The following is a 461373-nucleotide window of genomic DNA, read 5'->3' as shown; positions in this document are numbered from 1 at the left end:
GTGTCAACGGTGACCGCGGATTGGCGGAATATAGTGTCCTGAATCAGGGCAATTGCGCCGTCTGCGCCGAGTTTGATGACGGCCTGGCGTGGACCAAGCGCACTGATGCGCCGGGCCAGCTCCTCCGGGTCGCCGGCGCCGACCGCGATCACGGCTTCATCCTCGCCTGCGAACACGATGTCGGCGAGCGGGATGATGTCCCGGTAGACACTTCGGGCAGATTCCGGGGACCACAGGTTTCCGCGGTAGTTCAAATCAAAGGAAACCGTCACGTGGTGGGCACGCGCGCCCTCCACGGCGTGTCTGAGCGTTGATGCCGCCTCCGGGGAAAGCGCGGGGGTGATACCCGTGACGTGGAGCAGGGCAGCTCCGGACACCAGTTGTTCGTCGATGTTCTCCGGCGTGATCCGGGATCCGGCGCTGCCGGACCGGTAGTAGCTGACGCGTTGGGTGGCGGGGGTCCGGCGTTCCTTGATCATGAGTCCGGTAGGGGCCCACGGGTCGATGACGGTACGGACGTCGACGCCCTCGGCCCGGATTTCCCGTTCCACTAGGCTACCCAATGAGTCAGCTCCCACGCGTCCGCACCAGACCGCCTGTACGCCGAGCCGTTGGAGCCCGATGGCGACGTTGGATTCCGAGCCGCCGATGCCCAGGCTGAGGGTGGAGGTGTGGGCGAGAGGCCCCACCTGGTCAGTGCGCATAAGCGCCATGGTTTCGCCGAAGGTGAGCACGTATGGCGCGTCGTTCATCGGGCTGCTCCAAGCTGTTCTGCGGTCTGGTCCACAAGTTCCCGGACGCGGCGGGCACGGGCCGTAAGGTCAAGGAGGTCGCCGCCTTTGAAGGCATCCCCAAGGAGGGGGCCGCCCATGCTGACCGCAAGTGCTCCTGCCCGGATCCAGGCGGGAACGTCGTCGATGTCCACGCCACCGGAAGGGATGACCTCGATGTCAGGAAAGGGTCCGCGCAGCTGTGAGATGTAGCCGGCACCAACGTTGGAGGCGGGGAAAACCTTGACGGCGGTGGCGCCCAGTTTCCATCCGGCATGGAGTTCGGTTGGGGTCAGACCGCCCGGGTAGACGGCCACGCCGCGGCGGACGCAGGCGGAAATGATGTCCGGATCGGTGACGGGGGTGACGATGTAGGCCGCACCAAGATCCAGGGCGGTTTCTGCTTCGGCGGCCGTGGTGACGGTTCCGACGCCGATTTCCACGGTGTCGCCGAACCTCTCCTGCAGGAGGGGCAGTTCGTCCCAGACACCCGGCGTGCTGAGGGTCAGTTCGATGCTCCGGATACCGCCCAGTTGGAGCGCCTCGATGACCGGCGCGTACTGGGAAGCATGGCCGGCACGGAGGACTGACACAACCCGGGTTGCGCTGAGGATGGCTGATGGGGTGGGCCGGAGAAGTGTGCCCTGGTCATCGAGGCGCGCCATTGAAGTTCCTTCTGCTCAGGTGTGCGGTGGTGACGTGCCCGACGGCGGCGCGTACCGCCGTCGGGCGTTCAAGGTCTTATTTGGCGTGCTGGGCGGCCGTTGCGTTGGTCCCTGCACTGGCAGTGGCGGGCATGATTTCGCTGTGGTGCCGGGCATCTTCCGGATCGGTGAGGTCGCGGTTGAGTGTTTCCGGCGTAAGCCGGGTGGCGATGAAACTGACCACCATGGTCAGCGACATGTAGATGGCGACAGGGATCCAGGAGTTGCTGAAGAGTCCCAGCAGTCCGGCGCAGATCATGGGCGCCACGCCACCGCCAATGATGGAAGAGAATTCGCGGCCCAGGGTGACGCCGGCGTAGCGGTAGCGGCTGCCGAAGATTTCGGGGAAGTAGCTCATGTGGACGCCCACGACGCCCTGGCAGGCGAGCATGAAGCCCACGATGATCACCAGGACGATGGCTATGGGGGATCCGGTGGTGAGGAGCATGAAGGCCGGTGCCGGGAAGAGGATCAGTGCCCCGGTGATGAGAGAGACGACGCGTCGGCGGCCGATCTTGTCGGAGAGAATTCCGAAGGATACGGCTGCGACGCCGCCGCAGAGTGCGCCGATGAGGAGGACCGGGGGGATGAACTTGGGATCGGTTCCGACGACGGTGATCAGGTAGGAGGCCATGAACACCTGGATGGTGTAGGACTGCGTGCTGACGCCGAGGTTCATGAGGATGACCCGCAGGACGTTGGCCTTGCCGTTCTTGGCGACTTCCTTCAGCGGTGCCGGGGGGACGGTGCGGGCCTGCTTGATTTCTTCGAAGACGGGGGATTCGTCGAGCTTGCGCCGGATGACCAGGGCGGCGATGGTGACGAAGATGCTGGACAGGAACACGAGGCGCCAGCCCCAGGTCAGCATGTCGTTCGGGGCGAGGGACTGGGCCGCGATCCATACGAGGGCGCCGAGGGCGGTGCCGGCAGCCGCGCCGACCATGATGAGTGAGGCGAGCTTGCCGCGGGTGCCGGGGGCGGCGGATTCGGTGAGCAGGGTGGCGCCGCCGGACTGTTCGGCGCCGGCGCCGAAGCCTTGGGCTGCGCGGCAGACGCAGAGCAGGACAGGAGCGAAGATGCCGATCTGGTCGAAGGTAGGCAGCAGGCCGATGGCAAGGGTGGCGCCGCCCATGAGGAGCAGGGTGACCACCAGGACCCATTTGCGGCCGAGCCGGTCGCCGAAGTGGGAGAAGAAGACGCCGCCGAGGGGGCGGAAGAGGAATCCCACGGCGAAGGTGGTGAAGCTGGCGATCAGTGCCGCCGCCGGGGAGACGTTGGGGAAGAACAGTTTGCTGAAGACGAGGGCGGAGGCGGTGCCGTAGATGACGAAGTCATACAGCTCGAGGGTTGTACCGATGAGGCCGGCGACGGCGGCCTTCCGGACTTTGCTTTGGTCAACGTTCCCTTGTGGGACGTGCGCTGCTGTAGTCATTTCCATACTCCTTTGAATGGATGTCCTGCTGTGTTCTGTCTGTGGTGAATCAGTAGGTGACGAGCACCTTGAGGTTGGTCGGGTCGGTCACCGGTGCCGTGAGGGCCTCGGCGGCTTCTTCGAGCGGATAGGTGCTGGTGATGATGGACTGCAGGTCCACCACGCCGGAGGCGGCGAGGCGGATCGCCGTCGGGAACGCGTTGGCGTAGCGGAACGCGGTGACGAGGTCGATCTCGTAGCGCTGGAGGAATCCGAGCGGGATGCCGTCCACGGTGGGTTTGGCCTGGCCGACCACGATGGCGCGGGTTGCCGGTGCCAGAGCCTTGATGCCGTCAGCGAGGGCTAGGGAATTCCCCGAGCATTCGATCAGCCGGTCCATGCCCGCAAGGTCCAAGGGCGTGGTGGCGGTGTTGATGGTGCGGGTGGCGCCGAATTTGGTGGCGACGGCGAGGCGGTCGTCGTTCACGTCCGTCACCACGATTTCGGCGGCGCCTTGGGCTGCCGCGACCTGGGCGACGAGGAGGCCGATGGGTCCGGCACCGGTGATCAGGACACGGTGGCCTTTGTGGACCTGTGCGCGTTCGACGGCCCAGACGGCGACGGCGAGTGGTTCGATCGCTGCGCCGATTTCGGCCGGGATGGTGTCCGGCAAGGGGTGCGCGGCGCTTTCGGGGACCACCACATGGCGGGCGAAGAGCCCGTCGGTCGGTGGGGAACCAAAGCAGGTTCCGGTGGGGCAGAGGTTGTAGCGTCCGGACAGGCACGTGGCGCATTCCCGGCAGGGCAGGGCAGGTTCGATGACCACAGGGGTGCCGCTGGTGATGGTGGCCTGCGCACCCGCGGCGATGACAACTCCGGCGCCTTCGTGTCCCAGGACCGTGGGCTGCCCCAGCACGTTGGTGCCGTTGCGCCCCTCGGCGTGGTAGTGCATGTCCGAGCCGCAGATCCCGCCGGAGCGCATTTCGACCAGAAGGTCATTCGGGCCCAGGTGCGCCAGTGGCTTGTGCTCGATGCGCAGGTCGCGGGCGCCGTGCAGCACGGCAGCCTGGGTGCCGGTGGGAAGCGCGGGCGTGTTCGTTTCGGGGATGGCTTGGGTGGTCATGGCGTGCTCCGTGTGGTGTGGAGGGACGGGGCTGGAGTGAGGGAATCCGGTGTTCCGGCTTCGGCGATGGCGGCCAGTGGACCCGCAGTGTGAATGATGTCGATGAACTCGCCGGTGCGCAGGATGAACCCGTCGCGTCCGGCCAGTTCCTCGCCGAGGAGGTGGTGGTCGCCGATGACCTTGCGGGCGAGGTCGTGGCCGGAGCGGGATCCTGCTGCGAGGCCGGCCAGCAGCCCGCGGGCCGGGTCCTCCATTGCGTGGGCGTGTGGTCCGGGATCGAAGCCTGGCAACGGGGCGATGCATGCGAGATACGCGGCGGTGGTGAGGGCCAGGAGGTGGGGCATCCCGCCGTCGTCGAGCATCTGCAATGCAGGCAGGGGGATTCGTTGGCGGAGTTTGACGGAGCCGTCGGATCCCACCTGGCTGGTGCGGTGGCCCAGGGCAGTGTTGCGCCAGCGGGTGAAAAGCTCCTCTTCGTAGGCGTCCACGTCGACGTCGCGTGGCACCGCGACGGTGGGCAGATACTCGTTGCGCAGCACGGAGCGGGCAGCCAGTTCGATGGACGGGCAAGAGACGGATTCGGGGATGGTGATGGCCCCGGTAAGGGCTCCGAGGTAGGCGATCAGTGAGTGCGTGCCGTTGAGCAGCCGGACTTTCAGCTGCTCATAGCCGCCTACCTCGTCGGAGAACACCGCCCCGCCGGCCTCCCAGCCAGGCCGTCCGGCGATGAAGTTGTCCTCGATGATCCACATGCTGAACGGTTCGGCCGGGACAGGAATCCGGTCGTTGTACCCGCGGTGGGAGGAGACCAGTCTCCGGTAGTGGTCCGTGGTGGCAGGCACGATGCGGTCAACCATGGAGGAAGGGAAGCTGGTGCGGCCGTCAATGAAGGCCAGGGCCTCGGCGGCTTCCGCGGGCGGGAGCACGGAGGCGAATTCACGGACCAGTCGCTGGGTGTGATGGCCGTTGTCGGCCAGGTTGTCGCAGCTGAGGATGGTCACCGGCTCGCCATGGGTCCTTGACCGGTGCTGCAAACCGCGGACGATCTGACCGATGGGAGTCCGCGGTGCGTCGGGATGGGCCAGATCATGCCGGATTGCCGGGTCCTTCAAGTTCAGAGAGCCGGTGGCGGGGGTGTAGTTGTAGCCGTTCTCGGTGACGGTGAGGGACACGATCCGGGTACCGGCGTCGCCGATAGCCTTTACTACCCGGTGTGGATTGGTGGCTGCCGTGAAGGCATCCGTGTGCACTCGGGGCACCGAGTAGGTGGCGCCCGCCGGGGACATTTCCACCACGGTGTAGAGCATGTCCTGGGCATGCATGGCGTCCGCGATGGTGGTGGAGCGGCTGGCAACACCGATGATGCCCCAGTCACCGCCGTGGGCGACTACGGCGGCGTCGGTATAGACGGCCTGATGTGCGCGGTGGAAGTTGCCGAGGCCCAAGTGGACAATACCGGGAGCCGGTGCTGCCGGCCGTCGCAGTATTCCGGGAGTGGCCGCGGACAGCGGGGGAATGGAGGTCATGGCTACCAGTCCTTCATGGAGCCGTCGAGCTCACGGGCGATGGGCAGGTAGGCCTGTTTGTACGGGAAGCGTGCTGCTGCTTCTTCGTTGACCTGCACGCCCAGGCCGGGTTCGTCTCCGGGGTGAAGGTAGCCGTCCTCGAACCGGAAGCTGGACTGGAAAACCTCCGAAACCAGCGGGTCGTAACCCATGTATTCCTGGATCGCGAAGTTGCTGGTGGCCAGGCCCAGGTGCAGCGAGGCGGACAGGTTGATGGGGGAGACATCCGAGGGGCCGTGTGGGGCTCCCTTGATTTGGTACACCTCGGCCAGCGCCAGGATCTTGCGGACGTGGGAGATGCCTCCGGCGTGGACGACCGCGGTACGGATGAAATCGATGAGGCGTTCGGTAATGAGGTGCTCACAGTCCCAGATGGTGTTGAAGACCTCGCCGATGGCCAGCGGGATGGTGGTTTGCTGGCGCAGGGTGCGCAGGAGACGCTGGTTTTCGGCTGGGGTGACGTCTTCGAGCCAGAACAGGTCTACATCTTCTAAGGAACGGGCCAGGCGGGCGGCCTCGGTGGGATTGAGCCGGTGGTGGACGTCGTGGAGCAGCTTGAGCTCGGGTCCAACGTGATCGCGGACGGCCGACAGGACTTTCGGGGCGTGCCGGAGGTACGCGGAGGTGTCCCAGTCCTCTTCGACTGGTCCGGCGCCGCGGCCGGCTGGTTCATAGCTGGCGGCTCCCTTGGTGACGCCGTAGACCTTGTCCAGTCCGGGGACCCCTGACTGGGCGCGGACGGCCCGGAATCCCTGGTCGCGGCGGCGGTCAATGGAGTCGAGGAGTTCGGGGATGTCCCAGCCGGTGGCGTGGGTGTAGGTGAGTATCTTGTCCCTGGCGGCTCCGCCGAGGAGTTGGTAGACGGGGACGCCGAGGGCTTTGCCCTTGATGTCCCAAAGTGCGAGGTCGATCGCGCCGATGGCTGCCATGGTGACGGGGCCACGGCGCCAGTAGGCGCCCCGGTAAAAGTACTGCCACGTGTCTTCGATGCGGTCGGCGTCCCGTCCGAGCAGGGCGGGAGCGAGGTGGTCGCGGAGGTAGCTGGCAACGGACAGCTCGCGGCCGTTGAGGGTGGCATCGCCCCAGCCGACGATGCCGTCGTCGGTGGTGATTTTGAGGGTGACGAAGTTGCGGCTGGGGCTGGTGACGAGGACGTCGACGTCGACAATCTTGCTGGTCATCTGGAAATCACTACGTTCTTGAGGGGTTCGTTGTTTGACAGGCGGCTGATGTTTTCGGCGATTTCGAGTGCGCGCCCGCGGAAGGTTTCGGCGGTGACGCCGGAGGAGTGCGGGGTCATGATGATGTTGTCGAGGCGGCCGAAGGGCAGTGCTGACGGTTCCCCGCGTCCGTCCGGGCCGGGGTACTGGTACCAGACGTCGATGGCGGCGCCGGCGATCCGGCGGTCCTTCAGCGCCTCGTAGAGGGCAGCTTCATCAACCACCGGGCCCCGGGCGACGTTGACGATCTGTCCGTTGGGCCCGAGGTCGTCCAGTTCGGCCGAACCGATCAGTGAGGTGGTCCCGGCGTCGAGCGGGATGCTGACCACCAGCACGTCGGATTCGCTGAGTGCCTCGCCCAGCCGGTCGGTGGTGCCTGTCCAACGCAGCGCATGCTTATCAGCGTTGACGGATCCGCTGCGGGTGATGGCGATGCCTTCCGCGCCGAACGCCCGCAGCAGGTTCCAGGCGGCACTGCCAATGTGTCCGAAGCCGAGGAAGGTGACTATGGCCCCGCGCAGTGTTTCGGGCTGGCGGATGTCGGGGGAGTAGACGGATGAGGACCAGATGCCGGTCCGCAGGGCCGCATCCTGGCCGAGCAGGTTGCGGCGCAGTGCTACCAGGACGGTGGCGATGTGTTCGGCGATGGAGCCTTCGTGGTGGAAGGTGTTGGCGCAGACGGCCCCTGCCGGCAGCGCCCCGGCATCGATCCCGTCGTAGCCGGCCCCGGCGACGTGGATCAGCCTCAGGTTCCGCGACTCGGTGCCCATGGCGGCTGTGAATTTCGGGCCCACGTAAACGTCGGCGTCTTTAAGGTCTGTCAGGACAGAGTGTTCGTTCCAACTGTCGTGCCAGGAGGTGACGGTGCCGTCCGGCAGGGCTGCTTCGAAGCTGGCCCGTTGCGGCATCAGGTTGGGGTCTGCGATGACAATTCTCATGGTTACTTTCCCTGGAGGGTATGGTCTGCGTTGCGTGCGGCGAAGGTTGAGCCGCGCACGATGAGCTGGGAGTTGAGGTGGACCGCCTCGGTGGCGCTCGGTTTGCCGGCGATCTGTTCGAGAAGGAGTTCGAGGGCCAGGGAGCCGCTTCGGCCAATCGGAACGCGCACGGACGTCAAACCGGGCTCCGCGGCAGCGGCGATGTCGAGGTCATCGATGCCCACCACGCTGATGTCCTCAGGACAGTGGTAGCCGAGGGTCCGCGCGCCCGCGAGCACGCCGATGGCCACCAGGTCGTTGTAGGCGATGACGGCCGTGGCACCGCTGGCGACCACCGACGCGGAGGCGGCCAGTCCGCCGTCGACCGTTGCGTTCTGGTTGCCCACGGTGACCAGTTCGATGCCCCACTCATCACAGAGGCGGGTGACTGCGGCGAGGCGCTGGCTGTTGGCCCAAGAGGACGCCGGACCCGGAATGTAGGCCAGCTTCCGGTGGCCCAACGCGTGAAGGTGTTCCACAGCCTGGCGAAGTCCCTCGCCGGCTTCCATCAGCACACGGGCCGCATGGTCTGCTTCACCGTTGATCACCACAAGGGGTGTGTTGCCGGTCAGCTGGTGGATCTGGTCCGAAGGCAGGCGGGGGGAGCAGAGGATGATGCCGTCGACGCCGGTAGCAAAAGACTCCAGGTGGTTCCGTTCCCGGGTGGAGGACTCGGAGGTATCAGCCAGGACCATGCGGTGCCTGCCGTGCCAGGCCTGGTCCTGGATGGCCTTGATCAGGGCCGCGAAGACGGCGTTGGAGATGTCCGGAACAATAACACCGAATGTGCGGCTTCCCGTGACACCAGGAATGTCGTAACCGAGTTCCTCTGCGGCCGCGAGAACTTTGGTCCGCGTCTCCACGGCCAGCCGGCCCGGATCGCCAAACGCACGTGAGGCTGTTGCCAGGGACACGCCAGCCAGCTTCGCGACGTCCGTGAGTTTTGCCGGCATGAGTCCTCCAGTTGCTTCGTTGAAACCTTGCCTCATCAGTATGGAAAAGCTTGTACAAGCTTGTCAAGGGTTTTCATGAAGTGGATCACACGCGATAAGGGAATGGTTATGGCTGGTCCCGGACGGATTGAAGGCGGACCAGACTGCTGCACGAGCCGTCGGCTTGCAGCAAAAATGTGCTTCGTCTCGGAGCCATCCGCTCCACTCTGGGAAGTTTTCGGTCCGGGGCCGGGGCGGCACCGCCCTCGTCGCCGCCGCTAATGGCGTTGGCGGCGTAGGAGCCAACCTCCCGAAGCGACAGTCTCAAGGAGTAGGGTGTGCCGTAGCCGACGAAGGGGTCACGATGAGCTACAAGTATCGAACTGTTCGGGTTCGCGGTACCGAGCTGGTTGGAACAATTGCCAGGAAACATGGGGGTGCGCCTGAAGTCTACGAGACGTCCAAAGACCTGAGCACGTCAGTAGTTCCGGTGTTCTTCGAGGAAACGGGCGAGATCCGTTTCTTTGACAGGTCAGTGCTGGAGGACGTTGTGGCACCAGCCACTTAGACCGCCTGGGCGTACCGGGGCGGGGGCCACGCCCGCCTGAGCGTCGACGCGGCGGCCGATCCAGTGGGCACCGACGAAGCCGTGGGCGTGGTGGCGGTGTGTCGTGGCGCGCCGACCCGGGCCGCTGACTCACTCAGGCGGTCGAGGAGGGCCCGCAGGTGCGCGGGCCCATCCGCTCCAAGGCCTTCGGTAATGCTGCGTTCGACGTCGGCGATCTCTTCGTCGGCCTCGCGCATCGCTTCCCGTCCGGCGTCGATGCGAACCAAAGGTGACAGCATCCTTTCCAAGGTCGGTGTCGGCTGAGCCCCAACTGCTGCTCAGCCCCGCCTTTACGGAGCCAGCTCCACCCGGTTCCGGCCAGCTGATTTGGCGGCGTAGAGAGCCGCGTCGGCCTCACCCAAAACGCTGTCGGCCTCAGCGTGAAGCCCGGGTGTGAACGCCGAAATACCTGCGCTGATTGTCAGGTGACCCGTCGGAGCCCCCGAGTGGATGATGTCAAGCGTCCGGACCGCGTGCAATGCCCGTTTCAGCATGTCTTTGGCACCCTGTTGTGACTGCTTCGGGAGGACCAGCAGGAATTCCTCGCCGCCGTACCGGTACACCCCATCACTGCTGCGTGCCGCTTTGGCAAGAACAGCCCCCACGGCCCGCAGCGCCATGTCGCCTGCCTGATGCCCGTAAATGTCGTTGTAGCTTTTGAAATTGTCCACGTCGCACATAGCCAGGCAATACTCCTCCTGGTAACGCTGGCTGCGGGCGTGCAACTGTTCCAGGTCCTCATTAAGCTTCAACCTGTTGTTCAGACCCGTCAGAGGATCGGTCCGGGCCTGCTGTGAGAGCACCTTACGATAGTGCGCCAAGTCAGCGTGCAACGTGGTGACCCGCCTCGCCACCAGCAGCCGGGCATGCAGGACGAAAGGGTCCAGCGGCTTGGTGACATAGTCGTCTGCCCCCGCCTCAAGCCCGGCGAGGACGTCGCCACGGGAGCCTTGCGAGGTAAGCAGGACGATATAAGTGTACAAATCGGCGGCCCGCGCCCGAATGGCGCGGCACAATGCCAGGCCGTCCAGGCCGGGCATCATCCAGTCCGTGACCACCACGTCCGGCTGGTGCTTCAGATACATGGCCCACGCTTCGTCGCCGTTTCCCGCCGTGAGGCAGTCATGACCTGAGCGTTCAACCGCTGCCTTTGCTACCAGGAGCGAGCCAGGATCATCGTCTGCCACCAGGACCATCACGGCGCACTGCCCAGGGCCTGATCGAGTTCGATATTTGCTTGCGCAAGCGCCGCTTCCAATCGGCTGACAAGGTGCAAGGCATCGTTCTGCTTTCCGGTCCCACCAATGGCTTCCAGCTCGCCGCACAGGGCTGCGGCAGTGGTGGCGCCGATGTTGGCCGCGGCACCCCTGAGTGCGTGGGACGCCTGCGCCAGGGCCGGACCGTCGCTGTCATTGATCGCTTGATGCAGGGCGGCAATCCGGTCCGGGATGTCGTTTCGGAAAGCTTCTGCTGCCGCAGGCAGCAGGCCCAGACCGTCCGCAGGTCCAAGATCACGAAGAATGGCCAGCCGGCCCTTGTCGAGCCCCCGGATAGAATGCTCGCCGTCAAGGGCCTGATGTTCACCGCCCGTGACGGCCAGGGGTTGCCCGGGCAGGAAACTTGCCGTCTGATCAGGGACCCACCGGGACAGGACTGCTTCGAGTTCAGAGGCGTCGACGGGTTTGGCGAGGTAATCGTCCATGCCGGCAGCGAGGCAGCGTTCCCGGTCCCCGTCGAGGGCACCGGCCGTCATGGCGATGATGGGTAGCCGGTTGTTCCCTGTCTCGCGGCTCCGGATGATCCGGGTGGCTTCGAACCCGTCCATCACCGGCATGTGGCAGTCCATCAGGACGGCGTCATACCGTGTCTTTTCGACGGCGGCCACAGCTTCGGCACCGTTGGCGACGACATCCACCGGATAGCCGAACTTCGCCACCGTTGACCGGGCCACGAGCTGGTTGACTTCATTGTCCTCGACGACCAGGAGCCGCCCCCGGACCAGACCCGTGTAGGAGGGTGCGGATACTGACCGCCCAGCCACAGCCGCGCTGGTCGTGCTCGTGAGACTTTCACGTGGCGGGCGTTTTTCACTGGTGGACATCAGTCGGATCAGGCGGTTGTAGAACTCGGAGCTGCGGACAGGTTTCATCAGCCATTCCCGGACTCCGGCGTCGGCTATTGCTGATCCTTCGATCTGCATGGTTGACGTGAGCATGATCAGTTCCATGCCGTTCAGGGCCGGGTCCGCCTTGATGGCCCGTGCCAGTTCCAAGCCGTTAATTTCCGGCATGCAAAGGTCCAGTACCGCAAGATCGAACGGTGCTCCCCGCCCTGCCGCTTCCCGGGCCCGGGCGAGTGCGGTCTTAGCGTCCGGCACGGCGTCTGGTTGCAGCCGCCAGCCGCGCAGCTGTGATTCCAGTACCAGGCGGTTGGTGGTGTTGTCGTCAACCACCAGTGCCCGCATACCGGTGAGGACATCTGCGTTCGGCAAGGGATCTGTGGACGCGGGCGCCACCGGCAACGGGATACGGAACCAGAAAGTACTGCCTTGACCGGGCACGCTTCTCATCCCGATCTCACCGTTCATGGCTTCGGTAAGGCGGCTGCAGATTGCCAGCCCCAGGCCCGTGCCGCCATAGCGGCGGGTGGTGGAGGCGTCGGCTTGCGAAAACGATTCGAACAATCGGGTGTGTTGCGCGGGTGCGATACCGATTCCTGTATCCCGGACTTCGAAATAGGCGCCGGCAGCGGATTCGGGCCCGGTCTCCGGTGTTTCGGTTCCTATTCGGATGGCCACTTCGCCTGTGGGTGTGAACTTCACCGCGTTGGAGGCCAGATTCAGCAAGATCTGGCGGATCCTGCCTGAATCTCCGATCAGCCTGCCGGGAACGTCGGGCTCACAAAAGGCGATGAGCTCCAACCCCTTGGCTTGTGCCGGCTCTGCCAGCAACCCCGCGACTTCTTCCACCAGGAGGCGGGGATCGAAGGGGCGCAGGTCCAGATCCACCTTGCCCGCCTCCAGTTTGGAAAAATCCAGGATGTCATTGATCAAGGCCAGCAGCGCATCGCCGGCGCTTTTGACCCCGTGGGCGTATTGCTTCTGTGTTTCATCCAAAGACGTTTCGAGCAGAAGTGCCGTTAATCCCACAACGCCGTTCATAGGTGTACGGATTTCATGGCTCATGGTGGCCAGGAAGTCGGACTTGAGCCTGCTTGCCTCCAAAGCGGCAGCCCTCGCGGCCCTGAGCTCATCCTCGGCGGCCCGGCGGAGGGTTATGTCCCTGGCGATGACTGCGACCCCACGAAGGTTCCCGTCTTTTTGGATCGGAGAGACCGTCACTGACACCGGGATGACCGTCCCGTCTTTCCTCACGTGTTCGGTTTCAAAGTTCATCGCGTCGCCGCTTTCCCGGAGCCGCTCGAATATCTCCTCGGTCCCATCGGAGCCGCCCGGCGGCAGGAGGATTCGCCCGTCCTTGCCGATGGCTTCCTCGGCAGGGTAACCGTATTGCCGCTCCGCTCCGGGATTCCAGCTGGTGATGACGCCCTCCGGGGTGGTGCTCAGGATGGCGTCCGTGGAGGAATTCACAATGGCGCCCAAACCCTCGAGCTCGGCAGTACGGACGGCCACTTCCTCCTCCAGACCTGTGGCAAGAGTGATGTTCTGAACGACGATCAGCACCTGCCGGATCAGGATGAGGACCACAGTTGTTCTGGCCACCACCAGCAGGAAGGTACCCAGTTCCTGTACGTGGGGGCCGGCAACGACAACCAGGGCCGCCAGGATGGGGGCGTAGGGGAGCAGCTCCAGGGCGAGTGCGAATGCCTTGCGCTCGGGTTGCGGTTTTTGCGCGTAGGGGAGAAGCGGTGCAAGCGCAATCAGGAGGAAGGCGCCGATCCACCCCAGCGCAAGGGGCGAACCCGTGACGCCCGTGACGCCGTCGAACGTCAGCCTGACGTAAGTGCTGTCGGTGATGGTGAGGGCGAGCAGGCCGCTGCCGAAGCATAACCACGGAAGGCGTTCGCCTGGTTGCCGGCGCATTGCGAGGACCAGCACCAGGGATGTCATAACCACGTCCACGACGGGGTAGGCGACACTGACGAGCACGGTCAGGATGTCGCCTTCGGAGCTTAGGGCCGGCCCCAGTGCCGTGTACCAGCTGATCGCTAATACGGAGCCGGCAATCACCGAGGCATCGAGTGCTGACCTGACCCAGCCCACCTTTGTGGTGCCGGCCGGCCGCTTGAAGCTGAAAAGCGCCGCGGCGGCGGGTATGGAGTACGCGAGGAACAAGACGTCAGCCGGCGAGGGAAAAGGGTAAGTGTTGTCGTTGGTCAGGCCAAAGTAGGTCCAGAGTGCCTGGCCCCCCGCCCACGTAAACGCGGCCACTGCCATGAAGGACCACGCCCGTGCGTTCTCACCGCGCCGTGCGGCCAAGCTGCAGCTGGTACCGGCCACCAGGGAGGCAGCCAGGATGAGGCAGTCGCCCGTGACCCTCGCGGGTGCGGTTCCGTTGTTCGAAACAAAATACAATGCCAGAACCGCCAGCACCACGGCGGCAGAAGCAATTAGCCCAGCCAGCCGGGCCATGCTTCCGCCGACTGGCCGTCCCGGTTCAAGGAGACCTTTCTGAGACACGTGCAGCCCTCCCAATAGGGCGCCCCTTGCCCGCAAGAAATTGAGACCCGGGCCGCCCGAAGACCCGGGCGGAGACGCACACCCAAAATATATCCCTCTTAACTCAATTCCGAGGGCATCGTGAACCTGGGATTCCGCGTTTCAGCCGGAGCCGGGATCACCCATCGCGTCCATCTGGTCCCCGAGAAACAGGCGCACGCTCGTCCCTTCATCCTGGTTCCCTGCAATTTCAAGCCGCCCCCCGTGGGCTGCTGCGATGCGAGCACAAGTGGCCAACCCCAACCCGGATCCTGCCGGGTCCCCCTCCCGGTACAGACGCACGAGCGGTTCTACTACCCGGCCGCGGTCTCCCGCGGCGATTCCCTTACCGATATCCGCTACGCACACCACGACTCCGGCACCGGTTCGCTGCCCCCGGACACGAATCACCGGACGAACTCCGGAACGGGCATAGGCGACCGCGTTCTGAATCAAGTTTTGCAGCGCCGTGCGCATCTGTTCCTCGTCAGCCTCGAAGACAAAGTCATCACACTCAATGACCGCGCCCGCCTGCCGTAACCCCGAGGTTCAAGTCAACCGTGACCGCCCCCACCAGCTTCGCCAGCGAAAGTTGCCTTCTCTCCAAAGAACCACCGATGGAGGCGAATGCGAGAAGTTCCTCAACCATGGACAGCATGCGGCGAGGACTCGATCCCGCTATTTCCAGATACCTGGAGGTCTCCATTGGAAGAGGATCCGGATCCATGGTCGCCAGTTCCACATATCCAAGAATTGTGGTCAACGGGGTACGGAGGTCGTGGCTGACCCTTCCGGTAAAGGCAGCCAACCTCTCGTTGCTGACGGTTGCGGCACCCAAGGCTTGAGCCAGGTCGGCGTGCAGGGCTGTCACCCTGTGGGCAGCGAGGAGGCGGGTATGCAGGAGAAAGGGATCCAGGGGCTTGGTGACGTAATCATCGGCTCCAGCCTTCATGCCGGCGAGGACATCCTCCCGGGACCCATGGGAGGTCACGAGAACCAGGTACGTATAAGTATCCCTTTCGGCGGCGCGGATGGCGCGGCACAGGCTCAGTCCGTCCATCCCTGGCATCTGCAGGTCCGTCACAACCACGTGTGGGCGGCGCTTCTGGTACAGGTTCCAAGCACTATCGCCGTCACTGGCGGTGAGGCATTCATGCCGGGACTGTTCCACGGCGGCCTGGGCGCCCAGCAAGGACCCCGGATCATCATCGACGACGAGCATGTTGGAGGATTCGGTAAGGAAAGGGCTCGACGAGGGACTGTCTGTGACGGCTGAGACCTCTCGATCAGAAGGAGCTTGCCCGTAATCTTTCGTGCTTCCGTCGAAAATTTTTGCGGCCTGACAATGCCATGAACCGAACGGGCCGGCGCCGATGAAGCGCGGGCCGGCGTGCGTCGGCTTCACATTTCGTCGTCGGACCGCATCCGCGGCAGGTGCTTAAGGCAAAAGTTGACGGCGAAAGACCGAGTACTTGTAAGTAGGTTTCACTGCATTGCCCTGGGTGTCGCAGCGTGTCCGTAAGCGTCCAGGTTTCTCCGGGCGACGCCGCATGAGCTGGCGGTTACTCCCGGTTTCCCAGCATGAACAGCGCCCTTCTGCCCGCGTTTCATCTCTGCTCTCATGGTGGACACAGCCCGGCCGGACGAAGCGCCGGCCAACAGAATCCACACCGAAGCCCAGAAAGTCCCTTTATGAAAAATCCGTACATGTCCCGAAGAACCTTCTCCGTCCTCGGCGTGGCCGCGGCCATGTCCGTCTCCTTGGGAGTTTCCGGCTGTGGGGGACCGGCGGCCGCTCAGAACGGCTCCGGAGCGCCCGAAGTCACGGAACTGCGCTATGAAGGAGCAGCCAACAGCGTCAGCCTTCCCGAGCTCGCTGAGGACCTTGGCTACTTGGGCAACGTGAAGCTGAACTGGGTGGGAAACACCATTAGCGGCCCGGCCAGCATCCAATCCGCCGCCACCGGTGCCACCGACTTCGGTGGCGCGTTCTCCGGTGCCGTCGTCAAGCTCATCGAGGCCGGCGCCCCGGTTACGGCCGTCATCAACTACTACGGGGAGGATGAGAAGACTTTCAACGGCTTCTACGTCAAGGACGACAGTCCCATCCGGTCCCCGCGTGACTTGATCGGCAAAAAAGTCGGCGTCAACACCTTGGGTGCACACTCGGACGCAGTCCTGAACAGTTACCTGAAGAAGAACGGTCTAAGCCAGGACGACATCAAACAGGTCCAGCTGGTCGTGGTTCCCCCCAACGACACCGAGGAAGCCATCCGCCGCGGCCAAGTCGACGTCGGGGTCCTGGGCGGGGTGCTTCAGGACAACGCCGTTGCCAAGGGCGGGCTTCGTTCCCTTTTCAGCGATTTTGAGCTGTTCGGAACGTTTGCCGGCGGCCAGTACGTCCTGCGGAAAGACTTCATCCAGCAGAACCCGGAAACCACGAAGATCTTCACCACCGGCGTCGCCAAAGCCATCGAGTGGGAACGCAGCACCCCGCGCGATGAGGTCATCGCCCGCTTTACCAGCATCATCGAGAAGAGGCAGCGGAATGAAAGCACCGCGACGTTGAAGTACTGGAAAAGCGTTGGCGTGCCGGACAAGGGAGCCATCACCGACCAGGACTTCAGCCGCTGGTCAGACTGGCTGAAGGACACCGGCATCGTCACCGCGCGACATCACACCGTCCAAGTACTACACCAACGAATACAACGGATTGCTGAAGGCCTCATCATGACGCAGAGTTCCGCACCCAAAATCAGTCTGCAGAACGTCGGGAAGACCTTCACCGTCAGGCCCACCAAGGACGCCCCGCTCGGCTCGACACTGACGGCCCTGGACGGGATCACCCTCGACGTCGCTGCCGGCGAATTTCTCACATTGGTGGGTCCCAGCGGGTCCGGGAAAACCACGCTCCTGGACTTGTTGGCCGGGCTGACCCGGCCAGATACCGGAAAGGTCCTGCTGGACGGCAAAGAGGTCACCGGGCCGGGCAAGGACCGGGCCGTCGTCTTCCAGCAATACGCACTGTTTCCCTGGCGCACGGCCGCGGCCAACGTCTCCTTCGGTCTGGAAGGTCCAGGAAAGGACGGCAAACGGCTCAGCCGCAAGGAACGCGCCGAGAAGGCCCGCATCTACCTTGACCTTGTGGGTCTGGCCGGTTTCGAAGACCGTTACCCGCACGAACTCTCCGGCGGAATGAAGCAGCGCGTGGCCATCGCCAGAAGCCTCGCCTATGAGCCGGACGTCCTGCTGATGGACGAGCCGTTCGCCGCCCTGGACGCCCAGACGCGCGAACAGCTGCAGGAAGAACTGCTGCGGATCTGGCGGACAACCGGGAAAACCATCATCTTCATCACCCACGGCATCGATGAAGCGGTCTACCTGGGCCAGCGCGTCGCCGTGCTCAGCTCACGCCCGGGCAGGCTCAAGGAAATCGTCCCGATCAACCTCGGAGACCGGACCGGGGACCGTGACGTCCGATCCGACGCGGCGTTCGTGGAGCAGCGGCACAAGGTCTGGGCGCTCCTTCACGACGAAGTCCTCAAGGCCCGGCAGGCCGGTCACGCGAAGATCCTCCCCGATGGCACCGCCCCCGATGAAGCCCCGCAATCTCTCCGCGGAAAGGCAGCCTAATGAGCGTCCCAACCCTGACCACAGACACACACTCCACCGCCCAAGCCCCCGCAACCGCGCCGGCAGCCGGTGAACCGGACCGGCACGGAAGCCCTGCCACCGCCGTCGGGCTTTCCCGGATCAAGCGCGGAGCACTCAACGGCGGCCGGGCCCTCTGGAGGGCCGGTGCGATCCTGCTGTTCCTGCTCTTGTGGGAACTCGGACCGCTCTACCTCGCCCCCGCCTCCACCCGGGTGTTCCTGCCGCCACTCCAAGATGTCCTGGCCGCGCTGGGCTCATTGATCGCTAAAGGCCAGCTGCAGAACCACCTCGGCGCCAGCCTCAGCCGGTCGGCGAGCGGATTCGGCATCGCCGTGGTGTCCGCCATCGTACTTGGCCTGCTGGTGGCCTGGTACGGAGCCCTTGACCAGTTCCTGAACCCCCTGCTCGAAGTGTTCCGGAATACCGCCGCGCTGGCCCTGCTCCCTGTGTTCACCCTGCTGCTCGGGATCGGCGAAACCTCCAAGATCAGCATCGTCGCCTACGCCGCGTTCTTCCCGGTGCTCCTGAACACCATCGCCGGAGTGAGGACCGTGGACCCGTTGTTGATCCGCGCGGCCCGGTCGCTCGGACTGTCGAACTTCACGCTCTTCCAGAAAGTCATCCTTCCATCAGCAGTCCCAACTATCTTTACCGGCATCCGAATGGCCGGCACCTCATCAATCCTTGTCCTCATCGCCGCCGAGATGGTCGGGGCAAAGGCAGGCCTGGGCTACCTCATCGTCAACTCACAAAGCAGCTTCCTCATCCCGGACATGTACGCCGGCATCCTGACCGTTTCATTGCTCGGGCTGGCCGTGAACTACCTGCTCGTTGCGGTCGAACGCCGGTTCTCCCGCTGGCGCACCGCCGTCGGCTCCGGAAACGGCTGAGCAAACACGCAAGCACCATCCCCTGAACCACAACGCACAGAACCAAACGTACTGAACTGCAAAGGAACCCATCATGTCCGTCATCACTGAAACCAAACTCGAATTCACCAAACTCGGCTCCCGCATCGGCGCGGAAATCCGCGGACTGGACCTCAGCGCCGATCTAAGCGACGCCACCATCGCCCGGATCCGCGACGCCTTGAACAAGCACAAGGCCCTCGTCTTCCGGGAAGCAAACGTGCTCGACGACGACGCGCAGGTCCGCTTCGCCAGCCGCTTCGGCCCGCTCACCAACGCCCACCCCACCGTGGCGTCCGTGGACGGCAAACCGGCTGTCCTCCCGGTGGACAGCGAAAACGGCAGCGCCAACAACTGGCATACCGACGTCACATTCGTGGTCAACCCGCCCCAGGCCTCCACCCTGCGCAGCATCACCCTGCCTGCCTACGGCGGGGAAACGCTCATCGCGTCCTCCGCCGGGGCCTATCAGGACCTTCCGGACGAGCTCCGTAATTTCGCGGACACGCTCTGGGCCATCCACACCAACGACTATGACTACTCGGTACCCAAGAACCTCGAACACGCCAACGCCGAGGAACGCCGCAAAGAATTTACCCGCATCCACTTCGAGACCGCCCACCCCGTCGTCCGCGTCCACCCACTGACGGGGGAGCGGGGCCTGTTCATCGGCGGGTTCGCCCAGCGGCTAAGGATCGTGGGCCTCTCCAACACCGAATCCAAAGACATCCTCCGGCTCCTCCAGGCCTACATCACCCGGCCGGAGAACGTGGTCCGGGTGAACTGGGAACCGGACCAGCTTGTCCTCTTCGACAACCGCATCACCCAGCACTACGCCCCGGACAACTACGACGGCCAGCCCCGCCAACTGAACCGGGTGACCGTTGCCGGGGACATCCCCGTGGGTGTGGACGGACGCCACAGCACACCCATCAAGGGAGACTCGTCCTCCTACTCCGAAACCGTCGTCGTTGACGAGTCCGCGTTCGCCGGGGCACAGCGATGACCGCCGGGCGCAGGCAGCTTCACCTCAACGCCTTCCTGATGAGCACCGGCCACCACGAGGCATCATGGCGGCTACCGGAAAGCGACAGCCACTCGGGAACCGATGTGGGCCATTTCCAGCGGCTGGCGCAGAGCGCCGAACGCGGGAAACTGGACTCCATCTTCTTCGCTGACTCCCCGGTGTTGCACGGCGACGTAACCCAACGGCCATACGGGAGCCTGGAGCCGACAGTCCTGCTTGCAGCGATAGCGGCCGTCACGGAACGGATCGGGCTCATTGCCACCGCGTCCACCACCTACAACGAACCGTATAATCTCGCCCGGCGCTTCGCTTCCGTGGATCAGATCAGCGGTGGCAGGGCGGGATGGAACGTGGTCACCACAGCCGGGGACGCGGCGGCGAAGAACTTCTCCCTGGCCGGCCAGCCTGCACACTCTGAACGCTACGAACGGGCCGCGGAGTTCCTGGACGTCGCCAAGAAGCTCTGGAACAGCTGGGAGGAGGACGCCGTCGTAGCGGACAAGGCAGCCGGCGTCTGGGCGGACAACACCCGAGTGCACCCGGCCAACCACGTCGGCCGGTACTTCCAGGTAGAGGGTGCCCTGGACGTCCCGCGATCCCGGCAAGGACACCCCGTGATCGTGCAGGCCGGCTCCTCGGAGAACGGCAAAGACTTCGCCGCCCGCTATGCCGAAGCGGTCTTCACCGCACACCAAACCCTCGGGGACGCCCAGGCCTTCTACTCAGACTTGAAGCAGCGGACAGCAGAAGCCGGCCGGAATCCGGAAGCGATCAAGATCCTGCCCGGCATCGTCCCGCTCATCGCCTCAACCCAAGAGGAAGCGCACCGGCTTGAGCAGGAACTCGATGACCTCATCCTGCCTGAATACGCCCGCAACCAGCTCGCAGGGGTGTTGCGGGTTCCGGCGGAGTCCCTGCAACTGGACGCCGAATTGCCGGCCGGGCTGCCCTCGGAGGACCAGATCGAAGGTGCCAAAAGCAGGTACACCTTGATCGTGAACCTCGCCCGGAGGGAGCACCTCACCGTACGCCAGCTCATTGGGCGGCTCGGCGGCGGCCGCGGGCACCGGACCTTCGCCGGCACCCCCGACCAGGTGGCCGACACGATCCAGGAATGGTTCGAAGCCGGCGCCGCGGACGGGTTTAACATCATGCCACCTGTGCTGCCCTCCGGACTGGACATCTTCGTGGACCACGTCGTTCCCATCCTGCAGGACCGGGGACTCTTCCGGCGCGAATACTCAGGACGGACCCTCCGCGAGCACTTTGGGCTGGCCAAACCAGCCAATACTTTCAGCCCAGTACCGCTACCGGTCTAAACGAGAAGAGGTAACAACTGCACCTCCTAAAGCAGCGCGCGGAATACCGCGCACAGCTTGGGAGGTGCGGTCTTTTAAGAGGTCGTCACTCCGGCGCGCAGGCTTATAGGCGTTACTCCAGCTAGGAACGACGCGTAAAAGCGAATTTCGGGCCGGATTATTCACCTCCGTCCACCGCCTGGCGACGATGACGCTCCCGTTGGCCCTACGCCGACCGAAGCCTGTCGTCTTTTGACTCGAACCCCGAGCCCAACGCACCACCGATGAGCGCCGCCGACGTTGTCATCCATGCGACTCGCAAAGTCCCAAACAGTCACGGGATGTTGCAGGGTCAGTAAGGCACCGTCAATCGTAAATGCCGCGGCCAGCAGCACGGCCACGAACAGCAGGATGTAGCCGATCACGACGCCGATCAGCGGAACCCGATCGGCCCGTCGTCAAGAACAGCGGCGTTGATTTGCCGCGATTGCTGCAACGAGGGCGGCCTGAATTCCCCGGCGTCGTCCTCGGGTTCGAAGTGGCGGTGGATCGCCCCGCCGAGGTCGGCGACGACTGTGCGGACCCGGCGGTCGATGTTGACTGTGCCGAGCGCGGGCAAGGAAAGCAGCGAGCGAGATTCAGAGTTACCGGGGAAGAGACCTGGTGTTGGGAACAGCAACTCAGCGTTCTCCAATTGCATGCCTGCAAACCGGCTGACCGCCGTCGAATCGATCCGACGGCAACGTCTGCCTCAACCGCCCGCCCCGCAATATCCTCAACCCGAAGTGCTCGCTGCGGAAGGAAAGTCATGGGTCTGGACACTGGGGCGGACACGACCTAAACGGTCGATGCATCCCCTGCCTGAGGTAGAGGCGGTGATTCTGGTCATTCAGCCCGACGATGCCGTGGGGATGAAGGACCAGAATCGGGCCCCGACACTTGCCTGAACTACAAAGTGCGTTGCCCGAAGGCCCTAGCTTCGAGGTTGGTCTCGACTGATGCTCAAGTTCGTTGCCCTAGAAGCAGAGACGTTCAGTCTTTGCTGCTGAAGGCGGCGTCGAAGCTGGTCTGGGAGGCGGGGAAGTCGTACTTTTTCAGGACGGCGAGTGCTTCGGGGGCGCCGTGTAGCCGATCCATGCCAGCGTCCGACGGCTGGCCAGTAGGTATCTACTTAGTTCCTTGGCCGCAGTGATGATTTCGTCCTGGTCCTGGCTTATCAGGTGCGCGTGGTTGGACGGCGCGGTAAGGCCGTTCTCCTTCAGGGCTGCATTACAGAACGGCTGACCTTCCCTGCTGCATCAAGCCGGGCTGCCGGCACAGGTCAAGGTGGGAAATGTCCGAGCAGGTAGACCGAGCGTCGGTCTGACTGTCCCAGTTTTAGCGCGGTTTGAGCGCTAGGGGTTTAGTGACTCCCGGAGCTGTTGCAGCGCGACACGAACGGCAGTCTCGGATCGATGGATCTCCCTCACGTTCATTCCCGTGAACTCTTTCACTGCACGGCGCATGCTTTGCACATTGGTGAATCCGCACGTCGTCGCGATTTCTGAGTAAGTGATCCCATGGGCGCCGGGCTGAAGGAGGAGCTCGAGGGCTTTGCGCGTTCTCAACGCGCGAATCCGTTCACCCAGGTGGAGTTCTTCATTCTCGAAATAGTAGAAAAGAGAGCGACGGGAGAGGTTGAACCTTTCGGCGACCATTGCCACATCCAAAATGGGGTTGTCATAAGCGGAATCGAGGTATTTCTTCACCGCCCGACTTAGGGCCGGTTTCTGCGCCTCATCGTCGACCGGGGTTTCGAGCAGGGAGCCCACCAGGGTCGCCATCACCGAACGGAGGATATCTGAGGTTCCCGATACCGCATGATCTATGCCTGGCCGCTTCCAACTCATCAGCGCAGGGATCACGAAAGTGCCCACAATTGGGTGTTTTGCGAGGTCGGGCAGGCGAAACAGGGAGCGCAGTTCGGCCTCACTCACGTTCAGGCTGCTGCGGTCGATGTTTAGCTGCAAGGCGTGAAAACCCTCGGGCGCATCAAATCTTCCGCCCCGCGAGGTGTCGATGAACCTGACGGAGCCCGGCGATACTGGCTCAGGCACGCCGTTGACAGCGAGCGTTAGCCCCGCCGCCTTGCGGAAGTAGGCCAGGCGCAGATCCGTGGTGTCGGGATTCGGCGCCCACGATCCCAACGCGGGAGGGGTGTGCATTTCTATGAGGCTGAAACCCGGCCCGGCGAAATTAATGGCTGAAGGATTGAAGGACACAGGAGTCTTAGGTACCGCTTTTTCCAGCCGCATCGGGGTCTCGACGGCATTGCCGTACCATGCTCGCCAGTGTTCGAACCTTTGTTCGGGATTGAGCCCCTCCGGCACGGCATATCGTCGCAGACGGCCACTGTTCCCGTTTCCAGATTGAGGCATGCCATCCTCCTTCAACAGCCGAGCCATGCTGGCCTTGGGACCAGCCACGACGCCTGACGAAGCGTTTGCGGGGGACCGTAAGACTGGCCGAAGGAACCTCAGCTGTTAGAACTATTTTACGTTGTACAGACACCTTTGATTGGTGCGTTGAAGAGTTTGTTCGGCACCTCTCACACGAATATTGGCGCCGCTGCCGAGGCCCGGTTGAGCATGCGATTGAACAGTTCGGGTGCTGGAAAAAGCGGCCCAATCCACCGCTAAAAGCTTGCCGGGCTGTCTTACGCCATCTTCCTTCGGAGAAGGAATCAAGGAAGTGCGTCCTGTAATTGTTTGGCCCCCACGTCCGGGAGCGATTCCGATGTCTGGGCAACGTGCTCCTCTTTCTGGAGGCCGCGTCCGCCGGAATGCGGCCTGGCTGCGAGGTCATTGACTCGGTGGGGGGCGAGGACATATTCGACGGCCAAGATGCTGGCACCAACTACTCCAGCTTCCGGCCCGGTTTCGGATTGGGTGATATTCAGGTGCTGGGTCGCCAACGGCGTTGAACGAGCATAGACCGTTTCGCGGATCCCGGCGATCAAGTGTTCTCCGGATTGTGCAAGCGATCCTCCCACAACAATTAAGGAGGGGTTGATAAAGCTCACGCACATGTTGAGCATTTCCCCGATGTCGCGGCCAGCCTGCCGGACGGCTTGAATAGCAGCCAAATCGCCAGAACGAACGAGCGAGACGACGTCATTTCCGGTGATCGCCTTGAGTCCGTTCTTGCGGAGCTGCGCTGCGATGGCCGGTGCGCCTGCTATGGCCTCCAGGCAGGCGTTCTTGCCGCAGCGGCATTGTATTCCTGCCCCTCTGGAAACAGCGATATGGCCGACGTCTCCAGCGACCCCTGCCGCACCTCGCTGCAGTATGCCTCCACTAACAACCCCTGAGCCGATACCGGTAGCGACCTTAAGGAAGATCATGTTGTCCTCAGTGGGCCAGCGTGTCGCCCGCTCCCCGAGGGCCATGAGGTTGACGTCGTTGTCAACGAGTACGGGAACGTTGAAGGTCTGTTGAATGTAAGCGGGGACATCGAATCCGTCCCATCCCGGCATGATCGGCGGGCTGATCGGCTTTCCGGTGGAGTGTTCTACCGGACCCGGTAGTCCAATGCCGACAGCGATCATGTCCGTTGCTGGACGCTTCATCGCGTTCAGATGACCGGTCAGCGTCATGGTCAGCCAGTCCAGAACAGCTTCCGGTCCGCACGAAATCTCAAGTCGTTCAGTGGTTTCAACGAGTACCCCTCCCGACAGGTCCGTGAGAGCCACCGTCGCGTGTGTGGCGCCGACATCAGCGGCAGCTGCCAATCTTGCACCCGGATTAAAGGCTAATCGTGCTGAAGGGCGGCCCCCAGTGGAAGGCGCGCCCGATACGGGCGCAACCAGTCCGAGACCTAAGAGCGTCTCAAGGCGCGAACTGATGGCAGCCCGGCCCAAGCCCGTTATCCCGGCCAGGTCAGCCCTCGTTCGCGGCCGTCCATCCCGCAGGATGTGCAAAAGTTCGCCGGGGCCGCCGTTGTCCATGTCTCTCCAATTCGGGGCTCGAAAAAGGTGAACGGTGAGACTGAAGTCTTGACACATCAGGCTCACAGGACCCCGAAGGGCCCGCATCTCCACTCAGTGTCAAGGTGCCCACTCGTTCCCGTCCACTCGTCGATGCCCGCAGCATCAAAAAGTGCAACTTCGGGGCTGACTCAATCGCCAACAGCGTCAAAAGGTGCAGACTTTTGCTGGATCACTGACGAAAGGTACGTGGCGCGTGCCACTGTTTCGGCATGGAAAACGACAGAACCACGACAGCCCCCTCCCGGTTACGGGCCGGGTTCGTCGGAGCCGGGTTCATGGCCGAGGTGCACAGCCGGGCCGCCCGTGCCGCCGGGGCGGAAACCGCCGGCATCGCGTCCTCGAGCCCCGCCAGCGCCGCCCGCGCCAAGGACCGTCTGGGCATCGAGCAGGCTTACGCCTCCGTCCAGGACCTCATCATGGACGATGCGATCGATGTCATCCACGTGTGCACCCCGAACGCCACCCACCTGGCCTTGGCGGAGGCCGCACTGGCGGCCGGTAAGCACGTGGTCTGCGAGAAGCCTCTGGCTACCAATGTGCGCGATGCCGCCCGTCTGGTGGAGCTGGCCGCCAAGGCCGGAACAATCGCGACGGTTCCGTTCGTCTACCGCTTCCACCCCATGGTTCGGGAAGCCCGGGAACGTATTGCCTCCGGCCAGACGGGACGGATCTCCACGATCCAGGGGTCCTATCTTCAGGACTGGCTGCTGTCCCGGGGGGACGACAACTGGCGGGTGGACGCCGCTCTCGGCGGCCCGTCACGCGCTTTCGCTGACATCGGCTCCCACCTGTGCGACCTGATCGAATTCGTCACCAATGACCGGATCACCCGGGTCGGCGCACTAAGCCGCACGCTCTTCTCCGGCCGGGCAAACCACGCTGATGTCAAGACTGAAGACCTCGTCACGGCAGTCTTCGAAATGCGCAATGGTGCCGTCGGAAACCTCCTGGTCAGCCAAGTCGCTCCTGGACGGAAAAACCGGCTGATGATCGAGGTTTCCGGCTCCGAAACCACTGTGCAGTTTGACCAGGAAGCACCCGAGACGCTGTGGCTGGGCAAACGGGCCGGCTCGCAGCTGCTTCTTCGCGACCCGGACGCGCTTAGCCCCGAAGCGGCACGCCTCAGTGTCCTCCCGGCAGGGCATCCGCAGGGTTATCAGGATGCCTTCAATGCATTCGTCGCCGATACCTACGCCACCATCGGCGGGGAAACCCGCGAGGGTCTGCCCACATTCCGGGACGGCCTCCGAGCCGCCCTCCTTACCCAAAGCATCCTCGAATCCAACAACAGCGGTCGCTGGACCGAGGTTCCAGACATCAAACAATTAGAAGGAGTGCAGTAGTGAAAATCATTCAAGTAGGCCTCGGCGCATGGGGCGCTTCATGGCTGAACGTCATTCACCAAAGCAAGACCTGGGAACTGGCCGGCGTTGTCGACGTCAACCGGGACGCCGCTCGGGCCGCAGGTGAGCAGTATGGAATCCCCGCCTACGCCACTATCGAGGAGGCTTTGAACCACAAGGACTCTTTCGACGCGGTTCTGGTCATCGTTCCACCCGAATACCACGCGGCGGTGGCTGTCCCGGCCCTCGAAGCTGGTGTGCACACACTGATTGAGAAGCCCCTCGCGCACAACCTTGAGGACGGCATCCGCATTATCGAAGCGGCGGAGAAGTCCGGCAAGCACGCCATGGTTTCCCAGAACTACCGTTTCAAGCGCGCCGCACGGACCGTGCAGCGCCTCATCAGCGAAGGGGTGATCGGAGATCTTGAGCAGGTATTCATCGACTACAAGAAGAACCCGCCGTTCGAAGGCTTTCGGCTCGAAATGGATGAGCCCCTCATCGTCGATGCGATGATCCATCACCTGGACCAGCTTCGCGGGATCGTGGGTGTAGAACCCACTGCCGTGCGTGCACGGTCCTGGAACACGGCAACTTCCCGGTTCAAGGGCAACTCCTCTGCCATCGTGCAGTTCGACTGCGACAACGGTGCCCGTGTCGTTTACACGGGTTCGTGGAGCTCCTACGGCCCGCAGACCAGCTGGGACGGCGACTGGGAAATCCAGGGCAGCAAGGGCGCCATCACTTGGAAGAACAACGAGGTCACCATCGACTTCGCCTCACTGTTCGACACCGTGTTCCTTGCCGGTGCGGTGGAACGCTCTGGCGTCATGCATGTCGACCTGGATGCCTTGCCGGTCGAGGAACGGTTGGGAACACTCGCTGCGTTCCGCGACGCCATCGAAACCGGGCAGAAGGCGGAGACGGACGTCACCGACAATATCCAGAGCCTGCAGCTGGTCATGGCTACCGCCGCTTCCGCCCGACAGAACGGGGCACCGATTCCCTTGAAGACCAACGCCGAACTTTTCGGCAGCAACTAGCACTTCCGACCCGAGGGAGTGTCGAAATGACTGGAGAAACAACCATGCAGCCACAATCAGCCACCGGCGCAGCCGGCACGGTTAACAGCAAGGCTGGCCCCGGCAAGTCCGGGGACGAGACCCGATCAAAGCTTTCCGGTGTCGGCAGCTTCATCGGCGCGCAAGGTCTGCTCGTCGTTGTCCTGCTCTTCGGTGTACTGCTGACCTTCCTCAGCCCGGTGTTTCTGACCCCGGTGAACCTGGTCAACCTGCTCTACCAGTGCACCATCCTGGGCGTATTTGCCATCGGCATGACCTTCGTGATCCTGACAGGGGGCATCGACGTCTCTGTAGGTTCTACTGCGGCCCTGGCCTCCGTGCTGTCCATGGGCATCATCGTGAAGATGAACATGCCCGCCGAAGTCGGCCTCCTTACCGGCCTGGCCGTCGGCGGGGTAGTGGGGGCCCTGAACGGGCTGATGGTCACGAAACTAGGGATTTCCCCTCTGATCGCAACCCTTGCTACCTTGTCCGCCGGATCCGGCATAGCCTTCGCCTACACCGATGGCGGCAACATCACCCCGGTTCCAAAACTGCTGACCAACGCGGTCAGCGCAAAAATCGCCGGCGTCCCCTTGCTCATCCCGGCGGTGCTGCTGCTTGCTTACCTGGCACACCTGGCGCTGACCCGCACCACCTACGGGCGCTCCATCTACGCCGTTGGCGGAAACAAAGAAGCCGCACTGCTGGCCGGTATCCGGGTGGACCGGGTAACCATGAACGCCTACGTCATCGCCGGCCTCTCCGCCGGCATGGCGGGCCTGCTGCTCACCGGCCGCCTGGCCTCAGGCAGCCCTCGTGCCGGCGATGGCATCGAACTGACCATCATCGCGGCCGTCGTCATCGGCGGCACCAGTCTCTTTGGCGGGCAGGGCAACATCAAGGGCACGCTCCTGGGGGTGCTCCTGATCGCCATGGTCTCCAACGCTGTGAACCTTCTCGGCATCCCGTCCTCCTACGACAAAATCGTCCAAGGCGTCGTCATTTTCGCTGCCGCCGCCCTGGACGTCTATCGCTACAAGTACGTCAAACGGAACCTCTCGAGGAAGCGCAAGATCGGACCCCGGCCCGTGGCAGATCAGAAAACTGTGAGTCCCGAGATCACGGAAACCGGCCAGGACCATCCCGCCGGGACACCGGCCTAGCCTCCTCCAAACGACCGCGAGGCTGCACGACCGGTGCACCCCCGTCGGAATAACCTACAGAAAGAGCAAGTCAATGAAGACCTCACCTAAATTGGCGATCCTTGCGGCAGTGTCCGCCGCCACCATCGCCCTCAGCGGTTGCGGCGCATCCCCCTCTTCATCGGGCCAGGACGCCAGCGGCGGAGCCAAGCCAAAAAAGATCGCGGTATTGCTCTACAGCCAGAGTTTTGAATTCATGGTCGCCCTCGGACAAGGCATCAAGGACAGGGCCAAAGAACTCAACGTCGACGTGACCGTCCTGGACGCCAAGGGCGATTCCAGCACCCAGATCAGTCAGATCCAGGACCAGCTCGCCAAGGGCGTGGACGGCATCGTATTGAGCCCGAACAACTCGGCCGAGTTGGCTCCTGGGGTCCAGATGATCCACGACGCCGGTAAGACGGTCACCACGGTCGACTCCGTGATTCCCGGCGACGTCGCCGACGCGGCCGTCGCCTTCGACAACAAGAAAGCTGGAAAGCTCGGCGCCGAGGCCCTGGCCAAGCTGATGGGGAACAAGGGAACGGTACTCGAATACCAGGGAGCGAAGGGCGCCTACCACGCTATTCTCCGCGGCGAGGGCTTCACTGAAGGCATCCAGCAGAACCCCGGCATCAAGGTTATTTCCCGCGACGCGCAGTGGACAGCCGACAACGCCCTGTCTCTGACGGTGGACAACTTCACCTCGGATCCGAGCATCAACGGCCTCTTTAGCCACAACGATGAAATGGTCCGCGGCGTCGTCTCCGGCCTCTCTCAGATCAACAAGGCCGCCCCCGTCGGCGCAGCCGGTCACATCCCGCTCGTCGGAGTGGACGGCACACCGCTGGCGCTGGACCGGATCCGCAAGGGCGTCCAGGACGCCACCATGGACCAAAACCCGTTCGAGATGGGCGCCCTCGCCCTGCAGGCCGAGGTCGACATTCTGGACGGAAAGCAGGTCCCCAAGACCCAGCTGACCGACACCCGACTCATCACCAAGGAAAACGTTGATGACCCCAAGCTCTGGGGAAACATCTTCAAAAACTAGGCCAGTCCGGCTCAACTAACCCGGATGGGCCAGGCACCACTGTCTGGCCCATCCAGCACCCACAGTAATTCAAGGAGAAAATGTGTCCCGCTTCAAGTATTCCTACAACGCCATCGTCTACTACCAGGAAGACATCGCCAAGGGAATCGACCGCGTCGCCCGTTACGGCTACGACGCCATCGAACTCGTCGGAGAACCGGCAACCCACAACGTCGAGGAGATCAACAAGCTGACCAAGGATGCCGGTATCGACGTGAGTTCAATCTGCAGCATCTGGTTCGGGGAAGAACGCGACCTGATCAACCCCAGCGCCTCCTACCGGCAGAAGGCCCTGGATTACGGCAAGTCTGTCGCCGACTTCGCCGCCGCCGTCGGAGCTCCGACCATCATCGTCGGACCGTCCCCGGTGGGCAAGACTGAGGCCCTGGCCAGCGATGAACAGGAATGGGAATGGGCAGTGGAGAACGTCCGCACGCTCGGCGAGTACGCGGCCACTGTCGGAATCAACATCACCCTCGAACCGTGGAACCGCTACGAGACGCACTTCCTGAACCGGCTCGACCGCGCCGTTGAGCTCCTGGACGCGACCGGTCTGACGAACGCCGGTGTCCACGGCGACCTGTTCCACATGAACATCGAGGAAGACACCATCCATGGCGCCTTCGCCCGTGCTGGCAGCAAGGTCAACCATGTCCACCTGGCCGACTCAAACCGGGCAGCCCCCGGCGTAGGGCACATCGACTTCCGTCCGACACTCCAGACGCTGAAGGACATCAACTTCGACGGCTACCTGACCTTCGAACTCCTGCCCGCCGCCTCGAACCCCTTCGCCATGATGGCACGCGGCGGCCACCTGGAATTCCTGGACCCCTACACCGAAAAGGCCATCAACGAAATGAAGAAGCTGGAACAGGAGCTGTGGCCCAATGAGTAAATACGAATTCGGGGTCAGCACCTTCATCCTGGTCTCCCCGTTCACCGACCAGGACGTTGACCAGTTCGATGTCGCAAAAGAGATGGGCTACGACCTGATCGAGGTCTGCATTGAAGACCCGGCCGTAGTAAGTGCGGAAGCACTGAAAAAGGCCTCGGAACGGACCGGGCTGCCCGTGTCGATCTGCGGTGCGTTCGGACCGGACCGCGACGTATCCCACGAGGACCCCCAGAAGCGGCGGCAGGGCATCGACTACCTGAAACTCTGCGTCGACATCGCCCAAGCCGTCGGATCTCCTCACGTGGCCGGTCCGATGTACTCCGCCACCGGCAAAGCCCGGCTGCTTCCCACGGATGAACGCCGGCAGCAGCGCCAGTGGGCCGCGGACAGCCTCCGGGAAGTGGCAGACTACGCGGCCGAACGCGGCGTCACCCTGGCCATAGAACCGCTCAATCGATTCGAAACCGATCTGGTCAACACCGTCGAACAGGGGCTGGAACTGTGCGAGCTGATCGGGCGTGAGAACGTCGGGCTCATGCTCGACACCTTCCATATGAACATCGAAGAGAAGCACATCGGTGAAGCCATCACGGCAGCCGGTGACAAGGTATTTCACTTCCAGGTGTCAGAGAACGACCGCGGAACGCCCGGAAGCGGCCACGTCCCTTGGTCCGAAACCTTCGCTGCGCTCGAGTCGATCGGTTACCAGGGCTCCATCGTCGTCGAGTCGTTCCTGCCCACTGTTGAAGAAATCGCCAAAGCTGTGTCCCTCTGGCGCCCTGTAGCGCCCTCCATGGACGCGCTGGCCCGTGACGGACTCACGTTCCTGAGGAGGGAATTGCCGTGACCGAAAAGCCCGGAGCCGCTCCGGCCATTGTCGAAGCACGCAATCTTGTAAAACTGTTCCCGGGCGTTGTTGCCCTCTCCGGCATGAACTTTGAGCTTCATGCCGGAGAGGTGCACTGCGTTGTCGGCGAAAACGGCGCCGGCAAATCCACGCTGATTAAGACACTGAGCGGGTTTTACACTCCTGACGAAGGTGGCGTGTATGTGGATGGCGAACTCATGCCGTCCAGCACAGTTGCCTCCAAAGCCGCTGGCATCGCCACCATCTACCAGGAGCACAACCTCGTGCCGGACCTCTCCGTGGCGGAGAACATTCTTCTGGGCAACTGGGGCGGCAAAAAAGGATTCCTTTCCCGGCGCGACATCCGCAAACGTGCCCGGAAAGCCCTCGACCAGGTCGCGCCCCATCTCAACCTGGACACCCCAGCCATGGCACTGTCCACGGTGGACGGTCAGATGGTGGAAATCGCGCGCGCCATTGCCCAGGACGCCAGGGTCATCATCATGGACGAGCCAACCACTGCCCTGACCGAGCAGGACGTCGAGAAGCTCTACAAGCTCGTCAACGAGCTACGGGGTAAGGGCCTGGCGATCATGTACGTTTCCCACAAGCTGGAGGAAGTATTCACCCTTGCCGACAAGATCACCGTCATCCGTGAAGGCAAAACCGTCGCGTCCTCCCTTCCCGCGGGTGAGCTCGACGCGCGCTCCGTCGTGCAGCTGATGGTGGGCAAGGACGTCGACCTTTACGAGCACATTCCCCGCGAACGCGGTGAACTTGTTCTTGAGGCGCGCGGCCTGAGCCGTGCAGGCGCTTTCGCGGACGTGGACCTGAAGCTGCACGCCGGCGAAATCGTCGGACTGGCCGGACTCGTCGGCGCCGGCCGTACAGAGGTCGCACGCTGCATCTACGGCGCCGACAAGGCCGACGCAGGAACCGTCGAGATCGGCGGCCGAAAGCTTCGCCTCCAAGATGCGACCGCGGGAATCGCAGCGGGAATCGCCCTCGTCCCCGAGGAACGGAAGCTGCAGGCCATCATCCCTATGCTGTCCATCCGGGAAAACACCACGCTGACACTCCTGAAGCAGGTCAGCAGGTACGGAGTGCTGAAGCGCGGCTACGAAAGAACAATGGTCGCCAAGTACATCAAGGAACTCGATGTGCGCACCCCGTCGGCAGAAACTCCGATCCAGTCCCTGTCCGGCGGAAATCAGCAAAAGGTCATAATCGCCCGCTGCCTTGCCAGCAATCCCAAAGTATTGATCCTGGACGAGCCAACCAAAGGCATCGATATCGGCGCGAAGGCCGAGATCCATCGACTTATTGAACAGCTCGCCCGACAAGGGGTGGCAGTGCTCGTCATCTCGAGCGAACTCCCAGAGCTGCTCGAACTCTCCGACCGGGTGATGGTCATGCGTGCCGGGCGGGTCGTGGCAGAACTGGGCAAAGCCCAAGCAACCAAAGAAAACGTTATCGCTTACGCCGCGGCCTAAGCGGTCCCATCTGAAGGGAAGAACCATGGCAGACCAACAGACCCGCCGCCCGTTCACCTTGTTCACCGGCCAGTGGGCCGACCTGCCCTTCGAAGAAGTCGCGCGCCTGGCCTCCGGCTGGGGATATGACGGACTGGAAATCGCCGTCTCCGGGGACCACCTGGACGCCTGGCGCTGGGACGAACCCGGCTACGTCGACTCCAAACTCGAAATCCTGGACAAGTACAACCTCAAGGTCTGGGCCATCTCCAACCACCTCAAAGGCCAGGCCGTCTGCGATGACCCCATCGACTTCCGGCACGAAGCCATCGTCGGATCCAAAGTCTGGGGCGACGGCGACCCCGAAGGCGTCCGCACCCGCGCCGCCGAGGAAATGAAACACACCGCCCGGCTCGCCAACGCACTCGGCGTGGACACCGTCGTCGGCTTCACCGGCTCCTCCATCTGGCAGTACGTGGCCATGTTCCCGCCCGTCCCCGATAAGGTCATCGACGCCGGCTACCAGGACTTCGCGGACCGCTGGAACCCCATCCTGGACGTCTTCGACGAACAAGGCGTCCGCTTCGCCCACGAAGTCCACCCCTCCGAAATCGCCTACGACTACTGGACCACCGTCCGAACCCTCGAAGCGATCGGCCACCGCGAAGCCTTCGGCCTGAACTGGGACCCCTCCCACATGATGTGGCAGGGCATCGACCCCGTCTCCTTCATCTGGGACTTCAAAGACCGGATCTACCACGTGGACTGCAAAGACACCAAGATCCGCCAGACCGGACGCAACACCGTCCTGGGCTCCCACCTGCCCTGGGGCGACCCCCGCCGCGGCTGGGACTTCGTCTCCGCCGGACGCGGCGACGTCCCCTGGGAAACCTCCTTCCGGGCGCTGGCCGCCATCGGCTACAACGGCCCCATCAGCATCGAATGGGAAGACGCCGGCATGGACCGCCTCCACGGCGCCCCCGAAGCCCTCGCCAACCTCAAAAAATACGACTTCCCCGCCTCCCAAACCAGCTTCGACGCCGCCTTCAACAGCAAGGACTAATCGATGATTCGCTGAATGTACAGAAGGCGGCGTTGCGCCGGCCGCGGCTAAATCGGCTGAGGTGCGGGAGCCGAAGAATTGGAACCGACTGTCCGAGATCCAAAACGTCGAGCCGTGAACTGTTGGGCTACGAACCTTCCGAGCTGCTTGGGCGTAACTGGAGTGTGCTGACAGCGTTTCAGGCCCTCGCGACCGCGCATCAGGCCGGGCACGACCCCAATGAACCGGGAGCCGCCTGGACAGACTGGGTTACTTTTCGCTACCGGGACGGCACCGCAGTACAGGCCGAAACCTGCGTAGAGAGCTCGGGGACGGAGCCGGGCGAAGTCTGGGGTACGCGGGAAGCAGCCGTCTTTTGGACCGCCAAACAATCGAGGGCGTAGTCGTAAAAAGCCAGGGCGCGCGTGCAAGCTGTCCTCACCAGCCGGACGATCTCGACGGCGCTCCAACTTATCCGCCGGCTGGACACAGGGGACGTCATAGGTGTCGAAGAACTAACACGCTTCGACGGTCAGCCGATCCAATCCCCCGAAGCGAGGTTCGTCGAAGCGGCCTCAGTCGAATGTGGTCCGGAGCTCGAGTTCCTGGCAATGGAAATGGCGCTGGACGCCGCGGCATGTTTGCCGAGCCATCTGTCAGGGTTCCCCTCCGTTACATCGCAGACTCACGCCGCCGAGCTTAGAAGACTCATCTGCCTTTAGCAACGATCGCCACCTTTGCCGACCTCTTCGACGCCCTAAGCATCGACGGCCACTGCGGCTGGTACGTATTCATCGGCGACGTTGCGACGGCCGAGCGGTACCTGGAACGTGACCTGGGCGGCTGGATGCAGGCTTTCCATCGAAGCCTCCATCGGAGAAGACGTCCCGAACTTCGCGGACTTCCAAACCTCCAACGGCATCTACCGCGTGGACGGCAACAGAAGAGGCATCGTCACCGCGACCTCTGGCCGAAAGCAGCAGGCACACCCTTCGCGCCGGCTGGCCGACTTGCGAACGACGAACTCGGTGGATCAGGTGGGGCCCGGCTCGCTGTCCAAAATCGCGTCCATTTCCTGGCCGGCGATGTCCACAATGCGTTGCATGGCCGCATATGCCGCGGCTGGTTCGTTGGCGACAACGGCCCTCGCGACTTCGAGGTGCAGGCGCAGCGGCTCGGGTTCCGGCCGATCGGGCATCAGCCCGTGCTGGGTTCGCCCCGTCAGGACCTCTCCGATCGCCGATTCCAGGTTGAGGAGCATCTCATTGCCGGATGCTTTCAGGATTAAGGCGTGGAATTGGATGTCCAGGGGAAGAAAGGCAGCCAGGTCGCCTGCTTCGGCAGTGACTTCAAGTCCCGCGGCAAGTTCCAGCAGTTGGCGCCCGTCCTCGGCAGCTATCCGCGCGGCAGCCAGTTTCGCGGCCAGCGGTTCGACGGCGGAGCGGAGCTCGGTCAATGACCGAAGCTGGACCGCCCTGCCTGAACCGTTCAGGCGCCACCGGACGACAAGTGGATCGAAAACATTCCACTCGGCCTGAGGACGAATGGATACGCCCACGCTGCGCCGGGAGGTCACCATTCCCAGTGTTTCCAGTACTCGCAGGCCCTCTCGGAGCACTGACCGGGTGACCTCATATTTTTGCTCCATGTCCTCGGAGCGGAGCACCAGGCCGGTGGCGAGCTTGCCGGACGTAATGTCGCTGCCCAGCCGCTCGACGATCGCAGAATGCCTGCTGATATGTCGGGTCACCCCTGGTTGATCAGACATTGCCGCGTCCCCCTAAGTCCCGAGGCACGCCAATCTGCTGGCAGCGCCGCCGGATTCCATAAATCGTATTTAGTGTGTACTGTGAGCCACAGCATATTCGGCGGACCGGACAAAAACAAACAAGTCCCGGCGCCGCCCCAACCCAAGGAAAACCATGACACCCCTTCTCCTTCCCGCGGCAGCGCAGCCCTGGAACGGCCACGACACCCAGCTTGTGGTGGTCGCCGCGATCGGCATCGCCCTCATTGTGCTGCTGATCGTCAAATTCAAGCTCCATCCATTCCTGTCACTGGTGCTTGGCTCCGCCTTTGTCGGCCTCGCGTCCGGCGTCGGCTTCGACAAGGTCATCAGCAACTTCGAAGACGGCGTGGGCAACACACTCAAGGAAGTGGGCCTGCTCATTGCCCTCGGCGCGATGCTGGGCAAACTGCTGGCCGATTCCGGCGGAGCAAACCGGGTGGTCGACACCTTGCTCGGCAAGGTCTCCCCGAAGCTCCTGCCGTGGGCCATGGCGCTGGTCGCGGTGATAATCGGCCTGCCGATGTTCTTCGAGATCGGCCTGGTGCTGCTGTTGCCCGTCATTGTGCTGGTAGCCCAGCGCTCCGGCGGGAAACTGATGCGCGTCGCCATCCCGGCCCTTGCCGGCCTGTCCGTGCTCCACGGACTGGTCCCGCCGCACCCCGGCCCCCTGGTTGCCATCTCCAGCCTGAATGCGCCGCTGGGCATCACCCTGGCCCTCGGCCTCCTGATTGCCATTCCCACCGTCATTATCTGCGGACCGCTCTTCGCGATCTACGCCGCACGCTGGGTTCCCGTGGACGCTCCAAAGCAGGCCGGTGGTATCGACACCGAACACACGCAGGCCGACCCGGACGCGAAACGCCAGCCGTCCTTCCTCATCACTTTGCTGACCATCGTCTTCCCGGTGATACTCATGCTCCTCAAAGCCGTCGTGGACATCGTGTCCCCGGACGCGAAGAACCCGAGCGCGGCACGCGTTTTCTTTGATTTCATCGGCGAACCCCTGGTCGCCATGACCCTCGCAGTGCTCCTGGCCCTGGTGACCTTCGGTTACGCCGTCGGGTTCTCCGGCAACAAGATCGGTGGCAAGATCGGTGCCTCCGTGGGACCGATCGCCGCAGTGATCCTCATCGTCGGCGCGGGCGGCGGGTTCAAGCAGACTCTGATCGGGGCCGGAGTGGGCGACGCCGTGGCGAAATGGGCCACCGGAGCGAACATCTCGGTGCTGGTCCTTGGGTTCCTCATCGCCGTGGCGATGCGCCTGGCCACGGGTTCGGCCACGGTGGCAACTGTCACTGCCGCCGGCATCGTCGCCCCTTTGGCCACGTCCCTCTCCCCGGCACACGCCGGCCTCCTGGCACTGGCAGTCGGCGCAGGCTCGCTGTTCCTCTCCCACGTCAACGACGCCGGGTTCTGGCTGGTCAAGGAACTCTTCGGCCTTACCGTGGGCCAGACGTTCAAGACCTGGTCCGTGATGGAAACGCTGATCTCCCTCGTCGGCTTCGGCCTGGTGATGATTCTGTCCGTGGTGATTCCATGACGTCGCAGGACACCGCACCCACCACCGGGTTCGACCAGCAGCCCGTCCTCGTCATCATGGGCGTGTCCGGATCGGGCAAGTCCACGGTGGCGGGCATCCTGGCCGGCCAGCTTGGCTGGGACCTTGAGGAAGGGGACGACCTGCACTCGCCGGAGAACGTCGAAAAAATGGCGTCCGGCATACCACTGACGGATGAGGACCGCTGGCCCTGGCTCGACACCATTGCCTCCTGGATCATCGAGCACACCATGGCCGGAATACCGGGCATCATCACCTGCTCAGCCCTCAAGAAGATCTACCGCGACCGGCTCCGTGAAAAGAACGTTGTCTTCGTTCACCTTTCCGGTTCCAAGGAGCAGATCGCACGGCGCCTGACAGCACGCATGGACCACTACATGCCGGCCACCCTGCTTGACTCGCAGATCGCCACACTGGAACCCCCGGGACCGGAAGAAAACACCATCGTCATTGACGTGGGCCGCACTCCTGCGGAGGAAGCAGCCGAAATCGTCAGGCGGCTGGGCCTTTCCCCGGCCCCAGGCTCGTCGGCGCTCGGCCACCCCCGGCCGGGCAGTTCATCCGCTGGCCCGTCGACCCCAGGCAGCGACGGCTGACGCCCCCTTTCCGATCGAACACAATATGCAGCGCGCCAATGGCGCGCTGCATATTGCTTTGCCCACTGCTGAGTCCATGGAAGCTCATTCACGGTGGCGGGAACCACGATTTGAAATCCCTGCTCGGCAATCATGAACCCTTCGGTCTCAACGTCCGACCTACTGGCCTCGTACGAACCGATTCTGTTGCCCACGTGCTTGCTTTAGGGGCCTGCCGCGTGAACTTCATGACTACTCCGTGGTCGTAGCTGTTGCACACCTGCCTGTTCTACCCGCCATTCAGCAGTCGTCGACTATCTTGCCGAGGACACCGCCGATGGCGCCGCCGACGGCCGCGCCGCCTGGACCCCCGAAGTATCCGCCGATGATGGCTCCCGCGCCGGCCAGGGTCCCTTGCCAGTTGCCGCCTGATTTCTTGTAGACCACTGTGGTTTGTCCCCCGGAGCTGGTTGGCACGTAGGATCCCATGGCGCCCGAAGCATAGGACAGTGCCACGGGGCTGGCGTTGCCGCCGACCAAGAGTTCCTCATAGGCCTTCTTGACCTCGGTGTGGGCCTCCGCAGCGTCGTGTTTGCCGCCGGTGACGGCGTATCCCAGTTCGCAGATGCGCGTCAGTACGGTGAGTTCCGATTCGGTGATGAACTGGAGTTCAAGGAGTTTGTGGAGAACGATTTTGTCGGCCTTGAGACGGTCGCCGCCTGCTTCGGCCATGATCCTTTTGACTTCCCTTCCCGCGGCACTTTGCATCTCGCTAACGCCGATCCCGAGGACAGGTTCGAAACTGGTCATTGGAACGCCTTTCTGCTGGATTGGGTGTACGCGGGCAGCCGCGTTCTCGAAGTTTGCTCCCGCCGGGCGCGCAATGGAAGAACGCAATGAAACTCCTCGGCGCTGATCAGGAGTCACAACCCGGCGCAGGGTGAGGGCACCGACTTACCGCCTTCAAGCCGGCAACCCCGGGAAGATCAGGCCGAACCGGTCGCCCGGACCCGCCGCAGGATCTCGTCCACGACGTCCTGGAGCGGTGCGGTGGCATCGATCACGATGCCGGCAGACGGGATGTCCTCCCGTGTCCTGTGCAGGTGCTCAATCAAGGCCCGTTCCGCCGGTAGCCCACCCCATTCGTCATGGGGGCGCCCGTCAAGCCGGCGGTTCAACGTCTCCAGGTCCACCTCAAGGACGAAGACGCCGTCAAAGAGGTCGATGAACTTCCCGAAGTTCCTTGAGCCGCCGCAGAAGAACGTCACCGCCTCACTGCGGTCCGAGATGAGGGCTTCCACGTCGCCTACCCGCCAGATGTGGTGACGGTGCGCCGAGACACCGGTGATGCCTGCTTGTGGTTCGCCGGTTTCCGGATCACCCTGATAGGCCAGTTCCCGGTCGCCGTTGATGGCGTGGAAGCCGCGCCGCCGCAATTCATTGCACACCGCGGTCTTGCCGGTCCCTGAACCACCCTCCACCAGGTAATTCCTTCTGCCCATGCCTGATGGTACCCAGCCGTACAGCTGACGTGGCAGGGAATGGTTTGATTGGTCAGTGCTCCGTTTGAAACGCTACCTGGTTCTTTGCCTGTTCTTGGTGTGCGTCCTGACCGCATTGTCGTTCTGGGCCATCCGGCAGCTGCCCGCTGATGCCCGTGGGGTCTTTTCGCCGCCGCCGCGGGCGGACGTGAAGCTTGACGTGTTCTCTGCCGGCATGACCACTGCGGTGAACGTGACCAGGACCCCGGATGCAGAGTGGCTTGCGGAGGCTGCCGCGCGGACCGGGATCCCAGCTTCCTCGCTCCGTGCCTATGTTGCGGCGGCCGCCACTGCCAACGATTCCAATCCGGGGTGCGGGATCGGCTGGAACACGGTGGCGGCCGTGGGCTTCGTCGAATCAGCGCACGGAACTTACGGCGGCGGGAGCCTAAACAACGCGGGCCAGACAACCGGTCCCATTGTGGGCCCAAGCCTCAACGGCGCCGGCTTCGCCGCCATCCCGGACACGGACGGCGGCACCTTGGACGGCGACGCCCGCTGGGACCATGCCGTGGGACCGATGCAGTTCATACCTTCCACCTGGAAGATTGCGGGCCTGGACGGAAATGGCGACGGCGTTGCGGACCCGTTCAACCTGGACGACGCCGCCCTCGCTGCCGCAACGTATCTGTGCGTCCACGGCCGGGACCTGACCACCCCGCAAGGGTGGACGGATGCCATTTACTCCTACAACCAATCCGATGCCTACATCCGGCAGGTGCGCGCCCAAGCCACTGCCTATGCCGCCAAGACGGGCGCTCCGAATTAGCACGGGTACCGCGCAGTAACACCGGCCGACGAAGACCGGCGCGCGCACCCGGCGGTAGTCTGGGCGCGTGGATTTCTCCTGCGAACTCGCCAACGGCATCGTCCTGCGTCCCGTCCACTTGTCCGATGCCGCGCCGCTGGCCGCAGCGTTCCAGGCCAACCGCGCCTACCTGGCACCGTGGGAACCGGTCAGGCCCGAGGAGTTCTACACGGTCCAGGGCCAGCATGAGGTCCTTACCCGGCGGCTGAAGGACCTCGACGACGGCACCGCACTTCCCATGGTCCTGGTGGGAGGCAATGCAGTTGTCGGCCTGCTGAACCTGAGCTCGATCGTCCGCGGCGCCTTCCAAAACGCCCATGTTGGCTACTGGACCGCCCAGGCCGCCCAAGGGGGAGGACTCATGACGTCGGCGCTGTCCGCGGCGATGATCATTGCCAAGGCCCAACTCGGCCTGCACCGCCTCGAGGCCGCCACGCTGGTCCATAACAGGGCATCGCAAAGGGTGCTGGAAAAGAACGGCTTTGAGGCCTACGGCACCGCCCGGGCATACCTGCGGATCGCCGGCCAGTGGCAGGACCACCGCATGTACCAGCGGATCCTCTAACGACGACGGCCTGCGGCATCCGTCGCCGGCCTCCGCAGCTGCCTCCGGGCCAGGGACCTACTTTTCGTCCGGGCCAAGGTCCGGCAGGACTGAGGAATAGGCGTAGGCGGCGTTGCTCCAGGCCACGAACAGCAGCGGTGCCGGCGCCAGTGCCACGCCCAGCACCGGCTGCAGCAGGGCCGCGGATGCAATGATCCCCAGCAGCACCAGCATGGCCAGGCTCAGGTACCAGCGCTGGACGGACAGGTAAAGCGACGCCTTGAGCAGGCTTTTCAGCGCGTTGCCGGGAAGGAGCACGACGCCGGCAATCGCCATCACAGCGACGCTCACGGTCATCGCGGCAGCCACCACGATCACCGGCACCAGGAGCGCAGCGGCCGGCATGGACTGCACGATGGCCAGGTCCACGCCAAGGAACAGCAGCACCGCCACGGCCGCAAGCCCCAGCGGGGCCGCCCGCCGGAAACCGCGCCGGTAGCCCCGCAGGAAGGAGGCCACCGGCTTGGCCGCGGCACCGTCGTCGTGCAATGCCTGGAAGGAGGCGAAGAGCCCGGCGAGCGATGGCGCGACGGTGACGGACAGCGCCAGGAAGAAGGGCCATGCTGCTGCCGGGTCCGCCACCAGGGCAAGGCACAGCACCAGCGGGGCGTTGGCGAGCGCCATGAGCACATTCCCGGCCAGGAACGTGTAGATGAAGCCGAAGATGCTGCCAAACGCGTCGAACCCGGGGCTGGGAATACGCCCGGCCAGGCCGCGCCGCGTGGGCTCTCCCTGCCGGGGCGTGGGGTGCTGCGCCGCGGATGTCATCCTTTCATCCCGCTCGTGGCGATGCCCTGGATGAAGTACCGCTGGCCGAGAAGGAAGATGGCCAGGATGGGGATCACCGAGATGACGGACCCCGTCATGATCATGGCGTACTCGGCGTCGAACTGGCCCACGAACGAACGCAGCCCCAGCTGTACGGTCCAGAGCCGGTTGGAGGTGAGGTAGATGAACGGGCCCATGTAGTCGTTCCAGGTGTTCACGAACGTCAGCAGCGCCAGGCTGGCCAAGGCGGGCTTGGACAGCGGCAGGATCACCCGGGCCCAGATCCCGTATTCGCTCAGGCCGTCAATCCGGGCTGCCTCGCACAGTTCGTCCGGGATGGTCATGTAGTACTGCCGCATCAGGAACACGCCGAAGGCGCCGAACGCCTGGAGCAGGATCAGGGCGTTGAAGCTGTTGGTCAGCCCCAGGTTCTGCATCATGATGTACTGCGGCACCATGTAAGCCTGCCACGGCACGGCGATGGTGCCGATGTAGCAGAGGAACAGGACGTCCCGGCCAGGAAAACGGACCTTGGAGAAGCCGTAGGCGGCCAGTGATCCGGTGAGCACCTGCAGGCATGTGATGATCACGGCCAGGTACAGCGAGTTCTGCAGGTACCCCATCATGGGGATCCGGGTCCAGATGTCCGTGTAGTTGCTCCACACGAACTCGCTGGGAATCCACTGGATGGGCACCGTGAGGACCTGGTTGTTCTCCTTCAGCGAAGAGGACACCATCCAGATGAACGGCACCATGAGCGCCACCACCAGCACGGCCAGCACGGCGTAGATCACCACGTCCGTGGTGCGTTTCTTTTGCTCGCGCGGGGAGCGCTTGCGGTCTGTACGACGGCGGTCTTCCGCGGCAGGGGCGCTGGATCCCAGGAAGGGTGCCTCGGCCTTGAGGTCTTCGGCCATGTTGGTCATCAGCGTTCCCTCCGCTGTTGGATCTTGAACTGCAGGACGGTGACCGTCAGCACGATCAGGAAAAGCACGAGCGAGATCGCGGATGAGTAGCCGAACTTCCCTTCGCCGATGCCCTCCTGGTAAATGAGTTGGGACAGCACCGTGGTGGAGCGGCCGGGACCGCCGTTGGTCATCACCACGATCAGGTCGAAGACCTTGAAGCTGGAGACCGTCAGCATGACCACCACGAAGAAAGTGGTGGGGCGCAGCGACGGAATGGTGACGTTCCAGAAGCGCTGCCAGGCGCTGGCGCCGTCAACCTCCGCTGCCTCGTAGAGCTCCGCGGGGATGGCCTGCAGGCCCGCCAGGTACAGCACCATGTAATAGCCCATGTCCCGCCAGACGCTGGTGATGATGACGGCGGGCAGCGCCCAGTCGGAGCTGGAGGTCCAGCCCGGCGCGTTGGCGATGCCGATCGTGTGCAGGAACTGGTTGATGGGTCCGTTGTCCGGGCTGAAAAGCATGTTCCAGACGACGGCGACCGCCACCAGGGAGGTGATGTACGGGAAGAAGATGGCCACCCGGAAGAAGCCGATGCCTTTGAGCTTGCGGTTCAGGAGCATGGCCAGCAGCAGGGCCAGGGCCATGGTCAGCGGCACGTGCCCGATCGCGTAGACCACGGTGTTCCGCAGGGCCACCCAGAAGGAGTCGCTGGCCAGCATCCGCTGGAAGTTTGCCAGCCCCACCCATTTGGGGGCACTGAAGGAGGTCCATTCCATGAAGGAAAGGGCGAATGCGGCCAGTACCGGGATGAGGGTGAAGGCCAGGAATCCCAGGAAGTTCGGCAGGATGAACGTCCAGCCGATCAGGGTGTTGCGCCGCGCCTGTTTCCGGTTCCCCCGGCCGGGCGCCGGAGCTGCTACAGGCGCGGCGGCCGGGGTGATGGTTTTGGTTGTCATGGCTGCCTGTTACTGGCCCAAGACTTCGCTTTTGACACGCTTGCCCATCTCGGCGATTCCGTCGGCAACCGACTTTTCGCCGACCATGATGAGGTCGTGTTCCTGGTTCAGGATCTTGTCCGTGGCCGCCGACTTGTCGCTGACGGGCATTTCCAGGGCGGTGCTGTCCGGTGCGAATGCCTTCTTGGACAGGGTGTCCGTGGGCATGCCGTCCAGCTTGAAGTAGGCGTCCGTCACGGCGTCGTCCTGCAGTGCCGGGACCACGCCCACCTTGGAGATGGCCTTGGCTCCCTCTTGCCCGGCGGCCCACTCGATGAACTTCCTCGCCTCGTCCGAGTGGGTGGCGTTCTTGTTCACGGCGAAGGCGGTGGGGGAGCCGAAGGTGGTGACTTTGCCGTTCGAGTCCTTCTGCGGCATGGGTGCCAGGCCCCAGTTGACGTTGGTCTTGCCGTCCTTCTTGGCCTGCAGGAGGCCGGCGATATACCAGGTACCCATAGGCATCATGGCGGCCTGGCCGCTTTCGAACATGGTCCGGTAGCTGGTCTTCTGGCTCTTGGCCGTTGCGTAGTCCAGGGTGGCGCCGCTCTTCTGCAGGTCAAGGGCCATGCTGTATTGGTCATTGAAGTAGCCGTAGTCGCCGCTGTTCTGGTCCTTGCCGTTCTGTGCCGCGGAGACGGCTTCCACCACCGAGCGCCAGATGTGCTGGTACGTGCCGTAGACCTTCTTGCCGTCGGGGGCGGTGCCGCTGAGTTTCTTGGCGATCTCTGCGTACTTGTCCCAGGTCAGGTCCTTGGGGTCATCGATACCGGCTGCCTTGAAGAGATCCTTGTTGTAGTAGAGCAGCCAGAAGTCCTGGCGGTACGGGGCTGCGTAGTATTTGCCGTTGATGTTGAAGGCGTCAAGGGTTGCCAGCTTGTCCTTGCCCACGGTGTCCACCACGCTGTTGATTTCCTGCAGCTGCCCGTTGTTGGCGTACCTGGCGTAGTCAATGACGTTCTTCATGGTCAGGACGTCGGTGGTGTCGCCGCCGGCCAGCATGGTGGTGACTTTCTGCGGGTAGTCGTCGGCCAGGATGTCCACGGGTTCGATATGGACGTTGGGGTGGCTGGCTTCATAGCCGTCGAAGAGGGCCTTGAATTCAGGTGTTCCTTCGTAGTTCCACACGGATACCGTCAGCGTGGTCTTGCCGTCCTGGGCCTGCGGTGCCGTGCCTGCGGCGCCGGCGCATCCGGACAGGCCGAGACCTGCGGTGACGGCCAGCGCCATGGCGGTGAAAGTCCTGCGCTTCATTGCGTTCTCCTTTGAGGTTTTGGTGTGTGTGCCGCGTGTGCGGCGTGGGGCTGTTCAGGCGCTGAGGGAGAGGTCTGCCGAGACCACTTGCGCCGCGGGTCGCTGACCGGTCAGGTAGCGTTCGAGGTCGTTCAGTGCTGCATCGGACATCCGCCGGGTTTCCGTGCCCAGGGAGCCTGCGATATGCGGGGTGATCTCCACGTTGGGAAGGTCGTAAAGAATCGAGTCCGCCGGGAGCGGTTCGGGTTCGGTGACATCCAGCAGGGCCTGGATCCGGCCCGTGGCGCACTCCGTTTCGAGGGCCTTGGTGTCCACCAGTGAACCGCGCGCTGTGTTGATCAGTGTTGCGTGGTCCTTCATGGCCTGCAGCTCGGCGGCGCCGATCATGTGGCGCGTCTCCGGCAGGGCCGGGGCATGGACCGTCACGATGTCCGAGGATGCCAGCAGCTCACGCAAGGACACCAGCTTCCCGCCGGCGGCCGCCACGGCCGCGGGGTCCGCATGGGGGTCGCTGACCAGGCAGGTCACGTCCTGCAGCTGCTGGACCAGCCGGACCACCCGGCGGCCGATGCGGGAAAACCCGATCACGCCGATCACCCGGCCGATGTTACCCAGTTCCCCGCGCGCCGTGGCATAGCCCCAGTCCTCGCGGTGCATCCTTGCGTCGTTCGCGAGCACGTGGGCCTTCTTGCCGGCCAGCACGATGGAAGCGAAGGTGAATTCGGCCACCGGGATGGCGTTGGCGTCCGCGCCGTTGGTCACCAGGATGCCGCGTTCCCACAACTCCGGAGTGACGAAGCTGCGGACCGTGCCCGCGCAATGGAACACCGCGCGCAGATTGGGCATCCGCGCCAGTGCGGGTGCATCAAGGCGGGGCACTCCCCAGCTGGTCAGCAGGATTTCGACGTCGGCCAGGTGGCCGGCGAACGCCGGGTCTTCCAGGGAGTCGGTCCACGGCGCTTCGCCGAGGTCCACCAGGCCCGCCAGCCGTTCGAACCGCATGGAATCGAACTGGTCGGCAAATGTTCCCTGGTTCATGACCAGCAGGGCCTTGGGTTTACGCGACATTCGGGCCTCCTTTCATTGTCGGGTGGAGAGCGGATCGGACCGCTGTTCATGTCTTGCATCACATCTAACAATCAGTACATACTCATGAACAAGACAGAACAACCAAGATAACCTGTATCGTTCTTAAACGATCAAGATCGAACAACAGAATCGATTTTTTGATGCCAGCTCAGCTGACCCCCGCCGTGGCACTGCCGCCCGGCGCCCCCCTTGCCTCGGCGTGGGGAACGCACGCCCACCCTGATGAACTGCTGCGCGCACTCGATGGCGCAAAGGCCCGCATACCCGTCCGTCCGGCAGGCGATCCGGCCTGGCACTCTGTGGCCGGCACCGGATTGGCGCCGCTGCAGCATCAGGCAGCCCAGGAACGCGGAACCGCCTGGCCGCAGCCCCTGGTTTCCCAATACGCGCGATACTTCCGTGACGGCAACCGCACCGCCTATGAGGATCTGGTGGCCGCCCGCCAGCAGAGGCTCACCCGTGCCGTGGTAATGGCCCTGACGGCCACTGACCGCGGTGAAGCCGAGCTGTGGCTTGATGAGGTTGTGGACGGCGCCTCCCTTCTCTGCGAACAGAGCTCCTGGTGCTGGGCGGCACACGATGACATTTTCCGCCGCTCCGGGGAGGTGGTGCCGGACCAAGGGCAGCCGTTCCTGGACCTGGGCGCGGGCGAGGTGGCTGCCCAGTTGGCTTGGCTGGACCACGTCCTGGGCGCCGGCCTGGACAGCCGGGCCCCCGGCCTGCGGCGGCGCCTGCGCGAGGAAACCCACCGGCGTGTGATCCGGCCCTTCCTGGAGCGGCTCGACTGGCACTGGCTGGGCCTGGACGGTGATGTCCACAACTGGAATCCGTGGATCCATTCGAACCTCATCGCCGCCGCGCTGTTCCTGGTGGACGATCCCGGCCTGCAGGCCCGGGTCCTGGCCCGCTGCATCGAGGGCATGGACCGTTTCCTGGCCTCCATCCCCGCGGACGGCGCCATCGACGAAGGATTTGCCTACTGGTGGAACGGGGCGGGCCGGGCCTTGGAGGGCCTGGCCCTGCTGGAGGAGGCCACCGGTGGCGCCCTCGGTGCCGGCTTGCCGGTAGTCCGGGAGCTCGTTGCCTTCCCGCACCGGATGCACATCGGCGGCACATGGTTCCTGAACGTCGCGGACGGTCCCGCACGCGCCGCCGCGGCACTTCCGTGGGACATGCTCCACCGCTGGGCGGTGCGCCTGGGGGACGGGGACGCGGCACAGCACGCAGCCTCGATGATCGCCGGGTCGCCGGATGCGGCCGCCGGGCTGGGCCGTGTCCTGCACTCGCTGTTCCGGGGTGCACCGGCGCCCGAGCATCACCAGGGCGTGAAGGACACCGTCCCGCTGGTGCCGTTCACGTACCTGCCCTCCGTCCAGATCATGGTGGCCCGGGAAACAGCAGGTTCCACCCGCGGCCTGCTGCTTGCCGCAAAGGGCGGCCACAACGGCGAACACCACAACCACCGCGACGTCGGATCGGTGGTGGTTGCCGTGGACGGCACGCCGTTGCTGGTGGATGCGGGCCAGCCCACTTACACCGCCAAGACGTTTGGTCCGGACCGCTACGAAATCCGTGCCATGCAGAGCAACTGGCACAATGTCCCCGCTCCCCTCGGAATGGAGCAGGGAACAGGCAGCCAATTCGCGGCGGAGGTCCTGGAGCAGCCCACCGCGGAGCACCCGGGCCTTCAACTCGCGCTGGGCGCAGCCTACGGAATGCAGCCGCACCAGTGGATCCGCACGGCCACCCTGGACCGGGCCACGGGCCGGATCACCATTGCGGACCGCTGGGACCTCCCGGCCGGGCCGCACGGAGGAGTCTCGCACGGGACAGCGCCGCACGGGCCTGCGTCCGACGTCGACATCACCTTCCTGGCGGCCGGCACCGTCCGCGTCGGTCCGGAGGGCAGCGCGGACATCCACCCGGCCGGTATCCCCGGAGCGGACTCGGGAGGCGCCGCGGCAACCGCACGGGGAGCCGCCCTGCGCTGGGAGCCGGGATCCGCCGTCGTCCTCGTGGACGAATGGCACCTTGAAGACCCGCTGCTGTCCGCTGTCTGGGGACCGAGACTCACCCGCCTGCGCTTCCGCGTGCCAACCCCGTCCGGCACTGCAGGCGCATTCACCCTTACAGTGGAGGCAACACCATGAGTCCTGAAAAATCCCCCGGCGCGGAAGGAAAGTCGCTGTTTTCGCTGCAGCGCAGGGAACGGCTCATGGAGGAGCTGCGCGCGCACGGCGCCATCACCGTCAGGGACATTGCGGCCAAGCTCGGGGTGAGTGAGCTGACCATCCGCCGCGACGTGAACACCCTGGCCGATGAAGGGCTTGTGTCCCGGGTCCACGGCGGTGCCACGCTGCCCAGCCCCCTGGACCGCGCCGCGGCGGGCCGGCCCGCAAACCACAGCTATTCGATCGGCATGGTGGTCCCGTCGCTGGACTACTACTGGCCGCAGGTGATCAGCGGGGCGCGCGCCGAAGCGGAAGTTCAGAACCTCCGGATCCTGGTCCGCGGGTCCGCCTATGACGCGGCAGACAACCGCCGGCAGGTCCAGGCCCTCCTGGATACCCAGAACATCGACGGACTGATCGTGGCGCCGGACATGGGCGGGGAGCACGGACAGGACCTGCTGCGGTGGCTTAATGCCCTGCCCATCCCGGTGGTGCTGGCCGAGCGGCGCTCGCCGCCCGAGGTTCCGGCGCACCGGCTCGAGTGGGTGGCCACGGACCACTCCTTTGGCGCCGGTATGGCCGTACGGCACCTGTGGCAGGAAGGACACCGGCGGATCGGCTGCCTGACGGACTCCGCCAGCCCCACCAGCCCGCATGTTGTCCGGGGCTGGCAACAGGCCCTCACCGCGCTCAAGATTCCGGTCCAGGGAGCGGTCCTGGAAGACTCGGTGAAGCACGTCAACGGTGAACGGGCAAAGCACTTCGACCAGGTGCTGGCACTGTGCACCAGCAGCGGTACCACCGCCATGCTGGTGCATTCGGATACCCAGGCGGTCGCGTTCGTCCAGCACTGCGTGGACCGCGGCCTGGCCGTGCCGGGGGACCTCGCGGTGGTGGGATACGACGACGAGGTGGCCTACCTCGGCGAACCCGCCATTTCAGCCGTCCGCCCGCCCAAGCAGTACGTAGGCAAGGTGGCGGTGCAGCTCATGGCCGCCCGGCTCGCCGAAGGACGGATGCGGCCGGTGCACCGGGTGGAACTGAATCCCGACCTGATCCTGCGTGATTCATCGGTGGGGGCACCGCGCGCTGCCACGGGTGTGCTGCTGGACTCGCTGTAAACATGATGCCGCCCCGCAGCGGCCACCCACTGCCCGGCCCGCGGGCAACCAGCCCAACCTAGGAACCCATGCCTGTCCCTGCACGTCCCGTCGCCCTTGTCCTTCCCCCGCTGGACCGGGAATTGTCGCCATTCACCGGGCTCACCCGCGACCACTGGTGCGCCTACGCAGACCACCTGCTGCGCTCGGCGCACAGATTCGCCACCGACGACCACGCCAACCTGTTCCTTCCGGGCGCCACCAGCGCCTACGGTCCCCGAAGCGACTCGCTCGAAGCGTTCGCCCGGACCTTCCTGCTCGCCTCCTTCCGGATCGCGGGAGACCCGCAAGGCACACGCTGGCTCGCGGACTGGTACGCGCAGGGGCTCGACGCCGGCACCGACCCTGCCAACCCGGGCCGCTGGCCCACGCCGGGCGAACTGGACCAGGCCAAAGTGGAAGCCGCATCGCTGGCCGTCGGCCTGGCCCTGACCCGCGACGTCCTCTGGGACACATTGCCCCGCCGGGTCCAGGAACAGCTGATCGCCTGGTTCGAGACGGTGATTGGCGAAACATACCCGCCGATCAACTGGGTGTGGTTCCAGATCGTCGTGGAAATGTTCCTTGCCGGCGTTGGCGGCAGGTCCTCCGATGCGGACATCGACGCCGGCCTGGCCGTCCACGACTCGCTCCACCGCGGCCACGGCTGGTTCGCCGACGGACCGGAGCGCGCGTACGACCACTACGTGGGCTGGGCCTTCCAGGTGTATCCGCAGTTGCTGCAACTCATGGCGCCCGGGGATCCGCGGGTGCAGGCAAGGGCGGCGCTGGACGGCGGGCGGCTGGCGGACTTCCTCGACGACGCCGTCCACCTGGTGGGGGCCGACGGTGCGCCCCTGGTGCAGGGCCGCAGCCTGATCTACCGCTTTGCGGCCGCGGCCCCGTTCTGGAGTGGCCAGCTGCTGGGCCATACCCGGTTGAGCCCCGGTGTTTCGCGGCGGGCGGCGTCCGGTGTCCTGGCGTACTTCATGGGCCGCGGGGCCACGAACGACGACGGCCTGCTTACCATTGGGTTCCACGGCGAGTTCCCGGGAATGAAGCAGTCCTATTCCGGCGCAGGCTCACCCTACTGGGCGGCCAAGGGGATGCTGGGCCTGGCCCTTCCGGCGGAACACCCGGTGTGGACCGCCGTCGAGGAGCCGCTGCCGGTGGAAACCGGAGACACCCGGCTGTTCATCACCGCCCCGGGCTGGCAGGTGGACGGCACGGCAGCGGACGGCGTAGTCCGGGTCCGCAACCATGGAACCGACCACGCCAACCCCGGAACCCGGGTGGCCGACTCACCGCTGTACGCCCGCCTAGGCTACTCCACGGCCACGTTCCCGGACCTGGAGTCCGAGTCCCTGGACAACGCCGTGGTGTTCGCCGATGCCGGCGGGCGGCTGACGCACCGCACCGGTTTTGAGTTCCTGGGCCAGTTCCGCGCCGGCGGGGTGCAGGTGGGGGCCTCCCGTGCGGCCACGCACTGGATCACCATCGATCCCCACGGCGGTCCGGACCACGGCAGCGGAGCTGCGGGGTCTGCCACGCCCGGTCCGGAAGTGACCGTGGTATCGATGACGCGCGGCGCCGTCGAACTGCGACTGGTGCGTGTGCGCGGGGCGTCCGGGGCGGGCGCACGGCTGCGGATCGGCGGGTGGCCGGTCCCCGCCGGGTCCGTGCTCAGCAGCGTGGTCCGTCCCGTGAGCTGGGGGCAGGACCTTGATGACACCGGCACATGGCTGTCGGCCACACCGCACCCGGTGGGGGAGCACGTGGCCGTTCCGTGGACCGGCACCGCCGGTGCGGCAGCTGACGGAGACTATGCGGCCGTCGTCGGACTCGGCGGGAGCGGACTCACCGCGGAACTGGACGCCGCCGGGTTCCGCCCGGATGGCGTGTTCGTGTTTGCCGACGGCACGTCCGTGGACCCGTCCGACGTGTGGGGGAAGCTCCGGCCCCAGTCCGCCTGACCGGACACGTGACCGGGGCGGATCGAATCTGATCAACCGCGACTACTTCGTGGATCGAACGTGACAGCACATTTAGTGTTTGGGAGCGGGGCACACCCAGCCGGCCGCCTGCTTCAAGGGACCGCACCTGCCGCAGCCTGACGCACCCCCGCACCCACGCTCATTGACACAAAGGAGTTGTCGAACAAATGACCTCAACCACCCGCGGACGGCCGGCAGTCCTGCTGCTTACCGCCACCGCCCTGGCCGCAGGACTGCTGGCCGCTCCCACCGCCCAGGCGGACAACGCTCCGGTCCAGATCCTCGTGGACGGGAACGACGTCCTGGCGGACAACGCCAATGGCCTCACCTACAAGGGACTGGGCCTCGTCAGCGCCAACTCGACCAGCAACCTGCTCATGGACTACAAGGCGGAGCACCCAGACCAGTACTGGCAAATGATCGACACCATGTTCGGCGGCCCCAACCCCCTGATCGACCACGTGAAGATCGAAATGGGATCGGACACCAACAACTCCACCGGCTCCGACCCTGCCACCATGCGCACCGCGGACGAACTGGCCGACTCCTCCCGGTCCCCGGGCTTCCAGCTGGCCGCCGACGCAAAGACCGTCAACGCCAACCTGAAGGTATCCATCCTCCGCTGGACCATGCCGGAATGGGTCCAGAACGCCTGGAACCAAGGTTCCGGCCCAGGCTACGACGCCGTCTACAAGTGGTACAAAGAGACCGTCCTCGACGCCTATACGCGCTACGGCTACATGGTGGACTACGTGGACCCCGATACCAACGAGACCAGCAAGCCGGACACGGCGTTCGTCAAGTGGTACAAGGGCGCCATCGTCTCCGACACCGACTTCGCGGATCCGCGCTACGGCATTCCGGCGAACCGCCAGAATGACGCCGCAGCGGCCTACAAGGCGATCAAGCTCATCGCCTCGGATGAAAACACGTCCAAGAACATCGGCCCTGCCATGCTGACCGACGCCGAGCTCTTCAAGGCAGTGGACGGCGTGGGTTACCACTACACCACGGCAGACAGGTACGACGGCGCGGCTGACAGCAGCACGAACATGCCGTACACCAAACTGGCCCAGGGCCAGACTCCCACCGGCGCGGACAAGGAAGTCTGGTACAGCGAGGGCGTGGCCACCTTCGGCAAGACCGAATTCCGGGAAAACAACACCGAGGGCCCGGGCGGTGCCAGCACCGGGATCGGCGGCGTCCAGAGCGCGCTCGATGTCGCCAACCGCCTGGTCAAGGGCTTCGCGGACTCCAAGAGAAGCCACTACATCTTCCAGCCGGCCATCGGCTCGTTCTACGACGGCGCCCAGTACAGCGGCAAGCAGCTCATCACGGCCAACGATCCCTGGTCCGGCAGCATCCACTACGACGCATCCCTGTACGTGCTCCGGCAATTCACCCAGTTCGCCACCATGGGCTGGGAGAACAGCGCCAACAGTGCGGGGATCTGGCGTGCTGTACCGCAGGCCAGCTACAGCGGAGTCAGCGGCACCGAAAACCTCGACGGCGCCACCGGGGCACCCAGCTACCTGACCCTTGCGGCGCCGGACAAGAAAGACTTCTCCACCGTAGTGGTGAACGACAGCGACCAGGTCAAGACCTACAGCATCAAGGCGCGGAACATGAAGCTGGGCAACAACCGGCTGGAAGTCTGGGAAACCCGCGCCGCGGATCCCGGCCAGGCCGGCGACGCGAATTACCTCCACCTGGCAGCCACCATCACACCCGACGCCGACGGCAACTACTCCTATACGGTCAACCCACGCTCCATTGCCACGTTCACCACACTGAACAAGAGCAGCGACCCGGCCATGGCACAGCGGCTCCCGCAAACTCCGGCCCCGTCCGTCCTGGATACCGACGCGACCGGCAAAAAGTCCAACACCTCGGATGAATTCCTGTACGCGGATGATTTCGAATACACCGAGGAAGGACCCGTCCAGGTCGGGGTGGCCAACGGTTCCGGACGGGCCATCACCCCCTACGGCAACTCGCGCGGCACCCTGCCCGCAGCCCCGCAGGGCAGCACCCAAGGCGCCACCCGGTCCGTCCAGGGCTACCTGGAATCCAGGGGAAACCAGCCCCGCTACATGGTTGACCAAACCGGTGCCTGGGAAGTTGGTGCCGGTCCGGCCGGCGGCCATGTGCTCTACCAATACCTCGACCAGTCCATGAAGGACACCAAAGCCTGGAACCCGGCCTCTCCCAACACCCTCGTGGGCGACTACCGCTGGCAGAACTACACCGCCGCCGTCGACGTCTCCTTCCCCGACCCGGCCGGCGGCCTGGCAACCCTTGGCATCCGCCAACAGAACGGCATGACCATCGGCGGCGCCGCATATAACATCCGCGTCCAGGCATCCGGCGCGTGGACGCTGTACAAGCACGACACTGCCGTGCAGAGCGGCACGGTCGCCCCGGAACCTGGATACAACTTGGCCCTGACAGGCGCAGGCAACACGGTCACCGCAGCGATCGACGGCAAGGTTGTTGCCACCTACCAGGATGCCGCCCCCGAACTCGCCGGCCGGGTGAACCTCGGCTCCGGCTTCTACAAGACCGGATTCGACAACCTGACGGTCCGGACCGTCCCGGGTTACACCGCGTATGCCGGCGGCCTTATCGACAACATGGACCCGGCCATTCAGCACGCCGGGACGTGGGCCCGCCAGGCAGCCAACGGTGATTCGATGAACTGGAACCGCACTACCTCAACCAGTTCCACTGCCGGTTCCACCATCACCGTGCCCTTCACGGGCACCGGCGTCGATGTCATGGGCGGAAACAACGGCACCGCCCTGCTCGACGTCTCGGTGGACGGGGCCCCCTTGGCGAGGAACGCCGGGACGGTGGCCTCGGGCAAGCGGCAGGCGGCCTATACCCTCCGCGGGCTGCCCGACGGGGCCCACACCGCCACCTTCACCCTGAAAGCCGGGACGCTCGTCGTCGACGCCTTCGAACCGATTGCCGGCGTGGTGAAAGGGACGGTGGACACCGCACCGATCACAAACGCACTCGATGCCGTCGGCACTCCTACAGCTGCGGACTATTCCGCGGCCAGCTGGAGCGTTTTCGCGGCCACACGCAGCGCTGCCCAGGCAGCCTCCAACGGACAGCCCGGACTGGACACGACGGGCGTGGCCCAGCTCGTCCAACGGCTCACGAACGCCTGGAACGCCCTGACGCCGGCCAACGTCACGGACACCCAAAAGGACCTGGGCCTCGCAGGTGCCCTGACCACTACCGGCAGCCTCCCAGCCACGGTTGTCATCGACGGTCAGAGCCATCCCGTTACCTGGTCCAACGCCAGCAAGTCTGCCGCGCGGACGGCATATTCGGGCTTCCCTGCTACCGGATGGACGAACGACGCCTACGTGGACGGCAAACAGCAGCTGTTCACGGCCAAGTTCGAGGTTGTCCCCGCCGGACTTGCCTACTACATAGATTCCGGCGTCACCGCCGCCCAATCCTCGCCGCAGTTCAAAGCCGTCGCCGCGTTGCTGCCGCTTCGGAACGGCAACGCCGACCAAGCCTCCACGGCGGCAACGTCCTGGGGCTACGTTCCCAACGGGATCACCGTCAAAGGCGGTACAGACCTGGCGGACAAATACTCCACCGGACTCTGGGCAGGCTCCGGCAAACCCATCCAGTACCGCCTCCCGCTTGACGCCGGCACGTACACGCTGACCGCCGGATTCAACGAATGGTGGGGAGTTAACCGGCCAATGTCGCAGGCAGTAACCATCGGAACGACAACCTTCAACGGCACGCCCGTGAACCTCACCCCGGGCTTGACGGCCACCGGGACAGTTTCCTTCACCCTTGCCGAACCTGCCACGGTCACCTACACGGTCACGAAGGCCGGAGCTTCGGACCCTGTCATCAGCTGGCTCGCGGTGGCGAAAGGCTGACACGCGCCTGGCCCCCTGACCATTGCAGGGGCCAACCGCGCCTCAGGACGTTGCGGCGCCCTCGGCCGGATGTGCCGCCGGTGGCGCGGCGTCCTGCTGCGGTGGCGCCTCCGGTGCCGGCGTCGCCGCGGCCGGGGCGGGCTTGATGTTCTGGTTCACATGGAAGAAGTTGTCGGGGTCATACTTTGCCTTGAGGCGGGCAAGCCGCGCATAGTTCGATCCGAGGGTGTCCTCAATCCTGGACTGGTCGTCGGCGTCCTGGAAATTGAGGTAGCCGCCGGGTTCGGAGAACTCATGCAGCGCGGCCCAGTATTCCCGGACCCAGGCAATGTTCCTCTCGTTCTCTGACGGGTCGGGCCACTGCGCCGCGATGACCGGCGCGAAGTCAACGTCACGGTACGCGAAAGCGGTGGCCTCTGGCGCCACCCGCTGGACCGCCCCGTCGATTGGATAGAAGTGGTTGGCGGAATGAACGCTGGGAATGCCCGGGGCGTAGTCGACGGCGGTACGCAGCGCTTCGTCGCTGAGGGTGCGAAACGTTCGCTACCCATCACAACTCCAGATATTTTGTGTCGAAGACCAGGGCAGCCGGCTCCATACAGGGCCCAGCGGGGGCCAGCACGATAACAGTCCCGGTATACGCTCCGCACCGATCCAGGTCAAGGGGCCGTACAAGGGAACCACGACGGAGTTTTGTGGTACCTATTCCGTGTCCCCTAAAATTGATGCTCGATGATAGCCCCTAAAGAGACTTCAGATCAGCCGCACCCCGCATCACGGCGCGGACCCGTGTTCGTTGACGCCTCAGGACGGCGACTCCGACGCGTCCGGATGATCGGCCTGGCCGTCCTCGGACTCGTCGGAGGCTACGTCGTCCTCGTGCTGGCCGGGTTTATCGGCGGCTCCGGAGTTTCCGCACCCTTCCTGCCTCTGACGGCAGCTGCAGGCCCGCACGAAAAGCCATCCGGAACGCCGGCACCACCCCCTTCTTCGGCCGACCCCCAAGACCCCGGAGGCGCCGTGCCGGTCCTGGTGCAGTCCCCGGCGGCTGCGCCCACGGGCGGACCACTTGCACCCCCTGTGGACACTGCCGTCGTCGCGCCCGTGGGCGGACCAGGTACATCGCCTGCGGGCGCCGCCGCGCCCGCAGCCCCCGCTGGCACTGTTGCTGCTCCGGTTCCCACTGCTGCACCCTCCGAACCGGGAAAGAGCGGGACCGCCCCTGGCTCAAGCGGGACGGCCCCCGGCGTGGAGGCCCTGCCACCGGGCCAAACTACCCGGCCGTCTCCCCCTTCGCACCCCTAGCATGGGTCGCCGGAACACGGGCTCCAAACCCGCCAACAGCAACGTCCCCGCCAATGTTCGAGCCCATTGGTTTGTCCTCCTGGCCACGCTGGTGGCGTTGGGCCTCGCCTTGGCGGTGCAGGGTTACCTTCATCATTTGGGCGGAGTCGGCGCCGACTCTGTGCCCGTGGACCCCTCTGCCGATAATGTTCCGAACGCTGTGTCCCACGGCGGCCCGGTACTGGATTCCCGTGGGGGAGCGGTGCGCAGCGTCAGCCCGCCGGACCATACAATCGCGCTGACTTTCGACGACGGCCCCGACCCAGTGTGGACGCCCCGCATCCTTGATGTCCTCCGGGAACACCATGTCCATGCAACCTTTTTCGTCGTCGGTTCGGCCGCAGTGGACAACCCGGATCTTCTGCGCCGCATAGTGGCCGAGGGCCACGAAATCGGGGTGCACACGCTGACCCACACCGACCTCGGTTCAGCGGCCGAATGGCGGCGCGAACTTGAGGTGCAGGGTGGCCAGGATGCGATCGTGGGGGTCACCGGCCAGACGGCCTCCCTGCTGCGACCGCCCTACACCTCCGGGAATGAGGCCCTCACGAACGGCTCGTGGTCCGCGCTTGAAGGACTGGCGGATGACGGATACCTCACCGTGTTGAGCAGCATGGACAGCGAGGACTGGCAGACGCCAGGCACCGAGGCGATCGAGAAGAACCTGACGCCGAAGGGGCCGCAGGGCCAGGTGGTGCTGATGCACGATGGTGGCGGCGACCGGGAACAAACAGTAGCCGCGCTGGACTCCGCGCTCTCGCGTTTTTCCGAGCAGGGCTACCACATCACCACCGTCGGTGACGCCGTTGGTGTTGACAGCATGCGCCCCGCTTCCGGGCTCGAGCAGATCCGCGGCTCTGCGTTCGTCTGGGGCATCCGGCTCAGCGATTTCGTCGTCACGGCCATCTCGTGGGGCCTCGTTGCCGCAGGCGTAGTCACTTTCGTCCGTGCCCTCCTGGTGATGTTCTTCGCCGCGCGCCACAGCCGTGCTGCGCGGCGCCTACCCCAGGCCGGGCGGGGCCGCCGGCGCGTTGATGTGATGGTGGGGCCGGCTGTCACCGAGCCGGTAACGGTGATCGTCCCTGCCTATAACGAGTCCGCCGGCATCGAAGCCGCCGTCCGCTCCATCGTGGCCTCCTCGCACCCCGTTGAAGTCATCGTGGTTGACGACGGGTCCACCGACGGGACGGCGGACATCGTTGAGGCCCTCGGCCTGCCCGGGGTTACCGTCATCCGGAAGGAAAACGGGGGCAAGCCCTCCGCCTTGAACGCCGGCATCCAGGCCGCGAGCCACGATCTTGTGGTCATGGTCGACGGTGACACCGTCTTCGAGCCGGACACGGTCCGTGCCCTCATCCAGCCCTTTGCCGACCCGCGCGTCGGGGCGATTTCGGGCAATACCAAGGTGGCCAACCGCGGAGGCATCCTGGGCGCCTGGCAGCATATCGAGTACGTCGTCGGCTTCAACCTGGACCGCAGGCTGTTCGACGTAGCCGAATGCATGCCCACTGTCCCCGGAGCGATCGGCGCCTTCCGCCTCGGCGCGCTCATCAACGTCGGGGGCGTCAGCGACGACACGCTTGCCGAGGACACGGACCTGACCATGGCGCTGTGCCGGGACGGCTGGCGTGTCGTGTACCAGGAGGACGCCCGGGCCTGGACGGAGGCGCCGGCGAGCATTGGCGCCCTGTGGCGCCAGCGGTACCGCTGGTGCTACGGCACGCTGCAGGCGATGTGGAAGCACCGGGGTGCGGTGGTGCAGGGCGGTGCGGCAGGCAAGCTGGGCCGGCGCGGGCTCGGCTACCTTCTCGTCCTGCAGGTGCTGCTTCCCCTTTTCGCGCCCATCGTCGATGTCTTTGCCCTGTATGGCCTGGTCTTCCTTGACCCCCTGCGGATCGCGGCGCTCTGGCTGGTCTTCCTGGCGGTTCAATTGCTCATGGCCGCCTACGCTTTCCGACTTGATAAAGAACGGCTCGGACCGCTCTGGACGCTTCCCCTCCAGCAGTTCGTCTACCGGCAGCTCATGTATCTTGTGGTGATCCAGGCCGTAGTTACGGCTGTGGCCGGGGTGCACCTGAGGTGGCACCGGATGGAAAGGTACGGCAGCCTGCGCGTCCCGCAAACGCAAAACCAGGCCTAGGGTAAGTTCGGGAGCATGGAATGCGTCGTGATTTACAGCTTGCGTGAGGGCGTCGACCGGTCGAAGGTCATGGACATTTATCCCCGCCACAAAGCCTATTACGAGGCATTCCGGGCCGCCGGGGAAGGGCTGCTCGCCTTGGGCCCCTTCCAGTCTCCCGAACCCGGCCTCAGCTCCATGGGCATATTCACTTCACGCGGTGATGCCGAGGCGTTCGTTGCCGGCGATCCTTTCATTACCGAGGGCCTTGCGGACCCCACGCTGCTCGAATGGAACGCCGTGCATTTCGCCTAGTCGAACACACTGCAACAACCTGGACCGCAAAGGGGCTTCGATGGGTGAGGGACTGATGACTGGCGCGTTGGAGCATCTTCACACCGGTTCGTTCTGGGCTGAGGGGCCTTTGTGGGTGCCCTCGACGCAGATCGTGCGCTGGAGCGATATTCCCAACAACCGCATCCTGGAATTCGACCCCGCCACCGGCGCTGCCGGCGAGTACGCGCGGGACGTCGAGTTCACCAACGGCCGCACGCTCGACGTCGACGGCAGCGTGGTGCAGTGCAGCCACGGACGGCGCCGGGTGGAGCGGGACCGGGACGGCACGGTGACCGGCCTGGTTGACTCGTACCAGGGCCGCCGGCTGAACTCGCCCAACGACGTCGTCATTGCCAGCGACGCTTCTATTTGGTTCACCGACCCGCCCTACGGGATCCTTCCAGGAACCACAGAGGGGCACGAGGGGGAGCAGGAGTACGGAGGCTGCTACGTGTTCCGGCTGGATCCGGCGTCGGGAACCCTTACCGCCGTGATCACCGACCTCGTGCACCCCAACGGTCTGGCATTCTCCCCGGATGAGACCCTCCTGTACGTGGCGGACACCGCCGGGGCCCGCTACGGGGTGCCGCTGAGGATCGTTGCCTACGGACTTCGCGACGGGGCATGCGGACCCGGCAGGGTCGTCGTCGAACTGCCCGAGGGCCAGGCAGCCGACGGCCTTAGGGTGGATGTCGAGGGCAGGATCTGGACCTCCGCGGGCCCCGCCGTCAGGGTCTATTCACCGGCCTTCGAGCTGCTGGCTTCCATTGACGTCCCGGAAACCGTCTCCAACCTCTGCTTCGGCGGCCCGGACGGCCGGGACCTCTACATCACCGCGACCACAAGCCTGTACCGGATCCGCACCGGCACCCGCGATGCGGCCGGCCGGAACGTTCCACAAACCCACCACTGAACGTGAGGACAACCATGCAGTACAGAACCCTGGGCCACAGCGGCACCGTCGTGACCAACTACGCGCTCGGAACCATGACATTCGGCGCGGAAGCCAGCGAGGAAGATTCGCACGCCATCCTGGACAGCTACTTTGCCGCGGGCGGCAACTTCATCGACACCGCCGACGTCTACAGTGCCGGGACCTCGGAGGAGATCATCGGGCGGTGGCTCGCCCAACGGCCTGCGCTGCGGGACACGGCGGTCATCGCCACCAAGGGACGTTTCCCGATGGGAACGGCACCGAACGACGTCGGAACCTCGCGCCGGCGCCTGACCCGCGCCTTGGATGATTCCCTCCGCAGGCTGGGAGTGGAACAGATCGACCTCTACCAGCTCCATGCATGGGACCCGGTCACGCCCCTGGAAGAGACCCTGCACTTCCTCGACGACGCCGTAAGCCGTGGCAAGATCGCCTACTACGGATTCTCCAACTTCCTGGGGTGGCAACTGACCAAGGCCGTCCACACAGCGCGCGCCCAGGGCTGGAACCCGCCCGTGAGCCTGCAGCCGCAGTACAGCCTGCTGGTCCGGGATATCGAATTCGAAATTGTCCCGGCGGCGCTCGATGCGGGGATCGGCCTGCTGCCGTGGTCCCCGTTGGGCGGCGGCTGGTTGTCCGGCAAGTACAAGCGGGACCAGCGTCCGGCCGGTGCTACGCGCCTCGGAGAGAACCCCGAACGCGGCATGGAGGCGTGGAAGGCGCGCAATGACAACCCCCGCACGTGGACCGTCATTGACGCCGTGGAAGACATCGCCACAGGCCATGGGGTAAGCCCGGCCCAAGTGGCGCTGGCCTGGCTGGCGGACCGGCCGGCAGTCACCTCGGTGATTCTGGGAGCCCGGACCACCGGGCAGCTCGCCGACAACATGGCTGCGGCCGATCTGCGGCTCAGCGACGATGAAGTCAGCCGCCTGACCGAAGCCAGCCTGCCGCAGGCGGGCGTTTACCCGTACGGGCCGATGGCGCAGGAGCAGCGCAGCCGCAAGATGGAGGGCGGCCGCTAGGAAGGGCGGCGGGGCTTGGGCGTTTACGCCGGGTGCTTCAACACGTCCGGCAGTTGGTCCACGTAGACCGTCTGGGGCGGGTCGTAGTAGATCACAAGCACTTCCTCGCCCACCGCGAAGCCGCTTGTCTTGTCATACGGGTAGGCGTGGAAAGCCATTATGCCGCCCAGGTACGGCAGCATGACTTCACCGATGGTGCCCGGCCCGATGCGGCCGGTCACCCGCCCAATCCTGCCCGTCAGGCTCCGGTCCACCTCCTTGTGCATCGGCTGCCCTCTACGCGCCGGGAGCCTTGGGCGGACGCTTGCCCTCGTCGCCCTTTCGGAGCGCGGAGGAGAGGGCCGGCAGGTAATCACCCACCTGTGCCAGGATCCCGCCCAGCATCTTGTTGACGCCCTCGCCGCCGTTCAGGACCGTCATCTGGCCCACATGTGAGAAGGGCTCGGCCGCCGCGGCGATGATCGCGGGCATGTTCTCGGCGAGCTGCTGCGAAATCACGGCGTCCTGGTTGGTGCCCAGGGCTTCGGCCCGGGCCTTGATACCGTCCGCCTCGGCCAAGGCCTTAGCCTTGATGGCCGAGGCTGCCGCGTCACCCTTGGCCTTGGTGGCCGCGGCCTCAGCCTCGCCGGTGACCTTGGTGGCGCCGGCGGCAGCAGCCGCCGCGTTGGCGTTGGCCTGGGCCTGCAGTTCCGTTCGGCGGGCATTGGCCGTGGCCTCAAGCTCGGTGCGCCGGGCAAGGGCCTCCGCAGCGGAGATGTCGGCAGCCTTCTGGCCTTCCGCGTCGGTGCGTTTGGCGTACGCCTTCGCGTCGGCGGGCTTCCGGATGGTGGTCTGGAGCTTCTGCTCTTCGCGGTCCGCCTCCAGCTTGGCAACTTCGGTTTCCTGCACCACCACCTGTTGCCGGGCCGTGGCATCTGCAAGTGGGCCCGCTTGCGCAGCATTGGCTTTCGCGCGTTCGGCGTTGGCCTGCGCCACTGACTGCCTTATCGCCGAGACGCTCTGCGCGTCGGCGATCAGCGCGGCAGCCTCCGCCTCCTTCTCGGCGGCCTCGCGGTTGCGGGTGGCCTCGGCAATGCGGGCTTCCATCTTCACCTGCGCGATGTGGGGCTTGGCGATGTTCTGGATGTAGCCGGTGGGATCCTGCAGGTCCTTGATCTGCAGCGAATCCACCACCAGGCCCAGCTTCTCCATCTCAACGCCGCTCGCGCTGCGGACCTGCGAACCGAGCTTGTCCCGCTCGCGGATGATCTCTTCCATGGTCATGCTGCCGATAATGGAGCGCAGATGGCCCTCGAAAACGTTATAGACCTGGCTTTCCATTTTGGGCTGCTGGCCCAGGAAGCGGCGGGCCGCATTGGCGATAAACGGCGGGGCATCGCCGATTTTGTAAATCACAACCCCCTCTACGATCACCTGGATGCCCTGGGAGGTAACGCAGGAAACCTTGAGTTCGGTTTCATTCAGCGTGAGCGACAAGGTCCGCACCGTCTGGAGGCCGGGCAGCACCAGGGCGCCCTTGCCGGTGACGATCTTGAAGTCCATTCCGGCCCGGGTTTCCAGGGTTCCGCGCGTCAGCCCGGAAATGATCAGGGCTTCGTTGGGTTCGGCCACCTTCCACATCAATTTTGTTGCCACCCAAATAAAGCCGATGGCAACAAGCACCCCCAAAATGGTGGCAATAAGCGGGAAGAATGCGGTGAAATCCGGCATGACCAGGTCCTTTCAATGCCGAGGAACAGGCATCACGGTAAAGCCCCAATAAATGCAGCCGCCCATTTCGCGCCGTTGAAATTTCCGTCGACATCGGCGCGTCAGGCCAGCTGTTGTAGACAGTCTGGTTGGGCCCCGCCCAAGAGTCCAGAGCTGGGCCGATATTTGCCTGCGGCAACGGAAAACGGACGGCCGGCGGCGGGTCCGCACCGGTTCGGCCTTGGCCGGGCAGCGTCAACGTCCGGCAGCGGCGGCAGTGAAGGCGTCAACGGCCGGCCACAGCACCTCGGCGTGCTGGATATCGCTGTGGGCGCCGGCGAACGGGTTCTGGTCCTGGGAAATCACGGCATTGGCATCAAGGCAATAGAACCCGCCTGCCATGAACCCGTAGGACTCACCCGGCTGACGCATGGCGACCGTCGTTGCCCCGGCCTGCTGGTAGCCGTCATGGCCCATTCCCTCCCAGCGGTACATGAAGTCATGGACGTCCTCGTTGTCCTGGCGCTGGAGGAAGCTTGCCGTCGGGTACCAGGTGCCCACTGCACGGTCGGCTTTGCTGAAGGTGGCGATGAACGGGCCATCCACCCGGTCGGTACAGGATGCCAGGAGGCCCGACCGTGCGGGATCGGTGGGCAGCGGGGACGCGAAACTGAAGTGTGAGAAGGCCCCCTGGATGAGGTACACCAGCTTGACGGGGCTGGCGGGGCCGGCAGCGCCGGCGGGCAGGCCGGCGAGCGCGTTCGCCACCAGCCGGGCCCCGAAGCTGTGTCCCATCAGGTAGATGCGGGGTTGGCCGCCGGGGCCCGCGAGTGAACCGAGGTAGGGGCCCAGTCCCTGGTTGCCGATGACGCCGGCACGGTTCTTCATTTCGTAGTAGCTGAACGCACGCAGTACCTCACGCGCCCCTTTCCACAGCATGCCGAACGGGTTCCCAATGTCCTGTGCGCTCGACTGTGAAGGGGCGGCGAGCGCCGCGGCATGGGTCAGGAGCGGCGCTGTGGTGGCCGCCAAAGCTGCCTGCAGGTTGGAGTCCTCGGATTCGGGCGGCGGCACGGGGGAGCTGACCAGCCCGAGGGCAAGGTGGTGGAAGCGTTCCAGTTCATGCGGATCCTCCGGTTGCCGGTCCAGCAAGTCTCCGATCGCGCCGAGGTCCTGCTCCTTCCGGGGGAACGCGGGGGCGAGGTGCGCCGCCAGTGTTGCCCCCGTGGAAGGGGTCCCCGGTGTTGCGGACGGCTGGTCCTCGGGAAAGAGCAGGGACGGCCAGATGATTCCGACAGCGGCGCAGCCTTCCGCCCGCTGCCCCAGCTGGTCGGACAGATTGCCGAACATCCACTGGTAGAGGCTGCGCGCGGACTGGACATCGCTGTTCCAGCCGTGGGAGAGGACGAAGATGTCACGGATGCCGCCGTCGGCAACTGCGGCGGCCAAGGCAGCACCGTCTGCCGGGTTGTCCGGGTCGGCGCTCCCATCGGCGGCGAACGCCAGCTCGTAGTAGTCGAGGTTCCCGATGCGACCGGTCATGGCTGCTCCTGGCTGGTGGGTGGCTAGATCGAGTTCAGGACCCGCATCAGGTCCACCAGGCCGCTGCCCTGGAAGAACGGGTGCCGGCCCAGGGAGCTTGCATTCTGCATGAACAGGTCTTTGACCACCTCCGGCTTGCCGATGAATTCCGGCCGTGCCGAGAGGAACGCCGCGATGGCGCCGGAAACGTGCGGGGCAGCCATCGAGGTTCCGCTGTCCTCGATGTAGCAGGGCATGGGGGCCGTTGCGTCCTTGAAGCCCGGCACCTGGCGGCGGTTCTTCCCGGCTGCTGCCGAGGTGATGCGTTCGCCGGGGGCCACAAGGTCCGGCTTCAGGCGCCCGTCAAGGGTGGGCCCCTTGGAGGACGTGTATGACACCCCGAAGACGTGCGGCTGGTCGCGGTGCGTTGAACCGACCGTAATGGCCTTGGCCGCGTTTCCCGGGTCCGTGATGGTGGAGAGCCGGCCGTAGAAGTCGCCGTTGTCGTCCCGCGCGTCGCCCCCGTTGCCGGCGCTGACCACCACCACGACGCCGGAGCCCACCAGCAGGTCGATCTCCCGGCACAGGGGGCTTTGGCCGGCGGCGAAGTCACCGGGATACCAATCGCAGCCGAGTGAAAGGTTGACGCCGTGGATCACCAGGTTGCGGCCGTAGGAGTTGACCGCCCTGACGTAGTTCAGTGCGGCGATGACCGCGCTGGACAGGGTGTGCTCCTGGTTGTTGAGGACCTTCAGGCTCACCAACAGGGCCTCCGAGGCCAGGCCGGACAGGGACCGGCCGGGGTCCAGTTCCCGCGGCGTCCATTCCGGCAGCCCGTCCGGCGTGGACCGGCTCATCATGATGAGGGCGGCCGGGGGAGCGGAGCCGGCGATGATCCCGGCGACGTGTGTTCCGTGTCCGACGTCGTCCACCAGGGCGGGTGCCGGGTCGTCCGGGATAAGGTCCCTGGCTGATCGGACGGCGCCTGCGTCCTGGGGAGCCGAACCGTCGGCATCGGGTCCGTTGACGAGTACCGTGAAGTCGCGGTGGAGGTCTGCCACCCGCGGGTCGTGCAGGTTGTCCGTTTTTCCCGCAGGGCGGGGCAGGAAATGCGGATGCGTGCCGTCGATGCCCGAGTCGATGACGGCCCACACGCTTCCGCGGCCGGAGGCCCCGAAGGTGCGGAGGGCCGCATCGGCCTGCACCGTGGCTGCGGACCTGTCGATGTGGGGACGGACAATGTAGTCGCGGCCACACGCGGTAGATGGTGCGTTCGGTAATTCCGTGTGCGGCATCGGCAGCGAGGAGTGCGGTCAGCTCCTGCGGCCGGAGCCGGCATTGCAGGTACAGGGTGGATACCTGCAACGGTGGGGCAGGGGGATCGTCAACCGCCGAAAATGTGTCGCTGAAGAGTGCGACGAACCGGGCCCCCGCGGACGTGGCCAGCGTCCCATGCCCCACCTGCAGTTCCACCAGGACCGCCTGCCGCTCGTGGGCGTCGGTGTGGACCAGAAGGTCGTGTCCGCGCTGCTCTGAATTGTTGCGGGGCCTCAGCAGTGAGCTCACCAAACGCGCCATGCCATTCTCCGGTCTCACTGAAGTGCTGCCACCAATTATGGGCAGCGCCACCCGCATGTCAATAAGGCGGAGGGCGCCTACCATTAGTTGTGGGCTCGAAAAACCGCATCGTGAGGCGGGCGGCGCTCGCGGTGGCCCTCGCCGTCTCCGGCTGCACCTATACTGACGACTCCCTCCCGCCCGGGACGTTTCCGCCTGCCCTTGAGCCCATGGTGCAGCAGATCCAGCTGTTCCTTGACCAGGGCGCCGTCTCGGTCGTCGTCCAGGTCCGCTGGCCTGGAGGCGAATGGTCGCAGGGCTTTGGCGTGCGCGACCTCGACTCCCTGGACCCGGCGCAGCCCACGGACAGGGTGCAGATAGCCGGCGTCACCCAGGCCATGACCGCCGTCGCAGTGCTCAAGCTCGTGGACGACCACCTCATCGGCCTCGACGAACCGGTCAGTGACGCCGTCCCGGAACTCACGGATCTCCTGCAGCCACCCGGACCACTCACCGTGCGCCAACTGCTCAGCCACACCTCCGGGATGCCCGACGCCGCCGCGGCGTTGCCCCGTGACGTGGACTTCCGCCCCGCGCTGACGCACACCGCCACCTTGGAGCAGCAGGTGCAGGCCGCCGGGACGCTGCCCTGGGCCGCCTCCGACGTCGGATTGTTCAAATACTCCACCACGAACTACCTCGTTCTTGGCCTTGTGGTGCAGGCCCTGCGCCATAAGCCGTTCACGCAGGTCATGCAGGAGCAGGTGTTCTCCGCGCTGGGACTGAAGGACAGCACCCTGGACCGTCCGGCCCGCGGTGCCCCCAATCTCCTCCATGGCTATGTCACCCTCCACGGCGACCGCATCGACACCACTGACGACGCGTCCGTCGCCGGCTCCCCGGCGTCAGGAGTGGTGTCAACGGTGGCGGACCTGAATCTCTTCATGGCTGCCCTCCTCCAGGGACGGGCCGTTTCCCCGTCCTCGCTCCGGGCAATGAAGACCAGCCCCGGCTTTGGCCGGTTCGGGCTGGGACTGTGGCGCTTCGCCGACCAGTGTTCACCAGCCATGCGGCAGGAAGGCAAGGGCTCCTTCCGGGACTTCCAGACCGTTGCCGTCAGCAGCGACGACGGGCGGTACCAGGCGGCGATGACCGTCACGGCGGCGCCCATGCCCGGCGAGGTGGAGGACCCCGCCAGCACCGGTCGGCGGGACCTGCTCAACGGTCAGATCGAGTCCACTCTCAACGAGGCGCTGGACAGGCTCTGCCAGCCGGCGCGCTAGGCATACCCGCCGGTCAGGCGCGTGCAAAGGCCGCATCGGGGGCCTGTCGGGATGGTGCCGGCGGATCTACACTGAAGCATTCCGCGACACGTTGCGGCAGGGGGGGAGCTGGCGGGGAACTGAAGATCAACTACATAGCTGGAAGGGTGGACCACCATGGGCAACGCGTCGCAGGGAGCTAACCGGGCAGTATCAGAGGCGGCATCGGCAAGCCGCAGCCCGGCGTTACGCATTCTGGCCCGTGCCGGCTTCGTGTTCATCGGCCTGGTCCACGTGCTGATTGGGGCCATCGCCCTGCAGGTCAACAGCGGCCGGGGCGGCGAAGCGGACCAGTCCGGGGCGATCGGATCCCTTGCCTCAAAGCCCGGCGGCGTGATCCTGCTCTGGGCAGGGGCTGTCGCCTGCGCGGCGCTGGCGCTGTGGATGGTCAGCGAGGCCGTGTTCGGTGCCCGCGCCGGGACCGACTCGAAGAAGAAGCTGAAGGAGGCGGCATCCGCTGCAGGGAAGGCCGTGGTGTTCGGCTTCCTTGCCTTCACGTTCGGCGTCTTCGCTGCCGGCGGCTCCAAGAGTTCCAGCCAGTCAGCCAGTGATTTCACCGCCAAGCTGATGGGCGCACCGGCCGGAGTGGTGCTGGTGGTCGCCGTCGGCCTGGCGATCATCGGGGCCGGCGCCTACTACGCCTACAAGGGCTTCACCCGAAAGTTCATGGAAGACCTGCAAGACCCCGGAAATGCCCGCACCGTTGTCCAGTGGATCGGCACCATCGGCTACATCGCCAAGGGAGTGGTACTCGCCGTCGTCGGTGTGCTGATCATCGTGGCCGCCGCAACTGCCGACCCGTCCAAGTCTTCGGGCCTGGACGGCGGCCTGAAGACACTCGGCTCACAACCGTACGGCGTGTTCCTGCTCGCAGCCATCGCCGCAGGCCTCATCTGTTACGGCGTGTACTCCATGGCGCGGGCCAGGTACGGCAAGTTCTAGGGGGCAGGCCTGTCAGCCGATGGAGCCACCCGCCCCACCAAGGCGCGCCGGATGGGACCGGCCATCCGGCAGGCGCCGTGGCCAAACGTATGAATTACCTGTGGAGTTGCTGTGTGATCTGTCGCAACGGCCCCGCCGGCACTACAGTATCCTCACTGAATGCCTACGATGGGACATGGACAACCGACAATGAGGTGGCGGCCGGCAACTTAGCCGTCGCCCGATTCCAGGCAGGAGGCGGCACCCATGCAACACCAAGTGCCGCTTCGCGGGCATCCAGCCAGGGTCTTGGCCGCCGGTACCTTCTGCATGCTCCTGGCCGTCACGTCCGGGAGCGCGGCGCAAACCCAGCCCCGCGCCACGGGCGAGGCCCCGGTTCGGGTGGTGGTGGTCGGGGACTCACTAAGCACAGGCCACGGAACCTCGCCGCAGGAGGCTTGGCCGGCCCTGATGCGCCACGACCCCGTGGGCGCCGGCCTGGAAGTGGTCAACGCCGCAGAGGACGGCAGTGGTTACGTCAGCCCTGGCGACTTTGACGGAACCTTTGGCACCCAGGTCGAAGAGCTCGTCAACGCAAACACTGGCATCGTGGTGTTCTTCGGCTCGGAGAACGACCTCGGCTACACCTCCGATGAGATCGGCGACGCCGCCCTCGCTGCAATGGACCGGGCCGAGACGCTGGCCCCCGAGGCCAAAATCATTGTGGTGGGACCGCCGTCGTACTCAACTGACCCGGACCCCGGGCTCCTGGAGATCAGCAGCCAGCTCAAAGCCGCCACGGCCCGCGCCGGTGGTGAGTTCGTGGACCCCATCGCCGAGGGCTGGATCAGCAGCGACTTCGATGCCTTGATCGGCCCCGACGGCGACCACCCCACCGTGGCCGGGCAGCACTACCTGCTGGAGCACATCGGCGCCTACCTCGAGCAGGCAGCGCCGGCGGCCGCGGCGGCCGTGCAAGGGCGCCCGGAACCGCAGTGATGCCCGCTCACACCAGCGGCCAGGGGTAGCGCATGCCGGTGCGGTCCACGGGCAGCACCGTTTCCCGCAGTATCCGCTGGACCCTGCGCTGGAGGGCCGACACTTCGGCGTCGTCAAGCAGCGCCGCAAGCTCCCCGGGCACGGCACCCGCCAGCAGGCCGATGTCATCGAGCAGGGCCTGCGGAATGGGGTCGCCCGCAAACTCCCAGATCACCGTGCGCAGTTTGAAGGGCACCGCGAAGCACAGGCCGTGGTCAATACCCCAGATGTGGCCGTCAGGCCCCCGCAGCACATGCCCGCTCTTGCGGTCCGTGTTGTTGGCCACGTAGTCGAAGAGGGCAATTTGCGCCAGTGCCGGATGCGTTTCTGGAGCGTCCTCGTAAAGGGTGAAGTAATGTTCCTGGTGGTCGCCCTCAATGAACCATTGGAGTGACCCCACCCCCAGCGGCGCGTCCGCGCGCACCACAGTGGGCGGCACGATTCCCCATCCCAAGGCTTCGCTGAGCAGGTAGGCGGCGCGCTCCCGCCGGTACAGGCCAGCATCGAAATCCGAGAGTGGCCGTTCCCCGGCTTCCGGTTTGTAGACCGCCCAGGCCGCGTCCCCGCCGCAGGAAACTTCCGCCAGGAAGGTGGCATTGCTGCCGCTCATAATGCGGCCCAGGACCTCCACCCGCCCCTCGGTGAGGAGGGTCAGTTCCGGCCCGGACACCAGGTTCCCCGTACGCATCCGTTGGCCATCACGCGGACCGCAGCCCGCTCAGGCGTTTCGGCGCCGGGTTCACGCCCCGGGGCCAGCCCCGGCAGGACGGTACCGGCGGTGGGCGTCCAGCCGTACCGCACCAGGAGGATCAGTGTGTTCTCCGCAGCCATCAGCAACCAGACTAAGCCGCATGGCGGGACCAGGGAGGAATCTGGAGGAATCTCTCGATTAGCCACAAGGTGGGGATTACGGTAGAGGAGTGACTGACCGCCCCGAAATCTACACCGTTGGTGAACTCCGCGCAGCAGGACACGTCCTGAAGGACCTGCGGCGCGAAATCAGAGACAATCTCCTCGCCGCCCTGGCGGAAGGGCGTGACCCGTGGCCGGGCCTCTACGGGTTCAGCCGGACCGTCCTTCCCCAGCTTGAGCGTGCCCTGATCGCCGGACACGATCTGGTGCTGCTGGGTGAGCGCGGACAGGGCAAGACCCGCCTTCTCCGTACCCTTGCCGGGCTGCTGGACGAATGGTCCCCGGTGATCGAGGATTCGGAACTGAACGAGCACCCCTTCGAACCGATCACCGAACAATCCCGGGCCCGCGTCCGCGCCGACGGAGACCGGTTGAGGATCGCCTGGCGGCACCGTTCAGAGCGGTACGTCGAGAAGCTCGCAACGCCGGACACGTCCGTGGCGGACCTCGTCGGCGATGTCGACCCCATGCGCGTTGCCGAGGGGCGCCGTCTGGGGGACCCGGAAACCATCCATTACGGCCTGATTCCGCGGTCCAACCGCGGCATCATCGCCATCAACGAACTCCCTGACCTTGCTGAGCGCATCCAGGTGTCCATGCTCAACGTGATGGAGGAACGGGACATCCAGATCCGCGGCTACGTGCTGCGGCTGCCGCTCGACGTGCTTGTTGTCGCCTCCGCCAACCCGGAGGACTACACCAACCGCGGCCGGATCATCACCCCGCTGAAGGACCGCTTCGGCGCCGAGATCAGGACGCATTACCCGATCGAACTGGAAGACGAGGTCTCGGTCATCCGGCAGGAGGGCCGGCTGGTGGCTGACGTCCCGCCCTTCATCCTGGAAATCCTTGCCCGCTATACCCGGGCACTGCGCGAGTCCCCGGCCATCAACCAGACCTCCGGAGTCTCGGCCAGGTTCGCCATCGCCGGCGCCGAAACGGTGGCCGCCTCCGCGCTCCGCCGGGCCCGGCTGCGCGGCGAGGACCAGGCCGTTGCCCGGATCATCGACCTCGAACCCGCCGTGGAAGTCCTGACCGGCAAGATCGAGTTCGAATCGGGGGAGGAAGGCCGGGAGCAAGGCATTCTCGATCACCTCCTCCGCACCGCCACGGCCGAGGCCGTCAGGGCACACTTCCAGGGCCTGGACATGGGTCCGCTTGTGTCCGCGCTGGACGGTCACCGGACCGTCACCACCGGCGAGCAGGTCACCGCACAGGAGTTCCTTGGCAACCTCCCGTCCCTGAACGGATCCGGCCTCTACGACGAAATCGGCCGCCGCTTGGGTGCGACGAATGACGGACAGTGGGCCGCCGCCGTCGAACTTGCCCTCGAAGGGCTCTACCTGGGCCGGCGGATCTCCAAGGAGTCCGACGATGAGGAAACCATTTACGGTTAGGCGCAGGAGGCAACATGGCCATCCACAAGAGGTCCGCCAAGTACGGCCGGTACACCGGCGGTCCGGACCCGCTGGCTCCGCCGGTGGACCTGGCGGAGGTGCTCGACGCCGTCGCCGAAGACGTGATGGCAGGCTACTCGCCGCGGCATGCCCTGCAGGAGTTCCTGCGGCGCGGCGGACGGAACCGTGACGGCCTGGACGAGCTTGCCCGCCGCGTGCAGGAGCGGCGGCGCGACCTGCTCAGCCGGCACCGGCTGGACGGCACCCTGGACGAAGTGAAGAAGCTCCTGGATACCGCCGTGCTGGAGGAACGCAAGCAGCTGGCCCGGGACGCCATGATGGACAACACAGAACGCGCCTTCCGGGAGATGCAGCTCCAGAACCTTCCGCCCTCCACGGCCGCGGCGGTCAACGAGCTCGCGTCCTACGACTGGCAGTCCGCAACCGCGAAGGAAGCGTACGACCGGATCAAGGACCTGCTGGGCCGGGAGGTCCTGGAACAGCGCTTCGCCGGAATGAAACACGCGCTGGAGAGTGCCACCGATGAGGACCGCGAGGCCGTCAGTGCCATGCTCCGGGACCTCAACGGGCTGATGGCGAAGCACCGCCGCGGCGAAGACACCGAGGCCGATTTTCAGGAGTTCATGGCCAAGCACGGCCAGTTCTTTCCGGAGAACCCGCAATCAGTGGAAGAACTGGTGGATGCCCTGGCGCAACGTGCCGCAGCGGCCCAGCGGCTCCTGCAATCCATGTCCCCCGAACAGCGCGGGGAACTGATGCGGTTGTCCGCCCAGGCCTTCGGCTCGCCGGAATTGATGGCCCAGCTCAGCGAACTCGACGCCTCCTTGCAGGCGCTGCGTCCAGGGGAGGACTGGAACGGATCGGAACGGTTCGAGGGCCAGGAAGGACTCGGCCTCGGCGACGGCACCGGCGTCCTGCAGGACATCGCCGAACTGGACGAACTCTCCGAACAGCTGTCCCAGTCCTACAACGGGTCCCGGCTCGATGACCTTGACCTTGACGCGCTGGCCCGGCAACTTGGTGAGGGTGCGGCAGTCAGCGCCCGCACCTTGGCCGAAATCGAGCGGGCCATGGCCGACGGCGGCTACCTGCGTCGCGGTGCCGACGGCGACCTCCGGCTGTCCCCGCAGGCCATGCGCCGGCTGGGGAAGTCGCTGCTCCGGGACACCGCAAAACAGCTCTCCGGACGGCAGGGAAACAGGGACACCCGGACCGCCGGGGCAGCGGGGGAACAGGCCGGTTCCAGCCGGCAGTGGGAGTTCGGCGACGCCGAGCCCTGGGATGTCACACGCACCTTGACCAACGCCATCCGCCGCACCATGGCCGACGGCGGCGATCCGGCCCGCGGACTGCGCCTCGCTGTCGGAGACATCGAGGTGACCGAAACGGAGGCCCGGACGCAGGCCGCCGTGGCATTGCTGGTGGATGTGTCCTTTTCCATGGCCGCGGAGGGGCGGTGGGTCCCGATGAAACGCACGGCGCTGGCGTTGCACCACCTGGTGTCCACCCGGTTCCGTGGCGACCGGCTGCAGCTGGTCACCTTCGGCCGCTATGCCCAGTCCATGGACATCGCGGAACTGACAGCCCTGCCGGCGCTCCGGGAACAGGGCACCAACCTGCACCACGGCCTGCTGCTGGCCGGCCGCTTCTTCCGCCGGCACCCGTCCATGCAGCCCGTCCTGCTCGTCGTCACGGACGGCGAACCCACCGCGCACCTGCTGCCGGACGGTGACTCATGGTTCAACTGGCCGCCGGATGCGGAGACTATCCGTGCCACCGTTGGCGAACTGGACCGGTTGGGAAGGATGGGGGTCCAGACCACGTTCTTCCGGCTCGGCAACGATCCCGGACTGGAACGCTTCATCCAGCGGATGGCCCGCCGCGTGGACGGCCGCGTGGTGGCGCCCGACGTCGGTGACCTGGGCGCGGCGGTGGTGGGCGAATACCTCCGGGCGCACGTTCGCAGCACCTACGCGGACGGTGACTGGTTCTGATGGCTTAGGCGGCCGCTTCGATGCCGGCCGCTTCACTTCTGGCGGCTTCGGCTGCGTTGAGGCGCTCCCGCTGGGGAACCACCACGTACTTGGGGTCGCGCGTTGACGCTTTTCCGGCCTCGAAGACACCGAACCGCAGCAGGGCTGAACCCGCAGCCACGGCGAGGCCGCCCACGACGCTGACGGTGCGCGAACGGTGCCCGCCGAGCGCCAGCCCCACCGCGCCGCCGATGCTGAAAGCCTTGGACAGACGCATCAACGTACCGCCCCGGCCCTCCCGCAGCGTCTCGGTGCTCAGGTGGCCGCTGCCTTCCATCCGCATGCTCATCACCGTTTCCAGCAGCGCACCTGCAACGGCCATCCGCCGTGCAGGACCGGCCTCCACCACGGGTGCCAGGGCGGCGGCGATGCCGCCGCCGGCAGCCGCGGCCGAACTGGCAAACACGAAGGGGAGGACCTCGTGGGCGTCATGCCAGGTGGGAACCGCGGTGTCTGCCAGCAACACGGCCGTGTACGTGGCCACCGCGGAGCCGCTGACAGCCGCGCTCAGGCCACATGCCCGTCCGGCCCCCGGGAACAGTCCGGTGAGGTTGGAAGCCGCACTCGCCCCGGCGAGCGGGCCGTAAACGGATAGGATCCACGAGCCCACGCTCATGGGCGAGGTGGGCTTGGCCACGCGCAGCATGTTCAGGAACCGTTCCGGCCGGCCCAGGTCATGCACCAGGGCCGCCGCGGACACCGAGATCGCGGTCAATGCCGTGAATTTGGCCCGGCGCTCCAAGGCGGGCCGCCCGCTGTATTGGGCGCCTGCGGCGAGCAGTGAGGAGGCGGCAGCCACGCCGCCGGCAAAGATGTACCCGGCGATGTCGGCTGCCTCCCACGTGGGTTCCTTGAGGATGGGGCGGCCATAGTAGGAGGTGAATTCCTCACGTTCCCGGCGCCGGCTCATTTCCTCGCTCCCCAGAAGACGACGGCGGCACCCGCGAGGAGCCCGGCGGCAGCACCGGCGGCCCGCCGCCACATGGCAGGCAGGTCCCGGGTGGTTACCACCGGGTCCGGCGGCAGCCCGTACGTTTCGGGTTCATCGAGCAGCAGGAAGAAGGCGCCGTCGCCGCCCACACCGCCGTCGGGATCCCTGCCGTAGAGCCGGGCCTCCTCCACACCCCGCTCATGGAGCTCCGCGACGCGGGCGTCGGCCCGTTCCCGGAGCTCATCGAGCTCGCCGTACTGGATGGACTGGGTGGGGCACGCCTTCGCGCAGGCAGGCTCTTCGCCGACGCCCAGCCGGTCGTAGCACATGGTGCATTTGAAGGCCCGGCCGTCGTCGGGCCGCTGGTCAATCACGCCGTAGGGGCAGGCTGAAACGCAGTACCCGCAGCCGTTGCAGATGTCCTGCTGGACCACCACCGTGCCGTGCTCGGTGCGGAACAGCGCACCGGTTGGGCACACATCCAGGCAGGCGGCGTTGGTGCAGTGCTTGCAGACGTCCGAGGACATGAGCCACTTGATGCCCTCGGTTCCGCCCGCCGCCGGAGCCGGAATCTTCTTCTCTATGAAGGCGACGTGCCGCCACGTGTCCGCGCTGAGCCTGGAGGTGTTGTCGAAGGACTCGCCGGTGAGTTCCAGCGGCCTGTCCGCCGGCAGCGAGTTCCACTCCTTGCAGGCCACCTCGCAGGCCTTGCAGCCGATGCACAGGCTGGTGTCGGTGAAGAAGCCCTTGCGCGCTTCACCGGGTGCTCCGATGGCGGGCATTCCCAACTGGGTGACGCTCATGCCTTGATTCCTTCCTGGCCTGTGTGCTCGTCGATTCCTGCCCGTTGGCGGTATTCCGCCACCAGAGACGGCAAGGCCGGACCCTGGGGCCGGCGCCCGGGACGGATGTCCACCGTCAATGCCTTGACCTCCTGGATGTGGACGTTCGGGTCCATGGCGATGGAGGAGAGTTCATTCATCGCATCGCCGCGGCTGAGTCCGTTGGGGCCCCAGTGGTAGGGCATCCCGATCTGGTGCACGGTCCGGCCCTGTACGGTGAGGGGCTTCATCCGACCCGTCACCAGGACCCGCGCCTCGATGGCTCCGCGGGCGGAGACCAGGGTGGCCCAGCCGTTGTTGGTCAGTCCCCGCTCGGCCGCCAGTTCCGGTGACACTTCGCAGAACGACTCCGGTTGCAGTTCGGCAAGGTAGGGCAGCCAGCGGGTCATGGCCCCGGCGGTAAAGTGCTCCGTGAGCCGGTAGGTGGTCAGCACGAACGGGTACACCTCCGCCCCGGGTTCCCGGCCACTGGGTTGGTACCGGTTGCCGTCATGCTTCAGGAGCTTCCGGACCGGGTTCCGGTTTTGGCCGTAGAGGGCATTGTCGAAGGGGGACTCCTGCGGTTCATAGTGCGTGGGGAGCGGCCCGTCGGTCAGGCCCGCAGGCGTGAAGAGCCAGCCCTTGCCGTCGGACTGCATGATGAAGGGGTCCACGCCGGAGAGGGCATCGGGGCCTTTGGCGTCCTCGTCGGGGCGGTAGGACGGTGGTTTGGTCGGCTCGCAGTCGGGGACGTCGTCGCCGGTCCATTTCCCGGCGTCCCCGTCCCACCAGATGAGCTTCTTCCGCTCGCTCCATGGCCGTCCCTCCGGATCGGCGGAGGCCCGGTTGTACAGTTCCCGGCGGTTGGCCGGCCATGCCCAGCCCCACTCGCGGCTGGAAATACTCTGCTCGGTGTGGGGTTTGCGCCGCGCTGCCTGGTTGACGCCGTCGGCGCGGCAGCCGCAGTAGATCCAGCAGCCGCAGGATGTGGAGCCGTCGTCCTTGAGTTCGGTGTAGGCCGAGAGCGGGCTGCCGTCCGCACCACGGCCGTTGATCTCGGCGAAAACCGCGTCTGCGTCCGGCTCGTCCTGGGTGCCGACGGTGGGGTAGTCCCACGTCAGGTCCAGGATGGGGCGGTCGACGTCGTCGCGCGAGTCCGCCAGCAGCTTCCGGATGCGGTTGCCAAGGTGCCAGATGAACCAGAGGTCGCTGCGGCGGTCGGCTTCCGGCTCCACGGCCTGCTCGCGCCATTGGACCAGGCGGTTGGTGTTGGTGAAGCTGCCGGCCTTTTCCGTGTGGGCTGCAGCGGGGAAGAAAAAGACTTCCGTGCCGATGTCCTCCGTGCGCATCTGGCCGGTAGCAATTTCCGGGCCGTCCTTCCACCACGTGGCGCTTTCAATCAGCGAGAAGTCGCGGACCACGAGCCAGTCGAGGTTGGCCATCCCGGCGCGCTGCAGGTGGGTGTTGGCGGAGCCGACGGCGGGGTTCTCACCCATGAGGAAATATCCCTTGCAGATTCCTTCCAGTTGCGCCATGACGGTGTCGTAGGTGCTGTGGCTGCCGGTGATCCGGGGAAGGTAGTCGAAGCAGTAGTCGTTGCCCGCGGTGGCAGCGTCCCCCCACCAGGCTTTGAGCAGGCTCACGGTGTAGGCGGACATGTTGGCCCAGAAGCCCTGCTTGGCGGAGTCCGCCTCCACGTACCCGGCCAGGTCCAGGTGCTGCTTGGCGTGCGGCATGGGCAGATAGCCGGGCAGCAGGTCGAAGAGGGTGGGGATGTCGCTGGAGCCCTGGATGCTGGCGTGCCCGCGGAGGGCCATGATCCCGCCACCGGGGCGGCCGATGTTGCCCAGCAGCAGTTGCAGGACCGACGCGGCCCGGATGTACTGCGTGCCGGTGGTGTGCTGCGTCCAGCCCACGGCGTAGGCGAAGGCCGTGGTCCGGTCCCGGCCTGAGTTGCTGGTGATGGCCTCTGCCACCTCCTCGAACAAGGCCCGCGGTACCCCGCACACCTGTTCCACCATCTCAGGGGTGTACCGCGAGTAATGCCGGCGCAGGACCTGGAACACGCAGCGCGGGTCCTGCAGTGTCTCGTCCCGGTGCCATTTTCCGGCCACGCCGGGGCCGCCGGAACCGTGGGACTGGGCGTGGGAGGATTCGCCAAGCCTGCTCCCTTCCTGCTCGTCGGCGTCCCGTTCACCGGAGGATGCAGCGGCGTAGCCGCCCTCGTACTGCCAGGTTTCGGTTTCATAGGAGGAATCGTCCGGGTTGAATCCGGAGAAGAGGCCGTCGAGGTCTTCGGTGTCGCGGAAGTCCTTGCTGAGGATGGTGGCGGCGTTGGTGTAGTTGACGACGTACTCGTGGAAGTAGGCGTCGTGGCCAATGACCCAGTTGATCAGGCCGCCCAGGAAGGCGATGTCCGTACCGGCGCGGATCGGAACGAACGTATCGGCCATGGCGCTGGTGCGCGAGAAGCGTGGATCCACGTGGATGATTTTTGCCCCGCGTTCCTTGGCTTCCATGACCCACTGGAATCCGACGGGGTGTGCTTCGGCGAAGTTGGATCCCTGGATGAGGATGCAGTCGGCGCGTTGCAGGTCCTGGAGGTAGGTGGTGGAGCCGCCCCGGCCGAAGCTCGTGCCAAGGCCCGCCACCGTCGAGCTGTGGCATACCCGGGCCTGGTTCTCCACCTGGACGATGCCCAGGGAAGTGAACAGCTTCTTGATCAGGTAGTTTTCTTCATTGTCCAAGGTGGCGCCGCCAAGGCTTGCGATGCCCATGCTGCGGCGGGTGCGGAGGCCATCGGATTCCCATTCCCAGGTCTTCCGGCGGGTGTCCACCACGCGTTGGGCCACCATGTCCATCGCTGTTTCGAGGTCGAGCCGTTCCCAATCAGTCCCGTGCGGGCGGCGGTACAGGACGTACTTTTCGCGGGAGTCCCCGGTGGTCAGCTGCAGCGAGGCCGAGCCCTTGGGGCACAACCGGCCCCGGCTGATGGGGGAGTCCGGGTTGCCCTCGATCTGGATGACTTTTTCGTCTTTGACGTAGACCCGCTGGGCGCACCCCACGGCGCAGTAGGGGCAGACTGAGGGGACCACGTGGTCCGCGGCGGTGATGCGGGGCGTGAGGTTTTCGGTGGCGGCCGACTTCACGGCATGATGTCTGCCCGTGGGATCGTTCTCGAGCAGCTGGCGCAACACGGGCCATTGCAGCGGATTCACCATGGGGCACCCCTTGTGGTCGTCGAATCGACATGCCTGTGGCACGGGTCACATGCACGTGAGGAAAATGCTAACAGGGGCTTAGCATTTCCGCACGGGTCGAAGGACGGGTCAACCGATTGGGTATCGCCACGCTCAGCGGTTCCGGTAGTAGTCCTTCCAGATCAGGCGATGGACCGGCAGCTTCCGCGGTATCGACCTCAGGCCGGGGATGAACGGCAGCAGCGTCAGCAGCGCGGTCAGCACGAACATCGTGGTCACAGCCAGTGCGTCGACGCTGGGGGAGGACTTGAACGGTTCCACCTGGTAGAGGAGCGAGAAGAGCCACAGCCAGGACTGACCCGGGGTATCGCCGGTCTCGTTCATGACGCCCCACTGGTCCCCGGACAGGTGCTGGCTTGCAGCAAGATCCGGGAAGTAGCCGCCATCTCCGAGGAACAGAAGGCTGCGCGTGTAGTCCATGTTGTAGAAGGTCCCACCGCCCTGGAGCACGCCGTCCAGGCTTCCTTGCCGCGCCATGTCAGCTAAAGCGCCGGTCAGCGCGGGGACCGGGCCGTAGGAGCCGTCCTCTACCTTGGCGGGGTCGTTATCGGGGGCCGCGGCGAGGGCATCGGAATAGGCGGATGCCCAGTCGGCGCGTTGCTGGTCCGTGGCGGCTGTCCAGTCAGCCAGGGCGGCCGGGGGCGATGGGAGCGACTCCAACGGGCCAATCACGAAGTCATGGGCGGTATCGACTGGAAGTCGGACGCCCGAGAGGCTTTGGAGGTCCACCGGACCAATCTTCTGCGATGCGTCCGGAGCGGAGTTGTACGGCGGCCCGTACCCTGCGGAGGCGGATGTTCCGGCCAGTTCCTTGGCCGCCGTTGCAACGAAGTCCGCCGGGGCGGAGGCGGCCCAGGATTTGAGGCTGACGCTGGGCTCATCAGGTGCACCGAAGAGTGCCGAGACGCCGAGTACCAGGAGTCCAACCACCACGACACCGATGGTGACTTCCTTGAGGAGGTCATATTCGCGGACACGGCCTGTCCACGGCCTGCCGGCAACGTCGTCCCTCTTCTGCCATGAGGTGGCGGCGCCCCTTGCCGATCACAGCGCTGCGTCCTTGGGTTCGGCTGATTTCCGAGGGGCGGCGGATCCCACCGGCCGGCCGGGCTCGGCAGGATGACCGGACTCCGGGCTGCTGTCGCGCAACTGGGCGTCGTCCTCGGTGGCTTCAAGCGGGGGCACGACGCCGTGGACCCGGACCAGCAGGACGTGGAGGACCACCACGGCCCCCACCGCCAAGGGCAGCAAGGTGATGTGCCACACGAAGATCTGTCCGAGGTCGGTCACGTTGAACCAGGCGCCGACCCCCACGGAGTTCAGCGCGTCCTTGGCTTCGAAGGCAATCCACTGCGAATCGAAGTTCGTTTGGAGGAGATAGCCGGTGAAGGCCGCCACGATGGAAACAACGAACGAGAGCATGCCCGTGATCCAGGTCAGGACCCGGCCACCACGCCAGGCCGCCATCCAGAACTTCAGCCAGAGGTGCACCACCATGAAGATGAAGAACAGTTCCACGCTCCACAAGTGGCTGCTGTTGACGAAGCCGCCGAGTGAGGAAACGTGATACCACTGGGGCCCGTTCAGTCCCAGCACCACCCCCGAAACGATGATCCACACCAGCGAAGCGACAGCCCCCATCCCGAAGACATAGGCCCACGACATCACATAGCTTGGCTGGTCCTCGGGCAGGAGCTTGTCCGGGGGAAGCTTCCCCAACAACCATCTGCGGGCCTTTCCCGTCCACGTATGAGCGTCGGCGTCCTGCCCCGGCATGCCGGGCGCCGGCTTGGCCCGGGTGCTCACTTCCGCCCCCTCCCACCGGGAAACGGCAGGACGAGGGCCAGGACGAACAGAATGACCATCACTGCGATCACCACGAGGTTTCCCGACTGGATGGTGAAGCCGTCCCAGCCAAAATAGGTTCCGGCACCCACCGTCGCCGCGCCCTTGACTAGCCACCTGGCCATGGAATCCTCGATTCTGTATAGGTCCCCGGGGTGGAGTCCACCACGGCCAAATGTCCATCGCTAGAGTCATTCGTCCCTGCATCTGCGATGTCCCGCCCGGGCGGGGCCCTTGTCAGCCCCGGCGCGCTTCCGGCGTCGTTCGTTCCCGCGGACGCCGTGTATACGCGCGGCATAGTCAATGCCATACTGCGGTGATGAAGATGACCACCTGGTGGCCGCTGGTCGGTGCGGAAACGCGCGCCTGGCTCATTGAACACAACGGTGAGACCTTGCCGCCCCCTGTTGTCACGGAGATCATGGCCGTCACCGGTGGCTCGACCGATCCTGAATGGTGGGCGGGAGAATCAGCTGACCGTCCCCGGCTTACCGACGGGGCCGTGGATTGGATCGAGGCTGTCGCCAACGGCGAGGAGCCCCCCGTCGGCTGACGCTGCTCCTTGGAAGGTCCAGGGGGAGTAGTCGAAGTTCAGGTCAGGGTCGGCGTTCATGATGTCTCCACGGAAGGCCTGGGGCCGGGAAGGTACGGCGGGTCGGCGTCGTTGGCTCCGGACGGGCCGGGCCAGTGGCGCCGGAACCACCGCGCCGCGGATCCGAGCGCTTCGTCCAGGCGGGGTGCGTCGGGGTGCCACGCTTTCTCCCACTCCAGGCAGACGGGGCCGGCGTAGCCGGCGTCCCGGAGCAGTCCCGCAAAGGCGTCGACGGGGAGGGTACCGGTGCCGATGAGCGCCGGGGTCCGGCTGGCGGGCAGCCGGGCGTCCTTGACCTGGACGCTGCCCGGTCCTTGGCTGAGCCAGGGGTGCAGGGCCCGCCACGTTTCGTCGAGGGTTTCACCGACCCGCCACGGGTGCATGAGGTCCCATACTGCGCCCACCGGCCCGTCGACCATATCCAGGATGGCGGCGATGTCGCTGCCGCGGGGGTGGGAATCATGCGTTTCAAGCGCCGGGTACGTTCCCAGGTCCCGGGCCAGGCGGACGACGGCGTTGAGCCGCCCGGCTGCCAAGGCGTTGCTTTCCTGTCTGGGTTGGACGGTTTCGGGAACCCGGTGGTACCCGCAAGGGTGTGCAGGGGCGCCGGGGAACACCCTGACGGCCGGCGCGCCGAGATCATGGGCGAGGATCAATGCCGCTTCCAGCGCTCCCACCACCAGGTCATCGGCAGCCGGTTCCGCGACCCTGATGTAGCTGGCCACTCCGGTTACGGCCAGGCCGGCACCCTCGATCCTGGACCGGAGTTCCGAACGTTCGCGCCGGGTCATGGCCGGGCCGGCGATCTCGCCGCTGCCCAGCCGCAGCTCCACGCCCCGTGCAGCCTGCCCGGCCAGCCAGGACAGGACCGTTTCCAGGCTTTCGCCGGGTGCCCCAAGCGTTGACACCGTCAGTATGGGTTGGATCTCCTCCGGGCGGTGCATTTGTCTTCCTGGCTGGTCGCGGGCACTAATAACGTTTCAACCCTGACGCACGGGTCGCCGCGGGGTCAACGGTATGCGCCGATTCGATCAGACTCGGTCACCGGCCCCTGCCGCGGTCCGCAGGCGCCGGCATTACTGCAGGACCACCACTTCTGTTTTATAGGCCTGGGACGAGGCCATACTTCCGCGGAACCAGCAGACAGCGTGCACGGACGGATCCCCGGGCGGGACCATAGGCCGGAGATTGTCCACCGTGGAGCCTGCGGTTACCGCTTCCCAATCAAAGGTGGCACCGCCATCCAGCGTCCGGCCCCGGTAAATCTCGTAGTGTTCGGTGGCCTGCCCGGTCCGCGGGTTGACCGGAGTGGAGATGTACACCTGGTCCAGATCATGCGGATCCACCGCGCCCAGGCCCGTGTAGTCCTGTTCGTGCGGCAGCAGCGCCGCGCCTGCGGCCGCCAGCGGGTAAAGATTCCACTGCGTCCCGTCGAAGCGGGCGTACAGCAGGCGGTGATCATCGACGTCGAGCGGCTGCTCCCGCTGGAGCGGGCCGTTGACGTCGTTGGCACGGCAGCTGATGATGGCGGCCAGGTCCTGCCCGCGGCCGCGCAGGTCCACGGTCCAGCCGTGGGTAAGGATGTCGCCGCCAATTTCCATGCCTGCCGCGAACACTGTGGTCAGGGCAGCCTGGTTGATCCCCGGGGAGCCGATCAGCGGCTTGCTGACCACCCGCCCCTGGGCGTCGTGCAGGGCGTCGTCACGGAGGTAGCCGTGGTAGATGCTGTTGTTGAAGTCCCGCGGGTGGTGGTCCGTGGTGATGAGGTCGATGCGGTCCGTGCCGTTTCCGCGGTAGCGGGTGTAGCCGTTGACGTAGCCAATCTTGGGACGGGTGAAGAGTTTTCCGCCGAACCGCCACGTGGTGCCGTCATCCTCCGACACCATGAGGCTGGGGTCATCGTTGATGGCACGGACAAAGTTGTACACCCGGGACTCCGCAGCGAGCCGGTGCAGGTTCGAGTAGGTTGCGCCGCGGCCGCCGGCCAGCCCGGTCCAGTCGAAGTGTCCTTCCGGGCCCCATTCAGAGGCGTCATGTGGCCGGGTGGAGATCCGCCAGCGGGAATAGTTGTCCGTCTTGTGTTTGGCGTACATCGCCAGGTAACGGCCGTCAGGCCTGATGAGGAGCGCCGGGGCGTTGTGGTCGTCCGGCTCCAGCCTCCGGTGGACAACGTGGACCTGGCTGTCCCCGGTGGCGAGGTCCAGGACCGCGATCTCGATGTTCCCGCCCCGGCTGTCACCGCCGGCGCCTTCGGGAGCGGCCACGGAACCGACCAGCAGGGTGTTATTGGCCGGATCCACCAAGGCCCGTTCGTCCTGGAACCAGCACCAGGCTCCGTTGTCATTGATGGTGGTTTGCCTGCCGGTCATCGGAATCCTGCTCTCGTTGCGGGGTGGGTTCCACCGGTGAACGCGCCGCCCGGCGCCAGCCACGGAGCGGTCAAGGACTGTGTGGTTGGACCATATGGAAGTATCGGGGCCGCCGGGTCGGGTGGTCAAGGGCGGGGCCGAAACCGGTCTGATTCGAACGTCCAGCCAGTCCGCGACTTTTCCGGACAAAATACTTGAAGCTTGAACTACTGCAGATTACACTTACTTTAATCTTCAACCATTTATGATGATCGCCGAGGCCCGCAATGACCGCAATTGCCCATTCCGCACCGCATTTCTCCGCCCTGCCAGCTGCTGCCGTCCGCAGCCGGGTCAGCGTCCCGCTCCGGTTCGCCGACGGCTACGGCACCTCCGCCGACGTCATGACCTTCCATGGCCTGGTGGACGGCCGGGAACACCTGCTGCTGGCCCTGGGCGACTGGGAACAAGCACTGCTGGGCGGCGTCACTGCGCCGCTGGTCCGGCCGCACAGTGAATGCATGACAGGTGACGTTTTTGGCAGCGAGCGCTGCGACTGTGGACCGCAGCTCCGGGAAGCCGTTGAACGCATTGCCGCCACCGGGGGATTCCTGCTGTACCTCCGCCAGGAAGGCCGCGGCATTGGCCTCTACTCGAAACTCGATGCCTACGCCCTGCAGGACCAAGGCCTGGACACGTACGACGCCAACCTCGCGCTTGGCCATGGCGAGGATGAGCGGGATTACACGGCGGCAGCCCAGATGCTCAACGCTCTGGGCGCCACCTCAGTCAGGCTGTTGAGCAACAATCCCGACAAGGCTGCGCAGCTGGCCGCGCTCGGCATCGCCATTAGCGAAATGATCCCCACCGCCGTCCACCTCTCCGAATCCAACTCCCGCTACCTCGCCGCCAAGCGGGACCGGACCGGACACACGCTGGAGCTCGGCCAGGCCGCCGTCGTCCGCACGGCGCCGGCCGGTTCCCGCCATACTCCCGGCCACGTGGGCATGCTGGGCCGCGTGGAGGCCCTGGTCCCCGGCCTGCGGGCCAGGGCGGAGGAGACCGAGCGGCAGCGCCGCCTCCCGGAAGAGACGATGCGGGAACTGCGGGCCGCCGGAATCTTCCATCTCCTGGCACCGGCAGGCGTTGGCGGATACGGCCTGGGCGCGCAGACTTACGGCGAAGCCATCAGGGGCCTCGCCCGGGGTTGCGCCTCCACGGCCTGGACCGCCGGGCACCTGGCCGAGCATGCCTGGATGCTGGCGCACTGGCCCCGGAAGGTACAGGACGAGGTCTTTGCCGGTGGCCTGATGCCGCTCGCCGCCGCAACCAGTGCCCCCTTAGGTTCGGCGCGCAAGGCGCCCGGCGGCTATGCCATTTCGGGCCACTGGAGCTTCGCCTCGGGCATCATGCACTCGGAATGGGCCCTGTTGGCGGTGCAACGTGAAGGCGTCCGGTTGCAGGCGCTCGTTCCGCTGGCAGACCTGGAACTGGTGGACGCCTGGCATACGGACGGGCTAAGGGGAACCGGCAGCAACGACCTGCGCGCGGACTCGCTCTTCGTTCCGGCGGACCGGGTCATGGACTGGACCGTGCTCAGCGGCCCGGGCAACCCCGGCGCCCGGCTCCATCCGGAACCCCTTATCTCCGCACCGATGTCCACTTTGCTGAACCTGGTGGCCCCGGCCACGGCCCTTGGCTCCGCGGAGTATGCCCTGGAGCTGTTCCGGGACCAGCTGCTGCGCCAGAAGGAAAAGAACGGCATTCGCACCCGTCAAGCAGACTATGTCCCGGCGCAAACCCGCTACGCCAAGGCTTCCGGGCTCGTGGCCACTGCCCAGCTGCACTGGCAGGCGGCGTTGTCCCTGCTGGGCGCGGAAGGCCCGGCGGCGTCGGGACTGGCAGCGCGGGAGCGGGCCTCGTTCCGGCTGTCGCTTGCCCTCAGCGCGGAGGCAGCCCAGGAGGCGGTCCGGCTCGCCGTCGCCGGATCGGGCGGCAGTGTCCACCGGCTGTCCCATCCGCTGCAGCGCATCCAGCGCGACGTCAGCGTGCTCCTGAGCCATCCCACGCTGGGCATCGACCCCATCCTGGAGCAGGCGGGCCGGGGCCTGCTGGGCATGGAATTCACCACCCCGTCCTTCTAGCGCGCGCAGCATCCGCAGCCGGGTGCAGCCCCGGAAGCCAAATCCGTGTCAGGATCAGGTATGCCCCGGCGACTGATGCTGCTCGACACTGCCTCCCTGTACTTCCGTGCCTTCTACGGCCTTCCGGACAGCATCCGGCGGCCGGACGGTACGCCGGTAAATGCCGTCCGCGGCCTGCTGGACATGATCGCGCGGCTCACCACCGACTACCAGGCAACCCACCTTGTGGCCTGCTGGGACAACGACTGGAGGCCGCAGTGGCGGGTGGACCTGATCCCCACCTACAAGGCCCACCGCGTGGCGGAGGCCGTACCGGGCGGGACCGACGTCGAGGTGGTTCCCGAGGGCCTGGAGGCCCAATTGCCCATGATCCGCCGGACCCTGGAGCTCGCCGGCATCGCCATCGTGGGGGCAGCCGAACATGAGGCCGACGACGTCGTGGGCACCTATGCCAGCCATGCCGCCTTCCCGGTGGACGTGGTCACGGGGGACCGGGACCTGTTCCAGGTGTGCGACGACGAACGCAACGTCCGGGTCATCTACACGGCGCGCGGCATGAAGAACCTCGAGGTCGTCACCGAGGAAACGGTGGTGGCCAAATACAAGGTCCTGCCCCAGCAGTACGCCGACTACGCCACTCTGCGCGGGGATGCCTCCGACGGGCTGCCCGGCGTTGCCGGGATCGGTGAGAAGACAGCCTCATCCCTGCTGCTGAAGTACGGCACCCTCGAAGGGCTGCTGGCAGCGGCGGATGAGCCCGGCCCCGGGGTATCCGGTCCGGTCCGGGCCAGGCTGGAAGCCGCCGCCGAATACCTGGAAGCAGCCCCCGCCGTCGTACGCCTGGTCCGCACCCTGGAGCTGCCCACCCTCGACGAGGCGGGCGCCCAGCTGCGGCCCGTGACCGGCGACCGCAGGGCCGAGCTGGAGCAGTTGGCCGCCGAGTGGAACCTCGGCGGCTCCGTCCGCCGGCTGCTGGCCGCACTGGACCAGCACTCCTGAAGGACACGCCGGGTCCTGCGTGGGCTGAGCCAGGAAGACCATTTGTTGCGTTAAGCGGAGACATGCTGGACGTCCCGGAGCGTGGTTCGATGACGCCGGGTGTACGGCCCGTGACATTTCGTTGCGGCGCGCGTCGGCGCATGTCAGAGGGCTTGTACGCGCCAATTCGCTGGTGGTTTGGTGAGGTAACGATCCAAACGAGAGGCCATATCATGACTGCCACACCAGATCTCGCTCCGCGCCGGCTTCGGGATATTTTTGGAACCTTTGCCAGCGGCCTGACGGTAATTACCGGTTCCGCCCCTGAGGGGCCGGCCGGCTTTACCTGCCAGTCATTCGCGTCCCTGTCCCTTGAGCCGGCGCTCGTCACCTTCAGTCCGGCGCGTACGTCCACCACGTGGCCTGTGCTGCGCCGTGCCGGCTCCTTCACCATCAACATCCTCCCGGCCGAACACCAGCACCTTGCGGGGCAGTTCGCCCGCTCGGGGGCGGACAAATTCGCCGGGGTCACCTACAGGTCGTCGCCCCTGGGCAACCCCGTCCTGGATGACGCGCTTGCCTGGCTCGACTGTGAACTGCACGCAGAGCACGACGGCGGCGACCACACCATCGTGGTGGCTGCGGTGCGGGATCTGGATGCCCGGGTGGACGCTGAGCCCTTGTTGTTCTTCAAGGGGCGCTACGCAGGGATCGCGCCGGCGGAGCGCCTGCTGGAAGCCGCGGGCTGACCGGTCACTTCGGTTCTTGGGCGCGGCTGCCATCCGGGTGGCAACCGTCCGTGCTGTTGATTCAATCCCGTCAAGTAGTAAGCTTGCTGAGCAATACAAGTAAGTGTGCTGACTAAATGGGATGGAGCAGGAGCCATGGGCGTGATCTTAGGGACGGCCCTGTCGGTGATGCTGACCGTTGGCGGCGTGGCGGTCGCAGCGGAGGGCGGCCCGGGAGCCGTGCAGCACTACACGGCAGGACACGTGCTCCTCGGGATGGGGATCGGCCTGTTCCTCACCACCTTGATCCGCGCAGGCGCGCGCCATGTCCTGGCGCGGTCAACCTCCACTTCGCGGGGGACGCAGGCACCGCAGGACTGTGCGGGCCCCGGCACCGTAACCGTCCTGCCCCTGCGGGCCGCATCCGTCGTCCCGCTCCGGGGCCGGCATGCGGCCTGATCGCGGGCCCGTCACCGGGAGCGACCCTGCTTTGGCGTCGCGCTCTGAGGGCGCCGTGCCCGGCCGCCGCCGCGGAATGCGTGTCCTGATCCTCGTGTGCATCGCCGTCGCGGCCTCGCTGGTTGCAGGGGCAGCGGCCATCGGTCCCGGGCGCACCGACCAAAGCCTGCTGCGCGGATTCCAAATCCGGGTGCTGGGCATCAGCCAGGCGGCGGCCGAAAACAGGCTGGACGGCGCCTTGGCCGCGCTCCAGGCACTGGAGAATGACCTTGGCAAGGCGGCGGCGGACGGGCGGCTTTCGGCCGAGCGGTACAACGGTATCGAAAGCGCATTGGCCTCAGTCCGTGCTGACATCACAGCGCAGGTGGCGGCAGCGGCGCCTCCCGAAGCATCAGGGGCTGATGCAGCGGCGGCCGATCTGTCCGGGGCGCCGGTGGATACCGGGCCCGTTCCTGCTGAACCTGCCGTGGCAGCCGTCGCGCCGGAACCTGTGGCCGCCCCCGACGCTCCGGGAGCAGCGCGTTCGAACACGGCGAAGGAAGCCAAGGGCAAGGCTAAGGGCCAAGGCAAGCCCTGACCCTGGCGCCAGCGAGCCCTTCCCGGTCAGGGGAGAATGGACGGATGACTCCTCCTGGCGGACACCCCGACGACGGCTTTGACCTCGGTGCCATTGGCGCCGGGCTTGCCTTCGCGGCGTCCCTCCCCGGGTTGAGGGAGGCGCTTGAAACCGGCCCCGGGGCCGCCGCCGTCGTGCAGGCCCCGCCGGGAACAGGAAAGACCACCCTCGTCCCGCCGCTGCTGGCCAACCTTGTTGGTCGCCCGTCGCGCCGCGTCATTGTCACCCAGCCGCGGCGCGTCGCGGCCCGGGCAGCAGCCCGGCGGCTCTCGGAACTTGACGGCAGCCGGGCTGCCGGGCGCGTGGGCTACACGGTCCGCGGCGAACGCCGCGCGGGGCCGGACACCCGGATTGAGTTCGTCACCCCCGGCATCCTGCTGCGCCGCCTGCTGGGGGACCCGGGGCTGGACGGGACGGCCGCCGTCGTCCTGGACGAGGTGCACGAACGCGGCCTCGAAACTGACCTCCTGGTTGGCATGCTCGCCGAGGTCCGCGAGCTGCGCGGCGACCTTGCCGTCGTCGCCATGTCCGCCACCCTCGACGCACCACGGTTCGCTGCGCTGCTGGGCACCTCCGGCGGCCCGGTGCCCGTGGTGGACTGCCCGTCGGTGCACTACCCGCTCGAGGTGCAATGGGTCCCGGCACAAGCGCCGCGCCTTGACGCCAGGGGAGTGACGCGGGCATTTCTTGACCAAGTCGCCGCCACTGCCGTGGAGGCCCACGCCGCGACGGACAGCTCCGTGGACGCCCTCGTGTTCGTTCCGGGGGCCCGGGAGGTCTCCCACGTGGCCGCGGCCCTGCGTGGCAGGCTGGGCAGCGGTGTGGATGTCCTGGAACTGCACGGCCAGGTGGGTTCGGCGGAGCAGGACAGGGCGGTGTCCGGACGCCGACCTGGCGGCAGCCCAAGGATCATCGTCTCCACGGACCTCGCCGAGTCTTCCCTGACGGTACCCGGCGTACGGTTGGTCATCGATTCCGGCCTGGCCCGGGAGCCGAGGCGCGACTCGGGCCGCGGGATGAGCGGGCTGGTTACGGTGTCCTGTTCCCGGGCATCCGCCGAACAGCGCGCCGGACGCGCCGCCCGGCAGGGCCCGGGCACGGTGGTGCGCTGCTACAGCCAGCAGGCCTATGGTGCAGCACCGGCGCACGTCACGCCGGAAATCAACGTTGCGGATCTGACCAGCGCCGCACTGACCCTGGCCTGCTGGGGCTCACCCGGCGGGGAGGGCTTGCCCCTGCCGGATGCGCCGCCCCGGCAGGCCATGGACGACGCCGTCGAGGTCCTTCGGGAGCTTGGCGCCGTGTCCGACGACGGCCACGTGACGGCGGAGGGCCGGCTCCTCGCCGCAGTACCCGCCGATCCCCGGCTGGCCCGGGCGTTGCTTGAAGGCGCCGCCTCCGCCGGGAACCGGCTGGCCGCCGAGGTGGTGGCTGCACTCTCCGGGGACCACCGCGCGCCCGGTGCGGACCTGCCCCGCCTCCTGTCCCAGCTCCGGGCCGACCCCGGGCCCGCCGGCCGGCGTTGGGCCGAGGAAACCAAACGCCTTGCGTCCCTGGCCCGCCGGCAGCCGGACGGCCGTGCCCCGGTTCCTCCGGCCTTGCCCGGCCAGGGCGAAGCTGTTGGTGCCGTCGTCGCCCTCGCCTATCCCGACCGCGTGGCACGCCGCGTGCCTGGCAGCGAGGGGTCCGGGCAGTACCTGTTCACGTCGGGCACCCGGGCGGGACTCCCCGGAGGCAGTACCCTGTCAGGCCACGAATGGCTGGCCGTGGCCGAAGTTTCGCGGGCGGAGGGCCGGGATGCGGCCGGAACCGGTGCCGTGATCCGCGCCGCAGCACCCCTATCCGCCACCATGGCCGAAACGGCGGCCGCGCACCTGCTGGCCGATGCCGTGGACACGCACTTCAACGCAGGGCGCCTGACGGCCCGCAAAACCAAGCGGCTGGGTGCGATCGTGCTGTCCTCGACACCGGTGCGTCCCACAGCGGCCCAGGGCAGGACAGCGGTGGCAGCCGCTTTCCAGTCGGGCGGGCTGGCAGCCCTTTCGTGGCCGACGGCGGCGGCCTCCTTCCGGAGCCGGCTCGCCTTCCTGCACCACCAGGTGGGGGAGCCGTGGCCCGATGTCTCGGATGCGGCGCTGCTGGCCCGGCTGGAAGAGTGGCTGGGAACCGGGTTGGAAGCCCTCGCCGCCGGGGCGTCGGTGGATTCCCTTGACTTGGCCGGGGCGCTGCGCGGGCTGCTTCCCTGGCCCGAGGCCGCCAGGCTTGACGAACTCGCCCCGGAATGGCTTGACGTGCCCAGCGGTTCGCGGATCCGGATCGAGTACCCGGGAGCCGGGTGACGGCGGCGCCGCGCCCGTAGTGGCGGTGAAACTCCAGGAGTGCTTCGGGCTGGCCGAATCACCGCGGTTGGCCGGCGGCAGGGTGCCGGTGCTCTTCCACCTGCTGTCCCCGGCCCGCCGCCCGCTGGCCGTCACGGATGACCTGACCTCCTTCTGGTCCGGCCCGTACGCCCAGGTGCGCACCGAAATGCGGGGCCGCTACCCCAAGCACCCCTGGCCGGAGGATCCATGGTCAGCCCCGGCCACCGCACGCGCCAAACAGCGCAGCTAGCGCCGGCTACCGGCGGTGCACAGCGCCCGCGGCCTGCCCGTGAGATCTCCGATACACAGCCGAAACCTCTTGTCGCCGTGGTGAAACATCCGCTGGCTAGGCTCCTTGCTACATGGACGGCGTTGTCCATTCACCACCAGGAAGGACGGAACCATGTTTCTCTTGAACAGCCTGAACCTTTTGCTCGATGTCCGGCGCGGCGACGACGGCCGGCGCCACGAGGGCCAGTCGGGGGAAGCCGCCACGGCGGGTGCTTTCCCTGCCGGGCAGCTCACCTCCGCTGCGTGGGAGGGCTGGTGGCACGAGGACGCCGCTTAGCGTCCTAGGCGTGCGCGGCGATAAACCGGGCCACCGATGCCGCCAAGGACGCGCCCACTTCATCGGCAGGCCGCTTCCTGCCCGCCACCGCAAAGGAGTGGTCGCCGCCCTCCACCCACTCCAGCGCGGCTGTTGGTCCAATCCGCGACACAACGCCTGACAGGAGGGCCGGTGTGGCAAACGTGTCGCGGGTTCCCTGCAGGAACAACATGGGCGTGGCCATGCCATACAAGTGTTCGTCCCGGAGTTTCTCCGGCTTGCCGGGAGGATGCAGCGGGTAGCCCAAATACACCAGGCCCGCTGCGTCCATCCCCTCGGCAACAGCCATGGACGCCATCCGGCCGCCAAAGGATTTCCCCGCTGCCCAGATGGTTCCGGGATCCCCATGGGCTTCAGCCTGGGGTCGAGGCAGCGGCCATCGCGGCCCGCCACGCGGCGATGGCTGCCGGCGGGCGGTCAGGGAACTTCCGCCCCGCCTCCCGGTAAGGGAAGTTGAAGCGCAGCGTCGCCAGGCCCAGGGAGTTCAGGGCATCCGTGAACCCGCGTAGAAACGGGTGGTCCATCCCGGCGCCCGCGCCGTGCGCCACTACAACTGTTGCCGTGGGATTCTCCGGGCGTGCGTAGCTGGCCGAAAACGTTGCGTCACCTGCGGTGATGACGAGCTGCTGGTCGTCGTGGGGCATGGGTCCATCATGCCTGAGCGCAGCCGCATATGCCGGTCCGCGCCCGCGGCCGGGTGTACGTTGTCCCCATGGCGAGTGAACAAACCACCATCACGGTTCCCGGTCCCGAAGGTCCGCGCGAAATGCGCATTTCCAGTCCAAGCCGCGTTCTCTGGCCCGACCTCGGATTGACCAAACTGGACCTGGTGAACTACATCTGCGACGTCGGCGGGGCGTTCATCGCAGCGAACGGAGACCGGCCGGTGGCGCTGCAGAGGTTCTCCGGCAACATCGACGGCGAGCAGTTCTTCTCCAAGAATCCGCCCAAGGGCACCCCCGACTTCATCCGCTCCGTGAAAGTCGTCTACCCCAGCGCCAGGTCCCACCCGCAACTGGTGTTGGACGAGCCCGCGGCCGCCGTCTGGGCCGTCCAGATGAACACGGTGGTGTTCCACCCCTGGCCGTCCCGGGCAGAAAACACCGACAACCCGGACCAACTGCGCATCGACCTTGACCCGCAACCCGGAACAGACTTCGGCGACGCCGTCCCCGCCGCCCTGGTCCTCAAGGACGTCCTCGCCGAAGCGGGCCTTACCGGCTTCATCAAGACCTCCGGAAACCGCGGCCTGCACGTCTACGCACCCATCGAACCAACCCGCGAGTTCCTCGATGTCCGCCACGCCGTCATCGCCGCGGCCCGTGAAGTTGAGCGCCGCATCCCGGACAAGGTCACTACCGCCTGGTGGAAGGAAGAACGGGGGCGCCGGGTGTTCCTCGACTTCAACCAGGCCAACCGTGACCGCACCATCGCGGGCGCCTACAGCCCGCGCGCGCTGCCGCACGCCCCGGTGTCCTGCCCCATCACCTGGGCGGAACTGGAACACGCCGATCCGAAGGACTTCACCGTCCTCACCGTCCCGGAGCGGCTGAAGACCGTCGGCGACCCCTGGGCTGACTTCCACGCCAACCCCGGCACCATCGACACCCTGCTGGAGTGGTGGGACCGCGACTGCAAGGACGGCCTGGGGGAGATGCCCTTCCCGCCGGACTACCCCAAGATGCCGGGCGAACCGCCCAGGGTGCAGCCCAGCCGGGCGCGCAAACAGGACTGACGGCACCGTCCCAAGGGCACCGTCTACAACGGCCCCCGTGGCAGGGGAGGCCGTTACTCGAAGCGGGACGCGTCGCCCATGCCGTGCCGGACAACTTCCGCCACGCCACTGGAGAAATCCACCACGGTGGTGGGCTCGGCTCCGCAGTCCCCGGCGTCGATCACGGCATCCACCTGATGGTCCAGCCGCTCCTTGATCTCCCAGCCCACGGTCAGCGGGTCCTCCTCGTCCGGCAGCAGGAGCGTGCTGGAAAGCAGGGGCTCACCGAGTTCGGCAAGGAGCGCCTGGACCACCCGGTTATCCGGAATCCGTACCCCCACTGTTTTCTTCTTCGGGTGGAGCAGGCGCTTCGGAACCTCCTTGGTGGCAGGGAGGATGAACGTGTAGCTGCCCGGAGTGACGGCCTTGATGCTGCGGAAGACGTCGTTTCCAATGTTCACGAGCTGTCCCAACTGGGCAAAATCCCGGCACACGAGCGTGAAATGGTGCTTGTCATCCAGGTGGCGGATGCTCCGGATGCGGTCCAGGGCCTCCTTGTTGCCCATCTGGGCGCCCAGGGCATAGCAGGAGTCCGTGGGGTAGGCGATCAGGCCGCCGTCGCGAATGATTTTGACTGCCTGCGCAATGGCGCGCGGCTGGGGGTCGTGCGGGTGAACATCAAAGAATCTGGCCATGACCCGAGCCTACGTTCCCGGGGCCGCGCCGCACCATCTCCGGGGTGTCCGGGCTGTCTTTCCGGGTCCGTGAAACACGGGATGAACAGGGGAGGCATCCCCTACCGGGCCAGGGCCGGATCGGGCAGGATGGAGTCTGCACCCGTTCCGGTCACGTGAAGGAGAACCCGCTATGCCCACCATCCTCAATCCCTACCTGAGCTTCCGGGACAACGCCCGCGAGGCAATGAACTTCTACCAGTCCGTCTTCGGCGGCGAACTGACGATGAGCACGTTTGCCGACTTCCAGGCCAGCGACGATCCTGCCGAAGCCGAGAAGATCATGCACGGCATGCTCACCACCACGCAGGGCATGGTGCTCATGGGCGCCGACACCCCCAACAGCATGGAATACCACCCGGGTTCGTCGATTTCCGTTTCCCTCAGCGGCGACAACGAAGCAGAGCTCCGCGGCTACTACGAGAAGCTCAGCGGCGGGGGCGGCACGGTGACAGTCCCCATGGAAAAGGCGCCCTGGGGCGACGTTTTCGGCATGTGCAGCGACCGGTTTGGCGTGTCCTGGCTGGTCAACGTCAACGGCGCCCAAGCCACACAGGCTCCCTGAGCGGCGGCCCCTGCAGGCCGTGGCTGGGACGGCAGGCCACCGCTGTCCCCGCCACGGCCTGCTGAATCCACCCCGCCCAACTCCTTGAGGCGGGCCCCTCATCCTGCGAGGATGGACACGTGAGTCCACTTATGGATTTTCTTGCCGACAAGTGGTGGCTGGTTTTCCCGCTGATGGCGTTCGCCGGCCGTTGGGCCGGCGGCTGGCGCCGAGCCGCAGACCGGCGTCACCGGCGCCGGGTTGAACTGTACAACCTCAAGAACCGGGCGCGCGAAGCCGAGAGGGCGTCCACGGCCGAGGTGCGGGCGCTGATGGCTGCCCATGACGCCACCAACAAACGGTGGCTGGACTACGAACTCGATGTCGGCAAGCTCATCGACTTTCCGCTCATGACGGACGTCCGTGAGCCTCTTACGGTCGCCTTCCTGCGTGCTAAGCGGGAAGCAGACGGCCAGCGGCCGGCATCCGCCGCGGACCTCACCTCTGTGACCGGCCTTGAAGCGTACCGGCAGGCCGTCAATAACTTCGCGGTGGCGCTGGACGTGGCGGAACGGGAAGCCAAGCGGATCAGGGACAGCAAGTTCAGCGGTCCCGAACGTGAACGGCTGGCCACGGCACGGAAGCTGCTGATGATTGCGGAGAACCAGGCGGCGACGCCCGCCGAACGCCAGGCAGCCTACAAGCGGGCCCGGCGGGAACTGGACGGCCTGATCGTCCTGCCGGATGTGACCGTCGCCGCCATCGAGGAGAAGATCGCCCCGGAACTGGACGCGCCGCCCCGGCCGGCGCAGTTCCACCAGGGCTGACACCGCGGTGTACGGCACGCGCCTCGTCTCGGCCGCGTTGCCGCGGAATTGCGTCCGCCGGAAGGGGACTGCCGCTCGTTTTCCGGGCCCGGCCACTGTTTTGTCCTCATGCCGGGGACGCGTACGATCGATAAGGTTTCCCGCCGGTCTTGGCCCCCGCCGCAAGTCATTCCACGCAAACTGCTGGTGAACTATGCTGTGCAAGGCAGCCTGGTAGGAGAAACTGCTGAACGTCGACTCTGCAGATTGGGCAACAGGTGGATATCACCTTCATGGTGGCGCTGGTCATAGCACTGGCACTATTTTTCGACTTCACGAACGGGTTCCACGACACCGCAAACGCCATGGCCACACCCATCGCAACGGGCGCCATCAAACCGCGGACAGCGGTGGCCCTGGCTGCCGTCCTGAACCTGGTGGGCGCCTTCCTCTCAACAGAGGTGGCCAAGACGGTGTCGGGCGGAATCATCCGCGAAGGATCCGGAGGCGTGCAGATCACCCCGGAGATCATCTTTGCCGGACTCATGGGAGCCGTCCTGTGGAACATGGTCACCTGGCTCAAGGGCCTGCCCTCCAGCTCATCGCATGCACTCTTCGGGGGCTTGATCGGCGCCGCCGTGGTCGGGGCAGGATTCAGCTCCGTCAACTTCGAGAGCCTGCTGCAGAAGGTCATCCTTCCCGCCGTCTTTGCCCCGGTCATAGCCGGCCTTGCAGCCTATGTGTGTACCCGCTTGGCCTACGCGCTCACCGCCCGCCACGATCCTGAGACGGGCAACAAGCTCACCCAGAAGCGTGGCGGCTTCCGCACCGGCCAGATCTTCACCTCCAGCCTGGTGGCCCTTGCCCACGGCACCAATGATGCCCAGAAGACCATGGGCATCATCACCCTGGTCCTGATCGCCGCCGGCAGCCAGGCTCCCGGCTCGGGTCCGCAGCTCTGGGTCATCACGGCCTGCGCCCTGGCCATCGCGATCGGCACCTATGCCGGTGGCTGGCGCATCATCCGCACCATGGGTTCGGGCCTGACGGAGGTAAAGCCCGCGCAGGGCTTTGCGGCTGAGACCAGCACCGCGTCCGCCATTCTTGCCTCCTCCCACCTTGGCTTCGCCCTCTCCACCACGCAGGTGGCATCAGGCTCAGTCATCGGCTCCGGAATGGGACGCCGTGGAACCACCGTCCGCTGGAACATGGTGGGCAAGATCGCGCTGGGCTGGCTATTCACCCTGCCGGCAGCGGGTATCGTCGGCGCCTTGACGGCACTGCTGGTGGAAACCGGCCCCGTGGGCGTGCTCATCGCCGCGGTGGCCGGCAGCGCCGCAGTGCTGTTCATGTTCTTCTACTCGCGCAAGTCCTCTGTGGGCCACCAAAACTCCGTCGAGGTCGAGGAAGCCGGCCAGGCCGTCCGCTTCGCCAAGAAAAAGGCCATGGCACGCGCCCGGGCCAAAGCGAAAGAACAAGCCAAGGCCGAGGCTGACGCAGCTGCCAACACCCCCAAGGAGAATCAGCGATGAAGTGGTTGGAACTCCTGACCGTCGCAGGCACCACCCTCGTATCCGCCGCCGTCGTGGTTACCCTTTATTCGCTCGGCGTCAGGTTTACCGCAATCGCCGCTGACGCCCAGCAGTCATCCCCCGGAGTCAAACGCTCCGTCGCCTACCTGTGCTTTGGCCTCTGCGGCGTGGCTGTGCTGCTCGGGCTGTACCTGATCATCCCGTACTTCACCAAGTAGCAGGCACGGTCCTGGGCAGCGCCGCCGGCGTTGGCTAGGCTGGGCCCATGCCGCGCATCCAATATTTCGTAGCCGCGTCCCTGGACGGGTTCATCGCCACGTCCACGGACGATCTCGGCTGGCTCCTGCAGTTCGACGGCTTCGAGGGCGGAGCGGAGAGCTACGACGCCTTCATAGCCGGGGTGGGATGCATTGTCATGGGCGGGGAGACCTACGCCTGGCTGCAGGAGCATGACGCCGGAACTTGGCCATATGCGGGCACGCCAGCCTATGTTTTCACGCACCACGAGTACACAGCCCCCGATGGCGCCGACGTCACGTTCGTCCGCGGAGACGTGGCCGAGTTCATTCCCGACTTCCGGGAGTCCGCGCAAGGCCGGAACATCTGGGTGGTGGGCGGCGGCAACCTGGCAGCCCAGTTTGCGGATGCCGGCCTGCTGGATGAGATCATCCTCTCCCTTATTCCGGTGGTGTTGGGGGAGGGTAAGCGGCTCCTGCCGCTGGCGGGCCCGACGCCGCCCCTTGAGCTGGCTGCCTCCCGCACCCTGGGCAGGGGGATCGTCGAGTTGCGCTACCTGCTGGCCGGGGGAACAGCCGGTCCTGGCACTGCCTGATTCAGCCGGCGTTGTCCCGGAGCATGTTGGTGATCCGGGCGGATGACAGCCGCCGCCCCCGGGCGTCGGTCATGACCACTTCATGGGTGGTGAGGGTGCGGCCCAAATGGATAGCGGTGCACGTACCCGTTACCAGGCCATTCGCAATTGACCGGTGATGGGTGGCGTTGACCTCGATGCCGACGGCATGCCGGCCCGGGCCCGCGTGCATCCCGGCGGCGAACGAGCCAAGGGTTTCCGCCAGCACCACGTGGGCGCCGCCGTGGAGGATTCCCGCCACCTGCGTATTGCCCTCCACCGGCATGGTGGCAACGGTCCGTTCAGGGCTCATCTCCAGGAAATGGATCCCCATTTTGACCACCAGGGCGCCGACGCCGAACGTGCCCAGCCAGTCGTGCATGTGGTCGGGAATACCGGCGGCTGCCAGCTCCTCGGCGAAGGGGCCCGGCGTGAAATTGTCTGTCATGGCAACTAGGCTGGCACCTGTGAGTGAAACAACCAAACCGGCCCCTTTCCCGTCCCAGGTCCTGGAGGAAGAGCCCGCGGCACAGCCCTCTTCCACCGCTCAGGGCCCGGCAGCCCAGGACGCTGCCCCAGCTGCCGGCGGGTCGGTTTCCGCCACTGTTGCCCCCGTTGTCCCCATCACCGGCCAGCCGCGGCTCCTGGTGCTTGACGGGCACTCCATGGCTTTCAGGGCTTTCTTCGCGCTTCCGGCGGACAAATTCTCCACCGCCAACGGCCAGCACACCAACGCCATCCACGGTTTTACGTCCATGCTGATCAACCTCATCAAGGAACAGCAGCCCACCCACGTGGCCGTTGCCTTCGACGTCTCGGACGAATCCACCCACCGCAAGGCCGAGTACAGCGAATATAAGGGCGGCCGGAATGAGACGCCGCGCGAGATGAGCGGGCAGATCGACCTCATCGGGCAGGTGATGGAGGCCTGGGGGATCAAGACCATCAAAATGCCCGGCTACGAGGCCGACGACATCCTGGCCACCCTTGCCGCCATGGGGGAAAAGGCCGGCTTCGAGGTCCTCCTCGTCTCCGGTGACCGGGACGCCTTCCAGCTCATCACGGACAACGTCTTCGTCCTCTATCCCAAGAAGGGCGTCAGTGACATCCCCCGGATGGACGCCGCCGCCATCGAGGCCAAGTACTTCGTCAGCCCGTCTCGTTACTCGGACCTCGCCGCCCTGGTAGGGGAGACGGCGGACAACCTGCCCGGCGTGCCCGGTGTCGGGCCTAAGACTGCGGCCAAGTGGATCAACCTCTATGGCGGCCTCGAAGGGGTCCTGGAACACATCGATTCCATTGGCGGCAAGGTGGGCGACGCCCTGCGTGAAAATGTCGACGCCGTCAAGCGCAACCGCAGGCTGAACCAGCTCCACACCGACCTCGACCTGCCGGTCACGCTCGATGATCTCTTCCAGCCGCGGCCGGACCAGGCAGTCCTCGAGGACCTCTTCGACCAGCTCGAATTCAAGGCCATCCGCGGCCGGCTTTTCGCCCTCTACGGCGACTCCGATGCCCCGGCGGCGGAGCGGGACAGCATCGAAACCCCCGAGTACAGCACCCCCGCGGACGCCGCGGAACTTGCCGCGTTCCTGGGCACCGGAGCCGGCATCCGCTCCGCCCTCGCCGTCGACCTCGTGCCCGGACGGATCGGCGAGGATGCAGCGGCGCTGGCGATCGTCCGCGGTGATGCCGCCGTCTATGTCGATCTCACCGGCCAGGATGCCGATACCGAAAACGTCCTGGCAGCGTGGCTCCGCGACCCGGAAGCGCCCAAGGTGATGCACGGCTTCAAAGCGGCGCTGAAAGCCCTGGCGGCCCGCGGCCTTGAACTGGACGGCGTGGTGGACGACACCTCGATTTCCGGCTACCTGATCGAGCCGGACCGGCGCACCTATGAGCTCGCGGAATTGGCCCAGCACCACCTCAACGTGGGTATCCCCGCCGCCACCGCCAAAGCCGGGCAACTCGAGTTGTCGTTTGACGGCGGGGACACCGCCGCCGCCGACGCCCTGGTCCAGGCCGGTGCCGTCGTGCTCGCCCTCAGCCGCTTCTTCGAAGACGAACTCAAGGAGCGCCGCGCTGAAGAGCTGCTGTCCACCCTTGAGCTTCCGGTCAGCCGTGTCCTCGCGGACATGGAGCGCGCGGGCATCGCCATTGACATGGACAAGATGGACGAACAACTCGCCGATTTGGCGCGGGTGATCGACCAGGCCCAGGAACAGGCGTTTGCCGCCATCGGGCACGAGGTCAACCTGGGCTCGCCCAAGCAGCTCCAGGCCGTGCTGTTCGACGAACTGCAACTGCCCAAGACCAAGAAGATCAAGTCCGGCTACACCACGGACGCCGCATCGTTGAAAAACCTCCTGGAGAAAACCGGGCACGAGTTCCTGGTGCAGCTCATGGCCCACCGCGAGGCCGCCAAGCTGCGCCAGATGCTGGAGTCGCTGAAGAAGTCGGTGGCCGAGGACGGCCGCATCCACACCACCTACGCCCAGAACGTCGCGGCCACCGGCCGCATCTCCTCGAACAACCCCAACTTGCAGAACATCCCCATCCGCAGCGAAGAAGGCCGCCGGGTCCGTGGCATCTTCGTGGTCAGCGACGGCTACGAATGCCTGTTGTCAGCCGACTATTCCCAGATCGAAATGCGCATCATGGCGCACCTCTCCGGCGACGAGGGCCTGATCCAGGCCTACAAAGACGGCGAGGACCTGCACCGGTTCGTCGGCTCGAATATCTTCCACGTCCCCACGGACCAGGTCACCAGCGCCATGCGGTCCAAGGTGAAGGCCATGTCCTACGGGCTGGCCTACGGCCTGACCTCGTTCGGCCTGTCCAAGCAGCTGGAGATCTCCGTCGACGAGGCCCGCACCCTCATGAAGGACTACTTCGACCGCTTCGGTGCCGTCCGTGACTACCTGCGGGGCGTGGTGGACCAGGCCAGGGTGGACGGCTACACGGCCACCATCGAGGGCCGCCGCCGCTATCTGCCGGACCTCACCAGCACGGACCGCCAGCTCCGCGAAAACGCGGAACGCATCGCCCTCAACAGCCCCATCCAGGGCTCGGCCGCGGATATCATCAAGCGCGCCATGCTGGGTGTGCAGGACGAGCTCAAAGCGCAGGCACTGAAGTCCAGGATGCTGCTCCAGGTCCATGACGAACTGGTCCTCGAGGTGGCCGCCGGGGAGCGGGCCGCCGTGGAAAAGCTGGTCACCGAGCAGATGGCAGCCGCCGCCGAGCTCAGCGTGCCCCTGGAAGTCCAGATCGGCGTCGGCCCCAGCTGGTACGACGCCGGCCACTAGGCTGCCCGGCGGAGCAGCAGGCCAGGTGTGTTCGTGCTGGTCAAGCGCCGGATTCATTGGCTAGGCTCGGGTAAATGGGTGAACTGAGCGGAAACTATGAAATCCGGCGCTTTCCGGCCGTGTCCAAAGGCAAAGAAGGGTATGCCGAGGCCGCAACCTGGGCCCAGGCCGTAGGGTTCGGCTTCCACGAGTCCACCCGCACCCCTGAACACCGGGAACGTTCCCTTGCCACCTATGAGGCCGATGGCCGGATCTTCACCGGGGCGTACCAGACCGGCTCCGTGGCCCCCTCCTCCCTGCCGGCGGACGTACCCGTTGCCACGTTCGGGACCTTCCGGAAGACCCTGAACATCGGGTTCGGCCGCATGCTGGAAACCCAGATGGTCACAGCCGTGACTGTCCGTACGTCCCACCGCCGCCGCGGCCTGCTGCGCCGCATGATGACCGAAGACCTGCAGGCCGCCAAGGACGACGGCATCGCCGTGGCCGCGCTGACAGCCTCGGAGGGAAGCATCTACGGCAGGTTCGGCTACGGCGTGGCAAGCCTCGAACGCACCGTCAAAGTGGACACCACCGCCCGGTTCGCCCTGCGGCACCAGGCCACGGGCACCGTGGAAGTCGCGGACCCCAGTGTCCTGCTGGAGGTGGCTCCGGTGGTGTTCGACCGCGTCCACCGCCACACGCCCGGGTCCCTGGGCCGGCAGGAGTGGTACCGGCAGCTGGCCTCGGGGGCGCTGGGGCGCGACGGCAAGGAGGATCCCGCCATCAAGGTGGCGCTGCACTACGGCCCGGACGCAACCATCGACGGCTACGTCTCTTACAAGTTCCTGGGCTGGGACACCACACCGTACACGGTGGAAGTGATTGACCTCGTTGCCGCCACTGACCACTCCTACCTCGAACTCTGGCAGTACCTGGCCGCCATCGACCTCGTGGAACGGGTCACCTGGAACGAGGCGCCGGTGGACGATCCCCTCGCCTGGGCACTGGCTGATGCGCGCTGCATTGACGCCTCGGACAGCCGCGACATGCTTTGGCTCAGGATCCTCGACATCCAGCAGGCCCTCGCCGCCCGGCACTACCCGGCCGATGGCCGGCTGGTGCTTGGCGTCGACGACCCGCTGGGCCTCACGCCGGGGACCTTTGCGCTGACGGTCCAGGGCGGCCAGGCCGCCGTCGAACGCCTCCCGGAGGGCACCGCCGCCGATCTCGAACTGGATGTCTCTGCGTTGTCCTCGATCTTCCTGGGGGGAGTCTGCCCGGTGACACTGAAGGCTGCCGGTGCGATCGTCGAGCCAACGCCAGGGGCTGCACTTACGGCGCGGCAGATGTTTGCGGTGGAACGGGCAACGCACTGCCTGACCCACTTCTGAACCCCGTCCCGACCCTGCCGCCACTTTGACCCGCGTTGCCGGCACCGACTAGAATAAACGGGCGTGTACCACGTGCACGTCCTTGCGGTCTTATCAGGCTGCATTGAAAGTAATCCACAAAATCAGGATGACCCGGAGGATCCGTCGGATTCACCGTGAATCGCGCCTGCGTTCCATAACGCGGGCGCGCCGGTTTGCCTGACCGACTAACTATCCACAACGGAGCCCCTACTACATGACCATCACCTCCACCGAGAAGCCCGGTACCCCCGTAGTCGCCATTAACGACATCGGTACCGCTGAGGACTTCCTCGCAGCTGTCGACGCCACCATCAAGTACTTCAACGACGGAGACCTCGTCGAAGGTACCGTCGTCAAGGTCGACCGCGATGAAGTCCTGCTCGACATCGGTTACAAGACCGAAGGTGTCATCCCCTCCCGCGAGCTGTCCATCAAGCACGACGTTGATCCCGGAGACGTCGTCTCCGTTGGCGATCAGGTCGAAGCCCTGGTGCTCACCAAGGAAGACAAAGAAGGCCGCCTGATCCTCTCCAAGAAGCGCGCTCAGTACGAGCGTGCCTGGGGCGACATCGAGAAGGTCAAGGAAGAAGACGGTGTTGTCACCGGTACCGTCATCGAGGTTGTCAAGGGTGGTCTTATCCTCGACATCGGCCTGCGCGGCTTCCTGCCCGCATCCCTGGTCGAGATGCGCCGCGTGCGCGACCTGGCTCCGTACATCGGTCAGCAGATCGAAGCCAAGATCATCGAGCTGGACAAGAACCGCAACAACGTTGTGCTGTCCCGCCGTGCCTGGCTCGAGCAGACCCAGTCCGAGGTCCGCTCCACCTTCCTCAACAAGCTGGAAAAGGGCCAGGTCCGTCCCGGCGTCGTTTCCTCCATCGTCAACTTCGGTGCCTTCGTGGACCTGGGCGGCGTAGACGGCCTGGTTCACGTTTCCGAGCTGTCCTGGAAGCACATCGACCACCCCTCCGAGGTTGTCGAGGTTGGCCAGGAAGTCACCGTCGAGGTTCTCGAGGTGGACCTGGACCGCGAACGCGTTTCCCTGTCGCTCAAGGCTACGCAGGAAGATCCGTGGCAGACCTTTGCCCGCACCCACGCCCTGGGCCAGGTTGTCCCGGGTAAGGTCACCAAGCTGGTTCCGTTCGGTGCGTTCGTTCGCGTCGAAGACGGCATCGAAGGCCTGGTCCACATCTCCGAGCTCGCCGTGCGCCACGTTGAGCTGGCCGAGCAGGTTGTCTCCGTTGGCGACGAACTGTTCGTCAAGGTCATCGACATCGACCTCGAGCGCCGCCGCATCTCGCTGTCCCTCAAGCAGGCCAACGAGGGCGTCGACGCTGACAGCACCGAATTCGATCCCGCCCTGTACGGCATGGCCGCAGAGTACGACGAAGAGGGCAACTACAAGTACCCCGAGGGCTTCGACCCCGAGTCCAACGAATGGCTCGAGGGCTACGAGAACCAGCGCGCAGCCTGGGAGCAGCAGTACGCTGACGCCCAGACCCGTTGGGAAGCACACAAGAAGCAGGTTGCCCAGCACGCTGCCGACGACGCTGCAGCAGCAACGTCCGGTGACAGCGATTCCGGCGCAACCAGCTACTCCTCCGAGCCTGCTGCCACCGATTCCGGTGCCGGCACCCTGGCTTCGGACGAGGCACTTGCTGCCCTGCGTGAGAAGCTGACCGGCAACTAATTGCCGCCGGTGCCGGGTTCATCCCGGCACCACAGCGGACAGGCCCCCTGCCTCTGGCAGGGGGCCTGTTTTCTTTAACGCTGCATAACGCTGCCGCGGCGACGCCGCTGCCGCAGCCTTCAAAGGTCGACGACGGCGTGGACCGTTCCGTCGTCGTCGGGCGTCAGGACGGCGCCTGCTTCCTCCAGGAGACGCTGGGCGCTGAGGTTCCCGGCCAGGGTGCGGGCGGTGACGCGCTGCAAGCCCGCCAAGCGGGCTTCTGCGAGGACGAGCGCGAAGGCGGCGCGGGCGATCCCGCGGGAGCGGTAGCTCCGGCCCAACCAGATGCCGGTTTCGGCGGAAAGCCTATCCGGGTGGGGTTCCCGCTTGAGCCGGATGGACCCTGCCACATCACCGCCGCTGAACACCGCCCAGGACTTCTCCGCCGCGGGTCCATCAAGCCCGGCGGCTGCGGCGTGGTGGTAGCTGAAAAACCAGGCGGTGCGCTCAAGGTTCCAGCCCGGGCCTCCGAGCGGGGGAGCCACTTCATCGGGGGAGGCATCGCGTTTGGCCAGTCCGAGCAGCCGGTCCGCGACCGCTGCGTCCACATCCACGATGGTCACGTCACGCGGGGCGTTCATCAATCCACTCCGTTCCTTCGGGAGTCAGCGCGGCGGACCCCGAGGTCAGCTGCTGGATCCGTTCTGTTGCGGCCGCAATGGCTTCGGGATGGTCGGGTACGGCAACGCGCAGTACTGTGAGGCGGTCCTGGTAGGTCGTCTCCGCCATGACCAGGCCGGCGGCGCGCAGGTCGTTCTCGAGCCGTCCGGCTCCGGCGTGGGGCACCGCCGTGCAACAGATCCGCAGCCTGCTGCGGCGGATCAGGGGTGCCAGCTCCAGGGACGCGGAGACCGATTCCGAATAGGCGCGGACCAGTCCGCCCGCGCCCAGCAGCACACCGCCGAAATAGCGGACGACGACGGCACTGATGTCGCTCAGGTCCGTCGCCCCGGGCGCCGTTTCCCTCTTCAGCAGGGCTTCGAGCATGGGGATCCCGGCGGTGCCGGCAGGCTCGCCGTCGTCGCTTGAGCGCTGTATGGTGCGGTCCGGGCCGATGACGAACGCGGAGCAATGATGGCGGGCGTCGTGGAACTCGCGACGGAGTCCGGCGACGAGGTCCCGGGCCTCATCTTCCGTGCCGGCCCTGCGGAGGACGGTGATGAACCTGGACCGCTTGATCTCCAGCTCGTACCGGAAGTCCCGCCCGGCCTGCAACGTGGTGTAAGTGGTGGTCCTGCTGTCTTGCGCATGCATCCGCCCCAGTCTAGCTGCGGCGTGGAGTTGCGCCGCGGGGGCGGGGAGCGGCCGATGGTGATTCAAAGGGAGCCTTGCCCGGCCACGGTTCAGTAGGGTGGGAGAGTGCTGAAAATCGGGTTGACGGGCGGGATCGCCTCAGGGAAATCGGTGGTGGCGGCGCGGCTGAAGGAGCGCGGTGCCGTCCTGGTGGATGCGGATGCCCTGGCAAGGGAGGTGGTTGAGCCCGGGACCGAAGGCCTGGCACACGTTGCTGCGGAGTTTGGTGCGGACATGCTCGACGACGACGGGCGGCTTGACCGCGCGCGCCTCGGCGAGGCGGTATTCGGTCATCCGGAGCGCCTTGCAGCATTGAACTCCATCGTCCACCCCTTGGTGCGGGCCCGTGCGGCGGCCATCACGGCGGCCGCCCCGGAGGACGCCGTCGTAGTCCAGGACATCCCCCTGTTGGTCGAGACCGGGCAGGGGAGCAGCTTCCACCTTGTGCTCGTGGTGGACGCCCCCGACGACGTCCGGTTGCAGCGCATGCAGGAGCTGCGGGGGATGACTGCCGAGGCGGCACGTTCGCGCATGGCAGCCCAGGCCGCGCGCGCGGAACGCCTGGCCGCTGCCGACGTCGTCCTGGACAACTCCGGCACCATGCAGCACCTGCTGGACCAGGTGGACCGGCTGTGGGATCACCGGCTGCAGCCCTATGCCCGAAACCTTGCTGCCGGAACCCGGGCGCCGCGGACGGGCGGGCCGGTCTTGGAACCGCATCGCGAGGACTGGGCACGGCAGGCGGCCATGATCGCGGCCCGGCTGGCGGCGGCTGCGCCTGATGCCATCCTGGCGGTGGACCACGTCGGTTCCACATCCGTCCCTGGTCTCGCTGCCAAGGACGTCATCGACCTGCAGGTGGCAGTGCCTGACCTGGAAGCGGCGGCCACGATCGCACCGCTCCTGGCTGCTGCCGGCTTCCCGGCGGTCCGGGGGATTGAATCCGATACGCCGAAGCCCGATGCGCCCGATCCCTCGGCATGGCTCAAGCGTTTCCATGCCAACGCAGACCCGTGCCGGGCCGTGAATGTGCATGTCCGGCCGGCCGGCTCGGCCGGATGGCGTTATGCGCTGATGTTCCGGGATTGGCTGCGGGACGATCCCTCCGCGCTCAAGCTTTACGAGGAGCACAAGGCGGACCTCGCCCGGCGTTTCGCCGGCTCCACCGGAACCGGCGCCTACGCGGCGGCGAAGGAACCGTGGTTCACGGACGTCGCCTGGCCGCTGATGTCCGCCTGGGCCGAGGCAACAGGGTGGCAGCCGCCGTCGTACGCTTCCTGAAATTGCCCGCGCACCCCGGTGGTTGTTCGCCCGTAACGGATTGGACCCTTCGCTGTCGGTGCCCGGCTGTAAATTAGATCCATGAGCCTTGCGCAGGAGATCAACCGTGTTGTAGCGCCCTTCGAAGTCATCAGCGAATTCAAGCCCGCGGGTGACCAGCCGGCCGCCATCGCGGAGCTGACCGAACGCATCAGGAACGGCGAAAAGGACGTGGTGCTCCTGGGCGCCACCGGTACCGGCAAGAGCGCCACCACCGCGTGGCTCATCGAGCAGGTACAGCGGCCAACCCTGGTGATGGTCCAGAACAAGACCCTTGCTGCCCAGCTCGCCAACGAGTTCCGCGAACTGCTGCCCAACAACGCGGTGGAATATTTCGTCTCCTATTACGACTACTACCAGCCCGAAGCGTACGTGGCGCAGACGGACACCTTCATCGAAAAGGATTCCTCCATCAACGAGGAAGTTGAACGGCTCCGCCACTCCGCCACCAACGCGCTGCTGACCCGCCGCGACGTGATCGTCGTGGCCACCGTGTCGTGCATCTACGGCCTGGGAACCCCGGAGGAATACATCTCCGGTATGGTCACCCTGCGGAAGGGCGCCGAGATGAACCGTGACGACCTCCTGCGCAAATTCGTCTCCATGCAGTACGCCCGCAACGACGTCGACTTCCACCGTGGCACGTTCCGTGTGCGCGGCGACACCGTGGAAATCATTCCGATGTACGAGGAACTGGCCATCCGGATCGAGTTCTTCGGCGACGAAATCGAGAACATCCACACCCTGCATCCGCTCACCGGTGAAGTCCTCCGCGACGAGGAAGAGATGTACGTCTTCCCGGCCTCCCACTACGTGGCCGGGCCTGAGCGGATGGCGCGGGCCATCAAGCGGATCGAGGATGAACTGGCGGACCGGCTGAAGGTACTGGAAAGCCAAAACAAGCTCGTCGAAGCCCAGCGGCTGCGGATGCGCACCACGTACGACCTCGAAATGATGCAGCAGATGGGTTTCTGCAACGGCATCGAGAACTATTCCGCGCACATTGACGGGCGCGGACCCGGCACCGCGCCGCACTGCCTCCTGGACTACTTCCCGGACGACTTCCTGCTGGTGGTGGATGAGTCCCACGTGACCATTCCGCAGATCGGCGCCATGTATGAGGGCGACATGTCCCGCAAACGGAACCTGGTGGACTTTGGTTTCCGCCTGCCGTCCGCCATGGACAACCGGCCGCTGAAATGGGACGAGTTCCTCCAACGGGTGGGCCAGACCGTTTACCTTTCGGCCACCCCCGGCAAGTACGAGCTCGGCAAGGCGGACGGATTCGTACAGCAGATCATCCGTCCCACCGGCCTGGTGGATCCGGAGGTGGTGGTCAAACCCACCAAGGGCCAGATCGATGACCTCCTCGGCGAGATCAAGACCCGGGTGGAGAAGGACGAACGCGTCCTGGTGACCACCCTGACCAAACGCATGGCAGAGGACCTCACGGATTACTTGCTGGGCCACGGCGTGAAGGTGGAGTACCTGCACTCTGACGTCGATACCCTGCGCCGCGTGGAACTCCTGCGCGAGCTGCGGATGGGATCCTTCGACGTCCTGGTGGGCATCAACCTCCTCCGTGAGGGCCTCGACCTTCCCGAGGTGTCCTTGGTCAGCATCCTGGATGCGGATAAGGAAGGCTTCCTGCGCTCGTCCACGTCGCTGATCCAGACGATCGGACGTGCAGCCCGTAACGTCTCAGGCCAGGTGCACATGTATGCGGACCGGATCACCGATTCCATGGCCCTCGCCATCGACGAAACCAACCGCCGCCGCGCCATCCAGGTGGCCTACAACACCGATCATGGCGTCGATCCCCAGCCGCTGCGGAAGAAGATCGCCGACATCACCGACCAGCTGGCCAAGGAAGACGCCGACACCCAGGAACTGCTGAAGAACAACCGCCTGGCCAAGGGCGCCAAGCGCACGAAGTCCGGCGCGAAGGGCGCGGCGCAGGTCCGTGCGGATGGTTTGGCCGCAGCGCCGGCAGAGGACCTGGTGGGCCTGATCGAGCAGCTCACCGAACAAATGCACGGGGCCGCCGCCGAACTGCAGTTCGAAGTGGCAGCGCGGATCCGTGACGAGGTCAGCGAACTGAAGAAGGAGCTCCGCCAGATGCAGGCCGCGGGCCACGCGTAGGGGCGTACACCCTGCAGGGCTGCCCGGAGATCGGTTTGGGTGACACATAAGACGGCGGGCATCTCCCTTGGGAGGTGCCCGCCGTTCCTTCATGCCATGAGGTAGTGTCGCGCTACTTCCTGGCGGAGTCGATCATGGACTGCGCCTCCTGCATCAGGCCCTTGGCTGCGTCGGAGGGTGACTGGCGGTCGAAGAGGACGTCCGTGCAGTACCGCTGGATCAAAGCCTGCACCCCGGATGAACCGGTCGGCGGCACCGGCGGGCCGCTCTTCAGATCCGGCTTGATGTCCTTCAGGAACGCCGCCGCGGACTTGTCCGCGGGGGTCAGCAGCGGGTCGATTGCCGTCTGGACCTCTGAATTCGTGGGGAAGCCACGCTCGGTCAGGATGGTCTTGGCCGAGTCCAGGTTGTTGAGCATGTAATTGACAACCTCGGCAGCTTCCTTGGGATGCTTGCTGCGCGAAGACACCGACCAGAACATGGACGGCTTGTACGACATACCGTTGTCCTTCGCACTGCCTGTGGAACTTGGGGCACGCAGGATCTTGACGTCGGTCTTCAGCGCGGACTGGAGCGCGTTGACCTGGTTGGTCCACCACCACGACATCGCGGTCTTGCCGGTGGCGAACAACGTCTGTTCCACCGGGGCGCTGATGTCCTCGGTGGCAATGTTGGCCGGCGGGGCGGCTCCGGCGTTGCGCAGGTTCAGCAGGTTCTGGAAGAAGGACGTGGCGGTACCTTCCTTGAAGCCGAGTCCGCCGTCCGCCGAGTAGAGCGATTCGCCGTGCTGCATCGCCCACGTGTTCAGGTCGGAGTCCGTCAGCGAGTACGAACTGCCGTAATTGGTCTGCCCGGCTTTGGCCGCCGCTTTCGCGATCTGGGCGGCGGTCTTGGTGTAGTCATCCCAGGTCCAGGTCTTGTCGTCCGGGATGGGAACACCAAAGTCCTGGAACATCTTGGTGTTGATCATCACGGCCTTGGCGTTCTGCCCGGTGCTCAGGCCAAACTGCTTGCCGCTGACCCGGCCGGAGTTGAGGGCGTCCTGGTCGATCTTGGAGGTGTCGATATTGCTTTGCTTCGACAGGTCAAGGAGGGCACCCCGGCCGCCGTACTCGGCGATATATGCCTGGTCCATCTGGATCACGTCAGGAGAATCGTTCGCCGCGGTGGTTGTGGCCAGTTTGTCCCAGTAGCTGCTCCAGACTCCAGGCTCGGCCTGGATCTTGATGTTGGGATGGGAGGCCTGGAACGCGTCTATGACCTGTTGGGTTTCTTTGTTGCGAAGGTCGTTGCCCCACCACGTGAAGCGGACGGTGACGTTCCCGCCGCTGTCGCCGGATGAGGAGGGAGAGCAGCCGGTTGCAAGCATGGCGAGGGTGGCCGCAGCGGCGAGCGACTTGACCACCGTGCTGGTGCGAAGCGAAGTCTTCATTGACCGTGACTTTCTGGAAGGTCTGACAGATGGGGCGAGAAACCGCTTTCTCACTGAATTTGATTATGACAGCAGCGCTCAACGGCGGTCAATGGTTCCGGGAAACCGTTATCCAATGACAGCCGTGGGGTAGAGTTATAGGCACGTAGGGGAGTATCCCAAGCGCTACGATCGTCAACACGCAGGGCATGGTTGCCCCGCCGGGCGTAGCGGGCCGCCGCATCCGCACCAAGTGCACTGGCAGGCCGGAGAGACTTACACCATTTTGTGTACCCCGCGAAAGGCTGCCCCTGTGCCCGACTTGCCCGTATGGTTTGAGCTTGGCTCATTTGTCATCCTCGGCCTGATCCTCCTGACTGACCTTCTCTTAGTGGTCCGCCGGCCGCATGAACCCTCCATGAAGGAAGCCGGCCTCTGGGTCGCCTTCTATGTCGCCCTGGCCATGGCCTTCGCGGGCGCCATGTTCGCCTTTACCGGCCCCGAATTCGGCAGCCAGTTCGTCGCCGGCTGGGTCACGGAATACAGCCTCAGCATCGACAACCTGTTCGTCTTCATCATCATCATGGCCAGGTTCTCTGTCCCGCGGAAATACCAGCAGGAAGTATTGATGGTGGGCATCATCATTGCGCTCATCCTGCGTGGCATCTTCATCCTGCTCGGTGCCATTGTCATTGAACAGTTCAGCTGGGTGTTCTACGTCTTCGGCGCGTTCCTGCTGTGGACGGCCTGGAAGCAGGCGCAGGACGAGGGCGAAGAGGAAGAGGACCGCGAGAACCCCCTGATTGCCAGGATCCGCAAAGTCATCCCCATGTCGGAGAAATTCGACGGCGGCAAGCTGCGGACCACGGTGAACGGCAAGAAGGTCTTCACCCCCATGGTGATCGTCTTCATCACTATCGGCCTCACGGACCTCCTGTTCGCCGTGGACTCCATCCCGGCAATCTTCGGCCTCACCCAGAGCCCCTTCATCGTCTTCACCGCCAACCTGTTCGCCCTGATGGGGCTGCGGCAGCTGTACTTCCTGCTGGGCGGGCTGATGAACCGCCTGATCTACCTCAAGCACGCCCTGTCCTTCATCCTGGCGTTCATCGGCGTCAAGCTCGTCCTGCACGCCATGCATGTCAACGAACTCCCCTTCATCAACGGCGGACGCCACATCGAATGGGCGCCTGAAATTCCCACGTTCGTGTCCCTTGCCGTCATCGTGGGAACCATCATCGTTGCCGTGGTGGCCAGCCTGCTCAGCTCCAAGGCCAAGGCCGCCGCGATCGATCCCCGGCTTGAGGAAGACGCCCGGAAGAGCCACAGCGACATCGACTAGGCACCCATCCGCTTCTGTGCAACTGGTAATCCCGGCCTGGCCGGGATTACCCGTTTAACCCCCTGCAGCAGGCACCGGCGCAGGACTATGCTCGGATCATGGCCCGCACAGCAGCGGAACAGCGCGTGCGCCAGGTGCAGCGGCGCACCGTTGTGCTCCTTGGCACAGCCCAGGTCTTCGGTGGCATCGGCACGGGTGCCACCGTGTCGATCGGCTCCATCCTGGCCGTGGAACTGTCCGGCTCCAGCGCCTGGGCGGGCGCCGTGGCAACGGTCATGACACTGGGGGCCGCAGCCGCCGCACTTCCGCTGGCATCGTTGGCCGACCACCGTGGTCGCCGGGCCGGCCAGGTGGCTGGTCTCTCGGCAGCCTTGGCAGGTGCCCTGCTCATGGTGCTGGCCGTCGTGTCCGGGCTCTTTATCCTGCTCGTCCTCGGCGCCGCAGGCATCGGCGTCGGCACCGCGGCCACCCTGCAGGCGCGGTTTGCTGCCGTGGACCTTGCGGCCTCCGAACACCGCGGGAGGGCACTCTCGGCGGTAGTCTGGGCGGTCACCGTTGGCGCCGTGGCCGGGCCCAACCTCATCCAGCCCGGTACGGTGGTGGGGGCGGCGCTGGGCCTGCCGCCCGTGGCAGGCCCGTTCGTCATTGCCGCGGCCGGGCTGTTCATTGCCACCGTGCTCCTGTTCGCCGGGCTTCGCCCCGACCCGCTGCTGCTGGCGCGCCAGCTCGCGGCCGCCGGGAGCAGCACTGCCCAAGACCTTGCCCAGGCAGCCCCCGCGGGCGCAGCAGCACCTCACGCCGGCGGCTCACTGATCCGCGGGCTCCATGCCATCAGGGACTCCCGGACAGCGGTCCTGGCGGTGACCGCCGTCGTCGCCGCCCACGCGGTGATGGTGGGCGTGATGTCCATGACGCCGCTGCACCTGCAGCACCTGGTGGAAGGCCCGGCGTTCCACCCCGGGCACGTGGCGGAGGGGGACGTGCTGGTGATTATCGGCTTCACCATCTCGCTGCATATCGCCGGGATGTTTGCGCTCTCGCCGGTCATGGGCTGGTTGACGGACAAGGCAGGCCGGATCGAGACCATCATGATTGGCTTCGCGGTGTTGATCGCAGCGGTGGTGGTTGCCGGGTTTGGACAGTCTTCGACTCCGGCTGTGGCGGCAGGCCTTGTCCTGTTGGGCGTTGGCTGGTCGGCGGCCACGATCTCCGGGTCCACCTTGCTGGCTGAAAGCGTGGGGCGGGATGCCCGGGTGGCAGTGCAGGGTGTCTCTGACATGCTGATGGGTGCTGCCGGAGCGGCTGGAGGTGCGGTGTCGGGGCTGGTCCTGGGCGTCGCCGGCTACCTCGGCCTGAACCTGATCGGAGCTGCCATCGGAACGGCCGTGCTGGCGGCAGCTATCCTTACCCGCACCTCACGCCGGCAGTCAGCGGCCGCCTGAACGCGCCATCCCCAGCAGGCGGGCAAAAATCCGCTCACCGTCGTCGGCGATACCGTCGTGATGGAAGTCGGCGGTTTCCCACGCCTGCAACCCGCGGACCGCTGCCGCCGTCCGGAGGGAGAGGTCCCGGTCAACATAGATGTCGTCGGTGTACACGGCCGCTGCCACGGGAACGGTATTGGCCGCCAGCACCCGGGGGTCGTACAACGGCTTCCAGTCCTGCTTGGCGGCCAGCAGTTCGGCCACGTCCCGCAGCGGCCCGAGGGCGGGGTCCTGCTCGAAGTACCACGGATAGACCATCTCGCCGGTCAGGAGCAGGGGCTCGGCGTCGGGCCTGAACCAGGGGTTTTCGCCGAGCATCCGCCACGCGGACCAGTTGGTGGCCTGCCCCTGGCCGTAGATGGATTCGTGCATCAGCGCATACAGCGGGTTCGAACGGCGGGAGACGACGCCCTGGAGCTGTTCCAGGAAGGTATCGGACAGGCGGGGTCCACCCGGCGTGTCTACGAAGGCGTCTTCCAGCAGGTAGTGGAGGCTGTCCACGCGCGTGTTGCCGCCCAGGAATGCCCCTGCCATCTGGAACCGCTCCACGGTGAGGGGCGCGCCGTCGGGCATGATCTCGGTCATGGACCGCAGGTGCCGGGCAATCCGCTCCACCGTCTCCCGGTCCTCTGGGTACCAGCCGAAGTATTCCTCGTTCCGGGCAGCGACGCGCTGGAACGTGGCCCGGTATACGTCGTCGGCGCTGCCGGTGAGCGGTGCCAGGCCCCCCGTGATGAGTGCTTCGCGGAGTCCTTCCGGAGCGAAGGAAAGGTAGGTCAGGGCGCAAAAGCCGCCGTAGCTTTGGCCGTAGATGGTCCAGGGCGGTGATTCGAGGGCGGCCCGGATCAGTTCCGCGTCCGCCACGATCGAATCGGCCCGGAAGTGCTCCAGGTAAGCAGCCTGTTCCGCCGCGTCCCCACGTGCCGGCAATGTACGCCGGTCGACGGGGGTGGACAGCCCCGTGCCCCGTTGGTCCAGCATCAGGATGCGGAAGTCCGCCGCCGCGGCCTTCCCCCAGCCGCCCAAAGAAGCCCACCTGTTGCCGCGGCCGCCGGGGCCGCCCTGGAGGAAGAGGAGCCAGGGCAGTGCGGCCGCTGCCGCCTCGCTGTGCGCGGCGGACACGTACTCACGCGCGAAAACGGTGATGGTCTCAGCCGCCGGGGCTGAAGGGTCAACTGGGGAGAAATGGTCCAGGGGGACGGTGAACCAGTGTTCCACCGTCCGCATGCCCCGGAAGGCGTGCCTGGCACCAATGTGATGCCTGGCGGCCAGTGCCGCTCCGCTGTGCCGGTCAGACACGGGCGGCTGCGGGGACGGAGGTGGTGGCCTGTACCCGGGCGAACCGGTCCAATGCCTGGCCGGTGAGCCGGAAGGTTGACCATTCGTCCATGGGGACGGCGCCGACGCGGCGGTAGAAGTTGATGGACGGCTCGTTCCAGTCCAGCACGCTCCATTCCACGCGCGCGTAGCCGTTCTCCACGGCGATCCCGGCGAGATGCTGCAGCAGGGCCTTGCCGTGTCCTTCGCCCCGTGCCCCGGGACTGACGTAGAGGTCCTCCAGGTAGATCCCGTGCACGCCCTCCCAGGTGGAGTAGTTCAGGAACCATAACGCGAAGCCCTGCACTTCGCCGGCGGCGTTCTCAGCCATGGCCGCGAACACGCTGGGGTTGCCGCCGAACAAGGCCCGCTCCAGCAGTTCGGGAGTGTTCCGGACGGCGTCGGGTTCCTTCTCGTAATCGGCCAATTCGTGGATCATCCGGAGAATGGCGGGAACATCGTGCGGTGTGGCGGGGCGGATAACACTCATTGTTCGAGCTTACCGCCGGTCTCGCGTCAGAGCCGGTTCACGTCCGTCACCCTGACCACGGCGGTCCCGGTGTCGTCCGAGTCAGCCAGGTCCACCTCCGCCGAGATCCCCCAGTCGTGGTTGCCTGCCGGGTCGTCGAAGATCTGGCGGACCTTCCACGTGCCGCGGTCCTCGGTGATGATGAGCAGGCCCGGCCCGCGCGCATCCGGGCCCGTCCCGATGTCATCGTGTTCGTCGAAGTAGTCGTCCAGCGCGTCTTCCCAGCGTTCGGCACCCCATCCGGATCCGGCGTCGAGCTCGCCCAGCGCGGCGGCGTCCTCGTCGGCGAACAGCTCCACGCGGCGGAACATCTCGTTGCGCACCATCACCCGGAAGGCACGGATGTTCGAGGTCAACGACGGCGGGGGAGGCGGTGGCGCATCGTGCGGCGTGGGTGCCGCACCGGAGGCCAGTTCCTCCCACTCGTCCAGGAGGCTGGAGTCCACTTGCCGCACCAGCTCCCCGAGCCAGGCGGTCAAGTCCTCAAGGTCTTCCCGCAGCATGTCCTGCGGCACGGTCTGGCGCAGGGCCTTGAAGGCGTCGGCCAGGTAGCGCAGCACGATCCCCTCGGAACGGGCCAGCCCGTAGAACTGGACGAATTCGCCGAAGTTCATGGCGCGCTCATACATGTCGCGAACCACCGACTTCGGCGCGAGCTCGAAGTCGCCCACCCACGGTGCGGCCTTCCGGTACACCTCGAAGGCCTCGCCCAGGATCTCCGCAAGCGGTTGCGGGTACGTGACCTCCTCCAGCATGGCCATCCGCTGGTCGTAGTCGATGCCGTCCGCCTTCATGGCGGCCACCGCCTCGCCGCGTGCCTTCTTCTGCTGCGCGGAGAGGATCTGCCGGGGTTTTTCCAGGGTCGCCTCGATCACGGACACCGCGTCCAGGGCGTACGACGGCGACTCCGGGTCGAGGAGGTCCAGCGCGGCAAGTGCGAAGGGGGAGAGCGGCTGGTTCAGGGCGAAGTTCGGCTGCAGGTGAACGGTCAGCCTCACCGTGCGGCCGTCCGGTCCCTGCTCTTCCGGCGGAATACGTTCCACGACCTCGGCGGCCAGGAGCTCCCGGTAGATGCCCAGCGCCTTCTTCATCAGCCGCAACTGGGAAGACCGTGGCTCGTGGTTTTCGGTCAGCAGCCGCCTGGCCGCGCCGAACGGGTCCCCGGGCCGCTCCATCAGGTTCATCAGCATGGCGTGCGTGACCGTGAAACTGGACGTCAGCGGGTCCGGCACCGATTCCACCAGCCGCTTGAAGGTCGGCTCGCCCCACGACACGAAGCCTTCGGGCGGCTTCTTCTTCACCACCTGGCGCAGTTTCTTCTGGTCATCGCCGAACTTGGCCGTGGCCTTGGCCATCGCCTTGACGTTCTCGATGACGTGCTCGGGTGCCTGCACCACCACCGTCCCGGCGGTGTCGTACCCCGCCCGTCCGGCTCGGCCGGCAATCTGGTGGAACTCACGTGAGTTGAGCAGCCGGGTGCGGACGCCGTCGTACTTGCTCAAGGCGGTGAGAAGCACCGTCCGGATCGGGACGTTGATGCCTACGCCCAGCGTGTCCGTGCCGCAGATGACCTTCAGCAGCCCCGCCTGCGCCAATTGCTCCACCAGCCGGCGGTACTTGGGCAGCATGCCGGCATGGTGCACGCCGATCCCGTGGCGCACCAGCCTGTTCAGCGTCTTCCCGAATCCGGCGGCGAACCGGAAGTTGGCAATCAGCTCGGCAATCTTGTCTTTTTCCTCCCGGGTGCACACGTTGATGCTCATCAGGTTCTGGGCGCGGTCGATCGCTTCGAGCTGGCTGAAGTGCACCACATAGACGGGCACCTGCCTGGTGTTCAGCAACTCTTCCAGCGTCTCGTGCACCGGAGTCTGGTGGTAGTAGTAGTGCAGCGGGATGGGCCGCTCCGCCGAACTCACAGTGGTGGTGGGCCGGCCCGTCAACTCCGTCAGGCCCTCTTCGAAGCGGGTCACGTCCCCCAGCGTGGCGGACATGAGCAGGAACTGTGCCTGCGGAAGCTCCAGTAGCGGCACCTGCCAGGCCCAGCCGCGCTGCGGGTCCGAATAGAAGTGGAACTCGTCCATGATGACCGCGCCCAGTTCGGCCGCGGAGCCTTCACGCAGGGCGATGTTGGCGAGGATCTCGGCCGTGCAGCAAATGATGGGCGCGTCCTGGTTGACCCCCGAGTCGCCGGTGATCATGCCCACGTTCTCCGCCCCGAAGATGTCGCAGAGCGCAAAGAATTTCTCTGACACAAGCGCCTTGATGGGCGCCGTGTAATAACTGCGTCGGAATTGGGCCATGGCCTGGAAGTGCGCCGCGATGGCCACCAGTGATTTTCCCGAGCCGGTGGGCGTGGCCAGGATGACGTTCGCCCCGGTGGCCAGCTCCATGATTGCCTCGTCCTGTGCCGGGTAGAGCGAGAGCCCCCGGGTTTCCGTCCACTCCACGAACCGCGTGTACAGGGCGTCGGGGTCGACGGCGGAGGCCGGGTTGCGGGCGGACAGATCGGACAGCTGGTCAACGAGTTTCATTGACTTCCACCTTAGTGCCACGTTGCGGGCGTGCTCCCTCCCGCGGCCGGGTTAGGCTCGCCCTGGCCGTATGCGCAGCAGAACCTGGAGAACCTCATGAAATGGAACCCCGATAAGTACGTCCAATTTGGCGATTACCGGAACCGGCCATTCTTCGACCTCACCGCCCGGGTCCTGGCCGGACACCCCGCCAAGGTGGTTGACCTGGGGTGCGGGCCGGGGAACCTGACGGCGACGCTCAGCGACCGCTGGCCGGGCGCCGAGGTGGTGGGGGTGGACTCCTCGGCGGAGATGCTGGCCAAGGCCGCGCACCTGGAGCAGGAGCGCCCGTCGTTGCGGTTCGAGCTGGCCGACATCGCTGACTGGGCGCCATCGCGGGACACGGACGTCGTGGTCAGCAATGCGGCGCTGCAATGGGTCCCCGGCCATCAGGACCTGATGCGGGGATGGCTTGCGGCACTCCGTCCGGGGGCCTGGTTCGCCCTGCAGGTTCCGGGCAACTTCGACGCTCCCTCGCATGCGCTGATGCGGGAACTGGCGTCGTCGGACCCGTGGGCTGCCAAGCTTGACGGGGTACTGAGGGGCGCGGAGTCCGTGGGGGAACCGGGGGACTACCTCGGTATCATGCTCGACGCCGGATACCTCGCGGACGCGTGGGAAACCAGCTACCAGCAGGTCCTGCCGGGACTGGACCCGGTCCTGGAGTGGGTCCGGGGCACGGGGTTGCGTCCTGTCATGGCCGCCTTGGCGCCGGATGACGCCAAACGGTTCGAAACCGAGTACGCCGCAGCGCTGCGGGAAGCCTATCCGCGGGGCCCGCACGGCACCGTTTTTCCGTTCCGCCGGATCTTCGCCGTAGGGCGCAAGAACGGCTGAATCAGGCACCGGCTCTTGTTGTTCCACTTAGTCACACGGCGTGACAGCGGTGGAAAGTGATCTGGCTTACAATGTGGTCTGTGGTTTAGGGGTCAAGTCGCCGGCCCGCTTTTTCGACCGTGTGCATTTACGGGGGGTATTTTGCTGGTCGGTCTCATCAGGCGACAACTCAGGGGTCAGCGCGCCCACGTGTGGGCCATCGTGCTGCTCCAGTTGGTCCAGGCGGCTGCAAACCTGCTCCTGCCCACAGTCAACGCGGCGATCATCGACGACGGCATTGTTGCCGGTGATACCGCCGCGATTTCCAGGCTGGGCACCGTGATGGCCGTCATTGCCGTCGTGCAGGCCTCTTCCGCAATCGGGGCAGGTTATCTGGGGGCCGTAGTGGCCATGCGGATCGGGCGCCGATTGCGGGCGGAGGTCTTTGCCCGCATCCAGTCGCTGTCCTCACAGGATGTGGCACTTTTCGGAACCCAAAGCCTGACTACGCGCGCCACCAACGATGCCCAGCAAATCCAGGCTTTCACCGTCCTCGTCTTCACGATGCTCTTTGCCGGGCCGGCCATGGGCATCGGGGGTATCGTCCTGGCCGTGCAGCAGGACGTAGCGCTGTCCGTGGTGGTCATCGTTATCGTCCCCCTGCTCCTGCTGATCATGTACCTGATCGTGCGCCGTTTGATTCCGCTCTACCGGGAGGGCCAGGACCTGCTTGACCGTTCCGGCGGAATCCTGCGCGAACAAATCATCGGTGTTGATGTCATCCGTGCTTTCGTCCGCCAGGACCACGAAGCGCGGCGGTTTGCCCGGGCGAACGCCGCCCTGACCGCGAACAATCTGCAATCGGCGCTGCTGGTAGCCGGGATGCTGCCCATGATCATGCTGGTGGTCAACCTGAGTTCGGTAGCTGTTGTCTGGTTTGGCGGGCACCGCATCCAGGCCGGCTTGATGAACCTCGGGGCCCTTACCGCCTTCATCGCCTACATCATGCAGATCCTGCTGGCGATTATGATGGCCATGTATGTCCTGATGACGGCGCCGCGTGCCGCCGCCTGCGCCGAACGCATCCAGGCTGTCCTGGACACGGAACCGTCGGTACGCGACACTTCCTCCCGCGTGGCAGGCACCGGCAGTAGGGGTGCCCGGCCCGCGGTGCCGGGACCTGACGCGGGCAAACCGGCAGCCAACCCCGGCCTTCTGCAATTCCACGGGGTTGGCTTCTGCTACCCGGGAGCTGAAGCGCCGGTGCTTGCGGACATCAGCTTCACCGCCTCGCCAGGTACCAGCCTTGCGATCGTTGGCTCCACGGGAAGCGGAAAGTCGACGCTGTTGAATCTGATTCCGCGCTTCCTCGACCCTACGGAAGGCCGCATCACCGTGGGTGGCCGTGACGTCCGCGACGTCCCCCTGGCCCAGTTGCGCGGAAGCATGGGCATCGTGCCGCAGCACTCGCATCTCTTTACCGGAACCATTGCAGCGAATCTACGGATGGGTGCACCGGGCGCCACCGATGAGGAACTGTGGGCCGCCCTGGAGACGGCGCAGACCATGCGGTTCATGCGCGACCTCCCTCTTGGTCTTGCCACCCCCGTGGGGCAGGGAGGCGCAAGCCTGTCAGGGGGGCAGCGCCAGAGGCTGTGCATTGCCCGCGCCCTGCTGCGCAAAGCGCCCCTCTACCTCTTGGATGACAGTTTTTCGGCCCTGGACTACGACACGGACACCAGGCTGCGCCAGGCCCTGGACCAGCAACTGGCCGCCGCCACAACAATCGTCGTTGCCGAACGGCTTTCCGCCGTGGAGGATGCGGACCTCATTTTGGTGCTCGACGACGGCCGGATCGTTGCGCAGGGAACGCATCCGGAGCTGCTGCTGGCATCCGCGACCTATCGGGAAATTGCCGAGTCCCAGCTCGCGCTGGACGGTCCCCTGTGACGGCTGCAGGAGAACCCGGGGCGGCTGCCCCCAAATTCCGGCCCGCCGCTGCCAGGCTCCTTGGCCTGCTGCGCCCGTTCCGGCCGCATGTCCTGGGCGCCGTTGGAGCCACGTGCGCCTTCGCCGGCCTTAATGTCGCAGCTCCGAAGTACCTTGGTGACGCCACTGACCTGGTGGTGGACGGCGTCGCCCAAGGCAGCCTGGACCAACGCCTCGGAACGCTGCTGGCAGTCGTGGCCGGGATGTACTTCCTGGCGTCGCTTTTCAATTGGATCCAGGGGACGTTGACTGCCCGCGCCGTCCAGGGGCTTATGTTCGGGCTGCGCGCCTCGGTGGAGGACAAGCTGCACCGGCTGCCGGCGGCCTACTTCCGGGAACGGTCCAGGGGTGAGGTCCTGAGCCGTGCCACCAACGACATCGACAACATTGCCCAGTCGATGAACCAGGTCCTGACGCAGCTGATCGTCTCGGTCCTGATGCTGTGCGGTTCCCTGGCCATGATGCTGTGGATCTCGCCGTTGCTTGCAGCCATCGCCGTTGCCTCCGTGCCCGTCTCAACGTGGATCACCGTGCTGGTGGCCCGCCGCTCCCAGGAGCATTTCGCCGGCCAGTGGAAGGAGACAGGCGAGCTCAACGCCCACGTGGAGGAATTCATCAGCGGCCATGAGGTAGTCAAAGCATTCAGTTGGCAGGAACAGGCAGCGGAAGTTTTCGGCCAGAGCAACCTGCGCCTGGCCCGTGCTGCCCTCAAAGCCCAGTTTTCCGCCGGGGTGGTCCAGCCGCTGATGGTCCTGATGTCCAATCTCAACTACATTGCGGTGGCAGTCGTGGGAGCCCTCCAGATCGTTGCCGGGTCAATGACCATTGGCGGCGTCCAGGCCTTCATCCAGTTCAGCCGACTGTTCACCCAGCCTGTGGGGCAGATTGGCGGCCTGCTCAGCGTCATCCAGTCCTGCGCGGCGTCCGCGGCCAGGGTCTTCGCACTCCTGGATGCCGGCGAGGTCCTCCCGGAGCCGGACCGACCGGCGCACGCTGCCCCGGTTGCGGGCCGCATCGTCTTCGACCACGTCACCTACAGCTACCCGGGGTCCGTCCCCGCGGTCCGCGATCTCACCTTCTCGGTTGAACCCGGACAGGCGGTGGCCATCGTGGGACACACAGGTGCCGGCAAGAGTACGGTGGTGAACCTGCTGATGCGGTTCCTGGAGCCCTCCTCCGGCCGGATCTCCATTGGTGGGGAGGACATCGCCTCGGTTCCGCGCGACCTGTTGCGCTCCCAGTTTGGCGTGGTGCCGCAGGATGCGTGGCTGTTTACCGGGACCATCCGGGAAAATATCGCGTACGGGCTTCCGGAGGCAACGGATGCCGCCATTGTCGCCGCAGCCGAGGCCACCCACGCCGACCGTTTTATCAGGTCCCTGCCCCACGGCTACGGCACCGTGCTCGAAAACGGCGGCGAGCCCCTCAGCAAAGGGCAGCGGCAACTCATCGTCATTGCCAGGGCGCAGTTGGCCGGTCGCCTGGTACTGGTCCTGGACGAAGCAACCAGCTCAGTGGATTCCAGGACCGAGCTCCTGATCCGCCAGGCGATGCAGCGGCTCCGGAATGGCCGGACCAGTTTCATCATCGCGCACCGTTTGTCCACGGTCCGGAACGCTGATCTAATTCTGGTCATGGACCACGGACGCATCGTTGAACAGGGAACGCACCCCAGCCTCCTGGCCGCCAACAGCTATTACGCCACGCTCTACAACGCACAGTTCGCTGCCCGCGACGGCCGCGCCGGTGTCCTGGAGGGGGGCCTGTGAGCGCCCCGGCAGATTTCCCCGGTGCCTGGCGGCCGAACCCCGCAAGCACTGTGGCCCTGTTCGAGCAACTGCGGCTGCAGGTCATCCACCTGGCGGACAACGGCGCCCTGGCTCCCGGCGCCAGGCTTCCGGCCGTGCGGGCCTTGGCGGAAAAGCTCGATGTCGCCCCGCACACCGTGGCCAGGGCGTATAAGGAGCTTGAGGCGGCCGGGATCGTGGCCACCCGGGGGCGGAACGGTACGGTGGTTTCGGCGCGGGATGAAAGGCTGGGCGGGCTGGCCGCCGCCGCCGCAGCGTACGCGGACGTGGCCAAAGCACAGGGGGCCAGCTTCGCGGAAGCAGTCAAGCTGCTCGCGGCCGCCTACGATGTTCCCTGAGGGCGGAACCGCACATGTTCGAAGAAGTTTTCGATTAGCATTATGGGGTGCCTAAAGCCGTAGCTGAAGAAACCACTGCCCCCGTCACCTCCTTCACCGCCGCCCCTGCTGCCGTCCCGCAACGGCCGGACCTCTCCAGGCTCGTCGTGAAGGGCGCGCGGGAGCACAACCTGCGCAACGTGGATCTCGATCTTCCCCGTGACGCCATGATCGTTTTCACCGGCCTCTCCGGATCCGGAAAATCGTCCCTCGCATTCGACACCATCTTCGCTGAAGGCCAGCGGCGCTACGTCGAATCGCTGTCCGCCTACGCCCGCCAGTTCCTGGGACAGGTGGACAAGCCTGACGTCGACTTCATCGAGGGCCTGTCTCCGGCGGTCTCCATCGACCAGAAGTCCACCAGCAAGAACCCGCGATCCACTGTCGGCACCATCACCGAAATCTACGACTACATGCGCCTGTTGTGGGCACGTGTGGGCAGGCCGCACTGCCCCGTGTGCGGTGAGCCCGTATCCAAGCAGACGCCGCAGCAGATCGTGGACCAGCTCCTTGAACTTGCGGACGGCACGCGTTTCCAGGTCCTCGCGCCGGTGGTGCGCGGCCGCAAGGGCGAGTTCGTTGACCTCTTCAAGGAGCTCAGCGCCAAGGGCTACTCCCGGGCACGGGTGGACGGCAACCTGGTCCAGCTGAGCGACCCGCCCAAGCTGGGCAAGCAGTTCAAACACACCATCGAGGTGGTGGTGGACCGCCTGGTGGTCAAGGAAGGCATCAGCCAGCGGCTCACCGACTCCATCGAGACCGCCCTCGGACTGGCAGAAGGCCGTGTCCTGGCCGAATTTGTCGACCTCGACTCCGACGATCCCGGACGGATCCGCGCCTTCTCCGAAAACCTCGCGTGTCCCAACGAACACCCGCTGGCCATCGACGAGATCGAACCCCGTTCGTTCTCCTTCAACAACCCGTTTGGCGCCTGCGCGGCCTGCAGCGGAATCGGTACCCGGCTGGAAGTTGACGAGGAACTCATCGTTCCCAATCCGGAGCTTTCCCTGTCCGAAGGCGCCATCGCCCCTTGGTCCCTGGGAACCGCCACCACGGAATACTGGAACCGGCTGCTCGAAGGCCTCGCCAAGGAAGTGGGCTTCTCCATGGCCACGCCGTGGGAGAAGCTGGGCAAGGATGTCCGCCAGACCATCCTGCACGGCAAGGACCACAAAGTGGTGGTGCAGTACCGCAACCGCTTCGGCCGCGAACGCAAATACAGCACCGGCTTTGAGGGTGCCATCCAGTACGTCCACCGCAAGCACGGGGAGACCGATTCCGACTGGGCCCGCGACCGTTACGAGGAGTACATGCGGCAGGTGCCGTGCCCTTCCTGCAACGGAGCCCGCCTCAATCCGGCCTCCCTCTCGGTCCTCATCAATGGCAAGTCCATTGCCGAAGTCGCGGCCCTGCCCATGCGGGACTGTGCGGAGTTCCTGAACAACCTGGTGCTGACCGGGCGTGAAGCGCAGATCGCCCACCAGGTCCTCAAGGAGATCCAGGCGCGCCTTACCTTCTTGTTGGACGTGGGCCTGGAATACCTCAACCTTGAGCGTCCGTCCGCCACCCTCTCCGGCGGCGAAGCGCAACGCATCAGGCTTGCCACCCAAATCGGTTCCGGCCTGGTGGGCGTCCTCTACGTCCTGGATGAGCCCTCCATCGGCCTGCACCAGCGCGACAACCGCCGCCTCATCGAAACCCTCACCCGGCTCCGCGACATGGGAAACACCCTCATCGTGGTTGAACATGATGAGGACACCATCCATGTGGCTGACTGGATCGTGGACATCGGACCCGGCGCCGGTGAACACGGCGGCCAGGTGGTCCACTCAGGAACGTACAAAGAGCTGCTGGAGAACAAGGAATCGCTGACCGGTGATTACCTGTCCGGCCGGAAGGCCATTGCGGTGCCCAAGAAGCGCCGCAAATACGACAAGAAGCGCGAAATCAAGGTGGTGGGCGCGCGGGAGAACAATCTCGTGAACGTTGACGCCGCCTTCCCGCTGGGCCTCTTCACCGCGGTGACCGGCGTGAGCGGCTCAGGAAAGTCCACGCTCGTCAACGAAATCCTCTACAAGGTGCTCGCCAACAAGCTCAACGGCGCCAAGCAGGTTGCGGGGCGGCACAAGACCGTGCAGGGCCTCGAACACCTGGACAAGGTGGTCCACGTGGACCAGAGCCCTATCGGCCGCACCCCGCGATCCAACCCGGCGACGTACACGGGCGTGTTCGACAACATCCGCAAGCTCTTCGCCGAGACCACCGAGGCCAAGGTGCGTGGCTACCTTCCCGGCCGGTTCTCCTTCAACGTCAAGGGTGGCCGCTGCGAGGCATGCTCGGGTGACGGCACGCTGAAGATCGAAATGAACTTCCTGCCTGACGTGTACGTCCCCTGCGAGGTGTGCCACGGTGCCCGCTACAACCGGGAAACGCTGGAGGTCCATTACAAGGGCAAGACCATCGCGGACGTCCTCAACATGCCCATCGAGGAGGGGGCCGAGTTCTTCGCGGCCTTCTCACCCATCGCGCGGCACCTGAACACCCTGGTGGACGTCGGACTGGGCTATGTGCGGCTGGGCCAGCCGGCCACCACGTTGTCCGGTGGTGAAGCGCAGCGCGTCAAGCTCGCGGCGGAACTGCAGAAGCGGTCCAACGGGCGCAGCATCTACGTCCTGGACGAGCCCACCACAGGGCTGCACTTCGAGGACATCCGCAAGCTGCTCATGGTCCTCCAGGGGCTTGTGGACAAGGGCAACACGGTGATCACCATCGAGCACAACCTCGACGTCATCAAGAGTGCGGACTGGCTGGTGGACCTTGGGCCCGACGGCGGTTCGGGCGGCGGCCAGATCGTCGCAGCGGGAACGCCCGAGCAGGTGGCCAAGTCCAGCACCAGCCACACGGGGAAGTTCCTGGCCGAAATACTGGGCTGACCAGCGGCGGAATCCGTTCCGAAATATTCCTGCACGGGAATGCGAGTTTCAGGCACTCGCGCTGTCGTGAGAAACTAACCCGGTGACTTCAACAACAGTGCCCGTGATCTTTGACCTGGACGGCACTCTTGTCGACCCGGCCGGTGGAATAACAGAAGGCATTGCATCGGCCCTCCGTGGGCTGGGGCTCCCTGTTCCCGCCCAGGACCTGCTGGATGCGATGATCGGCCCCAAACTGAGCGACTCACTGCTCAACGTGGCGAAGGTGCCGGCGGGCCGCCTCGAAGAGGTGGTCCGCCGCTACCGGGAACACTATGTGTCCACCGGAATCGCCCAGAGCCGGCTGTACCCGGGAATCCGCGACATCCTCGAATCTTTCGCTGCAGCGGGACGGCCCGTTGCCGTCGCCACCCAGAAGCCGCAGGGCCTGGCCCACACGGTACTGGCCCACCACGGCATCGACGGTTTCTTCCACGGTATCCACGGCTCCGCTGACGACGAAGCCGCGGTGGACGGCGTTCCGCTCGGCAAGACCCAGATCATCGCCGCCGCCCTGCAGAACCTGGATACCCGGCACGCCATCATGGTGGGGGACCGGGCCCAGGACGTTTCCGGGGCGATCGCCAACGGCCTGGACTGCATCGGGGTCGTCTGGGGATTCGCGCCTGACGGCGAACTTGAAGCGGCGGGGTCGATCGCCGTGGTCAGCACGGGTGAGGAACTGGTCACGGTCATCGACCGGTTGCAAGCCATCCACACCGCGGCCATGAGCGGGGTGAGCAATGATGGAAATGTTTGATGCCGTCCGCTGGACCACGCGCAACCTGATCTCCGGCACCTGCCGGCCCACCGTCGTCGGACTCGAAAATGTCCCCTCCGACGGCCCATTCATCGCGGCTCCCAACCACCTGTCCTTTTTTGACAGCGTGATCGTGCAAGCATTGATGCCCCGTCCGGTCGCGTTTTTCGCCAAGGCCGAGTACTTCACCACCGGAGGCGTCAAGGGCAAGGTCATGAAGGCCTTCTTCGAGTCCGTTGGCTCCATTCCGGTGGAGCGCGGCGAACAGGCGGCCAGCGTCCAGGCGCTCAAGACACTCCTGGACATCCTCGAGTCCGGCCGCGGCATCGGCATCTACCCCGAGGGCACCCGCTCCCGGGACGGCATCCTCTACCGGGGCCGCACCGGCGTCGGCTGGCTCGCCCTCACCACCGGGGCCCCGGTCATCCCGGTGGGACTGATCGGGACCGAGAAACTCCAGCGCGCCGGCGAGAAGGGTGTCAGGCCGCAGCACTTCACCATGAAAGTGGGGGAGCCGCTGTACTTCGACAAGACCGGCCCGGACCACTCCCTTCCCGCACGCCGTGAAGTCACGGACCGGATCATGGACGCGATCGCTGCCCTGAGCGGCCAGGAGCGTTCCACCAGCTACAACCAGAGCAAGTCCGCGGAGTAGCCCGGACTGGCAACGATGCCCGGCGCACCTTAGTAGACTTGATAGGTGGCAAATCCAGCAAGTTACCGGCCCAAAACCGGTGAGATCCCCACCAACCCGGGCGTCTACCGGTTCCGTGACCCGCACGGCCGGGTCATTTACGTGGGCAAGGCGAAAAGCCTCCGGTCCCGCCTGAACTCCTACTTCGCCAACCCGGCCGGCCTGTTGCCCAAGACCTACGCCATGGTCCACGCCGCCAGCAGCGTTGAGTGGACCGTGGTGGGCAGCGAACTGGAATCGCTGCAGCTCGAATACACCTGGATCAAGGAATTCAAGCCCCGGTTCAACGTGGTATTCCGGGACGACAAGACCTACCCTTACCTCGCCGTCACCATGGGCGAGAAATACCCCAGGGTGCAGGTCATGCGGGGGGACAAGCGGAAGGGGACCCGCTACTTCGGCCCCTATACCGCGGGCGCCATCCGGGAAACCATGGATACCCTGCTGCGCGTCTTCCCCGTCCGCAGCTGCAGTGCCGGCGTGTTTAAACGGGCCGAAGCCACCGGCCGGCCGTGCCTGCTGGGCTACATCGACAAATGCGCCGCACCGTGCGTGGGCCGGATCTCGCCCGACGACCACAGGGCCCTGGCAGACGATTTCTGCGCCTTCATGGGCGGTGAAGCCAAACGGTTCATCACCAAGCTGGAAAAGCAAATGGCCGACGCCGTGGCAAAACTGGACTACGAGCACGCCGCGCGGCTCCGTGACGACATCGCAGCCCTGCGGAAGGTCTTCGAACGCAACGCGGTGGTGCTGTCCGAGGACACCGACGCCGACGTGTTCGCCCTGCACGAAGACGAGCTCGAAGCCGCCGTCCAGGTGTTCCACGTCCGGGGCGGCCGCATCCGCGGCCAGCGCGGCTGGGTAGTGGAAAAGGTGGAAGACTTCACCACCCCGGACCTTGTGGAGCACCTGCTCCAGCAGGTCTACGGCGAAGACGGCGAGACCCACGGCAGGCTGCCGCGCGAGGTCCTGGTGCCCGTGGCGCCCAGCAACGCGGAGGACCTCGCCACCTGGCTTGGCGGCATCCGCGGGGCCAAGGTGGATATCCGGGTCCCGCAGCGCGGAGACAAGGCGGCGCTGATGTCCACGGTGCGCGAAAATGCCGAACACGCGCTGAAGCTCCACAAGACCCGCCGTGCCGGGGACATCACCGTCAGGTCGCAGGCCCTCCAGGAACTGCAGGAAGCCCTTGACCTGCCGGTGCCGCTGCTCCGGATCGAATGCTTCGACGTCTCCCACGTCCAGGGCACCAACGTGGTGGCCTCCATGGTGGTGGTGGAGGACGGGCTGCCCAAAAAGTCCGATTACCGCAAGTTCTCCATCACTGGACCCGCCGCCTCCGACGACACGGCGGCCATGCATGACGTCCTGACCCGGCGCTTCCGCCACTACCTGCAGGACAAGTCCGCGCAGGTTGACGAGTCCGTCCTCGCAGCGGATGGCCGGGACGCCGTCACGGAAGACGCGGTGCTGGACACCACCACGCCGGCGCCCAAAGCCAAGTTCGCCTACCCGCCCAACCTGGTGGTGGTGGACGGCGGCCAGCCGCAGGTAAACGCGGCAGCCCGCGCGCTGGCCGGCCTGGGCATCGATGACGTCTACGTGGTGGGCCTGGCCAAGCGGCTGGAAGAAGTATGGTTGCCGGACAGCGATTTTCCGGTAATCCTGCCCCGAACCTCGCAGGGCCTGTACCTGCTGCAGCGGATCCGGGACGAGGCCCACCGCTTCGCCATCACCTTCCACCGGCAAAAGCGCGGCAAGGCCATGACCGTCTCGGCGCTCGACGCCGTCCCGGGCCTGGGCGCATCCAAGCGGAAGGCCCTCCTGGCGCACTTCGGCTCGGTCAAGGGCGTCAAGGCCGCCACCGTGGAAGAGCTCTCCGAGGCCAAGGGGATCGGCCCCGCCCTGGCCGGCGCCATCGTGAACCACTTCGCCGCCGACAGCCTCGACGCTGCGGCCGTACCGGCGATCAACATGGCCACCGGCGAAATCATTGAAACTTAGCTAGGGTAAGTGACGGGGCGGCGCCACTGCGGCCGCCCCTGGCACAACAACGAAACGGGGCGGACTTCATGGCAGACACGACGGCGGGATCCGAAGACGGGCAGGACGGGCTGGAGACAGTCAAGCCGCTCGAAGCGGAACTGCTGGTGGTCACCGGGATGTCCGGCGCCGGGCGGAGCACCGCCGCCGATGCGTTGGAGGACCACGGCTGGTATGTCGTGGAGAACCTGCCGCCGCAGATGCTTGGCACGCTGGCCGAACTCGTCTCGCACGCACCGCAGTCCATTCCCCGGCTCGCGGTGGTGATCGACGTCCGCAGCAAGGGGCTCTTCGCCGACATCCGCGCAGCGCTGGGCGCACTTGCCGCCAGCGGCGTCACCTTCCGGGTGCTGTTCCTGGACGCCAGCGACAACGTCCTGGTCCGGCGCTTCGAACAGGGGCGCCGCCCCCACCCGCTCCAGGGCGGCGGACGGATCCTGGACGGTATCGCCGCCGAACGCGAGCTGCTGCAGGAACTGCGCGACACCTCCGACGTCGTGCTCGATACCTCCAATTACAACGTCCACGGACTCGCCACGGCCATTACCGAGCTGTTCAGCGAAACCGGTCCCGTGGCACTGCGGCTGAACGTCATGAGCTTCGGTTTCAAGTACGGCCTGCCGGTGGATGCCAACTACGTGGCGGACGTCCGGTTCATACCCAACCCGCACTGGGTTCCCCAGCTGCGCCCGCTGACCGGCCTGGACAAGGACGTCAGCGACTACGTGCTCGAGGCCGAGGGCGTCAAGAACTTCGTGGACCGCTATGTCCTCGCACTTGAGCCCGTACTGGAAGGGTACCGGCGGGAAAACAAGCACTACGCCACCATCGCCGTCGGCTGCACGGGCGGAAAGCACCGCTCCGTCGCGGTCGCCGTCGAGCTCTCCAAGAAACTCGCTCAGTATCCGCGGGTCACGGTGACCACCGCGCACCGGGATCTGGGCCGCGAATAATGGCCCTTTTCACCGGTGCCCTGCCCCTGGTGCCACCGGCCGGCGGAACAGCGCCCGGCCAACAGGACAAGGGCCCCAACGTTGTGGCGCTGGGCGGCGGACACGGCCTGGCGGCCTCCTTGTCGGCACTGCGCCTGCTCACCTCCGAGCTCACCGCGATCGTCACCGTTGCGGACGACGGCGGCTCTTCCGGGCGTCTGCGCGAGGAGTACGGCGTCCTCCCGCCCGGAGACCTCCGCATGGCACTTTCCGCGCTCTGCGACGACACCGACTGGGGCCGCACCTGGCGTGACGTCATGCAGCACCGCTTCCGCGCCGGAAAAGGCCCGGGCGGCTCCCTGGACGAACACGCCATGGGCAACCTGTTGATCGTCACCCTCTGGGAACTCCTGGGCGACGCCGTCGCCGGGCTCAAGTGGGCCGGTGCGCTTCTCGGTGCCAGGGGCCAGGTCCTGCCCATGTCCACCGTTCCGCTCACCATCGAAGGCGACGTCCGCGTCACCACCCCCGGCGGCGGAACCGGGCTGCAGACCATCCACGGGCAGGCGCGCTGCGCGGTCGCCGGCTCCCTGGAGGAAGTCCGGCTCCTGCCTAAATCGGCGCCCGCCTGCACGGAGGCCTTGACGGCAATCGAGCTGGCCGACTGGGTGGTTCTGGGCCCCGGCTCCTGGTACACGTCGGTACTGCCCCACCTGCTGCTGCCCGAGATGCGCCAGGCATTGTGCAGCACTCCGGCCAAGCGCTGCCTGACCATGAACCTTGCCACCGACACCAAAGAAACGTCCGGCATGACGGCCGCGGACCATCTTCACGTCCTCCGGCGCTACGCTCCGGAGTTCAGCGTTGACGTCGTCCTCGCCGATCCCGCCTCCGTACCCGACCGGCAGGAGTTCGAGAAGGCCGCCGGCATGATCGGCGCGGAGGTGGTCTTGGGTAAAGTAGGGGCGTCGGGACGCCGCCCTGTCCACGAGCCACTGCGGCTGGCGACGGCGTACCAGGACATTTTTGGGAACAGTTAGGAAGGTGCCATGGCACTGACAGCATCGGTCAAAGAAGAACTGTCCCGTTTGGACATTAAGAAGTCATCAGTGCGCAAGGCGGAAGTCTCCGCCATGCTCCGCTTCGCCGGGGGACTGCACATCATCTCCGGCCGGATCGTCATCGAAGCGGAAGTGGACCTGGCGTCCACGGCCCGCCGGCTCCGCGCCGCCATCGCCGAGGTCTACGGACACCAGAGCGAAATCATCGTGGTCTCCGCGGGCGGACTTCGGCGCGCCAGCCGCTACGTGGTCCGCGTCGTCCGTGACGGTGAGGCACTGGCCAGGCAGACCGGCCTCCTGGACGGCCGGGGCCGCCCCGTGCGCGGGCTGCCGTCCGCCGTCGTCAACGGATCAGCGGCCGACGCCGAAGCTGTGTGGCGCGGGGCGTTCCTTGCCCACGGATCACTGACGGAACCCGGACGGTCCTCCTCGTTGGAGGTCACCTGCCCCGGTCCCGAATCGGCCCTCGCCCTCGTCGGGGCGGCCCGCCGCCTGGACATCCAGGCCAAGGCGCGTGAGGTCAGGGGAGTGGACCGCGTGGTCATCCGCGACGGCGACACCATCGCGGCGCTCCTGACGCGCATGGGCGCCCACGACGCGCTGATGGTTTGGGAAGAACGCCGGATGCGAAAGGAAGTCCGCGCCACGGCAAACCGGCTCGCCAACTTCGACGACGCAAACCTGCGCCGTTCCGCGCAGGCCGCAGTCGCTGCAGGCGCACGGGTGGACCGGGCCCTGGAAATCCTGGGCGACGACGTTCCGGACCACCTGAAATACGCCGGTGAACTGCGGGTGGCGCACAAACAGGCCAGCCTGGACGAACTGGGCCGGCTTGCCGATCCTGTGATGACCAAGGACGCGATTGCCGGAAGGATCCGCCGGCTGCTGGCCATGGCGGACAAACGCGCCCTCGACCTGGGCATTCCCGGAACTGACGCCAATGTGACGCCGGAAATGCTGGACGAGTAAGCGCCCCATAGAATCAAAAAGATTCCGGGCGCCAGCCGCCCGGATGCACAATCCGAGAGTCACCAACCGGACCGAGCGTCCACGATATTGGAGGATTTTGTGACTGAGTACGTATTGCCCGAACTCAAGTACGACTACGCCGCCCTTGAGCCGCACATCTCTGCGCGGATCATGGAGCTGCACCACAGCAAGCACCACGCAGCCTACGTCACCGGCGCCAACAACGCGCTGGCCCAGCTTGCCGAGGCACGGGAAAAGGGCGACTTCGCCAACATCAACCGTCTCTCCAAGGACCTCGCGTTCCACACCGGCGGCCACATCAACCACTCGGTCTTCTGGAACAACCTGTCCCCGGACGGCGGCGACAAGCCCGAAGGCGAGCTGGCGGCTGCCATCGACGACGCTTTTGGTTCCTTCGATGCGTTCCGCGCCCAGTTCAGCGCCGCCGCACTGGGACTGCAGGGCTCGGGCTGGGGCTTCCTGGCCTACGAACCCATCGGTGGAAACCTTGTCATCGAACAGCTGTATGACCAGCAGGGGAACGTTGCCCTGGGCACCACCCCGCTGCTGATGCTGGACATGTGGGAGCACGCCTTCTACCTTGACTACGTCAACGTCAAGGCCGACTACGTCAAGGCATTCTGGAACATCGTCAACTGGGCCGACGTCGCCCAGCGCTTCGAGGCAGCCCGCACCAACGCCACGGGACTCATCACCCTTCCGTAGTGAGCTGCGTTATACATCGATGTAACAAACTTCACATTCTGACTTAAACCGGCCGGGATGTGGACGGTCCGCCCCTGCACTTGCGGGGGCGGACCCACTTAAACGTAAGATAGGTCACGGAAGGCGGTTAGCCTTCAGCAATGAGGCTGGTCGCCCTCCATGTAAATCATCTCTGCCCAATGGCGTGCGGGATCTGTTAGTTGGCTTGAACGCCCGCTCAACTAGTTGTGCTTCTCAAAGCACCAAGGAGACTGTAAAAGTGACGACCCGTATTGGTATCAACGGCTTCGGCCGCATTGGCCGCAACTACTTCCGCGCAGCACTTGCCCAGGGCGCGGACCTGGAAATCGTTGCCGTCAACGACCTCACCAGCCCCGAAGCCCTGGCCCACCTGTTCAAGTACGACTCCGTCGGCGGGCGCCTGAAGGAAACCATCGAGGTCAAGGACGGCAACATCGTCGTCAACGGCAACGTGGTCAAGGTCCTGGCGGAACGCGACCCCGCCAAGCTCCCCTGGGGCGATCTGGGCGTGGACATCGTCATCGAATCCACCGGCTTCTTCACCAAGGCAGCCGATGCGCAGAAGCACATCGATGCAGGCGCCAAGAAGGTCCTGATCTCCGCTCCGGCCTCGGACGAGGACATCACCATCGTGATGGGCGTCAACGACAACCTGTACGACAACGCCACGCACAACATCATTTCCAACGCCTCCTGCACCACCAACTGCCTCGGCCCGCTGGCCAAGGTGGTTAACGACGAATTCGGCATCGAGCGTGGACTCATGACCACCGTGCACGCCTACACCGCCGACCAGAACCTCCAGGACGGTCCGCACAAGGACCTGCGCCGTGCACGTGCTGCGGCCATCAACATGGTTCCCACCTCCACCGGCGCCGCCAAGGCAATCGGCCTTGTCCTGCCTGAGCTCAAGGGCAAGCTGGACGGTTACGCCATCCGCGTCCCCGTGCCCACCGGCTCCGCCACCGACCTCACCGTCACCGTCTCCCGCGAGACCACCGTGGAGGAAGTCAACGCCGCCCTCAAGCGTGCCTCGGAGTCCGAGGAACTGCAGGGCTTCCTGACCTACACGGACGAGCCCATCGTCTCCTCCGACATCGTTGGCGACCCCGCTTCCTCGATCTTCGACGCCGGCCTGACCAAGGTCATCGGCAACCAGGTCAAGGTTGTTTCCTGGTATGACAACGAATGGGGCTACTCCAACCGCCTCGTCGACCTCACGGAGCTCGTGGCATCCAAGCTGGGCTAGGGTTAGACACATGACATCTCACACCCTCAACGAACTGATCGCTGAAGGTGTCCGCGGGCGGTACATTCTGGTTCGAAGTGACCTGAATGTGCCGCTCGACGGCTCTACAGTTACTGACGACGGCCGCATCAAGGCCTCACTGCCAGTGCTGTCAAAGCTCACGGACGCCGGTGCCCGCGTGCTGGTAACAGCCCACCTCGGACGCCCCAAGGGGGCCCCGGAGGACAAGTATTCCCTTCGTCCCGCCGTGGACCGCCTCGCCGAACTGGCGGACTTCAAGGTCACCCTGGCAGCCGACACCGTTGGTGACGCCGCCAAGGGTGCCGCAGCGTCCCTGCAGGACGGCGAAGCGCTGGTCCTGGAGAACGTCCGCTTCGACTCCCGCGAGACCAGCAAGGACGACGCCGAACGCGGCACCTTCGCCGACGAGCTCGTGGCACTGACCGGTGACAACGGCGCCTACGTGGATGACGCCTTCGGCGCCGTCCACCGCAAGCACGCCAGTGTCTACGACGTCGCCACCCGGTTGCCGTCGTACCAGGGCGACCTGGTGCACACGGAGGTGGAAGTCCTTCGGAAGCTGACCACTGACACCCAGCGTCCCTACGTGGTGGTGCTCGGCGGCTCCAAGGTCTCCGACAAGCTCGCGGTCATCGAGAACCTGCTCGGCAAAGCCGACACCATCCTGGTGGGCGGTGGCATGCTGTTCACCTTCCTGGCAGCCGCCGGTCACAAGGTGGGCTCCAGCCTCCTCGAGGAAGACCAGATCCCCGTGGTCCAGGACTACCTCAAGCGGGCTGCAGATGCAGGCACCGAATTCGTCGTTCCCACGGACGTTGTGGTGGCAGAGAAGTTCGCGGCGGATGCCGCGCACCAAACGGTGCCGGCTGACGCCATCGAAAGCAGCAGCTTCGGTGCCCAGGGCATCGGCCTGGATATCGGCCCGGACACCGCTGCCGCCTTCGCGGACCGGATTAAGGGAGCCCGCACGGTCTTCTGGAACGGGCCCATGGGAGTCTTCGAATTCGAGGCCTTCTCCGCCGGTACCCGTGCCATCGCACAGGCCCTGACGGAAACCGACGGTTTCACCGTTGTGGGCGGCGGCGACTCGGCAGCGGCGGTACGCACGCTGGGATTCGCCGATGACCAGTTCGGCCACATTTCCACTGGCGGCGGCGCAAGCCTGGAATACCTCGAAGGCAAGGAGCTTCCCGGCCTCAGCGTCCTGGACCGGTAGCACCAACTGCCAGGTAGTACCGGACTGACCAGTCCTTCGGCCGGCAGGTTGCCCGCGGCAGCCTGCCGGCCGCACACATATCAAGAACTTTTATGGAGATCACGTGACTACGTCAACGAATGGCGCCTTCGACCGCAAGCCCTTCATCGCGGGCAACTGGAAAATGAACATGGACCACGTGCAGGGCATCACCCTCCTGCAGAAGTTGGCCTGGACCCTCTCCGACGCCAAGCACGACTACAGCCGCGTTGAGGTTGCCGTGTTCCCGCCGTTCACGGACCTCCGCGGCGTCCAGACCCTGGTCCAGGGCGATGACCTGCAGGTCGGCTACGGCGGCCAGGACCTTTCCCAGTTCGATTCCGGAGCCTACACCGGCGACATTTCCGGCCAGTTCCTGGCCAAGCTCGGCTGCACCTACGTGCTGGTGGGCCACAGCGAACGCCGCACCATCCACAACGAGTCCGACGACGTCCTCAACGCCAAGGTTAAGGCCGCCTTCAAGCACGGAGTCACCCCCGTCCTGTGCGTCGGGGAAGGCCTGGAAATCCGCCAGGCCGGAACCCATGTTGAGCACACGCTCCAGCAGCTGCGCGCCGGCGTTGCAGGACTCACCAACGACCAAGCGGCCGAACTCGTGGTTGCCTACGAGCCCGTTTGGGCGATTGGCACGGGCGAGGTCGCAGGCCCGGAGGATGCACAGGAAATGTGCGCCGCGATCCGAGCGGAACTCGAAAGCCTCTTCGGCGCCGACGTTGCAGCCAAGACCCGCCTGTTGTACGGCGGCTCAGTCAAGGCCAACAACGCCGCCGCCATCCTGCAGGAGCGCGACGTCGACGGTGTCCTTGTGGGCGGTGCCAGCCTCGATCCCGCCGAGTTTGCTAATATTGTCAGGTTCGAGAGCCACCTGGTCACGGACTAGTCCGCAACCAGTACAAGTTCCCGCAATTCCAACTTCCGAAAGGCCGTCGTGGACGTTCTTCATGTCATCCTGCAGATCCTCCTGGGCATCACCAGCCTCCTGCTGACGCTGCTCATCCTCCTGCACAAGGGGCGCGGCGGCGGCCTCTCCGACATGTTCGGCGGCGGCATGAGCTCGGGCCTCAGCTCTTCCGGGGTAGCCGAACGGAACCTCAACCGCTTCACCATCGTCCTGGGAGTTACCTGGGGCGTGGTGATCATTGCCCTGGGCCTGATCATGCGTTTCAGCGGCGGCGGCGACTCCTAGGGAGCCGCTGAATAGGGTCCTGAGGCCCTCCCGCCGCCCGGATCGGGCAACTAAACCGTGGCTGTCGGTTTATCCGGCAGCCACAGTTGCGTTTAAGCTGCCGGTACCCGGCCATCCGCTTCGAGGCAGGAGATGTCATGGTCCATCCAGCATCAGGCTTTCGGGGGACCCGCGCCGGGGTGACGGCAGGGTCCGGATCGAGCCTGCAGTCCACCGATCCTTCCTCCCAGCCCCTCCCGCGCATCCGGGTGTCCTACTGGTGCGCGAAGGGGCACGAGACCCAGCCTGTCTTCCTCAAGCTGCCCGACGACCAGATCCCCTTGACCTGGGACTGCCGGCGCTGTGGTGCTCCGGCCTCCCGGGACGGGCAGGCAGCGGCGCTGGCTGATCCCTTCGACGAAGGGTACAAGAGCCACCTGGAATACGTTAAAGAGCGGCGCTCCGGCCAGGACGCCGAAGACGTCCTGGCCGGAGCGCTGGAAAAACTACGCGCCCGCGGCGTCCTTCCGGACGAGTTGCTGCGGGACACGTGAGGCGGCGTTCTCGTCGATCAGCCACAGGGTGCGGGACGTACCCCTCGGTCCGGCCGCAGGTACCTGGACCGGGTTGGCGCCGGCAAGGGCAAGTCCCACCGCCCCGGCCTTGTCCTCGCCGGCCACCACCATCCAGACCTCTGACGCCGTGTTGATAGCAGGCATCGTCAGGGAAATCCGCAGCGGCGGAGGCTTGGGCGAGTTGCGCACTCCCACCACCGTAAGGTTCTTCTCCCGGATGCCGGCCTGCTCAGGGAACAGCGATGCGATGTGGGCGTCGGGGCCGACGCCGAGGAGCACCACATCAAGGCGGGGCAACGTGGACGGCTCATCCGGCCGGTCATCGGACATGTCGGCCGCATGTTCGGCTGCTGCCGCTTCCCGCAGCTGCCGGGCGTAGTCCTCAGCCGCCTCCTCGGGAGTGCCGAAGTGGTCCGCGGAACCAGGAGAGTGGACCCGCTCCGGATCCACCGGAATGTGCGAGAGCAGAGCATCGAACGCCTGCTTGGTGTTCCGGTCCGGATCCGCCGCATCGACGAAGCGTTCGTCACCCCACCAGAAGTTGACCTTGGACCAGTCGACGGCGGGCGCCGCCGGGGAATCGGCAACAGCCTTCAATGTACCGATCCCCACGGTCCCCCCGGTGAGCACCACAGTGGCTTCGCCGTACTTGTCCTGGACATCAACGAGCTTGGTGATCAGGCGGGCCGCAATCGCGGCCATGAGGACGGACGAATCAGGATGGATGCTTACTCTGGGGTCAACGCTCACTGGGTCGGACGCTCCTTAGATTGGTACGTGGCAGTCCAATAGTAATCACTTCGCCAAACACTTCGTCGGGGTCGAGGCGGCGGAGTTCTTCGGCGAGGCAGTCGCGGAGGCTGCGGCGTGGGAGGGTGATCCGTTGGGCGGGTTGGCCGGGTTGGGTGAGTTCGGCGACGGAGAGTCCGGGGCGGAAGAGTTGGACGTCGCCGCCGGGGCGGGTGAGGCGGACACGACGGATCCCTGTCCCTGCGGGGTCCGCGACGATGGTCACGGGGGCGTCCAGGGTCAGGGTGAGCCAGGCGGCGAGCAGGATGGTGGAGGGTGAGTCCGAGGCGCCCTCGACCGCGACCGCGGTGACCGGGGAGGAATCGACTTCGTCCAGGGCCGCGGCGAGTTGGATCCGCCAGTTGGTCAGCCGGGTCCAGGCGAGGTCGGTGTCGCCGGCTTTGTAGGTGTGGTGGATCCGTTCAAGCGCGGCCTGCGGGTCCGGTTCGTTGGCCGAATCGGTGATCCTGCGGTGCGCGATCGCGCCGATGGAGGTCTCGCACGCGTTCGCTGGGGCCCCGTGCGGCCACCAGGCCACGATCGGGGCGTCCGGGAGCAGCAGCGCGGCGACCAGGGATTCGGACTCGTGCGCGAGTTGACCGTAGCCGCGGAGCACGATGACCTCGGACGCGCCGGCGTCCCCGCCCACCCTGATCTGCGCGTCGAGCCGGTCATCGGCGTCTTTCCCGGCGTCGGCCAGGACGATGATCCGGCAGGGGTGTTCCCGGCTGGCGTCGTTCGCGGCCTCGATCGCTTCTTCCTCGAGCCCGGACTTGGTTACCACCACCAGGGTCAGGACCCGGCCCAGGGCGATCACCCCGCCCTGCTCGCGCAGGGACATGAGTTTCTTGGAAACCTTCGAGGTGGTGGTATCGGGGAGGTTTACGATCATGGCCTTCTCCAGGTTCGTCCGTCACGGGCCAGCAGCTCATCAGCGCTGGCCGGGCCCCAGGAGCCGGGGGCGTAGGGTTCGGGCTGTTCGTCCAGGGTGGCCCAGTATTCCTCGAACGGGTCAAGGATCTTCCAGGACAGCTCCACTTCCTCATGCCGCGGGAACAGCGGCGGCTCACCGAGCAGCACGTCCAGGATCAGCCGCTCGTAAGCCTCCGGGCTCGATTCGGTGAACGAGTGCCCGTAGCCGAAGTCCATGGTCACGTCCCGGACTTCCATCTGGGTACCGGGAACCTTGGAACCGAACCGGATGGTCACGCCCTCGTCGGGCTGGACCCGGATCACCACTGCGTTCTGCCCGAAGTCGTCCTCGCCATGGTCGCGGAAGAGCAGGTTGGGGGCGCGTTTGAAGACCACGGCGATCTCGGTCACGCGACGGCCCAGGCGCTTGCCCGCGCGCAGGTAGAACGGAACACCGGACCAGCGGCGGGTGTGGATGTCCACCCGAACCGCCGCGTAGGTCTCCGTGGTGGAGTCTGCGGGGATGCCTTCCTCTTCCAGGTAGCCCTGGACCTGCTCGCCGCCCTGCCAGCCGCCGGTGAACTGGCCGCGCGCAGAATGCGTGGAGAGATCTTCCGGGAGCTTGACCGCGGCGAGGACTTTTTCCTTCTCCGCCCGCAGGTCGTCGGCGTTGAAGGAGATCGGTTCCTCCATTGCCGTCAGTGCCAGCAGTTGGAGCAGGTGGTTCTGGATGACGTCACGGGCTGCACCCACGCCGTCGTAATACCCGGCCCGGCCACCGGTGCCAATGTCCTCGGCCATGGTGATCTGGACATGGTCCACGTAGTTGGCGTTCCACAACGGTTCGAACAACTGGTTCGCGAAACGCAACGCCAGGATGTTCTGTACCGTTTCCTTGCCCAGGTAGTGATCGATCCGGAACACGGCGTCCGGCGGGAACACGGATTCGACAATGTCGTTGAGCTGCCGCGCCGATTCCAGGTCGTGACCGAACGGCTTCTCGATCACCACCCGCCGCCACTTGTCCCCGTCGGCCTGTGCCAGGCCGTGCTTGGACAACTGCCGGCAGACCTGCTCGAACGCCTTCGGCGGGATGGACAGGTAGAACGCGTGGTTCCCGCGGGTACCCCGGACGTCGTCGAGCTCCTTGATCGTCTCGCCAAGACGCTCAAACGCGGCGTCGTCGTCGAACTCACCCTGCACAAACCGGATACCCTCGGACAGCTGGTTCCAGACCGCCTCATCAAACGGGGTACGCGCGTGCTCCTGCACGGACGCTTTCACCTCGGCGGCGAAATCCTCCTTGTCCCACTCACGCCGGGCGAATCCGACCAGCGCGAAGCTCGGCGGCAACAACCCACGATTCGCCAGGTCATACACCGCCGGCATCAACTTCTTCCGGGCCAGGTCACCCGTCACCCCAAAAAGCACAAGCGACGACGGACCGGCAATCCGGTTCAAACGGCGGTCACGCGGATCGCGCAGCGGATTACGCCCGCGGCCCGCGCCCTTCCTACCGTATTCAGTTTCTGGCATGGTTGGTTCTGCGCCTTAGCTCTCGGTTGCGGATGCGCGGGTGGACAGGGCAGCGACAAGGTCCTGCAGCTGCGCCACGCCGGCGGCACGGTCGGTGAGGTGGAGCCGCAGCACGGGTCGGCCGTGCTGGCCCAGGACCTGGGCGTCGCCTGCAGCCTGGGCGGGCAATGAGCTCACCGAAGCTGAACGGCCGGTCCGGAATCGCGAGGTCCTCTGCCGCAGCGGCGGTGACCTGGAGGAACACGCCGATTGCGGGGCCGCCCTTGTGGAACTGCCCGGTGGAGTGCAGGAAGCGCGGGCCCCAGCCGAACGTCACCGGACGGCCGGTAGCCGCAGCGAGGTCGTCACGGATTCCTTCGAGTCCGGCAAAGGCCAGGCGGTCGAAGTATGCCTGGACGCTCAGGTAACTGTCGGCAGCCAGCGTGCCAAGGAGTGCCTTGACGGCGTCCCCGGCCGTGGTGGCGTCGCCGAGCCAGTCACCACCGCGAACCTCGATTGCGCCGTCCACGAAAGCGGCGGGCGTCGGCTCCGGCTGGGCGTCCAGCAGGCCGCGCGCTGCCACCTTGGCGGCCTCCACATCGGGCTGGTCGAAGGGGTTGATGCCCAGCAGTCGGCCTGCAACGGCGGTGGCGAACTCCCAGACCATCATCTGGGTGGCGAGGCCGCCGGCGATGGCCACCTGGTTCCCGCCAAGTTCGACGTCGGCATCCGCGGCTACCAGGCGTACCACCAGGACGTCGGGAGCGCCGGAGCTGACCTCGGGTGCGTTGGGGCCCGCCACGACGGGCAGGATGCCCGTACCCAGCTTGCCCGTCGATTCAGCGATGAGCTGCTCGGCCCAGTCGGCGAAGCCGACGATGCCGGAGCCGTCCTCGGCAATGACGACCTTGTTGCGCAGCGGACTGGTTCCGCCCAGGGCCGCGCCCAGGGCAAGTCCGATGTTTTCGGGGGCGTCGTCGTTGAGGACTTCGGCCGCTTCCTCGGCCTCGTCCAGGAAAGCCTGGATATCCACCCCGGCCAGGCCTGAGGGCACCAGGCCGAACGCCGTCAACGCCGAGTAGCGGCCGCCGACGTTGGGGTCGGCATTGAACACTGCGCGGTACCCGGTTTCGCGGGACGACTTGTCCAGCGGGGAATTGGGATCCGTCACGATGATGATCCGGCTCTTGGCGTCCAGGCCGGCCTCGGTGAAGGCCTGCTCGAAGATGCGGCGCTGCGAGTCGGTTTCCAGGGTGGACCCGGACTTGGACGAGACCACGATTGCGGTCTCGGCCAGCCGGTCCTCAAGGGCAGCCCGGACCTGTTCGGGGTCCGTGCTGTCCAGCACCGTCAGCTCGACTCCGGCCGTGCCCGCGATGACCTCGGGGGCCAGCGAGGATCCGCCCATGCCGCAAAGGACGATCCGGGTGACACCCTCGGCGCGCAGGGCATCGCGGAGTTCCAGGATGTCCTTGACCAAGGGCTGTGAAACGGTGGCCGCCTCCACCCAGCCGAGGCGGATGGCCGACTCGGACTCGGCGTCAGGACCCCACAGGGTGTGGTCCTTCGCGAAGATCCGGGTTGCGATCCGGTCCTCGACCAGGGCGGGAAGGTGCTGTTCCAGGGCCTGCTGCGCAGCGCCGGTGGCGTCGAAGCTGAGTGTGCTCATTGTGTGTTAGGAAGCCTTCCGTGCAGCGGCGAGGGCACCTTCGACGTCGGCCAGCAGTTCCTTCCAGCTGGACACGAACTTGTCCAGGCCTTCGGTCTCAAGGAGCGCGACGACGTCGTTGTAGGAGATGCCGAGTTTTTCCAGGGCGTCGAGGGTTGCGTTTGCTTCGGCGTAGGTGCCGGTGACGGTATCGCCGGTGACCACGCCGTGGTCGAAGGTGGCGTCCAGCGTCTTTTCCGGCATGGTGTTGACGACGCCGGGGGCAACGAGCTCGGTGACGTAGAGGGTGTCCGGGTAGGCCGGGTCCTTAACACCGGTCGAGGCCCACAGCGGACGCTGGGGGAGGGCCCCGGCGTCGGCAAGCAGTGCCCAGCGTTCGGTGGAGAAGAGTTCTTCATAGACCTGGTAGGCCAGGCGGGCGTTGGCAACGCCCGCCTTGCCCTTGAGGGCCTTGGCTTCCTCGGTGCCGATCTTGTCCAGGCGCTTGTCGATTTCGGTGTCCACGCGGGAGACGAAGAACGATGCCACGGAGTGGATCTTCGCGAGGTCGTGGCCGTTTTCCTTCGCCTGCTCCAGGCCGGACTGGAAGGCGTTGATGACCGCGCGGTAGCGCTCCAGCGAGAAGATCAGAGTCACGTTGACGCTGATGCCCTCGGCCAGGGTGGCGGTGATGGCTTCGAGGCCCTCAAGGGTTGCCGGGATCTTGATGTGCACGTTGTCCTTGTTGACCCGCTGGTAGAGGTGCTTGGCCTCGGCGATGGTGCCTGCAGTGTCCCAGGCCAGGCGGGGGTCGACTTCGATGGACACGCGGCCGTCGATGCCCTTGGTGGCCGCCGCCACGGGGGCGAAGAGGTCGCAGGCGTCGGCGACGTCGGTGGTGGTGATCTCGAAGATCGTATCCTCAACGCTGGCGCCGGCCGCGGCCTGGGCTGCGATGGTGGCGTCGTAGTCAGTGCCGGAGGTGATGGCTGCATGGAAGATGGACGGGTTGGTGGTCACGCCAACCACGTTCTTTTCTTCGATGAGCTTGCGGAGGGTGCCCGTTTCCAGGCGTCCGCGGGAAAGGTCGTCGAGCCAGATGGACACTCCGGCGTCGGAGAGCTGCTGGGTGGGAGTAGTCATTTTGGTATCTCCTAAAAGATGAGGTTTTAGGCCTGGAGGCTGTTGAGGGAGTCCTTGGCGGCAGCGGCCACGGCTTCTGCGGTGATGCCGAACTCCTGGAAGAGGCGCTTGTAGTCTGCGGAGGCGCCGTAGTGCTCGAGGCTGATGGAATGGCCGGCGTCGCCGACGAATTCCCGCCAGCCCAGGGCCAGTCCTGCTTCCACCGAGACGCGTGCCTTGACGGCGGACGGCAGGACGGATTCTCGGTAGGCGGCGTCCTGCTTCTTGAACCATTCAACGCACGGCATGGAGACAACGCGGGCCGCGATGCCGTCGGCCTGCAGGGCTTCGCGGGCCTGCACGGCGAGCTGGACCTCGGAACCGGTGGCAATGAGGATCACGTCGGCCGGCACGGTGGCGCCGTCCTTCGAAGCCTCAGCCAGGACGTAGCCGCCCTTCGCGACACCGGCGGTGGAAGCGAAGGTGTCTCCCTCGGCATCGCCCGTACCGCGTTCCCACGTGGGGATGTTCTGGCGGGTCAGGACGATGCCTGCCGGGTTTGCGTGGTTTTCCAGCATGGTCTTCCAGGCGGCGGCCACTTCGTTGGCGTCGCCGGGGCGGACCACGTCCAGGCCCACGATGGCGCGCAGTGAGGCGAGCTGTTCCACCGGCTGGTGGGTGGGGCCGTCCTCGCCGAGGCCGATGGAGTCGTGCGTCCAGACGTACAGGGAAGGCACGCCCATCAGGGCGCCGAGGCGGATGGCGGGGCGCTGGTAGTCGCTGAAGATCAGGAAGGTGCCCGAGAACGCGCGGGTGTTTCCTGCCAGGCTGATGCCGTTCACGATCGAAGCGGCGGCGTGCTCGCGGATGCCGAAGTGCAGCACCCGGCCGTAGGGGTTGCCGGACCAGGCACCAGTCTGCTTGGAGGCCGGCACGAAGGACGGCGAGCCCTCGATGGTGGTGTTGTTGGACTCGGCAAGGTCGGCTGAACCGCCCCAGAGCTCGGGCATGACCGGGCCCAGCGCGTTGAGGACCTTGCCGGAAGCCGCGCGGGTGGAAACGTCCTTGCCGGCGGGGAAGACCGGCAGGGCTGCGTCGAGGCCCTCGGGAAGTTCCTTGGCTTCGATGCGCTGCAGGAGGGCTGCACCTTCCGGGTTGGCTGCCTGCCAGGCGTTGAAGGATTCTTCCCATTCCTTGTGTTCGGCAGCGCCGCGTTCCACCACGGAGCGGGCGTGCTCGAGCACTTCCTGGTCCACGTCGAAGGACTTGGCGGGGTCGAAGCCCAGTACTTCCTTCAGTGCCGCGACTTCCTCGGCGCCCAGGGCGGATCCGTGGATCTTGCCGGTGTTCTGCTTCTTGGGTGCCGGGTAGCCGATGATGGTGCGCAGCGAGATGATGGACGGCTTGGACGTCTCAGCCTTGGCGGCGAGCAGGGCCGAGTAGAGCTCCTGGACGTCTTCCTTGTATTCGCCCGTGCGGGTCCAGTCCACGCGCTGGGTGTGCCAGCCGTAGGCTTCGTAGCGCTTCAGGACATCCTCGGTGAACGCGATGTCGGTGTCGTCTTCGATCGAGATGTGGTTCTCGTCGTAAATCACTACGAGGTTTCCGAGCTCCTGGTGGCCGGCCAGCGAGGAGGCCTCGGAGGTGACGCCTTCCTGGAGGTCGCCGTCGGAGGCGATGACCCAGATGGTGTGGTCGAACGGCGAGTCGCCCGCGGGAGCGTCGGCGTCGAACAGGCCGCGCATCCGGCGCTGCGAGTAGGCGAAGCCCACGGAGGAGGCAAGGCCCTGGCCCAGCGGGCCGGTGGTGATTTCCACGCCGGCGGTGTGCTTGTACTCAGGGTGTCCCGGGGTGAGTGAACCCCAGGTGCGCAGTGCCTCCAGGTCCTTCAGTTCCAGCCCGTAGCCCGAGAGGAACAACTGGATGTAGAGCGTGAGGGAGGTGTGGCCGGGGGACAGGACGAAACGGTCGCGGCCGAGCCAGTGCGGATCACGCGGATCGTGGCGCATCAGCTTCTGGAAGAGAAGGTATGCGGCCGGGGCCAGGCTCATCGCCGTACCGGGGTGGCCGTTGCCCACCTTCTCAACGGCGTCTGCGGCCAGCACGCGGATGGTATCCACAGCGCGCTGGTCCAGGCTGCTCCATGACAGTTCTTGCTCTTCCAAATGTGGCACGAAAACCGGGCCCCTCTCTGTGCTGGTGGCAGTGGTACACCGGATCCGGCTAAGGGCGCGCTCTGTGGCGCCGCTTTGGTGTGTACCAGCCGTTCACCATCGAAACGTTGATCTTTGCATTCAGTCACGAACAGCAAATGGGAATGCGTTTTCCACCGCTTTCTTGCTGCGTGCTGATCTGGTGACAGCTTAGCTCTTATCCATAGTCCGGGCGGCCCAAGTCTCACGTTTTGGACGCAATTTCCCCTTTTGTGAATGACTCCGGCGGAGGGCTGAGTTAATCTGCTCGAATGGGCCTGCGAGCGATCAACTGCGCATACGGCGGGCCCCGGACGGGGGTGCCGGCGCGGTATGATATTCGGAGGCCAACACCGGTGGGCATCCAACGCCGCCCGGAGTTTCCCGGCTGATGCAGGTACATGGCAATTTCCTTCCGCCGTGCCGTGCCCGGGACCGGGCCGCACGACCGGAGCTGCACAGCCAGCCTCAACTGCCACACAGAACGGGTGACTGCCACCGTGAGCACAACAGATACGCCGCTAAACGCATCCCGGGCCTCCGGTGCCGGGTTTGCCCGCAAGGCAAAGGCGTATCTCGCCCTCACCAAGCCGCGCGTCATTGAGCTTCTGCTGGTGAGTACGCTGCCCACCATGATCTACGCCGAGCGGGGCTTCCCCTCCATTGGCCTGATCCTTGCCACCCTGGTGGGGGGCGCTTTCGCCGCCGGCAGTGCCGGGGCATTCAACTGCTACATCGACCGGGACATCGACAAGCTGATGCACCGCACCGAGAACCGGCCGCTCGTGACCGGTGAGGTCACGCCCCGCGAAGCCCTGGTCTTCTCCTGGCTGCTCGGTGCGGCAGCCATCGTGATCCTCTGGTTTGGAGCCAACCCGCTCTCCGCTTGGCTTGGCCTCGGCGCCATCTTCTTCTACGTGGTGATCTACACCATGATCTTGAAGCGCCGCACCGCACAGAACATTGTGTGGGGCGGCGCCGCAGGCTGCTTCCCGGTGCTTATTGCCTGGGCCGCGGTAACCAATTCGGTGGAGTGGCCCGCCATCATCCTCTTCATGGTGATCTTTCTGTGGACCCCGCCGCACTACTGGCCGCTCTCGATGCGCTACGGAGAGGACTACCGCAACGCCAATGTCCCCATGCTTGGCGCCATCGCCGGGGCCAAGGTGGTCTCTGTCCAGGTGGTCCTCTACGCGTGGGCCATGGTTGCCTGCTCGCTGCTGATGATTCCGGCGGGCGGTGCCGGCTGGGTCTACACGGTCACCGCGGTCCTGGCGGGGGCCTGGTTCCTGTATGAGTCCCATGCCCTGTATGCCCGCGCGCAGCGGGAAGACATTCCAGACAAGCGCGCCATGAAGGTGTTCCATGGTTCCATCAGCTACCTGACGCTGCTCTTCATTGCCCTTGCCGTGGATCCTTTCATTGGGCGTGCGGTGGTGGGCGGCTGACCGGCCAGCCCCACGAAGCCCCAGGCGGCCTCCACCTCATGGTGGAGGCCGCCTTCTTTCTTTGGCGCTGCAAGCGTCGACGGGGAAACGCCGATTTCGTTGCCTGGGCGAACGGTATGACATCTTTGTCATGTCTGTCACTTTAACTGTCATTGAAGATGACGGCCTGCTTACGGTGGAGTGGACCCTTCCCGCAAGCAAAGGAAATAAGCCCATGGAAGCCCGTCCCCCAGCCGTCCCCGCGCCCAGCCACAGTCCACCGGGCGGAAACAGGAACCAAAGCCGGAACAGACTCCGCCTCCCGGGATTCGCCTCCCATCTCAGCGCCGACGTCCCCGCATCCCTGGTGGTGTTCCTCGTGGCACTTCCGCTCTCGCTCGGAATCGCGGCAGCATCCGGCGCCCCGATCATGGCCGGACTGATCGCCGCCGCCGTTGGCGGCATTGTGGCCGGCAGCCTGGGCGGTTCACCGCTCCAGGTGAGTGGACCGGCAGCCGGGCTGACCGTCGTCGTGGCCGGCTTGGTGCAGGAGTTCGGCTGGCAGGTGACGTGCGCCATCACCGTGGCGGCCGGCGTCGTGCAATTGCTGCTGGGCATCAGCCGCGTCGGCCGGGCAGCCCTGGCCGTTTCCCCTGTAGTGGTGAAGGCCATGCTCGCAGGCATCGGCGTCACCATCATCCTGCAGCAGCTCCACGTGCTGCTGGGATCGCAGCCCGCGGGCTCCGCCCTTGAGAACCTCGCAGGACTGCCTGCGGCCATCACCAACCTGGAACTGCATGCGGCCCTGCTGGGACTGGCGGTCATCGTGATCCTGCTGTGCTGGCGGTTCCTTCCCCCTGTTGCCCGCCGGGTGCCGGGCCCGCTGGCAGCCGTTACGGCGGGCACCGCGTTGGCGGTTGCCTTTGCCCCGGGGGTTGAACGGATCTCCCTCGACGGCTCGATCTTCGATGCCATTGCCTTGCCGCAGCTTCCCGACGGAAACTGGCGCGCCTTCGCCTTCGCGGTCCTGACCATGGCCCTGATCGCCAGCATCGAATCCCTCCTGTCCGCGGTCGCCGTGGACAAGATGCACACCGGCCCCCGCACCAACCTCAACAAGGAACTCGTCGGGCAGGGCGCCGCAAACATCGTCTCGGGCTCACTGGGCGGCCTTCCCGTCACGGGAGTCATCGTCCGCAGCGCCACCAACGTGGAAGCCGGCGCGGCCACCAGGGCATCCGCCGTACTGCACGGCATCTGGGTCCTTGCCTTCTCGGCGCTCTTCGCCGGGCTGATCCAGCTGATTCCGCTCGCCGTCCTTGCCGGCCTGCTGGTGGTCATCGGCGCGCGGCTGATCAAGGTGGCCGATATCCGCACCAGCCTGCGGACAGGCGACCTCCTGATCTATGCCGTGACCCTGGGCTCCGTCGTCTTCCTGAACCTGCTGGAGGGCGTCATGATCGGGCTTGCCCTGGCCGCCGCCTGTGTGCTGTGGCGGGTCCTGCGGGCCCCGATCCAATCCCACCCGCCGGCCGCGCCGTCCTCGCCCTGGCGGGTGACTGTTGCCGGATCCTGCAGTTTCTTCGCCCTCCCACGGTTGAACGGGACACTGCAGTCCATTCCCGCGGGCACGGACGTCACGGTGGAGTTGAATGCGGACTATGTGGACCATTCGTTCCGCGAAGCCTTGCTGGCCTGGCAGGTCCAGCACCAGGCCTCGGGCGGCACCGTGAACCTCGAGGAGCACGGAAACACCCTGTTCCGGGACGCGGCGCACCAAACGCCCCGGCGCAGCGGAGCCAGTGAGCTGCCGCTGCCGCCGCGAAAGGAATCCCTGCTGCAGGGCATCAATAAGTACCACCGCCGGTTCGCGGACCAGGTGCGTCCGCTGGTGCACGACCTGACCGAAGGCCAGAATCCGGACAGCCTGTTCGTGGCCTGCGTCGACTCCCGCGTCAACCCCAACCTGATCACCAGCAGTGGTCCGGGCGACCTCCTTACCCTGCGGAATATCGGAAACGTGGTCTGCAACCAGGGCCAGGATGCCTCGATCGACTCGGCGCTGTCCTTCGCCGTCAACGGCCTGGGTGTGCGGTCGCTCGTGATTTGCGGACACTCGAACTGCGGCGCCATGAAGGCGCTGATTGCGGAGGCCGACGGCGGGGACAACAGTTCACTGGGCCCGGCCTTTGGGCATTGGCTGGGGCATGCCCGGCAAAGCCATACGGAACTGTTGGCGGGCCACCCCGTGGGCAGGCAGGCCGCGGCCGCCGGATACAACACGGTGGACCAGCTGGCGATGGTCAATGTGGCCGTGCAGCTGGGCAAGCTGCGGAACCATCCCCACGCGAGCCCGGCCCTGGCCGACGGGCGGATCCAGGCAACGGGCCTGTTCTACGACATTGCCACAGCCCGGGTCCTGGAAGTGACTCCGGACGGCATATCGGACCTTGATCCGGCCCTCGGATCCCGGTTGCAGGGCAGCGCCATGGCGACCCGGTAATTCCGGACCCTGCCTCAGGTCCCCGGAAAACGGGCAGGCGCCCCGGTCCAGACGGACCGGGGCGCCTGCTGCGTGGCGTGGCTTGCCGTTACTTGGCCGTGCTTGAGCGGGCGATGTCCCAGGCGTTCGTCGAGGCGGCCATGAGCAGCGCCGCCCCGAGCATGTGGGCTGCCACCAGCAATGCGGGAATGCCGTTGTAGTACTGCGTGAAACCGATGACCGCCTGCAGCAGCGTCACTCCGAGGAGGGCCAGGACAGCAGTCCGGAACGGGCCGGTGATCCGGCGGCGGATGACCAGGACGAGCGCCACCACGGTGCCGGCAGTTACCAGGTAGGCGGGCACCGCATGGATGTGCGACACGAGGTCCCAGTCGAGGTTGTTGCGGGGCGCATCGGCGTCGCCGGCGTGCGGTCCGGCTCCGGTGACCACGACGCCGAGCATGACGGCCACGGCTGAGAAGAGGGCGACGGCGGCCGTCACCGGGCGCAGGACGGCGGGCAGGACGGTGGGCAGGGTCGCCGGGAAACGGCCCGTGCGGCCAAAGGCACGGTTCACCAGCAAGGTGGAGAACACCACCAGGGCCATCGAGACCAGGAAGTGCAGGCCGACCACCCACGGGTTGAGGTTGGTCAGGACGGTGATGCCGCCGATCACTGCCTGGGCCGGGATGCTGGCCAGCAGGCCCAGGGCCAGCAGGAAGAGGTCTTTGCGTTCCTTCCGCAGGTTCCACAGGTAGACCAGCAACAGCACGGCAACGGCGGCCAGGACAAACGTCAGGAGCCTGTTGCCGAACTCGATGAAACCGTGAATTCCCATTTCCGGGGTGTTCACCAGCGAATCAGAGGTGCAGCGGGGCCACGTGGGGCAGCCAAGTCCGGACGCCGTCAGCCGGACGGCGCCGCCGGTGACCACCAGGAGCGTCTGGCCGATCAGCGAGGCGACGGCGAGGCGGCGGACGCGGACGTCGACGGTGCGGGGGAGCCGGGACGCCAGGCGGCTGGCGAACTGCGGGAGGCGTGAAGCCGTGGTCACGATTATCTCAATTCCACTTGAACCAACGGATGGCTGCGGCACCGGCGATGACCGTCCAGAGCAGCAGGATGAGGGCGGCGCCGCCATTGACGGCTCCGCCCAGGAATGCGGCGCGCATGGACTCGCCGAGTGCGCCGGATGGCAGGAAGTGAATGACGGCCTGCGCCGCGGCAGGCAGCCGTTCGGCCGGGATGACAATGCCGCCCATGGCCCCCAGGAGGATCCACAACAGGTTGGTGATGGCCAGGGTCGCTTCCGGCCGCACCGTTCCGGCCACCAGCAGCCCCAGCGACGTGAAGGCCGCCGCGCCGAGAGCGAGCAGCCCCAGGCCGGGAAGCCAGCCCGCCGCCGTCGGCTGCCAGCCCAGGGCCAGCGCCACCAGGCCCACCACAACCACCTGCAGGCACAGGACCACGAGGACCGAGAGGACCTTCCCGGCGATCAGGCCGCCGCGGCCCAGCGGCGTGGTGGACAGGAACCGCAGCACCCCGTACCGGCGGTCGAACCCGGTGGCGATGCCCTGGCCGGTGAATGCGGTGGACATGGCACAGAGGGCAAGGATGCCGGGAACCGCGACGTTGACGCGGCTGGAGCCCATCCCGTCAAGAAAAGGGGTCACTGTCAGGCCGACCAGGGCCAGCAGCGGAAGCACCACGGCCAGGATCAACTGCTCGCCGTTCCGGAGCATCGTCAGTGCCTCGTACTTGCCCTGCAGCAGGACGCGGCGCAGCAGGGGAGCGGGCTGCTGCTGGTCCTGCAATGCCGCGGCGCTCATCGGATGTCCTTTCCCGAAATGTCCAAAAAGACGTCTTCAAGGCTACGCGCCTGAAGGCTCATCGATGCCGGCATGATGCCCTTGGCTTCCCACCACTGCGCCAAGGCGGCAAGATGGCGCGGCGTCAGGGCTCCGGTTACGGTGTAACTGCCGGCGCGGGCTTCGGAGACGTCGACGCCGGCCGGCAGGACGGCGGCCACGTCCAGGCCGGCGGGGGCCTCGAACACCAGCGTCCGGATGTGCTCGGCGCCCTGGTCCGCCACCGGGCTGCGCTGCAGCAGTTCCTGGACCGTACCCTCGGCCACGTTGCGGCCGCCGTCGATGATGTAGACGTAGTCGGCAAGCCGCTGGGCGTCGTCCATCAGGTGCGTTGTCAGGATGATGCCCATTTCGCCGTCGCGGAGTTCGGCAATCAGGTCAAACACCAGCTGCCGGGACTGGGGGTCCAGGCCGGCGCTGGGCTCGTCAAGGAACAGTACTTCGGGCCGGCCGATCAGGGCGGCGGCAAGGGCCAGCCGCTGTTTCTGGCCACCGGACAGCCTGCGGACGCTGGTCCGGCTGAAGGTATCGATGCCCAGCCGGCCCACCAGGTCCTCAAGCGGCCAGGGGTTGGCATAGAGGCCGGCGATATGGCGCAGCAGCGGCAGGGGCCTTGCCGACGGCGGGAGGCCGCCGTCCTGGAGCATGACACCAACGCGGGCGCGCAGGCCGGCGCCGGCCGTCGCCGGATCCTGGTCCAGCAGCGAGATACTGCCGCCGCTGCGTTTTTGCAGGCCCTGGGCGCATTCGAGCGTGGTTGTCTTGCCGGCACCGTTGGCGCCCAGCAACGCGGTCACTTCTCCCCGCTCGGCAATGAGTGAAACGCCGCTCACAACCCGGAGCATCTTTCCGTCCAGGCTGGACAGGGGGCCGACGTCCTTGATGAGCCCATGAATGGACAGGACAGGGGAGTTGGGGGATCGCACCACAGTATTCTACGGGATGTAGTATTCAGTGCAGTCCCGGCCGGCGGCGCCGCCGGACTGTGGTGGCTGCGGTCATATTCGGCGTGGACCCAAGGTCAGCCTGCCCTTACTGGAGTCATGGACTAAATTACGACATGATTGTGTTGTGTATTCCATGACCAACGCTGCTGCCGCGCCCGTGGCCGGGCCGGGTCCTGTGGCTGATGCCGACGAGCGGACCCGGGACCGGGTCCTCGCTGCCGTCCTGGAACACGGACCTGTCAGTGCGGCCGAGCTCGGAGACATCCTGGGCTTCACCCCGGCAGCTGTCCGCCGCCATCTGGACCACCTGTCGCGTGCAGGCGTCATCGAGGTCAAGCGGGTTGCCAAGCCCGGCGCGGGTGCGGGCCGTCCCGCCCGCCGCTACGTCCTGAGCTCACAGGGTCAGTCGAGCCTGGGCAACGACTACCTGGACATTGCTGCCCTTGCCCTCCAGCAGTTGCAGAAGGTTGCCGGTCCGGACGCGGTCCGGGCCTTCGCGGAGGAGCGCTTCGCGGATATGGAACGGCGCTACGCGCCCGAAATCGAGCAGGCCGGCCCGGACATCCGGGACAGGGCAACTGCTCTTTCGGTCGCCCTGAGCCGCGACAACTTTGTGGCCTCCGCCGCCGCCATCGAAGCAAAAGCGCCGCTGCCCGCGGCTCTCTCCAGCGTCCAGCTCTGCCAAGGCCATTGCCCCATCCAGCAGCTCGCCGCCCGCTTCCCCGTCTTCTGCGACGTCGAAACCGAAGTTTTCTCACGACTGGTGGGAGTGGACGTACGCCGCCTCTCCACCTTGGCCCGCGGCGGCCACGTCTGCACCACCCACATTCCTACAGGCAGGCTGCCTGCCAAACCGGCCACCGTGCCGGACGCAGCCCCCGCCAGCCTGGACGAAGTAATCAACCATCAGCAAGAAAGGCCGTGATGACGGACCAACTATCAGAGAAAGCAGTAGCCGAAAACACTGTGATCTCGGAGATTCTGGAAAAGAATCCCGAGCTCCACGGCATCGGCAACTACGAGTATGGCTGGGCTGACAAGAACGATGTCGGCGCCAATGCGCGCCGTGGGCTCAGCGAAGAGGTAGTCCGGGACATTTCGGCGAAGAAGAGTGAGCCGGAATGGATGCTTGACCTGCGCCTCAAGGGCCTGAAGTACTTCGACCGCAAGCCGATGCCCACTTGGGGCGCGGACCTGTCGGGCATCGACTTCGACAACATCAAGTACTTCGTGCGCTCCACCGAGAAGCAGGCTGCCACCTGGGATGACCTGCCCGAGGACATCAAGAACACGTACGACAAGCTGGGCATTCCCGAGGCCGAAAAGCAGCGCCTTGTTTCCGGTGTCGCCGCCCAGTACGAGTCCGAGGTGGTCTACCACCAGCTCCGCGAGGATCTTGAGCGGCAGGGTGTCATCTTCCTGGACACCGACACCGCATTGAAGGAACACCCGGAGATCTTCAAGGAGTACTTCGGTACCGTCATCCCGGTGGGCGACAACAAGTTCGCTTCGCTGAACACCTCAGTGTGGTCCGGCGGCTCCTTCGTGTACGTGCCCAAGGGCGTCCACGTGGAAATCCCGCTGCAGGCATACTTCCGCATCAACACGGAAAACATGGGCCAGTTCGAGCGCACGCTGATCATCGCCGACGAGGACTCCTACGTCCACTACATCGAAGGCTGCACCGCGCCGATCTACACCTCGGACTCGCTGCACTCCGCCGTCGTGGAGATCATCGTCAAGAAGGGCGCCCGCGTCCGCTACACCACCATCCAGAACTGGTCCAACAACGTCTACAACCTGGTGACCAAGCGCGCCATCTGCGAAGCGGGCGCCACCATGGAATGGATCGATGGCAACATCGGCTCCAAGGTCACCATGAAGTACCCGGCCGTTTACCTGGTGGGCGAGCACGCCAAGGGCGAGACCCTGTCCATTGCGTTCGCAGGCGAAGGCCAGCACCAGGACACCGGTTCGAAGATGGTGCACATCGCGCCGAACACCAAGAGCTCCATCATCTCCAAGTCAGTTGCCCGCGGTGGCGGCCGCGCCGCCTACCGCGGCCTGGTCCAGATCCGGGAAGGCGCAAAGCACTCGGCCAACACCGTGCGCTGCGACGCCCTCCTGGTGGACACCATCTCCCGTTCTGACACCTACCCGTACATCGACATCCGCGAGGACGATGTCCAGCTGGGACACGAGGCCACTGTCTCCCGCGTCAGCGAGGAGCAGCTGTTCTACCTCATGTCCCGCGGCATGCGCGAGGACGAGGCCATGGCCATGATCGTGCGCGGCTTCATTGAGCCGATCGCCCGCGAGCTGCCCATGGAATATGCCCTTGAGCTGAACCGCCTCATCGAACTCCAGATGGAAGGATCCGTCGGTTAATGACTGCCGAAGCTACTACTGAAAAGGCGCGCATCGGCGCACCGTCGATCGCCGGTTTCACCGAGGAGGGCGAACATCTCGTTGCCTCCAAGGTGGACCGCCACCACAGCCACGGCGTACAGGTCATGGCCTCCCGCGCGGAACGCCTCACCAGCCACAACGTGGCCGATTTCGCGTTGCCGAACGGCCGCGAAGAGGAATGGCGCTTCACCCCGGTACGCGAACTGGCCAACCTGCTCTCCGACACGGCGGCTGAAGCCGGCGCCCTGGGCGTTTCCTTGGAGGCGCCCGAGGGCGTCCGCCAGGGAACCTTGCGCGCCGGTGAGGCTCCCCGCGGCGCCACGCTGGTGCCTGCCGACCGGGCCGCCGTCGTCGCCTCCGCCAACTCAGCGGAAGCCCAGCTCATCTCGATCCCGGCCAACGCCGAGCTGGACGCCCCCGTCCGGCTGGTCCTTACCGGCAACGGGGCGGGACGGCGCACCAACTCCCACCACGTGATCGAGGCCGGGGTGAACAGCCGCGCCGTCGTGATCATCGAACACGACGGCTCCGCCGACCACAACGGCAACGTGGAGATCCTGGTCCGCGAAGGCGCCCACCTCACCGTCGTATCGCTGCAGCTGTGGGGTGACGACGCCAAGCACCTGGCCCAGCATGACGCCGAGGTTGCCAAGGACGCCGTCTACAAGCACATTGCCGTCTCCCTCGGCGGCAAGATCGTGCGGATGAACTCCAACGTCCGCTTCGCCGGTGAAGGTGCCGAGGCCGAACTCCTGGGTCTCTACTTTGCCGACGCAGGCCAGCACCTTGAGCACCGCTCGTTCGTGGACCACAACGTGCCCAACTGCAAGTCCAACGTCCTGTATAAGGGCGCGCTGCAGGGCAAGGGTGCGCACACGGTCTGGGTTGGCGACGTCCTGATCCAGAAGCAGGCCGAAGGCACCGACTCCTACGAGAAGAACCAGAACCTGGTCCTGACCGAGGGCTGCCGCGCGGATTCCGTTCCGAACCTCGAGATCGAAACCGGCCTGATCGAAGGCGCCGGGCACGCAAGTGCCACCGGCCGCTTCGACGATGAGCACCTGTTCTACCTGATGGCACGCGGCATCCCCGAGGACGTTGCCCGCCGCCTGGTGGTGCGCGGCTTCCTGAACGAGATCATCCAGCAGATCAAGGTTCCGGCCCTCGAAGAGCGCCTGACCGAGGCCGTGGAACGCGAACTCACCGCAATCGACTACTAGGACGGACAGGCACGAACGCATGAACGGGACTCCCAAGGGCGAGCTGGTGTGCAGCGCCGGCGACATCCAGGTCAAGCAGGCGCTGCGCGTCCTGGTGGACGGCTATCCAGTGGCCGTGGTCCGGGACTCGATGGGCGACATCCACGCCATCGGCGACACATGCTCGCACGCGGACATTTCCCTGTCCGAAGGCGACGTGGAAGGCTGCGCCATCGAGTGCTGGGGGCACGGCTCCCAGTTCGACCTGCGCAGTGGCCAGCCGCTCCAGCTCCCTGCCTACGACCCCGTGCCGGTCTTCGCCATTGAACTCGACGGCGACGACGTCTACGTGGACGTCACCAACGTTTTGAACGGCGCGGCAGTAAACAACTACTGAGCGCCCGCAGCACCAGACTTACGAACGAAAAGAAAGAAGAGCATGTCAACTCTTGAGATCAAGGACCTGCACGTCAGCATTGAGACGGAGCAGGGCACCAAGGAGATCCTGAAGGGCGTCAGCCTGACCATCCGGACCGGCGAAACGCACGCCATCATGGGGCCCAACGGCTCCGGCAAGTCCACCCTGGCGTCCACCATCGCCGGCCACCCCCGCTACACCGTCACCAGCGGCACCATCACCATGGATGGCGAAGACGTCCTGGCCATGAGTGTTGACGAGCGCGCCCGCGCCGGCGTCTTCCTGGCCATGCAGTACCCGGTGGAGGTTCCCGGTGTCACCATGACCAACTTCCTGCGGACCGCCAAGACCGCCATTGACGGCCAGGCGCCGGCCCTGCGCACCTGGACCAAGGACGTCAAGTCGGCCATGGAGAAGCTGCGCATCGACGCTGACTTCGCCCAGCGGAACGTCAACGAAGGTTTCTCCGGCGGCGAGAAGAAGCGCGTGGAGATCCTGCAGCTGGAACTCTTCAAGCCGAAGTTCGCCGTCCTGGACGAGACCGACTCGGGCCTGGACGTTGATGCGCTGAAGATCGTCTCGGAGGGCGTCAACCGCGCCCACGCCGAAGGCAACATGGGCACGCTGCTCATCACCCACTACACGCGCATCCTGCGCTACATCAAGCCTGACTTCGTGCACGTGTTCGTGGACGGCCAGGTCGTCGAGGAAGGCGGCCCCGAGCTTGCGGACCGCCTCGAGGAAGAGGGCTACGACCGTTACGCCACGGGCGCCGGTGCAGCCACCATCGCGGCTGCCGCCGCAGCACAGGCCTAGTAAGGACTTGTCATGACCGAAATCAAGCCGGGCCGTACGGCCCTGGAGGACGTCGAAGAGGCGCTCAAGGACGTCATCGACCCTGAGCTTGGCGTCAACGTGGTGGACCTGGGCCTGCTGTACGGCCTCAAGTACTCCGACGACGACGGTGCGCTGCTGATCGACATGACGCTGACCACCGCCGCCTGCCCGCTCACCGACGTGCTCGAGGAGCAGGTGGGACAGGCCCTGGACGGCGTTGTGGACGACTGGCGCCTGAACTGGGTATGGATGCCGCCATGGGGTCCCGAGCGGATCACCGATGACGGCAAGGACCAGATGCGGGCCCTCGGCTTCAACATCTGATCCCTACCGCCGCCCTAACCTCGCTTCGCTCGGTCAGGGAACCCTCGGCGGCGGAGGCCCCTGTTAAGGGACGACGGCGGGTCACCTTCCCAAGGAAGGTGGCCCGCCGTCGTCGTCCCCACCCATCGATTGCTCCGTATTTGTCGTTTTGAAGCTCCAAAACGACAAATACGGAGCAATGGATGCGGTTAGAGGGTGGCGGCGCTGAACGTGTCGCACTGTTTGATGTCGCCGGACTGGTAGCCCCGCGAGAACCAACGCTGGCGCTCCTCGCTGGAACCGTGCGTCCAGCCTTCGGGGGAAACCCGTCCCGTGGCGGCCTTCTGGATCCGGTCGTCACCCACGGACGCAGCAGCCGAGAGCGCATCGTTGACATCCTGCTGGGTGAGCGGTTCCAGGTACGGCTGACCGGTGGCCGGGTCAGGAGTGCTGGACGCGTACTTGGCCCACAACCCTGCGTAGCAGTCAGCCTGCAGCTCCGTCCGGACGGAGCCGGACTCGGGTCCTTGGGGATCCTGCTGGGCCCGCCCCAGGTCGCCGAGCAGGTTCTGGACGTGGTGGCCAAACTCGTGTGCCACCACGTATTCCTGCGCCAGGGGGCCGCCTGAAGAACCAAACCGGTCCACGAGTTCCTGGAAGAACCCGGGGTCGAAATACGCGGTGGTGTCAGTGGGGCAGTAGAAGGGACCCACCTCCGAGGTGGCGGCGCCGCATGCGGTATTGGTTCCGCCGCTGAAGATCACCGCTTCCGGCCGGGGGTACTGCACGTTGTACTTCTTGAGATAGCCGGGCCAGAAGGCGTTGAGGCTGTTGACCGTGCCGGTGATCCGGCAGTCCAGCCGGGCGTCCGCGTCCGCTCCGGTGGTGCAGGCGGGTGCGGTGCCCTGGGATTGCCCGGCGGAACCGCCGTCGGTCAATCCGCCCAGGAGGTTCGGGTTGACGCCCAGCAGGAGCGCGATGAGCAGCACCAGGCCGCCGCCAATCCCGCCCCCAACCTTTACGCCCGTGCCCATGCCCCGCCGGTCCTGGACCTGGGACGGATCCAGCTGCGCGTTGTCGTTGAAACTCATAACGTCACATTACCCGCGGCCCGGGAGCTCAATCCGTGCAGGCCGGTAGAGTTGGTCCGTGCCATTCCTGAACAAGATCCAGCGCTGGGCGGAGCAACGGCCGCACCACACCGCCGTCGTGATTGCCGGGCGCCGGCTGGACTGGGCGGAGCTGCGGGATGCTGCAGAGGCACTGGTGGCGGACACAAAGTCGGTGACCACCCTCTGCGAGGCCAACTCCGTTCATTTCGCGGTGCAGTTTGCGGCCGCGGTTGCCGGCAGCCGGCAGTGCGCAGTCCTCGATCCTTCCTGGCCTGCCGCCCTGCAGGAGGACATTGTCAGGCGGGTTGAGGCGCGCGCTGTTCCGGCTCAGGTTTCCCCGGACGACAGCCTGATCGACGGGCCGCCGGACACCGAATTCCTGATTGGACTCACGTCGGGAACCACATCGGTGCCCAAGGCCTTCACCCGTTCACGGCAGTCCTGGCAGCAGTCCTTTGACGCCTCCATCGAGTTCTTCGGCCTCCGCCAGGATGACGTCACGCTCGCCCCAGGCCCGCTGGCCGCGAGCCTGAACCTGTACGCCCTGGCCGAATGCCTTTACGCCGGTTCCGAGTTCCAAACGGTGGAGTCGTTCGACGTCGGCGACGTCCACGCAGCCATCACCCACGACCGGGTTACCCGCCTGGTGCTGGTGCCCACCATGCTGCGGATGCTCAGTGAACGCGGCATGACCGGGTGCGTTGACGCCTCCGGAATCCGTACCATCATCTGCGCCGGCTCCAAACTCGATGCCAGGACCCTCGAAGCTGCCCGGCGCTGGGCGCCCAACGCGACAATCTACGAGTACTACGGCGCCTCCGAGCTGAGCTTCGTCTCCGGGCTCGGACTGGCAGCCGGGCAGGCCGCTACACCGGGTGGAACCGGAATTGGCCGGCCCTTTCCCGGCGTCGAGGTCACGATCCTGGATGACTCCGGTGCCCATGTGCCGGACGGCGGCTACGGCAACATCTGTGTTCGCAGCGGCATGGTCAGCAACGGGTACCTGTGGGGAGACGACGGCGAGGCCCTGCGCTCGTTCGGAAGCTGGCACACGGTGGGGGACCAAGGCTATCTGGCGGACGGGGAGCTGCACATCCTGGGCCGGCGTGCGGACATGATCCTCACCGCCGGGCGGAACGTCTACCCGCACGAAGTTGAACTGGCGTTGGCCGCCGTCCCCGGGGTGGCGGCCGCGGTGGCTGCCGGCATGCCGGACGACTTGCGCGGCCAGCGCGTAGTGGCCGGTGTAGTCCCGTCCCATGGCGGGATCACCGCCACCCAGCTGCGGACCGGGCTGGAGGACATCCTGTCCAGGGACAAGCGGCCGCTGCAGTACTACCTCCTGCCCGAACTCCCCACCACCGACCGTGGCAAGGTCAGCCGCAGCCTGCTGCTGGAGTGGATCAACGCCAGGGACCCGAGGGTGCGCACCCTTGGTGGCTGAACACCTTCCCGCGGAACGGCAGCCAGTCATCATCGCAGCGCTCCGGACACCGGTCTGCCGCATCAACGGCCCTTTGCGGACCTTGCGCTCCCATGAACTCCTGGCGCCGGTCCTGCGGGAACTGGTCACCGGCGCCGCCCTGGATCCGTCCTCTGTTGACGACGTGATCATCGGCAACGCCGTGGGCGGCGGCGGAAATGTGGCCCGCCTGGCCCTGCTGGAGGCAGGACTCCCGGTCACCGTTCCCGGGCTCACCGTGGACCGGCAGTGCGGTTCCGGGCTGGACGCCATCGTGCTCGCCGCCCGGCTGGTGGCCGGCGGCGGCAACCAGGTGTACCTGGCCGGGGGAGTGGAGAGCACCAGTACGGCGCCGTTGCGCGCGCACCGGACCGACGACGGCGTCCCGGAGTTCTACCGCCGCGCCCAGTTTGTGCCGGACAGCTTTGGCGATCCGGACATGGGCGTGGCCGCCGAAACGGTGGCGCAGGAATACGGCGTGGGCCGGGACCGCCAGGATGCCTTCGCGCTGGCCAGCCACCGGAAAGCCCTCGCAGCCATGCGGAACGGGCTTTTCGACGGCGAAATCGTCACGCTGCCCACCCCCGCGGGCGCCGTCGCAACTGATGACGGACCGCGGGCCGCCCTCACCCCGGCGGTCATGGCACGGTTCCCTGCCGCCTTCGTCCCAGGGGGAACCGTCACCGCCGGAAACTCGTGCTTCGACGCGGACGCCGCAGCCGCCGTCGTCATGACTTCGCTGCACCGGGCGCGCGAACTCGGCGCCCGGGACGCGTTGCTGGTCCGCGGTACCCACATCTCCGGGGTTGCTCCGGGGGTACTCGGGATCGGTGCCGCGAGCGCGGCACGCCACGTACTGGCCGGTGCAGGTGTTACCGCCGGGGAGCTGGACCTCGTGGAATTCAACGAGGCGTTCGCCTCGCAGACACTCGCATGCCTTGACGAGCTGGGGATCGATCCGGCGCGCTCGAACCTGGACGGCGGGGCGCTGGCCCTGGGGCATGCCTACGGCGCGTCCGGGGCCGTCCTGGTAACGCGGTTGCTGGCCCAGGCGCGACGGTCGTCCGTGCCCGGCACCCTGGCGATGGCGATGATCAGCATGGCGGGCGGGATGGGAACCGCCGCGCTCCTGGAGTACCAGCGCCTGGTTCGCTGACGCTCGTTATCGGGGGCTGCGTCAGTCCTCGGCTTCGCCCAGGCCGCGGGCAGCCAGCGCTTCGCCCGTTTGCCGAGCGTACGCCACCGAGGTGATGAAGACCGGCAGGACAAGGGCCCGGGGATTGCGATCCAGGCCCCTGGCCCGCGCGGAATCGCGTACGTCCGCGAACGTTCCCGCGATGTACGGAATGCTGCGGAGCATGATGCCGATGGTGAGGGCGAAACGCTCAGGGTCGGCGCCGAACCTCTCGAAGGGACGCGCCAGCTGGACGACGCCGTCGAGCAGCTGTTGGACGGGAGTCGTGGCGGTGAGCAGGGATGCGGCAACGATGCAGACCAGGATGTTCAGGACGATCCGGGCGCCGGTGGGGGCACCCAGCTGCCATCCTTGGAAGAGTCCGACCACCAGGAGCACCGGGACAAGGGGCCGGACAGCGCCCCAGAGCCTTTTCACTCCCGCTCCCGTCAGCAGGAAGAGTCCGCAAAGTACTGCCAGGACGGCAGCGGAGAGCCGCCAGTCCACGATGATGAAGGATGCCAGGCCGCAGGCAAGCACCAGCAGGAACTTTAAGGCGAGAGGTGACCGGTGGAGGAGCGAGGTGCCCGGCACATAGTTGGCCAGGAGGAAGCCGTGGCCCCTCACGGGGTGTCCCGCGAGGCGGGAATAAGCCCGTCCAGGCACCATGAACGATAGGCCGCGACGGCGTCCGCCGGGGCGCCGTCGAAGGCGACGCGGCCCTGTTCGATGACCAGGACCCGGTCCATTTCCAGGGCGAGGTCAAGGTCGTGGGTGGACATGATGATCTGCTGGTCCAGGCCCGCGAGGGTTCTTCGGAGCAGTTCGCGGTTGCGCAGGTCCAGCAGGGTTGATGGCTCGTCCAGGACCAGGACGTGGGGGTCGACGGCCAGGACGGCGGCCAGGGCCATCAGCTGACGTTCCCCGCCGGAGAGTTCGTAGATGCTTTGGTCGGCCAGCTTCAGGAGCCCCAGCCGCTCCAGGGCGGCCTCGGCCCGGACTCGCCGCTCCGTGCCGTTTTTCACTGAACGGCGCAGCGACAGTTCCACGTCCTCCCTGCCGGTGGGCATGACCAGCTGGGAAAGCGGGTCGGTGAAGACGAAGCCCACGTTCCGCCTGACTTTCCGGACGGCACGTACTGTGTCGTCGCCGTCGACCTCTACTGTGCCCGAGGTGGGCTGGACGAGCCCGTTGATCAGGCGCAACAGGGTGGACTTGCCGGAGCCGTTGGCACCAATGACGCCCACCCGGGCTTCATCCAGCCGGAGGCTGACCGCATCAAGGAGGATTTTGGGGTCCGGGGAATCCTCCTGTTCGACCCCAACGGTCACCTGGTCAAAAGTCACGGCAGGCATGGCGTGGGGTCCTAGGCCTTCCCGGTCGTGGCGGCCTGGCGTCGCACGCGGCGCACCAGGACGTCGGGGAAGGCACGGTGCAGCGCGACGGCGATGGCCGCCGCAAGGACGTTCTTGATGATGTCTCCGGGGTAGAAGACAAGGTCGCTCAGGAAGGCCTGCTCCAGGGTTGCCTTGGAGTTCAGGGCAATGCCCAGGATGCCCAGGGTGTGCACCACCACAACGCTGGTGGCTGTGGCGGCAAGGAAGAACCAGAGGGCGCGGGCTTTGGTGGTGCGTTTGATGACGATTACTGCCAGCCATCCCACGACGCCCGCGGCGATGGGGAAGGCGATGATGTAACCGGCTGAGGGGCCGGCAAGGATGCCCAGGCCGCTGCGGCCCTGGCTGAAGATGGGCAGGCCGGCGAGCCCCAGGAGTGTGTAGAGCCCGACGGCGGCGAGTCCACGGGCGGGTCCCAGCACCAGGCCGGTGAGCATCACAGCCAGGGTCTGGAAGGTGATGGGGACGCCGAAGCCGTTCAGGGCCAGCCCCGGCACGAGTGCTGCGCCGGCTACGAGGGCGGCGAAGACGGCGATCAGGCCAAGGTCGGTGCCATTCCAGCGGCGGCGCTCTGTCCGTTGGCTCTTCGTTGCGGTGGTCTCGGTGTTGCTCATGGCGGTCCTGTCGGGGTTGTACAAGCGGAATCTAATGTACCGCCGACGTTACCGGGGTGGAACGGAGCCCATTTTGTAGGGGATCCACTAAGCCGGGTCCCGGCTGCGTTGGGCTGGGCACAATGGGTCCTGTTTATGAAGCTTTCCGACGGCGGGGTGCAGCTGAACGCGGCGGGGCCGCACGGAGATGGGCGGCGGCCTGGCCCAGGATGCGCGCGAGATCGTCCACATCATTGTCGGAAAGGGACGCGAACAGCAGGCTGTGTACGGCGTTGATATGGCCGGGGAACACTGCCGCGAGAACGGCGCGGCCGGCGTCGGTGAGTGTCAGCACGGTGCTGCGTTCGTCATCGGGTGAGGGGGAGCGGGCGACGAGCCCGCGCTGCTCCAGTGAATGCGCCTGGTAGGTCAGTCCGCTGCGGCTGTAGACCACGCCGTCGGCGAGATCGGTCATGCGCCGCTGCCCGTTCGGGGCGTCTCCGAGGCGGGCCAGGAGCTGGAACTGGACGTAGCTGAGGTCACCGGCATCGCGGAGCTGTTTCTCCACTGCGTGGCGCAGCAGGCTGCTCACCTCGGTGAAAGCGAAGTACGCACCGAGCTGTGTGGGGGTCAGGTCCGGGGGTGTTTCGGTCATGGTGCCATCCTAAGGGGTTGATTCAAGTTCGAAGCAATGCTATGTTCGACCTATTGCTTCGAATTCGAAGCATCGATTGGAGGAGAAGATCATGAAGGCAGTGCACTTTCACGAAGTAGGCGGCCCCGAAGTACTTCAGTTCGGGGAGGTCGAGCAGCCGGTGCCGGCGGCAGGGCAGGTTCGGCTGCGTGTGGCGGCGTCCGCGTTCAATGCGGCTGACAATGGAATGCGGGCAGGGTTCTTGCCGATCCCGGTGGTGCTGCCGCATGTGCCCGGTTACGACGTCTCCGGGATCATCGATGCTGTGGGCGGGGGAGTCGAGGGGGTTGCGGTCGGGGATCGGGTTATCGGGTTCCTGCCCATGGAGCAGGATGGCGGCGCGGCGGAGTACGTGATCGCCCCTGCGGATGCCGTTGTTGCCGCCCCGACCAGCATTCCGCTGGCTGATGCCGCAGCACTGCCATCGGTAGCGTTGACCGCCTGGCAGGCGCTTGTTGACGAAGGGCGGCTCGAAGCGGGGCAGCGGCTGCTCATTGTCGGGGCCGGCGGTGTGGTGGGCAAATACGCCATCCAGCTCGCGAAGCGCGCCGGGGTGGAGGTGGTGGCGACCGCGAGCCCGCGCAGTATCGACGCCGTCCGGGCTGCAGGTGCGGACGAGATCATCGACCATACCGGCGCCGACCTGCTGAGCGCCGTTGACGGGCAGGTCGACGTGCTGCTCAACCTCGCTCCGATCGAGCCGGGGCAATTTGCCGCGCTGGTTGCTCTCGTGCGCGATGGCGGCGCGGTGGTCAGCACCACGGCATTCATGCCGACGCCGGGCGACGAGAAGCGTGGTGTGCGTGCTGTCACCGTCTACGTCCGCCCCAACCGCGAACGCCTCACCGAACTGGTGTCCCTCGTCGACAACGGAAAACTCACCGTCGAAGTCACCCGACGCATCCCTCTCGCGGAACTGCCTGCCCTCCACGCCGAGGCCAGCGTTGGCCACGTGTCCGGAAAGGTCGTCGTTCTTGCCGGCTGATCACAGGGGGCGGGAATCGGTCACCGGCGCACGACTGACGGACCATTACTTGCCGTCCCGCCTCCAGGCAGGAGTCCTTCTGCTAGTTCAGGCGGGGGTGAGTCACGTTCGTGTACCGGCGCGACGACGCCTCATCACGAGCACTTTCATTTCACACCGCTCAACGGTTTCCTTGGCAGGTTCCATAAAAGGCAGCTGGGCTGCCTCCATGCGGAGCCCTTTGAGGGATCGGCTTACGGGCTGCATGGTGATATCTAGCGCCACGAAAGACCGCCACTTGTCGCTGCGCCCAGCACCTGGGGATTCTCGAGAACGCGAACCTTATCGCCGTAGTGCACCGCGGCCGGGAACGGTCGCCTTGGGATATGCACACCGATATCCGTGCTGCCCAGATGCGAGCCGGGGACTATTCTCTGACGACATTGGGAGGGCGGCGGTTTCCTGGCGTCCTCACGGCGCCTGAGGACTCCCATCATGCGCTTGGGCGCAACGCAAACAGACCGTGCCGCGGTAAAATTGAAATGCCCCCGTCACCGGCTGTTCCCCCCAGTTGGCCGGTGACGGCAGGGCCCAAACTCCAGCGAACCTACCCTGTGACATGGTCGAAGGCGCGAGCAGCAGGGTGTTTGCACGACACGAACGAGCACTTACGGCAATTCGGCCCGGAAATGGTTCGCACCCACCACAGGTTGCCGCGGTGCCGTATCGGAGAGAGGATGAACGCTCGACCCGATATTTGCGGACAAGGAATCGACGATGCCCGAACTCCTCATCGACTTCATCACTTCGCTCGACGGCTACGCGGCGGCAGAGGGTTGGCCGGGCTGGTGGGGGCTTGAAGGGCCCGAATACCTGGCATGGCTCGGAGAAGCTCCCGAAGCCGATTACACCGTATTGATGGGGGCAACGACCTACCGCGTCATGTCGGAATTCTCGGCTGCAGGTGAACCGGGTACGGAGCCCCTGGCCGGCATGTCGAAAATCGTCTTCTCGAAGACATTGCGCGAACCCCTCGCGTGGCCAAACGCTCAACTCGTCGCCCGGGACGCCGCCGAGGCCGTGCGGGCGATGAAGACAACCGGGTCGAAGTCGATGCGCACCATCGGCAGCCTTACCCTGTGTCGAGCGCTGTTGAAGGCTGGTCTCGTGGACCGCTTCCGGGTAGTCATCTTCCCAGTCATTACGGGGAGCACCGGCCGGGAGCGGATCTACGAGGGCTACCCCGACGTGGCCCTCGACATGATCAACAGCCGCACCTTCGACGGACGCATCCAGATGCTTGAATACGTCCCGACCGTTCTATCCGGGCCGTCGAGTCCGGAGAGCCTCTGAATGCCTTGCCTCGCCTTCCCGCGTTCCTGCCACTTGGTCTACAGCGGGATCCTTCTCCGGGCGCTTGAAATCCCAGCCGATGGATTGAGCCGGATGGCTAATGCCTGACACTTGTGGAGCCGGTGATGGCGAAGAGGGCCGGAACTTTCGACACGCCGTCAGGTGGTGTTGCGCAACCTTCTGGTATATCGACGAAGGCCCAGGGACACTGCTCCTGCTGTTGCCGCTCCAATGGCTGTTATCGCCAAGGTAGTCACGGTGTTCCCTCGTGCCATCGATATGAGCATGATGACCAAGATTGCCGTGAGATAGACCGCGGGCATCATCAGTCCAATTCCGAGGATTTCGAGAGCACGGAGCTTTGCCGGGGTCATGTGAGCAGACTACGGCAGCCGGGGTAGAGGCTTGCGGCTGACATCCCCTAATTTTGTGCTTCGATCTTCAACGGGTCTAGAAATCACGACCGACAGGTGCCGGTAAAGGATCCCCCAACGTGCGCCGCGCTGGTATGAGCCGAGTGAAACGCAACGAGCCACGGCGGAGAATATGCGAGACGGGGTAGCGTGCGAGCGACTATTGAGGCTGTCTGGACTCCGATCTTCAGGGTTAAGCTCGCGGAATGAAGCTCCGGGGACCCGACGCGGCCTTCACGAGTGTCGTTGTCAGCTAGGGTCACAATGATGGATTTGAATAACGCGGCTTGGGAAATTTCACCACCTGCGTCCGAGTTGGGGCGGGGGGTGCGCGGCGGCACCGTGCTCGATGCTGCCGCGCAAACTTGGCGCGCCCGGCTCCTTGATGCAGGTTTCCGCAAGAGATCAGGCGACATTTTCACCCGCCCGGTCACTGATGACATCCTCGGATGGCTAGGCCTAAATAGGGCCGCGAGCCGCCAGAGTCCTCTCGTTGAGGTGAACCCCGTCGTAGGTGTCCGGCATGTAGCAGTCGAATCGATGGTTGCCGAGTTGCTGGGCGAAAAGCCGCACGGCTACGCTCCGCCGACGCTCAGCGTCTCCCTCGGGTATGTGATGCCTGCCCGAAGCTACCAGGCTTGGGTGTTCACCGTAGACACGCCCGTTGAATCAGTGGCTGATGACCTAGTTGCGGCGGTCAATGAATATGGCATTCCATACTTTGAGCATCACGACTCGCTGGCTGCAATTGTGCAGGCCATGTCGGAGGGCGCTGGCTTCAAAGAGCACAACGTGTTCCGACTGCCTGTCGGTTATCTCCTGCTCGATGAGTTGGAGAAGGCTCAACAGATCATAACGGCGTCCGTAGACGAGCTCGGGCAGCGACAGGATCTAGCGGCACACCGCCTCCGGGCGTTCGCCGCGGCATTTCAGCAAAGGTTGGATCGCTCGAGGGCCTGATCGCCTGGCCATCAATGTTGCAGCGGCACCACTAACCAGTTCCGCATCTCCGGGCTGAGCGCCTGCTAAACGGGAATCATGAGCAAGTGTGGATCCGGCGGGAAATTGTGTGATTTCGCACGACCAGGCGTCCGGTTGAGGATCGGCTAACGGGCGATTTGGGCCGTTGGTGTTCTGCGGAGCTGAGCAATCCCGATGATTGTGAGGGCGGATGTGCCCAGCAGGACCAGGACTAGCAGCCCCAGAAGGGGGAGCTCATGGATGGCGAGCTGGGGAATGCGGCGCGAGGGCACGGCCAAAACGCCCACAAACGCCCCGATAAGGCCGAAGTAGCTGCCGGTCATAAAACTGCGGTGGGCTCTGACGTTTCTCCTCCAAATTGCCCATAGTCCTGCCGTCAGTGTGCAGAACGTCAGGACTGACAGCGCATGGAGCCAATTGAACCCGCCGTCGATAGTTCTGATTCCGAACGAGGTCAGCACCACGACATACATAGAAACAGCCCAGATTCGGCCCACGATCCTATGAGCACGGCCGCCTTTGGTGCGGCGCAACAGATTCACGGCGCCGAAAATCAGAGAGTAGCTGGCTGCGATTGCGTGCAGAGTAATCAGGACGGTCCAGGAGGAAGGCATAACTCGGAGCCTAGCGGACTGCCCCGCAGAGAGATCCTCCAGCGGGCGGCCTCGGACGTATCTACAGCTGCATACTTAAGACTGCTCGGACGGGGACATTTCCGCCTAGGTCATCAGCGATGCGGTGCATTCCGATTTTCTCAGCCACCCGCTCTGAAGCTCGGTTATCCGGATGGATGATGGCTATCAGTTCCTTGGCTGCGAGATCTTCTCGGGCGTAGTCGCGACAAGCAGCGGCTGCTTCTGTCGCATACCCTTGGCCATGCAGGTCTGAGCGCACGCGGTATCCGACCTCAAGCTTCTGTGCGCCGTTCACCTGCTGCCAGGTCAGGCCGCAGTCGCCTATGAACTCTCCTTCGTGCGTTTCGACAATCCATAGGCCGTACCCGTGCTCCGCATAGTTCTCACAATTCCAGTAAATCCAGCTTGCTGCTTCGTCCCTCGACTTGGGTGCGGGGTAGAAGCGCATCACCTCGGGATCTCCGAGCAAGGCGGTCATGTTGTCGAGGTCCGCATCCGTCATTTCACGGAACTGCAATCGATCGGTAGGGTGTGGGGGCGCCATGCAATGACTCTATTTCCACCGAGCTGCTAAGCCCGCAAGCGACCGATCCTTCACCGGACACAAGAATGTGGGAAGTTCCGCGCATTCAGAAACCAAGCACCGAATCCGCGATCTGCCGAGCTGCTTGTTCCGGTGCGATGTGTGCGGTGTCGATGACTTCGGCTTCGTCGTGCAGCCAGCTTTGGGCTGCCTCAAAGTAAGGCTCCAAGTACGCGAAACGGAACGTCGAGGGACCCAGAATCCGGTCGTTCTGTATTCGGTGGCGGAGGGTCTCCTGGTCGGCATGGAGCACGAAATGCCGGATCGGTATGCCGTACCTAGTGAGACCATCGCTGATCTCCCTCCAATAACTCTCGACCAAGACAGTCATGGGCATCACCAGTGTGCCCCCGGCGTATTCGAGAACGCGCCGGGCAGTTTCGATAACGAGCGGCCGCCACGGCTCCCAATGCTGGAAGTTGTCCGTCGCAGGAAGCCCTGGCTTGATGTCCATGAGCACCTCACCAACTTTCTCGGCGTCGAGCACGCGCGCCCCGGGCAGCAATTGCTGCACGAGTGCGGCGGTCGTTGTCTTTCCTGCTCCGTGGGTGCCATTGAGCCAAACGATCATGGGCCGAACTATAGCGACAAGAAGTGTCTATCTCTGGCGCCCGTAAGCCGGTCCCCTTGCGACCCTGCAGTGGCTGTGCAGGCGACTTTGGACATTTGTGCAGACGACTTCGGAAAATGACAGCCAGGTTCCCATAAGATCCGCCCGCAAAAATGCCCGGTCAGGGGACCTTAAGGGCTACACTCGGGTCCATGCTTATCGGCTATGCCCGAGTCTCCACCAATACCCAGGACCTCACTGCCCAGCTGAACGCTCTCGCGGCCGCCGGCGTTGATCCCGAAGTCATTTACGTCGACCACGGATTCACTGGAACCAAGCGTGAACGGCCCGGTCTTGGCAAAGCCTTGGCCGCCTGCCGCAAAGGCGACACCCTCGTGGTGACCAAACTTGATCGCCTCGCCCGGTCACTGTCCGACGCTAGAGACATCGCGGACGAGCTCACCCGTAAGGGGGTCGCCCTCAACCTTGGCGGCAGTATCTACGACCCCCACGATCCAGTGGGGAAGCTGCTTTTCAACGTCCTGGGCATGGTCGCCGAGTTCGAAGCCGACTTGATCCGTGCCAGGACGCGGGAAGGAATGGCATTGGCAAAAGCAAAGGGCCGGCTCCGAGGAAAACAACCAAAGCTTTCGAAAGCCCAAGAGGCGCACCTCGTTAGCCTCTACCAGGGTGGGGCGCACACCACCTCTGAGATCGCCGAACTGTTCGGCATCGCTCGCTCAACGGTCTACCGCGCCATGCAACGAGCAACACCCCCGGCGCCGAAGTGACAAATAGCGCCGCGGAAAGACGTGTAGACCTGTCAGCAGTCAACCGACCGGCAATTCGTGTACACCCGCATCGCTCGACTTGGTAGCGTGGGCCCATGCCCATCAAACTGGAGAACGTTGGCATCGCAGTCAGCGACCTGGAAGCCACGATCGCCTTCTTCACCGACCTCGGGCTCACCGTCCTGGGCCGGGACACCGTCAGCGGAGAGTGGGCCGACACCGCTGTGGGCCTCGACGGCAACCACGCAAAAATAGCCCTGCTCCAAACGCCGGACGGCAACGGCCGCCTCGAACTCTTCGAGTACATCCACCCCGATGCGATCCCCACTGAGCCCACCTTGCCCAACGAGATCGGCATGCACCGTGTGGCGTTCTCCGTTGACAACATCGATGATGCCCTCAAGATTGCTGCCAGGCACGGCTGCCACCCCCTGCGCGGGGTGGGCACCTACGGTGACGTCTACAAACTCTCCTACGTCCGTGGCCCCAGCGGGATCATTGTGATGTTCGCCGAGGAACTGCAGAAGGGCTGAGCGTGGGGGCGGGCTGCAATATACTCCGAACATGCCCATCACGCACCCTGCCCTGAATACCCAACGGCTCGATCACATGCTGTGCGGGGGCCGGCCGTGAGCGGCGGCCTGGTCGCCCTGCTGGATGACGTGGCAGCCCTGGCCCGCATAGCTGCCGCCTCGGTGGACGACGTCGCAGCCGGCGCCGCCAAGGCCGGGGCAAAGGCCGCGGGCGTCGTCATCGACGATGCCGCCGTTACCCCGCAGTACGTGTCAGGCGCGGACCCATCCCGGGAACTGCCCATGATCAAGCGGATCTTCTGGGGTTCCATCCGGAACAAACTCCTGATCATCCTCCCGGCCCTGCTGCTCGTCAGCGCGTTCGTCCCCGGCATCATCCCGTTCATCCTCATGCTCGGCGGCTCCTACCTTTGCTACGAAGGCGCAGAGAAGGTCTGGCACAAGTTCCGCGGCGGCCACCACGAGGCGGAGGAAGCGCCGGCTGTGGAACGCGGCCACGATGCCGAGGCGAAGGTGGTCAAGGGGGCCATCACCACCGACTTCATCCTGTCCTGCGAAATCATGGTCATTTCGATGAACGAGGTAGCAACCGAGTCCATCTGGGTCCGCGCCTTCATCCTGGTCCTGGTCGCCTTCGCCATTACGGTGCTGGTGTACGGCGCAGTGGCACTCATCGTCAAGATGGACGATATCGGCCTGCACCTGATGGCCAGGGACTCGGCACGTTCCAAGCGCATCGGTGAACTGCTGGTAAAGGGAATGCCGGCCGTCCTCGCCGCGATCACCCTCGTCGGAACAATCGCCATGCTCTGGGTCGGCGGCCACATCATGCTGCAGGGTGCACACGATCTGGGATGGCACGCCCCCTACGATCTGGTCCACGCCCTTGAGCACCCGGTGGAAACGGTCCCCGCCGTCGGTGGCCTGCTGGCCTGGATCGTCAACACCCTTTGCTCTGCCGTGCTGGGACTTGCCTGGGGCCTCGCCGTCATGGCCGTCGTGGGCCCGGTGATGAAGGTGCTGCCGTTCGGCAAGTCCAAAGACGGCCACGAAGAACGAAGCGAAGCAAGCGAGGCCGGCGGCCGGCTCCCGGAGAATCACCAAGGCTAAGTCCTGCCGGAAGTACGGAATGCACCCTAAACAGGCAGTGGCCGCGGTCCCGCCCCGTTGAAATCGCGGCGGCCCGCTGGACGGTAGACTGGACTGTGCCGTTCTCCGGCCATTTACCGCCCCGCCCAACCACAGACGCTCCGGGCTGCGGCTTATCCCTGTTTGTGAAAGGTCTTACCTGCTGTGATTACTGTCCAGGATCTTGAACTGCGTGCCGGCGCCCGGCTCCTCATGGATCAGGTGAGCTTCCGCATCGACAAAGGGGACAAGATCGGCCTGGTGGGCCGGAACGGAGCCGGCAAGACCACGCTGACACGCGTGCTTGCAGGGGAGGGGCTGCCGGCTGCCGGCAAAGTCACCCGGAGCGGTGAAATCGGCTACCTGCCCCAGGACCCCCGCACCCCGGACATGGAACAGCTGGCCCGGGACCGGATCCTCTCCGCGCGCGGTCTTGATATCGTCGTCGGCAAACTCCGCAAGGCCCACGATGAGATGGCCAGCGAGGACGCCGATGTCCAGCGGAAGGCCATGAACCGCTACGACCGGCTGGAATCGGAATTCCTGGCCGCCGGCGGATACGCGGCCGAGGCCGAAGCGGCGTCGATCTGTTCTAACCTTGCCCTCCCGGACCGCCTGCTGAACCAACCGCTGAAGACGCTCTCCGGCGGACAGCGGCGCCGTGTGGAGCTGGCCCGCATCCTGTACTCCGACGCCGAGACGATGCTCCTGGACGAACCCACCAACCACCTCGATGCCGACTCCATCGCCTGGCTCCGTGACTTCCTGAAGAACCACCAGGGCGGCCTGATCGTCATCAGCCACGATACGGACCTGCTCGAAGCCACAGTCAACAAGGTGTTCCTGCTGGACGCCAACCGCGCCCAGATCGACTTCTACAACATGGACTGGAAGCGCTACCTCCAGCAGCGCGAAACGGACGAGCGCGCCCGCAAGCGTGAACGGGCCAACGCAGAAAAGAAGGCGCAGGTCCTCATGGACCAGGCCAACAAGATGCGGGCCAAAGCCACCAAGGCCGTCGCCGCGCAAAACATGGCCAAGCGTGCCGAACGGCTGCTCAGCGGCCTGGAAGCGGTCCGCGAGCAGGACCGCGTGGCAGCCCTGCGGTTCCCGGATCCGTCGCCCTGCGGCAAGACCCCGCTCACCGCGGACGGACTCAGCAAGTCGTACGGCTCACTGGAAATCTTCACCGATGTGGACCTGGCCATCGACCGCGGATCCAAGGTGGTCATTTTGGGGCTCAACGGCGCCGGCAAGACCACGTTGCTGCGCATGCTCGCCGGCGTGGACGCCCCCGACACCGGCGAGGTCATCCCCGGCCACGGGCTCAAAGTGGGATATTACGCCCAGGAACACGAAACCCTGGACCACGACCGCACCGTGCTCGAGAACATGCGCTCCTCCGCGCCGGACATGAAGGACGCGGAGGTCCGCGGCATCCTGGGCTCGTTCCTGTTCTCCGGAGACGACGTCGACAAGCCCGCCGGCGTACTCTCCGGCGGCGAGAAGACCCGCCTGGCCCTGGCCACCATCGTGGCCTCGAGCGCCAACGTCCTCCTCCTCGACGAACCCACCAACAACCTGGACCCGGCCAGCCGCGCCGAAATCCTGGGCGCGCTGCGCAACTACACCGGCGCCGTCGTCCTGGTCAGCCACGACGAAGGCGCGGTCGAAGCCCTCAACCCGGAACGCGTCGTCATGCTCCCCGACGGCGTGGAAGACCTCTGGAACGAGGACTACCTGGACCTGATCACCCTGGCCTAGCCTGCCCGGCGACCGGGCCGGCGTCGTACTCCATGCCCTAGAACCCCTGCGCGTCCAGGAGGGCGTCTTCCTCCTCCTCGGCCGTCGCCTTGGTTCGCTTTCGCGGCGGTGCCGGCCGACGGCGGGCGGCGGGGACAGCGGAATGGACGGCCCCGTCAGCGAACGCCTCCTCGTCATCCTCGGCGTCGATCGCGGCGTTGCGCGCCTGCTGCCGCGCCGCATAACCGAAGCCGACGAACATGAGCACACCGAAGGCGAACCACTGCAAGGAGTAGGACAGGTGGGTCCCTTCGTCCGTTGACGGCTTGGGGAACGCGACCGGCATGTCAGCCGCAGCAGGAGTTTCCGAGGCCAGCTGGCCATACGCCCCCGTGAACAGCGGGTAGCCCAGCTGCGATGCATAGGTGGGCAGGTCGATGGACGCCAACTGTCCCGTGGGTGCCCCGCGCTGCAGTTCCGGCTCGCCATGTTTCAAGCGCACGACGGCGGTGACCTCACCGGCCGGGGGCGCCGGCACCGAATCCGGACTGCCGGGATTCTTGTTTCCGATGGGCAGCCAGCCACGGTCGATCACGACGGTTTCGCCGCTGTCCAGCCGGAACGGGACAACAACCTCGTAACCGGGTTGGCCGTTGAGGGGCCGGTTCCTCACCACCCGCTGGCCGGCAGCATCGTACGTTCCCTTGAGCTCAACCTGGGTCCATTCCTTGGCCGGGTCCAGCTGGGCGAACTGGTCCTTCGCTTGGGAGAACGGGATGGGCGTTGCCGAGTAGTTGTTGACCACGCGGTTGATTTCAGCCAAGGTCTCGGCGCGGCGGTCCATCTGCCAGCGGCCAAGGAAGACGCACGCCGTGGCAAAGATGGCGGCCAGCAGGAGATAGCCCAGCCACTTGCTGGAGAAGAGGAAACGGTACATTCAGATGTCCTGCTCCAGTGGGCCGGCGTCCGCCTGCAGGGGAAGCGTTTCTTTCCAGAGTCCCCGCGTTTGCAGATAGTCCTCAAGCCATTCCCGGTGCTCGGCGCAGGCCAGCCAGGTCTTCCGCCGCTCGGGAGCGTGGATTTTGGGGTTGTTCCAGAGGAGTTGCCAGGACGCTTCGGACCTGCAGGCCTTCCGTGAGCAGAGTGCCGCTGCCTCCGATGCCAGATCCGATCCTGCTGCGAAATCGAAAATGCTCATGGCCCCTGCCGCTCCTCTCCGTGTCCCTGTTCCTCGTCGTCTGTTACCAGTTCACCCTGAAGCACTGCATTTCCTGCTTCTTCATCCTCGGCCGGGGGAGCCGGGCTTTCGAGCTCGGCCAGTGGCGCGGAATCGATCAGCAGGTCACTGTGCCCTTCGGCTTTGTCGTTGCCGTTGGCTATGACCACCGCCACCCAGGGCAGGAAGACCGCACCGGCCACCGCAATGATCTTGAACCAGCCGTCCACCACGAAAATCATGACCAGGCACACCATGCGGATGCCCATCGCCAGGGCGTACTTAATCATCCGCTGGCGCATATCCTCCGAGTGCGCTCCAGCAGCTTCGGTAATGCTGTGTACCTCGGCATCGCCGGAGAACCGGCCCGGTTCTTCGGGCGCGGAATGTCCCGCATGGTTTTCAAGGGTCACGGTGGATAATCACGCTCCAAAGGCTTCCCTCAATTCTCGCACCATCGGCAGTGCTGCCCAAACCCGTACCGGGCCTGCCGCTAAGATCGGAGGCAGCCCAAACCACTCACTGCAACCGCGGCGCAGCATGCCGCAGAAAACCGGAGCCCCTCTATGACTGAAGCAGTTTCCGCAGCCCGCAGCGTCCTGATCACCGGCGGAAACCGCGGTATCGGCCTGGCCATCGCACAGGCATTCCTGGCCAACGGCGACAAAGTGGCCGTGACGTACCGCAGCGAATCGCAGCTGCCGGACGGAATCCTCGGCGTCAAGGCCGACGTGACGGATGAGGCCTCCGTGGACGCCGCCTTCAAGGAAGTGGAAGCCGCGCACGGTCCGGTGGAGGTACTGGTGGCCAACGCCGGCATCACCAAGGACACCCTGCTGCTGCGCATGAGCGAGGACGACTTCACCTCTGTCATCGACACCAACCTGACCGGCGCGTTCCGCGTCATCAAGCGCGCGTCCAAGGGAATGATCCGGCTCCGCAAAGGCCGCGTGGTCCTGATTTCCTCGGTGTCCGGCCTGTACGGCGCACCCGGGCAGATCAACTACTCCGCGTCCAAGGCCGGCCTGGTGGGCGTCGCCAGGTCCCTCACCCGTGAACTTGGTTCACGCGGAATCACCGCCAACGTTGTGGCCCCCGGCTTCATCAACACCGACATGACCGCCGAACTCCCCGAAGCCACCCAAAAGGACTACCTGGCCAGCATTCCCGCCGGCCGCTTCGCCGAAGCCTCCGAGGTTGCCAATGTGGTCCGCTGGATCGCCAGCGACGAAGCCGCCTACATCTCCGGAGCTGTCATCCCGGTGGACGGCGGCCTGGGCATGGGGCACTGACCGGTCCTGCCCACGGCCCCGCAGTGCACTAGCCCGGTGGCCCTTATTTGTCGACGTCGGACAAAGGCATTGGGAACAGCCGCTGGCATGATGGACTGCAGGCCACAACGATTTGGATGTTTCGAACAAAGGAAGCTCGTATGGGACTGCTGGACAACAAGACGGCCATCGTCACCGGATCATCGCGGGGCATCGGCGCCGACGTAGCCAAGATCCTCGCCTCGGAAGGCGCCGCCGTCGTCGTGAATTACCGCCAGAAGGCGCCCCGCGCCAACAAAGTGGTGCAGGGAATCGAGGCTGACGGCGGCCGTGCGGTAGCCATCGGCGCCGACCTCACCACACAGGAAGGCGTGCAGGCGCTGGCCAGCGCAGCCATGGAGAATTTCGGGTCCCTGGACATCCTGGTCCTGAATGCCTCCGGCGGCATGGAAACGGGGATGGGGGAGGATTACGCGCTCAAGCTCAACCGTGACGCGCAGGTCAACATGCTCAATGCCGCAGTGCCCCTGATGCAGGAAGGCTCCCGAGTGGTGTTCGTCACCAGCCACCAGGCCCACTTCATCAACACCGTTCCCACCATGGAAGCCTACGAGCCCGTGGCCCGCAGCAAGCGCGCCGGTGAGGACGCCCTGCGCGAGCTGATCCCCAACCTCGCGGAGAAGGGGATCTCCCTGGTGGTGGTCTCCGGCGACATGATCGAGGGCACCGTCACCGCCACGCTCCTGGACCGCTCCACGCCGGGTGCCATTGAGGCGCGCCGCGCCGAAGCGGGGAAGCTGTACTCCGTGGAGGAATTCGCCCAGGTTGTGGCCGGCATGGCAACGGCCGACGTCGAGTCCGGCCACACCGAGTACGCCGGCGGCGCAGACTACTTCGGCAAGGGCGCCCAGTAACCCTCAGGTGCTGCACCCCTTAACCGACTGATGGGCCCCGCTTGGCGGGGCCCATCAGTCGGTTAACAGTGACTCAGACGCCAGCGACGTAGCGGACGGCGTCCAGGTAGGGCATGTTCACTGCAGCGTCCGCTACCGCCCTCACGGCCGGCTTGGCGTTGAACGCCACCCCGATGCCGGCGGCCCCGAGCATGTCCAGGTCGTTGGCGCCGTCGCCCACGGCCACGGTGTGTTCCAGGGCGATGCCCTCAGCTGCAGCCCATTCGCGCAGGTACTTCTCCTTCGCGGCTCGGTCCACCACCGCGCCGAGCACCTTCCCGGTCAGCGCGCCGTCCACGATTTCCAGTTCGTTGGCCTGCCAGTAGTCCAGGCCAAGGTCCGCGGCGATCGGCGCGAGGATCTGGTTGAAGCCGCCGGACACCACGGCCACCACGTGGCCTGCGGCCTTGAACGCGGCCACCAGTTCAGCGGCGCCTTCGCTGAGTTTCACTTCGTGGCGGACGGAATGGACGACGTCGGCCGGCAGCCCCGCGAGGACGGCCACCCGGGCGTGGAGGGACTGTGCGAAATCCAGTTCTCCGCGCATGGCGGCTTCGGTCACGGCGGCCACTTCCTCCCGCTTGCCGGCGTAGGCGGCCAGGAGCTCAATGACCTCCTGCTGGATCAGGGTGGAATCGACGTCCATGATCAGCAGCTTCCGCTCGGCGGCGCGCAGGCCTGCCGGCACCAGGGCGGTGTCAAAACCCTCGATCGCGGACTCCGCCACGGCCCGCCGCAGGTCCGCCAGCCCGGCTGCCGTGGCGTCGGGAAGGGCGAGTTCGGCAACGGACACCTGGTAGCGGCCATCATCCAGTCCAGTCTCGGATAGCACCTCGGCGCCCTGTGAGGCAAGGACGGAACGCAGCTGCTCCAGCCCGTTGGAGGTCAAATTTTGGCCATAGCTGACCGCAGTCACGTTCGAAGTCATGCCTGCAATCTTATCGAGCGGCACCGGGGTCCCCTGAATTCATTGCGCGCCCGCCTCCAGGGGCCTCCCGGGAACCTTCACGCCGGTTATCAGTCATCATCTTTTTTGTCCTAGTGTCTATTCCTATGAGTGATGTTCTGGAACTGGACTCCGTCAGCGTTGTCCGAGGTAAGAAAACCCTGCTGGACAAGGTTGACTGGCAGGTCAACGAGGGCGAACGGTGGGTCATCCTGGGCCCCAACGGCGCCGGCAAAACCACCCTCCTCCAGATTGCGGCAGCCCGTCTCCACCCCAGCAGCGGCACCGCCGGCATCCTTGACGAAGTCCTGGGCCGGGTGGACGTTTTCGAGCTCCGGCCGCGCATTGGCCTTTCCTCGGCCGCCCTTGCCACCCATATCCCCGAGCATGAAAACGTCCTCAACGTGGTTGTCACCGCGGCGTACGGTGTAACCGGCCGCTGGCGGGAAGGATATGAACGCGACGACGAACGGCGCGCCTTCCGGCTCTTGAACGACTGGGGCATGGGACCGCTGCTCAACCGGACCTTCGCCACCCTGTCCGAGGGGGAGCGGAAGCGCGTCCAGATCGCCCGCGCCCTGATGACCGATCCCGAGCTGCTCCTGCTGGATGAGCCGGGCGCCGGCCTGGACCTCGGCGGCCGCGAAGAACTGGTCCACAAGCTTGGCGAGCTTGCCCGTGACGAAGCCGCTCCGGCCATGGTCCTGGTCACCCACCATCTTGAAGAAGTGCCCCCCGGGTTCACGCACGCCATGCTGCTGCGCGACGGCGGCGTGGTGGCCGCCGGGCCCATCACCGAGGTCCTGACCGAAGAACACCTGAGCACCACCTTCGGCCTTCCCCTGGACGTGTCCGAAAACGCAGGCCGTTACACCGCAACAGCGCGCCGCTAGAACACGCCCGCTCACCGTTTTGGAATTCTTCAGCAGCACCATTGTGTTCATCGCCGGCCTGTGGGCCGGCACCATCAACGCAGTAGTTGGCTCCGGGACTCTTGTCACCTTCCCTGTCCTCATCGCTCTTGGGGTGGCCCCGGTCGTGGCCTCGATGAGCAACGCCATGGGACTTGTGGCAGGTACCGCTGCCGGTGCATTCGGCTACCGAAGGGAGCTCGCAGGCCGGGGCCGCCAGGTGCTCCGCCTGCTGCCGGCGTCGGTCCTTGGCGGCGTCACCGGGGCGTGGCTGCTGCTGCACCTGCCCGAACAGGTGTTCCACTACGTCGCACCCGTGCTCCTGGTGCTCGCGCTGCTGATGGTTGTTTTCCAGCCCAGGCTCCAGGACTGGGTCCGCAACCGCGAGGCCAATCCGGAGCATGCCGTGCGGGACAAGCGCCACGGGGTCCTCCTGGTGGTGCTGGTGTACCTGGCCGGGGTGTACGGCGGATATTTTGTTGCCGCACAGGGAATCCTGCTGGTAGGCATCCTCGGGGTGTTCCTCACCGGGACCATCCAGAATGCCAACGCCATGAAGAACATCCTGGTCCTCGGCGTCAACATGGTGGCAGCCATCTCCTACCTGGTCTTCGCCTTTGACCGGATCAACTGGCTGGTGGTGCTGCTGATCGCCGTCAGTTCCACCATCGGCGGCCTGATGGGGTCCAAGGTTGGCCGGAAGCTCTCTCCGCGCGTCCTCCGGGCCGTGATCTTCGGCCTGGGCATCGTGGCCCTGGGCGTCATGATCGCCAACCTGCTGAAATAATCACCCGGTGACCTTCCACTACCTCGAATCCGCCGATGACCCGCGCGTCAGCGACTACACCATGCTGACCGACGTCCACTTGCGCAAGCTCCGCGAGCCGGTCGAGGGGATGTACATCGCCGAATCGTCGCGGGTCCTGCGCCGGGCCCTGGCGGCCGGCCACACGCCTCGCTCATTCTTCCTGGCAGAGAAGTGGATGGCGGACCTTGACGATGTCTTCCAGGCCTACCCTGACGTTCCCGCCTATATTGGCTCGGCCGCATTGCTGGAGGAAATCACCGGCTTCCACCTGCACCGCGGGGCGATGGCAGCGATGCAGCGCCCCGCCCCGGTGCCACTGCCGGAGCTCCTCGCCGGTGCGCGCCGCGTGGCCGTGCTGGAGGACATCGTGGACCACACCAATGTCGGTGCGATCTTCCGCTCCGCCGCCGCCCTGGACATCGACGCCGTGCTCGTCTCGCCGCGGTGCGGCGACCCGCTCTACCGCCGAAGCGTCCGGGTCAGCATGGGCACCGTCTTCCAAGTGCCCTGGGCACGCCTGCAGGACTGGCCCGGGGACCTGCAGGTGCTCAAGGACCACGGATTCACCGTTGCGGCATTGGAGCTGACGCCGGACGCGGAGGATGTTGACGCCGTGGCAGCCCGCAATCCGGACAAGCTCGCCCTGGTGCTCGGCACCGAAGGCGCAGGCATGAGCACCGGCACCCTGGCCGCCGTCGACCTCGCCGTCAAAATCCCGATGCGCAATGGCGTGGATTCCCTCAACGTGGCTGCTGCGTCGGCCGTGGCATTCTGGGAGTTGCGCGCACGCGGGTGACCTGCGCCTTCGGGGGGCGCTGGTTCGTAAGCCCCCTCCGCTTGGGCTATGATTGATAGCTGGTTGTCCTGCTTTTTCAGCTTCAGCTGATCCGGCAGATCCCAGCCATCCCATTCATACCTGGCAACTGGCAAAATCCAGTTGCGCGAACAAAGGTCCAATTATGAAGTCTGATACCCACCCGAAGTACGAAGCTGTTGTCTTCAACGACCTGGCCTCCGGCACCAAGTTCCTGACCCGCTCCACCGTGTCTTCCTCCAAGACCATCGAGTGGGAAGACGGCAACACCTACCCGGTCATCGACGTCGAAATCTCTTCCGAGTCCCACCCGTTCTACACGGGCAAGCAGCGCATCATGGACTCTGCAGGCCGCGTTGAGCGCTTCAACGCTCGCTTCAAGGGCTTCGGCGGCAAGAAGTAATTCCTTCGCCCAAGCTTTTCTCAGGACGCCCGCACCGGAAAAGGTGCGGGCGTCCTGCGTTAACCGCGCACCCGGTTTCTGGGGCAGGATGGGAAGCATGAGCCAGCCCATTCCAGCCACTGATCCTGCCGGCGCCCAGCGGCTGCACGGTGAATACAAGGTCCCCGGCGGCAAGCTCGTTGTGGTTGACCTGAAGGTCGAGGATGGCGCCCTGGCGGACGTCTCCGTCAGCGGCGATTTCTTCCTGGAACCCGACGAGGCCCTGGAGGATATCAACCGGGCACTGACCGGACTGCCAGAGACGACGACGGCGGCAGACCTCGCCGCGGCCGTCACCGCTGCGCTTCCGGCCGGGGCCGTCCTGTTCGGCTTTTCCGCGGACGCCGTGGCCGTGACCGTCCGCCGCGCACTTGCCAAGGCAACCTCCTGGACGGACCACCAATGGAACGTCATTGCGCCGACAGTCCTCCCCACGGAAATCAACGTTGCCCTGGACGAGGTGCTCACCGAGGCCGTCGGCGCCGGGGAACGGACACCCACCCTGCGGTTCTGGGACTGGCAGGAGCCCTCCGTGGTGATCGGAAGCTTCCAGTCCGTCCAGAACGAGGTGGATCCCGACGGCGTGGCCAAGCACGGCATCAACGTGGTGCGGCGGATCAGCGGCGGCGGGGCAATGTTCATGGAGGCCGGCAACTGCATCACCTACTCGCTCTACCTGCCGCAAACCCTGGTGGACGGGCTGAGCTTCGCCGACTCCTACCCCTTCCTGGACACCTGGGTCATGGCGGCGCTGGAGAAGCTCGGCATCAATGCCTTCTACGTCCCGCTCAATGACATCGCCACGGACCAGGGGAAGATCGGTGGCGCCGCGCAGAAGCGCCTGGCCAACGGCGGGATGCTGCACCACGTGACCATGAGCTACGACATCGACGCCGACAAGATGGTTGAGGTCCTCCGGATCGGCAAGGAGAAACTCTCGGACAAGGGCACCCGAAGCGCCAAGAAGCGCGTTGACCCGCTGCGCCGGCAGACCGGCCTTGCCCGGATGGCGATCATCGAGGCAATGATCGAGGTGTTCAGTGAGCGCTACGGGGCTGCCCCGTCACAGCTGGCCGGGCACGAGCTCGCCGCAGCCGTGGACCGCGTGGCAGCGAAGTTCGGCACCGAGGAATGGCTCTACCGGGTCCCGTAACCCGCGCCATACCGGGTTCACCAGACCCGTCCATTGCTCCGTACGTGTCGTTTTGGGCGGGGAAAACGACAGTTACGTGGGCCCACGCCCTTAGGGTTCCCTGGCCGAGCTTGCGAGGCGAGGGCGGGGGCGGGGAGCAATCGATGATGGTACGCCGGCGGCCTGCGCCGTGAGCGCCCGGAGCAAATGGCTTCGCTGTTCGATGATGATCCGGCGCAGGGCGCGCGGTGCGTCCGGGTTGGCCGCCAGCCAGTCATCGGTCCGCCGGAGAACTGCATGCTCTTCCGGGGCCGCGCCCTCCGCCAGGTCCTGGGATGACGGGTAGAGGCCCCGTACGATCCGGCTGGCGATTTCGATGCTCCGCTCATCCCAGATGGATCGCAGGCAATCAAAGTACGGGCCAATGAACGGCTCCAGCAGCGTGGCCGGTGCCGTGGTGAAACCGTTGATGGTGGCTGTCAGCAACTGGTTGGAGAGCTCGTTTCCATGCACGGCTGCGTCCCATGCCGCTTCCTTCACGGCAAGGTCCGGGCGGGATGCCATGGCCGTGGCGTGCCCGGCGCGGCCGGAGGCTGTGGTGTCCCGGACAAGTTCGGCATCGAGTTCGGCAGCGGTGGACTGTCCGTTGGCGGCGAGCGCGTGCCACAGCTGCCACCGCAGCTCAGCGTCCACCGCCAGGCCCGCCACGGGAGCAGAGCCGTCCAGCAGGCCGCGGAGCCGGGGGAGCACGGCGGGATCGTGCCTGCTGAGGCCCGCCAGGGTCCGCGCCCAGGCCAGCTGCTGGTCCGAGCCCGGCGTGGCCCGGTCCAGTTCGGCTACAGCGGTGGCGAGGAAGGACGCGCGGACCGAGTCCCTGGTGGCCAGTGGCGTGTAGTGTTCGACGGCGGTGGCCGCGTTGTCGAGGATGTTCAGCAGGACGCCGATCCCTGTCTCGGCGGGCGCGAAGGCGGCTACGGCGTCGACATAGAGGGCTGCAGGGCTGTGCGCGTCGCGGGCCGAGTTCCACAGGGCCGTCCAGCAGAGGGCGCGGGCCATGGGATCGACGATCCGGTCCAGTGATGCGCGTACCGTCGCCAAGGAAGCCGGGTCGAGCCGTACCTTGGCGTATGTCAGATCGTCATCGTTGACCAGGATGAGGGCCGGCCGTGGCTGTCCGTCCAACTGGGGGAGTTCCGTCCTGGCGCCGGCCACGTCGGTTTCGATGCTGCCGGTGCGGACCAGGGCGCCTTCGTCGTCGAAATCGTAGGAGCCGATGCGAAGGCGGTGTGGCCGCAGCTCTTCGCGTCCAGTGACCGGGTCCACCGCTTCCTGGACGATGGCCACGCCGGCCAGGGGGCCGTCGTCGGAACCCCCGGCGGCCAGTTGCAGCGACAGTGTGGAGATCCCGGACGTCTGCAGCCACTGTTGGGCCCAGCCGGACAGATCACGGCCGGAGGCGGACCGCAGGGCCTCAAGGAGATCCGCCAGCGTGGTGTTTCCGTAAGCATGGTTGCGGAAGTACTCCCGCGATCCGGCGATGAAGGCGTCAAAGCCGACGTAGGCCACCAGCTGCTTCAGGACCGAGGCGCCCTTGGCGTAGGTGATGCCGTCGAAGTTCTGCTTGGCGGCTTCCAGGTCGGGGATGTCCGCCACGATCGGGTGGGTGGTGGGGAGCTGGTCCTGGACGTAAGCCCATGCCTTGCGCTTGTTGGCGAAGTTGACCCAGGCTGTGTCCCAGTCCGTGGCCCGGTCAACGGCGAGCGTCCCCATGTAGTCGGCGAACGATTCCTTCAGCCACAGGTCATCCCACCACTGCATGGTCACGAGGTCGCCGAACCACATGTGGGCCATCTCGTGCATCAGGGTGTTGGCCCGGCCCTGGTACTGCGCATCGGTGGCGCGCGACGTGAATACGTAGCTTTCCGTAAACGTGACCAGTCCGGGATTTTCCATGGCGCCAAGGTTGTACTCGGGCACGAATGCCTGGTCGTACTTGCCCCATGGGTACGGGAAGTCGAAGAGGCGGTTGAAGAAGTCCAGGCCTGCCTTGGTCAGCCCGAACAGTGCCTCCGGGTCGAAGGAATCCGCCATGGATGCCCGGCAGTAGAGGGCGAGGGGCACGTCGAGCCGGGTGCCGTCGTCGAGCGTTGCCTCCCAGCGGTCCTCTGCCTTGAAGTAGGGGCCGGCCAGGACCGTGGTGATATAGGTGGACATGGGCAGCGTGGTGGCAAAGTCCCAGCGCGCGGTGGCGGGATCGCTGGTCAGCAGGGTGCGGTTCACCTCGGCGCCATTGGAGGCCACCTGCCAGTGGGCCGGTGCCATCACATGGAACGTGTAGGTGGCTTTGAGGTCGGGCTGTTCGAAGTTGGCGAAGACCCGGCGTGCGTCGGCCGGTTCGTATTGGGTGTACAGGTAGCATTGGCCGTCTGCCGGGTCCACGAACCGGTGCATGCCTTCGCCCGAGCGGCTGTACAACGCCGTGCCGGTAACGCTCACCTGGTTCTCGGCCTGCAGGTTGTCCAGCCGGATCCGGGCGCCATCCACCACGTCCGCCACCGGCAGGCCCTTGCCGTTAAGGAACACGCTGTGCACGTCGCTGCCAATGAAATCCAGGAACGTGCCGGCGCCCGGCTCGGAGGCCGTGAAGTTGATGACGCTGCGGCTCGTGTACCCGGCGACGGCCGGATCCGCCGCTTGCCGCACGTCCAGCGAGATGTCGTAGCTGGTGGTGCTGATCAGGACTGAACGTTCAGCGGCTTCGCGGCGCTGCAGATTCTCATGTGACACCCGGCTATCTAATCACGGTGCCGTTTGATTGGCTCAGCCCGCGATCGCGAAGGCGGCAGCGAGGCCCAGCACCGCAATAAGGAGCCAGGAGGCGAGGGCCGCCAGGAGCGCCTGCCCTCCTGTGTGCAGCAGCGTGCGGATCCGCACTGCCGAGCCCAGCCCGAACAAAGCCGCGCCCAGGAGAATGTCCTGCACGGTGGCTCCGGCCTCGAGCCAGCCGGGGGCCAGCCAGCCTGTGGAACGCAGCGCCACCATGGCAACGAACCCCAGGACAAACAACGGCACCAGCGGCGGCCTTTTCGACGTCCCGCCGTCCGAGTCGGCCGGGGGCCGGGCGCCCCGCCAATGGTGCGCGCCCGCCACCGCGGCAACGGGGGCCAGCAGCAGGACCCGGGTGAGCTTGACGACGACGGCGATCGCCAGTGCCGCGCTTCCGGCGGTTTGCGCCGTGGCCACCACCTGGCCGACATCGTGCACCGAGGCGCCCGTCCAGGCGCCGAAGACCGCCGCCGAAAGCCCCAGCGGATGGGAAAGCAGGGGGAGGACCCCGATGGCCAGGGTTCCGCAGAGTGTCACCAGGGCAACCGGCAGGACGGTGTCAGCGTGCCGGATGCGGCGAACGGCGGCCATGGCGCCGATCGCCGAGGCGCCGCAGATGGAGAACCCGGTGGCCACCAGGAGTGATGTCACCGGCGGCAACCGGAAGAGTCGAGAGATGGCGTAGGTCCCGCCGAAACTGGCGGCCACGACGGCCACGATCAGGACCAGTGCCGCCCACCCCAGGTGAAGGACGTCCATGATGCTGACCTTCAGGCCCAGGACCACGATCCCGGCACGCATCAAATGCTTGCCCGCGAAATCCAGCCCAGGCCGGGCGCGGCCCGCGGTCCAGGCACCCGTTCCGGGCAGGTTGGCGGCGAGGACGCCCAGGACCACAGCCATGGTCATGGCGGGCAGCGCGGGTACCAGCCCGTGCACCAGGAACGCGGCAGCAACGGCGGCGGCCGCGGTCAGGAAGCCTGCGATGAACCGCACCAGCGGGTGCCGGGAACCGCCGTGGCCGGGCGCTGGGAGGCTTCTGCTGTCTGGCACTCACCTACTGTGCCCGAAGAGGCCCGTAAAGTACGAACCGGGCCATCGGTGCCAACACGCCAGAATGGATGGCAGTAATGAATTCGAAACAAAAAGATGGTTGGCTATTGGACATGTCAGACCTATTCCAGGATTACTCCGAGGCCGCGGGCCGCACCGGAGCCTACGACGAGATGTTCGCCCCCGGCCAGCAGGCCAGGGACTCGTACGGGCAGGTCGCGGACGCCCTCCGGAAGCTCTCGCTGGCGGACGTGAGTGCGCGCGCGGACTCGATGGCCCGCACCTTCCTGGACCGCGGCGTCACGTTCGACTACGCCGGCGAGGAACGGCCCTTCCCGCTGGACATCGTGCCGCGCGTCATCCCCGCCGCAGAGTGGAACGTCCTGGAACGGGGCGTCGCCCAGCGCGTGCGCGCCCTTGAGGCATTCCTGAACGACGTTTACGACAAAATGACCGTCGTGTCCGACGGCGTCATCCCGCGCCAACTGGTGACCACCAGTGCGCACTTCCACCGCCAGGTCCACGGCTTTGAACCGGCCGGCGGGGTCCGGGTCCACATTTCCGGCATCGACGTCGTCCGTGACGCCGCCGGTACCTTCCGCGTCCTGGAAGACAACGTCCGTGTCCCCTCCGGCGTGAGCTATGTGCTGGAGAACCGGCGCGCGATGGCCAAGGGCCTGCCCGAAGCCTTCGGCCAGCAGCTCATCAGGCCCGTCGAGGAGTATCCCCGCCGGTTGCTGTCCGCACTGCGCAAAACCGCGCCGGCCGGCGTCGACGATCCCACCGTCGTCGTCCTCACCCCCGGCGTGTTCAACAGCGCCTACTTCGAACACACGCTCCTGGCCGGGCTCATGGGTGTGGAACTGGTGGAGGGCCGCGACCTCATCTGCCGCGGCAACCGCGTCTACATGCGCACCACCGCGGGTGAACAGCGCGTGGATGTCATCTACAAGCGCATTGACGACGACTTCCTGGACCCGCTGCAGTTCCGCTCCGATTCCATGCTCGGCTGCCCCGGCCTGGTCAACGCCGCCCGCGCCGGCGGCGTCACCATCGCCAACGCCGTGGGCAATGGCGTGGCTGACGACAAACTGGTTTACAGTTACGTCCCTGACCTGATCCGCTACTACCTCAGCGAGGAACCCATCATCGCGAACGTGGACACCTTCCGCCTCGAGGAGAAGGAGGCCAGGGAGTACACCCTCGACAACCTTGCCGATCTGGTGGTCAAACCGGTGGACGGGTCCGGCGGCAAGGGCCTGGTCATCGGCCCCGACGCATCCAAGGATGAACTGGACGCCCTCCGCCAGCGCGTCATCGCAGACCCCCGCGGCTGGATCGCCCAGCCGGTACTGCAGCTCTCCACCGTTCCCACCCTCGGCGGGGACAAGTTCGGCCCGCGCCACGTGGACCTGAGGCCCTTTGCCGTGAACGACGGCGAGAATGTCTGGGTGCTTCCCGGCGGCCTCACCCGGGTGGCGCTGAAGGAAGGATCCCTGATCGTCAATTCAAGCCAGGGCGGCGGGTCAAAGGACACCTGGGTCCTGGCCGACTCACCCCAGATGCCGGTGGAAACTGTTCCCCGCCAATCGGTCACCGTCCGTGAACGGGTCTCCGTGTGGCCGGTGGAAAGCAACTGGCGGGACCGTCAGTCGGAGCAGCAGCAGTGAGCCGGACATTTAGGCACGTGGCCGCCGTCGTACATTTTCTTGACACTGTTCCGGACGCGCAGGAGGTAGCCGCGAATGCTTAGCCGTATTGCCGAGTCCTTGTTTTGGATTGGCCGCTATGTGGAGCGGGCTGACGGCACCGCCCGCATCCTTGACGTGCACCTGGAGCGCCTGAACCACCTCCCCATGGAGGAACGCCGGAGCGTAGCCCAGGAACTCCTGGCAGTCATGGGCGCCAGGCCGCAGAGTGAAGACTTTGGACTGCCCGAGCTGCTGCACGCCCTCGCCTATGACAAGACGAGTGCCACGTCCATCGCCGGCTCCCTGGGTGCCGCCCGGGAGAATGCCCGCCGCGCGCGGGAAACCGTCTCGTCCGGTTTGTGGGAGAGCCTGAACACCACGTACTACGGGCTGAGCCAGCACCGCAAGGACGTAGTGGGCACCTACCGCTTCTGCAACTGGACCCTGGAACGCACGGCCATGGTCAGCGGCCTGGCTGACACCACGGTCAGCCACGACGAAAGCTGGCTTTTCCTGGTGCTGGGCCGGTCCTTGGAACGGGCCGACATGACGGCCCGGATGCTGTCCACCCGCGACGTGCTCTCTGCGGGCATGTCCTGGGTCAACATGCTCCGCTGCGCTGGAGCCTACGAATCCTTCCTGCGTACCCGGCGGGCGGCGTTCGGTGACCAGCACGCGGCCGAATTCCTGCTCCTGGACCGGCTGTTCCCGCGGTCGATCGTCTACGCATTGCGCGATGCCGACGAGTGCCTGGCGAAGCTTGATCCGTCAGCGCAGCGGGTGGGGTTCATCAACGACGCCCGCCGCATCGTTGGCCAGGCCCGGACCTTCCTCGAGTTCCACCGGACCGATGACCTCATGTCCGAGCTCCCCGAGCATATGGAGCGGGTGCAGAAGGCCGTGTCCCAGGCCTCGGATGCCATTTCCCGTAAGTACTTCAATCAGGCGGACGAACTTGCCTGGGTGGGAGAAGTGTCATGACCCGGTTGAGCATCGTCCACAGGACGGCCTACAAATACAACAAGCGGGTGACGCTGTCCTACAACGAAGCCCGGATGACGCCGCTGACGGACTCCCAGCAGGTGGTGCTGGAATCCGTGGTCAAGGTGTCCCCGTCGCAGGCGGCCGTCAGCACCTACCGTGACTATTGGGGGACCAGGGTTACGGCCTTCGACATGCAGATGCCGCACGAGCATCTCGAGGTGGTTTCCAACATCACGGTCGAAGTGCACCGGGCGGAAAAGATCCCCACCGAGGCGGACATCGTGGGCTGGGACGTTCTGGCGTCGCCGGACACCCTGAACACCTTCAGCGACTGGCTGCCGCAGTCCCGGCTGAGCGGCCCCGGTGAAGAAGTGCTGGGCATCGTTCCCGACGTCGTGGCCGGCAAGAACCCGCATGAGGCAGCCATGGCGGTCTTTGCCTGGATGCGCGGCGAGATGACGTACATGTCCGGCTCCACCGCCGTCACCACGAACGCGGAAGAGGCCTGGGGCCAGCGCCAGGGTGTCTGCCAGGACCTGGCCCACCTTGCCATCGGTGCACTGCGGAGCTGCGGGATTCCCGCCCGGTATGTCTCTGGCTACCTGCACCCGCGGTCCAGTGCCGGGATCGGTGAGACTGTCGCCGGGCAGTCGCACGCCTGGCTGGAATGGTGGGACGGGGACTGGCGCAGCTGGGACCCCACCAACCACAAACCTGCCGGGGACTTCCACGTCACGGTGGCGCGGGGCCGGGACTACCGCGACGTGCCTCCGCTGAAGGGCATCTTGTCCGGCGGTGGCGGGTCCGCCCTCAACGTGAGCGTGGAGATCACCCAGCTCGCCTGACCACGGCTCCCCCGGCCATCACGGCCGGGGGAGTGCCGCCGTCGTCCTATTCCGGTGCCGTCCTGGCGGAACTGTTGATCTGTGTCCACCAGGTCATCGGATCGGTGACCTTGAAGCGGCGGCCCGTCATGGAGTCCGGGGTGATGCGCACGAACGCATCCTTGCGTCCCGCCTGCCAGGGGAACAGGTACAGGCGGGAGGTGTCGAGTATTTCTTCGGTATTTTTGACCAGGGCGGCTGTCCCCTTGACCACCACGCTCCATGCCAGGCCTGTGTCCTGGTCCACGCCGTCCGCTTCCACGGCGACGGCGGCATCCTCACCGGTTGCTGCGGAGAGTTTGGTGCCCTGGCCAGTGCGGAACACCAGCGTGCCGCCGTCCACTGTGTAGTTGACCGGAAAAATATCCGGCCGCCCGTCAGCCAGTACGGCGAGCCTGCCCACGGAGACTGTCCGCAGCAATGCCCAGCAATCGTGGTGTTCCAGGTTCTCCACCTGGTTGGATGACTCGTTGCTCATGCCGTGAGCATACGCCCATCACCAGGGGCTGGGCTTGTAATCCTTGAGGAAGACACCGTACTGGTCCTCACCGTTTTCGCCCGTGACGATGGGATCGTAGACGCGCGCGGCGCCGTCCACCAGGTCCAAGGGAGCGTGGAAGCCTTCCTCCATGAGCCGGACCTTGGTGAAGTGGGGACGTTCGTCCGTGATCCAGCCGGTGTCCACGGCGGTCATCAGGATGCCGTCGGTGTCCAGCATTTCCTGTGCGCTGGTGCGGGTCATCATGTTCAGCGCGGCCTTGGCCATGTTGGTGTGCGGGTGCCCGGGGCCCTTGTACGCACGGGAGAACTGCCCCTCCATGGCACTGACGTTCACGATGTACTTCCGCCGTGCGGTGGAGCGCTTCATCGCCCCCCGCAGGCGGCTGACCAGCAGGAACGGGGCCGTCACGTTGCAGAGCTGGACTTCGAGCATCTCCAGCGGATCCACCTCGTCCACCACCTGGGTCCAGCTGTTGATGGTGGCCAGGTCCGGGACCAGGCCGCCGGCGTCGATGGCCGTCCCGGACGCAATCCGTTCCAGCGACGCCGAACCCGTAGACAGGGCAAGCGACGTGATAGCGTCGCCGGCCAGGACCGGGTGCTCGGTGACGCTGCCGGCCAGGGCCAGCGGGTGCTTGTCGTGGGCGTGGCCGAAGGTCAGCAGTTCCGGACCGCCGTTGGCGTATTCCAGTGCCGGGGGCAGCGGCTCATCTTCGGCATCCACCAGCGGCTTGTAGGCATTGCCGGAACGCCGGACGGTTTGCGCCGCGTTGTTGATGATGATGTCCAGCGGACCGGCCGCGTCAAGCGAGTCGGTCAGCGCCATCACCTGGGCCGGATCACGGAGGTCGATGCCCACGATCCGCAGCCGGTGCAGCCAGTCGGCACTGTCTTCCATGGCGGCGAAGCGGCGCGCGGCGTCCTTAGGGAACCGGGTGGTGATGGTGGTGTGGGCACCGTCGCGGAGCAGCCGGAGGGCGATGTACATCCCGATCTTGGCGCGGCCTCCGGTGAGCAGTGCACGCCGTCCGGTGAGGTCGGTGCGTGCGTCGCGCTTGCTGTGGCTGAAGGCGGCGCACTCGGGGCAAAGCTGGTGGTAGAAGGCGTCCACCTGGGTGTAGTGCTGCTTGCAGATGTAGCACGGGCGGGACCGGATGAGGTGGCCTGCGATGTTTCCGGTGGCGGACGGAGCCAGTTTGTTGCCGCGGGTCTCGTCGTCGATCCGGTCCGGGGCAGCGGTGGCGGTCTGGGCGATGACTGCCCGGTCAGCCTCGGCAATGGAATCGCGCTTGGTGACCCTGCGGTGCCGCTTGACGGCCTTGAACATCTTCCCGGTGGCGCGGCGCACCGAAACGTAGTCGGGGTGCTCCTCGTCGTACGCGTGGATCGTGTTCAGGACCTTGAGGCAGGCCTGGATTTCCTCAGGGGTCAGATCGGGGGAGCTCATTAGCCAAATTTTACAGCGTACGGCGGGGGCCGGAGCACCGTCCTGGTGCTCCGGCCCCCGCCGTACATTCTTCCCGTCAGGACCCGGTCACGACACCCGGGCGTCGTCCGGTGAGGCCTTCGCCGCCGCAGCAGCGTGCGTCTCCGCAACCTTGCCCACAGTCTCGAGTACTTCGGGGTACTGGTCCGCTGCAGCTTTGACGGCCTTCGGCAGCAGACCGAGGTGTTGCGCCGCCAGCTGCCTTTCGGCCTCGCCCGGTTCCGGTACTTCCTGGCCCTTGGCCAGGACGGTGATGCCGGATTCGGTGACTTTGTATCCACGCGCCCGGTCCAAGTCCGGGTCCAGGCCGATTGCGGCCCCTGCCGGTACCTTGACGTTCTTGTCGAGGATGGCGCGGTTGATCACGGCGCCCGCTCCAACCTGCACCTTGTCCATCAGGACCGAGTCCGTGACCCTTGCGCTCGTGGCCACATAGACGTCGTTGGACAAGACCGAGCCTTCAACAATGCCGCCGGAGATGACCACGCCGCTGGCCACGATCGAATCCAGGGCCGTACCGACCGTGTTGTTGTCGCCCCTGACGAACTTCGCGGGCGGCGAGATGCTCTGCCGGGTGTAGATGGGCCACTCGGAGTTGTAGAGGTTGAACACCGGCATCGGGGAGATGAGGTCCATGTGGGCGTCATAGAAGGAATCGATGGTGCCCACGTCGCGCCAGTAGGTGCGGTCGCGTTCGGTGGAACCCGGAATATCGTTGAGCGTGAAGTCGTAGACACCCGCTTCGCCGCGGTTGACGAAGTAGGGGATGATGTCGCCGCCCATGTCGTGCTTGGTGTCCAGCCGCTCGGCATCCACATGCAGGGCTGCCACCAGGGCGTCGGCGTCGAACACGTAGTTGCCCATGGAAGCCAGGAACTGGGAAGGATCCGCGGCCAGCCCCGGCGTGCTGGCCGGCTTTTCGACGAACGCGGCGATCTTCTGGGAATCGTTCTGGTCCACTTCGATAACGCCGAACTGGTCCGCCATGTGCAGCGGCTGCCGGACTGCCGCAACCGTGGCCTTGGCACCGCTGTGCACGTGCTGGGCCACCATCTGGGCGAAGTCCATGCGGTAGACGTGGTCCGCTCCGACCACGACGACGATGTCGGGGTTGGCGTCTTGGATGAGGTTCAGGGATTGGTAGATGGCGTTGGCGCTGCCAAGGAACCAGCTCTTGCCCACGCGCTGCTGGGCGGGAACGGAAGCGATGTAGTTGCCCAACTGGGTGGACATACGCCAGGTCTCGGAGATGTGGCGGTCAAGGCTGTGGGACTTGTACTGGGTCAGGACGACGATCTGCAGGTAGCGGGAATTCACAAGGTTGGATAACGCGAAATCGATGAGGCGGTAGCTGCCGGCAAAAGGCACGGCGGGTTTGGCCCGGTCTGCCGTCAGTGGCATCAGCCTGTTTCCCTCGCCGCCTGCGAGGACAATGGCCAGGACTTTCTTATTCAACGGCATGGTGGTCGCTCCTGTACGCCTTCGTAACTCCCAAGACAGTCCGGTCCACCCGGACTCCTTCACACTAGAACAGTTATGCGTGAAGGACTACCTTGGGTCTTGTGCGTATAGACATTGTGACTAAAGAGTTTCCGCCGGAGATCTACGGTGGCGCCGGGGTGCACGTCGCCGAATTGAGCAGGGTGCTTAGTAAGCACGTTGACCTGCAGGTTCGTGCTTTCGGGGCGCCACGCGACGCTGACTACCACGGGGCGACGGTGACGTCCTACCAGGTGCCGGAGGACCTCGGCGGGGCCAACGCGGCCGTGCAGACCCTGGGCGTCGACCTCCGCATTGTGCCGGATGTCCAGGGCGCCGACGTGGTCCATTCGCACACCTGGTACGCCAACATGGCGGGCCATCTGGCGTCCCTGCTCCACGGAATTCCGCACGTTCTCAGTGCCCACAGCCTTGAACCGCTGCGGCCTTGGAAAGCCGAGCAGCTCGGCGGCGGCTACGCCCTCTCATCATGGGTGGAGAAGACGGCGTACGAGGCTGCAGCAGCAATCATCGCCGTTTCGGAGGGCATGCGCCAGGACATCCTGCGCAGCTACCCCAACGTGGACCCGGAGAAGGTCCGGGTGGTCCACAACGGCATCGACGTCGAGCTGTGGCAGCGTGACGAAAACGACGACGCCGTCCGCGCCCTTGGCATCGATCCGACCAAACCGAGCGTTGTCTTTGTGGGAAGAAACACGCGGCAAAAGGGCGTCCCGTACCTCCTGCGGGCAGCCGCGAAGCTTCCCGCCGATGTTCAGCTGGTCCTGTGCCTGGGTGCGGCGGACACTCCGGAGCTCGCTGCGGAAACCGCCGCCCTGATCGAAGACCTGCAAAAGCAGCGCACGGGCGTAGTCCTCATCGAGCGGATGCTGCCGCGGCACGAGCTCATCCAGGTGCTCAGCCACGCCACCGCGTTCGCGTGCCCCTCCATCTACGAACCCCTCGGGATCGTGAACCTCGAGGCGATGGCGTGCGGAGCAGCGGTGGTGGCCAGCGCCACCGGCGGTATCCCGGAGGTGGTGGAGCACGGCAGGACCGGGCTGCTGGTGGACCTGGAGCAGGTCACGGACGGGACCGGAACGCCGCTGGATCCGGAGAAGTTCGTCAAGGAGTTCGCGGCAGCCCTCACTGAGGTGGTGTCCGATCCCGAGCGCGCCCGTGCAATGGGACAGGCCGGCCGGGAACGTGCCGAGAAGCACTTCTCCTGGGAATCCATCACCGAGACCACCCTTGAGGTGTACCGCTCCGTGCTGCCCGCCTCCAGCTGAGTGCCCCCACAGCAGAAATAACGACGGCGCCGCTCCCCGTGGAAGGGGAGCGGCGCCGTCGTTCTTTCTCGGCAGAAAGGCGCGGTCCGCGGCTCAGCCCTTTCGGCCGGCCGCGGTCTTCGCGATAAGGACCTTCTCGTCCACCGGAGCCTGCCCGCTGGCGCGCTGGTTCCGGAAGTGCGCCCTGGCCTCGTCCTGCCGCACTTTCTCGGCGCCCGTGGCGATGGCTGCGCGGACGTGGTCCTCGCCATAGCCGAAAGCGTCCACCAGGTCCACGGCATGCGGACGGATCTTTTCCAGGAGCCGGTTGATGTACCCACCTACGGTCCGCGCCCGCTGCATGGAGAGGCGCCCGTTCATGAGGTACCAGGACAGGTTCTTCTCTATCAGGGAAAGGCCGAAGAGGTCGCGCAACCAGGTCAGGACAGTCCGGGTGCCCGGGTCCGTGACGTTGTCCAGGGCTTCGGTGAAAGCTTCCCACTGCAGCAACTCGGCGTGGGCCTGGGCGGCGTCGATGAGTTCGTTCTGGTGCCTGTTGAACAGGGCGGCACCCTTGTCCTGCGGGAGCCTCTTGCTGCCCTTGAGCGCGGCGCCGGCCTCCGCCACCATGGTCTGCACCCTGTCGGTGAGGAGCGCGCGCTGGCCTTCCTCGTCGCGGAGGGCGAGCGCGGCCTTCTGGACTGACCCAGTGTCCGCGACGAACTGCGCCACCTGGCGCAGGCCGGTGCGGTGTACCGCTGCACCGGCGGCCTGGTTCACCACGTAGCGGGCCAGTACGCCGAAGTCCACGTTCCGGAATTCTTTCGCGTAGTCAGCGAGCAGGCGCTTGGCCACGAGCTGCAGCAGCACGGTGTTGTCACCCTCGAACGTTGCATAGACGTCAAGGTCGGCCCGGAGCGAGGCGAACCGGTTCTCGATCAGGAAGCCGGCACCGCCGCATGCCTCGCGGCATTCCTGCAGGGTGTCCAGGGCGTGCCAGGTGCTCAGCGGCTTCAGCGCCGCCGCCAGGGTCTCGAGGTCCTGGCGGTCCGCGTCCGTATCGTGCGCGCCGGAGAAGACGTCGTCGAACTTTCGCAGCAGCTGCTCGTGGGCAAAGCCGGCAGCATAGGTGGTGGCGAGCCGGGTGAACAGCCGCCGCTGGTGCCGCTGGTAGTCGAGCAGGACTTCTTCGTCTGTGTGGGAGGACGCGTTGAACTGGCGGCGTTCGGTGGCGTACTGGATGGCCGCTTTCAAAGCCAGCTTGGAGGCGGCAACGGCGGCGCCGTCCAAGGACACGCGGCCCTGGACCAGCGTTCCCAGCATGGTGAAAAAGCGCCGGCCGGGGCTTGCAATTGGGGACGTGTAGGTTCCGTCGGCGTCGACGTTGCCGTACCGGTTCAGGAGGTTGGTGCGCGGGACGCGGACGTTGGTGAAGTGCAGGCGGCCGTTGTCGATCCCGTTAAGGCCGCCCTTGATGCCATCATCCTCGCCCCCGATGCCGGGCAGGAACTCCTTGGTGTCCGGGTCCCGCAGGTCTACGTAGAGTGCGTGGACTCCGTGGTTCACCCCCCGGGTAACCAGCTGGGCAAACACCACTGCGCCCAGTCCATCCGTGGCGGCGTTGCCAATGTAGTCCTTCCACGCCGCGCGGAACGGCGTATGGATGACGAATTCCTCGGTATCGGGGTCGTAGGTGGCCGTGGTGGCGATGCTGGCCACATCCGAGCCGTGGCCTGTCTCCGTCATGGCGAAGCAGCCGGGGATCTCCAGGTTCATGATGCCCGGCAGCCATTTGGCGTGGTGTTCGCCCGTGCCCAGATGCATGACGGCCGATCCGAACAGCCCCCACTGGACCCCGGCCTTGATCTGCAGCGAAGGATCCGCCACCACAAGTTCCTCGAACCCGGCGATGTTTCCGCCGTGGTCGTCAGAACCGCCCAGTTCCGCCGGGAATGCCCGGTGGACGGCTTCGTTGTCCACCAGGTACTTCAGCTGGCCGAACACCCGCCCGCGGTGGTCCGTGTGTGTCAGGCCTTCGACCTTGTGCAGTTCCGGACGTGCAGCCAGGTCCCTTGCCTGGAGCCGCACGTCGGCCCACTTTCCCAGGAGTTGCCGCCCCAGGGCCGCGACGTCGACGGCGGGTGCGGGGGTGTCGGCCACGGGTTTGGCTGCCGGGGTTGCCGGGGGACGGAGCCCTCTGCGGGCGGTGCGGTCCACTACGTCAGTCATGTCACAGTCCTTCTTTGGCGGATAACTTGGTGGTCGGTGGGGTAGAGGTGAGTTCCGGGGCTATGCCAACACACAGCCATGCCGTGATGTGGCGGGCCATGGTTTCCTGGCTTGGCTTGGCGGGGGAGTCCGGTGTGCTGAGCCACTGCTCGCCGGCGTTTCGTACCAGGCCGATTGCCGCCCGGGGCCAGAAGTCGATGATGGCTTCCCCCACATCACCCAGGTGGGAGCGCATCGGCGTGGCGATCATGTCCGCAATGGCATCGAAGAAGTGGCCCAGGGCACCGGCCCCTGTCGCCGAAGGCGTAGGGTCTGCGGCCTCGCCGGGGGAGTAGCTGGTGACGAACGCATAAACGCTGGGGCTGGTGTCTGCCATCTGCAGGTAGGCCGAGACCATCGCCAGCAACCCTTCCCGCGGAGTAACGGCACTCTGCGCTGCTTCCTTGATGCGGTTCTGCATTTGGCTCAGGACCACTTCTCCCACCGCCTGCTGCAGGCCGGCTTTGTCCCCGAAATAGCGGTAGAACACGGATTTCGAGGTTCCGGCCGCCGTGGCGATTTCTTCCATGGACGCGTCGCTGCCCAGCGCATGGACTGCCCTGCGGGCCAGCTTGATCAGCTCGCGGCGCCGCTCCTCGCGGTGGCTCTGCCAGCGTGCGGAACGGCCGTCTGGACTGGCGGCAGACGGCAGCTCGACGGTGAGCGGGAGGCCGGTATTACGGAAATTCACGATACCCAGCGTATCAGGTACGCTGGGTATCGGTAACCGCATGTGAGCAGAGGAGCCACCCATGTCCATAGACGGACAGTCCACGCCAGCACCTGATGAATCAGTTCGAGCAGCAGTTCCCGCGCCCCGCAGGGCGGTGATAGTCGGCGGCAACAGGATTCCCTTCGCGCGGTCGGGCGGCGCCTACGCGAAGTCCTCCAACCAGGACATGCTGACCGCGGCCCTCGACGGCCTGATCGCACGCTTCGGCCTCCAGGACGAACGCATCGGACAGGTTGCCGCAGGCGCCGTCCTCAAGCACTCCAGGGATTTCAACCTCACCCGGGAAGCCGTCCTTGGATCTGCCCTGTCCGCCGAAACGCCGGTGTACGACCTCCAGCAGGCCTGCGCCACCGGCTTGGAGACAGTGGTGGGCCTGGCCAACAAGATCAAGCTGGGCCAGATCGATTCCGCCATAGCCGGCGGCGTGGATTCAGCATCCGATGCTCCCGTGGTGGTCAGCGAGGGGCTCCGCGACATCATCCTTGACCTCAACCGCGCCAAAACGCTTCCCCAACGCCTCCAGATCCTGAGCCGCCTCCGGCCAAAGGACCTGGCCCCGCTGGCGCCCGGCACGGCGGAACCGCGCACAGGCCTGTCCATGGGAGAGCACCAGGCGCTGACTACTGCGCAGTGGAAGATTTCCCGCGAAGCGCAGGACGAACTGGCGCTGAACAGTCACCGGAACCTCGCGGCCGCCTACGAGTCAGGTTTCTTCGATGACCTGCTGACTCCCTACCGTGGACTGACGCGGGACGGCAACCTGCGCGCTGACACCTCATTGGAAAAGCTGGCGTCGTTGAAGCCGGTGTTCGGCAGGAACCTCGGCGCCGGCGCCACCATGACGGCGGGCAACTCCACCCCGTTGACCGATGGCGCCTCCACCGTCCTCCTCGCCTCCGATGACTGGGCCGATGCCCGCGACCTGCCCAAACTGGCGGCCGTGGTGGACGCCGAGGCGGCAGCCGTGGATTTTGTGCACGGCAAGGATGGCCTGCTGATGGCCCCCGCCTTCGCAGTTCCCAGGCTCCTGGCCCGGCAGAACCTGACGTTGGCGGACTTCGACTTCTTCGAAATCCATGAAGCCTTCGCGGCCACAGTCCTCAGCACGCTTGCGGCCTGGGAGGACGAGGAATTCTGCCGGACCCGGCTGGGGCTGGACGGCGCTTTCGGCAGCATCGACCGTTCACGCCTCAACGTTAACGGATCATCTCTCGCAGCGGGCCACCCCTTCGCTGCCACCGGCGGCCGGATCGTGGGTACGCTGGCCAAGATGCTCCACGCGAAGGCAGGTGTGGAGGGGCGGCCCGCCCGGGGCCTGGTGTCTGTGTGTGCGGCCGGCGGCCAGGGCGTTGTCGCGATTCTGGAATCTGTGTAGGGGGCAGTCATGACGGATACTTACACCCAGCTGGTCAACAGCGGCCTGGGCCGCAACGTGGCCAGGAAGCTCGGGCTCCCGCAGCCCGCGGTGCTCCGCCGCTACCAGCCCGGACAACCTTTGGTCGTCGGCCCTGTCGTCGTCGTAGGCAACACTCCAGGGGCTGACAGCCTCGCCAACGAATTGTTGTCCTGGGACCTTGACGTCCGGAGGCACGCCGTTCCGGCCGAAAAGCTGGGCGCCATCATCCTGGTCCTCGACGAGCTGGAGCATCCGACGGACCTGGAGCAGCCGGTACTGTCCGCCGCAGGCTCACTGCGGGACCTGCGCCCCGGCGGCCGGATCATTACGGTGTCCCGGCCTGCAGCGGACGTACCTTCCCCTGCGGCCGCGGCTGCCCGCCAGGGCGTCGACGGTTTCCTGCGGTCCCTGGCCAAAGAGCTGCGGGCAGGCGCCACAGCCAACGGCGTCCTCCTCTCGGAGGGCACCACCTGCACGAGCCCCAGCGCACTGGGCGCCATCAGGTTCTTCCTTTCCGGCCGGTCGGCATTCGTTGACGGGCAGTTCCTGAAAGTCTCCTCGCAAGAGGGTGCCCTTCCCGTCAACCCGGAAAGGCCGCTGTCGGGCAAGGTCGCCGTGGTGACCGGCGCCGCCAGGGGAATCGGCGCCGAAATTGCACGGACGCTGCACCGCGACGGAGCCACGCTGCTCCTTGTCGACATTCCGGCGGCAGGGGACCAGCTGGCGGCCGTGGCCAACGAGGTGCGGGCTACGGCACTGCAGCTGGACATCAGCAGCGCGGACGCCGGCGGGCGGATCCTCGACCATGCAGCGCAGCGGCACGGCCGCCTGGATATTGTGGTGCACAATGCCGGGATCACCCGGGACAAACTACTGGCCAACATGGACCAGGCGCGGTGGAACTCGGTCATCAACATCAACATTGCGGCCCAGCTCCGGATCAACGAAGCCCTGCTGGCTTCGGACCACTTCCGCTCATCACCGCGGATCGTGTCCGTTGCCTCCACCAGCGGCATTGCCGGCAACAGGGGACAAACGAACTACGCTGCCTCCAAAGGCGGCGTGATGGGCATGGTACGGGCCACCGCCCCGCTGCTCGCCGCCAATGGCGGCACCATCAACGCCGTCGCGCCCGGGTTCATTGAAACCGAGATGACCGCGCGCATTCCTTTTGCCGTCCGGGAAGTGGCGCGCAGGCTCAACTCGCTGCAGCAGGGCGGCCTCCCCACGGACGTGGCGGAAACCATCGCGTTCCTGGCCAGCGACGCCGCGGGCGGAATCAACGGAGAGGTGCTGCGGGTGTGCGGGCAGAACCTGGTGGGGGCATGACACTCCAGCAACCAGTGATCCTCGGTGAGATGCCCTCGCTGTCCAAGCTGTACGTCAATGCCGCCGCCCAGGCAGCACGTCGAAGGCTTCTTGGAACGCATGACTCGGCCGATCTTCCTGCCGAGAGCCACGAAGTCAGGGGCGTTACGGTGGACGTTGGAAACCTCACGGCGTACCAGCACCTGATCGGCGAGACCGCCAGCGACGTCCTGCCTGCCGGCTTCATCCATGCCTTGGCTTTTCCACTGGCCATGAGCGTCATGAACCGGGACGACTTCCCGCTGCCCCTGTTGGGGATGATCCACCTGCGCAACAGCGTTGAGCAGAGAACGCCGCTGGTCTTCACGGACGTCCTTGACGTAACCGCCAGGGTGGAGAACCTTCGGGGCCACCGGGCGGGAACGCAGGTGGATGTGGTGGCAGAGGTGCGCCGCGCGGGCTCGGCGGACATTCACTGGCGGGGGGTCTCCACCTACCTGGCCAAGGGGGTGTTCCTTCCGGGCATCGACAAACCGTCCGCCACCGCGCAGAAACCGGATTTCACGGCGCCCGCCCCGACGGCTCTGTGGCACCTGGGGGTGGACACGGGCCGTGCGTACGCCGCCGTTTCAGGTGACTTCAATCCGATACACCTGAGCGTGTTGTCGGCCAAGGCGCTGGGGATGCGGCGGTCGATAGCCCATGGGATGTACCTCGCCTCGCGTGCGCTCGCGGACGTCGGGCCTTCCCGCGGTGACTCCTTCAGCTGGGACGTGGATTTTGAAGCGCCGGTCTTCCTGCCGTGCCGGGTGGCTTTGGAGATCAGTACGGACCAGGCCGCAACGGGTGCGTGGAAGCATTCGCGCTTCGTCGCATGGAATCCGCGTTCGGGGCGCCGCCACTTCAGTGGCACAGTCTCAGCGCTCCAGGCGTAGAGGCGCCAGGCGGCTCAGTCCTTTGGCCTGACGGCGCGCAGGATGCGGTGCAGGCTCAGGAGGACCGATTCGGAGGCGGGGACGGTCCCCTTCTCCGCCTGCCTGGCGGTGGTGGCGGCCATGCAGGCTTCCACTGCCGCCTTGGCGGCGTCGTACCGGCCCTGGCGCCCGTTGTCTGCACCCTCGTCGTCTGTGGACAGCAACTTTCCGGTCGCCGTGATTGCTTCGGCCAGCGGTTCAGTGTCCTCCAAGGGGATGTCATAGGGCAGGTCGCTGTTCCAAATCACGTCGGAAAGCACGTCGGTCATGTCCTGGATGTGGAAGGTGACCTGCTCCAGGTTTTGCAGGTCGCGGTAGTCCTGGTCGATGTCCCTCGGGTGCAGCTTTCGCCGCGGGTTGGCGCGCCGGCTGGCGTCAGCCTCTTTGACCAGGTGCCGCACCGATCTCGCCGCGTCGGAAAGCTCCTCTGACCTGCGCGACCATTCTTCATGCTCCGGCGGCCACTTCTCCGTGAGGGCTGCTCCCATATCGGTCAACTGCCTGCCAAGGGCGCGCCTGAGCTCTGCCAGGCTGGTGGCGGCCGCATTCAGGTGCAGCGGTGGAAAGATCAGGAAGTTTACGGCGATGCCCACCGCCACGCCAGCGGCCATTTGCAGGAGGTACCCGTAGGAGAAGTCCTCGGCATTCCTGCCGCCGACCAGCAAAACCAGGAGTGCCGCCGTCGGGATCCAGTCACTGCCGGAACCGATGCCGGGCAGGCCGCCCAGGAGCACCCCGACGCCCATGAAGAGAGCAACCGTCAGGGGCGAGGGATCGGAAATGCTGACCAGGATGAAGGCCAGGCCTATCCCCACCGCCAAACCTGCGATGGCCTGAAGGCCGTTCCGAACCGAGCCGGCCACGTTGTGGTACATCGCCACAAGGGCGCCCAGTGGCGCATAGTACGTGTAGTGCGACGCCGCGCCCGGCATGAGTGGAGCGATCGTGAAGGCCACGCCCGCGGCGAGCGCGGCTTTGGCCGCCAGCTGCAGCCGTTGTGCTGCGAAGGCAGCAGAGATTCCGTCCACCGATTGTTTGAGAAGTTGGGTCCCCCGAGCCCACCGTGCCTCCGGTCGTGCTTGAGTATTGCCCATCCGGACCACAGTAGGGCCGGGACCCCGTCAGGACAAGCCGGCTGCTGAACGCCGCACTTCGGTGGCCAGCCGGTGGGCCCTGCCCGGTGTCCGCCCCTCCTCTTGGCGCCGGGGGATGTAGCCGAAGCCAAGGCCGTAGGAGGGGTCGGCAAAGCCGAGCGCGGCGTTGGCTCCCTCGTGGCCAAAGGCGCGGTGGCTGCCGAAGTTCCGTGACGGGTGCGGTTTCATGAAGACGACGGCGAACGCTTTGTCGAGTCCCGAAGAACGGTCCAGGCCCCACACCTGCTCCCCGGGACATTGCCTCGATGGTGGGGACCGAGAGGAAGGGCCGGCCGCCGTCGACGCCGGTTGTTGCCGCCGCATACAGGCGGGCCAGCCCGTCAGCGGACCCGACCCCTCCGGCGGCGGACATGCCTGCTGCGCGGACTGCGCGGATGTTTGGCAGCTCCATGATGGTGCTGACGGGTGCGTTGCCGTTAATGCCTTCCAGGCTGAGCGGGTCCACCCACCCTTGGTCCCGCGCGTCCTGGTAGAGGACGTCCCGGTAACGCGGTTCCAGTTCTTCCGGCAGGCCGAGGAAGAAGTCCACGCCGTGGGGCGTCCGGATCCTGCGGTCATAGATAGCCTGCAATGGCTCGCCCGCCGTGCGGCGGCACAGCTCCTCCATCAGGATTCCGATGGTGAGGGCGTGATATCCGAACTGCCGCCCGGGCTCCCACAGGGGAGGGGCAGCGGCGAGCCGCGCCGCAGCTTCGGACGTGGTGAACTCGGCAAGGCCAAAGCCGCCGTCGATTCCCGTCAGCCCGGCCTGATGGGACAGTGCTTCCCTGACGAGCAGCCTGTCTTTGCCATGGACGGCGAATTCCGGCCAGTAATGGGCCACCGTCTTGTCCAGATCGAGGAGGCCGTCCTGGACCAGCAGTGCGATGACCATTGCGCCGACCCCTTTGGAGCAGGAGTAGGCCCCCGTCACGGTGTCAGGCGCCATGTCCGGGCCTCCGGTCAGCCGGACCACCTGGCGGGAGCCTTGATACGCGGCAAGCTGGGCACTGTAGTGGGGGTCCTCAGCGAGCAGCGACTCGAACAACGCCAGCACGTTCCCGTATCCGGGTGCAACGAAGCCTAGGGAAGTTTGCATGCCTCCCAGCATAAGGGAAAGCGATTTCCTGCGAGCGGTTTCCGCCTAGTCCTCTGCCCCGTGTCCGGGCGGCACTTCCTCGCCCGGCCGCACCGGTGCCGGCGGAGTACCGTCTCCGAAGGGCCGTCCGCCCAGGGACTCGCGGCCGTGGTCGTCGAGCCATCCGCCCAGGTCCGGCCCCGAGGGGACAATACCGGTGGGGTTGATGTCCTCGTGCACGATGTAGTAGTGCCGCTTGATCTGGACAAAGTCGATGGTGTCGCCGAATCCGGGAGTCTGGAACAGGTCCCGCGCGTACCCCCACAGGTGCGGCATCTCGCTCAGCTTCTGGCGGTTGCACTTGAAGTGGCCATGGTAGACGGGATCGAACCTGGCCAATGTGGTGAACAGGCGTACGTCCGCTTCGGTGATGGTGTCGCCCACGAGGTACCGGTGGCGTGAGAGCCGCTCTTCCAGCCAATCCAGCGCGGTCCACAGCCGGTCGTAGGCCGAATCGTAGGCCTCCTGTGAGCCGGCGAAGCCGCAGCGGTACACGCCGTTGTTGACTTCCGTGAACACACGCTTGTTGACCTGGTCGATCTCCTCGCGGAGGTGCTCGGGGTAGAGCTTCGGTGCGCCCGGCCGGTGGAACTCCACCCATTCGGTCGAAAAGTCGAGGGTAATCTGCGGAAAGTTGTTGGTCACAACTTCTCCGGTTGCAATGTCCACGATCGCGGGGACGGTGATGCCCCGCGGATAGCCGGGGAAGCGTTTGAAATAGGCCTCCTGGAGTCGTTCGATGCCCAGAACGGGGTCCACGCCGCCCGGGTCGAGGTCGAAGGTCCAGGATCGGGCATCGTGGGTGGGTCCGGGCTGGCCCAGGGAGATGGCGTCTTCGAGGCCAAGCAGCCTTCGGACTATGACGGTCCGGTTTGCCCACGGGCAAGCCCTGGCGGCAATGAGCCGGTACCGTCCTGCTTCCACGGGCCAGCCGTGCTCTCCGTTGCTGCCGGGCGCGGCGTCCTTGGTAATGCGGTCCTCGATGTAGTTGGTATCACGGGTAAACCCGGCGCCACCGGTCACATAGGCGCCTCGGGTGCTGTGCCCGGTGGTGTCTTCCGCCGCTGTGGGAGTGCTGTCCGTTTCCTCGCTCATGCTCTTAGCGTATGCGCCACCGGACATCCTAGGTCCCGCCAAGAAGGATCTGCGAGACCGGAAACCAGGCCGCAAGCCATGATCCGGCCACGAGGAAACTGAAGATTGTTATCCAGACGGCAGACGGTACGGAGGTGGCGCGGTACAGCAGGTAGGCGTCGGAAGTCCCCAGTCGATCGCGACGCCGGAGGTGGACGTGGGTGAGTTTAGCCAGGTCCCGGACCGCGGCCACGAGCAGGGCAAGGCCGAAGATGACGGCGGCGTGTCCGGCGACGGCGGCCGGTGCGAGGAACGTGAGGGCTGCAGCGCCGGCTATGGCGGCGATCGTAATGAGGAAAGCCGCAAGGTTGCGAAGGAAAAGCAGGGACGCGGCCAGCACCACCATGCTCACGGCCATGGCTGCGGCGCCCCACCCGGTGACTCCGCTCCACACGAAAGCCGCACCAACAACGGCCGGGACCGGATAGCCCCAGAAACACGACCAGGCAGCAGCCAGACGGCTCCGGCTGTAGGTGGTGGTTGTTCCGGAGTGGTCCAGGCGGAGCCGGATCCCGGACAGCCGTTGCCCCGAGGTGACGGCGGCAAACGCGTGGCCCAGTTCGTGGGTGGCGGTGGCGAGAAGCCCGAAGTAGCGCCAGGAACGGCGCGGAATGGACAGCGCCGTTGCAGCTGCCAGGGACAACAGCATTTCTACCCAGGTGATGTTGGGCACGGCGGCCTGGGTGAAGGCCGCTGCGAAGGTGTTCCACAAGCTCGCTGGGCTGTCCAACGCTGCCTCCTGGCTGCCGGGTCGTCGTCGTAAGTGCTTGACCGCACGTTACGCACCTTGTCTGGGCGAATGCTTTAAAACCGAGAGGCACGCCCTTTGCGGCGTGCCCCTCGGTTCTTGTTCAGGAGATTCCGGGCGTTTCCGCCGGAACGTGCCGGCCTCCTAGCCTTCGCACTCGGTGCAGTAGCTGTGGCCGTCTTTCTGGCGGGCAATCTGGGACCGGTGCCGGACCAGGAAACAGGAGTAGCAGGTGAATTCGTCCTCTGCCTGCGGAATGACCTGGACTACGAGCTCCTCAGCGACGAATTCGCCGCCAGGGACGCCGGCGCCGTCCAGCCCGTCAGCCTCGTCCAACTCCTGCACAACACTGCGGGCGTCGGGAGCATTTGCTGACTGGAGCTGCTCAAGTGAGTTGTCCTGCGATTCCTTGACGTCGGAACGCAGTTCATCGTAATCGGTTGCCACTTTAGGTGCTTCTCTTTTCTTTGATTGGCTGTCGGGTATGAAACGTACAGCATCAGGCCCGTATTCCCCAACAGGGAGCGTACACGCGCCGGTGATTGGGTACATGTTCAAAGAGCAGCTGCCGGCCACCAGCCGGAGTCCGGCTGCGCAGGAAGAGGACGGCGGGGGCCGTCCGCTGGACAATGGAAGGGGCTGTCGTGGAAGGACCCACCGCACGGTTCGGAGGTTCGGAACAGGTCGGTGCAGGCGTTGGCCCGATACTGGAGAAGTTTGATGCCGTATCCCAAATTGCCGTGCTGCGGGGAGGCGGCCTGGGTGACCTCCTGTTCGCCGTTCCCGCCTTGGCTGCCCTGAAGGCGGCCTACCCGGCTGCGACGATAACGCTACTGGGCACGCCGATCCACCGTGCACTGCTCGAGGCGGTGGAAAGCCCAGTAGATAAAGTGGTGATCCTGCCCTTTGCCGAAGGAGTGCGGCCCGGGGATGAAGATCCCGACGAACTTGCCGCGTTCTTTGCGGACATGCGGTGCCGTAACTTTGACCTTGCCGTCCAGCTCCATGGTGGCGGACGATACTCAAACCCGTTCCTGCAGCGGCTCGGAGCCCGCCACACGGTAGGGACCCGCACCCCGGATGCGGCACACCTGGAGCGAAGCGTCCCCTACCTCTATTATCAACACGAACCCCTCCGGGCCTTGGAGGTGGCAGGATTCGCAGGCGCCTTTCCCGTTGACCTTGAAGCACGGCTGGTTCCCGCCGCAGGCGGAGCTGTCCCCGAAGCAGCCGGCCGCGACAGGGCCCGCCCCCTCGTAGTGATCCACCCGGGCGCAACCGACCCCCGCCGTCGCTGGCCCACGCAAAAATTTGCGCAGCTGGCAGCTGCCTGCGCGGCCGATGGCTCACGCGTGCTCCTCATCGGGGACAGCAGCGAACGCGAACTTGCTGACCGGATAGCCGCATTGGCTGCAACCCCCGCAGTCCACTCAATCGCCGGGGAACTCAATATGGCAGGACTGGTGGCCGTCCTCGCGGACGCTGACGTCGTGGTGGCAAATGACAGCGGCCCGCGGCATCTGGCCCAGGCGCTCGGCGTGCCCACTGTCGGAATTTATTGGGTGGGCAACGTGATCAATGCAGGCGCCCTGGGCCGAAGCCTTCACCGGGTCCACGCCTCGTGGATCACGGCATGCCCCACGTGCGGCATCGACATCACGCAGGTGGGCTGGACCGCACCGCGCTGCGCCCACGACGACTCACTGGTTGCGGATATCGGGGTGGGTGACGTCTACGAGGATGTCCGCAGCCTAAACGCTCTGAAGTCCGCGACCCAGGCCGCATGAACGGCGCGGAAATGGTCCCGGAATCCAGCGCTACGACGCCCACCGGCCAGCGGCCGGAGCTATTGGTGCTTCGGGCCCTCAAGCTGGGAGACCTGCTGGTCGCGGTGCCCGCACTTAAAGCCCTCCGGAGGGCATATCCGGGGCACCGGCTCCGGTACGCGGCGCAGGGTTGGCTCGCCGAAGCCCTGGAGCTGGTGGGTGGCTATGAGCTGTTGCCCACGCACGGCCTGGACGAGCCACTGGCTGTGGAGCCTGGCCTGGTGGACGTCGCCGTCAACTTGCACGGCAGCGGCCCGGAAAGCCAAGGCCGGGTCGAGGCCTTGAAGGCGCGGTATACCGTTGGCCACCGGAGCGTTCACCGGGATGGTCCGCCATGGAGGCCGGAACTGCACGAGCGCGAACGCTGGGTCCGGCTCCTGGAATGGCATGGGATAACAGCTGATCCACTCGACGTGCAGCTTGAGCGGCCTCGGATTCCGAGCCCCGTACCCGGTGCCGCCGTCCTGCATGTGGGTGCCGCCTACGGCAGCAGGCTGTGGCCTGCGGAGCGATTCGCAGCGGTGGCGGCGGCGCTCGCAGCGGCGGGACACCGGGTGGTATTCACAGGGGGTACCTCCGAGCGGGGCCGGGCCGGGGAAGTCTGCCGCCTCGCTGGCCTCCCGGACTCCTCAGTGCTGGCAGGTGGGCTCGGCCTGGGGGAGTTTGCGGCCACCATCGCTGCTGCACGGCTGGTGGTCTCGGCAGACACGGGAGCTGCGCATCTCGCATCTGCGTACGGGACCCCGTCAGTGGTGCTGTTCGGGCCCGCGCCGCCGGAAATCTGGGGTCCGCCACCGGGGCCACATACTGTTCTGACCCGTGCTGACCTGCGGCGCGGCGATACGTTCGCGGATCAGCCTGATCCGGCGTTGCTGGCCGTCCAGGTGCCGGATGTCATGGCAGCAATCAGGGATCTGGGAGTGTTTTAGGTGTTGTGGGTTTAGACGGCTTTGATGTGGATCTGCGGGGGTCGGCCACGGCCGTCGAGGCCTAAAATTGTGATTATGAGCACTGAGCTGGAGATCGCCTTGGTGTTGGGGACCGCCCTCCTGTGGATGGCGGTTACGCTGACCATCCTGTCCGCTATCGACCGTCCGGAACGGAAGGCCCGGCGGCAGGAACGCCGTGGCATCCGGACGGAAAAACGGCGGATCGAGTACCGTCCGGCCGTGGCGGGTTCGCGCGTGCACCGCCATACCCGGCCCCGGAGGTTGCATCTGCACTGACGACAACGGGACGCCGGCGGGTGCCCCCGGCGACCGGCGCGATGGCGAGGCAGATTTCGACCTAACGCGGCGCTTGCCGTCGTGCGCCTTCCCTTGGCCCCGTCCCACCCGGATCCTGAGCCCCGTCCCACCGGAAACTTCTCCACGGCTGCCTGGATCGTCAAGTCTTGACGAGGTTCGCCCGGACCGCTGACACTTTCCGGATGGGAGTAAGCGAAGAGTTGCGGGCCCTCGGCGAAGTGGTGGACCGGCTGGTGGCGAGGTTTCCCGCGCTGTCCCGGGAGCAGATCGAGGAAGTGGTGCAGCAAGAGCACAGCATGCTTGACACCGGAAGGGTGCGCGCGTTCATACCGGTGCTCGTTGAACATGCGGCGAGGGACCGGCTTTCGCAATAGTTCCTGGAGCGGCATCGCCACCGCCGGTCCCCGCAAATTAAGACGCGACGTCGATAAGCACTTTTCCGATGATGCCCTGTTCTACGGCGTCATGGGCAGCTGCGGTTTCCTCCAGGCGGAAGCGTGACAGCGGCAGCCCATGTTCTTCGCCGACGCGAAGCGCGCCGGCTTCGAGGGCTTCGGAGACAGCAGCCACGGCCTGCTGCTTCTGCTCATCGGTAACCGTGTAGGTGAGGATGAATTGCAGCCGGACATTCTTGGTCATGCTTTCGCGGATGGGCACGGTGAGTGAGTCTCCGGGGTTTGCGGCGTAGACGGAGATCGTTCCGCCCGGCTTGAGTACTTCAAGGTCCGCCTCTATGTTCGCCGGAGCGTTGACGTCCACGATGATGTCCACGTCGTCCGGGCACGCCTCACGGACAGCACGAACGACGTCGTCCGTCCGGTAGTTGATGATCGTGCCGGCGCCCGCCCGCCGTGCCAGTTCCGCCTTATGGTCGCCGCTGACGGTGGTGATGACTGATGCCCCGGCCCATCGTGCCAACTGGATGGCTGCATGTCCCACAGCTCCCGCGCCTCCAGTGACCAGCACGGTCCGCCCGGCCAGGACGCCGGGGGAGAGCCGGGACGGTCCGCCTTCTGTCGAGGTGAGGGCGCGGTGGGCGGTCAGTGCGGGAATGCCGAGCGAGGCGCCGGCGTCGAAGGACTCTCCGGCCGGAAGGGCCACGGCCTTCCCGGCGGGCACTGTGACGTACTCCTGCGCAGTGCCTTCGTTGCTGTCCCACGCCACGTCCCAGAGCCAGACACGGTCCCCGACGCCGAACCCGGCCACCCCGGAACCTACCGCATCGATCACCCCGGCCCCGTCCTGGTTCGGAACCTTGGGCGCGTCGAGCTTCGTGCTCCCGCCACCGGAGCGGGACTTCCAGTCAGTAGGGTTCACCCCGGACACGAGCAGTCGGACCCGGACCTCGCCCGGACCGGGGTCCAGCAGCGGCTTGTCGCGGAGCTTCAGGACCGATGATGGGCCTGTCTCCTCGTACACGATGGCTTTCATGTCTACTCCAAATCCGCACTCGGCTGCAGTTACCGCTACAACTTACCGCGGCCGCAACGTGCCCCGTGCAGGTGGTTTGTTCGGCCCCGGTCGCCGGTCTCCGGGGGACCTGTCCGGCGGCTAGAACCTGTCTGTGCCGCGGAGGGAGCGTGGGCGGCCGTCCGGGTCCACTACGAGGCGGTACAGCGGATCGGCCCAAAGCCGGTGGAGCGGCGGCAGGGGCTCTATGGTGTGGCGGCGCACCTGTCCGGAAGGCCGAGGCGTCCGGCGCCCGTCCCGGTGCCATTGATCAAGGGCATCGGCAATGCTGTTCCACAGGTCCAGCCCGGCCGTTCGCGCAAGGAGTCGCAGGTCTTCGGTGTCCAGCCCCAGGTGCTCGGCCCAGAGCTGGGTTCGAAGTTCCCTGGCCAACGGCCCGGGTGCGGCAGGTTCGTTGGCTTCGGCGGGGCTGCCGCTTCCGGAGCCGGAGGTATCGACGACGGCGCACGTGAGCTCGCTGTCAGTGGTCCAGGACCGGCGGTTAAAGTTGTCCGATCCGCAGGTGAACCAGGCGTCGTCGATGATGCAGATCTTGGCGTGGACATAAATGGGGGTGCCGTCGGTGTTCTCCAGGTCGAACACCCCGACCCGGTCCGGCGCGGCCCGCCGGAGCATGGTGATGGCGCGCACTTGCCCCAGCCGCCTGGGCGGGCCGCCTACCCGACCATCCGAGTCCGGATATCGGGGTACGACGATGATCACCTGCAGCTCAGGATTGCGCTCCAGCGCCGCTGCGATTCCGGCCGCGACCTCGGTTGACCATAAGTACTGGTCCTCGATGTAGATGAGTGAACGGGCTTGGGAGAAGGCTTTCGCGTAGGCGCGGGCTATGCTTCGCTCCCCGCTGGGAGCGAACGGGAAAGGTGGGTGCTTCCGGCCGTACGTACGCAGCAGCTGCACCGCGTGCGGGCCCGCCGGTGGTGGGGGAGGGGCAGCGGCCGGAAGCGGTTTGGGGTGACGGGGCATCCGGGCCAGGCGCTGCAGCAACATGCGGTAGGGCGTGTGTCGGTCCAGCGGGTGCGGATCGTTCCACCGTTCAGCGAAAACCGCAAGGACATCGGCCACCACTGGGCCGCGGAGTTCCAATGCAGCATCGTGCCACGGGGGCCGCTGACTGTATTTGGAATCCATCTTTACCGGTTGCGGGTCACCGCCATGGCGGGCGTCGTCCCGGCGGCTGTGTGAGAGGTCGAGCCCGCCGACGAAAGCGACGTCCTTAGAAGGGTCGTCGCGACGGCGGATGACCACCATTTTCTGGTGATGGGAACCAAAGAGACGCACGCGCTGATCCAGCAGCGCTTCGCCTCCGGCATCGTTGATTTGCCGGCTGAGGAGTTCGTTGGAGCGCCCGCTGATGGGGGCCGATACCCGTTCGCCGTGGGACCGCCAAACGAGTCCACGGACTTCCACCCCTGCACGGGCCAGCCCCGCCAGAACCTCACCAATCGTGGGGCCGTCCGCAGATAGCCGCTCATCCGCATCCCCGCGCCAGTCCGTGAACCATACCCGGTCACCGGCCTGCAGAGCCGACAGTTCTTCATGCAAGCGGGAAAAGTAGGACGCGCCATGGACCAAGGGCCGCACCAGGTTTCCCTCTGACCAGGACGGGGATCCGTCGTTCCCCGCCTGCACAGCGCTGGCAGGATTTCCCCGCTCGGATCTGCTCAGGAACCACTTGCCGGCGATGTTGTCCAATCGGCGCTCCTTGTCCGGGCCCCGGGGAAGGCCTCTTCGTTCCCAACGTAGCCTACGGACGCGGGCCGCCGCAGTATCTCCGGGCGTTGCCGGTATCCCTCGGGGTTTAGGGAAATTTGGGACAATTGTTACCCCTGCGCAGGTTGTTTTGTGCTACATCGACAGTACGATGGGCACGTTCCAGTCACTTCTGACACCTGGGGGAAAACCTTGAGCTATCCGCAATACCCGTCGCAGCAGCCTTATCCGTCGCAGCAGTACCCGTCCTAGCAGTCTTGGCCAGGCGGGGAACCTCCGCTCTGGGCCCCTTACTACGGCGCGCCGTTCCCGGCGGCAGTCAAACGCTTCTTCAAGAAGTATGCGGCTTTCTCCGGCAGGGCCAGCCGGAGCGAATACTGGTGGTGGACGCTCGTATCCGTGATCGTCAGCATCATTTTGAACATCATCGTCAACACAGGCATGGTCGCGTCCACGTCGTCCTACAGCAGCACCCCGCAGTTGGGTCCTGGTTCAGTGTTCGGCCTGATTCTGCTCATTATCTGGGGCCTGGCCACCATCGTTCCGTCGCTGGCACTGACGGTGCGCCGCCTGCACGACAGCAATAAGAGTGGCTGGCTGATCCTGCTAGGACTGATCCCGTTCGCCGGAGCAATCATCCTCCTGGTCTTCACCCTTTTGGGTCCGGACCCGGCCGGGCAGCGGTTCGACCAGCCCACGCAGTAACAATTACGCAGCCCGTCCCGACAAGGGACAGGGCGGGGGAAGAGGGGAAGACCACTACGGTCTTCCCCTCTTTCATGTCCTGCAGTGCAGCCGTTTCCTGCCCCGGCGCTGGTAGTTGGCGACGCGAGGTGAATTAAGTGGCTGGTGCTGTGGCTTTCTTTTCAAGGGACTGCGCCATTTTCTGGAGTTTGGCACCGTAGCCGCCGTTTAGGGCAGTGTCCTTGATCTTGCCGGCCTGGCCATCCACTTCTACCGCGGAGGCGTTCTTGAGTGCCGTCAGGTCAGCCTGCAGGTTCGTTGGGAGCTTGGCGAGCAGCTTGGGATGGCTGATCAGTTGGTCGGCGATTTTCTGGAGTCCGGCACCGGGCGTCGCCGAGGTAAACGCCTTCCGCAGCTCCTGGCGGAGGCCTGCCATCGCCGTCGCTGTCTTTTCGAATGCCTGGGCGCGCTGTTGAATTTCGGTACCGTACCCACCGGAGAGGGCGGTGGTTTTGATCTTGTAAGCGTCCTTCACCCGGTCAGCGGCGGGTGCGTCCTTGAGCGTCGTTACATCTGCCTGCAGGGATGCCGGGAGTTTCGCGAACAGCCTGGGGTGCGCCACGAGGGTGGCGGCAGCTTTCGCTGCCCGGTCACCGGCGGACTGGGGACTGTCAGCCTGCAGATTCAGAAAGGCTTTGAGGCCACCGGTTCCCTGGCCTGCCTTGGCTGCGCCATTAGCACCGGTGGACGGGGCCGCCGTCGAGATCGGCGACGGCGTGGGGGCGGCCGATGCGGTCGCGATGCCTGCCGCGGCCATGGCACCGGCGGCGAGAACGGCTGCCGCTCCAACGCCAACGCGTGTCTTCAATGATGGCATAGATGGCTTTGCCACGCTTGTCCTTCCAATTGCCCTGCATCCCCCGTGGGGCCGCCCTTGGCCCATGACATTCCAACTCTACGAGTGAAGTCTTGAAACAGCCTGAATGCCTGACCTGGGGCCGCATCAGTTCAGGGAAGCACGCCACGCCGGGGGCCGAAAGGGCGCCGGGGAACAGAAAAGGCGCGCCCCGTTCGCTGAGCGCGCCCTTCCTAAAAGAAACTGTTAGTGCTTGAAGGCGTCCTTGACCTTTTCTCCGGCCTGCTTCAAATCACCCTTGGCCTGGTCTGCCTGGCCTTCGGTCCGCAGGCTCTCATCGCCCGTGGCCGTGCCCGCGGCTTCCTTGGCCTTGCCGCCTGCCTTCTCGGCAGCGTTATCAATCTTGTCGCCCAGTCCCATGGTGTTTCCTCCTCTGGTTGGTAGCCGTTCGCATTCGGCCACATTCATCATAAGCATGCTTAGGATCCCGTTAGCAAGCTCCGGCTGAGGTTTGGAGGCTACACCCCTGCCGGGAAAGTGAACGTGACAGGGAGCGTGGCAGGGGCCGCGCCGTGGAACAAGACGACCTCGTCGTGGGCTTTCAAGACCACATCGGCGATTTTCCCGTCCTGCCGGGCACCGTTGACGGCCGCACTCCAGCCGTCCTGGGCCGAATGCGCCGCGCCGGGTGTCGGGTCGGTTCCGTCCAGGACACCCCATTCGGTGAGGAACTGCCCGAGGGTGTAGGTGGCGCCGGCGGTGGGTGCTTCAATGTGAATGATCCCGGATTCGTCATGGCTGTGCAGTGCCGAGATGCCGTTAGGCCGGCCGGAATCGTCAAAGCTGAAGCCGATGTCTGCGGGCACGGTGACCGGCTTACCGTCCACGAAAACATCCAGGTGGGCGTGGAAGTGTTCGGCGGCGCCTTCGGCGTTGAGGACCTGCAGCCCGGCGGCTTTGATCCGGTCCCCACCGCTCCTTGGCTTCAGTTCCCAGCCGGTGGACGCTGCGGAGGAAGACCCCGGGGCGGCTGATGCAGGTGAGGCCGTTGTGCCGGCCGTGGGCACCGCGGTGCCAGGGCCGGGGGTGACGGACGCCGAGCATCCAGCGACTGCCAGCGTGATACCGGCAAGGACAGCGCTGAACGTGAGCTGATTTTTCAACGGAGACTACTTTCGATCAGGAACGGATACCCCGCTCAGGTGTGCGGAACCCGGGGTTCCAGCCTTCACCCGGTTACAGTCCGGGCACGGCAGCATCGCTGGCCGACGCCCCGCCAATCCAGGACTGGGCCGACGAACAACCGCATGGGCGGGACAGGAGCTCGCTTGGGCGAGGAAAGAAAAAAACCCCTGAAATCCTTGGATTTCAGGGGTTTTCCCTTGTGCGCGGAGGGGGACTTGAACCCCCACCCCCTTTCGAGGACTAGCACCTCAAGCTAGCGCGTCTGCCATTCCGCCACCCGCGCAGGTGGTATTTCGGGAAGCCGTCCCGCCTTTCAGCGTTTCGCGCCTCTCCGAAGCAGCGAGAAAAACTCTAACATGACTTTTCGGGAACAACGAATCGGGCCGAATGGGTAGGCTGAGGACAGCGATTCAGCTCGTGCCACCCAGTCATTCCCTACCAAGGAGATACCAATGCCTGACGTCCTGCCCGAGGATGAAGTTGTCCGGATCTGCCAGGAACTCATTCGGATCGACACGTCCAACTACGGCGACGGGTCCGGGCCGGGGGAACGGGCGGCCGCTGAATATACCGCAGGGCTGATCGAGGAAGTGGGACTCGACGCGGAGATCTTCGAATCGGCCCCCGGCCGCGCCAGTGTGGTGACCCGGATGGCGGGGGAGGACCCTTCCGCCAGCGCCTTGGTCGTGCACGGCCACCTGGACGTCGTCCCTGCCCTGCGTGACCAATGGTCCGTGGACCCGTTTGGTGCGGAACTGAAGGACGGCCTGATCTGGGGACGCGGCGCCGTCGACATGAAAGACATGGATGCCATGATCCTCTCCGTCATGCGCAGCTTCGCCAGGGACGGCAGGAAACCCAAGCGGGACATCATCTTCGCGTTCTTCGCGGATGAGGAAGCCGGAGGCGTCTATGGCGCCCGCTACGCGGTGGACAACCGTCCCGAACTGTTCGAGGGCGCAACGGAGGCAATCTCCGAGGTGGGCGGCTTCTCCGCCACCATCGGCGGCCAGCGCACCTACCTGCTGCAGACCGCCGAGAAAGGCATCTCCTGGCTTCGGCTGGTGGCTCATGGCAGGGCCGGCCACGGCTCGCAAATCAACTCGGACAACGCGATCACCCGCCTGGCCGCCGCGGTCACGCGCATCGGTGAATACAAGTGGCCCATCGAACTCACCCCCACCACCCGCCAGTTCCTTGACGGCGTGACCGAACTCACCGGAGTGGAGTTCGACGCCGACAATCCGGACCTCCTGCTGGACCAGCTTGGCACCGTGGCCCGCTTCGTCGGCGCCACCCTGCAGAACACCACCAACCCCACCCTCCTGAAGGGCGGTTACAAGCACAACGTGATTCCCGAGTCGGCCGAAGCCCTGGTTGACTGCCGCACGCTGCCCGGGCAGGAGCAGCAGGTCCTGGAAATTGTCCGCGAACTCGCTGGCACCGGCGTCGATGTCAGCTATGTCCACAATGACGTCTCGCTGGAGGTCCCGTTTGCCGGCAACCTGGTGGATTCCATGATCGATGCCCTCCACAAGGAAGATCCGGGCGCCAAGGTACTGCCGTACACGCTGTCCGGCGGCACAGACAATAAGTCGCTCAGCCGGCTGGGCATCACCGGCTACGGTTTTGCCCCGCTGATGCTTCCGGACGAACTCGACTTCACCGGCATGTTCCACGGCGTCGACGAGCGGGTCCCCGCGGATTCTCTCAAATTCGGCGCCCGCGTGCTGAACACCCTGCTGACCAAACTACTGAGGGGTGCCGGCTGTGACTCCAGAAGAACTGCTCCCGGATGCGCTCCTGGAACGCATCCGGGGCCGCGCCGCCGGCTACGACAGGGACAACGTCTTCTTCCACGAGGACCTTCAGGAGTTGGCGGCTGCGGGCTACCTGAAGCTTTTCGTGCCGGCGTCCGACGGCGGCGCGGGCTTTGGGCTCCAAGCGGCGGCGCAGTGCCAGCGCAGGCTGGCAACAGCTGCGCCGGCCACGGCACTTGCGGTCAACATGCACCTGGTCTGGACCGGCGTCGCGCACGTCCTGGCCGCCCGGGACGACGACTCGCTGGCGTTCGTCCTCAAGGAAACCGCACACGGAGAGATCTTCGCCTTTGGCAACTCCGAGGCAGGCAACGACTCCGTCCTCTTCGACTCACGGACCATGGCGATGCCGGGACCTGACGGCGGATACACGTTCACCGGCACCAAAATCTTCACCAGCCTGTCGCCGGCCTGGACCCGGCTCGGAATCTTCGGCAAGGACCCCATGGCCAGGGACGGCGCGGGGGAGCTCGTCCACGGCTTCATCAGCCGCGAATCCCCGGGCTACCGTATCCTGGACGATTGGGACACGCTGGGCATGCGGGCCAGCCAGTCCAACACCACCGTACTGGAGGGTGCGGCCGTCCCCGCCGGTAGGATCTTCCGCAAGCTGCCCGTGGGACCCAACGCTGACCCCCTGATCTTCGCGATCTTCGCCTGCTTCGAAACGCTCCTCGCCGCCGTCTACACGGGACTGGGCGAGCGTGCCCTGGCCGTGGGCGTGGAGACTGCCAAGCGGCGCACGTCCTTCAAGAACGGCGGCCGCAGCTACGCCCAGGACCCGGACATTCGATGGAAGGTTGCGGAGGCCGCCATGGCCATGGACAACCTGTACCCCCAGCTCAATTCCGTGGCTGGCGATGTCGACAGCTTGGCCGATCATGGGGCCCAATGGTTCCCCAAGCTGGTGGGCCTGAAGGTAAATGCCACCGAAACTGCCCGGCGGGTGGTGGACCTCGCCATCCGCGTCAGCGGCGGATCCAGCTATTTCAGGGGCTCCGAGCTGGAGCGGCTGTACCGGGACGTACTCGCCGGAATGTTCCACCCCTCCGATGACGAGTCAGCCCACAACACGGTGGCCAACGCCTGGCTTGGCCCCTTGGAGGACTAGGCGGGCCGCCGGGCGCCCGCCCTACGCGGTGCCCCCTACACGGTGCGCTGGACCTGCATCACCCGGCGTCGCAGCCAAAAACGCCTGCCGCCGCCCACGTAGAGCTTGCTGCGTTCCAATTCCCACTTGCCGTACTCGGAGTGCTCCACCAGGAGGCGCCGTGCCTCCGGCAGGGAATCCTCAGGGCTGATCGTCAGTACGAGGTACTCGTACTGACGCAAATAATCCCGCTCCCGCTGGACCGAGCTGGTGAGAAATTGTTCCTTCATTTGCTCTCCATTTTCGTCCTTTTCCGGCTAACGTGAAGTCATGAGCATCGATCCGCGTGTCGCGCTTTCGTCCCTGACCACCGCTTTGGAAGAACACCTTATAGCAGCATCGAACCGGCGCGGGGACGGTGACCCCTCCGTGGAGGCAGCCTTTTTTGCAGTGGCAGATGCCTTCGAAGTTTATGAGGACGCACTCTATGAGGCCTACAACGAAGTAACCCCGTTGCAGGTATTCGACGATGAGGACAATGAAGAGGAAGCCGACGTGGACGAAGACGAAGACCTGGAGATCGTCGACGAATAGCGCAGGATCCAAGCCTTCCGAGCCCGCTGCAGACCCCTCAAGGCCTAGGCGGAAACGTCTTCCAGGGCCCGTGCGATCTGGGGCGGCAGGGGTGAGAGCTGTGCGTCGAGGATTTCCTTCAACTGCACATTCGTGCGGGCCCCCACAACAACCGTGGCTACGCCGTGCTGTGAGAGCAGCCACGACAACGAGACATCGTGCGGCGTACGTCCCAAGCCATTGGCTGCCATGCACACCGCGTCCACGACCCGGGACGGCTTCTCCTCCAGGTAAGGCTCCACATAATCAGCTTCGCCGGCCGAGGCGCCGCGCGAACCGGCGGGAATGCTGCCCCGGTACTTACCCGTAAGCACCCCCCTGCCCAACGGACCCCAAGCCATCAGGCCCAGCCCTGCGTCCTCAAGGGCAGGCATCAATTCGGCTTCCGCCGACCGGTTAAGGAACGAGTACTCCGCTTGGGCGGCCACAAGCGGAACGGGACTGGTCGCGGCAGCTTTGGCCGCCTGCCAGCCCGTGAAATTGGAGATTCCGGCGTACCTGGCGCGCCCGGACCGGACGGCGAACTCCAGCGCGGCCAGCGTCTCCTCGAGGGGAACGTTCCCATCCCAAGCTTCGGCGAACCAAAGGTCCACGTAATCCGTGCCCAACCTGGCCAGGCTTGCGTCCAGTCCGGTGAGCATCGCATTGCGTGAGGTGTCCACGGCACGGCGGCCATCCGGCGTCGTCATTCCCGCTTTGGTGGAAATGGAAATCTCCGTGCGGGACACCACGTCGCCCAGGAGCGAGCCGAGGACCGCTTCGGAGCCCCCGCCGGCGTACGACGCCGAGGTGTCCACATGCCGGCCGCCCGCGTTAAGGAAGGCACGCAGCAACTCCGAAGCGTCCTGCTCGTCAGTTTCCCCACCCCAGGACCGGGTACCCAGGGAAAGGGCTGAAACTCGCAATCCACTGTTGCCGACGTAACGCTGCTGCATAGCAGCAAGCTTACGGGCAGAAGCACCGCCGCCATGCCGTAGGGTCTTAGCGTGAACTGGTTTGAAGCGGCCCTGCTGGGCCTAGTGCAGGGACTGACCGAATTTCTACCGATTTCATCGAGCGCACACCTGCGGATCGTGGGGGAGTTCCTCCCCAACGCACAGGATCCGGGTGCCGCGTTCACGGCGATCACCCAGCTGGGCACCGAAACAGCCGTTCTGATCTACTTCTGGCGTGACATTGTCCGCATCGTCAAAGCCTGGGCGGGCTCCCTGGGCGGCAAAGTGCCGCGGCAGGACCCTGACGCCCGCATGGGCTGGCTGGTGATCCTGGGCAGCATCCCCATCATCGTCCTGGGCCTGCTCTTCCAGGACCAGATCGAGTCGGTGCTCCGCAGCATGTGGATCGTCGCCACCATGCTGATCGTCTTCGGCCTCATCCTCGCCGTCGCGGACGCCATCGGCGCCCAGAAGCGGGACCTGACCCACCTGACCTATAAGCACGGCATCCTCTACGGCCTGGCGCAGGCCATGGCCTTGATTCCGGGCGTGTCCCGCTCAGGCGGTACCATCACCGCCGGCCTCCTGATGGGCTATACCCGTGAGGCCGCGGCCCGGTATTCCTTCCTGCTCGCCATCCCGGCTGTCTTCGGCAGCGGGCTGTACCAGCTCTACAAAGTGGTCACCAAGGAGGGCATAACGGGCCCGTTCGGGCTGCCGGAGACCGCGCTGGCCACCGTGATCGCACTGGTTGTGGGGTACGTGATCATCGGCTGGTTCCTGAAGTTCGTCTCCACGCGCAGCTACAGGCTCTTCGTCTGGTACCGGATCTTCCTGGGCCTGGCCCTCTACCTCCTGCTCGGTTTCAACGTCATCAGCGCCTAGGACTAGGCTTTACCTGTGAAATCCTGGACTTCCCGCCCCGTTCCTGCCCTGCCCGGAAACATGGCCGCCATCCGGCTGTTCGACACCGCGGCAGGCCGCGAAGTGGCCCTTGAGCCGGACAGCAGGCCCTCCATGTACGTCTGCGGCATCACTCCCTACGACGCAACCCACATGGGTCACGCCGCCAGCTATGTCGCATTCGACCTGCTGAACCGTGCATGGCGCGACGCCGGCAGTGAGGTGTCCTACGTCCAGAACGTCACCGACGTGGACGACCCCCTGCTCGAGCGCGCCACCGGCACCGGAGTGGACTGGCGCGACCTCGCCGCCGAACAGGTGGAGCTGTTCCAGACCGACATGGAAGCCCTCAACGTCCTTGCGCCCGACCACTACGTGGGCGCCGTCGAGTCCATCGGGCTGATCGTGCCGGAAGTGGAGCGGCTGGTCAGCATGGGGCTGGCCTACAAGGTAAACGGCACCAACGGCGAACCTGACGGAGATGTCTATTACGACGTCGAGGCAGCAGGAAAGCAGTCAACGGCACCTGACGCCTGGGCGCTGGGAGCCATTTCCCACCTGGGCGAAAGCGCCATGCTGGAGCTTTTCGCCGAACGCGGCGGCGACCCGGGGCGCGCCGGAAAGCGGCAGGCGCTGGACCCGCTGCTGTGGCGGGTGAAACGGGAAGGCGAACCTAGCTGGCCCGGCGGAAGCCTCGGCCCGGGCCGGCCAGGCTGGCACATCGAATGCACCGTCATCGCGCAGAAGTACCTGCCGTCACCCTTCACCGTGCAGGGCGGCGGCTCGGACCTGATCTTCCCGCACCACGAAATGGGTGCCGGGCACGCCTACTCGCTGGCAGGAGTCCCGCTGGCAAAGCACTACGCCCATGCCGGCATGGTAGGGCTCGACGGCGAGAAGATGAGCAAGTCCAAGGGCAACCTGGTGCTGGTTTCCAAGCTCCGCGCCGCGGGGGAGGACCCGTCCGCCATCCGGCTGGCCATCCTGTCCCACCACTACCGTTCGGACTGGTCCTGGACGGACGAAGGGTTCGCCGCGGCCAAGACAGACCTTGCGGCCTGGCGGAAGGCCCTGCAGCATGCGCCCGAGGGTTCAGGCATGGCGCTGCTGGCCGGCATGCGCGAAGCGCTTGCAGCGGACCTCAACGCGCCGGCAGCGGTTGCCGCGGTTTCCCGGTGGGCACGGTCGGCGTGCGACGCCGGTGCTGCCGCCAGCGCCGGTGACGCCGCACTGGTCAAGAACGCGGTGGACGCCCTCCTGGGCATCCGGCTCTAAAGGCTTCCGCTTCAGGCGGCAAAGAAGAGGGCGTGGCCCGGATTTCTCCGGGCCAGGCCCTCTTGCGTTACGCGGGTTCAGCCCCTGTCCTGGCCCCGCCGTTTCAAGTACCGCTCAAATTCCCGGGCAATGGACTCGCCGCTCGCTTCGGGCAGATCGGCCGTGTCCTTGGCTTCCTCCAACTGGCGCACGTAGGCGGCGATCTCCGGATCCTCCGTGGCCAACTCGTCCACGCCGCGCTCCCACGCGTCTGCCTCCTCAGCCAGTTCATGGGTATCCAGTGGCACCTGCAGGAGTTCCTCGATCCGGTGCAGGAGGGCCAGCTGGGCTTTGGGGGAGGGTGCCTGTGCCACGTAGTGCGGCACGGCAGCCCACAACGACACGGTGGGAATTCCGGCCAACAGCGCCACCTCGGACAGTACGCCGACAATGCCCACGGGCCCTTCGTACTGGGAAGCCTCCAGGTTCATCCGCTCCCGGAGCGGAGCATCGTCGGAGGATGTGCTGACGGGAATCGGGCGGCTGTGCGGGACATCCGCCAGGAGTGCGCCCACCAGGACGACGTAATCCACGTGCAACGCCTCGGCATGGACCAGCAGTTCCGCGGTGTAGGCGCGCCATTTATAGGATGGCTCGGTGCCCTGCACAAAGATGACATCCACATTGGAGTTGGGCGCACTGGCTTTGTAGATCCGGGTGGCAGGCCACTTGATCTTGCGTTCGCCCGCTGCGTTCCGGCGGACGGTGGGGCGCGTGAACTGGAAATCGTAGTACTCGTCAGCATCGATGGATGCGACTTTCTTGCCACCCCACAATTTGTTCAGGTAGCGCAACGAATCGCTGGCCGCTTCTCCGGCGTCGTTCCACCCTTCAAAGGCGGCAAGCATGACCGTTACGCGCTGTCCGTCAGCCACTGGCTGCAGGAACCGTTCCCGCTCGGGTCCGGCACCCTCTTCGGCGGTGTCTCCCTCGAAGCTATTCATTTCTTCACCCTACGTCCAAGGTGCTTGGTCGTGCAGGGATTGAAGCGCCGCAAATCCCCGTAAACCCGTCCTTGTGGCACCCCGGCCTCGTCATATTCGCCCAAGGCGTAGCCCACAGCCTCCGCCCAGCCATGCCCCGTAGACTGGCTGTATGTCAATACCTGCCGCCAGTTCACCGCTCAAAGCCGTCCTGTGGGACATGGACGGGACCATCGTGGATACCGAGCCGTACTGGATCGCCGCAGAGCGGGCACTGGTGGAAGCCCACGGCGGCACCTGGAGCCACCAGCAGGCAATGCAGCTGGTTGGCCAATCACTGACCTTCTCTGCCGGACTGCTGCAGCAGGCCGGTGTCCAAATGGAGATCCGCGAGATCATTGACACCCTGACGGCCCAAGTGATCAGCAGCGTCCAGCAGCAGGTGCCATGGCGGCCCGGCGCCCGTGAGCTCCTGGAAGAGCTTCACCAAGCCGGGGTCCGGTGCGCATTGGTCACCATGTCCGAGGGCCCGCTGGCACGCGAGGTGGTGGCCAACCTTCCCAGGCCCTACTTCGAAGTGCTGGTGACCGGTGACACCGTTTCCGAGGGCAAGCCGCATCCGGAGGCATACCTGACGGCGGTGGAGTTGTTGCAGGAAAACGACCCCGGGCTCCGCATCCACCATTGCGTGGCGCTGGAGGATTCCGTGCCGGGGGTGGCTGCAGCGGTTGCCTCGGGGGTCGCAACGGTGGCAGTGCCGCACATCGTTCCCCTGCCCCACCATGAGAGCTACGAACTGTGGGACTCCCTGGCCGGCCGTTCCCTGGTGGAGCTGGAAGCCCTGCTGGTGGGCGCGGGTTCCGAAATCCCTGCGGCGGCCGGTTTGGGTGATCCCCGTGGCTGAACACAGCACCAAGCCCGGCACCGGCCAGGGGGCGCCCGGACGGCGCGAAGGGATTCCGCTGGGACGCATTGCCGGCGTGCCCGTGGTTCTCGCCTACTCGTGGTTCGTCATTGCAGCCTTCACAGTGATCGTTTACGGGCCGGTCCTGGCACGAAACAACCCCATGCTGGGCGCCAGCGCCTATGTCGTGGCTTTCGCCTACGCCGTGCTGCTGTTGATCTCGGTGCTTGTGCACGAACTCGCCCACGCCTTAACCGCGAAAATCTACGGCTGGCCCACCCAGAAGATCGTCCTGAACCTCTGGGGCGGCCACACCCAGTTCGAGAGCTTTACGGCTTCGCCCGGACGCTCCGTGCTGGTAGCGCTTGCCGGACCGGCAGCCAACTTCGTCCTGGCCGGCGGCGCGTGGCTGGTGCTTGGCACCAACAGCCTGGGCAGCGTCGCCGAAATCCTGACAAACATCTTCATGTGGGCCAACTTCCTCATCGGTGTCTTCAACGTCCTTCCGGGCCTCCCGCTGGACGGGGGCCGGCTGGTCGAGTCCATCGTCTGGAGAGTCACCGGCAGCCAGGCGAAGGGCACGGTGGCTGCCGGCTGGGGAGGGCGGATCATTGTCCTGGCCATCGCGTACTGGTTCCTGCTTCGCCCCTTCCTCTCCGGTGACCGCCCGGACTTCAGCCTCGTCATGATCACCGTCCTTGTTGGCGGCTTCCTGTGGATGGGGGCTTCGGCATCCATCCAGCAGGGCACACTGCGCGGCAGGCTTCCACTCGTCAGCGCAGCGGCATTGTCGATGCCCGCGGCCGGCCTGCCCGCCACCGCCACCGTCCGGGACGCCCTCCGCCTCTCAGAAGGCGGGGGAAAGGCTGTTGTGGTGTGCGGATCTGACGGCCGCCCGGAAGGTGTGGTGGACCCGGACGCCCTTCGGTCCGTCCCGGTTGCCGCGGCGGATTCGACGCCGATCCACGCAGTCTCCTTCCCGCTGGCCGAGGGCGCCTACGTCCCCGAGTGGTCCAAGGGGCAGGAACTGGTGCAGTTCCTGTCGCAGGTGGAGGGCCGCCACTATGCCGTGGTGGACCACAACGGCAAGGTCACCGGACTGCTGACGCAGGAAGCTGTCCTTGCAACCATCACCGGAAAGCGGCCGCGGAACGATAGCTACCCTCAGGGCCAGAACCGGTAGAGTTACCTGCCGGTCATGCATTGCGGCCGCAGAGGCCAACGGGCGTCCAACGGGACCGTTGGACTGCGGCACAACAGGTTTACAGGAGCGAGGAAAATCATGAGCAGCGAAACTGCCGTCAACGACGCCAAGGGCGCAGCACAAGCCGGTGTTGCCGCCAGCGGCTCGCAGCCGGTGGGAGCCGCCCGTCGCCGCGGACCTTTCCGCGAGGGGGAACGCGTCCAGCTGACCGACGAACGCGGCCGGATGAACACCATCACGCTTGAGCGTGGCGGCGCCTTCCACACCCACCGCGGCTTCCTCAACCATGACGAGATCATCGGCCAGGTGGACGGCTCCGTTGTGGTGAACAACGTGGGCCAGCAGTACCAGACCCTGCGCCCGCTGCTCTCCGACTTCGTACTCTCCATGCCGCGGGGCGCCGCCGTCGTCTATCCCAAGGACGCGGGCCAGATCGTCACCATGGCGGACATCTTCCCCGGCGCCCGCGTAGTGGAAGCCGGCGTCGGCTCGGGAGCACTGTCCATCTCCCTGCTGCGTGCCGTTGGCGATTACGGCTACCTGCACTCCTTTGAGCGCCGCGAGGAGTTCGCGGACATCGCCCGCGGCAACGTTGAAACGATCTTCGGCGGTCCGCACCCTGCCTGGCAGATATCCCTCGGGGACTTCCAGGAAGAAGTGGTCCGGGCCGAGGAACCGGGCTCCGTGGACCGCGTGGTCCTGGACATGCTCGCACCTTGGGAATGCCTCGACGCCGTCGCCACCGTGCTGGCACCCGGCGGCGTATGGATCAACTACGTCGCCACGGTCACCCAGCTCTCCCGCACCGCTGAAGCGATCCGGGCCGACGGCCGCTTCACGGAGCCCGACGCGTGGGAGTCAATGGTCCGCGGCTGGCACCTCGAAGGGCTCGCCGTCCGCCCCGACCACCGCATGGTGGCCCACACAGGGTTCCTCCTGGTCACCCGGCGGCTCGCCGACGGGGTCACCGGAATCTCCGTGAAGCGCCGGCCGTCGAAGACCGAATTCAACGAAGAAGACGTCAATGCCTGGACCCCCGGGGCTGTGGGGGAGCGGGCCGTATCGGACAAGAAACTCCGCCGGGCCGCCCGGGATGCCATCGCCGGCACGAACGTCGTGGACACGCCCGAGGTTACGAACTAGTCCATATTTCGGGAGTCTCCATCCCTACCCGGCATCTTGGGACTAATGTCTTAAGAGAAGCGCAGGAAGGGGCTGATACATCATGGAGACTCCAAACCAGGACTCCGGACGTACACCGGCAGAGCAGTCTGCCGCCAACGACCTCTCGGTTGCTGACCGCCAGGTCAACATACTTCGGGACAAGCTCAGGCACATCGACCGCCAGCTCGCAGCGGCAACGCAGAACAACACCAAGCTGGTCACCATGCTCGAGACCGCGAAAGCGGAAATCCTGCGGCTCAAGAATGCCCTTGACCAGGAAGGGCAGCCGCCGTACAGCTTCGGCACCATCCTGCAGATCAACCCCAAACGGCAACCCGCCCCGGGCAGCAGCGGACAGGCCGCCACCGAGGAATCAGTGGACATCTTCAACGCCGGGCGGAAGATGCGGGTGGGCATCAGCCCGCTGGTCAACATCAACCAGCTGGCCGTCGGGCAGGAAGTGCTGCTCAACGAGGCACTCCTGATCGTCGCCGGGCTTGGTTACGAGCGGGCCGGCGAGCTGGCCACGCTGAAGGAAATGCTGGGACGCGACCGGGCCCTGGTGGTAGGCCGGGCGGACGAAGAACGCGTTGTCCGCCTGTCCGGTGCACTCCTGGCCGAGAAGCTCCGGGTTGGCGATGCCCTCTCCATCGATTCACGCACCGGGTATGCGCTGGAGAAGGTCCCCCGTTCCGAGGTGGAGAACCTGGTCCTGGAGGAAGTCCCGGACATCACCTACGAGGACATCGGCGGCCTCGGACCCCAAATCGAGCAGATCCGCGACGCCGTCGAACTGCCGTTCCTGCACCCGGACCTTTACCGTGAGCACGGGCTGAAAGCCCCCAAGGGCATCCTGCTCTACGGTCCTCCCGGTTGCGGCAAAACCCTGATCGCCAAGGCAGTGGCCAACTCCCTCGCCGCCCGGGCAGCAGAACGGTCCGGGAACGTTGACCTCAAGAGCTACTTTCTCAACATCAAGGGACCCGAACTCCTCGACAAATATGTGGGCGAGACCGAACGGCACATCCGCCTGATCTTCTCCCGCGCCAGGGAAAAGGCCTCCGACGGCAGCCCCGTGGTGGTGTTCTTCGACGAGATGGACTCGCTCTTCCGCACCCGCGGCACCGGGATTTCGTCCGACGTCGAGACCACCATCGTGCCCCAGCTCCTGAGCGAAATCGACGGTGTGGAACGACTCGACAACGTAATCGTGATCGGCGCGTCCAACCGCGAAGACATGATCGACCCCGCCATCCTCCGGCCGGGCCGGCTGGATGTGAAGGTCAAGATCCAGCGCCCGGACGCGGAAGCCGCCGCCGACATCTTCAACAAATACATCACCCCGGACCTGCCGTTCCACGAATCGGACCTGGCCGAACACAACGGTGACGTCCAGGCGACGGTTGACGCCATGGTCCAGCGCACCGTGGAAGCCATGTACTCCACGGACAAGTCCAACGAGTTCCTGGAGGTCACCTACGCCAACGGTGATACCGAGATGCTGTACTTCAAGGACTTCAACTCGGGCGCCGTGGTCCAGAACGTAGTGGACCGGGCAAAGAAATACGCCATCAAGGATTTGCTGACCGCGCACCAGAAGGGCCTGCGGATCGAGCACCTCCTGCGCGCTGTGGTGGATGAGTTCCGCGAACACGAGGACATGCCCAACACCACCAATCCCGACGACTGGGCACGGATCTCCGGGAAGAAGGGCGAACGGATCACTTACATCCGTACCATCGTCCAAGGCAAGGCCGGGCAGGAGCCCGGAAAGTCGATCGAAACCATGCCCACCACGGGACAGTATCTATGACGGGTGCACAAGGACCCGCCGTCGGGGAGGCCCTCCCCGTCGGCGGGGCCATGCGGGTCATGGGAGCGGAAACCGAATACGGCATCCATGCTCCGTCCGCACCCTCGGCCAACGCAACCATGATGAGTGCCCGCGTTGTCCAGGCCTACGCCCAGGTCACCCGGCAGCGGGCCGCCGGGGGAGCCGAAACCCGGTGGGACTATACGGACGAAGAACCCCTGCACGATGCCCGCGGCTGGACAGTGGACCGTGGGTCTGCGCATCCCAGCCAGCTGACCGACCAGCCACCAGTGCTTGATGCAGAGTCCGTAGCGTTGGCCTATGGCCGTGAGGAACTTGAGCTGGACGGCCAGGATGAATCCGGGTCCCTGTTGATGAACATGGTCCTCGGCAACGGGGCACGGCTGTACGTTGACCACGCCCACCCGGAGTACTCAAGCCCCGAGGTGACCAACCCGCGCGACGCTGTGGCCTGGGATGCCGCGGGCGACCTCGTGGCGCTGGCCGCCGTCCGCCGCCTGGCAGCGGACCCTGCCCTGCCTCCGGTGAACCTCTACAAGAACAACACTGACAACAAGTCAGTTTCCTATGGGTCGCATGAAAACTACCTCATGCCCCGCTCCGTGCCGTTTGGCGACATTGTCCGCGGGCTGACACCGTTCTTCGTCAGCCGCCAGGTGGTGTGCGGAGCCGGGAGACTGGGGATAGGACAGGACAGCTCCACGCCCGGCTTCCAGGTCAGCCAGCGGGCCGACTTTTTCGAGGCCGAAGTTGGGCTGGAAACCACAATCCGCCGCCCCATCATCAACACCAGGGATGAGCCCCACGCTACCGCTGACAAGTACCGGCGCCTGCACGTGATCATTGGAGATGCCAACCTCAGCCAGGTCTCCAACTACCTGAAGTTCGGTACCACCGCCCTGGTCCTCAGCCTGATTGAGGCCGGACTGGCGCCGAAAATTGAGGTCTACGAGCCCGTCACCGCACTCAAGACGGTCAGCCACGATACGTCGCTGACCGCGAAGCTGCGCCTGCTGGACGGCCGGCGGGTGACGGCGCTGGACCTTCAGTGGATGTACCACGAGGCCGCCGCCAAACATGCGCAGGACACCGGTGTGGGTGACGCCGTGGACGGCGACGGCCACACCCACGGGGTCCTGGAACGATGGGCCACCGTCCTGACGCAACTGGATAACGACAGGACAGCCGCCGCCGGGTCGGTGGAGTGGCTGGCAAAACTGTCCCTCCTGGACGGTTACCGCCAGCGCGACGGCTTGGAATGGAGCGATGCCCGGCTGGGCTTGGTGGATCTGCAATGGTCCGACATCAGGCCGGAAAAGGGCCTGTACTACCGCATGCTGGCCAGGGGCCGGATGCAGCGCGTGGTGGACGACGCCGCCATCGCTGCCGCCGTGGCGGAGCCCCCGCAGGATACGCGGGCGTTCTTCCGCGGAAAGTGCATCAGCAGCTTCGGCAAGGATGTCGTGGGCGCCAGCTGGGATTCGGTGATCTTCGACGTACCAGGGTACGGACGGCTTCAACGCGTGCCCACCCGCGAACCCTTGAGGGGAACCAAAGACCTGACCGGAGCGTTGTTTGAACGCTACCGGGAAGCTGGACCGTTCCTGGGAGAACTGCTGGGACACAACAGCGCTCCGCCTGCGGCGTAAACCGCGCCGGAATGCCCGTCCCGTGGCAGGATGGGGATATCGGAGGATCCGCCGGATCCGCCGGAAGCACGAGGAGGGAAACCGATGGCAGGCCAGGAGCAACAGCAGCCGCAGTCACGTGACAGCCAGGTCGAAGACGACATTCCCGAGGCACCCCCGGCATCGCCCGAGGCGCAGGCATCGGCATCGACAGAAGGAGTGGACGACCTCCTGGATGAAATCGACGGCGTCCTGGAATCAAACGCCGAAGAGTTCGTCCGGGCATTCGTCCAAAAAGGCGGCCAGTAACCCGGAACCGATGGGTGGCGGAAGCCGCGGCCGGCCGGAATCTGTACCGACGTTGAAGTACCACGTTCAAGGAGTGATGAGTGCAGGAATCAACCGCCAACCAGGTAGCCGCCAACGCCACCTCGTCCTTTACCGAACATCTGCAGCGGGACCGGCCGGAGTTATTGCCCTTTAGCCGGTCCCTGATCGGCAGTGCGTCCGCGGCTGCCCCCGTGCAGGTTCCGCACGCCACCACGATCGTTGCCATGAGCTACAACGACGGAGTCCTGATGGCCGGCGACAGGCGGGCCACCATGGGAAATGTCATTGCCAGCCGGCACATTGAGAAGGTTTTCCCCGCCGACAGGTTCTCGGTCCTTGGCATCGCGGGAACAGCCGGCATTGCGATCGACCTGACCCGGCTGTTCCAGGTTGAACTCGAGCACTACGAAAAGATCGAGGGCACCCAGCTCAGCCTCGAGGGCAAGGCCAACCGGCTTGGCGCCATGATCAGGGGCAACCTGCCCATGGCATTACAGGGCCTGGCCGTGGTTCCGTTGTTCGCCGGTTTTGACACCGGCGCCAACGTGGGCCGGCTGTTCTCCTATGACGTCACGGGGGGTAGGTATGAGGAACACGAGCACCACACGGTGGGCTCGGGTTCGGTCTTTGCACGGGGTGCCCTGAAGAAGCTTTGGCGGCCCAGGCTCACCGCCGCCGAGGCGCTGTCCGTCGCAGTGGAATCCCTCTACGACGCCGCCGACGACGATTCCGCCACCGGCGGACCCGATACTGTCCGGCAGTTGTGGCCGGTCGTCTACACGGTGGACAAGACGGGTGCCCGGCGGGTTCCTGATGCTGAACTCTCCGCCGCCTCGCGCAACGTCATCGAGTCCCGGACCATCGCCGGACGGGAGGCCTGAGATGACGCAGCAGTTCTACGTTTCGCCCGAACAGCTGATGAAGGACCGCGCGGATTTTGCGCGGAAAGGCATCGCCCGTGGCCGCTCCGTGGTTGTGATCAGCTGCGCAGACGGCATCGCACTGGTCGCTGAGAACCCCTCGCCGTCATTGCACAAAATCGGCGAAATCTACGACAAGATCGCTTTCGGCCGCCGTGGGGAAATACAACGAATTCGAGAGCCTCCGCCAGGCTGGTGTCCGCTACGCCGACGTGCGCGGCTACTCCTATGACCGCGAGGACGTGACCGCCCGCGGCCTGGCGAGCGTGTACGCGCAAAGCCTGGGCGCGGTCTTCACGGCCGAGCAAAAGCCCTTCGAGGTGGAGCTGGCCGTGGCCGAGGTAGGCCCAACCCAGGCCGACGACCACCTCTACAGGCTGACCTTTGACGGCTCGATCGCCGACGAGCACAGCTTCGTCGTTATGGGCGGCCAGGCCGAGAAGGTCTCCTCCGCCATCGGCGCCGGCTGGCAGGCCGCCCTGGGTTTCGCCGACGCCGTACGCCTGGCGCTGAAGGGGCTTTCGCCGGCCGCGGAGACGGATCAGCCTGCCACACCGCTGCCCGCAAGTGCACTGGAAGTGGCGGTCTTGGACAGGCTGTCCGAAAGCTCCCGCGGCTCACGGCGCGCATTCCGCCGGCTGAACGACGCGGACATTACTGCATTGCTGGCCTAGGAGGACCACGTGGACAAAAGAATCTTCGGTATCGAAACCGAATTCGGAATCTCCTACTCAAGCCCCGATTCGAGGCCTCTTGCTCCTGAGGAGGTGGCGCGGTACCTCTTCCGCAAGGTTGTCAGCTGGGGACGCTCATCCAACGTGTTCCTCACCAACGGTTCCCGGCTCTACCTCGATGTCGGGTCGCATCCGGAATACGCCACTGCCGAATGCGATGACCTGGCCCAGCTGATCGCCCATGACCGCGCCGGTGAGCTGATCCTTGACGACCTCGTGGATGAGGCCCAGGCACGTCTGGCCGCAGAAGGCTTCAACGGCACTGTGTACCTGTTCAAGAACAACACCGACTCTGCCGGCAACTCCTACGGCAGCCACGAAAACTACCTCATCCCGCGGCGCGGAGAGTTTTCCCGCCTCGCCGAGATCCTGATTCCGTTCCTGGTGACCCGCCAACTCATCGCAGGCGCCGGAAAAATCCTGAAGACTCCGCACGGAGCCACGTATGCGTTTTCCCAGCGCGCCGACCACATCTGGGAGGGCGTCTCCTCGGCCACCACACGGTCCCGGCCCATCATCAACACCCGGGATGAGCCCCATGCGGATGCTGAGTTCTACCGGCGGCTGCACGTCATCGTCGGGGACTCGAACATGTCAGAGGCTACGGCCCTGATGAAGGTCGGCACCGTGGACCTGGTCCTGCGGATGATCGAAGCAGGGGTGATCATGCGCGACATGCGGATGGAAAACCCCATCCGGAGCATCCGCGAAATTTCCCATGACCTCAGTGGCAGGGCACTGGTGCGGCTCGCCAACGGGCGCCAGCTCACCGCCCTTGAGATCCAGCAGGAGTACCTCAGCAAGGTCACTGCCTTCGTGCAGGAGCATGGCGCCCACAACCCGCACGTTCCGCTGATCCTCGACCTGTGGGAGCGGACCCTGCATGCGATCGAAGCCGGTGATACCAGGAGCATCGACACCGAAATCGACTGGGCCATCAAGAAGAAGCTGATGGACAACTACCGCGAACGCCATGGCCTGGGCCTGGATGCGCCACGCATCGCCCAACTTGATCTGACGTATCACGACATCTCCCGCAGCCGGGGCATCTACTATTTGCTGCAGTCCCGCGGTGCCGTGCGCCGGATCGTTGACGATACCGTCATCAAGGGTGCCGTGGACGCGCCGCCGCAAACCACACGCGCCAAGCTGCGGGGTGACTTCGTCCGCCGGGCACAGGAGCTGGGACGTGACTACACCGTGGACTGGGTACACCTGAAACTCAACGACCGCGCCCACCAGACGATTCTCTGCAAGGATCCTTTCCGCAGCGTGGATGAGCGTGTCGATGCGCTGCTCGACTCTATGGGCTGACGTCCAGCTTCAGGGTCTATTCTGGATAAGGTCCCTTTAACGGGACCTTCCACGACACTGTCCGCTGCCATGCGGAATGTCGTATCCACCCTGCCCCGACGAAAGTTTTCCTACGTGCGCCGACTACTAGCAATCCTCCTTCCCGGCCTGCTGCTGCTGACCGCCTGTGGAGGCACAGCTTCACAGCCTGAGCCCACCAGCCAGTCCGCCGGGGACACTGCAAAGTTCGACTCCCTCAAGCTGACCGACAACGGGGACAAGAAAGCCCCGGGTGTGGACTTTGACAAGCCCCTGGCAGTCACCGAACCCACCATCAAGGTCGTCTCGGAAGGCAGCGGCGATGCCGTCAAGGCGAACCAAGTGGCCAAAATCTCCATCCTGGCCCTCAACGGCACGGACGGTTCCCAGTTGGAGGACACGTTCCCCAGCGAGCCCGAGAGCCTTGAGCTGACCGACGACCTCAAGACCAGCAGCCCGGTCATCTACAACGCGTTCGTCGGCGCCAAGGTTGGATCCAGCCTGGCGCTGGCCGTCCCGGGCCAGCAGAGTGCCCCGTCAGCAAGCCCCAGCCCGTCCGACGGCGCCAGCCCCAGCCCGAGTGCTGCAGCTGATCCCTCCCAGCTGCTGATCATCAAGGTAATTTCCGCTGCCGACTCCACTCCTGTCCTGGACAAACCCCAGGGCGAGACCGTGACGCCACCCGCCGGCCTGCCGACCGTGACGGAAAAAGACGGTGTACCGGCAATCAACGTTGCAGGTGCTCCTGCACCCACATCCCTGGTGTCGCAGGACCTGATCAAGGGCACCGGCGCCACCGTCAAGGAATCGGACACCCTGACCGTGAACTACGTGGGCGTCAACCTCGCCGACGGCACCAAGTTCGATTCCAGCTTCGACCGCGGCCAGCCCGCAACCTTCCCGTTGACCGGTGTCATCAAGGGCTGGACCCAGGGCCTGGCCGGTAAGACGGTCGGTTCCCGCGTCCTGCTGGTCATCCCCAAGGACCTGGCGTACGGCGATGCCGGCCAGGGCCAGGCAAAAGGTGACCTTGTGTTCGTAGTGGACATCCTCGGGGTCAAGTAGCAACACTTACAGGGAGGCCGCATCCTTTCGCGGCACCCACCAGATCACTCACGCAGAGGAGCAAGCATGTCGTTTGGACAGCGGGAATTCGACCGCCAGAAACCCGAGATCGATTTTCCGGAAGGCGATGTCCCCACCGAACTGGTCATCACCGACCTGATCGAGGGCGATGGCCGGGAAGCCCAGGCGGGGGACACGGTCTCCACCCATTACGTCGGCGTGGCCTGGTCCACCGGCGAAGAGTTCGACGCCTCATGGGGCCGCGGCGCACCGCTGGACTTCCGGGTCGGCGTCGGCCAGGTCATCCAGGGCTGGGACCAGGGCCTGCTGGGCATGAAGGTCGGCGGCCGCCGCCGTCTCGAGATCCCCTCCGAGCTGGCGTACGGCTCCCGCGGAGCCGGTGGGGCGATCAAGCCCAACGAGGCACTGATCTTCGTCGTGGACCTCGTCGGGGTCCGCTGACTTCCAGCACACCACAACACCCGCAAGCGCGGCAGCATGGAGATGTTCCCCATGCTGCCGCGCTTTCGGTTTTCGGCGGGGGAGTTTAGTAACGTAGCCAAGGTGTCCGTATCCCGCACTGAACGACTCCTCAACCTGCTGATCGCGCTCCTGAATACCCGCTATGGGCTGCGCCGCAGCGAATTGCGGGAAAAGGTCTATCACGACGCCTCCGGCAACGACGTTGCGTTTGGGCGGATGTTCGAACGCGACAAGAATGATTTGCGGTCAATGGGCTTCGACGTCGAGACTCTGACGGACTCCGGCTGGAGCGAAGACGACCCCGCCACAACCCGTTACCGGATCGGCAAGGAATCCAACAGGCTGCCGGATGTCGAGCTGGGACCCGAGGAATGGACTGTCCTGCTGTTGGCTTCGCAGCTCTGGGAGCGGGCCGCGTTGGGTACGGCGGCCCGGAGCGCACTGCGCAAGATCCAGGCCTCCGGGCGGCTGGCGGAGGTTGAACTCCCCGCCGGCGTGCAGCCCCGGATCAAGCCTGCCGGGCAGGCCTTCGATGACATCGTCACCGCCATGCACGCCAGTCATCCCGTCAGCTTCACGTACCTGGCCGGCAGCACCGGCAAGGAAGAAGAACGGGTGGTTGAGCCCTGGGGCCTTGGCAGCCGCTTTGGCCAGTGGTACCTGATGGGGTACGACCGGACCCGGAGCGCGCCCAGGCATTTCCGCCTTTCCCGGTTCACCAGCGCGGTAACCACCCTGGCCAAAGACCGGTACTCACCGCCCGTGGACTTCAGTATCCGCGCCGAACTGGACCGGCTGCCTGAACTGCCGCTGCGCACCGCCGTCGTGGACGTCAGGAAGGGGCGCCTCCTCGCGTTGCGGAGCCGCGCAGCAGGCACCGCACCGCAGGAGCCGAACGGAGAGCCCGCTGACGGTTTTGACCGGCTTGTCCTGGAGTACCGCGATCCGGAAGTGCTTGCCGAGGAACTTGCCTCCTACGGGCCCGACGCCCTGGCGGTAGACCCGGAAGACCTCGCCGCGGCAGTGCGCCGCCGCCTTCGGGCCGCGGCAGCCTTCAGCGCCGCGCCCGTCCCCGCCTACACGTTCGTCGACGTCCACGCCCGGGCGCCCCGCAAACGGACCTCCGAGGACCAGCTCAAGCGCATGCTCCAGCTGGTCCCCTTCCTGGTCCACAACCAGGGCCTGCACATCCAGGATGTCGCCAGGCATTTTGGGATCACACGCGAGGAACTTGAGGCCGATCTCCAGATCCTCATCTGCTCCGGGCTGCCTGAGGGGTACCCGGATGATTTGCTCGATATCCAGTGGGAAAATGACCACGTCTTCATTTCCCAGGACCTCGACCTGAAGCGGCCCGTCCGGTTCACCGTCGAGGAAGCCTGTGCGCTGCTGACCGGCCTCGAGACGCTCAACGGCCTGCCGGACCTGCCCGGCGGGGGCGTACTGGAATCCGTCACCCTCAAGCTGCTTGCCGCGGCCGGTGAGGAGGGCCTCCGGGCAGCCTCCATCGCCGGACCCCAAGTGGCGCCCGCAGACCGCCCAAACCCATGCCACCATTCGGCAGGCCATCGAATCCCGCTCGCAACTCCGGCTGACGTACCTGTCGCCCCAGCGGGACGCGGTCACGGTTCGCGACGTCGACCCGCTCCGGCTCTATTCACTGGACAACACCTGGTATTTCGAAGCCTGGTGCCACCAAGTGTCCGGGCTTCGGAACTTCCGCCTGGACCGGGTGCAGGAGGTGCATGCCAACGGCGCACCCGCCAGCGGGCACGCCACGCCCACCGGCGGAGTGCCGGCAAAGCTTTTCACCGCCAACGACGACGACACCACCGTCATCATCCAGCTCACCCGGCAGGGGAGGGGACTGGCGGACGACTACTACGCCGAGCGGATCGCGGAACTGCCCGACGGCGGCCTGGTGGCCGAGATCAGGTTCGGCAACACGGCGTGGCTGCCTATGTTCGTGGCCCAGCACGGGGGCACGGCGAGGATCCTGGCCCCGGCGGACCTTGCCGGCGCGGCCAGCGACTGGCTCGCGGCGTCGCTGGCAACCTGCGGCGGATAGACTTCCAGCATGCCTTGGTGGTCCTGGATCCTGATCTGGATAGCGCTTGTCGCCGTATCCCTGCTGTTCTATGTCCTGTTGGGCATCCGTCTCTACCGCCAGTTCATGGCGACGGTAAAGGACCTGGGCGACGCGGGTGCCAGGCTGGGAAACCTGGGCCCGGCAGACTGGCAGGAGGAACCTGCTGATCCGTCACGTGTCGTGCCGGGCTCGGCCGTTTTTGCCTCGCCCGCCGTCATGCGACATGATTACGAGGCATCCAAATCGGCCAGGCGGGAAGAACGCCGCCGCCGTCGAGTGCAGCGCAAAAAGGACCGGGGCCAGCCGCAGGCGCTCGGAGATCTCGACTTCACATAGAAGTAGGATGTAGTTAGAGGAAAGGATTTCCCGTGGGAAGACTCTTTGATGGCCCCTGGCCAATCGTCATTATCATCGTCGTAGCTTTGCTTCTCTTTGCCGCTCCCAAGCTCCAGCTCCGGCCATGGCCCGCAGCCTTGGACAGTCCATGCGGATTATCAAATCCGAGGTCAAGGAAATGAAGAACGACGGCAAAGCCGAGTCCTCCGAGCCCTCCGGCCCGGTGGAAGGCACCATCGTGAACCATCCCAAGGCGAAGCCCGGTGAGCCGACAGACGGCACTGACGTTCCGCCGTCGACCCGCGCCTGACCTCCCGTGGCACTGTCGCGGGGCCGTAAAGCCAATCCCGAGGGGCGCATGTCCCTGTGGGAGCACCTCAAGGAACTGAAGAACCGGCTGATCAAGTCGGCCATCGGGGTCGTCATCGGCGGCATTGGGGGCTGGATACTTTACGATCCGCTGCTGAAGGCCCTTGCCGAACCGGTCAACAGGATCTCCGATGAGACCGGCGGCCTGGCAGCCATCAACTTCGGAACCATCGCCTCGCCCTTTGACTTCAAGCTCCAGATGTCGCTCCTCATCGGGGCGGTGATTTCCAGCCCCATCTGGATCTATCAGCTCTGGGCGTTTATCACCCCCGGCCTGACGTCCAAGGAACGCCGCTACACCCTGGGCTATATGGCCGCAGCCATCCCGTTGTTCCTTGCTGGGATCTGGGTGGGCTGGCTGGTGGTTCCGCAGGTGGTCCACGCCTTGACGCAGTTCACCCCCGCAGGCTCCTCAAGTGTCATCGACGCACGGACCTACATCGAGTTCGTTACACGCATGGTGCTGATGCTGGGCCTGGCTTTCCTGGTCCCGGTGGTGTTGGTCGGCGTCAACATGGCAGGCCTGGTTTCCGGGCGCACCATTCTCAAGGCTTGGCGCATCACGGTCTTCCTCGTCTTCGTCCTGGCAGCTGTTGCCGCCCCGGGCGCGGACGCCATTTCAATGTTCATGCTAGCCGGGCCCCTGCTGGCGCTGTTCTTCGCGGCCATCGGCATCTGCATCATGAATGACAAGCGGCGCGACCGCCGCCAGGCCAAGCAGGTCGCCGAAACCGAGGCCACCGCGGACGTAGCCACCCCAAGCAGTGAACTCAAGAAGCTCTAGCCTGCCGCTAGGCTTGGGATATGCCTTCCAACACCGGGTCGTTCTCCACCGGACCCACCGATTCCGAAGAACTGTCTCCCGCAGAAAGGTACCGCGCCAGCGCTGAACGCAGGGCTGAGGCCGCCACGTACCTCGGACAGTTTTCCGGGACCCTTGAGTTCGAACTTGATGACTTCCAGCGGAAAGCCTGCCGTTCCCTGCAGGAAGGCAGGGGAGTCCTGGTGGCGGCCCCTACCGGCGCCGGCAAAACCATTGTTGGCGAGTTCGCCATTTACCTGGCCCTGCAACGGGGTCTGAAGGCTTTCTACACCACGCCCATCAAGGCACTCAGCAACCAAAAATTCAGCGAGCTTGCCGCCAAATACGGCGCGGAGAACGTGGGGCTCCTGACCGGTGACACCAGCATCAACGGCGACGCGCAGGTGGTGGTCATGACCACCGAGGTCCTGCGGAACATGCTCTACGCCGACTCCGCAACCCTGGACGACCTTGGCTACGTGGTCATGGACGAGGTGCACTACCTTGCCGACCGGTTCCGCGGGGCGGTCTGGGAAGAAGTCATCATCCACCTGCCCAGTGAGGTCCAGGTCGCTTCCTTGAGCGCCACGGTCTCCAATGCCGAAGAATTTGGTGCGTGGCTGGACACCGTGCGCGGCGACACGGACATTATCGTTTCCGAGCACCGGCCGGTTCCGTTGTGGCAGCACGTCATGGTGGGACGCCGGATCATGGACCTGTTCGCCGGCGAAACCACGTTCGACGAGATCGCCCCGCCCGGCGGGGAAGAAGACGATCAGGCGCCCAAACAGGACAAAGCCGGCGAAAGCGCAAGGGGCCGCGGCTTTGACGTCAACCCGGAATTGCTCGACGTGGCGCGCAGTGAAATCCAGCAAAGCTTCCGGAACCGGCAGGGGCCAGGGAAACGCGGCCAGCGCGGCCGGCGCGGCAACGACCGTCCGGTCCGTGGCGCCGAGCCTGCAGGGGTGCGCCGGGCCAGCCGTCCCCAGGTGATTGCCAGCCTTGACCGGATGGATCTTTTGCCGGCCATCACCTTCATCTTTTCCCGTGCGGGGTGTGAGGGAGCAGTCGCCCAATGCGTCGCGTCCGGCCTGTGGCTCACCACGGAAACCGAACAGCGGATCATCGCCCAGCGCGTTGACGAAGCCGGGCAGGATATTCCACCGGACGATCTCGACGTCCTTGGCTTTTGGACGTGGCGGGACGGATTGCTCAGGGGTTTCGCGGCCCATCACGCCGGTATGCTGCCCACCTTCAAGGAGGTGGTGGAGAAACTCTTCGCCGACGGCCTGGTCAAGGCAGTCTTCGCCACGGAGACCCTCGCCCTGGGCGTGAACATGCCAGCGCGCTCGGTGGTGCTGGAAAAACTGGACAAGTTCAACGGTGAAGCCCACGTGGACATCACGGCCGGTGAATACACCCAGCTCACGGGCCGCGCCGGCCGGCGCGGCATCGACGTCGAAGGCCACGCCGTGGTGCTGTGGCAGCCCGGAACCGACCCGACGGCGGTCGCAGGCCTCGCCTCCCGGCGCACCTACCCGCTGAACTCGAGCTTCCAGCCCACCTACAACATGAGCATCAACCTGCTTGCACAGTTTGGCCGGGTACGGGCCCGGGAAATCCTCGAGTCGTCCTTTGCGCAGTTCCAGGCCGACCGTTCCGTGGTGGGGCTCGCCAGGCAGGTCCGCAGCAGGGAGGAATCCCTCGCCGGCTACGCCAAATCCATGACCTGCCACCTGGGTGACTTCACCGAGTATGCCCGGCTTCGGAGGGAACTGTCCGACGCCGAGAACGCCACGTCCCGCACCAAGTCCCGGGTGCAAAAGTCGCTCAGCGACGACTCCCTGGCCCGGTTGCTGCCCGGCGACGTGGTGAACGTTCCCGGTGGACGTGCGCCGGGACCCGCCGTCGTCCTCAGCTCTGACCATGGCAGCCGCGAACCGCGGCCGGCCGTCCTCACCCTGGACAACCAGCTGCGACGGATCGGCACGGATGACCTCGAAGGACCCATCGCTCCGGTCACCCGGATCCGCATCCCCAAGTCCTTCAATGCCAAGGTGCCCAAGTCACGCCGGGACCTCGCATCATCGGCGCGGAACGCGCTGCGCGAGAACCGGCCGCCTGCGCCCGGCCAGAACCGGAACCACGATTTCGGCCGTGCCGCGGCACTGCCCAACCAGGAAAAACGCATCGCCGATCTCCGGCGTGCCCTCCGCGCCCACCCCTGCCACGGCTGCAGCGAACGGGAAGACCACGCGCGGTGGTCCGAGCGCTGGTGGAAGCTGCGGCGCGAAACGGACGGCCTGGTCCGCCAGATCCAGGGCCGCACCAACACCATCGCCAAAACCTTTGACCGGGTTTGCGACGTGCTGTCCGTCTATGGCTACCTGGAAGACACGGGAGATGGCCGGCTGGTCATCAGTCCGGATGGGCAGCGGCTGCGCCGGATCTATGGCGAGAAGGATCTGCTGATCTCCCAGTCGCTGCGGCTGGGCGCCTTCGACGACCTCGACGCCGCGGAAGTGGCCGCGCTGGCCAGTGTGCTGGTGTACCAGGCCAAACGGGAGGACCGGGGGCTGCGGCCGCGCATGCCCAGCGTCTCACTGGAGACCTCCGTGGACATGGTGGTGAGGGAATGGTCCGCGCTGGAGGATGTGGAGGAGGAGAACAAGCTTCCGCTGACCGGCGAGCCCGAGCTCGGGCTCATATGGCCGCTGTACAAGTGGGCCCGCGGGCGCCACTTGCAGGACGTCCTGAGCGGGACCGACCTCGCTGCCGGCGACTTTGTCCGTTGGGTCAAGCAGGTGGTGGACCTGCTGGACCAGCTGGCAAAAATCCCCGGCCTGGATCCGCGCCTGTCACGGCTGTGCGTTGAAGCCATCAACCTGATCCGCCGCGGCGTCGTAGCCTACTCGTCCGTTCTCTGATCCTCATACCCCGCCGGTCAGCACCGGCCTGTTCCCACCCCAGGAGTCCTGCCAACCATGCCCCACCCCGATTCCACGTCCCGTCCCGTCCCGGTCCTGTACCGCAACGGATCCGTCTACACGGCGGCGGACCCGTTCGCGACAGCCATGCTGGTGGATGGGGACACCGTCGCCTGGGTTGGGTCTGAACAGGCCGCAACGTCCATCGCCGACAGCTCCATGGAGATCATCGACCTTCGGGGCGCCCTGGTGGCACCCGGCTTCGTTGACTCGCACATGCACCTGACGGAAACCGGCATCGCCCTGGAATCCTTGCAGCTCGGCTCAGCCGCTTCTGCCCGGGCGCTCCTCGATGCCGTCGCCGGCGTGAAGGGTGAGGGCCCCGTGCTGGGGCACGGCTGGGATGAGACTGCGTGGGCCGATCCCACGCTGCCCACGGCGGAGGAACTGGAGCGGGCGGCCGGGGGCAGGCCGGTCTACCTGTCCAGGGTGGACGTGCACTCGGCACTCGTTTCAAACGTCCCTTGCGGAGTCCGCGGACCTTCGGGGCCAGGACGGGTTCGACGGCGGGGCCAGGGTGATCCGGGCAGCCCATGCGGCGGCCCGTCTGGCAACGCGGCAGTTGCCGGCTGAGGCCCTGAAGCAGCACCAGGCCCGTGCCCTTGCCGAGGCCGCTGCCAACGGGTACGTGGCCCTTGCCGAGATGGGTGCGCCCCACATCGGCGGCGCCGGGGATCTTAGGATCGCCGCGGGATGGAACGCAGAGGATGCGGCCGCCCGGCCTGTTCCGGAGGTCCTGCCGTACTGGGGTGAGGCGGCTTCTTCCGAGGAGCATGCCCGCGCCCTCGTTGCACAGTTCGGTGGCGTTATCCGCGGGCTCGCCGGAGACCTGAATATCGACGGATCGCTTGGCTCCCGGACTGCTGCCCTCCGCGCCGGGTACCACGATGCGGGCGACGAACATGGTGCCTTTTACCTGGACGTCGAACAGGCCGCAGCCCACCTCGCCGCCTGCTCGCTGGCCGGTATCCAGGGCGGGTTCCACGTGATTGGCGACGCCGGGCTGGACGTTGCCCTCGAAGCGCTTGATCGTGCCGCCAAGGAGGTAGGCCCACAGCGGGTGCGTGCCGCCGGCCACCGCTTTGAGCATGTTGAGATGGTGGATGCCGCGGCCGTTGAAAGGCTGGCTTCCTATGCGGTGACTGTGAGCGCCCAGCCGGCGTTCGACGCAGCCTGGGGCGGACCCGGCGGCCTGTACGAGCGCAGGGTGGGGGAGCGGAGCCGGTCGATGAATCCGTTCGCCTCCTTCTACGCGGCAGGGGTTCCTGTCTGCTTCGGCAGCGACAGCCCGGTAACACCGCTGCGGCCCTGGTCCAGCGTGCGCGCCTGCGTGGAACATCACAACCAGGACGAAAGAATTTCCGCACGGGCCGCGTTCCTGGGCCACACCCGCGCCGGCTGGAGGGCCGCCCGGCACGCCAACCCGATGGCCGGACAGCTCGTCCCCGGAGCCCCGGCAAGTTTCGCTGTGTGGGAGGTGGAGGAACTCATGGTGCAGGTGGCTGACGGACGGGTTCAATCGTGGAGCACCGATCCACGCGCCAGGACCCCGCTGCTGCCGGCACTGGACACTGGTTCGGATCCTGTGTGCCTCCAGACCGTGAAAGACGGTGCCGAACTGTTTGTAAGCCCGGCTTTGCGGTCCTGAGCAAGGATTCTTCCGCCCTATAATGGGGAGTTGCGCCCGCCGCCGGTCAGCCCGGCAACAGGTGCTCCGACCACTTCCACCAGGAAAGGCCCTTTGTGCGCGTCCTTACGATCATTCCCACCTACAACGAACTGGAATCGCTGCCCAAGACGCTCCAGCGCCTGCGGACGGCTGTTCCGGCGTCGGACGTGCTGGTGGTCGATGACAACAGCCCCGACGGTACCGGCACCCTGGCCGATGGCTTCGCCGCCGAGGATGCCCAGGTCCACGTCCTGCACCGCAAGGGCAAGGAAGGCCTTGGTGCGGCCTACATCGCAGGGTTCAAGTGGGGCCTGGAGGCCGGCTACGACGTCCTCGTGGAAATGGACGCCGACGGCTCCCACCAGCCCGAACAGCTCCCGCAACTTCTTGAAGCCGTCGAGCAGGGCGCAGACCTGGCCATGGGCTCCCGTTGGGTCCCCGGCGGCAGCGTAGTCAACTGGCCGCTGTACCGGCAGGCGATCTCCCGGGTGGGCAGCACCTACGCCCGGCTGATGCTCGGCCTGCGGATCAAAGACGTCACCGGCGGCTACCGCGCGTTCCGCCGAACCACCCTCGAGAAGCTGAACCTGGACCTGGTGGACTCGGTGGGCTATGGCTTCCAGGTGGACCTTGCCTGGCGGGTCGCCAAGCTTGGCCTCCGCATTGAAGAACGTCCCATCACTTTCGTCGAACGTGAATTGGGCGCCTCGAAGATGAGCGGCAACATCGTGGTGGAAGCCATGATCAACGTCACCAAATGGGGACTGGCCGCACGCTGGAACACGCTGGCCGGGAAAGTGCAGAACAAGCAGGCTTAGGCCGCAGCACGGCATATAAAAGGGGCCGTCCCCGCACCAAAAAAGTTCAAGTGCGGGGACGGCCCCTTTTCCGTTGCGTGGCTATGCGGAGCGGCGCTCTCCACGGCGTTCGCGCAGAATGGTCAGGCGGTCCTCGAGGATCTGTTCCAGCTCAGGCAGGGAGCGGCGTTCCAGCAGCATGTCCCAGTGGGTGCGGACTGCCTTGTCGTTACTCGTGTCCGGCTTCTCACCATCTACCAGGAGCGCTTCCTTGCCGGTCTTGGAGACCCATACCGGAGGAATTTCCGCCTCGGAGGAGAAGGTGACGAACACCTGCTCGCCATCCTCGCAACGGTACTCGACCCGCTGGCGCGGAGCCGGCTCTACTCCGGACTCGGTCTCCATGCTCTGCGCACCAAGGCGCATGCCCCGCAGGCTGCGATCGCTCATGATTTCTCCCTCTGGTCGGTTCGCGGATGAAAACTCCGCGATAGCCGGTGGTGACGATGCGCCGCCGGACTACTGTGTGCACTGTGCTGCATCATAGGATTCAACGCATTGCGAAGCTGTGTTGTTCCAGCTGGTGTTATCCTGCCGGACAAATACCCAATTATACGGGCCTCGACCCGCACGGACCAAAACAAGGAGGGACCCGCGCCGCGGATCCCTCCCCGTTCCAGTGCGTGCTTACGGCTCGGTGCGCTGGGCCGGAACCTCGTCGAAGAGTCCGTTGGCCGCTTGCTCCGGCGCGTTGCCCCCGAGGGCGTTCCCGATTCCCTTCAGGGCCTCGCCCACTTCACTGGGGATGATCCACAGCTTGTTGGCTGAGCCTTCGGCCAGCTTGGGCAGCGTCTGGAGGTACTGGTAGGCCAGGAGTTTCTGGTCCGGGTTTCCCTTGTGGATGGCATCAAAGACCTTCTGGATGGCCTGCGACTCGCCGTCTGCGCGGAGAATGGCGGCCTTGGCATCGCCTTCGGCTTTGAGGATGGCGGCCTGCCGCTGGCCTTCAGCGGTAAGGATGGCAGACTGCTTGGTCCCCTCTGCGGTAAGGATGGCGGCGCGCCGGTCGCGTTCGGCACGCATCTGCTTCTCCATCGAATCCTGGATGGAGTGCGGCGGATCGATCGCCTTCAGCTCCACCCGGGACACGCGGATACCCCAGCGGCCTGTCGCCTCATCAAGAACGCCGCGAAGCTGACCGTTGATCTGGTCACGCGAGGTGAGGGCCTCTTCGAGGTTCAGCCCGCCCACGACGTTACGCAGGGTGGTCGTGGTGAGCTGCTCCACTGCCTGGATGTAGTTGGCGATCTCGTAGGTGGCGGCGCGTGGGTCCGTCACCTGGAAGTAGACCACCGTATCGATGGACACCACCAGGTTGTCCTCAGTGATCACCGGTTGCGGCGGAAAAGAGACCACCTGCTCACGCAAGTCCAGCAACGGTAAGAGCCTGTCCACAAAAGGAATCAGGATGGTCAGCCCCGGGTTAAGCGTCCGCTGGTACTTGCCCAGCCGTTCAACGACGCCGGCACGTGCCTGCGGGATGATCCGGACCGACCGGACCAAAACGATAATGACGAACACGATCAGGACCACCAACACAACGGCCAGTGCGGTTCCGCCTGCGTTTTCCATAAAACTCCTTATCCCCCAAATGTCAGGCTGTTTCAGGGCCGGTGGCCGCCGCCGGCGGTACCGAAACCACTGCTGTTGCGCCGTCAATGGCCGAGACGACCACTTTCTGGCCCGCGGGAAGAACTCCCGCAGCGGAGCGTGCGCTCCAAATATCGCCGCCGATTTTCACCAGGCCGCCATCCGAGGTCACAGCCTCCATGACGACGGCAGGTTCACCGATCAGCCGGTCCACGTTGGTCCGCTGCTCAGACGGGCCCTTCTTCAGGTGCGAGAGTGCCACCGGCCGCACGAACGCGACCATGAGCAGGGACACGATGCAGAAGATCACCACCTGGAGCCAGGGTTCGGCACCGGCGAAGTCAGCTGCCAGGGCGGCAAGTGATCCGCCGCCAAGCATGATGAAGAACAGGTCAAGGGTGATCATCTCGACCACGGCAAACGCCAGGAACGCCGTGAGCCACAGTGCCCACCAGTTTTCCCCAAGCCATTCGAACATCCTGCTTCCCCCTTCGTCACGGGGGAGCCGCGTCTGCGGACCCGCCGGCAACTGTCTTTTCATCCTAGTCCGCGGACCAGGCAAGTGGTCCGGACTCAAGTGTCGGCCGGGGGATAGTGGCCAAGTCGTTACGCGGCGTTGTGTTCCCTGGGACGGAACACCAGCAGCTTGAACTTTGCCCCGGCTGTCAACGGCTCGGGCAGGCCCTCCAGCCGGGCTGCAAGGTGGCCCAGGTCCAGGTGGTGCCCCGCAGGTCCCATGAATGCCAGGTCCGCCGCGGCAGTGCGGGTCAGCTCAAGCGCTATATCGACGTCGACGGAGCTGTCCAGCTCGAAATGGCCGGCCATGGCATCGGCCAGGCGGTCATCCTTGCCCTCTTCGATACCGAGCATCCCGGTCACCGCGGCGACTTCCGCGAGGTGGCCGGGGCGCGGTGTCACCACCACCAGAACACCGGCAGGCCGGAGTACCCGGGCAAATTCGGCGGGGTTCCGCGGGGCGAACACCACCGTCACGGCGTCCACCGAGCCGGTGGCCACCGGCAGGGGCTGCCAGATATCGCAGACCATGTTGACGGCGTCCGGGTTGAGCCGCGCCGCGCGCCGAAGCGCGAATTTGGAAATGTCCAGGCCGATCGCGGACACGTGCCGCCCGTCCGCGGCAGCAGCATCAAGTATTTCCCGGAGATAATGGCCGGTTCCGGTTCCGGAGTCCAGCACGGTCGCGCCGGTGTCCGGGAGATTGCGTACGACGGCGGAGGCTACGGCCTGTGCCAGCGGCCGGTAGTTGCCGCTCCCCAGGAAATTGAAGCGGGCCTGCACCATGGCGGCGCTGTCCGCCTCAAAGGACGTCCCCTTGCCAACCAGCAGGTTGAAATAGCCTTGCCGTGCCGCGTCGAATTTGTGGCCCGCAGTACAAGCCAGCCGGGGTTGATTCCCGGCGCCCGGTTCAAGGAGATCCATCGGATCCGAGCAGACGGGGCACAGGAGGGGGAGATCCGCGGATGGCATGGAAACCAGTTTATGGTGGTGGGCCGGTCCCGGTCCGTTTACCTGACATGGGGCCTGCGGCACTCATGGTCAGCCGAGTGATATTCCCGCCGGGCCGGCGTCGAATCCCAACCCGGTGCTGGCCCTGGCGATGCCCGCTTCCGCCCAGTGTGCCGCGTACTCCGCGTTGCTGCTGAGGGAACGGAGCTGGGCGCGGTCGATGTAAAGGATGCCGTTGAGGTGGTCCGTCTCGTGCTGGACGATGCGGGCCTGCCAGCCGGAGAACACGCGCTGCTCTGCCGCGCCGTCGGGCGTCAGATACTCAAGCAGCACCGTGTCCGGACGCGCCACCACGGCCTGCAGCCCGTTGAGGGAAAGGCACCCCTCAAAGAACGATGCCAGACCGGGTCCCTGCGGCGTGTAACGGGGGTTGAGTATGGCCAGGAATTCCAGCGGGCTCCGGTGCCGCAGCGCCGCAGCATCGGGGTCGACGTCGTACTGGTCCTCCAGGACCGCAAGTTGCAACGGGATGCCAAGCTGGGGCGCGGCAAGGCCCACACCGGGGGCTTCATGCATGACCTGGCGCATGATCCCGATGAGGCGGCCCAGTTGGTCCGACGAAAGTTGACCGGCGAACTCTGCGGCCTGCTGGCGCAACGCGGGATGGCCGGCCTGGACGATGGGCGGCAGGGAACCGGCTGACAGGATCCGTTCTACGGCCTCGCGGATTTCGTCGGCACCGGCGGTTGTCGGGGGAAGACTCTGGATCATGGTTGACAGCCTACTGGCGGATGGCATGCGGGAACCTCGGCTAAGGTCGGGTGCATGGCTGATGAGTTATTGCCGGCATCGCCGCTGGAGCGTGTCCTGGAATTTATCCGTGTCCTCGAATCGGGCGGTGGCGGGTCTGAGATCCGCCCGCTCCTTTCCGAGGGTTTCGTGTTGACGGAGGCGCCGCACCTGCTGGCCCCGGAGGGATCCATCCGGACGCTGGAGGGCGTGCTTGCCGGTGCTGATCAAAGCCGACAAGTGGTGGAGAAGCAAAGATTTACCGTCCGCCGTACGACGTGCGAGGGTGGCCGGGTGGCGGTGGAAGCCGATTGGTCGGCTACTGTGCTGATGGATCTGCGGTACTGGGACCGTGGCGAAACCATCCGGGCCAGGACCTCGTCTGTCTTTGAGGTGAGGGACGGCCTCATTGTGAGCCAGGACAGCTACGACTGCTATTTCCGCTAGGCCAAACCCGCCCCTTCCGGTGGTTTAGTGCATGGTGAACCGCCTGGCGGCCCAGTGGTTCACTGCCGGAATGGAGGCAGCCGCGCCAAGTGCAGCCGTACGGATTCGAAGGAGCGGAGCCGGGAGGGGCCTGCCGAGCGCCATATTGATTTCGGCTTGCCGGCGGGCACGGGCCGCCGCCCTTCGCCGGGCCATTTCGAATTCCCTGAACTGCCTGCCTACCGGTCCGCCGGCCAGGCCCGCGCGGACCAGCGGGGCGAGGGCCTCGGCATCAAGCCAGCCCAGGTTCATGCCCTGGCCGCCGATGGGACTGATCTCATGGGCCGCGTCGCCCAGCAGGATGGCCCGTCCAGCTACTGTCCGGCGGGCAAGGGCCGAAGTGACGCTGAAGGCGCTCAGCATGGAGTTGGTGGCGGGGTCGGGCTCGATTCCGGTCCGCTGGCCAACCAGGCCGGCCAGGTCGGAGGCGGTTGCCGCGCCGGCCGGGCGGCTGAGGCGCACCACCCACCGGCGGATCCCGCCCGGGAGCGGAAACGATTCCACGATTCCCTGCCGTTCGAGGAACAGGGCAGCTTTGTCTCCCAGGCCGCTGCCGTCGTCGAAATCCCCCATGAGGTAGCGGTCCGGGTACGTCCTGCAGGAGGCAGGCACACCCAAGGCGTCCCGCAGTCCGGACCGGGCACCGTCGGCGGCCACCAGCAGCGCGGCCGTGGCAAGGGCCGGCCGGTGCGTGGAATCTTCCCTGGACTCGAACGCCACGGTGACCCGGCCGCCGTCGTCCGTGAGCCCTGTGACGTTCGCACCCTTGACCAGTGCGTCGGGATCCAACGTCCGTACGCGGTCCTCCAGGATTTGCTCTGTCCTGAATTGGGGAAGTGCAAGGACAAAGGGAAAGTCGGCAGACACGTTGCCGAAGGCCATGCTTCCCACGATTCTTCCGCCACTCAGGGCCACGCCTTCACGGATGCGGACACCCTCCCTAACCATGCTCGAGGCCACGCCGATCCGGGCAAGTGCCTGCAGCGCCGGTGGGTGGATGCCGATGGCGCGGGTGTGCTGGTTCCGCGTCTGGCGTTGTTCGAGCACCCTGACGGAGACGCCTTCCTGGAGCAGGACCGCGGCAAGGTACAGCCCAACCGGTCCGCCGCCGGCGATCACAACATCGGCGTCCAACTCAGTCATGGTGCCAGGTGAGGACTTGATGGAATGCTGACGACCGTTCCACGGACCAGCCCGGGGGAGCGGCGGAGGACAATTCGGCGGGCTTGTAGCTGCGCCGGATGGAGGTGAGGCCGTCCTTCCGGATGAAGGACTGCCGGAACGGTAGCGCGGCAACACTGAAGAGGGCGAAGGCTGCCGGGCTGCGGATGAGGTCGTTATGCAGCGATTTCGTTTCCGCAAGGGTCTCCGAATCGGACAGAAGCTGCCGGAGTTCTTCGGGCGCGAGGTGGTGGAGGACATGGTTGGAGATGACGACGTCGAACCGGGTCCCCTCGCGGACCAGGTCGCTGCTGTGGGCCTCCCGGAAGTCCACGCCTGAGGCCACAGCACGCTGCCGGGCGAATCGGGCTGCGCGGGGATCCGGGTCAATCCCGGTGATATGCATCGATTTCCCGTCCCGGGCCGCCCAGCGGGAGAGCAAGACGGCAAGGTCACCGCCGCCGCAGCCGACGTCCAGGATGGTCAGCGGGCGTGACTGCGGTGGAGCGATGGTCCGAAGCTCCTTCGCGTAGATTCTCCGCCACCCTGACAGGACCTTGTTGATGAGGCCGAACTGCCGGTAGGTGTTGTCCAGGAGTCGGGCGTCGCAGTCGGGGCGGTCCATCTGCTCGGTGGCGGCCGCAGCCCGGCGGCGCAGCAGGAACTCCATTGACCGGTCCCGTTCAGCCGACTGTTGCTTCTTCGGAGCCGGCCGGCGCGGCTGCCAGGCTGTCACAGGTTACTGCATCCGCGCGCTCATCAGGCCCCGAAACTGCCTGCCGGAGCTTGGTGAACAGGCCTGTTTCGACGGTCAGGCCCGGACCAAACGCCATGGAGCAGACGCGCTCGCCCCCGTTGCTCCCGTCCCGCAGAGGTTGTTCCAGGATGTGCTTCAGAACGAACAGGACAGTGGCGCTGCTCATGTTGCCGTAATTACGAAGGATCCCGCGTGCGGGTACCAGTTGCTCCTCGGTGAGGCCCAGCCGCGACTGGACTTTGTCCAGGATGCTGCGGCCGCCCGGATGGATGGCCCAGTGGGGGATGGAGGTATAGAGGAGTGCCGCAAGTTCCGGTTCCCGTGCCAGGAGTGGCTCCAGGGCGCCCACAATGTGGTCATCGATGATGTGCGGAACGTAGTTGCCGAGCACCATTTCGAACCCGTTGTCGCCGATGTTCCAGGCCATCGAGTCCTCGCCGACAGGAGTCAGCACCGTTTCGAAGTGGTCCAGCTTCAGCAGTGCGGTTTCCCCGATTCCGGGCCGGGCGGTTACGACGGCGGCGGCGGCACCGTCGGCGAACAGGGCCGAGCCCATGATGGCGTCGGGATCGTTGGATGTGCGCACATGCAGGGAACAAAGCTCGGCGCATACGACCAGGACGACGGCATTGGGGTCCGCCTCACAGAACAACTTTGCGGCGCGGAGCGCGGGGAAGGCCGCGTAGCAACCCATGAAGCCCAGGTGGTAGCGCTGGACAGCAGGGTTCAGGCCAAGCTCGCGGACCACCTTGTAGTCCGGCCCAGGGTTGAAAAACCCCGTGCACGAAACCGTGATGAGATGAGTTATGTCAAGTAAATCCAGTTCCGGGGCGGCGTCCAGGGCCGCGCGGGACGCCTCGACGAAGAGCTTTGTGGCTTCACGTGCGAAGATATCGTTCCGGACCTTGGTGCTGGGGTTCAGCAGGAGCCCGGATTCCTGGTCGTAGAACTGCGGGTTGTCCGAACGGGACGTATTGGTCAGTTCCTGCACTGCGGTAAATCGCGTCTCGATGGCTGCGCCGTCAAAGCAGGTGTTCACCAGCCGGGAGCCCAAACGGGACAATCCCGGCTGTGCCGCAAAAACGTCACGGGCTTCGGCCTGGATCAGCTTTGTCGCCGGAACTGCAGTTTCCAAGGAACGCACGTAGACCGTCATTGGTTTATTCTTGACTCGCGCCGGAGCAAAGACAATGGGCTTCTGCCGATTGAGCTGCGGATTCACAGGTGTTTGGCCCTGGCATACAGCCCCCCCTTCCAGGCATCGCCAACGCGCCGATAATCTACATTATGTCAAGTAACGTTGAGAGTACCCCGGCAGCAGGATCTTCCAGGCCCTCTCCCGGAGCCAACCGTGACGGCCCTTTAGTGGCGCCGCCGTACGGAAGCTCCAACCACGCCGCCAAGCGCGAGTCCAACGGCACAACCCCAGAAAGGGCTCTGAAACAGGGCCAAGCCCAGGCTGAATCCCATGGCGGCGCCGACCAGGGTGCAGATCCACAACGGTTTGTTCACTATCTCTCCGGATTCAAGGCAGTGACGGCGATCCCTGCTGACACTACTAAACCTGCACTTGAAAGTTTGGCAACCGCGTGCAATTAATAGGTGGCCATCGGATCTCGCTGTTTGAGAACCTGCCGCCGGCGCCCGGAACCATTTTCCGGGTCTCCCAAGCATTCCACTCCCCCGGTCTTCCCACCCGGTAGCCGTCCGGCTCCCACACCGCGACAGCTAAGCTGAAAGCCATGAATTCCTTGAAAACGAAGCCCGCAACGTCAGTTTCGGCTCGAACTGTAATGGCCGCCGCTGCGGCCGATATCATCATCATCCTCGCTTTTGCGGCGATTGGACGCGATGCCCACCACCGGGAAGAACCTGTACTGGGCGTTTTGCTCACAGCCTGGCCCTTCCTCGCCGGCGCGGCCGCGGGCTGGATGGTTGCACGGGCATGGCGGAATCCCCTCTCGGTGCTCCGGGCCGGCGTGCCGGTATGGCTTGGCAGCCTGATTGGTGGAATGGTCCTCCGTGCATTGACCGCCCAGACGGTTGTCGTTCCTTTTATCATCGTGGCCACGTTGGCCCTGGCGGTGTTCCTCGTGGGCTACCGGCTGCTGCTCGTCGGCCTGGCACGCCTGCGTCGCAGCTAAAGGCCCTGCCACATCCCGGCCGTGGAACGCATCCGGAAGATGCCCGCCCGTGTAATAGGCTGGCAGCAGAGAAACGGCCGCAGGGCTTTGCTGCGGCGGAACTGATTGAAGGGGTTCAAACGTGGTCACCGCATTTGTTCTGATCAAAACCGACGCCGCACGCATTCCGGAAACGGCCGAGGAAATATCGGCCATTGAAGGCATCAGTGAGGTGTACTCCGTCACCGGGGAATGGGACCTGATTGCCGTGGCGAGGGTGCCCCGGCACGAGGACCTGGCAGACGTCATCGCCGACAAGCTCTCCAAGGTGCCCGCGGTGGTCCATACGACCACCCATATTGCCTTCCGCGCGTACTCGCAGCACGACCTGGACGCCGCCTTCTCGCTAGGCTTCGAACAGTAAGCAGACCTAGGCGCGGGACAGCGAGACCCAGCGGTCCAGCACCGCAGCGGCTGCACCCGAATCGATCGAGTCCGCCGCCCGGACGAAAGCCGCCTGCATACGCGTCAGGAACGGACCCTCGGCGCCGAGGTCAAAGGCGACGAGGCCTGCGGCGGCGTTGACCAGGACTGCGTCCCGGGCCGGGCCTTGCTTCCCGGCGAGCACATCGCGGACAACACCGGCGTTTGCGATGGCGTCTCCCCCGCGGAGCTGTTCCACGGTGGCCAGGTTGATGCCAAGGTCCTCGGGTGAGAAATGGAGTTCGCTGACAGCGCCGTCGCGGATTTCCCATACGGTCGACGGGCCCGTCGTGGTCAGTTCATCGAGGCCGTCGTTTCCCCGGAACACCAATCCCCTGCTCCCCCGGCGCGCCAGGACGCCTGCCACCAGCGGCGCCATCCGGGCATTCGCAACGCCGACGGCCGACGCCTGCACGTTGGCCGGATTCGTCAGGGGCCCCAGGAAGTTGAATGCGGTGGGAATGGCCAGCTCACGCCGGGGAACTGCGGTGTGGCGGAATGACGGGTGGAAAACCTGGGCAAAGCAGAAGGTGATGCCCGCTTCCTCGGCGTTGCGTGCCACGCGGTCAATAGACAGGTCAAGCCGGACCCCCAGCGCCTCCAGCACGTCGGCAGATCCGGACGACGACGACGCCGCCCGGTTGCCGTGCTTCACCACTTTGGCGCCGGCACCGGCCGCGACCAGGGCGGCCATCGTCGAGATGTTGACAGTGTTAAGTTGGTCACCACCGGTGCCGACAATATCGAGCTTTTCCCCGGAGATTGCCACCGGGTTGGCGTGGGCCAGCATTGCCTCCACAAGGCCGGAGAGCTCGTCCACCGTCTCGCCCTTGGCGCTGAGTGCCACGAGGAAACCGGCGATCTGGGTCGGCGTTGCTTCGCCGGACATGATGGTGTCCATGGCCCACGACGTGTTGTCAGCCGTAAGATCGGCGCCCTTGATCAGCGCCGAGATAAGCCGGGGCCAGGTGTTGCCGGACGCTGCAGATGCCTGAGAAGTCACCTGCTGATGCTATCGAGCGATGGTGGGCGCTGACCAATGTGAACGCCGGCAGGAACTTTTCGGGGCGATTTCGCGTCTTTGTAGAAAAAGTCCCCCGAAAAGGCGGTTTGCGTTGGGCAGCACGGACTTTTGCAGACATAATGTCTATGTGACATCTGCGACCCATGCCCCCAGTACCCCGGCGCACCCCACGCTGAACCGCCCGAATATGGTTTCTGTTGGAACCGTAGTGTGGCTGTCCAGCGAGTTGATGTTCTTCGCCGGTCTCTTTGCCATGTACTTCACCCTGCGCTCCACGAGCGGTCAGATGTGGGCGGAAGAGACAGCCAAGCTCAACTTCCCTTTTGCGCTCGTAAACACGATCGTCCTCGTGGCCAGTTCCTTCACTTGCCAGATGGGCGTGTTCGCCGCTGAGCGGCTGCAACCCCGCCGTGCCGGTGGAGCCCTGCAGTTCGCCCGCTGGGGAATGAACGAATGGTTTACCTTGACGTTCCTCATGGGCGCGTTCTTCGTTGCCGGCCAGACCACCGAGTACGCGATGCTGGTTTCCGAGCATGTCTCGCTCTCCTCCAACGCCTATGGCTCGGCCTTCTACATGACCACCGGCTTCCACGGCCTGCACGTCATTGGCGGCCTGATTGCCTTCCTGCTCATCATGGGCCGGTCTTTTGCCGCGAAGAAGTTCGGACATTTCGAAGCAACGGCCGCAATCGTCACCTCTTACTACTGGCACTTCGTTGACGTCGTGTGGATTGGCCTCTTCCTGGTCATCTACGTACTCAAGTAGCCAGCTTTGATTCTTTTTCTACAAGAGGCAGAATTTCAGGTAGCGGCTCCCGGAGCCGGCGCAGGATCGAATAAAGGAACCACCACGTGAAGGCACTCTCACAAAAGCGGCGTCACCCACTTGCAGCAATAGCGCTGCTCCTGATGGGGCTCCTCATCACGGGTGGGCTGTACGCCGTGGCAACCACCATGAATGAGGCCAAGGCGAGCACCACTACGGCAAGCGCAAGCGACGTCGAAGAGGGCGGCAAACTTTTTGCGGCGAACTGCGCCACCTGCCACGGCATGGGTGCCAGCGGTTCCAAGGATGGTCCCTCACTGGTGGGTGTCGGCGCAGCTGCCGTTGACTTCCAGGTGGGCACCGGACGCATGCCGATGCAGATGAACGGCCCCCAGGCCATGAAGAAGCCCGTTCAGTTTAATGAACAGCAGACCTCACAGCTTGCAGCCTACGTTGCTTCCCTGGGAGCCGGCCCGGCGATTCCTGCAGACGACCTGACAAATGGTGGCGGCGACGCCGCCGCCGGTGGAGAGCTGTTCCGTACCAACTGCGCCATGTGCCACAACGCCGCTGCTGCCGGCGGTGCGCTGACCCAGGGCAAGTTTGCACCCGCCCTGGCCGATGTCACCGGCAAGCACATCTACGAGGCCATGGCCACAGGCCCGCAGAACATGCCGGTATTCAACGACGCAAACATCACACCCGAAGGCAAGAAGGACGTCATCACCTTCCTGAAGCAGATCGAGACCACCGGTTCCCCGGGCGGCGCCGACCTGGGATCACTTGGCCCGGTAGCTGAAGGCTTGTTCGTATGGGTTGCCGGTCTCGGCGTCATCATCGCCTTCACCATCTGGCTGACGTCCAGGACGTCGTGACGTCCTGCGGGACATACAAAACTTCTGCTGCCCTGTCAGCAGCTTGAAATTAGAAACTAACCCGGCGATCGCCGGGACGAGAGAAGGATGAGGCGAATTATGGGCAACCATAGTGACGGCAGTCCGAACCACTCGGGCACCGTAGCTACGGCTGGTCAGAATGAGGTGGAGAAGTTCCAGGATCCTGGAATTCCCCCGCATCGTTTGCGCCTGGCTGACACGGACCCGAGAGCCGCAAAGCGGGCAGAACGGCAGGTCGCCTTATTGTTTGGCATTTCTGTTGTTGGCACCCTGATCTTCCTGGTGGCGTACTTCGCCATCGATCTGGGTAACGACTCCAGCATTGCCACCATCCGGCTCCAGAATGCCCTGCTTGGCATTGGCACCGCCTTTGCGATGTTGGGTATCGGAACCGGCATCGTGCACTGGGCCAAGGCCCTGATGCCCGATCACGAAGTCTCCGAAGAGCGTCACGCGATCCGTTACGAAGAGGACCGGCAGGCTGCTGTCCGCATCGTTGACGACATCGTTGAAGAGACCGGCATCAAGCGCCGCCCGCTGATCCGCAACACCCTCCTGGGTGCCGTGGCTCTCGCTCCGCTTCCTGCGATCGCCATCTTCGGCGACCTCGGGCCCCGTCCTGACGACAAGCTTGCACACACCATGTGGGCGCCCCAGGACGGCAAGCTCAAGCGCCTCACCCGCGACCCCGACGGAACCCCCATCAAGGCCTCGGATGTCACCATCGGCTCGGCGTTCCATGTCATCCCCGAGGGCCTCAACGAACTCAGCGAAGGCAAGCTCAACGAGAAGGCCAAGGCCGTTGTTCTCCTGATGCGCCTCGATCCTGCATCGCTGAATCCCTCCAAGGGACGCGAAGAGTGGGGCTACAACGGCATCGTTGCCTACTCCGAAGATCTGCACCCACGTCGGCTGCCCTGTTGCCCTTTACGAGCAGCAGACGCACCACCTCCTGTGCCCGTGCCACCAGTCCACCTTCGACCTCACCCAAGAGTGCAAGGTGATCTTCGGCCCCGCCAGCCGTCCTCTCCCCCAGCTGCCCATCGCAGTTGATACCGAGGGCTACCTCGTCGCTACCAGCGACTTCCATGAACCCGTAGGACCAAGTTACTGGGAGCGTGATGAGCATGAGCGCACCGTCAACAGCTGAACCCGCTTTCGTCGCTAAAACCAAGGCCGGTCGGATTACCGACTTCGTCGATTCCCGCGTTGGGGGCTCCGGAATCCTGAGGGAATTCGGCCGCAAAGTCTTCCCCGACCACTGGTCATTCATGTTCGGCGAAGTGGCGCTGTACTCCTTCGTCATCCTGCTGCTGTCCGGCACCTTCCTGACGTTCTTCTTCGATCCGTCCATGGCCGAAACGCACTACAGCGGCGGCTACGTTCCGCTGAAGGGCGTGGAGATGTCGGTGGCTTACAGCTCATCGCTGAACATCTCCTTCGACGTCCGCGGCGGCCTCTTCATGCGCCAGGTCCACCACTGGGCAGCACTGCTGTTCGTGGCATCAGTCGCAGTCCACATGCTCCGGGTCTTCTTCACCGGTGCGTTCCGGCGGCCCCGTGAAATGAACTGGGTTGTCGGCTGTGTCCTGCTGATCCTGGCAATGGCCGCCGGCTTCACCGGGTACTCGCTTCCCGACGACCTGCTCTCCGGCAACGGCCTGCGCATTATCGACGGTGTCATCAAGTCCATCCCGGTCATCGGCACGTACATTTCATTCTTCCTCTTCGGTGGAGAATTCCCGGGTACGGCCATCATCAGCCGCCTTTACATGCTGCACATCCTGTTGGTGCCGGCACTGATTCTGCTGATGATCGTCATGCACCTGTTCATGGTTGTTGTCCACAAGCACACCCAGTACCCGGGCCCCGGACGCAACGACAACAACGTCGTCGGCTATCCCCTGGGTCCCGTGTACGCCGCCAAGGCCGGTGGATTCTTCTTCATCGTCTTCGGCGTGATTGCGTTGATGGCCGCGTTCTTCACCATCAACCCGATCTGGAACTACGGCCCTTACGATCCCTCTCCCGTGTCGGCAGGCACCCAGCCCGACTGGTACATCGGTTTCGTCGACGGTGCACTCCGTCTGATGCCGGGCAACCTGTACGGTTGGCATGTCGAACAGGTCTGGTTCGGACACGTCTTCACGTTCAACGTCCTGCTGCCCGCCCTTGTCCCGGCCGGCATCCTGTTCACCGTGATGTTCGCCTACCCGTGGATCGAGCGCTGGATCACCAAGGACGACCGGGAACACCACGTTCTTGACCGTCCACGAAACGCCCCGACCCGTACCGCCATCGGCATGGCAGGATTCGTTTGGTACTGCGTCATGTGGGCAGCTGCAGGTTCCGACCTCATCGCAACCCACTTCCACGTGTCCCTGAACGATGTTACGTACTGGTTGCGGGCGCTGTTCTTCGTCGGCCCGATCCTTGCGTTCATTGTCACCAAACGCGTGGCCCTTGCCTTGCAGCGGAAGGACCGCGAAATCGCCCTCCACGGCCGCGAAACCGGCCGCATCGTACGGCTTCCTCACGGTGAGTTCATCGAGGTGCATGCACCGCTGGACGAATACAAGCGCTACAAGCTGGTTGGCTTCGAATCACCCCAGGTCCAGGCGGCTGTGCCCAACGAGCACGGCGTGGTTACCCGCAAGGAAAAGCGGCGCGCGCTGCTGTCCCGCTGGTTCTTCGAGGACCGCGTTGCGCCCGCAACCCCTGCGGAGTTGGAAGCAGCACACGGCCACGGCCACGAGGCTGTTGAAGCTGCAGAGGGAACGAAGAGCCTGACGCACTAGGCGACGGCAATCGACACGAAGGGCCCGATCCACACGGATCGGGCCCTTCGTGCATTATTGGCTGCCGCCTTTTCGCGGCGCCGGGGTCTGGTGAAGGCCACCTGGTGCTTCAGTGATTGCGCGCCCTGCGGGCTCCGGGCCGCTGCAGGGGAACCCACAGCTTGTAACGGTCCGCGCGGTAATAGGAGACGGAGTAGTCCACCATTGCGCGCGCTACGAAGGCGTGCCGCTGGATCTTCAGCAACGGCGCCCCAACCTCGACGTTCAACAACCGCGCAGTGGAGGGTGATGCAGCCGTGGCCTCGATCATGTCCTCGCCCCACTCCATCACCAGGCCGAACTGCTCGCTGAGGACGTTGTACAGCGACGTGGGTGGCTCGTGGTCGAGAAGGCCCGGGACACGATGCGCCGGGATGAAGTTCTCGTCCACGCTCATCGGCTCACCGTCGGCCAGGAGCAGCCGGCGGAAGCGTACCAGGGGGGTTCCCTCGTCCAATTGCAGTTCGCGGGCCAGGAAGGCGCTGGCTCCAATCTGTTCGAAGCTGAGCACTTTTGCGGCAGGGACCATACCTCGGCGTTGCATCTCTTCGCTGTAGGACGTCAGCTTGACCTGCAGGTCGAGCTTCGGCCGGCGAACGAAGGTTCCCAATCCCACAACGCGTTCGATCACCTCCTCCCCTACCAGGGCATCAATGGCCTGCCGGACAGTCATCCTCGCAAGCCCGAAACGCTCGGCCAGGTCACGCTCAGACGGAAGTGCCGAACCTGGAAGGCAGGATTCTGCGATGTAGCCCCGAAGGATCTCCCGGAGCTGAACATAGATCGCGGTGCCGCTGGTGCGGTCTATTTCGCCGGTGATGGCGGTGGCGCCAGCTGCCATGGTTCCTCTTCCTGCCGTTTGTTGTCCTGTTCAATTTTAGGACGGTCTAGACCAGCGGGTGACCGTTGTCCGTTTACTGCCTCGGCGGGCGGGCCCGATATATTTGGTCTGGAAATTTTGCCCAAAGACGGATGGGGCCGTCGTGACGAAGGAGTCTCCTTTGCCAACACTGAAGGCCGTGGTGACAGCGCCTCAGGGCCTGCACGCACGCTCTGCCGCGGTATTCGTCCGTGCTGTTACGGACACGGGGCTTCCCCTGACCATCAGGAAAGCCGGCAGCGGAAACATTGACGCACGTTCCCTGCTCCAGGTGATGGCAGCTGACTTCCAGCAGGGGTGCGAGGTGGAGTTGGCGGTCAGCGACGACGCCCTGAACGGCGCGCAGGAGCATCGGAGGGCGCTGGACGCCCTAAGGGACCTCGGCGGCCTGCTGGAGTCCCAGGGAGCCGTCCAAAGCGTTTGAGGATAGAACGACGTCGGGCCCCACCTTAGGTGGGGCCCGACGTCGTTATTGCTTTAGTTTCTTAGTGCGCGTGGTCACCGCGGCTGTACTCGTATACCCAGCCGACAAGGGCCACAACGGCGATGCCGCCGGCGATGAAGACGATCCAGAATCCGACTGCCAAGCCCAGGAAGCCGGTGGCGCAGGCAATGCCAAGAACCAGGGGCCACCAGCTCCAGGGGCTGAAGTGTCCCTGCTCGCCGGCCCCTTCGTGGATCTCGGCGTCGCTGCGGTCTTCGGGCCGCAGGCCGACCCGCTTGCCGGTGAATCCGAGGTAGCCGCCGATCATGCCTGCGAGGCCGCCGACGAGGAGAATGCCCAGGATGCCGACCCACTCACTCCAGTGCGTCAGGAAACCGTAAACCAAGGAGATAGGGACGAAGAAGAAGACTCCAGAGCCAAAGATCCAGGATTCGATTTTCACTGTGCGGTGTCCTTCTGGTCAGCGTTGCCGAGCACTGCCGCTGCGGGCGCCGGCGAATCAGCGGTATGTACCTGGCGGAGTTCCGGGTGGTGCAGGTCCAGGGCAGGACGTTCCGAACGGATCCGGGGCAGGGACGTGAAGTTGTGGCGCGGCGGCGGGCAGGAAGTAGCCCACTCAAGCGAAGCACCGAAGCCCCACGGGTCATCCACCTGGACTCTTTCGGCATTCCGCGACGTGATGTACACGTTCCAGAAGAACGGAATCAGCGACGCGCCAAGCACGAAGGAGGAGATGGTGGAGAACTGGTTCATCCAGGTGAAGTTGTCTTCGGGCAGGTAGTCTGCGTAGCGACGCGGCATGCCCATGACACCAAGCCAGTGCTGGATGAGGAACGTGCCGTGGAAACCCAGGAAGAGCAGCCAGAAGTGGATCTTGCCCAGGCGCTCGTTGAGCATCTTGCCCGTCCACTTGGGCCACCAGAAGTAGAACCCTGCGAACATTGCGAATACAACGGTGCCGAAGACCACGTAGTGGAAGTGAGCCACCACGAAGTAGGAGTCCGAAACGTGGAAGTCCAGCGGCGGGGAGGCCAGGATGATGCCGGTCAGGCCGCCGAAGAGGAACGTAATGAGGAAGCCGATGCTCCACAGCATAGGGGTCTCGAAGGTCAGTGAACCCCGCCACATGGTGCCGATCCAGTTGAAGAACTTCACGCCGGTGGGCACTGCGATGAGCATCGTCATGAACGAGAAGAACGGAAGCAAGACAGCGCCCGTGACGTACATGTTGGTGGGCCCAGACGGTCACCGAGAGAGCCGCAATGGCGATCGTGGCGTAGACCAGTCCCTTGTAACCGAAGACCGGCTTGCGGCTGAAGACCGGGAAGATCTCCGAGACGATACCGAAGAACGGCAGCGCGATGATGTACACCTCAGGGTGGCCGAAGAACCAGAACAGGTGCTGCCAGAGGACGGCACCGCCGTTCGCGGGATCGAAGATGTGGGCGCCGAACTTCCGGTCCGCGCCCAGGGCAAAGAGGGCTGCCGCCAGCGGCGGGAAGGCCATGAGTACCAGGATCGCCGTGATCAGGGTGTTCCAGGTGAAGATCGGCATCCGCCACATGGTCATGCCCGGGGCACGCATGCAGATGATGGTCGTGATGAAGTTGACCGCGCCGAGGATGGTGCCGAAGCCGGACAGGGCCAGGCCGAAGACCCAGAGGTCACCGCCGATGCCCGGGGTAAACGTGGTGTCCGAGAGCGGCGCGTAGGCGAACCAGCCAAAGGAAGCAGCGCCCTGCGGGGTGATGAAGCCCGACACCGCGATGGTGGAGCCGAAGAGGAAGAACCAGAACGCCAGGGCGTTCAGGCGAGGGAACGCGACGTCAGGAGCACCGATCTGCAACGGCATGATCACGTTGGCAAACCCGGCGAAGAGCGGGGTGGCGAACATCAGGAGCATGACGGTTCCGTGCATGGTGAACAGCTGGTTGTACTGTTCCTTGGTCTGCAGGATCTGCATGCCGGGCTCGAACAGCTCGGCGCGGATCAGCAGCGCCATCACGCCGCCGAGGCAGAAGAACACAAACGATGCAATCAGGTACATGTACCCGATGGTTTTGTGGTCCGTGGAGGTGATCCAGTTGACGACGATGCGCCCCTTGGACTTTGGTACCACTGGAGCCGACAGGGCTCCGGCGGGTGCGGATTGGGTGTACGTAGCCACGTCGCTCCCCTTACTTGGTTTCGTTCAGGTTCGGGTTGCGGTCGTAATCAGCACCAAGCAGGCCGGTGTTGCCTTCAGCCTTGAGCTGGTCCATGTGTGCCTGGAATTCGGATTCCGACACCACCTTGACGCGGAACAGCATTTCGGAGTGGTACTCGCCGCAGAGTTCGGCACACTTGCCGTCGTAGGTGCCCTCTTTAGTGGGGGTGAACCGGATGTAGTTGGTCTTGCCGGGGATCATATCGCGCTTCTGCAGGAAGGCGGGAACCCAGAAGGAGTGGATGACATCGCGGGAATTGAGCTCGAGGTCAACAGACTTGTTGACCGGCAGGTACAGCGTGGGGAGTTTTTCCTTGTCGATGTTGTTGCCGGTCAGGTGGGCCTGGACGCCGGCCTCGTGCAGGTCTTCCTGGATCACGTCGCCGGACTTGTAGTTGAAGTCCCACGCCCACTGCTTGCCGCGGACGTCAACGACGACGTCGGCAGGCTGCGAACGGTCATCGATCGCCTGCTGGTCACGGTCGGTGAAGTAGAAGAACACCAGAACCATGAAGATCGGGATGGTGAGGTAGAAGACCTCAAGGGGAAGGTTGAAGCTGGTCTGTCGGGGGAATCCAACGGTCCCCTTGCGGCGGCGGTAGGCCACCAGGCACCAGATGATCAGGCCCCAGGTAATGGTGCCCACCACGAGCGCAGCAATCCATGAGTTGACCCAGAGGTCCATGATGCGGTCGGTGTTGCTGGTGGTGCCACGTTCAGTGGGCATCCACCCTTTCTCTACCTCTGGCGAACATCCGGTCAAAACCAACGCGCCGGCAATAGCCAAGCTTGAGATCGTTGTGATCGTTTTGCGTCGGCTGCCGGTTCGGTTCTGCGAACTCACAGACGGCCCTTCCTACTTGTTGCTGTTGTCCGGGCTGCCATGGGCGCTCCGGGCACACTAAAAGTTTTACTACTCGGTGTAGAGCTTACCGCTCTGCCGGGCGTTTCGCCCACATGTCGGCGCCGAGCCTCCGTACCGTTTTTGACGGCGGGAAGCTCGGCGCGGACATCGGGCGAAATAACCGGGTTAGTGGAACGAATCACCGCAGGCGCAGGAGCCTCCGGCGTTCGGATTGTCGATGGTGAAACCCTGCTTCGAGATGGTGTCCTCGAAGTCGATGCTGGCGCCGCTGAGGTACGGAACGCTCATCTTGTCCACCACGACCTCGACTCCGTCGAAGTCGCGCACGGCGTCGCCGTCGAGGAGCCGCTCGTCGAAGTAGAGCTGGTAAATCAGCCCTGAGCAGCCGCCGGGCTGCACAGCCACGCGGAGCCGCAAGTCCGTGCGGCCTTCCTGCTCGAGGAGGCTGCGTACCTTGCCTGCAGCGACGTCGGTCAGGTCAACCTCGTGAACGGGCAGTTCATCACTGGCCGCAGCGGGGGTCGCGGTGCTGTTTTCGTTGGTTGCGGTGCTCATTGGCCTACCTTCTTAGGACGGTCTGGCGGCGCCGCCTAACGACGCCTGCCCCTACGGATACGGTATGGGCTATAGCTACATGCTACGCGCGGCAGTCCTGTAGCTCTAACTCCTGACGTAACCGTCAGGACCCGCCGGTTGTTCCCCGAACGTCTTCCTGCCCCAGGCCGTCGCTGTTGAGCCGGGCCAGCATCAGCGATTCGGCCAGGATGGCATTGCGGAAGTCCCCGATATGCAGGGATTCATTCGCGCTGTGGGCGCGGGAATCGGGGTCCTCTACCCCGGTCACCAGGATCTGCACGTCGGGATATACCTCTGTCAGGTCGGCGATAAACGGGATCGAACCGCCGATTCCGGTTTCGACGGCCGGAACTCCCCAGGCCTCGCCCAAGGCCCACATGGCCAACGAGGCAGCGGCGGAAGAGGTGTCGGTCCGGAAGGGATTCCCGGCCTCCCCCGGCGTGAAGACCACCTTCGCGCCGAACGGGGCGTTCGCTTCGACGTGCCGGCGTACCGCTTCCATGGCTTCTGCCGGCACCTGTCCTGGCGCCAGCCGCAGGCTGAACTTGGCCCGCGCGCGAGGAAGAAGGGTGTTCGAGGCAACATCCACGGCGGGGGCGTCGAACCCGATGATCGACAATGCGGGTTTGGTCCACAGCCGTGAGGCGATGCTGCCGGTACCGGCCAGGCGAACGCCGTCCAGCACCGATGCATCGGCCCGGTAGTCCGCCTCCGGCATCTCGACGGCGGCGGTGTCGGTGGCGACGAGCCCCTCGATGGCGACGTTCCCGTCGTCGTCGTGGAGGGTGGCAATCAGGCGGGACAGCAGGGTGGGTGCGTCGAGGACTGGGCCGCCGAACATGCCCGAATGCACCGCGTGCTCAAGGACCTGTACCTCGATGACGCCGTCAACCAGTCCCCGCAGGCTGGTGGTCAGGGCCGGGGTCCCGACTTTCCAGTTGCTGGAGTCCGCAACGACGATGACATCAGCGCGCAGCAGTTCGCGGTTTGCCTCCAGGAAGGAACGGAATGTTGGCGAACCGGCCTCCTCTTCGCCCTCGATGAAGAAGGTCACGCCAAGCCCGAGGGAGTCGGAAAGGAGCCCCGAGACGGCAGTATAGGCGGCAATGTGCGCCATGATGCCGGCCTTGTCGTCAGCGGCGCCGCGCCCGTAGAGCCGGCCGTCCTTTTCGACGGCGGTAAACGGCGCGGTGTCCCACAGAGATTCGTCGCCAACAGGCTGGACGTCGTGGTGGGCGTAGAGCAGGATGGTCGGTTTGCCTGCTGCGGCAGGGCGGCGGCCCACGACGGCGGGTCCGCCGGGCGTGCCGTCCTCCTTGTTGACGGTCAGGACCCGGACCTCGGGCAGTCCTGCTCCGCGGAGGAGTTCGGCGACGGCGTCCGCACTGCGTTCGAGCGGGGTTCGATCAAAGCTGGGCCACGCAATGCCCGGGATGGCCACCAGATCCTTGAGCCGGGCCAGCGTCTGGTCGAAGGAACGGTCTACCGCCGAACGGAGATCTTCCGTCCCGCCGGCAGTGTCGGGGCCCTGACCTGGTGTACCTGTAGTGGTGCGCGGGGTCGCCGCAGGTGATGAAGTCATGGCCAAAACATTACCCCCGTCACATTCGGCCGCAGGCAGCCGGTGGCCACCTCGGCAGGCAGCGGGCGGCCTCCCGCAAGGTATTCTGGTCAGGTGTTCGGACGTAGAAAAGAAGCGCCCTCGGCGCAGGAAACAGTAGACCAGCAGGCAGCGGAAGCAGAGGCCCGGCAGAACAGCGTGGTGGGCAAGGGTGCCCCTACCCCCACCCGGAAGGCCCAGGAAGCTGCCCGCAAGCGTCCGTTGGTGCCTGAGGACCGCAAGGCATCCAAGGCCGCCGAACGCCAGGCGGTGCAGGACCAGCGGTTGAAGATGCGCCGGGCGCTGGACACCGGCGACGAGAAGTTCCTGCCGCTGCGTGACAAGGGACCGCAAAAGCGCTTTGCGCGGGACTATGTGGACGCACGATTCAACCTCGGCGAATACCTGATGTTCGGCGCGCTGCTGTTTGTCCTGGTGTCCTTGATGGTTCCGGCCTCCAGCGACATGATGATCTACGTGCTCGGCGCGTTCTGGGTGATGTTCCTGGCCGTCTTCGTTGACGTCTTCATCCTCTCCCGCAAACTCCGCAAGGGCCTGGCGCAGAAGTTCGGCGATGTGGAGGGCGGGACCGTTTGGTACGGCTCCATGCGCTCCCTGCAGTTCCGCAAACTGCGGCTGCCCAAACCCCTGGTTGGCCGCGGACAGTACCCCTCCTGACCCGCAGAAACCACTTAAAGCAGGAACCCCGGCGGGATGACCGCCGGGGTTCCTGCTTTAAGTGGAGCTCAGCGGCGGCGGTTCTTCGCCAACTGCTTGTTGATCCGCGCGGCCCAGAACGGTCCCTCGTACAGGAACGCGGTGTAGCCCTGCACCAGGGTGGCCCCGGCGTCGAGCCTGTCCTGTACGTCCTTGGCGGACTCCACGCCACCGACTGACACCAGGGTCAGCGCATCACCTGTGGCGTCTTTGAGCCGCTTCAAGACCTCCAGTGAGCGCTGCTTCAGGGGAGCTCCGGACAGTCCGCCGGCTCCGCACTTTTCCACGTCGCCGGCAGCCGACGAGAGCCCCGACCTGGCGATGGTGGTATTGGTGGCGATAATGCCGTCCAGCTTCAGGTCCAACGCCAGCCGGGCAACGTCGTCGATGTCCTCATCGCTCAGGTCAGGGGCGATCTTCACCAGCAGCGGCACATGCCGTCCGGCGGCCCGGTCGGCTTCCTGCCCCACGGCAACCAGGAGCGGGCGGAGCGTTTCCACGTCCTGGAGCAGCCGGAGCCCCGGAGTATTGGGGGAACTGACGTTCACCACCAGATAGTCGGCGGCAGGGGCCAGGCTGCGGGCGCTGACCAGGTAGTCGTCCACGGCGTCGGCCAGCTCCACCACCTTGGTCTTGCCGATGTTGATGCCGATGACCGGCCGGACTTCCGGGTACCGGCGCTGAAGTGCTGCGCGGGCGGCCTTGAGCCGGGGCGCGACGGTTGCGGCGCCGTCGTTGTTGAATCCCATCCGGTTGATCACGGCCCTGTCCTGGACCAGGCGGAATAGCCGGGGCTTGTCATTGCCAGGCTGGGCCTGGCCGGTGATGGTGCCCACCTCCACGTGGCCGAATCCAAGCTCGCTGAGGGCCTCGATGCCGAGCCCTTCTTTGTCGAAGCCAGCAGCCAGCCCGAAGGGCGAGGGAAAGGTAACGCCGAAGGCGGTGGTCCGCAGCGAGGGCGCCGGAGCGGTCAGCTTCTGCAGGATCCTCCCCGCGCCGGTGGCATGCGCGAGCCGGATCCCCTTGAATCCGATCTTGTGGGCGCGCTCGGCGTCCATCCATGAAAAGGCCAGCTTGAAGAAAGTGGGATAAACGCGCATGCCTCCAGTTTCCCGTCTGGTGGCGTCCCACACCAAAACGGAGAAGCGCCTTGATCGGGCAACATACGGGCGGCGCCGGATTAGCATGAGGGCATGCAGTGGCAGCCGGACATCCTGGGCAGGGACTTCGAGTCCTGTTCCTTTGTGGCCACCGGGGCCGACGGCGTGGAGCGGACGGCAACCCTGGTCCGGCTCCGGCCGCCCGGGGATGTGGACGTTCCGGCCGGCCGCCGCCGGGCAGTGCTGTTCCTTCATGGCTGGAGCGACTACTTCTTCAACGCGGACCTGGCACGTTTCTGGGCAGGGGCCGGATACGACTTCTATGCGCTGGACATGCACAACCACGGGCGGAGCCTGCGGCCGGAGTTCCCTGGCGGCTACGTTGGCGACCTCGCCGCCTATGACGCGGAAATCCAGGAGGCGTGCCGCCTCATAGAACTTGCCGGCGCGCCAGGGCCGGTGGCTTTGATGGGGCACTCCACCGGCGGGCTGGTGGCAGCACTGTGGACCAGCCGCCATCCGGAGGCCGTGTCACAACTGATCCTCAACAGCCCATGGCTGGAGATGCACGGGAGCGCACTGGTGCGCCGCGCCGCGTCAGGCATGGTTCGGCCCGTGGCCCGCTTCCGGCCCCAGGCGGTGCTCCGCCTTCCACAGCGAGGCCACTACTGGCGCACCATCAGCAGCGCCGCCGACGGCGAGTGGCCGCTCGACGAGCGGTACCGCCCACGCATGGCTTTCCCGGTACGCGCCGGCTGGCTGAGGGCCGTGCTCGCCGGCCACGCCCGGGTGGCCCGCGGCCTGGGGATCCAGGTGCCCATCCTGGTGCTGCTGTCCAAGGGCAGCGCAAACGGCCTCTTCTGGTCGGAGGACATGCGCCGGACCGATGCCGTCCTGGATGTGTCGACCATCGGCGCCCGCGCCCTGACACTGGGCAGCACGGTGACCGTGGAACGGATTGACGGCGCCCTGCACGACGTCTTCCTCTCCCCCAAGGCAATCCGGACCGACGCCTACGCACGGCTGGCCCGCTGGCTGCGGGCTTACGGGTGAGGCTGCTCCGCCTTTGAATCCGCCGGTGCGGCCGCCGCATCCACAGCCCCGCCGTAGCGGCGGTCCCGGCTGGCATATTCCTCGACGGCGGCCCACAGGGTGCGCCGGTCCACATCCGGCCAGAGCGTGTCCATGAAGACGAATTCTGCGTATGCGGACTGCCAGAGCAGGAAGTTGGACAGCCTCTGCTCGCCCGAACTGCGCAGGAAGAGGTCCACGTCCGGAAGGTCGGGCTCATCGAGGTACTTCTGGATGGTCCGTTCGGTGATGGAACCGGGCTTCAGCCTGCCCGCGGCCACATCTGCGGCAATTGCCGAAACCGCGTCGGTGATCTCAGCACGACCGCCGTAATTAACACACATGGTCAAATTACAGGTGCTGTTGGCCGCAGTGAACTCCTCGGCTTCCTCCAATTCGCGGATCACCGAGCCCCACAGCCGGGGCCTCCGTCCTGCCCAGCGGATCCGCACGCCCCAGTCGTCCAGCTGGTTCCGTTGCCTTCGCAGCACATCCTTGTTAAATCCCATCAGGAAGCGGACTTCCTCCGGAGACCTGCGCCAGTTCTCCGTAGAGAACGCGTAAACACTCACATACTCGATCCCTAGTTCGATGGCACCGGCCATGACATCGAGCAGCGCCGGCTCCCCCGCTTTATGCCCCTCAATCCGCGGGAGGCCCCGCTGGTTGGCCCAGCGGCCATTGCCATCCATCACAATAGCGACGTGCCGGGGAATGAACTCGGCCGGGATGGACGGCGCCACTTCGCCGGAAGGATGCGGGTAGGGCGCCGCTACAGGATGGGTTCGCCTGCGGGCTGCATTGTTCTTTTTACCCAGGGCCACTGTCAGGTACGCTCCACGTGTTTGAGGGATTTCAGGACTCGTTCCAAGTGCCACTGCAGGTACGCCGCCACCAGGCCCGCAGCTTCCTTGCGGTGCGGAGCCAACGATGCGTCCGCCGTCGTCCAGTCCCCGGTCAGCAGGGCGGCCAGCAGCCTGACGGTCTCAGGCGCCGGGGCAGGGGAACCCGGGGGCCTGCACTGGGCACAAACCATGCCGCCAAGGGGCGACGAAAATGCTGAATGCGGCCCCGGCGCGCCGCAGCGGGCACAGTCAGTGAAGCTCGGGGCCCATCCGCCGGTGGACAACGCACGCAGGAGGTAGGAATCCAGGATCAGGCCGGCGGCATGCTCATCCCGGCTCAACGCGGCCAGGGCACCCACCAGCAGGTTGTACTGCGCCGTCCCGGCCTCACCGTCGACGTCCGTCAGCTTCTCCGCCGTCTCGGTCATGGCGGCGGCCACCGTATACCGGCCGTAGTCCGCAGCGATGCTGCCGCCGTAGGCACCCTTTGCCACCGCCTGGGTGACGATATCCAGCGTCCGGCCGGACACCAACTGAAGGTCGGCCACCATGAACGGTTCAAGCCGGGCACCGAACCGGCTGCTGGTGCGGCGTACGCCCTTTGCCACCGCGCGGACCTGGCCGTGATGCTTGGTCAGGAGCGTGATGATCCTGTCAGCCTCGCCCAGCTTGTGCGTGCGCAGCACCACGGCGTCGTCCCGGTACGCCCGGGAGGCAAAAGACTGTTGGACCACGCTCTATCTTCCCATCCTGCCCGGTGGTACGTCGCCAGGACGCGGTTGTGCCGCTGGCGGAACCGGCGGCACAACCTCTCAGGTTTCAGGCCTGGGCGTCGCGGATAGCGCGGTTGACGGCCGAAATGACGGCCTTGAGCGACGACATGCTGGTGTTGGCGTCGATGCCGGCACCCCACAGGACCCGCTCCCCCACAGCACACTCGACGTATGCGGCGGCCATGGCGTTGCCGCCTTCGGACAGTGCGTGTTCACTGTAGTCCAGCACCCGGACATCCACGCCGTCTTCATGGAGGATGTTCAACAGGGCCGCGATCGGACCGTTACCGGTGCCGGTGCGCCGGACCTGCGAGCCATCAATGGTGAGCGAGGCGTGCAGCGTCATGCCGCCGTCGTCACCTGTTTCTGTCTTGACGGCACCCAGCGAGTAGCGGCCCCACTGCCCCTCAGCCTGGCCGGAGGGCAGGTACTCGTCCTGGAAGATCTGCCAGAGCTGCGCACCGCTGACCTCCCCGCCGGCGGTGTCGGTGCGTCGCTGGATGACGCCGGAGAATTCGATCTGGGCACGGCGCGGCAAGTCCAGGCTGTGCTCATTCTTGAGCAGGTAGGCCACGCCGCCCTTGCCGGACTGGGAGTTGACGCGGATCACGGCTTCATAGCTGCGGCCAAGGTCCTTGGGGTCCACCGGCAGGTACGGTACCTGCCAGGTGAAGTCGTCCACGGCTTTGCCGGCCGCAGCGGCATCCCGCTCGAGGGCTTCGAAGCCCTTCTTGATGGCGTCCTGGTGGGACCCGGAGAACGCGGTGAAGACCAGGTCTCCGCCGTAGGGCGAACGCTCCGGGACGGGCAGCTGGTTGCAGTACTCCACGGTCCGGCGGACGTCGTCAATGTTGGAGAAGTCAATCATGGGGTCGATTCCCTGGACGAACAGATTCAAGCCCAGCGTCACCAGGTCCACGTTGCCGGTCCGCTCGCCGTTGCCAAAGAGGCAGCCTTCGATGCGGTCGGCGCCGGCCATGTATCCCAGCTCGGCGGCGGCCACACCGGTGCCGCGGTCGTTGTGCGGGTGCAGGGACAGGATGATTCCCTCACGCGGGTGGAGGTGCCGGCTCATCCACTCGATGGAATCGGCGTAGACGTTGGGCGTGGCCATTTCCACCGTGGCGGGGAGGTTGATGATCACCTGGCGGTCTGCGGAGGCTTCAAAGACATCGGCGACGGCGTTGCAAACCCGCACCGCGTACTCCAGTTCGGTCCCCGTGAAGGACTCCGGCGAGTACTCGTAGGTCACGTGGGTGTCCGCGAGCGTTTCCTCGTACTTCCTGCACAGCCGCGCACCCTGCAGGGCGATGTCCAGGATTCCGTCCTCGTCCTGGTTGAACACCACGCGCCGCTGCAGGACGGACGTGGAGTTGTAGAGGTGGACGATGGCCTGCTTGGCCCCGACCAGCGATTCGTAGGTCCGTTCGATCAGGTGTTCGCGGGCCTGCGTGAGGACCTGAATGGTGACATCGTCCGGGATGTGGTTTCCCTCGATGAGTTGGCGGACAAAGTCGAAGTCCGTCTGCGAAGCGGACGGGAAACCGACCTCGATTTCCTTGTAGCCCATGCGGACCAGCAGGTCGAACATCTTCATCTTGCGGGCCGGGCTCATGGGATCGATCAGGGCCTGGTTGCCGTCGCGGAGATCGACCGCGCACCAGCGCGGGGCTTTGGTGATGACCTTGTCCGGCCAGGTGCGGTCCGGCAGTTCGACCTTGATCTGGTCCTGGAAAGGGGTGTACCGGTGGGCAGGCATTCCTGAGGGCTTTTGTGCGTTACGCATGACGTTCGTGGCCTTTTCTATCGATCTTCAGTGAAAGGGTGGCCGGGCAACACAAACTCCGCAGCGAGGGTGGGCCGTGCGCTAGATAGCGTCTGTGGCCTCGCCGCGGCAGCTAAGGAGAAGGAGCTCTGCACGCACTCTTTGAGCCTAACACGGGTGCGTAAGATGAAAGGGCACTACCGTCCGTAAAGTCCAGCATGCAGACGCCTCCGGTGTTCGCCCGGCAGCGGCGTCGCAGCAAAAAGGAGTTTCAGTGCCCATTTCGGGGATCGATCTGTCCACCATTGATGACACAGTCCGGCCGCAGGATGACCTTTACCAACACGTGAACGGTGCCTGGCTGAAAGCCACCGAGATTCCCGACGACCGGCCCCTGGAAGGTACGTTCACCGCCCTCCGCGACGGGTCCGAGCTTGCCGTCCGGGACATCATCGAAGAAGCGGCAGCCAAAGGCGCGGACGCGACGGGAATCGAGCGGAAGATCGGCGACCTCTACAACAGCTTCATGGACGAGGCGACAGTTGAAGGCAAGGGCATGGAACCGGTCAGGGGCCGGCTGGCTGAGGTCTTTGCCACCGGATCAGCCGAGGAGTTCATTGCACTGGCGGGCCGGCTGTTCCGCGCCGACGTCGGCGGGCTCTTCTACATCTACCCTGCACCGGATGCGGGAAATCCGGACCGGGTCCTGCTCTACACCGGCCAGGGCGGCCTGGGCCTGCCCGACGAGTCGTACTACCGTGAAGAGAAGTTCGCCCCCATCGTTTTGGCATACACGGGCCACGTGGAGAAGATCTTCGAGCTGGCCGGAGTGCCTGATCCCAACGGTGCCGCTACCCGGGTGGTCCAGCTGGAAACGAAACTCGCAGCGCACCACTGGGACAACGTCACCCTCCGGGATCCGCAAAAGACCTACAACCTGAAGACGGCAGATGAAGCCAATGCGCTCTTCCCGCTCCTGGCCACCTGGTTCGAGGCGGCCGGCATTGAGCCTGCCAAACGCGCCGAAATCGTGGTGAGCACCCCTGACTTCTTTGCGGGGGCCACTGTGCTCCTGGACGAAGTGCCGTTGTCCACTTGGCAGGAGTGGCTGGCGATGCGGGTCGTCAGCGCTGCCGCCCCGTACCTGTCCTCGGAGTTCGTGGACGCCAACTTCGCCTTTTACGGCACCACCATCAGCGGCACACCGCGCAACAAGGACCGCTGGAAGCGGGGCGTGGCCGTAGTGGAGTCCGGACTGGGCGAGGCGGTGGGCCAGATCTACGTGGCGCGGCACTTCCCCGAGACCCACAAGGAGCGGATGCAGACCCTGGTGGCGAACCTCACCGAAGCCTACCGCCGGAGCATCAACGACGTTGACTGGATGGGCGAAGACACCAAAGCGGAGGCCCTCCGCAAGCTTGCTGCCTTCCGTGCCAAGATCGGCTACCCGGACGAGTGGATCGACTACTCTGCCGTGGAGATCAGGCCCGATGACCTGCTGGGCAACGTGGAGCGCGCCCATAACGCCGACGTCGACCGGCACCTGGACGAGGTGGGCAAACCGGTGGACCGCAACAAGTGGCTGATGACGCCGCAGACGGTCAACGCCTACTACCACCCCATGATGAACGAAATTGTGTTCCCGGCAGCAATCCTGCAGCCGCCGTTCTTTACCGCCGACGCCGACGACGCCGTCAACTACGGCGGCATCGGCGCGGTGATCGGACACGAGATTGGCCACGGCTTCGATGACCAGGGCTCACAGTTCGATGGCGGCGGCGCGCTCCGCAACTGGTGGACCGACCAGGACCGCCAGGCTTTCGAGGCCCTGACGGCCCGCCTCGTGGCACAGTATGACGCCCTGTCACCCACCGCCGCGCCGGGGCACCACGTCAACGGCCGGCTCACGCTGGGCGAGAACATCGGCGACCTCGCAGGCCTCACCATCGCCTACAAGGCATACCTGATCAGCCTGGACGGGAAAGAACCCGAAGTCCTGGACGGCCTGACCGGGCAACAACGCTTCTTCGCGTCCTGGGCCGCCGGTTGGCGCCAGGTGATCCGGCAGGAGGAAGCCATCCGGCGCCTGGCAACGGACCCGCACTCCCCCAACGAGTTCCGCACCAACGCCATTGCGAAGAACCTTGATTCATTCCATGAGGCGTTCGACGTGACGGAGGCGGACGGCATGTGGATGCCCGCCGCCGAACGCGTCAGCATCTGGTAGCGTCCACGCAAAAGCCCGGGCAAACAGCAGGCCCCGCCGGTACCGGCGGGGCCTGCTTTGGCGTTATGGGCGCCTTGGCCCGGACCGGGCAAGGCTATGCCTGCTACTGCCGGACGATCAGCGCAGGGTTTGCCTGCTGGCAGACCTTGTCCCCCGCGGTCTGGTTGACGATGTCCGAAGGCAGCGCGGGCGTCCCGGCCCCGAAGGCGGTACCGGTGGTGAAGTCGCTGCCCACGTAGACCTGCACGCCCTGGATTGCCGCAAGCGGGATCATCTGTTCGGCCGGAATTCCGAGCAGGGCGGCGACGTCTGTGGCGACATCCGCGAAATTGGGCCCGTAGTACACGGCCGTCTTTGCCACCGGTTGGGCCTGGAACTGCGATGTTCCCGCGAAGCCGCCGTTCACCAGGACCTGGACAAGTTCCTGGGCCCGGCCCGGGACGCCGCTGCCATTGGCCACGGTTACAGGCTGGACTGCCTTGTTGTATGGCGGGACCGGTGCCGCCGTCGCGGTCGGCGAGGGCGTCGGCGTCGGCGACCCAGCGGGCGGCGTGGTGGTGGGTGCCGTCGGATCGGTCAGGTCAACATTCTTCCGGAGTGCGGAGAAAAGCTGGGCGCCCGCAGGTTCGGCGATGACCAGGCGGTTGGGGTCGGTGGGTGCGGGTGCCGTGGGCACGGCGACGAACGCAACCTTGCTGATGTCGATGTTCTTCAGCCGGTTGCCGATGGTGAGGAGGGCCGGAATGGAGGCCAGCCCATCATCGACAGTGAGGTTCTGGGTGACGACGTCGGCGATCTTGAGCATCTTTGCGGGGTCGGACAGCGTCCCCTCGTCCTTGATCTTGCGGGTCAGCGAGGACAGGAATCCCTGCTGGGCCTTGATCCGGCCCAGATCGCCGCCGTCGGCGAACGCGTGGCGGGTGCGGAGGTAGGAAAGTGCCATCTCGCCTTGGACGGCGGAAGTCCCCGCGGGCAGGCGAAGCCCCGAATCGGGGTCGAAGACGGCGTCGCTGATGCATACGTCCACACCGCCAACGGCGTTGGAAAGTTCCTTGACGGCGTTGAAGTCCGCCATCATGAAGTGGTCCACCTGCATGCCGGTCAGCTTGTTGACGGTATCCACGGCGCAGCCGATGCCGGCTTCGCCCATGGCCTCATTGATCATCACGCCGCTGCGGGCGGGATAAACCTTGTTGGTTTTCCGGTCCGTGCACTGCGGGATGTCCACCAGGAGGTCGCGGGGAAAGCTGATCACGTTGACGCGCTTGTTGTCCTCGGAGATATCCATCAGCATCATTACGTCCGATTTGCCGTAGCCGGTGGAATCGTCAGTGGTCCCGTACTGGGAGTTCTTCCCGTCCCGGGTGTCCGACCCGAGGATCAGGATCTGCATCCGGCCCGTGGCATCGTTGGCGGGCGACTCGGTGCTGCCGCCGCCGGCGTTCAACGGGGCCTTGGAAATGTTGCCCTGCAGCCGGAAGAACCAGAAGCCGGCGAAAGCGATCCCGGCTACCAGGACGACTGCCACCACGCTGGTGAGGACTTTCAGCCACACAGGCATGGTGCGGAGCGGGCCCAGGTGGCGGGCCGCCCCTGCGGCACCGCCGTCCGCGTGGCGGGATACCGGTCCTGCTCCGGCTGCCAAGCCAACCTCGTTGTCGCGTTTGTCGCGGCCTCGACCCACGTGGTGAACCTTCCTCTTAATACAAAATCCGGTCCATTTTAGTGGTCCAGTCTGGAGATGTGGCGGGACGGCTCCGGTGGGCGCCCTGCTGGCGGGTCAGAAACCCAGTTTGACCAGCTGCTTTGGGTCGCGCTGCCAGTCTTTGGCCACCTTGACGTGGAGGTCCAGGTAGATGCGCGTCCCGAGGAGGGCTTCGATACCCTTGCGCGCGTTGGTTCCCACTTCACGCAGGCGGCTGCCGCCCTTGCCGATAATGATGGCCTTCTGCGAGGGCCGCTCCACGTAGAGGTTGACCCGGACATCCAGCAACGGGTTGTCATCCGGACGGTCCTCCCGGGGGACGATCTCTTCGACCACAACCGCCAAGGAGTGGGGAAGCTCGTCGCGGACGCCTTCCAGCGCCGCCTCGCGGATCAGTTCGGCCACCATGACGGCCTCGGGTTCGTCCGTCAGCTCGCCGTCCGGGTAGAGCGGCGGAGACGGCGGCATGTGGCTGATCAGCACGTCGGCCACAGTCTCCACCTGGAAACCGTCGGTGGCAGATACGGGCACGATGTCCTTCCAGCCCTCTTCCCCCATCACCTCGCGGCCAAGGGCCGCGACGGCGAGGAGTTGCTCGGTCAGGGCCTGCTTGTCAACCAGGTCGGCTTTGGTGACGATGGCGATGACGGGTATACGCCCGACGGCGGCAAGCTGGTTGGCGATGAACTTGTCACCGGGGCCGATCTTCTCGTTGGCCGGCAGGCAGAACCCGATGGCGTCAACTTCGGCAAGGGTGTCCGCGACGAGGTCGTTAAGGCGTTTGCCGAGCAGGGTGCGGGGCCGGTGCAGTCCAGGGGTGTCCACGAGGATCAGCTGGGCGTCCTCACGGTGCACGATGCCCCTGATGGTATGCCGCGTGGTCTGCGGTTTGGCCGACGTGATGGCCACCTTTTTGCCCACCAGCGCGTTGGTCAGCGTGGACTTGCCGGCATTCGGCCTGCCGACGAGGACCGAAAACCCTGCGCGGAAGCCGCCGAAATCGTCCGCGGCCGCATCCTTATTTTTCTTGCTCACGTGGAACTCCCTGCTGGGTTGATTCGGCCTCTTCCAGGAGGCCTTCAAAGTCAGTCTCTACTCTTGGTACGGGCGCCGCAATGATGTGGCTGACCCTGTTGCGCCGGCCTTCCAGCCTTTCTGCGCGCAGGGACACTCCCTGCACTTCCACGCTGCTGCCTACGATCGGGACCCGGCCAAGTGCCTTCGCCAGCAAGCCGCCGACGGTGTCCACTTCGTCGTCGTCGAGCTCCAGGTCGAAAAGTTCGCCGAGGTCGTCGATGCCCATCCTGGCGCTGACCCGGTAGGAGCCGTCACCCAGCGCCACGGCTTCGGCGCTCTCGGTGTCGTATTCGTCCACGATCTCGCCCACGATTTCCTCGATCAGGTCCTCCAGCGTGACCAGGCCGGCGGTGCCGCCGTACTCGTCGATCACGATCGCAACGTGGGTGGATTCCTTCTGCAGTTCGCGCAGGAGGTCGCTGACGGGTTTGGACTCCGGCACGTACCGCACTTCCCGGGCGAGCGCCTCAACCAGGGGTGGCTCCTCGCCGGCGCCCAGCTGATGGATGACGGCTGCTACGTCCTTGAGGTAGATGATGCCCAGGATGTGGTCGGTGTTTTCACTGATCACCGGAATGCGTGAGTAGCCGGAGCGGAGGAAGAGTGACATCGCGTGGTGGAGGCTGGAGCCGGCGTCGATGCTGACGATGTCTGTCCGCGGCACCATTACGGCCCGGACAAGGGTGTCGCCGAAGTCGAAGACCGACTGGATCATCTCCGCCTCGGTGTCCTCGATCATGTCGGATTCGCTGGCCCGGTCCAACAGCTCACGGAATTCCTGCTCACTGAAGAATGCGTCGTCCCCGCCCGGCGCTCCGGGGGCCGCTGAGCTGCCCAGAGTCACGAGCCAGCCGGGAATGGGTCCCAGCACACTCGTGAGGAACCGGACCATGGGCGCGGTGAAACGCACCACGGTTGTGGAGTGCAGCCTGCCCAGCTGCCGGGGTGAGACACCCACGATCACGAAGCCAAGCACGGCCATGATGCCGGTGGCCACCAGGCCGGCGAGCCAGACGTTGTCCAGGAGGCTGGCAACCAGGACGGCGACAGCTACGGCGGAGGCCATCTCGAACCAAACACGCCAAAACCGGAGGGCCCGGGTGTGGGCCACCGGCTCGGCAAGGATACGGCGCATGGCTGTGCCGCGGCTCCTGTGCAGTGCCGATTCCGCGTCGTGCCGGGGAAGGAAACTGAAGGCGGCTTCGGCCGCTGTCAGCACGGCCGCGACGGCAAGGAATACCAGTGCCACCGCGACCAGGAGCAGTTGCGTCACTGCGTTGTCTCGGCGGGTGCTTCTTTGCCGGTGAAACCGGTCAGGAGTTCGCGCTGCAGGCCGAACATCTCGGCCTTTTCCTCCGGTTCCGCATGGTCGTAGCCCAGCAGGTGCAGGATTCCGTGGGTGGTCAGGAGCAGCATTTCGTCCTGGAGTGAATGCCCGGCGTTCTTGGCCTGGACCTTTGCCACCTGCGGGCAGATTGCGATGTCCCCCAGCATGCCCTGGGGCGTGGGCCGGCCCGGGGTTCCCGGCGTGAGTTCGTCCATGGGAACGGAGAGGACGTCCGTGGCGCCGGGCTCGTCCATCAGCTCAATGTGGAGCTTTTCCATGGCCGGTTCATCCACCAGGAGGATGGAAAGCTCGGCCTGGGGATGGATGTAGAGCTGTTCAAAGATGTACCGCGACAACGCAATGAGTTCGGCTTCCCCGACGTCGACGCCGGACTCGTTGTTCACCTCGATGCTCACGCGTGTTCCCCCCGCTTTTCCCTGTTGACCGAGTGTTTGACACGGTTCCGCTGGACTTCGTCCCAGATGCTGTAGGCATTGACGATGTCCCCCACCAGCCGGTGCCGCACGACGTCGGCGGCGTCCAGGACCGAGAAGTTCACATCCTCAATGCCCTGCAGGATTTCCTCCACGATCCGCAGCCCTGAACGAGTCCCGAACGGCAGGTCCACCTGGGTGACGTCTCCGGTGACCACCATCTTGGACCCGAACCCGAGGCGGGTGAGGAACATCTTCATCTGTTCCGGCGTGGTGTTCTGGGCCTCATCAAGGATGATGAAGGCGTCATTGAGGGTCCGGCCGCGCATGTAGGCCAGTGGTGCCACCTCGATGGTCCCGGCGGCCATCAGCCGCGGGATGGACTCGGGATCCATCATGTCGTGCAGGGCATCGTAGAGCGGGCGGAGGTAGGGATCGATCTTGTCGCTCAGCGTTCCAGGCAGGAATCCGAGGCGCTCCCCTGCCTCGACCGCGGGGCGGGTGAGGATGATACGGCTGACCTCTTTTTGCTGCAGGGCCTGGACGGCTTTGGCCATAGCCAGGTAGGTCTTGCCGGTGCCGGCCGGGCCGATCCCGAAAATCACCGTATTGGCATCGATCGCGTCCACGTAGTTCTTCTGGTTCAGCGTTTTTGGCCGGATGGTCCTGCCGCGGCTCGAGAGGATGTCATGTGTGAGCACGTCCACGGGGTTCTGCAGTGACTGGGTGCGCAGGAGCGCCACGAGCTGCTGGAGCACCGCGGGGGTGATCACTATGCCCCGGGCCACCAGGCCACGGACCTCCTGGAGGAGCCGCATGATCCGAGGGACGTCGCTGGCGGGCCCGCTGATGGAGAGCTCATTGCCGCGGACGTGGAAGTTGACGTCCGGGAACTGGACTTCGATGAACCGCAACGCCTCATCGTGGCTGCCAAGTGATTGAACCATCTGGTCCGAGTTCTCAAACAGGACAACTTCGGTCCGGATGCCGGGCAGGGAGTGGGGAAATTCCCCGGGGTTGCCGTCGCCTGTATTGAGCCGGCGCTTACCATTTGCTGATTCAGTCATGGTGCTGGCCCGCAGGCCTGTGGTCCCCTCGAAGTTCTTCAATCCAATTTTTCCGTGCCGGAAGGGGCGCCCGTTGCACGGTGCTCCTTGCCCAGCGATCCCTTCATCTTACGCCAGCGGGAGGCGGCGGCAGATACGCAGGGTCCCTGCGTAAGCCCGCGGGTACGCCCGTTAGGTATCAACTTCATATCGGCCTCATATCGTTCCCGTTGCAGTTGGGCCGTGACGGTCAAAGAACGGCTGTGGGGCCGTCCCCCTGTGTAATGCTGGAAATCCAGCAGCTGCTGGAACTCCAGGCCGCCAGGGGATCGGCCCGCCACGCCAGGAAAGGACAAGGGCAGGACAGTGCCGGAAACCTCTGTGCCCAAAAGGGCAGGCCGAACGAAGGGCCGCTTGCGCCCGGCTGTCCTGGCAGGAGTCCTGGTGCTTGTTCCCGTCCTCGCAGGCTGCACCGCTGAGGGCGGTCCGTCCCCCTCCGGCACCCTCGCATCTGTTCCGGCGACTGGCGGGACCATGCCGGACGCACCTTCGACCAGCGCCCCGCTGGAAACCACGCAGTCCTCCAACAAGGCACCGGTGTACTGGATCGGCCGCAGCGGCGGCAACGTCTTCCTGTACCGCGAATTCCGTGACGTCCCCGAGCAGGACAACCCGGTCACCCGCGCGTTGCGCGCCATGATGTCGGAGAAGCCGCTCGACCCCGATTTCTTCACGCCATGGCAGAATCCGGACAAGCTGGCCACATCGATTTCAGGCAAAGACGTCATCACTGTGGACGTTTCGGCTGACGCCTTCAACAGCAACCTCGACGCCGACATGGCTGCCCGCGCCATCCAACAACTGATTTACACGGCCACCGCCGCCGCCGCCAGTTCGGGGCTGATCGACACCAGCCAGCAGATCCGGGTCCGGATCCTCGTGGACGGGCACACTGACTACGTCGCGTTCGGCAAGGTCCAGTTGGGCGCCCTGATGACCCGCGCCGCCGGCCTGGTGGCACCGGTCTGGATCATCGATCCGCAGGAGAACACCGAAGTCCCCGGCGGCAGCGTGAAGATCACCGGCCGGAGCACGTCACCCGGAGCAAAACTTCACTGGCAAATCCTGCAGGTGGCGGACAACGGTGGCGGCAAGACACCCTTCCTGAGCGGCGAAACGACGGCAGCTGCGGAACAGGGCCAGGCAGGCGCCTTCACACTGGCCCTGAATCTGCCGGCCGGTGACTACGAACTCCATGTAGCGCAGGCCGGCTCCGGCGGAGAGCCGGACCGGAACGAGGACACACGGTCCTTCAAGGTGCGGTAGTCCAGCGCCCCAGGATGTCGCTGGCCAGCACGACGGCGGCCGGGCCGGCGGTGGAGGACCGCAGGACGTGGTGCCCCAGCAGGGCCGTCACGGCACCGTTGTCACACAGTTTCGTCACTTCGCGGGGGCTGATGCCGCCTTCGGGGCCAACAATCAGCAGGATCTCGCGGGGCCCGGCACCCGTGCTCCCCTGCCACGCTTCAAGAACAGCGCGCAGGGGCCTTACGGCGTCTTCGTGCAAGATGACGGCCAGGTCCGTGGCCGCCACGGCGGCGCACAGCCCGGACGTTTCGACGGCGGTCCGGACCTCGGGAATCCAGGCACGGCGCGCCTGTTTGGCGGCGGCGGAAACGGCCGACTGCCATTTGGCGTGGGCCCGGGCGGCCCGGTCCCCCTTCCAGCGGACAATGGACCGTTCGGACTGCCAGGGTATGACCGCATCGATGCCCAGTTCCGTCGCCGTCTCAATGGCCAGCTCGTCCCGGTCGCCCTTGGCCAGTGCCTGTGCCAGCACCAGCCGTACCTCAGGCCTCTCTTCTGCCACCACGGCCCCGCACTCAACCTCTAGCACCGAGGCGGACGCTGCTGCCACCTTGCCGGTCATGCGGGTGCCGGCGCCGTCAACTATGTCCACTGCCTCCCCCGGCGACAAGCGCTTCACGGTGACAGCGTGCCGGGCTTCGGGGCCCTCGAGGGCGAAGACCTGCCCGGCGGCCAGGCCGTCAAGCGAGCCGGGGCTGGTGAAAAATACGGGGTTGCTCACCGCTACAGGTTACCGAGCCGGTCCCGGAGCTTGGCGAACATGCCGCCGCTGGCAGCGAGCTTTCCCTCGGTGATCTGTTCCCCGCGGAGCTTGGCGAGCTGGCGCAGCAGGTCCTCCTGCGCGGCGTCGAGTTTGGCGGGAGTATCAACCTGGAGGTGGACCTTCAGGTCACCGCGCCCGTAGCCCCTCAGGTGGGTGACGCCCAGCCCGCGCAGGGTGATGATCTCCCCCGACTGGGTGCCGGGTTTGACGTCGATTTCCTGGCTGCCGTCGAAGGTTTCCAGGCTGACGTCCGTGCCGAGGGCGCGGCCGCGGTCATGGGGATGTGCAGGGTGGCGTGCAGGTCGTCGCCTTCCCGGACGTACGTGGCGTCGTTGTTGACCCGGATCTCCACATAGAGGTCGCCGGCGGGCCCACCGGCTGGGCCCGCTTCGCCCTGCCCGGAGAGCTGGATGCGGGTGCCGGTGGCAACGCCGGCAGGGACCTTGATGGTCAGCGACCGGCGGCTGCGGATGCGGCCCTGGCCGCTGCATTCGTTGCAGGGATCCTTGATGACCGTGCCGAACCCTTCGCAGGTGCCGCACGGGGCCGCCGTCATGACCTGGCCCAGGATGGAGCGGACGGCCCGCTGGACCTGGCCGCTGCCGCCGCAGATATCGCAACGCTCGGGGTGGGTGCCGGGGCGGCAGCATGATCCCTCGCACGTGGGACAGACGACGGCGGTGTCCACTTCGAGCTTCTTGTTGACGCCAAAGACGGCGTCGCGAAGATCGATCCGGACGCTGATGAGTGCGTCCTGTCCCCTGCGCACCCGGGACGCCGGACCGGACGTGCCGCCGGCGCCGAAGAAGGTATCGAAAATGTCCTGGAACGCGAATCCCTGGCCTGCGTAGCCGGCGCCGCCGAAGCCGTTGTCCGTTCCGTTCTCGTTGCCGGTGGTGTCATAGATGCGGCGCTTTTGGGGGTCGGAGAGGACCTCATAGGCGTGAGTGACTGCCTTGAAGCGTTCCGACGCGTCCGCTCCCGGGTTTACGTCCGGGTGCAGGGTGCGGGCCAGCTTGCGGTAGGCCTTTTTGATCTCTTCGCCCGTAGCTTCGGGTGAGACTCCAAGGACGTCATAGTGGCTGCTCAAAGTTTGTATCTCTTCCTTGTTGTACTGCGTGCAGTTGTGCCCGGTGTCCGGTCTTGCAGCCGAAGGTGCTCCGGCAGCGGAGGGTCAGGGCCCCAAAATCCTGGAAAGGTAGCGGGCCACGGCCCTGACGGCGGCCATGGTTGTGGGGTAGTCCATTCGCGTGGGGCCAAGGATCCCTACCTTAGCGGCGCTGTCAGGGCCATAGGCGGTGGCCACCACGGACGCCTCGGCGAGGCCGTCGTAAGGGTTCTCCCTTCCGATGCTGACTGCCACGCCGCGGTGGTCCTGGGCCATTTCGCTCAACAGCCGCAGCATCACCACCTGCTCCTCGAGTGCTTCGAGCACCGGCCCGATGCTGAGTGGGAAGTCTACGTTGGATCGGGCCAGGTTGGCCGTTCCGGCCATGACCATCCGGTCTTCCCGGCTGCTCTGGGCCAGAACCTCGAGCCCGTGCGCCAGCGCGTGCGCGGCCTGGCGGTGAGGGTGCGGCGCAGCTGCCACGACGGCGGGCAGCGCCTGGGCGAGGTGGCTCAGTGGGGTGCCGCCCAGGGCTCCGAGGAACCTGGTCCTCAGCTCAGCGAGTGCTTCGTCGCCAAGGTCCTGGCCGACGTCGATTACGCGCTGCTCCACCTTGCCGCTGTTGGCAATAAGCACCACCAGGATTTTGCGCGGGGCCAACAGCACGAATTCGATGTGGCGGACAAGGGCCCTGCTCAGGTGCGGGTACTGGACTACGGCCACCTGGTTGGTCAGCTGGGACAGCAGGCGGACCGTGCGGTCCAGGACGTCGTCGAGGTCGTCCGCGCCTTCCAGGAGCGACTGGATGGCACGACGCTCGGCCGCCGACAGGGGCTTGACCGCTGAGATTTGGTCCACGAACAGGCGGTAGCCCTTGTCCGTGGGAATACGCCCTGCGCTGGTGTGCGGGGCGGTGATCAGGCCCTCATCTTCCAGCGCCGCCATGTCATTGCGGATGGTGGCGCTGGAAACGCCGAGATGATGCCGCTCCACCAGCGCCTTTGAGCCAACGGGCTCGCGGGAGTGGACGTAGTCCTCCACGATCGCCCGCAGCACTTCCAGTTTGCGTGGCTCGCTCACTCTCCACCTCCATCCACGGTCCGGGGCGCACGCCCCGTCCGGCGCCGCCCCAGCGGTTAGCACTCGACATGCCTCAGTGCTAACAGTCTATTATGCCTCGACCCGTTGTTAGCATTGGTACCGCTCCGGGGGGAACTCCGGAGGTGAGGACCTAACGCGAGGCGGATCGAATCCATGGACTACCAGAACTGGGGCCCCCGCGGGATCTCCGCCCCGGCCCGGACCGAACTGCCCGAGGTTCCCGTGGAGCGCGGCATGGTGCTTGAGGAGGTCCAGTCCGGCTGGGTGGGAGCTGTCACCCGGGTGGAGAAATCGGGCGGAATGCACGTGGTGGCCCTGGAGGACCGCCGGGGGAAGTCGCGTTCCTTCCGTCTTGGCTTCGGGTTCCTCCTGGAGGGCCAGCCTATCCGGCTGATGCCGCCGGCACCGGCCCGGGCTGCTTCCGGTCCCGCCGCCGGACGGACCGCCTCCGGGTCGGTACGGGTTGCCGGGCGGCGGGCCCAGGTGGCAAGGGCCAGCCGGATCTGGGTGGAAGGCAAGCATGACGCCGAACTCGTGGAGAAGGTGTGGGGAGACGACCTTCGGGTGGAAGGCATCGTCGTCGAGCCCCTGCACGGAATCGACGACCTCACCGCCGCGGTGGCGGACTTCAGGCCGGGACCGGGGAGGCGGCTTGGGGTGCTGGTGGACCACCTCGTGCCCGATTCCAAGGAATCGCGCATCGCCGACGCAGTGATGGCGTCCCCGGGCGCGGCGGGAAATGTCCTCATTGTCGGCCACCCCTACGTCGACGTGTGGCAGGCCATCCGGCCCGCGGTACTGGGCATCCCGCAGTGGCCGGCGATTCCCCGCGGGCAGGACTGGAAGACGGGCATCCTGAAAGCCTTTGGCTGGCCGCACGCAACGAAGGAGGATGTTGGGCTGGGGTGGCAGAAACTCCTGGGAGCGGTGCGCACCTACGCCGACCTGGAACCATCGCTGCTGGGACGGGTTGAGGAAGTGATCGATTTTCTTACCGTGCCCTGACGGCCGCTCCCGGTCCGCGACCCAGTATTCTGGATAGTGCGATGCCTGATTTTGGCAGCGTTGCACCAAGTCCTTATTTGTAGTCAGCACCACTTGCACCCAGAAGGAAAACAGACTGTGGCAGAAAACGCACGTGATCACAGGGACGGCCAAGGCCGTTCCGCGTACCATGGCGTCCCCGCCAATGCCCTGCCGCTCACGGCCAGCGAAGACCGCCAATGGGCCACGCTGGCCCACTTCGGCGGCATCCTGGGGTGCATTCCGTCCCTGCTGATCTACCTGATCTTCCGGGACCGCGGACCGTTCACCGCACAGGAGTCAAAGGAAGCGCTGAACTTCAGCCTGCCGCCCACCATCGCAGCGGTGCTGGCCAACATTCTGGTGTTCATTCCGTACGTGGGAAACATCTTCGCCGTCATCGCCACGCTGATCTGGGTGGCGCTGACCTGCTTCTCGGTGGCTGCGGGGATCCACGTCAACCGGGGCCAGCCCCACCGCTACCCGTACAACCTGCGCTGGATTAAATAGCGTTAGTCGGGCAGGATCCGGCGGACCACGGCGTCAGCCAGGAGGCGGCCCTTCAGCGTGAGGACCAGCCGTCCGTGGAATGCCGGGGCGGGTTCCACCAGGCCGTCCGCGATCAGGCCGGCCACTTCATGGCGTCCCAGGGCGCTGAGCGTCGAGACTTCAAGCCCGGACTGCAGGCGCGCCTCCAGCATCACCCGCTCCAGCCTCCTGGTGTCCGGGTCCAGGGTTTCCCGGCCCGCCGCCGGGGAAAGGCCCTGCGACAGCCGGTTCGCGTACGCCGAAGGGTGCTTGACGTTCCACCAGCGCACCCCGCCCACATGTGAGTGTGCGCCGGGGCCAATCCCCCACCAGTCATCGCCGCGCCAATAGGCCAGGTTATGGCGGCAGGCCTGCTCCGGGGTCCGTGCCCAGTTGCTGACCTCGTACCAGCCGAGCCCGGCTGCGGTGATCAGTTGGTCGGCGAGCTCGTACTTATCGGCGTGGTCGTCGTCGTCGATTCCGGGGACCTCGCCGCGCCGCATCTGTGCGGCGAGCTTGGTACCGTCCTCGACGATCAGCGCATAGGCGCTGATGTGCTCGGGTTCGTAGGACAACGCTGTTTCGAGGGAATACCGCCAGTCCGCAACGGATTCGCCGGGCGTGCCGTAGATCAGGTCCAGGCTGACGGCAAGTCCCGCCTCCCGCGCCCACTGGACTACCTGCGGAACCCGGCTCGGTGTGTGGGTTCGGTCAAGGACCTTCAACACGTGCGGGACGGCGGATTGCATGCCGAACGAGACCCGGGTGAAACCGGCTTCCTTGAGGATGGCAAGGGATTCGGGCGTGACCGAGTCGGGATTGGCCTCGGTGGTGACTTCCGCGCCTTCCTCGATTCCCCACTGGTCGATGGATGCACGGAGGATCATGGCGAGGTCGTCGGCCGGCAGGAGTGTGGGGGTTCCGCCGCCGAAGAAGACGGTGCTGAGCTTGCGCGCCGGGACGCCGGAACGTTGCAGTACCTGCGCTGCCAGCGCCACTTCCGAGACCGCCGTGCCCGCGTACGCGTCCTGGGATGCGCCCCCGCCGAGTTCCGTGGCCGTGTAGGTGTTGAAGTCGCAGTACCCGCAGCGCACGGCACAGAACGGAATATGGACGTACAAGCCGAAGGCCCGGGCCGCCGCGCCGTCTGCTGCCTGTGCGGGCAGCAGGCCGTCCGACGGCGCCGGGTCGCCAAGGGGAAGAACGCTGGGCATCAGCGGGTCCCCCGCTGCGCGGTGGTCACTTCTTCTTGGCCTTGTCCTTTGATTCGTCCGTGGTGAGCGCGGCGATGAACGCTTCCTGCGGAACTTCCACAGTGCCCACCATCTTCATGCGCTTCTTGCCTTCTTTTTGCTTCTCCAGCAGCTTGCGCTTGCGCGAGATGTCGCCGCCGTAGCACTTCGCCAGCACGTCCTTGCGGATGGCGCGGATGCTTTCGCGGGCGATGATCCTGGAACCGATGGCTGCCTGGATGGGCACTTCGAACTGCTGCCGCGGGATGAGTTCGCGCAGCTTGCCGGTCATCATCACGCCGTAGGCGTAGGCCTTGTCCTTGTGCGTGATGGCGCTGAAGGCATCCACCTGTTCGCCCTGGAGCATGATGTCGACCTTCACCAGGTCGGCTGCCTGCTCGCCGTCGGCCTTCCAGTCCAGGGAACCGTAGCCCCGGGTCTTGGACTTCAGGATGTCGAAGAAGTCGAACACGATCTCTGCCAGCGGCAGGCGGTAGCGGATTTCCACCCGGTCCTCGGACAGGTAGTCCATCCCGCCCAGGACGCCGCGCCGGGCCTGGCAGAGTTCCATGATGGCGCCCACGAATTCGTTGGGAGCCAGGATGGTGGCGGACACCATGGGTTCACGCACCTCGGCGACCTTGCCGGTGGGGTACTCGCTGGGGTTGGTCACCTGGACCACCTTCTTGTCCTCCAGGGTGACCTCGTACTCAACGTTCGGCGCGGTGGAAATCAGGGCAAGGTTGTATTCGCGTTCCAGGCGTTCGCGGGTGATCTCCAGGTGCAGGAGACCCAGGAAGCCGACGCGGAAACCGAAGCCCAGCGCCGCGGAGGTTTCCGGTTCGTACACCAGGGCGGCGTCGTTGAGCATGAGCTTTTCGAGGGCGTCACGGAGTACCGGATAATCGGCCCCGTCCAGTGGATACAAGCCGGAGAACACCATGGGCTTGGCGTCGGCGTAACCAGGCAGTGACACGGCGGCCGGCTTGGCCAGGTTGGTGACGGTGTCGCCCACCTTGGATTGACGCACATCCTTCACACCGGTGATCAAGTAGCCTACTTCACCGACGCCGAGGCCCTTTGACTGCGTGGGTTCCGGGGAGCTGACACCGATTTCCAGCAACTCGTGCGAGGCCCTGGTGGACATCATCTGGATGCGCTCACGGGGGTGGAGCATGCCGTCCACGACGCGAACATAGGTAACAACGCCCCGGTAGGTGTCATAGACGGAGTCGAAAATCATGGCACGGGCCGGTGCGTCGGGGTCGCCCTTCGGGGCGGGCAGGTCGCGGACGATCTTGTCCAGGAGCGCCTCAACGCCGACGCCGGTCTTGCCGGATACACGCAGGACGTCCTCCGGGTCGCCACCGATGAGGTTGGCCAATTCGGCAGCGTACTTCTCCGGCTGCGCTGCCGGAAGGTCGATCTTGTTGAGCACCGGGATGATGGTGAGATTGTTCTCCATGGCCAGGTAGAGGTTTGCAAGCGTCTGCGCCTCGATGCCCTGGGCTGCGTCCACCAGGAGGATCGCACCTTCGCAGGCGGCCAGGGACCTGGAGACCTCGTAGGTGAAGTCCACGTGACCCGGCGTGTCGATCATGTTCAGCGCATAGCTGACGCCGTCCACTTCCCACGGCATCCGCACGGCCTGGGACTTGATGGTGATGCCGCGCTCACGCTCGATGTCCATCCGGTCCAAGTACTGGGCCTTCATGTCGCGTGCCTGGACAACCCCGGTGGACTGCAGCATCCGGTCAGCCAGCGTGGACTTGCCGTGGTCAATATGCGCGATGATGCAAAAGTTCCGAATGATTGCCGGATCTGTCGCGGCGGGCACCGGTGCGGTGCGGGCCATGGGAGACACGCAGGGTCCTTACTGTTGGCATTGTTTGCAGCCACCCGGCAGGCACCCCACAGGTGCCAAGCGGTTTGACCGCACATCTTGAATATCCAGTGTCCCACGTCCCGGGCCGCCGTACCGCATCCCGGCCGCCACAGCAGGGGCACCTGCCGGCCGCGTACGGCTATAGGGTTTCAGGATGGCTATCGATCTCCGCTCCCTGGGTGACGCCGTCCGCCGCGGCCTGCGCATGCTGAAATTACGAGGCACCCCCGGGGCCGTGCCCGGGTCCTCCTACCCGGGTGATTTCACCGGCCGGGCCGCCGTGCGTTACGCACCCCGGCCCGACGGCGACCCTGATCCTGGCGAGGTGGTGTGGACCTGGGTCCCCTACGAGGAGGACTACAGCAGGGGGAAGGACCGGCCCGTGCTGCTGGTGGGACACAACGGGAAGTACCTCCTGGGACTGATGATGACCAGCAGGGACCGGGTGGCTCCAGGCTCGGCCTCCGACGTTTACGTGGACCTTGGATCCGGTGCCTGGGACAAGCAGGGCAGGGCAAGCGAGGTCCGGCTGGACAGGGTCCTGCAAATCAGGCCGGACAGTGTTCGGCGCGAGGGGGCCGTCCTGGACAAGGTACGGTTCGAGAAGGTGGCATCCGGGCTTCGCCGCCGGCACGGCTGGACATAGTCGCCGGAAATGGCCAGTCCCGGCCCTGACCTGCTATTCTTTATTGCTGTGTGTCCGTGCAGGTCGACGGTCACTGATGGCTGGCCGCCATAGGTATCCCCACGCCGCTCAGTCAAGGCCAGCCTGAAAGCCCTCTAGACCATTTCCGCATTACAAAGAGAGTTCACACGTGGCGAATATCAAGTCCCAGAAGAAGCGCATCCTGACCAACGAGAAGGCACGTCTGCGCAACAACGCAGTCAAGTCTGAGCTGAAGACGGCCATCCGCGCCGTCAACACCGCTGTTGAGTCCTCTGACAAGGACGCTGCTACTACTGCGCTCGTTACTGCCAGCCGTAAGCTGGACAAGGCTGTCAGCAAGGGTGTTCTGCACAAGAACAACGCAGCGAACCGCAAGTCGGCGATCTCCAAGAAGGTCAACGCACTCTAAGGTTTCCAGTTCCCACGAACTGATGGTGTGGCCGGTACCGCAAGGTACCGGCCACACGCTTTTAAGCCGTGCCCAAAACGGCCGCCGGGAAAGCGGTACAGAGCCATCTTGTATTCCCGGGGGCCGGTTGCCCGGGCCCCTTACCCGCGGTGAGTGTGCCGGCGTTACCTGCCCTGAACCGACATGGCGATTACTGTCACGGCGTGTTCCACGGCGTAGACCGGATCCCTGGACAGGCCCTTGACCTGGGCGTCAGCCTCTGCCGTGGCCTGGATGGAGCGCACCAGGCCTTCGGGCGTCCAGCGGCGGACGTCCCGCTGGGCCTGTTCAACGAGCCAGGGCTGCATTCCAAGCTCCGCCGCAATCTGCGCCGATGACCCGGACGCGCCGGCCACCCGCGCAACCGTCCGCAGCTTTGCGGCGAGGGCGGCCACCAGGGGCACTGGATCCGCACCCGTGGCGAGGGCATGGCGCAGCGTGGAGAGCGCCAGGGGCGCATTTCCCGCCATGGCGGCGTCGGCCACTTTGAAGGCGGTGGCTTCAATGCGCCCTCCGTAGTAGCGGTCCACTGTCTCGGACGTGACTGTACTGGTGGCGTCAGCGATCAGCTGGCTGCAGGCGGCGGCGAGTTCGGACAGGTCTGCACCCACCGCGTTCACGAGAGCCTGCACGGCGTCCTGGTTGATCTGGCGGCCCGCGGCCTTGAATTCTGCGGTAACGAAGGAGATCTTGTCCGCATCTTTCTTCAGTGGCTGGCAATCAACAACCGGCCAGCCGTCCTTCTTGACGGCGTCGAGCAACTTTTTGCCGCGGGCGCCGCCGGCGTGGCGAAGCACGACGACGGCATCCGGCTCAGGATGCTGCAAATAGTCGAGCGCGTCGGCGAGGAACGCTTCGTTCATGCCTTCCACTGACTCGACCTCGATGAATTTGCTTTCGCCGAACAACGAGGGGCTGACCTGCATGGTCAGGGTGCCGGGCTCATACCCCGCGGCGTTGATGCGGCTGAGCTCCACGTCCGGTGCCGCCGCCCGGACTTGCGACCGGACCCTGTCGATGGCCCTGATGCCCAGGTATTCCTCCGGTCCGCTGACCAGGACAACCTGCGCCGGGGTAACGTCCCGCCAGGAGGCAGCGTTCGACGCCGGAGAGCGGGTTTCGCGTTTTTGCGCAGCAGCCATCGAAGGTCCCTTCCGGAGGTCATATTGCAGTATCCCAGCCTGCCATGTCCGCGCCCGCGCTCCAAGCTGCAGGTGCTGCCGACGCCCTCTATCAGAGGCCCTTCCCGGTAACCCCGGGAAGGACCTTGCTGATGTGACTGGCCTACACCGCTGCCGATGGCCCGTCAGGGCGCATGCTTTCCCACTAATAGCTGCTGTACGTCAGCTTCACTTTGCCGTTCTCCAGGGAGACATTGGCACTCATGGACACCGAGGTTGTATCCGTTACCGGCTTCCATTCAGCTGTTCCGAAACCGTATGAGTTGTCCCTTTCATAGCTGACTGTCGCTTTCCCTGGAGCCTGTGTACGAATACGCCAAGGGGAAGATCCATAGGGATCCTTGCTCATGCTGAACGTAGGTTTCGTTGTGAGTGTCCAGTGGAAGTTCCGTGAATAGCGCGAGGAACTGTAGTTCTCGAGCGGGCAATTGGCCGGCTGGGCCTCGGTGGACTTCACACACTCGGCAAGATATGCGTCGATCTGCGCCATGGCTTCGGACTTCAGGGCGTCAGAGGCGTCCACCTTGAGGCTGGCGGTCGGTGGCGCCTGAGCGGCACCGATGGTCACTAGCGCGGTTGACTTCTGTGCGGTCAGATACTTTTCTGAAGACGGCAATTCCACGGTATACTCGCCAGGCAAAGCGGGGTAACTCAGGTTGGATGAACCGGAAACGCTGCCGGCAAGGTCGACGTCGAGTTCCTGGCCATTGACCAATACGGTCTTCACCGGGGTGTCCGAGGTGATGCGAAGACTCTGAAGCGGGGACGACTCCATCTTCCAGTGATCGTCCAGAAATTCAGGGTTCGACTTGCGGAGGCTGAAAGTGCTCTGCTGCTTGCGACCGTCCTGGTGCACGTCGGCAACTACCGTGGCGTTGTCCTCGGAGATCTTCGTGGAAACAATTTCGAAGCCGTCAATGCGTTTGCCGGCCTTGGCGTAAATCTGGTCCGAAAGCAGGACCCTTTGATCGTTGGCGAGACCGGGATCGGCCATGACCATCGCTTTGGAAGCTTCGCCGTTCTGAAGCGCCTGGAGATAGCTGTTCACGGCCTTATCGGGCCCGTTGTTGCCCTTGATGACGTTGACGGTGACGATTGCGCCTACGCCCAGGACGATCACAAGGCCGACTGATCCCAGGATGAGTCCAAGCTTGCGTTTCGTGGGAGCGGACATCGGCTCCCGCGGCGCCGGCGCAGGATGGTCGCCAGCGGCTGCATACGCGCTTGGAACAGCAGCCGGCCCAGTTGCAGTCGGCGCAGTCGCAGCCGGATGAGCGGGAGCGATCTTGTAAGCGATAGCCAAGGGGACATACCTGCTCAGCTGTGGTGCAGCATAGCGAGCTGACGCCTCCGTCGCACCGCCCCAAAGCATCAAGAAGAACGGGGTCCACCACGCCAGCGTCATGCTGCCGGCGCCCGACGCGAGCGAACCTGCGTCAAACGTACCGGTAACACTGCTGAGCCAGGTCATCAGCGTTCCGGCAACGAGGAATGCGGCGGGAAGCATCGCCCAGTCCGTGATCTTGTTGCCGACCAGCGGTCCGCGGCGCAGGTACCAGAACACGGAAGTTACCAGGATTGAAATCAGCGCCAAGAGCAGCAGCAGCCAGCCGGCCCAGCCCGGGATGCCGTACTGGGCCAGGGCACTTCCGAAGCCGAAGCTGATGTCTGAACCTGAAGTGTTCGACGATGAAGCCACTGCGGAGCCGAAATTCCAGCTGCGGCTGACAGCACTGAGGTGACCCAGGCCGAACATAAAGAAGCCCGCCGTCGGTGCCCATAGCGGAGCCGAGAGAGTAGCCTGCCAGCCGGACTTGATGCCCAGGACAACCACGACAACGGGGATGGCAACGGCCAAAAATACGCCGCAGTGCACAGCAACGGCTTCAAAAGCCCGGCGAACTGCTGCGCGTACCCCAACACCTGTAGCGGCACGGGGCCGGACAGATGCCCGCCCTGCGAAAGTTGCGAGCACTCCGCTTGCCAACGCAAACAGGACCGAACCAAGTGTCACTGCCCCGATCGGGCTGATCTTCACGCTGGGTACAGGAAACGATATGCCGAAGACCGCCCCGCTGATATTGACCAGGAGAGTGAAGACCAGGCCCGATACTGCTGCCTGGATCCAGGTCCCGGCTGTTCCGGCTGCCGATTGGGCTGAGGACCGTTTCGCGGCGAACCGCCCACCGAGAAACAGCACCGCGAGCGACACAGCCGTCAGCAGCAAGGGAAGAGCGAAGAAGGAAGCTGATCCGTGCACGTTCCCCATGAACGGGATGGTCGCGTCGATGCTTGAACCGAGAGCGCCAAGCTGGCTCATGACGACCAGTTGGACGGCCAACTGGCCCATCAGGGACCACGGCGACGGCGTTGAGCCACCACTGGGGAGCATGGAATTTGATGGTATTTCGGTGTTGCCGCCGTTACTAGCGCTGATACCGATCAGCGCCAAAATCAGGAAAAGGATTGCGGTAATCAGAACCGCTACATAAGAAATGGCCCCGACCAGGGCCCCGGGAATCAAAGTCTTGTAATCGAAAGACTTCAGAAGTGTGGATGCCGCTCCAGCGCCCGTCTTAGGTCCTGGATGGCCAGCGGTCCCTGCGCCGGCAGCGGGCGGCCTGCCAGGCGCCTCATTGATTGGGTCGGATGGTCCGGTCTGCGGATAATGCGATTCAGTCACAACAATTTCCCCCTAATTGTGGTTGCGTTCTCATGGTGCCACAGCCTGAATATTGTTACGCGGGGAATCCCGTACCTTGTGGATTTCCTCGGCATCCGCCGTTGCACCGTCTCGGCCGCGATGTTGGGACCCTCGCGGTTTAGGTGCCTTGGGTGGATCGAATCGCGTTGATACCCCGAAGGCCTGATTCCCGCGGCTCTGGAGTTACGTCCCGCCAGGAGGAAACGTTGAACGCCGGAGCGCGGGTTTAGCGCTTTTGCGCAGCCGGGATTGAGGATTGCTTCCTGCGGATTTAGTGCGGTACCCGGGGCCGCCGTGTCCGTACCTGAGCGCCACGCTGCAGCTATGGCGGACCCGCTGCATCCGCGTTGCGAGCAGTTCGACCACCGCTTCTGCCACCGAATGTGCCTCCGTGATCCTTCGGATGAGCCGGCGTGGCCGCGCGGCCGCCCAGACCAAGGCGAACGTGAGAACTGACAGCAGCAGCATGGACAGCAGGCCTGGGACTCCTTCCGGCCAGGGCAAGGCGGATGCCGGCAGTTGGGCAGCAAACCTTGCCGTTGCGGCAACGCCCGAACTGAAGGTCCCCGCCACGGCAATCAGCACCGTAGCGGCCCAGGGCAGCAAGGCAACCAGGGGCACTGCCGCGGTCCCCAGCAGGGTTACCGGAGCCACCAGGGGCGAGGCCACCACATTGGCCAGCAGGGCATACGTAGCGAACTGGGGCTGCAACAGGACGATGACCGGCCCGCACAGCAACTGTGCGGACAGCGGAACGGCAACCGAGGCGGCCAGCCACCGCGGCACCACCACGGGAATCCAGTCGATGATCCGCCGGCCCAGGAGAATAATTCCGAGCGTGGCCAGCACCGATAGCAGGAAGCCGACGCTGGTTCCAAGTGCGGGGTCGAACAGCAGGAGCCCGATAACTGCCAAGCAGAGGAAGCTCAAACCTCGTCCCGAGCGTCCCCCGGCCAGGGAGGCCACCCCGATGGCACCCATCAGTGCCGCGCGCAGCACGCTGGCGTCAGGACCCACAAGCACCACGAACAATGCCAGTCCGGCAAGGGCCACTCCTGCGGCCGGGGCACGGGGCAACCGGAACCGCCGGCACAGCACCAGCAATGCCCCCAGCACCAGGCTGCAGTTGGCCCCGCTCACTGCGGTCAGGTGAGTCATGCCCACCAATTTCATTGCGTTGGCCAATCCTTGATCCAAGGCACTGGTGTCTCCGGTGACCATCCCCGGCAGGAGCCCGCGGGCGTCCGGTTCCAGGAAGGACGCAGCCGATACGAAGCGGCCGCGGAGCTCCCTTGCAGACTCCTGCAGGACTGGACCAGCCGTGGACCGTGCGGGAGCAGTGGAGGCCGCCAGGTTCCCCGCCTCCGTGCGTCCCGGGTCCGCGGGCCGCAGCTTGCCCGCGGCACGCAGGGTTTGTCCGGGCACCACCGAACCCCAGTCCTGTCCGCCCATGATGACAAGCGGTGCCCGGGTCCGGATTCGCACCCCTCCTGTCGAGACTTCCTGGGTCACCACCGGCACCGACCATCGTTCCGCCGCTCCCCCCGGCCCGGTCACAGCACGCGGGCTCCCGGCCACCTCGACGACAGCAACGACCGATCTGCCTGCCGTGATCGCCTCGGCCAACGGCCCGTCAAAACGCTGGGCTGAGCCTGCTGCCGAATGCGCGGCGGCAGCAGCAGCAAGCATCAGGGAGACACCGACGGCGGCCGCCAAGCTCCGTCCCCGGGCCTTCCGGCGCGGTGTGGCCCGGACCCCGCGCACGTTGGCACGCTTGCGCCGGCGGCGCTGGAGATAAAGACAGCCGCCGCTGCGGCCAGGGCGGCGCACAGCAGTGCCAAGGACGCGGGTGGCAACCAGATCCCCGCCACCGCGCCTCCCCACACCAGGACTGCCGGGAGGGCGAGCCGGAGATCGGTGCGGCGCCGGGCTCCGACGGAACCGGAATCCCCCTCCGCCGAGGCGTCGGCCGCAGGCGCTAGGCGCTTCCGCACGAAATCGGCGCACCGGGTCCAGTACCCGTGGAGGGCCCGCCGTTGACGTGGGCGGAGCGTGGCCGTTCGTGATGGTCCCGCGGTTCCTGAGGGCGCCGGGCCCTGCATGCGCCCTGGCGGCTCCGCTGCTTCTCCCCGGACAGCCGATTCCACGAACCTGCTCCAGGGGCTGCCCTGTCTGCCGCCGGCATGGCGGTCCTCCGGCGTTCCGGGCCCGGTTTCGCTGCCACGCACCCCCATGTCAGACCGTCACCAGGGGCAGCAGCGACTCAAGCATTTTGGGCCCGACGCCATCCACCGCGTCCAGCTCCTCGGCACTCTTGAACGGGCCATGTTCCTTTCGCCAGTCCACGATCCGCTGGGCGAGCACGGGACCGACCTTGGGCAGCGTGTCCAGCTCCGCTACACCGGCGGTGTTGAGGTTAATCTTCCCCCCGGACTGGCCGGGCCCGGCCGCCTCGCCGGTGGTGTCCGAACCATCGGCGCCTGCTGTCCCGGAGTGGGTAGATGGTGGCTCCCCAATCCGCGGGACATGGATCTTTTGTCCATCTTCAATGACAAGTGCGAGGTTTAGCCGGTTCACGTCGGCCTCGGCTACGGGACCGCCCGCAGCAGCGATGGCGTCGTCAACGCGGCTGCCCTGCCGCAAACGGATTACCCCGGGGTTGGCCACGGCCCCGGCCACATGCACCACCACCAGGCCACCGGACACGGCCCCGCCGGAATCTGGGGACAATTCCTGCGGGCCCTCCGCAGCACCCGCAGCTGTGTCCTCCGGCGTTGCGTGGCTCCTACCGGAGGCCACTCCGCTCAGCGGCAGGATTTCGGGGGCTACGGCTCCCGCCTGCCACCAGAACCAGGCTCCCGCTGCCGCGGCCACAGCGGCCAACAGCGCGGCGACGCGCAGTCCAACCCGCCACCTGACCCGTGGGGACGTGCCCCTCCCGCCGCCGGAACCGGGCTCCGTGCCGGTCTGGTCAGGTTGTCCGGTGCCCCGGTACTCAAAACCATCCGGATCCGGACCATCCTGCAGAAGGCCGGGTGGTCCCCCACCCAGCGCGGACCGCAGCCTGTCCCTCGCATGCCGCGCCTGCTGACCTGCTGCTCCAGCATCCCGGCGTGACATAGCTCCACCCTAGGAAGCCTTGCCGCCGGGTGGCACACAGCAAAGCTCCTATGTGGAAAGGTTCCCGCCGCCGGTTCCCCTGCCGACAATGACGGCAAGCACACCGAGTCCGGCGTGGGCTGCAAGGACCGCTGGGAGAGAGCTGATCTGGGCAGGAGGGCAGTCGGGCAAAGCCACCGCCAGCCTGGCGGCGAGCCCGTCCGCTTCCGTCTGGTTTCCAAAGTGATGGACGGCCAGGCGTACGGATTCACCAGGGCGGGGTACCGCTTCCGCCGCGACGATTTCCTCCAGCCGGGCGACGGCACGCGCGGCTGAACGCACCCTTTCCAACGGGACGATCCTGCCGCCGTCGACCGCCAGGATGGGTTTGATGGCAAGCATGGTGCCAACGAGCGACGCCGCGGCGCCGATGCGTCCGCCACGCCGCAACTGTTCCAGGCTGGGAACGTAGAAGAAAACCCTGGTCCGGGCTGCCTGTGCGCGAGCCGCCGCCGCCACGTCGGCACACCCTGCACCGGCTGCCGCGGCTTCCACCGCAGCCTGAACGGCCATCCCCTCGGCCATGCCGACAGTCTCCGTGTCCACCACGTCAACCGGGATAGCCACCCTGGCCGCAGCGAGCCTGGCGGCGTCCGCGGTGCCGGAAAGTTCACCGGAGATGTGGACTGACACCACGGCCTCGAATCCCCGTTGTTCAGCTGCCCGGTAAGCCTGCTCGAACTGGCCCGGTGATGGGCGGGATGTTTTGACTCCGGTACCCGAGGCCAGGGCCACGGCGATGGTCTCCAGGATGTCGTCTTCGCCTTCGCCGTAGATCTCCGCCCCCACCATAACGGGCATCGGTACGACAGTAAGGATTCCGTCGTGGGCAAGTCCAGCCAGGTAGGCGGCCGGCAGGGCGGCCGCGGAATCCGTGACGACGGCGGTGCGGACCGCGGCGCCGGAGCCCGGACGCACGGTCCCGGGACGGGCAGAGGGCCTCAGGGCCGACAGCCGGGAGCGGACCCACGGCCAGGCGGCGGCATTACTGTCGGGCAAGGGGCCTCCTGATCACGGTGCCCGGCTCAGGCAGCACCGGCCGCCGGAAAATCTCCGGCGGCCGGTGGGTACTGCGGGTGCAGCGGTTAGGCCGGAACGATGTTGACCAGCTTAGGCGCACGGACGATGACTGTTCGGATGCCCCGGCCGTCAAGGGCACGCTGGACATTCACGGACGCCAGAGCCAGCTCGCGCAGCTGGTCCTCGGAAACATCCGGAGACACCTCCAGCCGGTCCCGCACCTTGCCCTGCACCTGGACAACGGCAGTGACAGTGTCCTGGACCAGGAGGGCAGGATCGTGTGCCGGCCAGCCGGCGTTCGCTACTGATGCCGGGTGGCCCAGCAGGTTCCACATGTCCTCGGCCGTGTACGGCGCGAACAGGCTGAGGATCACGGCCACAGCCTCGGTGGCCTCGCGGACGGCGGGGTCAGCTGCTCCGGCGCCGGAGTCGATCGCTTTGCGGGTGGCATTGACCAGTTCCATCAGTTTGGCCACCACAACGTTGAACTTGTTGGCGTCCAGCAGCTCGGCGGCGTCGGCGATGGTGCGGTGCGTTACCGAACGCAGGGCACGGTCTCCCGTGGTGGCGTCCACGCCGGGCGCGCTGGTGACGTCCTGGGCCAGGCGCCAGGCGCGGGCCAGGAACTTGGCAGAGCCCGACGGGGAGACGTCGGCCCAGTCAACGTCGTCCTCCGGCGGGGAGGCGAAGACCATGGTCAGCCGGACCGCGTCCACGCCGAACTTGTCCAGCTGCTCACCGAGGTCAACGCCGTTGCCCAGTGACTTGCTCATGGCCTTGCCGCCGTTGAGCACCTGCCCCTGGTTGAGGAGGGCACTGAACGGTTCGTCGGCGTCGATCATGCCCAGGTCGTGGATGACCTTGGTGAAGAAGCGGGCGTACAGCAGGTGGAGGATGGCGTGCTCCACGCCGCCGACGTACTGGCCGACGGGCATCCAGTCGTTGATCTTCTGCGGGTCGAAGGGACCTTCGGTGTACTGCGGCGAGACGAACCGCAGGAAGTACCAGGACGAGTCAACGAACGTATCCATGGTGTCCGTATCGCGCTTGGCCGGGCCGTGGCAGGAGGGGCACTCGACGTTGACCCATGCTTCGACGGCGGCCAGGGGCGACGTGCCCTTCGGGGCCAGGTCCTCGCCGCGGAGGTCCGACGGCAGCGTCACCGGCAACTGCTCGTCCGGGACAGGAACTTCCCCGCAGGACGGGCAGTGGATGATGGGGATCGGCGTGCCCCAGAACCGCTGGCGGCTCAGCAGCCAGTCGCGCAGCCGGAAGTTCACGAACTTCTCGCCGGTGCCCTGCTCTTCGAGGATCCTGATCGCGGCCGGGATGGCCTCAGCCTTGGCCAGCCCGTCCAGCTCACCGGAGTTGATCAGGGTGCCCTCCCCCGCTGTGGCGGTGCCGGAGACGGCGGGGTCCTCTTCGCCGGTGTCCAGGACGGCGCGGACGGGCAGGTCGAAGGTCTTGGCAAAGTCCAGGTCGCGCTGGTCGTGGGCGGGCACGGCCATGATGGCGCCCGTGCCGTAGTCGGCCAGGACGTAGTCGGCGGCCCAGACGGGCAGCTTTTCCCCGTTGAGCGGGTTGATGGCGTACCGGCCGGTGAAGACGCCGGTCTTCTCCCGTTCCGTGGACTGCCGTTCGATCTCAGAGAGGGCCTTGACCTTCTCGCGGTACTCGTCCAGGGCGGCGGCGTGCTCTTCCGTGACGAGTTCGACGGCGAGTGGCGCGTCAGCGGCCACCACGAAGAAGGTTGCCCCGTACAGGGTGTCCGGGCGGGTGGTGAAGACCGTGACGTCCTTGGCGGGCTTGCCGCCGTCGGCCTCGATGACGAAGTTGACGTGGGCGCCCTCGGACCGACCGATCCAGTTCTTCTGCATGGCCAGCACGCGCTCAGGCCAGTGGCCGCGGAGCTCGTCCATGTCGTCCAGCAGCCGGTCTGCATAGTCGGTGATCTTGAAGTACCACTGGTTCAGGGACTTCTTGGTGACCGTGGTACCGCAGCGCTCGCAGGCGCCGTTGACCACCTGCTCGTTGGCCAGGACGGTCTGGTCCTTGGGGCACCAGTTGACCGGGGAGTCTTTCCGGTAGGCAAGGCCGCGCTCGTAGAAGCGCTTGAACAGCCACTGCGTCCACCGGTAGTACTCGGGGTCGGACGTGTGCAGGCGCCGGGACCAGTCAGCGGAGATCGCGTACCGCTTGAACGAGGCTGCCTGGGTGTCAATGTTGGCGTAGGTCCACTCACTGGGGTGGGCGTTGCGCTTGATGGCGGCGTTTTCCGCGGGCAGGCCAAAGGAGTCCCACCCGATCGGGTGCAGGACGTCGTAGCCCTTCTGGCGGAGGTACCGGGCCACGACGTCGCCCATGGCGAACGCCTCGGCGTGTCCCATGTGCAGGTCGCCGGACGGGTACGGGAACATGTCCAGCACGTAGCGGCGTTCCCGGGACCCGTCGTCCACCGGGGTGAAGACCTTGAGGTCTTCCCACACCTGGGGCCATTTGGCCTCCATGGCGGTGAAACTGTAGGTGCCCTCTTCAGGCTCTGCCGATACTGTTGTTCCGGTCTCTGTCTCCGGCTGAACGCCCACTGCTGCCCTTTTCTGTTCTGTTACGGCATCGGTGCTGCCATAACGGCCTGATCCTCCTGCTGACGGCCCGGCGGCATGCCCCGGACACACAAAAGCCCCTCACCATGGAGGGGCTGCCGCTCAGCTGTCACGTCTGGGACAGCCGGCGGCTAACTAAGCAGAAGGATCGCACGCATGGATCTACTTTAGCGCACAGGCACCCCGCGCGCCGCAGCCCGGCCCATGGCCCGTTGCTTTACTCCGCGGGAACGCGCATGATCGTCCCAAACATGCGGAGGCGGCGTGCAATGCCAGATCCAGAAACCGGTACTTTCGCCGAAGGGGAACCGCTCTCCCTTTGGCTGGCATCCGCGGGGACCACGGCCTACCCGGAGCTGAGCGGATCACTTGACGTTGATACGGCGGTGATCGGAGGCGGTATCGCCGGTCTCACCGCTGCGCTGGCCCTCAAGCGTTCTGGCCGGACCGTGGCTGTCCTTGAGGCGGGCAGGATCGGAACGGGCGTCAGCGGCCACACCACCGGGAAAGTGACTTCCCTGCACCGCCTTGCCTATACGGCCCTTGAGCGCAGTCACGGCAAAGCTGCCGCCAGGATCTATGGGCTGGCCAACCAAGCGGCCGTCGAGCACATCGCAGACCTGGTGGCGCAGGAGAACATCGCTTGTGGGTTCCGCCGAGTACAGAACTATACGTTCGCAGAAGACGACCGGACCCTCCCCGCCGTACGGGAAGAAGCCGCCTTGGCCGCCAGCCTGGGCCTTCCGGCCACTTTCACGGCCGACGTTCCCCTTCCGTTCCGGGCAGCCGGCGCGGTCCGGTTTGAGGGTCAGGCCCAGATGCATGCCGTGCAGTACCTCCAAGGCCTGGCAGCTGCAGTGGACGGAGGAGGCAGCTTCGTTTTTGAAGGGACGCGCGTACTGGGACTGCGCGAGCGCACGACTGTGGCCGTGGCTGCAAGTCACGGAACAGTGCTGGCCAGCGATGCCATTGTGGCGACCAATGTCCCTTTCGGCGACCACGGCCGGTTCGCCGCGCTGTGCCGGCCGCACCGTTCATATATTGTGGCAGCGCCGGTGGCAGGCCCTCCCCTGGACGCCACCTTTATCAGTGCCGGCGAGCCTATGCGCTCCCTGTTGACGGTGGGGCTTGGCGGGGTGACGTACCTGCTGACCGGAGGTGAGGGACACCCCACCGAAGAACAGGTGGATCCGGCGCCGCGCTATGCAGCGCTCGCCGGCTATGCGCACAGCCGTTTCGGGGCTGCGGCCGTGGCGTACCGCTGGTCCACCCAGGACGCCATACCCAAGGACGGGCTGCCCTACGTGGGGCCCTTGAACGCAGACAGCCGGCATGCCTTCGTCATTACCGGCCTGCGCAAGTGGGGCCTGACCAACGGCACCGCCGCCGCCCTGATTGTGGCGGACCTCCTCAACGGGACGCCGAATAAGTGGGCTTCCCTGTTCGACAGCAACCGCGCGGCATTAGCACCCGGGACCCGGGAAGCAGGAGGGACTGGACCGGCACGGCCCAAAGATGCAGTATCGCCGGGCGCCTCCCGGATGCGAATTGCGGAGTTGGCATCCGGCGACGGCATGGTGGTTGACACCGAGGGAGGCAGCACGGCCTGCTTCAGAGACGACGCCGGCGAGATCCACGCCGTGTCTGCCGTCTGCACGCACCTCGGCTGCACCGTCGGATTCAACCGGCGCGACCGCACCTGGGATTGTCCCTGCCACGGCTCCCGGTTCGATGTGGAGGGCAAGGTCATCCAGGGGCCGGCCACAGAGGACTTGCCGCCACGCACCGCATCCTGATGCCGCGCAACAACACCGACCCTTGGCTGGAAACCGGTCCCTGAATGGCGGCCCACCACGGAAAGGGCCGCCCCGCCGGATATCGGCCGGGCGGCCCCAGAGGCTAAAGGCGCTACCTCACGTCCTCGTCAACCCAGTCCATGGACTTGGTGACGGCCTTCTTCCAGAGGCGCAGCTGGCGGTCCTGCTCGGCCTGCTCCATCTGCGGTTCCCAGCGCTTGTCCTCTGACCAGTTGGCCGAGCACTCGCCGAGGTCCTTCCAGAAGCCAACGGCAAGGCCTGCCGCGTACGCGGCGCCCAGCGCCGTCGTTTCCACGACCTTGGGCCGGATTACCGGGACGCCCAGAATGTCTGCCTGGAACTGCATGAGGGCGTCGTTGGCAACCATGCCGCCGTCGACCTTCAGCTCACTCAGCGGGACGCCGGAGTCCGCGTTGACGGCGTCAAGCACCTCGCGGGTCTGGAACGCGGTGGCTTCCAGGGCCGCCCGGGCAATGTGGTTCTTGTTGACGAAGCGGGTCAGGCCGACGATCGCGCCGCGGGCGTCCGAGCGCCAGTACGGAGCGAAGAGTCCGGAGAACGCAGGCACGATGTAGACGCCGCCGTTGTCCTTCACCGCGGCGGCCAGGGTCTCCACCTCGGGGGCGCTGCTGATCATGCCCAGGTTGTCACGCAGCCACTGGACGAGTGAGCCGGTGACGGCGATGGACCCTTCCAGGGCGTAGTGCGGCTTGGCGTCGCCCAGCTTATAGCCCACGGTGGTGAGCAGCCCGTTCTTCGAGTGGACGATTTCCTCGCCCGTATTGAAGATCAGGAAGCAGCCCGTGCCGTAGGTGTTCTTGGCTTCGCCCGCGTCGAAGGCGACCTGGCCGAACGTGGCGGCCTGCTGGTCACCAAGGATGCCCGCCACCGGCGTTTCCCGCAGCAGCTGCGAGCTGTGGACGGTGCCGTAAACCTCGGACGAGGACTTGATCTCCGGCATCATGCTGCGCGGCACGCCGAAGATGCCCAGGATTTCGTCGTCCCATTGCAGGGTTTCGAGGTCCATGAACAGTGTGCGGGATGCGTTGGTGACGTCCGTGACGTGGACACCGCCGTCCACGCCGCCCGTCAGGTTCCACAGGACCCAGGCGTCGGTGTTGCCGAAGGCCAGATCCCCGGCTTCAGCCTTTTCACGGGCGCCGTCGACGTTGTCCAGGATCCATTTGATCTTGGTACCGGAGAAGTAGGTTGCCAGTGGCAGCCCCACCTTTTGCTTGAAGCGGTCCCCGCCGCCGTCCTTGGACAGTTCATCAACGATGTCCTGTGTGCGGGTGTCCTGCCACACGATCGCGTTGTAGACCGGCTTGCCGGTGGTCTTGTCCCACACCACAGCAGTTTCGCGCTGGTTGGTGATGCCGACGGCGGCAATATCGTGCCGCGTCAGGTTCGCCTTGGAGAGGGCGGAACCAATGACCTCACGGGTGTTGTTCCAGATTTCCGTGGCGTCGTGCTCCACCCAGCCGGCCTGCGGGAAGATTTGCTCGTGTTCCATCTGGCCGGAGGAGACAATGGCGCCGCTGTGGTCGAAGATGATGGCGCGGGTGCTGGTGGTGCCCTGGTCGATGGCGATTACGTACTGGTTCATGATGACGTCCTTGTCCGGTTTGTTGATCTGTCGTGTGGGTTCAGGATGCTGCGGTGACAATGATGGGGACTACGCTGGCCACGAGGCCACCGAGTGCGCCGCCGATCAACGGTCCGACGACGGGCACCCAGGAGTAAGCCCAGTCGCTGGAACCCTTGTCCTTGATGGGAAGTACTGCGTGGGCGATGCGGGGCCCGAGGTCACGGGCCGGGTTGATGGCGTAGCCGGTGGGGCCGCCGAGGGATACGCCGATGCCCACCACGAGCAGCGCGACGGCGAGCGGGCCGAGGCCGGAGGGGGTGCCGCCCAAAGTCAGGATGACGAAAACCAGAACGAAAGTTCCGATGATCTCGGTGATCAGGTTCCAGGGAGTAGAGCGGATGGCGGGGCCGGTAGAAAAGGTTCCCAGCTTGCCGGCGGCCTCGGGTTCGTCATCGAAGTGCTGCTTGTATGCCAGCCAGCAGACCACTGCGCCGAGGAATGCGCCCACCATCTCGCCCCCGAAGTAGGTGAGGGTGGAGGCAAAATCCACCGCAACGCCGGGAGCGTATTCGGCCTTGCCGTTGAGGAGCAGGCCGAGGGTAACTGCGGGGTTCAGGTGTGCACCCGACTGGGCGGCGACGAAGACACCGCAGAACACGGCGATACCCCATCCCCAGGTAACCATCAGGAAACCGCCGCTATTGCCTTTTGTCCCCCGCAAGGCCACGTTGGCAACGACGCCGCAACCCAACAGGGTCAGCATGCCCGTGCCAAAGACTTCGGAGAGGAAGACTAATCCCAGAGACATCTTTGACTCCTTCCGTTTAGTTGGCGGTCCTCCGCAGGTGAAGGACCGCTGGGGCCGGGACGCTTGCGCGCCCCGGCCGACGGCCTGGCTCCTTAGGAAACCAGGCTGTGCGTTTCCACGCGGTGGAATCGCTGCAGCACGTCCTTGGCGTGCTTGATCTCTGCGGTACGCGTTGCGGCGTCCCACTTGAGCGGGCCGGCCAGCACCTCGGCCACCTCATTGAGCAGTTCGCCGGTGACGAGTCCACGGAAAGCCAGGGAAGTGCGCCGGATCAGGACATCCACCAGGTGGCCCACCTGTTCGTGTGCCGCCATGAATTCCAGTTCCCTGACGCTGAGCTCACGGGTGGAACGCAGCGGCCGGTCAGGGGCGGCGTCGAGGTACCCGATCACTTCTTCGGCCCGCGTTCCGTAGCGGGTCAGCAGCCCGGCGGTGCGGTCCGCGTCCCGGCCGGCAGCGATGTGCGCCTTGATCCATTTCTGGACACCCGCTTCATCGGCCGGGAAGCCTGCGCCTCCGCCGATGGGGAGTTGCGCCGTGGAAACCTTGCGCTGGACGCCGAGTTCGGCCAGGACATCGTTGGTCAGGTGCTCCGCAAGGGCCCGGAACGTGGTCCACTTGCCGCCCACCAGGCTGAGTACGACGGCGCCGCTTCCGTTCGTGCCGGAAGTGCGGCGTTCGATCCGGTAGTCGCGGGAGACGAAGCCCGGCTGCGTGGCGTCATGGCTGGGCAGCGGGCGTACCCCGGAGAACGTGTAGACGATGTGTTCCGGTGTCACATCGACGGACGGGAAGACGTGTCCGATCAGGTCAAAGAAGTAACGGATTTCGTCGTCGGTGCAGACGGCGTCCTCCGACATGTCGGCATCAACGTCGGTGGTGCCCACCAGAACCCGGTCGCCCATGGGATAGATGAGGACAATCCGGCCATCGGTGTGCTCAAAGAAGATTTCGCGGCCGCGGCAGGCAGCGAGGAGTCCAGGGTGGTCCAGTACGACGTGGGAGCCCTTGGTCCCGCCCATAAAGGACGAGGCCGCGCCCATCGCCTGGTTGGTGAGGTCCACCCATGCGCCGGTGGTGTTGATGATGATGTCAGCGGTGAAGTCGAATTCCTCACCGGTGAGCTCGTCCCGGAGGCGAACCGTGCTTCCGCGGCCGGTTCCCGGGTTGGGGACCGGCGACATGGACTGAAGCGACAGGTAGTTGCTGGCACGGGCCGTGTCACCCTGTGCGCTGGTGCCAGTCGCGTTGCCGGCGCGGCCGGCCTTTTCGCCGTCCTGGAGCACGTCGAGAGTGAGGCGCTCCGGGTTGTGGACGGAGGCGTCGAAGTAGGTGGCGGTGTACTTCACGTCCGGCCGCAGGTCGGGCAGTTCCTGGAGCGCTGCCTTGTGGGGGTGCGGAACTGGTGCCGCGGCACGGTTCCACCGTCCCTGGAAAACGAATCGTAGAGGCTCAGGCCGGCCTTGATCAGGAAGGCGCCGCGTTCCTTGGGCTTGCCCTGCTGCTTGTGGGTGAGGAACCGCAGGGGCGCAGACAGGATGCCGGAAAAGGTGCTGAATATCGGGATGGTGGTCTGCAGCGGCTTGACGTAGTGCGGGGCGATCTTCAGGAGGCGGTTCCGCTCCACCACTGACTCACGGACCAGGCGGAACTCGCCGTTCTCCAGGTAACGGATACCGCCGTGGATCATGTGCGACGACGCGCCGCTGGCGCCTTGGCAGTAGTCTCCGCGTTCCACGAGCGCGACATCGACGCCCTGGAGTGCCAGATCACGGAAGGTGCCTACTCCGTTGATGCCACCGCCCACCACTAGTACTTTGGCGTGTGGCCGGCGCCGGAGGTTGTGCACCGATGAACGTTCGGCCCCGGCTTTGGGGGCGCGGACAGACGGTTGGACAGCTGGTTCCTTGGGTCCCAAAACAAACTCCCTTGGGGCTTTGAATGATGCGGGCGCCGTGGCGCGCCGCCGTTCTGCTCTATTCTTTGGAGATATGGAAAATGGAGTCAAGGACTGTGCACAAACGTGCAGGGCGGAAGTGGGATGACACTTTCACGGGACGCAGATGCCCTCCGAGCTGCACAAATGTACTACCTGCAGGACCTCACCATGGATGCGATAGCCCGGGAATTGCGCACCTCCCGGTCCACGGTTTCGCGCCTGTTGTCCGCCGCCAGGGAGTCCGGCTTGGTGCAGATCCAGATTCGGAATCCGCTGGACACGGGGCCCGAACTGGAAGGGATGATCCGCCGCCGCTACAACCTGGATGTCCATGTTGTCCCCATCCTTGGGACGCTCAACGAGGCTGAAACCCTGGACCGCGTGGCCATGCAGGCCGCACGGACCATCGGCCCCCTGGTAGACTCCAACGCCATCATCGGCGTGGCCTGGGGATCCACCCTCAGTGCAGTCAGCCGGCACCTCACCAGGAAGATCACCCACGACAGCGTCATCGTCCAGCTCAACGGCGCGGGAAACATGCACACCACGGGTATTACGTATGCCAGCGACATCATGCGCAGGTTCGGCAGCGCCTACGGGGCACGGGTGGAGCAGTTCCCCGTCCCGGCCTTCTTCGACCACGCCGCCACCAAGACAGCCATGTGGAATGAACGCAGCGTGCAGCGCGTGCTGGAACTGCAGGCCAAGATGAGCATCGCCATCTTCGGGGTCGGCTCAGTACATGCCGACTATCCCAGCCACGTCTACGCCGGCGGATACCTCGACGAAGAGGACCTGAATGCCCTGGCCAACTCGGACGTAGTGGGGGACGTGGCCACCGTGTTCTTCCGGGCCGACGGTTCCTCCGACGGGATCGTCCTCAACGAGCGGTCCACCGGTCCGACACGTGCGCAGCTCCGCCAGGTGCGCCGCAGGATCTGCGTGGTCTCAGGTGTCTCCAAGATCAACGGCCTGCGCGGTGCCCTGGCAGCCAGGCTGGCCACCGACCTGATCCTGGACGAAGCCACCGCACGCCGACTTGTCGATTACGAAGGCCTGACCAGCTGAAGTGGGTAGAGTCGTTTCCATGAGAACCTCACCCCGGCTCAGCCTGAACAACGGCGTGCTGATCGACCAGCTTGGCTTTGGGCTGTACAAGGTGCCGGCGGCAGACGCCGAGGGCCTGGTGGCCACGGCTCTCGCCGCCGGCTACCGCCACTTCGACACCGCCGCCATGTACGGCAATGAGACCGGAGTTGCGCGTGGGATCAGTTCCCAGCTTGGCGACGGCACCGGCAGCGGCGGCTCCGGGGAGTTGTCCCCGTCCCTGGCCCGCGAAGACGTCTTCATCACCACCAAGGTGTGGAACGACCATCACGGCTACGACTCCACATTGCGGGCGTTCGACGATTCCATGGTCAACCTGGGCCTGGACTACGTGGACATGTACCTGATCCATTGGCCCTGCCCCCGCCGCGGGCTGTTCCCGGAAACATACCGCGCGCTGGAGACGCTCTACCGTGAGGGCCGCGTCCGTGCCATCGGCGTCAGCAATTTCCAGCCCGCCCATCTTGACCGGCTGCTGCAAAGCGCCGAAGTGGTTCCCGCCGTCAACCAGATCGAACTGCACCCCTGGCTGCAGCAGGAGGAGTTGCGCAGCAAGCACGCGGACCTGGGTATCCGGACTGAGGCGTGGAGCCCGCTTGGCCGCGGACAAGTGCTCGCCGATCCGGTCATCGAGGCCTGCGCTGCGGAGCACGGCAAGACCCCGGCACAGGTGGTCCTCCGCTGGCACATGCAGTTGGGAAATATTGCGATCCCCAAGGCCAGTTCGGAGGCCCGCATCCGGGAGAACCTGGACGTCTTCGGTTTCGACCTTTCCGAACGGGACCTGGCTGCAATCAACGCGTTGGACCGCGGGCAGCGTACCGGTTCCCATCCGGACAACGTCAACTAGGCGCGGGCATGGATACCGTGAACCCGGGGCCCTCCCCCGCGCCCGCATACCTGAGTGCCGGACTGGCAGGACGAACCTCGGCCGGCACCGTAAGCCTCAACGGCGGCACGGTCGCCTTCTGGACCTACGAGCCGCTGGAAGAGACGCCGGAGACCCGCACCATCCTGGTGGTCCACGGCTTTAGGGGTGACCACCACGGACTCCTGCGCGTCGCGGACCAACTGCCGGACATGCGGATCATCATGCCGGACCTGCCGGGCTTCGGCAGTTCGGACGCCTTCGCCCGGGACGAGCATTCGGTGAAGCGCTACGGGCAGTTCATCAGCGACTTCATGGCCGCCAGGGGGCTGGGTCCGGACACCGTGCTGCTGGGCCACTCTTTCGGATCGATCGTGGCAGCGCACTTTGTGGCCGGCAATCCCGGGGCAGTCCGCCCCCTGATCCTCATCAACCCCATCGCCGCCCCGGCACTGGAGGGACCCAAAGGCGCGATGACGCGGCTGGCCGTCCTGTACTACCGGCTGGCGGCAAAGCTCCCCCGCAAGCCCGGGCTGGCCCTGCTGCGCAACCGGATGATAGTGCGTGTCATGAGCGAGACCATGGCCAAGACACGTGACAAGGAACTGCGGGCGTTCATCCACGGCCAGCACCACGCGTACTTCAGTTCCTTCGCCGACCGCGACAGCCTGCTGGAGTCCTTCACGGTGTCGGTCTGCAACCACGTGGCCCAGGTGGCCGGGCAGCTGGACCTCCCCGTGCTGCTGGTGGCAGGCGAAAAGGACGAAATTGCCACGCTTCCCAGCCAGCAGCGCCTTCTGGCACTGCTGCCTGACGGGGAACTGAAGGTGATTCCCGGCGTCGGACACCTGATCCACTACGAAACGCCGGAGCCGGCCGCCCGCTATATCCGCAGCTTCCTGAAGGATCACCCCGCGTGAAGATTGTCATCGATGCCCGTTTTACCCGCACCGACCACCATGACGGCATCAGCCGCTACGGGGCCAGCCTGATCGCTGCGACGGCGAAAATCGCCGACGTCTCGATGCTGGTCTCGGACGTCCGGCAGCTCGCCCTCCTCCCGGATGTGCCCTACACACTGATCAGCAGCCCGCTCTCCCCTCTGGAGCTGTTCGTTGCCCGCAAGATCAACCGTCTCGGGGCGGACGTGGTGGTGTGCCCCATGCAGACCATGGGCACGTGGGGCAGGAAGTACGGCCTGATCCTGACCCTGCACGACCTCATCTACTATGAGCACCCCGCTCCCCCGGGATTCCTGCCGGCACCGGTCAGGCTGCTCTGGCGCCTCTACCACAAAGCGTTCTGGCCCCAGCGGCTGCTGCTGAACCGGGCCGACACCGTGGCCACCATCAGCCGGACCACGGAAGCGCTCATGACCAAGTACCGCCTGACCCGACGGCCGGTACGCATCATCGCCAACGCCCCCCAGCCGGCCCAGGTCCACCGCACCCCGGGCGACGGCGCGGACAAGACGATCATCTACATGGGCTCATTCATGCCCTACAAGAACGTGGAAACCATGGTGGCCGGCATGGCCGGATTGCCCGGCTACACCCTGCACCTGCTCAGCCGGATCAGTCCCCAACGCAGGGCGGAACTCGAAGGCCTGGTGCCGCCGGGCGCCTCCGTGGTGTTCCACAACGGCGTCACCGACGAGGAATATGACGGGCTGCTGCGGCGGGCCACCGCGCTGGTGAGCCTGTCCAGGGCCGAGGGGTACGGTCTCCCCCTCGTGGAGGCAATGGCCGTGGGGACACCCGTCATCGCCAGCGACATCCCGATCTTCCGCGAGGTGGGTGCGGACGCAGCCCTGTACGTGGACCCGGGCTCCCCCGAAGAGTTTGCCCGAGCCGTGGCGCGACTGCAGGATGACGGGCACTGGCAGGACATGTCGCGGCGTTCGGTGGCGCGGGCCGCTGAATTCAGCTGGGATGAATCAGCGCGGCAGTTAGTGGACGCGGCACACGAAGTCGTGGCCAACAGGCGGCGCTAACGGGCGTCGAGGCAGGGGCACCCAGGCCGGGCAGAAGGCACCGAGGCTGCCGCGCGCTACAGGACGTCGACGCCGTCCAGACGCAGCTGCACCGGCTCAACGGTCCGCTTGGCGGCAGAGGCTGCCCGGGTGACCCGCAGAACGCGGACGACGGCGGCCGCCTGGCCATAGGGGAAGAACAGCAGGGTCCGGACGTCCTCGGCCGAGCGCCTGCCGGACGCCGGAGCGGTCAGCACCACCGGTGCAGGGCCTGCGGTGCGCACTGTTATTCCCGCGCTTCCGAGCCCGGCCTCCACGGCGTCCGTGTAGTGCTCGACGGCGGCGCGCGGCCCGGTGACTGATGCGATCCGGACGGCCGGGGGCAGTTGGAGTTCCATCCGCAGGGACAGCTCACGCTGGGCATAGCCGGCCGGATCCCAGCGGAGCAGGGCGCCGGTGGCTGCTGTGTCAGCGGCAGTTACCACCACCAGTCCGCCGTCCGGGGCAGGCCGGACCAGTGCGGCGGCGTTGAACCACCGGCGGACCGTGTCCTCGCCGGCGCGGAGGGTTTCGCGCCGCAGCAGGGAATCGCCGTCCAGGAGCAGGGCCGCCGCATAGCCGCCGGTCGCTACGGGCTCCGCCCCTACAGTTGCCACCACCAGGGCTTTCGCTTCCCCTACCTGGGCCTTTACCTGGTCTCCGGAGGACGTGATGACGGTCTTTCCGGGGAACGCCCGGCCAAGTTCTTCGGCAGTCCGCAGGACCCCGGTAGCCCCCTTCCGGAGCCGACTGCCTCCACAGTGGGAGCACTTCCAGTCCGGGGCCGGCGTGGAGCACCAGCGGCACTGGGGCAGCGCTGACGTGCCCGCCAGTGCCAGCGGCCCCTGGCAGTTTCCGCAGCGCGCCGGTTCGCGGCACGTTTCGCATACCAGGGACGGCGCGTAGCCGGCTCTGGCCACCTGGACCAGGACGGGTCCGCGCTCCAGGCCTTCCTTGGCGGCCTGCCAAAGCGACGTGCGGAAGCCGGGCGATGGTGGCCAGCGGGTCGCGCGCCTGCTCGAAGCTGTCAGCGGTGCTGACAACGCGCGGTACGGTCGCGCGGAGTGTGCCGCGCGCGGCGCTGACGGGGACGGCCCAGCCGGACTCCACGAGGCGCTGGACCTCCGTACTGCGGGAGTGTCCGGCCAGCAGGCAGGCGGCGCTTTCCTGTTCTGCCCGCAGGAGCAGGACTTCCCGGGCGTGCGCATAGGGTGCGCGCTGCTCGATGTGGAGGTCGTCGCCGTCGTCCCAGCAGGCCACCAGCCCCAGGTCCTGCACCGGTGCGAAGGCAGCCGAACGGGTGCCGATGACAACTTTAGCCGTACCTCCCAGCAGGCGCAGGTAGTTACGGTACCGGGGCGTGGGACCGTCATCTGCGGTGAGCCGGGCAACTGCATCTTCGGGCAGCAAGTCCTTCAGTGCTGCCTCCAGCCGGTCTAGGTCGCGGTAGTCCGGCACCACCACCAGGGCGCCGCGGCCTGAGCCGTAGGCGGCTGCAGCAGCCTCGGCGAGCAGGTGCGGCCACCCGGCGGGTCCGTAGCCCTGAAGCGGGTTAACCACCGCTCGAGGTGCTCCGCCGCCGGCCAGGTGCCGCAGGAAAGCGGGGCCGGTGCCGTATGCGCTCCAGGCTGACGGACCGGGGGTACCGGGAACGGTGCCCGCCTCCCCGGCATCGGCGGAGCCGGGAAAGTCCTTTTCCAGCCTGGCGACGCGGGGTGGAATGGCGAGGCGCAGGACGTCGCTGACAGTACCGGCGTACCGGGCCGCGACGGCGGTGGCGAGATCCCTGACGGCAGGCGTGAGGACCGGAACCGGTGAAACAACCTTGGCCAAAGGCACCAGGGTGTGTCCGGCGTCGGACTCCGCCACCCGTTCGAGGAGGAAGCCGTTCAGGTCCTGGCCGTTGAACTTGACCTTGACCCGCACCCCCGGCCGGGCGTCCTGGTCGAGGGAGGCCGGTACGGCATAGTCAAAAGGGCGGTCCAGGTGCGGCAGGGAGGACTCCACGAGGACCCTTGCCACCGGCAGCTGCGCGGCCATGGTGATGCCGGCGGAGGGTGCCCGGGCCGGGAACCCCTGCAGCAGCGATGGCTGCACCGAACTGTCAGCAACCATGGCGGTTACCTCCGTTCAGCTGCCGGGTAGGACATGGACAGTCAAGCACCCGGCACTGACAATGGTCTTCCGGCCGCCGGCACGCGAACGGTCAGGCGTTGAAGAACGCCTTCAGGTCGTCCACCCGGTCCAGGCGTTCCCACGTGAAGTCGGGATCGTCGCGGCCAAAGTGCCCGTGTGCGGCGGTCTTGGCGTAGATGGGCCGCTTCAGGTCCAGGGCGTCAATGATGGCGCGCGGGCGCAGGTCGAAGATTTCGGCGATGGCGGCGCTGATCCCTGCCGGGTCAACGGTCTCGGTGCCGAACGTCTCAACGTACGTTCCTACGGGCCGGGCCTGGCCGATCGCATAGGCGATCTGGATCTCGGCACGCTTGGCCAGTCCTGCGGCCACCACGTTCTTGGCCACCCAGCGCATGGCGTACGCAGCGGAGCGGTCCACTTTGGACGGGTCCTTGCCGGAGAAGGCGCCGCCGCCGTGGCGGGCCATGCCGCCGTAGGTGTCGACAATGATTTTGCGGCCGGTGAGGCCCGCGTCGCCGACCGGTCCGCCGATGACGAACTCACCGGCGGGATTGAGGATGTTTGCGGTGCGCGAGAGGTCCAGGTTGGCACCGGCAAGGATGGGTTCGATGACGACGGCGGCGAGGTCGGCCCGGAGCTGCTCCAGGCTGGCGCCCTCGGCGTGCTGGCTGGAGATCACCACTGTTTCAACGGAGACGGGGACGTCTTTGTCGTAGCCGATGGTCACCTGGGTCTTGCCGTCAGGGCGGAGGTAGGCCAGCTGGCCCGTCTTGCGGACCTCGGTGAGCCGCTCGGAGAGCCGGTGCGCGAGCCAGATCGGCACGGGCATGTAGGACGGGGTCTCGTCGCTGGCATAGCCGAACATCAGACCCTGGTCGCCTGCGCCCTGGAGGTCGTAGTCGTCCTCCTGGCGGCCCTCTCGCGCCTCGAGTGAGTTGAACACGCCGCCGGCGATGTCATTGGACTGCTGGCCGATGGAGACGGAGACACCGCACCGAGCACCATCGAAGCCGTTGGCCGAGGAGTCGTAGCCGATTCCCAGGATGGTCTCGCGGACGATCTGCGGGATCTCGACGTAGGCGTCGGTGGTGACTTCGCCTGCCACATGCACCAGGCCCGTGGTGGCCATCGTTTCCACGGCCACGCGCGACTCGGGGTCGGCCGCGAGCAGCGCATCCAGGATGGCGTCGCTGATCTGGTCGCAGATCTTGTCCGGATGGCCCTCAGTGACCGACTCGGACGTGAAGAGCCGAAGCGCGGGGGGCGTGGCCCCATGGGGCTGGGGAAGGTGCAGCGGTAAAGTCACTCAACTACCTTACTGGTTGGTGTTGGTTGCCAGGCGGGAGATGTCCCCGTGCTAAGCAAACGTGGCCTGAAACACGTCAGGCGCGGGGCGAAACGCGGTTCAGTTCAAAGCTGATGCGCCTGATGATGGCTTCCGAAACCTCGGTTTTGGTCCCGGACGCCTCCTGTGGTTCGGAGCCGGCCCGGGAGAGGATGACCACTGCGTTGGAGTCCTGCCCGAAGACCTTGTCCGTCCCCACATGGTTGACCACCAGCAGGTCACAGCCCTTGCGCTGCAGTTTGGCTTCGGCGTAGGCCAGGACGTCGCCTTGGCTGTCCCCTGTTTCGGCAGCGAACCCGACGATGAGCTGCCCGGCCCCGGAACGGCTTCCGTTACGCTGCTCCACGAGCTCCTGCAGGATGTCCGGGTTGCGGACCAGGGTGATGACGGGGTCGGCGGTGTCGTCCCGCTTCTTGATTTTGGTGTCCGATACCTCCGCGGGCCGGAAATCGGCCACGGCGGCGGACATGATGACGACGTCGGATCCGGCGGCTGCGGCCAGTGCTGCTTCCCGGAGCTCCAGGGCGGTTTCCACTCGCTGAACCTCAACCCCCGCCGGCGCCGGGACCTCCATGTGGGCTGCCAGCAAACGCACGGTGGCCCCGGCGTTCCGCGCCGCGACGGCCAGCGCCACGCCCTGCTTGCCGGAAGACCGGTTGCCAAGGAACCTGACGGGATCCAGTGGTTCGCGGGTGCCGCCGGCACTGATGGTGACGGTGCGCCCGGCCAGGGGGAGCTGGTAATCGGACCGGCCCTGCACCAGGGCCATGGCGGCCTCGAAGATCACCTGGGGTTCCGGGAGCCTGCCAGGTCCCGAATCGGCGCCGGTCAGCCTGCCGGAGGCGGGTTCAAGGACTGCTGCCCCGCGCGTGCGGAGTATCTCGACGTTGGCGCGGGTGGCGGCATGTTGCCACATCTCCGTGTGCATGGCCGGGGCGAAGAGCACCGGGCCGTGCGCCATGAGCAGCGTGTTGGTGAGCAAATCTCCTGCCTGGCCGGTTGCGGCCTTGGCGAGGAGGTCGGCCGTGGCCGGCGCGACGACCACGAGGTCGGCCTCGTGGCCCAGGCGGACGTGGTTGACCAGGTGCACGTCATCGAAAACGCTGTTGCTGACCGGGTTGCCGGACAGCGCCTCCCAGGTGGCGGTACCGACGAATCGGGTGGACGCTTCGGTGGGAATCACCGTGACGTCATGGCCGGCTTCAGTAAAAAGCCGGAGGAGCGATGCCACCTTGTAGGCGGCAATCCCTCCCCCGACTCCGAGGACTATGCGCACGTGACCTCCGTCAACAGCGAGTCAGTTCGGCTGCAGGACTACTCTGCGGCTTCGATCGGCGTGGAAACCAGCTTGCCTTCGTTGATCTCGCGCAGTGCGATCGAGAGTGACTTCTCGTTCAGCTTGGTGTCAACCAGCGGCCCGACGTATTCGAACAGGCCCTCGTGCAGCTGGGCGTAGTAGGCGTTGATCTGACGAGCACGCTTGGCACCGAAGATCACCAGGCCGTACTTGGAATCCGCTACCTTCAGCAGATCGTCGATCGGCGGGTTGATGATGCCTTCAAGGTTCGTAGACACGAATTTCTCCAAATTTCTAGCGGGCTGACGGTTCCGGCAGATGTGGATGCGGTGTCAGCCCCATGAGTGAAACAAGCTCGTCCGCTGCCCGGCGGACGTCGTCGTTGATGACGGTGTGGTCGAACTCCGGTTCAGCAGCAAGTTCCAGTTTAGCGGTTTCCAGCCGGCGCTGCTGTTCCTCCGGGGTTTCGGTCCCCCGGCCCACCAGCCGCCGGACCATCTCGTCCCACGTGGGCGGGGCCAGGAAGACGAACTGCGCGTCCGGGACGGCCGCCTTGACCTGGCGGGCGCCCTGGAGGTCGATCTCCAGCAGGACCGAGCGGCCCTCGGCGATCGCCCGGTTTACGGTGCTCTTCAACGTGCCGTAGGTGTTCTGTCCATGGACCACGGCCCATTCCAGGAGTTCACCGTCAGCGATGAGCTGGTCGAACTCCTCCTTGGACTTGAAAAAGTAGTGGACACCGTCCTCTTCACCCGGCCTGGGGGCGCGGGTGGTGGCCGAGACGGAAAGCCAGACTTCGGGGTAGTTGTCCCGGATGTAGGTGGACACGGTGCCTTTGCCAACAGCCGTCGGACCTGCGAGGACTGTCAGTCCGGGTTTCTTGCTCACGTATTCCTTTTGCTGGAGGTTGGGGAAGCGCAGGCGCCGAGCCCGCGCTAATGCTCGTCTATAAAATCTACCAGCGCCCGCCGCTGGTGGACGCCCAGCCCGCGGACCCGGCGGGAAGCCGCGATGCCCAGCTGCTGCATGATGGCCGCGGCACGGACCTTCCCGATGCCGGGAAGTGCCTCGAGCAGTTCGGACACCTTCATCCGGGCAAGGGCGTCGTCCTCAAGGGCTGAGCCGATGATGTCCGCCGCGGACCTGTTCCCGTTTCGAAGGCTTTCCTTGGCCGCTGCCCGGGTGGCCCTTGCCGCTGCCGCCTTGCCCAGGGCCTCAGCCCGTTCAGTCGCAGATAAAGGTCGCAGAACCATCACGGACACCCCCGGAGTCGGCGGATTTCATCCAAGGGCGGCCGCCCTTGGACCTGTCCTGAAAATACCCTCTGGTGCAGCCCGAAGCAATGCATCGGGGACAGTTAAGGTCGTGGTCGCCTGGAGGATCACCTGGGCTGGCCAGGACCGGTGCAGCACGGTGTGATTCGGACACAACTGGGCGCTTAGCCCAGGTTCACGGAAGTCCAGGAGACGGGAGGAAGAGTCAATTCCACTATGCCGTCGCGGACAGCGACGCTCTTATTCCTGCTGAGCCCCACGCGGTCCGGCTGGTCAAGGGTGTTCTTGGCATAAACGTCATCGTCCGAAAGCGTCTGCGCGTCCAGGACGATGACCCCCCTGAGCGCCGTCACATCTATTGTTACAGTCGCTTCTTCCGTTTGGGAGCGGTTGACCAGAAAGACCGACGTGGATCCGGTATCGGCGTCGTGGGTGGCGACGGCATCAATAAGAGGGACCACGCCGTAGACCTCCGTAGTGTAAGTTTCTGCTTCCAGCTTGACCTCCAGGGCATTTCCCTTTGCGAGTTTGGAAGTCAAAGCGAACGGGAAGAATGTGGTCTGCTTCCACGCAGGGCCGCCCGGTTCGGTCATGATCGGCGCGATCACATTGACCAACTGGGCAAGGGAAGCCGAGGTGACACGGTCGGCGTGCTTAAGCAATGACATCAGAAGGTTGCCGAAAACAACCGCGTCCGCGACGGAGTAGGCATCCTCAAGCAGTCGCGGTGCGGTGGGCCAATTATCGATTCCTTCTATCTTCTCTATCTGCTCAAAGCGCTGGATGTACCAGACATTCCATTCGTCAAAGGAGATGTTGATGGTTTTCGAGCTGCCCTTGACGGCCTTGACGTGATCAGCCGTTGCAACCACCGACTCGATGAAGTGGTCCATATTGGAGGCTGAGGCAAGGAAGGAACCGAGGTCCCCGTTCTTCTCTTCGTAATAGGCGTGGCACGAAATGTAGTCCACATCGTCATAGCTGTGCGTCAGAACTACCCGTTCCCATTCACCGAACGTGGGCATTTGGGCGCTCGACGAGCCGCAGACCACGAGTTCCACTGACGGGTCCAGCTGCCTCATGGCCTTTGCCGTCCGGGATGCGATCTTGCCGTAATCGTCCGCCGAGCGGTGTCCCAGCTGCCATGGGCCGTCCATTTCGTTCCCCAAGCACCACATTTTGATGCGGAAAGGCTCGGTTCGGCCGTTGGCGACCCGGCGCTCGGAAAGTTCAGTCCCGGAACGAATGTTTGTGTACTCCAGCAGGTCGAGGGCTTCCTCGGTTCCCCTGGTGCCCAGATTGACCGCGAGCATGAGCTCACTGCCTACCTTTTCCAGCCACGAACTGAACTCATGCAGGCCGACTTCGTTTGTCTCAGTCGAGTGCCAGGCCAGATCCAGTCGCCGGGGGCGCTGGTCCCTGGGTCCGACGCTGTCCTCCCACCGGAAGCCAGAGACGAAGTTACCGCCAGGGTAGCGGATGGCGGAGACACCGAGCTCTTTGACGAGCTCCATGACGTCCGTGCGGAATCCGGAAGCGTCTGCCTTCGGATGGGCCGGCTCGTAAATGCCGTCGTAGACGCAGCGGCCCAAGTGCTCGACGAACGAGCCGAACAGGCGTGGATTGACGGGGCCCACGGCGAACTGCGGGTCGATGGTTAGGCGCGCGGAAACCATAGTTGTCCTTCAGGTAAGTGATGTGTTGATGTCGGTGTGTCGCCTGGTACTAAGGGCGCCCTATTTGAGGCTTCCGAGGGACAATCCGCCCTGCCAGTACTTTTGCAGCGTCAGGAAGGCCACGACGAGAGGAATGATGGAGACAAATGAGCCGACGATGATGAGGCTCCAGAGTGAATGGCCACCGCCGTTGTTGGAGGAAGCCAGTTGCGACCAGAGCCCGATTCCGACGGTGAGCGGGTAAAGCTTTGCGGTCGACAGCATGGCCAGCGGCAGGAAGTAGTTATTCCAGGTTCCAACGACGGAAAGCAGGAGGACCGTGACGAGGGCGGGACGGAGCAGGGGCAGTGCGACTTGGAGGAAGGTGCGAAGTTCGCCGGCACCGTCCACCCGGGCTGCATCCAGCAACTCGTCCGGCACGGCCTCGGCGGTGTAGACGCGCATCAGGTAGACGCCGAAGGGGCTAAGCAGCGATGGCAGGATAACGGCCCAGACCGTGTCGGTCAGCTTGAGGTTGGAGAGCAAGATAAAGGTGGGTATGACAAGGGCAGTCATGGGAACCATAACGGCGCCCAGCAGCAAGGCGAAGGTCAGGTTCCGTCCCGGAAACTTGTATTTGGCGAAGCCGTAACCGGCCAGGACCGAGATCGCCGTGGCCCCCAGGCCGCCGCTCACGGCATACAGCACTGAATTGCCCAGCCACCGCAGGTACTCGCCGCCGTTGTAGGTGAAGAGGTCCTGGAGGTTGGCGACAAGGTTGAAATTCCTGTCGAACCACATGGCGCCGGAAGAACCGGAGAAAAGCCCTTCGGTGTCTTTGGTGCTCGCCACGAAGAGCCACCAGATAGGAACCAGGAAGTACAGCACCAGGACTCCGAGGAAGACATGGGCCACCACGTTCCGGCGGGGCTTGCGGCGCCGGTCGGGTGAAGGGCCAGGGGCGCGGACAGAGGTGGCGGCTGCGGTGGTGGCTGCGCTCATGACAGGGTGCTCCCTTTTTTCCGGGTGGCGAACATGAAGATGTACACGGCGATGAAGACGACAATGCCGAGGGAGAAGGAAATGGCAGACGCGTAGTTGAACTGGGCGTAGCCGAATGCCAGATTGAACGCGTAGATGTTCGGCGTGAAATTGGGAGTGATGCTCCCGTTGGCGACCGGGCCGAGAATTTGCGGCTCGGAGAAAAACTGAAGGGTTCCGATCAGCGCAAATATCAGGATCAGCACCAGCGCCGAGGAGACCATGGGAACCTTGATCCTGAACGCGACTTGCCGGGTGGAGGCGCCGTCGATTTTCGCTGCCTCATAGAGGGAGGGGTCGATTCCCTGGAGGGCCGCGTAGATGATGATCATGTAATATCCGGCCCACTGCCAGGTGACGACGTTCAGCAGGCCGTAGAAAACGTTGTCCTGACTGAGAAGGAATGGCGCTGAAGCGTGGAAGAGGGAGAAGACCTGCTGCAACGGCCCGAATGAGGGGCTGTATAGGAATCCCCACATGAGCGCACCTATGACCGCCGGCACTGCATAGGGAAGGAAAATCATGAGTCGGGAGAACTTGGCCACTTTGGTGGTCAGATGGTCCAGGACAAGGGCTGCGGCCAGGGACACAGCCATTTGCACCGGGATGAGAACCAAAGAAAACCGGATGACGAACCAGATGCCGCTGAGGAATTGGGGGTCCGAGAAGGCGTGAATATAGTTCTCCAGCCCGCTGAATCGTGTTCCGGTGGCAAGGCCTTTTGTAAAGAGGCTGAGGTAGAGCGCGTACCCAAGGGGCGCGAGGAGGAACGCGCCGAAGACCACGACGAAGGGAGCGATAAATAGCCATCCCATCCGCGCCTGGCGTGACGCCATCGTCTTGACGCGGGAACCCCGTCTGCTTTCAGGGCGCCCTGAGCGGCCCTGCACTTCAGGTGAAGCGACTTGCGGCGAGGATGTCGCCGTTGACCCGTGAACTGCCATGATCTGTCCTGCGTCCTTCTGTCGGTCGATCCGGCCTGCTCCGACGGTAAGTCGTCGGCGGAGCAGGCCGGGCTGGTGCTACTTGACTGTGAAACCCTGGCTCTTTGCGTAGGTCACCATGGTGTTCTGCAGCTCGGTGGCCGCCTGTTCGCCGTTGATTTCGCCTGAGTTGATCTTGACCGTCTCGGCTTGCAGTTGCGCGTAGTAGTAGACCGTGAATGGGCTGTAGTTGAAGCCTTGGTAGGCGTTCTCGGCCGGGATGTAGATGTCCTTGTTGGCCGTTTGACCGCTGAAGAAGTCAACTTTGTTGTTGATGAAGGCGTCCGACTTCAGCACATTCTGGTTCAGCGGGAAGATGGTTTGGGTTTTCCAGCCGTCTGTGAGCGACGCGTCGTCGGCGTAAAGGCCCTTGGCGACTTCGGCAGCCAGCTTCTTGTCGGTTGCCTGTGAGGTGACCGCGAAGGTTGAACCGCCCCAGTTTACGGAAACAGGGCTGCCGGAATCCCATTGCGGAAGGGGCGCGACGGCGAATGTATCCTTCTCCTGCCCCTTGCCCACGCCCGATCCGGTCAGATAGCCCGGGGCCCAGGCAGCGGAGATGTACGTCGCATATTTACCGCCGACCATTCCGGTGATGTAGTCGGTGTTGAACTGGTCCTGGGTGCCTACAAGGCCCTTCTTTGCCAGCCCCGCCCAGTAGTTCAACACGTCCTTTGCCGGCTGGCTGTCCAGGTTGATCGAAATGTTCTTTTGGTCCGCCAGGTCGTACTTGAAAGGAACGGCACCCTTTTGGGCCATGAGGGCGGTCAAAGCCGCCGGAACGTTGCTGCCCAGATCGCCAAAGGCCGGTCCGCCGGCGTCCTTGACTTTCTGCGCCGCCTTCTCGTACTCAGCCCATGTCGTTGGAGGCGTGATGCCGTACTTGTCGAGCACATCCTTGCGGTAAATCATTGCCATGGGGCCACCGTCGACCGGAATGGCGTAAACAGAGTTTCCTTGGGAGACGTCCTTCCAGGATCCCTCGCTGAAGTTCTTCTTCACGTCGCCTGCACCAAAGGCGCTCAAGTCCACGAGGGCATTCTGCAGCTCGAAGCCCGTAAGCTGGTCCGCTTCGAGCATGATCACATCGGGTGCGCCCTTGCCGGCCTCGATTGCCGTCTGGAACTTCGCATACTCGGGGCCACCCTGGCCGGCCACAGTCCAGCAGACCTGTACATCTGTGTGCGAGTTGTTGAAGTTATCCACCACGGTAGCCATGTTCGGGTACCACGCCCATACCGAGACCCTGGGAGCATCGGCGTGGATGACCTTGTTCGTGCAATCAGTGGTGCTGGCGCCTTCAGGAGCAGCATCTCCGCCGCCGCAGGCAGAGAGGCTTGCAACCAGGGCGACGGCCGACAGCGCGGCCGCCATAGTTTTCTTGTTCACGTAGGGTCCCTTCGTGCTGAATTTTCTGGACTTCATTGTCTTGAGCGGGTCTCCGCGGCTGCCCCTCCAAGGGCACGTGCAGGAGGACCGTCAGGGGCTGGGAAAGACTTCGAGCTAGCGCCCATTTCGTTTACATCGATGTAAGTAATCGATGTAAAACAATACTGAGGGCAGTCCTGCTCCACGTCAAGGCTTAACTGTGGGGGACTTTTACCGGAACGCGCCCGGAGGATCCCCGGGCGATGACTTTGAAGGAAGACTCAAACTCGCGTGGTGCAAGCCCGGCAGCCGCGCCGTTGATCCGCTCCAGCAACATCCGGACTGCGGTTTCGGCAATCTCCTGCCGGCCCGGGTCTACGGTCGATAGCGCGGGAAGGGAGTAGCGCGTCTCGTCGATATCGTCGAAGCCGATAATCGCCACATCGTCGGGAACCTTCAGGCCGGCGTCCTGCATCACGCTCATCGCGCCCAGGGCAAGGGAGTCGTTAAAAGCCACCACGCCGTCGAAGGCGAGGCCCGATCCGAGTACGCGCCGCATGGCCTGAGCACCGTCCGCCCGGTGCCAGGTCTGGACGTCGACGGTCAGTTCCTCGCGGTAAGGTACGGAGGCTCGATTCAGCGCCCTGCGATAGCCTTCGAGCCGCAGGCCCGCTGAACCGATCACCTCCCCGGGGTGGGCCCCTAAGGCCAGGAGGCGCGTGCATCCGAGTTCAAGAAGGTGTTCGGTAGCTGCTTGGGATGCCTCGACATTCTGCATGGTTACGTGATCCGCGGGTCCGTTGAAGATGCGTTCACCCAGCAACACGATCGGTGTCGGGATATTGATGAGGTCGGCGTCCTCCTGTTCAAGGCCGAGCACACTGTAGAGGACGCCGTCCACCATCCGCATTCGGGGGCCGCGAAGGATCTGCAGCTCGCGTTCCCGCTCCCCGCCGCTCTGTTCAATAATGACAGCCTGGCCCCTCTTTGAGGCGGCAGTCATCACAGCGTCTGCGAGCTCAGCGAAGTACGCGTTTTTCAGGTCGGGAATAATGAGGCTGATCACACCAGTGCGGCCGGAACGGAGTCCGCGAGCCGAGAGATTTGGTTGGTAGCCGAGATCCTCGATGGCAGAAAGGACACGGCTGCGTGTCTCGGGCTTAATGTTCGGGTGGTCGTTGATTACATTGGAGACCGTCTTTATTGACACGGCAGCCATCTCGGCCACGTCGCGCATTGTGATCGCCATTTCGTCCTCTCCCGAAGACAAAATTGTCGTCTTCCTTCCCGAGGTTACATCGTTGGAACGGGCGCTGGCAGCCACCCACATGGCGTCATCCCTGCATTCGTCAGGAGGGGGCCATCAGTAATGAACAAGCCAGGTACGAAACAAGTGCTTCCCGCAGAGCCAGTGTTACTCCCTGCGGAGCCCGTCGAGCGTGCGGATGGCGGCTTCGCGCAGTGCGCTCACCTGCGGTCCCGCCGACAGGATGTCGCGGCTGGAGGTTCCCAGGACCAGCGGGTACGCGTCGCCGAACGTGGCCCGAAGGTCATCCGGTGTTGCCCCCTGGGCACCGAGACCAGGCGCCAGGATGGGGCCGCGGACTGCCGCCAGGTCCAGTTCCAGGTCTGCCAGGGCGCCGCCGACGGTTGCACCAACCACGAGGCCAACAGAACCGAGATTTCCGGCATACCGGGAGTTCTCCGCTGCCGCGGACTCCGTGATCCTGCGGGCCACGGAGTCCTTTCCGCCCACGTGCTGGACCGACGCGCCCTCCGGGTTGGAGGTCAGGGCAAGGACGAACACGCCCCGGCCCGTTTCCGCGGCAAGGTCCAGTGCCGGCCGCAATGACTCAAAACCGAGGTAGGGGCTGAGCGTGACCGAGTCCGCCGCGAGCGGGGAGCCGTCACGGAGCCAGGCGTCGGCGTAAGCGGCCATGGTGGAACCGATGTCCCCACGTTTGGCGTCGGCGATGCTGAGAACCGCGCGGTCCCGGGCCTCGGCCAGGACCTCCTCCAGCACGGCAATGCCGGCCGAGCCGTGCCGTTCGTAAAGCGCCACTTGGGGCTTCACCGCGGCAGCGAGCGGAGCTACGGCCTCCAGGACCGTGAGCGAAAAGCGCTTCAGCCCCGCGGCGTCGTCGTCCAGGCCCCAGCTCTTCAGCAGCGCCGGGTGGGGGTCGATGCCCACGCAGAGCGGGCCCCGGGCCGCCATGGCGGCGCCCAGCCGGGAGCCAAAGGACTCCCGGCCGGCGCCTGGTAGCTGCTCAGGCATGCTGAAGGGCCGCTTTCTGCTGCGACTCGGCAAGGGCTGCCGCGTGCTCCTGCAAGCTGGTGACGGACCACTCATAGGTGCGCATGGCTTCGATGGCCTGGACGGCGGCGTTGAACTCGGCCACCGTGGTGATGCACGGAATACCGATGGACGTGGCCGCGGCCCGGAGCTCGTAGCCGTCGCTGCGGGCCTCGCCGCCTGACGGCGTGTTGAAGACCATGTCGATCTCGCCGGCGACGATGAGGTCGGCAATGGTGCCTTCCCCTTCAGCGCTGCTTCCCTCGGCGACCTTGCGGACCGGGGTGGCCTGGATGCCGTTGCGGCGCAGGACGTCGGCGGTGCCGCCGGTGGAGACGATTTCGAACCCGAGGTCCGAGAGCCGCTTGACGCCCATGATCACCGAGCGCTTGTCCCGGTTAGCCACGGACACAAAGACTTTGCCCTCGGTGGGCAGCGCGTTGTTGGCACCTGCCTGGCTCTTGGCGAAGGCCGTGTCGAAGTGCTTGTCAATGCCCATGACCTCGCCGGTGGAGCGCATCTCGGGCCCGAGCAGGGAATCCACCACCTTGCCCTCGGGCGTCCGGAACCGGCTGAACGGCAGTACGGCTTCCTTGACGGCCACGGGAGCGTCCAGCGGCAGGGTGGAGCCGTCACCGGTTTCGGGCAGCATCTTGTAGGCGCTGCGCAGCTGGTTGATGGTCACACCGGTGCCGATCAGTGCGGCAGCCTTGGCCATCTGGACGCCGGTCGCCTTGGACACGAAGGGCACGGTCCGGGAGGCCCGGGGGTTGGCTTCCAGGACGTACAGGACGTCCGAGGCCAGCGCGAACTGGATGTTGATCAGGCCCCGGACGCCCACGCCTTCGGCGATGGCGCGGGTTGCGGTGCGGACGCGCTCGATGACGTTGCTGCCCAGGGTGATGGGCGGCAACACACAGGCGGAGTCGCCGGAGTGGATGCCGGCTTCCTCGATGTGTTCCATGATGCCGCCCAGGTACATGTCGGTGCCGTCGTAGAGGGCGTCGACGTCGATTTCGACGGCGTCCTCCAGGAAGCGGTCGATCAGTACCGGGTGGTCCGGGGTGATTTCGGTGGCGTTGGCGATGTAGCGGGAGAGGTTGGGCTCGTCGTAGACGATTTCCATGCCGCGGCCGCCCAGCACGTAGGACGGGCGGACCAGGACGGGGTAGCCGATCTCATCCGCAATCTTCTTGGCGTCCTCGAAGGACACGGCGGTGCCGTTCTTCGGGGCCACCAGGCCGGCTTTGTCCAGCACGCGGGAGAACGCGCCACGGTGCTCGGCGAGGTCGATGGCCTCCGGTGAGGTGCCCAGGATGGGCACGCCGGCGTCGGCGAGCTGCTGCGCGAGCTTCAGCGGGGTCTGGCCGCCCAGCTGGACGAACACGCCCATGACGCCGCCGGTGCGTTCCTCGGCCGCGATGACCTCGAGGACGTCCTCGAGCGTGAGGGGCTCGAAGTACAGCCGGGTGGAGACGTCGTAGTCGGTGGAGACGGTTTCCGGGTTGCAGTTGACCATGACGGTCTCGTAGCCGGCCTTGCGCAGCGCCATGGACGCGTGGACGCATGAGTAGTCGAACTCGATGCCCTGGCCGATGCGGTTGGGGCCGGAGCCGAGGATCAGGATGGACGGCTTGGAGTGCAGCGCAACCTCGTCCTCCTCGTCGTAGGCCGAGTAGTGGTAGGGCGTGTAGGCCGCGAACTCGGCGGCGCAGGTGTCCACGGTCTTGTAGACAGGGCGGATGCCGAGGGCCTGGCGGACGCCCCGGACCACGGCTTCAGGGTTGTGGGTGAGGGAACCGATCTGCTCGTCCGAGAACCCGTGGCGCTTGGCGCGCTTGAGCATGTCCGCCGTCAGTGCACCGGCCTGGCGGATTTCGTGGGAGATCTCGTTGAGCAGCTGGAGCTGGTCAAGGAACCAGGGATCGATCTTGGTGGCCTCGAAAAGCTGGTCCACGGTGGCGCCGCCCAGGAGGGCGCGCTGGACCTGGTGCAGGCGCTCGGTGGTGGGGCGCTTGGCCTTTTCGATGAGTTCGGCGACTTCCCATTCCGGGACGCTGCTGAAGTCCAGCTGCGAGCCCTTCTGCTCCAGGGAGCGCAGCGCCTTCTGCAGGGCTTCGGTGAAGTTGCGGCCCATGGCCATGGCCTCGCCCACCGACTTCATGGTGGTGGTGAGGGTGTTGTCCGCCGCCGGGAACTTCTCGAAGGCGAAGCGCGGGACCTTGACCACCACGTAGTCCAGGGTGGGCTCGAAGGAGGCGGGGGTCTTCTGGGTGATGTCGTTGGGGATCTCGTCCAGGGTGTAGCCGAGCGAGAGCTTGGTGGCGATCTTGGCGATCGCGAAGCCGGTGGCCTTGGACGCCAGCGCGGAGGAGCGGGAAACGCGGGGGTTCATTTCGATGACCACCACGCGGCCGGTGGCGGGGTCGATGGCGAACTGGATGTTGCAGCCGCCCGTGTCCACGCCCACCTCGCGGATGACGGCGATGGCGACGTCGCGCAGCTTCTGGTACTCGCGGTCGGTCAGGGTCAGCGCCGGAGCCACGGTGATGGAGTCGCCGGTGTGCACGCCCACGGGGTCGAAGTTCTCGATGGAGCAGACGACAACCACGTTGTCGTTCTTGTCCCGCATCATCTCGAGCTCGTATTCCTTCCAGCCCAGGATGCTCTCTTCGAGCAGCACCTCGCTGGTGGGGCTGTACTGCAGGCCCTGTCCGACAATGCGCCGCAGGTCTTCCTCGTTGTAGGCCAGGCCGGAGCCCAGGCCGCCCATGGTGAAGGAGGGGCGGACCACCATGGGGTAGCCGAGGTCGCCGGCGGCGGTGAGGGCCTCGTCCATGGTGTGGATGATGTGGCTGCGTGCGGATTCGGCGCCGCAGCGCTCCACGACGCCCTTGAACTTTTCACGGTCCTCGCCGAGTTCAATCGCGGCGATGTTCGCGCCGATCAGCTCCACGTTGTACTTCTCGAGCACACCGTTCTTGTCCAGAGCGATGGCGGTGTTCAGCGCGGTCTGGCCGCCCAGGGTGGGCAGCACGGCGTCGGGCCGTTCCTTGGCGATGATCTTCTCCACCACCTCGGGGGTGATGGGTTCGACGTAGGTGGCGTCGGCGAACTCCGGATCGGTCATGATGGTGGCCGGGTTGGAGTTCACGAGGATGACGCGCAGGCCCTCCTCCTTCAGGACGCGCAGGGCCTGCGTGCCGGAGTAGTCGAATTCGGCGGCCTGGCCGATGACGATCGGGCCGGAACCAATGACGAGGACGCTTTTGAGGTCTGTACGTTTCGGCATTACTTCTTGTCCTCGGTCTTGTTGTCGTTTTTGGTGTCAGCGCCTGCGGGGTGGGCGGCGTCCACGGGCTCCTTGGAAAGGTTGGCGTTCCTGCCGTCCCGCGTGCCTTCCATGAGCTCGATGAAGCGGTCGAACAGGTAGGCCGCGTCGTGCGGGCCGGCCGCGGCTTCCGGGTGGTACTGCACGGAGAACGCCGGGATGTCCAGGCAGGCGAGGCCTTCCACGACGTCGTCGTTCAGGCTGATGTGGCTCACTTCCACCCGGCCGTAGCGTGCCTCCGGTGCCTGGGTTGCGCCCTCGAGCGGGGCGTCCACGGCAAAACCGTGGTTCTGGGAGGTGATTTCGACCTTGCCGGTGCGGCGGTCCATCACGGGCTGGTTGATGCCGCGGTGTCCGTAGCGGAGCTTGTAGGTACCAAAGCCCAGTGCCCGGCCCAGGATCTGGTTGCCGAAGCAGATGCCGAAGTACGGCAGCTTTTCGTCCAGGACGGAGCGCAGGAGGCTGACCTGGGCGTCAGCCGTGGCGGGGTCGCCGGGGCCGTTGGACATGAAGAAACCGTCCGGGTTGACGGCTTTGACGTCCGCGAGGGTGGCGGTGGCGGGCAGCACGTGGACGCGGACGCCGCGCTCAGCGAAGCGGACGGGGGTCATGCGCTTGATGCCAAGGTCGATCGCGGCGATGGTGAAGCGGGGTTCGCCGTCCCAGCCGTGATCCTTCGGTTCCACCACGTAGGCTTCGTCCACGCTGACTTCCTCGGCGAGTCGGGAACCCTCCATGGGGGCGCTGGCCAGGACGGCGTCGAGCAGTTCCTTGTCCGTGGCCTCTGCTGCCTCGCCGGAGAAGATGCCGGCGCGCATGGTCTTGTGCTCGCGCAGGTGGCGGGTGATGGCGCGGGTGTCCACGCCCTGGATGCCGACGATGCCCTGGTCCACCAGTTCCTCGTCCAGGGATCGCTCGGAGCGCCAGTTGGAGGGCCGGCGGGCGGCGTCCCGGACAATATAGCCGGCCACCCAGATCCGCCGGGACTCGGCGTCCTCGCTGTTCACACCGGTGTTGCCGATGTGCGGTGCCGTCTGGACCACCAGCTGGCGGGCGTAGGACGGGTCCGTGATGGTTTCCTGGTAGCCGGTCATGCCGGTGGCGAAGACGGCCTCGCCCAGGGCGGTACCGGTGGCGCCATAGCTGGTGCCGCGGAAGATGCGGCCGTCTTCGAGGACAAGCGCTGCCGGAGCGGAGGTGGTTGCTGTCAATGTATTCGCTTTCACTGTCTTACTTTCCACTGGTGGCACCAGCCGCTGGGGCTGACGAAATCAATTCCTGAAGGGCCTGGTACAGCACGTCTTTGTCGGCGGCGCGGCGGGTCCGGAAGCCGGTGTCCAGCTCATGCTTGCCGAGCGTCCACGCCAGCACCAGCAGGCCGTCTTTCTCGACGAACTTCCCCGCCATGCCGCTGTCCTGCCGGACGCCTGTCAGGGAAGCGGCGGGGACGTAAAGGGCAGGAGCGCCGGACCGTTCGTAGAGGACGCCGTGGGGGTACACCGCGAGGGTTGCGTTGGTGCGGATCCCCAGGCCGTGGACGGCGATCCGGTCAAGCCAGTCACCGGCGGTGGTGGTAGCCACGTACTGCCCTTCGGCGACGGCGGCGGGCTCACCGGGTGCGGCAGGCACCGGGGGCAGCTGTTCGACGTCGGACTGGCGCCTCAGGCGGTTCCGCCAGCCGATGCCCAGGAGGACAAAGACGACCGCGACGACCGCCAGCATGGCAAGGCCGGGAAGGATCTTGTCCATCAGGCAGCGCCTGCCGGGGTGGCTGCGGCGTCGGGGTGCGGCGTGTTGAGTGCACCATTGAGCACGGTGGGGTGTCCTTTGAAGAAGGTGGCCACCACCTTGCCCGGCAGTTCCCTGCCCTTGAACGGCGAGTTGCGGCCCATGGTGGCCATCGCGAACGGATCGACGGTCCAGCGGGCTGCCGGGTCCACCAGGATGAGGTTGGCGGGCTCACCCGCCTCGATGGGCCGCCCCTGGTCGGTGAGCCGGCCGATTCTTGCCGCGGCCGTGGACGTGACCCTGGCGAAATCCGCCCACGTCATGAGCCCGGTTTCGATCATGGCGTGCTGCACGACGGAGAGGGCGGTTTCAAGCCCCGTCATTCCCATGGCGGCCTGCGCCCATTCACACTCTTTGTGCTCGCTGGGGTGCGGTGCATGGTCGGTACCCACAACGTCGATCGTGCCGTCTGCGAGCCCGGCACGCAATGCCTGGACGTCTGCGTCGGTCCGCAGCGGCGGGTTGACCTTGAAGACGGGGTCGTAGCTGCGTACGAGGTCGTCGGTGAGCAGCAGGTGGTGGGGGGTAACCTCGGCGGTGACGTCGATGCCCCGTTCTTTGGCCCAGCGGATGATTTCCACTGAGCCTGCCGTGGATACGTGGCAGACGTGCAGCCGCGAGCCGACGTGCTGGGCCAGCAGGACGTCGCGGGCGATGATGCTTTCCTCGGCAACCGCAGGCCAGCCGGTCAGGCCGAGGACCGCGGAGACGTCGCCCTCGTTCATCTGTGCCCCGGCGGTGAGGCGGGGTTCCTGTGCGTGCTGGGCCACGACGCCGTCGAACGCCTTGACGTATTCCAGCGCCCGGCGCATCAGCACGGGGTCGTGGACGCAGATGCCGTCGTCGGAGAACATCCGGACCCGGGCGCGGGAATCGGCCATTGCGCCGAGCTCTGCCAGCTGCTCCCCCGCCAGGCCGACGGTGACGGCCCCGACCGGGCGTACGTCCACCCAGCCTGCGGCGCGGCCCAGGGTGTAGACCTGTTCGACGACGCCGGCGGTGTCCGCGACGGGGGTGCTGTTGGCCATGGCGTGGACGGCGGTGTAGCCTCCCAGCGCCGCTGCGCGGGTTCCGGTTTCGACGGTTTCGGCGTCCTCCCGGCCGGGTTCGCGGAGGTGGGTGTGGACGTCCACCATGCCGGGCAAGGCCACGAGGCCGGCGGCGTCGATCACCGTGGCCCCATCGGCAGCCAGGCCGTTGCCGATTTCGGCGATGATGCCGTCGCGGACCAGCAGGTCCGAGGCTTCGCCGCCAAGGATGGAGGCGCCCTTGATGAGGTAGGTTCCGGTGGTGGTCGTCATCAGATGCTCTCCTTGATGGGCGGGGCGGTGTAGGCCGGGGCCCGGGTTGCGGCTGGTTCGCGGGAATCCCCGGAGAGCAGCAGGTACAGTGCGGCCATCCGGACGGACACGCCGTTGCGGACCTGCGCCAGGACGGTGGACCGGGGTGAGTCCGCTGCGGCGGCGCTGATTTCCAGGCCCCGGTTCATGGGACCGGGATGCATGATGATGGTATCGGTCATGCCGAGGTCGTCCAGGGCGCGGAGCCGGTTGTCGTCGAATCCCCAACGGCGGGAGTATTCCCTGGTGCTGGGGAAGAACGAGGCGTTCATGCGTTCGCCCTGGACGCGGAGCATCATGACGGCGTCCACACCGTTGGCCAGGGTTTGGTCAAGGTCATAGCTGACGCTGCAGGGCCATTGTTCGACGCCGACCGGCAGCAGCGTGGGCGGCGCCACCAAGGTGACCTCAGCACCAAGGGTACGGAGCAGCCAGACGTTGGATCGCGCCACGCGCGAGTGCAGGACGTCGCCCACGATGGCTACACGCAGGCCCTTGAGGTCGGTTCCTTCCGACCCGGTGCCGGCCAGACGGGCCCAGTGCCGGCGCATCGTGAAGGCGTCGAGGAGGGCTTGGGTGGGGTGTTCGTGGGTGCCGTCCCCGGCATTGATGACACCGGCGTCGATCCAGTCCGTTGCAGCGAGCCTGTGTGGCGCGCCGGACGCCCAGTGGCGGATGACGACGGCGTCGGCACCCATGGCGGACAGCGTCTGGGCGGTGTCCTTGAGGGACTCTCCCTTGGATACCGAAGACCCCTTGGCGGCGAAGTTGATCACGTCGGCAGACAGCCGCTTGGCGGCGGCTTCGAAGGAGATGCGGGTCCGGGTGGAGTCCTCGAAGAAGAGGTTGACCACTGTGCGTCCGCGCAGGGCCGGGAGTTTCTTGACTTCCCGCTCCCCCACGGCAGACATTTCCTCGGCGGTGTCCAGGATGCGGATGGCGTTCGCAAGGCTGAGGTCCTGGGTGGATAGGAGGTGTTTCATGCGCCGCCCTCGATTACGACTTCGTTGACCGGGGTTCCGCCCTCGGGCGTGTCGGTCTCCTCGAGCCGGACCCGTACCTTTTCGGCTGAGGACGTGGGCAGGTTCTTGCCAACATGGTCAGCGCGGATGGGAAGTTCGCGGTGGCCCCGGTCGATCAGGACTGCAAGCCGGACGATGCGCGGCCGGCCGAGGTCCACGAGGGCGTCCAGGGCGGCGCGGATGGTGCGGCCGGAGTACAGGACGTCGTCGATCAGTACCACCACCTTGTTGTCGATGCCTGTGCGGGGCAGTTTGGTGGGGTACGGCGGCCGGGTCCCCTGGTGGGACAGGTCGTCGCGGAACATGGTGACGTCGAGCTGGCCCACGATGGCGGCGGCGTCCACGGTGGCGTCGGCGGCGGCGATTTTTTCGGCCAGCCGGAGAGCCAGCGGGTAACCGCGGCGGGGAATGCCCAGCAGGACCAGGTCCCGGGATCCCTTGTTGGCTTCGAGGATCTCATGGGCGATACGAGTGAGTGCCCGGTCAATGTCCGCCTGGCTGAGGACAACCCTGGCTGGAACCGGTGCGCTGGTGACAGAAGTCAACGCTCGTCTCCCCTTTCCCCGCCTCACAGGACGGAATTAAAAAAGGAATATTTGCTGTTCAAAATTACCACATGGCCTCCGGCTGCCCGTGCCCCGGGAACGCGTTGCTGGTCACATCGGATGGCGCGGGTTTCCGGTTCCTTGGCCGTCCGGCGGCCCCCGCCTAGGCTTTCGGGTATGCCGACGTATCCGCAGCGACCAACACCCGGGCTCCCGGACGACCCGTATCGCGAGGCGCCCGGGCCCGTGCCCCAGCAGGCCAACCCCAGCTGGATGGGCCAGGTCCATCCCGGACACTACCGCTCAGCACCAGGGCACGGTGGCCTTCCGTTGGCCACGGTCGGGCCCCAGGTCCAAGGGACTGTACTGCGGGCATCGCGGGCGCGGAGCGGACTGGCGGGGCTCTCCATAGCAGGCGGTGTCCTCGCCCTCCTGAGCCTGTTCCTGGTGGTCCCGTTCCTTCTGTCCAACACCGGCGCCGCCGGATTCCTGATCGGGTTCCTGGCGTCGATGATTCCCTTGTCCGTGGTCCTGGGGGCGGTCCACATCATCGACAGGTGGGAACCGGAACCCAAGCGGCTGCTGTTCTTCGCGTTCATCTGGGGCGCAGCGGTATCCGTAGCCGTGACGCTGCTTATCCAGCCGTTCTTCGTGGTCGCATTCCAGTTCACCGACCAGCCGGACCTGCAGACCTATATGGCCACTGTGCAGGCGCCCATCGTAGAGGAATTCGCTAAATCCCTGGGCCTGCTGATCATCCTGCTGGCAGCGCGACGGCAGTTCGACGGGCCCGTGGACGGCGTCGTGTTCGCCTTCACCATCGCCGGCGGGTTCGCCTTCACCGAAAACATCCTCTACTTCGGCAGGGCTGTGGCCGACTCAGCCTCCCCGGCCGGCGACCTCGCCCAAATCTTCTTCCTCCGCGGCGTGATGTCGCCATTCGCACACGCGATCTTCACCGGAACCACCGGCCTGGTCATGGGTTTCGCCGCAAGGAAGTGGCACACCGGAGCCTCCGTGGCAGCGTTCCTCGTCGGGCTGCTGCCGGCCATGTTCCTGCACAACAGGTGGAACAGCATGGGACGGGGTTTCCTGCTGGACTACATCGTGGTCCAGGTTCCGATCTTCCTGCTGGCGGTAGGCGGCATCATCTTCCTTCGGGTTGCCGAGAAGCGCCTGACCCGGCAGCGGCTGCTGGAGTATTCGGCCGCGGGCTGGTTCACCCCCGACGAGGTCCAGCTCCTGGCGACCCCCGGAGGCAGGCGCACGGCCTTGGCATGGGCCGCCAACTCCGGCCGGAAGCCGCAGATGCGGCAGTTCCTGAAGGCCGCCACACAGCTGGCCAATACCCGCCAGCGGATCCTGAGCGGACGGGACGTGGCCCTCCACCAGGCCGAAGAACGGCAGCAGCTCCAAAGGATCCTCGAGCTCCGCGCAGCGGTCTCCGGTTGAGAACGCAGAAGGGGCCCGCCGGTTGACCGGCGGGCCCCTTCCGCGTCACATGCTGTGGACCTGGTTGTCAGGTCAGGCGAGCAGCGATGGCTTCAACTGCTGCAGCCTGCCGAGCAGGCCGTTGATGAACTGCGGCGACTCATCCGTTGACAACGTCTTGGCCAGCGCAACAGCCTCGCTGACCGCTACGCCGTCCGGGACGTCGTCGTTGTACAGGAGCTCCCAGGTGCCGATACGCAGGATGATGCGGTCCACGGACGGCATGCGTTCCAGGCTCCAGCCCTGCGAGTAGGTCTCCAGGAACTCATCAATGGCTGCCTGCTGGGACACTACGCCCTCGACGATTTCCAGGGTGTAGGGGTTGACCACCTGGTCGGTCTTTTCCCGGCGGGCACGAAGCACGTCAAACGCCGAAACAGAGCGCTGCTCCGCCTCGAAAAGAACATCCAGTGCCCTGTTGCGGGCTTTACCGCGGGCGCTCACTACTCGGTGACCCGGCCCAGGTAGCTGCCGTCGCGGGTGTCCACCTTGACCTTGGTGTTGTTTTCGATGAACAGCGGAACCTGGATCTCGTAGCCCGTTTCCAGGGTGGCAGGCTTGGTGCCGGCGGACGAGCGGTCGCCCTGCAGGCCCGGCTCGGTGTAGGTGATTTCGAGGACAACGCTCGGCGGCAGTTCGATGTAGAGGGGGTTGCCGTCGTGGATGGCGATGTTCACCATCTGGTTCTCAAGCATGAAGTTGGTGGCGTCCCCCACCGTGGCACCGGAAACGGTGATCTGGTCGTAGTCGGAGGTGTCCATGAACACGAAGTCCGCGCCGTCCTGGTAGAGGTACTGGTAGTCGCGGCGGTCGACGGTGGCCGTCTCAATCTTGAGGCCGGCGTTGAAGGTCTTGTCGACAACCTTGCCGGACATCACGTTGCGCATCTTGGTGCGGACGAATGCGCCGCCCTTGCCGGGCTTGACGTGCTGGAACTCGATGATGTTCCACAGCTGGCCCTCGAGCTTCAGGACCGTTCCGTTCTTAATGTCGTTAGTGGTTGCCACTGGTTTCCTCTGGTTTCGTTGTCCGGCCGTGTGGGCCAGTGCTGTATGCCGGGCGGGCAAACCAATTCGGCCCGCCTGCACGTGTTTGTCAAAAATCGCGTGGATGCAAAAATTCCACAACCATTCTACCGGTAAATACCGGGCAGCCTTTCCGCTGCCGTCGGCTGCCGCCTCAGCAGGCCAAATCCAGGATGTCCCGTGCCCGCTGGAGCGCCACGGTGGAGGAGTAGATCTGGGCGGCATCCGCGGACTGTGCCACCCGCAGGTCCAGGGCTTTGGAGAAGGACTCCACAGCGGCGGAGGTCTGGCCTGCTGCGTACTGGGTGGTGCCCAGGAACTGCAGTGCCAGCGCTTCGCGGGGAGTTCCGTGGACCTCGGCCAGGAGCTGCCGGAACAGTTCAATGGCGCGGTCCATCCGGTGGGTGATGCTCAGTACCTCGGCTTCGAAGACGCGCAACCTGAACGATTCCGGGTCCTTGAACCGTGCTTCGGCCAGGAGTTCGGCCGCCTCGGAGGCGTGGCCTTCGACCAGCAGGACGAAGATGTGGTCGGCAGGGTCTGTTGAAGCTGACAGGGCTTCCCGGACAGCGTCCTCATTGACGATCTGCGGCATCAGGGTATCCGGGTTGATGCGGATTCCTGGGAACCCGGCCTGGGGCCAGTCGGCGGTGCCGGTCATGTCGCCCCGCATCAGGACGCAATCTCCTGGTACGCGGCGAACAGCAGCGAGGTGTCCGGCACGTCAAGGATGCCCGGCTTGGCGATTCCGTCCAGCACCACGAAGCGCAGCAGGTCGCCGCGGGACTTCTTGTCGCGCCGCATCCCGTCCAGCAGCCCCTGCCACCGGTCCCGCCGGTACGTGACCGGCAGCCCAAGCCCCTCCAGGATGCTCCGGTGCCTGTCGGCGTCGGCATCACTGAGACGGCCCACGCTCCGGGCAAGTTCGGCCGCGAACATCATGCCCACGGATACCGCGGCGCCGTGACGCCATGAATACCGCTCCACCAGTTCGATGGCATGGCCCAGTGTGTGTCCGTAGTTCAGGATTTCCCGGAGCCCGGATTCCTTGAGGTCTTCGGAAACCACTTTCGCCTTTACAGCGATGGCGCGTTCGATCAGCTCGCGCAGGGCGTCCGAGCGGGGATCCACCACCGCGGCCGGGTCTTTCTCCACCAGGTCGAGGATGGCGGGGTCGTCAATGAAGCCGCACTTGATCACCTCGGCGAGGCCGGAAATGATTTCATTCTTCGGCAGCGTGTCCAGGGTGTCCAGGTCCGCCAGGACGGCCGCCGGCGGGTGGAACGCCCCCACCAGGTTCTTTCCTTCGGCGGTGTTAATGCCGGTTTTTCCGCCCACAGACGCATCCACCATGCCCAGCAGGCTGGTGGGCATGTGGATGACCTTGACTCCGCGCAGCCAGGTGGCGGCGACGAAGCCGGCGAGGTCGGTGACGGCTCCCCCGCCAACGGCCACGATGGCGTCCGAACGGGTGAAGTCGTTCTGGCCCAGGACCTGCCAGCAAAATGCCGCCACCTGGATGTGCTTGCCTTCTTCGGCGTCAGGAATTTCCGCCGTGAGCGAGGTGAAGCCGGCCTCAGCCAGCTCGTCGCGGACGGTGTCGCCGGTGAGGCGCAAGGCACGGGGGTGGATCACCAGGACCCTCCGGACGCGTTCACCCAGCAGGGCGGGAAGTTCACCAAGAAGGCCGCGCCCGACGACGACGCCATAGTTGTTTCCGGCAACTTCGCCGGTGACGTTGATGACTGTTGATTGCGTGTTCACTTCTCAACTTCCTGTTTGGCAGCTGCGTGGTTCCGCAGTGCTGCTTCCAGCCGTCCGCCGAGCTCGGGTATCGAACCGTGGCGGACGTCCAGGGTGATGTCTGCCAGCCTCTCGTAGACCGGCTTGCGGGTGGCGAACATTGCTGTCCAGCGGCCCATGGCATCGCCGGCGAGGAGCGGCCGGCCCGAGTTCCGGGCAATCCTGTCTGCCACGGTATCAGCGTCGCATTCGAGGTAGACCACGGTGCAGCGGCCCATGAGCTGCTGCGTCCCTGAGTCGAGGACGGCACCGCCGCCCAGCGAAATGACCGTAGTGGTCCCTTCCGTTTCCTCGACGGCGTCGGCGACGGTCCGGGCTTCGATCTCCCGGAACGCGTGCTCACCGCGGCCTGCGAAGATATCGGCGATGGATCCGTGCCCGGCAACGATGACGGCGTCGGTGTCAATGAACCGGACGCCCAGCTGTTGTGCCAGTTGCTGCCCAATGGCCGATTTACCGACGGCCATTGGGCCGATGAGCACAATCGGCCGGCCGCCTGCGTGGCCGGTACTGCCGTGATGAAGCACTATTGGCCGATCGAGTCCAGGGAAGCCGGGATGTTGTCCAGGTAACCCTTGATGTTGCGGGCGGTTTCCGCCACGGAGTCGCCGCCGAATTTCTCGATGACGGCTTCGGCCAGGACCAGGGCAACCATGGCCTCGGCCACGACGCCTGCGGCCGGGACGGCACAAACGTCCGAGCGCTGGTGGTGGGCTTTGGCCGGTTCACCGGTGCTGACGTCGATGGTGCGCAGGGCGCGCGGCACCGTGGCGATGGGCTTCATAGCGGCACGGACCCGGAGGACGTCACCGATGCTCATTCCGCCTTCGATACCGCCTGCGCGGTTGCTGGTGCGGCCGATGCGGCCCTTGGCGTCCCGGACGATCTCGTCGTGGGCGGCCGAACCCCGGCGTGCCGCGGTCAGGAAGCCGTCGCCCACCTCCACGCCCTTGATGGCCTGGATTCCCATGAGCGCCGCGGCCAGCCGGGCGTCGAGCCGGCGGTCCCAGTGCACATAGCTGCCCAGTCCGGGCGGAAGCCCGTAGGCGAGGACTTCCACCACGCCGCCGAGCGTTTCGCCTTCCTTGTGCGCGGCGTCCACCTCGGCAACCATGGCGTCGGAGGTTTCGCGGTCGAAGCAGCGCAGCGGATCCGTGTCCAAGGCGATCACATCGCCGGGCAACGGCAGCGGGCGGCCTTCGGGCACAGTGACGCTGGCGATGGAAACGGTGTGGCTGACCAGCTCGATCCCAAGCTGCCGGAGGAACCGGGCTGCCACGGTGCCAAGCGCCACACGGGTTGCGGTTTCGCGGGCGCTTGCGCGCTCCAGGACGGGACGGGCCTCATCGAAGCCATATTTCTGCATGCCGGTGAAGTCGGCGTGGCCGGGGCGCGGCCGCGTCAGCGGCGCGTTGCGGGCCTGGTCGGCGAGGAGTTCGGGGTCCACAGGGTCGGCAGACATGATCTGCTCCCATTTGGGCCATTCGGTGTTGCCCACCTGGATGGCGACGGGACCGCCCTGGGTGCGGCCGTGCCGGACCCCGCCCAGGATGGTGACCACGTCCTGTTCGAACTTCATCCGTGCGCCGCGGCCATAGCCGAGCCGGCGGCGGGCCAGGGAGTCAGCGATGTCCCCGCTGGTGATTTCCACACCTGCGGGAACACCCTCAATAATTCCCATCAAAGCCGGGCCATGGGATTCACCGGCAGTCAACCAACGCATAATTTCCATCCTGCCACGTAGGGCGGTCACAACGCCCGTCGGGCGAGGCCGACTGCGTCACACATCACATCTATGACAGCTGCGTTAACGTCTTCCCCGCGCCGGGTGAAGAGTCGCACCTGCTCCACGGCCTGGTACAGCAGCATCTCCAGGCCGGGCACCACGCGGCCGCCGCCGGCCTGCCATACAGAGGCCACCAGGCTGGGCCAGGGATCGTACGCGACGTCCAGGAGTACACCCGGCGTCGGTGTCTTCAAGGCGGCGATTTCCGCTGCGAGCCCGTCGGCCGCGCGCGGCGGCAGGGTGGAGATGACGACGTCGGCCTCCGACGTCGGGCGCGCAGCGGCAGCGAGCGGACGGACCTCCAGCGCGACGCCCAGGCTGTCGGCAGCGGCGCGGACGTCCGCCGTCCGCGAAGAATCACGGACGAAGACCTGAACTGTGGCGGTGCCAAGTTCCTTCAGGGCAGCAACGGCCGACGCCGCGGTGCCACCGCCGCCCAGGATGACAGCGGACGGTGCCGCAGCGGTCCCGGCGTGGCAAAGGGCGTTGACGATCCCTGCGACGTCGGTGTTGGAACCGACAGTCTTCACCCCGTTGCCGGACTCCTCGAAGGTCACGGTATTGACGACGCCGAGGGTCTGCGCCACTCCCCGTACTTCGTCCACCTCATCGAGCATTGCGGTCTTCAGCGGCATGGTCACGGAGAGCCCGCGCCAGCCGGGCTGGTTCCGGATCTGGCGCATGAAGGACGGCAGCAGCTGCTCGGTGACGTCGATGGCCGTGTAGCTGATGGCCGCACCCAGCAGCTCATACGCCGAAAGGTGCAGCGCGGGAGACTTTGAATGGCTGATCGGGTGGCCCAGGACGGCAGCCCGCAGGCTCATGTGCAGCGGCCCGCGTTGGCTTTGCACCACGCGTTGTACTGCTCCACGTTGGCGTTGTGTTCGGCCAGCGTTTTCGCGAACTTCGTTTCGTTGGTGTCCAGGTTGACGGTCACCCAGTACAGGTAGTCATTGGACTTGGGCTTTGCGGCTGCGTCGATGGCAGTCTTGCCGGGAGAGCCGATGGGGCCTGGCGGGAGCCCGGGGTTGGCGTAGGTGTTGTACGGGTTGGACTTGTCCTTGCGCTGTTCATCGGTGAAGTTCAAGCTCTTGGTGCCCAGGCCGTAGGTCACCGCCGAGTCGACCTGGAGGAAGCCGCCGGTCTGGTCGTTCGGCTTAAGGCGGTTGTAGATCGCGCCCGCCACGTTCCCGTAATCGGCCTGGCCGCCCTCGGCCTGGACAATACTGGCCACAATGACGGCCTCGTATTGCTTGGCGGGGTCTGTGATTCCCTGCGACACCAGTTCATCGGTGGTGGCTTTCACCAGGGACTGGAGGATGTCCTTGGCCTGGGTACCCAGCGGGAAACGGTATTCGCCCGGGGCCAGGTATCCTTCGAGGTTCTTCGCGTTCGCCGGCAATCCAAACTGGGCAGGTTGGTTGCTCAGTGCCTGCAGCTGCTGCACGGAAACCCCCGAACCCTCGGAAATCGCCTGCAGCGAGTCACTGATCCGCAGGCCGGCGCTGAGGGCGAAGTAGATGACCTTGGACTTGTCTTTGCCGGCAAGGACGTCGACGGCGTCGGCGTTCTTCATTTCGGCCTTGAAGACGTAGTCGCCCGGAGACAGGGTTGCGCCGGATGCGTGGAACGCCTGCATGAAGGTATCGGCGTTGGCAACGACCCGCTGGTTCTCAAGGTCGGTGGCAACGGAGCGGGTGCCCTCGCCGCTTTGCACGGTCACGTGGACCTCGCCGGTCCCCGGTCCGGGGAAGTCCGATGGCTTGCCGCTGCCGAGGAGGGGCTTGAGGAACTGGGCTCCCACCGCCACGGCCGTCACGAAGACAGCCAGTGTCAGGAAGAGGGCCAGCAACCTGCGACGGCGCCGGACCTTTTTCGAGGGCCGCGGCACTACCTGGGCTGCCGAGGAGGCAGGAAGCAGCTCGTGGATGGCGTCCGGGTGGGCGGCGTCGGGATGCATATCGTCGTGGTGGCCGGCGTCGCCGTATGCATGGTCGTCGGGAATCTCCCCGTAATGGTGCCCGTCGGTGTCATGGTGGGCGTCGAGGAGAAGAGCGTGGTCCGTGTGGTGGGCCACGTCGTCGTGGTGCTGCATGTTCTGGTGATGCGCCGTGTCCGCGTAGGCGTGCGCAACCTCACGGTGCTCCGCGTCCTCAAAATGGGCCACGTCGTCGTCGTGCTGCACGTCCTCGTGGTTCGCGACGTCCTGGTAAACATGCGCCTCCCCATGGTGCGCAACGTCGTCGTGGTGCGTGCGGGCGGAAGGCTCGTTGCCCCAGGTGTGGCCGGGGTGGGAATCACCGGCCGGCTGCACATCCTGAATGGACGGCGGCACTTCCGGGGCGGCCGGCACGTCACCGGCGTCAGGCAGCGGAGCGAAGGCTGGTTCGGCGGCGGAGCTACCGGCTGCCGGCGGCGTGACGGGGGGCGGCGGGACCTCGCCCGTCTCATAAGCCTGCTCGGGGACGGCGTGGCCGCCGGTATTGAGGCTCTTCTCGCGTGCGCGCAGTTCCTTGCGGGTCAACGGCCTCGCGGCCCCGGTGTCCTGCGGGCCGGAAGTGTCGTCAATGTTGGCAGGGCTCACTGTTGCCTTCCATTATCTGAAGATCGGGCCGTGTCTGCGGGGAGGGCGTGGACTGGTTGGTCCACCTCACCGGCCCCCAGGTCCACGGACGGGGATGGCGCTGTCACGCGTGAGCCGACATCCGCTCCCCTGGCTTTCTGCATGTCGATGGCGTGCTGAAGGATACCCGCCGCCGCGACCTGATCAACTACTTTACGGTGGTTCCTGCTGCTCATGCCAGCTTCGTGCAGGTTCCGGTGCGCCGTGACACTGCTCAGCCGCTCGTCCACGAGGTTCACCGGGACCGTCAAACCGCGGCCGGAAAGCTCCGTGACCAGGAGCAGTGCGTAGTCGGTGGCCATCCTGGCGGAGGCGTGTTCCTCGCCTTTCATGGTCCGGGGCAGGCCCACGAAAACCTGGACGGCTCCCAGTTCCTCCGCCAGTTTGGCGATGACCCGCACGTCGGAGTTCTTCTTGGCGTTCCGGTCGAGGGTCTTATACGGAGTGGCCAGGATCGCATCGCGGTCACAGATGGCCACCCCTACCCGGACGGTGCCCACGTCCACCCCCAGTTTGACGCCCTGGGGGTAGCCGCCGGCAGCTGCAGGATTGGTCATGGCTGGATTAGCGCGCGGAGATGGCGTCGACGACGGCGGCCAGCGCGGCGCCAACCTTTCCGGCGTCGGTCCCTCCGCCTTGGGCGACGTCGTCCTTGCCGCCACCGCCGCCGCCGAGCACGCCGGCGGCAACGCGGACCAGCGCACCGGCTTTGACGCCGGCTTCCCGGGCTGCCTCGTTAGTGGCCACCAGGATCAGCGGACGGTCGTTCGCGACACCTGCGACGGCCACGGCGGCGGCCGCCGAACCGAGCCTGTTGCGAAGGTCCAGTGCCAGGCCCCGGAGGTCGTCAGCTCCGCTGACGGTGCCGGCGTCGTGGGCCAGTACCTTCACTCCCCCGGCGTCCTTGGCGGTGTTGACCAGCTGCGCGGCTGAGGCGGCCAGCTGTTCCTTGCGGAGCCGGTCCAGTTCCTTCTCCGTGGCCTTCAGCTTGGCCAAGGTGGCGGAGATCCTGTCGGCGAGCTGGCCGGAGGGGACCTTCAGCAGGTCGGTCAGTTCGGTCACCAGGGCGCGCTCGGCGGCAAGGTGGCGGAAAGCCTCCATGCCAACGAAGGCTTCCACGCGCCTGTTCCCTGAACCGACGGACTGTTCGCCCAGCAGGGACAGGCTGCCGATCAGCGAGGTATTGGCGACGTGGGTGCCGCCGCAGAGCTCGCGTGACCATGCGCCGTCGATTTCCACGACGCGCACTTCGCTGCCGTAGTTCTCGCCGAAGAGGGCCATGGCACCCATTGCCTTGGCCTCGGCCAGTCCCATGATCTTCGTTTCCACCGCGTAGTTGTTGCGGATGGCCAGGTTGGACACCTCTTCGATTTCCGAACGCGTGGCGGTGCTCAGGCCTTCGCCCCAGGCAAAGTCGAAGCGCAGGTAGCCGGCTTTGTTGAAGGAGCCGCGCTGGGTGGCCTCCGGCCCGAGGATCTGGTGCAGGGCGGCGTGCACGATGTGCGTGCCCGTGTGGGCCTGCTCTGCTGCGTGCCGGCGTTCACGGTCGACGGCGGCGCGCACAAGCGAGTCTGCGCCGATCTCGCCTTCGCGGACAACCGCCTTGTGCACGCTCAGGCCCTTGATGGGGCGCTGCACGTCCAGGACCTCGACGACGAACCCGTCGCCGGTGATGAGGCCGGTGTCGGCAGCCTGGCCACCGGCCTCGGCGTAGAACGGGGTTTCAGCGAGCACGAGTTCGATTTCGTCGCCGGTGGCAGCCTGCTGGACCTTGCGGCCGGCGCTCAGGAGGCCGCGGACACGCGACTCGCCCTCGAGCTCGGAGTAGCCGGTGAAGACCGTCTCACCCTGGCCCAGGAGCTCCTGGAAGACGGTGACGTCGGCGTGGCCGCCCTTCTTGCCCTTGGCATCTGCCTGCGCGCGCTGGCGCTGTTCCTGCATCAGGCTGCGGAAGGCGGCCTCGTCAACCTTCAGGCCCGCCTCCTCGGCCATTTCGAGCGTGAGGTCAATGGGGAAGCCGTAGGTGTCATGCAGGGTAAAGGCATCCTCGCCGGACAACGGCTTGTTGGCAGCCTTGGATTCCTTCACCGCGTCCTCAAGCCGCGCAGTGCCGGACGCAATGGTGCGCAGGAACGCCTTCTCCTCGGCATAGGCGATGCGGCTGATCCGTGCGAAGTCGGTTTCCACCACGGGGTAAACGCCCTTCATGGCGTCCCGCGAAGCCGGCAGCAGCTCCGGCAGGCAGGCCTGTTCGACGCCCAGCAGGCGCATGGAACGGACGGCACGCCGGATCAGGCGGCGAAGGACGTAGCCGCGGCCTTCGTTGGACGGGGTGACGCCGTCGGAGATCAGCATCAGGGCCGAGCGGATGTGGTCGGCCACAACGCGCATGCGGACGTCGTCCGTGTGGTGGGGGTCCTCAGGAGTCTCAGCGGAGGTGTATTCCCTGCCGGAGAGTTCCGCGGCCTTGTCGATGACCGGCCGGACCTGGTCGGTCTCGTACATGTTCTCGACGCCCTGCAGGATCATGGCGAGGCGTTCCATGCCCAGGCCAGTGTCGATGTTCTTCTTGGGCAGCTCACCCACAATGTCGAAGTCCACCTTGGAGCGCACGTTTTCGATCTGGTACTGCATGAACACGAGGTTCCAGATCTCGATGTAGCGGGTCTCGTCAGCCAGCGGGCCGCCTTCGACGCCATAGGCCGGTCCGCGGTCGTAGTAGATCTCGGAGCAGGGCCCGGCCGGCCCGGGCTGGCCGGTGGACCAGTAATTGTCCGACTTGCCCATGCGCTGGATGCGTTCAGCAGGGACACCGGTGTTCTTGAGCCACAGTTCCTCGGCCTCGTCGTCCTCTTCGTAGACGGTCACCCACAGCCGTTCGGGCGCGAGGCCGTAGCCGCCGTCGTCAACGCTGGTGGTGAGCAGGTCCCAGGCGAACTTGATGGCGTCTTCCTTGAAGTAGTCGCCGAAGGAGAAGTTGCCGCACATCTGGAAGAACGTGCCGTGCCGGGCGGTCTTGCCCACCTCTTCGATGTCACCGGTGCGGATGCACTTCTGCACGCTGGTGGCACGGGAGTAGGGCGGTTCCTCACGGGCGGTGAGGTAGGGAATGAACGGGACCATGCCGGCCACCGTGAACAGCAGCGAGGGGTCGCTGGAGACCAGCGATGCGGAGGGAACCGCCGTGTGGCCCTTGCTGACAAAAAAGTCCACCCAGCGCTTTGTGATCTCCTGCGACTTCATGAGCTGTTTTCTTACCCTTCGTGGTCCGCGGCTCCTGCCGGGCGCGGAAAGTTAGTTCAGGTGGCGGGTTCCGGGGTCGGTTCCTGCCGGTTTTCGTTGGCTGCCTTGCTTGCCGTGCGGCTCAGCGGCGCACCAGTTCGGCGGAGTCGACGCCCAGTGCGGCGCGGAGGTCGGTCTCACGCTCCCGCATCCCGGCGCGGACGGCGTCGGCGAAGTCGTACACCCCGTCCGCCAGCCGCCCAACGGCACGGTTAAGGCCCTCCTGCCCAAGGTTGGACCGGGCTTCGGTAACTTTGCGGAACGCGATGACGCCGATGGCCACGCCAATTCCCATCCAAACAATTCTTTTCATGTTGGTTCTTTTCGAATCTAGCGGCTGCGGCGGCCGGCTGCGGGCTTCGTGCGGTTGGCGAAGGCGCTGCGCACACCGTAGCTGAACGCGGCCACCTTGATCAGGGGCGAACCCACCGTGGCGGCTACCAGCGAGGACAGGGCGGCAATGTTGGCAGACGCATCCGAGACGTTGGACGAGATGCCATCCACTTTCTTCAGCTGCTGGTTGGTGGTCGAAACGGTGGCGGTGACCTCATCCATCAGGGGCGTGGCGCCGTCGCTGATGGACTTGATGGCAGTGCGCACCTCGTCGAAGACACTCCCCAGCTTCAGGATGGGTACTGCGAGCAGCAGTACCAGGAGCGCGAACACCCCAGCAGCGATCAGGCCGGCAATATCGCCACCAGACATAGACGTTCATCTCCTCGAAATTCCGTGGTCGGGTTCCATCCAGGCCGGGCCCGGAAGGCCCGTTGCGCAGATGTCCCCCAAGTACCTTACATACAAAGAAGCCCGTGGCGCTTGCCACGGGCTTCTTTGGATACGCTGCTGGGATTTAGCGTGCGTAGAATTCGACGACGAGCTGCTCTTCGCAGGTCACCGGGATTTCGGAACGCTTGGGGCGGCGGACCAGGCGGGCCTGCAGGGCTTCCAGCTTGACGTCAAGGTAGGCCGGAACGGCAGGCAGGACGTCGCGGTGGGCACCGGCTGCGGCAACCTGGAGCGGAACCATGGTCTCGCTGCGGCTGTGGACGTGGACCAGCTGGCCCTCGCCGACGCGGAACGACGGACGGTCAACGCGGATGCCGTCAACCATGATGTGGCGGTGCACAACGAGCTGGCGGGCCTGGGCGATGGTGCGGGCGAAGCCTGCACGCAGGACCAGGGCGTCAAGGCGCATTTCGAGCAGTTCGATGAGGTTTTCACCGGTCAGGCCCTTGGTGCGGCGGGCTTCCTCGAAGGCACGGGTCATCTGTGCTTCGCGGATGCCGTACTGGGCGCGCAGGCGCTGCTTTTCGCGCAGGCGAACGGCGTAGTCGGAGTCCTGCTTCTTGCGGGCACGGCCATGCTCACCGGGGCCGTACGGGCGGCGCTCCATGTACTTGGCGGCCTTGGGGGTCAGAGCGATGCCGAGGGACCGCGAGAGGCGGGCCTGACGGCGAGCACGAGTGTTGTTAGCCACTTGTGTCCTTCCAATATCTGCGGTGTGTCAGTGTTACTGGCCTCCACGATGGAGAGCATCGGCCAACCGCTGCCTTTTGCTACTGGGCACAGGGCATAACCTACTCGAAGGAAATTCAAGGGCAAAGTGCGTCCGTGCCTTGCCAGACGAAGATTCAGCTTACCATGCCGTCAGGTGCCCCGGACAATCTTCCGCAGCCGCTCAAGCCGTACTGCGATGTCCCGTTCGGCGCCGTTGTTAGTCGGCTGGTAGTAGTCCCGCCCCACCAGGTCGTCCGGCGGGTACTGCTGGCTCGCCACCCCGTGTGGAGCGTCGTGGGCGTACTTGTAGCCAACGCCATGGCCCAGTTGCTTTGACCCCGGGTAGTGCGCATCCCGCAGGTGCGCGGGGATCCCGACGCCCAGCCCGGCCCTGACGTCGGCGATGGCCTTGTTGATGCCCATGTAGGCGGCGTTGGACTTTGGCGCGGTGGCCAGGTGGACCACTGCCTCGGCGAGGATGATCCGCCCCTCGGGCATCCCGATGAGCTGCACCGCCTGGGCTGCGGCCACAGCGGTCTGGAGCGCGGTGGGATCCGCCATGCCCACGTCCTCTGCTGCGGAAATGACGATCCGCCGGGCCACGAAGCGGGGGTCCTCACCCGCTTCGAGCATCCGCGCGAGGTAATGCAGGGCGGCGTCCACATCGGATCCCCTGATGGACTTGATGAAGGCGCTGGCGACGTCGTAGTGCTGGTCACCGGCCCGGTCATACCGGACGGCGGCAGCATCCAGGGCGCGCTCGGTGTGGCGCAACTCCACGGTGACCGGTTCGGGAGTGCCGCTGTCCTCCGCGACGGAACGTTCGACGTCGTCCGCGTCACCGAAGGCGACCCCCGCCGCTGCTTCCAGCGCCGTCAACGCCCGGCGGGCGTCGCCGCCGGAGAGCCGGACCAGATGGTCGAGCGCCTCGTCGCTGAGCCGGACCTTGCCGCCGAGCCCGCGGGGGTCTTCCACGGCCCGCACCAGGAGGCCCTCGATATCCGCCTCTGTGAGCGGCTTGAGCGTCAGGAGCAGGGACCGGGACAGCAGCGGCGACACCACGGAAAAGGAAGGGTTCTCCGTGGTGGCAGCCACCAGGACCACCCAGCGGTTTTCGACCCCTGGCAGCAGCGCGTCCTGCTGGGCTTTGTTGAACCGGTGGATCTCGTCCAGGAAGAGCACGGTGGTGGTCTTGTAGAGGTCGCGGGCCGTCAGGGCGTCGTCCATGACGCGGCGGACATCCTTGACGCCGGCCGTGATCGCGGACAGTTCAACGAATTTTCGTCCGGGTCCGCGGGCGATGACATGCGCCAGGGTGGTTTTTCCGGTGCCCGGAGGTCCCCAGAGGATCAGCGAGCTCGGCCCCGCCGGACCTGCGGCGTCCGCGCCCGCAGCCAACTGCCGCAATGGTGAGCCCTGGCCGAGCAGGTGCTGCTGGCCCACAACTTCGTCCACGCTGCGCGGCCGCATGCGCACCGCCAGCGGGCTCCGCGGCGACCCCTGTCCCCCGGGACCGCTGCCTGCCCCGGCGACGGGACCGTCGTCGTCGTCGTTTTCTGGGCCGTGCCCGAAGAGATCATCCACATAGATAGGCTACTTCCAGTCCACTCCTGCTTTTCCCCGGCTCCCGACAGCGAAGGATCGCCTATGCCCGCCCCTGTTTCCGCCGGCGGCCCGCCGTCCGTCCGGACGGCGTTCGTGCCCGGCGCCCGGCTGGCAGGCTGGGTGGAGCGGTTCGGGTCCTCCCACGGTGGTTACCGGTTGCAGGATGACGACGACGGGCTCCGGCTGGTGGCCGCCGATGGCACAACTGCGCTCCTGCAGGCGCCGTGGCCCGCGGACGGCCGTCCCGGACGCGGTACGGACCCCGTGGAGCGCCTGGCCGCCCTGGCGTCCCAGCCGCGCCGGCTGGGACTGCTGCTGGTGCGGCGGGGCGGCTACGGCATCGGGGTGGCCAGCGAGGGCATGCTTCTGGCGTCGAAGGCCGGCACCAGGTACGTCCAGTCCCGCACCGCAGCAGGGGGCCAGTCACAGCAGCGCTTCGCCCGGCGGCGTTCCAACCAGGCCGATGCCCTGGTGTCCGCCGTTGCGGAACAGGCGGCTGGCGTGTTCGGTGGTGCAGCGTTCGAGTACGTGGTGCCGGGCGGCGACAGGGCCCTTGCGGACCTTGTCCTGCAGCAACCGCCCCTGCGCCCGTATGTCCAGCTGCCCCGGCTTGCTTATCTCGACGTACCGGAGCCCAGGGCCGCCGTCCTGAAGAAGGCCGCGGCGGACGCGTGCTCGGTAAGGGTCACGGTGACCGATCCCGCAGGTGGTTGACCTGGCCGGCAAGTTTCGACAGGCTCAACCACGGGAGGCGGGGCGCCTTCAGCAGCCGGTCAGCGACCGACGGGGCGGTTCCTGACGGTACAGATAGCGGCCGGACACGGCGAAGCCGGCTCTGGAATACAGCGCCTGGGCCCCATGGTTCGGCGCCGTAACAAGCAGCCAGAAGTCCGTCACGCCCCGTTCCCCACCGACGTGCAGCAGGGCCCGGAGAATGGCTGCCGCGTACCCATGGCGGCGCGCGTCAGGGCGTGTGGCCATGCCGTAAACGCCGCCGAGGGGGCTGCCGGCCGGAAGGGCAAGGCGCCCGACGGCGGCGGCACGGCCGGCGTTGTCCCGCGCCAACGCGTACACCGACGGGCACCCTTCGAGGATTGCCCGGGCCGTGGCGAGGGCGTCCTCGCCTCCGCGGCCGTCGACCTCCCACCAGACCCGCAGCCAGTCCTCGGACGGCATCGGTGACAGTTCAATTGCATGGTTTGCCCGGCCGGCCCAAGGGGCACCGCCTGCGGTAGCGCTGCGCGTCATGACCACGGTCTCGGACTGCCGGGTGAAGCGCTCGGCGTCGAGCAAGTCGTTGAGCGCTGCCATCGCGGGATTGTCGAAGAGCTGGAAGATCACCGGCAGCCGGCGGCGGCGGTACCAGGCCCTGGCGTCGGCGAGCAGACGGGCGAGGTCGCCGTCAGGTTGGCCGGCGGACGCGGCACGCGGCCAGATGGAGTTGGCCCGCTGCGTGACGCCGTGCGCCGCCCGGAGCACCCAGGTGCCGGCTTCATGCCGTTCAAGGGCCGGCCACGCAGCGTCCATGGCAGATTCGAGGTCCAGCCGTTCACCGTGCGGGGTTTCGGTATTGCCGGGTGTGGACAACGGATGGCTCCTTCGTTAAAGGCGGGAGGTTCCCCGGGTTTCCGGAGAACCTCCCAACGGCCGCTGCCTGCGCAGCGTTCCGCGTGCTACTTCTTCTCTTCGGGCTTCTTCTCTTCCGGCTTTTTGGCCTCCGGCTTGAAGTCCACGCCGGCTTCTTTGCGCTGCTGCGGCGTGATGGGTGCCGGTGCCTCCGTGAGCGGGTCGTGGCCGCCGCCGGACTTCGGGAAGGCGATGACGTCGCGGATGGATTCCACACCGGCGAGCAGCGAAACGACGCGGTCCCAGCCGAAGGCGATGCCGCCGTGCGGAGGTGCGCCGTACTTGAAGCCCTCCAGCAGGAAGCCGAACTTGGTCTGCGCGTCTTCCTTGTCCAGGCCCATGAGTTCAAAGACCCGCTCCTGCACGTCGCGCTGGTGGATACGGATGGAGCCGCCGCCGATTTCGTTGCCGTTGCACACGATGTCGTAAGCGTAGGACAGCGCCGACTCCGGGTCTTTGTCAAAGGTGTCCAGGAACTCGGGCTTCGGCGAAGTGAAGGCGTGGTGGACGGCGGTCCACTTGCCGCCACCAACCGCTACGTCACCTGAGGCGATGGCGGCGGCAGCAGGCTCGAACATGGGAGCGTCCACAACCCAGCAGAAAGCCCACGCGGTGGGGTCGATCAGGCCGGTACGGTGGCCGATTTCCACGCGTGCAGCGCCCAGCAGGGCGCGGGATGGCGTCTTCTCACCGGCCGCGAAGAAGATGCAGTCGCCGGGCTTGGCGCCAACCGCGTCGGCCAGTCCCGCACGCTCGATCTCGGTGAGGTTCTTTGCGACCGGTCCGGCGAGCGCGCCGTCTTCCTTGTACAGGACGTAGGCAAGACCCTTGGCGCCGCGCTGCTTGGCCCATTCCTGCCAGGCATCAAGGGCCCGGCGTGCCTGCGAGGCGCCCCCAGGCATGACGACGGCACCAACATAGGGTGCCTTGAAGACGCCGAAGTTGGTGTCTTTGAAGAACTCGGTGAGCTCCGTCAGTTCCTGCCCGAAGCGAAGGTCCGGCTTGTCGGAACCATAGCGCGCCATGGCGTCTGCGTACGTGATGCGCTGGATCGGCGTGGGAATATCGACTCCGATGAGCTGCCACACCGCCTTGACGATGTTTTCACCCAGCCGGATGATGTCGTCCTGGTCGACGAAGCTGGCCTCGATGTCCAGCTGCGTGAATTCCGGCTGCCGGTCCGCACGGAAGTCCTCGTCCCGGTAGCAGCGGGCGATCTGGTAATACTTCTCAAAGCCGCCCACCTGCAGCAACTGCTTGAACAGCTGCGGCGACTGCGGGAGCGCATACCAGGAACCCGGTGCCAGGCGTGCCGGAACCAGGAAGTCGCGGGCACCTTCCGGCGTGGAGCGGGTCAGCGTGGGAGTCTCGATTTCCACGAAGCCCTCATCGTGGAGCAGTTCGCGGGCCACCCGGTTGGCCTCGGAGCGGAGGCGCAGGTTCCTGCTGGGGCCCGGACGGCGAAGGTCGAGGTAGCGGTGCTTGAGGCGCGCTTCCTCGCCCACCTCGACATGCTCGTCAATCTGGAAGGGCAGCGGGTCGGAGGTGTTGAGGATGGTGACGTCCTCAGCAATGACCTCGATCTCACCCGTGGCCAGGGCCGGGTTCTCGTTGCCCTCGGGGCGCCGGGAAACAGTGCCCTTGACCTGCAGGACGTATTCGTTGCGCAGGCCATGGAAGACCTCTTCTTCACGCACCACCACCTGCGAGACACCGGAAGCATCGCGCAAGTCAACGAAGGCCACACCACCGTGATCACGACGGCGGCCCACCCAGCCGGCCAGGGTTACGGTTTGTCCAATGTGCTCGGAACGAAGGGATCCGAGGTCATGTGTGCGCAGCACAGCACGCCTTTCTGCGGGAAAACAGTGGGAAGTTCAATATGATCGTTCCTGGAACGATCCCGTCCGAGTTTACCCGCTGGAAAGGTACTGCCGCCTCATGGGCCAACCTCAGCAACTTCAACGCAGGCTCGGCACCTTCGATGCCACCGCTATTGGCCTTGGCTCCATGCTGGGCGCCGGCGTGTTCGTGGTATTCGCCCCGGCCGCGGCCCTGGCCGGGAACCTGCTGGTCCTGTCCGTGGTCATTGCCGGCGTCGTGGCGTACTGCAATGCGGTAGCCTCTGCGGCACTCGCCGCGAAGTACCCCACCAGCGGCGGAACCTATGTTTATGGCCGGAAACAACTGGGCGAGTGGCCGGGCTTCGTGGCCGGCTGGGGGTTCGTCACCGGCAAAACGGCGTCTTGCGCGGCAATGGCCCTGACCTTCGGCAGTTACGTTGCACCGGACTACGCTGCCCCGGTGGCGGTTGGCGCTGTGGTTGCCCTGACCGGCGTCAACCTTCTCGGCATCACCCGCACTGCCCTGCTCACGCGGATCCTGCTGTGCTTCGTGGTGGCGATCCTGGTGTTCGTCGCCGTGGCCGCGGCGCTCGGCCCACATCCTGCCGCGATCCTGTCCGGTGCAGGTTCCGGCGGGCCGGCCGGGGTCCTCCCAGCAGCCGGGCTGATGTTCTTCGCCTTCGCCGGCTACGCGCGGATCGCCACACTGGGGGAAGAAGTCAAAGACCCCACCCGGTCCATTCCGCGGGCTATCCTTGCCGCCCTGGCAGCCGCTTTCGCCATCTACCTGCTGCTCGCTTTGCTCCTGCAGGCCCATCTGGGGAGCCGGCTCGCTACTGCCAGGACTCCCCTGCTGGACGCGGTTCTGGGGTCGCAGCTGGCGGCGGGCGCACCGCTGGTGCAGGCCGGTGCCGCCGCCGCGTGCCTGGGCGCCCTGCTCGCGCTGATTACGGGAGTAGGGCGAACAACGCTCGCCATGGCGCGGGAACGTGACCTTCCCGGTCCCCTGGGCAAGGTGGGCGGCACCCACACCGTTCCGTTCGTCGCCGAACTGGCCGTGGCCGCCGTCGTGGTCCTGCTCCTGTTGACCACGGACGTGATGACCGTGGTGGGCTTCTCAAGCTTCGGGGTGCTGGTTTATTACGCAGTTGCGAACGCCTCCGCCTACACTCTTGACGCGCACCCCGGCTACGCCCCGCGCTGGCTGAACGCGGCCGGCTTCCTGGGGTGCGTGGTCCTGGCCTTCACGCTGCCGCCGGCGCCGGTGCTGACCATGGCAGCGGTGCTCGCAGCGGGGGTGGCCGGGCGCTGGCTGGTGCTGCGGTTCCGGCAGCACCAGCCCGGCCGGTAACGCGGGCGCTAGACGGACGCTGTCGCAGCCGTTGTGGTGTTGACCTGGACGGTGAGGTCCTCCACCGGCGGCACCCAGGTCTCCGGGGCGGCCACCACTTGCGCGCCGGTCCGGATGTCCTTGACCTGGTGGGTGCCGTCGTCGTCCGTGAACCATACGAACGGGATTCCCCGCCGGTCAGCGAACTTGATCTGCTTGCCGAATTTCTCCGCCTTCGCCGCAACTTCGGTGGGAATGCCCCTGCTTCGAAGCAAGGCAGCAACGTCCTGTGCGGCGCCCCAGCTGTCGTCATGGCTCAGGGCCACCAGCACGGCCGTGGGCACGGAACGGGAGGCCTTGGCCAGGTCCTGGCTGAGGATCCGGGACACCAGGCGGGTGACACCGATGGACAGGCCCACTCCCGGGAACTTTCGGTTGCCCTTTGATGCAAGGGCGTCGTAACGGCCGCCGGAGCAGATGGATCCCAGCTGTTCATGGCCCACCAGGACGGTCTCCACGACGGTGCCGGTGTAATAGTCCAGGCCGCGGGCGATGCTCAGGTCCGCCAGGACCTTTCCGGGGGCCCGCTGCACGGCAGCGTCGATCACCTGCTCCAGTTCGTCCAGGCCCTCGTCCAGGAGGTCATCGCTGACTCCCAGGGCATGCACCTTAGCCACGAAGGAGGTGTCTTCCGTACGGATGGCTGCCAGCTGCAGGGCCTTGGCCGCCTGCTCGTCAGAGGCACCGAGCTCTGTCTTCAGCAGCTCGGCCACCTTGGCGGGACCGATTTTTTCGAGCTTGTCGATGCTGCGGAGCACGCCGGCCGTGTCATCGAGCCCGATCCCCCGGTAGAAGCCTTCAGCCAGCTTGCGGTTGTTGATCCGGAGCCGGAAGTCCGGGATGGGAAGCGCGCTGAGGGCCTCGGCGATGACCAGGGCAATCTCCACGTCGTAGCGGAACGGCAGCTCGCCGTCTCCCACAACGTCGATGTCTGCCTGGGTGAACTCGCGGGCCCGGCCTTCCTGGGGCCGCTCGCCGCGCCACACCTTCTGGATCTGGTACCGGCGGAACGGGAATGCAAGGTAGCCGGCGTTTTCCACGACGTACCGGGCAAACGGAACTGTCAGGTCAAAATGCAGTGCAAGCGCGTGGGGATCAGCCTTGCCGCCCTTGACGGGGTTGTCGCTGTCGTCCTCCTGCAGCCTGCTGAGTCCGTACACTTCCTTGTCGATCTCGCCCTTGCGCAACAGCTGGCCCACCGTTTCCACCGCGCGGGTCTCGATCGAGGCGAACCCGTGCAGTTCAAAGACCCGGCGCAGGGTATCGAGCACATGCAGCTCCACCAGCCGCTCCTCGGGAAGCCACTCGGGGAATCCGGACAGGGAGGCGGTGCGTGCCATGGGGAAAGTTCTCCTTACGGTGAAAGGTGCGCCGGGGGCTGCCCGCGCGCCGCTCCAAGGCGACGTTCGGCGGCAGCACAGCCAGCCATGCATAAACTATGTGCGGCAGCCAGTTTATGCGTCATCCGTGTGCATCTCTAATGCAGCGGACCGGCGCTGAGGCCGGCCGCACCTGCGCCCTGCGGCCATCCGCCGGGCACCAGCAGCCCGACGACGAGGAGGACCCTTGGCGGCCAGTTCACGCAGTGCCCGCGAAACAAAACGGCGCATCCAGCAAATGGAGGCCAAGCGCGAGCTGCGGCGCAGCCAGGACAAGCGGCGCAAACGCGACAACATCGTGGCCGCCGGCGCGGGAGCCACCGCCGTCGTGCTCGCCGTCGTGCTCCAACTCACCGCCTTCGCCGGGAATCCCACCGAAGACGAATACGCTGCAGCCCAAGCCGGCCTGACCGAACCGTCAGCGTCCGCAAGCGCCTCAGCCACCCCGTCTCCGCAGGCCTCCAACGGCGCGAACATTCCAGCTGCGGATACGGCCGCCGGCAAGACGTTCTCCGGTGAGCTCTCGCTGAACGGCAGCCCCCTCGGTGTCGAAGTGGACGGCACCAAGGCGCCACAGGCAGCCGCAGTGTTCAAGTCACTCAGTGATCAAGGCTTCTTCAACGGCAAGACCTGCCACCGCTTGACCACAGCGGACCAGTTCGGTGTTCTGCAGTGCGGCTCCGCCAATGGCGACGGCCAGGGTGACCCGAACTACACCTGGGGCCCCTTGGAAAACACCCCTACCGACAACACCTATCCCGCCGGGACCATCGCCGTGGCCCGCACCGGGAACAACGCCTACGGCAACGGAACCCAGTTCTTCATTGTGTACAAGGACACCGTGATCAACCCGGATTCGGCCGGAGGCTATACGGTGGTGGGCAAGGTGACGTCCGGGCTGGATGCGGTGTCCAAGATCGCCGCCGCAGGCATTACACCGGGGGCCAGCGACACAGACGGCGCACCGATTCAACCAGTCACGATAGACTCATTTTCTCTGAAGTAGGACGCCGGGCCGCAGCGGCCCCGGTGCAGTACGTGAGTATTTCCCTCCAAGCGAAAGACTTTTAGCGGTGACAGACAGTCAGAAATCCGACGAAACAGCAACAGACCTGACCGTGGCGGCGGCCTCGGACACCAGCGAAGGCGCCGGCACCGAGGCAGACAACGCCCAGGCAGCCACGGCCCCGGAAGAATCCACTCCTGCGGAAGCTCCTGACGCGGCCCCGGCACCGGCTCCAGTTCCCCGGCCTTCCGCACCGTCTCCTGCCGCGTTCGCGTCGCGTCCGAAGCCTGCCGCCGCCGCCCCTGCCGCTGCACCCGTACCTGCCGCGCCCGGCACGTCCGTCGCCGAGGCCTCCAAGTGGGGCAGGGTGGAAGGGGACGGCCACGTTTACCTGACCATCGACGGCGGTGAACACCCGGTTGGGCAGTACCCCGGCGTCAGCGGTGAGGAAGCGCTGATCTACTTCGCGCGGAAGTACGACGACGTCGTGGCCCAGATCGTCCTCTTGGAACAGCGCGTCAGCTCCAAGGCTCCCAGCACTGACATGCAGAAGACGGTGACGCACCTGCATGAACAGCTCGCCGAGCGGAACATGGTGGGTGACCTCCGCGCCGCCGAGGCCAGGCTGGAAAAGCTTGCCGGCCAGATCTCGGAACTGGAAAAAGCCGAAAAGGCCGAGCACGACGCCGTCCGCGCCGCTGAGCTCGCCGCCCGGGAAGCCATTGTGGCCGAAGCCGAGGAGATTTCCGGCCAGGATCCCGCGCAGACCCAGTGGAAAACCTCCAGCGCCCGGATGAACGAGCTGTTCGAGAACTGGAAAGTCGCGCAGAAGAGCGGTGTGCGCCTGGGCCGCAGCAACGAGGATGCGCTGTGGAAGCGGTTCAGGGCTGCCCGCACCGTTTTTGACCGCCACCGCCGGGCATACTTCTCCCAGCTGGACAGCAACAACTCCGCGGCAAAGGCCGCCAAGGAAAAGCTGATCGCCGAGGCCGAGGCCTTGTCCACGTCAACGGACTGGGGCTTCGCCGCCGGCGAGTACCGCCGGTTGATGGACCAATGGAAGGCGTCGCCGCGGGCCAGCCGCAAGGATGATGACGCGCTCTGGGCCAGGTTCCGCGCCGCCCAGGACGTCTTCTTCACGTCCCGCCAGGCTGCGAACGACGAGATCGACCAGGAATACACGGCCAACCTCGCCGTCAAGGAGGAGCTGCTGGCCGAGGCCAACGCGATTCTCCCGGTGAACGACCTCGCAGCCGCAAAGAAGGCATTGCAGTCCGTCCGTGACCGCTGGGAAGAGGCCGGCAAGGTTCCCCGGGCAGACATGGGCCGGATCGAGGCCGGCCTGCGGAAGGTGGAAGATGCTGTCCGCCACGCCGAAGACGAGCAGTGGCAGCGGTCCGACCCGGAGCGCAAGGCCCGCACCAACAGCGCGCTGTCCCAGCTGGAATCTGCCATTGCGGGCCTCCAGGAGGACCTCGTGAAGGCGGAGAAGAGCGGCGACCAGCGCAAGATCAAGGCCGCACAGGAAGCGCTCGAAGCCCGCCAGGCGTGGCTGGACCAGATCCAGCGGTCGGCCAGCGAGCTGTCCTGACACCCCGTCCTGACTGAGGCACAGGCCCGGTCCCGGTTATCCACATAATCCGGACCGGGCCTGTGCCTGTTAACGGTCATCCGGGCAGGATGGGGGAATGGCCACAGCACCAGCTTCTTCCGCCCCCGGGCAAGGCAGGTTTGCCTTGGCTGCCCCTTCCGCGACAGGCGGGCAGGTTCAAGGCGCCTGGGCCGCGGCCTCACCGCCCCGGTTTCCGGAGTTGTATGCGCCAGGGGTGCCCTTCGCCGGCCCCGAACTGCAATCCCTTGCCGCAGACGGGCTGTTGGCCCGGTTCCACCAACACGGCTACACCCTGCCTGGGATACCCGCCTCGCCCCAGCTGCGGGCACGGGCAGCGGCTGCGGTGGTTCCCACTTCTGTCCGGCAACGCGTCGTTGCGGGGCGGTTGACCGCAGCCTGGATCTACGGCTGCGCGGCGGAACCTGACCGCCTGGCGTTATTGGTGGATACGAAGCGGAGGGTATCCAGCCTGCGGAACACGCGCGGCTGCACCCTGCACGAAGTAAAGCTCGGTCCGCTCGATGTCATCAGCCTGGGCGGGCTGATGGTCTCCAGTCCCCTGCGGACAGCGCTGGATATTGCCTTGCACGTCGAAACGGAACGCGCCGTGCCCGCCCTCACCGCGTTGCTGGCCAGGCCGCAGCAGGACGTGAGGCTTCGGCTGCTGGTGCGTGCCATCGAGGCGACTCCCCGGGTTCCCCACAAGCGGGCGGCACTGGAAAAGCTGGCGATGCTAGCTCCGGCGCTTGTTGCCGGTGGTGCGGTAGACGTCGAAGACCCCGTCGATCCGTCGGACGGCGCTCAGGACGTGGCTGAGGTACTTGGGGTCGCCCATTTCGAAAGCGAACTTTGAGATGGCCACCCGGTCCGTGGACGTGTGGACGCTTGCCGCCAGGATGTTGACGTGGTTCTCCGACAGGACACGCGTGACATCCGAGAGCAGGGATTTCCGGTCAAGGGCTTCCACCTGGATTTCCACCAGGAAGACGCTTGACTGGGTGGGTGCCCAGTCAACGTCCACGATCCGGTCCGGCTGGTCCTTGAGGTCCGAGATGTTCGTGCAGTCGGTACGGTGCACTGAAACGCCCGAACCCCTGGTCACGAAGCCAAGGATGGGATCCGGGGGCACGGGGGTGCAGCAGCGGGCCAGCTTTACCCAGACGTCCCCCACGCCGCGGACCACGACGCCCGAATCGGAGAAGCGGGCCTTGGTGACCTGGGTGGGGATGCTGACCTCTTCGACGTCATCATCGGCGCTTTCGTTGCCGCCCAGGCTCTCGATGAGCTTCTCCATGACCGACTGGGCCGAGGTGTGCCCGTCACCCACGCCAGCGTAGAGGCCGGAAATGTCCGTGTACTTGAAGTCCTCGGCGACGGCGGCCAGGGCCTCGTGCGTCATCAGCCGCTGCAGCGGAAGGTTCTGCTTCCGCATGGCACGGGTCAGCAGTTCCTTGCCGCGGTCGATCGCCTCTTCACGGCGTTCCTTGCTGAACCACTGGCGGATCTTGTTCCGGGCCCTCGCACTCTTGACGAAGTGCTGCCAGTCCTGGCTTGGGCCGGCGCCCTCAGCCTTCGAGGTGAAGATCTCCACCCAGTCGCCGTGGTTCAGCTCACTGTTGAGCGGGACCAGCTTCCCGTTGACCCTGGCCCCAATGGTGCGGTGCCCCACCTCGGTGTGCACGGCATAGGCGAAGTCAACCGGCGTCGATCCCGCCGGCAGCGCCATGACCTCGCCCTTGGGGGTGAAGACGAACACTTCGCGTGCGTTGATTTCAAAGCGGAGCGAGTCCAGGAACTCTCCGGGATCGGACGTCTCCTGCTGCCAGTCCACCAGGGAGCGCAACCAGCCCATGTCGCCGTCGCGGGGGCTTCCGGGCCCAACGGCAGTGCGGTTGGGCTGGTCCTTGTACTTCCAGTGCGCCGCCACGCCGTATTCGGCCCGGCGGTGCATCTCGTGCGTACGGATCTGGATCTCCACCGGCTTCCCGCCGGGACCGATCACCGTGGTGTGCAGGGACTGGTACATGTTGAACTTGGGCATCGCGATGTAGTCCTTGAACCTGCCGGGCAACGGGTTCCAGCGCGAGTGCATGGTGCCCAGGGCGGCATAGCAGTCCCGGACGGAGTCCACCAGGACGCGGACACCCATGAGGTCATTGATGTCGTCAAAGTCCTTGTCGCGGACGATCATCTTTTGGTAGATCGAATAGTAATGCTTGGGCCGGCCTGTGATGGTGGCTTTGATGCGGGCGGCACGCAGGTCCTCGGTGATCTGGTCGCGAATGACGCCCAGGCTCTTTTCCCGCTCCGGGGTCCGATCCCCCACCATGCGGACAATCTCTTCGTACACCTTGGGATAGAGCGCCGCGAAGGACAGGTCCTCCAGCTCCCATTTGATGGTGTTCATGCCCAGGCGATGGGCCAAAGGAGCGAAAATCTCCAGCGTCTCCCGGGCTTTGCGGGCCGATGATTCCGCTGACACGAACCGCCAGGTGCGGGCATTGTGCAGCCGGTCCGCCAGCTTGATCATCAAGACCCGGATGTCCTTGGCCATGGCGACGACCATTTTGCGGACCGTCTCGGACTGCGCTGCCTCACCGAAGCTGACCTTGTCCAGTTTGGTCACGCCGTCCACCAGCATGGCCACTTCCGGGCCGAAGTCCCGCTTCAGGTCCGCCAGGGTGTAGGGGGTGTCCTCGACTGTGTCGTGCAGCAGGGCGGCCGCGAGGGTGGTGCCGCTGAGCCCGAGTTCGGCCAGGATGGTGGCGACGGCCACCGGATGGGTGATGTACGGGTCCCCGCTCTTGCGTTTTTGCCCGCGGTGGCTGCGCTCGGCGACGTCGAACGCGCGCTGGATGAGGTCGAAGTCCTCTTTGGGATTGTTGGCCCGGACAGTCCGCAGCAACGGCTCGAGGATGGGCGAGTAGGTGGCCGTTCCCCGTCCGGTCAGGCGGGCAAGCCGGGACCGGGTGCGCTCCCGGCGGCCGGGAAACGTGGCACGTGCGCCTGAATTGTCCACGGGAACCAACGATCCGGGGCGCGCCGAGGATGCCATACCGGCCTGTACACCGGCAGGATTCTTGTCTTCCTCTGCCGTTGGCGCCGACGCCGAACGTTCTTCCAATGAAGCACCCCTCACCACCGTTTAATTACCCCAGTCTATTCCCCAAGGCATCGACTTTTATAACCGGCCCCGCATACGCGAAGACCGGGCAACGCAGAGTCTGCGTTGCCCGGCCGTGGCGCGGAGTGAGGGCTGCCGTCGGCGGTGGATCAGGCCTTGGCCGGCGAGGCGGGAACGGCCCGTTCGGCTGCTCCGGCACGGCGTTGCTCGACGCGCCTGGCCTGCTTGACCAGGTCCGGTTCACCCTGGCGGAGCCATGCATACATCGGAGCGGCCACGAAGATAGTGGCGGCCGTGCCGATGAGGATTCCGACGAACAACGCCAGGGACAGGTCGCGCAGGGTGCCCGCACCCAGGAGTCCGGCACCGATGAAGAGGATGGCCCCGACAGGGAGGATGGCCACCATCATGGTGTTGATGGACCGGACCAAGGTTTGGTTGACGGCGAGGTTGACCTCCTCGCCGAAGGTCCGGCGGGTGGAGGCATCAATGCCGGAGGTGTTTTCCCGGATTTTGTCGAAGACCACCACGGTGTCGTACAGCGAGTAGCTGAGGACCGTGAGGAAGCCGATGATGGCCGACGGCGTGACCTCGAAGTCGCTGAGGGCGTAGACCCCGGCGGTGATGAACATCGTCACCCCCATGCCGGCGAGAGCCGAGAGCGACATCTTCCACGTGCGGAAGTACAGGGCCATCAGCAAGGCCGCGAGGAGCACGAACACCGCCAGGCCGATCAGCGCCTGCTTGGTCACGTCAGCACCCCAGGTGGGACCGACGAACGTCGATGTCACCTCGTTGTCGGTGACGCCGTAGGCGGTGGTCAGGCCTTGCTTGATCTTGAGGGTTTCGTCGTCGGTCAGCTTGTCGGTCTGGATGCGCATGGTGTTGCCTGCAACGTTGGCCACCCGGGGGACGCTGCCGGCCACAACATCAGTGACGGCATGCTCGCCGACGGTGGCGTCGGTCGTCTTCACATTGGAGACAGTGAATTCTGAACCGCCGCGGAACTCGATGCCGAGGTTGAAGCCGCCCTTGGCCACCGGAATGAGGATGGACAACGCCACTGCCACGGCAGCGATGAGGAACCAGATCTTCTTGGCGCCCACGAAGTCGTAGGATCGCTTTCCGGTGTAGAGCTCATTACCAAAACTGGCGAAGCCTGACATTACTTGTTCTCCTTCGCGGAGGTCTTCGACGAGCCTGCGAGCTGTTCCTGCTTCTCCGCCAGGCGCCGTTCGGCGATGGTCATGCGGCGCTCAGCCTCGGCCGCGGCACCGGCGTTCTTGCCGCGCACTGCCGCGGGCTGGTCCTCGGGGGTCCGGATTCGGCCGGCGCCGCGGTACAGCGGCACCGCCCCGAGCCGTTGCGGGTCCAGGCCGGAGAACTTATGGCCCTCACCGAAGAACTTGGTGCGCGCCAGCAGCTGCAGGGTGGGGTGCGTGAACATGAACACCACGATGAGGTCGGCGATGGCCGTCAGGCCCAGGGTGAACGCGAACCCGCGGACGTTGCCCACGGCCACGAAATACAGGACGAGTGCGGCCAGGAGGTTGACCGCCTTGGACGCCAGGACGGTGCGCTTGGCGCGCTTCCAGCCGTTTTCGACAGCCGACACCAGGCCACGGCCCTCGCGCAGTTCGTCACGGATGCGCTCAAAGTAGACGATGAACGAGTCTGCCGTCTGGCCGATGGCCACAATGAGGCCCGCGACGCCTGCCAGGGACAGCCGGTAGTTCTCCGTCCAGCCCAGGATCGCGATGGCCAGATAGGTCAGCGTTCCGGCCACCACCAGCGACGCGATGGTGACGAAACCCAACGCACGGTACTGGAACAGCGAGTAGATCACCACGAGGAGGAGGCCGATCATGCCAGCCAGCAGGCCCATGCGCAGCTGTTCGCCACCGAGCGTGGCCGAAATCTGCTGCTCGCTCTGGATGTCGAAGCTGATGGGCAGGGGCACCGAAGCGCAGCTGGTCCGACAACGCCTTGGCAGTCTCCTGGGTGAAGCCACCCGTGATCTGCGGGCGCCCGTCGGTGATCACAGCCAGGGAACGCGGGGCGGAAATGACCTGATCGTCCAGCACAATGGCGAACTGGGACTTTGGATCGGTGCCCGATTCGCCGCCCGCTGCCACGTAGAACTGGTTCAGGCGCTCGGTGACGTCCTTGAACTTGGCCGTGCCTTCGGCGTCGAACTGGATGTTGACGGCCCAGTCATTGGTGACCGCACCCTGCGCGCCCTGCTGCAGCTGGAAGGACGAGGTGACGATGTTGGTGCCCTTGACCTCTACCGGGCCCAGAATGTACTTGATGGCAGGGGTTTTCGCGGTGGCGGCTTCGCAGGTTACCAATGGCTTGGTGGGATCGGAGCGCTGTGATTTTTCGGCTGCGGGACTGTTGCAGTCCAGTGCCTCGAACTGCTTGTAGATCTCGGGCGTGATCCAGTTGGTGTCGCTGCTGTTGGCCGGGGCAGCCGTCGGCTTGGGCAACTGGTCATCAGGGGTTTGTGACTCCGGCGGCACTGCTGCACCGTCACCGTTGAGGAGGACGGGGCGGAAGTTCATGTCAGCGGATGCCTGGATCAGGTTCCGGGTTTCGGCTGACGGTGTACCGGGGAGGCTGACCACCACGTTGCGGCCGGACTGGGTGCTGATTTCCGCTTCGGAAACGCCGGCGCCGTCCACGCGCTGGCGGATGATCGCCACGGCTTGGTTGAGTTGCTGTTCGTTGATGTCCGAACCCCCCTCAACCTTCGGCGCCAGGATCATCTGGGTGCCGCCTTCAAGGTCCAGGGCCAGTTTGGGCGACCAGCTGGCTTGTCCGGCGATGGTGCCGCCGGCCAGGACGGCGGTCAGCGCTGCCAGGACTACACCAAGCCAGACCAGGACGCGAAGCCCTGGTTTCTTGCGGCCAGTTCGTGCCATTGTCGATCTTTCTCTTATTCGCGGAAGAACCGCCGGTGCGGGCTGTCGCCTGCGCCGGCGGTAATCCGCAGCGGTTGAGGGAGGAAAGGAGCCAGCGGGCCTAGCTGTCCTTCTTGCCCTCATCGTTGAGGCGCTTCAGGGTTTCCTCAGGAGACTCGGCGCCCGTCACTGAGCTGCCCGTCTCGGGAGTGGTGAGCGAACCGGGAGTGGTCAGCGAGGAAGCATCGTCCGGCACGGCAGGTGACGCAACGTCTGGTTCGGCAGCAGGCTCGACCACCTTGGTGACTGCCTGCCGGTGCACGGTGGCAAGGTTTCCGGGGGACAGTTCAAGGGTGACCTTGTTCTCTGCTTCGTCGATGTCCACGATCCGGCCGAAAAGGCCAAAGCTGGTCATGACCTCCACGCCCGGGGCAAATTTCGACTGGAGCTGTGCCTGCTGCTGCTGCGTCTTCTTGTTGCGGCGGAACATCATGAAGATGAAAACGCCGAGCATGACGAACAGGAGAATTGACATTGGATCCAAGGGGGAATTCCGTTCTTTTGCATGGGTGTTGCCGGTTTTCCAGCGACGTCGGCCTCGCTTCGGCCGGGGCGGGATGTAGACGCAGGCAAAGCCTGACGTTACCTTCCCCAAGCGACGGAGGCGTCAGGGCCACCGGCGAAACAAAGCACCGAACGTGCCGGGCGTCATACCAGTCTAAAGGGAAAAGCTGAAGGGAGCCTGCTATTGGCCTTCCGGGGCCCATTCCCCGGCGTTTGCGGCTTCTTCCCCGGAATCGAAAAGGTCCAGCTGTTCCTGCGCGAAGACCCCCGGCGGGATGGCGTAACCCAGGTGCGTCCACGCGGGTGCCATGGCGATCCGGCCGCGCGGGGTCCGTCCCAGCAGCCCCTCGCGGACCAGGAAGGGTTCCGCCACCGTTTCAACGGTTTCGGTTTCTTCACCGACGGCGATGGCGAGCGTAGACAGGCCCACCGGGCCGCCGCCAAACTTGGTGATGAGGGCATCGAGGACGGCCCGGTCCAGCCGGTCCAGTCCCTTCTTGTCCACTTCATACATGTCCAGGGCTGCGGATGCGGCGCGTGAGTCGATCTGCTCGATGCCGTGCACCAGGGCCCAGTCCCGGACGCGGCGCAGGAGCCGGTTGGCGATGCGGGGGGTGCCGCGGGAGCGGCCGGCGATTTCGGCGAATCCCGCGGAGTTGACCTTCAAGTCCAGCAGGCCGGCAGAGCGGCGCAGGACCAGCTCAAGCTCCGGAACGGAATAGAACTCAAGGTGGCCGGTAAAGCCGAACCGGTCCCGGAGCGGCCCCGGGAGCAGGCCCGCGCGGGTGGTGGCACCCACCAGGGTGAACGGCGGCAGCTCGAGCGGGATGGCGGTGGCGCCGGCGCCCTTGCCCACCACGATGTCCACCCGGAAGTCTTCCATCGCCATGTACAGCATTTCCTCGGCCGGCCGGGACATGCGGTGGATTTCGTCCAGGAACAACACCTCCCCCTCCGACAGGGAGGACAGGATGGCGGCGAGGTCGCCGGCGTGCTGGATGGCAGGTCCGCTGCTAAGGCGCAAGGGAGCGTTCATCTCCGCGGCAACGATCATGGCCAGCGTGGTCTTGCCGAGGCCGGGCGGCCCGGAAAAGAGCACGTGGTCCGCCGTCCGCCCGCGCATCCGGGAGGCCTGCAGCACCAGCGACAGCTGCTTGCGGACACGGTGCTGGCCAACGAAGTCATCCAGGTTCTTGGGCCGCAGCGCCGCCTCGATGGCCCGCTCTTCCGGCTCTTCCCCCGCTGCAACCAGTGACGGTTCAGCCACGGGTGCCTACGCGGTTGCCGGCCCGGGCACCGTCCTGGCCCAGCCAACGGAGCGTGGTGCGCAGGATCTCCGGAACGTTGCCGCGGAAGGAGACCTCCGGCTCGTCAGCAAGGGCTTTGTCGATGCTGCCCGAAGCATCTTTTTCGGACCAGCCAAGGCTGGTCATCGCGGCGATCACCTGCGGTTTCCAGGCGGCCTCGGCGGGGGTGGCGGCACCGGCAGCGGGGGCGGTCCCGTGCGGGACAAGCTTGCCGGCCAGCTCCAGCACGATCCGGCCCGCCACCTTCGGACCGATCCCCGGGACCTTGGTGAAGGTCTTGCTGTCTCCTGTGTGCGCGGCAACCCGGATCGCCTCGGGCTCGTGGACCGCCAGCACCGCAAGGGCAAGCCTTGGGCCGACGCCGCTGACACTGAGCAGGACGTCGAAAACTTCACGTTCGTCGTCGGAGGCAAAGCCGAAAAGCGTGAGCGAATCCTCCCGGACGATCAGGGAGGTGAACAATTGCCCTTGGTCGCCCACGTGCAGCCGGCTGAGCGTCTGCGGCGTGGCGTGCACGCTCATCCCGGCGCCGTTGAGGTCGATGATGGCCGTGGACAGGCCAACGTGCGCTACGGTTCCGCGGAGGAAACTGATCAAGGCCGGGCTCCCGTTGTATCGCCGGCCTCACAGTGAGCACCCGGCTATCCGAACATATCTACGAATACCCTAGCAAGCGGCGGGGACATTCAGTGCGCGCGGCGCGCCTTGGCCTCCGCCTCGGCCCATGCCCGCTGGGCAGGCGTCAAGGATGAACTGCCCGGCCCGGTGGTTGCCACGGCCGCGCCGCTTCCGGCCCGCCACGCGTGGGTGATGGCCAGCGCCAGCGCGTCGGCGGCGTCGGCCGGGCGCGGCGGGGCGTCCAGGCGCAGGATCTTGGTGACCAGCTTGGTCACGGCGTCCTTGTTGGACGAGCCGCTCCCGGTCACCGCGGCCTTCACTTCCGACGGCGTGTGCAGCGCCACCGGGATGCCGCGGCGGGCGGCCGCCGCAATCACGACGCCGGACGCCTGCGCCACGCCCATTACGGTGCTGACGTTCAGCTGCGAGAAGACGCGTTCGACGGCGAGGACCTCGGGTTCGTAGCGGTCCAGCCACTCGTCAATGGCAGTGGCGATCACCAGCAGCCGCCGGTCCAGCGATTCGTCGGGCGATGTGCCCACCACCCCTACGGCCACCATCGTGGCCCTGCGGTTCCGCTCGACATCCACCACGCCGATCCCGCAACGGGTCAGGCCGGGGTCGACGCCCAGGACGCGGAGCGTCACCGGTGGTGCCGGGCCTCAGTTGCCAAGGCGGGACGTCACTCTGATTCCAGGGCAGCCTGGACTTCGTCGCTGAGGTCGGCGTTGCTGTAGACGTTCTGGACGTCGTCGAGGTCTTCGAGGGCGTCGGCCAGCTTCAGGAACTTGCGGGCGCCGTCGACATCCAGCTCCACCTGCATCGACGGGACGAACTCCACCTCATCGGTGTCGTACTCGATGCCGGCTTCCTGGAGTGCCTCGCGGATGGCCTGCAGATCACCCGGTTCCGAGTGGATCTCGAAGGTCTCGCCGTTGTCCTTGACTTCCTCGGCGCCCGCGTCCAGCACGGCCATCAGGACATCGTCCTCGCTCAGGCCGTTCTTGGGCAGGTTGACCACGCCCTTGCGGGTGAAAAGGTAGCTCACGGACCCGGGGTCGGCAATGGTGCCGCCGTTGCGGGAGATGGCCAGGCGGACCTCGGAGGCTGCGCGGTTCTTGTTGTCCGTGAGGCACTCGATCAGCAGGGCTGAGCCCTGGGGGCCGCGGGCCTCGTACATGATCTCGGTGTAGTCAACCACTTCACCGGTGAGGCCGGCGCCGCGCTTGATGGCGCGGTCGATGTTGTCGTTGGGAACCGAGGTCTTCTTGGCCTTGGTCACCGCAAGTTCCAGGCCCGGGTTGCCCGCGAGGTCCGGTCCGCCCATCCGGGCGGCAACTTCGATGTTCTTGATCAGCTTGGCGAACGACTTTGCGCGGCGGCTGTCAATGATCGCCTTTTTGTGCTTGGTCGTCGCCCATTTGGAGTGGCCTGACATGCTTTACGCTTCTCCTCTGATCATGCGGATAAAAAGTTCGTGTACGCGTTTTTCGCCGGTCACTTCCGGGTGGAAGGAGGTGGCCAGCAGCTGGCCGGAACGCACTGCCACAATTCTAGCGGCCCCTGGCAGCGGGACGGCGTGGGAGGCATGCTCCGGGTCCGCCGGTTCAACCTGGGCGAGGACCTCCACGTCCGGGCCCACCCGCTCCACCCACGGGCCGCGGATGAAAACGGCATGCACCGGCGCCACACCTGATTCGGTGGCGCTGAACTCCAGCCCCTTGAAGTCCAGATCCGTTTCGAAGGACTCACGCTGGCGGCCGAACGCGTTGCGGCGGACGGTAATGTCCAGTCCTCCGAACGTCTGCTGCGGGGCGCCGGAGAGGTCGGTTGCCGGATCGGCGATGTCCGATGCAAGGAGGATCATGCCGGCACATGATCCGTACACGGGCAGCCCTTCGGCGATGTACTTCCGGAGCGGATCGGCGAGGTCGAAGGCCCGGGCGAGCTTGTCGATGGTGGTCGATTCGCCGCCGGGGATGATGAGGCCGTCCAGGCCGCCCAGCTCCTGGGGGCGCCGCACCGGCACGCCCCGGGCGCCGGTGGCCTCGGCGGCATGCAGATGCTCACGGAAGTCGCCCTGCAGGGCCAGGACACCGATCCGCAGGCCTGATCCCACGCGCGAAGGAGCAGCTGAAGGGGGATTTGTCATCCCTCCAGCATACGGCCATGCCCCTCAGCTGCGGCCCGCCCACCAATCCCCGCCGGGGTTGCATGCCGTTGCTGGGATATATTCAAAACATGGTCTTCTTCAGTGTTCCGCTCGGCAAGCTGGTCCGCCGGGTGTCCCGGCTTCGGGGCGGCGGTTCGGCCCTGCCGGGCCTGGTGGTCGAGAAAATCGATCCCGGGTTCATGCGGCGGACGCTCAGCACCCTCCCCCACGGCGTTGCAGTCGTCAGTGGCACCAACGGCAAGACCACCACCACAAAAATGGTGGTTGAACTGCTCGAAAGCCAGGGACTGAAGGTTTTCACCAACCGCACCGGCAGCAACTTCACCCGTGGCGTGGCGGCGGCACTCCTGGGCGAAGTGGACTGGCGTGGGAGGCTGGACGCCGACGTCGCGGTCCTGGAACTGGACGAAGCCCACGCCGTGCACTTCGTGAACAGCGTCCCGCCCCGTTACTGCCTGCTGCTGAACGTGCTGCGGGACCAGCTGGACCGCTTTGGCGAGATCGACAAAACAGCACAACTGCTCCAGCACATCGCCGCCAAGACCACCGGAACGGTCGTGCTGAACCGCGAAGACCCGCGGGTGGCGCGGATCGCGGACACCCTTACCGGCCAGGAGGTCAAGTACTTCGGCCTGGACGAAACGCTGTTGGGAACCTTTCCCAACGACGACGACATGCGCGCAGCTCCCGGCAGCCCCGCTCCGGCGGGCCTGCCGCAGAAGCCGCCTGCCGACGTCGTGCTGCTGAAGGTGGGCGCTGACAGCGCCGAGTTTGCGTACGACGGCGGCACGGTCACCACGGCGATGAAGCTGCGCGGTGTGTACAACATCTTCAATGCCGCGGCCGCCCTGACGCTGGCCCGCAGCATCTGCGGCGGCGGTGCCGCCACGGCCAACCACGACACTTTGCTGGAAGCGTTGTCGCAGGTGGCGCCCGCGTTTGGTCGCGGCGAAAGCCTTACCGTGGATGGCCTGCCGCTGGACCTGGTACTGGTGAAGAACCCCAGTGGTTTCCGGCTGGGCCTGAAGTCGTTCCCGCCGGGCGGCTACGCCACCATGATCGCCATCAACGACAACTACGCCGACGGGCGCGACATGTCGTGGCTGTGGGATGTGGAATTCGATTCGCTCCGGGCCGAAGGCGTTGACCAGCTGACGGGTTCCAGGGCCTATGACATGGCGCTCCGGCTGCAGTACGACGACGTCCGCATCGGCGCCGTCCAGCCTGAGATCGCGCCCGCGCTGGCGGCTTTCATCAGGGAAGGCCGCGGGAAGCCCAAGCGGATCTTCTGCACGTACACCGCCATGCTGGCCATCCGCCGTGAGCTGGCCAAAATCACCACCGTGGAGGTTGTCTCGTGAATCCTGCCGAAACATCGACCGCTGCCGATCAGTCCAAGGGCACGCTCCGCGTGGTACAGCTCTATCCCCGGGACATGAACATCTACGGCGACTGGGGCAACGCCCTGGTCCTGCAGCGCCGCATCGCCTGGCACGGCTACACGCCCGAAGTCCTTGAATACAACGTCGGAGATCCTTTTCCCGAAGCCGTGGACATCATCGTTGGCGGCGGCGGCCAGGACAGCGGGCAGCTGGTCATCCAGGACGATCTGCAGGCCCGGGCCGGCAAGCTGCGGGAACTGGCCGAGGACGGCGCACCGATGCTGGTCATCTGCGGCCTCTACCAACTTTTCGGGCGGTTCTTCAAAACCCGGACCGGGGCCGTGATCCCGGGGATCGGCATCCTGGACGTGGAAACCCACGGCACGGATGAGCGCCTGATCGGCAACGTCAAGGTATCAACTACCGAGTTCGGCGAAGTCCTTGGCTACGAAAACCACAGCGGACAAACCACCCTTGGCAGCGGTGTACGGCCCCTCGGCACGGTCCCCAAGGGCACAGGCAACAACAGCAACGACGGCCACGAAGGTGCCCGGTACCGGAACATCGTGGCCAGCTACCTGCACGGTTCACTGCTGCCCAAGAATCCGGCCATCGCCGACTTCCTCATCCGGACTGCCGCTGAACGCAAGTTCGGCAGCTTCTCCCCCGGATCGCCCGACGACGCCTATGCTGTCCTGGCACGGGAGCACGCCGCCCGAAGGCCCCGCTAGACCCCTTTCGCGTCAGGCAGCACAGCCCCGCCTAGCGCCACTGGAAATACTCACGGTGAATGTTCGCCCGGCGGACCCCGGCTGCCCGGAAGGCCTTCCGGAACTGGCGGAGCATGGCGTCCGGGCCGCCCATGAACACCGACAGCCTCCGTGGGTCGGTGCCCGCCGCGGCCAGGACCGCTTCGGGGGTCAGGCGACCGTCCGACTCAGTGTCCACCACATGCACCGTGAGCCGCGGATGGTTCCTGGCGACGTCGGCGATCTCGTCGGCAAACGGGGATGGTCCCGCCGACGTGACGAAGAAGTGAACGTTTTCGTGCAGGTCCGCGTCGAGTGACCGGAGCCAGCTCAGGAAAGGCGTGATGCCCACACCGCCCGCGATCCAAACCTGGTCGGCCGTGCCGCGGTGCCGGTCGAAGCGGCCGTAGGGGCCTCCGACCACCGCCGGCATACCTGGCTGGATGACGTCCGGAAGCCTTGTGGTGTGATCGCCCAGCGCCTTCACCGTGATGCTGATACCGCCCTCCCCCGCGGGCCCGGAAATGGAGAAGGGATGCCGCTGCCAGCCTTCTGCCGTTTCCAGGTAGATCATGGCGAACTGCCCGGGCTTGAAGCTCAACGGCTTCCCCAGGGGGCGGAGGGCCACCTCCACCAGGTCCGCCGCGACTGTCCGGACACCTGACACCTGGTAATCGTGGTGCGGCAGGAAGTGGCGTGAGAGCAGCTCCCGGTAAGCATAGAACGTCAGCCCTGTTGCCCCGATTGCCACGTAGCTCCACCGCAACACCGGGGCCGCCTCGAAAGCGCTGGCATCCAGCAGGCCGTGCAGGAATCCAGCCGCCACGAACAGTCCGGTCAGCCGGTGGAAGCCGCGCCAGCGTTCATAGCCGCCCAGCACCCGGCCGGCAAGCCGGAATGGCCGGCTCTGCAGCGACGCGATGACCACGCGGCGGGCTGCCGCTGGAAGCATGGTCCGCCACCGCGGCAGGATAGCCCACACCACGAGCGCAATAAGGCCGCAGATGGCCACCACGGCCAGCGTCTTGCCCAGGCTCGTGGCCTCGGCGCTGGCCGCAAGTTCAATGTGCGGCAGCAACAGGACGGTTGCGGTGATGGCGGCCCTCCGATGCCAGATGGCTGCGTGATCAATCCCGCCAAATATCGGTTCGACGTGCGGGAGCGTGCTGACCAGGACCAGTGCGATCGAGTACAACAGGACGGACTCCCCGCCGAAAAGTTGGCCCACGTATCCCATGACGGGTTCCCCGGCCGGACGCACCGCATACCAGAACACGCCGTACGCTACGGCCAACACCAGCACCGCACCCGGGCCCAGCCAGCGGAGGGGCATTCCCAGGACGGAGGCTCGTGGCCTCTTGACAGGCTTGGTCATTGGCCGGATCCCTTCGTGGTGACAACCTGCTGCGGATCCATGCAGAAGAACCGCAAAGTGCCGGCCTTCATGGCCCGCATTCGCAATTCTAGGGATGCCGGCCTGCTGCGGCGGCTCTTTCGGGTAATTGAGAAGCGTGGCCTGCCGTGAAAGGTTTACCCCATGACGAACCCGCTCCTTACCGCCAGTCCCCTGCCCTATGGCCTGCCGCCCTTCGCACTCCTCACCGCGGAGCATTACGGTGAAGCCGTTGAGGCCGGGCTGTCGGAACATTTGCGCGAGATCAATGCCATCACGGCCTCCACAGAGGCGGCGACCTTCGAAAATACCGCGCTGGCCATGGAACGCTCAGGGCAACTGCTGAACCGGGCGGCGGCGGCATTCTTCACACTGGTTTCCGCCGACGCCTCGCCGCGGATCAGGGAACTCGAAACGGAACTGTCGCCCATGTTCTCCGCCCACCAGGACGAGATCTTCCTCAACCGGGAACTGTTTGACAGGTTTGCCGCGATCGACACCGGCGGCTGTGATCCGGAGTCAGCCCGCCTGGTGGACGAATACCTCAAGGAGTTCCGCCAGTCAGGGATCCAGCTCGACGGCCCGGGCCAGGAACGACTGCGTGCCATCAACGCCGAACTCGCCCGGCTGGGCACCGAATTCGGGCAGCGGGTGAAGGAAGGGATGAAGTCGGCCGCACTGTGGCTCGAGGATGCCGCTGACCTGGTGGGCCTGCCGGCCGACGACGTGGCAAGCGCTGCGGAAGCGGCCCGGGCCGCCGGGCACGATGGCGGTTTCCTGCTCACCCTCATCCAGCCAGGCAACCAGCCGGCATTGGCAGCGCTGCAGAACCGGAATGTCCGGCGCCGCCTGTTCGAAGCTTCCGTGGCCCGCGGAAGTGACGGGGGCAGCCTCGACGTCCTGGACCTGGCCCGGTCCATGGCCGGGCTGCGGGCTGAGAAGGCCCGGTTGCTGGGCTTCGCCAATTACGCCGAACTGGTGGCGGACCGGCAGACGGCGCCCGATTTCCAGGCGGTGCAGACGATGCTGAGCCGGATGGCACCTGCGGCCATCCGCAACGCCGATGCCGAGGCGGCAGCCTTGGCGGAAACTGCCGGCCATCCCCTGGAGCCTTGGGACTGGGCCTACTACGCCGCCAAGGTGCGGCGGGAGAAGTACGACGTCGACGAACAGGCTTTGCGCCCTTATTTCGAGCTGGACCGAGCCATCACCGACGGAGTCTTCTTTGCTGCCACGGCGCTGTACGGGATCACTTTCCACGAGCGAACCGACCTTCAGGGCTACCACCCGGACGTGCGCACCTGGGAGGTCCGCGAGGAAGACGGGACCGGCCTCGGGCTGTTCCTCGGCGACTACTACGCCCGTGAGTCGAAGCGGGGCGGGGCGTGGATGAATTCGCTCGTCGAACAGTCGGGCCTGCTGGGCACCAGGCCGGTAGTGATCAACACGCTCAACATTTCCAAACCGGCCGCCGGTGAACCGACACTGCTGACCCTGGATGAAGTGAGGACCCTTTTCCACGAATTCGGGCACGCCCTGCATGGCCTGTTCTCCAACGTGGCCTATCCGCGCTTCTCGGGCACGGCGGTGCCAAGGGACTTTGTCGAGTACCCGTCCCAGGTCAACGAAATGTGGATCATGTGGCCGGAGGTGCTGTCCAACTACGCCCGACACCACGTTACCGGGGAGCCGTTGCCCCAGGCCGTCGTGGACCGGCTGGAGGAATCCCGGCTGTGGGGTGAAGGGTTCGCCACAACCGAGTACCTTGGCGCGGCGCTTCTTGACCTTGCCTGGCACGTGCTGGAGCCGGGAGACGTCCCCGAGGACGCGATGGCCTTTGAAGCGAAGGCCCTCGCAACAGCCGGCGTGGCCCACCGTCTGATCCCGCCGCGCTACCGGACCGGGTACTTCCAGCACATCTTCGCGGGGGCGGGCTACGCGGCAGGCTACTACTCCTACATCTGGAGTGAGGTGCTGGACGCCGAAACCGTTGACTGGTTCAAGGAGAACGGCGGCCTCACCAGAACCAACGGCGAAACCTTCCGGCGCGAGCTCCTCTCCCGCGGCAACAGCCGCGACCCGCTGGAATCGTTCCGGATCCTCAGGGGCCGGGAAGCCAACCTCGAACCTCTGCTCAAGCGCCGCGGCCTCGAATGACCCCCATCGATTGCTGAGTAACTGCCGTTTTCAGGCCCCAAAACGGCAGTTACGGAGCAATCGACGGTCCTAGCAAGCTTAAAAAGAACGACGCCGGTCCCCCACCAGGAAAGGTGGGGAACCGGCGTCGTCTAACAGAAAAGCACGACGGTGGGTGCTGATCCGGCAGCGTGCGTAAAAGGGGCCCCGCCCCCAGCCACGCGCCCGTATGGCGGCAGCGGAAGGCGGGGAATAGCACGCAGAGGATCAGCGCCCACCGGGCGCCGAAAGCAACTTACCAGCCGCGCTCGGCAAGGCGGTGCGGCTGGGGGATCTCGTCGACGTTGATGCCCACCATGGCCTCGCCCAGGCCGCGGGAGGCCTTGGCGATGACGTCGGGGTCGTCGAAGAAGGTGGTGGCCTTCACGACGGCGGCGGCGCGCTGGGCCGGGTTGCCGGACTTGAAGATGCCGGATCCGACGAACACGCCGTCGGCGCCAAGCTGCATCATCATGGCGGCGTCAGCGGGGGTGGCGATACCGCCGGCCGTGAACAGGACGACGGGGAGCTTGCCGGCGGCGGCGACTTCCTTGACCAGTTCGTAGGGGGCCTGCAGTTCCTTGGCCGCGACGTAGAGCTCGTCCTCGGGCAGGGAGGACAGCCGGGCGATCTCGGAGCGGATCTTGCGCATGTGTCCGGTGGCGTTGGAGACGTCGCCGGTGCCGGCCTCACCCTTGGAGCGGATCATGGCCGCGCCCTCGTTGATGCGGCGCAGGGCCTCACCGAGGTTGGTGGCACCACAGACGAAGGGAACCTTGAAGTTCCACTTGTCGATGTGGTTGACGTAGTCGGCCGGGGTGAGGACCTCGGACTCGTCGATGTAGTCGACACCGAGGGACTGCAGGATCTGGGCCTCGACGAAGTGGCCGATGCGGGCCTTGGCCATCACGGGGATGGACACGGCGTCGATGATCTGGTCGATCATGTCCGGATCGGACATCCGGGAGACGCCGCCCTGGGCACGGATGTCGGCCGGAACGCGCTCCAGCGCCATGACTGCCACGGCACCGGCGTCCTCGGCGATGCGGGCCTGTTCGACGTTGACGACGTCCATGATGACGCCGCCCTTGAGCATCTCGGCCATGCCACGCTTCACGCGGTTGCTGCCCGTGACGCTGTTCGCGGACGAACCGGCCTCGTTGCTTACATCAGGTGTAGACACAAAAACCCCTATGGGTAGACAGATGATCTTCGCCGAGCATGCGGCGGCAGCTGCCGGACGTGCACGCACGGATTGCCGGGTCCGTTGACCGGGCACTTATATCCTAGTCCCCCGCTGCCCGGCCGGCTTAATCATGTCTAATCAGCCGGCGTAGGTTCCGCCAATGCCTGCCGGCGCACAGAGATGATGCGCTGAACCACTGTGACAAGGCTTGCCGCCGCCAGGAGGACCAGTGTTGCCAGGAGCACCACGGTCGGGAGCCCCAGGCCGGTGAGGCCGGTGACTACCAGGACCGACACCAGGCGTTCGGCCCGCTCGGCGATCCCCACATTGGCCGTGAAACCCAGCGATTCGGCCTTGGCACGCGCGTACGAGACGACCATGCCCAGGACCAGGCAGACCAAGGCTGCCGTGGCGATGGTGGCATTGTTGCCGCCGGTGTAGAACCAGACGGCCACACCGGCGAAGAGCGCGCCATCGGCGATCCGGTCCAGGGTGGAGTCAAGGAAGTTGCCCCAGCGGCTCTTCACGTTCTGCATCCGGGCCATGATGCCGTCCAGGACGTCGGAGAAGATGAATGCAGTAATGAAGAGCGTTCCCCAGAACAATTGGCCCAGCGGGTAGAACCCGAGTGCCCCCACTGCGACGCCGAGGGTTCCGACGATGGTCACCGCGTCCGGGGAAACACCCATCCGAAGGAGCCAGCGGGCCAGCGGGGTGAACAGGGCGGTGAAGAACCCGCGCGCATGCCTATTCAGCATCCGACTCCCCGGGCCAGGCGTCGGCCACTTGCTGCCGGACCTCGTCGAGGGTCTGGGTGATGGCTTTAGTCTGGGCGATGATGGGGAAAAAGTTACCGTCCCCGCCCCACCGCGGAACGATGTGCTGGTGCAGGTGGGCGGAGATACCGGCGCCGCCCACAACGCCCTGGTTCATGCCCAGGTTGAACCCGCCTGGATTGGCCACCTTGCGCAGGACCCGCATGGCCGTCTGGGTCAGGTCGGCGAACTCAGCTGTTTCCTCAAGGGTCAGGTCCGTGTAGTCCGGGATGTGCCGGTAGGGGCAAACCAGCAGGTGGCCGGGGTTGTACGGAAACAAGTTCAGCACCACGTAGCACGTCCGGCCGCGGTGGACGATGAGTGCCTCTTCGTCGGTGCGGCCCGGGCCAACGCAGAACGGGCAGTCGTTTTCATTCTTGAACTGGTGCTGACCGCCCTTGATGTAGGCCATGCGGTGCGGAGTCCACAGGCGCTGGAAGGCGTCCGGGACACCGGCCAGGTCAAAGTCGTCGGTAACGCCGGCATCACCTGGATACCCTGCGCCTGTGTTCTCCTGCACTGTCCTGTTTCCGTTCGGCTAGCTGGTCCGGTTACGAACGGCTTCGGTAATCCGTTTGACTGCTTCCGCCACGGGCACGCCGTTGTCCTGGCTGCCGTCCCGGAACCGGAAGGACACCGCTCCCGCCTCCGCGTCGTCGCCACCGGCGATGAGCACGAACGGGATCTTGTCCTTGCTGGCCGTGCGGATCTTCTTGGGGAAGCGGTCCGAGGAAGTATCCACCTCGGCGCGGATGCCCGCCGCCTTGAGCTCGTCGACGACGTCGAACATGTACTCGTTGAAGGCCTCCGCCACGGGAATGCCCACCACCTGGACCGGGGCCAGCCAGGCGGGGAACGCGCCGGCGTAGTGCTCGGTCAGGACGCCCATGAACCGCTCCACGGATCCGAACAGCGCACGGTGGATCATCACGGGACGCTGGCGGCTTCCGTCCGCGGCCTGGAATTCCAGTTCGAACCGTTCGGGCAGGTTGAAGTCCAGCTGGATGGTGGACATCTGCCAGGTCCGGCCCAGCGCATCCTTGGCCTGCACGGAGATCTTGGGTCCGTAGAACGCGGCTCCGCCCGGATCCGGTACCAGTTCCAGTCCGGACTCCTGCGCCACCTCGGCGAGGGTCCGGGTGGCTTCCTCCCAGGTAGCGTCGTCGCCTACGTACTTCTCCGGGTCCTTGGTGGACAGCTCCAGGTAGAAGTCGTTCAGCCCATAGTCCTTCAGCAGGTCCAGGACGAAGTTCAGGGTCTTGGTGAGCTCGTCCTTCATCTGCTCGCGGGTGCAGTAGATGTGGGCGTCGTCCTGTGTCATGCCGCGGACGCGGGTGAGGCCGTGCACCACGCCGGACTTCTCGTACCGGTAGACCGAACCGAATTCGAACAGCCGCAGCGGCAGTTCGCGGTAGGACCGGCCGCGTGAGCGGAAGATGAGGTTGTGCATGGGGCAGTTCATCGGCTTCAGGTAGTAGTCCTGGCCGGGCTTGCGCACGGTGCCGTCCTCGTTGAGTTCGGCGTCCACGTGCATGGCGGGGAACATGCCGTCCTTATACCAGTCCAGGTGCCCCGAGACCTCGTACAGGTGGCCCTTGGTGATGTGCGGGGTGTAAACGAACTCGTAGCCGGCTTCGACGTGGCGCCGGCGGGAGTAGTCCTCCATCTCCTTGCGGATGATGCCGCCCTTAGGGTGGAAGACGGGCAGGCCGGAGCCAAGCTCGTCCGGGAAGGAGAACAGGTCCAGTTCAGAGCCGAGCTTGCGGTGGTCGCGGCGCTCGGCCTCGGCGATGCGCTCCTGGTAGGCCTTCAGGGCTTCCTTGGTGGGCCAGGCGGTGCCGTAGATGCGCTGCAGCTGCTGGTTCTTCTGGTTGCCCAGCCAGTAGGCAGAGGAGGAGCGGGTCAGGGCGAATGCGTTGGAGATGAGCTTGGTGTTGGGCAGGTGCGGGCCGCGGCAGAGATCGCACCAGACGGTGGTGCCTTCCTTGCGCTCCACGTTGTCGTAGATGGTGATGTCGCCGGCGCCGACCTCGACGTTCACACCCTCCCCGGCCTCGGCGGCCTCGTTCTTCTTCCCGAGCAGTTCGAGCTTGTAGGGCTCGTTCTTCATGGCCTCCCGGGCCTCGCCTTCGTTGACCACGCGGCGGACGAACTTCTGGTTCTGGTTGATGATCTTCTGCATCATCTTTTCGAGGGTCTTGAGGTCCTCGGGTGTGAAGGGCTCGGAAACATCGAAGTCGAAGTAGAACCCATCGGTGATGTAGGGGCCGATGCCAAGCTTGGCGTCGGGACGCAGCTGCTGCACCGCTTGAGCCATCACGTGGGCGGTGGAGTGGCGCAGGACGTTCAGGCCGTCGGGGGAATCAATGGTGACGCCCTCCACCTCGGCGCCCTCGGGAAGTTCCTGGTCCAGGTCCTTCAGCTCGCCGTTGACGCGGGCTACAACAACGTCACGGCGCTCAAAGAAGAGTTCCGCACCGGTTGTCCCGGTAGTCACCTTGGTCTCTTCGCCATCGACGAGAAGGGTGATCTGCTGGGCATCTGACACGGGTGTCTCCTATTCAAAGTTCGGCTTCATAGCTTGTGGCGTACGGGGACCACAGCCAGCCACCGTCAATGCTATCGGTTCCGGCAGGGGCCAACCAACGCAGCACACGGTGCCCGGGACAGGGTTCAGCCGCTGAAACCGGTGATTGCCAGCGCCCGGCTGATGCCGTCCAGGGGATGCGGGCCGCCGGAGTCCGGAGGAGGTGTTGAATCCGGGAACGGCAAAGTCTCTGTCCTGGCCAGGTCCCAGGCCATGCTCGCGCTCAGGCTGATGCCCCGGGGGCCGGTCCTTCGGGTGGTGCCGCGGATCAGCAGCAAACGGGTACCAAAAAGGAGGGGTCCCGCACTTTCCTGCGCCTCATGGAAGAAGACCGAATCCACGCAGCCGGTGCCGTCGTCGATGCTGATGAAAACCACCCGCCTGCCGCCACGCATCGGAGGGGTCTGGGTTGCCACCCGGACACCGGCCACCAGGACCTCGGTGCCATTGCGAAGGCTGAGCAGGGAGTCGGCGGTGGTGACGCCGAGCCTGTCCAGCAATGGCCGGTGGCTGTCCATCAGGTGGCTGCTGACATCGACGGCCATGAGATCGAGTTCGGCCCTGACGTTTTCCACCAGGGTGGGTGCCGGCAGCCCTGGTTTGATATTCCGCAGTTCAACATCGCCCAGGGGAAATGACAGTTGGCCATCCAGGACTTCCACACCCTTGCGTGCCCCTTTGCCTGTTTGGAGTTGTTGGAGGTGCTGTACAAGGTCTGCCCGGTTGGCCTGCCCTCCGGCTTCACGGTGCAGTGAATCAAAGGCCCCCAACTGGGCGAGGCGCCTGATACTGGGCTTGCTGAGCCGCGAGCGCGCCCTGAGGTCCGCCAGGGAGTCGTAGGGCTGCCCGGCGACAATCCGCTTCAATTCAGTCGCTGAAAGACCGTAGATCCCGTTCAAGCTCAGCCGGATTCCCAGCTTTCCCTGGTCCTTGCCTGCCTCCACCCGTTCCACCCGGTACTCGCCGTGGCTGCGGTTGATGTCCAGCGGCAGGATGGGGATGTCGAGCCGCCGGGCTTCGGCCACCAGCAGCCGCTTGGGATACATTCCTGGGTCGTGCTCCCAGAGCCCGGCCAGGAACGCTTCGGGATGGTGGGTCTTGAGCCAGGCCGACTGGTATGTGGGTACGGCAAAGGCTGCCCCGTGGGCTTTGCAGAAACCAAAGCTGCCGAACGCTTTGAGGGTTCCCCAGACCTTGTCCACCACCTCGGGAGAGTAGCTTCTGTTACGGGCTTCGCGGCGGAAGAATTCCTCCACCGCCCCCTCCAGGACCTCGTTGCCGAGGGCGCGCCTGAATTCGTCCGCGCGGGCCAGGCCGCAACCGGTCATGACATGGAAGGTCTTGAGGATCTGCTCGTGGAAGACCGTCACTCCATGGGTTTCCTGGAGTACCGGTTTGAGGTCCGGGTGCGGGTACACCTCCGGGGCGAAACCGTGACGGTGTTCCAGGAAGGGACGCACCATGTCCGATTTCATCGGCCCTGGCCGGAACAGGGAGATGTCGATGATGAGGTCGTTGAATTCCCGGGGTGCCAGCTTTCCAATCAGTTCCCGTTGTCCCGGGGATTCGATCTGGAAACACCCCAGGGTGTGGGTGCTGCGGATCAGCTCATAGGTGGGTTCGTCGTCGAGGGGGACGGCGTTGAGGTCGATCCGGCCGTTCGCGGCGATGTAGTCAGGTCCGCTGCCGTCGGGACCTGCGGGGTGGCGGCCGGCAGCCACCACCTCGGCCTTGGTCGGGTGCAGGCGGATCACCTCCCGGACCGCGAAGGCCATGGCGCTTTGCATCCGGACGCCCAGGACATCGAGCTTGAGCATTCCCATGGGGTCCATGTCGTGTTTATCGAACTGGCTCATGGGCAAGCCCAGGCCGCTGGGCTGGACCGGGGTGCGGTCCAGGAGGGTGGCGTCCCCCAGGATGACCCCGCAGGGGTGCATCGAGATGTGCCGCGGCAGCCGGTCCAGCCGCTCGGTCAAGTCCACCAGCAGGTCCAACTGCTGGTTTCCGTCGGCGTCGCGATGTTCCACCCGGCCCGCGAACTCCCGGAGCTCGGGCTTTTCCTGCAGCGCTTCGCGGAACTTCCTGGCTGAGAACCGCCACAGCTGCTTGGCAATCTCCCCCACTTCGTCATCGTCCATCCCCAGCGCCAGCCCGGCGTCGCGCACTGCCCCACGGGCCCGGTATCCGTTTTGCATGCTCATCAGGGTGACGCGCTCGGAACCGAAGCGTTCGAAAATTTGGTGGTAGACGTTATGGCGTTCAGCGCTTTCGACGTCGATGTCGATGTCCGGGAGGGTGGCGCGGTCGTTGGAGAGGAACCGTTCAAAGATGAGGTCGTGCTGCAAGGGGTTTACGTGGCTGACCTCGATCAGGTAATTGACCAGGCTGGACGCCCCGGATCCCCGGGCTGCCGCCCTGACTCCCATGTCCTGGATCATCCTGGATACCTCTGCCACGGTCAGGAAGTAGGACGAGAATCCCAGGTTCCGGATGATGCCCAGCTCATGCTCCAACCGTGCCAGCATCGTTTTTTCGTTCCGGCCGCCGATCCCGGGGAACCGCCTGCCGATTCCCGCGTGGCACCGCTGGATAAGTTCAACGTGTGGATCCTGGGTGATGCCAATGACTGAGGCCTCCGGCACCACGGGCTGCTTCCACCCCATGTCCGTGCTGGGGTCCATCCGGCAGAGGTCGGCGAGCGCCTCAGTTTGGGCCATCAGCTGCTTGAGGTCGGCGGCCCCATACCCTGCAGCGGAAATGATTTCCCTGCCCAGGCCGAGCATCTGGTCCGCGGTTTTCAGCCATCCCTGGCCGGTGGGCTGGAGCAGCGGTTCCCCTGCAAGTTCCGGCAGGGACTTCAACGTCCGGGCAGAGTCCAGGACATCTGCGGTTGGCGCTCCGTCCGCAGCGCAGTACCGCACCGCGTTGCTGAGGACGGCGGGCACATGGTGTTCCTCGGCGAGCCGGAGCATGCGGACTGCATGGGCGGTGCTGAGGGGAGAACCGGGTGCGCTGAGCTGGGAGACGATTTCTGCAACGACGGTTCCCGCGGGCATGGCATCCAGCCATTGTTTGAACAGCGTCCGGGGACGAAGGTATCGCCGCCCGCCCATGGCTCTTCCGACGTCGGAGTCCGGACCAATCAGGACGGTCAGCACCGGCTTGAGGGTCACAGGGTCGAGGGTCCGGGAGGCAAGTTCGGCACGGGTGACTGCCACGGGCACAGTTCCCCCGGCCTTCCCGGAGGTCCGTGCGTGGGCGTCGGAGACCAGCCGGCACAGCGCACGGTACCCGGCACCATTGTTGTGCCCGCGGGCCAGCACCACCACCCGGCCGGCTACCTGCGTGCGGTGGTCACCGTCGTCGTCAAAGACCGCAAGGTCCACCCCCACAATGGGGTCGATGCCCGCAGCCATGCACGCTTTGAGGTGTTTGATGGTGCCGTACAGGCCGTCCCGATCGGTGCAGGCCAGGGCTGTGGCGCCGTCATTTGCGGCGGCCTGTGCAAGTTCCTCCGGCCAGGAGACGCCGTAGTGGGCGCTGAATGCTGTGGAAACGTGGAGGTGAGTGAAGCTCATGCTGTTCTGGGGCGAAGGGCGTCATGGATCCGCAGCAGCCGCCACCGGCCGCTGCTGACATGCCGGGTCAGGTCGAGGGTAAGGGGTTCTGAAGCATGGTTCGCGGCAGCAGGAAGCACCTGGATTCGCCAGATTTCGTGGTCAACCACTCCTGGTCCGCTGCCTAAGGGAGCCCTGGCGTCTTCTGCCCACCACTGCCGGCGTTCATACCACCGGACGGGTTCAGCGCAGACGAGATATTCCTTGCCCGCCCACGTCAGCGATTCAGGCTGACCGGATGCGGAACACGCCACGTCAATGGACTCGCTGAACATGCCCATGCGCGCCTCCCGGACGGTACTTCCCAAATGCCATATTCGAATATGTGTTCGAATAAATCCAGTCTACGTCGGGGAGGCGGCAAAACATAGGCGGGGGTGGACGGACCGTGCAGCAGGGAGCAGGATGATGGCATGAGTACCGATGACGCACTCCTGAAGCAGGCAAGCATCAAGACCCAGGACTCCACCCTGGTGGCCACGTTCAATATCGATGGCGCTATTCCGGGATCCGGCGCTTATGTGGTGGGTTTAATGGGGGCCACACCGGACTATTCAACGCAGCGCCGGCTGTGCATTGAATTCATGAATGGGGAGGCCATTGCCTGCTATGCGTTCAACCGGGACCAGGGAATCGAGGAAGACTACGACCTGTCCGGTGTATCCCACTCGGAGAGCACCATTACCGGGAGCTTTCCCGCAACGGCCTTGAACGGGCTCGGGAAGGGGCACGTCCTGTCAGCCTTCAGCGAAGCCGACGGACGGGAGTTCCAGCATGGGGTGCCGGTGGAGGAATCCCTCTAGGGTTCCCTAGCTGGTTTCCTTATGGATCTTCAGTTCGAGTTCGATGAACGCGGAGATCATAGCCCGGTAGGTTGACTCGACGATGTCCGGGTCGATGTCCTTTTTCTCCGCCGCGGCCCGGACGTGTTCAATGATCCGCTCAACGCGGCCAGCGGCCCGCACCTCGGCGTCGTCGCCCTTCAGGGTGCCGGCGATCCGGATCAGCCGTTCGCGGCGGGCGATGAGGGTAACAATCTGTTCATCCACCTCGTCAACGGCAACCCGGACAGCTGCGAGCTGTTCCTTGTCGGCCTGGGCATCCCGATCGTTTCCTTGAATTGTCGCCATCATCTGACAGTATCGAAGCATGGAGCCAAGAGTCGACTTTATCTCCCTCGGTGTCAGCAGCGTTGACCGGTCGCGGGCCTTCTATGTCGACGGCCTGGGCTGGCCGGTCCACCGCGAGGTTGCCGGGGAGGTGCTGTTCATCCAGGTGAACCACGGCCTGGTGCTCTCCCTCTGGGACGCCCGGCAGATGCAGGCGGAGGCAGTCGTCAGCCCGCCGGACGGCGTTCCCTGTATCACCCTGAGCCACAACCTGGGAAGCGCGGGGGACGTGGACCGGGTCATGGAAGAGGCCGCGGCTGCGGGCGCCGTCATCATCGCCGAACCCGTCACGCAGCCCTGGGGCGGCTATACGGGGTACTTCGCGGACCCGGACGGCTTCCGCTGGGAAGTGGCGTACAACCCCACGTGGACCGTGGACGATGCCGGCACGGTCACCGTGTGATGGCCTTCCGCACCCTTGCGGGGCTGCTAGAACAGGGCCTCCACCGGCCGGATCAAGTCCGGTCCGTTGTTGCGGACGTTGCCCACTTCCTTGCCCACGGACTCCACGTGCCAGTCGGCGGCAGCATCTTTGACCCCGGACCGCACCAGGTCCACAAGGGCAGCGGCGTCGTCAGCCTGCGGGTCCAGCCACGCTTCCATGGTGGCCTTGTCCATGGGCAGCGGCACGCGGTCGTGCAGCTCGGTCAGCTTTCCGAAGATCGTTGATTCAGTCCCGGGCGGTGGTGTGTCAGCCGTGAGGATGGAGGTCGACAGCAGCCAGCGTCCCGGTTCCCCTTCAGGAATCGACGGGTCCTTCCACCACTCATACAGGCCGGCGAAAACCAGCCCATGGTCCTTCCCTGGGTGCACATAGTAGGGCTGCTTGGACTTGCCGGGGCCTTGCTTCCATTCGTAATAGCCGTCGGCGGGGACGGCACAGCGCCGCGACTGCACTGCCTTCCTGAACGCCGGCTTCTCCAGCACGGATTCGCTCCGGGCATTGATCATCCGCGACCCGATTCCGGGATCCTTGGCCCAGGAAGGGACCAGGCCCCACCGGGCCACATGCAACTGGCGCACCTGCCTGGCTCCTGCAGAGTCATCATCCACCAGCCTCTCCAGGACGATGGGGACGGCGTCGGTGGGCGCAACATTCCACGACGGCGGAATGCTCACCTCATCCTCCAGCTCGGCGTCGAACTCGGCCAGGAGGTCCCCCACGGCGCGTGCCATTACGTAGCGTCCACACATGGCACCAGCATGCCACCGGCGCCACATACTGTCATCCAGGCGCCCCGCAGCTCCGGAAAGCCCGGGAATACCGGGGGCCGCGCTACCGTTGACGGTAAGGAAACCTTTCAAGCGACGTTTAGGAGATCCGCGTGGACTTCACTCCCGAATCCGGCACCATCACCATGTTTTCCACCACCTGGTGCGGCTATTGCAACCGGCTGAAGAAGCAGCTGGACGCGAAGGGCATCGGCTACACGGAAATCAACATCGAAGAAGTTGACGGCACTGCCGAACTCGTGGAGCAGCTGAACGGCGGCAACCGTACCGTGCCTACGGTCCTGTTTCCGGACGGCTCCGCTGCCACCAACCCGTCGGCCGCCGAGGTCCAGAGCAGGCTCGCTGCCTAAACGGCTGGAGACCTCCGGCTTCGCGCCGAAGAACTGATGCGGGTCACGCCCCCAGGCTGCTGAAGGAAGCAGTTTCCAGGGTGGCGTGGCCCGCATACGTTTCCAGGAGGGCCCGCTCCACGGCCGCCACATCCAGCCCGGGCACCAGATCGTTGGCCGCTCCGGCCGTGGCCGGGTTCCAGTCGAGGCCGAGGGCGGCGTAGCTGTCCGTGAGTACCTTGCGGATCGGGGCGGAATCCTCCACCACAATCACTGAGCTGAAGAGCCAGCCACCGGAAACCACCCGCTGGGCGGTGCCCACCAGTTTCACCCGGCGGGAGCTGTCCGCCGCATCGGTTCCGTGGACACTGAACTCGCCGGGGCAGTATTCGCCGGGGATTTCCCCCACCGCAGCCTGGACCCCGACGTTCTGCAGGGCTTGTGCAAAGAGTTCACCGAAGTAGCCGAACCGGGCTTTGGACCCGGCAACGGCGTCGGCGTCCGGTTCGATGTGGTCCACCACCAGGGTGCCCTGGTGATAGGCGGCAGCGCGTCCCCCTGCCCTCCGGACCAAGGGTTCGAAGCCGTTGTCCAGGCAGGCCCGGGCGGCCGCCTCGAATCCGGGCAGCCGGGTGTCACGCTGCCCGAAGGCGACGGTGGGGGCGGGCCGGTACAGGCGAAGGGTGGGGCCGAGGCTGCCGGCCCTGGCCCTGGCCAGCAACTCCAGGCCGAAGTCGAGGTCCCGTTCCGCGCCGAGGGATACGTCCTGCCGCACCACGGTCAGCGGGCGGGTCTGGGTGCCGGTATGGTGCATTGTTGCTGAACTCCCTGGGGTCGATGGCGGCCGGCGGACAGGCCTCCATTAGGTTACGCCCGACGACGGCACCGGCCTTAACGGCCCCGGCGCCCCGCCCAGAGGGCGTGCAGCAGCGGAACGGATGAGGCGATCATCAGGACGTTGCCCAAGACCAGGTCGTCGGCGCGGACGATGGCGCCCGCGATCAGCAGCGCACCGAAGACCAGGGCCGAGCCAGAGCGCCGGGCAGCCCTTTCCAGCCGGGCTGCCTGCCGTTCGAGCCGCGGGACGGCGACCTCCAGCGACCCCTCCTCCAGCCGGCCGGCCAGGGCGTCCAGCCTGCCGGGCAGGCGGAAGGCGGTGCCGGCGGCATCGAGGGCCTGCAGGGCCACGTCCTGGACCACATTGCCGCGCTCGGTCCGCAGCAGCTGCGCTGCGTAGGGTTCCACGGAGTCCCAGAGGTTGAAGCGTTCATCAAGGGCGCTGCACACCCCCGACGTCAGGGACATGGCGCGGATGATCAACAGGAAATTCTCCGGCAGCTGGAATGGCAGCGACCGGACAACGTCACCGAACTCCACTGCAAAGTCGCGGAACTCGCGGGGGTCCACCTCGCGGAGTTCGGCAAAGCCCATGCCGCCGAAGCGGGCAAAAAGCTGTGTCATCGCCCGCTCCAGTCCCGCGCTGTCCGCAGACGGCATCAGGACGCCGACGTCGTTGATCGCCGCCACAAGTCCCTTGCCGTCGCGGGCGGCTGCGGCGATCAGGAGCTTTCGCAAACCGCTGCGCGTGGAGGCCGTGACCTCGCCCATCATGCCGAAATCGATGAATGTCAGCTTCCAGCCGGGCTCCTCACGGACCGGGGTGACGAAGATGTTTCCCGGATGCGGGTCCGCATGGAAGAAACCGTTGGTGAACAGTTGGTCGAACATGATGGCCGCAAAGACCGGGGCAACCGAGGCGGGATCGATGCCGGCGGCCCGGAGCGCGCCCGCATCAGTGATTTTGATGGCCGTAACGTCCTCGAGGGTGAGCACACGGCGCGTGGTCCGCTCCCAGACCACCTCCGGTACCGCCACCCTGTCATCGCCGGCAAAGTCTGCGGCGAAGCGTTCGGCGTTGACGGCCTCGTGCAGGTAGTCGATCTCCTGCAGGCTGATTGCCGCAAATTCCTCCACCAGCGCCGGCATGTCCGCGCGACGGGAGACAAGCCGGACATGGCTAAGCCAGCCGGCTACCTTCCGCAGGGCGGCGAGGTCGACGTCGACGATCGCCCCGATGCCCGGACGCTGCACTTTCAGGACCACTGCGTCGAGTCCCGTATCTTCGGCGTCCATGGGGTTCAGGCGGGCACGGTGGGCCTGGCCCAGGGAAGCGGCCGCAATCGCTGATTCGTCCACGGTGTCGAAGACCTGGCCCACGGGGGCCCCCAGTTCCTGTGCAGCCAGGGCGGCAATGCGCGGGAAGGCCACCGGGGGGACCTCGTCCTGGAGCCCTTCGAGTTCTTTGGTGATTTCCGGGGGGAGGACGTCGAGCCGGGACGACAGGAACTGTCCCACCTTGATCATCAGGCCGCCGAGGTCGATGGCCAGGTCGTGGAACCGGCGTGCGAAGTTCTGCATCCGGTTGGACCGCGTCCGCGCGGAGATCCGGCCCAGCCCCACCCTGGGCAGGAGTAATTCGAACCACCACGTGGTGGCGAGGTGCCAGGCGGCGAAGCGAAGGATCCGCCGGTACCGGCCGCGGTGTTCGCGAACAGGGGGTGCCGGGTCGGCCCGGGCCCGGACGGTCAACGCCACCCGCGTCAGTCCTGGGCGAGGATGGCGTAGAGCCGCCGGCGGGCCTCGGCCAGCACCGCCACTGCCTGCTGTACCTGGTCCGGTGAACCGGTTCGGCCCACCTGCGCTGCTGCCTGGGCCAGGTCGATCCCCGCCTTCGGAAGGGATGCGATGCCGGTTCCGGAGGTGGGTGCCGCCGGATCCCACGGCGCGGAACCGTGGTGGTCCGCCGCCTCTTCGCGGCCGGCGTCGGTCAGTGAGTAGATTTTCCGGCTGTTGGATTCCTCGGCTCTGATGGACCCTTCATCGGCCAGCAGCTGCAAGGTGGGGTAGACCGAGCCCGCGCTGGGCTTCCAGCTGCCGCCGCTGCGCTCCTCAATTTCGCGGATGATCTGGTAGCCGTGCATGGGCCGCTCTGCGAGCAGCGCAAGAACCGCCGCCCGGACCTCGCCTTTTCCGGCCCGGGTTCCAGCCCGTTTCTCGAACCGGGAGCGAAGCTCCTCGACCGCCTGCCACATTCCGTCCAGGTTGTTCCCGCCGAATCCGCCTGCAGGGTTTGAACCACGCATGATGCACTCCTTCGTCAATCGCGAACGATACACAACGATACTCAGCGATACATTGAGGCACCATAGGCGCCCGGCCGGCATTCAGGACAGGACGGACTTCCGCGAACTCAGGTCCTGCGCAGTGTGAGGATCTGTTCTGCCCGGCCGAAAGGGCCCTGCCGGTCGTGCAGCACCGTGGACGTGAGGCCGATGCCGTCGGCGCCAAAGGAGACCGCGTTGTCCAGCCCCAGCCACTCCCCCTGCGGCCGGCGGTACATGTGGATCTGCAGGTCCAGGTTGGGAAAGGCATAGCTGTCCTTGCCCGGCGGGACCCTGGCAGCGATGCCGTTGGCGGTGTCCACCATTCCCATCAGTCGCGCCAGGTCCCCGCTGTCGGCGCGGTCAGTCAGGGGGTACCCGGTGCGGAGCCACACCTTCCCGGCCCCGGGGCGGTGCCCTTCGGCCACCCGCATCTCAAGGGAACGGATGTAGCCTCCCGGCCAGACGGCGGAGCCGTCATAGGGCTTGCATTCGTCCGGGCCTGGTATTGCCGCGTCCTCCACCGCTGCTATCGCGCCGGTATCGCTGGTCAGCATGCGCCACGCCGTGGCGCGGATGGCTGTGCGGCCGCCGGCAACCAGTTCGGCCTGTACCAGTTCGATGGTCCGGCCGGCCCGAAGGGTGGTGGTGTCGATCCGGAAGTCGCCCCCGGGGATCAGCCCAAGGATCTCGTAGCTGATCCGGGCCATCCGCATGTCTTCGCGCGGCTGGTGCCGTTCCAGGAGGTCTGCCATCAGGCCCGATGCCGGGGCCATGTGCTGCTCATGGACGTTCCAGGCGCCCTGGGCATGGATGGTTGAACGGAACCGGCCCCCGCCCAGTTCCTGGTAGTAGAAGTTGCCCTCGGCGAGTTCGGGCAGGTCTGCAGTCAAAGCGGGCCCCTTACGCAAAATTCAGTGAATTGCCACTAACTCTATCGCCCGTCAGTGCGCCGCAACGCGGACGGCAACGAAATGTTGGCGGGTACGACAGCCAAGCCGACTACACTCAGGAACTGGTCCTGTCAGCAACCCTCAAAAGAGGTGTTTCATGCGCGTCATCAGCTACAACCTCCGCAAGCACGCTGCAAGCGGCGAACTTCTCGCCCTGGCACGGAATCACGACGTCGATGCACTGTGCCTCCAGGAGGTCGATTCCAGCGACCTCCCGGAAACCCTGGGGCCCCTCCATCTGGCGGATGCCACCAAGGGCAACAGGCTGGGCCTGGCCATTTACTACCGGACCAGCAGGTTCACGGCGCTGGATACGCAGTCCTTCGCCTTGAAGAAGTCCATGCACGACAGGGTCCTTGCCCCGGCCCATGAGCGGCTGATCGGCACGCGGGTCATGGACAACGAGACCGAACACGAGCTGGTGATCGGCTCGTTCCACGCAGCACCCCTGACGGCGTCGAACTCATTGCGGCGAAAGCAGATCCACGCGGCCCACGCCGAACTGCTAAGCATGGGCAGGGGCCTGATGACGCTGATGGTGGGCGACTTCAACTATCCGTTCTTCACCAAGAACCTGGACTTGCACATGAAGAACTCCGGGTACGCCCTGTCCTTGAGCAACCGGCGCACCTACACCCGGTACAAGGTGTTCAAGGGCCATTTCGACTTCGCCACCTCCCTGGGCCTGGATATCGCCAGCGTGGAAACACTTCCGCGTGGCAATTCAGACCATCTGCCCATCCTGGTGACCGCCGAGTACGGCGAGGGCTACTAGGACCGGCGGCCCCGGCTGCCGCCTACCTGGATTCGCCGGCGTCCAGCCGTGCCAGCAGGTCCGGCCACGACGCCGCGAAACCCGGATGCAGCTCCATGCCGTGGACTTCGGCCACCGGAATCCACAGCAGGGCAATGCTTTCCGGATCGCTGATCACCGGTTCAAAGGATTCCCGGACACGGACCACCACGGTGGTGTAGGACCAGTAGCCATGGTCCAGCACGGAGGTAAAGAGCACTTCCACGTGCCCGCGCGGAACGGAAGCCTCCTCATAGGCCTCCCGGAGCGCGCCGTCGACCGGCTCTTCGCCCTCATGGAGGGCCCCGCCGGGCAGGCCCCATGTTCCGCCGTTGTGGCTCCACACGGCACGGTGCTGCAGGAGGACTCCCCTGGCGGGATCCCAGGCCAGGACGCCGGCGGCGCCAAACCTGCCCCAGAACCGGCCGCGGTCGCCTTCCACCCAGGCATCGCCGGGATCGCGGGGGCCGGTCCGCGGCGGCGGTGTGGACGACAGGCTGGAGGGCGGGTAATGATCCATTGCCCCAGTTTGACAGGTGAAGCGGCCGGGCGTCAGGTGCCCTGCCCGTGCTCGACGGCGAAATCACCGCCGGGATACATGACCGTTTCGTGGCCGTCGTCGAACCGGACCAGGTAGGGCGGGCCGCCGCCCGGGCCGCGCACCTCCAGGACCACCCCGTGCCGGTCCGCGGACCCCACGTTCCTGCCGCGCACCACAATCCGGTCACCTTGGGCTGCCTCCATGGCAATCACCTCCACGCCCCCAGAGTACGACGCGAGGACACGCCGGAACAGGGCCGCATGGCAGGATTCCGGTATGCCGTTGAACCTCCTCATGCTCGCCGATACCCATATACCCAAACGCGCCAGGCACCTGCCGGAACAGGTGTGGTCCGCCGTCGAAAACGCCGACGTGGTTTTCCACGCCGGCGACTGGGTGGAGGCGGCCCTGCTCGACGAATTCGAACGCCGGAGCAAGCGGCTGCTGGCCGTCCATGGCAATAACGACGGCCCGGAGCTGCGCCGGCGCCTGCCCGAAACGGCAACTGCCACCCTGGACGGAGTCCGCTTTGCGATGGTCCACGAGACCGGCCAGGCCGATGGACGCGAACTTCGGTGCGAAGCGTTGTACCCCGACGCCGATGTCCTGGTGTTCGGCCACAGCCATATCCCGTGGGACACCGTGTCTCCGGGCGGCCTTCGGCTGCTGAACCCCGGATCGCCCACGGACCGGCGACGCCAACCGGCCTGCACCTACATGGAGGTGGTGCTCGACGCAGGCCGCCTTGCCGAGGTCAGGCTGGTGAAAGTCCTGCGGTGACGCGCTTGGCAGGCCGGCTTCGATTGCCTAGGGTGGAACCATAAGCAAGCTTAGTTTTTGTCGAATGCCCTTCCGCAATGACAGGCTGCTTCGTAGCCCGGGCAACAGAACAGCCCGCTTCCCGCGCGAACAGGAGGACCACCATGACTGACCAGTACACCTTCCGCAACCCCGTGACTGCCTACGAAAAGATCTCCCCACCCAAGCAGCACCAGCCTGAGCCGGGCCTTGACGCAGAGCTTGAGCCGAGGGCCGACCTGGGCGAGGAAACCTACCGCGGCACGGGCCGGCTGGAGGGCCGCCGGGCCATCGTCACCGGCGCCGACTCCGGCATCGGCGCCGCAACGGCCATCGCCTTTGCAAGGGAAGGCGCCGACGTCGTGCTTTCCTACCTGCCCCAGGAAGAGGAAGACGCCTCGCGCATCGCCGGGATCATTGAGGCTGCAGGCCGCAAGGCGGTCAAGGTGCCGGGCGACCTCAAGGACTCCGCAGCGTGCCGCGAACTGGTGGACACAGCCGTGGCCGTGCTGGGCGGGGTGGACCTCCTGGTCAACAACGCAGGAAAACAGGTTGCCCAGGAAGACCTGCAGGACATTTCCGACGAGCAGTTCGACCACACGCTGAAGACCAACGTCTACGCCATGTTCTGGGTGACCAAGGCTGCCGTGCCACATCTGCCTGCCGGGTCCACCATCATCAACACCACGTCCATCCAGGCCTACAACCCGTCGCCAACCCTGGTGGACTACGCCACCACCAAGGCCAGCATCAACAACTTCACCAAGGGCCTGGCGCAACAGCTTGCGCCCAAGGGCATCCGGGTGAATGCGGTGGCACCAGGGCCCATCTGGACCCCGCTGCAGGTGAGCAGCGGCCAGCCCAAGGAGGCGCTGCCCGAGTTCGGCCAGTCCACTCCCCTGGGCCGCGCCGGCCAGCCCGCTGAGCTGGCCCCCGCTTACGTCTTCCTGGCCTCACCCGAGTCAAGCTACGTGGTGGGCGAAACGCTGAACGTCAACGGCGGCAGCCCCACGCCCTAGCATCCTTCCACGGCCCCCGGCGGGTGCCCTGTTATTCTGCCGCGTCCTGGCCGGCCAGCAGGTCATCGGTGGCGGTGTCGGGTTCGCCATCGAAATATTGGGCCAGGACCGTCTTGAACACTGTTTCTCCGGGCGCGGCCCGGAGAAACAGTGTCATGGACGAGCGGAGCTTTTGCGCGTCGATTCCGCCAAGGATGTCCGACGCCGAACGGCCGGCATGGGTGGTCAAGGCCAGGGCGCACTCGAGCAGCCTTGGACCCAGGACGTGGTGGTCCAGGTAGGCGCGGGCTTCAGCCAGTGACGAGATGGCGTACTTGCGTGATGTGGTGCTCTGCCCCAGCCCGGCAATCTGGGGAAAAATGAACCACATCCAGTGGCCGGTCTTATTGCCGAGCTGCAGCTCGGCCAGCGCGTGCCCATAGGTGCCGCCGCTTTCTTGGGCGGTGACGAATCGTTCCAGGTCAAAAGGTTCACTCATGGGGGTCTCCTTGTGGGGTGCGGTTCACGGCGTCAACTCTTTTTCCAGTTGGCCTGCTGCGGTTTGGAGCTGCGGGTCCGGGTCTTCGCGCCATCGCGACAGGACGGCGGAGGCCCGCTGGCGTTCGCGGCCGCCCAGGCCGGCCAGCAGGGGTACCAGGACGTCAGAAACCAGGGGCTCGGCCAGGTCGGGCGCCTGGGCCGAGCGAAGGAAGCCCTCCAGCCGGGTCAGGTCCGAGTGCCGCAGCAACCGCACGTTCGTTTGCAGCAGTACCACGGCGGCCAGGCGGCGTTCGAAGACCGGCCGTGAGCCGGGCTTCGGCTGGCCCCACAGGGCGGAGGCCAGCATTACCGTGGCGTCGTGGCCCATGTCCTTGAACTTCCGGATGGCGTCCCGGACGGTGCCGCGGACTGCACCGATCGAAGATCCGTAGGAGGCCAGTGCCCCGCCCAGCCGGTTGCCCACCTCGTCGGCCCGGTACCAGGCCCCCTCGTTCCGGAGGGTCCGGTCGATGAAGTCAGCAGCCGCGGCGACGTCGGTCATTTCGGTCATCGCCCCCGCCCCGCGGACGCATGCCGGATGCAAAATGGGGTCCACGGCCGCGCTTCGAGCCTGCCGTCCGAGATGGGCTCGCCGCAGACGGCGCAGGTTCCATAGGTACCGTTGGCCAGGCGGGCCAGGGCTGCCTCCACCTGGTCCAGCCCGGCTGAACTTTGCTTCAACAGTACCGAGGCCTGCGAGAGTTCGAAGGCGATCGTGGCGCCTTCGGGATCGTGCTCGTCGTCGACGTTGGAGTTTTGGCGCGCCGAGTTGGCCGCGTCGATATCGGCCCGCAGCGCCGGCAACAGTGCCAACCGCCGGGCCCGTTCGTCTTCGAGCAGCATCCTGAACCGTTCGAAATCTGGCATGCGGAAAGCCTAGCGCGTCAGTCAGTACCAGTTCAGGGCTACCGAATGGCTCCAGGCGCCGCACGGGGAGCCGTAGCGGTCGCTGATGTAGCCGAGCCCCCACTCGATCTGCGTCCGGTAGCTGGTCAGCCAGTCGCTTCCGGCGCTGGCGTACTTGCCGGGCGGCAGCGCCTGGGCTATGCCGTAAGCACCGGAGGAGGCGTTGGTGGCGGTGGTCAGCCAGCTGGATTCTTTGGTCCACAGCTGGGCCAGGCACTGGAACTGGTCCGGGCCCCAGCCGAAGGCACCCAGGCGCCCGGAGGCATAGGCCTTGGCACCGGCCGGATCATTGACGGCACCGCCGGGGACGGAGGGAACGACGACGGGCGGCGGGCTTGGCACGGCCGGCTGCGGCGGACTGCCGGGAACCGGGTCGGCCGGCGGGGCGGGGTTTGCCGCGTTGCCGGCCGGAGCGGCGGGCGCGGGTTTGGGCTGCCGGGCTGCGGCCGCGGCTGCCTGCGCTGCGGCTTCAGCCTGCTGGCGGGCCTGTTCCGCCGCGGCGGCCCGCTTGGCTTCCTGGGCTGCTTCATAGGCAGCCAGCGCCGCCTGGCCCTGTCGGTACTCTCCTTCGAGGGCCGCCGTCGTTCCCTTCAGCGAGGCCAGCTGGGCGGTCAGTTCGCTGCTGTGCTGCTGTTCGTCACTGACCTGCCGGGCGAGCGTGTCCTGGGCGGAGCGGGCCGCGTCCAGTTTGGCTTTTGCTTCCCCGGACAGGCGTTCGCGCTCACTGCGGGCCGCTTTTTCCTGTTCCGCCAGTGACGCGGCAACTTTGCCGGCGGCCGCAGCTTTGTCCACCAAAGCCGCCGTCTTGTCGCCCACCAGTTGGACGAGGTTGAGCCCCTGGACGCTGTTGTTCTGCAGGGCATCCAGGGCCACGAAGAACCCTGTATTGGTCCCGCCCGTCTTGTACGACTGGACGGCAAGGGCACCGATCTCCTTGCGATACTTGGCCAGTTCGTCGTTGGCGCGGGCGGCTTGGGCGGACAATGCGTCCAGCCGCGTTGACGCCGCCTGAAGCTCGGCGTCGGCCGCGGCATAGTCCGCGGCTGCCCGGACGGCAGTGTCACCGGCCGCTTCCGATTGGGCTTGGAGGCCGCTCAGCAGCCCGTTGATGGTGGTGATCTCCGCCGCTTTCGCCGCCTCGGAAGACTGCGCCTGCTGCACGTCAGCCCAGGACGGGTATCCACCGGGCGGTGGAGGCTCGTCCGCGGAGGCAGGCAGCACCGTGGCCGCTGCCACCGCGATGGCGAGCAATCCCCCCATCAGCGGGGACTTGGGCATGGTCACGAACAGGGGCATAGTCCCGAAGCATACCGGCGACACGCCGGGGCGGAAAGACGGCCGTGCCCGCTTTGTTACCCGGAGGGGCCGCCACCGGATCAATCTCCGGTCGATGCCGGGCGGAAGGGCCACATCCAATCGTTTGCAGAATACGAGAGACAAAGCTCGTATGTTACCTAAACGTGACAATTGGGGCGTCCGCGGGTTATGGTCTTCTGGTGTCCCTCCCAAAACGGGACATTCCCATCAGTTTGCCGAGCCCTGCCGCTGATACCGGGATTCAACCGCTTTCATGCTGGCAGGGACGGGGGAACCAAGTTTCCACGACCTTTTGAGGTCTTGGGGTTAAGTCGGACAGCTCCTCCGCCCACCGCGGAGATGTGTTCGGCCGGGTATCTCCAACCCGAACCCGACAGCTCACCCCGCAGGCATGGGAGAGGCGATCTACCGTGTCAAAAAATCTCACCACTGCCCGCCACCGCGCGACTCCGGCCCGTTCCATTGCGCTCGAGGGCCTCGCCCTGACCGCCAAGTCGCAGGCCCGTTCGCTGGGCCGTCCGGCCCTCGCGGTTGCGGCCGCGTCCGGCATTGCCTTCGGGGTCGGCGCCCCGGCCCACGCGGGCGTGACTGGCGCGGACACCACGGAGCAAACTAATGTCCAGGCCACCGCAGCGCCGGCAGTTGCTCCGGCTGGCGCGGCAGCAACCGTGCACACCGTCGTTTCCGGGGATACCCTGGGCGCGATTTCGGCAGCGTACGGGGTCAGCCTGAACGACGTCCTGGCCGCCAACGGCTTGGGCCTGTCGTCCATCATCTACCCCGGCGACCAGATCCGGATTCCCGGTGCAGGCTACGTGGCAGCACCGGCTCCGGCCCCTGCAGCGGCGCCAGTCCAGGCGGCAGCTGCCACCGCACCGGCAAACACCGGCATGAACATGTCCTACGCTTCCGCTACTCCGGTGGCTTCCACCACCGGCACCGGGACCGGGGCCGCCATCCTGGCGTCCGCCTACAGCCAGATCGGTGTGAGCCAGGACTGCACTGCCATGGTTGAGAAGGCCCTGCGTTCGGTGGGCAAGAGTGTCGGCGATCTGGCGCCCACCCAGTTCTTCCAGTACGGCAGCGTGGTCGGCAGCCCGGCACCCGGGGACCTGATTATCACCTCGGGCCACGTGGGTGTGTACGCCGGCAACGGCCAGGTTGTGAGCGGCGGCGTCAACGGGTACACCACGCAGGTGCACTCCATCAGCTGGCTCAGCGGCTACTCAGTGGTCCGCGTAGCCTAAGCCTTCGCACAGCGAAGCCGGCTTCTGACAGGAGGGCGGCAGCCGGGTTTCCGGCTGCCGCCCTCCTGTCGTCCTGCTGCGGGCCTCATTCCGTGGCGGATCAGGTCCCGCAGAAGGTCGTGTACGAGCCGAAGCCCTCCGGGGCCCCTTCCATGTAGCGCTCCATCCCGGCCCGCTCGGTGAAAGGATCGGTGACGGCCTCGAGCAGGCGGTGCAGCGGGGCCAAGTCTCCTTCCGTGCCGGCGGCGAGGGCTTCTTCCACCAGGTGGTTCCGCGGAATGTACGCCGGGTTGACGTTGTCCATCAGCCCCGCATCGGGTTGCAGTGCCAGCCACCGCTCAGCCCAGGCGTCGAAACCGGCTAAGTCCAGCACCATCCCGCGCACGGGGCGCAGGTCGCCGCGGGCGGCCTTGCCGAGGTTTCGGAAGAACAGCGTGTAATCCACTGGGCCGTCTTTGAGGATGGCCACCGCATCATCGACAACGCCTGACGCGGCGTCGTCGCTTCCGTTGCCGCCGGCAAGGCCCAGTTTGGATTTCATGCCACCGGTCCACGCCTCGCTGTACTGTCCACGGAATCCGCCGAGCACCTCCACCGCGGGAGCAACGGCCTTCTCCTGGTCCTCGTCGATGAGCGGGAGCATCGCCTCGGCAAGACGGGCAAGGTTCCATTCAGCAAGGACCGGCTGGTTGGCGTAGGCGTAGCGTCCACTGACGTCGATGGAACTGTAGACGGCCGCGGGATTGAAGGCGTCCAGGAAAGCGCACGGGCCGTAGTCGATGGTTTCCCCCGAGATGGTCATGTTGTCCGTATTCATGACCCCGTGCACGAATCCCACCAGCATCCACCGGGCCACCAGGCTGGCCTGTGCGGAGACGACGGACGAGAACAGTGCCAGGTAGGGGTTTGGGGCTTCGGCGGCCAGCGGATAGTGCCTGCTGATGGCGTGGTCCGCCAACCGCTTCAGGAGGTCCATGTTTTCCGTGGCCCGGGCGTACTGGAAACTCCCAACCCTCAGGTGGCTCCGGGCCACCCGCGCCAGGACAGCACCGGGCAGCATGCCCTCACGCCGGACCTGCCGCCCCGTTGCCACGACGGCGAGCGAGCGGGTGGTGGGTATGCCCAAGGCGTGCATGGCTTCGCTGACAAGGTACTCGCGCAGCATGGGCCCGACCACCGCCCGGCCGTCCCCGGCGCGGGCGAAGGGGGTGCGCCCTGAGCCTTTGAGATGGACGTCCAGCAGGCGTCCGGTGCGGTCCGTGACTTCCCCCAGCAGGAGCGCGCGTCCGTCGCCGAGCAGTGGCGAGTACCCGCCGAATTGGTGACCAGCGTACGCCTGCGCCACCGGGGTGGCACCGGCGGGAACGTGGTTGCCCACGAGGAGGCGCACCCCTTCGGGACTCCGGAGGTATTGCGGGTCAAGGCCCAGGTCTGCTGCGAGCTGTTCGTTCAGGACCAGGAGTTCGGGGCCTGGCGCTTCCTCGGCCTGCCAGGGAACAGCGAGTTCCGCCAGTTCACGGGCGAAGCGGCCATCAAAGGTGACCGTGGATTCAGCTGCTGCCGTCATGGGTTAACCCTATCTCCGTGGTGCCGCCTGGCGCCTGCCGCGCGTCTTTCCGCCTGCGGGGAACGGCAATCCGCTGCAGGTCCCGGGCTGCGATGACCACGGCTTCCGGGGCCCGGGCCTGGGAACGCTCATCGCCCCAAGCGCGGCCGAACCGACGCTGCCCTCGCGCAGCAGTCGGCCGACATCCGGCCCTTCGATTCCCGCCGCCCGCAGCCGGTCCGGCGCGAAGGTGCGCCCGTCAGGCTCGGTGAGCCGGTAGCCTGATCCCCGTGCACGTGCGTGAGGCAGATCCGGGTGGGAACCTGGGACACGGGGCCCAGCACCACGAGTTCACGCACTGCCGGCGTCTGCTCCCGCGCCGTGCAGCCCCTTGGCGTAGGCGGCCTGGCCGGCGTGCTGGAGGCAGTCCGCAAGGATGCTGACCAGCCGTACCCCCAGGGTTACCGGCGGATCCCAGCGCTTGTCCACCACCCGGTCCAGATCCGGGTCGTCCAGGCCAACGAGGACCCTGGCAGTCTGGCGGTGGACGGCTTCGTAGTACTCCAGCAGGAGTTCACGGGGGGCCATGACGGCATCCACCTGCCCGCTGGAGTGGCCGTAGCCCGTGTCATTGTCCGCGAGTGACAGGCCAAAGCGGGATACGAAGCCTTCCGACGTCCAGACCTGCTCCAACTCCCAAGCGGAGGCGACCTGCGCATCCTCCACCCGGCCCAGGTGCCACACCAGCCAGGCAATTGAATTGCCACGACCGGAAGGACGGTGCTGAAGGCGTTCCCCATCGAGCCCGTCGAGCACCTGCCGGACCAGGCCCGGGAGGCGGTCAAAGGCCTCGAGCAGCAGTTCTTTGGATTGCATTGCCCTACTCCCCGGTTGAAGCTTCGTCCTGCAGCAAGGGGTCCTCCTGCCAGCGGTCAGGATTGTTCTCGGCAGCTCCGGGGTAGTTGTCCGGTTCTCCCTTTACCGGGTCCAACTCCAGGGACGGCCCGGCGCCGGGAGTCTGGTCGAGAAGTATGTCCTCTTCCTGCACAACTTCCAGTTCATTGTCGGGAACATTCTGTTCAGTCATGATGATGCCTTTCTCGTTGACCGCGGCGGACAATAGTAAGCGTACTGAGTAACCGTGGCGCCTGTGAACAGCCGGCACATCCGACACCCACGCCTGTTACGGCTTTCCGCGGCCGTGGGGTACAAGGTATCTAAAGGTGCACCATTTCGTGGGCCGGAGTTTGACGGCAGGCAAGGAGAACCCATGGAACGCAATGTATCCCCGGACGGGCGTGGGGCAGAACCGTCCTGGCAGCCGTCCTTCGCTGCGCGGATGTCAGCGCTGTGGGCTGACAGCTTGGGCCGGGCGAGCATCCGGGCGGTCCAGACGCTCTCGCTGCTGGCGCTTGCCTGGGTGGTGGTGGTGGCCGCCACCCGGGTTCCGCTGGTAACCATCCCGGTCCTGGTGGCCTTGATCCTGGCCTCGGCAATGGCTCCTGCAGTGCGGTGGCTCGCCGCACGGGGGTTCCCCCGGGCCCTTGCAGTGCTGTCTTCCTTCCTGGTGATCATCGCCGTGGCTGCCGGGGTGGTGGGCGGCATCATTGCGCTGGTCCGGCAGCAGGCCTCGGTGCTGGCAGCCCGGGCCGAGGCGGGGATTGGCCAGCTGCAGCAATTCATCACCACCGGACCCGTCGCGCTGACCAATGCGCAGATTGACGCGGCCCGCAGCGAATTCCAGAAGTTCCTCGCCGGGGGAACCCTGGGAGCCGATGCGCTGACCGGGCTCAGGACCGCCGGGGAGATTGCCGCCGGCACGGTCCTGACGGCTGTCATCCTGTTCTTCTTCCTCAAGGATGGCGAGAAAATCCGGATGTTCGTTATCGGGTTCCTTCCCGGGAACCACCAAGGAAGGGCACAGCTGGCGGCAGAACGCAGCCTCCTGGTACTCGGCGGCTACGTCCGGGGCACCCTGGTCATTGCCGCGATCGATGCAGTCCTGGTCCTGGTGGGGCTGCTGATCCTCCGGGTCCCGCTGGCCGTCCCGCTGGCAGCCGTGGTCTTCCTGGGCGGGTTCATTCCGATCATCGGGGCAACCACCGCCGGCAGCCTCGCCGTGCTTGTTGCGCTCGTGGAAAACGGACCGGTTCCCGCACTCATCGTGCTGGTCATCCTGGTGGCCGCAAACCAGTTCGAACACCACATCCTCCAGCCTGTCTTCATGGGCCGCGTCCTGCGGATCCACGGGCTGGTCATCATCCTGGCGTTGACGGCCGGGGCAACCTTGGCCGGGGTGGTCGGGGCCCTGCTCGCCGTCCCGCTGGCCGCCGTCGGATGGACCATCTACAAGACCGTCGCCGAACGGGAAGCAACAGCGGGGGAACCTCCCACTCCGTCCGGGCCCGCGACTTAAGGTCCCCCCGCGCACCGGCTTCGGTGACTTTCGGCCCTAGAGTGCCGATGGGGCGGGGGCCAGTCTTGAAGGGCAGGAAGACCCTTCACGACAAGCAGGAAGTGCGGCCATGTCATCACAGAAACCAATCGCCGTGGGCACCAACGATTCAGCACAAAGCCAGGCCGCTGTCTTGTGGGCAGCCCGCCGTGCCCATCGCGCCAACCTGCCACTGGTGATCGTCCACGTGGTGGATGACCGATGGATCGCGGAACCGTACCCTTGGTTCGGAACCCTCCAGCAGGCCGGCGAGGAACTCCTCAAGACCGCCGCCGGACGCCTCGAAGGGTCCGTGCCGGTGACCCCCGCCACGGAAATGCTCACCGGAAGCGTGGGCGGGGCCTTGGCCAAATATTCCAAGAAGACCTCCATGATGGTCATCGGCTCCGGCAGCGGGCACCTTGGCGGCGCCCTGGCCGACCGCGCACTCCAGGTTGCCACCGCCGCCAAGGTTCCGGTCGCCGTCATCGGAACCCAGGACCTTGAAGGCAGGACCGGTGTGGTGGTTGGCGTGGATGGATCCGCGGAATCGACCCAGGCCGTCGCATTCGCTGCGGCCGAAGCAGACCGCAACGGTGACGAACTCACGGTCGTCTACGCCGTCAATGTCCCGGACCCGGTCATCGATGCCGGCCTGACACCCGCCGCCCTCGCAGACCTCATCGTCGATGAAGAACGCATCGTCCTCTCCGAGACCGTTGCCGGGCTCAAGGAAGACTACCCGGACCTGACGGTGCAGCAGCGCCTTGTATCCGACCGCGGCCCGGTGGACGCCCTCGTGGATGCCGCCGCGGGGGCCCGCCTCCTGGTGGTGGGCAGCCGCGGGCGGGGCGCCTTCAAACGCCTGCTGCTGGGTTCAACCGCCCATGGCGTGCTGAAGCACCTTCCGTGCCCCACGATCATTACCCGGACCCAGGCCGTGAAGGACACCATCTAGCCGCAGAGCCCGCAGGCCGTCTTCCCAACCTGTCCATTTCCCCACCTGGAAGGTCCGGCGTCATGAAAAAACCCGCCGCAATCATCATGCTGATCCTTGGGATCCTACTGACCCTCCCGGGCCTTGCGGCGCTGGCGGGAGGCGCCGTGGCTTCCGCTGTGGGGTCGATCCAGGGAGACGGATACCTCACCTCCGGTACGTCACGCTTTTCCGTGAACTCATTCGCCCTGACCTCCCCACGCACCGACACCATGGGCCAGGAAGTGCCCGGCCGGCTTCCCTTTGACATTGGCAGGGTGCGGCTGCGGGCTGAATCCGTGACACCCGGCAAAGCGGTCTTCATCGGCATCGGCCCGCAGGCCGACGTCGAAAAGTACCTGGCCGGCGTGCACCACTCCGAACTCCTCAACGTCTACCAGCGGCCTTTCCGGGCCGATTACCGCGACGTTCCCGGGAACAGTCCTGCCGCACCGCCGGCAGACCAAGGCATCTGGAGTGCCTCGGTGTCGGGCTCCGGCGAGCAGGAGCTCACGTGGAACCTGGCCCCAGGAACCTGGGAAATCGTGGTGATGAACGCTGACGCTTCATCCGGCGTGGACGTCCAGCTCCAGGCGGGCTTCCACTCAGACCTCTTCCGTCCGGCAGCAACGGGCCTGCTGGTGGCCGGGATCATCGCCCTGCTGATAGGGATACCCCTGATCATTTTCGGCGCGGCAGGACTTGGCCGGCATTCCGTACCCCCGAGGGGTGGGCCCGAAATGGGCGCGCCGGCAACTGCCGGACCGGCGATGGCCATGGCCGGGCCCGGCTACCCGGCCGGACCGGCCCAGCCTGGAGGCCCGGCGCAATCGGGGGCATTTGCCGCGCCCCAGCCCGTCGCGCCGGTACCGGTTCCTCCGACAAGGTACCCGGCCAGGCTCGTCGGCGAACTTGACCCGGGACTTTCGCGCTGGTTGTGGCTGGTCAAGTGGTTCCTGGCGATTCCGCACTTCATCCTGCTTTTCTTCCTCTGGTTCGCTTTCGTGATCACCACGATCGTGGCCGGATTCGCCATCCTGTTCACCGGCCGGTACCCGCGGGCGCTGTTCGACTTCAACGTCGGCGTGATGCGGTGGAACTGGCGGGTGGCCTTCTACGCCTACGCCGCCGTCGGAACCGATCTCTACCCGCCTTTCACGCTGAGGCGCACCAACTATCCTGCCGACTTCGATGTGGACTACCCTGAGCGGCTGTCGCGCGGCCTGGTCCTGGTGAAATGGTGGCTCCTGGCCATCCCGCACCTCCTCCTGGTGGCGGCGTTCGCGGGAACCACAGGAACCGTGTGGAGGTGGCGGGCAGAGGACAACGTCATCGGCAGCACCTACGAAGGCGGGTCGGGCCTGTCCCTTCTGGGCCTGCTGGTGTTGATTGCGGCGGTCATCCTGTTGTTCACCGGCCGCTACCAGCGCCCGCTGTTCGACCTCATCCTCGGCGTGGACCGCTGGATCTACCGCGTCCTGGTGTACACCTCACTGATGCGGGACGAATACCCGCCGTTCCGGCTGGACCAAGGCGCCGGCGAGCCCGGGTTGGCCCCGGCGACTCCCCCGGCAGGTCTTCCGCCCGTTGGGGCCGGGCGGCCGCCGGCGGTTGGGCCGCAGGCGACGGGGCCGGCGCAGTGACCTTCGCCCCTACCTCCCGGTCCCGGGGTAAGACGATGATGGGCGTGACCGTACGGGTCCGATGAGGGAGCAGACATGAGCGTTGCCGGGGCACCAATAGCCAGCATTGTGGTGGGCGTCGATGGATCTGAGGCGTCCGTGGAGGCCCTCCGGCAGGCCCAACGGATGGCCATTCCCTTGGGCGCCAAGGTTCAGGCAATAGCTTGCTGGGACTACCCCCAGGTGTATACCGGCTACGTGATGATGGGCGTCGAGGGCTTCGAGGAAGGCGCCAAAGCAGTCCTGGACGAGGCGGTGACGCAGGCCTTCGGCGCCGAAACGCCGTCGAACGTCACCTCGACCCTGGTCCGGAGCCATCCGCGGGAGGCGCTGATCGACGCCAGCCGCGACGCCGACATGATCGTGGTGGGGCGCCGCGGGCACGGCGGATTCGGCGGCTTGCTGCTGGGCTCGGTGAGCTCCGCCGTCGTCGCCCACGCCCACTGCCCGGTGCTGGTGGTGCACACCCCGGAGACCGGCTCCGGCGATTCCCAGGCCTCCTGAACAGACGGCGCCAAAGAACATCAGCGTCCGGGGCGGGTGACGGCAAGTGCCGGTGAATGAAGTACGACGACGGGCGCTCGCCCTGGCGATCGCCGGCGCCTTGGTGGTCCTCGCCGTCGTCGTGGTCCTCTTTCGCACGGCGCCGGCTGGCAGCCCGCCGCCGGCGACCCCTGCGGCTCCCTCGGCCGCACCGCCCTCCGCACAGCCCACCCAGTCCGCGTCCGCAAGCGTGGATGCCGCCCCCGAAACGTCACTGCCAAGGGAGACGGACACGCCCGAAGCGGGCGAAGTCCCTGTGGAGCCGCCGGTCACGGTGCCCTCGGCCGCCGGGCCCGCGCCCTCCGATGTACCCGAGGAACCGGCTGCTCCCCCGCCGCCGGCGCCGTTTCCCGAATCCCTCCGCGGCCAGGACGTTACTGTCGTTCCAGGGGCCGGCCGCACCGTAGCACTGACCTTTGATGCGGGAGCCAACGCGGCAGGTCTGCCAAAGATCCTGTCCACCCTCGCCGCCAAGGGCGTTGCCGGCACCTTCTTCCTGACCGGCAACTGGGCCGCCAACAATCCGCAAGGAGTGGCGCAGATTGCCGCGGCCGGGCACCGGGTGGCAAACCATTCCATGACGCACCCCGGGTTTACCGGACTGCCTGACGACGCGATCGTCCAACAGGTGCGTGGCGCGGAACAGACCATCCTGGCGGAAGGAGCAGACCCCAGGCCACTGTTCCGGTTCCCTTATGGCGAACGCGACGCGCGGACCATCGCGGCCGTCAACTCCCTGGGCTATGTGGCCGTTCGATGGACGGTGGACACCCTGGGCTGGAAGGGCACCAGTGGGGGCGCCAGCGTCCAGGCGGTGGTTGATCGTGTCCAGGCGGGGCTGCAGCCCGGGGAAATCGTCCTGATGCACATCGGTTCGAACCCCGACGACGGCACCACGCTCGACGCCGACGCCCTGCCACAGGTCATCGACCGCCTCAGGGCTGCAGGGTACGGGTTCATCACCCTCGATGCCGTTCTGGGGCGTTAGCCTCAGGCCCGGCCCATCCATGGCGAAGAGGAACCCGGCACGGACCTCGCCGGCACGCACCCCCGGCCCTGCACATCATGGACTGCCCGTCCACGAGGTGGTGCTGCTGCTTGGCACGGACACCACCATAGGCCTGGACCCAAACGAAGTGGCACGCCGGCGGGCCCAGTTCGGCGCCAACGCGCTTCCCCGGGGACGGAGCCGGGGTATTGCCACCAAGCTCGGGCGCCAGTTCAACAACCCGCTGGTATACGTCCTGCTGGCGTCCGCCGCGGTAACCGCCTTCCTTGGCGGGTTCCTGGACTCCGGGGTGATCCTTGCCGTGGTCCTGGTCAATACGCTGATCGGTTTCATCCAGGAGGTACGGGCGGAGTCGGCCCTGGATGCCCTTCATTCGATGGTCCGCACCCACGCGGCAGTCTTGCGACGCGGCCAGAGGTTGCGCGTTCCCTCCGAGGACCTGGTGCCCGGCGACCTGGTGCTTTTGGAAACGGGCGACAAGGTGCCCGCCGACCTGCGCCTGGTCCGCTTGTCAGCCATGCGGGTGGACGAATCCGCCCTGACCGGCGAGTCCGAACCCGTGACCAAGGACGAGGTGGTGCTCCCCCGGGCCACGCCCGTGGCCGACAGGAGGAACATGCTGTACAGCGGCACCCTGGTGACCGCCGGCACCGGGGCAGGGATCGTCGTCGCGATCGGCGGCGAAACCGAACTCGGCGAAATCCACCGGCTCATCGGCGCCGTCCGGCCCGAGCCCACACCGCTGACGCGCAAGCTGGCACGATTCAGCGCAACGCTCACTGCGGCCATCCTTGCCTTGGCGGCGGTGGCCTTCCTTGCCGGCGTGGCCCACGGTGAACAGCCGGGACAAATGTTCACCGCCGCCGTCGCCCTGGCTGTGGGAGCCATCCCGGAAGGCCTGCCCGCCGCCGTGACGGTGACCCTCGCCATCGGTGTCCGCCGGATGGCGCGGCGCCGCGCCGTGGTCCGCCGGCTTCCGGTCGTGGAGACATTGGGCAGCACCACCGTGATCTGTTCGGACAAGACGGGAACCTTCACCGAAAACCAGATGACCGTCCGCGTTCTCTGGACTCCCGCCGGCAGGTATGACGTGACAGGTACCGGCTATGGTCCGGAGGGACACATCATCCCGTCAGGTGTACGGCACGCCGGCGGTGCAGCGCAACCTCCGGCCACGGTGGTACACGACGGCATCCGGGACGAAGCCCTGCGGTGGTGCCTCCTGGCCGGGGCCGCATGCAACGACGCCGCCGTCCGCCGCGAGGGAACAACCTGGCAGGTGCGCGGAGATCCCACCGAGGCTGCGATGCTGGTGGCCGCCGGGAAGGGTGGCATCAAGGTCGGCGAATTCCTCGCCGGCTGTCCTCGGGAGGCGGAGCTGGCGTTCACCTCGGAGCGGCAGTTCATGGCCACAATGCATCGCTCCACGCATCCCGACGGCCCGGGATTCGTGTTCGTCAAGGGCGCCGTGGAACGGGTCCTCGAACTCTGCGGCGGCGAGATGGACATGCACGGCGACGTCAAGCCACTCCGAAAACAAGCCGTGTTCAGTGCTGCACATGCACTTGCGGACAGCGGGCTGCGGGTGCTGGCGACGGCCATGATGCGCCTCCCGGCCGGCACAGGCGCCAGTGCCGCCACGGAGCTGCGGGGCCGGGCGACCTTGACCGGGCTCCAGGCAATGCACGATCCGCCGCGGGACGCGGCTGCGGCATCAGTCCTGGCGTGCCGACGCGCCGGCGTGGCCGTCAAAATGATCACCGGCGACCATGTCCGGACCGCCCTGACCGTCGCCGCGGCAGTGGGGCTGATCGCCGATGCAGGCCCCGGAACGGCACTCACCGGCGCGGAACTGGACGCCATTCCAGCCGACCGGCTGCCCTATGCAGTGGAACAGGCCACGGTGTTCGCCCGGGTCTCCCCGGAACAGAAGCTCCGCCTGATTCGGGCCCTCCAGTCCCGAGGCCAAGTGGCCGCCATGACCGGGGACGGCGTCAACGATGCGCCCGCCCTCCGCCAGGCCAACGTGGGCATTTCAATGGGACGCAGCGGAACCGAGGTGGCCAAGGAGGCCTCGGACATTGTCCTGACCGATGACGACTTTGCCACCATCGAGGCTGCCGTTGAAGAGGGACGGAACGTTTTCGACAACCTGACCAAGTTCATCGTCTGGACCCTGCCGACCAACATGGCCGAGGGGCTGGTGATCTTGGCGGCCATCCTGGTGGGCGGCACCCTCCCTATCCTCCCCACCCAGATCCTGTGGATCAACATGACCACAGCTGTTGCCCTTGGCCTGATGCTCGCCTTCGAACCGAAGGAACCAGGACTGATGACCCGTCCCCCGAGGGCACCGGACCGTCCGATTCTGACCTGGGCCCTCACCGTGCGGGTCATGCTCGTCTCAGCCCTTTTGGTCGCGGGCGCCTGGTGGCTCTTTGAGCATGAACTCACCGTGGGCGCATCGGTTGCCCAGGCCCGGACGTCTGCGGTGAATCTCTTCGTGGCCGTTGAGGTCTTCTACCTCTTCAGCTGCCGGTCCCTGACCCGGCCGGTGTGGCGAATGAGGCCGTTCGGCAACCCCTGGCTCCTCCTCGGCGTGGGCGTCCAGTCCGCCGGACAACTGGCCCTCACCTACGTTCCCGTGATGAACGAGCTCTTCCATACCGCCCCCATCAGCCTGGACGCCTGGCTGCGGATCTTCGGCCTGGCCCTGCTCGCTTCCCTGGCGGTCGCCGTCGACAAACGCCTGCGACGTCGGGGTTTCTAGGTCCCTGCCCCGCTGGCCCAGGCGCGGCGGCGGATCCGCCCGGACCGGCTCCGGTGCCGGCCGGAACGGGACCAATGGCTCTGCCTGGGATCCCCGCGCAATCCAATACTGGAAGGGAAGGCATCCGGTTGGCGGCGGCCTTCTGTGAATCGGAGGTCGGGGAAGTGTACGGCTGGAACGACGGCATGGGCCTGTGGGGCTATGCCCTGATGAGCATCAGCATGGTGGTGGTCTGGGGAGCGATCATCACCGGCATTGTCCTGCTGGCCCGCTCGTTGCGGGCCCCCTCCCCGCATAATCCACAGCCGCCGTCCCCGCGGATCGCGGAGGACCTGCTCGCGGAGCGTTTCGCCCGCGGGGAGATCGATGTTGCGGAGTACCAGAACAGGCTGGCCGTCCTGCGCGGCCACCCGGGCAGCTGAGCCAATGTCTCCGGCAGGAAACGGACATCGGGAGCCAATTGTGCCACTTTCCGAATTCGAGAAAAGGGAACTCGAACTGATCGGCCACGGCCTTGAACAGGATGACCCCAGGCTCGCGGTCCTGCTCGATCACGATGCCTTCGCCCGCTCCCGCCGGACCAGTTTCAGGCGCGCATTGGTACTTTTCGCGGTAGGGGTCTGCATCCTCCTGCTTGGCTTGGTGGTCCACGCCCCCACCATTGGTATTGCCGGCTTCACGGTGATGAACGGCGCCGGCTACTGGGCCCTCAAGGACCTGCGCTGGACCCTGCGCAAGTCAGCCCCGCACGTAACCCCGGTGGAAGGCACCACCAGCGAATAGGACGGATGACGACAGCGGGCCGGGTTAGGTGAGCCAAGCCGGGTCAGTGCCTCAGGGCAGTGCCCCTGCATCGGTCCGGGATACTTCCTCCGCGTCCCCGGATTCCGCGGCGTGGACCACCAGAACCGGGCAGTGTGCGTGGCTGACCAGGGATGAACTGACCGAGCCCAGGACAAAACTGCCGTGGCCCCGCCTTGCCACGATCAGGAGGGACGCTGTCCGGCTCGCATCCAGGAGCACTGGACCGGGCTTCCCGCGCACTATCCGGGAGTGCACGGCGGGTGGGTGTTGCCCGAATGCGTCCTGAATCGCCTGGCCAAGGATCTGCTCGGCGGCGTACTTGAATCCTTCGATGCCGACCGCCAGGTAGACCCCATAACCGGCAGGGACATCCCAGCACGCCCACGCCTCAACTGGCGCGTCCAGGGGTTCAGCCAACGCCCGCGCCACCCGCAACGCGGCGACGGATGCTTCGGAGCCATCCACCCCCACGATGATCCTTGAGCGCCGTGCGTGAGCTGCCGCCGGCGCTTCGTTCCCTGCTGTTGCCACATAACCTCCTGTTGCCATCCGACCAAGCGTGGACCGGAACCGGTTGCGGGGAACAGGGCCAAAAGTCATGGCGGGACGAAACCGCGGCACGGTCCGGACGGTGCACCCGGCGGTGGCCGGACCGGCGCGGCGGACTTTGGTCCCTTCCGGCCACACCCTTTGCAGGTAACAATGGGGTGGGGCCAGCTCCGGGGAGTTGCCCGCACAGGTGTTGGTTTGGTCCTGAAAACGTTTGGGAGCGTTGGGTGCACATGCATGAAACTGCGAGCAGTGAAGCAACCGGTTCTTCCGGGCCGGTCCGCGTGTTCATCCTTGATGATCATGAACTTGTGCGGCAGGGCCTGAAGGACCTGCTTGAAGGCGAGGGTTTCGTGGTGGTTGGCGAAAGCGGGTCGGCTGCCGAAGCCACGCGCCGCATTCCGGCCCTGCACCCCGATATCGCCGTCCTCGACGGGCGGCTTCCCGACGGCACGGGAATTGAAGTGTGCAGGGATGTCAGGTCCCTTGATCCACGGCTGCGCTGCCTGATCCTCACCAGTTACGACGACGAGCAGGCCCTTCGCGGAGCCGTCCTCGCCGGAGCGTCAGGGTACATTTTGAAGCAGATCAGGAGCGATGACCTCCTGGCCGGCATCCGGAGGGCCGCAGCGGGTGAGTCCCTGTTCGAACCGGGGGTGGAACAGCGCATCATCGCGGGCCTTTCCACAGCACCCACCGACCCCCGCCTGGACGGCCTGAGCACCCAGGAGAAAAAGGTCCTGGCCCTGATCGGCCAAGGGCTGACCAACAGGCAGATTGGCGATGAACTGTTCCTGGCTGAAAAGACGGTCAAGAACTATGTTTCCTCCATCCTGGCCAAGCTGGGTTTTGAGCGCCGGACGCAGGCTGCCGTCTATGTCACCCGGAACACCACGGAGAGCACCTGAGCGGGTCAGAGCAACAGGCTGCAGCGCTGCCGCGGGCAGCGCGCACTCAGGACAGGGGCGCGGACCACGTCACGGACGTGCCTTCGCCGGGGATGCTGTGGATGTCACACCGGCCGCCAAGGAGGCCGGCGCGGTAACGCATGTTGGCAAGGCCGCTTTCTTTGGCAGGTTCGCTGAATCCGTGACCGTTGTCATCGATGCACAGCTGCACCTCGTCGCCGTCCACGGTAAGGCTGACCTGGATCTCCCCGGCACCGGAATGCCGTAAGGCGTTGCTGAGCGCTTCCGAGAGTACCGGCAGCAGTTGGGCAGCAGCACCTTCGTTGACCAAATCCACCGGACCGTCCAGGGATACCTTGGGGATCAGGCCGTAGCTGCGCGAGCTTTCCCGGACAACGCGCAGGATCCGGCCGGTGAGGGGCTCCCGTTCCACGTCCGCGGTGCGAAGCGAGTAAATAGTGTCCCGCAGCTTGCGGATGGTGTCATCGAGTTCCTTGGTTACCGCGGCGATTCGGTCATGGGCCCCGGGGTCCATGGTGAAGCGCCGCAGGCTCTGGACGCTCAGGCCGGCAGCAAACAACCTCTGGATGACGAGATCGTGCAGGTCGCGGGCAATCCGTTCCCGATCCGTCAGGAGCAGATCCTGCTCGCGCAGGGCGCTCACGCGCGCCAAGTCCAGTGCCAGGCCGATCCTGCTCCCAAAGATGGAACTGGATTCGGCTTCGGCCTGGGTAAATGCGGCAGCTCCGTGGGCACGGGCCAGCACGAGCACCCCGTTGTCGCTGTTGCCGTGCCCCAATCGGCATACCAGGACAGGTCCCAGTTTCTCCGCCGTCCCGTGGTCGAAGACCTGCCGCGGGTCCGCAGCCACGAAAGATTCGCCGCTTTCGACGACGGCGGACGCCGCGCTGGAGACCATGAGTTCCTGCCCCGCCTGGAGGCCTTGCACGCCAAGGCATGTACGGCAGCGAAGCACGCCGTCGCCGGCCGGGACTCCGATCACGGCCAGCGCGGACCCGGATAGCTTGAGCGCGGTTTCGGCAACGATATCCAGGTTCTCCGCAACCCCGGCACGGGGCGTCATGATCAGCCGGCTGCTCAGTTCCATGCCCGCCTCCAGCCATTTCTGCCGGCGGCTGCTGTCTTCAAAGAGCCGGGCGTTCTGGATGGCGACTCCGGCTGCTGCCGCCAGGGCTACCGCGAGGTCTTCGTCCTCCTGGGTGAAATCAACCCCGCCCTGCTTTTCGGTCAGGTACAGGTTTCCGAATACCTCATCCCGGACGCGGACCGGCACTCCAAGGAATGTCCGCATCGGCGGATGGTTGGGTGGAAAACCCGATGCAATGGGATGCTGGCCGAGGTCATGGAGCCGCAGCGGCTTCGGTTCGCGAATCAGCAGCCCGAGGACACCATGCCCTGTGGGCAGGTCACCGATGGAACGGATGCCGGCTTCATCAATTCCAACAGTGATGAAGTGGCTCAGCCGGCGGTCTTCTCCGATGACACCCAACGCTCCGTACCCGGCACCGACCAAGGCGCAGGCAGACCTCACCAGCCGGTCCAGGACGGCTTCAAGGCTCAAGTCCTCGGCGACGGCAATGACGGCCGCCAGCAGGCCATTGATCCGCTCCCGGGTATCCAGCAGTTCGTCGCCCCGGGCCGTGAAATCCCTCAACAGGTCTTCCATCTGGTCCCGCCTTGGAGAGCGCCACGGCTGCTCAGTGCTCACGTCCCACCTCCGGCGGCAAAAGCCTGCCTGGCAGCGGGCCCGTAGCGCGAAATCAAGTGTTCGAAGACATCCTCTGGGAGTAGTCTAGGTTCCGCGTCAACGGCAGGCATCCGCCATGCGCTGCGGGAGACCAGCTCACTGTCGTCAGCCGCTCTGCACCAGCGGGACCTTTTCCCCTACCGGCAGAATGTTCACGGTCCTAGGCTACGGCCATGGATACAGCAGGGGCAGAACCGGAAGTCAAGGAACTCGGCGTCCACGATTGTTGGAAACTCCTTCAGTCCGCGTCCGTTTGCAGGATCGCGTTCACGGACGGCGACTCAGTTGAGAACTTTCCCATGAACTTTGTCACCACCAACGGAACTCTGCTGATGCGTACGGGTGAGGCAACAAAACTATCCTCCTTCGACGACAAGATGGTGGCCGTTGAAGCGGACGGCATGAACCAGTATGGAACCATTGCCTGGAGCGTCATCCTCAAGGGGCGCGCGACCGTTGTTTCGGATGCGGAGGAGACCCAGGACGCCATGGATGCCGGACTCTCACCCTGGCAACCGGGCCAGAAGAACACCCTCATCCGGGTTACGCCGCAGGGCATCAGCGGCCGGAGGTTCGTCATCGCGGCGCCAACGCACTGGTGGCCGCCGCGGGAGCCCGCAACGGAGTGAAGAGCGCGCTGGAAAGAACGCGCTCTTAGTTTCCCGCCCAATTCATCAGCCCCCCACTACACCCCAAAGGATGGCCCCAATGGCACCTGCCAAGCCAATCGCCGTCGGTATCTCCAACACGCCGGCGTCCGGCGCCGCCCTGATGTGGGCTGCCGCGCGGGCCGACAGGCTCAAGGCTCCCCTCGCCATCGTCAACGTGGTGGACGACCGGTGGATGGCTTCCGAAGTGCTGCCCTACTTTGAGGTCCTGCGCGAATCAGGCCTGGGCCTGCTGAAGGAAGCCGGCGGGAAGGTCAGCGCCGCCTACCCGGGCCTGAAAGTTTCACTGCAGCTCCTCGAAGGAGGCGTGGGTTCGGCACTTGGCGCGTACTCGAAAGAGGTTGCCATGCTTGTGCTTGGCACCAGCGGCCACTCACGCGGCGCGCTCACAGACCGCGCCCTCCAGGCCGCCGCCACGGCGGAATGCCCGGTTGCGGTCATCGGCGAAGGACAGGAGGCGGGCCGCGGCATCTTCGTTGGCGTGGACGGATCCGAGGAATCCACGCAGGCGGTGGCGTATGCGGCAGCAGAGGCTGACGTCCTTGGGGAGGAGTTGACGGTCCTCTACGCGTTCACCGGCCCCAACCGTTGGATCGCAGCAGGGCTGCCCTCCAGCAGTTTTGCCACCCACGTGCTCGAAGAGGAGCAGACTGTCCTCGCGGAAACGGAGGCCGGCCTGCGGCAGGACTACCCCGACCTGACGGTGCACACGGTGATGGAAACCGTCGTCGAGCCGGCGGATGCCCTGGCGCGGGCTGCCTCCGGGGCGCGCCTGCTGGTGCTGGGCAGCCGTGGCAAGGGAGGCTTCGAGCGGTTGCTGCTGGGATCCACGGCGCACGCGGTGCTGACGCAGCCCCCCTGCCCCACAGTGATCACGCGGACGCACAAACCGCAGCACGACGACTGAGCCCGCTTGGTGGAGCAGGCCATGCCGGCAGCCGGGGAGGCCGGGGCATCCGGCCCCGACGTGGAGGTGCGCCGGGCCCGGGAAGGGCTGACCACCGCTGAGGTCCTGGAGCAGACCGCTGCCGGCCGGATCAACAGCGTGCCCACGGCCACCAGCCGAACTGTCTGGGAGATCGTGCAGGCGAACGTTTTTACGCTCTTCAACGCCGTGGTGGGTGGATGTTTCATCCTGCTGTTCGTCCTGGGCCAGTGGCGTGACGCGCTGTTTGGCTTGTCGGCCATCAGCAACTCGTTGATCGGCATTGTCCAGGAGTACCGTGCAAAGCGTTTGCTCGACCAGCTGGCCATTACGCAAGCCGCGACGAACACGGTGATCCGGAACGGCGCACGGGAACGGATTCCGTCGGATGGCCTGGTCCCGGACGACCTCGTGGTGCTGAGCGGCGGCGACCAGGTCACGGCTGACTTGTTGCTGCTGGGCGAAACCTCACTTGAGGTGGACGAATCCTTGCTGACCGGCGAAGCCGAGCCGGTTCCGAGGGCTGACGGCGCCGTGCTGCTCTCCGGGTCGCTGATCCTGGCCGGCAGCGGCCGGGCTGCCGTGCTCCGGGTTGGGCCGGACACGTTCGCCTACCGTTTGGCGGCTGAGGCGCGCCGGTTCTCGCTGGTTACGTCAGAAATCCGCAGGGGCCTGGGGAAGGTCTTCGTCGTGATCACGTGGTTGCTGCTGCCCACAGCGTTGCTGCTGATGAACGCCCAGATGCAGGACCGGGGCGGCTGGACAGGTGCCTTCAGTTCAGGGCGGTGGATCCCCGCCGTGGTGGGGGCAGTGGCCGGGATCATGGCAATGATTCCCCTCGGGCTGCTCCTGATGACCAGCGTGGCGTTCGCCGTTGGCGGCCTCCGTTTGGCACGCAAGAAGGTCCTGATCCAGGAACTGGCGGCCGTGGAAGTACTGGCAAGGGTGGATGTCCTGTGCCTCGATAAGACGGGCACGCTGTCCTCGGGCTCCATGGTGTTCGACGCCGTCCATGAGCTCGGTGGCCTCCCGGAGGCCCGGTGGCGGCCGGTACTGGAATGGTTTGGGGGCCAGGCGGAGGGCGGCAGCACCGCGGCGGCGATCGGCGCGGCCTTTCCCGTGGCGGCTCCGCTTCCGGATCTGGCCGCCGTACCCTTTTCCTCCGCCCGAAAATGGAGTTCGGTCACCTTGGGGCCGGAGTCCGGCGCCGCCGGAACATGGATCCTCGGCGCTCCGGACGCTGTCCTCGGAGACTCCCCGGGTTGCGTGAAGGCGCACCGGGAGGCCGCGGCACTGGCCTCCACCGGCCTGCGGACGCTGGCCCTGGCTTACCTGCCGTGGACGCTGCCGCCCGACGCAGCAGAGACCGGGCTGCCCCCTACGCTGGCACCGGTGCTGCTGGTGACCTTTCGCGAGAGCATTCGTGCGGATGCGGCCGCGACACTGGACTACTTCCGCCGGCAAGGCGTGATCGTCAAAATCATCTCCGGTGACGATCCAAGGACGGTGGCGGCCCTGGCACGCGGGGTTGGCTTTGGAAACGGGGTTGCGTACGACTCCCGCCACCTTCCCGAAGATCCGGCCCTGCTGGAAGAAACGGTGGAAGCCCACAGCCTCTTTGGCAGCGTCACACCGTCCCAGAAGCGGGACCTGGTCCAGGCCTTGAAACGGCGTGGGCACACGGTTGCCATGACCGGAGACGGCGTGAATGACGTCCTGGCGCTGAAGGAGGCGGACCTCGGCATCGCCATGGACTCGGCCTCGCCGGCAACCAAGGCGGTGGCCCGGCTGGTTCTCCTGGACGGGCGCTTCGAAAGACTGCCCGCGGTGCTGGACGAGGGGCGCCGGGCCATCAGCAACATCGAGCGGGTTTCCTTGGTATTCCTCAGCAAGACCGTCTACGCCACAGTCATCTCCGTGGTGTGCGGCGTCCTGGTGTTGGCTTTTCCCTTCCTGCCACGGCAATTGTCCGCACTGGACGGCTTGACCATCGGACTGCCGGCTTTCTTCCTCGCGCTGCAACCGGGCGGCGAGCGCTATTCTCCCGGGTTCCTCCGGCGTTCCCTCTCCTTTGCCGTGCCCGCTGGCGTCTGTGCGGCCGGGTGTGTTTTGGCCGTCAGCGCCTTCGCCCAAGGTTTTGGCGGGCACACCCGGGAGAATGCACAGTCCGCAGCCACCGTAACCCTGGGCCTGTTGGCGGCATGGATCCTGGTGATGGCGTCGCGGCCGCTCAACGGCACCAAGATCCTGATCCTTGCGGGAATGTACGCGGGCCTGGTCCTTTTGTTCAGCGTCCCCCTGACACGTCACTTCTTTCGGGTGGATTGGCCCCCGCCGGGCCTGCTTGGCCTCGCTGTTGCCGTGGGCCTGGGAGGGTGCGTGGCCATCGAAGTGGTGGGCCGGTTCACCAGGCGCAGGCCTGCCCGTGCGGGGTGAACCGGTGCTGGGACCTTTGACTCTGGATCCTCTTCCGCTGAAAGGGGATGGTGGAAATACCGGGCCATGCGATGATCCGGCTTCCACTTGAGCAGGAGGCAGTAATGACTGACCTGATGAAATGGTTCGATTCCCGGCGCTCACCCCTGGACGTCATCGAACGGCTTTTCGAAGGTGACATGGGTACTTCCGCCATCCGGGTTGAGGAGATGGTGGACGGCAATACGCTCGTTGTACGGGCTGAGCTGCCCGGTATCGACCCGGAGAAGGACGTCGACGTCACCGTTGCCGATGGTGTGCTGTCCATCAAGGCGCAGCGGGAGGAAAAGAAGGAACACAAAGACAAGGACGGTTACCGGTCCGAGTTCCGGTACGGGTCCTTCGTCCGGCGCATTCCGCTCCCCGGCGGCGTCCAGCAGGCGGACGTCACCGCCGCCTACAAGGACGGCGTGCTTGAGGTCCGTGCCCCGATGCCCGACCAGGGGCTGGAAGCCGGCGCGTCGAAGATTCCCATCACCAGGGGCTGAGGAGCGCAAGGAGTACGACGCCGGTGCCTGGCCCCCGCGGGGACCAGGCACTTTTGTGTCTCGTGGGCTTAGGACGCCTTGCCGGCCGCAGCTTCCGCCGCGGAAATGACCGGAATGGTCTTGACGTAGGTGTCCGGGTTCAACGAGATGGAATCGATCCCTTGCCTGACCAGGAATTCCGCGAGCTCCGGATGGTTGCTGGGCCCCTGCCCGCAGATGCCGATCTTGATGCCGGCAGCGTGGGCTTTGCTGATGGCTTCGGCGATGAGCCCCGTGACGGCGGGGTCGCGTTCGTCGAACAGGCCGGCCAGCTCCTCAGAGTCGCGGTCCACTCCGAGCACCAGCTGGGTGAGGTCGTTGGATCCGATGGAGAAGCCGTCAAAGCGCTTCGCGAATTCGTCGGCCAGGACCACATTGGACGGGATCTCGCACATCATGTACAGCTGCAGGCCGTCAGCGCCGCGGACCAGGCCGTGCTCCGCCATGGCCTCGATGACCTGGTCCGCTTCCCGCACGGTGCGGCAGAAGGGGACCATGACGATGACGTTGCGGAAGCCTGCCTGTTCCCGGACCCGTTTGAGGGCCCTGCACTCCAGGGCGAACGCTTCACGGTAGTGGCTGCTGTAGTAGCGGGAGGCGCCCCGGAAGCCGATCATGGGGTTTTCCTCGGGACGTTCGAAAAACCTGCCGCCCACCAGGTGGCTGTATTCGTTGCTCTTGAAGTCGCTGAGCCGGACAATCACCGGTTTGGGATGGAAGGGAGCGGCGATCTTGGCGATCCCCGTGGCCAGCACGTCCACAAAGTACTCCTGCGGATCGTCGTAGCCGCTGGTGAGCTGCCTGATGAGATCCGCTTCCTGCGGGTCTGCCACCTTTTCCGGGTGGACCAGTGCCATGGGGTGGACGCGGATCAGGCTGTTGATGATGAACTCCATCCGGGCCAGTCCCACCCCTGCTGCGGGTAGCCGCCACCACTTGAACGCGGCGGCCGGGCTGGCGATGTTGATCATCACATCCGTGCGGGTGGCGGGAAGGGCCGCCATGTCCACATCCTCCACTGAGTAATCGAGCAGTCCTTCATAGACGCGCCCCTCCTCCCCTTCCGCGCAGGACAAGGTGACCGGGCCGCCGTCGGACAATATCTCCGTTGCGTTGCGCGTTCCGACGACGGCAGGCACGCCAAGCTCACGGCTGACGATCGCGGCGTGGCTGGTGGTCCCGCCGTGGTCGGTGATGATGCCGGCGGCGCGCTTCATCACCGGGACCCAGTCGGGGTCGGTCATCCGGGTGACCAGCACGGAACCGTCAACGAAGGACTCGATGTCCTTCGCGTCGCGGATCACGCACGCCGCACCCTTGGCGATGGCATCACCAATCGCGGCCCCGGTCGCCAGGACCGGTCCGGGATGCAGGAGGTGGTAGGTCCGGAAGGTGGACGTGCTTCTGCGCGCCTGGACCGTTTCCGGCCGCGCCTGCACCATGAAGAGCTCACCGGTCACCCCGTCCTTTGCCCACTCCATGTCCATCGGCCGGCCGTAATGCTTTTCGACGGCGGCGGCCCACCGGGCGAGGAGGACAATTTCCGGATCACTCAGTACCAGCGAGCGCCGCTCGCGCTCGCTGGTATCTACGGTCCGGGTCCGTGCGTCACCGCCCTGGCTGTAAACCATCTTGCGCTCCTTGGCGCCCACGGCCCGCTCGATGACCGGGCTGAACTGCGGGTCGGCCAGAAGCGGCTTGAACACCTGGTACTTGTCCGGATTGATGGTGCCCTGCACCACCGTCTCGCCAAGGCCCCAGGCGGCGCTGATGACCACGACGTCGGGAAAGCCGGACTCGGTGTCAATCGAGAACATCACTCCGGAGGCGCCAACGTCGGAACGGACCATCCTCTGGACCCCCACGGACAGGGCGACGTCCATGTGGTCGTAGCCCTTCATTTCCCGGTAGCTGATGGCACGGTCGGTGAACAACGATGCGTAGCAGCGCCTGCAGGCGTCAAGGACGCCGCGTTCGCCTGCCACGTTCAGGAAGGTCTCCTGCTGGCCGGCGAAGCTGGCGTCCGGCAGGTCCTCGGCCGTGGCGCTGCTGCGGACGGCCACCGGCACCTGGGCCTGGCCCGTGCGGCGGCACAGATCAAGGTAATGCTCCTGGATGTCGGCGGCGATCGTCTCAGGAAAACTCGCCTGCAGGAACAGTTCGCGGATCGCTGCTCCTACCTGGCGGAGCGTTGCCCGCCCGGCACGATGGTCCTCCATGTGCTTCCGGATCCCGGGCTCCAGGTCATTGGCTGCCAGGAAGCTGCGGTAGGCGGCGGCAGTCGTGGCAAACGCCTCGGGAACCCTGACCCCTGACGATTGCAGGGAACGGCTCAGCTCCCCCAGGGATGCGTTCTTGCCTCCAACCGACGGGATGTCTGCGATCCCGGTGTCTTCGATCCACGTGACATTGACGACGTTGGCCGGGACGGCTTCTGCGGGGGCACTCATGGCTCGATTCTGGCCTCTGCCCGGCAGGGCAGGCAGAGTCTTTGGTCCCGGGCGCCTGCACCGCTTCGGGGTCAGGTCCTCACGCCACGGAGGGCGCCTGGGCCGGCCGCCGGCGGTTCCGGACAGCCTTGTGGATCCAGTCCGCCGCCAGGACCGCGGGGGCGGCGAGGAGTGCAAGGGCAATGCCCATGGGTGTGGGTGGGGCCTGGCCCAGCACTGCCGCAATGTACGGCAGGTAGAGGCAGGCAGCCAGGATGGCCAGTTCAGCCAACACCGCCCACACCAGCAGCCTGTTGGTCCCCCAGCCCAGCTTCCACGGCGGCACCGTGGCACTCCGGCAGGCAAAGGCGTTGGCGAGCTGCCCCAGGACCACTGTCATGAACGCGGCACCGGAAGCGGCCGCCAGGAGGCCGGGCGCGGGCGGTTGTCCCCGGGTCCAGCCGCCGGCGGCGAGGACAGCCGCGAATACTGCCATTTCCGTGACGGCTTCCACCGGCCCCAGGATGCAGAAGACCCGGATGATCAGCCGCCGGTCCATGAGGTGCCGGCGTTCGGGCGGACGGGCAAGGACGCGTTTGCCGGGCGCCTCCGCTCCTAGCGCGAGGGCGGGCAGCAGGTCGGTTCCAATGTCCAGGGCAAGGATCTGGAGCACGCCCAGTGCCAGCGGAAACTGCCCGCCGGAAAGCGCCCAGATGACGAAGGGGGTCAGTTCCGCCACGTTGTCGGTCAGGTGGTAGGTGAGGAAGCGGTGGATATTGGCGTACGTGGCACGGCCCTGCTCGATGGCTGCGACGATGGTGCCGAAGTGGTCGTCCAGGAGCACCAGGTCCGACGCTTCCCGCGCCACGTCGGTCCCGCTAAGCCCCATGGCCACGCCGATATCGGCTTCGCGGAGGGCAGGGCCGTCGTTCACGCCGTCGCCGGTCATTGCCACTACGTGCCCGCGGGCCTGCAGCGCCCTGGCGACCCGGAGCTTCTGCTCGGGCGAGACCCTGCTGACCACCACCCCGTCCCGGTCCAGGAGGGCACCCAGAACCTGGTCGTCCTCGGGCAGGTCCGAGCCCTCAAGGACACATTCGGGCGATCCGATCAGGCCGATCTGGCGGGCAATCGCTGCCGCGGTCCCCGGGTGGTCACCGGTAATCATGGCGATCTTCAGGCCGGCCCGGCGCGCAGTCCCGATCACGTCGCCCACATCGGGGCGGGGCGGGTCCTGGAGTCCGATCAGGCCGAGGAGTTCCAGCCCGGTTTCCAGTTCGGCCGGCGTGCTGGTCAGCCACGTGGCCGGAACTCCCCCGAGCCGCCGCCGTGCCACGGCAATGACGCGCAAGCCATGTGAGGCCATCACCTCCACGTGTTCCTTGACGTGCGGGGGCACGGTGCCGCACACCGGGAACACGGTTTCGGGGGCGCCCTTGCAAAACAGGTCCGGTCCCACAATGGCTGATTCCCTGCGCCGTACCGGGTCAAACGGCATCCGGCGCGCCGGGGCAACCCCGGATACGGTTCCCGTCAGCCTGCGGGCCAGGACGTCCAGTGCCGCTTCCATCGGATCGCCCAGGGCGCGCCATTGCCCGTCGTGCAGTTCGGCCCGGCCCTGCGAAGCAGTCCGTGCTGCGAGCGCGGCGGCTGCCGCTTTGTCCACTCCGCGCCCCTGGACGTCGGCGTCGGGACCGTAGCCTTCGCCCGTCACGTGGACGGAGCCGTCCGCGGTAAAGACCTCGACGGCGTTCATCCGGTTCTGGGTCAGGGTTCCGGTTTTGTCGGTGCAAATGAATGTTGTGGACCCGAGGGTTTCGACTGCTTCGAGGTTGCGGACAAGTCCGTTGCGCGCGGCCATCCGTTGCGCACCCATGGCAAGGGAGAGGGTTACGGTGGGCAGGAGCCCCTCCGGTACCAGTGCCACGGCAACGCCAATGGCGAACAGGAACGAATCGCGCCATTGGAAACCCACCAGCAGCGATGCCAGGAAGAAGACGGCCGCGATTCCCAGTGCCATCGCCGCGGTGACCCGGACGATCCGGCGCAGTTCCAGGGACAGCGGCGTCGGGGGCGAAACCGCTTTGCTGGTGAGGTCGGCGATTCCGGCCAGCCTGGTGTTGGCGCCAGTCGCGGTAACGGTGGCTTCCCCGTAGCCGTTGACAAGGAAGGTGCCGCCCCAGACCAGGTGGCCTGCCACTTTGGGGACCGGTTCGCTTTCGCCGGTCAACATCGATTCATCCACCGCGCACGCCGAGGCCGCCACGAGGAGCATGTCGGCGGGGAGCCGGTCTCCGGCAGCGAGCAGCACCACGTCTTCGACCACCAGCGCGCTGGCATGGACCTTCCGTACTTTCCCGTCCCGCCGGACCATGACGTCGGCCGGCAGCAGGGCGCGCAGCTTGGCGGCGGCGTGCTGGGCGCGTTCCTGCTGGATGTGGGCGAACACCCCGTTGACGATGACGACCACGACGATCGCCACCGCGAGTTGGGGCATGTCCGCGAGGAAGGCCAGCCCGGCGGCGCACCACAGCATGAGGGCGAAGAAGTGCGTCATCTCGCCCCACAGCTTCCGCCACTGCGGGACGGGTTTTTCCGTGGGAAGCTCGTTGGGGCCAGCCTGTTTCAGGAGTTGTGCGGCCCTTTCAGACGTCAGGCCCTCCGCGGTCCTCACACGGCGTCCGCCTCCTGGCCCACCAGGAGCACCGGGCAGGCGGAATGTGCTGCGCATGCCCTGGTAACGGAGCCCAGGGACGACTTGAGGAGGCCGCCCTCTCCATGCCTTCCCACCACCAGCATCTGCGCCCGCCGGCTTTCATCCACCAGCACCTTCGCCGGAGGCCCGAACTTGGCGCTCACGTCGACGTTCTCCGGCCGCTCGCCCGGGAAGGCCCGGCCCAGGGCGTCCTCCACGAGACGTTCGGCGGCGTCCTCAAGCCTGGCGGTGAACTGCCGGTCTGCTCCTTCGAGGCGCGAGGTCACCAGGTAGTCGGGCATCCCGACGCATGTGATGACCTCAAACCGGGTCCCCAGGCGGGCTGCCAGCTTCCCGGCAAACCGCAGCGCGGTGGAGGAAAATTCGGAACCGTCCACGCCCGCGATGACGCGCTTGGCCGCTGTTTCTGCGTTCATACCACCACGTTCCCGGCCGGTGCTTTCGGTGGGAAGGGCCAAAAGTCATGCAGGCGGTTGGACCCCAGCGCCGGCAGGCCAACGGCGCCTGGAGCCTGCCGTGCGCGTCGGGTCAGCACCATGGAGGGCGCGCAGGCCGTTCAGGATGGTGGCCAGGTCCACCAGCTCCTGCAACAGGGCGCCGGCCACGGCGGGAATGTATCCCGTCATGGCGATGGCCATCAGCACGAGGCTGAGCCCGATGCCCGTCCAGATGCTCACCAGGGCCACAGCCACCGTCCGTTTGCCGATGGCGACGGCCTGGGCCACCTTGGACAGGTCATCGAGCATGATCACCACGTCCGCGGATTCACTGGCCGCCGTGGCGCCCTTGGCGCCCATGGCTATGCCTACCTCTGCGGCGGCCAGGACGGGGGCATCGTTGACGCCGTCGCCCACCATGATCACCGGCCGTTCCCGGATGGCGGCCACCGTGTCGACCTTGTCTTCGGGAAGGCATTCGGCCTGCACGCGGCCGATTCCCGCTTCCTCGGCTATGTGCGCGGCGGTGGCCCGGGCATCCCCGGTCAGCAGCATGGTGTTCCGCACGCCCAGGAAGTTCAGCTGTGCCAGGGTATCGACGGCGTTGCGGCGCAACGGATCCTTCATGACCAGCGCACCGGCGTACTCGCCGTCCACGGCCACGTGAATGGCCAGCTGGCCACTGCGGACCGGTGCTTCACGGAATCCGGTCGACACGCTGCTGACCAGGCCTGCTTTGCCCACCACCACGCGCCGGCCGTCACAGACAGCTTCCACCCCGTGGGTGGCGGTCTCAGCCGCCTGCTGTACCGGCAGGAGCACCAGGTTGGCCGATCGTGCGGCCTCGATCACCGAGCCTGCCAGGACGTGCGAGGAGTACTGCTCAGCCGAGGCAGCCAGCTGAAGGATCCTTTGGCTGCCCAAGGCCCCGCCCTTGCCCGGCGCCAGCCGGACCTCATCAAGGACGGGACGCCCGGAGGTAAGGGTCCCGGTCTTGTCGAAAACCGCTGTCTGCGCCTTCGCGAGTTGCTCGAGCGTCCTGGTGTTCTTGATGATGATGCCTTTGTGCGCGGCCTGGCTGGTGCCGGCCAGGAATGCCACGGGGGCCGCAATCAGGAGCGGGCATGGTGTGGCCACCACGAGGACCTGTGCAAAGCGGAGCGCTTCACCTGACAGGAGCCAGGCCGTGCCGGCCATGCCCAGGGCCAGGAGGGTGAAGGGAACAGCGTAGCGGTCAGCGAGCCGCACCACCGGGGCCCGGCTGTTTGATGCCTCTTCAACCAAGGCGATGATGCGGCTGTACTGGGAGTCGGCAGCGGTGGCCGATGCACGCATGCGGATAGCTGCCACACCGTTCACCGAGCCGCTGAGCAGCGACTGACCCCGGCTGTGCTCCACGGGCAGGCTCTCCCCCGTCAGCGATGATTCGTCAAGGCTTGCAGTACCGGACAGAAGCATGCCGTCCACCGGCACCAGCTCAGAGGGACGGACCATCAGTACGTCCCCCGGCACCACCTCGCCGATCGGCGTATCCTCGAGCGCGGCGTCGGCTCCCTCGCGGTGCGCGAAGCGGGGCGCCCGGTCCAGCAGGGACCGCAGTTCACGGGCGGCACGTCCCTGGGCAAAGTTCTCGAGTGCCTCCCCGCCGGTAAGCATGAGGATGACCACCAGGGCGGCCAGGTATTCGCCCACGGCCACGGTGCTGGCAATGGCCATCAGCGCCAGCAGGTCGATCCCCCAACGCCCCTCCCGCAGGGCACGGACCATGCCGCCGGAACGCAGCACCACGATCACGGCGGCGTAGGCGGAGGCGAGGATACGGACCTGCAGGGCCAGGCCGGATTGCAGCAGCATCAGCGTGGCCACCAGCACCAGGCATGTCAGCGCGACGACGGGGTACCGCTTGGTGAACCGCCATGCCTTCTCCACGGGTGACGTCGCAGGCTCCTCGGCGTCAACGCCCTCGAGGCGCCCGCCGGATGCCGCGGGCGGGGCGGCCTGGTTCCTCATTCAGGACACTTCGGTGCTGTGTGCCGCCGGTGATCACGCATAGAGCCGAAATTACCGGGCCGCCGCCGCTTGGGCTAGGGCATTTGGACCCCGGGCCATGGCCTCAATTGCGTTTAGAGTCCTATGGCACTGTCGGGCCGCCGACGCCGCGGGAAGGCTGTTGGCATGAATGAAAATGGGCAGGAGCCACGAAAGATCCACATCTCCGAGCAGGCTGTCGCAGTGGTCCGCGAACGCGTCCCAATGGACGCCCTGACAGGCTTCTTTGGCCGGGCCTTCGGCGCCGTGATGGCGGCTGTGCAGATGCAGGGCGCCAGCCCGGCAGGCCCGCCGTTCGCGCTATACCACGGAATGCCTGGCGAATCTGTGGACGTTGAAGCGGGTTTTCCCATTTCAGGAAACTTTCACGGAACAGGCGAGGTGGCCAGCGGGACGCTTCCTGACACTGATGCCTTCGAGGCAATTCACAGCGGCCCGTATGACACCCTGGGCACCACCTACGACGCCATCCGGCAGCGTATGGAGGAAGACGGCGCCACCCCGGCCGGGATGATGTGGGAGTACTACCTGAGCGATCCGGAGAAGCAGCCGGATCGCTCACGTGGCAGACCAGGGTGGTCTGGCCTGTTGCCTAGGGCAGGGCGGGTGCCGGCCATCAACCCCCGGTGCGGCTGAAGGTCAGGTCCCAGGGCTGCGTGCCGTGACCGGTTTCGGACCATCCGTCGCGGGCGATATCCCGGCGCAGTTGGCTGAGGCTGGCCTGCAGGCCCGGAGCCCACTCTTCTTCGGGAGGTGTCCGGTTCAATGGCGGCCCGGGAAACGTGTCGCTGACGTAGAGGCGGCGGCCGTCGTCGGCCTTGCCCACGAACCGGAACTGCGTGCTCCCATACTGTGAGCCGAGCGTGTAGAGGATGCGGGCCCACCACTTGCGGGATGCCGCGTCCTCCAGTTCCACCCGGAGCTGTTGGGTATTGACGAGGTCCTCGCCCATGCTGTCCTCCTCCATGCTGTCCATCGGTATTTCTGTGTTGTCAGGCCTGCAGTCTTCCAAGGACCGGCGCGACGGTATAGGGCATTTGGTACCTGGTTGGGGGAATCCACGGAACGTCAGGGGGCCCGGGCCGAATGGCACTGTCCCTGCGGGCGGCCCAATGGCAGAGTCCAGCCATGAACAGGCCCCTGATATGACAGGTCCGCAGCCAGGCGCGTGGCACCTTGCCGCAGCACGTGGTGCCATGGCGGACCCCGGCAACCGGCATGGCTGGCAGCGCCTCTACGTTTTGGCGGGCGCGTCGTCGATCTTGTTCGTTCTCCTGCTTATTCTTGCCCTGGTGCTCGATTTCCTGGCTCCTCCGCCGGTCCACGGCGGAGCCGCCACCCTTGAGTTCATCGCAGCCAACAAGGCCAACTACGTGGCCGAGCAGATTCTGTGGATCCTGCCGAATATCCTGCCGGTGCTTGTTTTTGCTGCCCTCTTCGCAGCCCTGTCGGTCTTCGACAAGAGCCTGGCCCTGGTGGCCCTGATATTCGGCGCCCTGCCGTGGGCGCTGCTGCTGGCGGTGCCGGTCACCAGCCGGGGCTCCCTGAACCTGGTCTACCTCAGCGACCGTTTCGTGGCCGCCGGATCGGACGAAGAACGCCGGGCCTATTCGATTGCTGCCGAGGCGATCATCGCCGAGAACAACACGCCCGCCGTCGCCGGTGTCCTGTCCGCCTTCGGAATCTTCCTGATGGGACTGGCCATGCTTAAGGGAACCGCCGTTTTTCCGCGGTACCTGCCCTGGCTTGGCATTGTCACGGGCGCCCTGGGGGTGGCCAGCGAAATTCTCCGCCACGCCGTGCCGGGATTCTACTGGGGTTACGGTGTCTTGCTGTGGGCGTGGTTCATCGCCGCGGGCATCGCCCTGATCCGGCTGCCGCGTCGCGCCGCCCGGCAACCGGAACAGGCGATCAGGGACCTTAGGCCCTAAACGCCGGCCGGGGCCTCTGGGATGGTGGTCTGGGCCGGAAGCACCACGCTGGGGTTGTGCATCCGCGCCGGATGGGCCGGATACCGGCCAACGCAGCCCCACCGAGGCAGGATTCCCGAGGAGCACAAGGCTTATGGCAGGTACGTTCGAACTGTTTGCAGATGAAGATTCCCGGATCCGGTTCCGGCTTGTGATGCCGGACGGCCACGTCCTGGCCCTCTCCGGACCATTCACCGACAAGCACGCGGCGGCCGCGGCCATCGAAGAAGTCCGGGAATGTGCAGGGACGGGACTGATCCGCGATGTGGTTCCGCCACCGGCCGGGATAATCCTTGCTCCCGTACCGCACCCCCGGTATGCAATCCGGCACGGAATTGGCCGGCTCGGTTCCGTCGCCGTCGCGTAGGATCTGCCGTCCGTCACCCTTGGCGCTAGAAGCTTGACGAACTGCCCGACCCGGAGAAGCTCCCGCCGCTGCTGCCGTACCCGGTGGTGCTGCCGCCGCCCCTGGCCGAGTTGACGCTGCCGACCCCGGTGGTGAAACCGGAGTTGAAAGTGGCGACGGAAAAGAACTGGTAGGTGGGGTAGCACGTGCCCAGGATGCTCGGTTCGTAGGTACGCTCGCCACGGCGGGTAGTGCCTTCATGGGCCGCGTCCATCTGCTCGCGCATCAAACGCGCCTCGTGGTCGTTCCGGGCAAACCCCTGGATGACCGTTTCGGCGTGCTTCTCCAACAGGTCCGAGAGCCGGGAACGCGCCTCGTAGAGCCGGTCCAGCGCCTGCTCCGGCGTGATCGTCTTGTCCGCGAGGTCGGCGGTCCAGCGTTCGATCTCCCGCAGGCTTTCATCCCGGAAGGACCGCAGGGCCGCAGCGCTGGCGGAATCGCCCTGCCCGTGGCGCTTGGCCAGGAGCTGCTCCAGCCCGGCCAGGTCCGTGCGGAACGGTGAAAGCTGCCGGTCCCAGGCCGTGGGCCAGGTGGCGGCGCGGTTGAGCAGGGCGTTGCTGTCCGCGATGACGTCGTCCAAGGCATCCAGTCTGGCCGCATTGTCGGCGAACCCGCGGGCGAGTTTGAGGTTCTTCCGGCGGCTCAGCGCTCGCGGCGGCAGCGCGTGCACCTGATTGGACAACTCCGTGGTGGCTGCATAGCGGCTCAGGAAAGTGCGGTGCTTCTCCAGGACCTGGCTGCCATAGCGCGACGATTCGGGGATGGTGCCCGCATTCAGTTCCGTGACCTCCAGGTCCATGCTGACGTTGGAGTAGCTGCGGTCCCCCCGTTCAATCTGTTTGCGGCACCTGGCCCGGGTCACGCCGCGGACCGTCAGCCACGCGGCTGCGCCCAACGCCGCAAGCCCGCCGGTTACCCACGCCGTGATCAGGAACCCGGCGGACCGGTACCAGGGTTGGTTGATGAGCTCGGCGGCCCGGCGGATGCCGGCCACAGTGCCGTCCGTCCACTGGGCGTCGCGGAAAAGTTCTTTTGACGCGTCCTGAATGTCGCTGCGCTGTTCCAAGGACACTTTCCGGTCCTCACCCATGTATGTGCCCACGTGGCGGCCAACAGGATCGAGCGCGAAAATGAACAACCCGTCCGCCCATTTCTGCCCGCCAGGGCTGATCCATTCAGGGTGCCTGGACCTTGCGAACGCAAGGACCGTTTCGTTGAGGTTGTCCGCAGCCGTTCCGTTGTAGGTGAAGACTGCCACTCGGGTGGGTTCGTAGAACTGGATGCGTTCAACGGCGGGCACCAGTGTGTTCTGGTCAAGCACCCCGGCGGTGTCCTCCACCACGACGGCCACGGGCGCAACCGCGGCACTCGCAGCCGGAACCCCCAGCAGGACGGCACCCAGCGCGAGCATGATCACACCAATCCGGCTTACCGCGCTGCCCATATTCCTCCCCCATACGTAGAATCAGGATGGATTCCTGGAATCAGCATGGAACCAAGGGGCAGCGCCGCCAAAGGGCCGAAGGTCCCGCAGGCGACGATCTGGCTGATGAGGAGCGCAGTCACAAGCCGAGGCCTCGGCGGCTTCCTCGGCCTCCCGGTGGGCTCTGTGAGCCTGGAATTGGCAGCAGCTGCCGCGTCCCCGGTCGCCCGGATCCGGAGCAAGCCCTCAAGGCCACCCTGGCACCGTCCGTTCGCGTCGAGGGCATGCTGGTCAGGGACCGTTCCGTCCCGCATGGCATCCTCGAGGCTGCCAACGAGGCCCGGATTGTGGTTACCAGGGCAGCGGGATCCTCAGGGAGACCATCGGTTCAACCGCCCATTCTGTGCTGCGCCACGCCCGTGGTCCGGTCCTCGTGTCGCGGCACGGCAGTTGACCAGGGCGGACTGCGGCATGGGTGTCCTCCCATGGCCGGCCGGATCTCCGCCTAAGCTGGAGCCGTGACCCCTGTTCCCTCCCCCGGCGCGCTGGACGTCGTCGTCCATTCGGGGCCGGCGGACTGGTGGGTCATCCTTGCCGGCCTGGGACCCCTTGCCGTTCTCATCGCTGCTTTGCTGGCCTTCTACATCAACTGGCGGACGCTCAAGCAACGCACGGCGGCCGACAAGACCGCGCTGGAGCAGAAACGCGAAGCGGACGCCAACGCCCTGCAGCAAAAGACCGAGGCGGACAGCCGGGCGGAGTGGTGGCGGCGGACCCAGTGGGCGCTGGACCGGGCACTGGATCCGGATGAAGGGACAAAGGCGCTCGGGCTGGCCACGTTGGAGGTGCTGGCCAGGAGCGAACTGGCCCGCACAGAGGAGCTCGAACTGTTCGACATCGCCTGGAAGAGCGTCGCAGGTGACGAGAACGGCGAAGAGGTCGAATCCGAAATTGAGCCGGGACTGGAGATGGCCTTCGTGGACGACGGTGGGAACATAGGCGAGAATGGACTGACGGAAGAAGACAGTGCCAAGGAGGTCGGACCATGAGCGCAGCATCGCCCGAACACCGTCTTGTCCACACTCCCCGGAACGGCGCCGCCAAGCCCGCCAGGAAGAAAGCGACGCCGGCCGAGCATCGGGTCCAGGTTGCCGCCGCCAGGCTGCGCGTGACGCTCGATGAACGCCTGGGCCGGGAAACGCCCGCCAAGACCAAGGCACTGGCCAAGGAACCGATCTAAGTCCCGCTGCACGGGATTGTGGGGTATACGGCATATGGCTGGGTTCGGTGGGCAGTGGCGGCAGTAATTCTCAGCTTCGACACGGACCGGCTGCGCCGCTGGGACTACGGAGCCGTCGTCGGGCAGGTGGCTCAGTCCGGCAGGTTCCTGGACCGATGGCCTATCAGTTTCTGTCCTGACATCCTCCCCGGGATCGAGGCATGGCTCCTGCTGCACGGCAGCACTGATGCGGGCAGCGGCCTGATCGGCCACGGGTGGGTGGCGTCAGAGCCGTACCAGGCCGGGGCAGGCGAAGGTTCCGATGCCACTGACTGGTTCATCGCGGTGGCCTTCGACTCACTGCTCCCGCTGGGCGATCAGGTACGGCCCGGGCCCCTGCGCGAGGCCTTCCCCGGCGGCATCCGGGAAATGGCGGAAGGCCCCTCCCTGGTGACGCTGCCGCCGTCGTCCGTGCCTGTTCTGCAACGCTTGTGGCGGGAATACGGGCCCACGACGACGGATCCCACCGAACTTGCCGGCGGCACCTTGCCGCAGGGCGCCGTCCGGCATATCCAGGTGAACCGCTTTGAACGGGACCCCGAAGCGCGCCGCGCTTGCCTGGCCTTCCATGGCACGTCGTGCGCTGCCTGCGGATTCTCCTTCGAATCCGCCTACGGTGAGGCCGGCTCAGGAGTGACGGCCGTGCACCACCTGGTGCCGCCGGCGATGCTTGGCAGCGGATACCAGCTTGACCCCATCGCCGACCTCATTCCGCTCTGCCATAACTGCCATGCGGTGGCCCATGGCGCAAACCCGGCGCGGACGGTTTCCGAACTCCGGAGCATCATCTCGGCCGCAGGACATGTCAGGGGTGAGGTGGTCAGTGACCTCGCTCTTCAAGCCCAGGAGGATGCGCGGCGGATTCTGGGGGGCGGACAGGCCTAGGTTCGCTGGTGGGGGTAAAATTGCTGGGATGACGTTGGCGGCAGGTTCCGGCCGGGCATTCCCGTTTGCACGGAGTGCCCGGGGTCTGTTGCGGCGCGTTCCTGTGTGGACGTGGCGTCTGCTGATGCGCTCGGTCAGCTCCCGGGAGCAGGTGCGTTTCAATACAGACCCTCTTACTGCGGTGGCTTACACACGCGACATCGACTATGTGGGTGATGCACTCCGTTCCCACCGCCTCGACGTACTGACGCCGTTGGTTCCGGCACATGCCTCTGCTGACGAAGCGACCAGGGCCGGGGAGCTGCTTCCGGTCTACGTTTACTTCCACGGCGGAGGCTGGACGTCCGGTGACAAGGCAGCTCTGACCAAGTACTGCGCGAACCAGGTACTTGGCGGGATGGTGGTGGTCAACGTGAATTACCGGCACGCACCCCGATTTACGATGGGACACGTGCTTGAGGACGCGAACGCCGCCCTGGCCTGGGTCGCCGCCAACATCCAGGGGTTCGGCGGGGATCCCGGGCGCCTGGTCCTGGGAGGCGACTCGGCCGGAGGACAGATCGCTGCGTTGCTAACAGCTGCGAGCCTGCGCCCCGACCTGGCAGAGCACTATTCGCTGCGGCCAGCCGTTGAGGCACGGCACCTGAAAGGGCTTGTTCAACACTGCAGCGTGGTGGATTTCTCGGTGTTCTTCGACACCGGTTTTGTCCTCAGCCTGAATTTCGTCCGCATGCTTCTGCCGGCCGGAGCCCGTGCAACTGCTGATCCGGCGGTACAAGGCCGCCGCAAGCCTCCCCGTACCCCGAGGACCGCCGCCCGTCTACGGGCTGCCGCCGGCTTCCTGTCCCCCATTGAGTGGCTGGACCGGTCCCACCCGCCCGTGTTCGTCAGCACGTCGGAGCGCGATTACTTCTACCGGGCGAACCTCAATTTCGTCGAACGGCTTCGACAGCATGGTGTTCCAGTGGATGCCCTGATCTACCCATGGGACCGCGCGAACACTGAACACACGTGGCAACAGGATTACCGCTACCCGGAATCCCAGGAAGTGTACCGCCGCCTCCATGCATTCGTCCGAGAGGTGACTGGACGGCCTTCCGCCCCTGACTAAGTTCAACGCGGTGGACTATGTTGGGACCATGGCTGAGCCGAACGAAGGCGGGTACGGGGTTAACCCTGAGGAGTTCGACTCCGCCCGGGTGGATGCAGCCGCCTTGCTCGATGCGGAGCTCGGTGACGTTGATTGGCTGGTACCGCCGCCCGGGGCTGTACACCGGTCCATCGATGTTCCCAGTGGCAAGCTCGCGGCCATGACCCTGGGCAATCCCGGTGATCCCTGCGTTGTGCTGGTGCCCGGGGCGACGGGTTCCAAAGAGGATTTCACACTCATGATGCCCGACTTGGCCAGTGCCGGCTACTTTGCCTTGAGCTACGACCTGGCGGGCCAGTACCAGTCAGCCGCAGCGGGGCCGGAGAACCTGGTGCCGCCACGCCGGCACTATGACTACCCGCTTTTCGTTGACGACTTCCTGGCGGTCCTGCAGGCAACAACCGGTCCTGCCCATGTTGTGGGCTACTCCTTCGCAGGGATCATTGCCCAGCTGGCCTACGTGCAGCGGCCTGAGCTTTTCAGGTCCATCACCTTGCTAAGCTGCCCCCCGGAGCCCGGCCAGAGTTTCAGGGGTGTGAGCCGCATCGGACGGTTAAGCACGTGGGTAAACGGCCGGGTGGGTGCTGCCCTGCTGATCTGGGGCATCCGGAGCGGAAGGGTGGTGCATGTACCGGCCGAACGGCGACGATTCGTCAATTACCGCTTCCGGTTCACCCGCCGCGCCTCGGTCCGGGACATCTTTACACTCATGCAGAACGTTCCGGACCTTCGGCAAACACTGGCGGAGGCGCCCATTCCAAAGTTCGTGGCCGTCGGCGAGCACGACCTGTGGCCACTCCAGCTTCACCGCCTGTTCGCCCGGGCAATCCGTGCCCGGATCGGCGTCTACAGGGGTGGCCACAGCCCCAGCGAAACATCGCCGCACGAGTTCAGCCGTGACCTCCTGGCCCTTTATGCCAAAGCCCCGAAGCCGTAACCGGAGTGGACCGCTGCCTGCGCCGCCGGCGTGACCGTTCCCGCCGGCGTCGCAACGGCGGTTCGGAGCGGAATTCGACGCGGAACGTTTCGAGCGACATCACGAGCCGGCGCCGGAACGCAGGCCAGCTGGAAAAGGGGCGCGCGGATACACCAACCGTGAGGGTGTGATCGTAGATGACATCCATGTCCGGACGAAGCCGGTAGGAGATATCAAGATCGTCGTGGACCAAGGCGTTGTCCCGCACCACCGCGTCCCGAATACCGGTCCAGACTTCACGGTGGAGCGCAAAGTTGGATCCGTAGACCGGGGTGTGGCCAAGCAGGAATCCAACGACCTTGAAGTAGCCGCCCCGGAGCAGGCAGCGGCCGGCCAGGCGGCCCAGGAAGTTCCCGCCATGGAAGTCACCCGGCCCCGTAAGCGCAGTGAGGGGTCCTGAAACGGCGAGGATCTTTTCGATGCGCTCGAGCCATTCCCGCGGAGGCCGCGAGTCGGCGTCAAGCCTGGCGATGATTGCGCCCGCCGCCGCGTCAAACCCCGCCGCCGCGGTGGCCGGGATGCCCGGCAGGTCCACCTGTACCCGCTTCACGCCGGCAGCGGCGCATACTGCGGCAGTGTCGTCGCTGCTGGAGTTGTCCACCACGATGATCTCGTCGGCTGGCCTGGTCTGCACGGACAGCAGGGCGAGGCATGCCTTCAGCTGGCTGGCATCGTTCCGCGTCGGAATGACCACTGAAATCGCAGGTGCGGCTTCCATACCGCGAGCCTACCGGCGTCGTCCGTTATCTCCCCATCCTCTGAGGGGATCCCTTGACTGAAGCAAGACATTTTGCGGGGCCATGGCGATCTTCGCTGATGGCGTGGGCGCGCACCTCGTGGCGCTCGACGTCGTCGGATACTGACTCTTTACCTGATGCCCGCGGCGCGCAGGGTGCGGGCCAGTTCGCCCGCCGCTGAGTGCAGGGTCTCCACGGTCTTTTCGATGACGTCGTCGGTGGCAAGTTCAACCGGCATGGAGCAGCTGATCGCATCGGTGCCCGGGATGCGGTAAGGGACCACCACGCTGACGCAGCACAGCCCTACGGTATTCTGCTCCCACTCCACGGAGTGCCCGGTCTTCCTGAATTCGGCCAGCTCTGCCTGCAGCGCCGCAAAGTCGGCAACGGTGTTCGGTGTCAGCGGGGCGTAGGGTCCCGCGCCAATCCTTTGCCGCACTTCGTCGTCGGTATATTCGGAGAGGATGGCCTTGCCCAATGCTGTCACCTGGGCCGGCAGCTTGCGGCCCACCCGGGAGGAAAGCCGGCGGCGGTCCACCGCCTGCCGGGTGGCCAGGTAGATGACATCGGAACGGTCCAGGCGGGCGTAGTGGGTGGTGAAGGTCGTCGCGTTGCGGACTTTTTCCAGGACGCCGGGGACGTGTCCCATCACAGGATCCCGGTCCAGGTAGGCGGTGCCGCACAGCAATGCATGCGTGCCGATCCGGTAAGCGCCCTCGGGGGTCTGCTCGATCCAGTTGAGCTCCAGAAGCGTCAACAGGAGCCAGTGCAGGCTGGAGCGGGGATATCCCGTCAATTTGAAGATTTCGGCTGTGGTCAGGGGTTGTGGAGCTGCGGCGACGAGTTCGAGGATCGCGATGGTCCGTTCCGCGGACTTCACGAGCTTTACGTCGCCGCCGGGCGCCTCCCCGCGTGCACTTTCCTGTACCTCGAGTGATGCCATTAGTACTCCCCCGTTCGCCACAGTCCCAGCCCGCCGCCTGTCATTTGGCGGCCAGGTGCGGGTAGTTGTCTATTCCCAGCTTATGGTCACTCCCGGCCCAGGCACCGCCAAGAAGCGCGGCCCATGCGTCGGGGGTCGTGGTGTCCACCTCGTCGGCAAATGCCTCCGCATTGTCCCGCGGCTCAAATCCGATGGCACGGCCGGCCTCCAGGTTTGCCCACCCGCGGCTGTTGGCAGATACCGCCCACACCACGTGGTGCCCCGGCGCGCCCGCGTCATTGAGGGCCGCCTGGACCAGGCGGAAGGAATCGGCCGGGGAGAGCCAGGAGCCAAGGGTCCGCAGGTTTCCCGGCCGTTCACCCCCGGTCCCGATCCGTGCGCTGACCACCTTCATGCCGAACTTGTCCGCGTACAGGCTGCCCAGTGCTTCCACGGCGGCTTTGCTAACGCCGTAGTAGGTATCAGGGCGAGGCGGCAGCACAGCATCCGCAGCCGCGGCACCCGTGGGGTGGAATCCCACAGCGTGCGTGGAGCTGGCCAGAAGGACGCGTTCGACGCCGTTGCGGCGGGCCGCTTCGAGCGTCACCTGGGTGCCCGTGATGTTGGTGGACACAAGCTCCTCCCACGTTTTCTCACGGTGCAGGCCGCCCAGGTGCACGACTCCGGCGACGCCGGCCAAGGCGGCGTTCATGAAGTCGGGGTCCGTTACGGATCCCACGTATACCGACTCGTGCGCACGGGGGTCGCGAGCCTCTGCCAGGTCCAGCAGGCGGACAGCGTAGCCAGCGTCTGCCAAGTAGGGCCGCAGCAACGTGGCCATCATGCCTGCCCCTCCTGTGACGGCGACAGTGACGGGGCTCGATGGTGCGGCCAAGTTTCCTCCAGTGGTTGACAGCCTGTGACCATGATCATACTCTCGTGAAGTACGTTTCACATAGTAACAGTCATTTATATATGTAAAAAAGGAGAATCAAAGTGGATTCGAAGTTCAAGTCCCGCTCCCGGGCGGCTCTGGCGCTGTCCATGGCTTCGGCTGCCTTGTTGACCGGCTGCGGCAGCGGCTCTTCGGCACCGGCGGCGAAGGATGATGGACAACCCATCGAGGTGTGGGCGCGCGCCGGAACCGATGCCGCCACCACGTACTCCGCGCTGTTCAAGGAGTTCACAGCCAAGACGGGCGTGCAGGTCAACTTCCAAGGCGTCCCGGACCTGGACCAGCAGCTCCAAACCCGTGCAGCGTCCAAGAAACTGCCGGACCTGGTCATCAATGACTCAGCAGCCCTGGGCAATTACACCTCACAGGGGTACCTGCAGAAAATCGATAAATCCTCCGTAGCGGGCAACGACGCGATCCCGGACTCCCTGTGGAAGGAAACCCAGGGCCTGGACGGATCCACCTACGGCGTTCCGTTCTCCCGACAGACCATGGTGACCATAATCCGCAAGGACTGGCGCGAAAAGCTGGGCCTGCCCGTTCCCAAAACGCAGGAGGACCTGGCGAAACTCGCCACCGCATTCGCCACGCAGGATCCGGACGGCAACGGCCAGGCCGACACCTATGGCATGACTGTTCCCGGATCCACGGAACGCGGCTACTTCGGCTGGTGGGCCTCCTCCTACCTTTGGCAGGACGGCGGGACCTACCTGAAGGACGACGGCAACGGGAAGTATTCAGCCTCCGCATCCGACGCCCAGGCGGGCGTCACCTGGATCAAGCAGCAGTTCTGCACCCCCGGCAACACCCAGCCCGGTGCCCTCACAGCAGCCACCAGCGCCGCAACCCCCTTCTTCCAGACCGGTAAAACAGGCATCATCCTGACCGGTCCCTACAACTTCTCCTCTTTCGACGCTTCGCTCGGCAAGGACAAGTACGAAGTGATCGAGACCCCCAAGGGCAGCAAGGACAACACCGTCCTGGCGGAAGGCGAAAACATCTACGTCACGGCCACCAACGGCAAGAAGGACCAGACCAAGCAGGTCATTGACTTCCTCGTTTCAGCAGAGGGCCAGAAGGCAGGCATGACCGCCGGCAAGCAGCCGATCGTCCGGGTGCCGGTGAACTCCGGCGTCGACGCCGCCGCCGTCTACAACGACCCGCGCTGGGCCGTGGTCCAGGACGCTTTAAAGAACTCTTCGAAGTCGTTCCCGTCCGCCATCAACTTCGTTCCGATCAAGCAGGCCGCGGCGGAAGCGCTGAACAAGATCGCCTCCGATTGCGCGGCGGACAATGTGGCATCCGGGCTCAAGGACCTTGACACTGCCATCAACAACGAACTGACAAGCCAGAACGCAAAGTCATGACCACTGCCCCAACCAAACCAGCGCGGTCGTTGACCCGGGCTCCGGATACGGGTCAGGAGCCGGCGCGCAGGAAGCGCCGCAACGGCAAGCAACTCCTGGCCATCTGGCTCTTCCTGGTGCCGGCGGCCGTCCTGGGCCTGTACTTCAAGTTCATCCCCATGGTCGAGGGCATCCGGCTGAGCTTCTTCAAGGTCCAGCCGTTCCTGGGCGACGTGTTTGTCGGCCTGGACAACTACATCAGCGTGCTGACGGATGCCCGCTTCATGGAAGCCCTGGGCCACACGGTGGTTCTCGGTGTGACCCAGACGCTGGGGGCACTGGTGGTGGGGTTCGCTTTGGCCCTGCTGCTGGAAGGTCAGGCACGGTCGCTGTGGATCCTGCGCACCACCATCTTCCTTCCCGTCGTCACGGCCCTGGCCGTCGTCGGCGAAATCTGGCGGATCCTCTACTTCCCCACCGCTGACGGGCCGCTGAACAGCATCCTGGGCTGGCTGGGACTCGGTCCCCTGCAATTCCTCAACGGCACGGACACGGCACTGTGGTCCATCGCCGTCGTCGGCATCTGGAGCGGAGCGCCCTACAACATGGTGATCATCCTGGCCGGCCTCACCGGCGTGGACCGTTCCCTCTACGAATCGGCGGGGGTGGATGGAGCCACCATCTGGCAGCGGCTGCGGTACATCACCCTGCCCGCCCTGCGCCCGTCGCTGGTGATTGTCCTGACCCTGGCCGCCATCCGCAGCCTTCGCAGCTTCACGGAGGTCTACGTGCTCACCGGCGGTGGCCCCGCCGGGTCCACCGAAGTCTGGATGACCCGCATGTACTCACTCGGGTTCCAGCGCAATGACATCGGTGTGGCATCGGCAGCCGCTGTCCTCCTGCTGGTGGTCACCCTGCTGCTGACCCTCGGTACTCAGCTTCTTGGCAAAAGGAAGGCCGCACTATGACCGACACCGCTTCCCGCCCGCGGGCACTCACAGCGAAACCATCCGCGGGCGCGCGATTCGACACCGCCCTTGGCTGGTCTCCCCGGGTCGGCCCGAACATGATCCTCCGCATCCTGCTCTGCGTGCTCGTTTTCTGCATCTTTGCGCTGCCCTTCATGGCCATCATTTCCGGAGCGTTCGACCGGAATTCCAGCCCCACGGACATATCGCTGCTGCCCAAGAGCTTCACGCTCCGGAACTTTGAAGCCGCCACGCAGCAGGGGCTGTGGGGCTACCTGCTGAACTCCTTGGTGGTGGCCGGCGGCGGCCTCCTGCTCCAGATGACGGTGTCGGTATTCGCCGCCTACAGCCTGAGCCGGAAGAAGTTCCGGGGACAGGCGCTGGTCCTGCTGCTGGTCCTGATGACAATGATGCTGCCGGAAGAGATCATCGGCATTCCGCTGTCCTTGGTCCTTGGAGATTTGCCGCTGCTGGGAATCAGCCTGCGCGGCTCCGTCCTGGCCGTCATCCTCCCGGTCGGCATCTGGGGTTTCTCCATCTTCATCATGAGCGAATTCATGAAGGAGATCCCCGGCGAGATCGAGGAAGCCGCCCGGTTGGACGGGGTGGGCGAATTCCGGATGCTGTTCACCATCATCCTCCCGCTCTGCAAACCCGCCCTCGGCGTTATCGGGATCTTCGGCTTCATGATGGTCTGGGACCAGTACCTGCTGCCACTCATAGCAGCAAATGACCCCAGCGACTACACCCTGACCGTTGCACTCTCGGTACTCCGCAATGACACCACGGTGGGACCCGGAGTGCTGCTGGCCGGCGCCCTGATGGCCATGGTTCCGAGCCTCCTGGTGTACCTCTTCCTGCAACGCTCCATGATCCGCGGCATCACCTCGGGCGCCACCAAGGGGTAGGGCGAACCCCCTCCCCCGCCCATTCCACGAAAGAAGTTCAATGAAAACCAGCACCACCATCCATGCCGCGTCCACGCCCACTTCGGCAGACCTCATCATCACGGACATCACCATCACCCCCATCGCGTTTTCGGATCCGCCGCTGCTGAACGCCGTCGGAGTCCACGAGCCCCTGGTCCACCGGGTAATTATCGAGGTCCGGACGGCCAACGGCCTGCTGGGATTGGGCGAATGCTCCGGCGGACGCAGCAGGCTGGACAACCTGGCAGCGGGGGCCAACGCCATCAAAGGCGTGAATGTCTTCGAGACCACCCGGATGGAACAGCTGATCAACCGGGCCCTCGACCCGTCCCTGTCCGCGTTTGAACGCGCCGCCGTCTTCTCCGCTTTCGAGGTTGCCGCACTGGACATCCAAGGGCACGCCACAGGACGGACTGTCAGTGAACTGCTGGGCGGCACCGTCCGCAACGAAGTACCCTTCAGCGCCTACCTGTTCTACAAGTGGGCCGAGCATCCGGCAATGGACGGCAAGCCCGCCATCACAGATGAGTGGGGCGAGGCGCTGGACCCAGCGGGCATTGTCCGGCAGGCACAAAAAATGATCGCCGAGTACGGGTTCAAGTCCATCAAGCTCAAGGGCGGAGTCTTCCCGCCGGCCGAGGAAATCCAGGCCATCAGGGCGCTCCGCGAAGCGTTCCCTGACATGCCGCTTCGGCTCGATCCCAATACCGCATGGACCGTGGAAACGTCCAGGTGGGTGGCCCGGGAAACCGAAGGCCTGCTGGAGTACCTGGAGGATCCGACACCGGGCCTTGACGGGATGGGCCAGGTGGCCGCGGCGGCCACCATGCCCCTGGCCACGAACATGTGCGTTGTTGCTTTCGAGCACATCAAGCGCAGCGTCGAACTGGGCTCCGTCCAGGTGATCCTCGGTGATCACCACTATTGGGGCGGCCTGCGCCACACCCGGGAGCTGGGAGCCATTTGTGAGACCTTCGGAATAGGATTGTCCATGCACTCCAACTCCCACCTGGGCATCAGCCTCGCCGCCATGGTGCACGTGGCCGCGGCCACCCCTGCCCTGACCTACGCCTGCGACACCCACTATCCCTGGAACGGGCACAATGATGTGGTCAAGCCCGGTGCCCTGCGCTTTGTGGACGGCAGCGTCCGCGTCCCCACAGGCACGGGATTGGGCGTGGAGCTGGACCGGGAAAAGCTCGCCGAACTGCACCAGCAGTACCTCGATGCCCGGATGACGGCCCGGGATGACACCGGCTACATGCAGCGCTTCGTCCCCGAGTTCACCGCGGACCTCCCCCGGTGGTAGGGCCGCAGGTCACCGGGTACCTCTATCCCTGGGATGTGCTCGGTGACCGCGAGGCCGTTGAGTGGATAAAGGACAGCGGGGTGGACCGCGTGGCGCTCGCGGCGGCCTACCACTCGGTGCGCGCTGGGACGCCGCGGCACCCCGACCGCCGCGTGGTGGATGCCGGATCCGCGGCGCTCTACGTGCCCGCCGGTGATGCTTTCACCGGCCAGGCCCTCGTTCCCGGCAGTGCGTGGGAGTGGACGGGGACGGAGAACGCGTTCGGCGAGGCCGCCTCGGCGCTGCGGCAAGCCAACCTCCCGGTGGACGCATGGGCGGTGCTGACCCACTCGAGCGCGGCCGGCGGCAACAACCCCGGCATGTGCGTACGCAACGCGTTCGGTGAGGTGTACAGCTACGCGTTGTGCCCCTCGCACCCCGCGGTTCGCGGGTACGCCGCCGGGATCGTGGCGCGGGTCCTCGCGGACGGGCAACCCGACGGGCTCATCCTGGAAGCCGTAGGCCCGCTGGGATTCAGCCATCAGAACCGGCACGAAAAGACGGAAGGCGCCGAGTACTCACCGTGGGTGCAGGCGCTGTTGTCGCTGTGTTTCTGTGCGGCGTGCAAGGCTGCCTACGAGGCGCGCGGGCTGCCGGCCGCCGCACAGCAGGACCGGGTGCGCGCCGAGGTGGTGCAATCAGGGGATCCGGAACTCACCGTGGCCACGGCCCCAAACGCAGGGGATTTCCTTCCCCTGCTGGAGGTTCGCTGGGACGCCACAGCGGCGCTGCTGGATCAGTGCCTGGCAGCCGTCGAAGCCTCCGGCTCCAGTCCCCGCATATCCCTGCACGCGTCGCCGGACCCCTGGAACACGGGACCGTTCTTGCCTGTGGAGTCCCTGCGCAGGAGCCGGCTGTGGGGGCAGCTTGGTGACGTGACCGCCGTCGTGCCGTGCTGGGGCAGCCCGAGCGACGGCGCGCTGACGGTCCAAGCCATGTCAGCCGCCGGTGTTCGCGCAGGTGCGTACGTTTTGGCGTTGCCGCCAAAGTCGTCCGACGGCGGCGGGCTGGCAAGCGAGTGGGGCGCGCTTCACGCGGCAGGCGCCGACGAGCTGCACGTCTATCATTTGGGACTTGCCTCCACCAGGCGGCTTTCGGCGATTTCGCAGGCACTCGCACGCCTGCACTATGGGCGCGGTTCAGCGCCGGGCACCGGCGCAGCCGCCCTGATCTCCAGTGCCCGGCCCGAATCTTGAGCCAAATTTGTGTGGAACGTGGGCGGTTGCTTGGGTTCCGCTCCTACCGTAGAGACCAAGATCCTGCCAAGGCGGCAGGGCCTTGGCACCAGGGACAGGACCGGCGGCCAGTGCACCTACGAGACCATGGGTGCCGCCCCCCAAACGCCGCCGGTCCATCCACCTCCACCTTGTGTGCTGGTTGCTTTCACCGGTGGCCGCGATCACCATGGAAGCGTGCGAACGAAAGGCTTCTGGCGCCCGCCGGCTTTGCCCCTCTGCCTGCTGGCCTGTCTGGCCGGAATGGCCGGGTGTTCCTATGACTACCCGGATGCGGCACATACCCCGGGCACCGAAGCTGACGGCGTGGCCACGGCTCTGCCTACGAAATCCGCGGCGCCACCTGCTGACCCCCTGGTCCTTGAGGGCGAGGTGAGGAACTACCAGGATTTGGACGGGCTCCTAAAGGCTGTCCCGGGAGACGTACTCCTGTTTCAAGAGGGGCCATTGGACGGGCCTGCCAGGGGTTTTGGCACCACGGAACAGGTAGACGCGGCCGGCGAGTACACAGTCACCGCGGCCTGCATCGGTGCTCCCAACGCGAAGATCTTCATCCGCCAGGAGAATCCACTGTCACGCTCTGGCCTGTCGAGCTCACGGTGAACTGCCCAGGACCCGCGTCACAGGTCATCACACTTCAACAAGGCTATGTTTCCGCGCACCTGTCACTGCCTGCACCCGCAGATACGCCCTGGACCGGGGCAGTAGGCGGAGTGCGGGTGACCGGCTGAGGCTGCCTGCCCGCTGCCGGCGCACGCTCACCGGACAGCCACGTCCCGCCAGACAGCCATCCGGCCCAAGGCTGCGGCGAGACCTACCGTTGCCCAGAGACCAAGGGCACCGATTGTCCAGCCGAAACCGAGCATGGATCCCAGCGCCCAGAAGCCCAGTGTCGGCACGATGAAGAACGCGGCAACATGGATCCATTGGTTGCGGATGGGTCGGAGTAAATACCCAAGGATCCAGGCCAGCGGGACGCCTGTGACCAGGGCGATGCCGTACCCGTACATCAGGACCATGAGGGCGAGGTCGAGCAGGAACCCCTGCGAGGTCGCCGCCAATACGATATACAGGCCGACCAGCCACAGCGTCGTCGCAATGGCCCAGCCCTTGAAGAGCGCCCGGCCCGTAAGTATCACGCCCCTCCGGATCAGAATGCCGCCGTCCGGAGTACCCTCGCCGAGGGCACCGTGCGTCATGGCACGTGCCCTTCAGCGTGATGCCCGGTCATTTGGCAGCGAGTTCGTTGCGGCGGAAGGTTCCGGCGATGGAGAGCTTGCGCCCGTATTCGATGGACCCGTACCTGAACAAGTGGACGGCCAGCCGAAGGATCAGGGTCCCGACGACGAACAGTTCGACGACGACGATGGTCGCCTCAACAGGGTTGAGAGTGCCGAAGCCGTTGCGAAGCAGTGCGGTAACCGGAGCGGTCAGCGGGAAGTAGGTGAAGATCTGTACGATCAGTGCCCCCGGGTTGGAGATGATCAGGCTGAATGTATAGAAGGGGATGAACATCATTGCCACGAGCGGGCCGAAGACGGTTCCAGCTTCCTTGGCGGTGGGCATGATCGCCCCGATGGCCACCAGGACTCCGGTGAAGACCGTGAATCCGCCCAGCGTGAGAAGTGCCCCGATGATTATGGGGCCGGGTTCGAAGACCAGCGAGGACAGATCAACCTGGGGCAAGGCAAGGCGGTCCCGGAAGAACAAGTAAGCGAGTCCTACCGGCGCCAGGAAGACGAGGATCTGGACCAGCCCGACGGCGAACAGCGAGATGATCTTGCCGGTGATCAGGGTGGTTGGATTCAGGGTGGTCAGGATCATTTCGGTGACGCGGTTTTCTTTCTCCTCCAGGGTGGAGTTCAGCATCTGGTTTGAAAGAAGGATCATCGAAATGTAGAAGATGACAAGGAATAACAGCGGCGGGATGATTCCGCCGACGCCGGCGGCGGCGGTGCCGCCCTTGAAGGTTTCGGAGTCGACCCTGACGGCCCCCGTCAAGGCTGCGGTCAGCTGGGGCGAGCCGACCTGGTTCTGGGCTGAGACGGCAAGAAGCTGTTTGGCCACGGCCTGGTATTTGTCGTTCTCGAACATGCCTTTGTCGGTGCCGTAGACCTTTACCGACTCCTTGGCGGGATCGGCCGGGTAGGCGAAGTACGCCTCAGAGGTGCCGTCCTTCACTGCGGCGATCGCGGCCGCCGGATCGCTGGTTAGCGTCCCGCCGGCCAGCTTGGCGGCGGAAGGCGAGATGATGCCGGAGGCGTCGGTGTAGGTGAACGCGAACCTGGCGCTCTTCTGCGCAGCCGCACTGTCCTTTGTACTGGCGTTGGACGCGTACACGAGGGCGAAGATGAGCACGAGGATGACCGGAAGCGCCAGGGTTGCGATCACGAAGCCCCGTTTCTTGATGGTCCGGAAGAACTCGAACGAGATGACCGTGCCGAGGTTGTGCTGTCCCATTGCCATGTCAGCCTTCCGCCAGTTCATGCTGTTCGCCATAGACCTGGATGAAGATTTCATCCAGGGAAATCCTCGCCGGGGTAAAGGACCGGACGCCTGCGCCGGCTTCCACGAGTGCGCGCAGGACTTTCTCCTCCGTCGCCCCGGGCCGCGGCGAGAGTTCCGCCCGGCCGTCCTCATCCGATACGACGTCGAAGAGCCCCGACCCGGGCAGGGAACCGTCGTGGGTGACCCGGTAGACGGTGCCGCCGAACTCTTCCTGGACCTCTTCCACGGTCCCGTAGGCGCGGGAGACCCCGTCCTTGAGCAGGATGACGCGGTCGCAGAGCCGCTCGACTTCCTCCATCTGGTGGGTGACCATGATGACGGTTGCCCCGGCCCGCTTGTGTTCTTCGATGATGTCCATCAGCAGCCGCCGGTTGACCGGGTCAAAGCCCTTGGTGGGCTCGTCCAGGATCAGCAGCCCCGGGTTGTTCATGATGGTTACCCCGAGCTGGACTTTCTGCTGCTGGCCGCTGGAGAGTTTGTCCAGGCGGGTCTTGGCTTTGCCGGCAAGACCGACCCGTTCCAGGTAGTCCTCGGACCAGGACCGGGCTGCGGTTTTGGACAATCCTTTGAGCCGGCCGAAGTAAACCATCACATCCAGGACATGTTCCTTCTTGTACAAGCCGCGCTCCTCGGGCAGGTAGCCGAGGCTGGCCCCGTCCCGGGGCTCGAAGACCTTACCGCCGATGTGCAAAGTCCCGGCCGTCGGCCGGTAGATACCCAGGAGCGCCCGCAACGTGGTGGTTTTCCCGGACCCGTTGCTGCCGAGGAATCCGAATGTCTCTCCGGCGTGGACATCAAAGGACAGGTCACGGATAACCGTGGTGTCCCCGAAGTCCATCCGGAAGTCCTGAATGTGTACCAGCGGCTCCTGCGCACTGTCCCCCGATGTCATGGTCTCAGCGTAGCCGTTGGCGATCCCGTCGTACCGGGTCAGCCCCTCGCTATCCATTGCCTGAGGAGTCAGAGAAACAGACGGGTCGGAAATCGGGTACTACAGTGGATGCATGGCTCCCAGCCGTCACCCGCTCGATGACCTGCGCGAAACAATCGGCCACCTGGCCGATCAGCTCAAGCTGCCCGGTTCGGAGCGCGTCGACGACCTCGTCGGCGATCTCATCGGCGCGAGGCCCGGGCCGGCCCGGCCGCTGTACGAAGTGCAGGCCGAGCTTGACGCGCTGGTGGGACTGGAGACCGTGAAGGAACAGGTGCGGGCACTCGTCGCACTGCTCCAGGTCCAGGCCCGCCGCAAGGCGCACGGCCTGCCGGAGGTGGCCACATCACAACATCTGGTGTTCCTCGGGAACCCGGGCACGGGCAAGACCACCGTGGCCCGGCTCCTGGCCGAGATGTACCGCGCGGTCGGCCTACTCCAGAAAGGCCACCTGGTCGAGGTTGACCGTTCGGGTCTGGTGGGACAGTACGTTGGCCAGACCGCCATCAAGACGGACCGGGTGATCCGGCGCGCCTTGGATGGCGTCCTGTTCATCGACGAGGCCTACGCTTTGGCCCCGGAGGACGGCCGGATGGACTTCGGCCCCGAGGCGATCGAAGTCCTGCTCAAGCGGATGGAGGACCACCGCCACCGCCTGGTGGTGATCGTCGCCGGGTACCCGCGGTTGATGGAGTCCTTCCTGCTTTCGAACCCTGGACTGCGCTCCCGGTTCGCCCGCGAGATCACGTTCCCCGACTACTCCGTGGACTCACTCCAGACGATCTTCAACCAGATGCTGGCGCAACACGAGTACACCCCTGGAGCCGGGGGCTGACCAGATGCTGCGCCGCATCCTCACGGGGCTCCACGCGGGCGAGGACTCCGGCAACGCACGATTCGTCCGCACGCTGTTCGAGCAGGCACTCAACCGCCAGGCGCTGCGGCTGTCGCTCGACGAGGAACAAAGCCTCGACGCGCTCGACCGCGAGGCCGTCATGACTCTCACTGTGGACGACATCGCCGGGGCCGCGCGGGCCTTGGGCGAGGAGCCTGAACCGGAACCGGCGCCGGAACCGGAGCAGCCACGCTGGTGGCGCTGGCTGGCCTGACCGGATCTTCCCTCGCACCGTTCACCTGACGCGGGGCTGCTCGAGGACGCTGATGAAGTCCGGAACGCCATAGCCGCAAGCCCGGCGCCCACCGTCGTTGTTGGCTGGTCCTACGGCACCGACGTTGTGGGAATTGCCGCACAACGCATGCAAAACGTTGGGCGCCTTGTGTACGTTTCCTCGCCTCCGCTGCAGCTTCATCCTGAGGTCCGCGATGCCGGCTTCCTGGATGCACTGGAGCATATGCTCCGGGACGAATACGGCCGTTTCGCCCTGGACGGTCACTGGTGGCTCAGTGAAGACGAAGCTGGCTTGAGACTTCCAGGCGAGGTACGCAACTTCTTGAAAGAACATCCCCGCAGGTTTGTCACGACCAGGACCCGCAGCGATCGCGTTCCGGCGGCCGCATGGACCGAAATTCCCACGACGGTGCTCCTCGGTGCGAACGACACCCTGACCGACCAGGAAGCACGGGCACGGGCGCGCGACGCGGTGGCGGATGTCAGGGACGTAGACACCGACCATTTCATGCTGTTCAATCGCCCGGAGATCATCGCCGATGTCATCGTCGAGCCGCTGCCCTGAGCCTCTCAAGGGTCGCGCAGTGGCCCGGACCAGAACACTGTATTTGTCGGTACGCGAGGATCGGACCCAGGTAGCGCAAGGCACCCACAGAATGTCAGGCCCCTGTTCGAAGATAGGTACATGGGAAGCGAAGCGGTGGTTGAGGCTTTTGAGGCGATAGACGCCGCGATAGCCCTGCTCCGCACAGAAATTGTTCAGCCAGGTTGCGCGAACCTCTCGGTCGATCCGCAGGCCGCCGTCGCTGACGAGTGCTTGGATGTCCTTGCCGGGGTTGCACGCACAGAGGCCCGCGTCGCGGCATTGAAGTCGGCGGCAGTCGCTGCATACGCCGAGTCCGCCCGGTCCGCGGCGCCTGCTGATAGACCGGTTCAAGCGCAGGAAATGGCAATCGCTGCGGAGGTGGGCTGTGTATTGGCCATCGGTGACCGGGCCGCCGGCGCCCTGCTGGCCCAGTCCTGTGCCTTGGCAACGTCCCTGCCCCTCACCCTGTCAGCCCTTCAAGCGGGAACTGTTTCGTGGCAACACGCCCGGGTGATGGTGGATGAGACAGCCGCCCTTGACCGGGACGCAGCGGGTGCGCTGGAAGCCCACTTCCTCGACGCCGACGCAGCCAACCCTGCCCGTGGCTGCCTGGCGAGATGCCCGCCTTCCGGTTCCGGCGGAAGGCCCGGACCTGGCGCGAACGGCACCACCCGGACAGCATCGAAAAACGGCACGCCAAAGGCGTGCAGGACCGATGCTTGGAATATGTCCCCGAGCAGGACGGGATGGCCCGGGTGTCCGCCTGCCTGCCAGCGGACCAAGCGGCTGCGATCTGGAACCGCATCACCGCCGTCGCCCGGGGCCTGCAGAGTCCAGACGAGGACCGAACGCTCACCCAGCTACGGGCGGACGTATTCGCAACGGCAGCCCTGCGACGCGACACCGGCTGCACCCGCTGCAGCAACAGCACCCGCGCCGGCGCAGGGGCCGGTCCAGCCGATGTCCCCACGCCGCGGGCCGAGATCCTGGTCACCGTACCTGCTCACGAAGGCCATGCGGAACTGGCTTCGGATGCGCGACGGCAAATGCCCCTTCCCCGGGTGCAACAACCATTCCCTCGACAACGAGGCAGACCACCTCCTGGCCTGGCACCATGGCCGAACCACCGGGATAAGCAACCTGGGACAGCCCTGTCCCCGGCATCACCGACTCAAACACCTCGTCGGGTGGAAACCAACCCCGGCAACCAAGAACGAGCCGCCCGGCTGGGTGTCACCCTCAGGGCGCCATTACAAAAGCGAACACCAGGATTGGGAACCAGCCCAATGGCCGCCGTTACTTCAGCCGCGTGCCGGACAGCAGCAACCCACGTACCCACCGACGCCCACCACCATGGGCGGGACGGCGGACTATCTTCAGATACCACCATCCGCGGGAGAAGAATGCCTGCGCGCGTTCCTCGGTGGCAAGTAAGCTGCCGGAGAAGCCAAAGGGACTCCACACGAAGTGTGGAGTCCCTTGTGCCATGTCCGGTAGGTATCGCCGGGATGGAGACGGATATGTGAGATGTCGATCAATTTGGAAGAACTTCACCAAGGAGTCGGCAGGATTACGCGGAGGTACTTCCACTTCCAGGACCTCGTGTAGCCCGACTATACCGAAGTCCAGTTCTTCCTGCCGCTCGAGAACTTCAAGCGGCACTGTGCCCCGACCACAACCCCGGAGTACGTGACGTACCGGGAACGTGTGCTGGATTTCATCGAAAACCGGAACGGATGGCGAGGTACCACTAGGGCACCACGAGGCTGCCATCGAACGGAGCCCAACTCGTTCGTCCGCGTCACCGCACGGTGACATCGCGGCCACAGCGCCAAGGCCCAGATGGCAGACATCAAGAGCGCCATGAGGTCCGGGGACCCCACCTCCGCGGGGCGGGGCCATCGAGTTGACATGACGGTTGGTGGGCCCGCGCATCCGGCCAGCAAGGTCGGCGGCTGCGAGGCTGAGGTCGGTCCCTTGTGCTCGCAGCGCTGTTCCAATGCGCCATCCTGGGCAGCGCCGCGGTGGACCGCGTCATCGCCCACGGCCGGGGCGGACTCCCCTGCCGCAGGGCCCGAGCAGGTATTTCACAGACGAACTAGAAGCTCGGGCATGGCCCCCGCACTGTACCGCCTCGGCCGAATCGGGCCTAAGTTGGCCCTGGCCCGCCAGGACCGGCTCTACATGATGGTCGAGCACATTTTCTCACTGCACGTTCCGGACGACCCAGCGGAAGCCATCATCGACGGTGACCTCGCCGAGGCCCCGGCCTCAGGCCAAGTGCCCGTGACCGGTCAGGCAGCAGCTTAGGGCCCCTTCGCCCGGACAGGTCCTAGGTCCCTTTCGGCCCACGCCGTCTGGGGTCACACTTGGGCCATGGGCGTCGTCAGGCACGCCGTCAACCAGCCCGGAAAGAGGAGCCATGAGGACCGAATCCTGGATATTCCGAGGCCTGTCCCTGTTCTTTGTCCCCATCGGTGTGGTGTACGGGTTTCTCACCCATTGGATCGAGCCCGTGGGGTTTCTTGCCTTGTGGCTGGTGGGCGGCCTCGCCGGGATGATTGGGCTGTACCTCGGCTACACGGGGCGCCGGGTGGGGATGCGCCCCGAGGACCGACAGGATGCGGAGATTCACGAGGGTGCCGGCGAGCAGGGCCAGTTCAGCCCGTGGAGCTGGTGGCCGGTGGCCCTTGGCCTGTCCGCAGCAGGAGGGTTCCTTGGCCTGGCCGTCGGATTCTGGATCCTCTTCATCAGCGCCGGGTTCGCCCTGGTGGCGCTCCTTGGCTGGGTTTTCGAATACAGCCGCGGGGACCACGCGCACTAAGGGATGCCAAGAGGCCTGAGCATGCGCATCGTGGCCGTAATCGTCAGGAACTCCTTCCCGTTGCGGAGGTCCGCGACTCCGGAGGCACTGGCATGACCAAGCTCACTGTTGCCCCCTGCATCACCTTCGGGTCATGCACAGCGAGCAGAGGTAGAGGATCCTGATGTCGTCGACTGAGCTCGACAATGCCGCAATTGACATCGCCCCCTGATTTTTCGAGGAAAATAGCGCCAGTAAGCCTCCCGGCGCAATTTGGGCAGGGGACTTTCAACTTTCAATCTGGTTCCGGAGGTGATTCGGTACGTGGGACGTCCCCTACGATCCAGACCAGACAGGACTTACAGGCGTGTCCTAAGCTCTTCGAGTCGCTCACCTTGCAAGTCAGCCCACCCAGCTCGGATGGCGAAGAGAAAGAAGCCTTCGACGGCCGAGATGGCGGTCTCCACGAGGGCTTTCTCTTCCCTCGTGCCGCTGTCGTTGTGCTTGACCTTCTGCAGGCGAGCACGAGTCTCATTAATGCCGGCGGCGGCTAGCCGATGAAATGATGACGCCTGTTCGACGCTTTGGCCTCCGTGGGCGAAGAGGGCCTGAGCGCGCTTTGTCGGGTGCAACTTTCCGTCTTTTCCCCCGAAAGTGGTCTTCGTCTCGCCGGGATAATAGGTGGCGGTCCACTCCAGAACATATGCTTCGCTGAAAGCCTGACGAAGCAGGCGGTCGATGAATTCGATCAGAGAGTTCGCCGCTTGAGAAGAACCGTCGTCCGACGTCGCCAGCGCCTGACGAGCGCCAGACATCTTTCGTGATAACGCGGCACTGACTTCGGAAATCTTGTCTTGGGAGATTCCAGACACGAGAGGACGAACCTGATTCGCTAGCGTTTCAACGTCGATCTCGTAAGCGCGAGCTTCCTCGTCCCTCATGGGAACGTCTTCAAGCGGCAGGTTATGATCTAGAATTCGGTCGAGCTGAGCGTCAATCTGATAGGCGACATTGAGTGCCGAGCGCTCCAAGAGATCCAGGCCACCAATATCGCGCATCTGACTGGGTGCAAGAAACACGAGGCAGTCATCGAGGGCTACGGCCATCGGAGTAAGCGAGCGAAAGAACCTCCGGAAAGCAATGACAAGCAGAGCCCCATCGCTTCGTAACGCAGACTCAATCTTGTCGTATGCAGCAGCGCCCGCAAGACGCCGCAGGAACGTTTTTCCTTGCGGTGTGGAGACAAGCTTCATCCAGCGAGGCAGATCACTAGCAAGAAGGCCTTCTATACGAGAGGCCCCCACCATTAATTTTTCCGGATCGAGGGCGGGAGGCAGGTATTCATCAAGGAACTCCAGACGCTCTTGCCACGGCCTGCCATCATGGTCATCCATGATTTGGCGAATAACGACAACAAAGATCTCCAAGTATGCAATGACGCCATCTGGGATTCCTATAACCTTGCGAACCCGCGGATGGACGTCCCGTAGAGCATCGGCAAGCGCCGACTTATGGCGTACGCCATTTCGACTCTCGCCGCGGCCTACAAGGGGATTTTCCGTTTCGCCGGGGTGCTGTGTAGTATCTCCTGAAGACACTATGCTCCTCAAGTGTGCGGAACACGACCAGACCTGAGAAATCGCTCGTGTTTCCGAATGGACCCCGCCGATTGTGCGGGGTCTTTTTCTTGCTGCTTACTTCGTCCGGAGTTCAGCCGAGTGAGCTGGCACTCGAACGTCCGAGGCGCCTATCAAGCGTGCCAACCACGGTGAGACGTGGCCATCTGATCCGGAATAGCCATGGCCAGTAGAACCTTACGGTCTACTCAGGAATGCGAGCCGCCAACTAGGACGGATTTGCCGCCAGCCTCAAGCTCCGAATCGCCAACTAGTCGCCAAATCGGCAACTAACTTCCAATCTCACAGCTACGGTAGGCGTCGCCACTCGTGAATCAGGACTGTTGGAGCCGGACAAAAATTTTCAACTGGCTTGGAATCTCACACTCGCGCACGAACTGAGCAATGTTCAGATAGGAGGCATTTTTTGCTCAGATACCGCGACATTGCTCAGTTACGTCGGAGTCTCACACCAGCACTAGAAGTCCCAGTCCTCGTCCTCGGTGTTGACAGCCTTGCCGATCACGTAGGAAGAACCGGAGCCGGAGAAGAAGTCGTGGTTCTCGTCGGCGTTCGGGGACAGCGCCGAGAGGATGGCCGGGTTCACGTCGGTGACGGACGCCGGGAACATCGCCTCATAGCCCAGGTTCATCAGCGCTTTGTTGGCGTTGTAGTGCAGGAACTTCTTGACGTCCTCGGCCAGGCCGACGCCGTCATAGAGGTCGTGCGTGTACTGGACTTCGTTTTCGTACAGCTCGAACAGCAGTTCGAACGTGTAGTCCTTGATCTCCTGGCGGCGCTCCTCGGAGACCTTTTCCAGGCCCTTCTGGAACTTGTAGCCGATGTAGTAGCCATGGACGGCTTCGTCGCGGATGATCAGGCGGATCAGGTCAGCCGTGTTCGTCAGCTTGGCCCGCGAGGACCAGTACATGGGCAGGTAGAAGCCAGAATAGAACAGGAAGCTCTCCAGCAGCGTGGAGGCCACCTTGCGCTTCAGGGGATCATCACCCTGGTAGTAGTCCATGACGATCTGCGCCTTCTTCTGAAGGTTCTCGTTCTCGGTGGACCAGCGGAACGCTTCGTCGATCTCCTTGGTGGAGGCCAGCGTGGAGAAGATGGAGGAGTAGCTCTTGGCGTGCACCGACTCCATGAACGCGATGTTCGTGTACACGGCTTCCTCGTGCCGGGGTCAGCGCATCGGGGATCAGGGAGACAGCGCCCACGGTGCCCTGGATGGTGTCCAGCAGGGTCAGCCCCGTGAACACACGCATAGTGAGCTGCTGCTCAGCCGGCGTCAGCGTGTTCCAGGACTGGACGTCGTTGGACAGCGGCACCTTCTCCGGCAGCCAGAAGTTGTTCACCAGGCGGTTCCAGACGTCCACGTCCTTGTCGTCCTGGATGCGGTTCCAGTTGATGGCCTCGACGTGGCTCAGCAGCTTGACCTTCTCGGTCATGTCATCCCCTATGCGTTGGGTGGGTTTTCTCTAAGTAAAAGCGTACGACGGCGGGCGGGCACCCGCCGTCGTACTGGCACGATTTAGTTGAAGATTAAAGCATGCAGGAGACGCAGCCCTCCACTTCCGTCCCTTCCAGCGCGAGCTGGCGGAGACGGATGTAGTAGATGGTCTTGATGCCCTTCTTCCAGGCGTAGATCTGGGCCTTGTTGATGTCGCGGGTGGTGGCGGTGTCCTTGAAGAACAGCGTCAGCGACAGCCCCTGGTCCACGTGCTGGGTGGCGGCGGCGTACGTGTCGATGACCTTCTCGTAGCCGATCTCGTACGCGTCCTGGTAGTACTCCAGGTTGTCGTTGGTCAGGTACGGCGCCGGGTAGTACACGCGGCCCAGCTTGCCTTCCTTGCGGATCTCGATCTTGGACGCCACCGGGTGGATCGAGGAGGTGGAGTTGTTGATGTAGGAGATCGAGCCGGTGGGCGGCACAGCCTGCAGATTCTGGTTGTAGATGCCGTGCTCCATCACCGAAGCCTTCAGCGCCTGCCAGTCAGCCTGCGTGGGGATGTGCACGTTCTTGAACAGCTCGCGGACCTTCTCGGTCTGCGGCACCCACTCCTGCTCCGTGTACTTGTCGAAGAATTCACCGGACGCGTACTTGGACTTCTCGAAGCCGCCGAACGTCTGGCCGGTTTCGATGGCCAGCAGGTTGGAGGCGCGGACCGCGTGGTACACCACCGAGTAGAAGTAGATGTTGGTGAAGTCCAGGCCCTCTTCGGAGCCGTAGTGGACCCGCTCCCGCGCCAGGTAACCGTGCAGGTTCATCTGGCCCAGGCCAATGGCGTGGCTCTGGTCGTTGCCCTTGGCGATGGACGGCACCGAGGTGATGTTGGACATGTCCGAGACGGCGGACAACGAGCGGATGGCCGTCTCGATGGTGAGGCCGAAGTCCGGCGAATCCATGGTCTTGGCAATGTTCAGCGAGCCCAGGTTGCAGGAGATGTCCTTGCCGGTGTCCGCGTAGGACAGGTCATCGTTGTACGTGGTGGGCTGGGAAACCTGGAGGATCTCCGAGCACAGGTTGGACATGATGATCTTGCCGTCGATCGGGTTGGCCCGGTTCACGGTGTCCTCGAACATGATGTACGGGTAGCCGGATTCGAACTGGATCTCGGCGAGGGTCTGGAAGAACTCGCGTGCCTTGATCTTGGTCTTCTTGATCCGGGAGTCGTCCACCATCTCGTAGTACTTCTCGGTGACCGAGACGTCGGAGAACGGCATGCCGTAGACGCGTTCGACGTCGTAGGGCGAGAACAGGTACATGTCCTCGTCCTTCTTGGCCAGCTCGAACGTGATGTCCGGGATGACGACGCCCAGCGAGAGGGTCTTGATGCGGATCTTCTCGTCCGCGTTCTCGCGCTTGGTGTCCAGGAAGCGGTAAATGTCCGGGTGGTGCGCGTGCAGGTACACGGCACCGGCACCCTGGCGGGCACCGAGCTGGTTGGCGTAGGAGAAGCTGTCTTCGAGGAGCTTCATCACGGGGATGACACCTGAGGACTGGTTCTCGATCTGCTTGATGGGCGCGCCCACTTCGCGGATGTTGGTCAGGGCAAAGGCCACGCCGCCGCCGCGCTTGGACAGCTGCAGCGCGGAGTTGATGCTGCGCCCGATCGACTCCATGTTGTCTTCGATGCGCAGCAGGAAGCAGGACACCAGCTCGCCGCGCTGCTTCTTGCCGGCGTTCAGGAAGGTGGGGGTGGCCGGCTGGAAGCGGCCCTCGATGATCTCGTCCACCATCTGGAGGGCAAGCTGTTCGTTGCCGCGGGCCAGGTGCAGGGCAACCATGCACACTCGGTCTTCGTAGCGCTCCAGGAAACGCTTGCCGTCGAACGTCTTCAGCGTGTAGGAGGTGTAGAACTTGAAGGCACCCAGGAAGGTTTCGAAGCGGAACTTCTTCTTGTAGGCACGGTTGAACAGTTCACGGATGAAGTTCATCGTGTACTGGTCCAGCGTTTCGCGCTCGTAGTACTGGTTTTTCACCAGGTAGTCGAGCTTCTCCTCCAGGTCATGGAAGAACACGGTGTTGTTGTTCACGTGCTGCAGGAAATACTGGTGCGCGGCCTCACGGTCCGCCTCAAACTGGATTTCACCGCTGGGACCATAGAGGTTCAGCATGGCGTTCAGCTCATGGTAGCCCAGGCCTTTGTAGGCAGCCGGCATCTCAGGCTTCCCGGCCCTGGTTACTTCTGTGTCTGCGACAGTCGTGTCCAAAACGTGTCCAATCCTTGGTTGACCCGGGTGACGTCTTCCGGCGTTCCCATAAGTTCGAATCGATAGAGGTGGGGTACTTTGCACTTGGCGGCGATGATGTCCCCGGCCATGCAGTAGTTGTCCCCGAAGTTCGTGTTGCCGGCACCAATCACGCCGCGGAGCAGTTGCCTGTTCTGCGGGTTGTTGAGGAACCGGATGACCTGCTTGGGAACGGACCCCTCTCCCCCGGTGCCGCCGTAAGTAGGCACCACCAGCACGAACGGCCGGGTGGCGAGGAGGGGTGCGTCCTTCGCGTAGAGCGGGATCCGGGCCACCTCACGGCCTAGCTTCCTGACGAAGCGGCTGGTGTTCTCGGATGCAGAGGAAAAGTAGATGAGCTGGCTGCCGGTGGTAACCGGCTCCGCATCGGCCTGTGCACTGGCCGGTGAGGACGCCTCCACGCGCTGAGCCGCGTGGTCACGCTGTGCTGTGGGTGCCACCATGGACGTCACCTCAGCTGGTTGCTGTCGGGAAAAGCGGAAACCTTAAGCCACGGAGGAAACGGCGGACAGTGCCAGTTCCTCGATCTTGTCCGGGCGGAAGCCTGACCAGTGGTCCTGGTCGGTGACCACAACGGGAGCCTGCATGTAGCCCAGTGCCTTCAGGCGCTCAAGAGCCTCGGCGTCCTGGGAAATGTCGACGCTCTGGTAGGTGATGCCCTTTTTGTCGAGCGCACGGTAGGTGGCGTTGCACTGAACACAAGCAGGCTTCGTGTAAACCGTTACGGTCATTGTCCCTGTCCCCTTAGTTGAAATCTATTGCTGGTGCGGTGTCCCCGTCCAAGCCGTATGTAGATACTACATGTAGTGCAGGCGCCTCTTTTGGACCCCAAGATGATGTATTACAAGTATGTCATTTAATGCACCGTTAATCCACAGGCCCGGGTCGTAAAAATGGCCGGGATCCCGGGATTTTTGTCAGCCCGGTCCACACCCTGTGGACTACTTAGCCACAATTAACGGCCAGCGTGTCGCGAAAACGACGGCGTGTCGCTGCGTTGTCCACAGGGCTTCCGGACATGAAAAAGGGGCCCCGAAGTGACCTTCGGGACCCCTTGGGGTGACCAATCCCACCCGCCGCCTCGCGACGGCGGCCGCGGCGGGAACTGCTACAGCGGAACGGCCCGGCTGCAGAGGATCTGCTCCACGCCCATCCGGCCTTCCGCGAAGCTGCGGAGCGCCCCCACCAGGTACAGCCGCCAGACACGGACCACTTCCCGGCCCATCATTTCCTCGGCCCGGTCCTGGTTTTGTTCGAATGTCGCGTACCAGGCTTCAAGGGTGCGGACGTAGTGCCGGCGCATGCCCTCGACCCCCTCCACCTCGAACCCTGCACCCTCGAGGAAGTTCAACGTCTCCCCCACCGGGCGCATGTGCATGTCAGGGGCGATGAAAGATTCGATGAAGGGACCCCCGCCCGGATGCCGGCCGCGCCGGGACATCTGCTGGACCAGGACCTTTCCGCCAGGTGCCAGGTTGTCGAACAGTGCCTGGGCGTACACGGGATAGTTCTTCTGCCCCACATGTTCGCCCATTTCCAGGGAGGCGACGGCGTCGAACGGCCCGTCCGGAATCTCGCGGTAATCCTGTACCCGGATCTCCACCTGGTCCGCCAGGCCGTACTCCTTGATCCGCGCGTCGATAAATGCTTTCTGTTCTACGGAGAGGGTGACTCCAACCACCGTGGCCCCGTAGTGCCGCGCGGCGTGCAGGCTCAAGGACCCCCACCCGCAGCCAACATCCAGCAGGCGCACGCCCGGCTGCAGCCCGCTCTTGCGGCACACCAGGTCCAGCTTGTCGCGCTGGGCATCCTCGACGCCGTAGCCCGCCCCGGGCTCTTCAGTCCAGTAGCCGCTGGAATAGGCCATCTGCGGATCCAGGATCAGGCCGTAGAAATCGTTGCTGAGATCGTAGTGGTGGCTGATCGCGGCACGGTCACGGATCAGGCTGTGCAGCCGTCCCCGCACCTTGGCCTGCGTTGCCGGCGGCGCCGGGGGTGTACCCAGAGCACCGGCCGAGCGGGCAATCCTGCCTATCCCGGCGATGACTCCGGGCGTCAGGCGGACGCCGGACAACCGGCGCTGCCGGACCACTTCCCACAACTGCTGCAGCGCGGAATTGAGGTCCCCGTCAATGTCCAGTTCACCCGTGACGTAGGCCTGTGCGGCGCCCAGCTCCCCGGGATTCCACAGCAGCCGCCGGATGGCGTCCGGGCTTTTGAGACGGACCACCGGCGCGTCCGCCGGGCCCGCTTCCGAGCCGTCCCAGGCCTTCAGGCGGACGGGCAGTTCCCCGCCCACCACGGGCCGCAGGACCTCTGCAATCGTTTCGGCAAGTACAGCCGTCATCAGCGGCCTCCGTTGGCCGGCGCGTTCTTCCTCTGGTCCAGCACGATCTGCTGGACGTTGAGGTAGCCCGAGGCGAAGCCGGCCCTCGAGTAGCACAGGTAGAACAGCCACATCCGCTGGAAGACGGCGTCGAACCCCAGTTCGGCCACTTCGTCCTTCCGCGCCATGAAGCGTTCCTCCCAGAGCCGCAGGGTTTCGGCGTAGTGTTCGCCGAAGGCAAGGCGTTCACGGACCTGCAGTCCGGTCCGCTTTTCCGTTACTTCCTCGATGGCACGCACCGACGGAATCACGCCGCCCGGGAAGATGTACTTGTGCACCCAGGTGTAGCCGGTCCGGGTCGCCAGGAGGCGGTCGTGGGCGATGGTGATGGCCTGGATGGCCACCTTGCCGCCCGGGGCCAGGACGCGCTCGATGGTCTGGAAGTACGTGGCCCAGTATTCGTAGCCCACTGCCTCGATCATCTCGACCGAAACCACGGCGTCGTACTCGCCCTCGACGGCCCGGTAGTCCTTGAGCTCAATGGTCACCTGGCCGGCATAGCCTGCGTCTGCCACCCGTTTCCGGGCCAGCTCCTGCTGCTCGCTGGACAGCGTGACCGAGTAGACGGTGGCGCCGCGGGCAGCTGCGCGCAATGCCAGTTCGCCCCACCCCGTGCCAATCTCGAGCACCCGGGTTCCGGGTCCGACGGCGGCCTTGTCCAGCAGCCGGTCGATCTTCGCTTGTTGGGCGGCGGCGAAGCCCTCCCACGGCATGTCCTTCACGGCACTTCCGGACGCCGGGAACAGCGCGCTGGAGTAGGACATGGTCTCGTCAAGGAATGTGGCGAACAGCTCGTTGGAGAGGTCGTAGTGACGGGAGATATTGGAGCGGGTGTTTTTCAGGGAGTTGCGTTCCGTCCGCGGCTGGCGCGGCAGGAAGATGGAACGCAGTTTCTGCAGCGGAACCGGTATCAGGGTGCCGGCCCGGGCCGCGAAGACCTCCAGCACCGCTGTCAGGTTGTCTGCATCCCAGTCGCCCGCCATGTAGGACTCGCCCAGGCCGATCAGGCCGCCGTCACCCAACCGCAAGGCAAAGTGCTCGGGCCGGTGGATGGTCATGACGGGACCACGGGAGCCGGCGGGTACTGAGCCCAGGACTTGCCCGTCCGGGTAGCGCACCTCCAGGGGAAGGCGCCGCACCGCGGCCTTGAAGATCCCGTCCGCGATCCGCGCTGCACCGTTCGCCTTGAAACCGGAGGGTACGGCGGCAATTCCCGGCCAGATGCCCGCATCGATGGACGCGGGAGGCCGCGGCACGGTGTACGGTGCGGCGGAACCATTGTGGTTCGCCGGCCGCTCAGCCGAGGCGGTGCCGTTGTCGTCCGTCATTGTCATTGAACTGCCTCCTGTGAAGGGTGATGTGGTCTGGCGACGACGGGCAGGCGTCTTGCCCAGAGCCTAAGGCCCTGTAGCCGGATAAGTGCGGATACCAGCATCGGCGCGGCAGGCACCGCAACGGCTGCTGCCAGGATGTTCCGGATGGTGGCTGGTTTCCGCCTGCCGTCCATGGTGGCCACGAAGGGCCGGTGCCCTTCCCGCTCCAGGACGATTGACACCGCCAGCCGCTCGCCGGGGGCGGGCAGCTTCATCCGGTATTCGCCGTCGACGTCGTTGAAGGGTGAAACGTAGAAGGCCTTCGGCACTGACGCACGCCCGGTGGGGTCCGTCCGGAGCAGGTAGCAGTGCCGTTCGCCGTAGGTGTTGTGGACCTCGGCCACCACGCACCGGAGTTCTCCGTTGATGCCGTAGCACCAGAAAAGCGTCAGCGGGTTGAAGACGTAGCCGAAAACCCTGGCACTGGTCAGCATGTGGATGGGACCGGCGTCGGGCTCTATTCCCTGCGTCCGCAGGTAACGCTCCACGTTGGTCCGGATACTGGCCGCCGGGTCGCCCAGGTGGTCTGCCGCGCGGAACACGGCCAGCGGCCGGAGCAGGGCCGGCAGGCGGGGAAGGTGATCCACGTCCACGAACCAGCTGTAGCTGCGGTAGGTGAATGCATTCTTCAGCGGGGTCTGCCGCACGTGGGAGATGGCGGTGCGGTAGATGGAGGCGCCCACGGTCATGCCGGTTCCGCGGCCAGTAGTTCCCGCTCCCCCTCACCGGAGGAGCCTCCGGCGTCAGCGGCCCGGGCTACCGGCCAGGTGCGGCCAAGGGCCTCCGCGGCGCGGACCCCGGCGAGGGCACCGTCCTCGTGGAAGCCCCAGCCAAGGTACGCTCCGGCGTAAGCGATACGGTTATTGCTGAGTGCCTTAATGGCCTGCTGGGCCTGCAGGGACTCGGGCGTGTACTGCGGGTGCTCGTAGACCATCCTGTCCAGGACGGCGACGTCGGCAATCAGCTCTGACTCGCCAAGGCTGACCAGGTACGGCCTGCCGTCGGCGGGTTCGAGCCGCTGCAACCGCGTCAGGTCGTAGCTGACCAGGACTTTGTCCGGGCGTGCGTCGCAGCCGGGAAGCCGGTAGTTCCATGAAGCCCTGGCGTTGTCCGCCGAGGGCAGGACCGCGGGGTCGCGGTGGAAGACGGTGTGATTTACCGAGTACGGCATGCCGCCGAGCGCTTCCTTTTCCTCCGGCGTCGCGTCGGCCAGGAACCCCAGTGCCTGCGCCGGGTGGGTGGCGATGACGACGGCGTCGAAGGCTTCCAGGCCGCCGGCAGTTGCGATCTCCACGCCGGCGGGCAGGCGCCGGATGGCGGTGACCGGCGTTTCCAGCCGGACGTCCGGGAGGGTCGCGGCGAGCTTTTCCACGTACCGGGCCGAGCCGCCGGTGACGGTGCGCCACTGGGGTGAGCCTTTGATGCCCAGCAGGCCGTGGTGGCCCAGGAACGTGAAGAGGTACCGCGCCGGGTAGGACAGCGCGGTGGTGGGGTCGCAGGACCAGACGGCGCTGACTACCGGGGTCATGAAGTGGGAGATGAAGTAGGGGCTGAACTTCTCCCGCTCCAGGAAGGCGCCGAGCGTCGGTTCGGGAACGTCAACCGCGCCGCTGACGGCCGACGGCGGCGCGGCCCTGAGCAGTTCGCGGGCCTTCCGGTAGAACCGGGTGATCTCCATGAGCATCAGCAGGTACCGGCCGCGCAGCAGGCTCGACGGTTTGGCGATGATGCCGCGTGCGCCGTTCCGGGCGCCGGCGTATTCCAGTCCGCAGCCGTCACAGCGGATGGACATGCTCATTTCCGAATCCTGGGTTTCCACGCCGAGCTCGGCGAACAGGCGCAGCAGCGTGGGATAGGTCCGTTCGTTGTGAACGATAAAACCGGTATCGACTCCGATGACGCTGCCGTCCGGCTGCGGCATGTCGTGGGTGTGGGCGTGGCCGCCCAGCCGTGAATCTGCCTCGAACAAGGTGACGTTGTCCTGCCGGTTCAGCACGTAGGCGGCCGTCAGTCCGGCCACGCCGCTGCCGATGACGGCGACGCGCCGCCGCCCGCCTGCATCTACTGCTGGATTAGGTGACAATTCGTGCTCCTCTGTTGGACATCTGCCGCTGGGCCGGGTGTACAGAGGGCAATTCGGTGCCGTGGCGGCGGCGGATGGGTGCAGTATTGTGGGCTGGTGGTAAACCCCGTGCACTTGAAGACCTTGTTGGAGGTCACGCGGCTGGGCTCATTCGCCGCGGCCGCCGCCACGCTCGGCTACACAGCCTCCGCCGTCTCGCAGCAGATGTCCGCTCTGGAACGGGACACCGGCGTAACCCTTTTCCAGCGCTCGGCGCGCGCTGTGGTCCCCACGGAAGCCGCCGTCGTCATGACCCGGCACGCCGCGAAGGTGCTCACGGACATCGAAGCGCTGATGGCCGCGGCTTCCAGGGCGCAGGACACCGGAAGCCAAGAGCTGAGGCTGGGGATCTTTCCCAGCCTCGCCACCTATGTCCTGCCCCGGATCCTGAAAAACCCTGCCTGGAAGAAGCTCGGCATCGATCTGCGGGTGTCCGTGGCGGAACCAGGCCAAACCATCCAGGGGCTGCGGAGCGGCGGCGACCTGGACTTGGCGGTGGTGTTCCAGGTGGGACAAACCGGCTTCGCCTGGCCCAACACGATCAACCGGCAATGGATTGGCGACGACGATTTCCGGGTAGTGCTGCCTGCCGGCTGGGGCTTCCGGGCCGACGCGAAGGTGGCAGCGGACCATCTCTCAGAAATGCCGTGGATCATGCACCACCCCGGTACCAGTGATGCGATGGTGATCGAACGGCTGTTCGCCGGGTGCAACCTGCACCCGCGCGTGGTGGCGCACAGTGATGATTTCCACGCGAGCCTGGAAATGGCCGCCGCAGGGCTGGGCGCCGCCCTTGTCCCGGAGCTCGCGCTGCGGAACAAACCCGCAGGGGTGGTGGTGTTGGACGTCCCCGAGATCCGGCTGGCACGCAACGTGTTCGCGCTCCTGATCAATGACCGGAAGACCGCACGGGTGCAGCTGTTCGTTGACCTGTTGGCTGAAACCCTCGCCGGGATGCGCACCGCAGTCAATTAGTGCCGAACGCTGGAATGGGCTGGCCTTCGGGTCTATGTTGAGAATATGAACAAGGTAGCGAGCCAGCACTTTGGAGAGATCGACCTGAACCACGGCATGGATCATCTCTTCGCCGCCAAGCATGAACTGCGCGGCCACCCGCTGGAACTCGACCTGAACATCAACGCCCACGACCATTTCGATGAAGCCGCGCTCCGCAAAGTCGAATACCGCCTGCGTTTCCTGCCCGAACTGGTGGACGAGGTCCGCGAGATGATCGCCGAGGAGCTGGAGCAGGAGGGCACCAGCCCGCAGGAATACCTGCACTTCCACTGCAACGCCCTCAAGGAAGAGCACTTGCACAAGGTGTTCGGTGTCCAGGAACGCAGCCAGCTCACCAACGAGGTCTTCCTCAAAGCCCTGAAGCTTGGCCACGTGGGCATCTACCCCGGCCAGCCCGAACGCTACTTTGTCCTGGACTTCACCCTCGGCGAGCACTTCACCGATGAGGTCCTGGTGGCCTGCGCCGACCAGGACGGCGTGGTTGACGACGAGATCGTCTGGGAGTCGTGAACTGACCCCTTAAAGTACGACGCCGGCCAGGTCACCTGAGGTGACCTGGCCGGCGTCGTACTCGGTATCGACAGGCTCAACCACCGGTGGTTGAGCCTGTCGAAACCCCTCTACTTCGCCGCCTCCAGCAGGCCGGCGCGGACCGTCTGGGTTGCCTTGACCAGGTTGCGCAGGGACTCTTCGGTCTCGGCGTAGCCACGGGTCTTCAGGCCGCAGTCCGGGTTGACCCAGAGCTGGCGGGACGGGACGTGCTTGACGGCGGTGGACAGCAGTTCGGTGACCTCAGCTTCGCCCGGAACGCGCGGCGAGTGGATGTCGTAGACACCCGGGCCAACGCCGCGGCCAAAGCCGTGGGATTCAAGGTCGTGGACAACCTCCATGCGGGAGCGGGCGGCCTCGATGGAGGTCACGTCAGCGTCCAGGCCGTCGATGGCGTCGATGATCACGCCAAACTCCGAGTAGCAGAGGTGGGTGTGGATCTGGGTTGAGTCCGCGGCCCCGGCGGTGGCCAGGCGGAACGAGTCAACGGACCACTTCAGGTAGCCGGCCTGGTCCGCCTTGCGCAGCGGGAGAAGTTCCCGCAGTGCGGGCTCGTCCACCTGGATAACCTTGATGCCGGCGGCTTCGAGGTCGGCGATCTCGTCGCGCAGCGCCAGACCGACCTGGTTGGCCGTCTCGCCCAGCGGCTGGTCGTCGCGGACGAAGGACCAGGCCAGGATGGTGACGGGGCCGGTGAGCATCCCCTTCATGGGCTTGGCGGTCAGGGCCTGGGCGTATTCTGCCCACTTGACCGTGATGGCCGCGCTGCGGGTGACATCGCCCCACAGGATGGAGGGGCGGGTGCAGCGGGAGCCGTACGACTGGACCCAGCCATGGACCGTGACGTCGAAACCTTCGAGGTTCTCGGCGAAGTACTGGACCATGTCGTTGCGCTCGGGCTCGCCGTGCACCAGGACGTCGTAGCCCAGCTCTTCCTGCAGGTCCACGACGCGCTTGATCTCGTCCTTCATGAGTTGCTCGTACTGCTCATCGCTCAGCTCGCCCTTGGTGTTGCGGGCACGGGCGGAACGGATCTCGGAGGTCTGCGGGAAGGAACCGATGGTGGTGGTGGGCAGCGGCGGCAGCTGCAGCGCCTCTTCCTGGGCTGCTTCGCGGACCGCGTACTCGGAACGGCTGAAGTCGGCGGCGGTCAGCGCTTCGGTGCGGGCGCGCACATCCTGGCGGCGGACACCGTCGGCGGTGGCGCGCGAGGCGATCACGGCGGTGGCCTCATCGATGGCTGCCTTGGCGGCGGCGGGGTCGGCCAGGTACGACGCCAGGATCTTGACCTCCACGGCTTTCTGGTCGGAGAACGCCAGCCAGCTGCGGAGCTGCGCCGTCAGCCGGGTTTCTTCCTCGACGTCGTGGGGAACGTGCTGGGTGGAGGTGGACGTGGAGACGGCGACCTTGGCGGCGGCGGCCTTCAGCTCGTCCAGCTTCGCTGCCGAGGCGGCGAGGTCGTTGCGCCAGATGTTGTGGCCGTCAACGACGCCGGCAACAAGGGTCTTGTTGCCCAGTCCGGCCAGAGCCGCGGCGGACGGAACGGCGCCCTTGAAGACGTCGACGTGCAGGGCGTCGATGTTGGTGGCAGCCAGGGTGCCGAGCTGGCCGTCGAGCGAACCGTACGGGGTGGAGACGAGGATCTGCGGGCGGTTGGCCGCAGCGGTGAGCACCGCGTAGGCCCGGGCGACGGCGGCTTCGATCTCTGCGGCCGGGGTGTCCTGGTCAACCACCAGGGCGGGCTCGTCGAGCTGGACCCAGCTGGCGCCGGCGGCGGCGAGCTTTTCGAGCAGCTGGACGTAGACGGGGAGGATGTCCGCCAGGCGGGACAGCGGGGCAAAGCCGGCGGGCGCGTCGTCGGATGCCTTGGACAGCAGCAGGTAGGTCACCGGGCCCACGATGTAGGGGCGGGTCTCGATGCCGTTTTCCAAGGCGAAGGCGAACTCGTCAACCTTGGCGGTGGAGGCGAGGGTGAACTCGGTCTCCGGCCCGATCTCCGGGACCAGGTAGTGGTAGTTGGTGTCGAACCACTTGGTCATTTCAAGCGGCTGCTGTTCCGTGTTGCCGCGGGCCAAGGTGAAGTAGGCGTCGATGTCCAGCTTGCCCTCGGCGTTCAGGAGCTTGCCGAAGCGGGCCGGTACGGCACCCAGGTGGGCGGTGGTGTCCAGGACCTGGTCGTAGTAGGAGAACGTACCCGGCACGGCCGCGGCTTCGGTGAGGCCAAGGTCCTGCAGGCGCCGGGCGACGGCCAGCTGAATGTCCTTGGCGGCAGCGTCGAGGGCGGCAGCGTCGATCTTGCCTGCCCAGTAGGCTTCAACGGCCTTCTTGAGTTCGCGGCGGCGGCCGATGCGCGGGTAGCCGAGCAGGGATGCGGACGGGAACGGGGTGTTTTTGGGCGCGGTCAGTTCAGGCATGGAAATCTCCTAGGAAAGTTGGAGCGTACGAGGGTGGTCTGTTGGGTCTCGGCCGGGAAAGTGCTCAGCTGGCGAGCTGGGGCCTGGCGGCTGTGTCCCGGCGGGCGCCCAGGCGGTTATGGCGCGGCAGTGCCAGCTTGTCCAGCACTTCCAGGGCGCTTTGGTGCTCGTTGAACGTGTAGAGGTGGATGCCGGGAGCACCGGCATCCAGGGCGGCGTTGGCCAGGTCCACGGTGGCGTCGACGCCGATGTGGAGGCGTTCCAGATCGCTGTCGGCGGCGGCAAGGCGTTCCATCAGTGCAGGTGCCGGTTCGACGCCGGCCAGTTCGCCGAGCCGGGTGAGCCGGCGGAGGCTGGTGAGCGGCATGACGCCGGGAATGATCGGGATGGTGACTCCGGCGCGGCGTGCCCTGGTGAGGAGGTTCGCATACTCCTCGGTCTCGAAGAACACCTGGGTGATGGCGAAGTCTGCGCCGGACCGCTGCTTGGCCAGCAGCACCTCGACGTCGTGTTCCTCGCTGGGGGACTCCGGATGACGGGAGGGGTACGCCGCCACGCCAACTGCGATCTTTCCGGCGCAGAGCAGGGCTGAACGGCGCTGCTCCACCCGCCTGATCAGCTCGATCAGGTCCTGGGCGTACCGCAGTGCACCGTCTGACGGCAGGCCGCCGTCCTTGGGCAGGTCGCCGCGCAGGGCAAGGATGCCCCGCACCCCGATGTCCAGCAGTTCGCCGATGATTCCGGCCAGTTCCTGCGGCGTGTTTCCAACGCACGTCAAGTGCGCCAGCGGCCGGAGGGTGGTCTCGAGCAGGAGCCGGTTGATGAGTTCGACGGCGGTGTCCCGGTTGGATCCGCTGGCGCCGTACGTCACGGAAACGTAGTCCGGCGCTGTGGTCTCGAGTTCACGGATGGTGGTCCAGAGCGTCTCGGCAGCAGCCGGTGAGCGCGGCGGGAACAGCTCGTAGGAGAGCGCTACCGGGGCGGTATCGGAGAGGTTTGGGTGTGCTTCAATGAGGCTTGGTGGTGACATTTGCGTCCTTGGCTTTGGGCCATTGGGGTTGCCTGCCGGTGAAGATGCAGGAAACCGTCAATGAATTGAGTTTGGGGAACACGGAGGGACTCCACCGAGGACGCAGCCGCGACTGTTACGCCTGGAATGAAGTAGTCCGTGAGCAAATGTCAGGCCCACATGGGGGCACCCACACCCTCCGGAACGGAGGATCGCTGACACGTTACCGCGGTAACTTGTCTACGACTCTATGAGGGCCGGAGGGTGCATTCAAGTCGGCAACCGAATAAGACGCAGTTTTACGGCGTGTTTCGCGGCCACGGCAGAATTTCCTTCGCCGGTGGAACGGCACCTACCAGGGCCGTTCCGGAGCGGTTCCACTGGTGTCGTCCAGGTACTGCTCCCGTTCGCGGCCGCTGTTCCGTTCCCGCTCGGCCTGCCGCGCACTGTCCTGGAGTTGGTCCAGCTGGCTTTGCCGGGCATCAGCTGAGGGGCCAGGGGCGGCCTCCTTCGATGGTGCCGGTGTTGGGCCCGCCACCTGCGCGGCCGGTTTGAGCTTTCCCTCCAGCCGTTCAGCGGCCTCTGCCAACCGGCCGCCGGCCCCCGCAGCCGCGTTCGGGGACAGGCAACCCTGCGGTGCCTGCCGTGCCGCGGCCAGCGCGTCCTGGTAGAGGACAGCGGCCGACGCCGGGTCCCCGGCGTGCACGCGTTCGTCACCAAGGCGTTCGATCACCAGGGCCAGGTTGACCCGGATCAAGCATTCGTCCCCGGAACCGGCCGGGACTGTACTGAGCGCCAGTTCGAATTCCGTCCGCGCGGCACCGAAATCTCCGCGCAGGACCGCAGCGCCGCCCGCGGCGAACGGCGCCTTGTGCGGTTCCACCACGTTGGCCACGCCGAGGCCGCGGGCAGCAGCGTCCACGCCGGAGGCATCCCCGGCCGTGTACCGCGCGGCGGCGTCATCGGCGAGGACGCCGAGGCTGAGGAGCTTTGCCGCGACGCACAGCGCCACAAGCACGGGCAGCAGCGACCAGAGCAGCAGGTGCCGGCGGCGGGCTGGAGGCTTCATCAGGCGTCCTCCGTCCGGACCGCACGCGGGAGTCCGCGGAGCCGGCGAAGGACGGCTACCGCTTCCGGCAGGGCGAGCAGGAAGGCGCCGGCGGCGAAGAGCCAATAGAGCTCGGTCGGGGCCGTGACGGAACCATCGCTGTCCGAGTGGGCCGCCCTGCCTGGGTGAGCCTGCTGCATCATGTCCGCCACGGAGGCGCCCGCGTCGCGGTGCACGTACGGTACGCCCAGCTGCGCCGCGATGGTCCGGAGCCGTCCCTCGTCGATGACGGAGAGTGCGTCCTGCCCGCCACTGTCCCGCACATACCCGTCGCTCCGGCCGGCGCCCGCGCCACCGCCGGTGCCGTCGCCGGAGTCCAGGCCGGTGTTTTGCTTCATCCGGCCGCCTTCCGGAGTGCCGTAGCCGAGGACCGCTCCCCCGGCCACCAGCCCGGCGTCGAACGCCATTGCCGCGGGTTCCTTGCCGCTGGTCTGTTCGCCGTCTCCCAGGTAGTACACCAGCCGGGGCCGGCCGGGGTGGCTGTCCCGGGCGGCGGCCAGCCGCTCGGCGAGGACCTTCCTGGCCGCTGTGATGCTGCTGCCCTTGGCGTAGGCGGTCACTTGGGGTTCCAGGACGTCGGTGACGGTCTCAAGCGCCAGGGTATCGGTGCTCAGCGGCATGCGGACGTGGGCGGTGGTGTCGAACGTGATCACGGAAAAACGCGCGCCCGGCAGCTTTTCGGCGATGGCTTTGATGTCCTTGCGGACGCCCTCCAGGCGGGGGGCTGCGCCGCCGTAGTCCTCGGCCACCATGCTGGTGGTGGTGTCCACCACGAAGAACACGTTGAGGTCCGCCGAGGCGGCCTGCACCGTTCCGCCGGGCAAGCCGGGGCGCAGGACAGCTGCCCCAATGAGCAGGACGATGGCCGTCCGCCTGAGCCACGCACGGCGCGCTGGCTGTCCGGGGCGCGCTGATGTGCCTTGCCGGCCGCGCCTGCGCGGTGGCTGCACATGCCACAACGCGGCGCAGAGCACGAGCGCTGACAGCAGCGCCGCGGCCAACGGCACGCCGGGTACCTCCGTCAGCACCGCCCGTGGCGCACCCTGGATGGCAGCGGTTTCGGTCCTTTCGACGGCGGCGACGATCCCGGACACCGCGTCCGGGTTGTCCAACGCGTAGTACGAGCCGCCGGTGGACTCCGCCGCAGCCCGCAGCTGGGCTCCCGGCTGGTCCGGCCCGG

General features: G+C 65.5%; 398 protein-coding genes, 1 tRNA gene, 23 pseudogenes and 1 riboswitch (2 of these 423 cut by a window edge). Of the genes and pseudogenes, 199 read left to right on the top strand and 223 right to left on the bottom strand.

Features of this window, described 5'->3' with window-relative positions:
• The 13 genes from QF050_RS14975 to QF050_RS14915 form a co-directional block, all read right to left on the bottom strand.
• Positions 1-752, bottom strand: the 5' portion of a protein-coding gene (locus tag QF050_RS14975) for a sugar kinase (protein WP_308931128.1). 199 nt of this gene lie to the left of the window's left edge; the window shows 752 of its 951 coding nt (coding positions 1-752); its start codon is at positions 750-752; its stop codon lies off the left edge, out of view.
• The gene (locus QF050_RS14970) at positions 749-1435 is read right to left on the bottom strand and encodes a bifunctional 4-hydroxy-2-oxoglutarate aldolase/2-dehydro-3-deoxy-phosphogluconate aldolase (RefSeq protein ID WP_308931127.1); all 687 of its coding nucleotides are present in this window, start codon (positions 1433-1435) and stop codon (positions 749-751) included. The genes QF050_RS14975 and QF050_RS14970 overlap by 4 nt, the downstream gene beginning before the upstream one ends.
• A 76-nt stretch (positions 1436-1511) precedes the next feature.
• Complete coding sequence (locus tag QF050_RS14965; protein WP_308931126.1) at positions 1512-2906, bottom strand: MFS transporter; 1395 nt, start codon at positions 2904-2906, stop codon at positions 1512-1514.
• A gap of 49 nt (positions 2907-2955) precedes the next feature.
• Entirely contained in the window at positions 2956-4008 is a 1053-nt protein-coding gene (locus QF050_RS14960) for an alcohol dehydrogenase catalytic domain-containing protein (RefSeq protein WP_308931125.1), read from the bottom strand.
• Positions 4005-5534 carry a mannitol dehydrogenase family protein gene (locus QF050_RS14955; protein ID WP_308931124.1) on the bottom strand — a complete coding sequence of 510 codons (1530 nt, stop codon included), beginning with the start codon at positions 5532-5534 and terminating at the stop codon, positions 4005-4007. The genes QF050_RS14960 and QF050_RS14955 overlap by 4 nt, the downstream gene beginning before the upstream one ends.
• Positions 5535-5536: 2 nt before the next feature.
• Entirely contained in the window at positions 5537-6754 is a 1218-nt protein-coding gene (gene manD / locus QF050_RS14950; protein ID WP_308931123.1) for a D-mannonate dehydratase ManD, read from the bottom strand.
• Complete coding sequence (locus QF050_RS14945; RefSeq protein WP_308931122.1) at positions 6751-7731, bottom strand: 2-hydroxyacid dehydrogenase; 981 nt, start codon at positions 7729-7731, stop codon at positions 6751-6753. The genes manD and QF050_RS14945 overlap by 4 nt, the downstream gene beginning before the upstream one ends.
• 2 nt (positions 7732-7733) lie before the next feature.
• A complete protein-coding gene (locus tag QF050_RS14940) occupies positions 7734-8723 on the bottom strand; it encodes a LacI family DNA-binding transcriptional regulator (RefSeq protein WP_308931121.1) in 990 nt (329 codons plus the stop codon).
• Between the two features lie 543 nt (positions 8724-9266).
• Complete coding sequence (locus tag QF050_RS14935) at positions 9267-9548, bottom strand: hypothetical protein (RefSeq protein ID WP_308931120.1); 282 nt, start codon at positions 9546-9548, stop codon at positions 9267-9269.
• 51 nt (positions 9549-9599) lie between these two features.
• Positions 9600-10505: a diguanylate cyclase domain-containing protein gene (locus tag QF050_RS14930; RefSeq protein WP_308931119.1), complete on the bottom strand. Its 906-nt coding sequence runs from the start codon at positions 10503-10505 to the stop codon at positions 9600-9602.
• Positions 10505-13948 (bottom strand): response regulator, encoded by a 3444-nt coding sequence (locus QF050_RS14925; RefSeq protein ID WP_308931118.1) that lies wholly within the window; start codon positions 13946-13948, stop codon positions 10505-10507. The genes QF050_RS14930 and QF050_RS14925 overlap by 1 nt, the downstream gene beginning before the upstream one ends.
• Before the next feature lie 141 nt (positions 13949-14089).
• Positions 14090-14443 (bottom strand): sensor histidine kinase, encoded by a 354-nt coding sequence (locus QF050_RS20350; RefSeq protein ID WP_374121530.1) that lies wholly within the window; start codon positions 14441-14443, stop codon positions 14090-14092.
• A 37-nt stretch (positions 14444-14480) separates the two neighbouring features.
• Positions 14481-15188: a response regulator gene (locus tag QF050_RS14915; RefSeq protein WP_374121574.1), complete on the bottom strand. Its 708-nt coding sequence runs from the start codon at positions 15186-15188 to the stop codon at positions 14481-14483.
• Positions 15189-15547: 359 nt separating this feature from the next.
• Between QF050_RS14915 and QF050_RS14910 the strand changes: the two are divergent.
• The 5 genes and pseudogenes from QF050_RS14910 to QF050_RS14890 all read left to right on the top strand — a co-directional run.
• Positions 15548-16408: pseudogene (locus tag QF050_RS14910) on the top strand (ABC transporter substrate-binding protein); the annotation flags it as partial.
• Positions 16409-16696: 288 nt separating this feature from the next.
• Entirely contained in the window at positions 16697-17599 is a 903-nt protein-coding gene (locus QF050_RS14905; protein ID WP_308932181.1) for an ABC transporter ATP-binding protein, read from the top strand.
• Positions 17599-18510 (top strand): ABC transporter permease, encoded by a 912-nt coding sequence (locus QF050_RS14900; RefSeq protein WP_308931115.1) that lies wholly within the window; start codon positions 17599-17601, stop codon positions 18508-18510. Before QF050_RS14905 ends, QF050_RS14900 begins: the two co-directional genes overlap by 1 nt.
• Before the next feature lie 73 nt (positions 18511-18583).
• On the top strand, positions 18584-19534 hold the full coding sequence (locus QF050_RS14895; protein WP_308931114.1) for a TauD/TfdA family dioxygenase: 951 nt from the start codon (positions 18584-18586) through the stop codon (positions 19532-19534).
• Entirely contained in the window at positions 19531-20874 is a 1344-nt protein-coding gene (locus QF050_RS14890) for an LLM class flavin-dependent oxidoreductase (RefSeq protein WP_308931113.1), read from the top strand. Before QF050_RS14895 ends, QF050_RS14890 begins: the two co-directional genes overlap by 4 nt.
• 412 nt (positions 20875-21286) lie before the next feature.
• Here the strand turns inward: QF050_RS14890 and QF050_RS14885 are convergent, their stop codons facing one another.
• The 5 genes and pseudogenes from QF050_RS14885 to QF050_RS14865 all read right to left on the bottom strand — a co-directional run bounded on the left by QF050_RS14885 (position 21287) and on the right by QF050_RS14865 (position 24838).
• Positions 21287-21553 (bottom strand): hypothetical protein, encoded by a 267-nt coding sequence (locus QF050_RS14885; protein WP_308931112.1) that lies wholly within the window; start codon positions 21551-21553, stop codon positions 21287-21289.
• A gap of 332 nt (positions 21554-21885) precedes the next feature.
• Positions 21886-21999: pseudogene (locus QF050_RS14880) on the bottom strand (sugar phosphate isomerase/epimerase); the annotation flags it as partial.
• Positions 22000-22025: 26 nt separating this feature from the next.
• Positions 22026-22121: pseudogene (locus QF050_RS14875) on the bottom strand (sugar phosphate isomerase/epimerase); the annotation flags it as partial.
• A 126-nt stretch (positions 22122-22247) separates the two neighbouring features.
• Positions 22248-23270 (bottom strand): helix-turn-helix domain-containing protein, encoded by a 1023-nt coding sequence (locus tag QF050_RS14870; protein ID WP_308931111.1) that lies wholly within the window; start codon positions 23268-23270, stop codon positions 22248-22250.
• A gap of 305 nt (positions 23271-23575) precedes the next feature.
• Entirely contained in the window at positions 23576-24838 is a 1263-nt protein-coding gene (locus QF050_RS14865; RefSeq protein WP_308931110.1) for an ROK family transcriptional regulator, read from the bottom strand.
• A 251-nt stretch (positions 24839-25089) separates the two neighbouring features.
• Here QF050_RS14865 and QF050_RS14860 point away from each other — a divergent pair, with 251 nt between their 5' ends.
• From QF050_RS14860 to QF050_RS14825, 8 genes are all read left to right on the top strand, one after another.
• A complete protein-coding gene (locus tag QF050_RS14860; protein WP_308931109.1) occupies positions 25090-26223 on the top strand; it encodes a Gfo/Idh/MocA family oxidoreductase in 1134 nt (377 codons plus the stop codon).
• Positions 26223-27266, top strand: coding sequence for a Gfo/Idh/MocA family oxidoreductase (locus tag QF050_RS14855; protein ID WP_308931108.1), 1044 nt, complete (start codon positions 26223-26225; stop codon positions 27264-27266). The genes QF050_RS14860 and QF050_RS14855 overlap by 1 nt, the downstream gene beginning before the upstream one ends.
• Positions 27267-27292: 26 nt before the next feature.
• The gene (locus tag QF050_RS14850) at positions 27293-28450 is read left to right on the top strand and encodes an ABC transporter permease (RefSeq protein ID WP_308931107.1); all 1158 of its coding nucleotides are present in this window, start codon (positions 27293-27295) and stop codon (positions 28448-28450) included.
• A gap of 73 nt (positions 28451-28523) precedes the next feature.
• The gene (locus QF050_RS14845) at positions 28524-29519 is read left to right on the top strand and encodes a sugar ABC transporter substrate-binding protein (RefSeq protein ID WP_308931106.1); all 996 of its coding nucleotides are present in this window, start codon (positions 28524-28526) and stop codon (positions 29517-29519) included.
• Between the two features lie 82 nt (positions 29520-29601).
• The gene (locus tag QF050_RS14840; RefSeq protein ID WP_308931105.1) at positions 29602-30453 is read left to right on the top strand and encodes a sugar phosphate isomerase/epimerase family protein; all 852 of its coding nucleotides are present in this window, start codon (positions 29602-29604) and stop codon (positions 30451-30453) included.
• Positions 30446-31300: a sugar phosphate isomerase/epimerase family protein gene (locus QF050_RS14835; protein WP_308931104.1), complete on the top strand. Its 855-nt coding sequence runs from the start codon at positions 30446-30448 to the stop codon at positions 31298-31300. The genes QF050_RS14840 and QF050_RS14835 overlap by 8 nt, the downstream gene beginning before the upstream one ends.
• Entirely contained in the window at positions 31297-32793 is a 1497-nt protein-coding gene (locus QF050_RS14830) for a sugar ABC transporter ATP-binding protein (RefSeq protein WP_308931103.1), read from the top strand. Before QF050_RS14835 ends, QF050_RS14830 begins: the two co-directional genes overlap by 4 nt.
• Positions 32794-32818: 25 nt before the next feature.
• Positions 32819-33835: a sugar phosphate isomerase/epimerase gene (locus QF050_RS14825; RefSeq protein WP_308931102.1), complete on the top strand. Its 1017-nt coding sequence runs from the start codon at positions 32819-32821 to the stop codon at positions 33833-33835.
• A gap of 1012 nt (positions 33836-34847) precedes the next feature.
• Here the strand turns inward: QF050_RS14825 and QF050_RS14820 are convergent.
• On the bottom strand, positions 34848-35582 hold the full coding sequence (locus tag QF050_RS14820) for an FCD domain-containing protein (RefSeq protein WP_308931101.1): 735 nt from the start codon (positions 35580-35582) through the stop codon (positions 34848-34850).
• Positions 35583-35736: 154 nt separating this feature from the next.
• On the opposite strand from QF050_RS14820, the gene QF050_RS14815 reads away from it, so the two are divergent.
• Together QF050_RS14815 and QF050_RS14810 are read left to right on the top strand one after the other, a co-directional pair.
• On the top strand, positions 35737-37143 hold the full coding sequence (locus QF050_RS14815; RefSeq protein ID WP_308931100.1) for a gluconate:H+ symporter: 1407 nt from the start codon (positions 35737-35739) through the stop codon (positions 37141-37143).
• The gene (locus QF050_RS14810) at positions 37140-37757 is read left to right on the top strand and encodes a gluconokinase (protein ID WP_308931099.1); all 618 of its coding nucleotides are present in this window, start codon (positions 37140-37142) and stop codon (positions 37755-37757) included. The genes QF050_RS14815 and QF050_RS14810 overlap by 4 nt, the downstream gene beginning before the upstream one ends.
• Before the next feature lie 279 nt (positions 37758-38036).
• Here the strand turns inward: QF050_RS14810 and QF050_RS14805 are convergent, their stop codons facing one another.
• Together QF050_RS14805 and QF050_RS14800 are read right to left on the bottom strand one after the other, a co-directional pair.
• A complete protein-coding gene (locus QF050_RS14805; protein ID WP_308931098.1) occupies positions 38037-38546 on the bottom strand; it encodes a hypothetical protein in 510 nt (169 codons plus the stop codon).
• A 176-nt stretch (positions 38547-38722) separates the two neighbouring features.
• Entirely contained in the window at positions 38723-39238 is a 516-nt protein-coding gene (locus QF050_RS14800; RefSeq protein WP_308931097.1) for a nucleoside kinase, read from the bottom strand.
• A gap of 55 nt (positions 39239-39293) precedes the next feature.
• Between QF050_RS14800 and QF050_RS14795 the strand changes: the two genes are divergently transcribed.
• On the top strand, positions 39294-40046 hold the full coding sequence (locus QF050_RS14795; protein WP_308931096.1) for a lytic transglycosylase domain-containing protein: 753 nt from the start codon (positions 39294-39296) through the stop codon (positions 40044-40046).
• Between the two features lie 67 nt (positions 40047-40113).
• Positions 40114-40650 carry a GNAT family N-acetyltransferase gene (locus QF050_RS14790; RefSeq protein WP_308931095.1) on the top strand — a complete coding sequence of 179 codons (537 nt, stop codon included), beginning with the start codon at positions 40114-40116 and terminating at the stop codon, positions 40648-40650.
• Positions 40651-40707: 57 nt separating this feature from the next.
• Here the strand turns inward: QF050_RS14790 and QF050_RS14785 are convergent, their stop codons facing one another.
• Genes QF050_RS14785 through QF050_RS14765 form a run of 5 tightly spaced genes read right to left on the bottom strand, consistent with a single transcriptional unit; the run spans position 40708 to position 45679 of the window.
• The gene (locus QF050_RS14785) at positions 40708-41457 is read right to left on the bottom strand and encodes a DUF624 domain-containing protein (protein WP_308931094.1); all 750 of its coding nucleotides are present in this window, start codon (positions 41455-41457) and stop codon (positions 40708-40710) included.
• Positions 41454-42383 (bottom strand): carbohydrate ABC transporter permease, encoded by a 930-nt coding sequence (locus QF050_RS14780; RefSeq protein ID WP_308931093.1) that lies wholly within the window; start codon positions 42381-42383, stop codon positions 41454-41456. Before QF050_RS14780 ends, QF050_RS14785 begins: the two co-directional genes overlap by 4 nt.
• The gene (locus QF050_RS14775) at positions 42383-43321 is read right to left on the bottom strand and encodes a sugar ABC transporter permease (protein WP_308931092.1); all 939 of its coding nucleotides are present in this window, start codon (positions 43319-43321) and stop codon (positions 42383-42385) included. Before QF050_RS14775 ends, QF050_RS14780 begins: the two co-directional genes overlap by 1 nt.
• A 9-nt stretch (positions 43322-43330) precedes the next feature.
• Entirely contained in the window at positions 43331-44611 is a 1281-nt protein-coding gene (locus QF050_RS14770) for a sugar ABC transporter substrate-binding protein (RefSeq protein WP_308931091.1), read from the bottom strand.
• A gap of 54 nt (positions 44612-44665) precedes the next feature.
• Positions 44666-45679 carry a hydroxyacid dehydrogenase gene (locus QF050_RS14765; RefSeq protein WP_308931090.1) on the bottom strand — a complete coding sequence of 338 codons (1014 nt, stop codon included), beginning with the start codon at positions 45677-45679 and terminating at the stop codon, positions 44666-44668.
• Between the two features lie 161 nt (positions 45680-45840).
• On the opposite strand from QF050_RS14765, the gene QF050_RS14760 reads away from it, so the two are divergent.
• The 4 genes from QF050_RS14760 to QF050_RS14745 all read left to right on the top strand — a co-directional run bounded on the left by QF050_RS14760 (position 45841) and on the right by QF050_RS14745 (position 54918).
• Entirely contained in the window at positions 45841-47850 is a 2010-nt protein-coding gene (locus QF050_RS14760; protein WP_308931089.1) for a heparinase II/III family protein, read from the top strand.
• Positions 47847-48992, top strand: a complete 1146-nt coding sequence (locus QF050_RS14755; RefSeq protein ID WP_308931088.1) for a substrate-binding domain-containing protein — start codon at positions 47847-47849, stop codon at positions 48990-48992. The genes QF050_RS14760 and QF050_RS14755 overlap by 4 nt, the downstream gene beginning before the upstream one ends.
• Positions 48993-49060: 68 nt before the next feature.
• Entirely contained in the window at positions 49061-50983 is a 1923-nt protein-coding gene (locus tag QF050_RS14750) for a DUF2264 domain-containing protein (RefSeq protein WP_308931087.1), read from the top strand.
• Positions 50984-51171: 188 nt separating this feature from the next.
• Complete coding sequence (locus QF050_RS14745; RefSeq protein ID WP_308931086.1) at positions 51172-54918, top strand: hypothetical protein; 3747 nt, start codon at positions 51172-51174, stop codon at positions 54916-54918.
• Between the two features lie 42 nt (positions 54919-54960).
• Here the strand turns inward: QF050_RS14745 and QF050_RS14740 are convergent, their stop codons facing one another.
• The gene (locus QF050_RS14740; protein WP_308931085.1) at positions 54961-55344 is read right to left on the bottom strand and encodes a BBE domain-containing protein; all 384 of its coding nucleotides are present in this window, start codon (positions 55342-55344) and stop codon (positions 54961-54963) included.
• A gap of 306 nt (positions 55345-55650) precedes the next feature.
• Between QF050_RS14740 and QF050_RS14735 the strand changes: the two genes are divergently transcribed.
• The 5 genes from QF050_RS14735 to QF050_RS14715 are packed head-to-tail and all read left to right on the top strand — an operon-like array spanning position 55651 to position 60676.
• Complete coding sequence (locus QF050_RS14735) at positions 55651-56223, top strand: hypothetical protein (RefSeq protein WP_308931084.1); 573 nt, start codon at positions 55651-55653, stop codon at positions 56221-56223.
• Position 56224: 1 nt separating this feature from the next.
• Positions 56225-58402: a glycosyltransferase gene (locus QF050_RS14730; RefSeq protein WP_308931083.1), complete on the top strand. Its 2178-nt coding sequence runs from the start codon at positions 56225-56227 to the stop codon at positions 58400-58402.
• 27 nt (positions 58403-58429) lie between these two features.
• Positions 58430-58696: a hypothetical protein gene (locus QF050_RS14725; protein WP_308931082.1), complete on the top strand. Its 267-nt coding sequence runs from the start codon at positions 58430-58432 to the stop codon at positions 58694-58696.
• 40 nt (positions 58697-58736) lie between these two features.
• Positions 58737-59630 (top strand): SMP-30/gluconolactonase/LRE family protein, encoded by an 894-nt coding sequence (locus tag QF050_RS14720; protein WP_308931081.1) that lies wholly within the window; start codon positions 58737-58739, stop codon positions 59628-59630.
• A gap of 14 nt (positions 59631-59644) precedes the next feature.
• Positions 59645-60676 (top strand): aldo/keto reductase, encoded by a 1032-nt coding sequence (locus QF050_RS14715; protein WP_308931080.1) that lies wholly within the window; start codon positions 59645-59647, stop codon positions 60674-60676.
• A gap of 23 nt (positions 60677-60699) precedes the next feature.
• Here QF050_RS14715 and QF050_RS14710 read toward each other — a convergent pair whose 3' ends face one another.
• From QF050_RS14710 to QF050_RS14695, 4 genes are all read right to left on the bottom strand, one after another.
• Positions 60700-60942 carry a hypothetical protein gene (locus QF050_RS14710; protein ID WP_308931079.1) on the bottom strand — a complete coding sequence of 81 codons (243 nt, stop codon included), beginning with the start codon at positions 60940-60942 and terminating at the stop codon, positions 60700-60702.
• A 10-nt stretch (positions 60943-60952) separates the two neighbouring features.
• Positions 60953-62386 carry an SPFH domain-containing protein gene (locus QF050_RS14705; protein WP_308931078.1) on the bottom strand — a complete coding sequence of 478 codons (1434 nt, stop codon included), beginning with the start codon at positions 62384-62386 and terminating at the stop codon, positions 60953-60955.
• Positions 62387-62620: 234 nt separating this feature from the next.
• Complete coding sequence (locus tag QF050_RS14700; RefSeq protein ID WP_308931077.1) at positions 62621-63907, bottom strand: serine/threonine protein kinase; 1287 nt, start codon at positions 63905-63907, stop codon at positions 62621-62623.
• A gap of 23 nt (positions 63908-63930) precedes the next feature.
• Positions 63931-65181 (bottom strand): S8 family serine peptidase, encoded by a 1251-nt coding sequence (locus QF050_RS14695; RefSeq protein WP_308931076.1) that lies wholly within the window; start codon positions 65179-65181, stop codon positions 63931-63933.
• A 372-nt stretch (positions 65182-65553) separates the two neighbouring features.
• Here QF050_RS14695 and QF050_RS14690 point away from each other — a divergent pair, with 372 nt between their 5' ends.
• The 3 genes from QF050_RS14690 (at position 65554) to QF050_RS14680 (ending at position 68685) form a co-directional block, all read left to right on the top strand.
• Positions 65554-66726 (top strand): serine hydrolase domain-containing protein, encoded by a 1173-nt coding sequence (locus QF050_RS14690; protein ID WP_308931075.1) that lies wholly within the window; start codon positions 65554-65556, stop codon positions 66724-66726.
• A gap of 156 nt (positions 66727-66882) precedes the next feature.
• Complete coding sequence (locus QF050_RS14685) at positions 66883-67707, top strand: DUF1206 domain-containing protein (protein ID WP_308931074.1); 825 nt, start codon at positions 66883-66885, stop codon at positions 67705-67707.
• Between the two features lie 246 nt (positions 67708-67953).
• On the top strand, positions 67954-68685 hold the full coding sequence (locus QF050_RS14680; RefSeq protein WP_308931073.1) for an SGNH/GDSL hydrolase family protein: 732 nt from the start codon (positions 67954-67956) through the stop codon (positions 68683-68685).
• A 7-nt stretch (positions 68686-68692) separates the two neighbouring features.
• On the opposite strand, the gene QF050_RS14675 is transcribed toward QF050_RS14680, so the two are convergent.
• Both QF050_RS14675 and QF050_RS14670 read right to left on the bottom strand, forming a co-directional pair.
• Positions 68693-69412 carry an SCO1664 family protein gene (locus QF050_RS14675; protein ID WP_308931072.1) on the bottom strand — a complete coding sequence of 240 codons (720 nt, stop codon included), beginning with the start codon at positions 69410-69412 and terminating at the stop codon, positions 68693-68695.
• Positions 69376-69555, bottom strand: a complete 180-nt coding sequence (locus tag QF050_RS14670) for a hypothetical protein (protein WP_308931071.1) — start codon at positions 69553-69555, stop codon at positions 69376-69378. Before QF050_RS14670 ends, QF050_RS14675 begins: the two co-directional genes overlap by 37 nt.
• Positions 69556-69644: 89 nt before the next feature.
• Between QF050_RS14670 and QF050_RS14665 the strand changes: the two genes are divergently transcribed.
• Together QF050_RS14665 and QF050_RS14660 are read left to right on the top strand one after the other, a co-directional pair.
• Complete coding sequence (locus tag QF050_RS14665) at positions 69645-71033, top strand: sigma 54-interacting transcriptional regulator (RefSeq protein ID WP_308931070.1); 1389 nt, start codon at positions 69645-69647, stop codon at positions 71031-71033.
• Positions 71034-71047: 14 nt separating this feature from the next.
• Positions 71048-73048, top strand: a complete 2001-nt coding sequence (locus tag QF050_RS14660; protein ID WP_308931069.1) for a VWA domain-containing protein — start codon at positions 71048-71050, stop codon at positions 73046-73048.
• Between the two features lie 4 nt (positions 73049-73052).
• On the opposite strand, the gene nrfD is transcribed toward QF050_RS14660, so the two are convergent.
• The 6 genes from nrfD to QF050_RS14630 form a co-directional block, all read right to left on the bottom strand.
• Entirely contained in the window at positions 73053-73997 is a 945-nt protein-coding gene (gene nrfD, locus QF050_RS14655) for an NrfD/PsrC family molybdoenzyme membrane anchor subunit (protein ID WP_308931068.1), read from the bottom strand.
• The gene (locus QF050_RS14650; RefSeq protein WP_308931067.1) at positions 73994-74821 is read right to left on the bottom strand and encodes a 4Fe-4S dicluster domain-containing protein; all 828 of its coding nucleotides are present in this window, start codon (positions 74819-74821) and stop codon (positions 73994-73996) included. Before QF050_RS14650 ends, nrfD begins: the two co-directional genes overlap by 4 nt.
• Positions 74818-78060, bottom strand: coding sequence for a formate dehydrogenase (gene fdh / locus QF050_RS14645; RefSeq protein WP_308931066.1), 3243 nt, complete (start codon positions 78058-78060; stop codon positions 74818-74820). The genes QF050_RS14650 and fdh overlap by 4 nt, the downstream gene beginning before the upstream one ends.
• Positions 78061-78192: 132 nt before the next feature.
• Positions 78193-79032 carry a hypothetical protein gene (locus tag QF050_RS14640; RefSeq protein WP_308931065.1) on the bottom strand — a complete coding sequence of 280 codons (840 nt, stop codon included), beginning with the start codon at positions 79030-79032 and terminating at the stop codon, positions 78193-78195.
• Positions 79033-79143: 111 nt separating this feature from the next.
• Positions 79144-79905, bottom strand: coding sequence for a cytochrome b N-terminal domain-containing protein (locus QF050_RS14635; protein WP_308931064.1), 762 nt, complete (start codon positions 79903-79905; stop codon positions 79144-79146).
• Positions 79902-80069, bottom strand: a complete 168-nt coding sequence (locus tag QF050_RS14630) for a hypothetical protein (protein ID WP_308931063.1) — start codon at positions 80067-80069, stop codon at positions 79902-79904. Before QF050_RS14630 ends, QF050_RS14635 begins: the two co-directional genes overlap by 4 nt.
• Before the next feature lie 194 nt (positions 80070-80263).
• On the opposite strand from QF050_RS14630, the gene QF050_RS14625 reads away from it, so the two are divergent.
• Positions 80264-80497, top strand: coding sequence for a hypothetical protein (locus QF050_RS14625; RefSeq protein WP_308931062.1), 234 nt, complete (start codon positions 80264-80266; stop codon positions 80495-80497).
• A 56-nt stretch (positions 80498-80553) separates the two neighbouring features.
• Here the strand turns inward: QF050_RS14625 and QF050_RS14620 are convergent, their stop codons facing one another.
• Positions 80554-81480, bottom strand: coding sequence for a sugar phosphate isomerase/epimerase family protein (locus tag QF050_RS14620; RefSeq protein WP_308931061.1), 927 nt, complete (start codon positions 81478-81480; stop codon positions 80554-80556).
• Positions 81481-81612: 132 nt separating this feature from the next.
• Positions 81613-82905: a BNR-4 repeat-containing protein gene (locus QF050_RS14615; RefSeq protein ID WP_308931060.1), complete on the bottom strand. Its 1293-nt coding sequence runs from the start codon at positions 82903-82905 to the stop codon at positions 81613-81615.
• Positions 82906-83171: 266 nt separating this feature from the next.
• On the opposite strand from QF050_RS14615, the gene ribA reads away from it, so the two are divergent.
• The 7 genes and pseudogenes from ribA (at position 83172) to QF050_RS14580 (ending at position 90737) form a co-directional block, all read left to right on the top strand.
• On the top strand, positions 83172-85028 hold the full coding sequence (gene ribA, locus QF050_RS14610) for a GTP cyclohydrolase II RibA (protein WP_308931059.1): 1857 nt from the start codon (positions 83172-83174) through the stop codon (positions 85026-85028).
• 60 nt (positions 85029-85088) lie between these two features.
• Positions 85089-86027, top strand: a complete 939-nt coding sequence (locus QF050_RS14605; protein ID WP_308931058.1) for a 5'-3' exonuclease — start codon at positions 85089-85091, stop codon at positions 86025-86027.
• Between the two features lie 212 nt (positions 86028-86239).
• Entirely contained in the window at positions 86240-86755 is a 516-nt protein-coding gene (locus tag QF050_RS14600) for a flavin reductase family protein (protein ID WP_308931057.1), read from the top strand.
• Between the two features lie 135 nt (positions 86756-86890).
• Complete coding sequence (locus tag QF050_RS14595) at positions 86891-87193, top strand: hypothetical protein (protein WP_308931056.1); 303 nt, start codon at positions 86891-86893, stop codon at positions 87191-87193.
• Between the two features lie 31 nt (positions 87194-87224).
• Entirely contained in the window at positions 87225-87770 is a 546-nt protein-coding gene (locus QF050_RS14590; protein WP_308931055.1) for a hypothetical protein, read from the top strand.
• Positions 87771-87814: 44 nt separating this feature from the next.
• Positions 87815-90419, top strand: a pseudogene (gene hrpB / locus QF050_RS14585) (ATP-dependent helicase HrpB).
• 153 nt (positions 90420-90572) lie between these two features.
• Positions 90573-90737: a hypothetical protein gene (locus QF050_RS14580; protein ID WP_308931054.1), complete on the top strand. Its 165-nt coding sequence runs from the start codon at positions 90573-90575 to the stop codon at positions 90735-90737.
• Between the two features lie 4 nt (positions 90738-90741).
• Here the strand turns inward: QF050_RS14580 and QF050_RS14575 are convergent.
• Positions 90742-91420, bottom strand: a pseudogene (locus QF050_RS14575) (alpha/beta family hydrolase).
• 68 nt (positions 91421-91488) lie between these two features.
• Here QF050_RS14575 and ligD point away from each other — a divergent pair.
• Positions 91489-92511 carry a non-homologous end-joining DNA ligase gene (ligD, locus tag QF050_RS14570; protein WP_308931053.1) on the top strand — a complete coding sequence of 341 codons (1023 nt, stop codon included), beginning with the start codon at positions 91489-91491 and terminating at the stop codon, positions 92509-92511.
• A 53-nt stretch (positions 92512-92564) separates the two neighbouring features.
• Here the strand turns inward: ligD and QF050_RS14565 are convergent, their stop codons facing one another.
• Positions 92565-93185 (bottom strand): L-threonylcarbamoyladenylate synthase, encoded by a 621-nt coding sequence (locus tag QF050_RS14565; RefSeq protein WP_308931052.1) that lies wholly within the window; start codon positions 93183-93185, stop codon positions 92565-92567.
• Between the two features lie 172 nt (positions 93186-93357).
• On the opposite strand from QF050_RS14565, the gene QF050_RS14560 reads away from it, so the two are divergent.
• From QF050_RS14560 to QF050_RS14540, 5 genes are all read left to right on the top strand, one after another.
• Complete coding sequence (locus tag QF050_RS14560) at positions 93358-93789, top strand: VOC family protein (RefSeq protein WP_308931051.1); 432 nt, start codon at positions 93358-93360, stop codon at positions 93787-93789.
• A 131-nt stretch (positions 93790-93920) separates the two neighbouring features.
• Positions 93921-94595, top strand: a complete 675-nt coding sequence (locus QF050_RS14555) for a hypothetical protein (RefSeq protein ID WP_374121573.1) — start codon at positions 93921-93923, stop codon at positions 94593-94595.
• A 257-nt stretch (positions 94596-94852) separates the two neighbouring features.
• A complete protein-coding gene (locus QF050_RS14550; protein ID WP_308931049.1) occupies positions 94853-96106 on the top strand; it encodes an anion permease in 1254 nt (417 codons plus the stop codon).
• The gene (locus QF050_RS14545) at positions 96103-96324 is read left to right on the top strand and encodes a hypothetical protein (protein WP_308931048.1); all 222 of its coding nucleotides are present in this window, start codon (positions 96103-96105) and stop codon (positions 96322-96324) included. Before QF050_RS14550 ends, QF050_RS14545 begins: the two co-directional genes overlap by 4 nt.
• A 47-nt stretch (positions 96325-96371) precedes the next feature.
• The gene (locus QF050_RS14540) at positions 96372-96938 is read left to right on the top strand and encodes a dihydrofolate reductase family protein (RefSeq protein WP_308931047.1); all 567 of its coding nucleotides are present in this window, start codon (positions 96372-96374) and stop codon (positions 96936-96938) included.
• A gap of 1 nt (position 96939) precedes the next feature.
• On the opposite strand, the gene QF050_RS14535 is transcribed toward QF050_RS14540, so the two are convergent.
• Positions 96940-97404, bottom strand: coding sequence for a hotdog fold thioesterase (locus tag QF050_RS14535; RefSeq protein WP_308931046.1), 465 nt, complete (start codon positions 97402-97404; stop codon positions 96940-96942).
• A gap of 217 nt (positions 97405-97621) precedes the next feature.
• Here QF050_RS14535 and polA point away from each other — a divergent pair, with 217 nt between their 5' ends.
• The 3 genes from polA to rpsA all read left to right on the top strand — a co-directional run bounded on the left by polA (position 97622) and on the right by rpsA (position 103348).
• Entirely contained in the window at positions 97622-100264 is a 2643-nt protein-coding gene (gene polA / locus QF050_RS14530; RefSeq protein ID WP_374121572.1) for a DNA polymerase I, read from the top strand.
• A gap of 74 nt (positions 100265-100338) precedes the next feature.
• Positions 100339-101637 (top strand): GNAT family N-acetyltransferase, encoded by a 1299-nt coding sequence (locus tag QF050_RS14525; protein ID WP_308931044.1) that lies wholly within the window; start codon positions 100339-100341, stop codon positions 101635-101637.
• Between the two features lie 235 nt (positions 101638-101872).
• Positions 101873-103348, top strand: a complete 1476-nt coding sequence (gene rpsA / locus QF050_RS14520; RefSeq protein ID WP_255175508.1) for a 30S ribosomal protein S1 — start codon at positions 101873-101875, stop codon at positions 103346-103348.
• A gap of 119 nt (positions 103349-103467) precedes the next feature.
• Here the strand turns inward: rpsA and QF050_RS14515 are convergent, their stop codons facing one another.
• Together QF050_RS14515 and QF050_RS14510 are read right to left on the bottom strand one after the other, a co-directional pair.
• The gene (locus QF050_RS14515; RefSeq protein ID WP_308931043.1) at positions 103468-103968 is read right to left on the bottom strand and encodes a GNAT family N-acetyltransferase; all 501 of its coding nucleotides are present in this window, start codon (positions 103966-103968) and stop codon (positions 103468-103470) included.
• Positions 103952-104641: a YigZ family protein gene (locus QF050_RS14510; RefSeq protein ID WP_308931042.1), complete on the bottom strand. Its 690-nt coding sequence runs from the start codon at positions 104639-104641 to the stop codon at positions 103952-103954. Before QF050_RS14510 ends, QF050_RS14515 begins: the two co-directional genes overlap by 17 nt.
• Before the next feature lie 105 nt (positions 104642-104746).
• Between QF050_RS14510 and coaE the strand changes: the two genes are divergently transcribed.
• Both coaE and uvrB read left to right on the top strand, forming a co-directional pair.
• Positions 104747-105961, top strand: coding sequence for a dephospho-CoA kinase (gene coaE, locus QF050_RS14505; protein WP_308931041.1), 1215 nt, complete (start codon positions 104747-104749; stop codon positions 105959-105961).
• Between the two features lie 81 nt (positions 105962-106042).
• Entirely contained in the window at positions 106043-108142 is a 2100-nt protein-coding gene (uvrB, locus tag QF050_RS14500) for an excinuclease ABC subunit UvrB (protein WP_308931040.1), read from the top strand.
• 112 nt (positions 108143-108254) lie between these two features.
• Here uvrB and QF050_RS14495 read toward each other — a convergent pair whose 3' ends face one another.
• A complete protein-coding gene (locus QF050_RS14495) occupies positions 108255-109574 on the bottom strand; it encodes an extracellular solute-binding protein (protein ID WP_308931039.1) in 1320 nt (439 codons plus the stop codon).
• Between the two features lie 292 nt (positions 109575-109866).
• Between QF050_RS14495 and QF050_RS14490 the strand changes: the two genes are divergently transcribed.
• Both QF050_RS14490 and QF050_RS14485 read left to right on the top strand, forming a co-directional pair.
• Positions 109867-110895, top strand: a complete 1029-nt coding sequence (locus tag QF050_RS14490; protein ID WP_308931038.1) for a TerC family protein — start codon at positions 109867-109869, stop codon at positions 110893-110895.
• Positions 110896-110993: 98 nt separating this feature from the next.
• Entirely contained in the window at positions 110994-112337 is a 1344-nt protein-coding gene (locus QF050_RS14485; protein WP_308931037.1) for an MFS transporter, read from the top strand.
• Here the strand turns inward: QF050_RS14485 and QF050_RS14480 are convergent.
• The 3 genes from QF050_RS14480 to QF050_RS14470 all read right to left on the bottom strand — a co-directional run bounded on the left by QF050_RS14480 (position 112323) and on the right by QF050_RS14470 (position 116756).
• Complete coding sequence (locus QF050_RS14480; protein ID WP_308932180.1) at positions 112323-113606, bottom strand: alpha/beta fold hydrolase; 1284 nt, start codon at positions 113604-113606, stop codon at positions 112323-112325. The genes QF050_RS14485 and QF050_RS14480 overlap by 15 nt on opposite strands.
• A gap of 64 nt (positions 113607-113670) precedes the next feature.
• Positions 113671-114186 carry a GNAT family N-acetyltransferase gene (locus QF050_RS14475; RefSeq protein ID WP_308931036.1) on the bottom strand — a complete coding sequence of 172 codons (516 nt, stop codon included), beginning with the start codon at positions 114184-114186 and terminating at the stop codon, positions 113671-113673.
• A gap of 26 nt (positions 114187-114212) precedes the next feature.
• A complete protein-coding gene (locus tag QF050_RS14470; RefSeq protein WP_308931035.1) occupies positions 114213-116756 on the bottom strand; it encodes a DUF3516 domain-containing protein in 2544 nt (847 codons plus the stop codon).
• 96 nt (positions 116757-116852) lie between these two features.
• Here QF050_RS14470 and QF050_RS14465 point away from each other — a divergent pair, with 96 nt between their 5' ends.
• From QF050_RS14465 to QF050_RS14385, 17 genes are all read left to right on the top strand, one after another.
• Positions 116853-117632 carry a trans-aconitate 2-methyltransferase gene (locus QF050_RS14465; protein ID WP_308931034.1) on the top strand — a complete coding sequence of 260 codons (780 nt, stop codon included), beginning with the start codon at positions 116853-116855 and terminating at the stop codon, positions 117630-117632.
• A 141-nt stretch (positions 117633-117773) separates the two neighbouring features.
• On the top strand, positions 117774-119561 hold the full coding sequence (locus tag QF050_RS14460) for an ABC transporter ATP-binding protein (protein ID WP_308931033.1): 1788 nt from the start codon (positions 117774-117776) through the stop codon (positions 119559-119561).
• Positions 119558-121369, top strand: coding sequence for an ABC transporter ATP-binding protein (locus QF050_RS14455; RefSeq protein ID WP_308931032.1), 1812 nt, complete (start codon positions 119558-119560; stop codon positions 121367-121369). The genes QF050_RS14460 and QF050_RS14455 overlap by 4 nt, the downstream gene beginning before the upstream one ends.
• Positions 121366-121746 carry a GntR family transcriptional regulator gene (locus QF050_RS14450; protein WP_308931031.1) on the top strand — a complete coding sequence of 127 codons (381 nt, stop codon included), beginning with the start codon at positions 121366-121368 and terminating at the stop codon, positions 121744-121746. Before QF050_RS14455 ends, QF050_RS14450 begins: the two co-directional genes overlap by 4 nt.
• 47 nt (positions 121747-121793) lie before the next feature.
• Positions 121794-124718 carry an excinuclease ABC subunit UvrA gene (gene uvrA / locus QF050_RS14445; protein WP_308931030.1) on the top strand — a complete coding sequence of 975 codons (2925 nt, stop codon included), beginning with the start codon at positions 121794-121796 and terminating at the stop codon, positions 124716-124718.
• A gap of 82 nt (positions 124719-124800) precedes the next feature.
• Positions 124801-125517 carry an HAD hydrolase-like protein gene (locus QF050_RS14440; RefSeq protein ID WP_308931029.1) on the top strand — a complete coding sequence of 239 codons (717 nt, stop codon included), beginning with the start codon at positions 124801-124803 and terminating at the stop codon, positions 125515-125517.
• The gene (locus tag QF050_RS14435; RefSeq protein ID WP_308931028.1) at positions 125504-126172 is read left to right on the top strand and encodes a lysophospholipid acyltransferase family protein; all 669 of its coding nucleotides are present in this window, start codon (positions 125504-125506) and stop codon (positions 126170-126172) included. The genes QF050_RS14440 and QF050_RS14435 overlap by 14 nt, the downstream gene beginning before the upstream one ends.
• Positions 126173-126217: 45 nt before the next feature.
• A complete protein-coding gene (gene uvrC, locus QF050_RS14430; protein WP_308931027.1) occupies positions 126218-128218 on the top strand; it encodes an excinuclease ABC subunit UvrC in 2001 nt (666 codons plus the stop codon).
• A 68-nt stretch (positions 128219-128286) separates the two neighbouring features.
• Positions 128287-129210, top strand: coding sequence for an RNase adapter RapZ (gene rapZ / locus QF050_RS14425; protein ID WP_308931026.1), 924 nt, complete (start codon positions 128287-128289; stop codon positions 129208-129210).
• Complete coding sequence (gene yvcK, locus QF050_RS14420; RefSeq protein ID WP_308931025.1) at positions 129210-130229, top strand: uridine diphosphate-N-acetylglucosamine-binding protein YvcK; 1020 nt, start codon at positions 129210-129212, stop codon at positions 130227-130229. The genes rapZ and yvcK overlap by 1 nt, the downstream gene beginning before the upstream one ends.
• A 9-nt stretch (positions 130230-130238) precedes the next feature.
• Positions 130239-131219 carry a DNA-binding protein WhiA gene (whiA, locus tag QF050_RS14415; protein WP_015937022.1) on the top strand — a complete coding sequence of 327 codons (981 nt, stop codon included), beginning with the start codon at positions 130239-130241 and terminating at the stop codon, positions 131217-131219.
• 99 nt (positions 131220-131318) lie between these two features.
• On the top strand, positions 131319-131945 hold the full coding sequence (locus QF050_RS14410) for a superoxide dismutase (RefSeq protein ID WP_308931024.1): 627 nt from the start codon (positions 131319-131321) through the stop codon (positions 131943-131945).
• Between the two features lie 259 nt (positions 131946-132204).
• The gene (gap, locus tag QF050_RS14405; protein WP_308931023.1) at positions 132205-133215 is read left to right on the top strand and encodes a type I glyceraldehyde-3-phosphate dehydrogenase; all 1011 of its coding nucleotides are present in this window, start codon (positions 132205-132207) and stop codon (positions 133213-133215) included.
• Positions 133216-133225: 10 nt separating this feature from the next.
• Positions 133226-134452, top strand: coding sequence for a phosphoglycerate kinase (pgk, locus tag QF050_RS14400; RefSeq protein ID WP_308931022.1), 1227 nt, complete (start codon positions 133226-133228; stop codon positions 134450-134452).
• Positions 134453-134555: 103 nt separating this feature from the next.
• Entirely contained in the window at positions 134556-135371 is an 816-nt protein-coding gene (gene tpiA, locus QF050_RS14395) for a triose-phosphate isomerase (protein ID WP_308931021.1), read from the top strand.
• A gap of 48 nt (positions 135372-135419) precedes the next feature.
• A complete protein-coding gene (secG, locus tag QF050_RS14390; RefSeq protein ID WP_018761260.1) occupies positions 135420-135677 on the top strand; it encodes a preprotein translocase subunit SecG in 258 nt (85 codons plus the stop codon).
• A gap of 137 nt (positions 135678-135814) precedes the next feature.
• Positions 135815-136210 (top strand): RNA polymerase-binding protein RbpA, encoded by a 396-nt coding sequence (locus QF050_RS14385; RefSeq protein ID WP_308931020.1) that lies wholly within the window; start codon positions 135815-135817, stop codon positions 136208-136210.
• Here the strand turns inward: QF050_RS14385 and pgl are convergent.
• From pgl to tkt, 6 genes and pseudogenes are all read right to left on the bottom strand, one after another.
• Positions 136163-136981 (bottom strand): 6-phosphogluconolactonase, encoded by an 819-nt coding sequence (gene pgl, locus QF050_RS14380; RefSeq protein ID WP_308931019.1) that lies wholly within the window; start codon positions 136979-136981, stop codon positions 136163-136165. The genes QF050_RS14385 and pgl overlap by 48 nt on opposite strands.
• A complete protein-coding gene (locus tag QF050_RS14375) occupies positions 136971-137912 on the bottom strand; it encodes a glucose-6-phosphate dehydrogenase assembly protein OpcA (protein WP_308931018.1) in 942 nt (313 codons plus the stop codon). Before QF050_RS14375 ends, pgl begins: the two co-directional genes overlap by 11 nt.
• Positions 137909-139468 (bottom strand): glucose-6-phosphate dehydrogenase, encoded by a 1560-nt coding sequence (gene zwf / locus QF050_RS14370; protein ID WP_308931017.1) that lies wholly within the window; start codon positions 139466-139468, stop codon positions 137909-137911. The genes QF050_RS14375 and zwf overlap by 4 nt, the downstream gene beginning before the upstream one ends.
• Before the next feature lie 15 nt (positions 139469-139483).
• Positions 139484-141116: pseudogene (locus tag QF050_RS14365) on the bottom strand (glucose-6-phosphate isomerase).
• Positions 141117-141122: 6 nt separating this feature from the next.
• The gene (gene tal, locus QF050_RS14360; RefSeq protein ID WP_308931016.1) at positions 141123-142238 is read right to left on the bottom strand and encodes a transaldolase; all 1116 of its coding nucleotides are present in this window, start codon (positions 142236-142238) and stop codon (positions 141123-141125) included.
• Between the two features lie 26 nt (positions 142239-142264).
• On the bottom strand, positions 142265-144382 hold the full coding sequence (gene tkt / locus QF050_RS14355; RefSeq protein ID WP_308932179.1) for a transketolase: 2118 nt from the start codon (positions 144380-144382) through the stop codon (positions 142265-142267).
• A 515-nt stretch (positions 144383-144897) separates the two neighbouring features.
• On the opposite strand from tkt, the gene QF050_RS14350 reads away from it, so the two are divergent.
• Positions 144898-145857: a heme o synthase gene (locus QF050_RS14350; protein WP_308931015.1), complete on the top strand. Its 960-nt coding sequence runs from the start codon at positions 144898-144900 to the stop codon at positions 145855-145857.
• Between the two features lie 214 nt (positions 145858-146071).
• Positions 146072-148339, top strand: a complete 2268-nt coding sequence (locus tag QF050_RS14345) for a bifunctional SulP family inorganic anion transporter/carbonic anhydrase (RefSeq protein WP_308931014.1) — start codon at positions 146072-146074, stop codon at positions 148337-148339.
• Positions 148340-148427: 88 nt separating this feature from the next.
• Here the strand turns inward: QF050_RS14345 and QF050_RS14340 are convergent, their stop codons facing one another.
• From QF050_RS14340 to QF050_RS14330, 3 genes are read right to left on the bottom strand one after another with little or no spacing between them, the layout of a single operon-like run.
• On the bottom strand, positions 148428-149372 hold the full coding sequence (locus QF050_RS14340; protein ID WP_308931013.1) for a COX15/CtaA family protein: 945 nt from the start codon (positions 149370-149372) through the stop codon (positions 148428-148430).
• 7 nt (positions 149373-149379) lie between these two features.
• A complete protein-coding gene (locus QF050_RS14335; protein WP_308931012.1) occupies positions 149380-150147 on the bottom strand; it encodes an ABC transporter permease in 768 nt (255 codons plus the stop codon).
• Positions 150144-151112 carry an ABC transporter ATP-binding protein gene (locus QF050_RS14330; RefSeq protein WP_308931011.1) on the bottom strand — a complete coding sequence of 323 codons (969 nt, stop codon included), beginning with the start codon at positions 151110-151112 and terminating at the stop codon, positions 150144-150146. Before QF050_RS14330 ends, QF050_RS14335 begins: the two co-directional genes overlap by 4 nt.
• A gap of 154 nt (positions 151113-151266) precedes the next feature.
• Between QF050_RS14330 and QF050_RS14325 the strand changes: the two genes are divergently transcribed.
• The 6 genes from QF050_RS14325 to QF050_RS14300 are packed head-to-tail and all read left to right on the top strand — an operon-like array spanning position 151267 to position 156320.
• Complete coding sequence (locus QF050_RS14325) at positions 151267-152058, top strand: helix-turn-helix domain-containing protein (RefSeq protein WP_308932178.1); 792 nt, start codon at positions 151267-151269, stop codon at positions 152056-152058.
• Entirely contained in the window at positions 152058-153521 is a 1464-nt protein-coding gene (gene sufB, locus QF050_RS14320) for a Fe-S cluster assembly protein SufB (protein ID WP_308931010.1), read from the top strand. Before QF050_RS14325 ends, sufB begins: the two co-directional genes overlap by 1 nt.
• Positions 153521-154762, top strand: coding sequence for a Fe-S cluster assembly protein SufD (sufD, locus tag QF050_RS14315; protein WP_308931009.1), 1242 nt, complete (start codon positions 153521-153523; stop codon positions 154760-154762). The genes sufB and sufD overlap by 1 nt, the downstream gene beginning before the upstream one ends.
• Before the next feature lie 19 nt (positions 154763-154781).
• Positions 154782-155138: a non-heme iron oxygenase ferredoxin subunit gene (locus QF050_RS14310; protein ID WP_308931008.1), complete on the top strand. Its 357-nt coding sequence runs from the start codon at positions 154782-154784 to the stop codon at positions 155136-155138.
• Between the two features lie 42 nt (positions 155139-155180).
• Positions 155181-155975, top strand: coding sequence for a Fe-S cluster assembly ATPase SufC (gene sufC / locus QF050_RS14305; RefSeq protein WP_308931007.1), 795 nt, complete (start codon positions 155181-155183; stop codon positions 155973-155975).
• A 12-nt stretch (positions 155976-155987) separates the two neighbouring features.
• Positions 155988-156320: a metal-sulfur cluster assembly factor gene (locus tag QF050_RS14300; protein WP_018761278.1), complete on the top strand. Its 333-nt coding sequence runs from the start codon at positions 155988-155990 to the stop codon at positions 156318-156320.
• A gap of 188 nt (positions 156321-156508) precedes the next feature.
• Here the strand turns inward: QF050_RS14300 and QF050_RS14295 are convergent, their stop codons facing one another.
• A complete protein-coding gene (locus QF050_RS14295; RefSeq protein ID WP_308931006.1) occupies positions 156509-157390 on the bottom strand; it encodes a neutral zinc metallopeptidase in 882 nt (293 codons plus the stop codon).
• Positions 157391-157448: 58 nt separating this feature from the next.
• On the opposite strand from QF050_RS14295, the gene QF050_RS14290 reads away from it, so the two are divergent.
• Together QF050_RS14290 and QF050_RS14285 are read left to right on the top strand one after the other, a co-directional pair.
• Positions 157449-158855, top strand: a complete 1407-nt coding sequence (locus QF050_RS14290; RefSeq protein WP_308931005.1) for an AMP-binding protein — start codon at positions 157449-157451, stop codon at positions 158853-158855.
• Positions 158845-160029 (top strand): thiolase family protein, encoded by a 1185-nt coding sequence (locus tag QF050_RS14285; RefSeq protein ID WP_308931004.1) that lies wholly within the window; start codon positions 158845-158847, stop codon positions 160027-160029. The genes QF050_RS14290 and QF050_RS14285 overlap by 11 nt, the downstream gene beginning before the upstream one ends.
• A 21-nt stretch (positions 160030-160050) precedes the next feature.
• Here QF050_RS14285 and QF050_RS14280 read toward each other — a convergent pair whose 3' ends face one another.
• The 4 genes from QF050_RS14280 to QF050_RS14265 all read right to left on the bottom strand — a co-directional run bounded on the left by QF050_RS14280 (position 160051) and on the right by QF050_RS14265 (position 162692).
• Positions 160051-160674 carry an energy-coupling factor transporter transmembrane protein EcfT gene (locus QF050_RS14280; protein ID WP_308931003.1) on the bottom strand — a complete coding sequence of 208 codons (624 nt, stop codon included), beginning with the start codon at positions 160672-160674 and terminating at the stop codon, positions 160051-160053.
• Positions 160671-161402: an ABC transporter ATP-binding protein gene (locus QF050_RS14275; protein ID WP_308931002.1), complete on the bottom strand. Its 732-nt coding sequence runs from the start codon at positions 161400-161402 to the stop codon at positions 160671-160673. The genes QF050_RS14280 and QF050_RS14275 overlap by 4 nt, the downstream gene beginning before the upstream one ends.
• A gap of 11 nt (positions 161403-161413) precedes the next feature.
• On the bottom strand, positions 161414-162058 hold the full coding sequence (locus QF050_RS14270) for a biotin transporter BioY (protein ID WP_308931001.1): 645 nt from the start codon (positions 162056-162058) through the stop codon (positions 161414-161416).
• 133 nt (positions 162059-162191) lie between these two features.
• Positions 162192-162692 (bottom strand): MarR family transcriptional regulator, encoded by a 501-nt coding sequence (locus QF050_RS14265; RefSeq protein WP_308931000.1) that lies wholly within the window; start codon positions 162690-162692, stop codon positions 162192-162194.
• Between the two features lie 91 nt (positions 162693-162783).
• Between QF050_RS14265 and QF050_RS14260 the strand changes: the two genes are divergently transcribed.
• The 3 genes from QF050_RS14260 (at position 162784) to QF050_RS14250 (ending at position 166421) form a co-directional block, all read left to right on the top strand.
• The gene (locus QF050_RS14260; protein WP_308932177.1) at positions 162784-163716 is read left to right on the top strand and encodes an NADP-dependent oxidoreductase; all 933 of its coding nucleotides are present in this window, start codon (positions 162784-162786) and stop codon (positions 163714-163716) included.
• A 756-nt stretch (positions 163717-164472) separates the two neighbouring features.
• Complete coding sequence (locus QF050_RS14255) at positions 164473-165048, top strand: dihydrofolate reductase family protein (RefSeq protein WP_308930999.1); 576 nt, start codon at positions 164473-164475, stop codon at positions 165046-165048.
• 680 nt (positions 165049-165728) lie between these two features.
• Entirely contained in the window at positions 165729-166421 is a 693-nt protein-coding gene (locus tag QF050_RS14250; protein ID WP_308930998.1) for a hypothetical protein, read from the top strand.
• 146 nt (positions 166422-166567) lie between these two features.
• Here QF050_RS14250 and QF050_RS14245 read toward each other — a convergent pair whose 3' ends face one another.
• From QF050_RS14245 to QF050_RS14235, 3 genes are all read right to left on the bottom strand, one after another.
• Entirely contained in the window at positions 166568-167056 is a 489-nt protein-coding gene (locus QF050_RS14245) for a DUF2306 domain-containing protein (RefSeq protein ID WP_308930997.1), read from the bottom strand.
• A gap of 61 nt (positions 167057-167117) precedes the next feature.
• Entirely contained in the window at positions 167118-167621 is a 504-nt protein-coding gene (locus QF050_RS14240) for a GNAT family N-acetyltransferase (protein WP_308930996.1), read from the bottom strand.
• Positions 167622-167706: 85 nt separating this feature from the next.
• Positions 167707-168231, bottom strand: coding sequence for an AAA family ATPase (locus QF050_RS14235; protein WP_308930995.1), 525 nt, complete (start codon positions 168229-168231; stop codon positions 167707-167709).
• Positions 168232-168422: 191 nt separating this feature from the next.
• Here QF050_RS14235 and QF050_RS14230 point away from each other — a divergent pair, with 191 nt between their 5' ends.
• The 4 genes from QF050_RS14230 (at position 168423) to QF050_RS14215 (ending at position 172426) form a co-directional block, all read left to right on the top strand.
• Entirely contained in the window at positions 168423-169001 is a 579-nt protein-coding gene (locus tag QF050_RS14230) for a recombinase family protein (RefSeq protein ID WP_308930994.1), read from the top strand.
• Positions 169002-169096: 95 nt separating this feature from the next.
• Positions 169097-169534 carry a VOC family protein gene (locus QF050_RS14225; RefSeq protein WP_308930993.1) on the top strand — a complete coding sequence of 146 codons (438 nt, stop codon included), beginning with the start codon at positions 169097-169099 and terminating at the stop codon, positions 169532-169534.
• Positions 169535-169630: 96 nt separating this feature from the next.
• Positions 169631-170644 (top strand): DUF808 domain-containing protein, encoded by a 1014-nt coding sequence (locus QF050_RS14220; protein WP_308930992.1) that lies wholly within the window; start codon positions 169631-169633, stop codon positions 170642-170644.
• Between the two features lie 183 nt (positions 170645-170827).
• Positions 170828-172426: an ABC-F family ATP-binding cassette domain-containing protein gene (locus tag QF050_RS14215; protein ID WP_308930991.1), complete on the top strand. Its 1599-nt coding sequence runs from the start codon at positions 170828-170830 to the stop codon at positions 172424-172426.
• 37 nt (positions 172427-172463) lie between these two features.
• Here the strand turns inward: QF050_RS14215 and QF050_RS14210 are convergent, their stop codons facing one another.
• From QF050_RS14210 to QF050_RS14200, 3 genes are read right to left on the bottom strand one after another with little or no spacing between them, the layout of a single operon-like run.
• Positions 172464-173342, bottom strand: a complete 879-nt coding sequence (locus tag QF050_RS14210) for an SURF1 family protein (protein WP_308930990.1) — start codon at positions 173340-173342, stop codon at positions 172464-172466.
• Positions 173343-173603: a hypothetical protein gene (locus tag QF050_RS14205; RefSeq protein WP_308930989.1), complete on the bottom strand. Its 261-nt coding sequence runs from the start codon at positions 173601-173603 to the stop codon at positions 173343-173345.
• Positions 173600-174034 (bottom strand): DUF3099 domain-containing protein, encoded by a 435-nt coding sequence (locus QF050_RS14200; RefSeq protein ID WP_308930988.1) that lies wholly within the window; start codon positions 174032-174034, stop codon positions 173600-173602. Before QF050_RS14200 ends, QF050_RS14205 begins: the two co-directional genes overlap by 4 nt.
• Before the next feature lie 153 nt (positions 174035-174187).
• On the opposite strand from QF050_RS14200, the gene QF050_RS14195 reads away from it, so the two are divergent.
• Positions 174188-174913 (top strand): beta-ketoacyl-ACP reductase, encoded by a 726-nt coding sequence (locus tag QF050_RS14195; protein ID WP_308930987.1) that lies wholly within the window; start codon positions 174188-174190, stop codon positions 174911-174913.
• A 140-nt stretch (positions 174914-175053) separates the two neighbouring features.
• On the top strand, positions 175054-175806 hold the full coding sequence (locus tag QF050_RS14190) for an SDR family oxidoreductase (protein ID WP_308930986.1): 753 nt from the start codon (positions 175054-175056) through the stop codon (positions 175804-175806).
• Between the two features lie 73 nt (positions 175807-175879).
• Here the strand turns inward: QF050_RS14190 and serB are convergent, their stop codons facing one another.
• Entirely contained in the window at positions 175880-176773 is an 894-nt protein-coding gene (gene serB, locus QF050_RS14185) for a phosphoserine phosphatase SerB (RefSeq protein WP_308930985.1), read from the bottom strand.
• 125 nt (positions 176774-176898) lie between these two features.
• Between serB and QF050_RS14180 the strand changes: the two genes are divergently transcribed.
• From QF050_RS14180 to QF050_RS14160, 5 genes are all read left to right on the top strand, one after another.
• Positions 176899-177684 carry an ABC transporter ATP-binding protein gene (locus tag QF050_RS14180; protein WP_308930984.1) on the top strand — a complete coding sequence of 262 codons (786 nt, stop codon included), beginning with the start codon at positions 176899-176901 and terminating at the stop codon, positions 177682-177684.
• Positions 177685-177703: 19 nt separating this feature from the next.
• Positions 177704-178489: a sulfite exporter TauE/SafE family protein gene (locus tag QF050_RS14175; protein ID WP_308930983.1), complete on the top strand. Its 786-nt coding sequence runs from the start codon at positions 177704-177706 to the stop codon at positions 178487-178489.
• 7 nt (positions 178490-178496) lie between these two features.
• Entirely contained in the window at positions 178497-179306 is an 810-nt protein-coding gene (locus QF050_RS14170; protein ID WP_308930982.1) for an RNA methyltransferase, read from the top strand.
• 163 nt (positions 179307-179469) lie between these two features.
• Entirely contained in the window at positions 179470-179727 is a 258-nt protein-coding gene (locus QF050_RS14165) for a type B 50S ribosomal protein L31 (RefSeq protein ID WP_018761303.1), read from the top strand.
• Positions 179728-179824: 97 nt separating this feature from the next.
• Complete coding sequence (locus tag QF050_RS14160; RefSeq protein ID WP_308930981.1) at positions 179825-180919, top strand: lipoate--protein ligase family protein; 1095 nt, start codon at positions 179825-179827, stop codon at positions 180917-180919.
• Positions 180920-181009: 90 nt separating this feature from the next.
• Here the strand turns inward: QF050_RS14160 and pepN are convergent, their stop codons facing one another.
• Both pepN and QF050_RS14150 read right to left on the bottom strand, forming a co-directional pair.
• On the bottom strand, positions 181010-183685 hold the full coding sequence (gene pepN, locus QF050_RS14155; protein ID WP_308930980.1) for an aminopeptidase N: 2676 nt from the start codon (positions 183683-183685) through the stop codon (positions 181010-181012).
• A gap of 33 nt (positions 183686-183718) precedes the next feature.
• Positions 183719-184723, bottom strand: a complete 1005-nt coding sequence (locus QF050_RS14150) for a YeiH family protein (RefSeq protein WP_374121571.1) — start codon at positions 184721-184723, stop codon at positions 183719-183721.
• Between the two features lie 167 nt (positions 184724-184890).
• On the opposite strand from QF050_RS14150, the gene QF050_RS14145 reads away from it, so the two are divergent.
• From QF050_RS14145 to QF050_RS14135, 3 genes are all read left to right on the top strand, one after another.
• On the top strand, positions 184891-186447 hold the full coding sequence (locus QF050_RS14145; protein ID WP_308930979.1) for a circularly permuted type 2 ATP-grasp protein: 1557 nt from the start codon (positions 184891-184893) through the stop codon (positions 186445-186447).
• 75 nt (positions 186448-186522) lie between these two features.
• The gene (locus tag QF050_RS14140) at positions 186523-187449 is read left to right on the top strand and encodes an alpha-E domain-containing protein (RefSeq protein ID WP_018761308.1); all 927 of its coding nucleotides are present in this window, start codon (positions 186523-186525) and stop codon (positions 187447-187449) included.
• Positions 187446-188297: a transglutaminase family protein gene (locus QF050_RS14135; RefSeq protein ID WP_308930978.1), complete on the top strand. Its 852-nt coding sequence runs from the start codon at positions 187446-187448 to the stop codon at positions 188295-188297. The genes QF050_RS14140 and QF050_RS14135 overlap by 4 nt, the downstream gene beginning before the upstream one ends.
• A 46-nt stretch (positions 188298-188343) precedes the next feature.
• On the opposite strand, the gene QF050_RS14130 is transcribed toward QF050_RS14135, so the two are convergent.
• The 3 genes from QF050_RS14130 to glgC form a co-directional block, all read right to left on the bottom strand.
• Complete coding sequence (locus QF050_RS14130) at positions 188344-188814, bottom strand: pyridoxamine 5'-phosphate oxidase family protein (RefSeq protein ID WP_308930977.1); 471 nt, start codon at positions 188812-188814, stop codon at positions 188344-188346.
• A gap of 18 nt (positions 188815-188832) precedes the next feature.
• A complete protein-coding gene (locus tag QF050_RS14125) occupies positions 188833-190284 on the bottom strand; it encodes an SDR family NAD(P)-dependent oxidoreductase (RefSeq protein WP_308930976.1) in 1452 nt (483 codons plus the stop codon).
• 87 nt (positions 190285-190371) lie between these two features.
• Positions 190372-191784, bottom strand: a complete 1413-nt coding sequence (gene glgC, locus QF050_RS14120; protein WP_308930975.1) for a glucose-1-phosphate adenylyltransferase — start codon at positions 191782-191784, stop codon at positions 190372-190374.
• Between the two features lie 101 nt (positions 191785-191885).
• Between glgC and glgA the strand changes: the two genes are divergently transcribed.
• Positions 191886-193091: a glycogen synthase gene (gene glgA, locus QF050_RS14115; RefSeq protein WP_308930974.1), complete on the top strand. Its 1206-nt coding sequence runs from the start codon at positions 191886-191888 to the stop codon at positions 193089-193091.
• A 93-nt stretch (positions 193092-193184) separates the two neighbouring features.
• Here the strand turns inward: glgA and QF050_RS14110 are convergent, their stop codons facing one another.
• Together QF050_RS14110 and QF050_RS14105 are read right to left on the bottom strand one after the other, a co-directional pair.
• On the bottom strand, positions 193185-195299 hold the full coding sequence (locus QF050_RS14110) for an acyl-CoA dehydrogenase (RefSeq protein ID WP_308930973.1): 2115 nt from the start codon (positions 195297-195299) through the stop codon (positions 193185-193187).
• Position 195300: 1 nt separating this feature from the next.
• Positions 195301-196071, bottom strand: a complete 771-nt coding sequence (locus QF050_RS14105) for a TetR/AcrR family transcriptional regulator (protein WP_374121529.1) — start codon at positions 196069-196071, stop codon at positions 195301-195303.
• A 19-nt stretch (positions 196072-196090) separates the two neighbouring features.
• Here QF050_RS14105 and QF050_RS14100 point away from each other — a divergent pair, with 19 nt between their 5' ends.
• From QF050_RS14100 to QF050_RS14090, 3 genes are read left to right on the top strand one after another with little or no spacing between them, the layout of a single operon-like run.
• Entirely contained in the window at positions 196091-197446 is a 1356-nt protein-coding gene (locus QF050_RS14100) for an acetyl-CoA C-acetyltransferase (protein ID WP_308930971.1), read from the top strand.
• A gap of 9 nt (positions 197447-197455) precedes the next feature.
• A complete protein-coding gene (locus QF050_RS14095) occupies positions 197456-198796 on the top strand; it encodes a 3-oxoacyl-ACP reductase (RefSeq protein WP_308930970.1) in 1341 nt (446 codons plus the stop codon).
• Positions 198793-199710, top strand: a complete 918-nt coding sequence (locus QF050_RS14090) for a MaoC/PaaZ C-terminal domain-containing protein (RefSeq protein ID WP_308930969.1) — start codon at positions 198793-198795, stop codon at positions 199708-199710. The genes QF050_RS14095 and QF050_RS14090 overlap by 4 nt, the downstream gene beginning before the upstream one ends.
• A 14-nt stretch (positions 199711-199724) precedes the next feature.
• On the opposite strand, the gene QF050_RS14085 is transcribed toward QF050_RS14090, so the two are convergent.
• From QF050_RS14085 to QF050_RS14060, 5 genes and pseudogenes are all read right to left on the bottom strand, one after another.
• On the bottom strand, positions 199725-200777 hold the full coding sequence (locus tag QF050_RS14085; RefSeq protein WP_308930968.1) for an FUSC family protein: 1053 nt from the start codon (positions 200775-200777) through the stop codon (positions 199725-199727).
• Positions 200778-200870: 93 nt separating this feature from the next.
• Positions 200871-201981, bottom strand: a pseudogene (locus QF050_RS14075) (serine hydrolase domain-containing protein).
• A gap of 45 nt (positions 201982-202026) precedes the next feature.
• Positions 202027-203115, bottom strand: a complete 1089-nt coding sequence (locus QF050_RS14070; protein ID WP_308930966.1) for a glutathione S-transferase C-terminal domain-containing protein — start codon at positions 203113-203115, stop codon at positions 202027-202029.
• A 28-nt stretch (positions 203116-203143) separates the two neighbouring features.
• Positions 203144-203884 carry a M50 family metallopeptidase gene (locus tag QF050_RS14065; protein ID WP_308930965.1) on the bottom strand — a complete coding sequence of 247 codons (741 nt, stop codon included), beginning with the start codon at positions 203882-203884 and terminating at the stop codon, positions 203144-203146.
• 162 nt (positions 203885-204046) lie between these two features.
• Positions 204047-204349 (bottom strand): DUF4193 domain-containing protein, encoded by a 303-nt coding sequence (locus QF050_RS14060; RefSeq protein ID WP_018761323.1) that lies wholly within the window; start codon positions 204347-204349, stop codon positions 204047-204049.
• Between the two features lie 197 nt (positions 204350-204546).
• On the opposite strand from QF050_RS14060, the gene QF050_RS14055 reads away from it, so the two are divergent.
• From QF050_RS14055 to QF050_RS14040, 4 genes are all read left to right on the top strand, one after another.
• A complete protein-coding gene (locus QF050_RS14055) occupies positions 204547-205689 on the top strand; it encodes a glycosyltransferase family 9 protein (RefSeq protein WP_308930964.1) in 1143 nt (380 codons plus the stop codon).
• Entirely contained in the window at positions 205686-206657 is a 972-nt protein-coding gene (locus tag QF050_RS14050) for a glycosyltransferase family 9 protein (RefSeq protein WP_308930963.1), read from the top strand. The genes QF050_RS14055 and QF050_RS14050 overlap by 4 nt, the downstream gene beginning before the upstream one ends.
• 75 nt (positions 206658-206732) lie before the next feature.
• Positions 206733-206954 (top strand): hypothetical protein, encoded by a 222-nt coding sequence (locus QF050_RS14045; protein WP_308930962.1) that lies wholly within the window; start codon positions 206733-206735, stop codon positions 206952-206954.
• A gap of 203 nt (positions 206955-207157) precedes the next feature.
• Complete coding sequence (locus QF050_RS14040) at positions 207158-207349, top strand: three-helix bundle dimerization domain-containing protein (RefSeq protein ID WP_308930961.1); 192 nt, start codon at positions 207158-207160, stop codon at positions 207347-207349.
• A gap of 37 nt (positions 207350-207386) precedes the next feature.
• Here the strand turns inward: QF050_RS14040 and QF050_RS14035 are convergent, their stop codons facing one another.
• Entirely contained in the window at positions 207387-208406 is a 1020-nt protein-coding gene (locus QF050_RS14035; protein WP_308930960.1) for an NADPH:quinone reductase, read from the bottom strand.
• A gap of 120 nt (positions 208407-208526) precedes the next feature.
• Positions 208527-210140 carry a phospholipase D-like domain-containing protein gene (locus tag QF050_RS14030; protein WP_308930959.1) on the bottom strand — a complete coding sequence of 538 codons (1614 nt, stop codon included), beginning with the start codon at positions 210138-210140 and terminating at the stop codon, positions 208527-208529.
• A gap of 210 nt (positions 210141-210350) precedes the next feature.
• Between QF050_RS14030 and QF050_RS14025 the strand changes: the two are divergent.
• Positions 210351-210863 (top strand): annotated as a pseudogene (locus tag QF050_RS14025) (DUF805 domain-containing protein).
• A 133-nt stretch (positions 210864-210996) separates the two neighbouring features.
• Here the strand turns inward: QF050_RS14025 and QF050_RS14020 are convergent.
• The 4 genes from QF050_RS14020 to QF050_RS14005 all read right to left on the bottom strand — a co-directional run bounded on the left by QF050_RS14020 (position 210997) and on the right by QF050_RS14005 (position 213166).
• Entirely contained in the window at positions 210997-211734 is a 738-nt protein-coding gene (locus tag QF050_RS14020; protein WP_308930958.1) for a hypothetical protein, read from the bottom strand.
• Positions 211735-211944: 210 nt separating this feature from the next.
• Positions 211945-212118 carry a CsbD family protein gene (locus tag QF050_RS14015; protein WP_308930957.1) on the bottom strand — a complete coding sequence of 58 codons (174 nt, stop codon included), beginning with the start codon at positions 212116-212118 and terminating at the stop codon, positions 211945-211947.
• Between the two features lie 98 nt (positions 212119-212216).
• Positions 212217-212861, bottom strand: coding sequence for a hypothetical protein (locus tag QF050_RS14010; protein WP_308930956.1), 645 nt, complete (start codon positions 212859-212861; stop codon positions 212217-212219).
• Between the two features lie 222 nt (positions 212862-213083).
• Positions 213084-213166: transfer RNA gene (locus tag QF050_RS14005), tRNA-Leu, on the bottom strand.
• Positions 213167-213335: 169 nt separating this feature from the next.
• On the opposite strand from QF050_RS14005, the pseudogene QF050_RS14000 reads away from it, so the two are divergent.
• Positions 213336-214631, top strand: a pseudogene (locus QF050_RS14000) (M20/M25/M40 family metallo-hydrolase); the annotation flags it as partial.
• 22 nt (positions 214632-214653) lie between these two features.
• A complete protein-coding gene (locus QF050_RS13995) occupies positions 214654-215814 on the top strand; it encodes an acyl-CoA dehydrogenase family protein (RefSeq protein WP_308930955.1) in 1161 nt (386 codons plus the stop codon).
• A 35-nt stretch (positions 215815-215849) separates the two neighbouring features.
• Here the strand turns inward: QF050_RS13995 and QF050_RS13990 are convergent, their stop codons facing one another.
• Positions 215850-216083: a DUF5703 family protein gene (locus tag QF050_RS13990; protein WP_308930954.1), complete on the bottom strand. Its 234-nt coding sequence runs from the start codon at positions 216081-216083 to the stop codon at positions 215850-215852.
• Between the two features lie 40 nt (positions 216084-216123).
• On the opposite strand from QF050_RS13990, the gene QF050_RS13985 reads away from it, so the two are divergent.
• Positions 216124-216387, top strand: a complete 264-nt coding sequence (locus QF050_RS13985) for a hypothetical protein (protein ID WP_308930953.1) — start codon at positions 216124-216126, stop codon at positions 216385-216387.
• Between the two features lie 44 nt (positions 216388-216431).
• Here the strand turns inward: QF050_RS13985 and QF050_RS13980 are convergent, their stop codons facing one another.
• On the bottom strand, positions 216432-217361 hold the full coding sequence (locus QF050_RS13980) for an aldo/keto reductase (RefSeq protein ID WP_308930952.1): 930 nt from the start codon (positions 217359-217361) through the stop codon (positions 216432-216434).
• 51 nt (positions 217362-217412) lie between these two features.
• On the opposite strand from QF050_RS13980, the gene QF050_RS13975 reads away from it, so the two are divergent.
• Both QF050_RS13975 and mshC read left to right on the top strand, forming a co-directional pair.
• Positions 217413-218246: an undecaprenyl-diphosphate phosphatase gene (locus tag QF050_RS13975; protein ID WP_308930951.1), complete on the top strand. Its 834-nt coding sequence runs from the start codon at positions 217413-217415 to the stop codon at positions 218244-218246.
• A 15-nt stretch (positions 218247-218261) separates the two neighbouring features.
• Positions 218262-219539, top strand: a complete 1278-nt coding sequence (mshC, locus tag QF050_RS13970; protein WP_308930950.1) for a cysteine--1-D-myo-inosityl 2-amino-2-deoxy-alpha-D-glucopyranoside ligase — start codon at positions 218262-218264, stop codon at positions 219537-219539.
• A 77-nt stretch (positions 219540-219616) separates the two neighbouring features.
• Here mshC and QF050_RS13965 read toward each other — a convergent pair whose 3' ends face one another.
• On the bottom strand, positions 219617-220522 hold the full coding sequence (locus QF050_RS13965; protein WP_308930949.1) for a PAC2 family protein: 906 nt from the start codon (positions 220520-220522) through the stop codon (positions 219617-219619).
• Positions 220523-220721: 199 nt separating this feature from the next.
• Here QF050_RS13965 and QF050_RS13960 point away from each other — a divergent pair, with 199 nt between their 5' ends.
• The 18 genes and pseudogenes from QF050_RS13960 (at position 220722) to QF050_RS13875 (ending at position 241169) form a co-directional block, all read left to right on the top strand.
• Complete coding sequence (locus QF050_RS13960; protein WP_374121570.1) at positions 220722-221405, top strand: HAD family hydrolase; 684 nt, start codon at positions 220722-220724, stop codon at positions 221403-221405.
• Complete coding sequence (locus QF050_RS13955) at positions 221398-222588, top strand: site-2 protease family protein (protein WP_308930947.1); 1191 nt, start codon at positions 221398-221400, stop codon at positions 222586-222588. Before QF050_RS13960 ends, QF050_RS13955 begins: the two co-directional genes overlap by 8 nt.
• A 99-nt stretch (positions 222589-222687) precedes the next feature.
• Positions 222688-223752, top strand: a complete 1065-nt coding sequence (locus QF050_RS13950; protein ID WP_308930946.1) for a tRNA (adenine-N1)-methyltransferase — start codon at positions 222688-222690, stop codon at positions 223750-223752.
• A gap of 82 nt (positions 223753-223834) precedes the next feature.
• Positions 223835-225586 carry a proteasome ATPase gene (gene arc / locus QF050_RS13945; protein ID WP_308930945.1) on the top strand — a complete coding sequence of 584 codons (1752 nt, stop codon included), beginning with the start codon at positions 223835-223837 and terminating at the stop codon, positions 225584-225586.
• A complete protein-coding gene (gene dop, locus QF050_RS13940) occupies positions 225583-227256 on the top strand; it encodes a depupylase/deamidase Dop (RefSeq protein WP_308930944.1) in 1674 nt (557 codons plus the stop codon). The genes arc and dop overlap by 4 nt, the downstream gene beginning before the upstream one ends.
• 84 nt (positions 227257-227340) lie before the next feature.
• The gene (locus tag QF050_RS13935) at positions 227341-227544 is read left to right on the top strand and encodes a ubiquitin-like protein Pup (protein ID WP_308930943.1); all 204 of its coding nucleotides are present in this window, start codon (positions 227341-227343) and stop codon (positions 227542-227544) included.
• An 80-nt stretch (positions 227545-227624) separates the two neighbouring features.
• Entirely contained in the window at positions 227625-228446 is an 822-nt protein-coding gene (prcB, locus tag QF050_RS13930) for a proteasome subunit beta (RefSeq protein WP_308930942.1), read from the top strand.
• Position 228447: 1 nt separating this feature from the next.
• Positions 228448-229159: pseudogene (gene prcA / locus QF050_RS13925) on the top strand (proteasome subunit alpha).
• Positions 229160-229168: 9 nt separating this feature from the next.
• A complete protein-coding gene (pafA, locus tag QF050_RS13920) occupies positions 229169-230533 on the top strand; it encodes a Pup--protein ligase (protein WP_308930941.1) in 1365 nt (454 codons plus the stop codon).
• Positions 230534-230647: 114 nt separating this feature from the next.
• Positions 230648-231616 carry an FKBP-type peptidyl-prolyl cis-trans isomerase gene (locus QF050_RS13915; RefSeq protein WP_308932175.1) on the top strand — a complete coding sequence of 323 codons (969 nt, stop codon included), beginning with the start codon at positions 230648-230650 and terminating at the stop codon, positions 231614-231616.
• Positions 231617-231682: 66 nt separating this feature from the next.
• The gene (locus QF050_RS13910) at positions 231683-232078 is read left to right on the top strand and encodes an FKBP-type peptidyl-prolyl cis-trans isomerase (protein WP_285243018.1); all 396 of its coding nucleotides are present in this window, start codon (positions 231683-231685) and stop codon (positions 232076-232078) included.
• A 102-nt stretch (positions 232079-232180) separates the two neighbouring features.
• Positions 232181-234167 (top strand): annotated as a pseudogene (locus QF050_RS13905) (helix-turn-helix transcriptional regulator).
• 9 nt (positions 234168-234176) lie between these two features.
• Positions 234177-234524, top strand: a complete 348-nt coding sequence (locus tag QF050_RS13900; RefSeq protein ID WP_308930940.1) for a hypothetical protein — start codon at positions 234177-234179, stop codon at positions 234522-234524.
• Between the two features lie 32 nt (positions 234525-234556).
• A pseudogene (tatA, locus tag QF050_RS13895) lies at positions 234557-234834 on the top strand (Sec-independent protein translocase subunit TatA).
• 48 nt (positions 234835-234882) lie between these two features.
• Complete coding sequence (gene tatC, locus QF050_RS13890) at positions 234883-235677, top strand: twin-arginine translocase subunit TatC (RefSeq protein WP_308930939.1); 795 nt, start codon at positions 234883-234885, stop codon at positions 235675-235677.
• Between the two features lie 20 nt (positions 235678-235697).
• Positions 235698-238622 (top strand): DEAD/DEAH box helicase, encoded by a 2925-nt coding sequence (locus QF050_RS13885; protein WP_308930938.1) that lies wholly within the window; start codon positions 235698-235700, stop codon positions 238620-238622.
• Between the two features lie 57 nt (positions 238623-238679).
• Positions 238680-240330: pseudogene (locus tag QF050_RS13880) on the top strand (amidohydrolase).
• Positions 240331-240425: 95 nt separating this feature from the next.
• Entirely contained in the window at positions 240426-241169 is a 744-nt protein-coding gene (locus QF050_RS13875) for a polyprenol monophosphomannose synthase (RefSeq protein WP_308930937.1), read from the top strand.
• Between the two features lie 81 nt (positions 241170-241250).
• Here the strand turns inward: QF050_RS13875 and QF050_RS13870 are convergent, their stop codons facing one another.
• The 5 genes from QF050_RS13870 to QF050_RS13850 form a co-directional block, all read right to left on the bottom strand.
• Positions 241251-241598: an RNA polymerase-binding protein RbpA gene (locus QF050_RS13870; protein WP_018761356.1), complete on the bottom strand. Its 348-nt coding sequence runs from the start codon at positions 241596-241598 to the stop codon at positions 241251-241253.
• Between the two features lie 237 nt (positions 241599-241835).
• Positions 241836-242780 carry an SPFH domain-containing protein gene (locus QF050_RS13865; RefSeq protein ID WP_308930936.1) on the bottom strand — a complete coding sequence of 315 codons (945 nt, stop codon included), beginning with the start codon at positions 242778-242780 and terminating at the stop codon, positions 241836-241838.
• 22 nt (positions 242781-242802) lie between these two features.
• Positions 242803-243276 (bottom strand): NfeD family protein, encoded by a 474-nt coding sequence (locus QF050_RS13860; protein WP_308930935.1) that lies wholly within the window; start codon positions 243274-243276, stop codon positions 242803-242805.
• A gap of 128 nt (positions 243277-243404) precedes the next feature.
• On the bottom strand, positions 243405-244286 hold the full coding sequence (locus tag QF050_RS13855; protein ID WP_308930934.1) for a methyltransferase domain-containing protein: 882 nt from the start codon (positions 244284-244286) through the stop codon (positions 243405-243407).
• A gap of 69 nt (positions 244287-244355) precedes the next feature.
• Positions 244356-245036, bottom strand: coding sequence for a peptide deformylase (locus QF050_RS13850; RefSeq protein ID WP_308930933.1), 681 nt, complete (start codon positions 245034-245036; stop codon positions 244356-244358).
• Positions 245037-245090: 54 nt separating this feature from the next.
• Between QF050_RS13850 and QF050_RS13845 the strand changes: the two genes are divergently transcribed.
• The gene (locus QF050_RS13845; RefSeq protein WP_308930932.1) at positions 245091-245501 is read left to right on the top strand and encodes a nuclear transport factor 2 family protein; all 411 of its coding nucleotides are present in this window, start codon (positions 245091-245093) and stop codon (positions 245499-245501) included.
• Positions 245502-245525: 24 nt separating this feature from the next.
• Here QF050_RS13845 and QF050_RS13840 read toward each other — a convergent pair whose 3' ends face one another.
• From QF050_RS13840 to QF050_RS13830, 3 genes are read right to left on the bottom strand one after another with little or no spacing between them, the layout of a single operon-like run.
• Positions 245526-246683 (bottom strand): NAD(P)/FAD-dependent oxidoreductase, encoded by a 1158-nt coding sequence (locus QF050_RS13840; RefSeq protein ID WP_308930931.1) that lies wholly within the window; start codon positions 246681-246683, stop codon positions 245526-245528.
• Complete coding sequence (locus tag QF050_RS13835) at positions 246676-247371, bottom strand: class I SAM-dependent methyltransferase (RefSeq protein ID WP_308930930.1); 696 nt, start codon at positions 247369-247371, stop codon at positions 246676-246678. The genes QF050_RS13840 and QF050_RS13835 overlap by 8 nt, the downstream gene beginning before the upstream one ends.
• Before the next feature lie 13 nt (positions 247372-247384).
• Positions 247385-248614: a type III polyketide synthase gene (locus QF050_RS13830; protein WP_308930929.1), complete on the bottom strand. Its 1230-nt coding sequence runs from the start codon at positions 248612-248614 to the stop codon at positions 247385-247387.
• 586 nt (positions 248615-249200) lie between these two features.
• Here QF050_RS13830 and QF050_RS13825 point away from each other — a divergent pair.
• Both QF050_RS13825 and QF050_RS13820 read left to right on the top strand, forming a co-directional pair.
• Positions 249201-249602: a DUF3054 domain-containing protein gene (locus tag QF050_RS13825; RefSeq protein ID WP_308930928.1), complete on the top strand. Its 402-nt coding sequence runs from the start codon at positions 249201-249203 to the stop codon at positions 249600-249602.
• A gap of 121 nt (positions 249603-249723) precedes the next feature.
• Positions 249724-250005 (top strand): Lrp/AsnC family transcriptional regulator, encoded by a 282-nt coding sequence (locus QF050_RS13820; protein ID WP_018761366.1) that lies wholly within the window; start codon positions 249724-249726, stop codon positions 250003-250005.
• 6 nt (positions 250006-250011) lie between these two features.
• Here the strand turns inward: QF050_RS13820 and trpD are convergent, their stop codons facing one another.
• Positions 250012-251067 carry an anthranilate phosphoribosyltransferase gene (gene trpD / locus QF050_RS13815; protein ID WP_308930927.1) on the bottom strand — a complete coding sequence of 352 codons (1056 nt, stop codon included), beginning with the start codon at positions 251065-251067 and terminating at the stop codon, positions 250012-250014.
• A gap of 208 nt (positions 251068-251275) precedes the next feature.
• Here trpD and QF050_RS13810 point away from each other — a divergent pair, with 208 nt between their 5' ends.
• The 4 genes and pseudogenes from QF050_RS13810 (at position 251276) to QF050_RS13795 (ending at position 255548) form a co-directional block, all read left to right on the top strand.
• On the top strand, positions 251276-251854 hold the full coding sequence (locus QF050_RS13810) for a heme-copper oxidase subunit III (protein ID WP_374121569.1): 579 nt from the start codon (positions 251276-251278) through the stop codon (positions 251852-251854).
• 86 nt (positions 251855-251940) lie between these two features.
• Positions 251941-252729 carry a cytochrome c gene (locus tag QF050_RS13805; RefSeq protein ID WP_308930925.1) on the top strand — a complete coding sequence of 263 codons (789 nt, stop codon included), beginning with the start codon at positions 251941-251943 and terminating at the stop codon, positions 252727-252729.
• Between the two features lie 99 nt (positions 252730-252828).
• Positions 252829-253900: pseudogene (locus QF050_RS13800) on the top strand (Rieske 2Fe-2S domain-containing protein).
• Complete coding sequence (locus tag QF050_RS13795; protein ID WP_308930924.1) at positions 253878-255548, top strand: ubiquinol-cytochrome c reductase cytochrome b subunit; 1671 nt, start codon at positions 253878-253880, stop codon at positions 255546-255548. Before QF050_RS13800 ends, QF050_RS13795 begins: the two are co-directional and overlap by 23 nt.
• Before the next feature lie 109 nt (positions 255549-255657).
• Here the strand turns inward: QF050_RS13795 and QF050_RS13790 are convergent, their stop codons facing one another.
• A complete protein-coding gene (locus QF050_RS13790; protein ID WP_308930923.1) occupies positions 255658-256428 on the bottom strand; it encodes a GntR family transcriptional regulator in 771 nt (256 codons plus the stop codon).
• A gap of 160 nt (positions 256429-256588) precedes the next feature.
• Between QF050_RS13790 and QF050_RS13785 the strand changes: the two genes are divergently transcribed.
• Positions 256589-256891 carry an HPr family phosphocarrier protein gene (locus QF050_RS13785; protein WP_308930922.1) on the top strand — a complete coding sequence of 101 codons (303 nt, stop codon included), beginning with the start codon at positions 256589-256591 and terminating at the stop codon, positions 256889-256891.
• A gap of 61 nt (positions 256892-256952) precedes the next feature.
• Here QF050_RS13785 and QF050_RS13780 read toward each other — a convergent pair whose 3' ends face one another.
• The 5 genes and pseudogenes from QF050_RS13780 to QF050_RS13760 all read right to left on the bottom strand — a co-directional run bounded on the left by QF050_RS13780 (position 256953) and on the right by QF050_RS13760 (position 262141).
• Positions 256953-257354 carry a cytochrome c oxidase subunit 4 gene (locus tag QF050_RS13780; RefSeq protein WP_308930921.1) on the bottom strand — a complete coding sequence of 134 codons (402 nt, stop codon included), beginning with the start codon at positions 257352-257354 and terminating at the stop codon, positions 256953-256955.
• Positions 257351-259079: pseudogene (gene ctaD / locus QF050_RS13775) on the bottom strand (cytochrome c oxidase subunit I). Before ctaD ends, QF050_RS13780 begins: the two are co-directional and overlap by 4 nt.
• A 10-nt stretch (positions 259080-259089) precedes the next feature.
• Positions 259090-259962 (bottom strand): cytochrome c oxidase subunit II, encoded by an 873-nt coding sequence (coxB, locus tag QF050_RS13770; RefSeq protein ID WP_308930920.1) that lies wholly within the window; start codon positions 259960-259962, stop codon positions 259090-259092.
• A gap of 186 nt (positions 259963-260148) precedes the next feature.
• The gene (locus tag QF050_RS13765) at positions 260149-260538 is read right to left on the bottom strand and encodes an iron-sulfur cluster assembly accessory protein (RefSeq protein ID WP_308930919.1); all 390 of its coding nucleotides are present in this window, start codon (positions 260536-260538) and stop codon (positions 260149-260151) included.
• Positions 260539-260662: 124 nt separating this feature from the next.
• Complete coding sequence (locus QF050_RS13760; protein WP_308930918.1) at positions 260663-262141, bottom strand: dipeptidase; 1479 nt, start codon at positions 262139-262141, stop codon at positions 260663-260665.
• Positions 262142-262234: 93 nt separating this feature from the next.
• On the opposite strand from QF050_RS13760, the gene QF050_RS13755 reads away from it, so the two are divergent.
• Positions 262235-262837, top strand: coding sequence for a DUF3043 domain-containing protein (locus tag QF050_RS13755; protein WP_308930917.1), 603 nt, complete (start codon positions 262235-262237; stop codon positions 262835-262837).
• A 68-nt stretch (positions 262838-262905) separates the two neighbouring features.
• On the opposite strand, the gene QF050_RS13750 is transcribed toward QF050_RS13755, so the two are convergent.
• On the bottom strand, positions 262906-263976 hold the full coding sequence (locus QF050_RS13750; protein ID WP_308930916.1) for a quinone-dependent dihydroorotate dehydrogenase: 1071 nt from the start codon (positions 263974-263976) through the stop codon (positions 262906-262908).
• A gap of 93 nt (positions 263977-264069) precedes the next feature.
• Here QF050_RS13750 and QF050_RS13745 point away from each other — a divergent pair, with 93 nt between their 5' ends.
• Entirely contained in the window at positions 264070-265029 is a 960-nt protein-coding gene (locus QF050_RS13745; protein ID WP_308930915.1) for an alpha/beta hydrolase, read from the top strand.
• Here the strand turns inward: QF050_RS13745 and QF050_RS13740 are convergent.
• The 3 genes from QF050_RS13740 to leuA form a co-directional block, all read right to left on the bottom strand.
• Positions 265020-265871 carry an isoprenyl transferase gene (locus tag QF050_RS13740; RefSeq protein ID WP_308930914.1) on the bottom strand — a complete coding sequence of 284 codons (852 nt, stop codon included), beginning with the start codon at positions 265869-265871 and terminating at the stop codon, positions 265020-265022. The genes QF050_RS13745 and QF050_RS13740 overlap by 10 nt on opposite strands.
• A gap of 2 nt (positions 265872-265873) precedes the next feature.
• Positions 265874-266626 (bottom strand): DNA repair protein RecO, encoded by a 753-nt coding sequence (gene recO / locus QF050_RS13735; protein ID WP_308930913.1) that lies wholly within the window; start codon positions 266624-266626, stop codon positions 265874-265876.
• A gap of 85 nt (positions 266627-266711) precedes the next feature.
• Positions 266712-268451 (bottom strand): 2-isopropylmalate synthase, encoded by a 1740-nt coding sequence (leuA, locus tag QF050_RS13730; RefSeq protein ID WP_308930912.1) that lies wholly within the window; start codon positions 268449-268451, stop codon positions 266712-266714.
• A gap of 253 nt (positions 268452-268704) precedes the next feature.
• On the opposite strand from leuA, the gene QF050_RS13725 reads away from it, so the two are divergent.
• The gene (locus QF050_RS13725; protein WP_308930911.1) at positions 268705-270657 is read left to right on the top strand and encodes a M13-type metalloendopeptidase; all 1953 of its coding nucleotides are present in this window, start codon (positions 268705-268707) and stop codon (positions 270655-270657) included.
• 103 nt (positions 270658-270760) lie between these two features.
• On the opposite strand, the gene QF050_RS13720 is transcribed toward QF050_RS13725, so the two are convergent.
• The 5 genes from QF050_RS13720 to QF050_RS13700 form a co-directional block, all read right to left on the bottom strand.
• Positions 270761-272341 (bottom strand): LCP family protein, encoded by a 1581-nt coding sequence (locus QF050_RS13720; RefSeq protein ID WP_374121528.1) that lies wholly within the window; start codon positions 272339-272341, stop codon positions 270761-270763.
• A gap of 96 nt (positions 272342-272437) precedes the next feature.
• On the bottom strand, positions 272438-273397 hold the full coding sequence (gene era / locus QF050_RS13715; protein WP_308930910.1) for a GTPase Era: 960 nt from the start codon (positions 273395-273397) through the stop codon (positions 272438-272440).
• On the bottom strand, positions 273381-274712 hold the full coding sequence (locus QF050_RS13710; protein ID WP_308930909.1) for a hemolysin family protein: 1332 nt from the start codon (positions 274710-274712) through the stop codon (positions 273381-273383). The genes era and QF050_RS13710 overlap by 17 nt, the downstream gene beginning before the upstream one ends.
• Positions 274709-275182 (bottom strand): rRNA maturation RNase YbeY, encoded by a 474-nt coding sequence (gene ybeY / locus QF050_RS13705; RefSeq protein WP_308930908.1) that lies wholly within the window; start codon positions 275180-275182, stop codon positions 274709-274711. Before ybeY ends, QF050_RS13710 begins: the two co-directional genes overlap by 4 nt.
• Positions 275179-276267, bottom strand: coding sequence for a PhoH family protein (locus QF050_RS13700; protein ID WP_308930907.1), 1089 nt, complete (start codon positions 276265-276267; stop codon positions 275179-275181). The genes ybeY and QF050_RS13700 overlap by 4 nt, the downstream gene beginning before the upstream one ends.
• Before the next feature lie 345 nt (positions 276268-276612).
• On the opposite strand from QF050_RS13700, the gene QF050_RS13695 reads away from it, so the two are divergent.
• Positions 276613-277572 carry a GerMN domain-containing protein gene (locus QF050_RS13695; RefSeq protein WP_308930906.1) on the top strand — a complete coding sequence of 320 codons (960 nt, stop codon included), beginning with the start codon at positions 276613-276615 and terminating at the stop codon, positions 277570-277572.
• On the opposite strand, the gene QF050_RS13690 is transcribed toward QF050_RS13695, so the two are convergent.
• The 3 genes and pseudogenes from QF050_RS13690 to hrcA form a co-directional block, all read right to left on the bottom strand.
• Positions 277559-278335 carry a 16S rRNA (uracil(1498)-N(3))-methyltransferase gene (locus QF050_RS13690; protein ID WP_308930905.1) on the bottom strand — a complete coding sequence of 259 codons (777 nt, stop codon included), beginning with the start codon at positions 278333-278335 and terminating at the stop codon, positions 277559-277561. The genes QF050_RS13695 and QF050_RS13690 overlap by 14 nt on opposite strands.
• Before the next feature lie 2 nt (positions 278336-278337).
• Positions 278338-279467: pseudogene (dnaJ, locus tag QF050_RS13685) on the bottom strand (molecular chaperone DnaJ).
• An 84-nt stretch (positions 279468-279551) separates the two neighbouring features.
• On the bottom strand, positions 279552-280565 hold the full coding sequence (gene hrcA, locus QF050_RS13680; protein WP_308930904.1) for a heat-inducible transcriptional repressor HrcA: 1014 nt from the start codon (positions 280563-280565) through the stop codon (positions 279552-279554).
• A 174-nt stretch (positions 280566-280739) separates the two neighbouring features.
• Between hrcA and QF050_RS13675 the strand changes: the two genes are divergently transcribed.
• Positions 280740-281591 (top strand): DUF3097 domain-containing protein, encoded by an 852-nt coding sequence (locus QF050_RS13675; protein ID WP_308930903.1) that lies wholly within the window; start codon positions 280740-280742, stop codon positions 281589-281591.
• A gap of 117 nt (positions 281592-281708) precedes the next feature.
• Positions 281709-282119 (top strand): DUF4870 domain-containing protein, encoded by a 411-nt coding sequence (locus QF050_RS13670; protein ID WP_308930902.1) that lies wholly within the window; start codon positions 281709-281711, stop codon positions 282117-282119.
• A gap of 2 nt (positions 282120-282121) precedes the next feature.
• Here the strand turns inward: QF050_RS13670 and hemW are convergent, their stop codons facing one another.
• Positions 282122-283351, bottom strand: coding sequence for a radical SAM family heme chaperone HemW (hemW, locus tag QF050_RS13665; protein ID WP_308930901.1), 1230 nt, complete (start codon positions 283349-283351; stop codon positions 282122-282124).
• Positions 283352-283376: 25 nt separating this feature from the next.
• The gene (lepA, locus tag QF050_RS13660; protein ID WP_308930900.1) at positions 283377-285233 is read right to left on the bottom strand and encodes a translation elongation factor 4; all 1857 of its coding nucleotides are present in this window, start codon (positions 285231-285233) and stop codon (positions 283377-283379) included.
• Between the two features lie 175 nt (positions 285234-285408).
• On the opposite strand from lepA, the gene QF050_RS13655 reads away from it, so the two are divergent.
• The gene (locus QF050_RS13655; RefSeq protein ID WP_308930899.1) at positions 285409-285900 is read left to right on the top strand and encodes a type II toxin-antitoxin system PemK/MazF family toxin; all 492 of its coding nucleotides are present in this window, start codon (positions 285409-285411) and stop codon (positions 285898-285900) included.
• Positions 285901-286069: 169 nt separating this feature from the next.
• Entirely contained in the window at positions 286070-286330 is a 261-nt protein-coding gene (gene rpsT, locus QF050_RS13650; RefSeq protein WP_308930898.1) for a 30S ribosomal protein S20, read from the top strand.
• Between the two features lie 164 nt (positions 286331-286494).
• Here rpsT and holA read toward each other — a convergent pair whose 3' ends face one another.
• From holA to leuS, 6 genes are all read right to left on the bottom strand, one after another.
• Complete coding sequence (holA, locus tag QF050_RS13645; RefSeq protein WP_308930897.1) at positions 286495-287511, bottom strand: DNA polymerase III subunit delta; 1017 nt, start codon at positions 287509-287511, stop codon at positions 286495-286497.
• Between the two features lie 184 nt (positions 287512-287695).
• Positions 287696-290233, bottom strand: coding sequence for a hypothetical protein (locus tag QF050_RS13640; protein ID WP_308930896.1), 2538 nt, complete (start codon positions 290231-290233; stop codon positions 287696-287698).
• Between the two features lie 204 nt (positions 290234-290437).
• Positions 290438-291970: a ComEC/Rec2 family competence protein gene (locus QF050_RS13635; protein WP_308930895.1), complete on the bottom strand. Its 1533-nt coding sequence runs from the start codon at positions 291968-291970 to the stop codon at positions 290438-290440.
• A 519-nt stretch (positions 291971-292489) separates the two neighbouring features.
• Positions 292490-293374, bottom strand: coding sequence for a helix-hairpin-helix domain-containing protein (locus QF050_RS13630; RefSeq protein WP_308930894.1), 885 nt, complete (start codon positions 293372-293374; stop codon positions 292490-292492).
• Positions 293375-293422: 48 nt separating this feature from the next.
• On the bottom strand, positions 293423-294412 hold the full coding sequence (locus tag QF050_RS13625) for a DegV family protein (RefSeq protein WP_308930893.1): 990 nt from the start codon (positions 294410-294412) through the stop codon (positions 293423-293425).
• A gap of 86 nt (positions 294413-294498) precedes the next feature.
• Positions 294499-297018, bottom strand: coding sequence for a leucine--tRNA ligase (gene leuS / locus QF050_RS13620; protein WP_308930892.1), 2520 nt, complete (start codon positions 297016-297018; stop codon positions 294499-294501).
• Between the two features lie 287 nt (positions 297019-297305).
• Here leuS and QF050_RS13615 point away from each other — a divergent pair, with 287 nt between their 5' ends.
• The gene (locus QF050_RS13615) at positions 297306-298832 is read left to right on the top strand and encodes an FAD-dependent oxidoreductase (RefSeq protein ID WP_308930891.1); all 1527 of its coding nucleotides are present in this window, start codon (positions 297306-297308) and stop codon (positions 298830-298832) included.
• A 112-nt stretch (positions 298833-298944) separates the two neighbouring features.
• Here QF050_RS13615 and glpK read toward each other — a convergent pair whose 3' ends face one another.
• From glpK to QF050_RS13600, 3 genes and pseudogenes are all read right to left on the bottom strand, one after another.
• Positions 298945-300459, bottom strand: coding sequence for a glycerol kinase GlpK (glpK, locus tag QF050_RS13610; protein WP_308930890.1), 1515 nt, complete (start codon positions 300457-300459; stop codon positions 298945-298947).
• A 40-nt stretch (positions 300460-300499) separates the two neighbouring features.
• The gene (locus QF050_RS13605) at positions 300500-301249 is read right to left on the bottom strand and encodes an MIP/aquaporin family protein (protein WP_308930889.1); all 750 of its coding nucleotides are present in this window, start codon (positions 301247-301249) and stop codon (positions 300500-300502) included.
• A gap of 92 nt (positions 301250-301341) precedes the next feature.
• Positions 301342-303167 (bottom strand): annotated as a pseudogene (locus QF050_RS13600) (glycerol-3-phosphate dehydrogenase/oxidase).
• Positions 303168-303290: 123 nt separating this feature from the next.
• Here QF050_RS13600 and QF050_RS13595 point away from each other — a divergent pair.
• The 4 genes from QF050_RS13595 to QF050_RS13580 are packed head-to-tail and all read left to right on the top strand — an operon-like array spanning position 303291 to position 307156.
• Positions 303291-304256 carry a sugar-binding domain-containing protein gene (locus QF050_RS13595; protein ID WP_308930888.1) on the top strand — a complete coding sequence of 322 codons (966 nt, stop codon included), beginning with the start codon at positions 303291-303293 and terminating at the stop codon, positions 304254-304256.
• A gap of 19 nt (positions 304257-304275) precedes the next feature.
• Complete coding sequence (locus QF050_RS13590) at positions 304276-305145, top strand: aldo/keto reductase (protein WP_308930887.1); 870 nt, start codon at positions 304276-304278, stop codon at positions 305143-305145.
• 8 nt (positions 305146-305153) lie between these two features.
• On the top strand, positions 305154-306083 hold the full coding sequence (locus QF050_RS13585; protein ID WP_308930886.1) for an alpha/beta hydrolase: 930 nt from the start codon (positions 305154-305156) through the stop codon (positions 306081-306083).
• Positions 306080-307156 carry a glycosyltransferase family 1 protein gene (locus tag QF050_RS13580; RefSeq protein ID WP_308930885.1) on the top strand — a complete coding sequence of 359 codons (1077 nt, stop codon included), beginning with the start codon at positions 306080-306082 and terminating at the stop codon, positions 307154-307156. Before QF050_RS13585 ends, QF050_RS13580 begins: the two co-directional genes overlap by 4 nt.
• Before the next feature lie 56 nt (positions 307157-307212).
• On the opposite strand, the pseudogene QF050_RS13575 reads toward QF050_RS13580, so the two are convergent.
• The 18 genes and pseudogenes from QF050_RS13575 to pyrR form a co-directional block, all read right to left on the bottom strand.
• Positions 307213-309289: pseudogene (locus QF050_RS13575) on the bottom strand (primosomal protein N').
• A 91-nt stretch (positions 309290-309380) separates the two neighbouring features.
• Positions 309381-310616 carry a methionine adenosyltransferase gene (gene metK, locus QF050_RS13570; RefSeq protein ID WP_308930884.1) on the bottom strand — a complete coding sequence of 412 codons (1236 nt, stop codon included), beginning with the start codon at positions 310614-310616 and terminating at the stop codon, positions 309381-309383.
• A gap of 76 nt (positions 310617-310692) precedes the next feature.
• Positions 310693-311931: a bifunctional phosphopantothenoylcysteine decarboxylase/phosphopantothenate--cysteine ligase CoaBC gene (coaBC, locus tag QF050_RS13565; protein ID WP_308930883.1), complete on the bottom strand. Its 1239-nt coding sequence runs from the start codon at positions 311929-311931 to the stop codon at positions 310693-310695.
• Positions 311932-311969: 38 nt separating this feature from the next.
• A complete protein-coding gene (gene rpoZ, locus QF050_RS13560) occupies positions 311970-312230 on the bottom strand; it encodes a DNA-directed RNA polymerase subunit omega (protein WP_026264487.1) in 261 nt (86 codons plus the stop codon).
• Between the two features lie 16 nt (positions 312231-312246).
• Positions 312247-312840 (bottom strand): guanylate kinase, encoded by a 594-nt coding sequence (gene gmk / locus QF050_RS13555; RefSeq protein WP_308930882.1) that lies wholly within the window; start codon positions 312838-312840, stop codon positions 312247-312249.
• Positions 312841-312887: 47 nt separating this feature from the next.
• A complete protein-coding gene (gene mihF / locus QF050_RS13550) occupies positions 312888-313205 on the bottom strand; it encodes an integration host factor, actinobacterial type (RefSeq protein ID WP_308930881.1) in 318 nt (105 codons plus the stop codon).
• Positions 313206-313390: 185 nt separating this feature from the next.
• Positions 313391-314902, bottom strand: coding sequence for an alpha-N-arabinofuranosidase (locus QF050_RS13545; protein WP_308930880.1), 1512 nt, complete (start codon positions 314900-314902; stop codon positions 313391-313393).
• A gap of 60 nt (positions 314903-314962) precedes the next feature.
• Positions 314963-315883, bottom strand: a complete 921-nt coding sequence (locus tag QF050_RS13540; RefSeq protein WP_308930879.1) for a carbohydrate ABC transporter permease — start codon at positions 315881-315883, stop codon at positions 314963-314965.
• Positions 315880-316737: a sugar ABC transporter permease gene (locus QF050_RS13535; RefSeq protein ID WP_308930878.1), complete on the bottom strand. Its 858-nt coding sequence runs from the start codon at positions 316735-316737 to the stop codon at positions 315880-315882. The genes QF050_RS13540 and QF050_RS13535 overlap by 4 nt, the downstream gene beginning before the upstream one ends.
• A gap of 207 nt (positions 316738-316944) precedes the next feature.
• The gene (locus QF050_RS13530) at positions 316945-318294 is read right to left on the bottom strand and encodes an extracellular solute-binding protein (protein WP_308930877.1); all 1350 of its coding nucleotides are present in this window, start codon (positions 318292-318294) and stop codon (positions 316945-316947) included.
• Between the two features lie 193 nt (positions 318295-318487).
• On the bottom strand, positions 318488-319603 hold the full coding sequence (locus QF050_RS13525; RefSeq protein ID WP_308930876.1) for a LacI family DNA-binding transcriptional regulator: 1116 nt from the start codon (positions 319601-319603) through the stop codon (positions 318488-318490).
• Between the two features lie 84 nt (positions 319604-319687).
• Positions 319688-320548: an orotidine-5'-phosphate decarboxylase gene (pyrF, locus tag QF050_RS13520; protein ID WP_308930875.1), complete on the bottom strand. Its 861-nt coding sequence runs from the start codon at positions 320546-320548 to the stop codon at positions 319688-319690.
• Positions 320541-323858 carry a carbamoyl-phosphate synthase large subunit gene (gene carB, locus QF050_RS13515; protein ID WP_308930874.1) on the bottom strand — a complete coding sequence of 1106 codons (3318 nt, stop codon included), beginning with the start codon at positions 323856-323858 and terminating at the stop codon, positions 320541-320543. Before carB ends, pyrF begins: the two co-directional genes overlap by 8 nt.
• Complete coding sequence (carA, locus tag QF050_RS13510) at positions 323858-325147, bottom strand: glutamine-hydrolyzing carbamoyl-phosphate synthase small subunit (protein WP_374121527.1); 1290 nt, start codon at positions 325145-325147, stop codon at positions 323858-323860. Before carA ends, carB begins: the two co-directional genes overlap by 1 nt.
• Complete coding sequence (locus tag QF050_RS13505) at positions 325128-325646, bottom strand: hypothetical protein (RefSeq protein WP_308930872.1); 519 nt, start codon at positions 325644-325646, stop codon at positions 325128-325130. Before QF050_RS13505 ends, carA begins: the two co-directional genes overlap by 20 nt.
• Positions 325646-326986 carry a dihydroorotase gene (locus QF050_RS13500; RefSeq protein WP_308930871.1) on the bottom strand — a complete coding sequence of 447 codons (1341 nt, stop codon included), beginning with the start codon at positions 326984-326986 and terminating at the stop codon, positions 325646-325648. Before QF050_RS13500 ends, QF050_RS13505 begins: the two co-directional genes overlap by 1 nt.
• A complete protein-coding gene (locus QF050_RS13495; protein ID WP_308930870.1) occupies positions 326986-328008 on the bottom strand; it encodes an aspartate carbamoyltransferase catalytic subunit in 1023 nt (340 codons plus the stop codon). The genes QF050_RS13500 and QF050_RS13495 overlap by 1 nt, the downstream gene beginning before the upstream one ends.
• Positions 328005-328592, bottom strand: coding sequence for a bifunctional pyr operon transcriptional regulator/uracil phosphoribosyltransferase PyrR (pyrR, locus tag QF050_RS13490; protein ID WP_308930869.1), 588 nt, complete (start codon positions 328590-328592; stop codon positions 328005-328007). The genes QF050_RS13495 and pyrR overlap by 4 nt, the downstream gene beginning before the upstream one ends.
• A gap of 177 nt (positions 328593-328769) precedes the next feature.
• Between pyrR and QF050_RS13485 the strand changes: the two genes are divergently transcribed.
• Positions 328770-330044 (top strand): PrsW family glutamic-type intramembrane protease, encoded by a 1275-nt coding sequence (locus QF050_RS13485; RefSeq protein WP_308930868.1) that lies wholly within the window; start codon positions 328770-328772, stop codon positions 330042-330044.
• Positions 330045-330116: 72 nt separating this feature from the next.
• Here QF050_RS13485 and nusB read toward each other — a convergent pair whose 3' ends face one another.
• The 14 genes from nusB to QF050_RS13415 all read right to left on the bottom strand — a co-directional run bounded on the left by nusB (position 330117) and on the right by QF050_RS13415 (position 343683).
• Positions 330117-330527 carry a transcription antitermination factor NusB gene (nusB, locus tag QF050_RS13480; protein ID WP_018761427.1) on the bottom strand — a complete coding sequence of 137 codons (411 nt, stop codon included), beginning with the start codon at positions 330525-330527 and terminating at the stop codon, positions 330117-330119.
• Entirely contained in the window at positions 330527-331090 is a 564-nt protein-coding gene (gene efp / locus QF050_RS13475; protein WP_018761428.1) for an elongation factor P, read from the bottom strand. The genes nusB and efp overlap by 1 nt, the downstream gene beginning before the upstream one ends.
• A 172-nt stretch (positions 331091-331262) precedes the next feature.
• Positions 331263-331781 carry a tetratricopeptide repeat protein gene (locus QF050_RS13470; protein ID WP_308930867.1) on the bottom strand — a complete coding sequence of 173 codons (519 nt, stop codon included), beginning with the start codon at positions 331779-331781 and terminating at the stop codon, positions 331263-331265.
• Entirely contained in the window at positions 331781-332872 is a 1092-nt protein-coding gene (gene aroB, locus QF050_RS13465; protein WP_308930866.1) for a 3-dehydroquinate synthase, read from the bottom strand. Before aroB ends, QF050_RS13470 begins: the two co-directional genes overlap by 1 nt.
• Positions 332869-333438 (bottom strand): shikimate kinase, encoded by a 570-nt coding sequence (locus QF050_RS13460; RefSeq protein WP_374121526.1) that lies wholly within the window; start codon positions 333436-333438, stop codon positions 332869-332871. The genes aroB and QF050_RS13460 overlap by 4 nt, the downstream gene beginning before the upstream one ends.
• Positions 333438-334637, bottom strand: a complete 1200-nt coding sequence (gene aroC, locus QF050_RS13455; protein WP_308932173.1) for a chorismate synthase — start codon at positions 334635-334637, stop codon at positions 333438-333440. The genes QF050_RS13460 and aroC overlap by 1 nt, the downstream gene beginning before the upstream one ends.
• A gap of 23 nt (positions 334638-334660) precedes the next feature.
• Positions 334661-335521, bottom strand: coding sequence for a shikimate dehydrogenase (locus QF050_RS13450; RefSeq protein WP_308932172.1), 861 nt, complete (start codon positions 335519-335521; stop codon positions 334661-334663).
• Positions 335518-337281 (bottom strand): endolytic transglycosylase MltG, encoded by a 1764-nt coding sequence (mltG, locus tag QF050_RS13445; RefSeq protein ID WP_308930864.1) that lies wholly within the window; start codon positions 337279-337281, stop codon positions 335518-335520. Before mltG ends, QF050_RS13450 begins: the two co-directional genes overlap by 4 nt.
• Complete coding sequence (ruvX, locus tag QF050_RS13440; RefSeq protein ID WP_308930863.1) at positions 337278-337877, bottom strand: Holliday junction resolvase RuvX; 600 nt, start codon at positions 337875-337877, stop codon at positions 337278-337280. Before ruvX ends, mltG begins: the two co-directional genes overlap by 4 nt.
• A 7-nt stretch (positions 337878-337884) precedes the next feature.
• On the bottom strand, positions 337885-340563 hold the full coding sequence (alaS, locus tag QF050_RS13435; RefSeq protein WP_308930862.1) for an alanine--tRNA ligase: 2679 nt from the start codon (positions 340561-340563) through the stop codon (positions 337885-337887).
• A gap of 121 nt (positions 340564-340684) precedes the next feature.
• Positions 340685-340915, bottom strand: coding sequence for a hypothetical protein (locus tag QF050_RS13430; protein WP_308930861.1), 231 nt, complete (start codon positions 340913-340915; stop codon positions 340685-340687).
• Positions 340916-340932: 17 nt separating this feature from the next.
• The gene (locus QF050_RS13425; protein WP_308930860.1) at positions 340933-341307 is read right to left on the bottom strand and encodes a DUF948 domain-containing protein; all 375 of its coding nucleotides are present in this window, start codon (positions 341305-341307) and stop codon (positions 340933-340935) included.
• A 145-nt stretch (positions 341308-341452) separates the two neighbouring features.
• A complete protein-coding gene (gene rpsD, locus QF050_RS13420; RefSeq protein WP_043454433.1) occupies positions 341453-342079 on the bottom strand; it encodes a 30S ribosomal protein S4 in 627 nt (208 codons plus the stop codon).
• A 170-nt stretch (positions 342080-342249) separates the two neighbouring features.
• A complete protein-coding gene (locus QF050_RS13415; protein WP_308930859.1) occupies positions 342250-343683 on the bottom strand; it encodes a replication-associated recombination protein A in 1434 nt (477 codons plus the stop codon).
• A 63-nt stretch (positions 343684-343746) separates the two neighbouring features.
• On the opposite strand from QF050_RS13415, the gene QF050_RS13410 reads away from it, so the two are divergent.
• Complete coding sequence (locus QF050_RS13410; RefSeq protein WP_308930858.1) at positions 343747-344418, top strand: acVLRF1 family peptidyl-tRNA hydrolase; 672 nt, start codon at positions 343747-343749, stop codon at positions 344416-344418.
• A 48-nt stretch (positions 344419-344466) separates the two neighbouring features.
• Here the strand turns inward: QF050_RS13410 and QF050_RS13405 are convergent, their stop codons facing one another.
• Positions 344467-345231, bottom strand: a complete 765-nt coding sequence (locus tag QF050_RS13405; RefSeq protein WP_308932171.1) for a GNAT family N-acetyltransferase — start codon at positions 345229-345231, stop codon at positions 344467-344469.
• Between the two features lie 146 nt (positions 345232-345377).
• Positions 345378-347174, bottom strand: coding sequence for an aspartate--tRNA ligase (gene aspS / locus QF050_RS13400; protein ID WP_308930857.1), 1797 nt, complete (start codon positions 347172-347174; stop codon positions 345378-345380).
• Between the two features lie 97 nt (positions 347175-347271).
• Here aspS and QF050_RS13395 point away from each other — a divergent pair, with 97 nt between their 5' ends.
• A complete protein-coding gene (locus tag QF050_RS13395) occupies positions 347272-348525 on the top strand; it encodes an APC family permease (RefSeq protein WP_308930856.1) in 1254 nt (417 codons plus the stop codon).
• 8 nt (positions 348526-348533) lie between these two features.
• Here the strand turns inward: QF050_RS13395 and hisS are convergent, their stop codons facing one another.
• On the bottom strand, positions 348534-349904 hold the full coding sequence (hisS, locus tag QF050_RS13390) for a histidine--tRNA ligase (RefSeq protein WP_308930855.1): 1371 nt from the start codon (positions 349902-349904) through the stop codon (positions 348534-348536).
• A 226-nt stretch (positions 349905-350130) separates the two neighbouring features.
• Here hisS and QF050_RS13385 point away from each other — a divergent pair, with 226 nt between their 5' ends.
• The 3 genes from QF050_RS13385 (at position 350131) to QF050_RS13375 (ending at position 353414) form a co-directional block, all read left to right on the top strand.
• A complete protein-coding gene (locus tag QF050_RS13385; RefSeq protein WP_308930854.1) occupies positions 350131-350949 on the top strand; it encodes a peptidylprolyl isomerase in 819 nt (272 codons plus the stop codon).
• Between the two features lie 67 nt (positions 350950-351016).
• Positions 351017-352540: a DUF349 domain-containing protein gene (locus QF050_RS13380; protein WP_308930853.1), complete on the top strand. Its 1524-nt coding sequence runs from the start codon at positions 351017-351019 to the stop codon at positions 352538-352540.
• Positions 352541-352637: 97 nt separating this feature from the next.
• Positions 352638-353414: a type IV toxin-antitoxin system AbiEi family antitoxin gene (locus QF050_RS13375; protein ID WP_308930852.1), complete on the top strand. Its 777-nt coding sequence runs from the start codon at positions 352638-352640 to the stop codon at positions 353412-353414.
• Here the strand turns inward: QF050_RS13375 and QF050_RS13370 are convergent.
• The 9 genes and pseudogenes from QF050_RS13370 to pdxT all read right to left on the bottom strand — a co-directional run bounded on the left by QF050_RS13370 (position 353295) and on the right by pdxT (position 363229).
• Entirely contained in the window at positions 353295-355685 is a 2391-nt protein-coding gene (locus tag QF050_RS13370; RefSeq protein WP_308930851.1) for a bifunctional (p)ppGpp synthetase/guanosine-3',5'-bis(diphosphate) 3'-pyrophosphohydrolase, read from the bottom strand. The genes QF050_RS13375 and QF050_RS13370 overlap by 120 nt on opposite strands.
• A gap of 149 nt (positions 355686-355834) precedes the next feature.
• Positions 355835-356851, bottom strand: coding sequence for a protein translocase subunit SecF (gene secF, locus QF050_RS13365; RefSeq protein WP_308930850.1), 1017 nt, complete (start codon positions 356849-356851; stop codon positions 355835-355837).
• Positions 356851-358609 (bottom strand): annotated as a pseudogene (gene secD, locus QF050_RS13360) (protein translocase subunit SecD). The gene secF and the pseudogene secD overlap by 1 nt, the downstream one beginning before the upstream one ends.
• A 100-nt stretch (positions 358610-358709) precedes the next feature.
• Positions 358710-359123 (bottom strand): preprotein translocase subunit YajC, encoded by a 414-nt coding sequence (gene yajC / locus QF050_RS13355; protein WP_308930849.1) that lies wholly within the window; start codon positions 359121-359123, stop codon positions 358710-358712.
• A gap of 210 nt (positions 359124-359333) precedes the next feature.
• Positions 359334-360419 (bottom strand): Holliday junction branch migration DNA helicase RuvB, encoded by a 1086-nt coding sequence (ruvB, locus tag QF050_RS13350; protein ID WP_308930848.1) that lies wholly within the window; start codon positions 360417-360419, stop codon positions 359334-359336.
• Positions 360412-361056, bottom strand: coding sequence for a Holliday junction branch migration protein RuvA (gene ruvA, locus QF050_RS13345; protein ID WP_308930847.1), 645 nt, complete (start codon positions 361054-361056; stop codon positions 360412-360414). The genes ruvB and ruvA overlap by 8 nt, the downstream gene beginning before the upstream one ends.
• An 89-nt stretch (positions 361057-361145) precedes the next feature.
• Positions 361146-361724: a crossover junction endodeoxyribonuclease RuvC gene (gene ruvC, locus QF050_RS13340; protein WP_308930846.1), complete on the bottom strand. Its 579-nt coding sequence runs from the start codon at positions 361722-361724 to the stop codon at positions 361146-361148.
• A gap of 35 nt (positions 361725-361759) precedes the next feature.
• Positions 361760-362515, bottom strand: a complete 756-nt coding sequence (locus QF050_RS13335) for a YebC/PmpR family DNA-binding transcriptional regulator (RefSeq protein ID WP_308930845.1) — start codon at positions 362513-362515, stop codon at positions 361760-361762.
• A gap of 3 nt (positions 362516-362518) precedes the next feature.
• The gene (gene pdxT, locus QF050_RS13330; protein ID WP_308930844.1) at positions 362519-363229 is read right to left on the bottom strand and encodes a pyridoxal 5'-phosphate synthase glutaminase subunit PdxT; all 711 of its coding nucleotides are present in this window, start codon (positions 363227-363229) and stop codon (positions 362519-362521) included.
• Between the two features lie 89 nt (positions 363230-363318).
• Here pdxT and QF050_RS13325 point away from each other — a divergent pair, with 89 nt between their 5' ends.
• Both QF050_RS13325 and QF050_RS13320 read left to right on the top strand, forming a co-directional pair.
• Positions 363319-364611: a MurT ligase domain-containing protein gene (locus QF050_RS13325; RefSeq protein ID WP_308930843.1), complete on the top strand. Its 1293-nt coding sequence runs from the start codon at positions 363319-363321 to the stop codon at positions 364609-364611.
• A complete protein-coding gene (locus QF050_RS13320) occupies positions 364608-365363 on the top strand; it encodes a glutamine amidotransferase (protein WP_308930842.1) in 756 nt (251 codons plus the stop codon). Before QF050_RS13325 ends, QF050_RS13320 begins: the two co-directional genes overlap by 4 nt.
• Before the next feature lie 31 nt (positions 365364-365394).
• On the opposite strand, the gene QF050_RS13315 is transcribed toward QF050_RS13320, so the two are convergent.
• Entirely contained in the window at positions 365395-366756 is a 1362-nt protein-coding gene (locus tag QF050_RS13315; protein WP_308930841.1) for a hypothetical protein, read from the bottom strand.
• 162 nt (positions 366757-366918) lie between these two features.
• Here QF050_RS13315 and QF050_RS13310 point away from each other — a divergent pair, with 162 nt between their 5' ends.
• The gene (locus QF050_RS13310) at positions 366919-368931 is read left to right on the top strand and encodes a M3 family metallopeptidase (RefSeq protein ID WP_308930840.1); all 2013 of its coding nucleotides are present in this window, start codon (positions 366919-366921) and stop codon (positions 368929-368931) included.
• A gap of 274 nt (positions 368932-369205) precedes the next feature.
• Here QF050_RS13310 and pdxS read toward each other — a convergent pair whose 3' ends face one another.
• The 6 genes from pdxS to QF050_RS13280 form a co-directional block, all read right to left on the bottom strand.
• Complete coding sequence (gene pdxS, locus QF050_RS13305; protein WP_308930839.1) at positions 369206-370132, bottom strand: pyridoxal 5'-phosphate synthase lyase subunit PdxS; 927 nt, start codon at positions 370130-370132, stop codon at positions 369206-369208.
• Between the two features lie 137 nt (positions 370133-370269).
• A complete protein-coding gene (gene pgsA, locus QF050_RS13300; protein ID WP_308930838.1) occupies positions 370270-370893 on the bottom strand; it encodes a phosphatidylinositol phosphate synthase in 624 nt (207 codons plus the stop codon).
• Positions 370883-371470, bottom strand: a complete 588-nt coding sequence (locus tag QF050_RS13295; protein ID WP_308930837.1) for an HIT domain-containing protein — start codon at positions 371468-371470, stop codon at positions 370883-370885. Before QF050_RS13295 ends, pgsA begins: the two co-directional genes overlap by 11 nt.
• 18 nt (positions 371471-371488) lie before the next feature.
• Positions 371489-373498 carry a threonine--tRNA ligase gene (gene thrS / locus QF050_RS13290; RefSeq protein WP_308930836.1) on the bottom strand — a complete coding sequence of 670 codons (2010 nt, stop codon included), beginning with the start codon at positions 373496-373498 and terminating at the stop codon, positions 371489-371491.
• 125 nt (positions 373499-373623) lie between these two features.
• Positions 373624-377115 carry a DNA polymerase III subunit alpha gene (locus tag QF050_RS13285; RefSeq protein WP_308930835.1) on the bottom strand — a complete coding sequence of 1164 codons (3492 nt, stop codon included), beginning with the start codon at positions 377113-377115 and terminating at the stop codon, positions 373624-373626.
• On the bottom strand, positions 377112-377435 hold the full coding sequence (locus QF050_RS13280) for a DUF6504 family protein (RefSeq protein WP_308930834.1): 324 nt from the start codon (positions 377433-377435) through the stop codon (positions 377112-377114). Before QF050_RS13280 ends, QF050_RS13285 begins: the two co-directional genes overlap by 4 nt.
• A gap of 132 nt (positions 377436-377567) precedes the next feature.
• Here QF050_RS13280 and QF050_RS13275 point away from each other — a divergent pair, with 132 nt between their 5' ends.
• Positions 377568-377957, top strand: a complete 390-nt coding sequence (locus QF050_RS13275; protein WP_308930833.1) for a hypothetical protein — start codon at positions 377568-377570, stop codon at positions 377955-377957.
• 6 nt (positions 377958-377963) lie between these two features.
• Here the strand turns inward: QF050_RS13275 and QF050_RS13270 are convergent, their stop codons facing one another.
• Positions 377964-378287: a chorismate mutase gene (locus QF050_RS13270; protein WP_308930832.1), complete on the bottom strand. Its 324-nt coding sequence runs from the start codon at positions 378285-378287 to the stop codon at positions 377964-377966.
• Between the two features lie 16 nt (positions 378288-378303).
• Here QF050_RS13270 and QF050_RS13265 point away from each other — a divergent pair, with 16 nt between their 5' ends.
• Positions 378304-378726 (top strand): VOC family protein, encoded by a 423-nt coding sequence (locus QF050_RS13265; RefSeq protein WP_308930831.1) that lies wholly within the window; start codon positions 378304-378306, stop codon positions 378724-378726.
• Between the two features lie 26 nt (positions 378727-378752).
• Here QF050_RS13265 and QF050_RS13260 read toward each other — a convergent pair whose 3' ends face one another.
• Positions 378753-379499 (bottom strand): SOS response-associated peptidase, encoded by a 747-nt coding sequence (locus tag QF050_RS13260; RefSeq protein WP_374121525.1) that lies wholly within the window; start codon positions 379497-379499, stop codon positions 378753-378755.
• A 149-nt stretch (positions 379500-379648) separates the two neighbouring features.
• Between QF050_RS13260 and QF050_RS13255 the strand changes: the two genes are divergently transcribed.
• Positions 379649-379906, top strand: coding sequence for a mycoredoxin (locus tag QF050_RS13255; RefSeq protein WP_308930829.1), 258 nt, complete (start codon positions 379649-379651; stop codon positions 379904-379906).
• A 43-nt stretch (positions 379907-379949) separates the two neighbouring features.
• On the opposite strand, the gene QF050_RS13250 is transcribed toward QF050_RS13255, so the two are convergent.
• The 4 genes from QF050_RS13250 to QF050_RS13235 all read right to left on the bottom strand — a co-directional run bounded on the left by QF050_RS13250 (position 379950) and on the right by QF050_RS13235 (position 383939).
• On the bottom strand, positions 379950-380699 hold the full coding sequence (locus QF050_RS13250; protein ID WP_308930828.1) for a lipoate--protein ligase family protein: 750 nt from the start codon (positions 380697-380699) through the stop codon (positions 379950-379952).
• A 77-nt stretch (positions 380700-380776) separates the two neighbouring features.
• Positions 380777-382480: an AarF/UbiB family protein gene (locus QF050_RS13245; RefSeq protein WP_308930827.1), complete on the bottom strand. Its 1704-nt coding sequence runs from the start codon at positions 382478-382480 to the stop codon at positions 380777-380779.
• 5 nt (positions 382481-382485) lie between these two features.
• A complete protein-coding gene (locus QF050_RS13240) occupies positions 382486-383028 on the bottom strand; it encodes a PadR family transcriptional regulator (protein ID WP_308930826.1) in 543 nt (180 codons plus the stop codon).
• A 107-nt stretch (positions 383029-383135) separates the two neighbouring features.
• Positions 383136-383939, bottom strand: a complete 804-nt coding sequence (locus QF050_RS13235) for a thioesterase family protein (RefSeq protein ID WP_308930825.1) — start codon at positions 383937-383939, stop codon at positions 383136-383138.
• A gap of 157 nt (positions 383940-384096) precedes the next feature.
• Here QF050_RS13235 and QF050_RS13230 point away from each other — a divergent pair, with 157 nt between their 5' ends.
• A complete protein-coding gene (locus tag QF050_RS13230) occupies positions 384097-384774 on the top strand; it encodes an endonuclease/exonuclease/phosphatase family protein (protein WP_308930824.1) in 678 nt (225 codons plus the stop codon).
• 22 nt (positions 384775-384796) lie between these two features.
• Here the strand turns inward: QF050_RS13230 and QF050_RS13225 are convergent, their stop codons facing one another.
• Positions 384797-385312, bottom strand: coding sequence for an NUDIX hydrolase (locus QF050_RS13225; RefSeq protein ID WP_308930823.1), 516 nt, complete (start codon positions 385310-385312; stop codon positions 384797-384799).
• A 32-nt stretch (positions 385313-385344) separates the two neighbouring features.
• A complete protein-coding gene (locus tag QF050_RS13220; protein WP_308932170.1) occupies positions 385345-385536 on the bottom strand; it encodes a DUF1918 domain-containing protein in 192 nt (63 codons plus the stop codon).
• Between the two features lie 73 nt (positions 385537-385609).
• On the opposite strand from QF050_RS13220, the gene QF050_RS13215 reads away from it, so the two are divergent.
• Positions 385610-386113 (top strand): metallophosphoesterase, encoded by a 504-nt coding sequence (locus QF050_RS13215; protein ID WP_308930822.1) that lies wholly within the window; start codon positions 385610-385612, stop codon positions 386111-386113.
• Between the two features lie 143 nt (positions 386114-386256).
• Positions 386257-387150 carry a glucose 1-dehydrogenase gene (locus QF050_RS13210; protein WP_308930821.1) on the top strand — a complete coding sequence of 298 codons (894 nt, stop codon included), beginning with the start codon at positions 386257-386259 and terminating at the stop codon, positions 387148-387150.
• Between the two features lie 31 nt (positions 387151-387181).
• On the opposite strand, the gene QF050_RS13205 is transcribed toward QF050_RS13210, so the two are convergent.
• From QF050_RS13205 to QF050_RS13190, 4 genes are read right to left on the bottom strand one after another with little or no spacing between them, the layout of a single operon-like run.
• Entirely contained in the window at positions 387182-387628 is a 447-nt protein-coding gene (locus QF050_RS13205; protein WP_308930820.1) for a DUF1810 domain-containing protein, read from the bottom strand.
• A gap of 24 nt (positions 387629-387652) precedes the next feature.
• Positions 387653-388180, bottom strand: coding sequence for a DNA alkylation repair protein (locus tag QF050_RS13200; protein WP_308930819.1), 528 nt, complete (start codon positions 388178-388180; stop codon positions 387653-387655).
• The gene (locus QF050_RS13195; RefSeq protein ID WP_308930818.1) at positions 388177-388536 is read right to left on the bottom strand and encodes a TraR/DksA C4-type zinc finger protein; all 360 of its coding nucleotides are present in this window, start codon (positions 388534-388536) and stop codon (positions 388177-388179) included. The genes QF050_RS13200 and QF050_RS13195 overlap by 4 nt, the downstream gene beginning before the upstream one ends.
• 21 nt (positions 388537-388557) lie before the next feature.
• Positions 388558-389871: a lytic transglycosylase domain-containing protein gene (locus tag QF050_RS13190; protein WP_308930817.1), complete on the bottom strand. Its 1314-nt coding sequence runs from the start codon at positions 389869-389871 to the stop codon at positions 388558-388560.
• 254 nt (positions 389872-390125) lie between these two features.
• Positions 390126-390299, top strand: a riboswitch (cyclic di-AMP (ydaO/yuaA leader).
• Between the two features lie 3 nt (positions 390300-390302).
• Here QF050_RS13190 and QF050_RS13185 point away from each other — a divergent pair.
• On the top strand, positions 390303-391139 hold the full coding sequence (locus QF050_RS13185; protein ID WP_308930816.1) for a LysM peptidoglycan-binding domain-containing protein: 837 nt from the start codon (positions 390303-390305) through the stop codon (positions 391137-391139).
• Positions 391140-391239: 100 nt separating this feature from the next.
• Here the strand turns inward: QF050_RS13185 and QF050_RS13180 are convergent, their stop codons facing one another.
• The 3 genes from QF050_RS13180 to QF050_RS13170 form a co-directional block, all read right to left on the bottom strand.
• Entirely contained in the window at positions 391240-392706 is a 1467-nt protein-coding gene (locus tag QF050_RS13180; RefSeq protein ID WP_308930815.1) for a protein adenylyltransferase SelO family protein, read from the bottom strand.
• A gap of 330 nt (positions 392707-393036) precedes the next feature.
• Positions 393037-393561: a DUF664 domain-containing protein gene (locus tag QF050_RS13175; RefSeq protein ID WP_308930814.1), complete on the bottom strand. Its 525-nt coding sequence runs from the start codon at positions 393559-393561 to the stop codon at positions 393037-393039.
• 4 nt (positions 393562-393565) lie between these two features.
• The gene (locus tag QF050_RS13170; RefSeq protein ID WP_308930813.1) at positions 393566-393772 is read right to left on the bottom strand and encodes a hypothetical protein; all 207 of its coding nucleotides are present in this window, start codon (positions 393770-393772) and stop codon (positions 393566-393568) included.
• Between the two features lie 183 nt (positions 393773-393955).
• Here QF050_RS13170 and QF050_RS13165 point away from each other — a divergent pair, with 183 nt between their 5' ends.
• From QF050_RS13165 to QF050_RS13130, 8 genes are all read left to right on the top strand, one after another.
• Positions 393956-395101 (top strand): AI-2E family transporter, encoded by a 1146-nt coding sequence (locus tag QF050_RS13165; RefSeq protein ID WP_308930812.1) that lies wholly within the window; start codon positions 393956-393958, stop codon positions 395099-395101.
• A gap of 109 nt (positions 395102-395210) precedes the next feature.
• Positions 395211-396077 carry a universal stress protein gene (locus QF050_RS13160; RefSeq protein WP_308930811.1) on the top strand — a complete coding sequence of 289 codons (867 nt, stop codon included), beginning with the start codon at positions 395211-395213 and terminating at the stop codon, positions 396075-396077.
• A 62-nt stretch (positions 396078-396139) separates the two neighbouring features.
• Complete coding sequence (locus QF050_RS13155; RefSeq protein WP_308930810.1) at positions 396140-397738, top strand: DUF4389 domain-containing protein; 1599 nt, start codon at positions 396140-396142, stop codon at positions 397736-397738.
• A 75-nt stretch (positions 397739-397813) separates the two neighbouring features.
• Positions 397814-398281, top strand: coding sequence for a universal stress protein (locus QF050_RS13150; protein WP_308930809.1), 468 nt, complete (start codon positions 397814-397816; stop codon positions 398279-398281).
• A 46-nt stretch (positions 398282-398327) separates the two neighbouring features.
• Complete coding sequence (locus QF050_RS13145; RefSeq protein WP_308930808.1) at positions 398328-399308, top strand: polysaccharide deacetylase family protein; 981 nt, start codon at positions 398328-398330, stop codon at positions 399306-399308.
• 19 nt (positions 399309-399327) lie between these two features.
• Positions 399328-402099 carry an HAD-IC family P-type ATPase gene (locus QF050_RS13140; protein WP_308930807.1) on the top strand — a complete coding sequence of 924 codons (2772 nt, stop codon included), beginning with the start codon at positions 399328-399330 and terminating at the stop codon, positions 402097-402099.
• 164 nt (positions 402100-402263) lie between these two features.
• On the top strand, positions 402264-402521 hold the full coding sequence (locus tag QF050_RS13135) for a hypothetical protein (protein ID WP_308930806.1): 258 nt from the start codon (positions 402264-402266) through the stop codon (positions 402519-402521).
• A 40-nt stretch (positions 402522-402561) separates the two neighbouring features.
• The gene (locus tag QF050_RS13130; protein ID WP_308930805.1) at positions 402562-402882 is read left to right on the top strand and encodes a DUF3040 domain-containing protein; all 321 of its coding nucleotides are present in this window, start codon (positions 402562-402564) and stop codon (positions 402880-402882) included.
• A gap of 51 nt (positions 402883-402933) precedes the next feature.
• On the opposite strand, the gene QF050_RS13125 is transcribed toward QF050_RS13130, so the two are convergent.
• Positions 402934-403434 (bottom strand): universal stress protein, encoded by a 501-nt coding sequence (locus tag QF050_RS13125; protein WP_308930804.1) that lies wholly within the window; start codon positions 403432-403434, stop codon positions 402934-402936.
• A 251-nt stretch (positions 403435-403685) separates the two neighbouring features.
• Here QF050_RS13125 and QF050_RS13120 point away from each other — a divergent pair, with 251 nt between their 5' ends.
• The gene (locus tag QF050_RS13120; RefSeq protein ID WP_308930803.1) at positions 403686-404360 is read left to right on the top strand and encodes a response regulator transcription factor; all 675 of its coding nucleotides are present in this window, start codon (positions 403686-403688) and stop codon (positions 404358-404360) included.
• 46 nt (positions 404361-404406) lie between these two features.
• Here QF050_RS13120 and QF050_RS13115 read toward each other — a convergent pair whose 3' ends face one another.
• Entirely contained in the window at positions 404407-406047 is a 1641-nt protein-coding gene (locus QF050_RS13115; protein WP_308932169.1) for a GAF domain-containing sensor histidine kinase, read from the bottom strand.
• 254 nt (positions 406048-406301) lie between these two features.
• Here QF050_RS13115 and QF050_RS13110 point away from each other — a divergent pair, with 254 nt between their 5' ends.
• The 4 genes from QF050_RS13110 (at position 406302) to QF050_RS13095 (ending at position 410684) form a co-directional block, all read left to right on the top strand.
• Positions 406302-406757 carry a pyridoxamine 5'-phosphate oxidase family protein gene (locus QF050_RS13110; protein WP_308930802.1) on the top strand — a complete coding sequence of 152 codons (456 nt, stop codon included), beginning with the start codon at positions 406302-406304 and terminating at the stop codon, positions 406755-406757.
• Between the two features lie 79 nt (positions 406758-406836).
• Positions 406837-407703, top strand: coding sequence for a universal stress protein (locus tag QF050_RS13105; protein ID WP_308930801.1), 867 nt, complete (start codon positions 406837-406839; stop codon positions 407701-407703).
• A gap of 21 nt (positions 407704-407724) precedes the next feature.
• Positions 407725-410157 carry an HAD-IC family P-type ATPase gene (locus QF050_RS13100; RefSeq protein WP_308930800.1) on the top strand — a complete coding sequence of 811 codons (2433 nt, stop codon included), beginning with the start codon at positions 407725-407727 and terminating at the stop codon, positions 410155-410157.
• Positions 410158-410261: 104 nt separating this feature from the next.
• Entirely contained in the window at positions 410262-410684 is a 423-nt protein-coding gene (locus QF050_RS13095; RefSeq protein ID WP_308930799.1) for an Hsp20/alpha crystallin family protein, read from the top strand.
• Between the two features lie 68 nt (positions 410685-410752).
• Here QF050_RS13095 and ppsA read toward each other — a convergent pair whose 3' ends face one another.
• The 4 genes from ppsA to QF050_RS13075 all read right to left on the bottom strand — a co-directional run bounded on the left by ppsA (position 410753) and on the right by QF050_RS13075 (position 418315).
• Complete coding sequence (gene ppsA, locus QF050_RS13090) at positions 410753-413173, bottom strand: phosphoenolpyruvate synthase (protein ID WP_308930798.1); 2421 nt, start codon at positions 413171-413173, stop codon at positions 410753-410755.
• Positions 413174-413252: 79 nt separating this feature from the next.
• Positions 413253-415826: a cation-transporting P-type ATPase gene (locus tag QF050_RS13085; RefSeq protein ID WP_308930797.1), complete on the bottom strand. Its 2574-nt coding sequence runs from the start codon at positions 415824-415826 to the stop codon at positions 413253-413255.
• Positions 415823-416284, bottom strand: coding sequence for a universal stress protein (locus tag QF050_RS13080; RefSeq protein ID WP_308930796.1), 462 nt, complete (start codon positions 416282-416284; stop codon positions 415823-415825). Before QF050_RS13080 ends, QF050_RS13085 begins: the two co-directional genes overlap by 4 nt.
• Positions 416285-416329: 45 nt before the next feature.
• Positions 416330-418315: a heavy metal translocating P-type ATPase gene (locus QF050_RS13075; RefSeq protein ID WP_308930795.1), complete on the bottom strand. Its 1986-nt coding sequence runs from the start codon at positions 418313-418315 to the stop codon at positions 416330-416332.
• Between the two features lie 165 nt (positions 418316-418480).
• Here QF050_RS13075 and QF050_RS13070 point away from each other — a divergent pair, with 165 nt between their 5' ends.
• Positions 418481-418990 carry a GyrI-like domain-containing protein gene (locus QF050_RS13070; RefSeq protein ID WP_374121524.1) on the top strand — a complete coding sequence of 170 codons (510 nt, stop codon included), beginning with the start codon at positions 418481-418483 and terminating at the stop codon, positions 418988-418990.
• On the opposite strand, the gene QF050_RS13065 is transcribed toward QF050_RS13070, so the two are convergent.
• Positions 418971-419330 carry a hypothetical protein gene (locus QF050_RS13065; RefSeq protein ID WP_308930794.1) on the bottom strand — a complete coding sequence of 120 codons (360 nt, stop codon included), beginning with the start codon at positions 419328-419330 and terminating at the stop codon, positions 418971-418973. The genes QF050_RS13070 and QF050_RS13065 overlap by 20 nt on opposite strands.
• 169 nt (positions 419331-419499) lie before the next feature.
• Here QF050_RS13065 and QF050_RS13060 point away from each other — a divergent pair, with 169 nt between their 5' ends.
• The gene (locus QF050_RS13060) at positions 419500-420285 is read left to right on the top strand and encodes a DUF4386 family protein (protein WP_308930793.1); all 786 of its coding nucleotides are present in this window, start codon (positions 419500-419502) and stop codon (positions 420283-420285) included.
• A gap of 133 nt (positions 420286-420418) precedes the next feature.
• Positions 420419-420691 carry a YegP family protein gene (locus QF050_RS13055; RefSeq protein WP_308930792.1) on the top strand — a complete coding sequence of 91 codons (273 nt, stop codon included), beginning with the start codon at positions 420419-420421 and terminating at the stop codon, positions 420689-420691.
• A 25-nt stretch (positions 420692-420716) separates the two neighbouring features.
• Here the strand turns inward: QF050_RS13055 and QF050_RS13050 are convergent, their stop codons facing one another.
• Positions 420717-422174: a DUF5129 domain-containing protein gene (locus QF050_RS13050; RefSeq protein ID WP_308930791.1), complete on the bottom strand. Its 1458-nt coding sequence runs from the start codon at positions 422172-422174 to the stop codon at positions 420717-420719.
• Positions 422175-422671: 497 nt separating this feature from the next.
• Between QF050_RS13050 and QF050_RS13045 the strand changes: the two genes are divergently transcribed.
• The 5 genes from QF050_RS13045 (at position 422672) to QF050_RS13025 (ending at position 426404) form a co-directional block, all read left to right on the top strand.
• Positions 422672-423202 (top strand): hypothetical protein, encoded by a 531-nt coding sequence (locus tag QF050_RS13045; protein WP_308930790.1) that lies wholly within the window; start codon positions 422672-422674, stop codon positions 423200-423202.
• Positions 423199-423393, top strand: a complete 195-nt coding sequence (locus QF050_RS13040) for a hypothetical protein (RefSeq protein ID WP_308930789.1) — start codon at positions 423199-423201, stop codon at positions 423391-423393. The genes QF050_RS13045 and QF050_RS13040 overlap by 4 nt, the downstream gene beginning before the upstream one ends.
• 54 nt (positions 423394-423447) lie before the next feature.
• Positions 423448-424317 carry a restriction endonuclease gene (locus tag QF050_RS13035; protein WP_308930788.1) on the top strand — a complete coding sequence of 290 codons (870 nt, stop codon included), beginning with the start codon at positions 423448-423450 and terminating at the stop codon, positions 424315-424317.
• A 124-nt stretch (positions 424318-424441) separates the two neighbouring features.
• On the top strand, positions 424442-425428 hold the full coding sequence (locus QF050_RS13030; RefSeq protein ID WP_308930787.1) for an alpha/beta hydrolase: 987 nt from the start codon (positions 424442-424444) through the stop codon (positions 425426-425428).
• Between the two features lie 28 nt (positions 425429-425456).
• Positions 425457-426404 carry an alpha/beta hydrolase gene (locus tag QF050_RS13025; protein WP_308930786.1) on the top strand — a complete coding sequence of 316 codons (948 nt, stop codon included), beginning with the start codon at positions 425457-425459 and terminating at the stop codon, positions 426402-426404.
• On the opposite strand, the gene QF050_RS13020 is transcribed toward QF050_RS13025, so the two are convergent.
• The 3 genes from QF050_RS13020 to QF050_RS13010 all read right to left on the bottom strand — a co-directional run bounded on the left by QF050_RS13020 (position 426358) and on the right by QF050_RS13010 (position 428997).
• On the bottom strand, positions 426358-427161 hold the full coding sequence (locus QF050_RS13020) for a glycosyltransferase family 2 protein (RefSeq protein WP_308930785.1): 804 nt from the start codon (positions 427159-427161) through the stop codon (positions 426358-426360). The genes QF050_RS13025 and QF050_RS13020 overlap by 47 nt on opposite strands.
• Before the next feature lie 149 nt (positions 427162-427310).
• Positions 427311-428123 carry an IclR family transcriptional regulator gene (locus tag QF050_RS13015; protein ID WP_308930784.1) on the bottom strand — a complete coding sequence of 271 codons (813 nt, stop codon included), beginning with the start codon at positions 428121-428123 and terminating at the stop codon, positions 427311-427313.
• Positions 428124-428163: 40 nt separating this feature from the next.
• Positions 428164-428997 carry an NAD-dependent epimerase/dehydratase family protein gene (locus QF050_RS13010; protein ID WP_374121523.1) on the bottom strand — a complete coding sequence of 278 codons (834 nt, stop codon included), beginning with the start codon at positions 428995-428997 and terminating at the stop codon, positions 428164-428166.
• 101 nt (positions 428998-429098) lie between these two features.
• Here QF050_RS13010 and QF050_RS13005 point away from each other — a divergent pair, with 101 nt between their 5' ends.
• Genes QF050_RS13005 through QF050_RS12985 form a run of 5 tightly spaced genes read left to right on the top strand, consistent with a single transcriptional unit; the run spans position 429099 to position 434844 of the window.
• Positions 429099-430424, top strand: a complete 1326-nt coding sequence (locus tag QF050_RS13005; protein WP_308930782.1) for an extracellular solute-binding protein — start codon at positions 429099-429101, stop codon at positions 430422-430424.
• Positions 430421-431371 (top strand): sugar ABC transporter permease, encoded by a 951-nt coding sequence (locus tag QF050_RS13000; protein WP_308930781.1) that lies wholly within the window; start codon positions 430421-430423, stop codon positions 431369-431371. The genes QF050_RS13005 and QF050_RS13000 overlap by 4 nt, the downstream gene beginning before the upstream one ends.
• Positions 431368-432279: a carbohydrate ABC transporter permease gene (locus tag QF050_RS12995; RefSeq protein WP_308930780.1), complete on the top strand. Its 912-nt coding sequence runs from the start codon at positions 431368-431370 to the stop codon at positions 432277-432279. Before QF050_RS13000 ends, QF050_RS12995 begins: the two co-directional genes overlap by 4 nt.
• Before the next feature lie 40 nt (positions 432280-432319).
• Complete coding sequence (locus QF050_RS12990) at positions 432320-433609, top strand: glucarate dehydratase family protein (protein WP_308930779.1); 1290 nt, start codon at positions 432320-432322, stop codon at positions 433607-433609.
• Positions 433603-434844, top strand: coding sequence for a hypothetical protein (locus QF050_RS12985; RefSeq protein WP_308930778.1), 1242 nt, complete (start codon positions 433603-433605; stop codon positions 434842-434844). The genes QF050_RS12990 and QF050_RS12985 overlap by 7 nt, the downstream gene beginning before the upstream one ends.
• A gap of 797 nt (positions 434845-435641) precedes the next feature.
• Here QF050_RS12985 and QF050_RS12980 read toward each other — a convergent pair.
• The 3 genes from QF050_RS12980 to QF050_RS12970 are packed head-to-tail and all read right to left on the bottom strand — an operon-like array spanning position 435642 to position 438229.
• The gene (locus tag QF050_RS12980; RefSeq protein WP_308930777.1) at positions 435642-436082 is read right to left on the bottom strand and encodes a hypothetical protein; all 441 of its coding nucleotides are present in this window, start codon (positions 436080-436082) and stop codon (positions 435642-435644) included.
• Between the two features lie 28 nt (positions 436083-436110).
• The gene (locus tag QF050_RS12975; RefSeq protein ID WP_374121568.1) at positions 436111-437343 is read right to left on the bottom strand and encodes an ABC transporter permease; all 1233 of its coding nucleotides are present in this window, start codon (positions 437341-437343) and stop codon (positions 436111-436113) included.
• A 7-nt stretch (positions 437344-437350) separates the two neighbouring features.
• A complete protein-coding gene (locus QF050_RS12970; RefSeq protein ID WP_308932168.1) occupies positions 437351-438229 on the bottom strand; it encodes an ATP-binding cassette domain-containing protein in 879 nt (292 codons plus the stop codon).
• Positions 438230-438395: 166 nt separating this feature from the next.
• Here QF050_RS12970 and QF050_RS12965 point away from each other — a divergent pair.
• The 6 genes and pseudogenes from QF050_RS12965 to QF050_RS12945 all read left to right on the top strand — a co-directional run bounded on the left by QF050_RS12965 (position 438396) and on the right by QF050_RS12945 (position 442861).
• A pseudogene (locus QF050_RS12965) lies at positions 438396-439431 on the top strand (AAA family ATPase).
• Between the two features lie 12 nt (positions 439432-439443).
• A pseudogene (locus QF050_RS12960) lies at positions 439444-440016 on the top strand (alpha/beta fold hydrolase); the annotation flags it as partial.
• Positions 440017-440654: 638 nt separating this feature from the next.
• On the top strand, positions 440655-441563 hold the full coding sequence (locus QF050_RS12955; protein ID WP_308930775.1) for a DUF222 domain-containing protein: 909 nt from the start codon (positions 440655-440657) through the stop codon (positions 441561-441563).
• Positions 441564-441666: 103 nt separating this feature from the next.
• Positions 441667-441852, top strand: a pseudogene (locus QF050_RS20345) (hypothetical protein); the annotation flags it as partial.
• Positions 441853-442149: 297 nt separating this feature from the next.
• Entirely contained in the window at positions 442150-442347 is a 198-nt protein-coding gene (locus QF050_RS12950; RefSeq protein WP_308930774.1) for a hypothetical protein, read from the top strand.
• Between the two features lie 112 nt (positions 442348-442459).
• Positions 442460-442861: a cytochrome c oxidase subunit 4 gene (locus QF050_RS12945; RefSeq protein WP_308930773.1), complete on the top strand. Its 402-nt coding sequence runs from the start codon at positions 442460-442462 to the stop codon at positions 442859-442861.
• A 338-nt stretch (positions 442862-443199) separates the two neighbouring features.
• On the opposite strand, the gene QF050_RS12940 is transcribed toward QF050_RS12945, so the two are convergent.
• From QF050_RS12940 to QF050_RS12900, 9 genes and pseudogenes are all read right to left on the bottom strand, one after another.
• On the bottom strand, positions 443200-444267 hold the full coding sequence (locus tag QF050_RS12940; protein WP_308930772.1) for a hypothetical protein: 1068 nt from the start codon (positions 444265-444267) through the stop codon (positions 443200-443202).
• A 667-nt stretch (positions 444268-444934) separates the two neighbouring features.
• Positions 444935-445910, bottom strand: a pseudogene (gene nrdF / locus QF050_RS12935) (class 1b ribonucleoside-diphosphate reductase subunit beta).
• A 94-nt stretch (positions 445911-446004) separates the two neighbouring features.
• Positions 446005-448125: a class 1b ribonucleoside-diphosphate reductase subunit alpha gene (gene nrdE, locus QF050_RS12930; RefSeq protein WP_308930771.1), complete on the bottom strand. Its 2121-nt coding sequence runs from the start codon at positions 448123-448125 to the stop codon at positions 446005-446007.
• A gap of 20 nt (positions 448126-448145) precedes the next feature.
• Complete coding sequence (gene nrdI, locus QF050_RS12925) at positions 448146-448616, bottom strand: class Ib ribonucleoside-diphosphate reductase assembly flavoprotein NrdI (RefSeq protein WP_308932167.1); 471 nt, start codon at positions 448614-448616, stop codon at positions 448146-448148.
• 84 nt (positions 448617-448700) lie between these two features.
• Positions 448701-448946, bottom strand: a complete 246-nt coding sequence (nrdH, locus tag QF050_RS12920; RefSeq protein ID WP_013601222.1) for a glutaredoxin-like protein NrdH — start codon at positions 448944-448946, stop codon at positions 448701-448703.
• A gap of 377 nt (positions 448947-449323) precedes the next feature.
• Positions 449324-450562: a cyclopropane-fatty-acyl-phospholipid synthase family protein gene (locus QF050_RS12915; RefSeq protein ID WP_308930770.1), complete on the bottom strand. Its 1239-nt coding sequence runs from the start codon at positions 450560-450562 to the stop codon at positions 449324-449326.
• Positions 450562-451935 (bottom strand): cyclopropane-fatty-acyl-phospholipid synthase family protein, encoded by a 1374-nt coding sequence (locus tag QF050_RS12910; RefSeq protein ID WP_308930769.1) that lies wholly within the window; start codon positions 451933-451935, stop codon positions 450562-450564. The genes QF050_RS12915 and QF050_RS12910 overlap by 1 nt, the downstream gene beginning before the upstream one ends.
• A complete protein-coding gene (locus tag QF050_RS12905; RefSeq protein WP_308930768.1) occupies positions 451932-452663 on the bottom strand; it encodes a DUF1365 domain-containing protein in 732 nt (243 codons plus the stop codon). The genes QF050_RS12910 and QF050_RS12905 overlap by 4 nt, the downstream gene beginning before the upstream one ends.
• Complete coding sequence (locus tag QF050_RS12900; protein ID WP_308930767.1) at positions 452660-454057, bottom strand: FAD-dependent oxidoreductase; 1398 nt, start codon at positions 454055-454057, stop codon at positions 452660-452662. Before QF050_RS12900 ends, QF050_RS12905 begins: the two co-directional genes overlap by 4 nt.
• 96 nt (positions 454058-454153) lie before the next feature.
• Here QF050_RS12900 and QF050_RS12895 point away from each other — a divergent pair, with 96 nt between their 5' ends.
• Positions 454154-455071 (top strand): LysR family transcriptional regulator, encoded by a 918-nt coding sequence (locus QF050_RS12895; RefSeq protein WP_308930766.1) that lies wholly within the window; start codon positions 454154-454156, stop codon positions 455069-455071.
• Between the two features lie 45 nt (positions 455072-455116).
• Entirely contained in the window at positions 455117-455623 is a 507-nt protein-coding gene (locus QF050_RS12890; RefSeq protein WP_308930765.1) for a DUF2004 domain-containing protein, read from the top strand.
• A gap of 110 nt (positions 455624-455733) precedes the next feature.
• Here QF050_RS12890 and metE read toward each other — a convergent pair whose 3' ends face one another.
• The 4 genes from metE to QF050_RS12870 form a co-directional block, all read right to left on the bottom strand.
• Positions 455734-458076 (bottom strand): 5-methyltetrahydropteroyltriglutamate--homocysteine S-methyltransferase, encoded by a 2343-nt coding sequence (gene metE / locus QF050_RS12885; RefSeq protein ID WP_308930764.1) that lies wholly within the window; start codon positions 458074-458076, stop codon positions 455734-455736.
• Positions 458077-458140: 64 nt separating this feature from the next.
• Positions 458141-459106: a methylenetetrahydrofolate reductase gene (locus QF050_RS12880; protein WP_308930763.1), complete on the bottom strand. Its 966-nt coding sequence runs from the start codon at positions 459104-459106 to the stop codon at positions 458141-458143.
• A 331-nt stretch (positions 459107-459437) separates the two neighbouring features.
• Positions 459438-460154, bottom strand: a complete 717-nt coding sequence (locus QF050_RS12875; protein ID WP_308930762.1) for a hypothetical protein — start codon at positions 460152-460154, stop codon at positions 459438-459440.
• Positions 460154-461373 carry the 3' portion of a VWA domain-containing protein gene (locus tag QF050_RS12870; protein ID WP_308930761.1) on the bottom strand. The gene runs 760 nt beyond the window's last position, so only the last 1220 of its 1980 coding nucleotides appear in the window; its start codon lies off the right edge, out of view — the gene reads right to left on this strand; it ends in the stop codon at positions 460154-460156. The genes QF050_RS12875 and QF050_RS12870 overlap by 1 nt, the downstream gene beginning before the upstream one ends.

The sequence above is a fragment of the Arthrobacter sp. SLBN-112 genome (assembly GCF_030944625.1).
Taxonomy (GTDB): Bacteria; Actinomycetota; Actinomycetes; order Actinomycetales; family Micrococcaceae; genus Arthrobacter.
Note: the sequence above shows the minus strand (reverse complement) of the source record. Positions and strands in the feature narration are given on the sequence as shown.

What these genes read in the sequence shown, in the direction of transcription:
- QF050_RS14970 (WP_308931127.1), bottom strand. Translation starts at nt 1,435, where the DNA reads ATGGCGCGCCTCGATGACCAGGGCACACTTCTCCGGCCCACCCCATCA.
- QF050_RS14965 (WP_308931126.1), bottom strand. Translation starts at nt 2,906, where the DNA reads ATGACTACAGCAGCGCACGTCCCACAAGGGAACGTTGACCAAAGCAAA.
- QF050_RS14960 (WP_308931125.1), bottom strand. Translation starts at nt 4,008, where the DNA reads ATGACCACCCAAGCCATCCCCGAAACGAACACGCCCGCGCTTCCCACC.
- QF050_RS14955 (WP_308931124.1), bottom strand. Translation starts at nt 5,534, where the DNA reads ATGACCTCCATTCCCCCGCTGTCCGCGGCCACTCCCGGAATACTGCGA.
- manD (WP_308931123.1), bottom strand. Translation starts at nt 6,754, where the DNA reads ATGACCAGCAAGATTGTCGACGTCGACGTCCTCGTCACCAGCCCCAGC.
- QF050_RS14945 (WP_308931122.1), bottom strand. Translation starts at nt 7,731, where the DNA reads ATGAGAATTGTCATCGCAGACCCCAACCTGATGCCGCAACGGGCCAGC.
- QF050_RS14940 (WP_308931121.1), bottom strand. Translation starts at nt 8,723, where the DNA reads ATGCCGGCAAAACTCACGGACGTCGCGAAGCTGGCTGGCGTGTCCCTG.
- QF050_RS14935 (WP_308931120.1), bottom strand. Translation starts at nt 9,548, where the DNA reads ATGCTGTCACCTTTGGTTCGCATCGACGCCGGACGGGAAGCGATGCGC.
- QF050_RS14930 (WP_308931119.1), bottom strand. Translation starts at nt 10,505, where the DNA reads ATGGTCCTGGTGGCAGACGATGATCCTGGCTCGCTCCTGGTAGCAAAG.
- QF050_RS20350 (WP_374121530.1), bottom strand. Translation starts at nt 14,443, where the DNA reads ATGCGCACGGCGCTGCAAAACTTGATTCAGAACGCGGTCGCCTATGCC.
- QF050_RS14915 (WP_374121574.1), bottom strand. Translation starts at nt 15,188, where the DNA reads ATGCTCGTCGTCGATGATGATCCGGGGTCCTTGCTGGGCGCCCAGGCC.
- QF050_RS14905 (WP_308932181.1), top strand. Translation starts at nt 16,697, where the DNA reads ATGACGCAGAGTTCCGCACCCAAAATCAGTCTGCAGAACGTCGGGAAG.
- QF050_RS14900 (WP_308931115.1), top strand. Translation starts at nt 17,599, where the DNA reads ATGAGCGTCCCAACCCTGACCACAGACACACACTCCACCGCCCAAGCC.
- QF050_RS14895 (WP_308931114.1), top strand. Translation starts at nt 18,584, where the DNA reads ATGTCCGTCATCACTGAAACCAAACTCGAATTCACCAAACTCGGCTCC.
- QF050_RS14890 (WP_308931113.1), top strand. Translation starts at nt 19,531, where the DNA reads ATGACCGCCGGGCGCAGGCAGCTTCACCTCAACGCCTTCCTGATGAGC.
- QF050_RS14885 (WP_308931112.1), bottom strand. Translation starts at nt 21,553, where the DNA reads ATGCAATTGGAGAACGCTGAGTTGCTGTTCCCAACACCAGGTCTCTTC.
- QF050_RS14870 (WP_308931111.1), bottom strand. Translation starts at nt 23,270, where the DNA reads ATGCCTCAATCTGGAAACGGGAACAGTGGCCGTCTGCGACGATATGCC.
- QF050_RS14865 (WP_308931110.1), bottom strand. Translation starts at nt 24,838, where the DNA reads ATGGACAACGGCGGCCCCGGCGAACTTTTGCACATCCTGCGGGATGGA.
- QF050_RS14860 (WP_308931109.1), top strand. Translation starts at nt 25,090, where the DNA reads ATGGAAAACGACAGAACCACGACAGCCCCCTCCCGGTTACGGGCCGGG.
- QF050_RS14850 (WP_308931107.1), top strand. Translation starts at nt 27,293, where the DNA reads ATGACTGGAGAAACAACCATGCAGCCACAATCAGCCACCGGCGCAGCC.
- QF050_RS14845 (WP_308931106.1), top strand. Translation starts at nt 28,524, where the DNA reads ATGAAGACCTCACCTAAATTGGCGATCCTTGCGGCAGTGTCCGCCGCC.
- QF050_RS14835 (WP_308931104.1), top strand. Translation starts at nt 30,446, where the DNA reads ATGAGTAAATACGAATTCGGGGTCAGCACCTTCATCCTGGTCTCCCCG.
- QF050_RS14825 (WP_308931102.1), top strand. Translation starts at nt 32,819, where the DNA reads ATGGCAGACCAACAGACCCGCCGCCCGTTCACCTTGTTCACCGGCCAG.
- QF050_RS14820 (WP_308931101.1), bottom strand. Translation starts at nt 35,582, where the DNA reads ATGTCTGATCAACCAGGGGTGACCCGACATATCAGCAGGCATTCTGCG.
- QF050_RS14815 (WP_308931100.1), top strand. Translation starts at nt 35,737, where the DNA reads ATGACACCCCTTCTCCTTCCCGCGGCAGCGCAGCCCTGGAACGGCCAC.
- QF050_RS14810 (WP_308931099.1), top strand. Translation starts at nt 37,140, where the DNA reads ATGACGTCGCAGGACACCGCACCCACCACCGGGTTCGACCAGCAGCCC.
- QF050_RS14805 (WP_308931098.1), bottom strand. Translation starts at nt 38,546, where the DNA reads ATGACCAGTTTCGAACCTGTCCTCGGGATCGGCGTTAGCGAGATGCAA.
- QF050_RS14800 (WP_308931097.1), bottom strand. Translation starts at nt 39,238, where the DNA reads ATGGGCAGAAGGAATTACCTGGTGGAGGGTGGTTCAGGGACCGGCAAG.
- QF050_RS14785 (WP_308931094.1), bottom strand. Translation starts at nt 41,457, where the DNA reads ATGACATCCGCGGCGCAGCACCCCACGCCCCGGCAGGGAGAGCCCACG.
- QF050_RS14780 (WP_308931093.1), bottom strand. Translation starts at nt 42,383, where the DNA reads ATGACCAACATGGCCGAAGACCTCAAGGCCGAGGCACCCTTCCTGGGA.
- QF050_RS14775 (WP_308931092.1), bottom strand. Translation starts at nt 43,321, where the DNA reads ATGACAACCAAAACCATCACCCCGGCCGCCGCGCCTGTAGCAGCTCCG.
- QF050_RS14770 (WP_308931091.1), bottom strand. Translation starts at nt 44,611, where the DNA reads ATGAAGCGCAGGACTTTCACCGCCATGGCGCTGGCCGTCACCGCAGGT.
- QF050_RS14765 (WP_308931090.1), bottom strand. Translation starts at nt 45,679, where the DNA reads ATGTCGCGTAAACCCAAGGCCCTGCTGGTCATGAACCAGGGAACATTT.
- QF050_RS14760 (WP_308931089.1), top strand. Translation starts at nt 45,841, where the DNA reads ATGCCAGCTCAGCTGACCCCCGCCGTGGCACTGCCGCCCGGCGCCCCC.
- QF050_RS14755 (WP_308931088.1), top strand. Translation starts at nt 47,847, where the DNA reads ATGAGTCCTGAAAAATCCCCCGGCGCGGAAGGAAAGTCGCTGTTTTCG.
- QF050_RS14750 (WP_308931087.1), top strand. Translation starts at nt 49,061, where the DNA reads ATGCCTGTCCCTGCACGTCCCGTCGCCCTTGTCCTTCCCCCGCTGGAC.
- QF050_RS14745 (WP_308931086.1), top strand. Translation starts at nt 51,172, where the DNA reads ATGACCTCAACCACCCGCGGACGGCCGGCAGTCCTGCTGCTTACCGCC.
- QF050_RS14735 (WP_308931084.1), top strand. Translation starts at nt 55,651, where the DNA reads ATGATAGCCCCTAAAGAGACTTCAGATCAGCCGCACCCCGCATCACGG.
- QF050_RS14730 (WP_308931083.1), top strand. Translation starts at nt 56,225, where the DNA reads ATGGGTCGCCGGAACACGGGCTCCAAACCCGCCAACAGCAACGTCCCC.
- QF050_RS14720 (WP_308931081.1), top strand. Translation starts at nt 58,737, where the DNA reads ATGGGTGAGGGACTGATGACTGGCGCGTTGGAGCATCTTCACACCGGT.
- QF050_RS14715 (WP_308931080.1), top strand. Translation starts at nt 59,645, where the DNA reads ATGCAGTACAGAACCCTGGGCCACAGCGGCACCGTCGTGACCAACTAC.
- QF050_RS14710 (WP_308931079.1), bottom strand. Translation starts at nt 60,942, where the DNA reads ATGCACAAGGAGGTGGACCGGAGCCTGACGGGCAGGATTGGGCGGGTG.
- QF050_RS14705 (WP_308931078.1), bottom strand. Translation starts at nt 62,386, where the DNA reads ATGCCGGATTTCACCGCATTCTTCCCGCTTATTGCCACCATTTTGGGG.
- QF050_RS14700 (WP_308931077.1), bottom strand. Translation starts at nt 63,907, where the DNA reads ATGACCGGTCGCATCGGGAACCTCGACTACTACGAGCTGGCGTTCGCC.
- QF050_RS14695 (WP_308931076.1), bottom strand. Translation starts at nt 65,181, where the DNA reads ATGCCGCACACGGAATTACCGAACGCACCATCTACCGCGTGTGGCCGC.
- QF050_RS14685 (WP_308931074.1), top strand. Translation starts at nt 66,883, where the DNA reads ATGGGCAACGCGTCGCAGGGAGCTAACCGGGCAGTATCAGAGGCGGCA.
- QF050_RS14680 (WP_308931073.1), top strand. Translation starts at nt 67,954, where the DNA reads ATGCAACACCAAGTGCCGCTTCGCGGGCATCCAGCCAGGGTCTTGGCC.
- QF050_RS14675 (WP_308931072.1), bottom strand. Translation starts at nt 69,412, where the DNA reads ATGCGTACGGGGAACCTGGTGTCCGGGCCGGAACTGACCCTCCTCACC.
- QF050_RS14670 (WP_308931071.1), bottom strand. Translation starts at nt 69,555, where the DNA reads ATGGCTGCGGAGAACACACTGATCCTCCTGGTGCGGTACGGCTGGACG.
- QF050_RS14660 (WP_308931069.1), top strand. Translation starts at nt 71,048, where the DNA reads ATGGCCATCCACAAGAGGTCCGCCAAGTACGGCCGGTACACCGGCGGT.
- nrfD (WP_308931068.1), bottom strand. Translation starts at nt 73,997, where the DNA reads ATGAGCCGGCGCCGGGAACGTGAGGAATTCACCTCCTACTATGGCCGC.
- QF050_RS14650 (WP_308931067.1), bottom strand. Translation starts at nt 74,821, where the DNA reads ATGAGCGTCACCCAGTTGGGAATGCCCGCCATCGGAGCACCCGGTGAA.
- fdh (WP_308931066.1), bottom strand. Translation starts at nt 78,060, where the DNA reads ATGGTGAATCCGCTGCAATGGCCCGTGTTGCGCCAGCTGCTCGAGAAC.
- QF050_RS14630 (WP_308931063.1), bottom strand. Translation starts at nt 80,069, where the DNA reads ATGGCCAGGTGGCTAGTCAAGGGCGCGGCGACGGTGGGTGCCGGAACC.
- QF050_RS14625 (WP_308931062.1), top strand. Translation starts at nt 80,264, where the DNA reads ATGAAGATGACCACCTGGTGGCCGCTGGTCGGTGCGGAAACGCGCGCC.
- QF050_RS14620 (WP_308931061.1), bottom strand. Translation starts at nt 81,480, where the DNA reads ATGCACCGCCCGGAGGAGATCCAACCCATACTGACGGTGTCAACGCTT.
- QF050_RS14615 (WP_308931060.1), bottom strand. Translation starts at nt 82,905, where the DNA reads ATGACCGGCAGGCAAACCACCATCAATGACAACGGAGCCTGGTGCTGG.
- ribA (WP_308931059.1), top strand. Translation starts at nt 83,172, where the DNA reads ATGACCGCAATTGCCCATTCCGCACCGCATTTCTCCGCCCTGCCAGCT.
- QF050_RS14605 (WP_308931058.1), top strand. Translation starts at nt 85,089, where the DNA reads ATGCCCCGGCGACTGATGCTGCTCGACACTGCCTCCCTGTACTTCCGT.
- QF050_RS14600 (WP_308931057.1), top strand. Translation starts at nt 86,240, where the DNA reads ATGACTGCCACACCAGATCTCGCTCCGCGCCGGCTTCGGGATATTTTT.
- QF050_RS14595 (WP_308931056.1), top strand. Translation starts at nt 86,891, where the DNA reads ATGGGCGTGATCTTAGGGACGGCCCTGTCGGTGATGCTGACCGTTGGC.
- QF050_RS14580 (WP_308931054.1), top strand. Translation starts at nt 90,573, where the DNA reads ATGTTTCTCTTGAACAGCCTGAACCTTTTGCTCGATGTCCGGCGCGGC.
- ligD (WP_308931053.1), top strand. Translation starts at nt 91,489, where the DNA reads ATGGCGAGTGAACAAACCACCATCACGGTTCCCGGTCCCGAAGGTCCG.
- QF050_RS14565 (WP_308931052.1), bottom strand. Translation starts at nt 93,185, where the DNA reads ATGGCCAGATTCTTTGATGTTCACCCGCACGACCCCCAGCCGCGCGCC.
- QF050_RS14560 (WP_308931051.1), top strand. Translation starts at nt 93,358, where the DNA reads ATGCCCACCATCCTCAATCCCTACCTGAGCTTCCGGGACAACGCCCGC.
- QF050_RS14555 (WP_374121573.1), top strand. Translation starts at nt 93,921, where the DNA reads ATGGATTTTCTTGCCGACAAGTGGTGGCTGGTTTTCCCGCTGATGGCG.
- QF050_RS14545 (WP_308931048.1), top strand. Translation starts at nt 96,103, where the DNA reads ATGAAGTGGTTGGAACTCCTGACCGTCGCAGGCACCACCCTCGTATCC.
- QF050_RS14540 (WP_308931047.1), top strand. Translation starts at nt 96,372, where the DNA reads ATGCCGCGCATCCAATATTTCGTAGCCGCGTCCCTGGACGGGTTCATC.
- QF050_RS14535 (WP_308931046.1), bottom strand. Translation starts at nt 97,404, where the DNA reads ATGACAGACAATTTCACGCCGGGCCCCTTCGCCGAGGAGCTGGCAGCC.
- polA (WP_374121572.1), top strand. Translation starts at nt 97,622, where the DNA reads ATGGCTTTCAGGGCTTTCTTCGCGCTTCCGGCGGACAAATTCTCCACC.
- QF050_RS14525 (WP_308931044.1), top strand. Translation starts at nt 100,339, where the DNA reads ATGGGTGAACTGAGCGGAAACTATGAAATCCGGCGCTTTCCGGCCGTG.
- rpsA (WP_255175508.1), top strand. Translation starts at nt 101,873, where the DNA reads ATGACCATCACCTCCACCGAGAAGCCCGGTACCCCCGTAGTCGCCATT.
- QF050_RS14515 (WP_308931043.1), bottom strand. Translation starts at nt 103,968, where the DNA reads ATGAACGCCCCGCGTGACGTGACCATCGTGGATGTGGACGCAGCGGTC.
- QF050_RS14510 (WP_308931042.1), bottom strand. Translation starts at nt 104,641, where the DNA reads ATGCATGCGCAAGACAGCAGGACCACCACTTACACCACGTTGCAGGCC.
- uvrB (WP_308931040.1), top strand. Translation starts at nt 106,043, where the DNA reads ATGAGCCTTGCGCAGGAGATCAACCGTGTTGTAGCGCCCTTCGAAGTC.
- QF050_RS14495 (WP_308931039.1), bottom strand. Translation starts at nt 109,574, where the DNA reads ATGAAGACTTCGCTTCGCACCAGCACGGTGGTCAAGTCGCTCGCCGCT.
- QF050_RS14485 (WP_308931037.1), top strand. Translation starts at nt 110,994, where the DNA reads ATGGCCCGCACAGCAGCGGAACAGCGCGTGCGCCAGGTGCAGCGGCGC.
- QF050_RS14480 (WP_308932180.1), bottom strand. Translation starts at nt 113,606, where the DNA reads ATGCGGACGGTGGAACACTGGTTCACCGTCCCCCTGGACCATTTCTCC.
- QF050_RS14475 (WP_308931036.1), bottom strand. Translation starts at nt 114,186, where the DNA reads ATGAGTGTTATCCGCCCCGCCACACCGCACGATGTTCCCGCCATTCTC.
- QF050_RS14470 (WP_308931035.1), bottom strand. Translation starts at nt 116,756, where the DNA reads ATGAAACTCGTTGACCAGCTGTCCGATCTGTCCGCCCGCAACCCGGCC.
- QF050_RS14465 (WP_308931034.1), top strand. Translation starts at nt 116,853, where the DNA reads ATGAAATGGAACCCCGATAAGTACGTCCAATTTGGCGATTACCGGAAC.
- QF050_RS14435 (WP_308931028.1), top strand. Translation starts at nt 125,504, where the DNA reads ATGGAAATGTTTGATGCCGTCCGCTGGACCACGCGCAACCTGATCTCC.
- rapZ (WP_308931026.1), top strand. Translation starts at nt 128,287, where the DNA reads ATGGCAGACACGACGGCGGGATCCGAAGACGGGCAGGACGGGCTGGAG.
- yvcK (WP_308931025.1), top strand. Translation starts at nt 129,210, where the DNA reads ATGGCCCTTTTCACCGGTGCCCTGCCCCTGGTGCCACCGGCCGGCGGA.
- whiA (WP_015937022.1), top strand. Translation starts at nt 130,239, where the DNA reads ATGGCACTGACAGCATCGGTCAAAGAAGAACTGTCCCGTTTGGACATT.
- pgk (WP_308931022.1), top strand. Translation starts at nt 133,226, where the DNA reads ATGACATCTCACACCCTCAACGAACTGATCGCTGAAGGTGTCCGCGGG.
- QF050_RS14385 (WP_308931020.1), top strand. Translation starts at nt 135,815, where the DNA reads ATGGTCCATCCAGCATCAGGCTTTCGGGGGACCCGCGCCGGGGTGACG.
- QF050_RS14375 (WP_308931018.1), bottom strand. Translation starts at nt 137,912, where the DNA reads ATGATCGTAAACCTCCCCGATACCACCACCTCGAAGGTTTCCAAGAAA.
- zwf (WP_308931017.1), bottom strand. Translation starts at nt 139,468, where the DNA reads ATGCCAGAAACTGAATACGGTAGGAAGGGCGCGGGCCGCGGGCGTAAT.
- tal (WP_308931016.1), bottom strand. Translation starts at nt 142,238, where the DNA reads ATGACTACTCCCACCCAGCAGCTCTCCGACGCCGGAGTGTCCATCTGG.
- QF050_RS14345 (WP_308931014.1), top strand. Translation starts at nt 146,072, where the DNA reads ATGGAAGCCCGTCCCCCAGCCGTCCCCGCGCCCAGCCACAGTCCACCG.
- QF050_RS14335 (WP_308931012.1), bottom strand. Translation starts at nt 150,147, where the DNA reads ATGAGCGCCGCGGCATTGCAGGACCAGCAGCAGCCCGCTCCCCTGCTG.
- QF050_RS14325 (WP_308932178.1), top strand. Translation starts at nt 151,267, where the DNA reads ATGACCAACGCTGCTGCCGCGCCCGTGGCCGGGCCGGGTCCTGTGGCT.
- sufB (WP_308931010.1), top strand. Translation starts at nt 152,058, where the DNA reads ATGACGGACCAACTATCAGAGAAAGCAGTAGCCGAAAACACTGTGATC.
- sufD (WP_308931009.1), top strand. Translation starts at nt 153,521, where the DNA reads ATGACTGCCGAAGCTACTACTGAAAAGGCGCGCATCGGCGCACCGTCG.
- QF050_RS14310 (WP_308931008.1), top strand. Translation starts at nt 154,782, where the DNA reads ATGAACGGGACTCCCAAGGGCGAGCTGGTGTGCAGCGCCGGCGACATC.
- sufC (WP_308931007.1), top strand. Translation starts at nt 155,181, where the DNA reads ATGTCAACTCTTGAGATCAAGGACCTGCACGTCAGCATTGAGACGGAG.
- QF050_RS14300 (WP_018761278.1), top strand. Translation starts at nt 155,988, where the DNA reads ATGACCGAAATCAAGCCGGGCCGTACGGCCCTGGAGGACGTCGAAGAG.
- QF050_RS14295 (WP_308931006.1), bottom strand. Translation starts at nt 157,390, where the DNA reads ATGAGTTTCAACGACAACGCGCAGCTGGATCCGTCCCAGGTCCAGGAC.
- QF050_RS14275 (WP_308931002.1), bottom strand. Translation starts at nt 161,402, where the DNA reads ATGCCTGCCGTGACTTTTGACCAGGTGACCGTTGGGGTCGAACAGGAG.
- QF050_RS14270 (WP_308931001.1), bottom strand. Translation starts at nt 162,058, where the DNA reads ATGAGCAACACCGAGACCACCGCAACGAAGAGCCAACGGACAGAGCGC.
- QF050_RS14265 (WP_308931000.1), bottom strand. Translation starts at nt 162,692, where the DNA reads ATGACCGAAACACCCCCGGACCTGACCCCCACACAGCTCGGTGCGTAC.
- QF050_RS14260 (WP_308932177.1), top strand. Translation starts at nt 162,784, where the DNA reads ATGAAGGCAGTGCACTTTCACGAAGTAGGCGGCCCCGAAGTACTTCAG.
- QF050_RS14255 (WP_308930999.1), top strand. Translation starts at nt 164,473, where the DNA reads ATGCCCGAACTCCTCATCGACTTCATCACTTCGCTCGACGGCTACGCG.
- QF050_RS14250 (WP_308930998.1), top strand. Translation starts at nt 165,729, where the DNA reads ATGGATTTGAATAACGCGGCTTGGGAAATTTCACCACCTGCGTCCGAG.
- QF050_RS14245 (WP_308930997.1), bottom strand. Translation starts at nt 167,056, where the DNA reads ATGCCTTCCTCCTGGACCGTCCTGATTACTCTGCACGCAATCGCAGCC.
- QF050_RS14240 (WP_308930996.1), bottom strand. Translation starts at nt 167,621, where the DNA reads ATGGCGCCCCCACACCCTACCGATCGATTGCAGTTCCGTGAAATGACG.
- QF050_RS14235 (WP_308930995.1), bottom strand. Translation starts at nt 168,231, where the DNA reads ATGATCGTTTGGCTCAATGGCACCCACGGAGCAGGAAAGACAACGACC.
- QF050_RS14230 (WP_308930994.1), top strand. Translation starts at nt 168,423, where the DNA reads ATGCTTATCGGCTATGCCCGAGTCTCCACCAATACCCAGGACCTCACT.
- QF050_RS14225 (WP_308930993.1), top strand. Translation starts at nt 169,097, where the DNA reads ATGCCCATCAAACTGGAGAACGTTGGCATCGCAGTCAGCGACCTGGAA.
- QF050_RS14210 (WP_308930990.1), bottom strand. Translation starts at nt 173,342, where the DNA reads ATGTACCGTTTCCTCTTCTCCAGCAAGTGGCTGGGCTATCTCCTGCTG.
- QF050_RS14205 (WP_308930989.1), bottom strand. Translation starts at nt 173,603, where the DNA reads ATGAGCATTTTCGATTTCGCAGCAGGATCGGATCTGGCATCGGAGGCA.
- QF050_RS14195 (WP_308930987.1), top strand. Translation starts at nt 174,188, where the DNA reads ATGACTGAAGCAGTTTCCGCAGCCCGCAGCGTCCTGATCACCGGCGGA.
- QF050_RS14190 (WP_308930986.1), top strand. Translation starts at nt 175,054, where the DNA reads ATGGGACTGCTGGACAACAAGACGGCCATCGTCACCGGATCATCGCGG.
- serB (WP_308930985.1), bottom strand. Translation starts at nt 176,773, where the DNA reads ATGACTTCGAACGTGACTGCGGTCAGCTATGGCCAAAATTTGACCTCC.
- QF050_RS14180 (WP_308930984.1), top strand. Translation starts at nt 176,899, where the DNA reads ATGAGTGATGTTCTGGAACTGGACTCCGTCAGCGTTGTCCGAGGTAAG.
- QF050_RS14165 (WP_018761303.1), top strand. Translation starts at nt 179,470, where the DNA reads ATGAAGTCTGATACCCACCCGAAGTACGAAGCTGTTGTCTTCAACGAC.
- QF050_RS14160 (WP_308930981.1), top strand. Translation starts at nt 179,825, where the DNA reads ATGAGCCAGCCCATTCCAGCCACTGATCCTGCCGGCGCCCAGCGGCTG.
- QF050_RS14145 (WP_308930979.1), top strand. Translation starts at nt 184,891, where the DNA reads ATGTCAGACCTATTCCAGGATTACTCCGAGGCCGCGGGCCGCACCGGA.
- QF050_RS14140 (WP_018761308.1), top strand. Translation starts at nt 186,523, where the DNA reads ATGCTTAGCCGTATTGCCGAGTCCTTGTTTTGGATTGGCCGCTATGTG.
- QF050_RS14135 (WP_308930978.1), top strand. Translation starts at nt 187,446, where the DNA reads ATGACCCGGTTGAGCATCGTCCACAGGACGGCCTACAAATACAACAAG.
- QF050_RS14130 (WP_308930977.1), bottom strand. Translation starts at nt 188,814, where the DNA reads ATGAGCAACGAGTCATCCAACCAGGTGGAGAACCTGGAACACCACGAT.
- QF050_RS14125 (WP_308930976.1), bottom strand. Translation starts at nt 190,284, where the DNA reads ATGAGCTCCCCCGATCTGACCCCTGAGGAAATCCAGGCCTGCCTCAAG.
- glgC (WP_308930975.1), bottom strand. Translation starts at nt 191,784, where the DNA reads ATGCCGTTGAATAAGAAAGTCCTGGCCATTGTCCTCGCAGGCGGCGAG.
- QF050_RS14110 (WP_308930973.1), bottom strand. Translation starts at nt 195,299, where the DNA reads ATGACTGACGTAGTGGACCGCACCGCCCGCAGAGGGCTCCGTCCCCCG.
- QF050_RS14105 (WP_374121529.1), bottom strand. Translation starts at nt 196,071, where the DNA reads ATGCGGTTACCGATACCCAGCGTACCTGATACGCTGGGTATCGTGAAT.
- QF050_RS14100 (WP_308930971.1), top strand. Translation starts at nt 196,091, where the DNA reads ATGTCCATAGACGGACAGTCCACGCCAGCACCTGATGAATCAGTTCGA.
- QF050_RS14095 (WP_308930970.1), top strand. Translation starts at nt 197,456, where the DNA reads ATGACGGATACTTACACCCAGCTGGTCAACAGCGGCCTGGGCCGCAAC.
- QF050_RS14090 (WP_308930969.1), top strand. Translation starts at nt 198,793, where the DNA reads ATGACACTCCAGCAACCAGTGATCCTCGGTGAGATGCCCTCGCTGTCC.
- QF050_RS14070 (WP_308930966.1), bottom strand. Translation starts at nt 203,115, where the DNA reads ATGAGCGAGGAAACGGACAGCACTCCCACAGCGGCGGAAGACACCACC.
- QF050_RS14050 (WP_308930963.1), top strand. Translation starts at nt 205,686, where the DNA reads ATGAACGGCGCGGAAATGGTCCCGGAATCCAGCGCTACGACGCCCACC.
- QF050_RS14045 (WP_308930962.1), top strand. Translation starts at nt 206,733, where the DNA reads ATGAGCACTGAGCTGGAGATCGCCTTGGTGTTGGGGACCGCCCTCCTG.
- QF050_RS14040 (WP_308930961.1), top strand. Translation starts at nt 207,158, where the DNA reads ATGGGAGTAAGCGAAGAGTTGCGGGCCCTCGGCGAAGTGGTGGACCGG.
- QF050_RS14035 (WP_308930960.1), bottom strand. Translation starts at nt 208,406, where the DNA reads ATGAAAGCCATCGTGTACGAGGAGACAGGCCCATCATCGGTCCTGAAG.
- QF050_RS14015 (WP_308930957.1), bottom strand. Translation starts at nt 212,118, where the DNA reads ATGGGACTGGGCGACAAGATTGATAACGCTGCCGAGAAGGCAGGCGGC.
- QF050_RS13990 (WP_308930954.1), bottom strand. Translation starts at nt 216,083, where the DNA reads ATGAAGGAACAATTTCTCACCAGCTCGGTCCAGCGGGAGCGGGATTAT.
- QF050_RS13985 (WP_308930953.1), top strand. Translation starts at nt 216,124, where the DNA reads ATGAGCATCGATCCGCGTGTCGCGCTTTCGTCCCTGACCACCGCTTTG.
- QF050_RS13980 (WP_308930952.1), bottom strand. Translation starts at nt 217,361, where the DNA reads ATGCAGCAGCGTTACGTCGGCAACAGTGGATTGCGAGTTTCAGCCCTT.
- QF050_RS13965 (WP_308930949.1), bottom strand. Translation starts at nt 220,522, where the DNA reads ATGAATAGCTTCGAGGGAGACACCGCCGAAGAGGGTGCCGGACCCGAG.
- QF050_RS13960 (WP_374121570.1), top strand. Translation starts at nt 220,722, where the DNA reads ATGGACGGGACCATCGTGGATACCGAGCCGTACTGGATCGCCGCAGAG.
- QF050_RS13950 (WP_308930946.1), top strand. Translation starts at nt 222,688, where the DNA reads ATGAGCAGCGAAACTGCCGTCAACGACGCCAAGGGCGCAGCACAAGCC.
- arc (WP_308930945.1), top strand. Translation starts at nt 223,835, where the DNA reads ATGGAGACTCCAAACCAGGACTCCGGACGTACACCGGCAGAGCAGTCT.
- dop (WP_308930944.1), top strand. Translation starts at nt 225,583, where the DNA reads ATGACGGGTGCACAAGGACCCGCCGTCGGGGAGGCCCTCCCCGTCGGC.
- QF050_RS13935 (WP_308930943.1), top strand. Translation starts at nt 227,341, where the DNA reads ATGGCAGGCCAGGAGCAACAGCAGCCGCAGTCACGTGACAGCCAGGTC.
- QF050_RS13910 (WP_285243018.1), top strand. Translation starts at nt 231,683, where the DNA reads ATGTCGTTTGGACAGCGGGAATTCGACCGCCAGAAACCCGAGATCGAT.
- QF050_RS13900 (WP_308930940.1), top strand. Translation starts at nt 234,177, where the DNA reads ATGCCTTGGTGGTCCTGGATCCTGATCTGGATAGCGCTTGTCGCCGTA.
- tatC (WP_308930939.1), top strand. Translation starts at nt 234,883, where the DNA reads ATGTCCCTGTGGGAGCACCTCAAGGAACTGAAGAACCGGCTGATCAAG.
- QF050_RS13885 (WP_308930938.1), top strand. Translation starts at nt 235,698, where the DNA reads ATGCCTTCCAACACCGGGTCGTTCTCCACCGGACCCACCGATTCCGAA.
- QF050_RS13870 (WP_018761356.1), bottom strand. Translation starts at nt 241,598, where the DNA reads ATGAGCGATCGCAGCCTGCGGGGCATGCGCCTTGGTGCGCAGAGCATG.
- QF050_RS13865 (WP_308930936.1), bottom strand. Translation starts at nt 242,780, where the DNA reads ATGGAAAACGCAGGCGGAACCGCACTGGCCGTTGTGTTGGTGGTCCTG.
- QF050_RS13860 (WP_308930935.1), bottom strand. Translation starts at nt 243,276, where the DNA reads ATGTTCGAATGGCTTGGGGAAAACTGGTGGGCACTGTGGCTCACGGCG.
- QF050_RS13855 (WP_308930934.1), bottom strand. Translation starts at nt 244,286, where the DNA reads ATGCCATCCGCGGATCTCCCCCTCCTGTGCCCCGTCTGCTCGGATCCG.
- QF050_RS13850 (WP_308930933.1), bottom strand. Translation starts at nt 245,036, where the DNA reads ATGATCCAGAGTCTTCCCCCGACAACCGCCGGTGCCGACGAAATCCGC.
- QF050_RS13845 (WP_308930932.1), top strand. Translation starts at nt 245,091, where the DNA reads ATGGCTGATGAGTTATTGCCGGCATCGCCGCTGGAGCGTGTCCTGGAA.
- QF050_RS13840 (WP_308930931.1), bottom strand. Translation starts at nt 246,683, where the DNA reads ATGACTGAGTTGGACGCCGATGTTGTGATCGCCGGCGGCGGACCGGTT.
- QF050_RS13835 (WP_308930930.1), bottom strand. Translation starts at nt 247,371, where the DNA reads ATGGAGTTCCTGCTGCGCCGCCGGGCTGCGGCCGCCACCGAGCAGATG.
- QF050_RS13830 (WP_308930929.1), bottom strand. Translation starts at nt 248,614, where the DNA reads ATGACGGTCTACGTGCGTTCCTTGGAAACTGCAGTTCCGGCGACAAAG.
- QF050_RS13825 (WP_308930928.1), top strand. Translation starts at nt 249,201, where the DNA reads ATGAATTCCTTGAAAACGAAGCCCGCAACGTCAGTTTCGGCTCGAACT.
- QF050_RS13810 (WP_374121569.1), top strand. Translation starts at nt 251,276, where the DNA reads ATGGTTTCTGTTGGAACCGTAGTGTGGCTGTCCAGCGAGTTGATGTTC.
- QF050_RS13795 (WP_308930924.1), top strand. Translation starts at nt 253,878, where the DNA reads ATGAGCGCACCGTCAACAGCTGAACCCGCTTTCGTCGCTAAAACCAAG.
- QF050_RS13790 (WP_308930923.1), bottom strand. Translation starts at nt 256,428, where the DNA reads ATGGCAGCTGGCGCCACCGCCATCACCGGCGAAATAGACCGCACCAGC.
- QF050_RS13765 (WP_308930919.1), bottom strand. Translation starts at nt 260,538, where the DNA reads ATGAGCACCGCAACCAACGAAAACAGCACCGCGACCCCCGCTGCGGCC.
- QF050_RS13760 (WP_308930918.1), bottom strand. Translation starts at nt 262,141, where the DNA reads ATGACTTCATCACCTGCGGCGACCCCGCGCACCACTACAGGTACACCA.
- QF050_RS13750 (WP_308930916.1), bottom strand. Translation starts at nt 263,976, where the DNA reads ATGCGCGTTTATCCCACTTTCTTCAAGCTGGCCTTTTCATGGATGGAC.
- QF050_RS13745 (WP_308930915.1), top strand. Translation starts at nt 264,070, where the DNA reads ATGCAGTGGCAGCCGGACATCCTGGGCAGGGACTTCGAGTCCTGTTCC.
- leuA (WP_308930912.1), bottom strand. Translation starts at nt 268,451, where the DNA reads ATGCGTAACGCACAAAAGCCCTCAGGAATGCCTGCCCACCGGTACACC.
- QF050_RS13700 (WP_308930907.1), bottom strand. Translation starts at nt 276,267, where the DNA reads ATGACTGAATCAGCAAATGGTAAGCGCCGGCTCAATACAGGCGACGGC.
- QF050_RS13675 (WP_308930903.1), top strand. Translation starts at nt 280,740, where the DNA reads ATGGACTACCAGAACTGGGGCCCCCGCGGGATCTCCGCCCCGGCCCGG.
- hemW (WP_308930901.1), bottom strand. Translation starts at nt 283,351, where the DNA reads ATGCCCAGCGTTCTTCCCCTTGGCGACCCGGCGCCGTCGGACGGCCTG.
- QF050_RS13655 (WP_308930899.1), top strand. Translation starts at nt 285,409, where the DNA reads ATGGCTATCGATCTCCGCTCCCTGGGTGACGCCGTCCGCCGCGGCCTG.
- holA (WP_308930897.1), bottom strand. Translation starts at nt 287,511, where the DNA reads ATGGCTGCTGCGCAAAAACGCGAAACCCGCTCTCCGGCGTCGAACGCT.
- QF050_RS13630 (WP_308930894.1), bottom strand. Translation starts at nt 293,374, where the DNA reads ATGTCACGCCGGGATGCTGGAGCAGCAGGTCAGCAGGCGCGGCATGCG.
- QF050_RS13615 (WP_308930891.1), top strand. Translation starts at nt 297,306, where the DNA reads ATGCCAGATCCAGAAACCGGTACTTTCGCCGAAGGGGAACCGCTCTCC.
- glpK (WP_308930890.1), bottom strand. Translation starts at nt 300,459, where the DNA reads ATGAACCAGTACGTAATCGCCATCGACCAGGGCACCACCAGCACCCGC.
- QF050_RS13605 (WP_308930889.1), bottom strand. Translation starts at nt 301,249, where the DNA reads ATGTCTCTGGGATTAGTCTTCCTCTCCGAAGTCTTTGGCACGGGCATG.
- QF050_RS13595 (WP_308930888.1), top strand. Translation starts at nt 303,291, where the DNA reads ATGACACTTTCACGGGACGCAGATGCCCTCCGAGCTGCACAAATGTAC.
- QF050_RS13590 (WP_308930887.1), top strand. Translation starts at nt 304,276, where the DNA reads ATGAGAACCTCACCCCGGCTCAGCCTGAACAACGGCGTGCTGATCGAC.
- QF050_RS13585 (WP_308930886.1), top strand. Translation starts at nt 305,154, where the DNA reads ATGGATACCGTGAACCCGGGGCCCTCCCCCGCGCCCGCATACCTGAGT.
- mihF (WP_308930881.1), bottom strand. Translation starts at nt 313,205, where the DNA reads ATGGTTCTGCGACCTTTATCTGCGACTGAACGGGCTGAGGCCCTGGGC.
- QF050_RS13545 (WP_308930880.1), bottom strand. Translation starts at nt 314,902, where the DNA reads ATGGTTTCCGCGCGCCTAACCATCGACCCGCAGTTCGCCGTGGGCCCC.
- QF050_RS13540 (WP_308930879.1), bottom strand. Translation starts at nt 315,883, where the DNA reads ATGAGCGCAGCCACCACCGCAGCCGCCACCTCTGTCCGCGCCCCTGGC.
- QF050_RS13535 (WP_308930878.1), bottom strand. Translation starts at nt 316,737, where the DNA reads ATGGGATGGCTATTTATCGCTCCCTTCGTCGTGGTCTTCGGCGCGTTC.
- QF050_RS13525 (WP_308930876.1), bottom strand. Translation starts at nt 319,603, where the DNA reads ATGTGGGTGGCTGCCAGCGCCCGTTCCAACGATGTAACCTCGGGAAGG.
- pyrF (WP_308930875.1), bottom strand. Translation starts at nt 320,548, where the DNA reads ATGCCTGAGCAGCTACCAGGCGCCGGCCGGGAGTCCTTTGGCTCCCGG.
- carB (WP_308930874.1), bottom strand. Translation starts at nt 323,858, where the DNA reads ATGCCGAAACGTACAGACCTCAAAAGCGTCCTCGTCATTGGTTCCGGC.
- QF050_RS13505 (WP_308930872.1), bottom strand. Translation starts at nt 325,646, where the DNA reads ATGGACAAGATCCTTCCCGGCCTTGCCATGCTGGCGGTCGTCGCGGTC.
- QF050_RS13500 (WP_308930871.1), bottom strand. Translation starts at nt 326,986, where the DNA reads ATGACGACCACCACCGGAACCTACCTCATCAAGGGCGCCTCCATCCTT.
- QF050_RS13495 (WP_308930870.1), bottom strand. Translation starts at nt 328,008, where the DNA reads ATGAAACACCTCCTATCCACCCAGGACCTCAGCCTTGCGAACGCCATC.
- QF050_RS13485 (WP_308930868.1), top strand. Translation starts at nt 328,770, where the DNA reads ATGCCGACGTATCCGCAGCGACCAACACCCGGGCTCCCGGACGACCCG.
- QF050_RS13470 (WP_308930867.1), bottom strand. Translation starts at nt 331,781, where the DNA reads ATGCGGGGCGACATGACCGGCACCGCCGACTGGCCCCAGGCCGGGTTC.
- QF050_RS13450 (WP_308932172.1), bottom strand. Translation starts at nt 335,521, where the DNA reads ATGAGCCTGCGGGCTGCCGTCCTGGGCCACCCGATCAGCCATTCAAAG.
- ruvX (WP_308930863.1), bottom strand. Translation starts at nt 337,877, where the DNA reads ATGACCAATCCTGCAGCTGCCGGCGGCTACCCCCAGGGCGTCAAACTG.
- alaS (WP_308930862.1), bottom strand. Translation starts at nt 340,563, where the DNA reads ATGAAGTCGCAGGAGATCACAAAGCGCTGGGTGGACTTTTTTGTCAGC.
- QF050_RS13430 (WP_308930861.1), bottom strand. Translation starts at nt 340,915, where the DNA reads ATGAAAAGAATTGTTTGGATGGGAATTGGCGTGGCCATCGGCGTCATC.
- QF050_RS13425 (WP_308930860.1), bottom strand. Translation starts at nt 341,307, where the DNA reads ATGTCTGGTGGCGATATTGCCGGCCTGATCGCTGCTGGGGTGTTCGCG.
- QF050_RS13410 (WP_308930858.1), top strand. Translation starts at nt 343,747, where the DNA reads ATGCCCGCCCCTGTTTCCGCCGGCGGCCCGCCGTCCGTCCGGACGGCG.
- QF050_RS13405 (WP_308932171.1), bottom strand. Translation starts at nt 345,231, where the DNA reads ATGGACGCTGCGTGGCCGGCCCTTGAACGGCATGAAGCCGGCACCTGG.
- QF050_RS13395 (WP_308930856.1), top strand. Translation starts at nt 347,272, where the DNA reads ATGGGCCAACCTCAGCAACTTCAACGCAGGCTCGGCACCTTCGATGCC.
- hisS (WP_308930855.1), bottom strand. Translation starts at nt 349,904, where the DNA reads ATGGCACGCACCGCCTCCCTGTCCGGATTCCCCGAGTGGCTTCCCGAG.
- QF050_RS13375 (WP_308930852.1), top strand. Translation starts at nt 352,638, where the DNA reads ATGGCCACAGCACCAGCTTCTTCCGCCCCCGGGCAAGGCAGGTTTGCC.
- secF (WP_308930850.1), bottom strand. Translation starts at nt 356,851, where the DNA reads ATGTCAGGCTTCGCCAGTTTTGGTAATGAGCTCTACACCGGAAAGCGA.
- yajC (WP_308930849.1), bottom strand. Translation starts at nt 359,123, where the DNA reads ATGTCAATTCTCCTGTTCGTCATGCTCGGCGTTTTCATCTTCATGATG.
- QF050_RS13335 (WP_308930845.1), bottom strand. Translation starts at nt 362,515, where the DNA reads ATGTCAGGCCACTCCAAATGGGCGACGACCAAGCACAAAAAGGCGATC.
- pdxT (WP_308930844.1), bottom strand. Translation starts at nt 363,229, where the DNA reads ATGACAAATCCCCCTTCAGCTGCTCCTTCGCGCGTGGGATCAGGCCTG.
- QF050_RS13325 (WP_308930843.1), top strand. Translation starts at nt 363,319, where the DNA reads ATGGTCTTCTTCAGTGTTCCGCTCGGCAAGCTGGTCCGCCGGGTGTCC.
- QF050_RS13315 (WP_308930841.1), bottom strand. Translation starts at nt 366,756, where the DNA reads ATGACCAAGCCTGTCAAGAGGCCACGAGCCTCCGTCCTGGGAATGCCC.
- QF050_RS13310 (WP_308930840.1), top strand. Translation starts at nt 366,919, where the DNA reads ATGACGAACCCGCTCCTTACCGCCAGTCCCCTGCCCTATGGCCTGCCG.
- pgsA (WP_308930838.1), bottom strand. Translation starts at nt 370,893, where the DNA reads ATGCTGAATAGGCATGCGCGCGGGTTCTTCACCGCCCTGTTCACCCCG.
- QF050_RS13285 (WP_308930835.1), bottom strand. Translation starts at nt 377,115, where the DNA reads ATGAGCTTCACTCACCTCCACGTTTCCACAGCATTCAGCGCCCACTAC.
- QF050_RS13280 (WP_308930834.1), bottom strand. Translation starts at nt 377,435, where the DNA reads ATGGGCATGTTCAGCGAGTCCATTGACGTGGCGTGTTCCGCATCCGGT.
- QF050_RS13275 (WP_308930833.1), top strand. Translation starts at nt 377,568, where the DNA reads ATGAGTACCGATGACGCACTCCTGAAGCAGGCAAGCATCAAGACCCAG.
- QF050_RS13270 (WP_308930832.1), bottom strand. Translation starts at nt 378,287, where the DNA reads ATGATGGCGACAATTCAAGGAAACGATCGGGATGCCCAGGCCGACAAG.
- QF050_RS13265 (WP_308930831.1), top strand. Translation starts at nt 378,304, where the DNA reads ATGGAGCCAAGAGTCGACTTTATCTCCCTCGGTGTCAGCAGCGTTGAC.
- QF050_RS13260 (WP_374121525.1), bottom strand. Translation starts at nt 379,499, where the DNA reads ATGGCACGCGCCGTGGGGGACCTCCTGGCCGAGTTCGACGCCGAGCTG.
- QF050_RS13250 (WP_308930828.1), bottom strand. Translation starts at nt 380,699, where the DNA reads ATGCACCATACCGGCACCCAGACCCGCCCGCTGACCGTGGTGCGGCAG.
- QF050_RS13240 (WP_308930826.1), bottom strand. Translation starts at nt 383,028, where the DNA reads ATGCGTGGTTCAAACCCTGCAGGCGGATTCGGCGGGAACAACCTGGAC.
- QF050_RS13230 (WP_308930824.1), top strand. Translation starts at nt 384,097, where the DNA reads ATGCGCGTCATCAGCTACAACCTCCGCAAGCACGCTGCAAGCGGCGAA.
- QF050_RS13225 (WP_308930823.1), bottom strand. Translation starts at nt 385,312, where the DNA reads ATGGATCATTACCCGCCCTCCAGCCTGTCGTCCACACCGCCGCCGCGG.
- QF050_RS13220 (WP_308932170.1), bottom strand. Translation starts at nt 385,536, where the DNA reads ATGGAGGCAGCCCAAGGTGACCGGATTGTGGTGCGCGGCAGGAACGTG.
- QF050_RS13215 (WP_308930822.1), top strand. Translation starts at nt 385,610, where the DNA reads ATGCCGTTGAACCTCCTCATGCTCGCCGATACCCATATACCCAAACGC.
- QF050_RS13210 (WP_308930821.1), top strand. Translation starts at nt 386,257, where the DNA reads ATGACTGACCAGTACACCTTCCGCAACCCCGTGACTGCCTACGAAAAG.
- QF050_RS13205 (WP_308930820.1), bottom strand. Translation starts at nt 387,628, where the DNA reads ATGAGTGAACCTTTTGACCTGGAACGATTCGTCACCGCCCAAGAAAGC.
- QF050_RS13200 (WP_308930819.1), bottom strand. Translation starts at nt 388,180, where the DNA reads ATGACCGAAATGACCGACGTCGCCGCGGCTGCTGACTTCATCGACCGG.
- QF050_RS13195 (WP_308930818.1), bottom strand. Translation starts at nt 388,536, where the DNA reads ATGCCAGATTTCGAACGGTTCAGGATGCTGCTCGAAGACGAACGGGCC.
- QF050_RS13190 (WP_308930817.1), bottom strand. Translation starts at nt 389,871, where the DNA reads ATGCCCCTGTTCGTGACCATGCCCAAGTCCCCGCTGATGGGGGGATTG.
- QF050_RS13180 (WP_308930815.1), bottom strand. Translation starts at nt 392,706, where the DNA reads ATGACGGCAGCAGCTGAATCCACGGTCACCTTTGATGGCCGCTTCGCC.
- QF050_RS13175 (WP_308930814.1), bottom strand. Translation starts at nt 393,561, where the DNA reads ATGCAATCCAAAGAACTGCTGCTCGAGGCCTTTGACCGCCTCCCGGGC.
- QF050_RS13170 (WP_308930813.1), bottom strand. Translation starts at nt 393,772, where the DNA reads ATGACTGAACAGAATGTTCCCGACAATGAACTGGAAGTTGTGCAGGAA.
- QF050_RS13165 (WP_308930812.1), top strand. Translation starts at nt 393,956, where the DNA reads ATGGAACGCAATGTATCCCCGGACGGGCGTGGGGCAGAACCGTCCTGG.
- QF050_RS13160 (WP_308930811.1), top strand. Translation starts at nt 395,211, where the DNA reads ATGTCATCACAGAAACCAATCGCCGTGGGCACCAACGATTCAGCACAA.
- QF050_RS13155 (WP_308930810.1), top strand. Translation starts at nt 396,140, where the DNA reads ATGAAAAAACCCGCCGCAATCATCATGCTGATCCTTGGGATCCTACTG.
- QF050_RS13150 (WP_308930809.1), top strand. Translation starts at nt 397,814, where the DNA reads ATGAGCGTTGCCGGGGCACCAATAGCCAGCATTGTGGTGGGCGTCGAT.
- QF050_RS13140 (WP_308930807.1), top strand. Translation starts at nt 399,328, where the DNA reads ATGGCGAAGAGGAACCCGGCACGGACCTCGCCGGCACGCACCCCCGGC.
- QF050_RS13120 (WP_308930803.1), top strand. Translation starts at nt 403,686, where the DNA reads ATGCATGAAACTGCGAGCAGTGAAGCAACCGGTTCTTCCGGGCCGGTC.
- QF050_RS13115 (WP_308932169.1), bottom strand. Translation starts at nt 406,047, where the DNA reads ATGGAAGACCTGTTGAGGGATTTCACGGCCCGGGGCGACGAACTGCTG.
- QF050_RS13110 (WP_308930802.1), top strand. Translation starts at nt 406,302, where the DNA reads ATGGATACAGCAGGGGCAGAACCGGAAGTCAAGGAACTCGGCGTCCAC.
- QF050_RS13105 (WP_308930801.1), top strand. Translation starts at nt 406,837, where the DNA reads ATGGCACCTGCCAAGCCAATCGCCGTCGGTATCTCCAACACGCCGGCG.
- QF050_RS13100 (WP_308930800.1), top strand. Translation starts at nt 407,725, where the DNA reads ATGCCGGCAGCCGGGGAGGCCGGGGCATCCGGCCCCGACGTGGAGGTG.
- QF050_RS13095 (WP_308930799.1), top strand. Translation starts at nt 410,262, where the DNA reads ATGACTGACCTGATGAAATGGTTCGATTCCCGGCGCTCACCCCTGGAC.
- ppsA (WP_308930798.1), bottom strand. Translation starts at nt 413,173, where the DNA reads ATGAGTGCCCCCGCAGAAGCCGTCCCGGCCAACGTCGTCAATGTCACG.
- QF050_RS13080 (WP_308930796.1), bottom strand. Translation starts at nt 416,284, where the DNA reads ATGAACGCAGAAACAGCGGCCAAGCGCGTCATCGCGGGCGTGGACGGT.
- QF050_RS13075 (WP_308930795.1), bottom strand. Translation starts at nt 418,315, where the DNA reads ATGAGGAACCAGGCCGCCCCGCCCGCGGCATCCGGCGGGCGCCTCGAG.
- QF050_RS13070 (WP_374121524.1), top strand. Translation starts at nt 418,481, where the DNA reads ATGAATGAAAATGGGCAGGAGCCACGAAAGATCCACATCTCCGAGCAG.
- QF050_RS13065 (WP_308930794.1), bottom strand. Translation starts at nt 419,330, where the DNA reads ATGGACAGCATGGAGGAGGACAGCATGGGCGAGGACCTCGTCAATACC.
- QF050_RS13060 (WP_308930793.1), top strand. Translation starts at nt 419,500, where the DNA reads ATGACAGGTCCGCAGCCAGGCGCGTGGCACCTTGCCGCAGCACGTGGT.
- QF050_RS13055 (WP_308930792.1), top strand. Translation starts at nt 420,419, where the DNA reads ATGGCAGGTACGTTCGAACTGTTTGCAGATGAAGATTCCCGGATCCGG.
- QF050_RS13050 (WP_308930791.1), bottom strand. Translation starts at nt 422,174, where the DNA reads ATGGGCAGCGCGGTAAGCCGGATTGGTGTGATCATGCTCGCGCTGGGT.
- QF050_RS13040 (WP_308930789.1), top strand. Translation starts at nt 423,199, where the DNA reads ATGAGCGCAGCATCGCCCGAACACCGTCTTGTCCACACTCCCCGGAAC.
- QF050_RS13030 (WP_308930787.1), top strand. Translation starts at nt 424,442, where the DNA reads ATGCGCTCGGTCAGCTCCCGGGAGCAGGTGCGTTTCAATACAGACCCT.
- QF050_RS13025 (WP_308930786.1), top strand. Translation starts at nt 425,457, where the DNA reads ATGGCTGAGCCGAACGAAGGCGGGTACGGGGTTAACCCTGAGGAGTTC.
- QF050_RS13020 (WP_308930785.1), bottom strand. Translation starts at nt 427,161, where the DNA reads ATGGAAGCCGCACCTGCGATTTCAGTGGTCATTCCGACGCGGAACGAT.
- QF050_RS13015 (WP_308930784.1), bottom strand. Translation starts at nt 428,123, where the DNA reads ATGGCATCACTCGAGGTACAGGAAAGTGCACGCGGGGAGGCGCCCGGC.
- QF050_RS13000 (WP_308930781.1), top strand. Translation starts at nt 430,421, where the DNA reads ATGACCACTGCCCCAACCAAACCAGCGCGGTCGTTGACCCGGGCTCCG.
- QF050_RS12995 (WP_308930780.1), top strand. Translation starts at nt 431,368, where the DNA reads ATGACCGACACCGCTTCCCGCCCGCGGGCACTCACAGCGAAACCATCC.
- QF050_RS12990 (WP_308930779.1), top strand. Translation starts at nt 432,320, where the DNA reads ATGAAAACCAGCACCACCATCCATGCCGCGTCCACGCCCACTTCGGCA.
- QF050_RS12980 (WP_308930777.1), bottom strand. Translation starts at nt 436,082, where the DNA reads ATGACGCACGGTGCCCTCGGCGAGGGTACTCCGGACGGCGGCATTCTG.
- QF050_RS12975 (WP_374121568.1), bottom strand. Translation starts at nt 437,343, where the DNA reads ATGGGACAGCACAACCTCGGCACGGTCATCTCGTTCGAGTTCTTCCGG.
- QF050_RS12970 (WP_308932168.1), bottom strand. Translation starts at nt 438,229, where the DNA reads ATGGACTTCGGGGACACCACGGTTATCCGTGACCTGTCCTTTGATGTC.
- QF050_RS12955 (WP_308930775.1), top strand. Translation starts at nt 440,655, where the DNA reads ATGCCCGCCTTCCGGTTCCGGCGGAAGGCCCGGACCTGGCGCGAACGG.
- QF050_RS12950 (WP_308930774.1), top strand. Translation starts at nt 442,150, where the DNA reads ATGGCCCCCGCACTGTACCGCCTCGGCCGAATCGGGCCTAAGTTGGCC.
- QF050_RS12945 (WP_308930773.1), top strand. Translation starts at nt 442,460, where the DNA reads ATGAGGACCGAATCCTGGATATTCCGAGGCCTGTCCCTGTTCTTTGTC.
- nrdE (WP_308930771.1), bottom strand. Translation starts at nt 448,125, where the DNA reads ATGCCGGCTGCCTACAAAGGCCTGGGCTACCATGAGCTGAACGCCATG.
- nrdH (WP_013601222.1), bottom strand. Translation starts at nt 448,946, where the DNA reads ATGACCGTAACGGTTTACACGAAGCCTGCTTGTGTTCAGTGCAACGCC.
- QF050_RS12915 (WP_308930770.1), bottom strand. Translation starts at nt 450,562, where the DNA reads ATGACGGCTGTACTTGCCGAAACGATTGCAGAGGTCCTGCGGCCCGTG.
- QF050_RS12910 (WP_308930769.1), bottom strand. Translation starts at nt 451,935, where the DNA reads ATGACAATGACGGACGACAACGGCACCGCCTCGGCTGAGCGGCCGGCG.
- QF050_RS12905 (WP_308930768.1), bottom strand. Translation starts at nt 452,663, where the DNA reads ATGACCGTGGGCGCCTCCATCTACCGCACCGCCATCTCCCACGTGCGG.
- QF050_RS12890 (WP_308930765.1), top strand. Translation starts at nt 455,117, where the DNA reads ATGAACAAGGTAGCGAGCCAGCACTTTGGAGAGATCGACCTGAACCAC.
- metE (WP_308930764.1), bottom strand. Translation starts at nt 458,076, where the DNA reads ATGCCTGAACTGACCGCGCCCAAAAACACCCCGTTCCCGTCCGCATCC.
- QF050_RS12880 (WP_308930763.1), bottom strand. Translation starts at nt 459,106, where the DNA reads ATGTCACCACCAAGCCTCATTGAAGCACACCCAAACCTCTCCGATACC.
- QF050_RS12875 (WP_308930762.1), bottom strand. Translation starts at nt 460,154, where the DNA reads ATGAAGCCTCCAGCCCGCCGCCGGCACCTGCTGCTCTGGTCGCTGCTG.